Origin of the sequence: Sphingomonas flavalba, assembly GCF_047553045.1 — a bacterium.
In the GTDB taxonomy this organism is placed as follows: Bacteria; Pseudomonadota; Alphaproteobacteria; order Sphingomonadales; family Sphingomonadaceae; genus Sphingomonas_L; species Sphingomonas_L flavalba_A.
Map to the genome: position 1 here is coordinate 1512510 of NZ_CP180208.1, position 461373 is coordinate 1973882.

The 461373-nt window shown below is 67.2% G+C and carries 423 protein-coding genes, 4 tRNA genes, 5 pseudogenes and 1 riboswitch (3 of these 433 only partly in view); of the genes and pseudogenes, 193 read left to right on the forward strand and 239 right to left on the reverse strand.

Annotation, left to right across the window (positions count from 1 at the left end; genetic code table 11):
* Positions 1–1515, reverse strand: partial view of a phosphoenolpyruvate carboxykinase gene (locus ACMT1E_RS07280; protein ID WP_414903087.1) — the 5' portion only. The gene continues 84 nt to the left of window position 1, outside the view; 1515 of the gene's 1599 nt are visible here — the first part of the coding sequence; it begins with the start codon at positions 1513–1515; the stop codon falls past the left edge of the window.
* A gap of 193 nt (positions 1516–1708) precedes the next feature.
* Between ACMT1E_RS07280 and ACMT1E_RS07285 the strand changes: the two genes are divergently transcribed.
* From ACMT1E_RS07285 to ACMT1E_RS07325, 9 genes are all read left to right on the forward strand, one after another.
* A complete protein-coding gene (locus ACMT1E_RS07285; protein ID WP_414903088.1) occupies positions 1709–2422 on the forward strand; it encodes a response regulator transcription factor in 714 nt (237 codons plus the stop codon).
* On the forward strand, positions 2391–3971 hold the full coding sequence (locus ACMT1E_RS07290) for an ATP-binding protein (protein ID WP_414903090.1): 1581 nt from the start codon (positions 2391–2393) through the stop codon (positions 3969–3971). The genes ACMT1E_RS07285 and ACMT1E_RS07290 overlap by 32 nt, the downstream gene beginning before the upstream one ends.
* Positions 3968–4402 carry an HPr kinase/phosphorylase gene (locus tag ACMT1E_RS07295; RefSeq protein WP_414903092.1) on the forward strand — a complete coding sequence of 145 codons (435 nt, stop codon included), beginning with the start codon at positions 3968–3970 and terminating at the stop codon, positions 4400–4402. The genes ACMT1E_RS07290 and ACMT1E_RS07295 overlap by 4 nt, the downstream gene beginning before the upstream one ends.
* The gene (rapZ, locus tag ACMT1E_RS07300) at positions 4399–5313 is read left to right on the forward strand and encodes an RNase adapter RapZ (RefSeq protein WP_414903094.1); all 915 of its coding nucleotides are present in this window, start codon (positions 4399–4401) and stop codon (positions 5311–5313) included. The genes ACMT1E_RS07295 and rapZ overlap by 4 nt, the downstream gene beginning before the upstream one ends.
* A 31-nt stretch (positions 5314–5344) precedes the next feature.
* Entirely contained in the window at positions 5345–5749 is a 405-nt protein-coding gene (locus ACMT1E_RS07305) for a PTS sugar transporter subunit IIA (protein ID WP_414903096.1), read from the forward strand.
* Positions 5746–6018 (forward strand): HPr family phosphocarrier protein, encoded by a 273-nt coding sequence (locus ACMT1E_RS07310; RefSeq protein ID WP_414903097.1) that lies wholly within the window; start codon positions 5746–5748, stop codon positions 6016–6018. Before ACMT1E_RS07305 ends, ACMT1E_RS07310 begins: the two co-directional genes overlap by 4 nt.
* A gap of 1 nt (position 6019) precedes the next feature.
* Positions 6020–6835: a TrmH family RNA methyltransferase gene (locus ACMT1E_RS07315; RefSeq protein ID WP_414903100.1), complete on the forward strand. Its 816-nt coding sequence runs from the start codon at positions 6020–6022 to the stop codon at positions 6833–6835.
* Positions 6836–6896: 61 nt separating this feature from the next.
* Entirely contained in the window at positions 6897–7244 is a 348-nt protein-coding gene (locus tag ACMT1E_RS07320; protein ID WP_414903102.1) for a GntR family transcriptional regulator, read from the forward strand.
* 86 nt (positions 7245–7330) lie between these two features.
* Entirely contained in the window at positions 7331–8089 is a 759-nt protein-coding gene (locus tag ACMT1E_RS07325) for a metallophosphoesterase family protein (RefSeq protein ID WP_414903103.1), read from the forward strand.
* A gap of 18 nt (positions 8090–8107) precedes the next feature.
* Here ACMT1E_RS07325 and ACMT1E_RS07330 read toward each other — a convergent pair whose 3' ends face one another.
* The 6 genes from ACMT1E_RS07330 to ACMT1E_RS07355 form a co-directional block, all read right to left on the reverse strand.
* On the reverse strand, positions 8108–8884 hold the full coding sequence (locus ACMT1E_RS07330) for a copper resistance protein NlpE N-terminal domain-containing protein (RefSeq protein WP_414903104.1): 777 nt from the start codon (positions 8882–8884) through the stop codon (positions 8108–8110).
* Positions 8885–9237: 353 nt separating this feature from the next.
* Entirely contained in the window at positions 9238–10545 is a 1308-nt protein-coding gene (locus ACMT1E_RS07335) for an amidohydrolase family protein (RefSeq protein WP_414903105.1), read from the reverse strand.
* A 25-nt stretch (positions 10546–10570) separates the two neighbouring features.
* Positions 10571–12385, reverse strand: coding sequence for a DUF885 domain-containing protein (locus ACMT1E_RS07340; RefSeq protein ID WP_414903106.1), 1815 nt, complete (start codon positions 12383–12385; stop codon positions 10571–10573).
* A 63-nt stretch (positions 12386–12448) separates the two neighbouring features.
* Complete coding sequence (locus ACMT1E_RS07345) at positions 12449–14734, reverse strand: TonB-dependent receptor (protein ID WP_414903107.1); 2286 nt, start codon at positions 14732–14734, stop codon at positions 12449–12451.
* A gap of 107 nt (positions 14735–14841) precedes the next feature.
* Positions 14842–15342, reverse strand: coding sequence for a hypothetical protein (locus tag ACMT1E_RS07350; RefSeq protein ID WP_414903108.1), 501 nt, complete (start codon positions 15340–15342; stop codon positions 14842–14844).
* Positions 15343–15463: 121 nt separating this feature from the next.
* Positions 15464–16702: an amidohydrolase family protein gene (locus ACMT1E_RS07355; protein ID WP_414903109.1), complete on the reverse strand. Its 1239-nt coding sequence runs from the start codon at positions 16700–16702 to the stop codon at positions 15464–15466.
* Positions 16703–17000: 298 nt separating this feature from the next.
* On the opposite strand from ACMT1E_RS07355, the gene ACMT1E_RS07360 reads away from it, so the two are divergent.
* Entirely contained in the window at positions 17001–18824 is a 1824-nt protein-coding gene (locus ACMT1E_RS07360; RefSeq protein ID WP_414903111.1) for a DUF885 domain-containing protein, read from the forward strand.
* A 266-nt stretch (positions 18825–19090) separates the two neighbouring features.
* Positions 19091–19462 carry a PRC-barrel domain-containing protein gene (locus tag ACMT1E_RS07365; RefSeq protein ID WP_414903113.1) on the forward strand — a complete coding sequence of 124 codons (372 nt, stop codon included), beginning with the start codon at positions 19091–19093 and terminating at the stop codon, positions 19460–19462.
* 62 nt (positions 19463–19524) lie between these two features.
* Here the strand turns inward: ACMT1E_RS07365 and ACMT1E_RS07370 are convergent, their stop codons facing one another.
* The 4 genes from ACMT1E_RS07370 to cpdR all read right to left on the reverse strand — a co-directional run bounded on the left by ACMT1E_RS07370 (position 19525) and on the right by cpdR (position 20877).
* Positions 19525–19728 carry a hypothetical protein gene (locus tag ACMT1E_RS07370; protein ID WP_414903316.1) on the reverse strand — a complete coding sequence of 68 codons (204 nt, stop codon included), beginning with the start codon at positions 19726–19728 and terminating at the stop codon, positions 19525–19527.
* 87 nt (positions 19729–19815) lie between these two features.
* The gene (locus ACMT1E_RS07375) at positions 19816–19989 is read right to left on the reverse strand and encodes a hypothetical protein (RefSeq protein ID WP_414903115.1); all 174 of its coding nucleotides are present in this window, start codon (positions 19987–19989) and stop codon (positions 19816–19818) included.
* 363 nt (positions 19990–20352) lie between these two features.
* Positions 20353–20427: transfer RNA gene (locus tag ACMT1E_RS07380), tRNA-Val, on the reverse strand.
* Positions 20428–20499: 72 nt separating this feature from the next.
* On the reverse strand, positions 20500–20877 hold the full coding sequence (cpdR, locus tag ACMT1E_RS07385) for a cell cycle two-component system response regulator CpdR (RefSeq protein WP_414903116.1): 378 nt from the start codon (positions 20875–20877) through the stop codon (positions 20500–20502).
* A gap of 124 nt (positions 20878–21001) precedes the next feature.
* Here cpdR and ACMT1E_RS07390 point away from each other — a divergent pair, with 124 nt between their 5' ends.
* Positions 21002–21841 (forward strand): N-formylglutamate amidohydrolase, encoded by an 840-nt coding sequence (locus tag ACMT1E_RS07390; protein WP_414903118.1) that lies wholly within the window; start codon positions 21002–21004, stop codon positions 21839–21841.
* 220 nt (positions 21842–22061) lie between these two features.
* Here ACMT1E_RS07390 and ACMT1E_RS07395 read toward each other — a convergent pair whose 3' ends face one another.
* Together ACMT1E_RS07395 and ACMT1E_RS07400 are read right to left on the reverse strand one after the other, a co-directional pair.
* Positions 22062–22838: a SapC family protein gene (locus ACMT1E_RS07395; RefSeq protein ID WP_414903120.1), complete on the reverse strand. Its 777-nt coding sequence runs from the start codon at positions 22836–22838 to the stop codon at positions 22062–22064.
* A gap of 64 nt (positions 22839–22902) precedes the next feature.
* On the reverse strand, positions 22903–24330 hold the full coding sequence (locus ACMT1E_RS07400) for an FAD-binding oxidoreductase (protein WP_414903121.1): 1428 nt from the start codon (positions 24328–24330) through the stop codon (positions 22903–22905).
* A gap of 108 nt (positions 24331–24438) precedes the next feature.
* Here ACMT1E_RS07400 and ACMT1E_RS07405 point away from each other — a divergent pair, with 108 nt between their 5' ends.
* Complete coding sequence (locus ACMT1E_RS07405; protein ID WP_414903122.1) at positions 24439–24870, forward strand: hypothetical protein; 432 nt, start codon at positions 24439–24441, stop codon at positions 24868–24870.
* Positions 24871–24946: 76 nt separating this feature from the next.
* The gene (locus tag ACMT1E_RS07410; protein ID WP_414903123.1) at positions 24947–26317 is read left to right on the forward strand and encodes a DEAD/DEAH box helicase; all 1371 of its coding nucleotides are present in this window, start codon (positions 24947–24949) and stop codon (positions 26315–26317) included.
* 14 nt (positions 26318–26331) lie between these two features.
* On the opposite strand, the gene tgt is transcribed toward ACMT1E_RS07410, so the two are convergent.
* From tgt to ACMT1E_RS07465, 11 genes are all read right to left on the reverse strand, one after another.
* Positions 26332–27444 carry a tRNA guanosine(34) transglycosylase Tgt gene (gene tgt, locus ACMT1E_RS07415; protein WP_414903125.1) on the reverse strand — a complete coding sequence of 371 codons (1113 nt, stop codon included), beginning with the start codon at positions 27442–27444 and terminating at the stop codon, positions 26332–26334.
* Positions 27445–27448: 4 nt separating this feature from the next.
* Positions 27449–27940 carry an EF-hand domain-containing protein gene (locus tag ACMT1E_RS07420; RefSeq protein WP_414903127.1) on the reverse strand — a complete coding sequence of 164 codons (492 nt, stop codon included), beginning with the start codon at positions 27938–27940 and terminating at the stop codon, positions 27449–27451.
* Positions 27940–28980: a tRNA preQ1(34) S-adenosylmethionine ribosyltransferase-isomerase QueA gene (gene queA / locus ACMT1E_RS07425; RefSeq protein WP_414903128.1), complete on the reverse strand. Its 1041-nt coding sequence runs from the start codon at positions 28978–28980 to the stop codon at positions 27940–27942. Before queA ends, ACMT1E_RS07420 begins: the two co-directional genes overlap by 1 nt.
* 10 nt (positions 28981–28990) lie before the next feature.
* Positions 28991–29659 carry a peptidylprolyl isomerase gene (locus ACMT1E_RS07430; protein WP_414903130.1) on the reverse strand — a complete coding sequence of 223 codons (669 nt, stop codon included), beginning with the start codon at positions 29657–29659 and terminating at the stop codon, positions 28991–28993.
* A gap of 79 nt (positions 29660–29738) precedes the next feature.
* Complete coding sequence (gene coaD / locus ACMT1E_RS07435) at positions 29739–30242, reverse strand: pantetheine-phosphate adenylyltransferase (protein WP_414903131.1); 504 nt, start codon at positions 30240–30242, stop codon at positions 29739–29741.
* A gap of 16 nt (positions 30243–30258) precedes the next feature.
* Positions 30259–31158 (reverse strand): polyprenyl synthetase family protein, encoded by a 900-nt coding sequence (locus ACMT1E_RS07440; RefSeq protein WP_414903318.1) that lies wholly within the window; start codon positions 31156–31158, stop codon positions 30259–30261.
* A 5-nt stretch (positions 31159–31163) separates the two neighbouring features.
* Positions 31164–31409: an exodeoxyribonuclease VII small subunit gene (locus ACMT1E_RS07445; RefSeq protein ID WP_414903133.1), complete on the reverse strand. Its 246-nt coding sequence runs from the start codon at positions 31407–31409 to the stop codon at positions 31164–31166.
* Between the two features lie 113 nt (positions 31410–31522).
* Positions 31523–32446, reverse strand: coding sequence for a PEPxxWA-CTERM sorting domain-containing protein (locus tag ACMT1E_RS07450; RefSeq protein ID WP_414903135.1), 924 nt, complete (start codon positions 32444–32446; stop codon positions 31523–31525).
* An 82-nt stretch (positions 32447–32528) separates the two neighbouring features.
* Positions 32529–34235: a long-chain-fatty-acid--CoA ligase gene (locus ACMT1E_RS07455; protein ID WP_414903137.1), complete on the reverse strand. Its 1707-nt coding sequence runs from the start codon at positions 34233–34235 to the stop codon at positions 32529–32531.
* A gap of 59 nt (positions 34236–34294) precedes the next feature.
* Positions 34295–35350 carry an MBL fold metallo-hydrolase gene (locus ACMT1E_RS07460; protein ID WP_414903138.1) on the reverse strand — a complete coding sequence of 352 codons (1056 nt, stop codon included), beginning with the start codon at positions 35348–35350 and terminating at the stop codon, positions 34295–34297.
* Positions 35347–36033: a cell cycle transcriptional regulator TrcR gene (locus ACMT1E_RS07465; RefSeq protein WP_414903320.1), complete on the reverse strand. Its 687-nt coding sequence runs from the start codon at positions 36031–36033 to the stop codon at positions 35347–35349. The genes ACMT1E_RS07460 and ACMT1E_RS07465 overlap by 4 nt, the downstream gene beginning before the upstream one ends.
* A 188-nt stretch (positions 36034–36221) precedes the next feature.
* Here ACMT1E_RS07465 and ACMT1E_RS07470 point away from each other — a divergent pair, with 188 nt between their 5' ends.
* Positions 36222–36461, forward strand: coding sequence for a hypothetical protein (locus ACMT1E_RS07470; RefSeq protein ID WP_414903140.1), 240 nt, complete (start codon positions 36222–36224; stop codon positions 36459–36461).
* Between the two features lie 6 nt (positions 36462–36467).
* Here the strand turns inward: ACMT1E_RS07470 and ACMT1E_RS07475 are convergent, their stop codons facing one another.
* Together ACMT1E_RS07475 and ACMT1E_RS07480 are read right to left on the reverse strand one after the other, a co-directional pair.
* On the reverse strand, positions 36468–37493 hold the full coding sequence (locus tag ACMT1E_RS07475) for a glycosyltransferase family 4 protein (RefSeq protein ID WP_414903141.1): 1026 nt from the start codon (positions 37491–37493) through the stop codon (positions 36468–36470).
* A gap of 3 nt (positions 37494–37496) precedes the next feature.
* A complete protein-coding gene (locus ACMT1E_RS07480) occupies positions 37497–38303 on the reverse strand; it encodes a UDP-2,3-diacylglucosamine diphosphatase (protein WP_414903143.1) in 807 nt (268 codons plus the stop codon).
* A gap of 131 nt (positions 38304–38434) precedes the next feature.
* On the opposite strand from ACMT1E_RS07480, the gene ACMT1E_RS07485 reads away from it, so the two are divergent.
* From ACMT1E_RS07485 to ACMT1E_RS07495, 3 genes are all read left to right on the forward strand, one after another.
* On the forward strand, positions 38435–40117 hold the full coding sequence (locus ACMT1E_RS07485) for an N-acyl-D-amino-acid deacylase family protein (RefSeq protein ID WP_414903144.1): 1683 nt from the start codon (positions 38435–38437) through the stop codon (positions 40115–40117).
* A gap of 93 nt (positions 40118–40210) precedes the next feature.
* Positions 40211–42562 (forward strand): PAS domain S-box protein, encoded by a 2352-nt coding sequence (locus tag ACMT1E_RS07490; protein WP_414903146.1) that lies wholly within the window; start codon positions 40211–40213, stop codon positions 42560–42562.
* Between the two features lie 50 nt (positions 42563–42612).
* Entirely contained in the window at positions 42613–44643 is a 2031-nt protein-coding gene (locus tag ACMT1E_RS07495; protein ID WP_414903147.1) for a transglycosylase domain-containing protein, read from the forward strand.
* Positions 44644–44646: 3 nt separating this feature from the next.
* On the opposite strand, the gene ACMT1E_RS07500 is transcribed toward ACMT1E_RS07495, so the two are convergent.
* On the reverse strand, positions 44647–45300 hold the full coding sequence (locus ACMT1E_RS07500; RefSeq protein WP_414903149.1) for a helix-turn-helix transcriptional regulator: 654 nt from the start codon (positions 45298–45300) through the stop codon (positions 44647–44649).
* Positions 45301–45398: 98 nt separating this feature from the next.
* Here ACMT1E_RS07500 and ACMT1E_RS07505 point away from each other — a divergent pair, with 98 nt between their 5' ends.
* Both ACMT1E_RS07505 and ACMT1E_RS07510 read left to right on the forward strand, forming a co-directional pair.
* Positions 45399–45575 (forward strand): hypothetical protein, encoded by a 177-nt coding sequence (locus ACMT1E_RS07505; protein WP_414903150.1) that lies wholly within the window; start codon positions 45399–45401, stop codon positions 45573–45575.
* Complete coding sequence (locus ACMT1E_RS07510; protein ID WP_414903152.1) at positions 45572–45856, forward strand: hypothetical protein; 285 nt, start codon at positions 45572–45574, stop codon at positions 45854–45856. Before ACMT1E_RS07505 ends, ACMT1E_RS07510 begins: the two co-directional genes overlap by 4 nt.
* Here the strand turns inward: ACMT1E_RS07510 and ACMT1E_RS07515 are convergent.
* Positions 45853–46293 (reverse strand): hypothetical protein, encoded by a 441-nt coding sequence (locus ACMT1E_RS07515; protein ID WP_414903154.1) that lies wholly within the window; start codon positions 46291–46293, stop codon positions 45853–45855. The genes ACMT1E_RS07510 and ACMT1E_RS07515 overlap by 4 nt on opposite strands.
* Positions 46293–46514, reverse strand: a complete 222-nt coding sequence (locus tag ACMT1E_RS07520) for a glycosyltransferase (RefSeq protein ID WP_414903155.1) — start codon at positions 46512–46514, stop codon at positions 46293–46295. The genes ACMT1E_RS07515 and ACMT1E_RS07520 overlap by 1 nt, the downstream gene beginning before the upstream one ends.
* Before the next feature lie 275 nt (positions 46515–46789).
* Between ACMT1E_RS07520 and ACMT1E_RS07525 the strand changes: the two genes are divergently transcribed.
* A complete protein-coding gene (locus ACMT1E_RS07525; protein ID WP_414903156.1) occupies positions 46790–47893 on the forward strand; it encodes a mechanosensitive ion channel family protein in 1104 nt (367 codons plus the stop codon).
* Between the two features lie 4 nt (positions 47894–47897).
* On the opposite strand, the gene ACMT1E_RS07530 is transcribed toward ACMT1E_RS07525, so the two are convergent.
* The 8 genes from ACMT1E_RS07530 to ACMT1E_RS07565 all read right to left on the reverse strand — a co-directional run bounded on the left by ACMT1E_RS07530 (position 47898) and on the right by ACMT1E_RS07565 (position 53682).
* Positions 47898–48809: a GNAT family N-acetyltransferase gene (locus ACMT1E_RS07530; RefSeq protein WP_414903158.1), complete on the reverse strand. Its 912-nt coding sequence runs from the start codon at positions 48807–48809 to the stop codon at positions 47898–47900.
* Complete coding sequence (locus tag ACMT1E_RS07535) at positions 48806–49207, reverse strand: hypothetical protein (RefSeq protein ID WP_414903160.1); 402 nt, start codon at positions 49205–49207, stop codon at positions 48806–48808. Before ACMT1E_RS07535 ends, ACMT1E_RS07530 begins: the two co-directional genes overlap by 4 nt.
* 56 nt (positions 49208–49263) lie before the next feature.
* Positions 49264–51186 (reverse strand): excinuclease ABC subunit UvrC, encoded by a 1923-nt coding sequence (gene uvrC / locus ACMT1E_RS07540; protein WP_414903162.1) that lies wholly within the window; start codon positions 51184–51186, stop codon positions 49264–49266.
* A gap of 69 nt (positions 51187–51255) precedes the next feature.
* The gene (locus ACMT1E_RS07545; RefSeq protein WP_414903164.1) at positions 51256–51822 is read right to left on the reverse strand and encodes a hypothetical protein; all 567 of its coding nucleotides are present in this window, start codon (positions 51820–51822) and stop codon (positions 51256–51258) included.
* Positions 51823–51829: 7 nt separating this feature from the next.
* Complete coding sequence (locus ACMT1E_RS07550) at positions 51830–52318, reverse strand: ATPase (RefSeq protein WP_414903165.1); 489 nt, start codon at positions 52316–52318, stop codon at positions 51830–51832.
* 35 nt (positions 52319–52353) lie between these two features.
* The gene (locus ACMT1E_RS07555; protein ID WP_136161447.1) at positions 52354–52578 is read right to left on the reverse strand and encodes a F0F1 ATP synthase subunit C; all 225 of its coding nucleotides are present in this window, start codon (positions 52576–52578) and stop codon (positions 52354–52356) included.
* A gap of 29 nt (positions 52579–52607) precedes the next feature.
* On the reverse strand, positions 52608–53357 hold the full coding sequence (locus ACMT1E_RS07560; RefSeq protein ID WP_414903168.1) for a F0F1 ATP synthase subunit A: 750 nt from the start codon (positions 53355–53357) through the stop codon (positions 52608–52610).
* Between the two features lie 4 nt (positions 53358–53361).
* Entirely contained in the window at positions 53362–53682 is a 321-nt protein-coding gene (locus ACMT1E_RS07565) for an AtpZ/AtpI family protein (RefSeq protein WP_414903169.1), read from the reverse strand.
* A 164-nt stretch (positions 53683–53846) separates the two neighbouring features.
* Here ACMT1E_RS07565 and radC point away from each other — a divergent pair, with 164 nt between their 5' ends.
* A complete protein-coding gene (gene radC, locus ACMT1E_RS07570; RefSeq protein WP_414903171.1) occupies positions 53847–54524 on the forward strand; it encodes a RadC family protein in 678 nt (225 codons plus the stop codon).
* A gap of 54 nt (positions 54525–54578) precedes the next feature.
* On the opposite strand, the gene ACMT1E_RS07575 is transcribed toward radC, so the two are convergent.
* On the reverse strand, positions 54579–54896 hold the full coding sequence (locus tag ACMT1E_RS07575; RefSeq protein ID WP_414903173.1) for an EF-hand domain-containing protein: 318 nt from the start codon (positions 54894–54896) through the stop codon (positions 54579–54581).
* A 228-nt stretch (positions 54897–55124) separates the two neighbouring features.
* Between ACMT1E_RS07575 and purB the strand changes: the two genes are divergently transcribed.
* The gene (purB, locus tag ACMT1E_RS07580) at positions 55125–56423 is read left to right on the forward strand and encodes an adenylosuccinate lyase (RefSeq protein WP_414903175.1); all 1299 of its coding nucleotides are present in this window, start codon (positions 55125–55127) and stop codon (positions 56421–56423) included.
* Positions 56424–56836: 413 nt separating this feature from the next.
* Here the strand turns inward: purB and dnaJ are convergent, their stop codons facing one another.
* Together dnaJ and dnaK are read right to left on the reverse strand one after the other, a co-directional pair.
* Entirely contained in the window at positions 56837–57964 is a 1128-nt protein-coding gene (gene dnaJ / locus ACMT1E_RS07585) for a molecular chaperone DnaJ (RefSeq protein ID WP_414903176.1), read from the reverse strand.
* 496 nt (positions 57965–58460) lie between these two features.
* Entirely contained in the window at positions 58461–60371 is a 1911-nt protein-coding gene (gene dnaK, locus ACMT1E_RS07590) for a molecular chaperone DnaK (protein WP_414903178.1), read from the reverse strand.
* A gap of 155 nt (positions 60372–60526) precedes the next feature.
* Here dnaK and ACMT1E_RS07595 point away from each other — a divergent pair, with 155 nt between their 5' ends.
* Both ACMT1E_RS07595 and ACMT1E_RS07600 read left to right on the forward strand, forming a co-directional pair.
* Positions 60527–60949: a copper chaperone PCu(A)C gene (locus ACMT1E_RS07595; RefSeq protein WP_414903179.1), complete on the forward strand. Its 423-nt coding sequence runs from the start codon at positions 60527–60529 to the stop codon at positions 60947–60949.
* A 53-nt stretch (positions 60950–61002) separates the two neighbouring features.
* On the forward strand, positions 61003–61455 hold the full coding sequence (locus ACMT1E_RS07600; protein WP_414903322.1) for a vgr related protein: 453 nt from the start codon (positions 61003–61005) through the stop codon (positions 61453–61455).
* Here the strand turns inward: ACMT1E_RS07600 and grpE are convergent.
* Genes grpE through ACMT1E_RS07615 form a run of 3 tightly spaced genes read right to left on the reverse strand, consistent with a single transcriptional unit; the run spans position 61452 to position 63273 of the window.
* Entirely contained in the window at positions 61452–61994 is a 543-nt protein-coding gene (gene grpE, locus ACMT1E_RS07605; protein ID WP_414903180.1) for a nucleotide exchange factor GrpE, read from the reverse strand. The genes ACMT1E_RS07600 and grpE overlap by 4 nt on opposite strands.
* On the reverse strand, positions 61991–63031 hold the full coding sequence (hrcA, locus tag ACMT1E_RS07610; RefSeq protein ID WP_414903182.1) for a heat-inducible transcriptional repressor HrcA: 1041 nt from the start codon (positions 63029–63031) through the stop codon (positions 61991–61993). Before hrcA ends, grpE begins: the two co-directional genes overlap by 4 nt.
* A gap of 53 nt (positions 63032–63084) precedes the next feature.
* Entirely contained in the window at positions 63085–63273 is a 189-nt protein-coding gene (locus ACMT1E_RS07615) for a hypothetical protein (protein ID WP_414903183.1), read from the reverse strand.
* Between the two features lie 110 nt (positions 63274–63383).
* Between ACMT1E_RS07615 and rph the strand changes: the two genes are divergently transcribed.
* Genes rph through hemW form a run of 3 tightly spaced genes read left to right on the forward strand, consistent with a single transcriptional unit; the run spans position 63384 to position 65856 of the window.
* Positions 63384–64100, forward strand: a complete 717-nt coding sequence (gene rph, locus ACMT1E_RS07620) for a ribonuclease PH (RefSeq protein WP_414903185.1) — start codon at positions 63384–63386, stop codon at positions 64098–64100.
* On the forward strand, positions 64097–64711 hold the full coding sequence (gene rdgB, locus ACMT1E_RS07625) for an RdgB/HAM1 family non-canonical purine NTP pyrophosphatase (protein ID WP_414903187.1): 615 nt from the start codon (positions 64097–64099) through the stop codon (positions 64709–64711). The genes rph and rdgB overlap by 4 nt, the downstream gene beginning before the upstream one ends.
* Entirely contained in the window at positions 64681–65856 is a 1176-nt protein-coding gene (gene hemW / locus ACMT1E_RS07630; protein ID WP_414903324.1) for a radical SAM family heme chaperone HemW, read from the forward strand. The genes rdgB and hemW overlap by 31 nt, the downstream gene beginning before the upstream one ends.
* A gap of 79 nt (positions 65857–65935) precedes the next feature.
* On the opposite strand, the gene ACMT1E_RS07635 is transcribed toward hemW, so the two are convergent.
* The gene (locus tag ACMT1E_RS07635; RefSeq protein ID WP_414903188.1) at positions 65936–67120 is read right to left on the reverse strand and encodes a penicillin-binding protein activator; all 1185 of its coding nucleotides are present in this window, start codon (positions 67118–67120) and stop codon (positions 65936–65938) included.
* Between the two features lie 12 nt (positions 67121–67132).
* On the opposite strand from ACMT1E_RS07635, the gene rsmI reads away from it, so the two are divergent.
* From rsmI to ACMT1E_RS07655, 4 genes are read left to right on the forward strand one after another with little or no spacing between them, the layout of a single operon-like run.
* Positions 67133–67972, forward strand: a complete 840-nt coding sequence (rsmI, locus tag ACMT1E_RS07640) for a 16S rRNA (cytidine(1402)-2'-O)-methyltransferase (RefSeq protein WP_414903190.1) — start codon at positions 67133–67135, stop codon at positions 67970–67972.
* Positions 67969–68328, forward strand: a complete 360-nt coding sequence (locus ACMT1E_RS07645; RefSeq protein ID WP_414903191.1) for a YraN family protein — start codon at positions 67969–67971, stop codon at positions 68326–68328. The genes rsmI and ACMT1E_RS07645 overlap by 4 nt, the downstream gene beginning before the upstream one ends.
* Before the next feature lie 50 nt (positions 68329–68378).
* Positions 68379–69332: a glutathione synthase gene (gene gshB / locus ACMT1E_RS07650; RefSeq protein WP_414903193.1), complete on the forward strand. Its 954-nt coding sequence runs from the start codon at positions 68379–68381 to the stop codon at positions 69330–69332.
* Positions 69329–69928: a DedA family protein gene (locus ACMT1E_RS07655; RefSeq protein WP_414903195.1), complete on the forward strand. Its 600-nt coding sequence runs from the start codon at positions 69329–69331 to the stop codon at positions 69926–69928. The genes gshB and ACMT1E_RS07655 overlap by 4 nt, the downstream gene beginning before the upstream one ends.
* Before the next feature lie 45 nt (positions 69929–69973).
* Here the strand turns inward: ACMT1E_RS07655 and ACMT1E_RS07660 are convergent, their stop codons facing one another.
* From ACMT1E_RS07660 to ACMT1E_RS07670, 3 genes are read right to left on the reverse strand one after another with little or no spacing between them, the layout of a single operon-like run.
* Positions 69974–70855 (reverse strand): tyrosine recombinase XerC, encoded by an 882-nt coding sequence (locus tag ACMT1E_RS07660; RefSeq protein WP_414903326.1) that lies wholly within the window; start codon positions 70853–70855, stop codon positions 69974–69976.
* A gap of 53 nt (positions 70856–70908) precedes the next feature.
* Positions 70909–71349 (reverse strand): DNA polymerase III subunit chi, encoded by a 441-nt coding sequence (locus ACMT1E_RS07665; protein ID WP_414903197.1) that lies wholly within the window; start codon positions 71347–71349, stop codon positions 70909–70911.
* Positions 71350–71356: 7 nt separating this feature from the next.
* Entirely contained in the window at positions 71357–72823 is a 1467-nt protein-coding gene (locus ACMT1E_RS07670) for a leucyl aminopeptidase (protein WP_414903199.1), read from the reverse strand.
* 178 nt (positions 72824–73001) lie between these two features.
* On the opposite strand from ACMT1E_RS07670, the gene ACMT1E_RS07675 reads away from it, so the two are divergent.
* The 4 genes from ACMT1E_RS07675 to rsmA all read left to right on the forward strand — a co-directional run bounded on the left by ACMT1E_RS07675 (position 73002) and on the right by rsmA (position 78505).
* Positions 73002–75245, forward strand: a complete 2244-nt coding sequence (locus ACMT1E_RS07675) for an LPS-assembly protein LptD (protein WP_414903327.1) — start codon at positions 73002–73004, stop codon at positions 75243–75245.
* Between the two features lie 98 nt (positions 75246–75343).
* Positions 75344–76672 (forward strand): peptidylprolyl isomerase, encoded by a 1329-nt coding sequence (locus ACMT1E_RS07680; RefSeq protein ID WP_414903200.1) that lies wholly within the window; start codon positions 75344–75346, stop codon positions 76670–76672.
* A gap of 10 nt (positions 76673–76682) precedes the next feature.
* On the forward strand, positions 76683–77681 hold the full coding sequence (pdxA, locus tag ACMT1E_RS07685) for a 4-hydroxythreonine-4-phosphate dehydrogenase PdxA (RefSeq protein WP_414903202.1): 999 nt from the start codon (positions 76683–76685) through the stop codon (positions 77679–77681).
* The gene (gene rsmA / locus ACMT1E_RS07690) at positions 77678–78505 is read left to right on the forward strand and encodes a 16S rRNA (adenine(1518)-N(6)/adenine(1519)-N(6))-dimethyltransferase RsmA (RefSeq protein ID WP_414903204.1); all 828 of its coding nucleotides are present in this window, start codon (positions 77678–77680) and stop codon (positions 78503–78505) included. Before pdxA ends, rsmA begins: the two co-directional genes overlap by 4 nt.
* Before the next feature lie 29 nt (positions 78506–78534).
* Here the strand turns inward: rsmA and ACMT1E_RS07695 are convergent, their stop codons facing one another.
* Genes ACMT1E_RS07695 through guaB form a run of 3 tightly spaced genes read right to left on the reverse strand, consistent with a single transcriptional unit; the run spans position 78535 to position 81737 of the window.
* Positions 78535–79062, reverse strand: a complete 528-nt coding sequence (locus ACMT1E_RS07695) for a tetratricopeptide repeat protein (RefSeq protein ID WP_414903206.1) — start codon at positions 79060–79062, stop codon at positions 78535–78537.
* A 32-nt stretch (positions 79063–79094) separates the two neighbouring features.
* Positions 79095–80267, reverse strand: coding sequence for an RsmB/NOP family class I SAM-dependent RNA methyltransferase (locus tag ACMT1E_RS07700; protein ID WP_414903208.1), 1173 nt, complete (start codon positions 80265–80267; stop codon positions 79095–79097).
* Positions 80268–80279: 12 nt separating this feature from the next.
* Entirely contained in the window at positions 80280–81737 is a 1458-nt protein-coding gene (gene guaB / locus ACMT1E_RS07705) for an IMP dehydrogenase (RefSeq protein WP_414903210.1), read from the reverse strand.
* A gap of 139 nt (positions 81738–81876) precedes the next feature.
* Between guaB and ACMT1E_RS07710 the strand changes: the two genes are divergently transcribed.
* Positions 81877–82863: an SPFH domain-containing protein gene (locus tag ACMT1E_RS07710; protein WP_414903212.1), complete on the forward strand. Its 987-nt coding sequence runs from the start codon at positions 81877–81879 to the stop codon at positions 82861–82863.
* Positions 82864–82865: 2 nt separating this feature from the next.
* Positions 82866–83315 carry an NfeD family protein gene (locus ACMT1E_RS07715; protein ID WP_414903213.1) on the forward strand — a complete coding sequence of 150 codons (450 nt, stop codon included), beginning with the start codon at positions 82866–82868 and terminating at the stop codon, positions 83313–83315.
* A gap of 109 nt (positions 83316–83424) precedes the next feature.
* Here the strand turns inward: ACMT1E_RS07715 and ACMT1E_RS07720 are convergent, their stop codons facing one another.
* Together ACMT1E_RS07720 and ACMT1E_RS07725 are read right to left on the reverse strand one after the other, a co-directional pair.
* Positions 83425–83775 carry a hypothetical protein gene (locus ACMT1E_RS07720; RefSeq protein WP_414903215.1) on the reverse strand — a complete coding sequence of 117 codons (351 nt, stop codon included), beginning with the start codon at positions 83773–83775 and terminating at the stop codon, positions 83425–83427.
* A 76-nt stretch (positions 83776–83851) separates the two neighbouring features.
* Positions 83852–84559, reverse strand: a complete 708-nt coding sequence (locus ACMT1E_RS07725; protein ID WP_414903217.1) for a hypothetical protein — start codon at positions 84557–84559, stop codon at positions 83852–83854.
* Between the two features lie 208 nt (positions 84560–84767).
* Between ACMT1E_RS07725 and lipB the strand changes: the two genes are divergently transcribed.
* The 3 genes from lipB to ACMT1E_RS07740 all read left to right on the forward strand — a co-directional run bounded on the left by lipB (position 84768) and on the right by ACMT1E_RS07740 (position 86506).
* Positions 84768–85361 carry a lipoyl(octanoyl) transferase LipB gene (gene lipB / locus ACMT1E_RS07730; protein WP_414903329.1) on the forward strand — a complete coding sequence of 198 codons (594 nt, stop codon included), beginning with the start codon at positions 84768–84770 and terminating at the stop codon, positions 85359–85361.
* A gap of 87 nt (positions 85362–85448) precedes the next feature.
* Positions 85449–85709 (forward strand): hypothetical protein, encoded by a 261-nt coding sequence (locus tag ACMT1E_RS07735; RefSeq protein WP_414903219.1) that lies wholly within the window; start codon positions 85449–85451, stop codon positions 85707–85709.
* A 125-nt stretch (positions 85710–85834) separates the two neighbouring features.
* On the forward strand, positions 85835–86506 hold the full coding sequence (locus ACMT1E_RS07740) for a hypothetical protein (protein WP_414903221.1): 672 nt from the start codon (positions 85835–85837) through the stop codon (positions 86504–86506).
* Here the strand turns inward: ACMT1E_RS07740 and queE are convergent, their stop codons facing one another.
* The 7 genes from queE to ACMT1E_RS07775 form a co-directional block, all read right to left on the reverse strand.
* The gene (gene queE, locus ACMT1E_RS07745; protein WP_414903222.1) at positions 86507–87139 is read right to left on the reverse strand and encodes a 7-carboxy-7-deazaguanine synthase; all 633 of its coding nucleotides are present in this window, start codon (positions 87137–87139) and stop codon (positions 86507–86509) included.
* A complete protein-coding gene (gene queC / locus ACMT1E_RS07750; RefSeq protein WP_414903223.1) occupies positions 87136–87828 on the reverse strand; it encodes a 7-cyano-7-deazaguanine synthase QueC in 693 nt (230 codons plus the stop codon). The genes queE and queC overlap by 4 nt, the downstream gene beginning before the upstream one ends.
* Before the next feature lie 178 nt (positions 87829–88006).
* Entirely contained in the window at positions 88007–88438 is a 432-nt protein-coding gene (locus ACMT1E_RS07755; RefSeq protein WP_414903225.1) for a DUF3617 domain-containing protein, read from the reverse strand.
* A 76-nt stretch (positions 88439–88514) separates the two neighbouring features.
* The gene (locus tag ACMT1E_RS07760) at positions 88515–89453 is read right to left on the reverse strand and encodes an Hsp33 family molecular chaperone HslO (RefSeq protein ID WP_414903227.1); all 939 of its coding nucleotides are present in this window, start codon (positions 89451–89453) and stop codon (positions 88515–88517) included.
* Between the two features lie 7 nt (positions 89454–89460).
* Positions 89461–90414 (reverse strand): ornithine carbamoyltransferase, encoded by a 954-nt coding sequence (gene argF / locus ACMT1E_RS07765; protein WP_414903228.1) that lies wholly within the window; start codon positions 90412–90414, stop codon positions 89461–89463.
* Complete coding sequence (locus ACMT1E_RS07770) at positions 90411–91604, reverse strand: aspartate aminotransferase family protein (protein ID WP_414903230.1); 1194 nt, start codon at positions 91602–91604, stop codon at positions 90411–90413. The genes argF and ACMT1E_RS07770 overlap by 4 nt, the downstream gene beginning before the upstream one ends.
* Positions 91605–91726: 122 nt before the next feature.
* A complete protein-coding gene (locus ACMT1E_RS07775) occupies positions 91727–92554 on the reverse strand; it encodes an ABC transporter permease (RefSeq protein ID WP_414903232.1) in 828 nt (275 codons plus the stop codon).
* A gap of 72 nt (positions 92555–92626) precedes the next feature.
* Here ACMT1E_RS07775 and ACMT1E_RS07780 point away from each other — a divergent pair, with 72 nt between their 5' ends.
* Complete coding sequence (locus ACMT1E_RS07780; protein WP_414903234.1) at positions 92627–93304, forward strand: GcrA family cell cycle regulator; 678 nt, start codon at positions 92627–92629, stop codon at positions 93302–93304.
* Between the two features lie 6 nt (positions 93305–93310).
* Here the strand turns inward: ACMT1E_RS07780 and ACMT1E_RS07785 are convergent, their stop codons facing one another.
* The 4 genes from ACMT1E_RS07785 to carA form a co-directional block, all read right to left on the reverse strand.
* Positions 93311–93940 (reverse strand): rhomboid family intramembrane serine protease, encoded by a 630-nt coding sequence (locus tag ACMT1E_RS07785; RefSeq protein ID WP_414903331.1) that lies wholly within the window; start codon positions 93938–93940, stop codon positions 93311–93313.
* A 48-nt stretch (positions 93941–93988) separates the two neighbouring features.
* Positions 93989–94468 (reverse strand): transcription elongation factor GreA, encoded by a 480-nt coding sequence (gene greA / locus ACMT1E_RS07790; RefSeq protein ID WP_414903235.1) that lies wholly within the window; start codon positions 94466–94468, stop codon positions 93989–93991.
* Between the two features lie 78 nt (positions 94469–94546).
* Positions 94547–97882, reverse strand: coding sequence for a carbamoyl-phosphate synthase large subunit (carB, locus tag ACMT1E_RS07795; protein WP_414903237.1), 3336 nt, complete (start codon positions 97880–97882; stop codon positions 94547–94549).
* A gap of 88 nt (positions 97883–97970) precedes the next feature.
* Positions 97971–99128 carry a glutamine-hydrolyzing carbamoyl-phosphate synthase small subunit gene (gene carA / locus ACMT1E_RS07800; protein ID WP_414899476.1) on the reverse strand — a complete coding sequence of 386 codons (1158 nt, stop codon included), beginning with the start codon at positions 99126–99128 and terminating at the stop codon, positions 97971–97973.
* A 127-nt stretch (positions 99129–99255) separates the two neighbouring features.
* On the opposite strand from carA, the gene ACMT1E_RS07805 reads away from it, so the two are divergent.
* From ACMT1E_RS07805 to ACMT1E_RS07825, 5 genes are all read left to right on the forward strand, one after another.
* Positions 99256–99711, forward strand: a complete 456-nt coding sequence (locus ACMT1E_RS07805; RefSeq protein ID WP_414899477.1) for a GatB/YqeY domain-containing protein — start codon at positions 99256–99258, stop codon at positions 99709–99711.
* A gap of 13 nt (positions 99712–99724) precedes the next feature.
* Positions 99725–101599 carry a DNA primase gene (dnaG, locus tag ACMT1E_RS07810; RefSeq protein WP_414899479.1) on the forward strand — a complete coding sequence of 625 codons (1875 nt, stop codon included), beginning with the start codon at positions 99725–99727 and terminating at the stop codon, positions 101597–101599.
* Positions 101600–103630 (forward strand): RNA polymerase sigma factor RpoD, encoded by a 2031-nt coding sequence (gene rpoD / locus ACMT1E_RS07815; RefSeq protein WP_414899481.1) that lies wholly within the window; start codon positions 101600–101602, stop codon positions 103628–103630.
* A 145-nt stretch (positions 103631–103775) separates the two neighbouring features.
* A complete protein-coding gene (locus ACMT1E_RS07820; protein ID WP_414899482.1) occupies positions 103776–104444 on the forward strand; it encodes a DUF6975 family protein in 669 nt (222 codons plus the stop codon).
* 63 nt (positions 104445–104507) lie between these two features.
* Positions 104508–105356, forward strand: a complete 849-nt coding sequence (locus ACMT1E_RS07825) for an AAA family ATPase (protein ID WP_414899484.1) — start codon at positions 104508–104510, stop codon at positions 105354–105356.
* A 4-nt stretch (positions 105357–105360) separates the two neighbouring features.
* Here the strand turns inward: ACMT1E_RS07825 and ACMT1E_RS07830 are convergent, their stop codons facing one another.
* Positions 105361–106779, reverse strand: a complete 1419-nt coding sequence (locus tag ACMT1E_RS07830) for a methyl-accepting chemotaxis protein (protein WP_414899485.1) — start codon at positions 106777–106779, stop codon at positions 105361–105363.
* 91 nt (positions 106780–106870) lie between these two features.
* Here ACMT1E_RS07830 and ACMT1E_RS07835 point away from each other — a divergent pair, with 91 nt between their 5' ends.
* Entirely contained in the window at positions 106871–108049 is a 1179-nt protein-coding gene (locus ACMT1E_RS07835; protein WP_414899486.1) for a vWA domain-containing protein, read from the forward strand.
* 40 nt (positions 108050–108089) lie between these two features.
* On the opposite strand, the gene ACMT1E_RS07840 is transcribed toward ACMT1E_RS07835, so the two are convergent.
* Both ACMT1E_RS07840 and ACMT1E_RS07845 read right to left on the reverse strand, forming a co-directional pair.
* Positions 108090–109292, reverse strand: a complete 1203-nt coding sequence (locus ACMT1E_RS07840) for an exo-beta-N-acetylmuramidase NamZ domain-containing protein (RefSeq protein ID WP_414899487.1) — start codon at positions 109290–109292, stop codon at positions 108090–108092.
* Positions 109289–109837: a DOMON-like domain-containing protein gene (locus ACMT1E_RS07845; protein ID WP_414899488.1), complete on the reverse strand. Its 549-nt coding sequence runs from the start codon at positions 109835–109837 to the stop codon at positions 109289–109291. The genes ACMT1E_RS07840 and ACMT1E_RS07845 overlap by 4 nt, the downstream gene beginning before the upstream one ends.
* A 32-nt stretch (positions 109838–109869) precedes the next feature.
* Here ACMT1E_RS07845 and tyrS point away from each other — a divergent pair, with 32 nt between their 5' ends.
* A complete protein-coding gene (gene tyrS / locus ACMT1E_RS07850; RefSeq protein ID WP_414899489.1) occupies positions 109870–111096 on the forward strand; it encodes a tyrosine--tRNA ligase in 1227 nt (408 codons plus the stop codon).
* Between the two features lie 119 nt (positions 111097–111215).
* Positions 111216–111542, forward strand: a complete 327-nt coding sequence (locus ACMT1E_RS07855) for a PilZ domain-containing protein (protein ID WP_414899490.1) — start codon at positions 111216–111218, stop codon at positions 111540–111542.
* 31 nt (positions 111543–111573) lie between these two features.
* On the opposite strand, the gene ACMT1E_RS07860 is transcribed toward ACMT1E_RS07855, so the two are convergent.
* On the reverse strand, positions 111574–113400 hold the full coding sequence (locus ACMT1E_RS07860) for a M2 family metallopeptidase (protein ID WP_414899491.1): 1827 nt from the start codon (positions 113398–113400) through the stop codon (positions 111574–111576).
* 51 nt (positions 113401–113451) lie between these two features.
* Positions 113452–114207 carry an alpha/beta fold hydrolase gene (locus ACMT1E_RS07865; protein ID WP_414899492.1) on the reverse strand — a complete coding sequence of 252 codons (756 nt, stop codon included), beginning with the start codon at positions 114205–114207 and terminating at the stop codon, positions 113452–113454.
* A gap of 147 nt (positions 114208–114354) precedes the next feature.
* Between ACMT1E_RS07865 and ACMT1E_RS07870 the strand changes: the two genes are divergently transcribed.
* Genes ACMT1E_RS07870 through ACMT1E_RS07880 form a run of 3 tightly spaced genes read left to right on the forward strand, consistent with a single transcriptional unit; the run spans position 114355 to position 117404 of the window.
* On the forward strand, positions 114355–114801 hold the full coding sequence (locus tag ACMT1E_RS07870) for a MarR family winged helix-turn-helix transcriptional regulator (RefSeq protein WP_414899493.1): 447 nt from the start codon (positions 114355–114357) through the stop codon (positions 114799–114801).
* A complete protein-coding gene (locus tag ACMT1E_RS07875) occupies positions 114794–115870 on the forward strand; it encodes an HlyD family secretion protein (RefSeq protein WP_414899495.1) in 1077 nt (358 codons plus the stop codon). Before ACMT1E_RS07870 ends, ACMT1E_RS07875 begins: the two co-directional genes overlap by 8 nt.
* Positions 115871–115889: 19 nt before the next feature.
* A complete protein-coding gene (locus ACMT1E_RS07880) occupies positions 115890–117404 on the forward strand; it encodes a DHA2 family efflux MFS transporter permease subunit (protein WP_414899496.1) in 1515 nt (504 codons plus the stop codon).
* A 7-nt stretch (positions 117405–117411) separates the two neighbouring features.
* Here ACMT1E_RS07880 and ACMT1E_RS07885 read toward each other — a convergent pair whose 3' ends face one another.
* The 7 genes from ACMT1E_RS07885 to ACMT1E_RS07915 form a co-directional block, all read right to left on the reverse strand.
* Positions 117412–118440, reverse strand: a complete 1029-nt coding sequence (locus ACMT1E_RS07885; RefSeq protein ID WP_414899497.1) for an aspartate-semialdehyde dehydrogenase — start codon at positions 118438–118440, stop codon at positions 117412–117414.
* A gap of 98 nt (positions 118441–118538) precedes the next feature.
* Positions 118539–120113, reverse strand: a complete 1575-nt coding sequence (gcvPB, locus tag ACMT1E_RS07890) for an aminomethyl-transferring glycine dehydrogenase subunit GcvPB (RefSeq protein WP_414899498.1) — start codon at positions 120111–120113, stop codon at positions 118539–118541.
* Positions 120110–121468, reverse strand: coding sequence for an aminomethyl-transferring glycine dehydrogenase subunit GcvPA (gene gcvPA / locus ACMT1E_RS07895; RefSeq protein WP_414899500.1), 1359 nt, complete (start codon positions 121466–121468; stop codon positions 120110–120112). Before gcvPA ends, gcvPB begins: the two co-directional genes overlap by 4 nt.
* Before the next feature lies 1 nt (position 121469).
* Positions 121470–122237, reverse strand: a complete 768-nt coding sequence (locus tag ACMT1E_RS07900; RefSeq protein WP_414899501.1) for a class I SAM-dependent methyltransferase — start codon at positions 122235–122237, stop codon at positions 121470–121472.
* Position 122238: 1 nt separating this feature from the next.
* Positions 122239–122610 carry a glycine cleavage system protein GcvH gene (gene gcvH / locus ACMT1E_RS07905; protein ID WP_414899503.1) on the reverse strand — a complete coding sequence of 124 codons (372 nt, stop codon included), beginning with the start codon at positions 122608–122610 and terminating at the stop codon, positions 122239–122241.
* Positions 122607–123734, reverse strand: coding sequence for a glycine cleavage system aminomethyltransferase GcvT (gcvT, locus tag ACMT1E_RS07910; protein ID WP_414899504.1), 1128 nt, complete (start codon positions 123732–123734; stop codon positions 122607–122609). Before gcvT ends, gcvH begins: the two co-directional genes overlap by 4 nt.
* 152 nt (positions 123735–123886) lie before the next feature.
* Positions 123887–123985, reverse strand: a riboswitch (glycine riboswitch).
* A gap of 79 nt (positions 123986–124064) precedes the next feature.
* Positions 124065–124727 (reverse strand): hypothetical protein, encoded by a 663-nt coding sequence (locus tag ACMT1E_RS07915; protein WP_414899506.1) that lies wholly within the window; start codon positions 124725–124727, stop codon positions 124065–124067.
* A 94-nt stretch (positions 124728–124821) separates the two neighbouring features.
* Between ACMT1E_RS07915 and ispH the strand changes: the two genes are divergently transcribed.
* Genes ispH through rnhA form a run of 3 tightly spaced genes read left to right on the forward strand, consistent with a single transcriptional unit; the run spans position 124822 to position 127196 of the window.
* Positions 124822–125787: a 4-hydroxy-3-methylbut-2-enyl diphosphate reductase gene (ispH, locus tag ACMT1E_RS07920; RefSeq protein ID WP_414899507.1), complete on the forward strand. Its 966-nt coding sequence runs from the start codon at positions 124822–124824 to the stop codon at positions 125785–125787.
* Between the two features lie 3 nt (positions 125788–125790).
* Entirely contained in the window at positions 125791–126738 is a 948-nt protein-coding gene (gene thrB / locus ACMT1E_RS07925) for a homoserine kinase (RefSeq protein ID WP_414899509.1), read from the forward strand.
* Positions 126735–127196, forward strand: a complete 462-nt coding sequence (rnhA, locus tag ACMT1E_RS07930; RefSeq protein WP_414899511.1) for a ribonuclease HI — start codon at positions 126735–126737, stop codon at positions 127194–127196. Before thrB ends, rnhA begins: the two co-directional genes overlap by 4 nt.
* A gap of 38 nt (positions 127197–127234) precedes the next feature.
* On the opposite strand, the gene ACMT1E_RS07935 is transcribed toward rnhA, so the two are convergent.
* The 5 genes from ACMT1E_RS07935 to ACMT1E_RS07955 form a co-directional block, all read right to left on the reverse strand.
* Complete coding sequence (locus ACMT1E_RS07935; protein ID WP_414899512.1) at positions 127235–128914, reverse strand: putative bifunctional diguanylate cyclase/phosphodiesterase; 1680 nt, start codon at positions 128912–128914, stop codon at positions 127235–127237.
* 57 nt (positions 128915–128971) lie between these two features.
* Positions 128972–129523 carry a Smr/MutS family protein gene (locus tag ACMT1E_RS07940; RefSeq protein WP_414899514.1) on the reverse strand — a complete coding sequence of 184 codons (552 nt, stop codon included), beginning with the start codon at positions 129521–129523 and terminating at the stop codon, positions 128972–128974.
* Positions 129498–130790, reverse strand: coding sequence for an MltA domain-containing protein (locus ACMT1E_RS07945; protein ID WP_414899515.1), 1293 nt, complete (start codon positions 130788–130790; stop codon positions 129498–129500). Before ACMT1E_RS07945 ends, ACMT1E_RS07940 begins: the two co-directional genes overlap by 26 nt.
* Positions 130787–131437: a Tim44/TimA family putative adaptor protein gene (locus ACMT1E_RS07950; RefSeq protein WP_414899517.1), complete on the reverse strand. Its 651-nt coding sequence runs from the start codon at positions 131435–131437 to the stop codon at positions 130787–130789. Before ACMT1E_RS07950 ends, ACMT1E_RS07945 begins: the two co-directional genes overlap by 4 nt.
* 154 nt (positions 131438–131591) lie before the next feature.
* Positions 131592–132164, reverse strand: a complete 573-nt coding sequence (locus ACMT1E_RS07955) for a PEPxxWA-CTERM sorting domain-containing protein (protein ID WP_414899518.1) — start codon at positions 132162–132164, stop codon at positions 131592–131594.
* A 201-nt stretch (positions 132165–132365) separates the two neighbouring features.
* On the opposite strand from ACMT1E_RS07955, the gene secB reads away from it, so the two are divergent.
* The 4 genes from secB to ACMT1E_RS07975 all read left to right on the forward strand — a co-directional run bounded on the left by secB (position 132366) and on the right by ACMT1E_RS07975 (position 136326).
* Positions 132366–132875 (forward strand): protein-export chaperone SecB, encoded by a 510-nt coding sequence (gene secB, locus ACMT1E_RS07960; RefSeq protein ID WP_414899519.1) that lies wholly within the window; start codon positions 132366–132368, stop codon positions 132873–132875.
* 34 nt (positions 132876–132909) lie between these two features.
* Positions 132910–134472 (forward strand): murein biosynthesis integral membrane protein MurJ, encoded by a 1563-nt coding sequence (murJ, locus tag ACMT1E_RS07965; protein ID WP_414899520.1) that lies wholly within the window; start codon positions 132910–132912, stop codon positions 134470–134472.
* 40 nt (positions 134473–134512) lie between these two features.
* Positions 134513–135520 (forward strand): tryptophan--tRNA ligase, encoded by a 1008-nt coding sequence (gene trpS / locus ACMT1E_RS07970; RefSeq protein ID WP_414903333.1) that lies wholly within the window; start codon positions 134513–134515, stop codon positions 135518–135520.
* Positions 135521–135642: 122 nt separating this feature from the next.
* Positions 135643–136326 (forward strand): DUF4136 domain-containing protein, encoded by a 684-nt coding sequence (locus ACMT1E_RS07975; RefSeq protein WP_414899521.1) that lies wholly within the window; start codon positions 135643–135645, stop codon positions 136324–136326.
* Positions 136327–136418: 92 nt separating this feature from the next.
* Here the strand turns inward: ACMT1E_RS07975 and dnaA are convergent, their stop codons facing one another.
* The 3 genes from dnaA to mutM form a co-directional block, all read right to left on the reverse strand.
* Complete coding sequence (gene dnaA, locus ACMT1E_RS07980) at positions 136419–137780, reverse strand: chromosomal replication initiator protein DnaA (protein WP_414899522.1); 1362 nt, start codon at positions 137778–137780, stop codon at positions 136419–136421.
* A gap of 387 nt (positions 137781–138167) precedes the next feature.
* Complete coding sequence (gene rpsT, locus ACMT1E_RS07985) at positions 138168–138431, reverse strand: 30S ribosomal protein S20 (protein ID WP_414903334.1); 264 nt, start codon at positions 138429–138431, stop codon at positions 138168–138170.
* A gap of 500 nt (positions 138432–138931) precedes the next feature.
* Positions 138932–139738: a bifunctional DNA-formamidopyrimidine glycosylase/DNA-(apurinic or apyrimidinic site) lyase gene (mutM, locus tag ACMT1E_RS07990; protein WP_414899524.1), complete on the reverse strand. Its 807-nt coding sequence runs from the start codon at positions 139736–139738 to the stop codon at positions 138932–138934.
* Between the two features lie 183 nt (positions 139739–139921).
* Between mutM and ACMT1E_RS07995 the strand changes: the two genes are divergently transcribed.
* From ACMT1E_RS07995 to ACMT1E_RS08010, 4 genes are all read left to right on the forward strand, one after another.
* Positions 139922–140653: a class I SAM-dependent methyltransferase gene (locus tag ACMT1E_RS07995; RefSeq protein WP_414899525.1), complete on the forward strand. Its 732-nt coding sequence runs from the start codon at positions 139922–139924 to the stop codon at positions 140651–140653.
* Positions 140650–142182: a 2-polyprenylphenol 6-hydroxylase gene (gene ubiB / locus ACMT1E_RS08000; protein WP_414899526.1), complete on the forward strand. Its 1533-nt coding sequence runs from the start codon at positions 140650–140652 to the stop codon at positions 142180–142182. The genes ACMT1E_RS07995 and ubiB overlap by 4 nt, the downstream gene beginning before the upstream one ends.
* An 86-nt stretch (positions 142183–142268) precedes the next feature.
* The gene (locus ACMT1E_RS08005) at positions 142269–143210 is read left to right on the forward strand and encodes an aspartate carbamoyltransferase catalytic subunit (protein ID WP_414903336.1); all 942 of its coding nucleotides are present in this window, start codon (positions 142269–142271) and stop codon (positions 143208–143210) included.
* Positions 143207–144424, forward strand: a complete 1218-nt coding sequence (locus ACMT1E_RS08010) for a dihydroorotase (protein ID WP_414899527.1) — start codon at positions 143207–143209, stop codon at positions 144422–144424. The genes ACMT1E_RS08005 and ACMT1E_RS08010 overlap by 4 nt, the downstream gene beginning before the upstream one ends.
* 32 nt (positions 144425–144456) lie before the next feature.
* Here the strand turns inward: ACMT1E_RS08010 and ACMT1E_RS08015 are convergent, their stop codons facing one another.
* From ACMT1E_RS08015 to ACMT1E_RS08025, 3 genes are read right to left on the reverse strand one after another with little or no spacing between them, the layout of a single operon-like run.
* Positions 144457–145932, reverse strand: a complete 1476-nt coding sequence (locus ACMT1E_RS08015; RefSeq protein ID WP_414899529.1) for an SPOR domain-containing protein — start codon at positions 145930–145932, stop codon at positions 144457–144459.
* A gap of 13 nt (positions 145933–145945) precedes the next feature.
* Entirely contained in the window at positions 145946–146500 is a 555-nt protein-coding gene (locus tag ACMT1E_RS08020; protein WP_414899531.1) for a hypothetical protein, read from the reverse strand.
* A 14-nt stretch (positions 146501–146514) separates the two neighbouring features.
* Positions 146515–147231: a ParA family protein gene (locus ACMT1E_RS08025; RefSeq protein ID WP_136163693.1), complete on the reverse strand. Its 717-nt coding sequence runs from the start codon at positions 147229–147231 to the stop codon at positions 146515–146517.
* A 179-nt stretch (positions 147232–147410) separates the two neighbouring features.
* Here ACMT1E_RS08025 and ACMT1E_RS08030 point away from each other — a divergent pair, with 179 nt between their 5' ends.
* Positions 147411–148454: an SPOR domain-containing protein gene (locus tag ACMT1E_RS08030; protein ID WP_414899533.1), complete on the forward strand. Its 1044-nt coding sequence runs from the start codon at positions 147411–147413 to the stop codon at positions 148452–148454.
* Between the two features lie 68 nt (positions 148455–148522).
* Here the strand turns inward: ACMT1E_RS08030 and secA are convergent, their stop codons facing one another.
* A complete protein-coding gene (gene secA / locus ACMT1E_RS08035; protein WP_414899535.1) occupies positions 148523–151255 on the reverse strand; it encodes a preprotein translocase subunit SecA in 2733 nt (910 codons plus the stop codon).
* Positions 151256–151358: 103 nt separating this feature from the next.
* Positions 151359–151640 (reverse strand): hypothetical protein, encoded by a 282-nt coding sequence (locus tag ACMT1E_RS08040; RefSeq protein WP_414899537.1) that lies wholly within the window; start codon positions 151638–151640, stop codon positions 151359–151361.
* A gap of 128 nt (positions 151641–151768) precedes the next feature.
* Between ACMT1E_RS08040 and argJ the strand changes: the two genes are divergently transcribed.
* Positions 151769–153001 (forward strand): bifunctional glutamate N-acetyltransferase/amino-acid acetyltransferase ArgJ, encoded by a 1233-nt coding sequence (gene argJ / locus ACMT1E_RS08045; RefSeq protein WP_414899538.1) that lies wholly within the window; start codon positions 151769–151771, stop codon positions 152999–153001.
* A gap of 91 nt (positions 153002–153092) precedes the next feature.
* Here the strand turns inward: argJ and trxA are convergent, their stop codons facing one another.
* From trxA to ACMT1E_RS08090, 9 genes are all read right to left on the reverse strand, one after another.
* The gene (gene trxA, locus ACMT1E_RS08050; protein WP_414899540.1) at positions 153093–153416 is read right to left on the reverse strand and encodes a thioredoxin TrxA; all 324 of its coding nucleotides are present in this window, start codon (positions 153414–153416) and stop codon (positions 153093–153095) included.
* A 57-nt stretch (positions 153417–153473) separates the two neighbouring features.
* Complete coding sequence (gene addA / locus ACMT1E_RS08055) at positions 153474–156935, reverse strand: double-strand break repair helicase AddA (protein WP_414899542.1); 3462 nt, start codon at positions 156933–156935, stop codon at positions 153474–153476.
* The gene (addB, locus tag ACMT1E_RS08060; RefSeq protein WP_414899543.1) at positions 156928–159879 is read right to left on the reverse strand and encodes a double-strand break repair protein AddB; all 2952 of its coding nucleotides are present in this window, start codon (positions 159877–159879) and stop codon (positions 156928–156930) included. Before addB ends, addA begins: the two co-directional genes overlap by 8 nt.
* Positions 159880–159972: 93 nt before the next feature.
* Entirely contained in the window at positions 159973–160734 is a 762-nt protein-coding gene (locus ACMT1E_RS08065) for a nucleotidyltransferase family protein (RefSeq protein WP_414899545.1), read from the reverse strand.
* Entirely contained in the window at positions 160731–161702 is a 972-nt protein-coding gene (locus ACMT1E_RS08070; protein ID WP_414903338.1) for an aminoglycoside phosphotransferase family protein, read from the reverse strand. The genes ACMT1E_RS08065 and ACMT1E_RS08070 overlap by 4 nt, the downstream gene beginning before the upstream one ends.
* Positions 161699–162142 carry a tRNA (adenosine(37)-N6)-threonylcarbamoyltransferase complex ATPase subunit type 1 TsaE gene (gene tsaE, locus ACMT1E_RS08075; RefSeq protein ID WP_414899546.1) on the reverse strand — a complete coding sequence of 148 codons (444 nt, stop codon included), beginning with the start codon at positions 162140–162142 and terminating at the stop codon, positions 161699–161701. The genes ACMT1E_RS08070 and tsaE overlap by 4 nt, the downstream gene beginning before the upstream one ends.
* On the reverse strand, positions 162139–164487 hold the full coding sequence (locus ACMT1E_RS08080; RefSeq protein WP_414899548.1) for a PAS-domain containing protein: 2349 nt from the start codon (positions 164485–164487) through the stop codon (positions 162139–162141). The genes tsaE and ACMT1E_RS08080 overlap by 4 nt, the downstream gene beginning before the upstream one ends.
* Positions 164488–164738: 251 nt before the next feature.
* On the reverse strand, positions 164739–166148 hold the full coding sequence (ahcY, locus tag ACMT1E_RS08085) for an adenosylhomocysteinase (protein ID WP_414899549.1): 1410 nt from the start codon (positions 166146–166148) through the stop codon (positions 164739–164741).
* A 165-nt stretch (positions 166149–166313) separates the two neighbouring features.
* Positions 166314–166874, reverse strand: a complete 561-nt coding sequence (locus ACMT1E_RS08090) for a YqgE/AlgH family protein (protein ID WP_414899551.1) — start codon at positions 166872–166874, stop codon at positions 166314–166316.
* Between the two features lie 142 nt (positions 166875–167016).
* On the opposite strand from ACMT1E_RS08090, the gene ACMT1E_RS08095 reads away from it, so the two are divergent.
* Positions 167017–167499 carry a peroxiredoxin gene (locus ACMT1E_RS08095; protein WP_414899552.1) on the forward strand — a complete coding sequence of 161 codons (483 nt, stop codon included), beginning with the start codon at positions 167017–167019 and terminating at the stop codon, positions 167497–167499.
* 227 nt (positions 167500–167726) lie between these two features.
* Positions 167727–168035 carry a hypothetical protein gene (locus tag ACMT1E_RS08100; protein ID WP_414899553.1) on the forward strand — a complete coding sequence of 103 codons (309 nt, stop codon included), beginning with the start codon at positions 167727–167729 and terminating at the stop codon, positions 168033–168035.
* A 68-nt stretch (positions 168036–168103) separates the two neighbouring features.
* On the opposite strand, the gene ACMT1E_RS08105 is transcribed toward ACMT1E_RS08100, so the two are convergent.
* Positions 168104–168742 (reverse strand): hypothetical protein, encoded by a 639-nt coding sequence (locus tag ACMT1E_RS08105; protein WP_414899554.1) that lies wholly within the window; start codon positions 168740–168742, stop codon positions 168104–168106.
* Entirely contained in the window at positions 168742–170400 is a 1659-nt protein-coding gene (locus tag ACMT1E_RS08110; RefSeq protein WP_414899556.1) for a helicase HerA-like domain-containing protein, read from the reverse strand. The genes ACMT1E_RS08105 and ACMT1E_RS08110 overlap by 1 nt, the downstream gene beginning before the upstream one ends.
* A 252-nt stretch (positions 170401–170652) precedes the next feature.
* Here ACMT1E_RS08110 and cysS point away from each other — a divergent pair, with 252 nt between their 5' ends.
* The 5 genes from cysS (at position 170653) to ACMT1E_RS08135 (ending at position 175677) form a co-directional block, all read left to right on the forward strand.
* Complete coding sequence (gene cysS / locus ACMT1E_RS08115; protein ID WP_414899558.1) at positions 170653–172173, forward strand: cysteine--tRNA ligase; 1521 nt, start codon at positions 170653–170655, stop codon at positions 172171–172173.
* A gap of 28 nt (positions 172174–172201) precedes the next feature.
* Entirely contained in the window at positions 172202–173155 is a 954-nt protein-coding gene (locus tag ACMT1E_RS08120) for a D-2-hydroxyacid dehydrogenase (protein ID WP_414899559.1), read from the forward strand.
* A 4-nt stretch (positions 173156–173159) separates the two neighbouring features.
* Positions 173160–174593, forward strand: a complete 1434-nt coding sequence (locus ACMT1E_RS08125; RefSeq protein ID WP_414899560.1) for an aldehyde dehydrogenase family protein — start codon at positions 173160–173162, stop codon at positions 174591–174593.
* Between the two features lie 235 nt (positions 174594–174828).
* A complete protein-coding gene (locus ACMT1E_RS08130) occupies positions 174829–175326 on the forward strand; it encodes a PEPxxWA-CTERM sorting domain-containing protein (RefSeq protein WP_414899561.1) in 498 nt (165 codons plus the stop codon).
* A gap of 165 nt (positions 175327–175491) precedes the next feature.
* A complete protein-coding gene (locus tag ACMT1E_RS08135; RefSeq protein WP_414899563.1) occupies positions 175492–175677 on the forward strand; it encodes a hypothetical protein in 186 nt (61 codons plus the stop codon).
* Between the two features lie 39 nt (positions 175678–175716).
* Here ACMT1E_RS08135 and recG read toward each other — a convergent pair whose 3' ends face one another.
* Positions 175717–177780 carry an ATP-dependent DNA helicase RecG gene (gene recG, locus ACMT1E_RS08140; RefSeq protein ID WP_414899565.1) on the reverse strand — a complete coding sequence of 688 codons (2064 nt, stop codon included), beginning with the start codon at positions 177778–177780 and terminating at the stop codon, positions 175717–175719.
* 72 nt (positions 177781–177852) lie between these two features.
* Here recG and ACMT1E_RS08145 point away from each other — a divergent pair, with 72 nt between their 5' ends.
* From ACMT1E_RS08145 to ACMT1E_RS08155, 3 genes are all read left to right on the forward strand, one after another.
* Positions 177853–178119, forward strand: coding sequence for a succinate dehydrogenase assembly factor 2 (locus ACMT1E_RS08145; RefSeq protein ID WP_414899567.1), 267 nt, complete (start codon positions 177853–177855; stop codon positions 178117–178119).
* Positions 178116–181577, forward strand: a complete 3462-nt coding sequence (gene mfd, locus ACMT1E_RS08150; RefSeq protein ID WP_414899569.1) for a transcription-repair coupling factor — start codon at positions 178116–178118, stop codon at positions 181575–181577. The genes ACMT1E_RS08145 and mfd overlap by 4 nt, the downstream gene beginning before the upstream one ends.
* 67 nt (positions 181578–181644) lie before the next feature.
* Positions 181645–182193 (forward strand): GAF domain-containing protein, encoded by a 549-nt coding sequence (locus ACMT1E_RS08155; RefSeq protein ID WP_414899571.1) that lies wholly within the window; start codon positions 181645–181647, stop codon positions 182191–182193.
* A 2-nt stretch (positions 182194–182195) separates the two neighbouring features.
* Here the strand turns inward: ACMT1E_RS08155 and ACMT1E_RS08160 are convergent, their stop codons facing one another.
* Positions 182196–184223, reverse strand: a complete 2028-nt coding sequence (locus ACMT1E_RS08160; protein WP_414899573.1) for a putative bifunctional diguanylate cyclase/phosphodiesterase — start codon at positions 184221–184223, stop codon at positions 182196–182198.
* A gap of 149 nt (positions 184224–184372) precedes the next feature.
* Here ACMT1E_RS08160 and ACMT1E_RS08165 point away from each other — a divergent pair, with 149 nt between their 5' ends.
* The gene (locus tag ACMT1E_RS08165; RefSeq protein ID WP_414899575.1) at positions 184373–185137 is read left to right on the forward strand and encodes an NAD kinase; all 765 of its coding nucleotides are present in this window, start codon (positions 184373–184375) and stop codon (positions 185135–185137) included.
* A gap of 53 nt (positions 185138–185190) precedes the next feature.
* Positions 185191–185265 (forward strand) — tRNA-Asn (locus tag ACMT1E_RS08170).
* Here the strand turns inward: ACMT1E_RS08170 and ACMT1E_RS08175 are convergent.
* Both ACMT1E_RS08175 and ACMT1E_RS08180 read right to left on the reverse strand, forming a co-directional pair.
* Positions 185224–186660 (reverse strand): UdgX family uracil-DNA binding protein, encoded by a 1437-nt coding sequence (locus ACMT1E_RS08175; RefSeq protein WP_414903340.1) that lies wholly within the window; start codon positions 186658–186660, stop codon positions 185224–185226. The two genes, ACMT1E_RS08170 and ACMT1E_RS08175, sit on opposite strands and share 42 nt — an antisense overlap.
* Before the next feature lie 86 nt (positions 186661–186746).
* The gene (locus ACMT1E_RS08180; protein ID WP_414899576.1) at positions 186747–187985 is read right to left on the reverse strand and encodes a putative DNA modification/repair radical SAM protein; all 1239 of its coding nucleotides are present in this window, start codon (positions 187983–187985) and stop codon (positions 186747–186749) included.
* A 149-nt stretch (positions 187986–188134) separates the two neighbouring features.
* Between ACMT1E_RS08180 and ACMT1E_RS08185 the strand changes: the two genes are divergently transcribed.
* The 16 genes and pseudogenes from ACMT1E_RS08185 (at position 188135) to ACMT1E_RS08260 (ending at position 213967) form a co-directional block, all read left to right on the forward strand.
* Positions 188135–188638 (forward strand): RNA polymerase sigma factor, encoded by a 504-nt coding sequence (locus ACMT1E_RS08185; protein WP_414899578.1) that lies wholly within the window; start codon positions 188135–188137, stop codon positions 188636–188638.
* Positions 188639–188732: 94 nt separating this feature from the next.
* Positions 188733–189701, forward strand: a complete 969-nt coding sequence (locus ACMT1E_RS08190) for a FecR family protein (protein WP_414899579.1) — start codon at positions 188733–188735, stop codon at positions 189699–189701.
* 308 nt (positions 189702–190009) lie between these two features.
* Positions 190010–190573, forward strand: a pseudogene (locus ACMT1E_RS08195) (TonB-dependent receptor plug domain-containing protein); the annotation flags it as partial.
* 806 nt (positions 190574–191379) lie between these two features.
* A complete protein-coding gene (locus ACMT1E_RS08200) occupies positions 191380–192333 on the forward strand; it encodes a TonB-dependent siderophore receptor (protein WP_414903342.1) in 954 nt (317 codons plus the stop codon).
* Complete coding sequence (locus ACMT1E_RS08205) at positions 192333–192614, forward strand: hypothetical protein (protein WP_414899581.1); 282 nt, start codon at positions 192333–192335, stop codon at positions 192612–192614. The genes ACMT1E_RS08200 and ACMT1E_RS08205 overlap by 1 nt, the downstream gene beginning before the upstream one ends.
* Entirely contained in the window at positions 192611–194158 is a 1548-nt protein-coding gene (locus tag ACMT1E_RS08210) for a PepSY-associated TM helix domain-containing protein (protein ID WP_414899582.1), read from the forward strand. The genes ACMT1E_RS08205 and ACMT1E_RS08210 overlap by 4 nt, the downstream gene beginning before the upstream one ends.
* The gene (locus tag ACMT1E_RS08215; RefSeq protein ID WP_414899583.1) at positions 194155–194439 is read left to right on the forward strand and encodes a DUF3325 domain-containing protein; all 285 of its coding nucleotides are present in this window, start codon (positions 194155–194157) and stop codon (positions 194437–194439) included. The genes ACMT1E_RS08210 and ACMT1E_RS08215 overlap by 4 nt, the downstream gene beginning before the upstream one ends.
* 59 nt (positions 194440–194498) lie before the next feature.
* Positions 194499–195230 carry an energy transducer TonB gene (locus ACMT1E_RS08220; protein ID WP_414899584.1) on the forward strand — a complete coding sequence of 244 codons (732 nt, stop codon included), beginning with the start codon at positions 194499–194501 and terminating at the stop codon, positions 195228–195230.
* Positions 195231–195442: 212 nt separating this feature from the next.
* Positions 195443–197833, forward strand: coding sequence for a membrane-bound PQQ-dependent dehydrogenase, glucose/quinate/shikimate family (locus tag ACMT1E_RS08225; protein ID WP_414899585.1), 2391 nt, complete (start codon positions 195443–195445; stop codon positions 197831–197833).
* Between the two features lie 91 nt (positions 197834–197924).
* A complete protein-coding gene (locus tag ACMT1E_RS08230) occupies positions 197925–199391 on the forward strand; it encodes a phospholipase D-like domain-containing protein (protein ID WP_414899587.1) in 1467 nt (488 codons plus the stop codon).
* A 110-nt stretch (positions 199392–199501) separates the two neighbouring features.
* Complete coding sequence (locus ACMT1E_RS08235) at positions 199502–200044, forward strand: ECF-type sigma factor (RefSeq protein ID WP_414899588.1); 543 nt, start codon at positions 199502–199504, stop codon at positions 200042–200044.
* Positions 200041–202425 carry a protein kinase domain-containing protein gene (locus ACMT1E_RS08240; protein ID WP_414899590.1) on the forward strand — a complete coding sequence of 795 codons (2385 nt, stop codon included), beginning with the start codon at positions 200041–200043 and terminating at the stop codon, positions 202423–202425. The genes ACMT1E_RS08235 and ACMT1E_RS08240 overlap by 4 nt, the downstream gene beginning before the upstream one ends.
* Positions 202426–202666: 241 nt before the next feature.
* Positions 202667–209116 carry an autotransporter domain-containing protein gene (locus tag ACMT1E_RS08245; protein ID WP_414899591.1) on the forward strand — a complete coding sequence of 2150 codons (6450 nt, stop codon included), beginning with the start codon at positions 202667–202669 and terminating at the stop codon, positions 209114–209116.
* 396 nt (positions 209117–209512) lie between these two features.
* Complete coding sequence (locus tag ACMT1E_RS08250) at positions 209513–210724, forward strand: acyl-CoA dehydrogenase (RefSeq protein ID WP_414899592.1); 1212 nt, start codon at positions 209513–209515, stop codon at positions 210722–210724.
* A 10-nt stretch (positions 210725–210734) separates the two neighbouring features.
* Positions 210735–212924 (forward strand): thiamine pyrophosphate-dependent enzyme, encoded by a 2190-nt coding sequence (locus tag ACMT1E_RS08255; protein WP_414899593.1) that lies wholly within the window; start codon positions 210735–210737, stop codon positions 212922–212924.
* Entirely contained in the window at positions 212921–213967 is a 1047-nt protein-coding gene (locus ACMT1E_RS08260; protein WP_414899594.1) for an ACP S-malonyltransferase, read from the forward strand. Before ACMT1E_RS08255 ends, ACMT1E_RS08260 begins: the two co-directional genes overlap by 4 nt.
* A 34-nt stretch (positions 213968–214001) precedes the next feature.
* Here ACMT1E_RS08260 and ACMT1E_RS08265 read toward each other — a convergent pair whose 3' ends face one another.
* On the reverse strand, positions 214002–214946 hold the full coding sequence (locus tag ACMT1E_RS08265) for an aminotransferase class IV (protein ID WP_414899595.1): 945 nt from the start codon (positions 214944–214946) through the stop codon (positions 214002–214004).
* Positions 214947–215066: 120 nt separating this feature from the next.
* Between ACMT1E_RS08265 and ACMT1E_RS08270 the strand changes: the two genes are divergently transcribed.
* Positions 215067–215873 (forward strand): PhzF family phenazine biosynthesis protein, encoded by an 807-nt coding sequence (locus ACMT1E_RS08270; RefSeq protein ID WP_414899596.1) that lies wholly within the window; start codon positions 215067–215069, stop codon positions 215871–215873.
* Positions 215874–215891: 18 nt separating this feature from the next.
* Here ACMT1E_RS08270 and ACMT1E_RS08275 read toward each other — a convergent pair whose 3' ends face one another.
* Entirely contained in the window at positions 215892–216578 is a 687-nt protein-coding gene (locus tag ACMT1E_RS08275; protein ID WP_414899598.1) for a GntR family transcriptional regulator, read from the reverse strand.
* A 294-nt stretch (positions 216579–216872) separates the two neighbouring features.
* Here ACMT1E_RS08275 and ACMT1E_RS08280 point away from each other — a divergent pair, with 294 nt between their 5' ends.
* The 6 genes from ACMT1E_RS08280 (at position 216873) to ACMT1E_RS08305 (ending at position 226950) form a co-directional block, all read left to right on the forward strand.
* Positions 216873–218180, forward strand: coding sequence for a dicarboxylate/amino acid:cation symporter (locus ACMT1E_RS08280; protein WP_414899600.1), 1308 nt, complete (start codon positions 216873–216875; stop codon positions 218178–218180).
* A gap of 108 nt (positions 218181–218288) precedes the next feature.
* The gene (gene putA, locus ACMT1E_RS08285; protein ID WP_414899602.1) at positions 218289–221906 is read left to right on the forward strand and encodes a trifunctional transcriptional regulator/proline dehydrogenase/L-glutamate gamma-semialdehyde dehydrogenase; all 3618 of its coding nucleotides are present in this window, start codon (positions 218289–218291) and stop codon (positions 221904–221906) included.
* Between the two features lie 207 nt (positions 221907–222113).
* Complete coding sequence (locus tag ACMT1E_RS08290) at positions 222114–223277, forward strand: thiolase family protein (protein ID WP_414899604.1); 1164 nt, start codon at positions 222114–222116, stop codon at positions 223275–223277.
* Positions 223274–224530, forward strand: a complete 1257-nt coding sequence (locus ACMT1E_RS08295) for an SDR family NAD(P)-dependent oxidoreductase (RefSeq protein ID WP_414899606.1) — start codon at positions 223274–223276, stop codon at positions 224528–224530. Before ACMT1E_RS08290 ends, ACMT1E_RS08295 begins: the two co-directional genes overlap by 4 nt.
* 16 nt (positions 224531–224546) lie before the next feature.
* Entirely contained in the window at positions 224547–225335 is a 789-nt protein-coding gene (locus ACMT1E_RS08300; RefSeq protein WP_414899608.1) for a cyclase family protein, read from the forward strand.
* Positions 225336–225339: 4 nt separating this feature from the next.
* On the forward strand, positions 225340–226950 hold the full coding sequence (locus tag ACMT1E_RS08305; protein WP_414899609.1) for an ATP-dependent acyl-CoA ligase: 1611 nt from the start codon (positions 225340–225342) through the stop codon (positions 226948–226950).
* 69 nt (positions 226951–227019) lie between these two features.
* Here the strand turns inward: ACMT1E_RS08305 and ACMT1E_RS08310 are convergent.
* The 9 genes and pseudogenes from ACMT1E_RS08310 to ACMT1E_RS08350 all read right to left on the reverse strand — a co-directional run.
* A pseudogene (locus ACMT1E_RS08310) lies at positions 227020–227127 on the reverse strand (PEPxxWA-CTERM sorting domain-containing protein); the annotation flags it as partial.
* Between the two features lie 516 nt (positions 227128–227643).
* Entirely contained in the window at positions 227644–228606 is a 963-nt protein-coding gene (locus ACMT1E_RS08315) for a helix-turn-helix transcriptional regulator (RefSeq protein WP_414899610.1), read from the reverse strand.
* A 178-nt stretch (positions 228607–228784) separates the two neighbouring features.
* Positions 228785–230212, reverse strand: coding sequence for a gamma-glutamyltransferase family protein (locus tag ACMT1E_RS08320; RefSeq protein WP_414899611.1), 1428 nt, complete (start codon positions 230210–230212; stop codon positions 228785–228787).
* On the reverse strand, positions 230185–230601 hold the full coding sequence (locus tag ACMT1E_RS08325; RefSeq protein WP_414899612.1) for a gamma-glutamyltransferase: 417 nt from the start codon (positions 230599–230601) through the stop codon (positions 230185–230187). Before ACMT1E_RS08325 ends, ACMT1E_RS08320 begins: the two co-directional genes overlap by 28 nt.
* 79 nt (positions 230602–230680) lie before the next feature.
* Complete coding sequence (locus ACMT1E_RS08330; RefSeq protein ID WP_414899613.1) at positions 230681–231820, reverse strand: acyl-CoA dehydrogenase family protein; 1140 nt, start codon at positions 231818–231820, stop codon at positions 230681–230683.
* A gap of 33 nt (positions 231821–231853) precedes the next feature.
* Positions 231854–233047 (reverse strand): acyl-CoA dehydrogenase family protein, encoded by a 1194-nt coding sequence (locus ACMT1E_RS08335; protein ID WP_414899614.1) that lies wholly within the window; start codon positions 233045–233047, stop codon positions 231854–231856.
* Positions 233048–233085: 38 nt separating this feature from the next.
* Positions 233086–234546, reverse strand: coding sequence for a flavin-containing monooxygenase (locus tag ACMT1E_RS08340; RefSeq protein ID WP_414903344.1), 1461 nt, complete (start codon positions 234544–234546; stop codon positions 233086–233088).
* A gap of 83 nt (positions 234547–234629) precedes the next feature.
* The gene (locus ACMT1E_RS08345; protein ID WP_414899615.1) at positions 234630–236312 is read right to left on the reverse strand and encodes an MFS transporter; all 1683 of its coding nucleotides are present in this window, start codon (positions 236310–236312) and stop codon (positions 234630–234632) included.
* Between the two features lie 109 nt (positions 236313–236421).
* Positions 236422–238536, reverse strand: coding sequence for a prolyl oligopeptidase family serine peptidase (locus ACMT1E_RS08350; protein ID WP_414899616.1), 2115 nt, complete (start codon positions 238534–238536; stop codon positions 236422–236424).
* A gap of 155 nt (positions 238537–238691) precedes the next feature.
* On the opposite strand from ACMT1E_RS08350, the gene ACMT1E_RS08355 reads away from it, so the two are divergent.
* From ACMT1E_RS08355 to ACMT1E_RS08370, 4 genes are all read left to right on the forward strand, one after another.
* On the forward strand, positions 238692–239471 hold the full coding sequence (locus tag ACMT1E_RS08355; protein ID WP_414899617.1) for an aldo/keto reductase: 780 nt from the start codon (positions 238692–238694) through the stop codon (positions 239469–239471).
* On the forward strand, positions 239468–241081 hold the full coding sequence (locus ACMT1E_RS08360; protein ID WP_414899619.1) for an FAD-dependent oxidoreductase: 1614 nt from the start codon (positions 239468–239470) through the stop codon (positions 241079–241081). Before ACMT1E_RS08355 ends, ACMT1E_RS08360 begins: the two co-directional genes overlap by 4 nt.
* A 94-nt stretch (positions 241082–241175) precedes the next feature.
* Positions 241176–242636 (forward strand): ABC transporter substrate-binding protein, encoded by a 1461-nt coding sequence (locus ACMT1E_RS08365; protein ID WP_414899621.1) that lies wholly within the window; start codon positions 241176–241178, stop codon positions 242634–242636.
* Between the two features lie 137 nt (positions 242637–242773).
* Positions 242774–243154 carry a DUF4112 domain-containing protein gene (locus tag ACMT1E_RS08370; RefSeq protein ID WP_414903346.1) on the forward strand — a complete coding sequence of 127 codons (381 nt, stop codon included), beginning with the start codon at positions 242774–242776 and terminating at the stop codon, positions 243152–243154.
* A gap of 15 nt (positions 243155–243169) precedes the next feature.
* Here ACMT1E_RS08370 and ACMT1E_RS08375 read toward each other — a convergent pair whose 3' ends face one another.
* The 19 genes from ACMT1E_RS08375 to thiS all read right to left on the reverse strand — a co-directional run bounded on the left by ACMT1E_RS08375 (position 243170) and on the right by thiS (position 259191).
* Positions 243170–243871, reverse strand: coding sequence for a ribonuclease T2 family protein (locus ACMT1E_RS08375; RefSeq protein ID WP_414899623.1), 702 nt, complete (start codon positions 243869–243871; stop codon positions 243170–243172).
* A complete protein-coding gene (gene nadC / locus ACMT1E_RS08380; protein WP_414899625.1) occupies positions 243864–244706 on the reverse strand; it encodes a carboxylating nicotinate-nucleotide diphosphorylase in 843 nt (280 codons plus the stop codon). Before nadC ends, ACMT1E_RS08375 begins: the two co-directional genes overlap by 8 nt.
* 41 nt (positions 244707–244747) lie before the next feature.
* The gene (gene nadA / locus ACMT1E_RS08385) at positions 244748–245758 is read right to left on the reverse strand and encodes a quinolinate synthase NadA (RefSeq protein ID WP_414899626.1); all 1011 of its coding nucleotides are present in this window, start codon (positions 245756–245758) and stop codon (positions 244748–244750) included.
* Between the two features lie 25 nt (positions 245759–245783).
* On the reverse strand, positions 245784–246473 hold the full coding sequence (locus tag ACMT1E_RS08390) for a DUF4230 domain-containing protein (RefSeq protein WP_414899627.1): 690 nt from the start codon (positions 246471–246473) through the stop codon (positions 245784–245786).
* Entirely contained in the window at positions 246473–247330 is an 858-nt protein-coding gene (locus ACMT1E_RS08395; protein WP_414899629.1) for an MBL fold metallo-hydrolase, read from the reverse strand. The genes ACMT1E_RS08390 and ACMT1E_RS08395 overlap by 1 nt, the downstream gene beginning before the upstream one ends.
* 130 nt (positions 247331–247460) lie before the next feature.
* Entirely contained in the window at positions 247461–249008 is a 1548-nt protein-coding gene (locus ACMT1E_RS08400; RefSeq protein ID WP_414899630.1) for a M56 family metallopeptidase, read from the reverse strand.
* The gene (locus ACMT1E_RS08405) at positions 249005–249373 is read right to left on the reverse strand and encodes a BlaI/MecI/CopY family transcriptional regulator (protein ID WP_414899631.1); all 369 of its coding nucleotides are present in this window, start codon (positions 249371–249373) and stop codon (positions 249005–249007) included. The genes ACMT1E_RS08400 and ACMT1E_RS08405 overlap by 4 nt, the downstream gene beginning before the upstream one ends.
* Positions 249374–249722: 349 nt before the next feature.
* Entirely contained in the window at positions 249723–250052 is a 330-nt protein-coding gene (gene grxD / locus ACMT1E_RS08410; RefSeq protein ID WP_414899632.1) for a Grx4 family monothiol glutaredoxin, read from the reverse strand.
* Positions 250053–250126: 74 nt separating this feature from the next.
* Complete coding sequence (locus ACMT1E_RS08415; RefSeq protein ID WP_414899633.1) at positions 250127–250360, reverse strand: BolA family protein; 234 nt, start codon at positions 250358–250360, stop codon at positions 250127–250129.
* A 7-nt stretch (positions 250361–250367) separates the two neighbouring features.
* On the reverse strand, positions 250368–250694 hold the full coding sequence (locus tag ACMT1E_RS08420) for a DUF1476 domain-containing protein (RefSeq protein ID WP_414899634.1): 327 nt from the start codon (positions 250692–250694) through the stop codon (positions 250368–250370).
* 63 nt (positions 250695–250757) lie between these two features.
* A complete protein-coding gene (locus ACMT1E_RS08425) occupies positions 250758–251768 on the reverse strand; it encodes an NADPH:quinone oxidoreductase family protein (RefSeq protein WP_414899635.1) in 1011 nt (336 codons plus the stop codon).
* 86 nt (positions 251769–251854) lie between these two features.
* Entirely contained in the window at positions 251855–252433 is a 579-nt protein-coding gene (gene leuD, locus ACMT1E_RS08430; RefSeq protein ID WP_414903348.1) for a 3-isopropylmalate dehydratase small subunit, read from the reverse strand.
* A gap of 120 nt (positions 252434–252553) precedes the next feature.
* Positions 252554–253990 (reverse strand): 3-isopropylmalate dehydratase large subunit, encoded by a 1437-nt coding sequence (gene leuC / locus ACMT1E_RS08435; protein WP_414899637.1) that lies wholly within the window; start codon positions 253988–253990, stop codon positions 252554–252556.
* Positions 253991–254037: 47 nt separating this feature from the next.
* Positions 254038–255303, reverse strand: a complete 1266-nt coding sequence (locus ACMT1E_RS08440; protein ID WP_414899639.1) for a serine hydrolase — start codon at positions 255301–255303, stop codon at positions 254038–254040.
* A 150-nt stretch (positions 255304–255453) separates the two neighbouring features.
* On the reverse strand, positions 255454–256089 hold the full coding sequence (locus tag ACMT1E_RS08445; RefSeq protein ID WP_414899640.1) for a CoA transferase subunit B: 636 nt from the start codon (positions 256087–256089) through the stop codon (positions 255454–255456).
* Complete coding sequence (locus tag ACMT1E_RS08450) at positions 256089–256919, reverse strand: HAD family acid phosphatase (protein WP_414903349.1); 831 nt, start codon at positions 256917–256919, stop codon at positions 256089–256091. The genes ACMT1E_RS08445 and ACMT1E_RS08450 overlap by 1 nt, the downstream gene beginning before the upstream one ends.
* 71 nt (positions 256920–256990) lie before the next feature.
* Positions 256991–257698 (reverse strand): CoA transferase subunit A, encoded by a 708-nt coding sequence (locus tag ACMT1E_RS08455; protein WP_414899642.1) that lies wholly within the window; start codon positions 257696–257698, stop codon positions 256991–256993.
* A 242-nt stretch (positions 257699–257940) separates the two neighbouring features.
* On the reverse strand, positions 257941–258123 hold the full coding sequence (locus ACMT1E_RS08460; protein ID WP_414899643.1) for a CsbD family protein: 183 nt from the start codon (positions 258121–258123) through the stop codon (positions 257941–257943).
* Positions 258124–258186: 63 nt separating this feature from the next.
* Positions 258187–259191: a sulfur carrier protein ThiS gene (gene thiS, locus ACMT1E_RS08465; RefSeq protein WP_414899644.1), complete on the reverse strand. Its 1005-nt coding sequence runs from the start codon at positions 259189–259191 to the stop codon at positions 258187–258189.
* Between the two features lie 83 nt (positions 259192–259274).
* Between thiS and aroQ the strand changes: the two genes are divergently transcribed.
* The 5 genes from aroQ (at position 259275) to ACMT1E_RS08490 (ending at position 262535) form a co-directional block, all read left to right on the forward strand.
* Positions 259275–259709, forward strand: a complete 435-nt coding sequence (gene aroQ, locus ACMT1E_RS08470; protein ID WP_414899645.1) for a type II 3-dehydroquinate dehydratase — start codon at positions 259275–259277, stop codon at positions 259707–259709.
* 35 nt (positions 259710–259744) lie between these two features.
* On the forward strand, positions 259745–260224 hold the full coding sequence (gene accB / locus ACMT1E_RS08475) for an acetyl-CoA carboxylase biotin carboxyl carrier protein (protein WP_414899646.1): 480 nt from the start codon (positions 259745–259747) through the stop codon (positions 260222–260224).
* Between the two features lie 4 nt (positions 260225–260228).
* Positions 260229–261578: an acetyl-CoA carboxylase biotin carboxylase subunit gene (accC, locus tag ACMT1E_RS08480; protein ID WP_414899648.1), complete on the forward strand. Its 1350-nt coding sequence runs from the start codon at positions 260229–260231 to the stop codon at positions 261576–261578.
* Between the two features lie 3 nt (positions 261579–261581).
* Positions 261582–261926 (forward strand): arsenate reductase (glutaredoxin), encoded by a 345-nt coding sequence (arsC, locus tag ACMT1E_RS08485; protein ID WP_414899649.1) that lies wholly within the window; start codon positions 261582–261584, stop codon positions 261924–261926.
* Between the two features lie 147 nt (positions 261927–262073).
* A complete protein-coding gene (locus tag ACMT1E_RS08490; RefSeq protein ID WP_414899650.1) occupies positions 262074–262535 on the forward strand; it encodes a group III truncated hemoglobin in 462 nt (153 codons plus the stop codon).
* 6 nt (positions 262536–262541) lie between these two features.
* On the opposite strand, the gene ACMT1E_RS08495 is transcribed toward ACMT1E_RS08490, so the two are convergent.
* Positions 262542–264641, reverse strand: coding sequence for a ComEC/Rec2 family competence protein (locus ACMT1E_RS08495; protein WP_414899652.1), 2100 nt, complete (start codon positions 264639–264641; stop codon positions 262542–262544).
* A 46-nt stretch (positions 264642–264687) separates the two neighbouring features.
* Here ACMT1E_RS08495 and gltX point away from each other — a divergent pair, with 46 nt between their 5' ends.
* Together gltX and ACMT1E_RS08505 are read left to right on the forward strand one after the other, a co-directional pair.
* A complete protein-coding gene (gene gltX / locus ACMT1E_RS08500) occupies positions 264688–266100 on the forward strand; it encodes a glutamate--tRNA ligase (protein ID WP_414899654.1) in 1413 nt (470 codons plus the stop codon).
* Positions 266101–266113: 13 nt separating this feature from the next.
* A complete protein-coding gene (locus tag ACMT1E_RS08505) occupies positions 266114–267400 on the forward strand; it encodes a citrate synthase (RefSeq protein WP_414903350.1) in 1287 nt (428 codons plus the stop codon).
* A 42-nt stretch (positions 267401–267442) separates the two neighbouring features.
* Here ACMT1E_RS08505 and ACMT1E_RS08510 read toward each other — a convergent pair whose 3' ends face one another.
* The 4 genes from ACMT1E_RS08510 to ACMT1E_RS08525 form a co-directional block, all read right to left on the reverse strand.
* A complete protein-coding gene (locus tag ACMT1E_RS08510; RefSeq protein ID WP_414899656.1) occupies positions 267443–268789 on the reverse strand; it encodes a sensor histidine kinase in 1347 nt (448 codons plus the stop codon).
* Positions 268786–269892, reverse strand: a complete 1107-nt coding sequence (locus tag ACMT1E_RS08515; RefSeq protein WP_414899658.1) for a DUF2336 domain-containing protein — start codon at positions 269890–269892, stop codon at positions 268786–268788. The genes ACMT1E_RS08510 and ACMT1E_RS08515 overlap by 4 nt, the downstream gene beginning before the upstream one ends.
* A 36-nt stretch (positions 269893–269928) precedes the next feature.
* Positions 269929–271113: a hypothetical protein gene (locus tag ACMT1E_RS08520; RefSeq protein WP_414899660.1), complete on the reverse strand. Its 1185-nt coding sequence runs from the start codon at positions 271111–271113 to the stop codon at positions 269929–269931.
* Between the two features lie 133 nt (positions 271114–271246).
* Positions 271247–271549 (reverse strand): Hpt domain-containing protein, encoded by a 303-nt coding sequence (locus tag ACMT1E_RS08525; protein WP_414899661.1) that lies wholly within the window; start codon positions 271547–271549, stop codon positions 271247–271249.
* Positions 271550–271632: 83 nt separating this feature from the next.
* Between ACMT1E_RS08525 and ACMT1E_RS08530 the strand changes: the two genes are divergently transcribed.
* A complete protein-coding gene (locus ACMT1E_RS08530) occupies positions 271633–273897 on the forward strand; it encodes a hypothetical protein (protein WP_414899662.1) in 2265 nt (754 codons plus the stop codon).
* 6 nt (positions 273898–273903) lie between these two features.
* Here the strand turns inward: ACMT1E_RS08530 and ACMT1E_RS08535 are convergent, their stop codons facing one another.
* From ACMT1E_RS08535 to ACMT1E_RS08675, 29 genes and pseudogenes are all read right to left on the reverse strand, one after another.
* A complete protein-coding gene (locus tag ACMT1E_RS08535; protein ID WP_414899663.1) occupies positions 273904–274191 on the reverse strand; it encodes a DUF1467 family protein in 288 nt (95 codons plus the stop codon).
* A complete protein-coding gene (locus ACMT1E_RS08540) occupies positions 274188–275828 on the reverse strand; it encodes a ribonuclease J (RefSeq protein ID WP_414899664.1) in 1641 nt (546 codons plus the stop codon). Before ACMT1E_RS08540 ends, ACMT1E_RS08535 begins: the two co-directional genes overlap by 4 nt.
* 46 nt (positions 275829–275874) lie before the next feature.
* The gene (locus ACMT1E_RS08545) at positions 275875–276657 is read right to left on the reverse strand and encodes a type III pantothenate kinase (protein WP_414899665.1); all 783 of its coding nucleotides are present in this window, start codon (positions 276655–276657) and stop codon (positions 275875–275877) included.
* Between the two features lie 9 nt (positions 276658–276666).
* On the reverse strand, positions 276667–277326 hold the full coding sequence (locus tag ACMT1E_RS08550; protein WP_414899667.1) for a biotin--[acetyl-CoA-carboxylase] ligase: 660 nt from the start codon (positions 277324–277326) through the stop codon (positions 276667–276669).
* Positions 277327–277370: 44 nt separating this feature from the next.
* The gene (nuoN, locus tag ACMT1E_RS08555; protein ID WP_414899668.1) at positions 277371–278843 is read right to left on the reverse strand and encodes an NADH-quinone oxidoreductase subunit NuoN; all 1473 of its coding nucleotides are present in this window, start codon (positions 278841–278843) and stop codon (positions 277371–277373) included.
* Positions 278840–280375, reverse strand: a complete 1536-nt coding sequence (locus ACMT1E_RS08560; RefSeq protein WP_414899670.1) for an NADH-quinone oxidoreductase subunit M — start codon at positions 280373–280375, stop codon at positions 278840–278842. The genes nuoN and ACMT1E_RS08560 overlap by 4 nt, the downstream gene beginning before the upstream one ends.
* A 4-nt stretch (positions 280376–280379) precedes the next feature.
* Positions 280380–282401, reverse strand: a complete 2022-nt coding sequence (nuoL, locus tag ACMT1E_RS08565; protein ID WP_414899671.1) for an NADH-quinone oxidoreductase subunit L — start codon at positions 282399–282401, stop codon at positions 280380–280382.
* Positions 282402–282408: 7 nt separating this feature from the next.
* Positions 282409–282714 (reverse strand): NADH-quinone oxidoreductase subunit NuoK, encoded by a 306-nt coding sequence (nuoK, locus tag ACMT1E_RS08570; protein WP_414899672.1) that lies wholly within the window; start codon positions 282712–282714, stop codon positions 282409–282411.
* Positions 282711–283322 (reverse strand): NADH-quinone oxidoreductase subunit J, encoded by a 612-nt coding sequence (locus ACMT1E_RS08575; protein WP_414899673.1) that lies wholly within the window; start codon positions 283320–283322, stop codon positions 282711–282713. The genes nuoK and ACMT1E_RS08575 overlap by 4 nt, the downstream gene beginning before the upstream one ends.
* A 56-nt stretch (positions 283323–283378) precedes the next feature.
* Complete coding sequence (nuoI, locus tag ACMT1E_RS08580; protein WP_414899674.1) at positions 283379–283864, reverse strand: NADH-quinone oxidoreductase subunit NuoI; 486 nt, start codon at positions 283862–283864, stop codon at positions 283379–283381.
* Positions 283861–284907 (reverse strand): NADH-quinone oxidoreductase subunit NuoH, encoded by a 1047-nt coding sequence (gene nuoH / locus ACMT1E_RS08585; RefSeq protein WP_414899676.1) that lies wholly within the window; start codon positions 284905–284907, stop codon positions 283861–283863. The genes nuoI and nuoH overlap by 4 nt, the downstream gene beginning before the upstream one ends.
* Positions 284904–286901: an NADH-quinone oxidoreductase subunit NuoG gene (gene nuoG / locus ACMT1E_RS08590; protein WP_414899677.1), complete on the reverse strand. Its 1998-nt coding sequence runs from the start codon at positions 286899–286901 to the stop codon at positions 284904–284906. Before nuoG ends, nuoH begins: the two co-directional genes overlap by 4 nt.
* Before the next feature lie 6 nt (positions 286902–286907).
* Positions 286908–288200, reverse strand: coding sequence for an NADH-quinone oxidoreductase subunit NuoF (gene nuoF, locus ACMT1E_RS08595; RefSeq protein WP_414899678.1), 1293 nt, complete (start codon positions 288198–288200; stop codon positions 286908–286910).
* Complete coding sequence (locus ACMT1E_RS08600) at positions 288200–288349, reverse strand: hypothetical protein (RefSeq protein ID WP_414899679.1); 150 nt, start codon at positions 288347–288349, stop codon at positions 288200–288202. The genes nuoF and ACMT1E_RS08600 overlap by 1 nt, the downstream gene beginning before the upstream one ends.
* Complete coding sequence (locus tag ACMT1E_RS08605; protein WP_414899680.1) at positions 288346–289014, reverse strand: complex I 24 kDa subunit family protein; 669 nt, start codon at positions 289012–289014, stop codon at positions 288346–288348. Before ACMT1E_RS08605 ends, ACMT1E_RS08600 begins: the two co-directional genes overlap by 4 nt.
* Positions 289014–290249, reverse strand: coding sequence for an NADH-quinone oxidoreductase subunit D (locus ACMT1E_RS08610; protein WP_414899681.1), 1236 nt, complete (start codon positions 290247–290249; stop codon positions 289014–289016). Before ACMT1E_RS08610 ends, ACMT1E_RS08605 begins: the two co-directional genes overlap by 1 nt.
* Entirely contained in the window at positions 290246–291097 is an 852-nt protein-coding gene (locus tag ACMT1E_RS08615; protein WP_414899683.1) for an NADH-quinone oxidoreductase subunit C, read from the reverse strand. The genes ACMT1E_RS08610 and ACMT1E_RS08615 overlap by 4 nt, the downstream gene beginning before the upstream one ends.
* 26 nt (positions 291098–291123) lie before the next feature.
* Entirely contained in the window at positions 291124–291660 is a 537-nt protein-coding gene (locus tag ACMT1E_RS08620) for a NuoB/complex I 20 kDa subunit family protein (RefSeq protein WP_414899685.1), read from the reverse strand.
* The gene (gene ndhC / locus ACMT1E_RS08625; RefSeq protein WP_414899687.1) at positions 291651–292028 is read right to left on the reverse strand and encodes an NADH-quinone oxidoreductase subunit A; all 378 of its coding nucleotides are present in this window, start codon (positions 292026–292028) and stop codon (positions 291651–291653) included. Before ndhC ends, ACMT1E_RS08620 begins: the two co-directional genes overlap by 10 nt.
* 152 nt (positions 292029–292180) lie before the next feature.
* The gene (locus tag ACMT1E_RS08630; RefSeq protein WP_414899688.1) at positions 292181–292996 is read right to left on the reverse strand and encodes an inositol monophosphatase family protein; all 816 of its coding nucleotides are present in this window, start codon (positions 292994–292996) and stop codon (positions 292181–292183) included.
* Between the two features lie 4 nt (positions 292997–293000).
* Positions 293001–293564 carry an elongation factor P gene (efp, locus tag ACMT1E_RS08635; protein ID WP_414899689.1) on the reverse strand — a complete coding sequence of 188 codons (564 nt, stop codon included), beginning with the start codon at positions 293562–293564 and terminating at the stop codon, positions 293001–293003.
* A 35-nt stretch (positions 293565–293599) separates the two neighbouring features.
* The gene (thiE, locus tag ACMT1E_RS08640) at positions 293600–294304 is read right to left on the reverse strand and encodes a thiamine phosphate synthase (protein WP_414899690.1); all 705 of its coding nucleotides are present in this window, start codon (positions 294302–294304) and stop codon (positions 293600–293602) included.
* Positions 294305–294331: 27 nt separating this feature from the next.
* Positions 294332–294997, reverse strand: coding sequence for an O-methyltransferase (locus tag ACMT1E_RS08645; RefSeq protein WP_414899691.1), 666 nt, complete (start codon positions 294995–294997; stop codon positions 294332–294334).
* 2 nt (positions 294998–294999) lie between these two features.
* The gene (locus ACMT1E_RS08650) at positions 295000–295908 is read right to left on the reverse strand and encodes a class I fructose-bisphosphate aldolase (RefSeq protein ID WP_414899693.1); all 909 of its coding nucleotides are present in this window, start codon (positions 295906–295908) and stop codon (positions 295000–295002) included.
* Between the two features lie 104 nt (positions 295909–296012).
* Positions 296013–296773: pseudogene (locus ACMT1E_RS08655) on the reverse strand (IS5 family transposase).
* A 150-nt stretch (positions 296774–296923) separates the two neighbouring features.
* On the reverse strand, positions 296924–297385 hold the full coding sequence (locus tag ACMT1E_RS08660; RefSeq protein WP_414899694.1) for a c-type cytochrome: 462 nt from the start codon (positions 297383–297385) through the stop codon (positions 296924–296926).
* On the reverse strand, positions 297382–298653 hold the full coding sequence (locus ACMT1E_RS08665) for an alpha-hydroxy acid oxidase (RefSeq protein ID WP_414899695.1): 1272 nt from the start codon (positions 298651–298653) through the stop codon (positions 297382–297384). Before ACMT1E_RS08665 ends, ACMT1E_RS08660 begins: the two co-directional genes overlap by 4 nt.
* Positions 298654–298699: 46 nt before the next feature.
* Positions 298700–299950 carry an alpha-hydroxy acid oxidase gene (locus tag ACMT1E_RS08670; protein WP_414899696.1) on the reverse strand — a complete coding sequence of 417 codons (1251 nt, stop codon included), beginning with the start codon at positions 299948–299950 and terminating at the stop codon, positions 298700–298702.
* Positions 299951–299985: 35 nt separating this feature from the next.
* On the reverse strand, positions 299986–301401 hold the full coding sequence (locus ACMT1E_RS08675; protein ID WP_414899697.1) for an MFS transporter: 1416 nt from the start codon (positions 301399–301401) through the stop codon (positions 299986–299988).
* A gap of 320 nt (positions 301402–301721) precedes the next feature.
* Here ACMT1E_RS08675 and ACMT1E_RS08680 point away from each other — a divergent pair, with 320 nt between their 5' ends.
* From ACMT1E_RS08680 to ACMT1E_RS08710, 7 genes are all read left to right on the forward strand, one after another.
* Positions 301722–302402 carry a DUF2848 domain-containing protein gene (locus tag ACMT1E_RS08680; RefSeq protein ID WP_414899698.1) on the forward strand — a complete coding sequence of 227 codons (681 nt, stop codon included), beginning with the start codon at positions 301722–301724 and terminating at the stop codon, positions 302400–302402.
* Positions 302399–303697 carry an amidase gene (locus ACMT1E_RS08685; protein ID WP_414899699.1) on the forward strand — a complete coding sequence of 433 codons (1299 nt, stop codon included), beginning with the start codon at positions 302399–302401 and terminating at the stop codon, positions 303695–303697. Before ACMT1E_RS08680 ends, ACMT1E_RS08685 begins: the two co-directional genes overlap by 4 nt.
* Before the next feature lies 1 nt (position 303698).
* On the forward strand, positions 303699–304088 hold the full coding sequence (locus ACMT1E_RS08690) for a cupin (RefSeq protein ID WP_414899701.1): 390 nt from the start codon (positions 303699–303701) through the stop codon (positions 304086–304088).
* Positions 304089–304151: 63 nt separating this feature from the next.
* On the forward strand, positions 304152–304676 hold the full coding sequence (locus ACMT1E_RS08695) for a MarR family winged helix-turn-helix transcriptional regulator (protein WP_414899702.1): 525 nt from the start codon (positions 304152–304154) through the stop codon (positions 304674–304676).
* Between the two features lie 14 nt (positions 304677–304690).
* The gene (locus tag ACMT1E_RS08700) at positions 304691–305179 is read left to right on the forward strand and encodes a flavin reductase family protein (RefSeq protein WP_414899703.1); all 489 of its coding nucleotides are present in this window, start codon (positions 304691–304693) and stop codon (positions 305177–305179) included.
* A gap of 22 nt (positions 305180–305201) precedes the next feature.
* A complete protein-coding gene (locus tag ACMT1E_RS08705; protein ID WP_414899704.1) occupies positions 305202–306686 on the forward strand; it encodes a 4-hydroxyphenylacetate 3-hydroxylase family protein in 1485 nt (494 codons plus the stop codon).
* 283 nt (positions 306687–306969) lie between these two features.
* Positions 306970–309315: a DPP IV N-terminal domain-containing protein gene (locus ACMT1E_RS08710; RefSeq protein ID WP_414899705.1), complete on the forward strand. Its 2346-nt coding sequence runs from the start codon at positions 306970–306972 to the stop codon at positions 309313–309315.
* Between the two features lie 48 nt (positions 309316–309363).
* On the opposite strand, the gene ACMT1E_RS08715 is transcribed toward ACMT1E_RS08710, so the two are convergent.
* The 4 genes from ACMT1E_RS08715 to ftsE are packed head-to-tail and all read right to left on the reverse strand — an operon-like array spanning position 309364 to position 312180.
* Positions 309364–310062 carry a lysophospholipid acyltransferase family protein gene (locus tag ACMT1E_RS08715; RefSeq protein ID WP_414899706.1) on the reverse strand — a complete coding sequence of 233 codons (699 nt, stop codon included), beginning with the start codon at positions 310060–310062 and terminating at the stop codon, positions 309364–309366.
* Complete coding sequence (locus tag ACMT1E_RS08720) at positions 310059–310589, reverse strand: YdcF family protein (RefSeq protein WP_414899708.1); 531 nt, start codon at positions 310587–310589, stop codon at positions 310059–310061. Before ACMT1E_RS08720 ends, ACMT1E_RS08715 begins: the two co-directional genes overlap by 4 nt.
* A complete protein-coding gene (locus tag ACMT1E_RS08725; RefSeq protein WP_414899709.1) occupies positions 310586–311479 on the reverse strand; it encodes a cell division protein FtsX in 894 nt (297 codons plus the stop codon). Before ACMT1E_RS08725 ends, ACMT1E_RS08720 begins: the two co-directional genes overlap by 4 nt.
* Entirely contained in the window at positions 311476–312180 is a 705-nt protein-coding gene (ftsE, locus tag ACMT1E_RS08730; RefSeq protein ID WP_414899710.1) for a cell division ATP-binding protein FtsE, read from the reverse strand. Before ftsE ends, ACMT1E_RS08725 begins: the two co-directional genes overlap by 4 nt.
* Positions 312181–312390: 210 nt before the next feature.
* On the opposite strand from ftsE, the gene ACMT1E_RS08735 reads away from it, so the two are divergent.
* Positions 312391–313158, forward strand: coding sequence for a zinc-ribbon domain-containing protein (locus ACMT1E_RS08735; RefSeq protein ID WP_414899711.1), 768 nt, complete (start codon positions 312391–312393; stop codon positions 313156–313158).
* A 108-nt stretch (positions 313159–313266) separates the two neighbouring features.
* Positions 313267–313353 (forward strand) — tRNA-Leu (locus ACMT1E_RS08740).
* A 355-nt stretch (positions 313354–313708) separates the two neighbouring features.
* Here the strand turns inward: ACMT1E_RS08740 and ACMT1E_RS08745 are convergent.
* From ACMT1E_RS08745 to ACMT1E_RS08800, 12 genes are all read right to left on the reverse strand, one after another.
* Positions 313709–313936 carry a DUF2274 domain-containing protein gene (locus ACMT1E_RS08745; protein WP_414899712.1) on the reverse strand — a complete coding sequence of 76 codons (228 nt, stop codon included), beginning with the start codon at positions 313934–313936 and terminating at the stop codon, positions 313709–313711.
* Complete coding sequence (locus ACMT1E_RS08750; RefSeq protein ID WP_414899714.1) at positions 313929–315167, reverse strand: TrbI/VirB10 family protein; 1239 nt, start codon at positions 315165–315167, stop codon at positions 313929–313931. Before ACMT1E_RS08750 ends, ACMT1E_RS08745 begins: the two co-directional genes overlap by 8 nt.
* On the reverse strand, positions 315164–316147 hold the full coding sequence (gene trbG / locus ACMT1E_RS08755) for a P-type conjugative transfer protein TrbG (RefSeq protein ID WP_414899716.1): 984 nt from the start codon (positions 316145–316147) through the stop codon (positions 315164–315166). The genes ACMT1E_RS08750 and trbG overlap by 4 nt, the downstream gene beginning before the upstream one ends.
* A complete protein-coding gene (trbF, locus tag ACMT1E_RS08760; RefSeq protein ID WP_414899718.1) occupies positions 316144–316965 on the reverse strand; it encodes a conjugal transfer protein TrbF in 822 nt (273 codons plus the stop codon). Before trbF ends, trbG begins: the two co-directional genes overlap by 4 nt.
* Positions 316966–316970: 5 nt before the next feature.
* Positions 316971–318278 (reverse strand): P-type conjugative transfer protein TrbL, encoded by a 1308-nt coding sequence (trbL, locus tag ACMT1E_RS08765; RefSeq protein WP_414899719.1) that lies wholly within the window; start codon positions 318276–318278, stop codon positions 316971–316973.
* A 139-nt stretch (positions 318279–318417) separates the two neighbouring features.
* Complete coding sequence (gene trbJ, locus ACMT1E_RS08770) at positions 318418–319164, reverse strand: P-type conjugative transfer protein TrbJ (protein WP_414899721.1); 747 nt, start codon at positions 319162–319164, stop codon at positions 318418–318420.
* Entirely contained in the window at positions 319164–321623 is a 2460-nt protein-coding gene (trbE, locus tag ACMT1E_RS08775; protein ID WP_414903352.1) for a conjugal transfer protein TrbE, read from the reverse strand. The genes trbJ and trbE overlap by 1 nt, the downstream gene beginning before the upstream one ends.
* The gene (locus ACMT1E_RS08780; protein WP_414899722.1) at positions 321617–321889 is read right to left on the reverse strand and encodes a VirB3 family type IV secretion system protein; all 273 of its coding nucleotides are present in this window, start codon (positions 321887–321889) and stop codon (positions 321617–321619) included. Before ACMT1E_RS08780 ends, trbE begins: the two co-directional genes overlap by 7 nt.
* The gene (locus ACMT1E_RS08785; protein WP_414899723.1) at positions 321886–322221 is read right to left on the reverse strand and encodes a TrbC/VirB2 family protein; all 336 of its coding nucleotides are present in this window, start codon (positions 322219–322221) and stop codon (positions 321886–321888) included. Before ACMT1E_RS08785 ends, ACMT1E_RS08780 begins: the two co-directional genes overlap by 4 nt.
* A gap of 2 nt (positions 322222–322223) precedes the next feature.
* Positions 322224–323231 (reverse strand): P-type conjugative transfer ATPase TrbB, encoded by a 1008-nt coding sequence (trbB, locus tag ACMT1E_RS08790; RefSeq protein ID WP_414899724.1) that lies wholly within the window; start codon positions 323229–323231, stop codon positions 322224–322226.
* Positions 323228–323647 carry a CopG family transcriptional regulator gene (locus ACMT1E_RS08795; RefSeq protein ID WP_414903353.1) on the reverse strand — a complete coding sequence of 140 codons (420 nt, stop codon included), beginning with the start codon at positions 323645–323647 and terminating at the stop codon, positions 323228–323230. The genes trbB and ACMT1E_RS08795 overlap by 4 nt, the downstream gene beginning before the upstream one ends.
* Positions 323648–323652: 5 nt before the next feature.
* Positions 323653–325683 carry a conjugal transfer protein TraG gene (locus ACMT1E_RS08800; RefSeq protein WP_414903355.1) on the reverse strand — a complete coding sequence of 677 codons (2031 nt, stop codon included), beginning with the start codon at positions 325681–325683 and terminating at the stop codon, positions 323653–323655.
* 380 nt (positions 325684–326063) lie between these two features.
* Between ACMT1E_RS08800 and ACMT1E_RS08805 the strand changes: the two genes are divergently transcribed.
* From ACMT1E_RS08805 to ACMT1E_RS08830, 6 genes are read left to right on the forward strand one after another with little or no spacing between them, the layout of a single operon-like run.
* Positions 326064–327074, forward strand: coding sequence for a DNA-methyltransferase (locus ACMT1E_RS08805; RefSeq protein WP_414899725.1), 1011 nt, complete (start codon positions 326064–326066; stop codon positions 327072–327074).
* Positions 327075–327101: 27 nt separating this feature from the next.
* Positions 327102–329201 carry a DEAD/DEAH box helicase family protein gene (locus tag ACMT1E_RS08810; protein WP_414899726.1) on the forward strand — a complete coding sequence of 700 codons (2100 nt, stop codon included), beginning with the start codon at positions 327102–327104 and terminating at the stop codon, positions 329199–329201.
* A complete protein-coding gene (locus ACMT1E_RS08815; protein ID WP_414899727.1) occupies positions 329185–329400 on the forward strand; it encodes a DNA modification system-associated small protein in 216 nt (71 codons plus the stop codon). The genes ACMT1E_RS08810 and ACMT1E_RS08815 overlap by 17 nt, the downstream gene beginning before the upstream one ends.
* On the forward strand, positions 329397–331382 hold the full coding sequence (locus ACMT1E_RS08820; protein ID WP_414899728.1) for an AAA family ATPase: 1986 nt from the start codon (positions 329397–329399) through the stop codon (positions 331380–331382). Before ACMT1E_RS08815 ends, ACMT1E_RS08820 begins: the two co-directional genes overlap by 4 nt.
* Entirely contained in the window at positions 331379–331756 is a 378-nt protein-coding gene (locus ACMT1E_RS08825; protein WP_414899730.1) for a hypothetical protein, read from the forward strand. Before ACMT1E_RS08820 ends, ACMT1E_RS08825 begins: the two co-directional genes overlap by 4 nt.
* Before the next feature lie 2 nt (positions 331757–331758).
* A complete protein-coding gene (locus ACMT1E_RS08830; RefSeq protein WP_414899731.1) occupies positions 331759–333990 on the forward strand; it encodes a sigma factor-like helix-turn-helix DNA-binding protein in 2232 nt (743 codons plus the stop codon).
* A 32-nt stretch (positions 333991–334022) separates the two neighbouring features.
* Here ACMT1E_RS08830 and rlxS read toward each other — a convergent pair whose 3' ends face one another.
* Positions 334023–336005, reverse strand: a complete 1983-nt coding sequence (rlxS, locus tag ACMT1E_RS08835; protein WP_414899732.1) for a relaxase/mobilization nuclease RlxS — start codon at positions 336003–336005, stop codon at positions 334023–334025.
* A 382-nt stretch (positions 336006–336387) separates the two neighbouring features.
* Here rlxS and ACMT1E_RS08840 point away from each other — a divergent pair, with 382 nt between their 5' ends.
* From ACMT1E_RS08840 to ACMT1E_RS08865, 6 genes are all read left to right on the forward strand, one after another.
* Positions 336388–336597 carry a hypothetical protein gene (locus ACMT1E_RS08840; protein WP_414899733.1) on the forward strand — a complete coding sequence of 70 codons (210 nt, stop codon included), beginning with the start codon at positions 336388–336390 and terminating at the stop codon, positions 336595–336597.
* A 20-nt stretch (positions 336598–336617) separates the two neighbouring features.
* Positions 336618–337001, forward strand: coding sequence for a thermonuclease family protein (locus tag ACMT1E_RS08845; RefSeq protein ID WP_414899735.1), 384 nt, complete (start codon positions 336618–336620; stop codon positions 336999–337001).
* Positions 337002–337085: 84 nt separating this feature from the next.
* A protein-coding gene (locus ACMT1E_RS08850; protein ID WP_145923348.1) for an IS3-like element ISSpma1 family transposase occupies positions 337086–338263 on the forward strand; the annotation gives its coding sequence in 2 pieces (ribosomal slippage) (positions 337086–337350 and positions 337350–338263; 1179 coding nt in all).
* Positions 338264–338344: 81 nt separating this feature from the next.
* Positions 338345–339076, forward strand: coding sequence for an aldehyde dehydrogenase family protein (locus tag ACMT1E_RS08855; RefSeq protein ID WP_414903357.1), 732 nt, complete (start codon positions 338345–338347; stop codon positions 339074–339076).
* Between the two features lie 44 nt (positions 339077–339120).
* Positions 339121–340212, forward strand: a complete 1092-nt coding sequence (gene ald / locus ACMT1E_RS08860) for an alanine dehydrogenase (RefSeq protein WP_414899736.1) — start codon at positions 339121–339123, stop codon at positions 340210–340212.
* A 298-nt stretch (positions 340213–340510) separates the two neighbouring features.
* Positions 340511–341752, forward strand: coding sequence for a hypothetical protein (locus ACMT1E_RS08865; protein WP_414899737.1), 1242 nt, complete (start codon positions 340511–340513; stop codon positions 341750–341752).
* 158 nt (positions 341753–341910) lie between these two features.
* On the opposite strand, the gene ACMT1E_RS08870 is transcribed toward ACMT1E_RS08865, so the two are convergent.
* From ACMT1E_RS08870 to ACMT1E_RS08885, 4 genes are all read right to left on the reverse strand, one after another.
* Entirely contained in the window at positions 341911–342243 is a 333-nt protein-coding gene (locus ACMT1E_RS08870) for a helix-turn-helix domain-containing protein (protein ID WP_414899738.1), read from the reverse strand.
* On the reverse strand, positions 342212–342610 hold the full coding sequence (locus tag ACMT1E_RS08875) for a type II toxin-antitoxin system RelE/ParE family toxin (protein WP_414899739.1): 399 nt from the start codon (positions 342608–342610) through the stop codon (positions 342212–342214). The genes ACMT1E_RS08870 and ACMT1E_RS08875 overlap by 32 nt, the downstream gene beginning before the upstream one ends.
* A 128-nt stretch (positions 342611–342738) precedes the next feature.
* Positions 342739–343764, reverse strand: coding sequence for a tyrosine-type recombinase/integrase (locus ACMT1E_RS08880; protein ID WP_414899740.1), 1026 nt, complete (start codon positions 343762–343764; stop codon positions 342739–342741).
* A gap of 478 nt (positions 343765–344242) precedes the next feature.
* A complete protein-coding gene (locus ACMT1E_RS08885) occupies positions 344243–344977 on the reverse strand; it encodes a hypothetical protein (protein WP_414899741.1) in 735 nt (244 codons plus the stop codon).
* A 25-nt stretch (positions 344978–345002) separates the two neighbouring features.
* Here ACMT1E_RS08885 and ACMT1E_RS08890 point away from each other — a divergent pair.
* A pseudogene (locus ACMT1E_RS08890) lies at positions 345003–345119 on the forward strand (integrase catalytic subunit); the annotation flags it as partial.
* 41 nt (positions 345120–345160) lie between these two features.
* Here ACMT1E_RS08890 and ACMT1E_RS08895 read toward each other — a convergent pair.
* The 9 genes and pseudogenes from ACMT1E_RS08895 to ACMT1E_RS08935 form a co-directional block, all read right to left on the reverse strand.
* Positions 345161–345262: pseudogene (locus ACMT1E_RS08895) on the reverse strand (transposase); the annotation flags it as partial.
* A gap of 28 nt (positions 345263–345290) precedes the next feature.
* Positions 345291–346440 (reverse strand): IS3 family transposase gene (locus ACMT1E_RS08900; RefSeq protein WP_414899742.1). Its coding sequence is split into 2 segments (ribosomal slippage): positions 345291–346185 and positions 346184–346440, totalling 1152 coding nucleotides; the frame shifts between segments, so codons are not numbered across the junction.
* 364 nt (positions 346441–346804) lie between these two features.
* The gene (locus tag ACMT1E_RS08905) at positions 346805–347125 is read right to left on the reverse strand and encodes a hypothetical protein (protein ID WP_414899743.1); all 321 of its coding nucleotides are present in this window, start codon (positions 347123–347125) and stop codon (positions 346805–346807) included.
* A complete protein-coding gene (locus tag ACMT1E_RS08910; protein ID WP_414899745.1) occupies positions 347122–347514 on the reverse strand; it encodes a hypothetical protein in 393 nt (130 codons plus the stop codon). Before ACMT1E_RS08910 ends, ACMT1E_RS08905 begins: the two co-directional genes overlap by 4 nt.
* Positions 347515–347802: 288 nt before the next feature.
* Positions 347803–348654 (reverse strand): nucleotidyl transferase AbiEii/AbiGii toxin family protein, encoded by an 852-nt coding sequence (locus ACMT1E_RS08915; protein ID WP_414899746.1) that lies wholly within the window; start codon positions 348652–348654, stop codon positions 347803–347805.
* Positions 348655–348661: 7 nt separating this feature from the next.
* Positions 348662–349285 carry a type IV toxin-antitoxin system AbiEi family antitoxin domain-containing protein gene (locus ACMT1E_RS08920; RefSeq protein ID WP_284732254.1) on the reverse strand — a complete coding sequence of 208 codons (624 nt, stop codon included), beginning with the start codon at positions 349283–349285 and terminating at the stop codon, positions 348662–348664.
* A gap of 116 nt (positions 349286–349401) precedes the next feature.
* Positions 349402–350691 (reverse strand): DNA mismatch endonuclease Vsr, encoded by a 1290-nt coding sequence (gene vsr, locus ACMT1E_RS08925; protein ID WP_414899748.1) that lies wholly within the window; start codon positions 350689–350691, stop codon positions 349402–349404.
* Positions 350692–351021: 330 nt separating this feature from the next.
* On the reverse strand, positions 351022–352257 hold the full coding sequence (locus ACMT1E_RS08930; protein WP_414899750.1) for a hypothetical protein: 1236 nt from the start codon (positions 352255–352257) through the stop codon (positions 351022–351024).
* Positions 352258–352503: 246 nt separating this feature from the next.
* Entirely contained in the window at positions 352504–353187 is a 684-nt protein-coding gene (locus ACMT1E_RS08935; RefSeq protein ID WP_414899751.1) for a hypothetical protein, read from the reverse strand.
* Between the two features lie 94 nt (positions 353188–353281).
* On the opposite strand from ACMT1E_RS08935, the gene ACMT1E_RS08940 reads away from it, so the two are divergent.
* Positions 353282–354453, forward strand: a protein-coding gene (locus ACMT1E_RS08940; protein ID WP_414899752.1) for an IS3 family transposase whose coding sequence is annotated in 2 segments (ribosomal slippage) — positions 353282–353555 and positions 353555–354453 — 1173 coding nt in all. Because the reading frame shifts where the segments join, the coding sequence is not laid out codon by codon here.
* On the opposite strand, the gene ACMT1E_RS08945 is transcribed toward ACMT1E_RS08940, so the two are convergent.
* Both ACMT1E_RS08945 and ACMT1E_RS08950 read right to left on the reverse strand, forming a co-directional pair.
* The gene (locus ACMT1E_RS08945; RefSeq protein WP_414899754.1) at positions 354446–355531 is read right to left on the reverse strand and encodes a tyrosine-type recombinase/integrase; all 1086 of its coding nucleotides are present in this window, start codon (positions 355529–355531) and stop codon (positions 354446–354448) included. The genes ACMT1E_RS08940 and ACMT1E_RS08945 overlap by 8 nt on opposite strands.
* A gap of 178 nt (positions 355532–355709) precedes the next feature.
* A tRNA-Leu gene (locus ACMT1E_RS08950) sits at positions 355710–355796 on the reverse strand.
* A 102-nt stretch (positions 355797–355898) separates the two neighbouring features.
* Between ACMT1E_RS08950 and ACMT1E_RS08955 the strand changes: the two genes are divergently transcribed.
* The 5 genes from ACMT1E_RS08955 (at position 355899) to ACMT1E_RS08975 (ending at position 364582) form a co-directional block, all read left to right on the forward strand.
* The gene (locus ACMT1E_RS08955; RefSeq protein ID WP_414899755.1) at positions 355899–356837 is read left to right on the forward strand and encodes a complex I NDUFA9 subunit family protein; all 939 of its coding nucleotides are present in this window, start codon (positions 355899–355901) and stop codon (positions 356835–356837) included.
* 40 nt (positions 356838–356877) lie between these two features.
* Complete coding sequence (locus ACMT1E_RS08960; protein WP_414899756.1) at positions 356878–357684, forward strand: undecaprenyl-diphosphate phosphatase; 807 nt, start codon at positions 356878–356880, stop codon at positions 357682–357684.
* A 154-nt stretch (positions 357685–357838) separates the two neighbouring features.
* Positions 357839–359296 carry an NAD(P)-dependent oxidoreductase gene (locus ACMT1E_RS08965; protein ID WP_414899758.1) on the forward strand — a complete coding sequence of 486 codons (1458 nt, stop codon included), beginning with the start codon at positions 357839–357841 and terminating at the stop codon, positions 359294–359296.
* A 55-nt stretch (positions 359297–359351) separates the two neighbouring features.
* A complete protein-coding gene (gene gltB, locus ACMT1E_RS08970; RefSeq protein WP_414899760.1) occupies positions 359352–363869 on the forward strand; it encodes a glutamate synthase large subunit in 4518 nt (1505 codons plus the stop codon).
* Between the two features lie 41 nt (positions 363870–363910).
* Entirely contained in the window at positions 363911–364582 is a 672-nt protein-coding gene (locus ACMT1E_RS08975) for a glutathione S-transferase family protein (protein ID WP_414899762.1), read from the forward strand.
* Positions 364583–364624: 42 nt separating this feature from the next.
* Here ACMT1E_RS08975 and ubiG read toward each other — a convergent pair whose 3' ends face one another.
* Complete coding sequence (ubiG, locus tag ACMT1E_RS08980) at positions 364625–365368, reverse strand: bifunctional 2-polyprenyl-6-hydroxyphenol methylase/3-demethylubiquinol 3-O-methyltransferase UbiG (RefSeq protein ID WP_414899763.1); 744 nt, start codon at positions 365366–365368, stop codon at positions 364625–364627.
* Positions 365369–365441: 73 nt separating this feature from the next.
* Between ubiG and ACMT1E_RS08985 the strand changes: the two genes are divergently transcribed.
* From ACMT1E_RS08985 to ACMT1E_RS09075, 19 genes are all read left to right on the forward strand, one after another.
* Positions 365442–366686, forward strand: coding sequence for an aspartate kinase (locus tag ACMT1E_RS08985; RefSeq protein ID WP_414899764.1), 1245 nt, complete (start codon positions 365442–365444; stop codon positions 366684–366686).
* 29 nt (positions 366687–366715) lie between these two features.
* Positions 366716–367705: an NAD(P)H-dependent flavin oxidoreductase gene (locus tag ACMT1E_RS08990; RefSeq protein ID WP_414903358.1), complete on the forward strand. Its 990-nt coding sequence runs from the start codon at positions 366716–366718 to the stop codon at positions 367703–367705.
* Between the two features lie 169 nt (positions 367706–367874).
* Complete coding sequence (locus tag ACMT1E_RS08995) at positions 367875–368654, forward strand: PEPxxWA-CTERM sorting domain-containing protein (RefSeq protein WP_414899765.1); 780 nt, start codon at positions 367875–367877, stop codon at positions 368652–368654.
* 132 nt (positions 368655–368786) lie between these two features.
* Positions 368787–371063 (forward strand): phosphoenolpyruvate--protein phosphotransferase, encoded by a 2277-nt coding sequence (ptsP, locus tag ACMT1E_RS09000; RefSeq protein ID WP_414899766.1) that lies wholly within the window; start codon positions 368787–368789, stop codon positions 371061–371063.
* Positions 371064–371189: 126 nt separating this feature from the next.
* Entirely contained in the window at positions 371190–372026 is an 837-nt protein-coding gene (locus ACMT1E_RS09005) for a RodZ domain-containing protein (RefSeq protein WP_414899767.1), read from the forward strand.
* An 87-nt stretch (positions 372027–372113) separates the two neighbouring features.
* Positions 372114–373088, forward strand: a complete 975-nt coding sequence (locus ACMT1E_RS09010) for a YbgF trimerization domain-containing protein (RefSeq protein WP_414899769.1) — start codon at positions 372114–372116, stop codon at positions 373086–373088.
* The gene (tilS, locus tag ACMT1E_RS09015; protein WP_414899770.1) at positions 373079–374047 is read left to right on the forward strand and encodes a tRNA lysidine(34) synthetase TilS; all 969 of its coding nucleotides are present in this window, start codon (positions 373079–373081) and stop codon (positions 374045–374047) included. Before ACMT1E_RS09010 ends, tilS begins: the two co-directional genes overlap by 10 nt.
* A 99-nt stretch (positions 374048–374146) precedes the next feature.
* Positions 374147–376093 carry an ATP-dependent zinc metalloprotease FtsH gene (ftsH, locus tag ACMT1E_RS09020; RefSeq protein ID WP_414899771.1) on the forward strand — a complete coding sequence of 649 codons (1947 nt, stop codon included), beginning with the start codon at positions 374147–374149 and terminating at the stop codon, positions 376091–376093.
* Positions 376094–376125: 32 nt separating this feature from the next.
* Entirely contained in the window at positions 376126–376755 is a 630-nt protein-coding gene (locus ACMT1E_RS09025) for a DUF3800 domain-containing protein (RefSeq protein ID WP_414899772.1), read from the forward strand.
* Positions 376756–376794: 39 nt separating this feature from the next.
* A complete protein-coding gene (locus ACMT1E_RS09030) occupies positions 376795–378063 on the forward strand; it encodes a glutamate-5-semialdehyde dehydrogenase (RefSeq protein ID WP_414899773.1) in 1269 nt (422 codons plus the stop codon).
* An 86-nt stretch (positions 378064–378149) separates the two neighbouring features.
* Entirely contained in the window at positions 378150–379178 is a 1029-nt protein-coding gene (locus ACMT1E_RS09035) for an aldo/keto reductase (RefSeq protein ID WP_414899774.1), read from the forward strand.
* A gap of 43 nt (positions 379179–379221) precedes the next feature.
* The gene (locus ACMT1E_RS09040) at positions 379222–379860 is read left to right on the forward strand and encodes a nicotinate-nucleotide adenylyltransferase (RefSeq protein WP_414899775.1); all 639 of its coding nucleotides are present in this window, start codon (positions 379222–379224) and stop codon (positions 379858–379860) included.
* Positions 379861–379869: 9 nt separating this feature from the next.
* On the forward strand, positions 379870–380256 hold the full coding sequence (gene rsfS, locus ACMT1E_RS09045) for a ribosome silencing factor (protein ID WP_414899776.1): 387 nt from the start codon (positions 379870–379872) through the stop codon (positions 380254–380256).
* Between the two features lie 8 nt (positions 380257–380264).
* Positions 380265–380687, forward strand: coding sequence for a 23S rRNA (pseudouridine(1915)-N(3))-methyltransferase RlmH (locus ACMT1E_RS09050; protein WP_414899777.1), 423 nt, complete (start codon positions 380265–380267; stop codon positions 380685–380687).
* A gap of 2 nt (positions 380688–380689) precedes the next feature.
* Positions 380690–381901 (forward strand): murein hydrolase activator EnvC family protein, encoded by a 1212-nt coding sequence (locus tag ACMT1E_RS09055; protein ID WP_414899779.1) that lies wholly within the window; start codon positions 380690–380692, stop codon positions 381899–381901.
* 98 nt (positions 381902–381999) lie between these two features.
* A complete protein-coding gene (locus ACMT1E_RS09060; protein WP_414899780.1) occupies positions 382000–383349 on the forward strand; it encodes a S41 family peptidase in 1350 nt (449 codons plus the stop codon).
* A 5-nt stretch (positions 383350–383354) separates the two neighbouring features.
* Positions 383355–383840, forward strand: coding sequence for a disulfide bond formation protein B (locus ACMT1E_RS09065; RefSeq protein WP_414899781.1), 486 nt, complete (start codon positions 383355–383357; stop codon positions 383838–383840).
* Positions 383837–384367 (forward strand): demethoxyubiquinone hydroxylase family protein, encoded by a 531-nt coding sequence (locus ACMT1E_RS09070; protein ID WP_414899782.1) that lies wholly within the window; start codon positions 383837–383839, stop codon positions 384365–384367. The genes ACMT1E_RS09065 and ACMT1E_RS09070 overlap by 4 nt, the downstream gene beginning before the upstream one ends.
* A 47-nt stretch (positions 384368–384414) precedes the next feature.
* Positions 384415–384795, forward strand: coding sequence for a hypothetical protein (locus tag ACMT1E_RS09075; protein WP_414899784.1), 381 nt, complete (start codon positions 384415–384417; stop codon positions 384793–384795).
* A 21-nt stretch (positions 384796–384816) separates the two neighbouring features.
* Here the strand turns inward: ACMT1E_RS09075 and ACMT1E_RS09080 are convergent, their stop codons facing one another.
* From ACMT1E_RS09080 to ACMT1E_RS09095, 4 genes are read right to left on the reverse strand one after another with little or no spacing between them, the layout of a single operon-like run.
* Positions 384817–388254 carry a chromosome segregation SMC family protein gene (locus ACMT1E_RS09080; protein ID WP_414903359.1) on the reverse strand — a complete coding sequence of 1146 codons (3438 nt, stop codon included), beginning with the start codon at positions 388252–388254 and terminating at the stop codon, positions 384817–384819.
* Between the two features lie 41 nt (positions 388255–388295).
* Entirely contained in the window at positions 388296–389042 is a 747-nt protein-coding gene (locus ACMT1E_RS09085) for a thioredoxin domain-containing protein (RefSeq protein WP_414899785.1), read from the reverse strand.
* A 43-nt stretch (positions 389043–389085) separates the two neighbouring features.
* Positions 389086–389772 carry a DsbA family protein gene (locus ACMT1E_RS09090; RefSeq protein ID WP_414899787.1) on the reverse strand — a complete coding sequence of 229 codons (687 nt, stop codon included), beginning with the start codon at positions 389770–389772 and terminating at the stop codon, positions 389086–389088.
* The gene (locus tag ACMT1E_RS09095) at positions 389772–390317 is read right to left on the reverse strand and encodes a DUF721 domain-containing protein (RefSeq protein ID WP_414899788.1); all 546 of its coding nucleotides are present in this window, start codon (positions 390315–390317) and stop codon (positions 389772–389774) included. Before ACMT1E_RS09095 ends, ACMT1E_RS09090 begins: the two co-directional genes overlap by 1 nt.
* A 26-nt stretch (positions 390318–390343) precedes the next feature.
* Here ACMT1E_RS09095 and ACMT1E_RS09100 point away from each other — a divergent pair, with 26 nt between their 5' ends.
* Together ACMT1E_RS09100 and nudC are read left to right on the forward strand one after the other, a co-directional pair.
* Positions 390344–391390: an A/G-specific adenine glycosylase gene (locus tag ACMT1E_RS09100; protein WP_414899790.1), complete on the forward strand. Its 1047-nt coding sequence runs from the start codon at positions 390344–390346 to the stop codon at positions 391388–391390.
* A gap of 27 nt (positions 391391–391417) precedes the next feature.
* Complete coding sequence (gene nudC / locus ACMT1E_RS09105; RefSeq protein WP_414899791.1) at positions 391418–392302, forward strand: NAD(+) diphosphatase; 885 nt, start codon at positions 391418–391420, stop codon at positions 392300–392302.
* Between the two features lie 12 nt (positions 392303–392314).
* Here the strand turns inward: nudC and ACMT1E_RS09110 are convergent, their stop codons facing one another.
* A complete protein-coding gene (locus ACMT1E_RS09110) occupies positions 392315–393208 on the reverse strand; it encodes a prephenate dehydratase (RefSeq protein WP_414899792.1) in 894 nt (297 codons plus the stop codon).
* 133 nt (positions 393209–393341) lie between these two features.
* Here ACMT1E_RS09110 and ACMT1E_RS09115 point away from each other — a divergent pair, with 133 nt between their 5' ends.
* The 4 genes from ACMT1E_RS09115 to ACMT1E_RS09130 all read left to right on the forward strand — a co-directional run bounded on the left by ACMT1E_RS09115 (position 393342) and on the right by ACMT1E_RS09130 (position 395865).
* Positions 393342–393989, forward strand: coding sequence for a c-type cytochrome (locus ACMT1E_RS09115; RefSeq protein ID WP_414903361.1), 648 nt, complete (start codon positions 393342–393344; stop codon positions 393987–393989).
* Between the two features lie 42 nt (positions 393990–394031).
* Positions 394032–395099 (forward strand): chorismate synthase, encoded by a 1068-nt coding sequence (gene aroC, locus ACMT1E_RS09120; protein WP_414899793.1) that lies wholly within the window; start codon positions 394032–394034, stop codon positions 395097–395099.
* Between the two features lie 164 nt (positions 395100–395263).
* A complete protein-coding gene (locus tag ACMT1E_RS09125; protein ID WP_414899794.1) occupies positions 395264–395509 on the forward strand; it encodes a hypothetical protein in 246 nt (81 codons plus the stop codon).
* 161 nt (positions 395510–395670) lie between these two features.
* On the forward strand, positions 395671–395865 hold the full coding sequence (locus tag ACMT1E_RS09130) for a hypothetical protein (RefSeq protein ID WP_414899795.1): 195 nt from the start codon (positions 395671–395673) through the stop codon (positions 395863–395865).
* A gap of 70 nt (positions 395866–395935) precedes the next feature.
* On the opposite strand, the gene ACMT1E_RS09135 is transcribed toward ACMT1E_RS09130, so the two are convergent.
* The gene (locus tag ACMT1E_RS09135; protein WP_414899797.1) at positions 395936–397225 is read right to left on the reverse strand and encodes an adenylosuccinate synthase; all 1290 of its coding nucleotides are present in this window, start codon (positions 397223–397225) and stop codon (positions 395936–395938) included.
* Between the two features lie 128 nt (positions 397226–397353).
* Between ACMT1E_RS09135 and ACMT1E_RS09140 the strand changes: the two genes are divergently transcribed.
* On the forward strand, positions 397354–398217 hold the full coding sequence (locus tag ACMT1E_RS09140; protein WP_414899798.1) for an alpha/beta hydrolase: 864 nt from the start codon (positions 397354–397356) through the stop codon (positions 398215–398217).
* Positions 398218–398278: 61 nt separating this feature from the next.
* Complete coding sequence (locus ACMT1E_RS09145; protein WP_414903362.1) at positions 398279–398773, forward strand: DUF2721 domain-containing protein; 495 nt, start codon at positions 398279–398281, stop codon at positions 398771–398773.
* Between the two features lie 278 nt (positions 398774–399051).
* Here ACMT1E_RS09145 and ACMT1E_RS09150 read toward each other — a convergent pair whose 3' ends face one another.
* The 3 genes from ACMT1E_RS09150 to uvrB all read right to left on the reverse strand — a co-directional run bounded on the left by ACMT1E_RS09150 (position 399052) and on the right by uvrB (position 402619).
* On the reverse strand, positions 399052–399588 hold the full coding sequence (locus tag ACMT1E_RS09150; RefSeq protein ID WP_414899799.1) for a hypothetical protein: 537 nt from the start codon (positions 399586–399588) through the stop codon (positions 399052–399054).
* Positions 399585–400121 (reverse strand): hypothetical protein, encoded by a 537-nt coding sequence (locus tag ACMT1E_RS09155; protein WP_414899800.1) that lies wholly within the window; start codon positions 400119–400121, stop codon positions 399585–399587. The genes ACMT1E_RS09150 and ACMT1E_RS09155 overlap by 4 nt, the downstream gene beginning before the upstream one ends.
* 320 nt (positions 400122–400441) lie before the next feature.
* On the reverse strand, positions 400442–402619 hold the full coding sequence (uvrB, locus tag ACMT1E_RS09160; RefSeq protein WP_414899801.1) for an excinuclease ABC subunit UvrB: 2178 nt from the start codon (positions 402617–402619) through the stop codon (positions 400442–400444).
* Positions 402620–402704: 85 nt separating this feature from the next.
* Here uvrB and ACMT1E_RS09165 point away from each other — a divergent pair, with 85 nt between their 5' ends.
* The 4 genes from ACMT1E_RS09165 to ACMT1E_RS09180 all read left to right on the forward strand — a co-directional run bounded on the left by ACMT1E_RS09165 (position 402705) and on the right by ACMT1E_RS09180 (position 405959).
* On the forward strand, positions 402705–403256 hold the full coding sequence (locus ACMT1E_RS09165) for a DUF3617 domain-containing protein (protein WP_414899802.1): 552 nt from the start codon (positions 402705–402707) through the stop codon (positions 403254–403256).
* 17 nt (positions 403257–403273) lie between these two features.
* Positions 403274–403675, forward strand: coding sequence for a VOC family protein (locus tag ACMT1E_RS09170; RefSeq protein ID WP_414899803.1), 402 nt, complete (start codon positions 403274–403276; stop codon positions 403673–403675).
* 80 nt (positions 403676–403755) lie between these two features.
* Positions 403756–405087 (forward strand): amidohydrolase, encoded by a 1332-nt coding sequence (locus tag ACMT1E_RS09175; protein WP_414899804.1) that lies wholly within the window; start codon positions 403756–403758, stop codon positions 405085–405087.
* A gap of 53 nt (positions 405088–405140) precedes the next feature.
* Positions 405141–405959 carry an arylamine N-acetyltransferase family protein gene (locus ACMT1E_RS09180; RefSeq protein WP_414899805.1) on the forward strand — a complete coding sequence of 273 codons (819 nt, stop codon included), beginning with the start codon at positions 405141–405143 and terminating at the stop codon, positions 405957–405959.
* A gap of 48 nt (positions 405960–406007) precedes the next feature.
* Here the strand turns inward: ACMT1E_RS09180 and ACMT1E_RS09185 are convergent, their stop codons facing one another.
* The 4 genes from ACMT1E_RS09185 to ACMT1E_RS09200 all read right to left on the reverse strand — a co-directional run bounded on the left by ACMT1E_RS09185 (position 406008) and on the right by ACMT1E_RS09200 (position 409593).
* Positions 406008–406976, reverse strand: coding sequence for a magnesium and cobalt transport protein CorA (locus tag ACMT1E_RS09185; RefSeq protein WP_414899807.1), 969 nt, complete (start codon positions 406974–406976; stop codon positions 406008–406010).
* An 81-nt stretch (positions 406977–407057) separates the two neighbouring features.
* Positions 407058–407657, reverse strand: coding sequence for a hypothetical protein (locus ACMT1E_RS09190; protein ID WP_414899808.1), 600 nt, complete (start codon positions 407655–407657; stop codon positions 407058–407060).
* Entirely contained in the window at positions 407654–408859 is a 1206-nt protein-coding gene (locus ACMT1E_RS09195) for a M48 family metalloprotease (RefSeq protein ID WP_414899809.1), read from the reverse strand. The genes ACMT1E_RS09190 and ACMT1E_RS09195 overlap by 4 nt, the downstream gene beginning before the upstream one ends.
* 2 nt (positions 408860–408861) lie before the next feature.
* The gene (locus tag ACMT1E_RS09200) at positions 408862–409593 is read right to left on the reverse strand and encodes a hypothetical protein (RefSeq protein ID WP_414899810.1); all 732 of its coding nucleotides are present in this window, start codon (positions 409591–409593) and stop codon (positions 408862–408864) included.
* A gap of 205 nt (positions 409594–409798) precedes the next feature.
* Between ACMT1E_RS09200 and ACMT1E_RS09205 the strand changes: the two genes are divergently transcribed.
* From ACMT1E_RS09205 to ACMT1E_RS09245, 9 genes are all read left to right on the forward strand, one after another.
* Complete coding sequence (locus ACMT1E_RS09205; protein ID WP_414899811.1) at positions 409799–410593, forward strand: thymidylate synthase; 795 nt, start codon at positions 409799–409801, stop codon at positions 410591–410593.
* Entirely contained in the window at positions 410590–411051 is a 462-nt protein-coding gene (locus ACMT1E_RS09210; protein WP_414899813.1) for a dihydrofolate reductase, read from the forward strand. The genes ACMT1E_RS09205 and ACMT1E_RS09210 overlap by 4 nt, the downstream gene beginning before the upstream one ends.
* 35 nt (positions 411052–411086) lie before the next feature.
* A complete protein-coding gene (locus ACMT1E_RS09215; protein WP_414899815.1) occupies positions 411087–412262 on the forward strand; it encodes a dipeptidase in 1176 nt (391 codons plus the stop codon).
* A gap of 104 nt (positions 412263–412366) precedes the next feature.
* Complete coding sequence (locus tag ACMT1E_RS09220; RefSeq protein ID WP_414899816.1) at positions 412367–412996, forward strand: LemA family protein; 630 nt, start codon at positions 412367–412369, stop codon at positions 412994–412996.
* A 35-nt stretch (positions 412997–413031) separates the two neighbouring features.
* Positions 413032–414768, forward strand: a complete 1737-nt coding sequence (locus ACMT1E_RS09225) for a M48 family metallopeptidase (RefSeq protein WP_414899818.1) — start codon at positions 413032–413034, stop codon at positions 414766–414768.
* Between the two features lie 57 nt (positions 414769–414825).
* The gene (locus ACMT1E_RS09230; protein WP_414899819.1) at positions 414826–415758 is read left to right on the forward strand and encodes a bifunctional riboflavin kinase/FAD synthetase; all 933 of its coding nucleotides are present in this window, start codon (positions 414826–414828) and stop codon (positions 415756–415758) included.
* Between the two features lie 49 nt (positions 415759–415807).
* On the forward strand, positions 415808–418687 hold the full coding sequence (gene ileS, locus ACMT1E_RS09235) for an isoleucine--tRNA ligase (protein ID WP_414899820.1): 2880 nt from the start codon (positions 415808–415810) through the stop codon (positions 418685–418687).
* A complete protein-coding gene (gene lspA, locus ACMT1E_RS09240) occupies positions 418680–419192 on the forward strand; it encodes a signal peptidase II (RefSeq protein WP_414899821.1) in 513 nt (170 codons plus the stop codon). Before ileS ends, lspA begins: the two co-directional genes overlap by 8 nt.
* Positions 419185–419628 carry a DUF3035 domain-containing protein gene (locus ACMT1E_RS09245; RefSeq protein WP_414899823.1) on the forward strand — a complete coding sequence of 148 codons (444 nt, stop codon included), beginning with the start codon at positions 419185–419187 and terminating at the stop codon, positions 419626–419628. Before lspA ends, ACMT1E_RS09245 begins: the two co-directional genes overlap by 8 nt.
* A gap of 196 nt (positions 419629–419824) precedes the next feature.
* On the opposite strand, the gene ACMT1E_RS09250 is transcribed toward ACMT1E_RS09245, so the two are convergent.
* The 4 genes from ACMT1E_RS09250 to sseA all read right to left on the reverse strand — a co-directional run bounded on the left by ACMT1E_RS09250 (position 419825) and on the right by sseA (position 423457).
* Complete coding sequence (locus ACMT1E_RS09250) at positions 419825–420367, reverse strand: hypothetical protein (RefSeq protein ID WP_414899824.1); 543 nt, start codon at positions 420365–420367, stop codon at positions 419825–419827.
* Positions 420368–420492: 125 nt separating this feature from the next.
* Complete coding sequence (locus ACMT1E_RS09255; RefSeq protein WP_414899826.1) at positions 420493–421236, reverse strand: TorF family putative porin; 744 nt, start codon at positions 421234–421236, stop codon at positions 420493–420495.
* Positions 421237–421430: 194 nt separating this feature from the next.
* Positions 421431–422618, reverse strand: coding sequence for a cystathionine beta-lyase (metC, locus tag ACMT1E_RS09260; protein ID WP_414899827.1), 1188 nt, complete (start codon positions 422616–422618; stop codon positions 421431–421433).
* A complete protein-coding gene (gene sseA / locus ACMT1E_RS09265; protein WP_414899828.1) occupies positions 422615–423457 on the reverse strand; it encodes a 3-mercaptopyruvate sulfurtransferase in 843 nt (280 codons plus the stop codon). The genes metC and sseA overlap by 4 nt, the downstream gene beginning before the upstream one ends.
* Positions 423458–423566: 109 nt before the next feature.
* Between sseA and queF the strand changes: the two genes are divergently transcribed.
* Positions 423567–424013 carry a preQ(1) synthase gene (queF, locus tag ACMT1E_RS09270; RefSeq protein ID WP_414899829.1) on the forward strand — a complete coding sequence of 149 codons (447 nt, stop codon included), beginning with the start codon at positions 423567–423569 and terminating at the stop codon, positions 424011–424013.
* A 47-nt stretch (positions 424014–424060) separates the two neighbouring features.
* On the forward strand, positions 424061–424465 hold the full coding sequence (locus tag ACMT1E_RS09275) for an acyl-CoA thioesterase (protein WP_136162469.1): 405 nt from the start codon (positions 424061–424063) through the stop codon (positions 424463–424465).
* A gap of 42 nt (positions 424466–424507) precedes the next feature.
* Here ACMT1E_RS09275 and ACMT1E_RS09280 read toward each other — a convergent pair whose 3' ends face one another.
* Together ACMT1E_RS09280 and aspS are read right to left on the reverse strand one after the other, a co-directional pair.
* Positions 424508–425293 carry a polyphosphate kinase 2 family protein gene (locus ACMT1E_RS09280; RefSeq protein ID WP_414899832.1) on the reverse strand — a complete coding sequence of 262 codons (786 nt, stop codon included), beginning with the start codon at positions 425291–425293 and terminating at the stop codon, positions 424508–424510.
* 52 nt (positions 425294–425345) lie between these two features.
* The gene (gene aspS, locus ACMT1E_RS09285) at positions 425346–427124 is read right to left on the reverse strand and encodes an aspartate--tRNA ligase (RefSeq protein ID WP_414899834.1); all 1779 of its coding nucleotides are present in this window, start codon (positions 427122–427124) and stop codon (positions 425346–425348) included.
* 98 nt (positions 427125–427222) lie between these two features.
* On the opposite strand from aspS, the gene rnd reads away from it, so the two are divergent.
* On the forward strand, positions 427223–428407 hold the full coding sequence (rnd, locus tag ACMT1E_RS09290) for a ribonuclease D (protein WP_414899836.1): 1185 nt from the start codon (positions 427223–427225) through the stop codon (positions 428405–428407).
* A 16-nt stretch (positions 428408–428423) separates the two neighbouring features.
* Here rnd and ACMT1E_RS09295 read toward each other — a convergent pair whose 3' ends face one another.
* Genes ACMT1E_RS09295 through ACMT1E_RS09310 form a run of 4 tightly spaced genes read right to left on the reverse strand, consistent with a single transcriptional unit; the run spans position 428424 to position 433938 of the window.
* Positions 428424–429908 carry a Ppx/GppA family phosphatase gene (locus ACMT1E_RS09295; protein ID WP_414899838.1) on the reverse strand — a complete coding sequence of 495 codons (1485 nt, stop codon included), beginning with the start codon at positions 429906–429908 and terminating at the stop codon, positions 428424–428426.
* Position 429909: 1 nt separating this feature from the next.
* Complete coding sequence (locus tag ACMT1E_RS09300) at positions 429910–432057, reverse strand: RNA degradosome polyphosphate kinase (RefSeq protein ID WP_414899840.1); 2148 nt, start codon at positions 432055–432057, stop codon at positions 429910–429912.
* A gap of 1 nt (position 432058) precedes the next feature.
* Positions 432059–432673: an HdaA/DnaA family protein gene (locus ACMT1E_RS09305; protein WP_414899842.1), complete on the reverse strand. Its 615-nt coding sequence runs from the start codon at positions 432671–432673 to the stop codon at positions 432059–432061.
* Positions 432670–433938, reverse strand: a complete 1269-nt coding sequence (locus ACMT1E_RS09310; RefSeq protein ID WP_414899844.1) for a heavy-metal-associated domain-containing protein — start codon at positions 433936–433938, stop codon at positions 432670–432672. The genes ACMT1E_RS09305 and ACMT1E_RS09310 overlap by 4 nt, the downstream gene beginning before the upstream one ends.
* A gap of 59 nt (positions 433939–433997) precedes the next feature.
* On the opposite strand from ACMT1E_RS09310, the gene purM reads away from it, so the two are divergent.
* From purM to ACMT1E_RS09330, 4 genes are read left to right on the forward strand one after another with little or no spacing between them, the layout of a single operon-like run.
* Entirely contained in the window at positions 433998–435092 is a 1095-nt protein-coding gene (gene purM / locus ACMT1E_RS09315) for a phosphoribosylformylglycinamidine cyclo-ligase (RefSeq protein WP_414899846.1), read from the forward strand.
* On the forward strand, positions 435085–435684 hold the full coding sequence (gene purN / locus ACMT1E_RS09320; protein WP_414899848.1) for a phosphoribosylglycinamide formyltransferase: 600 nt from the start codon (positions 435085–435087) through the stop codon (positions 435682–435684). Before purM ends, purN begins: the two co-directional genes overlap by 8 nt.
* The gene (locus tag ACMT1E_RS09325; protein ID WP_414899850.1) at positions 435653–436027 is read left to right on the forward strand and encodes an MmcQ/YjbR family DNA-binding protein; all 375 of its coding nucleotides are present in this window, start codon (positions 435653–435655) and stop codon (positions 436025–436027) included. Before purN ends, ACMT1E_RS09325 begins: the two co-directional genes overlap by 32 nt.
* Entirely contained in the window at positions 436024–436671 is a 648-nt protein-coding gene (locus ACMT1E_RS09330; protein WP_414899851.1) for a hypothetical protein, read from the forward strand. The genes ACMT1E_RS09325 and ACMT1E_RS09330 overlap by 4 nt, the downstream gene beginning before the upstream one ends.
* Here ACMT1E_RS09330 and ACMT1E_RS09335 read toward each other — a convergent pair.
* Positions 436649–437167 carry a GNAT family N-acetyltransferase gene (locus ACMT1E_RS09335; protein ID WP_414899852.1) on the reverse strand — a complete coding sequence of 173 codons (519 nt, stop codon included), beginning with the start codon at positions 437165–437167 and terminating at the stop codon, positions 436649–436651. The genes ACMT1E_RS09330 and ACMT1E_RS09335 overlap by 23 nt on opposite strands.
* Position 437168: 1 nt before the next feature.
* On the reverse strand, positions 437169–437591 hold the full coding sequence (gene ndk, locus ACMT1E_RS09340) for a nucleoside-diphosphate kinase (protein WP_414899853.1): 423 nt from the start codon (positions 437589–437591) through the stop codon (positions 437169–437171).
* 221 nt (positions 437592–437812) lie between these two features.
* Here ndk and ACMT1E_RS09345 point away from each other — a divergent pair, with 221 nt between their 5' ends.
* On the forward strand, positions 437813–438034 hold the full coding sequence (locus ACMT1E_RS09345) for a hypothetical protein (protein WP_414899855.1): 222 nt from the start codon (positions 437813–437815) through the stop codon (positions 438032–438034).
* Here ACMT1E_RS09345 and ACMT1E_RS09350 read toward each other — a convergent pair.
* Together ACMT1E_RS09350 and ACMT1E_RS09355 are read right to left on the reverse strand one after the other, a co-directional pair.
* Positions 437988–438773, reverse strand: a complete 786-nt coding sequence (locus ACMT1E_RS09350) for a CDP-alcohol phosphatidyltransferase family protein (RefSeq protein WP_414899857.1) — start codon at positions 438771–438773, stop codon at positions 437988–437990. The two genes, ACMT1E_RS09345 and ACMT1E_RS09350, sit on opposite strands and share 47 nt — an antisense overlap.
* Positions 438770–439504: a phosphatidylserine decarboxylase gene (locus ACMT1E_RS09355; RefSeq protein ID WP_414899858.1), complete on the reverse strand. Its 735-nt coding sequence runs from the start codon at positions 439502–439504 to the stop codon at positions 438770–438772. Before ACMT1E_RS09355 ends, ACMT1E_RS09350 begins: the two co-directional genes overlap by 4 nt.
* Positions 439505–439615: 111 nt before the next feature.
* Here ACMT1E_RS09355 and ACMT1E_RS09360 point away from each other — a divergent pair, with 111 nt between their 5' ends.
* Together ACMT1E_RS09360 and ACMT1E_RS09365 are read left to right on the forward strand one after the other, a co-directional pair.
* Positions 439616–440836: an NADP-dependent isocitrate dehydrogenase gene (locus ACMT1E_RS09360; RefSeq protein ID WP_414899860.1), complete on the forward strand. Its 1221-nt coding sequence runs from the start codon at positions 439616–439618 to the stop codon at positions 440834–440836.
* 105 nt (positions 440837–440941) lie between these two features.
* Positions 440942–442714, forward strand: coding sequence for a cation:proton antiporter (locus tag ACMT1E_RS09365; protein WP_414899861.1), 1773 nt, complete (start codon positions 440942–440944; stop codon positions 442712–442714).
* 77 nt (positions 442715–442791) lie between these two features.
* On the opposite strand, the gene alaS is transcribed toward ACMT1E_RS09365, so the two are convergent.
* Both alaS and ACMT1E_RS09375 read right to left on the reverse strand, forming a co-directional pair.
* Positions 442792–445458 (reverse strand): alanine--tRNA ligase, encoded by a 2667-nt coding sequence (gene alaS, locus ACMT1E_RS09370; protein ID WP_414899863.1) that lies wholly within the window; start codon positions 445456–445458, stop codon positions 442792–442794.
* 54 nt (positions 445459–445512) lie between these two features.
* Entirely contained in the window at positions 445513–446784 is a 1272-nt protein-coding gene (locus tag ACMT1E_RS09375) for a M24 family metallopeptidase (RefSeq protein WP_414899865.1), read from the reverse strand.
* A 130-nt stretch (positions 446785–446914) separates the two neighbouring features.
* Between ACMT1E_RS09375 and ACMT1E_RS09380 the strand changes: the two genes are divergently transcribed.
* Entirely contained in the window at positions 446915–448216 is a 1302-nt protein-coding gene (locus tag ACMT1E_RS09380; protein WP_414899867.1) for a dicarboxylate/amino acid:cation symporter, read from the forward strand.
* Here ACMT1E_RS09380 and ACMT1E_RS09385 read toward each other — a convergent pair.
* From ACMT1E_RS09385 to ACMT1E_RS09415, 7 genes are all read right to left on the reverse strand, one after another.
* Positions 448207–448833 carry a glutathione S-transferase family protein gene (locus ACMT1E_RS09385; protein ID WP_414899868.1) on the reverse strand — a complete coding sequence of 209 codons (627 nt, stop codon included), beginning with the start codon at positions 448831–448833 and terminating at the stop codon, positions 448207–448209. The genes ACMT1E_RS09380 and ACMT1E_RS09385 overlap by 10 nt on opposite strands.
* Positions 448834–449089: 256 nt before the next feature.
* Positions 449090–450166: a recombinase RecA gene (gene recA / locus ACMT1E_RS09390; protein WP_414899869.1), complete on the reverse strand. Its 1077-nt coding sequence runs from the start codon at positions 450164–450166 to the stop codon at positions 449090–449092.
* Positions 450167–450409: 243 nt separating this feature from the next.
* Positions 450410–451963, reverse strand: a complete 1554-nt coding sequence (locus ACMT1E_RS09395; RefSeq protein ID WP_414899871.1) for a GMC family oxidoreductase — start codon at positions 451961–451963, stop codon at positions 450410–450412.
* Positions 451960–452469: a hypothetical protein gene (locus ACMT1E_RS09400; protein WP_414899872.1), complete on the reverse strand. Its 510-nt coding sequence runs from the start codon at positions 452467–452469 to the stop codon at positions 451960–451962. The genes ACMT1E_RS09395 and ACMT1E_RS09400 overlap by 4 nt, the downstream gene beginning before the upstream one ends.
* Before the next feature lie 20 nt (positions 452470–452489).
* Positions 452490–454781, reverse strand: a complete 2292-nt coding sequence (locus ACMT1E_RS09405; protein WP_414899873.1) for a TonB-dependent receptor — start codon at positions 454779–454781, stop codon at positions 452490–452492.
* Positions 454782–454949: 168 nt separating this feature from the next.
* Positions 454950–456251, reverse strand: coding sequence for an amidase family protein (locus ACMT1E_RS09410; RefSeq protein ID WP_414899874.1), 1302 nt, complete (start codon positions 456249–456251; stop codon positions 454950–454952).
* Positions 456251–457756, reverse strand: a complete 1506-nt coding sequence (locus ACMT1E_RS09415; protein ID WP_414899875.1) for an aldehyde dehydrogenase family protein — start codon at positions 457754–457756, stop codon at positions 456251–456253. The genes ACMT1E_RS09410 and ACMT1E_RS09415 overlap by 1 nt, the downstream gene beginning before the upstream one ends.
* 238 nt (positions 457757–457994) lie before the next feature.
* On the opposite strand from ACMT1E_RS09415, the gene ACMT1E_RS09420 reads away from it, so the two are divergent.
* Positions 457995–458987, forward strand: coding sequence for an AraC family transcriptional regulator (locus ACMT1E_RS09420; RefSeq protein ID WP_414899876.1), 993 nt, complete (start codon positions 457995–457997; stop codon positions 458985–458987).
* 19 nt (positions 458988–459006) lie between these two features.
* Here the strand turns inward: ACMT1E_RS09420 and ACMT1E_RS09425 are convergent, their stop codons facing one another.
* Positions 459007–460383, reverse strand: a complete 1377-nt coding sequence (locus ACMT1E_RS09425) for an FAD-binding oxidoreductase (protein ID WP_414899877.1) — start codon at positions 460381–460383, stop codon at positions 459007–459009.
* Positions 460383–461373: the 3' portion of a 3-hydroxybutyryl-CoA dehydrogenase gene (locus tag ACMT1E_RS09430; RefSeq protein ID WP_414899879.1), read on the reverse strand. 2 nt of this gene lie beyond the right edge of the window; only the last 991 of its 993 coding nucleotides appear in the window; the start codon is cut by the window's right edge — 1 of its three bases falls inside, at position 461373; its stop codon occupies positions 460383–460385. The genes ACMT1E_RS09425 and ACMT1E_RS09430 overlap by 1 nt, the downstream gene beginning before the upstream one ends.
* Positions 461365–461373, reverse strand: the 3' portion of a protein-coding gene (locus ACMT1E_RS09435) for an NAD/NADP octopine/nopaline dehydrogenase family protein (protein ID WP_414899881.1). It continues 1074 nt past the right edge of the window; the window shows 9 of its 1083 coding nt (coding positions 1075–1083); its start codon lies off the right edge, out of view; it ends in the stop codon at positions 461365–461367. Before ACMT1E_RS09435 ends, ACMT1E_RS09430 begins: the two co-directional genes overlap by 11 nt.

Here is a 461373-nt window from a genome sequence, read left to right on the forward strand (position 1 = left end):
CAGCTTCCGCGCGGTCGCGTCATAGGCCGCCTTGTCCGCCCAGGTTTCGCGCGGGTCGAGGATATTCGGATCGACGCCGGGTGCGCTGACCGGAACCTGAAAGCCGAAATGCGGATCGGTGCGGAACGCGACATCGTTCAGGCTGCCGTCGAGCGCGGCGTTGAGCAAGGCGCGGGTCGCCTTGATCGGCATCCGGCTGCCGGTGCCATAGCTGCCGCCGGTCCAGCCGGTGTTGACCAGCCAGCAATCGACGCCGCCCTTGGCGATCCGTTCTTTCAGCAGGTTGCCGTAGACCGAGGGGTGGCGCGGCATGAACGGGGCGCCGAAGCAGGTGGAGAAGGTCGCCGTGGGTTCGGTCACGCCGATTTCGGTACCGGCGACGCGGGCGGTGTAGCCGGACAGGAAATGATACATCGCCTGTTCGGGTGTCAGCTTGGCTATCGGGGGCAACACGCCATAGGCGTCGGCGGTGAGCATGATAACATTGCGGGGCACCGGCCCCATATTGTCAGCCGAAGCATTGGGAATGAAATCAATGGGATAGGAGCCGCGACTGTTCTCGGCGAGCGTCGCGTCGTCCAGGTCGATCTCCCGCGTCTCGCGGTCGATGACGACATTTTCGAGGATCGTACCGAACCGCTTGGTCGTCGCGTAGATCTCCGGCTCCGCATCCGCCGATAGGCGGATCATCTTGGCGTAGCAGCCGCCTTCGAAATTGAACACGGCGGTGTCCGACCAGCCATGCTCGTCATCGCCGATCAGCGTGCGGCTGGCATCGGCGGACAGCGTCGTCTTGCCGGTGCCCGACAGGCCGAAGAACACCGCGGTATCGCCGCCCGGCCCGATATTGGCCGAACAGTGCATCGGCATCACGCCCTGCACCGGCAGGCGGTAGTTGAGCAGGCCGAACACCGATTTCTTCATTTCGCCGGCATATTTGGTGCCGCCGATCAGGATAAGCTTTTCCGACAGGCTGACGCCGATGATCGTTTCGCCACGCGACCCGTGCCGGGCCGGGTCAGCGCGGAAGCTGGGCAGGTCGATGATCGTGTATTCCGGAACGAAGCCGGCCAGTTCCGCGCGATCCGGCCGGACCAGCATCGTGCGGATGAACTGGCTGTGCCAGGCAAGCTCGGTGATGACCCGCACGTTCAGCCGGTATTCCGGTTGAGACCCGCCGTAGAGGTCCTGTACGAACAGCGTTTCGCTGGCACCGAGCGCGGCAAGGAAATCGGCCTTCAGCGCGGCGAACTGGTCCGGCGTCATGCTCCTGTTGGTGTCGCCCCACCACACCGTGTCCTCCGTTTCCGCATCGCGGACGAAGAATTTGTCCCTGGCGGCCCGGCCGGTATGGGCGCCGGTTTCGACGACCAGCGGGCCGTCCTTGGCGAGGATGCCTTCGCCCCGTGCCAGCGCCAGTTCGACCAGCTGCGCGGGCAGCAGGTTCCAGTGGACGGTGGCGCCGGTGGTAATGCCCTGTTCGGCGAGGGCGAATGACGGTTTGGTGATGGACACGATCAAAACTCTCCCGGTCGACGGGCGTTTGCCCGCGCCGGGGCCCACCCGTTCAAAATTGCCATGCAGGGGGATTTCACTAGTCGAAACGCGCCAGACCGGTCAAACGACGAACGTCATTAACTTCGCGCGATTGCCGCGCGCCGCCCGTTGGTCTAGCACGCGACGGAGGCCGTTTTTCAGGAGGATCGGGATGTCGGCGGTGATCGCCCTGGTCGACGACGATCGCAACATCCTTACGTCCGTGTCGATCGCGCTGCAGGCAGAGGGCTTTGTCACCCGCCTGTATTCGGACGGGGAAGCGGCGCTGAAGTCGCTGCTCGACAACCCGCCGGACCTGGCGGTGTGCGACATCAAGATGCCGCGCATGGACGGGCTGGAGCTGCTCCGCCGGCTACGGGAGAAATCCGCGCTGCCGGTCATCTTTCTGACCTCGCGCGATGACGAGCTGGACGAGGCGCTGGGCCTGGCGATGGGGGCCGACGACTATATCGCCAAGCCGTTTTCGCAGCGGTTGCTGATCGCCCGCATCCGCGCCATCCTGCGCCGCGCCGACCTGACCCGGCTCGGTCCGGCCGGCGACACGGATGGCGAACCGGTCGCCGAACCGATCCTGCGCGGCCGGCTGGCGATGGACCCGGCCCGGCACCGGGTCACCTGGGCCGACAAGGAGGTGACGTTGACCGTCACCGAATTCCTGATCCTGGAATCGCTGGCCCAGCGCCCCGGCGTCGTCAAATCGCGCAACCAGTTGATGGACGCCGCCTATCAGGACGACGTCTATGTCGACGACCGCACGATAGACAGCCATATCAAGCGCCTGCGCCGCAAATTCCGCCAGGCCGACCCACAATTCGAGGCGATCGAGACGCTGTATGGCGCCGGATACCGATTTTCCGAAGATTGAGGATGAAACCCTCAAGCTGCGCTGGTCGGCGCGGGTCTCGCTGACTTCGCGCATTCTTGCGGTCAACATCTTCGCGCTGGCCATGCTCGCCGGCGGTTTCTTCTACCTCGACAGCTACCGGTCCCGGCTGATCGATTCCCGCCTGCACGCGGCGGTGCGCGAAGCGGGGTTTATGGCGGAGGCGCTGTCCACCGCCACCCCGGCGGCACGCCCGGCGCTGGCCCTGCGCCTTGCCGACCGCAGCGGCGCCCGGCTGCGCGTCTATGGCGCGGACGGCGCGTTGCAACTGGACAGCTGGCGGCTGGCCCCGCCCAATTACATCCTGCGCGACCCCGACGAGGAAGCGTGGCAGCGCCATGTCGCCCGTTTCATGGACCGGGCAATCGATTTCGTCGTCGGTGCCGACCAGCCGCCGCCGTTCCACGAACCGGCGCGCGATACCGCCGACGCATGGCCGCTGCTGCGCGAGGCACGGCAACAGCAGCGGATCGCCGCCGGGCTGTCGCGCGCGCCGGACAGCACGCCGATGATCACCGCCGCGTCGCCGCTTGCCGCCGGCGGCGGGCTGGTCGTCACCGCCAACGAGCGCGCGATCACCCGTACCGTCCGCGCCGAACGGTTCCGGCTGGGCGTGGTGCTGGCGCTGATCATCCTGGTATCCGTGCTGCTGTCGCTGTTCCTGGCCCGCACCATCGTCCGCCCGCTGCGCCGGCTGGCGCGTGCCGCCGTCCGCGTGCGGCTGGGCCGGGCGCGCGAGGTGGTGGTGCCGCGCCTGCCGTCGCGCCGCGACGAGATCGGCCTTCTCGCCCGCGCGGTATCCGACATGAGCCAGGCCCTGCGCCAGCGGATCGACGCGACCGAGGCGTTCGCGGCGGATGTGACCCACGAACTGAAGAACCCCCTCGCCTCGCTGCGTTCCGCCGCCGATACGCTGGCGAGCGTCCGCGACCCGGACGCGCAGACGCAACTGCTGGCGATCGTGCAGGACGACATCCGCCGGCTCGACCGGCTGATCACCGACATCGCCGAGGCGGCGCGCGCCGATGCCCAGTTGTCCCGCGCCAAATTCGAGCCGATCGACCTGGGCCAGCACCTGGAAAAACTGATCCGCAACTGGGAGGCGCGCCAGCCGGACAGCGGCGTCCGCGTTGCATTCGCCCGGCCGCGCATTGGCGTGGCGGTGGTGATGGGCGAGCCGTCCCGGCTGGTCAGGGTGTTCGAGAATCTGCTCGACAACGCCGTGTCCTTCTCTCCGCCGGGCGGCGTCGTCCGTGTCCTTGCCACCCAGGTCGACGGCGACGTCGTCGTCCGGGTCGAGGACGAGGGACCGGGGGTGCCCGCCGCCCAGCGCGACGAGATTTTCCGCCGTTTTCACAGCCTGCGCCCCGAAGGCGAGGGCTTCGGCCGCCATTCCGGCCTCGGCCTCGCCATTGCCCGGACGATCGTTGAAGCCCATGATGGCACGATTTCCGCCGAGGACCGCACCGACGGCATGGCCGGCGCCAGCTTCGTCATCCGTCTGCCGGCCGTGGGAGCGCCGCAACCATGACCACCCTGTCGACCGAGATGGTGCATGCGACCGCGGTGTCGATCCACGGCCGCGGCGTGTTGATCGAAGGGAGATCGGGCAGCGGCAAGTCCGACCTCGCGCTGCGCCTGATCGACCGGGGTGCGCTGCTGGTGTCCGACGATCAGGTGCTGCTGACCCGCGAGGGCGCCCGGCTGATCGCCACCGCGCCCGCGACCATAGCCGGCAAGATCGAGGTGCGCGGCCTTGGCATCCTCGATCACTATCACCGCGAACGGGTGGAGATTGGCCTGATCGTCCGGCTCGACGACGCGGTGGAGCGGATGCCGGATGCGCCGGAGGCGCACAGCATCGCCGGCGTCGCGGTGCCGGTGGTGACGGTGTTACCGTTCGAGGCATCCGCGCCGATCAAGGTCGAGCTGGCGCTGCGCATCCACGGCCTGCCGGCATGACGACGCGCAAACGCATCCTGCTGATCACCGGCATGTCCGGCGCCGGCAAGTCGACCGCGCTCGACACGCTGGAGGATATGGGCTGGGAGGTGGTGGACAACCTGCCACTGACCCTGCTCGACCGGCTGCTGCGCACGCCACCGGCCGGCGGGACCGACGAAGGGCGCCCGCTTGCCGTCGGCATCGACAGCCGGACGCGGGGATTTGCCGCCGACGGCATCATCCGCCGCATCCAGACGCTGCGCGATGACCCGCTTTACGAACTGACCACGCTGTTCCTCGATTGCGCCGGCGCGGAGCTGGAGCGCCGCTATTCCGAGACGCGGCGGCGCCACCCGATGGCGCTCGACCGGCCGGCGGCCGACGGCATCGCCCGCGAGCGCGAGCTGCTGGCGCCGCTGCGCCGCGATTTCGGCGTGATCCTCGACACCACCGGGTTCAGCCGCAACGACCTGCAGCATGACATCCGCGCGCGGTTTTCCGGCGAGCGCGGCGCGACAACGACACTGCTGATCCAGTCTTTCGGCTTTGCACGCGGATTGCCGCGCAATGCCGATCTGGTGTTCGACATGCGGTTTCTGCGCAATCCGCACTGGGACCGGGAATTGCGGCCGCTGACCGGCCTTGACGGCGACGTCGCCGCGTATGTGGCGGAAGACCCCGCCTATGCGCAGGCCGTCGCCCAGATCGAATCGCTGCTGTTGCTGCTGCTTCCGCGCTATGCGCTTGAAGGTAAATCCTATGTCAGCGTCGCCTTCGGCTGTACCGGGGGGAGACACCGATCCGTCCATGTCGCCGAGCGGGTTGCCGCCACCTTGCGCGCCGGCGGTTTTTCCCCCACGGTCCAGCATCGCGACCTGGCCACAACGCCGAAGGACGCGATCGAGGATCGCCGCAACGGCAGGCCATGAACGGTATGAACCGCAGTTTCCAGAGGATTAGATGATCGGTTTAGTGCTGGTTACGCACGGCAGGCTTGCCGCCGAGTTCGTGGTGGCGATGGAACATGTCGTCGGTCCGCAATCCGCGATCGAGACGATCTGCATCGGACCGGAAGACGACATGGAACTGCGCCGGGCGGAAATCGCCAAGGCGATCGAGACGGTCGATACCGGCCAGGGCGTCATCGTGCTGACCGACCTGTTCGGCGGCACCCCGTCCAACCTCGCGATTTCGCTGATGGTGCCGGGCAAGATCGAGGTGATCGCCGGCGTCAACCTGCCGATGCTGATCCGGCTGGAAGGCGCGCGCCGGACGATGGAAGTCAAGGACGCGATCGCCGCCGCGCGCGAGGCGGGGCGCAAGTATATCTCCGTCGCATCGGAAGTGCTCGGGGAGACGGCGTGAGCCGGATTGCCCGAACCGTCCGCATCGCCAACAAGCGGGGGCTGCATGCCAGGGCCAGCGCCCGTTTCGTGACGATGGCCAGCGGGCTTGAAGCGACCGTGCACGTCGAAAAGGACGGTTCCAGCGTCACCGGCACGTCGATCATGGGGTTGATGATGCTGGGCGCGGCGATGGGCGATGAGGTGACGATCAGCGCCGAGGGCGACGGCGCCGAGCTGGCGGTGGCCCAGCTGGCGCAGCTGATCGAGGATCGGTTCGGCGAGGACTGAAATGCCGCGCGAGATCACCGCCTATTCCAACCCGCTGATCAAGCGCGTCCGCAGCCTGCGCGACAAGCGGCACCGCCGGGCGGAAGGGCTGTTCCTGGCCGAAGGGCTGCGCATTCTGGCCGAGGCGGAGGAAGCGGGCACCCTGCCGCTGATGCTGTTCCACGCCCGCGACAGCGCCGACCACCCGATCGTCCGCCGCCTGTCCGCCGCGACGGAGGCAGCCGGCGGCGACGTGATCCAGACGGTGCCGGATATTCTCCACAAGCTGTCCGGCAAGGAAAACCCGCAGACGGTGATCGGGGTTTATGCGGAGCGGCTGACGCCACTGGAATCGATCGACCGGGCGACCGCGCCGATCTGGATCGTCGCGCAGAGCCTGCGCGATCCCGGCAATCTCGGCACGATCCTGCGGACCGGCGACGCGGTCGGCGCCGGCGGCCTGATCCTGCTCGACGAGAGCGCCGACCCGTTTTCGGTCGAAGCAGTGCGCGCCAGCATGGGGGCGCTGTTCACCCAGGCGATCGCCCATGCCGCATGGCCGGACTTCATCGCCTGGCTGCGCGCCGGGCCGGGGCAGCTGGTCGGCACCAGCCTGAACACCGACACCGATTATCAGGCGCCCGCCTATCGGGCGCCGGTGTTCATCCTTGTCGGCAATGAATCCCACGGCCTGCCCCCCGCTTACGAGGCGGCGTGCGACCTGCTGGTCAAGATGCCGATGCGCGGCAAGGCCGACAGCCTGAACGCGGCTGCGGCGACGGCGGTGATGGCCTATGAGGTGCTGAACCAGCAGCGGCGCGGCGCGGCAACCATCTGAAACCGCCGGGAAACCTGCATTGCGCTTGACGCGCGATGCCGTGTTAAGGCACTAAGGCAGCATGGCCGAAAACGATCGCCCCGTCTATCTGCAACTGCGCGACCGCATCGCCGATGCGATCCTCGACGGCCGGTACCGGGACGGCGACATGCTGCCGTCGGTGCGCGCCTTTGCCGCCGAACAGGGCGCCAATCCATTGACCGTCGCCAAGGCGTATCAGCTGTTTCAGGACGATGCGCTGGTCGTCGTGCGCCGCGGCGTCGGCATGTTCGTCGCCGACGGCGCCACCGCCCGGCTCCGTGCCAGCGAGCGGCAGGCGTTCCTGACCGAGGAATGGCCGCGCATCCGCCGGACCATCGACCGGCTGGGGCTAAATGCCGCCAGCCTGCTCGACCGGGCCGACGCCTGAAACAAATCACCTGAATTGCGGGTTATGCGGGTGTATTCGTAACCATCGATGCCTATAGCACCCCTCATTCATCATTCTGGACGAACATGGTGTTCAAACGCCTTTTGAAACGCATGGCCGAGCCGCAACCCGAATATGCGGTGCCGCCGGGCGAAAGGGTCTATGCGATCGGCGATATCCACGGCCGCCGCGACCTGCTCGACATTCTTCTCGACCGCATCGCCGATGACGAGCGCGCGCGCGGTCCCGCCGCGACAACACTGATCTTCCTTGGCGACCTGATCGATCGCGGACCGGATTCGGCTGGGGTCGTCGCCCGCGTCAAGCAGGTGGCCGCCGGGCCGATGCGGGTCAGGATGCTGCTCGGCAACCATGAGGAAGTGTTCCTGAAGGCGCTGGGCGGCGACCGGCAGGCGCTGCGTTTCCTTGTCCGCATCGGCGGCCGCAGCACGATCATCAGCTACGGCATCCCGCCGGCTGAATATGACGGGATGGATTTCGACACGCTTGGCACCCGCCTCGGCAAACAGGTGCCCGACGACGACATCGCGTTCCTGAAGGGGTTCGAGGACCAGATCCGCATCGGCGACTATCTGTTCGTCCACGCCGGCATCCGCCCGCGCGTCGCCCTGGACCAGCAGAGCGGCAGCGACCTGCGCTGGATCAGGGGCGATTTCCTCGACTATCGCGGCGACCATGGCTGCATGATCGTCCACGGCCACACGATCACCGATGCGGTTGACGAACAGCCGAACCGCATCGGCATCGATACCGGCGCCTTCGCCAGCGACCGGCTGACCGCGCTGGGGCTGGAAGGCCGCCAGCGCTGGTATCTGTCGACCTGACCCCCGCCGCTGCGCCAATCAGCGCAGGTAGACCGCCTCGAAACGCGCCAGCGGCGCCATCCGCGCCCGGTTGAGGGTCAGATGGTCGCCGTTCAACGAATAATTGTCGACGCTGCGCAGCACCTGGTGGAACGCGCTTTCGACATCCATGCCCTCTGTGCAGGCCATCATGGTCGACGCGACCTGACCGAAGCGGATGCGCGCCGTCGCCTCGTCCAGCTCGTAAGAACCGGAAAAGCCGTTGCAGCCGCCGAAGCCGTTCATCCGCGCGCCTTCCGCCTTCAGGATCAGATAAGGCTCGCGCTGGAGCGCCGGCACCGGCTGGCCGTTCAGTTCGACCAGCTTCCAATAGCGTTCGGTCACCCCTTCGCCGATCCTGCTCAACACGTAATTCTCCGCAAGGGCGCCGGTGATGCGTGATCCGTCCTGCGCCAGGCGGGTCAGCCGGTTCTCGCCGACGAAATAGCGTGACGGCTCCGCGCCGGCGAGCGTCACCGTGTTGCCGGCGTCGTTCCAGGTGAAGCGGCCTTCCTCGGAAAACAGTTGATCGCCCTTGCCAAGATATTTGGCCTGCGACCGGAACGTGCCGTCGGCCGACAGGATGACGACGGTTTCTATCCCCTGGCAATCGGCACAGGGCAGTACCCCCCGATAGGCCCCTGCCCAGTCGAGCGCGTTGCGGGCGCTGTGCGCCGGGTCCGGGTTGCCTGCCGTCGCGACATCCGTCGCCGGCGCGCAGCCGCCGACAGCCAGCGCCGCGACCACGGCAAGCATCAGTACTGGATTGGCCTTCATGCGTCGCTCCCTTCGCTCATGACCGGTGATTACCGGGTTCCGGCGGGTCGGCACATCCCCCATCGCCCCGGTCACACTTTCCGCCCGGTCAGCGATTGCCCGCTGCCCCGCCAAACGCGCCGATGCTCAATATGTTGCAGGAGAAGACCCACCGGCCCGCAAATGGCGAAGCGCACTCACAGACAGCATCAGCCGGTCCCAAACGCCTACCTTCCGCCACCGCACGAAAGCGATTGACGATGCGTCATGAACGCCACCGCAACCGCCGGACCGCCGCGCAGAACGGCGTCCGGCGTTAGCGGGCTGGGCCGCATCAGGCGGAACCGGCACCGGCAAGCCGCGCCGGGGCCTGCTCAGCGCGCGTCGTTGCGGACCACGGCACCGCTCTTCATCACGAAGCTGATCGTGCGCAGGGCGGAGATATCCGCCGTCGGGTCGCTGTCGACCGCGACGATGTCGGCATACTGGCCGGGCTGGATACGGCCGACTTCCTTGTCGATGCCGAGCATCCGGGCGGTCTGCGTCGTCGCCGCCTGCAATGCCTGCAGCGGCGTCATCCCGGCTTGCACATACAGTTCCGCTTCCGCCACCGTGGCGGTGGTGCCGCCATTGGGCTCGAACGGGAACTGATCGGTGCCAAGGGCAATATTGACGCCCAGTCGGATCGCCTTTTGCAGCATCGCCCAATGGTCCTTTCCGGTCGAATCGACACGGTCGAGATACCAGTCGGGAGACCCGATCTTCTTGTAGAACTCACGCGCGCCCGCCTGGCTGACGACGATGGTCGGCACCAGCCACACGCCCTTTGCCTTCATCTCCTTCAGGTTTTCGTCCGTCAGGTGATAGCCATGCTCGAAACAGTCGATACCCATGGCCAGCGACTGCTTCGCCGCAATCGGCGAGCCGTTATGGGCGCTGACCTTGATGCCGTTGCGATGCGCCACCTCGATCAGCGTCGACAGTTCCGCGTCGGTCATCGGCGCGGCGGCTATGCTGCCATGCGTATCGGCGATGCCGCCGGAAATCGCGATCTTGATCCAGTCCGCGCCCTGCTTGATCTGCGCCCGGACCGCATGCGCCAGCGCGTAGGGGCCATCGGCCTCCAGAAAGCCATGGCCGCCGGTCGGCACGATGATCTCGCCCGCCGTCTTGATGCGCGGGCCGATGATCTCGCCTTTTTCGATCGCCCGGCGCACCGCGAAATCGACACCGTGTTCTTCGCCGATAAGCCGCACGGTGGTCACGCCGGACAACAGCGACCGGCGGGCATTGGACGCCATGCGCAGCGCCATTTGCGGATCGGTTTCGTTCGCCAGCGCCGCGCCTTCCGCCCCCGGCAGTTTCAGGCCGAAGTGGACGTGCATGTTCATCAGGCCCGGAATCAACCATTTGCCGCCCATCGAAATGGTATCGGCATCGGCAGGAATGGCGGTGCTTCCCGCCGGCCCGACCGCGACGATCCGGCCACCGGTGATCACCACCACGGCGTTTCTGATCGGCGCGCCACCGTCGATCGCGACGACATTCGCGTCGGTCAGCACCACCGTCCTGTCGCTGTGCCGGGCCGCAATCGGCGCGGCGCTCGGCAGCGCGGAAGCCGCGCTCGCCACGGCCGCCATCGCCAGCCCCAGAATGAATTGCCGCCGTTGCCCCGTCATCATGTTCACAGCTCCCGCCCAGATATGGTCATGCCGCCGCCCATTGCGCGACGGCCTTTTCCAGCACGGCCATCGGCATCGGGCCGGAGGTAAGGATGAAATCATGGAACCGGCGCACGTCGAAGCGCGCCCCCATCGTCGCGCGCGCCGCTTCCCGCGCCGCCGCGATCCGCGTGGCCCCGACCTTGAAGCTGCACGCCTGCCCCGGATAGACGGCATATCGGGTCACTTCCCGGTCGGTCGCCAGCGGCTGTTCCCCGGCATTGTCGACCATCCAGGCGATCGCCTGCTCTCTGGTCCAGCGTTCGTGGTGGATACCGGTGTCGACGACGATCCGCGCGGCGCGGAACAGCTGCGACTGAAGCTCGCCGATCCGGCCGAACGCGTCGCCTTCGAACATGCCCAGTTCCGCCGCGACCTGCTCCGCGTATAGCGCATAGCCTTCGGTGTAGGCGGAGAAACGGACGACCCGCCGGAACAGCGGCAGGGCCGGCGCGCGGGCCAGAACGCTATACTGGAAATGATGACCGGGCACGGCTTCATGATGGGTCAGCGTCGCCAGCCGCCAGGTCGCATGTTCCGCTGGGTCGCGCAGGTTGAGCGAATATTGCCCCGGCTGGCCGGGCGCGCCGCCGCTGTAGAACGCGCCGGGCGCGCCCGCCTCGATCGCGGGCGCCACCCGACGAACGACGATCGGGTCCATTTCAACGATGCCGAAGGCCTGCGGCAGGCGCGCGGTGATCGCCGCGATATGCGCTTCCGCCAGCGCGAGCAGCTTCGCTCGTCCCGCGTCATCGTTGCTGACGGTGAAGCGCGGGTCCTTGTTCAGCGCGCCGATACGGGCGCCGACGCTGCCCTGCGACAGCCCCTGCCCCTTCAGCAACGTGTCGATCTGCGCAATCAGCGCCCGGCATTGTTCCAGCCCAAGCTGATGCAGGTCGCCCGGCGCGATGGCGACGGTGGTGTTCGACCGGACCGCGGCGGCATAATAGGCGTCGCCGTCCGGCAGACGCCACACCCCGGCGATATCGACGGCGCGCGGCGCCACCGCCTCAAGCGCCGCGATCTGCCGGTCAAGCGCGGGGGCAATACGACCCCGGAAAATCCGTTCGGCGCGGGCGCCATCGCCCTGCCGCCCCAGCGCCGCCATCTTTGCCAGCGCCGGAGCGATCAGCGCCGATTCCAGCGGTGGCCGGTCGCGCAGCCCGATGATCTGCGCGATGGTTTTGGCGATGACGAAATCGGGAGGAATGACGCCTAGCCCCGCGTCGTGGCGGATGCGGTCGCTTTCCTGATCGATCACCGTCGCCAGTGACGCCAGCCGCGCGAACCATGCGTCCACGTCCGCCGCGTCCGCGATCGGGTGGCGGCCGCCGATGAATTCGGGCAGCCAGTAATAGGCGCCGTTCATCTGGCTGACGACATAGGGGCTGGGCCGCAGGTTTATGTCGACATAACCATAGCGGCCAAGCAGATCGTCGAGCGTTTCGTAAACATAAAGCGCAACGTCACGGTCCAGCGCCGCGCGGCCGGACAGGTTCGCCGGCGCGATAGCGCGCAAGTCGGCCAATGCCTGGCGCACCGCCGCATGCTCTGCCGCGCGTGCATCGAGCGACCGATCATCAAGCGCCGCCCGCAGGCCGGCATGGACGCCGGTATCGAAATCGCTGCGCGTCGCCTCTTCGGGCGAACGCCGCATCAGCCCTTCGGCCAGCGCCTGAAGCAGCGCCTCCAGCGCCTGATCGCCGCTGGCCGGGGAAGACCGCCCCAGCACCGGTCCCGCCGCCGCCAACGCCACCCCCGATGCGGCGGCACCCAGCAGAAGACGGCGATCGATCAGCACGGGAAACTCCGTAGAAAACAACGCGGGCGGCGATCTTGCATTCGCCGCCCGCGCCTGAACACCCTAGAACTTGTAACCGACGGAGGCGCCGAAGGAACGATAGGACGGCTCCACCTGTACGCCGCTGTAGAACGCCTTTTCATACGCATTGGCGTAATAATGCGCGTTGAACAGGTTTTCCGCATACACCACCGCACGGAACCGGTCGTTCTCGATGCCGAAACGCAGGTTGACCGTGTGGTAGCTCGGGCTGAGGAACGGCTCTCCATCCACCGCCTTGTACAGGTAATAATACGGGTTGGAGATCATCTTCGACCGGTAATTCCACTCGGCGCGGGCGAAAGCGTCGAAATCCCCGACCGGCACGGTGTACTGCGTCTGTGCGCCGAGCGTCCATTTCGGCGCGGTCGTCAGCTTCTGGCCGCTAAGGTCGAGAACGACGCCGTCGATCAGCGCGTTCGGGTAATCCTTGTACTTCGACTTGTTGAAACCGAGTTGGCCGCCCAGCTTCCACTGGTTGGTGATCCGCGCGTCGAAGCTTGCCTCGACACCATAGCTTTCGGCGGACGCCGCGTTGGCGATGCCGCTCACCCCGCGCAACAGCCCGGTCACCGGATCGATGAACTGGAAACGGATGGTCTGCTGAACATCCTTCCAGTCCATGTAGAAGCCGGTGACGTCGACGCGGACACGCGAATTGAACAGGTCGAACTTGGTACCAAGCTCGTAGTTCCACAGCGTTTCCGGCTCGAATTCGTTACGCAGCTGCGTGGCGTTGACCGTCTGGGTTCCGCCGGATTTGAAGCCGCGGGATGCGGTGGCGAAGATCATCCAGTCGCGCTGCGGCTTGTAGGTCAGCGTGAACTTCGGCGAGATATCCTCGAACGCCGCGCTACGGTCGTTGTTTCCGGTCACCGTGCCGTTGGACCGCGTCTGCGACAGGTTGGTGACCTTTTCCCACGAATAGCGGACGCCGGCGGTGGCTGCGAATTGCTCGGAGAAGTTCAGCGTGCCCTGGGCGAACAGCGCGAAATAACGCGATGTACTGTCGCCATCGGCGCCGGTCACTTCCAGACCGGAACAGTTGCCGACCGTGCCCGCCGGGCACAGCGGGCTGTCGGCGCCGTGATAGGTCGACTGGTCGCTGACGCCGCTGTCCTTGCCCAGCGACGTGCCGATGCTCCAGTCGAGCAGGTTCGACCCGTTCGACTGCAGGCGCAGTTCGCCGCTGGTCGACTTCCGGGTCAGGCGCAGGTCCTCGTAGAAGAAATCGCGGCTGCCGCCGTCGACGTCACCATAGTTGAACACGTCGGATTTCAGGTGGCCGAACACGCCGGTCAGCGATGCCAGGCCGAAATCCCACACCGCCCGCGTGCTGATGTAGCTGAACTTGCTGCCAACGCGCTGCGGCCGGTCGAAATTCACCTTGTTGTCGTTCTCCGGGAAGAAGCCCACGCCGTCGGGATCGCCGACAAGGCCCGCCGACAGGCCGTAGTAGACCGACGCCCAGGTCCGCGTGACAAAGCCGGTCGGCACGCCGTTGCGCATGCCCAGCCGTTCGTTCGAATAGCTGTAGGCGACATCCCAGGTCAGGTTGTCGAGCGGGGTCAGCCGCGCCTGAATCCGTCCGGTGTAATACTTGCTGTTATTGCCTCCGCCGATCGGGTTGATGTTCTTGATGTAGCCGTCGGACTCTTCATACTGGCCGGACGCGCGCACCGCGAGCAGCCCGTCGACGATCGGCACGTTGATGACGCCCTGCGCCCGTTTCGTGCCGTAGCTGGCATAGCCGACTTCGGCTTCACCCTCGAAATGATTCACCGGCTTCTTGGTCACGACGTTGATCGCGCCGCCAACCGCGTTGCGGCCGAAATAGGTACCCTGCGGCCCACGAAGCACTTCGATGCGCTCAAGGTCGACGATCTGCGGGTTGCTTGTGCCGGCCGCGACGTTGAATTCGTCGATGTAGAAGGCATAGCTCGACTGGCGGACATCCGCATACGGGTTGAGCTGGTTCGAAATGCCACGGATCGCGAGATCCTTGCGGTCGCGCGAACCGTTGCTCTGGAAGCTGACGTTCGGCGTCAGCGCGAAATAGTCCTCGACGCCCTGGACGTTCTGGTCCTTCAGGGTCTGCGACGTGACGGCGGTGATCGCGATCGGCACGTTCTGAATCGATTCGGTGCGGCGCTGCGCGGTGACGACGATGTCACTGCTCATATCCTGCTCCGCGGCCCCCGCTGGCGCCTGCGCCCATGCCGGGCCGGAAATCAGCGCGGCGGCAATCGCGACCGGCGCGGCGCACGCGGACAGGGCGCGCGGGAGAATGCGAGGCAGAAAATAGCTCATTGAACGACCTACCCTTGAAAGAGCAGCGGCTTACTGACCGCCGGCTTTATTTTGGAAACAGCACCATGCGCCGCCCGGTTCGGCAGCGCTTTTCCGGCTTCAGCCGGTCAATCGACCCAGCACTGCGGATCAATCGGTCCCTTAGATGCGTCGAGCGGCGCACGAACCAGAACGATCGAGGAAATCATCCCGTCACGCAGCGTTGCGTGCCCCGCGGCGAGCGAACAGGCAGCCTTGCCGTCACGGCGCGAACGGATAACGTGATAATTGTAGATCACGCCGTCCTTCTCGAACACTTCCTTGAACGGCACGACGATCTCGACTTCACCGCCGCCGGCCTGGATCTTCTGGAAATGCGTCGCCCATTCGCCCACGCCGTTGATCACGGTGCGGCCTTCCAGGGTCAGCGTCGCGTCCGGCGTGAAGAATTTGGAGAAGTTTTCCGGCGTGTAGGCGCCGGGCGTCTTGAATGCCTGGTTCCACCAGATGAACATCTTCGACAGCATGTCGGTCGCCGGCTTTTCCGCCGCGGCGGCCGGTGCGGCAACGGTCAGCAACGTCGCAGCCAGAGATGCCGTGATACGGCCAATGAGCCTGCTCTTCGTCATTCGTTATCCCCTTGCTTATTGCCTCTTGGCGCGACCCGCCGGGCGTTGGGAAAAGGTTTCCGCCAGTCCCACTGTTATTGCAATGACACCATATCGGCAGAATCGTTGCGCTCAGCGCAAACTACTCGGCGGGCGCAACGATGACTTTGCCGCCCTTCATGACCAGGCTGATCGTGCGCAGCGCACGGATATCCGCCGTTGGATCGCCATCGACCGCAACGATGTCGGCAAGATAACCGGGGCGCAACGCACCGACCTGCTTGTCGACACCCAGCATCCGCGCCGGCTCGATCGTTGCCGCCCGCAACGCCTGAAGCGGCGTCATCCCCGCTTCGGCATAGAGTTCCGCTTCCCGGATCGTCGCGGTCGTGCCTTCGTTCGGTTCCCAAGGATACTGGTCGCTGCCCAGCGCGATCGGCGTGCCGATCCGGATCGCGTTCTGAAGCATGGCCCAATGGCCCTTTCCGACGGAATCGACGCGGTCGAGATACCAGTCGGGCGACCCGATCTTCTGGTAGAATGCGCGCGCGCCCTTCTGACTGACCACGATCGTCGGGACGAGCCAGATTCCCTTTTCCTTCATGCGGGTGAGGACCGGGGGAGTCAGGAAGTAGCCGTGCTCGAAACCGTCGATACCGGCGTCGATCGCCGTGGCTGCGGCTATCGGCGACCCGTTATGCCCCATCACCTTGACACCGTTGCGATGCGCGACCTCGATCGCCGTCTTCAACTCGTCATCGGTGAAGGGCGAACCGGCGATATCGCCGTGGGTGTCGGATATGCCGCCGGAAATGCCAAGCTTGATCCAGGTCGCCCCGCGCTTGATCTGCTCGCGAACCGCCTGAGAGAATTCGGCGGCGCCATTCACTTCGGTCGAGCCATGCCCGCCGGTCGCGACGATCGACGAACCGGCGGTGTGAATGCGCGGGCCATCGAAAACGCCGCTGTCGATCATCTTCTTGACGGTGAAATCGATCCCGTCCTGCGCGCCGGTCAGGCGGATGGTGGTCACGCCGGAGCGGAGCGACTTCTGCGCATTATCGAGCATGCGCAGCGCAATCGATTCCCGGCTCTCATTATAGACGCGCGTGGCGCCCGGCAGGTTGAGCGCCAGGTGGACGTGCATGTTCATCAGCCCCGGAATCAGCCATTTGCCGTTGAGGGGGATGACCCGCGCACCGGAAGGAACCGGCGTCGATGCCGCCGGGCCGATCGCCTTGATCGTTTCGCCGTCGATGACGACCACGGCGTCGCGCACCGGCGCCTTGCCCTCGATATCGACGACATTGGCGCCGGTCAGCGCCAGCAGTTCCGCCTGAGCCGGCGCCGTCAGCAACAGCGCCGCCGCCAGGGCCGTCATGCAAACCATCCTCATCACGCACCCCTCTCCGAACGTGGGATGGACCGGTACCGCCGGCCATCTCGCCACCAATGGCTGAAGCATGCGGGATACAGGCGTGCGTTCAATGCAGGGAAACGGCCAAATTTGTTGCGGCTAGCGCAACACCACTGCGCCCACGGTACTTTTCCCAGATATAATCTTAAAATTCAGTGCCGTAACCGCCAGAGCACCGAACACCCATAGTGCTTGCCGATGCCGCCCGGATTTGCATTCTGTCGCGGTCGGCTCGCCGGTCGATCCGCTTCGGGGAATCCACATGCACGCATCCACCCAATTCCTGCATTCGCGCCGCCATGCCCTGATGCTGCTTGGCAGCAGCGCGCTCAGCCTGGCCCTCCCCGCCCCCGCATTTGCCGCAGCGGACTCCCCGGCGGTGCGGCTGCGGGCGCTACTGGACCTGAGCGAGGCGGCCGACGCCCGGCTCGATCCGCTGTCGGCGGCCCGGCAGGCCGAAGCCGCCGCCCCCGCCTTCGTCGATCCGCTCAGCGACGGTTATGTCGCCGCCCTGAAAGCGAACAAGCAGGCGGAATGGCAGGCGCTGCAGGCGATTGATCGCTCCGCGCTGCCGCCGGTCGAACGCATCGCCTATGACGTGTTCCGCTACCAGATCCGTCAAACATTGACGCTTTTTGAAACCGGCCTTTTCGACGTTCAGCGCATGGCGCCGTTCGATCCGTCTTTCGGGTTACAGGTTGAATTCCCTGATTTCGTGTCTGGCGGGCCGGCGCCCTTCGCCACCGTCGCGGACTATGAGCGCGGCCTGGAACGCCTCGACGGCTTTGCCGGCTATCTGGAAAATGCGGTGGCGCAAGCCCGGCGCGGGCTTGCCGAGGGGTATCGCCAGCCGCGCATCGTGATCGAGAACCTGTTGCGGCAGGTCGACGCGGTCCTCGCCATCCCGGTTGAAAAAAGTGCGTTCTGGTCGGCGATTGACCGCCTTCCAGACAGTTTCGGCGCGGCGGACCGCGACCGGCTGCGCGCGGCGTATAAAGCGCGCATCACCGATCGGGTCTACCCCGGCTACCGTCTTTGGCAGCGTTTCCTGAAAGACAGTTACCTGCCCGTCGCGACGCCGGAACCGGGCCGGTGGGCAATGAAGGACGGTGAGCGGCTCTATGCGTGGGAACTTGCCCGCCACACGACGACGACCCGCGGGGCGGACGATATCCATGCGCTTGGGCTGAGCGAGGTGGCGCGCATCCGGCAGGAGATGGAGTCCGTTCGCATGAAGGTCGGCTTTTCAAGCGATCTCAAGGCTTTCTTCGAACATGTTCGCACCGATCCCAAATTCTACTGCAAGACGCCGGATGAACTGCTTGGCCGTTTCAAGGCGATCGAGGCGCGGATATGGCCGGGCATTTCCCGGCTGTTCCACGATCGACCGAAGGCGCCGTTCACGGTGCAGCCGCTGCCCGCCCTCGGCGACCAGCGCGGCACCGGTTATTACCGCCCCGGCCCGCCCGACGGAAAATCGCCCGGCATTCTGTTCTTCAACATGTCGATGCTCGACACCCGGCCGATCCCGACGCTGGAGACATTGACCCTCCACGAAGGCATTCCCGGTCACCATTTCCAGATCACCCTCGCGCGCGAGAACGCGGCGCTGCCCCCCTTGCTGCGCTTCGGTTCGGCAACGGCGTTCACCGAAGGCTGGGGCCTCTACGCCGAATCGCTTGGACCAGAACTGGGCATGTTCAGCGACCCGATGCAGCTTTTCGGCCATCTGGACATGGAAATGCTGCGCGCGGTGCGTCTGGTCGTCGACACCGGCATTCACGCCAAGCGATGGGACCGCGATCAGGCGATCGCCTTCATGCTCGACAACACCTCGATGGCCAGGCGCGACGTGGAGGTCGAGATCGATCGCTACATCGCCTATCCGGGCCAGGCGTGCGCCTACAAGATCGGCGAGCTGAAATTCCGCGAGCTTCGCGCGCGCAGCGCCAGCGCACTTGGACCACGCTTCGACCCGCGCGACTATCACGATCAGACGCTCGGCACGGGCGCCCTGCCAATGGACGTGCTCGAAGCGAAAATCGATGCATGGATAGCGGCGGGCGGCGGGCGGCAATCGACGTAACGCCCCCGCCCGCCCCTTCGCGACGCACGCGGCATGACGGCGCGGAAATACTCGTCGTTGCACGCTGGCATGATGGGCGTCCGATCCATCTCAAAGCGATGCCGGCGCCCCTGAATCCGGTCGCCCGCGCGGGTCGTCTTCTGGCGCAAAAGGGCGCGAGAAGCGACCGTTCGTGGCGCCGTGCAATTGCATTCGTCCTGCGAAACGACAGGAACAGTTCGTGCACGCGACCCGTTGGTGGTCATCCTCCACATAAGGAATCTGCCATGAACACCGCACAAAATGCCACCGAACGCGATGAAACGGGCAACCTCATCTCATCGAGCAAGGTCGAAGGGACCAAAGTCTATAACACCGCGCGTGAGCATCTCGGCTCAATCCATCATTTCATGGTCGGCAAGCGCAGCGGAAAGGTCGAATATGCCGTCATGAGTTTCGGCGGCTTTCTCGGCATGGGTGAAAGCTACCACCCACTTCCGTGGGATGTCTTGTCGTACGACACCGATCAAAACGGCTATGTCGTTGATATCGACAAGGATCGCCTGAAAGGCGCCCCGCATTATGGCGTTAACGAGGAACCCGCCTACGATCGCGCCTACGGCAGGAGCGTCTATGACTATTACGGGATCTCGTATTAAATCGAGGCCCCTGCCCGCCAGAAAAGGGTCGGCCGCAGGGCCGGCTCTTTTCGTTTCGGTATCTAGTCGTCCGCCTTCCGGCCCATCGTCCAATTGGCTTTCATCCGCACGATCGGATTCGGCGCGCACCAGATTTCGCCCGTCTCGGTAATCGCGGTCACCCAGATCAGGTCGTGCTCTTCACCATAATCGATGACGCCGAGCGCACGTCCATCGCCCTTGCCTTTGACGTGGAGCGGGATGGATGGATGGAGCTGGGTGAACATGAGCATGACCTCGCAATCGGGGCCGGAACAAACGCTGCTAATGGCCTATGGTTTCGCCGAATTGTCCGCCCGGTAACGCGGGGACGCCTACTCGCTGTCCTGCACCGGCTCAGTTGCGTGTGCGGTCTTGCCCAGCACCGCCATATAGCGGGCCGCGAAATCAAAATAGATTTTGGCGACCTCCGGCGATGAAGCGGTCCGCCCCTTCGCAATGCACTCGGCGTGACGGCGTTTGAAATATTCATAATCGGGGGCTGACATAGCGAGCCTCCTGCATAAAGCGGCGGCTCTCCGGTTACCGTCGGCCAACGCTGTGCTCATGCCAGGGGCGTCGGTTGGCCAAGGCTGCGCTTCCCGGCGGAGAGAGTCAAACCCCACCGGCATTGCGAAAATCACGCCGGGCGGGATTTATGCCACCCCGCCGCCGTCGCCCGCACCCAAACACCATGCCTGGTTCCATAACGGTTTGCCTCGCCGGGTGGCCGGGCCTTCACCGCCCGCCAGGTTCATCTGGCGCTCAAGCATCGGCGCGCAAGCGTCCAAAAGCCTTGCAAAGCGCCTGCGACACCCTTGCGGCAACCCCACAAAAAACCCCGCCATCCCATTGGGAAAGCGGGGTTTTAATGGTGGGCGTGGCAAGGATTGAACTTGCGACCCCTGCGATGTCAACACAGTGCTCTACCACTGAGCTACACGCCCGTCGGAGGCGGGCTTTAGCCGGGCGTCCCCGCCCGTGCAAGCACCGAATGCGTCGTCGGCCGACGGTGCCGCTCAACTATGGCCGGACAGACTGCCGATATCGAACATCCGGTCGATCTCGGTCACCAGATCGCGCAGGTGGAACGGCTTCGACAGCACCTTGGCCTGCGGCACCGCCTTGCCGGCGCGCAGCGTCACCGCCGCGAAACCGGTGATGAACATCACCCGCATCCCCGGTGCCTGCTGGCCGGCGCGCTGGGCCAGTTCGATTCCGTCCATTTCGGGCATGACGATGTCGGTCAGCAGCAGATCGAACGCATTGGGCGCCAGCAGTGGGAGAGCGGCGGTGCCGCGATCGACGGCGGTCACCGCATAGCCGGCCTTTTCCAGCGCCCGCGTCAGATACTGGCGCATCACGTCGTCGTCTTCGGCCAGCAGGATCCGGATCATCGAAACCCTCATCATCGTTGGCGCCGAAAGCCGGTCGCTGACGCGCTCTTATGCGCCTGCCTCTTAATAATTTCCAGCTTCGCGCGGGATTGATCGCATCGGCAGATCGCGCCAAGGTCCGCCCGTGTTCGACTTTCTCGCGCCGAGCGGGCCGGCGGTTCCGGTCATCCTGTCCGTGCCCCATGCCGGCCGCTGCTACCCGGCCGACACCGCCCGGCTGGCCCGGGTGCCCGCCGACCGGCTGATCGCGCTGGAGGACCGGCATGTCGACCTGCTCGCCGCCCACGCGCCGGCGGCCGGGGCGGCAACTCTGGTTGCGCGCACGCCGCGCGCATGGATCGACCTCAACCGCTCCGAACAGGATGTCGACCCGGCGATGATCGATCCGCCGATCGCCTTCGGCCGCGCGCCGTCAGCCAAAGTGCGCGGCGGGCTGGGGCTGGTGCCGCGCCGCCTCGCCGGCGTCGGTGACCTTTGGCGGGCGCCGCTTGCCCGCGCATCGCTCGACGCGCGCATCCAGGGCGTCCACCGCCCCTATCACGCGGCGCTCGCCACCGCGATCGCCGATGCCCATACCCGATTCGGCATCGCGGTGCTGCTCGACCTGCACTCGATGCCGCCGCTTGGCGGAGCGCAGCCGCCGACGCTGGTGCTGGGCGACCGATTCGGGTTGACCGCCGGCAGCCGTTTCACCGCCCGCCTGCGCGGAGAGGCGGAAGCGGCCGGGCTGCGGGTTGCGCTCAATGCGCCCTATCAGGGCGGGCACATCCTGGAGCGGCACGGCGCGCCCGGCCGTGGCATCCACGCGATTCAGGTCGAGGTCGACCGCGCGCTCTACCTCGGCAAAAGCCTGCGCACGCCCGATTCCGCCGGGGTGGCGCGGCTGGCACGGTTCATCGCCACCTGCGTCAGCGCGCTGGCGGAAGAGGCCCTGGGCGGGACGATGCCGATCGCCGCCGAATAGACCCCAGAAAAAAGCCACCCCATGCAATGCACGGAGTGGCCAAGGTTCAGGGAGGAAGCACATCCAAGGATGTGCCAACCCGCAGGAAGTGAAAGGGGGGAAAACACCTCCACGGGCCAACAAGATATGGAACGCGGCCGAGTGGATTTCAAGCCGCAACCAAAATTATTTGAACCGCAATGGGGCGAGCCGCGCCACGGCCCCGCCCGCGTCCCGCCGGCTACGCCGCCGACGTACCCATCATCTCCGGCAACCGGCCCATGCGGACCTGGCGGCCGAATACGTCACTGACCAGCCCAAGGGAGAACAGATGCGCGTAGAGTAGCGGCAGCATGCCGTTCTGCGACCATTTGCGCAGTTGATCGCCGCGCATGTCCTTCAGCTTATCCTGGTCGACCATGCGGAAACCACGATAGACGAACGGCTGCTCCTGCTCCGGCTGCTCGATCTTGACCTCGCCGTCCATCAACAGGCCGGATTCGTTCAGTTCGGCCATGAACGCATTGGTCTGCGCCGCCGCCTGCTCGAATCCCTCGCAGAACTGCAGGATCGACTTGGTCGCGTCGCTGGGCTGGCCGTCGACGAAAAGCGGCTCACCTTCCTCGCCCGGCCCGACGGCATTGCTGGTCGGATCGAAACACAGCGACAGTTCGTCGGTGTCAGGGCGCAGCCGCGCCAGCATGAACGGATAACGGCGGATATAGGCCGGGACATAGGCCTCTCGGCTCATCCGGCCGTCTTCGCCGATCATCGTGTTCATGCCCGCGTTCAGCGCCATCAGCGCCAGCGGCACCGAATTCTCGCCGGACGAGAAGACGATCGGGAAGGAACGCTGACACGGAATGAATTCCTCGACCGCGATCGGCACGGCATGCTCGATCGCCAGGAACGGCAGCGCGTCGGTCGGGCGGGTACGCCAGTCGGCATGGTCGTTGCTCGAAAGCGGCACCAGATCCTTGTAGAAAAGCGGCAGGTTCGCCGGCGGCTGGCTGGCCATGTTCAATTCTCTCCACGTTGATTGCGATCCGGCGGCCGCCGGAGGCTTGCAATGGCTGGCGGGTCTATGGCCTTGGCGGTTCCGACGCAAGCCGGACCAGCTTGCCGGGGTTCATGATTCCGCGCGGGTCGAGCGCCTGTTTGATCGCCCGCAGCGTCGCCAGCCGGGCCGGGTCGGCCAGCCGTTCCAGCTCGTCCAGTTTCATCTGGCCGATGCCGTGTTCGGCGGAGATCGATCCGCCGGCGGCGGTAACCAGATCGTGGACGCGGGCGCTGGCCGCCTTGCCGGCGCCGTTCGCCCAGTCAGCGGGCGCCCCCGCCGGGGCGCGGACGTGAAAATGGACGTTGCCGTCGCCCAGATGGCCGAAACCGCTGGCGTCGGTGCCGGGAAACTCCGCCTCGATCGTCGTCGCCGCCGCCAGCAGGAAATCGGGCATCGCCGCCACCGGAACGGAAATGTCGTGCTGCGCCGCCGGGCCGCTGGCGCGTTCCGCCTCCGAAATCGAATGGCGCAGGCGCCAGAACGCCTCTTCCTGCGCCTGGTTGAGCGCGACGGCGGCGTCAGCCCCCAGCCCGGCGGCCAGCGCCGCCGCCAGCGCCGCCTCCATGCGCGCGCGGGCATCGTCGCCGACCAGTTCGATCAGCGCGTGCCAGCGGTGAGCGCCGGCAAGCGGCGCACGTGTGCCGGGGATGTGGCGCAGCACCCGATCCAGCGAATCGGCGGGGATCAGCTCGAAACTCTCGATCCCGCCGGGCAACGCCGCCTCCAGCCGGCGGAGCAGCGCCAGTGCCGCGTGCGGCGTGTCCAGCCCGACCCAGGCGACGGCGCGGTCGGTCGCGGCGGGAACCAGTCGCAGCGCGGCGGCGGTGACCACGCCCAGCGTTCCTTCCGCACCGATCAGCAACTGGGTCAGGTCATAGCCGCGATTGTCCTTGCGCAGCGCCGACAGCCCGTCGAACAGCGTGCCATCGGGCAGCACCGCTTCCACGCCTGCAACCAGCGCCCGCATCGTGCCGAACCGCAGAACCTGCGTGCCGCCGGCGTTGGTCGACACCAGCCCGCCGATGGTCGCCGATCCTTTCGCGCCCAGCGACAGCGGAAAACGCCGCCCGGCCGCCGCCGCCGCATCGTGCAGGTCGGACAGGATAACCCCCGCCTCCACCACGGCCAGATTATCCTCGGCGGACAGGGAGCGGATGCGGTTCATCCGCCGCAGCGACAGGATCAGGGCACTGCCGTCCGCCGGCGGTGTCGCCCCGCCGACCATCGACGTGTTGCCGCCCTGTGGAACCAGCGGGATACGGGTGGAGGCAGCCAACGCCACCGCCGCCGCCGCTTCCGCCGCGCTGGCCGGGGCGAGCAGCGCCGGCGCCGTGCCGTGATACCGGCCGCGCCAGTCGCTCACCCACGGCGCGATCGCGTCGACATCGGTCACAAACCCCTTTGGCCCAAGCAGCGCGGCGAAGCGGTCGAGGATGGCGGAGTCAATCATCGCGCGGTCATAGCGCAACCGCGCGGATTTGCATCCTGACCGGCAATGCAATTAATCCGGGGTTCAACCGGGCTGGGCCATGCGCGTCGCCCTGATGGAATTCTGGGCTTGAGCATAGCGCTTGTCACTGTCCTGTTGCTCGGTGTCGCCGTTTCGGCGGCGGAGCGCGTGGAATATGCCCAGGTCATCATTCGGGAACGGGTGATCATCCGCGTGCCGACCGCACGCCCCCCGCGCGCGACGGAATGGCGCGAACGCCGCGGGCCGGACTGCATCGCCGCCAGTCAGCTCGCCGGGGCGGAAGTGACCGGCGAGGACAGTGTCGACCTGCGGCTGAAGGGCGGCGATCACGTCCGCGCCCGGTTGAACGGCCGTTGCACCGTGCTCGGTTATTATTCCGGTTTCTACCTGCGGCCGGGCAGCGACGGCCAAATCTGTGCAGATCGCGACGCGATCCACGCCCGTTCCGGCGGGCGCTGCGAGATAGAGGAATTCCGTTTGCTGACCCCTAAACGCGGCAGCAAACGCGCGAAACCTTGACAAATGGCGGGGCTTTGCCCAAGCGCGGGGCGCAGACGGCGACGGGCCGTCCGCGACCATTCTTTCCGGAATCTCGATGACTTTTGCCGATCTCGGCCTTTCAGATGAGTTGATGCGCGCGGTCGACGAGGTCGGCTACAGCGAACCGACCCCGATCCAGAAACAGGCGATCCCCAGCGTGCTGATGGGCCGCGACCTGATCGGCATCGCCCAGACCGGCACCGGCAAGACCGCCGCCTTCGTCCTGCCGATGATCGACATATTAGGCAGCGGTCGCAGCCGGGCGCGGATGCCGCGTTCGCTGATCCTGGAACCGACGCGCGAACTGGCCGCGCAGGTCGCCGAAAATTTCGAACAGTACGGCAAGTACCACAAGCTTTCGATGGCGCTGCTGATCGGCGGCGTGTCGATGGGCGATCAGGTGAAGGCGCTGGAAAAGGGCGTCGACGTGCTGATCGCGACACCGGGCCGGCTGATGGACCTGTTCCAGCGCGGCAACATCCTGCTGACCGGCTGCGCGCTCCTCGTCATCGACGAGGCCGACCGGATGCTCGACATGGGGTTCATCCCGGACATCGAGGACATCTGCTCGAAACTTCCCAAGAACCGGCAGACGCTACTGTTTTCCGCGACCATGCCGGCACCGATCAAAAAGCTAGCCGACAAGTTCCTGACCGACCCGAAATCGATCGAGGTCGCCCGTCCGGCATCGTCCAACCGTCTGATCGAACAGGCGCTGGTCCCGGTAACCAGCCGGACCAAGAAAGCGACGCTGATCGACATGCTCGGCGCGCCCGACGTCAAGACGGCGATCATCTTCTCCAACCGCAAGTCGACGGTGCGCGACCTGACGACCAGTCTGAAGCGCGCGCGCTTCGCCGCCGGGCAGATTCAGGGCGACATGGATCAGGCGGAACGCATTCGCGAACTGGATCGGTTCAAGTCGGGCGAGATCACCGTCCTCGTCGCCTCCGACGTCGCCGCGCGCGGCCTGGACGTCAAGGATGTCAGCCACGTCTTCAACTATGACGTGCCGTGGCACCCGGACGACTACATTCACCGCATCGGCCGCACCGGCCGCGCCGGGGCAACCGGCAAGGCGTTCACGCTCGCGACGCCGGACGACGACGAAGCGGTCGCCAATATCGAAAAACTGAGTGGCCAGAAGATTCCGCGCATCGGCAAGGCCGCGCCGGCTGCCGCCGACACGGCGGAAGACAAGCCGACGCCCGCGCCACGCGCCCGCGCCGCCAAACCTGCCCAGAACAAGTCCGCCGGGCAAAAGCCAAAGGCGGAATCGCAGCCCAGGCCGGCACCGACAACGGCAGCATCGGCGGCTCCCGCCACGCGCAAGCCGGAACCGCGCCGCGACGATCGCAACGACGGCCCCGACGATGGCTGGAACGGTCCGGTCCCGGATTTCCTCGGCGTCAGCTTCGGCAACTAAATAGCCGAAGGGCGTCAGGCGCGCCCGGCATAACGACGACGGAACTCGTCCGCGAATGCGCTCAGCCGCCCCTCGGCGATCGCGTCGCGCAGGCCCTGCATCAGCCGCTGGTAGAACCACAGGTTATGCTCGGTCATCAACATCGCGCCCAGTATCTCGCCAGACCGGACAAGGTGGTGAAGATAGGCGCGTGACCATTCGGCCGTCGGCGATTCCGGGTCGAGCGGCGCCAGATCCTCCGCGAAGCGCGCATTGCGGATGTTGATCGGCCCGTCCCAGGTGAAGGCTTGGCCGGTGCGGCCGCTGCGGGTGGGCAATACACAATCGAACATGTCGATGCCGCGCTCGACCGCGCCGACGATATCATCGGGCTTGCCAACCCCCATCAGGTAGCGCGGACGGTCGGGGGGCAGCATCGCCGGCGCATAATCGAGCACCCCGAACATCGCCTCCTGCCCTTCCCCCACCGCCAGCCCGCCGACCGCATAGCCGTCGAAACCGATATCGGTCAGCGCGTCGGCCGACGCCTGCCGCAACGCCCGGTCGAGCGCGCCCTGCTGAATGCCGAACAGCGCGCCACCGGCATTGTCGGCGTCGAAGGCGGCACGCGACCGCCGCGCCCAGCGCATCGACCGCTCCATTGCCGCCGCCTGCACCGCGCGGTCGGCGGTGGTCGGCACCAGCTCGTCGAACGCCATGACGATGTCGGAACCGAGCAGGCGCTGGATGTCCATCGACCGTTCCGGCGACAGCATGTGTCGCGATCCGTCGAGGTGGGATCGGAAGGCAACGCCCTCTTCGCTGACCTTGCTCAATTCGGACAGGCTCATCACCTGATAGCCGCCGCTGTCGGTCAGGATCGGCCGGTCCCAGCCCATGAATGCATGCAGCCCGCCCAGCCGTGCCACCCGTTCCGCGCCGGGGCGCAGCATCAGGTGGTAAGTATTGCCCAGAATGATGTCGGCGCCGGTCACGCGCACGGCCGCAGGCTTCATCGCCTTGACGGTGGCGGCGGTGCCGACCGGCATGAAGGCGGGGGTACGGATCTCTCCCCGGCGCATGCGGATGGCGCCGGTGCGGGCGGCGCCGTCGGTCGCGGCGATGGTGAAGGCAAAACGATCGGTCACGCTGCTAACGCCCCCGCTTGCCCTTGCCCGGTTGCGGCCGCTGGAAATTCAGGGTCAGCAGTTCGTCGCGGGTCAGCCGCCCATCACCATTCTTGTCGTAGGCGGCGAAGCGTCGGGCGAATTCGCCGACGAACTCAGCCTCCGAAATCCGATCGTCTTCGTTGCGGTCGAAGTCGAAACGACCGGGAAGTGCCCCGGCGCTACCCAGTTCCGCTTCCGCCCAATGCGACAGCTCGATCAGCGAAATCGCGCCGTCGCCATTGGCATCGCCCAGCGCGAACGACGCCCTGACCCCGGCATCGAACTCGGCACGGGTGACGACACGATCACGGTCTGCGTCGAAACTGGTGATCAGGATCGCGACCGGCGCCGCCATCATCGTGATGCCGCTGTCGACCGGCGGCACCGGCGGCGGCTGCACCGCCTCGGCCGGCGGCTGGCGCGCGCCGGCCAGCAGCAACAGGCAGAGCAGCGGCCCGGCAAATCCAGCGCGCATCATTCGTCTCCGTCGCCCGGCAGCAGCAGGCTCGCGTCGCCATAGGAATAGAAACGATAGCCCGTCGCGATCGCATGTGCATAGGCACCAAGCATCCGCTCGCGCCCCATCAGCGCGCTGACCAGCATGAACAGCGTCGATTTGGGCAAGTGGAAATTGGTCATCAGCCCGTCGATGGCGCGGAAACGATAGCCGGGGGTGATGAAGATGCTGGTGTCCCCGGCGAACGGCCGGATCGTACCGTCCGCATCCGCCGCGCTTTCCAGCAGCCGCAGGCTGGTCGTGCCGACCGCGATCAACCGGCCGCCGCCGGCGCGCACCGCGTTCAGCCGGTCGGCGGTGGCGGCGTCGATCCGCCCCCATTCGGTATGCATCTGGTGGTCGTCGGTATCGTCCGCCTTGACCGGCAGGAAGGTGCCCGCGCCGACATGCAGGGTCAGCGTTTCCCGGCCGACCCCGGCGGCGTCGAGCGCGGCGACCAGCGCCGGGGTGAAGTGCAGCGCCGCGGTCGGCGCCGCCACCGCCCCCGCTTCGCGCGCGAACATCGTCTGGTAATCCTCCGCATCGCGGGCGTCGGGCGCGCGCTTTCCGGCGATATACGGCGGCAGCGGCATCGTCCCCGCCCGTTCCAGCAGCAATTCCACCGGCTCGTCGCCGTCGAAGGTCAGCAACAGGCTGCCGTCCGCGCCGCGCTGATCGGCTACCGCCGAAATCCCGGCGGCAAAGCTGATCCGGTCGCCGTCGCGCACGCGCCTGGCATTGCGAACGAAGGCCCGCCAGGCACGCGGCCCTTCCCGCTTGTGCAACGTTGCACTGACTCGTGCATTGCCACGCATGCCGTCCAGCCGGGCCGGGATGACGCGGGTGTCGTTGAACACCAGGCAATCGCCGGGGCGCAGAACCGCCGGCAGCTCCGCCGCCACCCGGTCGGCCATGCCCGTGGCGTCAACCACCAGCATCCGGGCGGAATCGCGCGGGCTGGCCGGGCGTAGCGCTATCGCCTCCGGCGGCAGCGCGAAGTCGAACAGATCGACCCGCATCGCCGGCGACTCAGCGCTTTCCGGTCGGCTTCGCGATCGTCGGCGGCGCGGCCGGCACGTCGGTGTTCAGTGTCGGCGCGGCAACCGCGGGCGGCTCCCCGTCCGCCTCCACCCAGGCGCGCAGGATGCGGGTCGGGTTCATCGGCGGCTCACCCTTTTCGATCCGGTCGACCGCGTCCATGCCGCTGATCACCCGACCGAACACGGTATATTTCCCGTCAAGCTGCAGCCGCGGCATCAACACGATGTAGAACTGGCTGTTGGCCGAATCAGGGTCCTGCGCCCGCGCCGCCGACACCGCGCCGCGCACGTGCGGCATGTCGTTGAACTCGGCCTTCACGTCGGGCAGGTCGGAACCGCCGGCGCCGGTCCCTTCCGGGTCGCCGCCCTGCGCCATGAAACCGTCGATCACGCGGTGGAAGGTCAGGCCGTTATAGAAGCCGCGCCGGGTCAATACCTTGATCCGCTCGACATGGTTCGGCGCCTTGTCCGGGCGGAGCAGCATGCGGACGCGCCCGCCGTTCGACAGGTCAAGCACCCAGATATTCTGCGGGTCGACGGGCGGCGCGCTGCTTTCCGGGGCCGGCGTCGGCGATGCGGTGGGCGTTGGCGTATCGCTCTGCGCCCCGGCGGCGGTCGCCAGGCCGAGAATCGCGAGCAGGCCGATCAGGAAACGCATCGGGACGGACACTCCGCTGGATATGGGATGGTGGGCTTTGCGCGAAAATGTGGCGGCTTGGCGGCGCATCGGTCGGTTTTCAGACGCCCCGCCCCAGACCTGCGTCGGCGATGCGCGCCTGCACGTCGGCGTTGACGTCCGGGGTTACGAAGCGGTGGATGTCGCCGCCATAGACCGCGATCTCCTTGACCAGCCGGGACGCGATTGGCTGCAACGCGACATCGGCCATCAGGAACACCGTCTCTATACGGTTGTTCAGCTGCTGGTTCATGCCGGCCATCTGATACTCATATTCGAAATCGGCGACGGCGCGCAGCCCGCGGATGATGACGCTGGCGCCCTGCCGTTCGGCAAAGGTCATCAGCAGCGCGTCGAAGGCGACAACGTCGATCGTGCCGGGAATGGCGGCGACTTCGCGCCGAACCATCGCCAGCCGCTCCTCGACCGAGAACATCGGCGATTTGGACGGATTGGTGGTTACGCCGATCACCAGCCGGTCGACCAGCTTCGCACCGCGCCGGATGATGTCCATATGGCCAAGCGTGATCGGGTCGAACGTGCCCGGATAAATGCCTGTGCGCATCCCGCTGTTCCCCTTGTTAGTGGTCGCGCTCGACGGTGTAGCGCGCGATCGCGCGCAGCAGGTCCGCTTCCGGCCCGAACGGCCGCAGATGGGCGATCGCCTGTTCGACCAGCAACGCTGCCTGCGCCCGCGCCCGCTCGGCGCCGAGCAGCGACACGAACGTCGCCTTGCCGGCGGCCGCGTCCTTGCCGACCTTCTTGCCGGCGGCCGCCGCGCTTCCTTCCGCGTCGAGCAGGTCGTCGGCGATCTGGTAGGCCAGGCCGATGTCGCGGGCATAGCCACGCAACCCGGTGCGCCCATCCGGCGCGACCCGGCCCATGATCGCCCCCGCTTCCACGCAAAAGGCGATCAGCGCGCCGGTCTTCAACTGTTGCAGGCGGGTGACCCCGGCCAGGTCGAAGCTGGTCGATTCCGCCGCCAGGTCCATCATCTGCCCGCCGGCCATGCCGTCCGGGCCGCTCGCCCGGCCCAGTTCCAGGGTCAGGTCGGCGCGGACGAACGGGTCCGGATGGGTGCGCTCATCCGCCAGCACGGCGAAGGCCAGCGCATGCAGGGCATCGCCGGCCAGAATGGCGGTCGCCTCGCCGAATTGCTTGTGTACCGTCGGCTTGCCCCTGCGCATGTCGTCGTCGTCCATCGCCGGCAGATCGTCATGGATCAGCGAATAAACGTGCATGCATTCAATGGCGACGGCCACGCGCAACGCGGCGGCGCGGTCGATATTGAACAATTCGCAGGTCGCGCACACCAGCAAAGGGCGCAGCCGCTTGCCGCCGCCGATCGCGGCATGGCGCATTGCCTGAAACAGCGGCGCGCGCGGATCATCCGGCACGACCAGCAGCGCATCGAGCGCCCGGTCGATGTCAGCCGCGATCCGGTCCAGCGCGGGGGCCAGGCTGAGCGAGGCGCGCGGCATCGCGGTCAATGAGCGTCGAACGGCTTGAGGCCGGCCGGCCCGCCGTCGCCGAGCACGATCTGGTCGATGCGCGCCTGCGCCTCGGCCAGCCGTTGCTCGCAGCGGGCGCGCAGCTTGTCGCCCTCCGCATAGAGGGCGATCGAACGGTCCAGCGGCACATCGCCGCTTTCGAGTTGCGCGACGATGGTTTCGAGCCGCTTCAGCGCGTCCTCGAACGACAGGTCGGCAGTGGAGTCTGCACTATCGGGCATAGGCCCGGCTTGTGAAGCGCGCGCCGATGCGGGTCAAGCGCGGCACGGCCGCCGCCGGCAAAAGAAACGGCCCCGGCGCGACATGCGGGGGCCGTTTCCCGTTCACCCCCCGTTCAGGCCGCTGTGGCGGGCGCCATAGTCCGCCGCCGCATCGCAAAGCCGATCAGGCCGAACCCGGCGATCAGCATCGCCCAGCTCGCCGGCTCCGGCACCGCGTTCAACCCGGCAACCTCGAAATTGAACGTCGCCGACCCGGCATTGCCGAAATTATAGCTGACATTGTCGACCGCCCCCACAAAGCCGCCGTCCCAGCCGGAACCGACGCCGACGCCGATACCGATGACGGTCAGGCTGGAATTGAGGCTGATCCAGTCGCCAAGGCTGTCGAAACATGTGCCACCGGATTTGCAGGAATCGACTCCCGCCGCCCGCGTGACATTGTTGTTATTCGCCCAGAAGGTGCTGCTCAGGTCGAAGGTCGCGGTCTGCCACGCCCCCTCCGGCGCGGTGCCGACCCCGTTATAAACCGGCTCGTACACCAGGAAGGTGCCGCCGCCGAGCGCCTTGCCCGACGCGTTGCCAAGGATCAGCCGGTAAACCGGCGCCTGAGCGGCCGGGTTGTTGGACACAACGTCGCGGAACCAGTCATAGGAACCGCCGACAACGCCGGACAGCGCGACCGGAGTGGCAAACAGATATTCGAGGTCGGCCTTGCCGCTGCCGCTCGGGCTGGCGAACACCGCCGACCCGTTGCCGCTGCGCGCCTGGTAATTGGTGATGCCGACGCTGGCGCCGCCGATCACGTTGCGCTGGATCCACTGATCCTTATGGGAATCGGAAACCGATGCTGCGCCAAAACCGCCTATCGCCGACGACACTTTCCCGGCGGTACCGAGCGCGCCGGTCGGCGCGCCGTTCGTCGCGTTGCCCAAAAACGGCGACGGCAGGTCAAGCAGCCCCGTATCGTAGACGGTGGACGCAAAGGCCGGCGTCGCCACCATCGCCGCGGTGGCGAACAACATAGTTCGAATCAGCATTCCATACCCCCTGTCAAAACCCGCAAGTGACAGATTCGTTTAGCGAAACCGGCGAGGCATGGAAAGTTATGGTAAACGACGCTTAACCGGGATCGTCCTGTTTCGAAACAATTTCGCCGCCGCGCGCCCGTTCCTCGGCGACCAGTTCCTTGCGGCTGAGTTTACCAACCATCGTCTTCGGCAGCGCGCTGCGGATCTCGACGGCGACGACCCGCTCATGCTTGCCAAGCTGGGGGTTGAGCCAGGTCTTCAGTTCCTCGCCAGTGGCGGTCGCCGAATCCGTCAGGGTGACGAACGCCTTGGGCATTTCGCCGTGATAGGCATCGGCAATGCCGATCACCAATGCCTCGCGCACCGCCGGGTGGCGATACAGCACCGCCTCGATCTGGCTCGGGAACACCTTGAACCCACCAACCGCGATCATGTCCTTCAACCGGTCGACGATGCGGATATAGCCGTCGTCGTCGATCACGGCGACGTCGCCGGTCCGCAGCCAGCCGTCGACGAACACTGCGGCATCGTCATCCGGCCGGTTCCAGTAGCCCTTCATTACCTGTGGGCCACGGAACACCAGTTCGCCGGGCTGCCCGTCCGGCGCCGGCCGCGTCGGGTCGTCCTTGTCGACCAGCCGGATATGGGTGGCGGGGATCGGCTGGCCGATCGTCCCGGTCTTGTTCAGCCCCTCATAGGGGTTGGTCGAAACCACGCCGGCGCTTTCGGTCAGGCCGTAACCTTCGACCACGGTGGCGCCCGTCCGCGCCTCGAACCGCGCCTTCAGTTCGGCCGGCATCGGCGCGCCACCGGAAATGCAGGCACGCAGCGAAGAGAGGTCGGTGCCGCCGATCTTCGGGTTGTCAAGCAGCGCCTGGTACATCGTCGGCACACCGGGCAGCGCCGTCGCCTTTGTCCGCGCCACCGCCGCCAGCGTGCCGGCGGCATCGAAACGCGGCAGCATCACGATCTCGCCACCCCGCAGTACGGTGCGGTTCAGCACGCAGGTATTGGCGAAAACGTGGAAGAAGGGCAGCACCCCGACGATCCGGTCGTCCGCATCGGGGTGCGGATCGATCGCCTGCACCTGCCGCGCATTGGCGGTCAGGTTCTGGTGGGTCAGCATCGCCCCTTTCGGCCAGCCGGTGGTGCCGCCTGTATACTGGATCAGCGCGATATCGTTCTCGGCGTCGATCTCCGCCGGCGCCCCCGCCCCGTCATTCGCTATCAATTCTGAAAAGGCGATGATCCGCGGGTCATCCGGCCGCGCCGCCGTCTCGCCGGACCGGAACAGGCGGTAGAACAGCGATTTCGCCGGCGGCAGCGCCCCGGCAATCGAACCGACGACAAGCCGTTCCAGCGGGCTGGCCTCCAGCACTTTCAGCGCGGTCGGCAGCAGCGCGGTCGCCGACAGGGTGAACATTACCCGCGTGCCGGAATCCATCACCTGCCCGGCCAGTTCCTCGGCCGTATAGAGCGGCGAGAAATTGACGACGATCGCGCCGATCGACAGCGCGCCGTAATAGGCGGCAACGTAATGCGGCACGTTGGGCAGGAACAGGCCGACCCGGTCGCCCCGGCCGACGCCGATCGCGCGCAGCCCCTTCGCCACCCGGCGGGCGCCATCGGCAACCTCGTCATAGCTGTATTTGCGGCCCATGAAGTCCAGCATCGGCGCCGCGCCGCGCCGGGTGGCACTGGCCGCGAACATCGCCGGCAACGACAATGGCGGAAAACCCTGGTCCCACTGGGTCGGGTGCTGATAGGCGCTACGCCACGCATGCTCTGGGTCGGTCATGGCCCAAGCCTAGGTGTGGCGGCGGGCCGGGGCAATCCTCCACCCGGCGTCGGCGGCGTTCAGCGTGAAAACCACCAGACGCCGTCGCGCACCGCCCGGCGGGCGCGGCCCGCCCGCTCCAGATAGCGCAGATGGGCCAGCGCCTCGCCGGATGCGAGGGCAAGGACGGCGGCGTCGATCCGGCGACCGAACAGCGTGTCGAAACAGTCGACAGCGCGCAGCGGCCGCTCCGCCAGCGCGGCTTCCAGCGCGTCAAGCCGCGCCCGGTGCTCCGCCGCGATCGCGTCAAGCCGGACATGGGCGCCGGTAAACGGATCGCCATGCGCCGGGAGCACCAGCATGTCGGGCGACAGATCACGGCGGAACCGGGCCAGCGCCGCAAACCAGTCGGCGAGCGGATCGCCCTCCGGCTCGATCGTGCCGAGCGAGATATTGCTGCTGATCCGGGGCAGCAACTGGTCGCCGGAAAGCATCACGCCATTCGCCATGTCGACCAGGCTGCAATGTTCCGGGGTATGGCCGCCCCCGGTCATCACCCGCCACAACCGGTCGCCGATCGCAACCGCCTGCCCTTCGGCGATCGGGACGTGGCCGACAGGCAGCGGCCCGGCGAGCGCGGCGAAACTGCTCCAGCCGCCCGCCCGCTCCGCGGCCAGTTGCGCGTCGGACCAGCCGGCGGCGCGGTGGTCCATCCACACCGCATCCGGCGCGGAATCACGGTCGTCGGCAAGCGCCAGCCGCGCCATCAGATATTCGGTGCGGTTCATCCACAGCGGAACGTCGAACCGCGCGCACAACCAGCCGGCCAGGCCGACATGATCGGGGTGGAAATGGGTAACGATCACCCGCGTCACCCGCCGTCCGGCCAGCGGGCCAGAGAACAGCGCCTCCCACGCCGCGCGGCAGCCGTCGATCGCAAGGCCGGTATCGACGATGGCGATGCCGTCGCCGTCGTCCAGCAGCCAGATATTGATATGGCGCAGCGCCCCGGGCACCGGCAGCCGTGCCCAGCCGATCCCCGGCGCCACCGTGATCACCGCGCCCTGCCCCGGCCCGGTTCGTCCGTGGGTGTAAATCAGCCCGGCGTCCGGTTCGGGCCGGGCGGCATCGCTCAATGCTTGAACGGGTCGACGACGCCGGGCGGCAGGCGGCTCTCGCTCGGCGCGGCGGCTTCACCGGCCTCGGCGGCATGAGCGGCGGCCAGATCGCGCTCGGCGGTTTCCCGCTCGGCGCGGAGCTGTTCGATCAACGCCTCGCGGTCTCCGTCCAGCCGCTCGTCGGTCGGCGCTTCCAGCCCGGCCGCCTTCGCCGCCTTGGCAACCACCGCGTCCAGCTCGCGCTGGGTGGTCAGGCCAAGGGTCACCGGGTCCTTCGGGGTAATATTGCCGATGTTCCAGTGGGTGCGATCGCGGATCGCGCCAATCGTCGCGCGGGTGGTGCCGATCAGCTTGCCGATCTGCGCGTCCGACACTTCCGGGTGGTTGCGGATGATCCAGGCGATGCCGTCGGGCTTGTCCTGCCGCTTCGAAACCGGGGTGTAGCGCGGGCCACGGGTCCGACGCATCTGCTCCGGCCCCTTGATGATCTTCAGACGGTAATTCGGATCGGCCTGCCCCTTCTCGATCTCCTCAAGGGTCAGCTCATGGGCGCGCACCGGGTCGCGGCCGGTCAGCTTGGTCGCGGCGGTATCGTCGGCGATCGCCTGGATCTCCAGGATATGAAGGCCGCAAAAGTCGGCGATCTGCTCGAAGCTGAGCGCTGTATTGTCGACCAGCCACGAGGCGGTCGCATGGGGCATGAGCGGCTGGGCCACGGCAAATGTCTCCGGACAAAAGAAGGGCCGCCCCTTGCGGAGCGGCCGGACAGATGAACCGATCTAATGCCGAACCGGGTTCAGAGCAAGATTCAATGGCGCAAAACGCGACCGGGGAACCTTGGCAACACCGCGCGATCTAAGCCGGACAGCCGAAAGCGGGGCCAGCAAAGATGACCACCAAAGCAATCGCCTATGCCGCCATGGTACTGACCATCGTCGGCGGCATGGCTCTCACCGTTCCGGCCGGTGCCGCAAGCCTTGTCGACGCCGGCTACAACAGCCGTGACGCGACCGGCCCGCGCACTGACCGTTTCGCCAAGGCGGTCGTCGTCGACGCGGCGATGGCGGGCGGCGTCGACTACATCGCCCTGCGCGAGAATGCAGCGCATTGCAGCCCCTATTGCAGCTAGGCGCGCTCAGGCGGCGATCCGCCCCGCCCCGGGCAGCGGAACCAGTGCCTCGACAAACTGCGCCGCGCTCTCCGCCCAGCTGAAGCTCCTGCCATGCGCGGCGCAATCGGCACGGCGCAGCATCAGCGCGCGCCGGATCGCCGCCGCCAGATCGGCGTCCATCACCCCTGTCGCACCGGTCAGCACGTCCAGCGGCCCCGGCACCGGATAGGCGGCGACCGGGCTGCCGCAGGCCAGCGCCTCGATCATCACCAACCCGAACGTGTCGGTCCGGCTTGGAAACACGAACACATCCGCCCCGGCATAGGCGCCGGCCAGCGCCCGGCCGCTCAGCGCGCCGGGAAAATGCGCGTCGGGGTGGCGCGCCCGCAGCGCGGCGCGGGCCGGCCCTTCGCCAACGACAACCTTACTGCCCGGCACGGCGCTCTTCAGGAACGCCTCGACATTCTTCTCGACCGCGACCCGCCCGACATACAGCTGGATCGGGCGGGGCAGCCCGGCGAACAGTGGCGGTGGCGGCGCGTTCGGGGTGAAGCAGGTCAGGTCCACCCCCCTGCCCCAATGGCGCAGCCTGACGATGCCGTGGGCGGACAGCAACCGGCGGATCGACGGGGTGGACGCCAGCACGCCGCTCGCCGGGGCGTGGAACCAGCGGATATAGCGCCACACCCAATCCGCCGGCACGCCGGTGCGCCGCGCCACATAGTCGGGAAACTGGGTGTGGTAGGCGGTGGTGAAATCCAGCCCGTACCGCAGACACCAGCGCCGCGCCGCCAGACACAACGGCCCCTCGGTCGCCAGATGGATCGCGTCCGGCGCAAAACCGGCCAGCATCGCGCCGACGGTATCGGTGCGGGTCATCGCCAGCCGGATTTCGGGGTAGGTCGGGCATGGCAGCGACGGGAACAGGTCCGGCGAAATGATCTGCACGGCGTGGCCCGCCCGATCCAGCTCGGCGCGGACCGCCTGCAAGGTGCGGACGACGCCATTGACCTGCGGCGCCCAGGCGTCGGTGACGATCGCGATCCGCATCGATCAGGCCGCCAGCCGCACGGGACGCGCCGCCGCCCGCTCCCGCGAGGCGATCGCCTCGGCCCAGTGCAGCACCTCCATCCGCCCGTCCAAATGCTCAACCAGCGCGGTGCAGCCTTCGACCCAGTCGCCGTCGTTGTAATAGGCGATACCGCCGATCTCGCGGATTTCGGCGGTATGGATGTGGCCGCACACCACGCCGTCGACCCCGCGCTCACCGGCGGCGTGGGCGACGACCTCCTCGAACCGACTGATGAACGCGACCGCGTTCTTGACCTTGTGCTTGGCGTGTTTCGACAGCGACCAGTATGGCAGCTTGAACGCCTGGCGCACGCGGTTGACGACGATGTTCAGCCGCATCAGCGCCTCGTAGGCGGCATCGCCGACATAGGCGAGCCAGCGGTGGGTCAGCATCACCGTGTCGAACTCGTCACCGTGGAGGACCAGCAGCTTGCGCCCGTCCGCCGTCTCGTGGATCGCCCGGCGGCGAATCTCGATGCCGCCGAAGCTGAGGCCGGTGAACTGGCGGAACATCTCATCATGATTGCCGGGGATGTAGACGACGCGGGTGCCGCGCCGGACCCGCTTCATGATCCGGCGGACGACATCGTTGTGCGCCGCCGGCCAGTAGAAGCGCTTGCGCATCCGCCAGCCGTCGATGATGTCGCCGACCAGATACAGCGTGTCGCTGTCGGTATGGTCGAGGAAATCGATCAGCATCGCGGCATTGCAGCCGCGCGTGCCCAGGTGGATGTCGGAAATCCAGATGGTGCGGTAGCGCCGCCGGTTTCCGGCCGTGACAGCGTCCATGCGTCCCCCGTCGGACGTTTCGTTCGCCTGCGGCCTATCGCGCCAAACCATTACATTGATGCGCGATTCCGGTGACGGACTTGTGACAGCCCCCGCTCCGCTTATGCTGTCGGCGCGAAAGGGGAGTCGCGATGAAGGCTTTGCTGCTGCCGGTTGTGCTTGCCACCCTGCTTGGCGCCACCGCCGCGCCGCCGCCGGCCTACGACATCGCGATCCGGGGCGGTACGCTCTACGACGGCAGCGGGGCCACGGGCGTCACCGGCGACATCGCGATCAAGGGCGACCGCATCGTCGCGGTCGGCAAAGTCCCCGGCCGCGCGTCGCGGGAAATCGACGCGCGCGGGCTGGCGGTGGCGCCGGGCTTCATCAACATGCTGAGCTGGGCCAACGACTCGCTGATCGCCGACCCGCTCGGCCAGAGCGACATCCGTCAGGGCGTGACGCTGGAGGTAATGGGCGAAGGCGATTCGATGGGGCCGCTGAACGCGCGGATGAAGGCGGACGCGCAGGCACGGCAGGGCGACATCCGCTACCCCATCGGCTGGACCAGCCTCGGCGACTATTTCGCCTACATGGAAAAGCGCGGCATGGCACCGAACATCGCCAGCTTCGTCGGCGCCGCCACCGTCCGCATCCACGAACTGGGCGAGGATGATGTCGACCCGGACCCCACCCAGCTCGCCCGGATGCGCGCGCTGGTCCGCGCGGCGATGGACGATGGCGCGCTCGGCGTCGGCAGCTCGCTGATCTACGCGCCCGGCACCTACGCCGAAACCGACGAGCTGGTCGCGCTGGTCGGCGCGGCGGCGCAATGCGGCGGCATGTACATCAGCCACATGCGCTCCGAAGGCGAACGGCTGCTCGAATCGATCGACGAGCTGGTCGATATCGCCCGCCGCACCGGCGCCCCGGCGGAAATCTACCACCTGAAAATGGCCGGCCGCGACAACTGGCACAAATACGACGCCGCGATCGCGCGGATCGAGGCGGCGCGTGCCAGCGGCCTGCGCATCACCGCCGACATGTATACCTACACCGCCGGCGCCACCGGCCTCGACGCGGCGATGCCCACCTGGGTGCAGGCCGGCGGCGTCGAACAATGGGTCGCCCGGCTGAAGAACCCGGACATCCGCGCCCGCGTCGTCGCCGAGATGAAGGCGCCGGGCAACGGGTGGGAAAACCTGGCCTATGGCGCCGGCCCGTCCGGCATGCTGCTGACCGGGTTCAAAAACCCGGCGTTGAAGCCGCTGACCGGCAAGACGCTGGCGGAGGTCGCGGCGTCTCGCGGCACGACGCCGGAGGACACGATCGTCGATCTGGTGATCGCCGACGGCAGCCGCGTCGACACCATCTATTTCCTGATGGACGAGGCGAACGTCCGCAAGCTGGTTGCCCAACCGTGGATGAGCTTCGGTTCCGACGCGGAAGCGCAGGCGCCGGAGGGGGTTTTCCTGCAATCGAGCACCCACCCGCGCGCCTATGGCAATGTCGCCCGGCTGCTTGGCCATTATGTCCGCGACGAAGCCGTCGTTACCCTGCCCGATGCGATCCACCGGCTGACCGGGCAGCCCGCCGCCAATATCGGGATTACCGATCGCGGCCTGCTGAAGACCGGCTATTTCGCCGACGTCGTGCTACTCGATCCGGCGAAAATTGCCGATCGCGCCAGCTTCGCGACGCCACAGGTCTACGCCACCGGCGTCCGCGACGTGTTCGTCAACGGCGTTCAGGTGCTGAGCGGTGGCACCCCGACCGGGGCGACGCCGGGTCGCGCGGTGCGCGGCCCCGGCTGGCGGCGCTGCCCGCCGGCATGATCGGCGCCGCCCCGCCGCTTGGCGCTGGACGGCCAGCCAGGCTTGATCCAGAGTGGTGGGGCATTCCTCCGGTTCGGGCGCGTTAAGCGGCGTATGAAGACGAAGCAGCCATCACAGGCCGAACTCCGCGCGCGCATCGCCACGCTGGAAGCAAAACTGGCCGCGGCAACCACGCACCGCGCCGACGGTGAGAGCCACGACTTCCGCGACATCGCCGACGCGATGCCGGTGATGATCTCCTATCTCGACGCCGACTGCCGCTTCCGCTTCGTCAACCGCGCCTACGAACAATGGTTCGGGCGGTCAGTGGCCCAGATCGAGGGCCAGCATGTCGGCGCGATCATGGACGCGGAAACCTATGCCGCGCGCCAGCCCTTCGTCGCCCGCGCCCTTGCCGGCGAACAGGTCCGCTACGAGGTCGACTTCCCACTGGGCGGAGAATGCCGCAAGACCATCGTCGAGCATGTCCCCCATGTTCGCGACGGCAAGGTCGTCGGCTTCTACGCCTTCGTCCAGGACGTCACCGACCAGTGGCTGACGCTGGAAACGCTGCGCGAGAGCGAACAGCGCTTCCGCCGCATCGCCGACAGCATTCCCGCGCCGATCTGGGTGACCGGGCCGGACCGGCTGCGCGCCTTCGCCAACAAGGCCTATGTCGACTTCCTCGGCACCGATCCGGCCGCGGCGCTGGTCTTCGACTGGCGGCTTATCCTCCACCCGGACGACCGCGAACGGGTAACCGCCGAATCGCTGGCCGGCGAGGCGAGCGGCGAACGCTTCACCCTGGAGGGGCGCTACCGCCGCGTCGATGGAAGCTGGCGCTGGCTGCGCTCGGTATCGCAACCGCGCTTCGACGCGCGCGGCATGCCGGACGGGTTCGTCGGCGTTGCCGAAGACATCACGACCGAAAAGGAAGCGGCCGAGCTGGCGGCCAAGGCGGCAACGGTGCTGCAGGCGCGTGTTCATCAGCGGACCAGCGAACGCGACCGGCTGTGGGCACTGTCGCGCGACGGCTTCATGATCTGCGACCTGAGCGGCGTCTGGTTGAGCGCCAGCCCGGCCTGGACCGCCCTGCTCGGCTGGCCGGAGGACCAACTGCTCGGCCGCACCGCGGAATGGATGGAGCATCCTGACGACATCGCCCGCACCCGCGCCGTGCTGCGCGGGCTGCTCCACGGCACCAGTGGCGTCACCTTCACCAACCGGTTGCGCGCCGCCGATGGCGGATATCGCTGGCTGGCGTGGAACGCGGTGGTCGACGGCGACCGCGTCTACGCGATCGCCCGCGATGTGACCGACGAACGCAACCGCACCGAAACGCTCGACCGCACGCGAGAGGCGCTGCGCCAGGCGCAGAAGCTGGAGGCGCTCGGCCAGCTGACAGGCGGCGTCGCCCATGATTTCAACAATCTGCTGACACCGATCCTCGGCGGGCTGGACCTGATCGCCAGACGCGGCCTGCCCGATCCGCGCTCCGCCCGGCTGGTCGATGCCGCGCTCCAGTCGGCCGATCGCGCCAAGACGCTGGTCCAGCGGCTGCTGACCTTCGCGCGGCGCCAGCGGCTCGATCCGCGGCCGATCGCGCTCGGCACACTGCTGCGCGGCATGGAGGATCTGTTGCGCAGTACCCTCGGCCCGGCGATCACGCTCGACTTCGCGCTCGCCCCCGGCCTGCCGGTCGCCATCGCCGATCCCAATCAGCTCGAAATGGCGGTGCTCAACCTTGCGGTCAACGCGCGCGACGCGATGCCCGGCGGCGGCACGCTGACGATCAGCCTCGACCGGGAAAGCATCGCCCGCGCCGACGCGGATCTGCCGCCCGGCGCCTATCTGAAGCTGGGCGTCGCCGACACCGGTACCGGCATGGACGCGGCAACGCTGCGCCGCGCGATCGAACCATTCTTCTCGACCAAGGAACAGGGCGCCGGCACCGGGCTGGGTCTGTCGATGGCGCACGGTCTGACGGCGCAGCTCGGCGGCGCGCTCCGCATCACCAGCACGCCGGGGGCCGGCACGCGCATCGACATCATGCTGCCGATCGTCGAAGGCCGGGCGGAAGCGGTAAAGGCGCCGGCGGCGCCCCCGCGCCAGCACGCGCCGCTCCGCATCATTCTGGTCGACGACGAGCCACTGGCGCGGACCAGCACCGCCGCGATGCTGGCGGAACTCGGCCATCATGTCGTCGAATGCCCGTCGGGGGCGGAAGCGCTGGCCACACTCGGGCGCGGCATCCCCGCCGACATGATCGTCACCGACCAGCTTATGCCGCGAATGAGCGGGGCGGAACTGGTCCGCACCGCCCGCGCGGATCATCCCCGGCTGCACGCGCTGGTCATCTCCGGCTATGCCGCCGGCACCGATCCGCTCGCCGGTCTCCACTGTCTGGCGAAACCATTCACCGCCGGGGAGCTGGAGGCGGCGCTTGCCGCCGCCATCGGCGCATGACCGCTTTTAGGTTGGCCGCCCGCCCGCTGGCGTGTTAGTAGAACAGGACAGTGGAGAGCGAGGCGACAGGCGACGATCTTGACCTGCCCGGCGGCGGCCCGGCGGCCGATGATGCCGCGCTGCCGCCGCCGCGCCGCTTCTGGAAACGGCTGAAATGGGTGTCTCTGGCGCTGCTCGCCGGTTTCATGCTGCTCGTCGCCTGGTTGCTGGTCACCGCCCCGCTGTCGCAATCGCTGAAACCGATCGCACCGCCGGGCATCACCCTGCTCGATACAGACGGCAAACCGGTTGCCCGGCGCGGGGCGGTCATCGCCGCGCCGGTGAAGGTCGCCGCCCTGCCCTCCTATGTCCCTGGCGCATTCATCGCGATCGAGGACCGCCGTTTCCGCAGCCATTGGGGAGTGGACCCGATCGGCATCGCCCGCGCCACCTGGCGCAATCTGCGCGCGGGCGGGGTCCGTCAGGGCGGCAGCACCATCACCCAGCAGCTTGCCAAGCTGGCCTTCACCAACGCCGATCGCACCGCCGGGCGCAAGCTGCGCGAAGCGGTGATCGCCTTCTGGCTGGAAGCATGGCTGACCAAGGACGAAATTCTCGAACGCTATCTGTCGAGCGTCTATTTCGGCGACAATGTCTACGGCCTGCGCGCCGCCGCCCTGCACTATTTCAACCGCCCGCCGGAAAAGCTGACCGTGGCACAGGCGGCGATGCTCGCCGGACTGGTCAAGGCGCCATCCCGGCTGGCCCCGACCGGCAACCTGAAAGGTGCTCAGGCCCGTCAGGCGCTGGTCGTCGCGGCGATGGAACGATCGGCCGTCATTACCCCGGCCGAAGCCGCCGAAGCCGGGCCTGCCCGGCTCAACCCGCGCCCGGTGCAGGCTCTGCCGAGCGGCACCTACTTCGCCGACTGGGTGCTGCCCACCGCGCGCGAACGCGCCGGTGACCTGACCAGCGAACTGACCGTCAACAGCACGCTGGAACGCCGGCTGCAACGCGCGGCGGAACGGGCGGTCCGCCGGGCGCCGCTCGGCAAGGCGCAGGTGGCAATGGTCGTGATGCGACCGGACGGGCGGGTGGTGGCCATGGTCGGCGGCCGCTCCTACGCCGACAGCCCGTTCAACCGCGCCACCCAGGCCCGGCGCCAGCCGGGGTCGACGTTCAAGCTGTTCGTCTACCTCGCCGCGCTGCGCGCCGGGATGACGCCGGATTCGATCGTCGATGATTCGCCGATCACCATCGAAGGCTGGTCGCCGAAGAACAGCGACGGGCGCTATCGCGGGGCGATTACCTTGCGCGAGGCGTTCGCCCGGTCGAGCAACGTCGTCGCCGCCCGCCTGATCCAGCAGGTCGGGGTCAAGGAAGTGGTTCGCGCCGCCCGCGACCTCGGCATCGCCAGCCCGCTCGGCACCGACGCCACGCTGGCCCTCGGCACGTCCGGCGTAACGCTGACCGAATTGACCGCCGCCTTCGCCGCGATCGCCGCCGGCGCCTATCCGGTCACCGCCCATGGCCTGCCCACGCCGGAACGCAGCTGGTACGACCGGCTGTGGAACCGGCAGAGCCATTTCGACCGGCGGACGCGCGACATGCTGCTCGACCTGCTGTCCGCCTCGGTCAACAGCGGCACCAGCCACTCGGCCGGCCTCACCATCCAGGCATTCGGCAAGACCGGAACGACACAGGACAACCGCGACGCGCTGTTCATCGGCTTCGCCGGCGGGCTGATCACCGGTGTCTGGGTCGGCAACGACGACAACAGCCCGCTGCGCGGCGTCCATGGCGGCGGCGTCCCGGCGCGGATCTGGCGGGATTTCATGACCAGCGTCGTCGACGGCGCCGCCCCGCCGCCGGCGCCGGAACCGGATACAGTCGAAGCGGAGGGCGACGACGTGACACTAGACATCGGCAACGGACCTGCCCTGTCGATCGGCACCGATCTCGGCCCGGTCAGCGTCGACATCAACCTGGGGCCGCAGGGCCTGAACCTGTCGGCGCGGCCAAACGACCGCCCCACCCCGACGGCGCCGCCGTCTTCTCCGACACCGGCACCGCCGCAACCCTCACCAAGCCCGCGCCCCTAGCGGTCAGGGCATCCGCCGCCCGACCCACACGACCCGGCCGATGACGTTGATCGCCGCCGGGTCGCAATCCGGCCAGACGGGATAGGCCGGGTTGTCGCTCTTGATCGTGAACTGCCGTCCGGTCGGGTTCATCGCCACCCGCTTGACCCACAGCGTGTCCTCGACCCGCAGCACATAGATGCCGTCGCGCAGGCGGGCCGGGCCGTCGGCGCGGTCGACCAGTATCTCGTCGCCGTCGTCCAGCGTCGGCACCATCGAATCGCCGTCCACCGCAATCACCGACAGCATCGCCGGGTCGACGCCCTGCCGCCGCAGCCAGGCCGGGTCGAATCCGATCACGCCGATCCCCCGCTCCGCGCCCGGCACCGCGCCGGGGCCGGCGGAGGCGTCGACCGACAACCGCCGGACCCGCGCGATATCCCCCGTCACCGGCCGCGCCGGCCGGTCGGCGGGCGCGCCGAGCAGCGTCTCCGCCACGCGGAAATAACGGGCCAGCACCTGCCGGTCCTCCTCGGCCAGCCGGCGCGGCGTGCCACGCTTGATATATTGCTGCAGATAAGCGGGGTTGCGGCCGATCATCCGCGACAGCGAGGCATAATCCTCGCCTTTTTCCCGGATCAGGGCGTCGAGCGCGGCGCGGGGATCGGGCTGGTCCATACCCGACAATATAGCAATAGGATTTTTCCTAGACAAGTAGGAAATCCTGCCAGACATAGGATATTCCCTATTTGTTCCGAGTCTGGCGGAGAGGAAGAATGACGATATTGCGGCAAATCGAAGCGTTTCTGAAGCAGACGGGGATGCCGCCGACCCGTTTCGGCCGCAACGCCGTGCGCGATCCCCGGCTGGTCCACGACCTGCGCAACGGGCGCGAACCCGGCGCGCGGATGGTCGCCCGTATCCTCCGCTATATCGCCGGCCAGCCGCAATGAGCCGCCGCGCCGATCCGCTCGCCGCGCTCTGCCGCTGCCTTGCCCGCCGCGCACCGGGCCTGACCGTCATCGAAAGCCGGTCGCGTCCCTGGGCCAGCGTTACGTTCACCGGCGCCCGCCACCGGGTGGTGGCGATGGTCCCGGACGGCCAACGCGCGGCGCTGCTCGACGGGCTGGACTGTGACGAGCTGCCGCTGCCCGGTCATATCGTCGCTGACATCGCCGCCGCTGAAGAAGGCGACGCCATCGTCATCGAGGCTTTGACGGTGGAAGCAGACTAGCCCCGGCTAATCCGGCGGACGGCGTCGGCCAGTTCGGCGGTCACCGCCGGCGGCCGCCCGCCCAGCCGCGCCAGCCCCGCCTCCAGCCGTGCGAGCAGCGCCGCCGCGCCCGGCCCGGCTACCACCGGATCGGGCACCGGGCGGAACGTCGCAGACGCTGCCGCCACGCCCGGCCGGCGCCGGGCGCGCCGCACCCGGTTCAGCAGGTGGAGGAGCAGGACAAAACCGAAACCGACGCTCACCGCCGCCGCAGCGGCGATCAACAACCGCGCGGTCATTCCCAGCGGCGGTGCCGCCGCCGGCAGCAGCGTCGGCAACCCGCTCAACCCGACCAGCCCCGCCAGAAGCCCGCCCGGCGCAAGCAGCACCCCGGTCACGGCGATCAGCGCCAACCCCGCCGCGCAGAGCATCGTCTCGTTGTGCCGGGTCATTGCCATCACGCCCTCCCGCCCGCCGCTAGACCAAGCGGATGGCGGCCGGTCAAGCCGTGATAGACCGGCGCGTAGCGCGCAATGTTCGTCGCCCAGCCCCGCTCGCGCAGCACATAGGCCCGCGCCGCCTCCCGCCGCGCCGGCCACTGCGCGCGGTCGTCGAACAGCCCGGCCAGCGCCTCGGCGATCGCGTCCGGCGCCCCCGGCGCGAACAGCGTGCCGGTCACCCGGCCCTCGATCAGTTCGCGGTACCCGCCAACGTGGGACGCGGCGGCAACCGCCTGAAACCGCGCCGCCGCCGGACGCGGGAACCGCGCGCCCGAACCGGGTGTTTGACAGGGGGAAGCGGGTTCAGGGGAATTGCCCGCGCCCTTTGCCTCGCGCTATCTGGTTGCGGCGGACTCATGGCTCCTGGCCGGCTGTCCCGCCCCGTCCGGCCAGTCGCCCGTCTGTCTGAAAGGAAGTTGCCATTACGACGCCCGCCGGCCCGCCACCTAGCCCCGTGCCGGACCTGCCGGCTGAAATCGCCGCTTTGTGGACGGCGATGGTCGACTGGCTGCAAACCCACAGCGCGCAGATCATCCTCGGCGTCATCGCGGCGGCGGTGATCGCGCTGCTGCTCCGCTTCGTCCGCAGTCTTGGTGAAAAGCTCTGCCACAGGGTGGCGACGGAACCGGGCTGGGCGACGATCATCGGCCGAACGATCGCGCGGACCGGCAACCTGTTCATTTTCGCGCTGTCGGCGCGGCTCGTCGTCCACTTCGCGCAGGCGCCGCAGCCGGTGGCGGAGGTATTCAACTTCCTGTTCGTCGTCATCGCCGCGTTTCAGGCGGCCATGTGGGCGCGCGAACTGATCATCGGCTTCATCGAATACCGCAGCGACGCCGGGGAGCATGAGGCGCTCGGCAACGCGATCAACATCATCCGCCTGCTGGTCACGGTAGCGCTGTTTGCGATCGCGCTGATCCTCGTGCTCGACAATCTCGGCGTCAACGTCACCGGCCTCGTCGCCGGACTCGGCATCGGCGGCATCGCCATCGGCCTTGCCGCGCAAGGCATCTTCAAGGACCTGTTCGGCGCGCTGTCGATCCTGTTCGACAAACCGTTCCGGCGCGGCGACACGATCCGGTTCGACACCGACCTGACCGGTCAGGTCGAAGCGATCGGCTTGAAGACGACGCGGATTCGTTCGGTCGACGGCGACCAGCTCGTCGTTTCGAACGACAAGCTGCTCGGCGACGTCATCCGCAACCTGCGCGGGGTAACCAACCGCCGCGTCGTGCTCAGCCTGCCGCTGCTCTACACCAGCGACCCGGATCTTCTGGACAGTTTGCCGGCCGTGCTGAAGGCCATCGTCGAGGCGGAAAGCGACTGCCGCTTCGACCACGCCTGGCTGACCGCGTTCGACACCAACGCGCTGACGCTGGAACTGATGTTCCATGTCCGGGCCAGCGCCGATCGGATGATGGCGGCGCGCCACGCGATCATGGTCGCAACGATCCGGCAACTGCGCGCCATGGGCCTGCGCCTGTTCTCCCCGCCCCCGGCGCCGGACACCGAACCGGAAACAGAAGCAGAAGCAGAAGCAGAACCCGGACCGGCCTGAGCGTTCAGCGCAGCAGCGGGCGAACCAGCGGCCCGGCGCCCCAGCGCTTGGCCAGCGCCACCGCCCGGTCGAACCCGCCGATCAGGCCCAGCATCGCCAGATTGGCCGGCGACCGGCGCAGAATCAGCAGATCGACGCAGGGCACCGCCCCGGTGGCGAACTGGCGTTTGTGCTGGCCATCGCCCTCGGCAAAGTCGAACCGGGCGAAACGCCGCTCGGCGAACAGCGCCTCCAGCGCGCAATATTGCAGCACCCTTCCCGGCGACAGCGCGGCAAAGGCCGGGTCATGGCCAAGATGGGCGTAGAGCAGCGTATCCCCCGCCGCCGGACAATACAGATAGGCCGCCGGGCGCTCGCCGATGTGCAGCAGCCAGGCGCGCAGTTCCCCCGCCGCCGCCGCGCGCTGCATCCCGGCGACGAAACCGTCGTCGGTCGGCAAGCCCGCGTACAGCAACCGTTCCTGATAGGTCAGCCGCGAAATGCCCCGCGCCTTGCGGTAGAATTCGTGGATCGACGCCGGGTCGTGGTGGGCGGTGACCGCGATCATCCCGCCGCTGGCATTGCCCAGCCGTCGCGCCTTGCGCCGCAGCGACGCGCGCGTCGCTTGCGACAGCCCGGCCAGATACGCATCGAACCCGCCGTCCAGATCGACATAACGGCGGGCATAGCGCTGGCGTTCCAGCACCGCGCAGCCGCCCGGCGCCACCGTCTCCGCCTGTATGATCGGCAGCGCGGTCACCAGCCAGCCCTGCGCGTCGGCCAGCGGCGGCAGCGGCACCGGCGCGCCGGACAGGCCGCCGGCCAGCGTCACGCCGACCCGGTGCAGCCGCCGGTGCACGGTCAGCATCGTGCGCGCGCCGGCGGTCAGCCGCAGCGGTACCGGCGCCGGCGGCCGGACAAGAAGGGCAGTGCTCACAATCGTCCTTCGTAAAGCAGGTTGGCCGCCGCCTCGGCGATCAACGCCCGCTGCCGTTCCGGCGGGCAGCCGTTCAGCTTGAAACCGCCGGCGACGCGGCGATCGTCCAGTGTCGCCCCCGCCCAGTTCGGGTGCAGGTGCAACTGCACCTTCTGCCCCGCCGCCAGAATCGGCGCGACGATGGCGCGGACCGCCGCTCGCCCCAGCACCAGCGCCGGCATCGGGTCGACGAAGAAACACGCCTTCAACCCATGTCGCCCAAGCAGGTCGAGCTGGTAGCGCAGGCCGACCCCGGCCGGGTCGATCGAGCGCTGGATGACGTCGGCGATATCCAGCCCGGCGGAATAGTGGCGCCAGACCAGCTCCGTATCGATCGTCAACAATACCGGCGTCTTCATCCCGGCTGCCTACGCCGCCGGGAATAAAGACGGGTAAACCGTTCTCCCCTCCGTCCCTATCGACTGTGGAAGAAATCGTAGATGCCCTGCGCCACCCCGGTCGACACACCCGGCGCGCGACACAGATCCTCCAGGCTGGCGTCGCGCACTGCCCGCGCCGTGCCGAAATGCATCAACAGCGCCTTCTTACGTGCCGGGCCAACGCCCGGCACCTCATCCAGCGAGCTGCCACCGATCTGCTTCGCCCGCCGGGTGCGGTGCGCGCCGATCGCGAAACGGTGCGCCTCATCACGCAACCGCTGAAGGTAGAACAACACCGGCGCGTTGGGCGGCAGGCTGATTTCGCGCCCGTCGGTCAGGTGGAATACTTCGCGCCCGTCCCGCCCGTGGTGCGGCCCCTTGGCGATACCGACCAGCGGCACGTCCTCCACCCCCATTTCCTCCAGCACCTGCCGCACCGCGTTCAGCTGGCCCCGACCGCCGTCGATCAGCACCAGATCGGGCCACTCGCCGCCGTCACGGTCCGGATCTTCGCTTCGCGCTCGGGCAAAGCGCCGTTCCAGCACCTCGCGCATCATCGCGAAATCGTCGCCCGGCACGGTCTCGCCGCGTTTGATATTGAACTTGCGATAGGCGTTCTTGCGGAACCCCTCCGGGCCAGCGACGACCATCGCTCCCAGCGCGTTGGTGCCCATGATGTGGCTGTTGTCGTATATCTCGATCCGGTCGGGCGGCCCGTCCAGCTCGAACAGATCGGCGAGCTCGCGCAGCAATTTCGCCTGGGTCGTCGTCTCCGCCATCCGCCGCTCCAGCGCCTCGACGGCATTGCGTTCGGCCTGCCGGATCAGCCGCAGCCGATCACCGCGTTGCGGCCGCGACAGGGCAACGCGGAACCCGGCCTGCGCGCCCAACGCCTCCGTCAGCACCTCCGCGCCGGGCAGGTCGCGGTCGACCAGTACCATTTTCGGCGGCGGCACGCTTTCGTAGAACTGGACAAGGAAGCTGGCCATTACCTCGTCATCCGGCACGTCGGTGACATGGGAGGGGAAGAAGGCGCGATGCCCCCAGTTCTGGCCGCCACGGATGAAGAAGGCCTGGATGCACACCACGCCGGCGGTGCGGGCCAGCGCAAAGATGTCGAGGTCGCCCAGCCCCTCGGCATTGATCGCCTGGCCGCCCTGGATGAAGGTCAGCGCCTTCAGGCGGTCACGATAGATCGCCGCCAGTTCGAAATCGAGATCGGCGGAAGCGCGTTCCATCGCCGCGCCGAGTTTGCGCTGCACCTGCGTCGACTTACCGGCAAGGAACGCCTTCGCATCGTCGACCAGCTCGGCATAAGCATCCTCGGCGATACGGCCGACACACGGGGCGGAGCAGCGCTTGATCTGATAGAGCAGGCACGGCCGCGACCGGTTGGCAAAAAAACTGTCGGTGCAGGACCGCAACAGAAACAGCTTCTGCAGCGCGTTCAGTGTCCGTGTCACCGACCCTGCACTGGCGAAAGGCCCGTAATAGCTGCCCTTGGCCTTACGCGCGCCGCGGTGCTTGTGAATGCGCGGAAAGGCATGATCGGCGCGCAGAAGGATGAACGGAAAGCTCTTATCGTCGCGCAGCAGGACGTTGTATGGCGGGCGATAGCGCTTGATCAGCTGCGCTTCCAGCAGCAGCGCTTCTGCTTCATTGTTGGTCGTGACGATCGTCATCGACCGGGTCTGCGCGACCATGCGCTGCAACCGCTTCGGCAGGCGGGTGACCTGCGTATAATTGACGACGCGGTTACGCAGCGCCCGCGCCTTGCCGACGTACAGCACATCGCCACGCGCATCGAGCATACGGTAGACGCCGGGCCGCGCCGGCAGCGTTTTCAGGACGGTGCGGATCGCCTGCACGCCTTCATCGAGGTTGGGCGCATCCGCACCGCGAACGGTGAAGACGGCCTTTTCCTCGTTGAAGCGATCCGGGGCCGGCGGCTTGGGCATGGCGGGGATTTAGGCGGTCAGGCGCGCCGATGCCACCGTTCGTTCATCCCACCCGGCGGACGGGCGACGTCAGTTGACGCGGCCCAGCCCGGCAATCGTCCGGTCGATCAGCGCCTTGTCGGTCGCCGCATCATGCTTCTCGGCGATGAGCGCTGTCGCCGCGCTCATCGCAGCGCTGGCTGCGGCGGCGCGAATATCCGCTACCGCGCCACGCTCCGCGGCGGCGATCTTCTCCTCCGCCATCCGGGCGCGGCGCGCGACGAGATCATTAGCATCCTCTTCCGCGGCGGAGACGATCTGCTGCGCCTCCTCCCGCGCCCGGGCGACAATCGCGTCGGCATCGCCCGCACTCGCCGCATTGCGCTTCTGCGCCTCGGCAAGCAGGGCCTCCGCCTCCGCACGGATCGCCTTCGCTTCGTCCAGTTGCCGCCGGGTATCGGCAATGCGGGCATCAAGCCCGCCGGCGATCTGCTTGGGTACTTTCAGCACCAGCGCCAGAATGAAGAACAGCGTCAGGCTGACATAGACCCAGCCTTCCGCCCCCAGGCCGAGCAACTGCGGCTCCGCGCCATGAGTGGCGTCTTCCTGCGTGAGGGCGACGGTGTTCTGCGGAATGCCGGGTGCGTGTGCGCTCATGCCTGCCTCAATGTGCCGCGATGGCGGCCTTGGCGGCCTTGGCGGCGGCGGCCGGGGTCGGCCGCTTGCCGGTGAAACGTTCGACGATGTCGGCCGAAGCCTCCGCCGCGATCGTCTCGATGCTGGTCATCGCCTTGGCCCGCGCCTGCTCCAGCGCGGATTCCGCCGCCTTCAGCCTAGTATCGACCTCTTCGCCGGCAACCGCCAGCCGCGTTTCGATCGACCGGCCGGCCTCAGCCTTGCTGTCGGCCAGCGTCGCGCGGGCGCGCTCTCGCGCTTCCGCGATGCCCGCGTCATAGGCGGCCTGAATGCCGTCCGCCTCCGCCTTCGCGCTTTCGGCCGTGGCGATATCGCCAGTGACCTGATCCTCACGCGCCGTCATTACCCGACCGAGTTTCGGCAAGGTGAAGCGCACGATCCCGAAATACAGGATCGCGAAGAACGCCGTCAGCCAGAAGAGCTGCGGCACGAAAGAGGCGAAATCAAATTGCGGCATTGGCTTCCCGTTTCAGGCGTGCGGCGGCGTTCGACTCAGCTGAACGCCAGCGCCAGCGCGACAACCGCCGCGATCAGGCCGAGCGCTTCCGTCACGGCGAAGCCGAAGATCAGGCGACCGCCCATCTTGGCATCGGCTTCCGGATTGCGGACCGCGCCATTCAGATACTGGCCGAACACCGAGCCAACGCCGATAGCCGCGAGGCCCGCGCCAACCGCCGCGAGACCGGCACCAATCACCCGTGCTGCTTCTGCGTCCATGTCAATTACCTTTCCGTCGATTGAAATGCTTAGTGAAGATTGACCGCGTCGTTCAGATAGATCGACGTCAGCAATGCGAAAACATAGGCCTGCACCACCGCGATCAGCAGTTCCAGCGCCGTAAGCGCGACGTTGACCGCCAGAGGCAGCACGCCGAAAACATAAGGCAGCGCCTGGAACGAGCCGAGGGCGACGACGAAGGTGCCGAACACCTTCAACAGCACGTGCCCGGCGGTCATGTTGGCGAACAACCGGATCGCCAGGGTGAAGGGCCGCGACAGGAAACTGATGAACTCGATCAGGAACACGAAGGCGCCAAGCAGGATGTTGGCGTCCTTCGGCCAGAACAGGCTGAAAAAGTGCAGGCCGTGACGGACAAAGCCGACGATGCACACGACCGCGAATACAATGACCGCCAGACCAAGCGTCACCGCGACATGGCTGGTCGGGGTGAAGGCGCCGACCCAGGGCAGAAGGCCCAGCAGGTTGCAGGCCAGCACGAAGATAAAGATCGAGAAGACAAGCGGCACAAAACGCCGGCCATCGGCGCCGACATTCTCGTCGAGCATTTTCTGCACGAATTCGTACATATACTCGACCGCCGCCTGCCAACGCCCCGGCACCAGCTGCGGCCGCGCGGTGCCAATGAACAGGAAGGCGGCGATGGTGAACATCGCCACCAGCATCCACAGCGAACTGTTGGTGAACGAGATGTCATAACCCATTGCGTCCAGCGGGCGCAGGGTCTTGATCTCGAACTGCTCCATTGGATTGGCCATGCCGCTACTTCTCGTTCCGCTCGTCGTTATCGGGGCTGGCATCGAACTGTGCCGAGGTCTTCATCGCCCGGCGGGTGCCAGCGGCAAAACCCAGAACCAGCATCACCACCATTGCCCACGGCTTGGTACCCAAACCGGCATGATTGTCGATCAGCCAGCCAATGAAACCGCTGACCAGAACCGCGCCGACGAATTCGACACCAATGGCCCAGCCCCGGCTTTCGGCGCCGCCCACCGGCTGCGCACCGCCACGGGCATGCTCCGCCTTCGCATCGGCGATGCGTCGGTCGAGATCATCTTTCCCGGTCTGGCGGTCGTCAGCCAAGGCTCACCTACAGATAAGAAAACATCGCCGGACAAAGTCCAGGCGACGCACTGCCGCCGCAGGCCACCCTGCCGGCGCGCGGCTCGTTTAGGAACCGGGCGGGTCCAAGTCAACACCGTGCCGCCGCGCTTCCCGATCGCGCCGATTACCGTTACGCTCGCCGCATGGGGGATGGGATAACCGACGGCACCGGTCACCGGTCGCGCCTGCGCGAACGGTTGTTCAGCGACGGCGATTCGCTCCTCGATCACGAACTGATCGAATATCTGCTCGGCCTAACCATCCGCCGGCAGGACACCAAGCCGCTTGCCAAGCGCCTGATCCACCAGTTCGGCGGGATCGGCGGCCTGCTGTCAGCGGACGCGGCGGCACTGACCCGCGCCGGGCTGGGGGACACCAGTGTTGCGGCGCTGAAGATCGTGCAGGCCGCCGCGCTGCGCCTGATCCGTGCCGAGGTCAGCGATCGCCCGGTCATCGCCAGCTGGCAGGCGCTGCTCGACTATCTCCGCGCCGATCTTGCCCATATTCCGGTCGAGCGGGTGCGCGTGCTCTACCTCAACGCGCGCAACATGCTGATTCGCGACGAACTGACCAGCGAAGGATCGATCGATCAGGCGGCGATCCACCCGCGCGAAGTCATCCGCCGGGCGATCGACCTAGGCGCCAGCGGGGTGATTCTGGTCCACAACCACCCAAGCGGCGACCCTGCCCCCAGCCGGCAGGACATCGCCGTCACCCGCGCACTGATTGAAGCCGGTAAGCACCTGTCGATCGTCGTTCACGATCACATCATCATCGGTGCCGGCGGACACAGCAGCATGCGCGCGGCCGGGCTGATCTGAGCCACAAAAAAGCGGGCCTCCCGCAGGGGAAGCCCGCCAGTGAGGGCCGGGAGGTCAGCCCTGGAGGAAAGTGGTCAATTCGGCAGGCGACACCGCCTTGCTATTGTCGGCGTCAGCCTGGGCGAAGGCCGCGCTCGCCCATTTCTGCAGGTCGGTGGCCTTGGCCTTGTCGCCTTCGGCCTGGGTCTTGAGCGCGATCAGCCAGGTGCTGAACTCCTGCTCGTTCAGGTCACCGCTCTTGTCGGTGTCATAGGTATCGAATTCGGATTCGACGACGGCGGCGACATTCGCTTTGGCGGCCGCCGGCTGCGCTTCGGCGGCCGGCTGATCCTGAGCCAGGGCGGGGGTAGTCAGCGCGAGGGCGCCAACCATCAACAGAGTACGAAACATAGGTCATCTCCACGTGATTGGGGTTTCGGCCCGTTCGATCCGGGCGAGGTGCGGCGCGGGGGCTTGCGCTGCACTCAATCAACGCGGCGGCAAAGGCGCCGTTGCAACGGACCGGCGATTGCGGGGGCCACCCATCCCTGCTAGCGCACCGCTCGACCGGATTCCGATCGGAATCCGCGACGATTGGCGAACAACTCAGGAATTTGGGCGATGATCCCGCGCTATTCCCGCCCCGACATGGTGGCGGTCTGGACCCCCGAAACCCGCTTCCGCATCTGGTTCGAGATCGAAGCGCATGCACTCGACGCGATGGCCGAGCTTGGCATCGTGCCCAAAGAGGCAGCGAAGGCGGTGTGGGAACGCGGCGCGTTCGAGGTCGACCGGATCGACGCGATCGAGGCGGTCACCAAGCACGACGTCATCGCCTTCCTGACCAACGTCGCCGAGCATGTCGGCGACGAGGCGCGCTTCCTGCACCAGGGGATGACCAGTTCCGACGTGCTCGACACCTGCCTGGCGGTGCAACTGGTCCGGGCGGCCGATCTGCTGATCGCCGATGTCGACGCACTGCTGGCGGTGCTGAAGCGCCGGGCGATCGAGCATAAGCTGACGCCAACGATCGGCCGTAGCCACGGCATCCATGCCGAGCCGGTGACGTTCGGGCTGAAGATGGCCGAGGCCTATGCCGAGTTTGCGCGCGGGCGGGCGCGGCTGGTCGCGGCGCGGGCCGAGGTCGCGACCTGCGCGATTTCGGGCGCGGTCGGCACCTTCGCCAATGTCGACCCCCGGGTCGAGGCGCATGTCGCGACGAAGCTGGGACTGGTACCGGAACCGGTATCGACCCAGGTCATCCCGCGTGACCGACACGCGATGTTCTTCGCGACGCTGGGCGTCATCGCCTCGTCGATCGAGCGGCTGGCGGTGGAGATCCGTCACCTGCAGCGGACCGAGGTGCTGGAGGCGGAGGAATATTTCTCGCCGGGGCAGAAGGGTTCGTCGGCGATGCCGCACAAACGCAACCCGGTGCTGACAGAGAACCTGACCGGGCTGGCGCGGATGGTGCGTGGCTACGTCACTCCGGCGCTGGAGAATGTCGCGCTGTGGCATGAGCGCGATATCAGCCATTCATCAGTCGAGCGCTACATCGGCCCCGACGCGACGATCACGCTGGACTTCGCGCTCGCCCGGCTGACCGGGGTGATCGACAAACTGCTGGTCTACCCCGAACGGATGCAGAAGAATCTCGACCGGATGGGTGGGCTGGTCCATTCGCAGCGGGTGCTGCTGGCGCTGACCCAGGCCGGGGTGAGTCGCGAAGCCGCCTATGCGCTGGTCCAGCGCAACGCGATGAAGGTGTGGGAGTCCGACGGGGCGCTGTCGCTGCTCGAACTGCTGAAGGCGGACCCGGAGGTGACGCTGTCCGACGCGGAACTCGAGCGGAGCTTCGACCTAGGTTATCACCTGAAACACGTCGACACGATTTTCGAGAGGGTGTTCGGCACCGCCTGATTGCAAAAACCGCAACTGCATTGGCTTATTTTAAAATTGCGATTCCGCGTAATAATATTATCTCTACTCGCAGACATGACAAACGCTCTGCGAGGAGGCAATCATGCGCTACGTCGAAAACATGCTGAGCCTGATGGTCATTGTGGCTACCCAGGCTCTGGTCGTCGGAACGGTTGTCGCCCTCTGACGCGAAACGACCCCTCCCCGGGCAACCGGCGAGGGGTTTTTCGTGTGTGGGGTATTGAAGTAACGGGGATTGCCGCGCCGCTGCGCGGCTCGCAATGACGGCGGGCTCCCTTCCCTCCAGAGCCGGCACCGGCCCGCACCCCCACCCGGCCTCCCAACGGCAGTATCATATGGGAGGCCGGGTGGGGGTGCGGGCCGGTGCCGCTTCCGCCTAAGGCGAACAAACTCTAAAGGTCCAGCATCGCCTTCAGCTTGGTGAAGAAGCCCTGGCTGGCCGGGCATTCATCGCCGGTCTCGGTGGCGCGAAATTCTTCCAGCAATTCCTTTTGCCGGGCGCTGAGCCGGGTCGGCGTTTCGACCTCGATCTGGACGACGAGGTCGCCACGCCCCCGCCCCTGCAGCACCGGCATGCCGGCGCCCCGCTGGCGGAGTTGCTTGCCCGACTGGATTCCGGCGGGAATGCGGATTTCGTGCGGCTGCTTGTCGAGGCCGGGCACGGTGATGCACCCGCCGAGCGCGGCGGTGGTGAAGCTGATCGGCGCGCGCGCGAACAGCGTCGTCCCTTCGCGTTCGAACAGGGCATGCCGGGCGACGTGGAGGAAGATGTAGAGATCGCCGCACGGCCCGCCGCGCGCGCCGCACTCCCCCTCCCCCGACAGGCGGATGCGGGTACCGTCATCCACCCCCGGCGGAACATCGACGTCGAGGGTGCGGGTCTTGTCCCCCCGTCCTTCACCCCGGCATTGCGGGCACGGATCAGCGATGACCTGTCCGGCGCCGTCGCAGGACGGGCACGGCCGCTCGATGACGAACGGTCCCTGCTGGGCGCGGACCTTGCCGATGCCGCCGCAGGTGGTGCAGGCGCGCGCGGCGGTACCCGGCCGCGCGCCCGATCCGTCGCAACCGTCACACGGCGCCGACACGTCGATCGACACCTGCGTCTGCTTGCCGTGGAACGCTTCCTCCAGCGTAATTTCGAGGTCGTAGCGCAGGTCGGCGCCGCGCCGGGGGCCGCTTTGCTGCCGCCCGCGCCCGCCGCCCATGAATTCGCCGAAGATATTTTCGAAGATGTCCGAGAACCCCTCGAAGCCGTGCATGCCGGCCCCGCCCTGCCCGAAGCCGCCATTCTGGAACGCGGCCTTGCCGTAGCGATCATAGGCGGCGCGTTTTTCAGGGTCCTTCAGGCAGTCATAGGCTTCGTTGATCGCCTTGAACTTCGCTTCCGCATCGGCCCGGCCGCCGTTGCGATCGGGATGATACTGCATCGCCAGCTTGCGATAGGCGGATTTGATCGTGCCGCCGTCGGCGGTGCGTTCAACCTGCAGCAGTTCGTAATAATCGACGTCGGTGCTCATCATGCCCCCGTATGTGCCCGCATGGGCGCCCTGCTGCGTCCGTTGTTGGTGCGTCCCTCGACTACGCTCGGCATGGACGGGTGTGGGCTGGGATTGGATTCAGATTGGTTTGATGCTGGCCGGGCGGCGCGCTGGCCCTGGGCCGGCAGGAGGGAGGCCGCCTGCCGGGCGAACGGAGCGGTGGGCCGGACTGCGCGGGCGCGCGCCGGGTCGCCTTCGCGGGCCGGATAGATTGTGCGTCCCTCGACTGCGCTCGGGATGGACGGGTTTTTTGGGGGGGTGCCGAGGTTGGCACAGGCCCAAGCCCCGAGGCCCTCGCTCGGGATGGACGGGTTTGGGGTGGGTGTGTGGAGCGTGATGGGCTGACCGGCGCGCGCGCGCTGCCCGGCCCGCGTGACGGGCGCGCGGGCAGTTGTGCCCCGGCGGGGGGGAGCAGGCATGGGGCGCCTGCTCCCCGGTCCGTTCGGGGTGCGCGAGGTCGGGGCCCGCGTCACCGTCAGCCTTTGTTGTTGTCGTCGACTTCCGAGAATTCGGCGTCGACGACGTCGTCGTCGGCCTTGGCCGGCTCCGGCGCATCCGCGCCGGGCGAAGCCTGAGCAGCCTGTTCCTTTTCGTAGATCGCCTGGCCAAGCTTCATCGCAACCTGAGCGAGGGCCTGCGCCTTTTCGCTCATCGCCGCGCTGTCGCCGCCTTCGACCGCCGCCTTCGCTTCGGCGATCGCCGCCTCGATCTCACCCTTCAGCGCCGCGTCGACCTTGTCGCCATGTTCGGAAAGCTGGCGTTCCGTGGTGTGGATCAGGCTTTCGGCGTTGTTCTTCGCCTCTGCCGATTCGCGCCGCTTCTTGTCTTCTTCCGCGAAACGTTCGGCATCCTGAACCATCTGGTCGATGTCGGAATCGCTGAGGCCGCCCGACGCCTGGATCTTGATCTGCTGTTCCTTGCCGGTGCCCTTGTCGCGCGCCGAGACGTTGACGATGCCGTTGGCGTCGATGTCGAACGTCACCTCGATCTGCGGCACGCCGCGCGGCGCCGGCGGGATGCCGACGAGGTCGAACTGGCCGAGCAGCTTGTTGTCGGCCGCCATCTCGCGCTCACCCTGGAACACGCGGATCGTCACCGCCTGCTGATTGTCGTCGGCAGTCGAGTAGGTCTGCGCCTTCTTGGTCGGGATCGTCGTGTTGCGGTCGATCATCCGGGTGAACACGCCGCCCAGCGTTTCGATGCCCAGCGACAGCGGCGTGACGTCGAGCAGCAGCACGTCCTTGACGTCGCCCTGCAGCACGCCCGCCTGAATGGCGGCGCCCATCGCGACGACTTCATCCGGGTTGACGCCGGTATGCGGCTCCTTGCCGAAGAACTGCTTCACCACTTCACGCACGCGCGGCATGCGGGTCATGCCGCCGACGAGGACGACTTCCGCGATGTCGCTGGCCTGAAGCCCGGCGTCGGCCAGCGCCTTCTTCGACGGTTCGAGCGTGCGCTTGATCAGTTCTTCGACCAGCCGTTCCAGATCGGCGCGGGTGATCGTCTTGACCAGATGCTTCGGCCCGGTGGCGTCGGCGGTGATGAACGGCAGGTTGACCTCTGTCGTCTGCGCCGAGGACAGCTCGATCTTCGCCTTTTCGGCGGCTTCCTTCAGCCGCTGCAGCGCCAGCTTGTCCTGCGTCAGGTCGATGCCTTCCGCCTTCTTGAACTCGTCGGCGAGATACTGGACGATCCTGGTGTCGAAATCCTCGCCGCCGAGGAAGGTGTCGCCGTTGGTCGCCTTCACCTCGAACACGCCGTCGCCGATCTCGAGGATCGAGATGTCGAAGGTGCCGCCGCCGAGGTCGTAGACCGCGATGGTCTTGCCGTCCTGCTTCTCAAGCCCGTAGGCGAGCGCGGCCGCCGTCGGCTCGTTGATGATGCGCAGCACTTCCAGTCCGGCGATCTGGCCGGCGTCCTTGGTCGCCTGCCGCTGGGCATCGTTGAAATAGGCGGGAACGGTGATGACCGCCTGGGTGACGGTTTCGCCGAGGTAGGATTCGGCGGTTTCCTTCATCTTCTGGAGGATGAAGGCGCTGATCTGTGACGGCGAATAGTCGGCGCCGCCGGCCTTGACCCACGCATCGCCATTGGCGCCCTTGACGATGTTGTAGGGCACCAGTTCCGTATCGCGCTTGGTCACCGGATCGTCGAAGCGGCGGCCGATCAGCCGCTTAACCGCGAACACGGTGTTGTCCGGGTTGGTCACCGCCTGGCGCTTCGCCGGCTGGCCGATCAGCCGCTCGCCGTCCTTGGCGAAGGCGACGATCGACGGCGTGGTGCGCGCGCCTTCCGAATTTTCGATGACCTTGGGCTTGCCGCCCTCCATCACCGAAACGCAGCTGTTGGTGGTGCCAAGATCGATACCGATCACTTTTGCCATTATCGTCCTCATGCCCCTGCAAAGTACAAAACCGCCCGACCATAGGGCCGGGTTTACCGGGGCGATATAGGGGGGCTTTCGCTTGTCGCAAGTCGCCCCGACGCGTAGACTTGCGCCCTCCAGTAGCAAGCGGAGGTGTTGCGATGGCCCGAACGTTGTTCCTTCTTCCCCTGCTGGCGATCACGGCCAGTTGCCAGAAGGCCCCGGAGCTGTACGTCGACAAGGCCAGCGTCCAGCTCTCTCCGGTCGCGGGCAACCCGTCCGTCGCCTATTTCACCGTCCATGGCGGCGAGGAGGCGACCAACCTGATCCAGGTGTCCAGCCCGATGGCGATCCGCGTCGAGATGCACGAAAGCAAGATCGACAACGGCGTGGCCCGGATGAACACGGTGACCGCGGTGCCGGTGGCGGCGCGCGGCAAGGTGGAATTCGCCCCCGGCGGGCTGCACGTGATGCTGTGGAATATCAACCCGGCGATTACCCCCGGCAAGACGCTGCCGCTGGTCTTTTCCTTCGGCAACGGCACCCGCATTCAGGTCGACACACCGGTGCAGGCGATGGGCGCCGCCGCGCATTAAGCGGTGGCCGGCCTTGGGCGGAATAGGTGCCGCTTAAACAGGACAAGGCTTTCATGGACGGACGGACGCTGACCAAGGGTGAGCGGGCGCTGGCCGCGGCGATCTTCGGCGACGCGATCGCTTATGACCGGGTACGGGTGCACCGCCGCAAATGGTGGCCGTTCCAGCCACGCCGGGTGACGATGGCGCCGGACGGCCACCTGTGGTTCCACCCGGACGGCCACGCCTATTGTGCTGATTTCAGCACCGCGACCGCTGCGTTGCAGGGCCATTTCATCCACGAGATGACCCATGTCTGGCAGGCGCAGCGCGGCGGCCGCTGGTGGTTGCCGCTGATGCGCCACCCGTTCTGCCGCTATCGCTACACGCTGGCGCCGGGCAAGCCGTTCGCCCGTTACGGCATAGAGCAGCAGGCCGAGATCGTCCGCCACGCGTTTCTGGCGCGCGGCGGCGATTGCCCGGAGGCGCGGTGCCTGCCCTTTGCCGGGCTGGGCTGGCCGGATTAGCCCGCCGCCTTGGCGACGCCGACCAGCGCGGGGCGGAGCAGACGGTCCTTGATCATGTAACCGGCCTGCATTTCCTGCACGATCGTCCCCGGTTCCGCGTCCGCGCTCGGGATTTCGACCATCGCCTGATGGCGGTTGGGGTCGAGCGGCTCGCCGAGGGCGTCGACGCGGGTGATGCCGTTGCGTTCGAACACGGTCGCCAGTTCGCGCTCGGTCGCCTCGATGCCGGTGACCAGACCTTTTACCCGCTCGTCATCGTGCAATTCCGCCGGGATCGCGGCCAGCGCGCGAGCGAGGTTGTCGGCGACCGACAGGATGTCGCGCGCAAAGCCGGTCGCGGCATAGGTGCGCGCGTCAACCACTTCGCGTTCCAGCCGGCGGCGGGTGTTCTGGGTTTCCGCCTGCGCGTAGAGCGCCGCCGCCTTCGCCTCGGCCAGTTCGGCCTCGAGCGCGGCGAGACGGTCTTGCCCGGCACTGTCGGGCGCCGCGGACGCGGTGTCCTCGGCGGTGGGGGTTTCGATCTTCTCGTCTTCGTTCATGCCATCAGCCTCGACAGGGTTTGTGCGGTGAAGTCAACCATGGGAACGATGCGCGCGTAGTTCAATCGCGTCGGGCCGATCACGCCGACGACGCCGACCACCCGCCCGTCCCCGCCGCGATAGGGCGCGGCGATGACCGAGGAGCCGGACAGGGCGAACAACTTGTTCTCCGATCCGATGAAAATGCGCGCGGCGCTGGCATCCCGCGCCAGATCGAGCAGGCGGGCGATTTCCTCCTTGCCTTCCAGCTCGTCTAGCAACTGGCGGACGCGTTCGAGATGCGCGGTCGCGTCGTCGTCGAGCAGGCGCGCCTGGCCGCGGACGATGAGGACCGGGCGGGCGCCGTCGCGCGACCAGACGGCGAGGCCGCGCGCGATCAGGTCCCCGGCGGCGCGGTCGATCGCGGCACGGCCGGCGGAAACCTCCGCCGTCATCCGTTCCTGCGCCTCGCTCAGCGTCAGCCCGGCGAGGCGTTCGCTGACGTAATTGCCGATCTCGATCAACAGCGAGGGCGTGACGCCGGACGGCAGATCGACAACGCGATTCTCGACCGACCCGTCCTGTCCGACCAGCACCGCCATCGCCTGCCGCCCGGACAGCGGCACGAAGCCGAGCTGGCGCAGCACCGGCTCATGCTTCGGCACCAGCACGATGCCGGCGCAGGCCGACAGGCCGGACAGCGTGGCGGTGACCGACGAAATCGCTTCCTCGATCGGCCCGGCATTGGCGGAACGACGTTCGATCTCCGCACGCTCCTCCGCCGAGGGTTCCGCCACCTGCATCATGGCGTCGACGAACAGGCGCAGGCCGATTTCGGTCGGGATGCGCCCGGCGGAAATATGCGGGGCAGCGAGCAGCCCGGCCTCTTCCAGATCCTGCATGACGTTGCGGATCGAAGCGGAGGACAGGTTGAGCGCGGCAAGCCGCGACAGCGTCCGCGAACCGACCGGCGCGCCGTTGTCGATGTAATTCTCGACCACCAGCCGGAACACGGCGCGAGCGCGGTCCGACATCTCCAGGATGCTCTGCGAATTCATATCGTCTATCTAGGGTGTGATGCGCCGCAGGTGAAGCGCCGCCGGGGCGCGGATCAACGGATGCGGCGAGCGATCAGGATCAGCACCAGCCCGAACGCGCCCAGTGCCGAACCGGCGGTGATCCACACCGGTTCGCCGAGCATCGGCGAGGCCGGCCAGCGGATGACCGCCGTCCCCTGCCCCAGCCACCAGAAGCCGATCAGCGCGGCGACGACGCCGATAATGATGAGTGTCCTGCGCATGTCGCCGCTTTGAGCATGGCCGGCGGGACGTGGCAAGGGGGTGGCATGGCGCGGCGAGCGGAGCTACAGGCCGGACCCAACCACCCGACACCAGCAGACAAGGATATATCATGCGCCCTTCCGGCCGCGCGCCAGACCAGATGCGAGCGATCACCATCACGCCGAACTTCACCCGCCACGCCGAAGGATCGGTGTTGATCGGTTTCGGCGACACCAAGGTGCTGGTCACCGCATCCGTCGAGGAGCGGTTGCCGCCATGGCTGCGCGGCAAGGGCGAAGGCTGGGTGACGGCGGAATACGGCATGCTGCCCCGCGCCACCCACACCCGTGGCAGCCGTGAGGCGGCGAAGGGCAAGCAGTCCGGCCGGACGCAGGAAATCCAGCGGCTGATCGGCCGGTCGCTGCGCGCGGTCGTCGACCTGAAGAAGCTGGGCGAGCGCCAGATCACCGTCGACTGCGATGTCATCCAGGCCGACGGCGGCACCCGCACCGCCTCCATTTCCGGCGCGTGGGTGGCATTGCGCCTGGCGGTCAACGGCCTGATGCGGCAGGGCCTGCTGAACGAAGACCCGATTACCCAGAAGGTCGCGGCGATCAGCTGCGGCATCTATCAGGGAACCCCGGTGCTCGACCTGGATTATGTCGAGGACAGCAATGCCGGCGCCGACGCCAATTTCGTGCTGACCGGCGACGGCAACATCGCCGAGGCGCAGGCGACGGCCGAAGGCGCGCCTTATGACGAGGAGGCCCTGTTGCGCCTGTTGCGCCTTGCCCGGATCGGCTGCACCGAGATTTTCGCCGCGCAGGACAAGGCGATCGCGGGATGAACCACCAGACCAGCCGCAAGCTCGCCGCCGGGCGGCTGGTCGTCGCCAGCCACAATGCCGGCAAGGTCCGCGAGATCGCCGCGCTGCTCGGCCCGGCGGGGATCGACCCGGTATCGGCGGGAACGCTGGGCCTGCCCGAACCGGAAGAAACCGGCACCAGCTTCATCGCCAATGCCGAGTTGAAGGCGCGGCTGGCGGCCGACCTGTCCGGCCTGCCGGCACTGGCCGACGACAGCGGCCTGTGCGTCGACGCGCTGGGCGGCGACCCCGGCATTTTCTCCGCGCGGTGGGCAGGGGCGGAGAAGGATTTCGGCTATGCGATGCGGCTGGTCCACGAGCACCTCGTCGAGCTTGGTCCCGATACGCCGCGCGACGCGCATTTCGTCTGCGCCCTGTCGGTCGCCTGGCCGGACGGGCATATCGAAAGCTTCGAAGGGCGGGTCGACGGCGTTTTGGTCTGGCCGCCGCGCGGTGAGCACGGCTTTGGCTACGACCCGTTCTTCCAGCCGAACGGCCACGCCGAGACATTCGGCGAGATGGACCCGGACGCGAAGCACGCGATCAGCCACCGCGCCGACGCATTCGTCAGGCTGAAGGCGGCGTTGCTCTGACCGCCATCCCCGACCCACTGGCGCTGTACATCCACTGGCCGTTCTGCGTCTCCAAATGCCCCTATTGCGATTTCAACAGCCACGTTCGCGCGACGATCGACGAGGATGGCTGGCAGCAGGCGCTGCTCGCCGACCTGGCGCATGAGGCGGCACTGGTGCCGGGGCGCCCGCTAACCTCGATATTCTTCGGCGGCGGCACGCCATCGCTGATGCCGCCCGCGATCGTGGCGGCGCTGATCGGCGCGGCGGAGCGGCACTGGGGCTTCGCCGACGGCATCGAGATTACGCTGGAGGCCAACCCCTCCTCGGTCGAGGCGGCGCGCTTCGCCGATCTGGCGGCGGCCGGGGTCAACCGCGTGTCGCTGGGCCTGCAGGCGCTGGACGACGCGGTGCTCGCCTTCCTTGGCCGCGCCCATGGCGTCGACGAGGGGCTGCGAGCGCTGGACACCGCGCAGGAAGCATTCGGTCGGGTCAGTTTCGACCTGATCTATGCCCGACCACAACAGAGCGCGGCGGCGTGGGAAGCCGAACTGGCGCGGGCGATCGGTTTCGGCACCAGTCACCTGTCGCTCTACCAGTTGACGATCGAGCCGGGCACCCGCTTCGCGACGCTGGTCGCGAACGGCACGCTGCGCCCGGTCGACCCCGACCACGGCGCGACATTGTTCGAACTGACCCGGGCGATGACCGCCGCCGCCGGCCTTTCAGCCTATGAGGTGTCGAACCATGCGCGCCCCGGCGAAGCGAGCCGGCACAACCTGTCTTACTGGCGCTATGACGATTATCTGGGCGTCGGCCCCGGCGCGCATGGCCGCCGGCTGGCGATGGCAAGCGAGCGCCACCGCAAGCCCGAGAATTTCCTGAGCGCGGTTGCCCGCAACGGCCACGGCATCGTCCGCGAGGACGCGCTGAGCCCGGCGGCGCGGGCGAGCGAGGCGCTGTTGATGGGCCTGCGGCTGAGCGAGGGCGTCGACCTGACCCATATCGCGAAGCGGACCGGGTGCGACCGGCTGGTCGACCGGGCGGCGGTTACGCGGCTGGCCGGGCACGGGCTGATGACGCTGAACGACGAGCGGCTGACGGTCAGCGACGCCGGGATGCTGCTGCTCGATTCGATTCTGGCGGAGATCGTCGCCGCCGGGTGAGCGGACGCCGCGACCGCCCCGCATTCCCCACAAACAGGGTTCTGGCGGAGCGGTCGGTGCGGCGGCCTGGCAGAGGCGCTTACTCGCCGAAGCGGGCGGGTGCCGGGGACGCGACGGTAAAGCCGCCGGTGCCGATCTGCTTCACCTCCAGCGCGCGTTCGGCAACGCCGTCACGGCCGAAGCGGAACGCTCCGTCGATACCGGCGAAGCCACCGGTATCGGTCAGCTTCTGAACCGGGAAAGCCGTGCCGATCCGCCAGTCCTGCGCGATGCGGGTGGCGAGCAGCACCCCGTCATAGCCAAGGCTGGCGATGCGGTAGGGCGCGGCGGCGTAGCGGCTGCGGTATTTGCCGGCCAGCTGGTTGTAGAGCCCGTCCGACACGCTGGCGAACCAAGCGCCGGCCATGGCCGGACTTGTCCCCAGATTGGTTTCGGTGTTCCACAATTCGGTGCCGAGAATGCGCGCATCCGCCCCGCCTTCCTTGCGGACCAGCGGCGCCGCCTGCAGCGCGATGCGACCGCTGTCGGCGATCAGCACCGCGTCGTAGCCGTTCTTCGGCAGCTTGCCGATGGCAGTGGCCAGCGACGTCCGGCTGCGGTCGAAATTCTGCATCGCGACAACCTGCCCGCCGGCCGATTCGACCGAGCGGATCATTGCCGTCGCCGCCCGCTGGCCATAGGTGCCCGCCGGCATCAGCCCGGCGAAGCGGACAACGCCGCGCGCGCGGGCATAACGGACCACGCGGTCGATCGACTGGACCGGGTTATAACCCATGATGAAAGTGCCGCGCCCGGCGACGCTGACATCGTTGGAAAAGCTGATCAGCGGCACGCCGGCGCGCTGGGCGAGCGGGGCGACAGCGCGGACATCGTCGGCAAGCAGCGGGCCGAGGATCAGTTTGTTGCCGTCGGCCAGAGCGCGCTGCGCGGCGGCGGCGGCGCCGGGCGCGGTGTCATAGACAGTGACGCGGATACGCTGGCCGCCGGTATCGAGAACCGCAAGGTTGGCGGCATTGGCGATCGACTGACCGACCGCCGCGACCGAACCGGTCGTCGGCACCAGCACGGCGATGCGGTGGCGTTCGGTATCGGTCGGCAACTGGTTGTCGACCGGACCGGGCTGGGTGGTCGGCGGCGGGGGCGCCGGCGGCTGGCCACGCGGCACGACGGTGGAACAGCCCGCGATGAGAAGCGCCATCGCCAGGCCCGCCAGCCGCGCCAGACCCCAAGGACGCGGTTGCGGCGCCGCATATGCCTCTGCCATGACGATTCCCTTATGAACGAAACTCTGGAACCCGGCCTCTACATCGTCGCCACGCCGATCGGCAACTTGTCCGATCTGTCTCCGCGCGCCGGACAGGTGCTGGCGGCAGCCGACCTGATTGCGGTGGAGGACAGCCGGGTAACGGCCAAGCTGCTTCACCATCTGGGCGTCAAGCGGCCGATGCTGCCCTATCATGACCACAACGCCGACCGGATGCGGCCGGAACTGATCGCCCGGATGGCGACGCAGGCGGTGGCGCTGGTCTCCGACGCGGGCACGCCGCTGATTTCCGACCCCGGTTTCAAGCTGGTGCGCGACGCGCGGGCAGCGGGGGTGCCGGTGACCACCCTGCCCGGCCCGTGCGCGGCGGTGGCGGCGCTGACCCTGGCCGGGCTGCCGACCGACCGGTTCCTGTTTCTGGGCTTTCTGCCCGCCAAGGCGGCGGCGCGGGCGCAGGCGATTGCGGAGGTCGCGGCGGTCCGCGCGACGCTGGTGCTGTACGAATCGGGGCCGCGGCTGGGCGACTGCCTTGCCGCGCTGGCCGCCGGACTGGGCGAGCGCGAGGCGGCGGTGGCGCGCGAGATCAGCAAGCGGTTCGAGGAATGCGTGACCGGCACGCTGGACGAACTGGCCGCGCGCTATACCGAGGCGCCGCCGAAGGGCGAGATCGTCGTCATCGTGGCGCCGCCGGGCGACGCGCCCGCCCCCGATGCCGACGCAATCGACGCGGCCCTGGCCGAGGCGCTGACCCGCCTGCCCCCGGCCAAGGCGGCGGGCGAAGTCGCGAAGGCGACCGGTGCCGACCGCAAGGCGCTCTATGCGCGGGCGATGGCGCTGAAAGGCGGCGGATGACGGCGCAGGCACGGCGGACGGCGGAGCGCCACGGCCGGCGCGGCGAGACGGTCGCGGCATGGTGGCTGCGCCTGCACGGCTGGCGGATCATCGACCGGCGGGTACGCACGGCGGTGGGCGAGATCGACCTGATCGCGCGGCGCGGCCGCACCATCGCCTTCGTCGAGGTCAAGCACCGGACGCGCGCGGCGGCGCTCGACCATGCGATCGACCGGCAACGGCTGAAGCGGGTGGCGGCAGCGGCGACATTGCTTGCCCCCCGCTATGCCGCAGACGCCGACACGATCCGCATCGACGTGATCCTTGTCGCGCCGGGTCGGCTGCCCCGCCACATCGCCAATGCCTGGCATGGGTGACAAGGCCGCCGCCAGCCCGTAGAGCGCGGGCGACAAGGAGTGCCCCGCCAATGTCCCTTACCGTCGCGGTCCAGATGGACCCGCTGGAGACGATCAAGATCGCCGGCGATTCGAGCTTTGCCCTGATGCTGTCGGCGCAGGCGCGCGGGCACCGGCTGTTTCATTACGCGGCGGAGGACCTGAGCTACGCCGACGGACGGGTGTGGACCAAGGCGCGGCCGGTGACGGTCAAGCGGGTGGCGGGCGACCATTTCACCGCCGGCGACCCGGTGACGCTCGACCTGGGCAGCGAGGCGGACGTGGTGCTGATGCGCCAGGACCCGCCGTTCGACCTCGGCTACATCACCGCGACCCACCTGCTGGAGCGGATTTCCGACCGGACTCTGGTGGTCAACGACCCCGCCTCCGTCCGCAACGCGCCGGAGAAGATTCTGGTGCTGGACTATGCGCGGTTCATGCCGCCGACACTGATTACCCGCAGCCTGGACGAGGCGCGGCGGTTTCTTGACGAGCATGGCGAGATCGTCGTCAAGCCGCTGCACGGCAACGGCGGCAAGGCGATCTTCAAGATCGGGCGCGGCGACGCCAACCTGTCGTCGCTGATCGAGGTGTTCAACACCGCCTACCGCGAGCCGCACATGCTGCAGGCCTTCATCCCCGACGTGGTGTCGGGCGACAAGCGGATCATCCTGGTCGACGGCGTCGTCGCCGGCGGCATCAACCGTATTCCGGGCGACGGCGAAATCCGGTCGAACCTGGCGGTCGGCGGGCGCGCGGCGGCGACGACGCTGACCGAGACCGAGCTGGAAATCTGCGCCGCGCTGGGGCCGGAGCTGAAGCGGCGGGGGCTGGTGTTCGTCGGCATCGATGTGATCGGCGGCAAGTGGCTGACCGAGATCAACGTCACCTCCCCCACCGGATTCGTCGGCATGGATGCGTTCAACGGCACCGATACCGGCGCGATGATCTGGGACGCGATCGAAGCGCGGCTGGCCGCGCGATGACCGACTGGGTGATCCGCCTGATCGAGGAGGCCGGCTATCTGGGCGTCGCGCTGCTGATGTTCCTGGAGACGGTGTTCCCGCCGATCCCGTCCGAAGTCATCATGTCGGTTGCCGGCGTCGGCGCGGCGCGCGGTTATATGAGCCTGTGGGGCGTGATCGTCAGCGGCACGATCGGCGCGATGGCCGGCAACTACGTCTGGTACGTGCTGGCGCGGGCGATCGGCATTGCCCGGTTCCGCCCGCTGATCGACCGGTTCGGCCGCTGGCTGACCATCGACTGGCGCGAGATCGAGCGCGGCGAGGCGCTGTTCGAACGTTTCGGCGCGCCGCTGATCCTGTTCGGACGGATGCTGCCGACGGTGCGGTCGCTGATCTCGATCCCCGCCGGGCTGCTTGGCATGAAGACGGCCCCTTTCCTGCTGTGGTCGACGATCGGGACCGCCGGCTGGACGGCGATGCTTGCGATTGCGGGCTATGTGCTCGGCAAGCGGTTCGCCGATATCGAGGCGGTGCTCGGCCCGCTGTCGAGCGCGGTGATCGTCGCGGTGCTGGCGGTGTATGTGTGGCGGGTGCTGTTCTGGCGGCCGGAACGGTGAGTTCGCGCGGGATGGACGGTTTGGGGTCAGCGTAAGCGCCGCCCCTCAGGCGCGGGGGTGGGCGTTGCGGTAGACGTCGAGCAGATGCGCGGCATCGACGGCGGTGTAGATCTGGGTCGAGCTGAGACTGGCATGGCCAAGCAGTTCCTGCAGGGCGCGCAGATCGGCGCCGCGGCCGAGCAGGTGGGTGGCGAAGCTGTGGCGGAGCGCGTGCGGGGTGGTGCGGTCGCCGAGGCCAAGCCCGGCCCGCGCCTTGCGGACGGCGCGGCGGACCAGCGCGGCCGATAGCGGGCCGCCACGGGCGCCCAGGAACAACGGCCCGTCCCGCTCGATCGGCCAGGGACAGGCGGCGACATAGGCCTCTATCGCTTCGCGCACCTGCGGCAGGATCGGCACGATCCGCGTCTTGTCCCGCTTGCCGGTCACCGCCATCGCTTCGCCGATCGGCAGCACCGCGCCGGTCAGCGCCATCGCTTCGCCGACGCGCAGACCGGCACCGTAGAGCAGCAGCAGCACCGCCCAGTCGCGGGTGCCGATCCACGGCTGGTGCGCTTCCTCCGCCACCGTGTCGGCCAGCGCCAGCGCCTCGTCCGGCGAAATCGGGCGCGGCACGCCGCGTTTGACCCTGGGACCTTTCAGCCGTGGTGCTTCGACGCCGACAAAGGCGAGGAAACCGCGCACCGCCGACAGTTCGCGCGCCGCCGAGGCATTGCCGATATTCTCGTTGCGTCGCCGGGCGAGGAAGGCGCGCAGGTCAGCGGCGCCGATCGTCCTGAGCAGCGCGACGTCGACCGCCTGACCGTGATGATCGGCGAGGAAGGCGAGCAGCCGTTCGGCGGTGGCGACATAGGCGCGCACCGTGTGCGGCGAGCGCCGCCGGTCGCGGCGGAGATGGTCGCCCCAGCGGACGGCAAGCGGATGCGGCAGGCTCACGCCGGCAAGTGTAGCCGCCTTTGCCGGCGACGTGAATCCCGCTTGTCCTAAGCGACCTGCGTCCAGCGGCCGGCGGGGTCCTGTTTCCAGTAGCGGCGTTCGATGCCTTCGCGGTCGGCGAGCGCGCGCCAGGCGGCGCGGGCGGCCTCTATCCCGTCTTCGTCGAAGAAGTGAAAGGCGCGGTCGAAACCGGTCGCTTCGTCGCGCCACTGGCCGTCGACGAGCGCGATGTTGCGGGCGGCGTTGAGCGGCACCGGCGCGTCGGCGATCAGCACCGGCTGGTCCGGCTCGCCGCCCTCCCCCGCCTGGGCATGGGGCAGGAAAGCGTCAGCGCGGTAGGCCCAGAGATCGCGGTCGAGCGCGCCGCGCTGCACCGGGTCGGCGCTGACCACCAGCAGCCGGCCGCCGCCCTCCAGCACGCGCTCTGCGATGCGGGGGAGGACGGCGCCGACCGGGCCGGCGGTCAGATGGTAGAAGTCGACCTGCACGCCGGTGCTATTTCTCGAAATTGTCGGCGACGAAGCGGTCGAGCAGGCGGACGCCGTAGCCGGTCGCGCCCTTGTCCCACACCGCGCCGGGCTTGTCGGCCCAGACCATACCGGCGATGTCGAGATGCGCCCAGCGGACGCCGTCATTGACGAAGCGCTGGAGGAACTGGGCGGCGGTGATCGAGCCGGCGTAGCGTGGACCGACATTCTTCATGTCGGCGATCTGCGAGTCGAGCAGCTTGTTGTAGGCGTCGCCGAGCGGGAAGCGCCACAGCGGGTCGCCGGACGCCCTGCCGGCGGCGAGCAACTGATCGGCCAGCGAATCGTCGTTGGCGAACAGGCCGCCATGTTCGTGGCCGAGCGCGATGATCATCGCCCCGGTCAGCGTCGCCAGGTCGACGATGGTGCGCGGCTTGTGCACCTTCTGCACCCAGGCGAGCGCGTCTGACAGGACCAGCCGGCCTTCGGCGTCGGTATTGATCACCTCGATCGTCTGCCCGGACATTGACGTCACGACGTCACCCGGCCGCTGGGCGTTGCCGCCGGGCATGTTCTCGACCAACCCGCAGACGCCGACGACGTGCGCCTTCGCCTTGCGCAGGGCGAGCGCCCTGATCGTTCCAACGACAGCGCCGGCGCCGCCCATGTCCCATTTCATGTCTTCCATACCGGCGGCGGGCTTGATCGAAATGCCGCCGGTGTCGAAGGTTACGCCCTTGCCGACCAGCGCGAGCGGCACGTCCTGCGCGCCACCGGTGCCGTCCCAGCGCAGCGCCAAAAGGCGCGGCGGCCGCGCCGACCCCTGCGCGACACCGAGCAGCGCGCCCATGCCGAGCTTGCGCATCGCCGGTTCGTCCAGCACCGTGACCTCTACCCCCAGATCCTTCAGCGGCAGGCAGCGTTCGACGAAGCTTTCCGGGTAGATGATGTTCGCCGGTTCCGTCACCAGCTCACGGGTGAAGCCGACGCCCTGGGCGACCGCGTCCGCCCGCGCCCAGGCCGCTTCGCTGCCATCCGGCGCGCCGACCAGGACGATTTCGACCAGTGTCGCCTTGTTCTTAGCCTGCTGACGGGTGCGATGGACGTCATACTGCCAGCCGCGCAGCACCGCGCCGGCGCCGAGCGCAGCCGCCGCCTCTGCCGAAACATCGCCCCCGGTCAGATCGACGACCAGCTTTTCCGCCCCCGATTTCAGCAGGCGGGCGGTAAGCGCCGCGCCGGCCCGTTCGTGATCGACCGGCGTACCGGCACCGACACCGGCGAGCAGCACGCGGCGCGGCGTACCGTCGACGCGCGCGAAGACTTCGGCGACCGTTCCGGCGTCTCCTTCAAAACGGGCACCGGCGATTGCCGCCGCCACCAGTTCCGCATCCTCCGCCGCCAGACCGGCCACCTGCACCTTGCCCCCGCCCGGAACGAGCAGAGCGAGAGCATCGGCACCGGCGGGGCGGGTGGAGGCAAAAGAGAGGTGCATTGGAGAAGCTTCCTTCATGAAATTCGCTATAGATCGTGCGGGCCAGTTGGCCCGATAACGCCCTATCTAGGCCGGGATAGCGGGAAAATGAACCGTCTGTACCAAGAGATTGCGGCATTTCCGTTCCGGTGCGATAGGGGCGCGCCGGTAACCGCCGCCAGGGCGCGAAAGGGTGAACGTGACGCGTAAATGGTCGATTCCGGCTGCCGCCCTGCCACTGGCCATCGGCCTTGCGCCGGCGGGTGCCGTTGCCCAGACTCCGCCCGGCGTGTCACCAGAAACCCCGGCGCCGGCCCCCACCCCCACCAGCGAGGCGGACGACAAGACCGTCGCGTTCAGCGCCGGACAGATCGAATACCAGAGCGACAGCGACGTCGTCACCGCGACCGGCGACGTGCGGATGAGCCGCGAGGGCAACAGGCTGCGCGCCGACATGGTGCGCTGGGATCGCAAAACCGGCGCGGTCGTCGCCGAGGGCAATGTTGCGATCACCAGCCCGGAAGGTGACACCGCCTTTGGCGACCATGTCGACCTGACCGACACGCTGAAGGACGGGGTGGTCGAGAATCTGCTGGTCGTGCTGCAGGACGGCGGCCGGCTGGTGGCGCAGCGCGGAACGCTGGTCAACAGCGTCAAGACGCTGGAGCACGCCGCCTACACCCCCTGCGCCGTCGTCGACGACAAGGGCTGCCCGAAGAACCCGACGTGGAAGGTGACGGCGGCCCGCGTCGTTTACGACCCGAATATCGGGCGGGCGACCTTCAAGGGCGCACGGATCGAGCTGTTCGGGCTACCGCTGATCCCGCTGCCCGGCCTGTCGACGCCGACCAGCGACCGGTCCGGCAGCGGCCTGCTGGTCCCCGACCTGCGCTACAGCCGGGTCAACGGCATCGAATACGCCCAGCCCTATTATTTCGCGATCGCGCCGAACCGCGACCTGACCGTCACGCCGCACATCTATTCGTCGGTGCTGCCGCTGATCGAGGCGCAATACCGGGCGTTGACCGGCACCGGCGCCTACCAGCTGCGCGGCATCGCCACCGCCAGCCGGGCGATGTCGGCGACGTTGCAGCCCGACCCGACCGCGTCGCGCGATTTCCGCGGCTATCTGGAAGGCAGCGGCCGGTTCCAGCTTGACCCGCACTGGAGCGTCAGCGGATCGTTCCGGGTCGCGACGGACCGCACCTTCCTGCGCCGTTACGATTTTTCGCGCGACGACCGGTTGCGCTCGACCCTGCGGCTGGAGCGGCTGGACGCGGACAGTTATTTCTCGCTTGCCGGCTGGGCAACGCAGACTTTGCGCATTTCCGACCCGCAGGGCCAGCAGCCGATCGCGCTGCCCGAAATCGATTATCGTCGGCGGATCACCGACCCGCTGCTTGGCGGCAAGGTGGAGCTGCAACTGAACAGCCTGGCGATCGGCCGCACCGCCGGGCAGGACACCCAGCGCGCCTTCGCCGGCCTGCGCTGGGACCTGCGGCGCTATACACCGCTGGGCCAGGAGGTGACCTTCACCGCCTATGCGCGCGCCGACGTCTACCACACCGACGAGACGCTGCTGACCGCGACCACATCCTACCGTGGCGAGGCCGGATGGCAGTCGCGCGGGATCGCGGCGCTGGCGGTCGACATCAAATGGCCGTTCGTCGGTGAGTTCATGGGTGGCACCCAGCAGATCACCCCGCGCATCCAGATCGTCGCCAGCCCGAACATCAGCAACCTGAATATCCCGAACGAGGATGCCCGCGCTTTCGATCTGGAGGACAGCAACCTGTTCGCGCTGAACCGCTTCCCCGGCTATGACCGGTTCGAGGACGGGCAGCGCATTACCTACGGGCTGGATTATGCCCTCAGCCTGCCCGACCTGAGCATCGACGCGAATATCGGCCAAAGCTATCGCCTGAACGACCGGCCGGCACTGTTCCCCGACGGCACCGGCCTGTCGCGGCGGACGTCGGACATCGTCGGCCGGGCAACGGTGCGGTTCCGCGATTTCGTGACCCTGACCGAGCGGTTCCGGCTGGACAAGGACAGCCTGGCGGTGCGCCGCAACGAGATCGACGCGACGATCGGGTCACGCAAAACCTATGCGATGATCGGTTACCTGCGGCTCAATCGCGATATCGACGACCGGATCGAGGATCTGCGCGACCGCGAGGAGATCCGGCTGGGCGGCCGGGTACAATTTGCCAAATACTGGTCGATCTTCGGTTCCGCCGTGGTCGACCTGACCGACAAACGCGAGGACCCGCTGTCGCTGGCCGACGGTTTTTCGCCGGTCCGGCACCGGCTCGGCATCGCCTATGAGGATGACTGCGTCGAGCTTGGCGTCACCTGGCGACGCGATTATGAAGACACTGGCGACGCCCGGCGCGGCAACAGTTTCCTGTTGCGTCTGGCGTTCAAGAATTTGGGCCGCTAAGCCTGTGTTCAGCCGTGTGGGCGCAGCCTTCCACCGCCGAACGTGAACCATAGGGATTGCATCGGATTTTGACCCCGACGACCAACAGGCGCTGGAATATGCGCGCCGCCCTCGCCGCTATGCCGCTGATGATCGCCGCCACCGCCGCCCTGGCGCAGACGGTTGGCGACGACGCCGGCCTGCCCCAGACCGGCCTTAACCTGCCGACGGATGTTTCGATCTTCGAAAAGGAAGATCCGGCGATCCGCAAACCGACCGCGATCATCAACGGCGAGATCATCACCCGTACCGACATCGATCAGCGGCTGGCCGTGGTCGTTGCCGCCAATGGCGGCCGGGTGCGGCCGGATGAGGTCGACCGCCTGCGCCTGCAGGTGCTGCGCAACATGATCGACGAGACGCTGCAAATCCAGGAGGCCAGGGCCAACGACATCGAGGTGACATCCAAGGAGGTCAACGACAGCTACGCCCGCGTGTCGCAGAACTTCAAGCGCACGCCGGAGCAGATGGATGAGTATCTGCGCTCGGTCGGCTCGTCTGCGGCATCGCTGAAGCGGCAGATCACCGGCGAACTGGCCTGGCAGCGCCTGCTGCGCCGCCGGGTCGAGCCGTTCGTCAACATCGGCGACGAAGAGGTTCAGGCGATCATGGACCGGCTGGAAGCGTCCAAGGGCACGTCCGAATTCCGGGTTGGCGAAATCTACATGGCGGCGGCCCCGGAGGCGCGCCAGCAGATCTTCCAGAATCAGGAGCAGATCATCGAGCAGATCCGCCAGGGCGGGTCTTTCGCTGCCTATGCCCGGCAGTATTCGCAGGCATCGACCGCCGCCGTCGGCGGCGACCTGGGCTGGGTGCGGGCCGAGCAGTTGCCGGAACCGCTGGCGTCGACCGTCCAGCAGTTGCAGATGGGGCAGATCGCCGGGCCGATCGAGGTGCCGGGCGGCTTTTCGATCCTTTACCTGATGGACCAGCGGCAGGTGCTGACCGCCGATCCGCGCGACGCGGTCCTCAGCCTGCGCCAGCTTTCGATCACCTTCCCCGCCGGCGTCAAACAGGCCGACGCCGATGCACGGGCCGCGAAATTCATCGAAGCGACACGCGACATCAAGGGCTGCGGCGCCGCTGGCACGATCGGCCAGGAAATCGGCGCGGAGGTGGTCGACAACGATCAGGTGCGGGTTCGCGACCTGCCGCAGCCGTTGCAGGAACCGCTGCTCAGGCTGTCGATCGGCGAGGCGACCGCACCGTTCGGATCGGTCAGCGACGGCGTCCGCATTCTGGTTCTGTGCGGCCGGGACGACCCGCAGGTCGCATCCGGCCCGTCGCGCGACCAGATCATGTCCCAGCTTGAGGAAGAACGGGTCAACCGTCGCGCCCAGCGCTATCTGCGCGATCTGCGCCGCGACGCGGTGGTGGATTATCGCTGACCGCGTGGCGATGCAGTCCTCCCTCGCGGTTGCGCTAGGCGATCCGGCCGGCATCGGCCCCGAAATTGTCGCCAAGGCGTGGGATTACGGGCATGATGGCACGCTGGCGCCGTTCTTCGCCGTCGGCGACGCGCGCGCGCTGCAGGCGGTATGGTCCGGCCCGGTCCAGCGGATCGCCGACCCGCGCGAAGCGGCCCGCGTCTATCCCGAAGCCCTGCCGCTGATTTCCGTCGAGGATGCCGGTGAGATACGCCCCGGCCAGCCCGATCTGGAAGGCGCGCGCTGCTCGCTCGATTCGCTGGAACTGGCGGTCGGGCTGACCCGATCCGGCGCGGCAGCCGGGCTGGTCACCGCGCCGGTGTCCAAGGCGCAGCTCTACGCCGTCGGCTTCACCCACCCCGGCCAGACCGAATTCATCGCCGAGCGGTGCGGTATCGCCCGCGAGAATGCGGTGATGATGCTGGTCGGCCCCGGCCTGAAGGTTGTGCCGATCACCACCCATGTGCCGCTGGCGCGGGTGGCCGAGTTGCTGACCGTCGAGATGATCGTGTCCAGTGCGCTGACCACCGCGCGCGGTGTCCAGCGCAGTTTCGGTATCGAATCGCCGCGGCTGGCCTTTGCCGGTTTCAACCCCCATGCCGGCGAAAGCGGGGCGATCGGCCGCGAGGAAATCGACATCGTCGAACCGGCGCTGGCCATATTGCGCGCCGAAGGGCTGGATGTCAGCGGCCCGTTCGCCGCAGACACGCTGTTTCACCCGCGCGCCCGCGCCCTGTATGACGTGGCGATGTGCCTGTACCATGACCAGGCGCTGATCCCGTTGAAGACGCTGTATTTCGATGAAGGCGTCAACATGACGCTCGGCCTGCCGGTGGTACGGACCGCGCCGGACCACGGCACCGCCTTTGCCATTGCCGGGCAAAATCGCGCCGAGCCGGGCGCGATGATCGCGGCACTGAGACTGGCCGCCCAAGCGGCGTCGGCGCGCCACGAACGCGCCCAGGGGTGACCCTCGCCCTGCCGCCGCTGCGCGAGGTCATTGCCCGCCACGGCCTGCGCGCCAGCAAGGCGCTGGGCCAGAATTTCCTGCTCGACGGCCAGTTGCTCGACCGGATCGCGCGGGTGCCCGGCCCGCTGACCGACGAAGTGGTCTACGAAGTCGGCCCCGGCCCCGGCGGGCTGACCCGCGCGCTGATCCGCGCCGGAGCGGAGGTGACGGTGGTCGAGCGCGACCACCGCTGCCTGCCGGCACTGGCCGAGCTGGCCGACGCGGCGCCGGGGCGGCTGCATGTCCATGAGGGCGATGCGCTGGCGTTCGATGCCGCCGCCGCGATCGGCCGGGCGCCGCATATCGTTGCCAACCTGCCCTACAACGTCGGCACCGCCCTGCTCGTCGGCTGGCTGACCGGCGAGGCATGGCCGCCCTGGTGGAAAAGCCTGACCCTGATGTTCCAGAAGGAAGTGGCGGAGCGGATCGTCGCGGCGCCGGGGACCGACGCTTATGGCCGGCTGTCGGTGCTCGCCCAGTGGCGCGGACAGGCAAAGCTGGCGATGACGGTGCACCGTTCCGCCTTCACCCCGCCGCCCAAGGTGATGTCGGCGGTCGTCCATATCGTGCCGGGGGAACAGCCGGCAGGGGTACGCTGCGCGACGATCGAGGCGCTGACCGCCGCCGCTTTCGGCCAGCGGCGCAAGATGCTGCGCCAGAGCCTGCGCGGGGTGCCGGGGGCGCTGGACGCGCTGACAGCATGCGGGATCGACGAGACGCGCCGCGCCGAAACGGTGTCGGTCGACGGCTTCGTGGCATTGGCGCAGACGCTGGAGCGCGGCTGAGGCTGTCACTTGGCGCGGGCGGGACGGCCCTAGTCCGGCTTCGGCGTCGGCTTTTCATCCGCCGGAGGCACTTTGACGTTGACCTGCGCGGACTGGACGACCGGCGGCGGGCCTTTGGCGATCACCGCGGCCAGCCGCGTCGCATCGGCGCATTCGCGTGCGCAAAGCTTGCGGATGCGGGCCAGATTCTCCTTCGCCTTGGTCACGGCGCCCTTTTGAACCATCGCGTCGCCCTGCCCGGCGAGGGCGGCGAGGTCGTTCGGCTCAAGATCGAGCGCCTCGCGGTACATGCGGATCGCCTTGCCCGGCAGGCCCTGCTGCCGGGCGACGGCGCCAAGCGCGATATAGGCCGGGCGGTTGCGCGGATCGACCGCCAGCGCGCTTTCATAGAAGCCGTTCGCTTCTGACAACTGGCCGGCGCCGCGCGCGGCGTCGCCCTTCTGAACCAGCGCGACCGAACGCGGATCGAGCTGATGATCGGCACGCTGGCTCTGGCCGGCACTGGACATGGTAAGCAAGGCCAGCGAAACGGCAAGGGCGGCAGGCGTGAAACGCATAACTATCTCCACGAACTTCGATCGTTCAGTCGTCATGTAGGACATCTCAGTCGCGCGACGAAGAAGCCGTCCGTCCCGTCTCGCGCCGGGTCCAGCACGCGGCCATGGCCGCGTGCCCGGCCGGCCGGGCCGAAAGGCTCCTCGGCCCGCCAGTCTGCGCATTGGCCCGCAAAACTGTCAACCTGCGCCGCCCCTTCCGCGTCAAGCAGCGAACAGACGGCGTAGACCAGCGCGCCGCCCGGCCGGACCAGCGGTGCCGCCACCTGCAGGATCGCCGCCTGCGCCGCGACCAGCCGGGCGAGCCGGTCCGGCGTCAGCCGCCAGCGCGCCTCCGGGTTGCGGCGCCAGGTGCCGGTGCCCGAACAGGGCGCGTCGACCAGCACGACATCGGCCGTACCGGCAAGGTCGGCGAGCGCCGCCGCTTCCCGCCCCGGATCGAGCAGACGCTGCTCGATCGCGGTAGCGCCGGCCCGCGCCGCACGCGGCGCCAGCCGCGACAGCCGGTCGCGATTGGTGTCGCAGGCGACAAGACGCCCCTGCCCGGCGATCGCCGCGGCGAGTGCCAGCGTCTTGCCGCCGGCACCGGCGCACAGGTCGACCACCGTCATCCCCGGCGCGGCGGCGCAGGCCTCGGCGATCAACTGGCTGCCCTCGTCCTGCACCTCGACAATGCCGTCGCGCCAGCGCGGATCGTCCTCGACCGCGAACGGCGCGGCGAAGCGCAGGCCGTTCGCGGCGTGGGGCGTCAGCACGGCGTCCGGCCACAAGGGGGCGACGGCGTCGCGCGTCGCCTTCAGCGTGTTGACGCGAAGGTCAAGCGGAGCGCGGCCGAGCAGCGCGGCGGTATCGTAGTCGGCAAGCTGCGGCGCCAGCCAGGCGGGTACCGGCGCGGCGGGTGCCGCCCCCTCCCCCGCTTCAACCGGCGCCGGGCCGTGCGGCGAGCCGTCGAACGCAGCGGCGAGCGCCGGATCGTCGGCGACAAGGCCGAGCATCGCCGCCCGGCCCGATTGCGGCCGGTCACCGCTGCGCCGGATCGCGGCGTAGACGAGATCGCGAACGGCGCGGCGATCCTTCGACCCGGCATAGCGCCTGGTCTTGAAGTAGCGGGAAATCAGCGTGTCGGCGGCGGCACCACCGTCACGCGCCGAGGCGATGATCGTGTCGAGAAGCTCGATCCCGGCCTGAACGCGGGCGGCGGGGGTCATGGGTGCGGCCGATCAGCTTGTCGGGTAATTCGGGGCTTCGCGGGTGATCGAGACATCATGGACATGGCTTTCCCGCAAACCGGCGTTGGTGATGCGGACGAACTTCGCGCGCTGCTGAAGGTCGGCGATGGTCTTCGCGCCGGTATAGCCCATGGCCGCCTTCACGCCGCCGACCAGTTGATGGATCACGTCGCGGGTCGGCCCCTTGTAAGGCACCTGCCCCTCGATCCCTTCGGGCACCAGCTTCATCTGGTCCTTGATGTCCTGCTGGAAATAGCGGTCGGCCGAGCCGCGCGCCATCGCGCCGACCGAGCCCATGCCGCGATAGGATTTATAGGCGCGGCCCTGATAGATGAAGGTTTCGCCCGGCGCTTCCTCCGTCCCGGCCAGCATCGAGCCAAGCATCACGCTCGACGCGCCGGCGGCCAGCGCCTTGGCGATGTCGCCGGACGAGCGGATGCCGCCGTCGGCGATGACCGGCACCCCGGATTTGCGCGCTTCCGCCGCCGACTCGACCACTGCCGACAGCTGCGGTACGCCAACACCGGCGACGACGCGCGTGGTGCAGATGGAGCCGGGCCCGATGCCGACCTTGATGCCGTCCGCCCCAGCGTCGATCAGCGCGCGCGTCGCCTCCGCCGTCGCGACATTGCCGGCGACGATCTGGACGGTGTTGGACAGGCGCTTGATCCGCTCGACCGCAGCCGAGACCAGCTTGGAATGGCCATGGGCGGTATCGACGACGATCAGGTCGCAGCCGGCGTCGATCAGCGCCTCCGTCCGTTCGAAGCCGGAATCGCCGACGGTGGTCGCGGCGGCAACGCGCAGCCGGCCGGACGCATCCTTGGTCGCGCTGGGATAGGTGACCGCCTTTTCGATATCCTTGACCGTAATCAGGCCGATGCAGCGATAGGCGTCGTCGACGACCAGCAGCTTCTCGATCCGCCGCTGGTGGAGCAGGCGGCGCGCCTCGTCATGGCTGGCATGAGCGGGGACAGTGGCGAGATTGTCGCGGGTCATCAGTTCCGACACCGGCTGGCGCGGATTTTCGGCGAAGCGGACGTCGCGGTTGGTGAGGATACCGACCAGCCGGCCGTCCTTTTCCACCACCGGGATGCCGGAAATCTGGTGATCGGTCATCAGCGTGCGGGCTTCGGCCAGCGTCTGCTGCGGGGCGATGGTGATCGGGTTGACGACCATGCCCGATTCGAAACGCTTGACCTGGCGGACGGCGGCCGCCTGCTGTTCGACCGACAGGTTACGGTGGAGAACGCCAAGGCCGCCGAGCTGGGCCATGACGATCGCCATGTCCGCTTCGGTCACCGTATCCATCGCCGAGGACAGCACCGGGATGTTCAACCCGATCTCGCGCGTCACCTGGGTGCGGGTGTCCGCTTGGCTTGGCAACACTTCCGATTCACCGGGCCGGAGGAGGACGTCGTCGAACGTAAGGCCCAGTTGAATATCCATCGGAGTGCGCGCTGCCCTTTAGTTATGTGTTGAGGCGCGCCATGTAACCATTGGCGGGGGCGCGCGCCAGCCCTCGATTCCGCTTGGGCGCGGGCAAGACAGCGCCTAGGCTGCATATTGTCGAACGGAGGAGAAACCCATGGCCGCTACCGCCGCCCTGTTCATCGTCGTGCTGGTGCTGTTCTATCTGGCGAGCAGCATCAAGATCGTCCGCCAGGGATACCAGTACACGATCGAGCATTTCGGCCGCTTCACCGCGGTCGCCCGGCCGGGGTTCAACTTCTTCCCCGCGTTTTTCTACCGCGTCGGGCGGCGGGTGAACATGATGGAGCAGGTGCTCGACATTCCCGGGCAGGAGATCATCACCCGCGACAACGCGATGGTGTCGACCGACGGCGTCGTGTTCTTTCAGGTGCTCGATGCCGCCAAGGCCGCCTATGAGGTGTCCGATCTGTACAACGCGATCCTCAACCTGGTGACCACCAACCTGCGCACGGTGATGGGGTCGATGGACCTGGATGAGACGCTGTCGAAGCGCGACGAGATCAATGCCCGGCTGCTTGGCGTCGTCGACCACGCGACCGAGGCGTGGGGCGTCAAGATTACCCGCGTCGAGGTGAAGGACATTCGCCCCCCCGCCGACATCGTCAACGCGATGGCCCGGCAGATGAAGGCCGAACGCGAGAAGCGGGCGTCCATTCTGGAAGCGGAAGGCTCGCGCGCGTCCGAGATCCTGCGCGCCGAAGGGCAGAAGCAGTCGCAGATCCTGCAAGCGGAAGGGCGGCGCGAGTCGGCGTTCCGCGATGCCGAGGCGCGCGAGCGCGAGGCGGAAGCGGAAGCCAAGGCAACACAGATGGTGTCCGACGCGATCGCCGGGGGCAACGCGCAGGCGATCAATTACTTCATCGCCCAGAAATATGTCGAGGCGGTCAGCCAGTTCGCGACGTCGCCCAACGCCAAGACGATATTGTTCCCGGTCGAGGCGACCCAGTTGATCGGCACGCTTGGCGGCATCGGCGAACTGGCCAAGGACGCGATCGGCGGAGCGCAGGCGGTGGCCAAGCCGGCAGCCAAGGCGAGCGGCACCGTGGTCCGTCGCCCCGGCCCGTTCGAAACGCAGGGCTGACGATGGATATTCAGCCGGGCTGGCTTTGGATGATCCTGGCGGTGGCGCTGGCCGCCGCCGAGCTGGCGCTGCCGGGCGTCTACCTGGTCTGGTTCGCGGCGGCGGCGGCGGTCGCCGGGCTGACGACGCTGATCTTCGAACCGTCGGCGACCGCGCAGTTTCTGGTCTTTGCCGCCGGCGCCGTTGTCGCGGTGATTGCCGGGCGATCCTGGTATGTCGCCAACCCGATCGAATCGAGCGACCCGCTGCTGAACGACCGAGTCGCGCGGCTGATCGGCAGAACCGTCATCGTCGAAACGGCGATTGCCGGCGGCGAAGGGCGCGTGCAGGTCGGCGACGGCGCATGGTCGGCGCGCGGACCGGACGCCCCCGCCGGCGCGCGGATGCGCGTCGTGGGGGTCGACGATGGCGTGTTGATCGTCGAAGCGGAACCGGCGCTCCCGCCGGCGTAAACCGACCCCAGCGCGCGCCCTTCCGAGGACGCCGGGGCATCGCCGAGCATCAGGGTAGCAGGAGGATGGCGGGGGCTTCGCCGAACGCGGGCCGCCGCCCGGCTATGGCTCAGCCCTTGCCGAACAGCCCCTTGGCGAAGCCGGCGATGTCGTTCAGCGGATTGCCGTCGCCGTCGCGGTCGAGCAGTCCACCAAGCTTGCCGACAATACCGTTCACGTCCGTCTCGCCAAGCTGGCTGGCCAGCGCCGGCAGCAGCGCCTGAAGCTTCGCGATATCGATCCCGGTTTCGGCCGCGGCACCTGCGGCAGCGGCGCCGGCATCCGTCCCGCCCTGCGCCAGACGGCCAAGCATCGATTCGCCGCCAATCTTCAGATCGTCGACCGACAGGCCGACCTGCCCGGCGAGCGCCGCCAGATCGATACCGCCCGCCTTGCCCAGAAGGCCATCCAACAATCCCATATCGCTACTCCAATTTCGGCCGGCCCGAACCAAGCCGCCCCCGAACCTAACCGCTCCCGCCCGGCGGCGGTAGCCTTCAGTCGTCCAAGAGTTGCCGGAAGATCGCCGCATCGACCAGCAGCAGCACTACCGACACCGCCGCGCCGAACGATGCGTCGACCAGCGCAAGCAGGAAGGCGGCGACCGGCCCCTTGGCAAGCAGCAGCACGACCGCGCCCAACGTCCACACCGCGGCGGTAACGATCAACGTGCCGAGCACGCGGACAAGGGCAAGCAGCGCCAGTATCCGCCAGCCATTGCCGTCGCTCAGTCGCCAGGCGCGGCGCAGCGCCTCCATCGGGTCCGACAGCCGGCCCGAAACCAGCGCCGGCTGGGCAAGGGCGAGCCGGCCAACGAGATAGAGACCGGGAATGATGAACAGCAGGAAGCCGCCGAGCCAGATCATCCCGACCAGCAGATTGAGCACCACAAACCACGGCAGCCGGCGCAGCCCCTCGCGCAGCGCTTCGGCGACGGTTGGCCGGTTGGCGTCGAGCAGCAAGGCGAAAATCGTCGCCTGCCCGTAGCTGGTGACCAGCGCGGCGAGGAACAGCTTGCCACCGTGCAATTCCATATAGGCAGTCAGCCGTTCGGCCAGCGCGCCCCCGGCCGGCATCGGCGCGAACAGTTCCAGCAGCAGCGCGGGCAGCAGCAGGAACATGCCGGCGATCGCCAGCAGCAATTCGGCGTGGTTGCGCCCGAGCGCCACCGCATCGTTCCACGCCTTGCCTGTGTCGAGCCTCACGTGCCACTCTCCCGTCCAACGCCCCGCCCTGCTACACGGCGCGGGGCGGGTTCCACAACGGGCTGCACGCGGAGGGCGCCATTTCGGTGAATACGGCCAATCTGGTGAATGCGGCGATGACGATAACGGCAGGGGTTCGGAAGTGATCGACGGCATCGAATGGCAGGTCGCCGACGCGCCGGTGCCCTACCCGGACGCGGTGGCCGACATGGAAGCGCGCGCCGCCGCGATCAGCGACGGGAACGCCGCCGAGCGGATCTGGCTGCTTGAGCACCCGCCGCTTTACACCGCCGGCACCAGCGCCGAGGCGAGCGACCTGATCGACCCGCGTTTCCCGGTATTCGAAAGCGGGCGCGGCGGGCGTTACACCTATCACGGCCCCGGCCAGCGGGTCGCCTATGTTCAGCTCGACCTTGGCATGCGCGGACGCGACGTGCGCGCCTATGTCCACGCGCTGGAAGCGTGGGTGATCTCTGCCCTCGGCGCGCTCGGCGTAGCCTCCCGCCGGGTCGACGGCCGGGTCGGCATCTGGACCGACGATCATGGCGCGGAGGCCAAGATCGGCGCGATCGGTGTCCGAATCCGCCGCTGGGTCACCCTGCACGGCGTATCGATCAACGTCGCGCCCGATCTTGGGCATTTCGGCGGCATCGTGCCGTGCGGGCTGGCCGAATTTCCGGTCACCAGCCTCGCCGCTCTGGGCAACCCGGCGGGCATGGCAGCGCTCGACGCCGCGCTGGCGAACGCGCTCCCCGAATTCATCGCCGCGCTTGGCCACCGCAGAGATTCCCTTGAGAGATGACGGTTTTATGTCTAGAGTCGCGATTGATTTGGTTGTTCATAGGGCCAGTTAAGCCGGCCAAATCACTACAAAATTAGGGAGTTTTCAATGCGCGACCTTCTTTCGAAGCTGACGACGGGTGCTCTTGTCGCCGGCGCGGCCCTGCTGGTTTCGGCCTGCGGCGGCACTGAACCCGCCAGCACCGTCGACAACAGCGCGGTGACCGACCTGAACGCCGTCGAGCCGGCCGGCGAGATCACCGACAACATGACCGCTGTCGACGGCACGATCGGCAACGAAGCGGTCGCCACCGACGCGGCCGCCCCGGCAGCCAACGAGGCCGTCGCGAACGACGCGGCGGCGCAGTAATTTCGTCGCTTGCGATGAACGGGCCGTCCGGGGAACCGGGCGGCCTTTTCATATCCGCGCTATCAAGGATTGAGGCTGGCGCGAAACATCCTTAATCAGGCAGCACAGGTTTGCGGAGGAGTGGGATGGCGGTTTCGACTGGATGGCGCGCTGCCCTGGCGGCGGCAAGCGCGGGCCTGGTGGCGGTGCCGACGGCGGCGCCGGCCAATTTCTTCTGGAAATCGCCGGACCTGAGCGGTGCCCCGGTCCGCGGGGACGAACCGGAACTGCACAACCCGCTACCCGGCGCGACCCCGGCGGAGTTGCAGGCATCGCTGGTCTGGATGCTGCGCGCCGGGCTGAATGTCGGCGCGCTCCAGTGCCAGTTCGATCCGACGCTGCTCGCCAATGTCCAGTACAACCATGTGATCGATTATCACCGGGTCGAGCTGGGCAAGGCGTACCAGACGCTGGAAGGTTATTTCAAACGCACGAAGAAGCCGCTGAAGGTGGCCCAGAACGCGTTCGACCAATATGGCACACGAACCTATTCGCGCTTTTCGACGGTGTCGTCGCAATACACTTTCTGCGAAACGGTCAGCAAGATCGGGCGCACCGCGCTGTTCGTGCCAAAGGGGCAGTTCCACCTCGTCGCCGAAAAATATCTGAGCGAATTGCGCAACAGCCTGAACCGCCACGGCGAACAGCGTTTCACATACCAGATCCTGCCGATCGTTACCCCGATGCCGCCGCTGGACGACAAATGCTGGGGCAAGAAGGGCGAACTCGACACCCGCCGCTGCCCGTTCGCGTTCTGATCAGCGCAGGCCGAGCAGCTTGTGCGCCTGTACCGTCAGGCGCCAGCGCGGGCGCGCCATGACCAATGCGATGGCGGCGGCGCGGGCCGCCGCGCCATCGGCACAATCCATCGGCTGGACCAGGAAATGGTCGAAGGCCCAGCTTTCGAGCCGGGCGATGTCGGTTTCCGGCTGCGGCCAGACCAGCTTCAGCTCGTTGCCGCTGGTCTGAACGATGGCTGTCCCCGCCTTGGGGCTGACGCAGATCCAGTCGATGCCGGGCGGCGCGGCGATGGTGCCGTTGGTTTCGACCGCAATCGTGAAGCCGGCGGCGTGGAGCGCGTCAACCAGCACCGCGTCGACCTGGAGCAGCGGTTCCCCGCCGGTCAGCACGCAATAAGCCCCTGCCCTGTCGGCGCCCCACAGCCGAAGCGCCGCCGCCGCCAGTGCGCCCGCGTCGGCGAAACGCCCGCCGCCATCGCCATCGACGCCGACAAAATCCGTATCGCAGAACTGGCATTGCGCGGTGGCGCGGTCCGCCTCTCGCCCGCTCCACAGGTTGCAGCCGGCGAAGCGGACGAATACCGCGCGGCGCCCGGCCTGCACCCCCTCCCCCTGCAGGGTCAGGAACATCTCCTTGACCGCATAGCTCACGGTCGCGCGGCGTAGACGGTCGGGTCGGGCAGCCCGGCCGCATCGAACCCGGCGCTGCGCAGGCGGCAGCTATCGCACAGGCCGCAATGGCGGCCGTCGGGCGTCGGATCATAGCAGGACCAGCTCTGCCCGGCGTCGAGGCCGAGCCGGGCCGCCTCCGCCGCGATTTCCGCCTTGCTCATATGCTGTAGCGGCGCGCGGATGCGGAACGGGTCCCCCTCCACCCCGGCACGGGTTGCCAGTTCCGCCAGCCGCTCGAAGCCGGCGACAAATTCCGGCCGGCAATCGGGGTAGCCGGAATAATCGACCGCGTTGACGCCGACATACAGGTCGCGGGCGCCCGCCGCCTCCGCCCAGCCGAGCGCCAGCGACAGGAAGATCGTGTTGCGCGCCGGGACATAGGTGGCGGGGATGACCCCGTCCCGCACCCCGTCTTTCGGCACCGCGATCGCGTCGGTCAGCGCCGATCCGCCGAACGCGCGCAGGTCGATCGGCAGCACGATATGGCGTTCGACGCCGACCATCGCCGCAACACGATGAGCGGCGGCGATTTCCACAGCGTGGCGCTGATTATAGTCGATGGTCAGCGCGAGAACGGCAAAGCCTTCCTCGCGCGCGCGGCCGGCGCAGACCATCGAGTCAAGGCCGCCGGACAGCAGGACGACGGCACGCTTGGGATTTCGGATCATGACAGCGGCGGCTACCGCTCCGCCAGCGCCGGCGCAAGGGCGGGCAAAAGAAGGGCCGCCAATGAAAGCGGCCCGAGGAAGGCCGTTGCGGCCTGGTTAGGAGGAAGCTGTGCCGGCAGGCGGCACGGCACACGGTGTAGCGCTGAAATGGTCAATCAAGCGTTAACGCCATCGGCGTTCAACAGGCGCCGACCCGACGCGCCTCGTAACGCATATTGAACGGCGCGTTGGCGGAAATGCCTTGCGAACTGATGTCGAGCAGGCGGCTGGTCTCGACCTTGATCGTCGTGCGACCATGGCCGTTGCCGGGGCAGGTATAGTGAACCGTCGCGCTTGCCGGCTGATCGTCGATGACGAAACGGGTGCAATTGGAGCCGGGATGCTGAACCTGGAGCAGGCTTGCCGCCTCGGCGATGCAGATGCTGCGCGCCGGGCCGACCCCGTCATAGGGTTTCAATTGCCAGCGGCCCGGTTCGACCGAGGCGAGCGCTTTCAGCCGCGCCACCGGCTGCGGCGCCACGGCAAGCGCCGCCGCGCCGCCGGACAACGGCGACAGGATCAACAGCGCTTCAAGAACAATCGACGATGTCAGCTTCACAATCTCACCCACATGGCCCCACCCGCGCGGACGACCTGCGCATTAGACGGAACTGGTTACGATAGCGTTCCGTACAATGCCGCACTGCCTATGTGGGTTCGCCGCCGGCCGCCGCAAGGGAGGCCAGCGAAACCGGAAAGGTTCGCGCACAGAACGCGCAATCGACGCCGATGATCCCGTCCGCATCGGCCATTGCCGCGCGTTCCTCCGCAGGAAAGCGGGCGAGGACGCTGGCGATATGGACGGGGTCGCAGCGGCAGCCCTTGCCGAGCGCGGTCTCGCCGAGCAGCCGGACCTCATCCTCTTCATGGAACAGGCGCCAGACCAGCGTGTCGAGCGGCAGCGCCGGATCGGTCAGTTCGTTCGCCTTGATCGTCGCGGCGAGCGCCGAAACATGCGCCCACTGGCCATGGTCGATGCGGGCGTGAAGCCGGTCTCGCCCCGCTTCGCCGCCGGGCAAATGCTGGACCAACATGCCGCCGGCGACGCAGGGGAGCCCCGCCCCGCCGGCGATGGCGACACGGACCAGACTGGGGATCTGTTCCGACTGGGCGAAATACGCCTCGGCGGCGGCGGCCAACGACCCCCCTTCCAGCGGCACGATGCCCTGATAGCGTTCGCCGGTAACCGCCTGATCGAAGGTGATCGCCAGATAACCCTGACCGAACAGCGCGAACAGCGACGGATCGGCCGGCGCCTCGGCGAAACGATCGGCGTCGAATTGCAGATAGCCGCGCAGCGCGCCGGCGCGATAATCGCAGACCAGCAGGTCGACGACACCGCCTTCAGTCTGCGCCTGCAGCGTCATCTGCCCGTTCTCGTCCTTCAGCGTCGTGCCGAACAGCGCGGTCAGCACCAACGCCTCCGCCAGCAGCGCTTCCAGCCGCGGCGGATAGGCATGCGCGGCGAGAATCGCGTCGAGCGTCGGGCCGATCCGGGCGAAGCGACCGCGCGCGTCCTGCGCCGGAATCGCAAAGCCCAGCGCCAGGTCGATCGCGGTGGCCGCTGGGTCGGCGGGCGCCGGCATCAGACCGTCACAGCCGGCCGAGGCACCAGAGCAGCACCGATTTCTGCGCGTGCAGCCGGTTCTCCGCCTCGTCCCACACCGCCGAGCGCGGGCCGTCGATGACGTCGGACGCCACCTCCTCGTCGCGGTGGGCGGGCAGGCAGTGGAGGAAGGTAGCATTGCCCTTCGCCGCCGCCATCAACCCGGCATTGACCTGATAGGGCGCCATCGCCGCCAGCTTTTCCGCCGCATGCGCCTGCCCCATCGACACCCAGGTGTCGGTGACGACGATGTCGGCGGCGGCAGCGGCGCGCAGCGGATCACGTTCCACCACCACCGTCGCGCCGGTGCCGGCGAGACGCGCGCGCGCCGCCGCGACGAAGCGGTCGTCGGGGTCGTAGCCCTCCGGGCAGCCGATCGCGACCGAGAAGCCGAACAGGCCGGCCGCCTCGACGATCGAGTTGAGGACATTGTTGCCGTCGCCCAGCCATGCCCATTTCGAGCCGGGAAGCTGCACCCCGCGCTCGACGACGGTCAGCAGGTCGGCGACGATCTGGCACGGGTGCGACAGATCGGTCAGGCCGTTGATGACCGGCACGCCGGCGTGCGCCGCCATCTCCTCCACCTTCGCATGATCGTCGGTGCGGATCATGATCGCGTCGGCATAGCGGCCGAGCACGCGGGCGGTGTCGGCGACCGTTTCGCCCCGGCCGAGCTGCATCGACCCGGCGTCCATGACGATACTGGTGCCACCGAGCTGGCGGACCGCCATGTCGAACGACACGCGGGTGCGGGTCGAGTTCTTTTCGAAGATCATCGCCAGCACATGGCCGTCAAGCGGCCGGTCGGCGTCGGCCCGGCCCTTCGGCCAGCCGGCGCGCGCCGCCTTGCGATCGACCGCGTCGGCAAGCATCGCCGCGACCCCGTCCCCGCCGGCATCCGACAGGTTGAGGAAATGGCGGATCGTGCCGGTGCCGCTCATGCCGCGTCGTCGGACGGAGTGAAGCTCCGCGCGCCTTCCGACAGCTTGCGGGCGAATTCGGCGATATGGTCTTCCTCTATCACCAGCGGCGGCAGGATACGGACGACGTTATCGCCAGCCGCAACGGTGAGCAGGCCATGATGATCGCGCAGGTGGGCGACGAAATCACGGCTCGGCACCTTCAGCCGCAGGCCAAGCATAAGCCCGGTGCCGCGCACGCTGTCGAACAGCGTGTCGTGGTTGGGGATCATCTGCTCCAGCGTCTGGCGCAGCCGTTCGCCCATCTGCTTCACATGGTCGAGGAAGCCATCGGCGAGGATGACGTCGAACACCGCCTGCCCCGCCGCCATCGCAAGCGGATTGCCGCCATAGGTGGAGCCGTGGGTGCCGGGCACCATGCCCTTCGCCGCTTCCTCGGTCGCGAGGCAGGCGCCCATCGGAAAGCCGCCGCCGATGCCCTTGGCGCTGGCCATGATGTCCGGCACGATGCCGTATTGCTCATACGCGTATAGCGTGCCGGTGCGGGCGACGCCGCTCTGCACCTCATCCAGGATCAGCAGCAGGCCGTGCTTGTCAGCGAGCGCGCGCAGCCCTTTCAGGAATTCCGGCGTCGCCGGGCGGATGCCGCTTTCGCCCTGGATCGGTTCGACAAGGAAGCCGGCGGTGCTGGCGTCGATCAGCCTTTCAGCCGCCTCCAGATCGTTGAACGGCGCATAGGCGAAGCCCGGCAGCAGCGGCTCGAACCCCTCGCGAAGCTTTTCCTGATCCGTCGCGCTGATCGTGCCGAGGGTGCGGCCGTGGAACGCGTTGGAGAAGGTGATGATCGTGTGCCGTTCCGGATTGCCGTTGGCATAGTGGTAACGACGCGCGGTCTTGATCGCGCATTCGACCGCCTCGGCGCCGGAGTTGGTGAAGAACACCGTGTCTGCGAAGGTGTTGTCGACCAGCCGCTGGGCGAATGCCTCACCCTGCGGGCTGCCGTAGAGGTTGGAGACGTGCATCAGCGTCGCCACCTGATCCTGCACCGCCTTGGTGTAATGCGGATGACCGTGGCCGAGCAGGTTGACCGCAATGCCGCTGGCGAAATCCAGATAGCGTTCGCCGCGCTCGCCGATCAGGTAGCAGCCCTCGCCTCGCACCGGCCGCGTCCCGCACCGGGGATAGACGGGCATCAGCGCGGAAATCGTCATCGCAGGGTCCTTTCGGAGGCGGGCGGCAGCCCAATGCAAAAAGGCGGCTTTACCGGCCGCCTGAGGCCGCGCGTATAAGCCCGGCGGAGCGCAGAATCAATGCAACGCTATGCGGCGGTCCGTCAGTTCCGGATCTTCCACCCGGTGCGGAGCAGCGCATAGGCGAGGACGCCGAGTGCGATGTTGATCGCCAGCAACAGCGCGGCACCGATCATGATCGGCGAATCCGCTTCGCCGAGGAAGCCGTAGCGAAAGCCGGAAATGATGTAGAAGAACGGGTTGGCATGGCTGATCGCCCGGTAGAGCGGTGCGAGATTGTCGATTGCGTAGAAGGTACCGGAGAGCAGCGACAGCGGCGCGATGACGAAATTGGTGACCGAGGCGGCGTGATCGAACTTGTCGGCCCAGATCGAGGTCAGCACGCCAAGGAAGGACAGCATCACCGCTCCGTTCAGCCCGAACCACAGCAGAGCGGCGGGGTGGCGCGGCATTACGTGCAGCCCCGGCCACAACAGCATCGCCGCCCAGATCACCAGCCCCACCAGAATCGCGCGCGTGACCGAAGCGAGGACCAGCCCGGCCAGCAACTCCGCATGCGACAGCGGCGGCATCAGATAGTCGACAATCGTCCCCTGGATCTTGCCGACCAGCAGCGAGAAGCTGGCGTTGGCGAAGGCGTTCTGCATCATCCCCATGACGATAAGGCCGGGTGCGATGAAATCGGCGAAAGGATGGCCGAGCACGGTGCGGCTGGCGCCGCCGAGCGCGACCGTGAAAATCGTCAGGAACAGCAGGTTTGTTACCGCCGGCGCCCATATCGTTTGAAGCTGCACCTTGAAGAAGCGGCGCACCTCCTTCACATACAGCGTCCTGAGACCCGGCCAGTTGACGTTCTTGATCGTTGCCTCGCCGGGTGCGAAGCGGATTCCGGGCTGGGGCTGGTCGTTCATGGCAACAGCGCCTATCGGCACGCGGCCGGACCCGCAAGAATGCACGGCTGAATTTCGGATTGAAGGATAGACATGGCCTGGACCGACGAGCGGATCGAGCAGCTCAAGACGATGTGGGAAGGCGGGCTGACCGCCAGCCAGATCGCTGAAACCCTGGGCGGCGTCAGCCGTAACGCGGTGATCGGCAAGGCGCACCGCCTTGGCCTGCAATCGCGCCCGTCGCCGGTGAAGGAGAAGGACAAGAGCAAGGCGAAGGAGGCGGCGCCCGCCAGCCCCACGCCAGCGCCCGCGCCGCGCGAGCCCGCCGCGCGCCATGCCGAACCGACCCCGACGCCGGCTCCGCGTCCGTCCGCGCCGCGCCCGGCACCAGCCGCGGCGGCGCCCGCGGCGAGCGAACCGGCGGCGGAACCCGCCGTCCAGCTGCGTTCGATCGGCCCGGGCGGCTTCCTGCGTCAGGGGCCGGGCGACCAGCAGGCGCCGATTGCCCCCGCGCCGCCCCGCCGGCTGGTTCCAGCCAAGCCGAGCCCGGAAATGGCCGGCAAGACGACGCTGCTCGACCTGAGCGACAGGATCTGCAAATGGCCGCTTGGCCACCCCGGCGAGCCGGATTTCCATTTCTGTGGCGGGCCGGTCAATCCCGGTTTCCCCTACTGCGTCGAGCATTGCGGGCAGGCCTATCAGGCGCAGCTCCCCCGCCGCGACCGGCGCGCGCCGCCGCCGCTGCCGTTCGGTGGGCCGCGGGTACGGTAACGCTGTTCAGGCCGAGCGATAGCGCCAGAGTAGTAGCGGGCGGGCAAGGAGCAGGCCCGCTATGAAGCCGCCGATATGGGCGGCGACGGCGATGTGCATCTGCGAGCCGGCGGTCGCCAGCGCGAACAGCGCCTGGACCAATATCCACGCCGCCGCCAGCCACAGCACGCGGACGGTGGTAGAGGACAGCGGGCCGATCGCCCGGACCTGCTGGCGGCTGAACAGCAAAGCATAGGCGCCGAGCACCGCCGAGATCGCACCGCTCGCCCCGATCATCGGCTCCGGCGCGAACGGGCCGGCGAAATACTGGGCGCCCGCAGACGCGTAGGCGCCGACGACATAGAGGAAGGCGAACGGTCCGGCGCCGACCACGCTTTCAACAAAGCGCCCGCAAAAGGCGAGCATCAGCAGGTTGAAGCCGAGATGGGCGACGCCGCCATGCAGCAGCGTCGCGCTGAGCGGCGTCAGCCACGCCGGCACCGCGCCGGTCAGATTGACGAAGCCGCTGACCCGCCCGGGAATGAAGCCGCCGAGATAGGCCGCCGCGTCAGCCTTGCCCAGCGCCCATAGCGCCACATAGGCCAGCGCCGTGACCCAGAGCAGCGCCTGGGTCAGCCGGCCTTGCGGAAGCGTGATGGGCATGGGGGTGGGTCCTTCGGGTACGCGGCGGCGTGCCCGCGGTCTTTAGATGAATTCGATCTTGGACACCACGTACCAACGGTCGCCAGACGGCACCGTCACCTCGATCTCGTCATCAATACGCCGGCCGATCAAGGCCCGGCCGAGCGGCGAGTTGTACGAGATACGGCCGCGCTTGGCGTCCGCCTCCGTCTGGCCGACGATCTGATAGGTCACCGGCTTGTCATTCTCGTCGAGCAAGGTGACGGTCGCGCCGAAAACGATCTTGTCGCCCGACAGCGTCGTCGGATCGATCACCTGGGCGCGGCTCAGCCGATCCTCGATGTCGCTGATCGATGCCTCGATATGGCCCTGCCGCTCTTTCGCAGCATGATATTCCGCATTCTCGGACAGGTCGCCATGGGCGCGCGCTTCCTCGATGGCGGCGATCACGTCCGGCCGGTCGACGGTTTTCAGGCGGTGCAGCTCCTCGGAGAGGGCCTTGTGCCCTTCGGCCAGCATCGGCAGCTTTTCAACGGTTGCCATTCGTTCCACCCTTGTCAAAAGAAACTCGGCCGGCGACCCGTCATCCAGGCCGCCGTCCCGCGAAACAAAATTTCGGGATCAGGCGTGTAAACCCTCATAGTATGACTGGAGGGGGCGCACTTCAAGGGGATGGGCACGCAAAGCCTCTATCGCCTTCACCGCAGCCACGCTGGCCGCGGCGGTAGTGAAATAGGACAGCTTCCCCGAAATCGCCGATGCGCGGATCGACTGAGAATCTTTCAGCGACTGCCAGCCTTCGGTGGTGTTGAAGATCAGGTCGACGTCGCCGTCCTTGATCCGGTCGACGATGTGCGGGCGACCCTGCGCCACCTTGTTCACCGTTTCGACCGCAACGCCGTGGGCGGCAAGGTAATCGGCGGTGCCGGCCGTGGCGATGATCGTAAAACCAAGCGCCGCCAGCGCCTTGACCGCCGGCAGAATAACCGGCTTGTCGCCATCCTTGACGGAGACGAACGCCGTTCCCTTGGTCGGCAGACTGGCGCCGGCACCCATCTGCGCCTTGGCAAAGGCGGTGGCGAAATCCAGGTCAATTCCCATAACTTCGCCGGTGGACTTCATTTCCGGTGAGAGGACCGGGTCGACACCGGGGAAGCGGCCAAAGGGGAATACCGCTTCCTTGACGACGATATGGTCGATCGTCCTGTCGATACGCGGCAGGTCGGCCAGCTTCTCTCCGGCCATGACACGGGCGGCGATCTTGGCGATCGGCGTACCGATCGCCTTGGCAACGAACGGCACGGTGCGGCTGGCGCGCGGGTTGACCTCGATCAGGTAGACATCGCCGTCCTTGACCGCGAACTGGACGTTCATCAACCCCTTGACCTTCAGCGCGGTGGCGAGCGCCACGGTCTGCCGGTCGATTTCCGCGACGATCTCTTCGCTGAGACTGTAGGGCGGCAGCGAACAGGCGCTGTCGCCGGAATGGACGCCCGCCTCCTCGATATGCTGCATCACGCCGGTGACGACGACATCGGTGCCGTCGGCGATCGCATCGACGTCGACCTCGATCGCGTCGCGCAGATAGCGGTCGATCAGCACCGGGCTATCGCCCGACACGCGCACCGCCGTCTGGATATAGGAATCCAGCTGGGCCTGGCCGTCGACGACCTCCATCGCCCGGCCACCGAGCACGTAGGACGGGCGCATAAGCACCGGGTAGCCGATGCGTTCGGCGACCGCGACCGCCTCGTCCCGGCTACGGGCGATGCCGTTGTCGGGCTGGCGCAGGTTCAACTGGTTGACCAGCCGGGCGAAGCGTTCGCGGTCCTCCGCCAGGTCGATGGCGTCCGGGCTGGTGCCGAGGATCGGGATACCCGCATCCTCAAGCGCCTGCGCGAGTTTCAGGGGCGTCTGGCCGCCGAACTGGACGATCACGCCGACCAGTTCACCCTTCGACTGCTCGACATGCAGGATCTCCAGCACGTCTTCGGCGGTCAGCGGCTCAAAATACAGGCGGTCGGAGGTGTCATAGTCGGTGCTGACCGTTTCCGGATTGCAGTTGACCATGATCGTTTCGTAGCCGGCATCGGCCAGCGCGAAGCAGGCGTGGCAGCAGCAATAATCGAATTCGATGCCCTGCCCGATCCGGTTCGGGCCGCCGCCGAGGATAACGATCTTCTTGCGGTCGGACGGTTGCGCCTCGCACTCCGGCGCGTCGAACAGCGGCGCTTCGTAGGTCGAGTACATGTAGGGGGTGCGCGCGTCGAACTCGGCGGCGCAGGTATCAATGCGCTTGAACACCGGGCGAACGCCAAGACGGTGGCGCAGCGCGCGGACCTCATCCTCGGTGACGCCGCCGGTCATCGCCACCACCGCGTCACGGACCAGACCGGAACCGCGCGCAATCGCCCGATCCATGCCATGGCGCAGATTGACGGATTGCAGCGCCAGCCAGGCCAGCCGCTTGTCGGAAAAGCCAAGCGCCTTCAGCCGGCGCAGACCGTCCGCATCCTGCGGCAGGCCGCCGTCGACCACTTCACGCTCGGCAGCGACGATCTCGGCCAGCCGGTCGAGGAACCAGGGATCGAATTTCGACACCTGATGGACTTCGACGACGCTCAGCCCCTCGCGCAGCGCCTGGGCAGCAACGAGCAGCCGGTCCGGCGTCGGCCGCGACAGCGCGGCGAGAATGTCGTCCCGCGACGCGCCGACCAGCGCGTCAACGGTGTTCAGGCCGGACAGGCCGGTTTCCAGCCCGCGCAGCGCCTTTTGCAGGCTTTCATGAAAATTGCGCCCAATTGCCATCACTTCGCCAACGCTCTTCATCGACGTTGAGAGCAATGGCTCCGCGCCCTTGAACTTTTCGAACGCGAAGCGCGGGATCTTTGTGACGACATAGTCGATCGTCGGCTCGAAGCTGGCCGGCGTCGCCCCGGTGATGTCGTTCTGGATTTCGTCCAGCGAATAGCCGACCGCCAGCTTGGCGGCGACCTTGGCGATCGGGAAGCCGGTCGCCTTCGACGCCAGCGCCGACGAACGGCTGACCCGCGGGTTCATCTCGATCACCACCAGTCGCCCGTCGGCGGGATTGACCGCGAACTGGACGTTGGAGCCGCCGGTTTCCACCCCGATCTCGCGCAGCACAGCGATGCTGGCGTTGCGCATGATCTGGTATTCCTTGTCGGTCAGCGTCAGCGCCGGCGCGACGGTGATGGAATCACCGGTGTGGACGCCCATCGGATCGACATTCTCGATCGAGCAGATGATGATGCAGTTGTCGTTGCGGTCCCGCACGACCTCCATCTCATATTCTTTCCAGCCGAGCAGCGATTCCTCGATCAGCACCTCGGTGGTCGGCGAAGCGTCCAGCCCGCCGGTGACGATGCTGACGAATTCGTCACGGTTGTAGGCGACGCCGCCGCCGGTGCCGCCAAGCGTGAAGCTGGGCCGGATGATCGCCGGCAGGCCGATATGGTCGAGCGCAGCGACCGCCTCTTCCAGCGTATGGGCGATGCGCGACCGGGCGCTTTCCAGCCCGATCCGGTCCATCGCCTCGCGGAATTTCAGCCGGTCCTCCGCCTTGTCGATCGCCTCAGCGTCGGCGCCGATCATCTGGACGCCGAACTTCTCCAGCGTGCCGTCGTTATAGAGGGCAAGCGCGGTGTTGAGCGCGGTCTGCCCGCCCATCGTCGGCAGTACCGCGTCCGGGCGCTCTTTCTCGATGATCTTGGCGACGATTTCCGGCGTGATCGGCTCGACATAGGTCGCGTCGGCCAGTTCCGGATCGGTCATGATCGTTGCCGGGTTGGAATTGACCAGGATGATCCGGTAGCCCTCCTCCTTCAGCGCCTTGACCGCCTGGGTGCCGGAATAATCGAACTCGCACGCCTGGCCGATGATGATCGGCCCCGCGCCGATGACGAGGATCGAGGAAATGTCGGTTCTTTTGGGCATTAGCGGCCTTGGTGCATGCTGGAAGCCCACTCACCCTTGCGGGAGAGAGTGGCGAGGAAAGCGGAAGACGGCGGCGCCTGGACGATTGTCATGCCAGCCCCTCCACGAACCGTCGGAACAGGTAGAAACTGTCCTGCGGACCGGGCGAAGCCTCCGGGTGGTACTGCACCGCGAAGACCGGCTTGTCGGTAAAAGCGATGCCGCAGTTCGAACCGTCGAACAGGCTGACATGGGTTTCGACGACATTCGCCGGCAAGCTCTCCGTCTCGATCGTGAAACCGTGGTTCATGCTGGTGATCTCGACCACGCCGTCCTCCAGCCGCTTGACCGGGTGGTTGGCGCCGCGGTGGCCCTGACGCATCTTCTTGGTCCGCGCGCCGGCGGCGAGACCGAGCAGCTGGTGGCCGAGGCAGATGCCGAAGATCGGCATGTCGGCGTCGAGCAGCTTGCGGATCGTCGGCACCGCATAATCCGCCGTCGCCGCCGGGTCACCGGGGCCGTTGGACAGGAACACGCCGGCCGGCTTCAGCGCCACGATCTCGTCATAGCCGGCGTTGGCCGGCAGCACCGTCACCCGCGCACCGGCCGTCACCAGATTGCGGAAGATATTGTCCTTGGCGCCGTAATCGATCGCGACGACATGCGGGCGATCGCCGCCCGTCACCGTTTCGTAGCCAGCGCCCAGACGCCAGGGGCCGCCGGTCCAGTCGCGCTGGGCTCCGGTGACGTCCTTGGCAAGATCCATGCCCTCCAGCCCAGCCCAGTCGCGGGCAAGCGCCCGCAGCGCGTCGAGGTCGAAATTGCCGTCGGGGTCGTGGGCGATCACCGCGTTCGGCGCGCCAAGCGTCCGCATCCGCCGGGTCAGCGCGCGGGTGTCGACGCCGGCAAGGCCGATACGGCCGTTGGCACGCAGCCACTGGTCGAACGGCTGGACATTGCGAAAATTGCTGGGCGCGGTCACGTCCTCTCGCACCACACAGCCAAGCGCGTGGGGCGCGGATGCCTCGACGTCCTCGGCATTGGTGCCGACATTGCCGATATGGGGGAAGGTGAAGGTGATGATCTGACCGGCGAAGCTGGGATCAGTCATGATCTCCTGATAGCCGGTCATCGCGGTGTGGAAGCACAGCTCCCCGACCGCGTGGCCGGCGGCGCCGAAGCCCCTGCCCCACACCACTTCGCCAGACGCCAACACCAACGCCCCGGTGGCTTTTTGGCGCGCGCGGGGGGGGCTGGCCTCGGCCATCGTCTGGGGTGCTCCTGCTTGGGTAAACGGCGGGGTCGATAAGTGCCACGCAAAGGCGGGTCAATCTATTAAAAATCACCCGGCCGCGCTATCCAGAGCGTTTCCGGAAACGAATGGAGCGCGCGGGATGATTCGCGACGACATAAAGAGCGCGCTGATCGCCGCGATGAAGGCCGGCAACAAGGCCGCGACCGGCACGATCCGCATGGTGCAGGCCGCGATCAAGAACCGCGACATCGAACTGCGGACGAGCAGCGCGAAGCCCGATGACGACGTGCTGGTCAGCGAAGTGCTGCAGAAGATGGTCAAGCAGCGGCGCGAATCGATCCTGCTTTACGAACAGGGCGGCCGCACCGACCTCGCCGAAGCCGAAAAGGCCGAGGTGGCGGTGATCGAACGTTTCCTGCCGGCCATGCTGTCCGACGACGAAACCCGCGCCGCGATCGAAACGATCAAGGCGGAGATCGGCGCCGCCGGCATCAAGGACATGGGCAAGGTGATGGCCGAACTGAAAACCCGCCACGCCGGTACGCTGGACATGAGCAGGGCCAGCGCGCTGGTGAAGGCGGCGCTGGCCGGCTGAGGACCGCGACGCGGTGAGCCTTTCGGCCGCCTTCCTCGACGAACTGCGTGCACGCACCTTGCTGTCCGCGCTAATCGGCAGGACGGTGAAGCTGCAGCGGGCGGGGCGGGAATTCCGGGCCTGCTGCCCGTTCCACAACGAAAAGACGCCCAGCTTCTACGTCAATGACGAAAAGGGCTTCTACCACTGCTTCGGCTGTTCCGCGCATGGCGACGCGATCCGCTGGATGACCGACCAGCGCGGGCTGCCGTTCATCGACGCGGTGAAGGAACTGGCCGCCGCCGCCGGAATGGAGGTGCCGGCGCCCGACCCGCGCGCCGCCGAAAAGGCCGAGCGCGCCGACACGCTGCACGGAGTGATGACCGAAGCGCAACGCTGGTTCACCGAGCAACTGGGCGGCATCGCCGGAGCGGGCGCCCGCGCCTATCTCGACCGGCGCGGGGTGAGCGAGGCGACCTGCCGCACCTTTGGCTTGGGCTTTGCACCCGATTCGCGCGGGAAGCTGCGCGCGGCGCTGGCCACGGCGGGCGACCCGCTGCTGATCGAAGGCGGATTGCTGATCGCGGTCGAGGACAAGGAGCCATACGACCGGTTCCGCGATCGGCTGATGATCCCGATCCGCGACCAGCGCGGGCGGGTGATTGCGTTCGGCGGCCGGATCATTGGTCAGGGCGAGCCTAAATACCTGAATTCGCCGGACACGCCGCTGTTCGACAAGGGGCGCACCCTCTACAATCTCGACAAAGCCGGGGCCGCGGCGCGCAAGGCCGGTCGGATTGTGGTCGTCGAAGGGTATATGGACGTGATCGCGCTGGCGCAGGCCGGCTTCGGCGAAGCGGTCGCGCCGCTCGGCACCGCGCTGACCGAAGCCCAGCTTGAGCGGCTGTGGCGGATGAGCGAAGTGCCGATCCTGTGCTTCGACGGCGACTCGGCCGGGCAGAAGGCGGCGATCCGCGCCGCCCAGCGCGCCCTGCCCCTGCTCGCCCCCGGCCGATCGCTGGCATTCCTGACCCTGCCGGCCGGGCAGGACCCGGACGACCTGATCCGCGCCGGCGGGGCGGCGGCGTTCGAGGCGCTGCTGGCGCGGCCGGAGGCGCTGGTCGACCGACTGTGGCGCCACGCGCTGGAAGACGGCGAACTGGCGACGCCGGAACAGCGCGCCGGGCTGCGCCGGCGGCTAGCCGACATGGCCGCCGCGATCGGCGACACGGATGTGCGCCAGCAATATCAGGCCGAATTCCGGGAACGGTTCGAAGCGCGTTTCCTGACCCGCCGCCGCGACGCCGGGCCACGCGGCGCCCCCAACGGCCCCGGCAACCCGGCGCGGCCGTTCGCGCGTGGTTTCACCCGCCCGGCATCCACCGCCGCACGCGGAATTGGCGCCACCGGTATCGATCGCGTTCTGGCGAAGAGCGTCGCGGCCGGATTGCTGCGCTTTCCCACTGAAATTACTCGCCATATGGAGGCGCTGGCCGGGCTTGAGTTCCATGATCCGGCGATCGCGCGACTGATGGCGGCGCTGGTCGAAGTGGCGATCACCGATCAGACGCTTGATAATGGGCGCCTGTCGACCATATTGGCGACATCCGAGTATAATGATGTCGCACATGAGCTGCTGCGGGCTGACAGCCTGCCCTTCTCCTTCACCCGCAAGGACGCGGAGCCGGAGAAGGCGCGGGTCGATCTGGACGAGGCGATCCAGGTGATGGTGTCGCGGCCCGAAGTCGACGCGGCGCTGCATGCGGCGACCGGGCGGCTTCAGGCGCGGTTTGATGATGAGACCTTTGCCGAGCAACAGCGTTTGCTTGGGTTGAGGGGCGATGTGGAGCGGCGGCTCGCCAACCTGATGCAGGGCGGCGAGGACGGCCGGGAGTTCGAAGGCGAATAAATGGCGAAGACGAATACGGCCGAGGCCGCTGACAAGACCGAAACCGGCGACGCGCCGCTGATCGACCTGAACGAGGCGTCGATCAAGAAGCTGATCGCCCGCGGTAAGAAGCGCGGCTACCTGACCTACGACGAGCTGAACGAGGCTCTGCCGCAGGACCAGATGTCGTCCGAGCAGATCGAAGACATCATGTCGGCGCTGAACGACATGGGCGTCAACATCGTCGAGAACGAGGATGCCGGCGAGGACGCCGAGGAGCAGACGCAGCAGGACGAGGAAGAGGAGGCGATCGACACCCACGACGGCCCCGCCCCGTCCGTCAGCGAGAAGAAGACGACGACCGTCGACCGCACCGACGACCCGGTGCGCATGTATCTGCGCGAAATGGGCGCCGTCGAGCTGCTCAGCCGCGAAGGCGAAATCGCCATCGCCAAGCGGATCGAAGCCGGCCGCGACACGATGATTCTCGGGCTGTGCGAAAGCCCGATCACTTTCAACGCGATCATCGGCTGGTCGCAGGCCCTGAACGAAGGCCAGATGCAGCTGCGCGAGATCCTCGATCTCGACGCGATGCTGACCAAGGACCCGTCCCCCGACAGCCTGGAGGACGAGGACAGCGGCGACGGCGAGATTTCCGAGAAGAACGCCGGCCCGTCCTACAAGGAAGAGGACGACATCGAGGAAGTGTCGTCCGACGACGACGAGGAAGGCGCGATGACCGAGCGGCGCGCCAAGCGCCCGGTCGAGGAAGATGACGAGGACAACACCCTGTCGCTGGCGGCGATGGAGGAGTTGCTGAAACCGGCCGCGCTGGAAAAATTCGCGACGATCACCACGGTGTTCCGCAAATTTTCCAAGCTGCAGGTCTCGCGGCTGCAGGCGCTGGGGGCCGGCGAAGCCTTCCCGCCCGCCGAGGAAAAGAAATACCACAAGCTGCGCGAGGATCTGACCGCCGAGGTCGAGAGCGTGCAGTTCCACCAGACCAAGATCGAGTATCTGGTCGACCAGCTTTACGCCTATAACCGGCGGCTGACCGCGCTAGGCGGCCAGATGCTGCGGCTTGCCGAGCGCCACAAGGTGTCGCGCAAGGCGTTCCTCGACGCCTATGTCAATCACGAGCTGGACGAGACCTGGCTCGACGGCGTCAGCAAGATCGACAAGAAATGGGCAGCCTTCGCCGCCGCCGAAAGCGAGGCCGTCGACCGCATCCGCAGCGAGATCGGTGAGATCGCGCAGGCGACCGGCATGTCGCTGACCGAGTTCCGTCGCATCGTCAACATGGTGCAGAAGGGCGAGCGCGAGGCACGGATCGCCAAGAAGGAGATGGTCGAGGCGAATCTGCGCCTGGTCATTTCCATCGCCAAGAAATACACCAATCGCGGCCTGCAATTCCTTGATCTTATTCAGGAAGGTAATATCGGCCTGATGAAGGCGGTCGACAAGTTCGAGTATCGCCGCGGCTACAAGTTCAGCACCTACGCCACCTGGTGGATCAGGCAGGCGATCACCCGCTCGATCGCCGATCAGGCGCGGACGATCCGCATCCCTGTCCACATGATCGAGACGATCAACAAGCTGGTGCGCACCAGCCGCCAGTTCCTGCACGAGCAGGGCCGCGAGCCGACACCGGAAGAGATGGCCGAGCGCCTCTCCATGCCGCTGGAGAAGGTTCGCAAGGTGATGAAAATCGCCAAGGAGCCGATCTCGCTTGAAACGCCGATCGGCGACGAAGAGGATTCACACCTCGGCGATTTCATCGAGGACAAGAACGCTGTCATCCCGGTCGACGCGGCGATTCAATCCAACCTGAAGGAAACCGTCACCCGCGTGCTCGCCAGCCTGACGCCGCGCGAGGAACGCGTACTGCGCATGCGCTTCGGCATCGGCATGAACACCGACCATACGCTGGAAGAGGTCGGCCAGCAGTTCAGCGTCACCCGCGAGCGCATTCGCCAGATCGAGGCGAAGGCGCTCAGGAAGCTGAAGCACCCGAGCCGTTCGCGCAAAATGCGCAGCTTCCTCGATCAGTAAGACGAAGCGTGGCCTGCAAGCGGCGGAAAGCCATGGCTAAAATCGCATAAACCAGCTCTTTACGCGCTTCGGTTATAAGCCATGCCCGATAGTCCCGCGTCCGCCGCAAAGGCGGCGAGATAAGGGAATAAGGGTGCGCGCCGACATGACTTTACCGAGGACCGACTTTGCCGAACCGCGAAACAGCGCCGAGCTGCTGGTTTCGCTGGTCAGGAACGAGGGCAGCGCCGCACACCCGCTGCTGTTGTCGCGCATATTGCTCGACGGACCGGCGGCGGCCCGCAACTTCGCCGATGCTGTCCACTACCTGACCGAATTGCATGGCCGCCACCCCGGCGTCATCGATTACGCCGCCGAGCGCGAGCGCCATCCCGCCGCACAGGACTGGCTGCAGGCGGCCGCGATCGGCTTTACCGAGGAACGTGCCGCGCTGACCCAGCTGGTCGTCGCCGCCGGCCCGCTGCCCAGCACCCCCGGACAGGCGGAAAGCGAAGCGGCGGTGATCCAACAGGCGCACGCTCTCGACATGCTCGCCCAGTCCGACAGGCACGGCACCGCGCTTGGCGCCGCGCTGGCGCTGGTTCTCGACTGGAAGGCGGTCCGTTCCGTTCTCGACGCCGCCTCGGCGCGGCTGGGCACGCACCTGCCAGCCTGCACCCTGCCTGATGAGCAGGAAACCCGCGCGGTGATGCTGGCCGTTGCCGACACCGGCCGGATCGACCGGGCGATCGGTTTCGGCGCGCGGCAGATGCTGGCCCAGCACCGCGGGTTGTGGGACCTGCTCGACGCCCGGCGCGCTGCCCGCCGCGCCTGACCCGGTTGCACCGCCAGGCGCCCGCCCCTATCCGGTAGCCGTGTGGCTGCCGGAAGGATAACGATGCGCTTCGATGGGACCAGCAACTACGTCGCGACCGACGATCTGAAGGTTGCGGTCAACGCCGCGGTGACGCTGCGCCGGCCGCTGCTGGTCAAGGGCGAACCGGGCACCGGCAAGACAGTGCTGGCGACGGAGATCGCCAAGGCGGTCGGCGCGCCACTGATCGAATGGGCGATCAAGTCCACAACCAAGGCCCAGCAGGGGCTGTACGAATATGATGCGGTCGCTCGCCTGCGCGACGGGCAGCTTGGCGAGCAGCGCGTCCACGACATCGCCAACTATATTCGCAAGGGCAAGCTGTGGGAGGCGTTCACCGCCCCTGCCCTGCCGGTGCTGCTTATCGACGAGATCGACAAGGCCGACATCGAGTTCCCGAACGATCTTCTCCAGGAGCTCGATCGCATGGAATTCCATGTCTACGAGACCGGGGAAACCGTGAAGGCGGTCGATCGGCCGATCGTCGTCATCACATCCAACAACGAGAAGGAATTGCCGGACGCGTTCCTGCGCCGCTGCTTCTTCCACTATATCCGTTTTCCAGACCGCGAGACGATGCAGGCGATCGTCGACGTCCATTTCCCCGGCATCCAGAAAACGCTGCTCAGCCGGGCGATGGATATCTTCTACGAGATCCGCGAGGTGCCGGGCCTGAAGAAAAAGCCGTCGACATCGGAACTGCTCGACTGGCTGAAGCTGCTGCTGGCGGAAGACATGCCGTTGGAGGTGCTGCAGACGCGCGACCCGACCAAGGCGATCCCGCCGCTGCACGGCGCGCTGCTGAAGAACGAACAGGACGTGATGCTGTTCGAACGCCTGGCGTTCATGGCACGGCGGCCCGGCAACCGATAAGCGCCTATTGCCGCTCCGCTCCATCGCGCGAAACGTAGGCGATTTCGAAGTTGCCCCAACGCCGGCCGCCGAAGTGGAGCGGCACGAAGACGTTCTTGAGCAGGCTGTAATCGTCGCCCTTTTCGAAACGGTAGACCGCCATCATGAACGGTGCGTCGCTCCTGATCGCGCGGGCCGTCGCATCATCAAGCAGGATGCGGCGGTTACGGCATTTCGCCGTGTTCCATTCTATGTCGCCAGGGCGTGGCGGTTGCGAGCGGCTGCTCTGGTGGGTCGGCAGATAGCCGTTGATATCGGAACAGACCGCGCCTTCGATTTCCGCCGCCGAATCGCTCACCTCGTCGATGATCGGGCGCAGATAGCGGTCGGCGAAATCGTTGAAGCGATTGTCGAACCGCTCCGGCTCCGATCCCGGAATGATCCGGTAATCGGTATCGAACACGTCGGCCATGGCGATCTCGCCACGGGCGATCGCCCCCTCGACCAGCACGCGGATGCGCTCGGCCGCTTCGAGGGCCTTGTCTGCCAGACGGCGGTCGGCGGTGGCGAAACCGCTATGGACTAGCTGGTCGAACATCCGGTTGGACAGCAGTTCCAGCTCGACCGTCTTGTCCCGCGCCTCGATCAGCCGCCGCTCGCTCGACCGCGCTTCGCCGGCAAAGCCGGTGACCTCATCGCGCAGGCGCAGAACATTGTCGTGGATCAGACTGGTCGAGCGGGCGATACCGTCGCTTTGCTGGTCGACCAGTTCGACGATCTGGGCAACCTCCGCCACGGAATCGTTGACTGTCGCCAGGCTGGTCTGGGCAGCCCGGCTCTTGTCGACGCTGGTTCGGACCTCTGAGACAAACGCCTCGGTCTCACGGCTGACCCAGGTCATTGTCGTGTCGATTTCCTCGGTCGCGGCGCGGGTGCTCTGGGCCAGCTTCTTCACCTCGGCGGCGACGACGGCGAAAGTCCGCCCGGCATCGCCCGCCCGTTCCGCCTCTATCGCCGCGTTAAGCGCCAGCATGTTGGTCGTCCTGGCGATGGTGTCGATGCTTTGCGTCACCCGCTTGACCTGGGCGAGGGCGGCGGTGACCTCCGTCACCTGCTCGCCCAGCTTCACGACCAGATTGGTCACCGCGATGAATTCGCCGAGCGACTCGGCGATGACACGGGCACCCGCGTCGAGCTTGATCCGCGCTTTTTCGGACAGCAGCCGCGCTTCGTCGGTGGAATCGGCGACACGGCTCTGGTCCGCTTCCAGCCCGGCGATAATCTGTTCGAGGGTGGCGATCGTCGCGATCTGGCGGCTGACGCTGTCGGCGACCTCGGTGATATGGCCGGCGGTATCGGTACAGCCGACCGCCAGGTCGCCGCACAGCTTGGCCATCCCCTCGATCGCGGCCGGATCGGCTGCGACAATCTTGTCCTGTAACATGGCGTTCCCCGATTTCTGTCCGATTTAGAGGGAATTGCTTGCCCGCCGGTTAACTACTGGACGGTCCCCGGCGCTGGTTTAGAATGGCGCGATGTTCCTCGATTTTCTCGACGCGCTGCGCGCCGCCGGCATTCCCGCCTCGCTGAAAGAGCATCTGGTGCTGCTGGAGGCTCTGGACCGGGAGGTGATCGCCCGGAGGCCGGAAGATTTCTATTATCTGGCGCGCGCGACCTATGTGAAGGACGAGGGGCTGCTCGACCGGTTCGATCAGGTCTTCGCGCAGGTGTTCAAGGGCATCGAAGGCAACGGCGCCACCGCGAATGCCGCCATTCCGGAGGAATGGCTGCGCCAGATCGCCGAACTGTACCTGACCGAGGAACAGATGGCCGAGATCAGGAAGCTCGGCTCCTGGGACGAGATCATGGAGACGCTGAAGCAGCGGCTGGCGGAGCAGAAGGAACGGCACGAAGGCGGCAGCAAGTGGATCGGTACCGGCGGCACATCTCCGTTCGGCCATGGCGGCTACAATCCGGAAGGCGTGCGGATCGGCGGCGAAGGGCGGCATCGCCGGGCGATAAAGGTCTGGGAGCAGCGCGCGTTCCGTAACCTCGATTCCGACCGAGAACTGGGCACCCGCAACATCAAGGTCGCTCTGCGCCGCCTGCGCCGCTTTGCCCGCGAGGGCGCGGCGGAGGAACTGGACATCGGCGCGACGATCGACGGCACCGCGCGGCAGGGCTGGCTGGACGTCGTGATGCGGCCGGAACGGCACAATGCGGTGAAGCTGCTGCTGTTCCTTGACGTCGGCGGATCGATGGACCCGCACATCAAGCTATGCGAGGAACTGTTCTCCGCCGCGACCAGCGAGTTCAAGAATCTTGAATTCTTCTATTTCCACAACTGCCTGTACGAGGGGGTGTGGAAGGACAATCGCCGCCGTTTCACCGAACGGACGCCAACCTGGGACGTGCTCCACAAATTCGGCCATGACTACAAGCTGCTGTTCGTGGGCGACGCGGCGATGAGCCCCTATGAGATCAGTCATCCCGGCGGATCGGTCGAGCATTTCAACGAGGAAGCCGGCGCGGTGTGGATGCAGCGGATGGTCAACACCTACCCCGCCGCCGCCTGGCTGAACCCGGTGGCGGAGGCGCATTGGGGCTATTCCCCCTCGACCGGGATACTGCGCGAGCTGATGGGCGGACGGATGTATCCGCTGACCCTGTCCGGCCTCGACGAGGCAACGCGCGAGTTAAGCCGGAAGCGCTGACCGTCGGCGGCAGGGTCTGGCGGATGGCTTTGCTGCGCCCTCAATAGCGCAGGAAGGCCCGGCGTTCGTCGATCCAGCGTTGCTCGTCCGGCAACGCAAGCGCGTCGAGGTCGGTCGGCACGGCGGCCGCATCGTCGACCCATTCGCGCAGCGCCGGGCCGCCGTTGATCACGTCGATTGCCAGCCGGTCCAGCTCATACTCATAGGGAAAATCGCGCCACAGCGGATAATCCGGGTAAAGTCGGCGGATCGCCTTGAACGCCAGCGCCTGCACCCGCCATGGTCGGAAGGCGGCGTGGTCGTAGAACGGGCCGTCGACATGGATCTGGACGCCGCCGCACAGCTTGCCCGCGTGCTTGTGGAAGGTCGGTTCGAACCAGCAGTCGCGCAGGATGCAGCCGCTCAGCCAATCAGGGGCCAGCGCCCGCATCTCCGCGATCACCGCCCGCGTATCGATATCCGGCGCGCCGAACAGTTCCAGCGGGCGGGTGGTACCGCGCCCTTCGGACAGCGTCGTCCCCTCGACCATCACCGTGCCGGCATAGGCGCGCGCCATCGCCAGATTGGGCGCGTTCGGGCTGGGGTTGACCCAGCTGCGCGTGCCGAGCGGCCAGCCATAACCGGGCGCCGCCTCCGGCTGCCAGCCGTCCATCGCGATCATCCGGTAATCGACGTCCAGCTTCAGCCGGTCGACGAACCACAGGCCAAGCTCACCCAGCGTCAGGCCGTGGCGCATCGGCATCGGCCCGGCGCCGACGAAACTTTCCCAGCCGGGGCGGAGGGTTAGCCCCTCGACCGGGCGGCCGGCGGGGTTCGGGCGGTCGAGCACCCACACCGCCTTGCCGTGGCGCGCCGCCGCTTCCAGCACGTAACGCAGCGTGGTGATGAAGGTGTAGATGCGGCAGCCGAGGTCCTGCAGATCGACGAGCAGCACGTCGAAACTGTCCATCATCGTATCGGTCGGGCGGCGCACTTCGCCGTAGAGGCTGAACACCGGGATGCCGAGCGCCGGGTCGCGATAGTCGGCGCTTTCGACCATATTGTCCTGCTTGTCGCCGCGCAGGCCATGCTGCGGACCAAATGCGGCGGTCAGCCGGATGTCCGGGCAGGCCGCCAGCGCATCAAGCGCATGGGTCAGATCGGCGAGGACGGAGGCCGGGTGGGCAAGCAGTGCGACGCGCCGCCCGGCGAGCGGAGCACGCAATGCCGGGTCGGCGAGCAGGCGATCGATGCCGAAGTTCATGCCCTGTCCGCTGCCGGGAGTTCGAGCGCAAAGCAATCCCCGTGATGAAAATCGGGGGCGCCGGGCGGGTGGGCGAGCGCCCAATAGGATAGGCTGCCGCCGCGATCCGCCAGCACCGCCGACAGGCCGATCCGCCCTCCCCCGCCCTGCGACGTGGCCAGCCGGGCGGCAAGCGTCAGCCGCGCCGGGATAGCGGTGGCGACAATCGACGGCGGCGGCACATCGGCGGGGCGCATTCCGGCGCGGTAGCCGTCGAAGCGGTAGGCGGCCCACGCGCTGGACGGCGCGAGATTATATTCCAGATAACCCGGCCCGGCCGGGGCGGCGACGAACGCTTCGAAGCAGGTGGCGCGCCACAAACCGTCGGTCCGCGCGGGCGCGGCCGGCGGCGGCAGGCGAAGCGCGGCGATCTCTCCGCTCACCGCGAATTCGACCAGCAGCGCGCCGTCGGCCGCGCGCGACAGCCGCACCGTGATCGCGGCGATCGCCGGCATCGGGAAATCGGGGTGCGGAATCAGCCGGCGCTCCGCCAACACGCTACTCAACCCTTGTCCTCCGTGTTAAGCGCCGCCGCGTCATGACCGAATATACCTCCACCCTCCTACGCCTGCTCGCCGAGCGCGGCTACATCCATCAACTGACCGACGCCGAAGGGCTCGACCGGCTGGCGGCGAACCAGATCGTCCCCGGCTATATCGGCTTTGACGCGACCGCACCGTCGCTGCACGTCGGCAGCCTGGTCCAGATCATGATGCTGCGCCGGCTGCAGCAGGCCGGGCACAAGCCGATCGTGGTGATGGGCGGCGGCACATCGAAGATCGGCGACCCCAGCTTCAAGGACGAAGCGCGCAAGCTGATCGACGACGCGACGATCGCCACCAATGTCGCCGGCATCCGCAAGGTGTTCGACCGGTTCCTGACCTTCGGCGACGGGCCGACCGACGCGGTGATGATCGACAATGCCGACTGGCTCGACAAGCTGGAATACATTCCGTTCCTGCGCGAGATCGGCCAGCATTTCTCGATCAACCGGATGCTGAGCTTCGATTCCGTGAAGCTCAGGATGGATCGCGAGCAATCGCTGAGCTTCCTCGAATTCAACTACATGATCCTGCAGGCCTATGATTTTCGTGAACTGGCCCGCCGCGTCGGCTGCCGGTTGCAGATGGGTGGGTCCGACCAGTGGGGCAACATCGTCAACGGCATAGAGCTGACCCGGCGGATCGACGGGACCCAGGTGTTCGGCCTGACGACGCCGCTGATCACCACCGCCGATGGCGGCAAGATGGGCAAGACGATGTCGGGCGCGGTGTGGCTGAACGCCGAAGCGCTGTCGCCTTACGATTACTGGCAATTCTGGCGGAACACCCAGGACGGCGATGTCGGCCGGTTCCTGCGCCTGTTCACCGACCTGCCGCTCGACGAGATCGCCCGGCTGGAGGCGTTGGGCGGCGCCGAGATCAACGCCGCGAAGAAGCAGCTTGCCGATGCGGCGACCGCCCTCGCCCATGGTGAATCGGCGGCGGTGGACGCTGCGGAGACGGCGCGCCGCACCTTCGAGGAAGGCGCGGCCGGCGGCGCCCTGCCCCGGCACCATGTCGGGGCGGATACGATCGGCGTTGTCGATGCATTGATCGCCCTTGGCCTTGCCGCGTCGAAGGGCGAGGCGAGGCGGCTGATCAAGGGCGGCGGCGCCCGGATCGACGGCGAACGGGTCAGCGACGAGGCGGCGGTGGTCACGCTGGGGGATGCACCGATCCGCCTGTCCGCCGGCAAGAAGAATCACGGCCTGCTGCTACGCTGACCAGCGCCGCGGCGGCCGTGGTTAACCGGCCTTAAGACCATATCTTGCATCCCGTTTAAACTTTGCCGCCTAGGCATGGCGAGCGTGGGGGCTTGCCCCCGGTTACTGTGGATGCGCGTATGGCGGCCTACGCCCCGAATGTGATGCCTGCCGAGCAACGCGAAGCCGCGCGCGAAGACGTGTTCTACCGCACGCGCTGCACCACCGCCGGCGGCGCCGTCGAACCGGCGCAGGTCGTCAACATCTCCGCGTCCGGCTTCATGGCGCGCAGCGAGGGCGACTTCGCCGAGGGCGACCGGATCACCATCCGCCTGCCGGTCGTTGGATCGGTCGCGGCGGAGGTGCGCTGGGCGCTCGGCGGCCGCATCGGCTGCCGGTTCAACGAGATGATCGGCCTTGCCCCTTACCTCTCGCTGCTGTCCGAACTGGTCGCCCAGACACGCTGAGCGACCAGTTCGGCACCGTCGCGGCGGCGCTTTACCAGCCGCAGCGCCTGCCTTTGTTCTGCTCCTTCAGCCAGCCGGCCAGCGGCTGGAAATAGGCGAGCATTGCCTTGCCGCTCATCTCTCGGCTGCCGGTGAATGCTTCCAGCGCATCCGGCCAGGGCTTCGACATCCCCATTTCCATCATCGCGTTCAGCCGTTCCCCGACCTGCTTGTTGTTGTAAAAGGAACAGCGGTGGAGCGGCCCGGTCCAGCCCGCCTGCCGGCACGCCGCCTCATAAAACTGGAATTGCAGGATGCGGGCGAGGAAATAGCGGGCGTAAGGCGTGTTGCCAGGCACATGGTATTTGGCGCCGGGGTCGAACGCTACCGCGTCGTCGCGCGCGACCGGCGGGGTGATGCCCTGATATTGCAGGCGCAGCGCGGTCCACGCCTTGTTGTAATCGGCCGGGGCGATCGCACCGGAGAACACGCCCCAGCGCCATTTGTCGATCAGCAGGCCAAACGGCAGGAACGCTACCTTGTCCATCGCCTGTCGCAGCAACAGACCGATATCCTTGTCCGGCCCCGGCACCTGCGCCGCATTCAGCAGGCCGATCCGGACCAGATAATCCGGCGTGATCGACAGCGCGACGAAATCGCCGATTGCTTCGTGGAAGCCGTCATTGGCGCCGTTCAAATAGAGATAGGGCTGTTTATTGTAGGCACGCTGGTAATAATTATGGCCCAGCTCGTGGTGGATGGTCACGAAATCGTCGCTGGCGATTTTGATGCACATCTTGATGCGCAGATCGTCCTTGTTGTCGACATCCCACGCCGAGGCATGGCAGACGACCTCGCGATCCGCCGGCTTCAGGAACATGGAATTCGTCCAGAAGCTTTCGGGTAGCTGTGCGAAACCGAGCGAGGAGTAGAAGCCCTCGCCGGTGCGGACCATCTTCAGCGCGTCATAATCCTGCGCCTTGAGCAATGCGCCGATGTCGTAGCCGATTGCACCGGAACCCGCTGGTGCGACCACATCGTAGATGTTGCCCCATTCCTGCGCCCACATATTGCCGAGCAGGTCGGCGCGGATCGGTCCGGTCTTCGCCTGCACGGCGTCGCCATATTTCTCGTTCAGCCTGGCGCGGGTGTAGCAGTGAAGCTGGTCGTAGAGCGGTTTCACCTCGCCCCACAGCTTGTCGGCCAGCGCGGCGAAGGCGTCGGGGGCCATGTCGTATTGCGACCGCCACATCGCGCCGACATCGCCATAGCCAAGTTCGACGGCGCCCTGATTGGCGATCTCTACCATGCGCGCATAGTCCGCGCGCATCGGGCGGCCGACATTGTCGTGCCAGCTTGCCCACATTTCCTTCAGTTCACCGGGGTTGCGATTGGTGCCCATCGCCGCTTCGATATCGTTGCCGCTGATCGGCTGGCCGTTCAGCGTGCCCCGGCCCTTACCGTAGGCCGAATTGAGCCGGGTGGCGATCTCCGCCAGTTCCTTCGTCGCGCCCGCCGTCGTCGGTGCCGGCAGGACGATGCCGCCGCGCAGCAGGTCCAGCTTGCGCCTGGTATCGAACGACAGCCCCGGGACGGTCAGGAAATGCGCCGCCTGCTTGGCCAGGCGCACCTGAATATCGGTGCCGCGCTCCGCATAGACAGCGGCGATCGCATCGGTATCGTCGGTGATATACGTGTTGTTGATCCAGGCGACGCGCCCGGCGTCGAGCGAGAAATCGGCCAGTTCCTTTTCCGCCGCCACGACGAAGGCGTCTGCCTCCGCCGCCGTCGGCCGGTTGGCGGCGGGCTGGGCGCTTCCGGCCGCGCCGGACAGGGCAAGGGCGGCGGCCAGCGCCAGAGTGGAAATAACAACCTTCATGGGTAGATCCCCTTTTTCATGGGGATAGAGTGAGCGCCGGGCGGTAGCCGGTCAAGCCACGAGGAAGTCGGCGATCGCCCGTCCCAGTTCCGGTTTCGTTACCGCGCTCATATGGTTGCCGGGGATCGACTGGAATCGCGCGCCGGGGATGGCGGCGGCCAGTGCCTCGCCAGAGCCGTTATCGTCGTCTTCGCTGCCGGTGACGACCAGTACCGGACAATCGATCGCCGCCAGCGCCGCCTCCGGCGTGTCGACGAAGGTGTCGAGGATCAGCAGCAACGCCGCCGCATCGCCGCCCGTCGTCTTCAGAAACGCCTCAGTCAACCATTCGGCGCTGCCGCGCTGGAAGCTGCCGAGATGGGTGAGGACATGGCGAAAATAGCCGCCCCGCCCCCGCGTATCCAATATGCCCTGCAACCCCATGCCGCACAACACCGCCCGGTGCGGGCGGGCGCCCTGCACCAGCATCCGCACCGCCGTCCGCCCGCCCAGCGAATAGCCGGCCAGATCATATTCCCCGCCCGACAGACCAAGATGGGCAAGCAGAGCGAACCCGTCATCGGCCAGTATGTCGGACGGGTAGCGGGCCGGGTCGTGCGGCTTGTCACTGTCGCCGTGGCCGCGCAGGTCCGGCATGATGACGCGAAAGCCGCGTGCAGCGATCGCCTCGGCATGGCCGTAGCGGATCCAGTTGGTTTGCGCGTTGGAAAAATAGCCATGGATCAGCAGCAGCGGCCGCCCGGCGCCGACCTCCCGCCAGGCCAGCCGGGTGCCGTCACCGGCGATGAAATGCTGGACAGCGGTCACGCGGGCATCCCCCCGGTCATCTCGGCACTCATAGCGAATCTCCTGTTTCGGCTTGTTACCGGCTGTGGCGGCAAAGCTGAACAGGCGACGATGCTGCATCGCAACTAAGCATTGTAATAATATATGATGCTTATTATATCGCGCGCAATGAGTGACTCGACCGCATTCCTGATCGGCGACGTTTCCCGGTTGATGCGCCGGCGCTTCGATGAGCGCGCGCGCCAGATCGGTGTCACACGCTCGCAATGGCGAATGTTGTTCACCCTGTCGCGCAACGAAGGCGCCAATCAGGGGGCGCTCGCCGAACTGATCGATGTCGAACCGATCACCCTCTGCCGGATGGTCGACCGGCTACAGGACGCCGGCCTCGTGGAGCGGCGGCGCGACCCGACGGACCGCCGCGCCTGGCAGCTTTACCTGACCGAAGAGGCGCACCCAATTGTCGGTGAGCTGCACGCGCTTGCCGATGCGCTGTTCGAGGAATGCATGGACGACATCGCCGCCGCCGACCGCGAACGGCTGAATGAGACACTGACCCGGATCAGGCAGAATCTGGTCGCACCGCAAATCGAAAAGGCAATCGCCCATGGCTGACGCCGACCGCCCGATCATCGCCGCTGAAGAGGTTGAGGCCCCGGACGAGGACTCGACGCCGCGCCGGCGCCGGGCGCCGCGCCTTGCGCTGATGCTGTCCCTGCCGCTGCTGCTGCTCGCCTGCGGCGCCTATCTGTGGCTGACTTCCGGCCACTCTGTCAGCACCGACAACGCCTATGTCCAGCAGGACAAGGTATCGGTCAGCGCCGACGTCGCCGGCCGCATCGTCGGCGTCGCGGTGCGAGAGAATCAGACGGTGAAGGCGGGCGACCTGCTGTTCCGCATCGACCCGGACCCGTACCGTATCGCGCTGGAGCAGGCGAACGCCGCGCTCGCCACCGCACAGGTCGGCGTGACCAGCCTGCAATCCAGCTATCGCGCGACGCAGGGCGACATCATCGGCGCGCGCGACGCGATCAAGTTCGCGCAGGAGGATTACGACCGGCAGGCGGCGCTGATGAAACGCGGTTTCACCACTCTCGCCCGCATGCAGCAGGCGGAGCATGTGCTGCAACAGGCGAACGTCCAGCTGCGCAATGCCGTCGACAGCGCAGCCGAGGCGCAGGCCAAGCTGGCGACCGGCAGCGCGGTGCCCGGCGTCAATCCGCAGATTGCCGCGGCGATGGCGGTACGCGACAAGGCAAAGCTCGATCTGGAACGGACGGAGGTGCGGGCGCCGGTTCCCGGCCAGGTCAGCCAGTCGACCCGTCTTCAGGTCGGCCAGATGATGGTATCCGGCTTGCCGGCGGTCAGTATCGTGATCAACGGCCGGTCATGGGTCGAGGCCAACTTCAAGGAAACCGACCTTGACGACATGCGCGTCGGCCAGCCGGCCGTGGTCAGGCTCGACGCTTTTCCGGGCATCACGCTCAAAGGCCATGTCGAGAGCATCGGCGCCGGTACAGGATCGGAATTCTCGGTGCTGCCGGCGCAGAACGCCAACGGCAACTGGGTGAAGGTGACCCAGCGCATCCCGGTCCGCATCGCGATCGACGGCACACCGCCGCGCCAGCTGATCGCCGGGCAGAGCGCGCATGTGAAGGTCGACACCAAGCCCAATGGCGCCTGATCCCGCTCAGGGCGCCGCGATGCCGGTCCGGCACCGCGGCCTCCTGACCGTTGCCGTCATGATGGCAACGGTGATGCAGATCCTCGACACCACGATCGCCAACGTCGCCCTGCCCCATATGCAGGCGTCGCTGAACGCGACGGTCGACAGCGTCACCTGGGTGCTGACCAGCTATATCGTCGCCTCGGCGATCGCCATGCCGATTACCGGCTGGCTGTCCGACCGGGTCGGGTCGCGCAACCTGTTCCTTGGCGCGCTCGCCGCCTTCATCGTCGCGTCGATGCTGTGCGGCATCGCCACCAGCCTGGGCGAGATGGTGGTGTTCCGGGCGTTCCAGGGCATCGCTGCCGCTTTCATCAATCCGCTGTCACAAACCGTGATGCTCGACATCAACCCGCCGGAACGGCAGGCGAAAGCGATGGCGGTATGGGGCATGGGCATCATGGTCGGGCCGATCATGGGGCCGGTGCTCGGCGGCTGGCTGACCGATAATTTCAGTTGGCGCTGGTGCTTCTACGTCAACCTGCCGGTCGGCATCGTCACGCTCATTCTGATGGCCTGGCTGCTGCCGTCGCGGCCGCTGCTCCGACGGCGATTCGACCTGTTCGGTTTCCTGATGCTGGCGCTGGCCATTGCCGCCTTCCAGGTCATGCTTGACCGCGGCCAGCAGCAGGACTGGTTCGCCTCGCCGGAGATCATTCTCGAATGCGGGCTGGCGATCGCCGCCGCCTGGATCTTCGCCGTCCACCTCGTCACCGCGAAGCAGCCGATGTTCGAGCGCGAAATGCTGCTCAACCGCAACCTGCTGACCGCGCTGTTCTTTATGCTGGTCATCGGGCTGATGATGTTCGCAACGATGGCGTTGCTGCCACCCATGCTACAGACCCTCTGGGGCTATTCGGTGATCGACACCGGCATCCTGCTCGCCCCGCGCGGGGTGGGCGTGCTGATCAGCATGTGGATCGCCGGCCAGCTGAGCGAGAAGGTCGACGCGCGCATCCTGATCGGCAGTGGCATGACCATTGCCGCCTTCTCGCTGTGGCAGATGACGATCTGGTCGCTCGACATGGACTGGTACATGATCGTGGTCAGCGGCACCGTTCAGGGCCTCGGCATGGGGCTGGTGTTCATCCCGCTCAACATGAGCGCCTTCGCCACCCTCGCCCCACGCCACCGCACGGAAGGGGCAAGCCTGCTCAACCTGTTCCGCAGCATTGGCTCCTCCGCCGGCATTTCGCTGGTGATGATGATGCTGGTTCGCAACACGCAGACCAGCCATGCCGACCTGAGCGGGCACATCACCCCGTTCAGCCTGCCGTCGATCGACCCCGGCAACGCGCAGATGCTGGGGGATGCGGGGACAACGGCGCTGGCGATGATCGATGCCGAAATCAACCGGCAGGCGTTGATGATCGCCTATCTCGACGACTTCAAGCTGATGATGATCGTCACCCTGCTCGCGATCCCGTTGGTCTTGCTGCTGCGGCGGCCGGCGTATGAAGCCGGCGCGCCGCAGCATATCGCGATGGAATAGGCCGGGTTCAGGCCGCCTTCTTCAGGTGCCGTCGGCCAAGCAGTTCAGCGATCTGCACCGCGTTCAGCGCGGCGCCCTTGCGCAGATTGTCGGACACGCACCACAGCACCAGGCCGTTGTCGGTCGTCGGGTCCTCGCGCACGCGGCTGACATAGGTGGCGAAATCGCCGACACATTCGACCGGCGTTGTGTAACCGCCATCCTCGCGCTTATCGACCAGCATCACGCCCGGCGCCTCGCGCAGCACGGCCTGCGCCTCGCTGGCGGAGATTTCCTTTTCGAACTCGATGGTCAGCGCCTCGGAATGGCCGACGAACACCGGCACCCGCACGCAGGTGGCGACAACTTTGATGTGCGGATCGAGGATCTTCTTGGTCTCGACCACCATCTTCCACTCTTCCTTGGTGAAGCCATCATCGAGGAAGCTGTCGATATGCGGAATGACGTTGAACGCGATCTGCTTGGTGAACTTCTTCGGTTCCGCACTATCGCCGACGAAAATGTTGCGGCTCTGCTCGAACAGCTCGTCCATTCCCGCCTTGCCGGCGCCGGACACCGACTGGTAGGTCGAAACGACGACACGCGTGATCTTCGCCACATCATGCAGCGGTTTCAGCGCGACGACCATCTGCGCGGTCGAACAGTTCGGGTTGGCGATGATATTCTTCTTGGTGTAGCCATCGATCGCATCGGCATTCACTTCCGGCACGATCAGCGGCACGTCCGGGTCAGTCCGGTAAAGCGAGCTGTTGTCGATTACCGTGCAGCCGGCCTTGGCGGCGATCGGCGCGTAGATCGCCGTCGCTTCCGACCCGATGGCGAACAGCGCCATGTCCCAGCCGGCCCAGTCGAAATGCTCGATATTCTTGATCGTCAGCATCCGGCCTGTCTCGCCGAACTCCACCTGGTCGCCAGCCGAGCGCGAGGAAGCAAGCACAGCGATCTCGTCGATCGGGAATTCGCGCTCCGCGAGAATGTTCAGCATCTCGCGCCCGACATTGCCGGTGGCGCCCGCAACTACGACCCGATAACCCATCTGACTGCTCCTTTGGTGCAGCGCGTCAATACTCGCCGCTGGCCGGATGTCCAGCGCGGACAGGTTTTGCGCACTAAAGTTGCGCTGTCCGCGCCGCCCTATTCGGCGGCGACCGGCAGGTCCGGCGCCTTCCACACCAGCACCGGCTTGCGCGCGGCCAGTGTCTCGTCGAGGCGGCGGCGCGGCGCGAAATGCGGCGCCGCCTTCAACGCCGGGTCGCCCGCCCTCGCCCGTTCCACGACGGAACGCAGCGCGCCGATGAACTGGTCGATCGCCGCCTTGCTCTCGGTCTCGGTCGGTTCGATCAGCATCGCGCCGTGGACGACAAGCGGGAAATACATCGTCATCGGATGATAACCCTCGTCGATCAGCGCCTTGGCGATGTCGAGCGTGGTGAAGCCCTCCGCAAATCCGGCGTCGGAGAACAGCGCCTCGTGCATGCACGGGCCGCTGGCGCCGAACGGCGCCTCCAGCACGTCTTCCAGCTGGCGAAGCATGTAGTTGGCGTTCAACACCGCGTCGTCCGCTACCTGGCGCAGACCGTCGGCGCCGTGGCTGAGGATATAGGCGAGCGCACGGGTGAACATGCCCATCTGCCCGTTGAACGCCGTCATCCGTCCAAAGCTGTTCGGATGGTCGTCCTGCGCCGTCTCTTCCTCGATCAGGCGGATATGCCCATCAGCGTAGCGCGCGGTGAACGGCAGCGGGCCGTAAGGCGCCAGCGCCTCCGACAGCACCACCGGCCCGGCCCCCGGACCACCGCCGCCATGCGGGGTCGAGAAGGTCTTGTGCAGGTTGATGTGCATCGCGTCGATGCCGAGATCACCGGGGCGGACCCGGCCGACGATCGCGTTGAAATTGGCGCCGTCGCAATAAACATAGCCGCCGACCGCGTGGACCGCGTCCGAAATCGCCTTCATGTCGCGTTCGAACAGGCCGCAGGTATTGGGGTTGGTGATCATTACCCCGGCAACATCCGGTCCCAGCCGCGCCTTCAGTGTATCCAGATCGACCCGCCCGTCGGCATTGGCCGGGATATTCTCGATCGCGAAGCCGGCGAAGGCGGCGGTCGCCGGGTTGGTGCCATGCGCGCTTTCGGGGACGAGAATGACCTTGCGGTTCTCGCCGCGCGCTTCCAGCGCCGCCTTGATGCACAATATGCCGCACAACTCACCATGGGCGCCGGCCTTGGGCGTCATCGCGACACCGTACATCCCGGTCAGCCGGATCAGCCAGTGCGCCAGTTCGTTGATTACGCCCAGCGCGCCCTGCACCGTATCGACCGGTTGCAACGGGTGAACGTCGGCAAAGCCGGGCAGCCGCGCCAGCTTCTCGTTCAACCGCGGGTTGTGCTTCATCGTGCAGGAGCCGAGCGGGAACAGGCCGAGGTCGATTGCGTAATTCTGCCGGCTGAGCCGGGTGTAATGACGCACCGTCTCCGGCTCCGACAGGCCTGGCAGGCCGATCGCCGCCGTCCGTCCCAGGCCGGCAAGCCGGTCCACGCCAGCGGTGGGAGCGGCGTCGAAATCGACGCCGGTCGTGCTGTTGCCGCCGATCTCGAAGATCAGCGGTTCTTCCAGCATAAGCGCACGATTACCGGTAAAGGTGTCCCCGGCGTTCGCCGCGTCGGATTCGGGGCGCTCCGGGCGCCAGCCGCTCTGGTTGATCGTCATGCCAGCACCTCCTGCAAGCCCTGTGCAAGGGCCTCGACATCCTCCGCCGTCGTCGTCTCCGTCACCGCGACGACCAGACCGTTGGCAAGCGCGTCGACGCCCGGGTAGAGGCGCCCAAGCGACACCCCCGCCAGAATGCTGCGATCGGCAAGGCTGCGGACCACCGGCCGTGCCTCCTTGCTCAGCCGCAGGGTGAATTCGTTGAAGAAGCTGGTGTTGACCAACTCAACCCCCGGCCCCCGTGCCAGCCGGTCTGCGGCAGCGACCGCGGCGGCGTGGTTGGCCACGGCCAGCGCCCGCAGCCCCTTTTCGCCCAGCAGCGTCATGTGGATCGAGAAGGCAAGCGCGCACAGCCCGCTGTTGGTGCAAATGTTCGACGTCGCCTTCTCGCGCCGGATATGCTGTTCGCGGGTCGACAGGGTCAGGACGAACCCGCGCTTGCCCTCGGCATCGACGGTCTCGCCGCACAGCCGCCCCGGCATCTGGCGGACGAATTTCTCCTTGCAGGCGAACAGGCCGACATAAGGCCCGCCGAACTGCAGGCCGACGCCGATCGCCTGGCCTTCGCCGACGACGATGTCCGCCCCCATCTCGCCGGGCGAGCGGATCGCGCCCAGCGCCACCGGTTCGGTGACGACGGCGACGAGCAGCGCGCCCTTTTCATGCGCGCGCGCGGCGATTTCACTCAGATCGCCGATCCGGCCGAGGATGTCGGGATACTGGACAACGACGCAGGATGTCTGGTCGTCGATCGCGGCGAGCAGCGTCGGCAGGTCGGTTTCGGCCGACAGCGCGGGTGCCGCGCTGTGCAGATCGTCGCCGGTGAAGCGCGCCATCGTCTGCGCGACCGACACGTAATGCGGGTGCAAGCCGGCGGACAGCAGCGCCTTGTTGCGGCGGGTGACGCGCCGCGCCATCACGATCGCTTCCCAGCAGGCGGAGGAGCCGTCGTACATCGACGCATTGGCGACATCGCAGCCGAACAGCCGGGCAACCTGGCTCTGGAACTCGAACAGCATCTGCAGCGTGCCCTGCGCGATTTCCGGCTGGTAGGGCGTGTAGGCGGTCAGGAACTCGCCGCGCTGGATCAGATGATCGACGCTGGCCGGCACATGGTGGCGATAGGCGCCGCAGCCGAGGAAGAACGGCACGTCGCCGGCCACCATGTTGCGGCGCGCCAGCGCGGTCAGTTGCCGTTCCACCGACAGTTCGGAGGCGTGGGTCGGCAGGCCGGGCAACGGCCCGTCGAGCCGGACGGCCTCTGGCACGTCGGAAAACAGCGCATCGATCGAATCGACGCCGATGCTGTCGAGCATCGCGCGCCTGTCGGCGTCGGTCAGCGGCAGGTAGCGCATGTCAGAGCGGTTTCCTCATCGTGAATCTCAGGCGGATATAGTCGGCGAGCCAGCGGCCGTCGGGCTGGCGCAGCGCCGGGGCGACGCGCGCCTCGGCGGCGGCGGCGATCGCCGCCTGCTCGGCCTCCGGCACGCTGGCGCTGTCCAGAAAGCCAGCGCGAAAAGTAGTATACCAGGCGGCGGCGCCATGCGGCAGCGGCGTCGGTCGTTCGATCAGCCACGCTTCGATATCGGTGAAGCCGGCGGCGGCGTAGACTGCGGTGAACGCCTCCACCGTCGGGTACCATTGCGGGTCTTCCGCCGGGACCGGGTAGCCGCGCGCGACCAGTTCGTCGCGAATGCCCCGGCGCAGGATCGCGACGTTGCCGTCACCACCCATCTCGCCGACGAAGCGGCCGCCGGGCTTCAGGGCGCGGAACACCCCGGTGGCGACCGCGGCGGGGTCCAGCATCCAGTGCAGCGCGGCATTGCTGAACGCTGCATCGAAGGCGGCGTCGAAGGCGAGCACCTGCCCGTCGGCGACCGCGACGTCGAGGCCGCGCTGTCGGGCGGCGGCGACCATCTCCGCCGATGCGTCGACGCCGTGGACGACGGCGCCGGCGGCAGCCAGCTTTTCGGTCAGCGCGCCGTCACCGCAGCCCAGGTCGAGGATGCGTTCGCCCGGCCGGGGCGCCAGCAGAGCGACGGCCGGCGCGCCAAGCGCCGGCACGAAGCCGGCGTTGACGGCATAGTCCGCCGGGTTCCACTGGCTGGCCGGGTTGCGCGCCATGTCAGAGGGTGGCGATGAACGCCTGGTAGGCGGCCTCGTCCATCAGCCCGTCCAGCTCGGCCGGGTCGGCCAGCTTCAGCTTGAAGAACCAGCCATCGCTTTCCGGTGCGGTGTTGACCAGCGACGGGTCCGCCTCCAGCGCGGCGTTGCCTTCGACCACTTCACCGGAAACCGGCGCGTAGACGTCGGAGGCGGCCTTCACCGATTCGACGACGGCGGCTTCCTTGCCCTTGCTGAGCGCGGTGCCGGCCTGCGGCACTTCGACGAAGACGATGTCGCCAAGCTGCGCCTGGGCGTAATCGGTAATGCCGACCGTCGCGATACCGTCGGCGACGGCGATCCATTCATGGTCGTTGGAATAATGGGTCGTCATTTCGGGCTTCCCTTTCGGTGATAGCGGTGGGGAACGAACGGCATGGCGGCGACGGTGGCGCTGTGCACCTTGCCGCGCTGGGACAGGGTGACCGGCGTACCGGGCGCGGCGAGCGCGGTGGGGACATAGGCCATGGCGATCGCCCGTTCGAGCGTCGGCGAGTGGCCGCCGCTGGTGACGCGGCCGACCTCATTGCCTTCGCCGTCGAGGACCATCGCGCCTTCGCGGACCGGCTGGCGGCCGTCGACGAACAGGCCGACGCGCTTCTGGATCGCGCCCTGTTCGCGTTCGAGCAGGATGCGCTCCGCGCCGGGGAAGCTGCGTTCCTCCCGCCGGCGCTTGGCGAGGGCGAAGCCGAGGTCGGCGCTTACCGGCGTAGTTGTCGGGTCTACATCATGCCCATAGAGCGGCAACCCAGCCTCCAGCCGGAGCGAGTCGCGGGCGCCAAGTCCTACAGGCTTCACCTCCGGCTGATCGGTGAGCAGGGTGGCGACCTGTTGGACCGATTCGGCCGGAATCGACAGTTCGTAGCCGTCCTCGCCGGTATAGCCGGAACGGCTGATCCAGGCGGGAATTCCGGCAATTTCGAACGCCCCGGCTTCCATGAAGAACAGGCCGTCGGCGCCGGGCGCCAGCCGCGCCAGCACGGCCGCCGCCTTCGGCCCCTGCAGGGCGAGGAGCGCCTGATCTTCCATGTGGTTGATCGTGATTTCGTCGGGCAGGCCGTCGCGCAGCACGGCGATGTCGTCTTCCTTGGTCGCACCATTGACCACCATGTAGATGGCGTCGGCGCGGCGCGTGACCATCAGGTCGTCGAGGATGCCGCCATCGTCGGCGAGCAGCAGCGAATAGCGCATCCGCCCTTCCGCCAGCCCCTTGATGTCGCCGGGGAGCAGCCCTTCCAGCGCGGCGTCGGCGGCGTCGCCGATGAACAGCAACTGGCCCATGTGGCTGACGTCGAACAGGCCGGCGGACGTGCGCGTCCACTGGTGTTCGGCCATGATCCCTTCATACTGGATCGGCATCTGGTAGCCGGCAAACGACACCATGCGCGCGCCGTGCGCCCGGTGCCAGGCGTCCAGCGGCAGCAGGCGATCCCCGATTTCGGCTGATTCGTCGGTCATTATCGGTTCCCTGATCTGGTGACAGCGTCGCAAGAGGCCTACGCCCCCCGCTCGACTGCCCCCTCTGTCATGGAACCTGAGAGCTTTCACCGCCCGATCGGCGGCTTACCCCTTCGGTGGGACGGCTTGCGCCGTCCGCTTTTCAGAGTGTCCTGGCCGGCGCGGTCCGTTGGCCTGAGAGTTTCCGGGGCGGTTGCTCCTTCGGCGGCGGCCCCGGTGAAACCGGCACCACGCTCTCCCGCGCGGCCCCGGCGGTTACCCGCCGAAGACGCGCGCAGCCTTGGCCGGGCCAATCGCCCAAGTCAATAAGCCTTGACGATGCCCCGGCGGTCAGCGGGTGACGTTGTACTGAAACTGGTCCGGGTTGAGCTGAAAACCGATCAGCACCTCGAACGTCGCCGTCGCCACCGCCTTGCGCACTTCCGGTTCGGCCAGCGGGTCGATCGACGCGTCCTGATCGCTGGCCTTGCGCTTGCGGGTCAGCCGTTCCCGGATGTTTTCGGGCAGCGATGCCGCCGCCCGGTTGACCACCGCGCTGGCGCTGCCGCTGGCGGAGCCGCGCGCCTCACCATCGGCGAAATGGATGACCACCTGCCCCAGCCGTTTCGACACGACGGCATCGCCGCCGCGCACGACGGTCGAAAAATAGGTCAGCGGCACCGTCCGCGCCCCGCGCGTATCGGCACGCCGCGCCTGCACGTCGAAGGTGGAGGTGCTGACCAGTTCGGCCGACACCTTGTCGTCCTCGCAGGTGGTGCGGATGTTGGTGATCGTCGCGGTCACGTCGATCGCCGCCGCCGCGCGACTCGCCGGCGGATTGAACAGGGTGATGTCCCCCGTGTAATTCGGCACCCCGACCGCCGGGCATGGCGAACGGACGACGTTGACGCCCAGCCCCGCCGCGGAGGCATTGAATTCCCCCTTCTGGCTGCACGCGGCCAGCGCCAGCGGGAGAAGAGCGACGAGAGCGATCGGCTTGGAATGTAGGGGCATGAGGGTCCTTGCACGCGAACGGCCGGCTGATCGGCCCGAAAAGCATAGGAAGGCGCTTCCGCGCAAGCAAGCAATGGCGTAGGGCGTCCGCGAGATGACGGCCACGCCCCCTTCGAGACCCCACCTCAAGCTGTTGATCGCGGCGCCGCGCGGCTTCTGTGCCGGCGTCGACCGCGCGATCCGCATCGTCGAGCTGGCGATCGTCAAATATGGCGCGCCGGTCTACGTCCGCCACGAAATCGTCCACAACAAATATGTCGTCGACAGCCTGAAGGCGAAAGGCGCGGTGTTCGTCGAGGAGCTGGACGAAGTGCCGAGCGACGCGCCGGTGGTGTTTTCCGCCCACGGCGTGCCGAAGGCGGTGCCGCACAAGGCGGCGGAGCGCGGCCTGACCTATGTCGATGCGACCTGCCCGCTGGTGTCCAAGGTCCACCGCCAGGCCGAACGGCAGGTCGAGGCCGGGCGCCACATCATCTTCATCGGCCATCGCGGCCACCCGGAGGTGATCGGCACGCTGGGCCAGGTGCCGGAAGGCTGGATGACGCTGGTCGAAACCGTCGACGACGTCGCGACGCTGAACCCGCCCGACCCGGAAAAGCTGGGTTTCCTGACCCAGACGACGCTGTCGGTCGACGACACCGCCGCCGTCGTCGCCGCGCTGCGCGCCCGCTTCCCCGCCATTCAGGGGCCGCGCGGCGAGGATATCTGCTACGCGACATCGAACCGGCAGGCGGCGGTCAAGGCCATCGCCCGCGCCTGCGACGCGGTGCTGGTGATCGGCGCGCCGAACAGTTCAAATTCGGTGCGGCTGGTCGAGGTGGCGGAGCGCGAAGGCGTGCCGACCCGGTTGATCCAGCGTGCCGCCGACATCGATTTCGCCTGGCTGGACGACGTCGCGACGCTGGGGATCAGCGCCGGGGCATCGGCGCCGGAGCTGCTGGTCCGCGAAGTGGTCGACCGGCTGGCGGAGCGTTTCACCGTCAGCGAGGAGGAAGTGACGAGCATGACCGAGCGGATGGTGTTCAAGCTGCCGCACGGCCTGGACAGCGCGTCGGCCTGATCGATGGCGGTTTACACCCATGTTCCGGCCGAGGTGCTGGACGCGCTGCTGACCCGCTACGCCGTCGGCACCCTCGTTTCCGCCAAGGGCATCGCCGAAGGGGTGGAGAACAGCAATTATCTGGTGGAAACCACCAAAGGGCGGTTCATCCTCACTTTGTATGAGAAGCGCGTGGCGGCGGCGGACCTGCCGTTCTTCATGGCGCTGCTCGACCATCTGTCCGCCGCCGGCTGCCCGGTGCCGCGCGCCATCCCCGCCCGTGACGGCACCCAGATCCAGACCGTCGCCGGCCGCCCGGCATGCCTGATCGAATTCCTGTCCGGCGTTTCGCCGACGACGCCCACTGCGGCGCAGGCCGGGGCGGCGGGCGCGGCGCTGGCACGGATGCACCTGGCGCTGGCCGATTTCACCGGCGCGCGGCCGAACAGCCTGGGCATCGCCGGTTGGCACCAGTTGGCCGCCAATTGCGGCGATGCGCTCGACCGGATCGCGCCGGGGCTTGGTGGACGGGTGGCCGATGAACTGGCCTGGCTCGACGCACACTGGCCGGCGGCGCTACCGCAATCGGTGATCCACGCCGATCTGTTTCCCGACAATGTGCTGATGCTGGGCGACGCGGTGACCGGCGTCATCGACTTCTATTTCGCCTGCACCGAGGTTCGCGCCTGGGACCTGGCCGTCGCCCATGCCGCCTGGTGCTTCGACCCCGGCGGAACCCGGTTCGACCCGGCGCTGTCGGCGGCGATGATCGGCGGATACGAGGCGGCGCTGCCGCTGAGCGATGCGGAGCGCGCGGCGTTGCCGGCGCTGGCGCGCGGCGCCTGCCTGCGTTTCCTGCTGACCCGCGCCTGGGACTGGCTGAACACGCCGGCGGACGCGCTGGTGACGCGCAAGGACCCCCTCGCCTTCCTCAACCGGCTGGACGCCTATGCCGGCGGCGGGCTGCTGTGAGCGACGCGCTGCCGACAGTCGAGATTGCCACCGACGGGGCGTGCAAGGGCAACCCCGGCCCCGGCGGCTGGGGCGCCATCATCCGGTCCGGCGCGCGCGAGAAGACGCTGTCGGGCGGCGAGGCGCTGACCACCAACAATCGCATGGAGCTGACCGCCGCGATCATGGCGCTGGAGGCGCTGAAGCGGCCGTGCCGCGTGACGCTGACCACCGACAGCCGTTACGTGATGGACGGGCTGACCAAATGGATCCACGGCTGGCGGCGCAACGGCTGGAAGACCGCCGACCGCAAGCCGGTGAAAAATGCCGACCTGTGGCAGGCGCTGGTCGCCGCCGCGGCGCCGCATACGGTGGAATGGGCGTGGGTGAAGGGCCATGCCGGCCACCCCGACAACGAGCGCGCCGACACGCTGGCAAGCGATGCGGCGCTGGCCATGGCCGGGGGCGGCGCGATTTAGCCGCGGCGGCCGCAGGCGACGGTCGTGGCGGAAAGGGTTCAGGCGACGACCGGGGTGGCGGCGCGTTCGTTCAGCCAGGCGCCGAACGCCGCCTCCGCCATCGGGCGTGCAACGGCATAGCCCTGAATCATGTCGCAGCCGATCACCGCGAGCACGGCGCGCTGTTCTTCGGTTTCGACCCCTTCGGCCACCGCCAGGCAGCCGACGCCATGGATCAGCCCGATCACCGCGTGGACGACGTTGCGCGCTTCTTCCGATTCGGCGATGTCGACGATCAGGCTTCGGTCGATCTTGACCTTGTCCAGCGGCAGGGCGCGCAGGCGGGCGAGGTTGGAATAGCCGGTGCCGAAATCGTCGATTGCGATCGTCACCCCTTCGGCGCGCAGGGCGGCGAGCGCGGCGAGCACGGTTTCGCCGCATTCCATCGCCAGCGTTTCGGTGATCTCGATCTCCAGCCGGCTGGCGGGCGCGCCATGGCGGGCGAGCACCGCGCGCAGCCGGGAGAAGAATTCCGGCCGGGCGATTTCGCGCGGGCTGACGTTGATCGCCAGCCGCGCGACCCCGGCATGGTCCGCCCAGCGGGCGGCCGCCGCCGCCGCCGCGTCGATCACCCAGTCGCCGATCGGCGCGATCAGGCCGCTGTCTTCCGCCCGGCCGATGAAGCTTTGCGGCAGGCGGGTGCCAAGCAGCGGATGTTCCCAGCGCAGCAGTGCTTCCGCGCCGACCGTCCGGCCGCTCGCCAGATCGACCTGCGGCTGGAACACCAGCGCGAATTCGCCATGATCGAGGGCATGGCGCAGATCGCGTTCAATTTGCAGGTTGGTTTCCAGCCGGTCGGCGAGCGCGGCGCTGAACTGCTGCACCTGGCCGCGCCCGCTGTCCTTGGCATGGTACATCGCGGCATCGGCGGCGCGCATCAGATCGGTGAGCGCGCGGCCATGCGCCGGGCGCAGCGCGATGCCGATCGACGCGCCGATTTCCACCTGATGTCCGGCAAGGTCGAACGGCTCCGTCAACGCGTAGAGGATATCGCGGGCGAGTGTGCGCGCCGCGTCCGGTTCCGCGATTTCGGGCACGAGAATGGTGAATTCGTCGCCGGCGAGGCGGCCGATCAGCGGCGGACGGGCAAAGCGCGGCACGCCCTGCCCGTCCGGCGCGACGACGGCGCGCAGCCGGTTGGCGACCATAGCCAGCAGGTGATCGCCCTGCGCGTGGCCCATGCTGTCATTGACCGCCTTGAACTTGTCGAGATCGATGAACAGCAGCGCCGACAGCGTGTCGACCGGCAACTCACGCAGCATGGCCGCCGCTTCGCGGCGGAAGTTGGTGCGGTTGGCGAGCGCGGTGACCGGATCGTACATCGCCAGCGTGTGAACGCTTTCAAGATTGCCGCGCACCTGCGCCAGTAGCCCGTCTAGCGAGCGGGACAATTCCGGTAATGCGGTGGCGACTGGTTCCGGTGTCGGCGACAGCAGGTCGCCTTCCGCCGCGCTCGCCAGCCGCGCGATTGCGGCGTCGATCGCCTCCGCCACGCCGGCCAGCGCCCGTTCGGCCGAGGCCCAGCTCATCACCGCGCAGATGATCGCGATGACCAGCGCGACATAGAATCCGCGCCCGCCGCCATGGGCGGCACCGGCCAGCATCGCCAGGATGAACGACACGGCGCCGACACAGAAAGCAAAGGCAATCGCCCTGCTTTTCAGTGAATTGCCTTCCATGTGCCGCCGCCGTCCCCCCAACCCCGAAACGGCAATGCTACACCTTATGGGTTAAGATTATCTGCCCAGCCGGCGGCGGCGCAACACGATGTAAAGCGCGCCGGTGCCGCCATGGCGCGGATGGGCGCCGCGCACCGCCGCGATGCCGGCGGCGTGGCGGGACGCGGCCAGCCAGTCGGCGACGGCGGCGCGGATCGCGCCGCGCCGTGCACCGTCGCCGCGCGGCGGCTTGCCGGTGACAAGCAGCATCAGCCGCGCCTCCGCCGCGATCGCCCGCGCCAGTCCTTCGTCAAGCACCGCATAGGCGGAAGCAAGGCTGTGGCCGTGGAGGTCGACGGTCAGGTCGGGCGCGACCAGCCCGCGGCCGAGCCGCCGGTCCCAGCCGCCGTCAAGCGTATTGGCGGGGGGCGGGGGCGGCGTGCGCGGTGGCGGGGGTGGTGGCGACGGGGGCCGCGCGGCGGCGGGCTTCGCGTCGGACGGGCGCGGGGTTGGAGAGGCCGGGCGCGGCGGCGATGCCGGCGGCGGCGTGCGGCCGGGCAGCGGCGTTACCGTCGCGATCACCCGCGCCCAGAGCGCGCTTTCTTCAGCGCCGAGCGGCCGATCCGCCATAGCCGCCCTCCACCTGCAACCGGGCAAGCGTGCCGATGGGCAGCAGCAGGAAGGCGGTGCCGCGACCGGACATGCCGCCGGCGATCGCCCGCGCCTGATCGCCCGCGCCCCAGAAAGTGTCGAAACGGTTGGCGCCCTTGATCGCGCCGCCGGTATCCTGCGCCACCCAGATGCCGGTGCCTTCGCGCCGGTCGAGCGACAACCAGACGGGCGCGCCGAGCGGCACGAATTTCGGGTCGGCGGCGACGGTGGCATGGCCGGTGACCGGAACACCCATCGCGCCCACCGGCCCCGGCCCGGTCAGTTCGCGGAAGAACACCCAGCTCTTGTTCTCGCGCATCACCGCGCGCCCTTCGGCCGGGTTGTCCCGCAGCCACTGGACAATGCCCTGCATCGACGCCTGACCGGGACCGATCAGCCCGCGATCGCGCAGCAGCTTGCCGATGCCGGTGTAATCGCGGCCGTTCTGGCTGTCATAGCCGATCCGCATCACGCTGCCGTCGGGCAGGCGCAGCCGGCCGGAACCCTGAACCTGGAGGAAGAAGAATTCGATCGGGTCCGCCGCCCAGGCCAGTTCCAGCCCGCGCCCGGCGAGCGCGCCGTCCTCTATCTCCGCCCGGTCGAAATACGGCAGAAAGGCGGTGCCGGCGACGCGGCCGCGAATCCGCCGCCCCTTCAACTCTTCGGAAAAAGCGCCGAGATCGACGTCGATCAGGTCGCCCGGCCGGCGATAGACCGCGACCGGATAGGCGGCGGACGGGGTGCGCGACCCAGCGATTTCCGGTTCGAAATAGCCGGTGGCGAAGGCGGCGCCGCCGCCGACCTGCGCGGTTTCGAACCAGCGGGTGAAGAAGGCGACCGGATCGGCGGAGTCCGGGGCGGCGGCCGCGGCATCGCAGGCCCGGCGCCAGTCTTCCGCGCGGGTCAGACCCGACGCATCGCCGCGCCGGAGCAGCGCCGGACAACTGATTCGGAACGCCTGCAGCGCCAGACGCGCCTGTTCGCGGTCGAAAGGCAGGCTGGACACCAGCGGCCCGCCGACGACGCCGGCCTGCCGCGCGGTGCCGGAATCGACCGGGATCGGCGCCGACGGCATCGGCGGCAGCGGGGTCGCCGGGGTCGGCTGGGCCGCGCGGTCAGGCGCGGGGCGCGGGGCCGGGTACGGCTGGGGCGACGGCGCGGAAGGCACGCCGGCCGGCACCAGTCGCGGCGCGCAACCGGACAACAGAACGGCCGCGGCCAGCGCCGCGCCGAGCGCCGCCCTCACGCCGCTTCGTCGGTGTCGCTCAGAACCCAGTTCGGGTCCTTGTCGCGCACGGTGCGGCTGAAGGTCCAGACATCATGGGTGGGAACGGCATCGGTCAGCGAACCGGCAAGCACCTTGCCTTCGCTATCGCGGGTAACGGCGGCTATGTCCGCGTCGAAGCGCACGGTGATGCTGGCGACCTTGTCGCTTACCGAAGCCGCGGAAATCACGGCGCGCTCTATCGACACCAGCCGATTGTCGAGCACTTCGCCCGCCGCCGTGCGCGCGGCGATCGCGTCGCTGAACGACCGGCGCACCTCATCCGAGGTGAGCCAGCCCAATTCTTCCTCGTCGCCTTTCCAGAACGCCTCAAGCACCATGCGATAAGCGCTGCGCGCGCCGTCGAGGAAGCGGCCGGCGTCGAAGCTGGGATCGGCGGCGACGATAGCGCGCAGCCCGGCGGCGGCATCCGGTTCGATCAGGCTGTCGACCGGGGGCGGCGCGTCTGCGGCGATTTCGGGAACCGGGCGCATCGTGGGCGCCGTCACCACCCGCTCGCTGGCAGGGCGCGGGAGCGACTGTTCATGGCCGCTGCGCTTACCCAGCACCATATACAGCCGCAACGCCAGAAACGCTGCCACCATGGCAAGAAGAACGACTACGAGCACCTACCCTCCGTCTGCGTGCGGCGTGTTCGACCTACATAAGCGCGCGATGCGAAGGATTCAAATGCCCGATTGAAATATCGCCCACCCGCGAAACGGGCCGGCATGGCGGCACCGTGTCGCGGCGAACCGGCATTGTTGCCCTGCCCTGCCCGTTTCAGGCAGCTGCGGCGAGACGCATCCTACGCCCTTTTCGCAGCGCTGCGCCGGCAAAACCAAAGCCGAGAACCATCATCGCCCATGTCGCGGGTTCAGGGACCGCATTCCCTAACAAGGTGAAAACCGGCGTACCGCCGCCTTGGATGATGCTGCTCGGGCTTAGATACGCGAAATAATTGCTGGGATTGAGACCAAACACGGAGACTTGGATCGGGGTAAACCCATCGGTAAAGCCAAAGCCACGGATGCCGTCAGGTGCCTCGACCGACGATTTGAACGTCAGATGCGTCAGATTGCCACCCGCGTCGAAATGGGCCGCGTTGCTAAGGCTCGCCGCCTGAAAGCTACCATCCAATAGATTTGCAGCGAAATTGGTGACCAGCCCAGTGTCGGTGTCGGCGGAAAATGTGCCCGTGAAAACATGTCCGGTGAATGGATTACCAGACGGATTGACCGGAGAGCTGCGGGTGATCTCAACTGAGAAAGCATAATTCAAAACGGCGCCTGAAGACGGCGCCGTCTGAACGGCAAACACCGTCATCAAACCGAATGCTATAAGTGAATTTTTCATCCCCCATCCCCCCGCTCAATTTATCTGCCCTTCCGTTCTACATGGAGCAATCTCACGCTCAAGTGGGCGCGACAGGTTATCGTCCCGTTTCGGGACAAAGCCATGTCCGCCACCCGATCGACCGACCGCATTGCCCTGTCTCGTCCCTCCATGCTAGGCGCGCGGCCGATCCATTTTTCGGAACATGAAGGGTTTGTTGCAATGGCCATCGAAACGGACGCGCCGAACACGGGTGAGGCGCTTGGCAACGGCGCAGACACGCTGCCGCAGATCGGCCTGATTTCCCAATATGTTAAGGACTTGTCGTTCGAGAACCCGAACGCGCCTTCCGTCTACCAGTGGCAGAGCCAGCCGCAGATCGACATCCAGTTCAACATCGCGTCGAACAAGGTCGCCGACGACGTCTACGAAGTGACTCTGAAGGTTGAGGTCCGCGCCGAGGGCGACGGCCAGGTCGCGTTCCAGGTCGAGCTGGCCTATGCCGGGCTGTTCGGCGCCCGCAACATTCCCGAGGAGCAGCTTCAGCCGTTCCTGCTGGCGCAGGCGCCGGCGCTGATCTTCCCGTTCGCCCGGCGGATCGTGGCGGACGCGGTGCGCGACGGCGGCTTCCCGCCGCTGCTGCTCGATCCGATCGATTTCGGCGCGCTTTACATGCAACAGGCGCAGGCACAGGCGGCGCAGATCGACGCCGGGGTCGCCGGACAGGCGTGAGCCAGGGCCGCCCGGACAGGGAGGCACGCGGCCGGTGAGCCTGGTCCGCAACACGGCGACGATCGGCGGGCTGACCCTGGTCAGCCGCATCCTGGGGTTTGTGCGCGACACGCTCGCCGCGCGCTATCTGGGTGCCAGCTTTGCCAACGACGCCTTCCTGATCGCCTGGCGGCTGCCCAACCTGTTCCGCGCGCTGTTCGCCGAAGGCGCGTTTTCCGCCGCCTTCGTGCCGATGTTCAATCGCACGGTCGGCCGCGAGCGCGACGGCTTGCCCAAGGCGCTGCGCTTTGCGGAGGACGTGCTGTCCGTCCTGCTGCCGGTGCTGGTGCTGTTCACCGCGCTGATGATGCTGGCGGCCGGGCCGATCGTCTGGGCGATGACCGGCGGTTTTCCCGACGGCGGGCCAGGCAAGTTCGAATTCACCACCGAACTGACCCGGATAACCTTTCCCTATCTGCCGCTGATCAGCCTGGTCGCGCTGCTCGGCGGCATCCTCAATTCGCTCGACCGTTTCTGGGTCAACGCGGCGACGCCGGTGCTGCTCAACGTCGCGCTGATCGCCGGGCTGCTGTTCTTTCGCGGCGAGACCGAGATGGAAACCGCGCGGACCCAGGCGATCGCGGTCAGCATCGCCGGCGTCCTCCAGCTCGCCTGGATGATCCACGCGTGCCACCGCGCCGGGGTTCGCCTGCGGATCAAGCTGCCGCGGCTGACGCCGGAGGTGAAGCAGTTGCTGCGGCTGATCTGGCCGGCGGCGCTGGGGGCCGGGGCGGTGCAGTTCAACCTGCTGGTGTCGACCGCGCTGGCCGCCACCTATTTGCCGCAGGGTTCCGTATCCTACCTTTATTATGCCGACCGGCTGAACCAGTTGCCACTGGGGCTGATCGGGATCGGCGTCGGCACCGCGATGCTGCCGGCGCTGTCGCGCCAGATCGGCCGGGGCGACGAAGCCGGGGCCGGCCATGCCCAGAACCGCGCGATCGAGCTGGTGCTGCTGCTCACCCTGCCCGCCACCGCCGCGCTGATGATCGCGGCGACACCGATTTTGCGCGCCCTGCTCCAGCATGGCGCGTTCACCGCCGCCGACACGGTGGCGAGCGCGGCTGCCCTCTCCGCCTTTTCCGCCGGCCTGCCCGCCTATATCCTGATCAAGGTGCTGGTCCCCGGATTCTATGCGCGGGCCGACACCAAGACGCCGGTCAAGATCGCGCTGGTGTCGATGCTGGTCAACCTGGTCGGCAACCTGGCGCTGATGTGGCATTTCGCCCATGTCGGGCTGGCGATTTCCACCGCCGTCGCCGCCTGGGTCAATGCCGGCCTGCTCTATTTCGTGCTGCACCGGCGCGGGCAGCTGCGGATCGACCGGCAACTGGCGGTGACCACGCTGCGGCTGGGGGCGGCGACGGCAGTGATGGCGGTGCTGCTGGTCTTTGCCGCGCCGATCGTCGACGGCCATGTCGGCGGTGGGCTGATCGCCCGCGTCGTCTGGCTGGGCGGGTTCATGGCGGTGGCGGCGGTGCTGTTTTTTGCCGCGGCCTTCCTGTTCGGGGCGCTGCGCCCGGCAGAGATCCGCCGGCAGCTACGTCGCGGCGCTTGACCTTGGCGCCCGTGGCAGCGACAGCGCAGCCATTATGACCATGCGAATCGTATCCGGCATCCAGCCGACCGGCAACCTGCACCTTGGCAACTATCTGGGCGCGATCCGCAACTGGGTACGGATGCAGGACGAGAACGCGGCGGCGGGCGGCGACACGCTGTTCTTCCTCGCCGACATGCACGCGATCACCGTCTACAACGACCCGGCGACGCTTACCGCCAACACCCGCGAAATGGCCGCCGCGTTGATCGCCGCCGGCATCGACCCGGCCAAGGCGGTGCTGTTCAACCAGGCGCGCGTCCCCGCCCATGCCGAATTGTGCTGGCTGCTGAACGGCACCGCGCGGATCGGCTGGCTGAACCGGATGACCCAGTTCAAGGAAAAATCGGGCAAGAACCGCGAGAGCGCGAGCGTTGGCCTGTTCGCCTATCCGGTGCTGCAGGCGGCGGACGTGCTGCTCTACAAGGCGACGCACGTGCCGGTTGGTGAGGACCAGAAGCAACATCTGGAGCTGGCGCGCGACGTCGCCACCAAGTTCAACACCGATTACGGCGTCGAGCTGTTCACGCTGCCCGAGCCGATCATCCCGCCGGCGGCGGCGCGGATCATGAGCCTGCGCGACGGATCGGCGAAGATGTCGAAATCCGACCCGTCGGACATGGCGCGGATCAACCTGACCGACGACGCCGACCTGATCGCGCAGAAGGTCCGCAAGGCCAAGACCGACCCGGAACCGCTGCCGGAGGATATCGGCGGGCTGGATGGCCGGCCGGAGGCGCGCAACCTGATCGGCATATACGCGGCGTTGACCGATGCCACCCCGGCAGCGGTGCTGGCCGAGCATGCCGGCAAGGGCTTCGGCCAGTTCAAGGCGATCCTCGCCGAACGGTTGATCGAGACGCTGGCGCCGATCCGCGCGCGTTTCGAGACGCTGAAGCAGGACCCGGCCGAGATCGACCGGCTGCTTGCCGTCGGCGCGGCGCGCGCGGCGGAGCTGGCGGCGCCGACGCTGGCAGGCACCTACGCCGCGCTGGGGCTGTGCCGCTAAGCGTTCGGTCCAACGCCGAGGAGCCTCTTGTCGTCGCGGGCGTTCAAGCCATATTCAGTTGCGAAGGTGCACTGATCGTACACCTAGGGGAGCTGTTCCCCGCGAGTTGAAGGTTGCGAACGATGTCGATGTCCAAGACAATTCTCGCTGCGGCCGCGCTGCCCCTGCTGGCGCTGGGCGGGTGCGCCTCGTCGTTCAGCGCGAACGTTTCGCGCTTCCAGCAGCTTCCGGCGCCACAGGGCCAGACGTTCCACGTTCAGGCCGACGATCCGCGCCTGAGCGGCGGGCTGGAGTTCAGCCAGTACGCCAACCTGATCAGCGCCCAACTTACCCGCGTCGGCTATCGCCAGGCGGCGGAAGGCGAGCGCGCCGACCTGACCGTGTCGGTCGCCTACGGCGTCGACAAGGGTCGGGAGCGCATCCGTTCGACGCCGTCCACCGGCTTTGGCCGCTGGGGCGGCGGCTGGGGTTGGGGCGGCTGGGGTGGCTGGGGCGGTTATCGCCCGGTCATTACCCGCCACGGCCGCATCGCCTATGTTCCCGGTTTCTATGACCCGTTCATGTGGGGCGGCTGGGGCTGGGACAATGACGTGACCAGCTACACCGTCTACACCAGCCAGCTGAACATGAAGATCGACCGCTCCGCCGATGGCAAGCGGCTGTTCGAAGGCAAGGCGCAGGCGATCTCGCGCAACAACGACCTGCCCTATCTGGTGCCGAACCTGGTCGAGGCGATGTTCACCGGTTTCCCCGGCAATTCCGGCGAGACGGTCAAGATCACCGTGGCGCCCCCGCCCAAGGGGTAAGCGAACCTGAAACGCCACCGGGCTCCTGCGCAAGCAGAAGCCCGGGTCGGCCATTCATATCTGGTTGAACGAAACGGCTTAGCGCCCGGTCCTCAGCCGCCGAGCTGGCGGATCAGGGAGCGGAGGTCGGCGTCCATATCGGCGTCTTCGGCGCGCATCTTTTCGATCGTCTTGACCGCGTAGATCACCGTCGTGTGGTCTCGCCCGCCGAAGCGGCGGCCGATTTCAGGCAGCGAGCGCGGGGTCAGCCGCTTCGCGAGGTACATCGCGATCTGGCGCGGGCGGGCGACGGCGCGGGCGCGGCGCGCCGACAGCATTTCCGCCTGCCGCATGCCGTAATGGGCCGACACAGCCTTCTGGATGTCGTCGATCGTCACCCGGCGCGCGCTGGCGCTGAGCAGTTCGCCCAGCACTTCCTGCGCGAAAGCGAGGTCGACCGGCCGTTCGTTCAGCGTCGCATAGGCGGACAGGCGGTTGAGCGCCCCTTCCAGCTCACGCACGCTGCTCTGCACGCGGGTGGCGACCAACGCCAGCACCTCGTCCGGGATCGCCGCGCCCGGCATCGCCGCCAGCTTCGCCCGCAGGATGGCGAGGCGTAGCGGCTGACCGGCCGGCTTGATGTCGACGACAAGGCCGCTGCCCAGCCGGGACTGGATGCGCCCTTCCATGCCGTCCAGCGCCTGCGGGCTGCGATCGGCGGTGATCACCACCTGCTTGCCCGAATGCATCAGCTCGTTCAGCGTGTGGAGGAATTCCTCCTGCGTCGAACCCTTGCCGGCGATGAACTGGATATCGTCGATCATCAGCAGATCGGCCGAACGCAGCCGCTGCTTGAAACCGAGCGTGTCGCGATCCCGCATCGCCGCCACGAAATCGACCATGAATTTCTCGGCCGACATGAACAGCACCGTCGCCGACGGATGCCGCTGGCGATGGACGTGGCCGATCGCGTGCAGCAGGTGGGTCTTGCCCTGCCCGGTCGGCGAATGGATGAACAGCGGCGTCGGGGTCAGCGCGCCCTGAGCCAGTGCCAGCGCGGCGTTGCAGGCCACGCGGTTCTCGTCACCGACGACAAAGCGGTCGAAACTGAGGCGCGGATCGAAACCTGCGTCGACTGCCGCCGGCGCAGCCACCGCCACTGGCTCTTCCGCCGCGCTGTAGACACCAAGTGGCTCGTCCGCAGCGACGGTTTCGATGCGGATGTCGCGCACCGCCGGAACAGCGCTGCGCCACGCCAGCCGGATGCGGTCAGCGTAATGAGCGCCAACCCAGTCGGCCATGAACTGCGACGGCAGGCTGAGGCAGACGACGGCACCGTCGTCGCTGGCACTGACGAACGCAATCGGCTTCAGCCAGTGATTGAACAGCCGTGCGCCGCAATCGCGCCGCAGCCCTTCACGGATAGCCGCCCAAGCTGCCTGGTAGATCGCGTCCGAATCGTCACCTTCGCGCATTCCGTCCGTCTTCCCCGCACACCCCGCCTTGGCCCCGCCCGACTGCGCACATGGCACCGCGCCACCGAAAACAATCCCGGTGCGACGCCACGCATGAACTACAGTCAGAACCCGGCCGAGTTCCCAAACGCCGGTGGCCTGTTTCTACGAACGCGAGGACGAGTCGAGCAAGGCCGAGGCTGTCAAAAAAACGAAATAAACTGGTTGACTCAGGAAATCCCACTTTCACGATGATGTTTATCAAGATGTTGAAAAACAACGTATAATCATTACGCCCGTTTCACTGCACCGGCCCGAATCGTGGATAGTCCGTGGGCCACGCCGGACATGAAAAAAGCCCGCCGACAATGCCGACGGGCCTTTCCATCCGAAAGGATGATGCCGGGTTCAGCCGAGAGCGGCGACCCGCTTGCTGAGCCGCGAGAATTTCCGCGACGCGGTATTCTTGTGCAGCACGCCCTTGGCGACGCCACGGGCGAGTTCCGGCTGGACAGCGGCGATCGCAGCAGTGGCGGCGGCCTTGTCACCGGCGTCGAGGGCGCTCTCAACCTTCTTCACGAAGGTGCGAATCCGCGCGACCCGGTTGCCGTTGATGACCTCACGGCGTTCGTTCCGCCGGATACGCTTTTTTGCCTGCGGCGTGTTCGCCATGCCTTCGCAACCTCGATAAAAAATGAAAAGGGGCAGCGGAATCGCTTCCGCGCCCTGGACGGCGGCCCCTTTACCCCCGGTGCGGCCTTCGGTCAACCACGCACGGCATGATGTGGGCCGGCGGATCGGTTCCTCGTCCATCCATGGTGCAGCCCACGGTAACCGGGCGGCCAGACTCGCATAACCGCGACCCCGCCCACCTTCGAGCGCAGTTGCGGGGCCACTGCACCTGCCATCGTGCATCCCTCGACTGCGCTCGGGATGGACGGAGTTATTGTGGTTTGGAAGGAGCAACGCTGGCGGGCTGCCATCGGTATCAATGGTCGCCCCATCGCGACCGAATGTCCACCAACGTCATAGCAACCTCCACACCGTCCATCCCGAGCGTAGTCGAGGGACGCACCCTGCCATCTTGCGTCCCTCGACTACGCTCGGGATGGACGGGTTCGTGTGGGTTTCGGGGGGTGCACCGGCTGACAAGGTAGAACGGAATAAACCTCCTATCGCTGGCAGGTCCGGCACCAGAAGGTGGAGCGGCCAGAATCGACCCGGCGTTCGATCACCCCGCCGCAGCCGCATCGCTCGCCGGCCCGGCCATAGGCGCGCCATTGGCTGGCGAAATAACCAAGCTCTCCATTCGGCCGGGCATAGTCGCGCAATGTCGATCCACCGGCGGCGATCGCCGCTTCCAGCACACCGCGGATCGCCGGGACCAGCGCGGCGACCTCGCGCCGCGTCAGTGTGCCGGCGGGACGCGTGGGCGCGATATGGGCGAGGTGCAGCGCCTCGCACACATAGATATTGCCGAGGCCGGCGACGGTGCGCTGGTCGAGCAGCAGCGCCTTGACCGGGGCGCCGCGCCCGGCGAAGGCCGCCGCCAGATGATCGACGGTCAGCGCGTCGCCCAGCGGTTCCGGCCCGAGCGCGGCGAACGGGGGGTAATCCTCCCCCTCCCCAACCAGATCGACGAAACCGAAGCGGCGGGCGTCGTTCAGCACCAGCCGCCGGCCCGCCTGTGTCTCGATCACCAGATGGTCGTGGGGCAGCAGCTCGTCCGGGTCGATCCGCCAGCGGCCGGACATGCCGAGGTGGAAGACCAGCCGGTCGCCCCGGTCGGTGTCGATCAGCCCATATTTCGCCCGCCGGCCGAGCGCCGTCACCCGCGCCCCGGTCATCCGCTGGCGCAGATCCGGCGGGAACGGGTGGCGCAGACCGGCGCGGCGGGTGCTGAGCGTGGCGATCACCTGACCGTCCAGCGCCGGGCGCAGGCCGCGCACCGTGGTTTCGACTTCGGGAAGCTCCGGCATGGGGTGGATTGTCTCGTTGTGCTTCGGCGTTTGCCGAAGCGATGCCGCACTGGCCCGCTCCCCCACCCGGCCTCCCAGTATGATACTGCCGTTGGGAGGCCGGGTGGGGGAGCGGGCCGCTGCCGCGCTTATTACGCACTTCAGGCTAGAGGCAATGCGGTTTAACCGCTAGGGCTTTCGGCCATGAACGATACCGTCTCCTTCGGCTATACCGACGTCGCGCCCGCTGAGAAGACCAGGCAGGTCGGCGCGGTGTTTTCCAGCGTCGCCGCCCGCTACGACCTGATGAACGACGCGATGTCGGGCGGGCTGCACCGGCTGTGGAAGGACCGCTTCGTCCGCCGGGTGAAGCCGCGCGCCGGCGAATATATCCTCGATATGGCCGGCGGCACCGGCGACATCGCCTTCCGCCTTGCCGCGTCGGGCGCGCAGGTGACGGTGGCCGACATCAACCCGGACATGCTGGCCGTCGGCATCGATCGGGCGGCGAAGCGCGGCATTGACGGGCTGGTGTGGAGCGAGGCGAATGCCGAGGCGCTGACCTTCCCCGACGCCAGCTTCGATGCCTATACGATCGCCTTCGGCATCCGCAACGTTACCCATATCCAGCAGGCGCTGGGCGAGGCGCAACGCGTGCTGAAGCGTGGCGGGCGGTTTTTCTGCCTCGAATTCTCGACCACCCAGTGGCCGGGCTTCGCCGAGGTCTACGATGCCTATTCGCACCGGCTGGTGCCGAAGCTGGGCAAGCTCCTCGCCAATGACGAGGACAGCTATCGCTACCTGATCGAATCGATCAGGCGCTTTCCCGACATGCCGGCGTTCGAGGCGATGATCGCCAAGGCCGGGTTCGTTCGCACCCATGCCGAACCGGTGCTCGGCGGGCTGGTTGCCATTCACAGCGGCTGGAAGATTTGACCGCGCCGATCGTCCACCTCGTCCGCCTGCTGAAATGGGGCCGGACGCTGGCGCGCCACGGCGCGCTGACCGGCATCGAGCGCGACCCGATGACGCCGCCGGCGGTACGCCGCCTTGTCCGTATCGCCCGGTTCGGCGCGCGGGTGCCGGCGCAACCGGCCTATGCCGATGCGTTCCAGGCGATCGGCCCGGCGGCGATCAAGCTGGGCCAGGCGCTGGCCACCCGCCCCGATCTGGTCGGCGAAGCGGCAGCGGCAGACCTGCTGCGCCTGCAGGACGCGCTACCGCCTGTACGGTTCGCCGAGATCCGCGCCGCGATCGAGCAGGCGCTGGGCAAGCCGATCGACGCGCTGTTCCAGTCGATTGAGGAACAGCCGGTCGGCGCAGCGTCGATCGCGCAGGTCCACCGCGCCGTGACCACCGACGGGCGACAGGTGGCGATTAAGGTGCTGCGCCCCGGCGTCGAGGAAGATTTCGCCCGCGCGATCGACACGTACGAATGGGCGGCGGCGCAGGCAGAGGCGCTGGGCGGGGAACTGGCGCGGCTGCGGCCCCGGCTGGTCATCGCCACCTTCCGCCAGTGGACGGCGCGCGAGCTGGACCTGCGGCGCGAGGCGGCGTCGGCGTCGGAACTGGCCGAGGCGATGGTCGCCGAGCCGGGCTACGAGATTCCGGCGATCGACTGGCAGCGCACCGCGCGGCGGGTGATGACGCTGGAATGGATCGACGGGATCAAGCTGTCGCGGCGCGACGACCTGATCGCCGCCGGGCACGACCTGGGCGCCATTGCCGGGCGGCTGGTCCGCGCTTTCCTGCGTCAGGCGATTTCCGAGGGCTTTTTTCACGCCGACATGCATCAGGGCAACCTGCTGGTCCGCGCCGACGGCAGTATCGTCGCTATCGATTTCGGTATCATGGGGCGGATCGACCGGCGGGCGCGGATGTGGCTGGCGGAGATTCTCCACGGCCTGATCACCGGCGATTACGCGCGGGTGGCGGAGATTCATTTCGAGGCCGGCTATGTGCCGCCGCACCACAATCTCGGCGAATTCACCACCGCGCTGCGCGCCGTCGGCGAACCGATCCGCGGCCTGCCGGTCAAGGACATATCGATCGGCAACATGCTTGACGGGTTGTTCGCGATCACCCGCGATTTCGACATGCAGACCCAGCCGCACCTGCTGCTGCTGCAAAAGACGATGGTGATGGTCGAAGGGGTGGCGACCACCCTCGATCCCGATCTGAACATGTGGGAAACCGCCGGGCCGTTCGTAAAGGAATGGATGCGGACCGAACTGGGGCCGGAGGCATTCGTCGCCGACCGCATCGTCAAGGACGTCCGCACCCTCGCCCGGCTGCCCGACCTGATCCGCACCATCGAGGCGCGCTACCCGCCGCCCGGCGGCGCCCCGCCGCCGCCGCCGCTGCCCGAAGTGCAGGTGGTGCGGCTTGGCGGCGGCTGGCGCTATGCGGCGGTCGCGGTCGTCGCGGCGGCGGCCGGGGCGGTAATGATGGCGCTGATCGGCTGACCATTGCGGCACCGGGCGCCGCGCGCTAGGGACGGTTTTCGATGCCATCGACACCCCGCCCTCCCCTCGCGCTTGCCGGCGCGGAGATGTTTCCGCACAGGCACCTATTGGGGATCGGCGAGCTTCAGCCGCACGAGATCGCCTTCCTCCTCGACGAGGCGGAACAGTGGGTGGCGGTCAACCGCGCCGCGACCAAGCATGACGACCGGCTGGCCGGCCTGACCCAGATCAACGCCTTTTTCGAGAATTCGACGCGGACGCTGCTGTCGTTCGAAATCGCCGGCAAGCGGCTCGGCGCCGACACGGTCAACATGCACGTCGCCCAGTCGAGCACCAAGAAGGGCGAGACGCTGATCGACACGGCGAAGACGCTGAACGCGATGCGCGCCGACCTGATCGTCATCCGCCACCAAAGCTCCGGCGCGGTGCAGCTTATTGCCGACAAGGTCGACTGCCCGGTGCTGAACGCCGGGGACGGCCGCCACGAACACCCGACGCAGGGCCTGCTCGACGCGCTGACCATCCGCCGCCGCAAGGGGCGGATTGCCGGGCTGGTCGTCGCGATCTGCGGCGACATCCTTCACAGCCGGGTCGCGCGGTCCAATATTCTGGCGCTGACCGCGCTGGCGGCAGAGGTGCGGCTGATCGGCCCGCCGACCCTGCTGCCGACCGCGATCGAGCGGATGGGCGTCACCTGCTTCACCGATATGGACGCCGGGCTGGACGGTGCCGACGTGGTGATGATGCTGCGGTTGCAGAACGAACGGATGGACGGCGGTTTCATCCCGTCGGCGCGCGAATATCGCCATTTCTGGGGCCTGACCGAACAGCGGCTGGCGCGCGCCGCGCCCGACGTGCTGGTCATGCATCCCGGCCCGATGAACCGGGGCATCGAGATCGACAGCGCGATCGCCGACGATCCGGCGGTGTCGGCGGTGACCGAGCAGGTCGAGATGGGCGTCGCCGTTCGCATGGCTTGCCTCGACGTGCTGACCCGGCGGCGGCGCGGCGTGGAGGGCTGGGCATGATCGGCGGCACGCTGGCGATCATCGGCGGGCATCTGCCGGACGGCCGCGACGGCGGCGTGCTGGTCGAGGCCGGACGGATCACGGCGACCGGCGCCATCGCGGTGCCGGACGGGGTAAGGACGATCGACGCCGCCGGCGCGGTGATCGCCCCCGGCATCGTCGACTTGGGCGTGTTCGCGATCGACAAGACGGCGTTCGCGGCGGGCGGCATCACCCGCGCCGCGCTGATGCCCGATCAGGGGCCGCCGCTCGACGACCCGGCGCTGATCCAGCGCGCGGCGGCGGTCGGGAAGCCCGATGTGTGGATCCACCCGATCGCGGCGGCGACACGCGGGCTTGGCGGCACCGAACTGGCCGAGATCGGCCTGATGCAGGCGGCGGGCGCGGCAGCGGTGGCGACCGGACGGCACTGGATCGCCGATTCCGGCCTGATGCACCGGCTGCTCGCCTATGCGGCGGCGATGGACCTGACCGTCATCGTCCACAGCGAGGACGACCGGCTGGTCGGCCGCGCGGTGGCGACCAGTGGCGAGACGGCGACGCGGCTCGGCCTGCCGAGCGCACCGGCCGCCGCCGAGGCGATCGCCGTCGCCCGCGACCTGGCGCTGGTCGAGGAAACCGGCGCCCGCGTCCATTTCCGCCAGGTGACGACCGCGCGCGGGCTGGAGTTGATCCGCGCGGCGAAGCGCGCCGGCCTGCCGGTCACCGCCGGTATCACCCCGGCCCATCTGCTGCTGTCCGACATCGCGATTACCGGCTTTCGTACCTTCGCCCGCCTGTCGCCGCCGCTGCGCTGCGAGGAGGACCGACAGGCGGCGCTGGCGGCGGTTGCCGACGGCACGATCGACGTCATCGCCAGCGGCCATGACCCGCAGGGGCCGGAGGACAAGCGCCTGCCGTTCGCCGACGCGACGCCGGGTATGGCCGGTGCCGGCACCTTGCTGACGCTGGCGCTGACGCTGGTCCGCGACAGGCTGGTCGACATGACGCGGCTGTTCGACCTGCTCGCCGCCAACCCGGCGCGGATATTGGGGGTGGAAGGCGGCACGCTGACCCCCGGCGCGCCGGGCGACCTGATCCTGTTCGACCCGGAAACACCGTGGCGGATCGAGTCCGAAACGCTGGCCGGCGCCGCCGGCAATACCCCGTTCGACGGTTTGCCGGTGCAGGGCCGGCTGAGCGGAATCATCAAGGGCGGCCAGCCCATCGGCTGACCGCCCCTGAAAACCCCCTGTTTCAGACCAGCTCAGCGCGAAGCGAGCTGTGCCCCCGTATTGCGCCGCGCCCATTGCAACGGCGCGTCGCCAGCGGTGGTGCGGACAAAGCATTTACCCCCCGCGGCGTGCAGTTTCTCGCACAGCGCGACGGCTTCGGCACGGGTTTCAAACCCACCGACCGACAGGCGGTGATAGGTCGAGCCGCTGACGAAGGTGGTGCTGGACGGCACGTATTCGCCAAGCTGGCTGAACCGACGGACGGCGCGGTCCCAGCCCGCCTCCAGCCGCGCGGCGCTGGAAAAGGCACCAAGCTGAACGACATAGCGGCCATTGGCGGAACGCGGCGCGTAGGCGGCACGCTGCACCAGCGGGCGAGCAACCCGCGTCGCCACCTGCGCGGCGGCAATACGCTGCGGCGCATACAGCGCGGCGCGGCTCTGCGGCTGATAGGCGGCGTAGCTGGCGGGCAGCGCCTGAACCACCTCGGCGCGCGGCGCGAAGATGACACCGGCATAAGCGGCCAGCCGGGTGTCCGACACCACCGACGCGGCCGCCACGTCGGCGACGGCCGGATCGGCAGCGGAAAGCGGCGCAGGAGCAGCCACCGCCGCGACCTCTGTCGGGGCGGGCCGTTCCGGCGCGGCCGGGGCCTGCGCCACCGCCAGCGCGGTATCGGCAACGGCGGAAGCCGCCGCGGTGACCGCGACGATCATCGGTGCCGGCTGGGCCTGCGCCAGCATCACCGGCGTTTTCGCGGGCAGCGGCGCGGGGGCCAGCGCCAGCATCGTCGGCTGGCCGCCATCGACCACCGGGTTGATGCCGAGCAGGCTCGCCACCTGATCGGACGCCGCCGTCGGCCGAACGAACTGCGACCACTGGATGATCCGCGCGTCGGCATCCGCCGGCGTCAGGTCATAAGCGGCCATGACGCGCGCTTCCTTCCAGCGCCCGGCCAGCGCGTAGGACAGCGCCAGATTCTGGCGGGTCCGCGCATCGCCGGCGGCGGCGCGAACCGCCGATTCGAGCAGCGCGATCGCCCCCGGCACGTCACCGGCCAGCGCCAGCGCCAGCCCCTGATCGGACGGAGCAAGCAGCGCCGCGTGATCGGCGATCGTCCGCCGGGCAAGATCGGTCTTGCCAAGCGCGGTCTGGACGAGGGCGAGGTTGAGCGCCGCCCGGCCCTGCCCGCCATCCAGCGTCAACGCATCGGCAAAGGCGGTTTCCGCCGACAGCAACCGGCCGGCGGCAAGATAGCCCCGGCCAAGAAGGGTCCGCAGATCGGCATCCCGCGGGCTGGCGGAGACCGCCGCCTCGGCGAAGGCGATCGCCTTGTCCGCGTTCTTGGCGGCCAGTGCCTTTTCGGCGCGGGCGACGCTGCTCTTCACATCGATTCGGCTCGACGCCGTCGCGGCGGTACCGAGCTGGGCAGAGCCGGCGCCAACCGCCGCCACCCCCAGCACGAGGGAAGACAACGCAATCCGCATCGACATGCCCCTGTTGCTCATTTTCGTCGCTCCTTCAGCTGACGCGGCGGGCCGGAACGCGGCCGGCCAGTTCGTCCAGCTCGGGTATGCTGTCGAGCAGCTGGTCGACCGCGTCGGTCACCAGTTGCTGGGCCGAACGGTTATGGACCGCGCAGGCCAGGCGCAGGCGCAAGTGGCGTTCCGCATCAAGCCGCAGGGTAAACGCCGCCTTCTTATGCGGGTTAACCCCCTTGCCCTTGATGCGGACGACCGCCGGGTCGGCGCCGTGGCTGATCGCCATTTTCTTCTTCGGGCGACGCGGCATCGCCACCGGTTCCAGTGCGGCCGCCGTTTCCGGCGGTGATTCCGGCGTGCTGCGCGCGGCCAGTTCCTCGGCCAGTTCGGTGCGCTGGCGGACCACCTGCGGCACCGGCCCGGTCGCAACCGGCTCGGCCGATTCGAAGCCCATGTCGTTCCAGCCCAGATCCTCCGGGTTGCCGGTCATCGGACCGAAGCCGGCGAAGCCCTGCGGACGCATCGCCGGCCGGGCCTGCCCCTTGCGGGCCAGCAGCGAGGAGGACAGCGATGCGAAGGGTTTTGGTTCGCTCACGACCCCGCCCCCCTTCACTGCGCGACCACCCGGCGGCCGAAGCCGTTGACCGGGCGTGGCGCCATGCCGGCACTCAGCACGCCGGGCGCGCTGAACACGGTACGGCGGAAATTCTTTTCGAGCCGGTCGGACACATAGGTCCACAGATCGCGGACCTCGCCGGCAGAACGGCTTTTCGGGTCGACTTCCATCACCGTGCGCCCATCGATCATCGACGCGGCGAAATCGGTGCGGTGGTGCAGCGTCACCGGCGCGACGGTGCCGTGCTGCGACAGGGCAACGGCGGCCTCGCTGGTGATCTTCGCCTTGGGCGTCGCGCCGTTGACCACGAAGATCAGCGGCTTGCCGGCGCGGTCGCACAGGTCGACGGTGGCGCCGACGGCGCGCAGGTCGTGCGGGCTGGGCCGGGTCGGCACGACGATCAGTTCGGCGACGGCGATGACGCTCTGGATCGCCATGGTGATCGCCGGCGGCGTATCGATGACCGCCAGCTTGAACCCCTGCTGGCGCAGCATTTCAAGATCGGCGGCAAGCCGGGCAACCGTGGTCTGGGCAAAGGCGGGATATTCGGCCTCGCGCTCGTTCCACCAGTCGGCAAGCGACCCCTGCGGATCGATGTCGATCAGCACGACCGGCCCGGCCCCAGCAAGCTGGGCCTGGACGGCAAGGTGGCCGGACAAGGTGGTTTTTCCCGATCCGCCCTTCTGCGAAGCCAAGGCCAATACGCGCATCTTTCCCCCTTCGGGTGACAATCCCTCCCCATCGGAATCGCATCGGGACGCTAAAATCCGGTTAATTGCCGCCGGCGACGTCACGGCGGCGCACCCGCTTTTCCGCCAAATTAGCGGAGGCGCGGCCGGGAAAGCCGCGCTATGGTCGCGAAACACGGTTTTCTGGGGGACATGACGGGATGGGTTCCAAGCGCCAGTTGTTCGCCGCCTTGCTGTTCGGCACCGTTGCGGCGGCACCGGCCATGGCCGACGTCAAGGCGGGGGTGGATGCCTGGGAACGCGGCGATTATCCCCGCGCCGTCGCGGAATGGCGCCCGGCGGCGACGGCCGGCGACCCGGACGCGCAGTTCAACCTCGCCCAGGCGTACAAGCTGGGCCGCGGCGTCGCGATGGACCTGAACGCGGCGGAGGGCTGGTACCGCAAGGCGGCGGCACAGGGCCACGCCCAGTCCGAGGACAATCTGGGGCTGGTGCTGTTCCAGAACGGCAAGCGCGAGGAAGCGATGCCGTGGGTCCGCAAATCGGCCGAACGCGGGGAGCCGCGCGCGCAATATGTTCTCGGCACCGCGCTGTTCAACGGCGACCTTGCCGAAAAGGACTGGGTCCGCGCCTATGCGTTGATGAGTCGGTCCTCCGCGCAGGGCATCAGCCAAGCGACGACCAGCCTGGCGCAGATGGACCGGTATATTCCAGGCGACCAGCGCGAGCGCGGCACCGCCCTCGCCCGCGACCTGGAAGCGCGGCAGCACCGCCCCGCCCCACCGGCGGCGCATGCCGCCGCCGACCCGGCCGGGCGCCGCCCGATCCCGATGGCGGCGCCGATCCGCCCGGTCCAGCCGAAGGTGGCGCAAACCGATATTCCGCCGTCGCGCCCCGGCGCCGGATATCCGCCACCAGCCCCAGCTCCGACCACGCCACCGCCGCCGGTCCGCGCGCCGGCCCCAACACCGGTGCCCACGCCCCCCGCTGCCCGCCCACCGGCGCCAGCGGCTGCCGGCGGCTGGCGGGTGCAGCTCGGCGCGTTCGGCAACGCCCAGCGCGCGACCGCGCTGTGGCAACGCGTGTCACGGCTCGACGGCTTTCAGGCGTTGCAGTCGTTCATGATCCCGGCCGGGGCGGTCACCCGGTTGCAGGCCGGTCCGGTTGACGGCAAGGCGGCGGCCGATCGGCTGTGCGCCACCGCCACCGCCGCCGGCCACGCCTGCTTCCCCGTTCGGCCCTGACCGCCTGCGCACCCGCTATTTCAGGCCGCGCAGGGGGTTTTAAACTATAGGGGCACGCGCGTGCCGGCCTACAGCGCGCCGTGGCAGTGCTTGTATTTCTTGCCCGAACCGCACGGGCACGGGGCGTTGCGGCTGACCTTGCCGTCCCAGTCGGCCGGGTCGTCGCCCAGCTCTTCATCGCCGCCCATCCGCACCACCGGCAACGGTGGCAGCCGGGTGGTGACGAAGCCGGAGCCGGCGTCGATGTCGTTGGTGTCGTCCTCGCCGGTCAGCGGGTCGATATGCGACGTGATGAAGTCCGGCATCTGCGGCAGCGGCGGCGGTTCCGCCATGAACTGCGCATGGGCGAGCACGCGGGTGACGTCCTCGCGGATCGCGTCGAGCATCCGCTCGAACAGCGCAAACGCTTCCTTCTTATACTCGTTGATCGGCGTTTTCTGCGCGTAGGCGCGCAGGTGCACGACCTGACGCAGCGCGTCGAGCGTCGACAGATGGTCCTTCCAATGGTGGTCGAGCGACTGGAGCAACACGCTCTTTTCCACCTGGATCCAGCTTTCCTCGCCCAGCAGCGTCTGCTTGCCGTCAATCAGCGTATCGGCGGCGGCGCCGATATGTTCCTGCAGAATGTCGGGCGACACCTCTTCGGCCTGCACCCATTCCTCGATCGGCACGTCGACGCCGAGGACGTCGTGGACCCGCGTCTTCAGCGCGGCGATATCCCACTGTTCCGGGTAGGAATGCGGCGGGCAGGCGGCGGCGACCAGCGCGTTCACCGTCTCCGCCCGCATTTCGCCGACGATCTCGCCAAGCCCGTCCGCGTCCATGATGTCGGACCGCTGCTCGTAAATGACGCGGCGCTGGTCGTTCATCACGTCATCATATTCGACGACCTGTTTGCGAATGTCGTAGTTGCGGGTTTCGACCTTGCGCTGGGCGGTCTCGATCGCCTTGGACAGCCATTTCGAGCCGATCGCCTCGCCATCCGCCAGATTCTTGTTCATCATCCGCGCGAACAGCGTGTCGGAGCCGAACACGCGCAGCAGGTCATCCTCCAGCGACAGGTAGAAACGGCTGAGGCCGGGGTCGCCCTGCCGGCCGGAACGGCCGCGCAGCTGGTTGTCGATACGGCGGCTCTCATGCCGCTCGGTGCCGAGCACGAACAAACCGCCGACCGCCTTCACCTGTTCCTTCTCGGCCTCGATCTCCGCCTTGATCCGTTCGATCCCGGCGGTGCGTTCCGGCCCTTCCGGCATATCGGCCAGTTCCTGTTCGACGCGGAACTCGATATTGCCGCCGAGCTGGATATCGGTGCCGCGCCCGGCCATGTTGGTGGCGATGGTGACCGCGCCCAGCCGGCCGGCCTGCGCCACCAGTTGCGCCTCCATCTCGTGATGGCGGGCGTTCAGCACCTCGTGCTTGACGTTCAGCTTGTGCAGGAATTCGGACAGAAGTTCCGATTTCTCGATCGACACCGTGCCGACCAGAACCGGCTGGCCGCGCGATGAATGTTCCTGGATCGATTTGGCGATGGCGGCGAACTTGTCCTGGGTATTCTTGTAGAATTCGTCTTCCTCATCGACCCGCTGCACCGGCAGGTTGGTCGGGATGGTGACGACGTTCATCTTGTAGATGTCGAAGAATTCAGCCGCCTCGGTCGCCGCGGTGCCGGTCATGCCGGACAGTTTCGGATACATGCGGAAATAATTCTGGAAGGTGATCGAGGCGAGGGTCTGGTTCTCCGGCTCGATATTGACGCCTTCCTTGGCCTCCACCGCCTGGTGCAGGCCGTCGGACCAGCGCCGCCCGTCCATCATCCGCCCGGTGAACTCGTCGATGATGACGACCTTGCCGTCCTTGACGATATAGTCGGTGTCGCGCTTGAACATCGCGTTGGCGCGCAGCGACTGGTTCACATGGTGAACCACCTGGGTATTCTCGAAATCGTAGAGGTTGGCGCCTTCCAGCAGGCCCGCCGCCTCCAGCATCCGCTCGATCTTCTCCGTGCCATCCTCGGTCAGCACGATCGTCTTCATCTTCTCGTCGAGCTCGTAATCCTCCGGGACCACCTGCTTCACCAGCGCGTCGACCTGCATGTACAGTTCCGACTTGTCGTCGGTCGGGCCGGAAATAATCAGCGGGGTCCGCGCTTCGTCGATCAGGATCGAATCGACCTCGTCGACGATCGCGTAGGCGAACGGGCGCTGCACCATCTGCGCGCGCTCATATTTCATGTTGTCGCGCAGATAGTCGAAGCCGAATTCATTGTTGGTGCCGTAGGTGATGTCGCTGCCATAGGCATCGCGCCGCTGCTGGTCGGTCAGGTTCGGGACGATCACGCCGGTGGTCAGGCCCAGAAAGCCGTAGACCTGCGCCATCCATTCCGCGTCGCGGCGGGCGAGATAGTCGTTGACGGTGACGACGTGGACGCCGGTGCCCGGCAACGCGTTCAGATAGGTTGCCAGCGTCGCGACCAGCGTCTTGCCTTCACCGGTCCGCATCTCGGCAATCTCGCCGCGGTGGAGGACGATGCCGCCGATCATCTGCACGTCGTAGTGGCGTTGGCCAAGGATACGCCACGCCGCCTCGCGCACCGTGGCGAACGCTTCCGGCAACAGGTTGTCGAGCGGTTCGCCATTGGCCAACCGTTCGCGGAACAGCGCGGTCTGGTTGGCAAGCCCCGCGTCGTCGAGCGCCTGGATCGACGGCTCCAGCGCATTGATCCTGGTCACAATGCCGCGAAGCGATTTGACGTAACGGTCGTTGGACGACCCGAACAGAGCCTTGGCAATACCGCCGAACATGGGAATTCCTGTCTATTTGCTGGAAAGGCGCCGGCGCCGGCATGGCGCGTCGCCCGGAAATCTGCGGAAAAAAGCCGGCGCCGGGCCGGCCGGGATGCGGCGGCTAGACCTGCCGGCGCTCGCCGATCAGCCGCGAATTGCGCAGCGACGGGGTCAGGGCCGGCAACGCCGCCACCGGCGCGCGCAGCGCACCCAGCCGGAAAACCGGCGTGAACGCCACGTCGGGGCGCAAGGCGACGGCGGCAACGGCGGCGGCATCGGCCAGCGCGGCGGCCGGCGAACCCGCCGCGCTCCGTTCCACGCGCACGGTATCCGCCGGGTGCTCGCCGGAGACGACCCCGGTCAGACCCGCCAGCAGCGCGGAAATGAAAAGCAGCAGTTCCAAACGATCCATCCTGCCAATGTCGCGCGCCCGACATAGGTGCTGACGGCGCATTCGTCTAATCAAAAGGCACGCCGGCAGGCGCGCTGCCGGCATTGATCCTGCCGACAGGGCTTTTATAGCGGCCGACCATGAACGAACCGATAGTGTCGCCGCTGGCCCCCGCCGCCTTCCCCGCCCTGCCCCCCGTCGCCGGCGCGACGGCGCGCGTCGCCCGCGCCCGTTACAAGGCGTGGGACCGCTGCGATCTGACCTTCATCACCCTAGACCCCGGCACCGCCGTTGCCGGCGTGCTGACCCAAAGCCGCTGCCCGTCGCCGGAGGTGGAATGGTGCCGCGCCGCCCTGCCGCAGGGCCGTGCGCGGGCGCTGGTCGTCAACGCCGGCAATTCCAACGCCTTCACCGGCCATCGCGGTCGCGCGGCGGTGGAAGCGATCGCGGCGCGCGCCGCCGCCCATCTCGGCTGCCGGGCGGACGAGGTATTCGTCGCCTCGACCGGGGTGATCGGCGTACCGCTGCCGATCGACAAGGCGGAGGCCGGGCTGGACGCCGCCTTCGCCGCGCCGCCATGCGGCTGGGAAGACGCCGCCGCGACGATCATGACCACCGACACCTTCACCAAGGGCGCGGTGGCGACGGCGCTGGTCGGCGGGCAGACGGTGACGATCGCCGGCATAGTCAAGGGATCGGGGATGATCGCGCCGGACATGGCGACGATGCTCGGCTTCATCTTCACCGACGCGGCGGTCGCGCCCGGCTTTCTCCAGCAGATGCTGACCGACGCCAACACCCGCAGCTTTTCGTGCATCACCGTCGATGGCGACACGTCGACGTCGGACACGGTTCTTGCCTTCGCCACCGGCAAGGCGGGCAACCCGACGCTCACCGCCGCCAGCGACCCCGGCGCCGACGCATTTCAGGCGGCGCTGTCGCAGGTCTGCCTGGAGCTGGCGCAGCTTGTCGTCCGCGACGGCGAAGGCGCGTCGAAATTCATCGAGGTGGCGGTGACCGGCGCCGAAACCGACGTCAGCGCTCACCGCATCGCCCTGTCGATCGCCAATTCGCCGCTGGTCAAGACCGCGGTCGCCGGCGAGGATGCCAATTGGGGCCGGGTGGTGATGGCGGTTGGCAAGGCCGGCGAGCCGGCGGAGCGCGACCGGCTGGCGATCCGCTTCGGCGCCACGCAGGTCGCGCGCGGCGGGCTGGCGATCGAGGGTTATGACGAAGCGCCGGTCGCCGCCCATCTGAAGGGCAAGGAGATCGAGATCGGCGTCGATCTGGGGCTGGGCGAAGGTCGCGCGACCGTGTGGACCTGCGACCTGACCCACGGCTACATCGCGATCAACGCCGATTACCGGAGCTGATCGCGATTTCATAAATTACACCAACAAATGCCGGTAACGTCCTGTTTTATATAACAGCAGCGCCGACATTCGTTAGCACGCTGTCGATGAATTAAGCCAGTTCGCTTTCAAGCCAGCCCTTTAGCTGGCTCTTCGGCGCCGCGCCGACCTTGGTCGCCGCCGGGGTGCCGTTCTTGAACAGGATCATCGTCGGAATGCCGCGCACGCCGTATTTCGCCGGGGCGTCGGGATTGTCGTCGATGTTGATCTTGGCGATCGTCACCTTGCCGCCCAGTTCATCCGAAATCTCTTCGAGCGACGGGCCGATCATCCGGCACGGCGCGCACCATTCCGCCCAGAAATCGACAAGAACCGGGCCTTCCGCCGCAATCACATCATCGTGAAAGCTGCTGTCGGTGATCGCCTTGGTGGCCATATGCTCGCACTCCAATCAGGGGTTCGCCGGCAGAAATAGGGATGCACCGCCCGATGCTCAAGCGCCTTCGTCCAAGCTTTGCTGATCCGCCGCCAAGCCCGGCTTGTGGTGGGCGAGCAGCGCGGCGTCGAGCGGCAGCAATCGTGGCCCGGCGGTGTAGAGCAAAGCCGCTTCGACCGGCCGGTCGGGAAAGATGACGCGCAGCGCCGCCGCATAGCCGCCCATCTGCTTCAGGTGATAATCAGGCACTTCGTCAATGTTACGCGGCACCTGGCGGCCAGTCTTGAAATCGACAATCAGCACCCGTTCCGGCGTGACCAGCAGCCGGTCGACTGTACCGGCGACCACCTGGGTGCCGACCACGGCGGCGATCGGCGCTTCGGCCAGCGCATCCGGCCCGAAGATATCGGCGAAGCCCGGCGCCTCGATCACCGCCAGCGCCGCATCGGCAATCGCCCGCCGCTCGGCGGCCTCGGCAATGCCGCCGGTCGCGGCCAGCCAGGCATCAGCCGCCGCCCGCCGATCCGCCGCCGCCACCCCCGGCAGCCGCTCGAACAGCGCATGGAGCAACCGCCCGCGTTCGGCGGCGCGGCGCAGCGCCGGGGTCGCCGGCGGATCGGCGACCTGATCGTCGCCCAGCGCGGACGGCGCCAGCGGCCGCGACGGCCGCTCCTCCTGCGGCGCGGGCTGGTGCAGCCAGTCCGGCACCGCGACCGGCGACGCCGCCCCCGCTGCCGCCGCCCGCGCCCGCGCGACCGGGCGCGCCGGTTCCGATCCGGTGAAATGCAGAGCGCTGCCCCAGTCGGGATCGGCAACCGCCTCGACACCCAGCGCGGTCAGCGCGCGTTCCGCCGCCGCGTGCCAGCTGTCCGGCGCGGCGACGCCCCTGGCGCGCGGGCCGAGCGCCCCCCCGATCACCAGCCGCTCTTCCGCCCGCGTCATCGCGACATAGAGCAGCCGCCAATGCTCCTGCAGCTCGCGCCGCTCGGTCTCGGCGATCAATTCGGCGAGCGACCCCGCCGCTTCCGCCTTGCGCGGGCGGATGATCGGCACCGGCGCCCCGGCCGGCTCGAGCGGCCAGGCGAGCGCCCGCGCCGGGCTGTTCGCCGGATCGACCGTCGCGTCGGCGAGGATGACCAGCGGCGCCTGCAACCCCTTGGCGCCGTGCACCGTCATCACCCGGACGGCGCCGTGCGGCTTCGACGGATCGCGGACGATCTCGACATCGCCACGGTCGAACCAGTCGACGAAGCGTTGCAGCGACGGCGCCGCCTCCGCCTCGAAACGCAGCGCCGCGTTCAGCAGCTCATCGATCGGGTCGCGCGCCTCCGCGCCCAGCCGGCGCAGCAGCTTGCGCCGCCCGTCGAGCGCGCCGGACAGCAATTGTTCGAAAAACTGGTAGGGGGTGACGAGGTCGGCGGCGGCGAGGATCGCCCGCAGCGCGGCCAGCGTGTCGTCGATGCCGCCCCGCCGGCGCAGATGCGCCCACAGCCCATGCCCTTCCTCCCGATAACCGTGGGCGAACAGGTCGTCCTGAGTCCAGCCGATCAGCGGCGAAACGAGCAGCGCCGCCAGCGTCAGGTCGTCCTGCGGCTGCAACGCGAAGCGGGCGGCGGCGAGCAGATCCTGCACCGCCAGCGGCTGGCCCAGCATCAGCCGGTCGATGCCGGCAACCGGCACCCCTTCGGCATGCAGCCGCGCGACGATCAGCGACGCCAGGTCGCCGCGCCGGCGGACAAGGATCAGCACATCCTCCGCCGCCAGCGGCCGCCCCTTGCTCTCCAGCCACAGCGGCGCGTCGAGCCAGCGGCGGACCTGCGCGGCGATGCCGCCAGCCAGCCGGCGCGTCGCGGTGTTGACCCAGCCTTCCTCGCCCTCCGCTTCGCCCGCATCCTCCGCCTCGGCCGAGACCGGCGCGAGCAGCGTCACCGCCCCCGGCCCGGGAACCGCGCTCAGATGCGGTTCGGCGACCAGATCCTCACCCAGCGCATCGGCACCGACCTCGGCGATCACCGCGTCGACCGCCGCCAGCACCGGCGCGGTAGAGCGGAAGGAGCGGGTCAGCGACAGGTCGCGCAGGCCCTGCCCTATCCCTTCATCCACCTCCGCCTGCGCCAGCCGGGCGAAGCGCAGCCGGGCGGCGGCGAAGAACAACGGATCGGTGCCCTGAAAGCCGAAGATCGCCTGCTTGTAGTCGCCGACCGAGAACAGCGTCCGCAGCCGGTCGCCCCGCGCGCCTTCCCCGGCGAAGAATTCGTCGGCCAGCGCGCCGACGATCGCCCATTGGCGGGCGTTGGTGTCCTGCGCCTCGTCGATCAGGATATGGTCGGTCGCCTGATCCAGCTTGTAGCGAATCCAGTCGCCCATCCCCGGCGTGCCGAGCAGGCGGACGACGCGGCGGATCAGGTCGTCGAAGTCGACGCGGCCGCCCGCGCGCTTCGCCTCGGCATAGGCGGCGGCGAAACGGCGCCCGGCCTCCAGCCCGGCGGCGAACAGGTCGGCCAGCTCGGCGCGGGCGCGCAGTGCGAGCAACTCGCCTGCCGCCTCGCTCACCCGCATCGCCGCTTCCGCATAGCCGGGGTCGTGCTCGATCAACCGGGGAGAAATCTTGCGCGGGCTTCCGGCGGCGGTGAAGGCGATGGCGACGATGCCGTCGAGCGCCGCTGCCCGCCCCGGCGGATCGGCGGCGAGCCAGGCGGCGATGCGGTCGGCGGTGTCCAGCCCGGTCTTGCTCGCCCAGGCGGCGTTGGCCGCCGCGACGGCACGCAGCGCGCCGGTGTCGAACGCGCCGTCTGCACAGCCCTCGATGATCGCCACCTCGACATCGCCTTCCGGCACCGCGAATGCCCGGCGCAGCGCCGGGGCGAGCGCGGCGGGCAGCGCCGCCATTTCCTCCGGCGCGCGGGCGCAGCGCATCAGGTAACCCTCCGCCCCGCCCTCGCCCAGCCGGATGCTCAGCCGCTGCAACGCGCCGATCAGCACGCCGTCGCCCGCCGCCTCCGCCTGCGTCACCAGCGCGGCAAGCACGGAGCGGGCAAGCACCGCCTCCTCGCGCGCCTCCATCGGACGGAAACCGGGGATCAGCCCGGCCTCGACCGGAAAACCGGCGAGCAGCGTCTGGCAGAAGGCGTGGATGGTCTGGATGCGCAGGCCGCCGCCGGCCGCGTCCAGCACCCGCGCGAACAGGGTCCGCGCGCGTTTCAGCACCGCCGGGTCGTCATGCGGCTCGTCGAGCGCGAACAGCTCCTTTTTCAGCGCCGGTTCGTCCAGCCGGACCCAACCGGCCAGCCGCGCATGGATCCGGTCTGCCATCTCGGCCGCGCCCGCTTTAGTGAAGGTCAGGCACAGCAGGGTCGAGGGGTCGAAACCGGGGCGCAGCAGCAGGCGCAGCACCCGCGCCATCAGCACCTGCGTTTTGCCGGTCCCCGCCGACGCCGACAGCCAGACATGTGCGTCCGGCGCGGCGGCGGCGATCTGTTCCGGGTTCAACCGGTCGAGGGGCCTGAAACCGTCAGCCATCGCGCCCGTACCATTCGTCTAGCCGCATCAGCTGATCGTAATCGGTGTAGGGCGCGTGTTCCGGGCTGAGCTTAGCGACAAACGGCGCGTCCCCGGTCAGCCAGCGTTCGGCGGCGGCGGCGAAGATATCGGCGGCGTGGCGGGTGAAGTCTGCGGTGACGATCCGGTCGCGGGCGCCCGCCGGGTCGACCGGGCTGGCGACATGGCCGAAACCGCCGTCGCGCCCGCGCGCCAGCGACCAATATTCGAAACCCGCCGCCGTCCCTTCGATCTCACCGAACCCGCCGCGTTCGGCGATCAGGCCGAGCAGGCCAAGCTGCTGGGCATAGCCGGCGGCGACCTGCTTCGCGCTCGGCGGCATGCCGGTCTTGTAGTCGACGATGACCAGCCCGCCGTCGGCCAGCCGGTCGATGCGGTCGGCACGGCCACCCAGCGTCACCCCGGCGACATCCGCCTGCCCCCATTGCTCGGCGATCAGCGGGCGGCGCCCCTCCGCCAGCCCGGCGGCAAGCTGCGCCGCAATCCAGTCGATCGCCTCCAGCAGGCGCGGCGCCCACAGCGCGCGCAGCATCGGGTGGGCATCGGCCCGGCGCAGCATCGCCTCGGCGCGGGGGCGCAGCCGGGCCGGGTCCCAGCCATCCTTCTTGGCCCAGCCTTCGAGCACGGCATGGACGGCGGTGCCCCGCCAGGCGGCGGTCGGGTCGGCATCGATCGGGTCGAGCGGCGCCAGCCGCAGCACCGCGCGGGCGTAGAAGGCGAACGGATCGGCCTTCAGCCGGTCGACATCGGTGACAGCGATCTTGCGTGGCCGTGCGGCCGATGGTGGCGCCGGCGCCGGGCGCCCGGCGGGCCGATGCTCGCCGGGCTCGTCGATCGCATGGGCCAGCGCCGCCAGCGCGGTGTCGCGCGCCATGCCGCCGCTCATCGCCTCCAGCCGCAGCCACAGGCGCGACGCGACCGCCGGCGCCGACGCATCGCGCCGGGCACGGGTGATCAGCACCCGTGGCGCGCCGAGCGCGCTGGCGAAATCATGCGCGGCAAGACCGATCCGCCGTTCCAGCCCCGGCAGGTCGAGCGCGCGGCGGATGCGCGGCGCCAGCCAGGGATCGGGCGCCGCCAGCGCCGGCCATGTCCCCTCGTTCAGCCCGCCGAGGACCATCAGGTCCGCCTGCTGCAACCGCGCCTCGATCAACCCCCAGATGAAGATGCGCGGGTGCCCGCCCTGCGGCGGCCGCACCGCGACGCTGTCGGCAAGCTGGCGGATCAGCGCCGGCAACCCATCGATCCGCGCGTCGGCCGGGCCAGAGTCTGCATGGGCCTCCAGTTCCGCGACCAGTTCCGCCGCCGCACGGCCGGACGGGCGCGCCCAGGCAGCGTCCCCGGCCAGCGCCGTCGCCGCCTCGCGCAGCGCCGCGATCAGCGCGGCGAGCGTGCCGGCGCCGCGCGCCGCCGCCAGCGGTTCCAGCAGCGGGCGAATATCCCGCCACACCACCTCGGCCGGGGCGCGGTGGCGGCGCTCGCGCCGGTCGCCGGCGGCCAGGAAAGCGGTGATCCCGTCCAGCCCCGGCGGCGGGCGCGGCCCACGCAGCGCCCGGTCGATCAGCCGGATCGCGTCGAGCCAGGCCAGCCGCTCCGCCCCCTGCCGGACCAGCGGGTGCTTCAACAGGGTCAGCAGCGCGACCGGCGCGAAATCCTCCGCCGCCGCCTCGGCCAGCGCGGTCAGCAGCGTGCCGGGCGGCAGGGCGGACAGCGGCTGGCCGGCGCTGTCGTCCGCCGCGATGCCCCAGCGGCGCAGATGGGCGGAGACGCGCGTCGCCAGCGCCCGGTCCGGCGTCACCAGCGCGGCGGTCCGCCCCGGCTCCTCCACCGCGCGGCGCAGCGCGATGGCGATCGCCTGCGCCTCCTCCGCCGGCGTCGCCAGTTCCAGCGCGGTGACGCCGGCCAGACTGCGCTGGTCCGCGTCGAGCGCCGCCCAACCGGCGGTGCTGTCCGGCGGCGCCAGCGCATTGGAAATCGCCCGGCTGCGCGCCGCCGGCGCATCATGCCCGCCGCCCCAGCGCCAGCGCTCCACCTCCGCGCGGTTGATCCCCATCCGTTCGAGCAGCAGCTTCAGGTGGAATTGCGGGTGGGTCTCGATCGGCCGGGGCGACAGGCCGGTCACCGGGTCCGGTTGATGCGGGCCAATCGCCTGCCAGTCCGCCTCCGCCATCGTCTGGTCCAGCCCGGCGAACACCACCATGCCGCCCGGCATCCGGGCGACGACGCGCAGCAGCCCGGCGACGGCGGGCGCGCTCGTCGCGATCCCGGCGGCGACAACGAAACCACCGGCAACGCCCTCCGCCGCCCAGCGCGCAGCGACCCGGTCGAGCAGCCGGTTGCGCCGGTCCGCGAGGTCGATCCGCCCCGCCTCCACCAGTTCGCGCGGCCACAGGTCGAGGATCACCCGAAGCTGGTCGAGCGACAGCTGCCAGTGGGCGGAAAGTTCGGCGGCGACCGGCAGGTCGCGCAGCCGGTGCGGAGCCACCCGCTCGACATGCAACTGGTCGAGGGTGCGGCCCAGTTCGTCGGCCAGCCGCAGCGCCTCTGCCGCGTCGACCGGCTGGCCGGCCCTCCGCCGTTCCGCCTGCACCAGCCGCGCCAGCCGCATCCGCCGCGCCATCGGCGCGATCGCCGGCGGCAGCGGTTCGGCGCCGATCGGGTCGAGCGCGCTGCCCAGATGTTCATCGAGTTCCGGGTCGCCGACCGGCACCAACCGGGGCAGCAGCAGCCCGCCCCCGGCGCGGCGGACGAACGCATCGGTCACCGCCCGCACCGCGCGGTTGGTCGGCAACAGCACCACGCCGCGCGCCATCGCCAGCCGCTCCGGAAACCGCGCCAGCAGCCCGGCGGCAAGCGCATCGGCAAAGGCGCGGTGGGGCGGAATCGTAAAGACGGCGGGCGACACCGGCGGAGCCTAGACCCTGCCCGGCCCAGATTGAAGCATCATCGCGCCGCGCCACCGCCAAAGGGCGGCGCACGATGACGGCGGCAGCCAAGTCTACCGGTTGGCCAGCATCGCCTCGGTCTTGCGGATCGCCGGCGGGGTGCCGACGTCGAACCACAGACCCTGATGGACGAAGCCGAAGGCGCGGCCGTCGGCGATCGCCCGGTCCCACAGCAGGTTGGTCGAAAACGGCCCCTCCGGCGCGTCGGCGAACAGCCGGTGGGAAATCAGCTGAATGCCGGTGAACACGAACGGCGCCACCTTGCCGGGCCGCCGCCGGCTGATCCGCCCGGCCGGGTCCATATGAAAATCGCCGACACCGACGTGGCAATTGGCGCGGGCCAGCGGCACCAGCAGCAGCAGCGCGTCCATCCGCGCGTCGTCCCATTGCGCCGCCAGCATCCGCAGCGTGTCACTCGGCCCGTCGACCCACAGATTGTCGCTGTTGACCGACAGGATCGGGTCTTCCGACAGCAGCGGCAGCGCTTTCTTCAGCCCGCCGCCGGTTTCCAGCAACTGTTCGCGCTCGTCGGAAAAGACGACATCTATCCCCTTGACCCGGTTGCGGATATGCGCCTCCAGCGCATCCGCCAGATAGTGAACGTTGACCACCGCGCGCGCGACCCCGGCGGCGCGCAGCCGGTCGAGCGTGTGGTCGAGCAGCGTCTTGCCCGCCACGCTGACCAGCGGCTTCGGCCGGGTCGCGGTCAACGGCCGCATCCGCTTGCCGAGGCCGGCGGCCAGCACCATCGCGGTGCCGAGCGGCGGGCCGCCGGGGTCCGGGCGCAGGGCGAGCGGCTTGCGGGTCCGGCTCATGCCAATGCCCCCCGCTTTTCCACCGGGACATTGGCGTCGAACCACGCCTTGACCGGCGCCAGCGCCGGGTGGGCGAGGTCGCGTTCCAGATAGGCCCAGACCCGCGGCAGATAGGCCAGGTAACGGTCCTTGCCGTCGCGCTTCCACAAGCGGGTGAAGATGCCGACGATCTTGGCGTTGCGCTGGGCGCCGAGCAGCGCATAGGCCGCGTCGAAGCCGGGCGCCGGGTCGGCGGCGGCGCGGTAGCGGTCGAGCATCTCTGCCTCCAGCGCCTCCGGCACGTCGCGCCGGGCGTCCTGCAGCAGCGAGACGAGGTCGTAGGCCGGATGCCCGGCCAGCGCGTCCTGGAAGTCAAGCAGGCCGAGCGCGGCAAGCCCCTCGCGCCCTTCGATCAGCATGATATTCTCCGCATGGTAATCGCGCAGCACCGTCACCCCCTGCCCGCCCGTGCCGTAAAGCGGGGAAAGCGCCGCATCCCACGCCGCGTCGTAGCCGGCGCCGTCCACCGCCAGCCCGGCGGCCGGAGCGAACCATTCGGGCAGCAACCGCGCCTCACGCAGATATTCGGCGCGGTCGTAGGGCGGCAGATCGGCGGCGTGGTGGCGGTGGAGGGCGACGAGCAGATCGACGGCGGCTGCGTAGATCGCCTGCTCGCGCTGCGGCGCCGCATCGACCACTTCGCGCATCCGCGCATCGCCGAAATCCTCGATCAGCACCAGCCCGGCGTCAAGGTCGGCGGCCAGCGCGCGCGGCGCCGAAAAGCCGAGCGTGTCGAGATGCTTCGCAATCTTCAGGAACGGGCGCGGGTCTTCGTGCGGCGGCGGCGCATCCATCAGTACCGCCCGCCGATTGGCGTCGACGACGCGAAAATAGCGGCGGAAGCTGGCGTCTCCGGCCAACGGCAGGATGCTGGCATCGGGCCAGCCGGCGGTGGCAAGGAAGTCAGCCGCGCCGGAGGGGGGAATCATTGTGGCGGCCATCGCTCTTCCCAAGGCGCCGGGACCGTCGCTGTCAAGGACCTGTGCCCGTCGGCCTCCGGCGCGATCGCCAGCACCAGTGCCTCCGGCCACAACCGCGCGCCCATCCGTTCCGGCCATTCGACCAGCAGCACGCCGTCGATCAGCGCGTCGTCCAGCCCCAGTTCCTCGGCATCCTCCGGCCCGTCAAGCCGGTACAGGTCGACATGGCAGACCGGCAGCCGCACCGCCGGCGGATCATAAGGCTGGACGATCGCGAAGGTCGGGCTCGGCGCCTCCCCCTCCAGCCCCAGCGCGACGAGGATCGCGCGGGCCAGCGTCGTCTTGCCGGCGCCGAGCGGCCCTTGCAGCGCGATGACATCGCCCGGCCGCAGCCGCGCGGCGATCGCGGCACCCAGCCGGGCGCTGGCGGCCTCATCGGCGAGGATCATCGCGGCAGCCGCATCGAAACGGCGGTGCCCTGCCCCGGTTCGGACACCAGATCGATCGTGCCGCCATGCGCCTCGACAAACTGGCGGGCGAGCGGCAGGCCAAGGCCAAGCGACGTGCTTTCCTCGCGCGCGTCACCGGCGCGGCTGAACCGGTCGAACGCGCGCGCCTGCTGGCCCGAATCCATACCCGGCCCGTTGTCGGACACGACCAGCCGGGCCGCCGTCGCGTCGCCGTCCCCGTACAGCAGAACACGGCCCTGTTCCGGCGTATAGCGAATCGCGTTGCGCAGCAGGTTGTCCAGCGCCTGCCGCAGCCGCCGGGCGTCGCCCTGCACCCCGCCGAGCGACGGCTCCACCCGCAGTTCGAAATCGATCGCCTTCTCCGCCGCCGCCGCGCGCATGCCCTCCGCCGCGTCGGCCGCCAGCCGGGCCAGATCGACCGGGTGGCGCTCGATCGGCAGGCCGCCGGCCTCGCTGTGGGTCAGGTCGAGCACGTCGTCGATCAACGCGCCCAGCCGCCCGACCGATTCGAGGATCGCGGCGACATAGTCGCGCGCGGTCGGTTCCAGCGCCCCGGCATAGCCGCCGGCCAGCATCTCCGCGAAACCGCCGATAGAGGTCAGCGGCGTGCGCAGCTCGTAACTCATATTGGCGACGAAGGCGGTCTTGATCCGGTCCGCCGCCTCCAGCGCCTGATTGCGGTCGCGCAGCACGCTTTCGATCCGGCGGCTGTCGGTGATGTCGAGCATGGTGAACAGCGCGTTGCCGTCGGGCAGCGGCACCGTCGCGAATTCGAAATGCCGGCCGTTGTTCAGCGCGACGCGGCCGCTGCGCTGCTTGCGCTCGACCGTGGCGATGCGGACCAGTTCGCGGATCAACGCGCCCCGCGCCGGGTTGGTCAGCATCCGCCCGACCGCCTCGGCCAGCTGGTCGACGCGCGGATGCGCCGCCAGCATGTCCTCATCGAACCCCCAGATTTCGCGGAAACGGTTGTTCCAGATCTGCAAGCGGCCGTCGGCGGCGAACACCGCCACCGCCTCGAACAGATTGTCGAAGGTCGCGGTCCGCACCTGAAGCAAGGTGTCGCGAGCGCTGGACAGCGCGACCTCCTCGGTCCGGTCCTCGAAGATGATCAGCAGTCCGCCGTCGGGGAGTGGCTGGGCGACAACGCGCAGGTGGACGCCGCCGGACAGCACCCAGCTTTCCTCGTGCGCGGCGGCGTCGGTGAACCAGGCGCGGCGTTCGTCGCGCCACTGGCGGAAATCGCGGACCTCCGGCAACCGCCCGGCCTCGCGCATCCGGTCGAGCACCCGGTCGAATTCCGGGCGGTCGGCCAGCCATTCGTTGCGCATCGCGAACATGCGGCGGAACGGCTGGTTCGAAAAGCTGAGGCTGCGGTCCGGCCCGAACTGGGCGACGCCGGCCGACAGCCGGTCGAGCATGTCGCGCTGCGCGTCGACGAAGCGGCGGAACGCCATCCGCGCCTGTTCCAGCTCGTTGACATCGATCGCGAAGCCGGCGACACCGGCGTCGCCCAGCGGCACGTCGACCACCTGCAACATCCGGCGGGCGCCGCCGATCGTCGCCGGTACCATGCGGCTGATCGGTTCACCCGCGTCGCGAGCGGCGGCGGCCATCGCCAGCGGTCCGCGCCCGCCCGCCGTTTCGACCAGTTCCAGCCCGCGACGGATGGCGTCGGCGGCGGTTTCCGCCTCCACCGCCTTCACATAGGCGGTGTTGACCAGGGTCAGCCGCAAATCGGGGCCACGGTGCCACATCGGGATCGGCGCCGCCTCGATCACGCCGGACAGCGCCTCGAACGCGCGGCCCAGCCGCTTCGCTTCCTCGCCCAGCCGGCCGATCTCGGCCTGACTTTCGGTCGCGTCGAAAAACCAGACGATCACCCCGCCCGGCGTTTCCAGCCCCGGCGCGGTCGGCGCGCCGCGCAGCAGCAGCGTGCGCGACGATCCCTGCGCCCGTGCCGCGCGGGTGAACGGCTTGCCCGATTTCTGCGCGGCGGCGACATCGCGGGCCAGCCCGGCGGCATCGTCGGCGGTCAGCCCGCCGCTTTCCCCCGCCAGATCGGCGAGGTAGGCCGGCATCCGCGCCAGCCCCAGCCAGTCACCCAGTCGGGGCGGCGCCTCTATCCTGCCGTCGCCGCGCACGATCAGCGGCAGCGCCGGCGCCGAATCGAGCAGCGCGGCGAAACGCTCCGCCCGGCTTGCCGTGTCGCGCGCATCCAGCCGCATGCGCAGGCCGGTCATCACCGCCCACCCCGCAACCGCCAGCCACAAGGCAAGGACGACGCCGGCGAGCAGCGCGATCGTTGGGGAAAGGCCAGTCATGCGGCCGCCTGTCTAGTGCCCTGTCGCCCGTTCCGGCAAGCGGCTCTCCACCCGGCCCTTCGCCGGCGTGGTCCAGTCCTTCGCAATCAGGGGCACGCGCCGCTCGCCACAACGCCGCCTGCGCCCGTCGCCTGCGCGCCGCATCCGCGGTTCAGGGCATGCGGAACCGGAGAAAGCCCGGCCCTGCCCCAACGCAAACGGGCGCGCCTGCCCGGTGGCAAGCGCGCCCGCTTCGCGTGTGGTCATAGACCTCAGTAGCGGTAATGATCCGGTTTGAACGGCCCTTCGACCGGCACGCCGATATAGTCCGCCTGCTTCTTGGTCAGCGTCGACAGCTTGACGCCCAGCTTCTCCAGATGGAGCGCGGCGACCTTTTCGTCGAGGTGCTTCGGCAGGACATAGACCTCGTTCTTGTACTGGTCGCCCTTGGTCCACAGCTCGATCTGCGCCAGCACCTGATTGGTGAAGCTGGACGACATGACGAAGCTCGGATGGCCGGTGGCGCAGCCCAGGTTCACCAGCCGCCCCTTGGCGAGGATGATCAGCTTCTTGCCGTCGGGGAACTCGACCAGGTCGACCTGCGGCTTGATCTCGTCCCACTTCATGTTGGCGAGGCCGCCGATCTGGATCTCGCTGTCGAAATGGCCGATGTTGCAGACGATCGCGTGGTCCTTCATCGCCCGCATATGCTCGACGGTGATGACGTCGGCATTGCCGGTCGCGGTGCAGAAGATATCGGCGCGGGTCGCCGCTTCCTCCATCGTCACCACTTCATAACCTTCCATCGCCGCCTGCAACGCGCAGATCGGGTCGACTTCCGTCACCAACACACGGGCGCCGCCCTGGCGCAGCGACGCGGCAGACCCCTTGCCGACATCGCCGAAACCGGCGACGCAGGCGATCTTGCCGGACAGCATCACGTCGGTGGCGCGGCGGATCGCGTCGACCAGGCTCTCGCGGCAGCCGTAGAGATTATCGAACTTCGACTTGGTGACGCTGTCGTTGACGTTGATCGCCGGGAACGGCAGCAGGCCCTTCTTGGCGATCTCGTAAAGCCGGTGGACGCCGGTGGTCGTCTCTTCCGACACGCCCTTGATCGCCTTGACGGTGGCGGTCAGGTAGCCGGGCTTGCGGGCGATGAACTCGTTCAGCGCGCGCTGGAATTCGACTTCCTCGTCATTCTCCGGCGCCGGCAGGCTCTCGCCCGCCTCGATCCGTGCGCCCCACAGCGCGAACATCGTCGCGTCGCCGCCGTCGTCGAGGATCATGTTGCTGGGCGTATCGCCCCAGTCGAAGATGCGCTGCACATAGTCCCAATATTCGCCCAGCGTCTCGCCCTTGATCGCGAAGACCGGGTTGCCGCCGGCGGCGATGGCGGCGGCGGCATGGTCCTGGGTCGAAAAGATGTTGCACGATGCCCAGCGCACCTCGGCGCCAAGCGCGGTCAGCGTTTCGATCAGCACCGCCGTCTGAATGGTCATGTGCAGCGAACCGGTGATCCGCGCGCCCTTCAGCGGTTGCGCCGCGCCATATTCGGCGCGCAGCGCCATCAGGCCGGGCATCTCCGTCTCGGCGATGGCGATTTCCTTGCGGCCGAAATCGGCGAGGTTGATGTCCTTGACGACATAATCGTCGAACGATGCGGCGGGGGCGGTGGCCACTTGCGATCTCCTTGAAACAATGAACCGCAACAAAGACTGGCTTTGGGGCGGTCGTTGGCGCGCCCCTTAGCGGTGCGCGCCGTTCAAGGCAAATATAAAGATATCCTTATATGTGCTTCGGCATATCTGTCCCACGATGAACCGACGCGCGGCAAAACGTGCGGTTCAGGCGGTTCCCGCCTGCGGCGCCAACATTGCGCTGTTGATCCCGGCGGTGCGAAAGGCGGCGCGCCAGCGCGCATCGACCGGGGTGTCGAACAACAGCCGGTCGCTCGCCTCGGTGGTGAACCAGCCATGGCGGGTCAACTCCCCCTCCAACTGGCCCGGCGACCAGCCGGCATAGCCGAGTGCGACCAGCCAGCGCGCCGGCCCCTGCCCCTCCGCGATGGCGCGCAGGATGTCGATCGTGCCAGTCAGCGCCCAGCGCCCGGAAACGTCGATCGTATCGTCGCCGCTCCAGTCGGCGGAATGGAGGACAAAGCCGCGCTGCGGTTCAACCGGCCCGCCGACATGGACCGCGCAGTTCGGCGCCAGCCCGACATCGATGTCGAACCCGCCGAGCAGATCATGAAAGCCGACGCGCGGCGCCAGCCGGCCGATGCCGATGCCGAGCGCCCCGTCCTCGCCATGGGCGCACAGCGCGATCACCGCGCGTTCGAAGCGCTGGTCGCCGATGCCCGGCATGGCGAGCAGCAATTGCCCGCAAAGCGATGTCGCCTGTTCCATTCCCCTCCATAGCCGCATCGGCGCGCCGCCGTCATGCCCCGAGACGGAATTTCGCCGCGCCATCGCGCCATCCCCGCTTGACGCGGGCGCCCTGTCGCCCGACCTAGGGGGGCACGCGAAGATTCACGGCATGGAGGCAAAGATGACGATCAAGACCGGCGACCGGCTGCCCAGGACCAATTTCGTGACCCCCGGCGAATCGGGCCTCGAACAGGTCGATTCGGACGAGTTCTTCAAGGGCCGCAAGGTCGCGCTGTTCTCGGTCCCCGGCGCCTTCACCCCGACCTGCTCGGCCCGCCACCTGCCCGGCTATGTCGACAAGGCGGCGGAGTTGAAGGCGAAGGGCGTCGACGAAATCGCCTGCACCGCGGTCAACGACGCCTTCGTCCTCGGTGCGTGGAGCAAAAGCGCCGACGCCGACGGCAAGGTGACGATGCTCGCCGACGGCAACGGCGCCTTCGCCAAGGCGATCGGGCTTGAAATGGACGGTAGCAAGTTCGGCCTCGGCACCCGTGGCCAGCGTTATTCGATGATCGTCGACGACGGCGTCGTCACCAGCCTGAACGTCGAGGAAGGCGGCGACTTCAAGGTCAGCTCCGCCGAACACATGCTCGACCAGCTTTAAGGCGCACGCTCTCCCGCTTGCTCCCGGCGCCCGCCGGTGTCCTGACCCGCATGTGCGCACGCGGTGGCAGCGACGCCGGCGGGCGTCGGCACAAGTGGCGTCGGGCGTGCGGCCTGCCGCCGATTGGCAAACCGAAGACCCCCGCCGCGCCTCTTTTCGTCGCAGCGGGTGGAAAGATACGCCGCCTCGCGGGTTGATGGGGAACCAGTCAAGCGAGGAGCGTTCCGATGACCGAAGACCCGATCCTGCCCGCCGCCGCCCCGATCGATTCGACGATGCTCGACACCGCCGAAACCATCGTCGAGGATAACGTGCACGGCCTGCGCGAACGCGCCGGGGAACTGCGCGACGAACTGCGCGACAAGGCGGAAAGCCTGTGGAACAGCGGCGTCGAATTCGCCCGCGAGCGCCCTTATGCGGCGGCCGCGGTCGTCGGCGGTGTCGCCGCGACGGCTGCAGCCGCCGTCTATGGCGGCAGCAAACTCGCCGCCCGCCGGGCCGGCGATGCGCCCGACGAGACGCCGTCCGCATCCTGATTGACCCGGTCGCCGGTGCCGGTCCGAACGGATCGATGCCGGCGCCCGCCAGGTGGCGGACGGTTGAGCTATTCCACCCCGCGCCGGAAACGGATTTCCCGGTCGTGGCGGGTCAGCACCAGTTCGCCGCCCTCGACGCCCAGCCGCTCGTCGCGGAAATCGGCCTTGCCGACATCGTTGGCCTCGAAGTGGAAGACGATCCGCCGTCCGCCGGGCTTGACCGCATAAGGCACGTAAGGCGCGGCGTAGACCGGCAGGTCGGGGACGATCGCCTCGACCGTCTGGCCCGCCGGGACCGGCACCCGCCCATCCTCGTCCGCCTCGACATAATGGACCTTCGGGTCGCCCGCGTATTGCACGGCAAGCGTCAGGGTGAATTCGCCGAGCGCGTCCGGCTCGTCCAGGCTGACATAGAGCGCGCCGTCGCCGGACGCCGCGTCGCTGACCACAACGAAGCGCGGCGGCACCACCGCCGGCTCGGTGGTCAGCAGCACCACGCCGTCCTTTTCGCGCCAGCGCCCCGCCGCCTGCTCGTCTAGCGCGCCGTAGCTAAGGCCGTAACGGAATTTGCCGTCGGCGCCCAGGATCAGCCCTGCCGCCATTTCCATCGCGTTGGCGCTGTATGTACCGGCCAGCGGCGACGATGCGGCGCTGGCGGCGGCGACGGGCGCGATCAGCAGCGGCCCGAAAAGCAGCAGCGATCGCATCACCGCCCCTTGAACAGGCCGCCGAGCAGCCCGCGCACCAGCCCGCCGACAACGCTGCTGCCGGCGCCGCGCGTCGTCCCGAAAATCTGCTTCGACACCTGGTTCGCCACCTGCCGGCCGATCGCCGACGACGCCGAACGGGTGGCGGAGGTGATCGCCCGGTTGATTGGCGAATTGGCGGCGGCGCGGTCCGCTTCCCGCTGCTGGCGCACCGCCTCGCGCTCGGCGGCGACACGGGCGCGTTCGGCTTCCTTGGCGGCGCGGGCATCCTCCTTCGCCTTGGCGGCGGCGGCCTTTTCGGCCTCGCCCTGTGCCTTGGCCTCGGCAGCGGCGGCCGCCGCCTCCTGCGCCTTCGCACCCAATATCTCCTCGGCCGATTCGCGGTCGACGGCGGCATCGTAGCGGTCGCCGATCGCGTCGGTGGCGATCATCACCTTGCGCTCTTGCGTGCTGAGCGGCCCCACCCGCGAGCAGGGCGGCTTGATCAGCACGCGCTCAACCGGCGACGGCGCACCGTCCGGCAGCAGCAGCGACACCAGCGCCTCGCCGACCTTCAACTCGGTGATGACGGTGGCGACGTCGACGCCGGGGTTGGCGCGGAACGTCGTCGCCGCCGCCTTGACCGCCGCCTGGTCGCGCGGGGTGAACGCGCGCAGCGCGTGCTGGACACGGTTGCCCAGCTGCCCGGCCACCGTGTCGGGAATGTCGATCGGGTTCTGGGTGATGAAATAGATGCCGACGCCCTTGGACCGGATCAGCCGCACCACCTGCTCGATCTTCTCCAGCAGCCCCTTCGACGCATTGTCGAACAGCAGGTGCGCCTCGTCGAAGAAGAACACCAGCACCGGCTTGTCCGGGTCGCCGACTTCCGGCAGGCTCTCGAACAGTTCGGACATCAGCCACAGCAGGAAAGTCGCGTACAGTTTCGGGCTGGCCATCAGCTTGTCGGCGGCCAGAATGTTGACGACGCCGCGCCCCTTGTCGTCGCGCTGGATGAAATCGGCCATCGACAGCGCCGGCTCGCCGAAAAAATGCTCGCCGCCCTGCGAACGCAGCTGGAGCAGCGCGCGCTGGATCGTGCCGATGCTCTGCTTCGACACATTGCCGTAGGTCGCGGTCAGCTCGTCCGCCCGCTCGGCGCAATGGACCAGCATCGCCTGCAGGTCATCGAGGTTGAGGAGCAGCAGCCCTTCCTTGTCGGCGACGGTGAAGGCGATGGTCAGCACGCCTTCCTGCACCTCGTTCAGGTCCATCAGCCGGGCGAGCAGCAGCGGCCCCATTTCCGATATCGTCGTGCGAACCGGGTGCCCCTGTTCCCCGAACAGGTCCCAGAACTGCACCGGATTGTCGGCATAGGCCCAGTCGGTCAGGCCGATTTCGGCGGCACGGGCGGAAAAGGGCGCATGGGTCTTGGCCGTCGCCGACCCGGCCATCGCGATGCCGGACAGATCGCCCTTCACGTCGGCGACGAAGCTCGGCACCCCGGCGGCGGAAAAGCCCTCGATGATGCCCTGCAGCGTCACCGTCTTGCCGGTGCCGGTCGCCCCGGCGATCAGCCCGTGGCGATTGGCCCGCTTGAAGTTCAGGACCTGCGGCTTGCCGCCGCCCGACCCGATATAGACCCCGCTCTCGTCCGCCACGCCGATCCTCCGCACCACTGGGCGCCCCATTTAACCCGACAGCCCGGCCCGTCCATAGCGGAATACGGCCCGACCATACCCCAGCTCGGATCGGACCGGCCCACTCCCGCCAAAGCCCGGATCGGCACAGCCTAACCCACCCGTCCATCCCGAGCGCAGTCGAGGGGCCACCACGAGCGAAGGCGAGGGGCCTCTCCAAGCACAATCCACGGACGCCCCCACCCCCCAGACACTTGCCGCCGGCGGGCGGACGCGGCATGGCGCTTGGCCATGACGATCACGGGCGCCCCCCTCCAGCTGTTCAACAGCCTCAGCCGCGCGACGGAACCGTTCGCGCCGATCGACCCCGGCATGGTCCGCGTCTACAGCTGCGGGCCGACCGTCTATCACTACGCCCATCTCGGCAACCTGCGCGCCTATGTGTTCACCGACACGCTGCGCCGGGTGCTCAACTGGAAGGGCTGGCCGGTCAACCACGTCATCAACATCACCGACGTCGGCCATCTGACCTCCGACGCCGACGCCGGCGACGACAAGATGGAGGCAGCGGCGAAGCGCGACGGCAAGTCGATCTGGGACATCGCCGCCTTCTACACCGAAGCGTTCAAGCTGGATGTCGCCCGGCTCAACATCCGCCCGCCGACTTTGTGGTCGGTCGCCACCGATCACATCCAGGACATGATCGAGTTCGGCCGCGCCATCGCCGACAAGCATTGCTACCGGCTCGACAGCGGCCTGTATTTCGACAGCACGACGGTGCCGGACTACGGCGCCCTCGCCGGCGCCCGGCCGGACGAGACGGTCGGCCGCATCGCCGAGGTGGAGGGCAAGCGCCACGCGCCGGACTTCGCGATCTGGCGCGCCTCCGCCCCCGGTGAGACGCGGCAGATGGAGTGGCAATCGCCGTGGGGTCCCGGCGCGCCGGGCTGGCACCTCGAATGCTCGGTGATGGCCCGCAAATATCTCGGCGACCGCTTTGACATCCACACCGGCGGCATCGACCACCGCGAGATCCACCACGTCAACGAGATCGCGCAGAACCAGGCGCATAGCGGCACCGCCGACACCGGCGCCAACTGGTGGATGCACAATAATTTCCTGATCGATCGCGGCGGCAAGATGTCGAAGTCGAAGGGCGGCTTCGCGACGCTGCAGTCGCTGGTCGATCGCGGCGTCCACCCGCTCGCCTATCGCCTGCTGTGCCTGACCGCCCATTATCGCGGCGAGCTGGAATTCACCGCGGAGACGATGGCGGCGGCGCTGACCCGGCTGAAACGGCTGGTGATGGCGGTCGGCAAGCTGCGCGAGGCGGCGACCGACACCGGCTGGCTGCGCGTGCTGGACGAAGCATCCGCCGGCAAGGGCGCCTCCAGCGCCTGGCAGCGTGCGGCGATAGAGGCGCCGCTCCCCGCCCCGGCCCGCGCACTGCTCGACCGCTTCGACGCCGCCATCTCGGCCGACCTGATGACCCCGCAGGCGTTACCGCTGCTCGACGAGGCGATCGGCCTGAAGGCGCTGTCCGCCGACGACCGGTTGCGGCTGGTCGCGACGATGGATCTGGTCCTCGGCCTCGCCCTCGTCACCACCGACCGCGCCGCGCTGCGCGTCCGCCCGGCCGATGCGACGCTGGACGAAGCGGCGGTCAAGGCGCGGATCGCCGAACGCCGCGCCGCCCGCGCCGCCAAGGACTTCGCCGCATCCGACGCGCTGCGCGACGAGCTGGCGGCGGCGGGGGTGGAGATCATGGACGGCGACCCGCTCGGCTGGGACTGGGCGGTTTCGCTGGATTGATCGTCCGGCGCGGGTCTACACTCGCGCCATGTCCACGCCCATCGTCGCCGTCCTCCCCGCCCTCGCCCGCCCGCTGATCGCCGATCACCTGCCGCCGGGCATCGCCGCCAAATGGTTCATGACGGCGGAGGAAGCGATCGCGCTCGCCCCGTCGGCGGAGATCGGCTGGCTCGACATGGCGGACCGCAACGCCACCGCCGCCGCGCTGGCGGCGGGCGAACGGCTGAAATGGGTGTCGACCATCTATGCGGGGCTGGATGCGTTTCCGGTCGACCAGTTGCGCCGGCGCGGCACGCTCGTCACCAACGGCACGGGGGTCAACGCCATCGCCGTCGCCGAATATGCGGTGATGGGCATGCTGACCGCCGCCAAGCGTTTCCCCGAAGTCGTCCGCGCGCAGGACCGCGGCGAATGGCTGACCGACGCGCCCGGCAAGGTCGAGCTGTTCGGCAGCCGCGCGCTGATCCTCGGCTACGGCACGATCGGCCGCGCGATCGGCGACCGGCTGAAGGGCTTCGGCGTCGATGTCACCGGCGTCCGCCGCACGCCGGACGGAGAGGCCGGCGTCATCGGCCCAGACGCATGGCGGGAGCAGCTTGGCAGCTTCGACTGGGTGGTGCTCGCCGCCCCGGCGACGGCGGAGACCCACCTGCTGCTCAGCGCGGCGGAGATCGCGGCGATGAAGCCGGACGCCTGGCTGGTCAACATCGCGCGCGGCAGCATCGTCGATCAGGACGCGCTGATCGCCGCCCTCGCCGCCCGGCGGATCGGCGGCGCCTTCCTCGACGTGACGGAGCCGGAACCGCTGCCGGCGGACAACCCGCTGTGGCACCTGCCCAACTGCATCATGACCATGCATCTGTCCGGCCGCGCCCAAACACGCATGTTCCGGGTGGCGGCGGAACTTTTCCTCGATAATCTCGTCCGGTACCTGCGCGGAGAACCGCTGCGCAATCAGGTCGATCTGGCACGGGGATATTGACGGTATGGCCAGGCTGAAAGACGTCTACCCGCTCTATCTGGCCAACCGGCCGCAACAGCCGAACGCCGATCTGGCGGTGACCGACAAATATACCGGCGAGGTCGCCTTCCGCGTCGCCCAGGCCGATGCGGCGACGATCGACGCCGGCATCGCCGCCGCCGTCACCGCCGTGGAGCCGATGGCGCGGATGGCCAGCTACGAACGGCAGGCGGTGCTCCAGCACTGCGTCACCCGCTTTACCGAGCGCGCCGACGAACTGGCCTATGCGCTGTGCGTAGAGGCGGGCAAGCCGATCCGCGACAGCGAGGGGGAGGTCGGCCGGCTGATCGACACCTTCCGCATCGCAGCCGAGGAATCGACCCGGCTCTACGGCGAAGTCCAGCCGCTCGACATCTCGGCCCGCGCCAAGGGCTATCAGGGCATCTGGAAACGGGTGCCGATCGGCCCCTGCTCGTTCATCTCGCCGTTCAACTTCCCGCTCAACCTCGCCGCGCACAAGGTCGCGCCGGCGATCGCCGTCGGCTGCCCGTTCGTGCTGAAACCGGCGAGCCGCACCCCGCTCGGCGCCCTGATCATCGGTGAGGTGCTGGCCGAGACCGACCTGCCGGAAGGCGCCTTCTCCATCCTCCCCGCCCACCGCGAAGGCGCCGATCTGTTCACCACCGACGATCGGCTGAAGCTGCTGTCCTTCACCGGCTCCCCGGCCGTCGGCTGGGATTTGAAGGCGCGCGCCGGCAAGAAAAAGGTGGTGCTCGAACTGGGCGGCAACGCCGCCGTCATCGTCGATCGCGATGCCGACCTTGCCGATGCGGTCGACCGCACGCTGTTCGGCGCCTTCTACCAGTCCGGCCAAAGCTGCATCGGCGTCCAGCGCATCGTCGTCCATAGTGCGGTCTACGCCGATTTTCGTGACCGGCTGGTCGCCGCGACGAAAAAACTGGTCGCCGGCGACCCGAAGGACCGCGCGACCTTCGTCGGCCCGATGATTGACGAAAAGGAGGCGGCACGCGTCGCCGACTGGATCGCAGAGGCGCGTGCCGGCGGCGCTACCCTGCTGTGCGGCGGCGCGCGCAAGGGGACGTTGCTGCAGGCGACTCTGCTCGAAAACGTGCCGAAAGACTGCGCGCTTTACCGCGAGGAAGCATTCGGCCCGGTGGCATGCCTGGAACCTTTCGACAGCTGGGGTGAGGCGCTGGACATCGTCAACGCCAGTCGTTTCGGCCTGCAGGCGGGGCTGTTCACCCGCGATTTGTTCCAGGCACTCGACGCGTGGGACCAACTTGATGTCGGCGGCGTCATCGTCAACGACATCCCCAGCTACCGGGTTGATTCAATGCCTTATGGCGGGGTCAAGGATTCCGGCCTCGGCCGCGAAGGCATCCGTTTCGCGATGGAGGACATGACCGAAATTCGCAATCTGGTCATCAGGCGGCGCTGAGCGCTGAAACCGCCACAAAACAGGACAGTCCGAAGCTTTTGATTCATTGCAGAATCGTAAACTACGGATTAACCTCCGCCGATTAATTAGTCCGCGTTCATGTCAGGGGTGACACACTATGTTGCGTAAGCTTGCTCTGTCGACCGCCGCTGCAGTGACCTTCATTGGCCTCGCGTCTCCGGCTTCCGCTCTGACGCTCGGGTCCACGAATTGCGCGCTTTCGGACATTGGCTCCGTGCTCGCCGGCACTCAGGCGATCGCCTGCGGTGGCTGGTATGACAACAACAATCTGAACGGCAACAGCGAAGCGAAGCGGAAGGATTCCGCTGCCGCTCTCAACGCGCTGTTCAACACCACGACATTCAACTGGCAGACGCTGAGCTGGATCGACCAGTTCGATGTCAGCGGCAACGTTATCAATTTCGACACGCCGCTTTTCGGCCAGACCGTCCTCGCCATCCACGTCGGCGCCGCCAAGGGCCAGCCGACCGGCGTCGGTTATACGTCGACCGCCTTCTTCATCTTTGACGCGGGCAACCTGCTGGGCGGCCTGAAGTCGCTGGACTTTAACCGGGCCGGGCTGTCCAACGTCCGCGTGTATTCGACCGGCACCTTTACGCCGCCGACCAACGCCGTGCCGGAACCGGCGACCTGGGCGATGCTGATCGCGGGCTTCGGCCTTGCTGGCGTGGCAGTGCGCCGCCGTCGCCGGACCAGCGTTACCTTCGCCTGATCCGACGCAGACTCGCAAAAAAGGGGCGGCCGGCGGTCGCCCCTTTTTTTATGCCCGTTGCCCGGGCGGATGCGACGAAGCGAGCGCCTGCCCCCTGTCCGGGCTAAAGGCTACACGCTATATTGGGCCTGCGCGGGGGGTGGCTGTTCAGCTCCGGAGAGCGCAATGACCACCTCAAAATCAAATATCTGGATCAGGCGGGCGGCGGCAGAAGCGCGGGCGGCGCTCGCCGCGACGACGCCAGCCGCCGTGCGCCTGCACCGCGGCCTTGCCGCCGCCTACCACGTCCGCGCCACCTGCGGCGTGCCGATGATCGACATCGCTTTCCTGACCGACCGCCAGCCCCGCTGATCCCGTCGCTGGCTTCGCAGCAGGCCCCCTCGCCCCGCCCTAGCCGGATCGCAGCAGGTTCACCCCCGCGTCGCGCTCGAACAGGTACAGCGCCAGCCGCGCCGCCTGCCCACGCGGGCCGTCCAGCCCGCCGTCGCGGTCGACCAGCAGCCGCGCGTCGTCGCTGGCGATCGGCAGCAGTTCCTGCAATGCTGCATCATCGGCAAGGCGAAACACGTGCTCGCCCGACTGGCGGGTGCCGAGCAGTTCGCCCGCCCCGCGCAACCGCAGATCCTCCTCGGCGATGCGGAAACCGTCGTTGGTCTCGCGCATCAGCGCCAGCCGGGCGCGGCCGGTCTCGCTCAACTGCCGCCCGCGCAGCAACAGGCAGACAGACCGGCCGCTGCCGCGCCCGACCCGCCCGCGCAGCTGGTGGAGCTGGGCCAGCCCGAAACGCTCCGCCCCCTCGACGATGATCAGCGTCGCGTTCGGCACGTCGACGCCGACCTCGATCACCGTCGTCGCGACGAGCAGCGCGGTCTTGCCGGCGGCGAAGGCGGCCATCGCCGCGTCCTTGTCCGGCCCCTTCATCCGGCCGTGGACCAGCCCGACCCGGTCCTCGCCGAAGCGCAGGCGCAGCGCCGCCGCCCGCGCCTCCGCCGCCGCCTGATCGCTGGTTTCGCTTTCCTCGACCAGCGGGCACACCCAATAGGCCTGCCCGCCGCCGGACAGATGGCGGGCAAGCGCGTCGACGACCTCGTCCAGCCGCTCGTCCGACATCACCCGTGTCTCGATCGGCTGGCGTCCCGGTGGCATCTCGTCCAGCCGGCTGACATCCATCTCGCCATACTGGGTCAGGGTCAGCGTGCGCGGGATCGGCGTCGCGGTCATCACCAGCAGGTGCGGCGGCCGTTCCGCCTTCTGCGCCAGCAGTAGCCGCTGGGCGACGCCGAATCGATGCTGCTCGTCGACCACCGCCAGCCCCAGCCGTTTGTAGGCAACCGCCTGCTGGAAGATCGCGTGGGTGCCGACCAGTATGTCGATCGATCCGTCCGCCAGCCCGATCAGCGTCGATTCGCGCGCCTTGCCTTTCTCGCGCCCGGTCAGGATCGCGACATTGACCGGCATGCCGGCGAGCAGCGCGGTCAGGCTGGCGGCATGCTGGCGGGCGAGGATCTCGGTCGGGGCAAGCAGCGCGCCCTGCGCCCCGGCCTCGACCGCCGCCAGCAGCGCCATCAGCGCGACCAGCGTCTTGCCCGACCCGACATCGCCCTGCAGCAGCCGCAGCATCGGCGTCGCCTGCGCCATGTCGCCGGTGATCTCGGCGATCGCGCGGGCCTGCGCCCCGGTCGGCGCATAGGGCAGGCGCAGCCGGTCGCGCAGCCGCCCGTCCCCGGCCAGCGGCTCGCCCCGCCGCTTGCGCTCGGACGCGCGCACCAGCATCAGCGCCAGCTGGTTGGCAAAAATTTCGTCATAGGCCAGCCGCCGCCGCGCCGCCTTGTCGGCCGGGTCGGCATGGGCGGTGACCAGCGCCGCCTTCCACGCCGGCCAGTCCTGCCGGGCGAGCACGCTCGACTCGATCCATTCCGGCAGCTCCGGCGCCCGCGCCAGCGCCTGCGCCGCCAGCGCCGCCAGCCGCTTTCCGGTCAGCCCTTCGGACAGCGGATAGACCGGCTCGCGCTCCGGCAGGTCGGCGGCCTCCTCCGGCGGCAGCACATGATCCGGGTGGACGATCTGGCGTTCCTCGCCATAGCTTTCCAGCTTGCCGGACACGACGCGCGCCTCGCCCAGCGGCAGAAGCTTCTTCGCCCAGCCCGGATTCCCCCCGAAATAGACGAGACTGACAATATTTCCTTTAGAATCAGATGCATGAACCCGAAACGGCCCGCGCCCACCGCCCTGCCGGTAATCGAGCGGGGTCAATATGACCGTGATAACCTGGCCGACAACCGCCTCGTCCAGGCTGGCCACCGGCGTCCGGTCGATGAACCCGCTCGGCAGGTGAAAGGCGATGTCCACCGCCCGCGCCAGCCCCAGCCGCTCCAGCGGCCGGGCCAGTTGCGGCCCGATGCCTTTCAGTGCCGTCACTTCGGCGAACAGCGGATTGAGTATGGCGGGTCGCATGGCTATCTGACCCCCTCTAGCCCATCAGCCGGCAGGCCCGATAGCCCGCCGGCCGCTTCGCATTGGACAGTCATGGATCGCGACGCCCGCCTCAAACGCCTCCGCTTCCGCGCCTGGCACCGCGGCACCAAGGAGGCCGACCTGCTGGTCGGCGGATTCTTCGACCGCAACGCCGCCGGCTGGAGCGCGGACGAGATCGCCTGGTACGAGGCGCTGATGGACGAGCAGGATGTCGATATCCTCGGCTGGGCGATCGGCACCATCCCGGTCCCGCCCGACATCGACGGACCGATGATGCAGGCGATGCGGGTGCTGGATTATATCCCGATCGCCGAATGACTGCGCTCCAGACCATCCTGAACGCGGCCGATCCGCTTGTCCTGTCCGGCGCGCCGGCCGGCTTCCTGCCGTGGCTGTCCGCCGACATCGCCCGCGCCGCGCGCGGCCGCCGCACCCTGTTCATCGCGCCGGACGAGCAGGCGATGCGGGCGCTGGCCGATACCGCCGCCTTCTTCGCGCCGGAACTGCGCATCCTGACCTTCCCGGCGTGGGACTGCCTGCCCTACGACCGCGCCTCGCCGTCGCTGCGCGCCACCGCCGAACGGCTGGCGACGCTCCACGCGCTGCAGGCGAAACCGGCCGGGCCGGAACTGGTCGTCACCACGATCAACGCCGCCACCCAGCGCACTCTGACCCCGTTCCGCATCCGCCAGCTCGTCGCCCGCCTCGCCCCCGGCGAACGGATCGAGCGCGACCGGCTGGCGGCGCTGCTCCAGGCCAACGGCTATATCCGGGTCGAGACCGTCGCCGACCCCGGCGAATATGCGGTGCGCGGCGGGCTGGTCGATCTGTTCCCATCGGGTGAAGAACAGGCGCTGCGCCTCGATTTCTTCGGCGACGAGATCGAGTCCGTCCGCCGCTTCGACCCCGCCGACCAGCGCACCACCGGGCGGGTCGACGGCTTCACCCTGCTGCCCGCGTCGGAAGCGCTGCTCGACGAGGACGGGATCAAGCGGTTCCGCGGCCGCTACCGCGAGACGTTCGGCGCCACCGCCACCGGCGACCCGCTCTATCAGGCGATTTCGGACGGCCGGCGGCTGGCCGGCATGGAGCATTGGTTGCCGCTGATCGAGGAGCGGCTGGCAACGTTGTTCGACCATCTCGCCGACGACACCGTCATCGTCTGCGATCACGGCGCCCCGGCGGCGGCCACCGCCCGTTTCGAGGCGATCGCCGACTATCACGCCAACCGCGTCCGCGCCCAGTCATCGGACCCCGGCAGCTACCGCCCGCTCGACCCGGCGACGCTCTACCTCAGCGCCGACGACTGGGCGGCGCTGGTCGCGGCGCGGCCGATGCATCTCGTCTCGCCGTTCCGCGAACCGGAAAGCACCGGCGTCCTCGACTTCGCGGTCGACGGCCCGCGCGATTTCTCGCCGGAGCGGGCGCAGAACGCCAATGTCTACGAAGCGGTCGCCGCCCACGCCCGCACGCTGGCGCGCGGCGGCCGGAAGCTGGTCCTCGCCAGCTATTCCGCCGGCTCGCGCGAGCGGCTGTCCGCCCTGCTCGCCGACCACGGCATGACCGGCCTGACCCCGGTAGACACATGGCAGGACGCGCTGGGTGCCGCCCAGCACGGCGTCGCGCTGGTCGTCCTGCCGCTCGATCACGGCTTTGCCGCGCCCGACGTCGCCGTGCTGACCGAACAGGACATGCTCGGCGACCGGCTGGTCCGGCGGCAGAAGCGCAAGAAAAGCGCCGACGCCTTTCTGTCCGAACTGGCGACGCTGACGCCCGGCGATCTGGTCGTCCATGTCGACCACGGCATCGGCCGGTATGAGGGGCTGGCGTCGATCCCGGTCGGCACCAGCCCGCACGACTGCGTGTGGCTGACCTATGCCGGCGGCGACAAGCTCTACGTTCCGGTCGAAAATATCGACGTGCTGTCGCGCTACGGCGCGGAAGGCGACGGCATCGCGCTCGACCGGCTGGGCGGCGAAGCCTGGCAGCGGCGCAAGGCGCAGATGAAGGAGCGGATTCGCGAAATCGCGAACGAGCTCATCAAGACCGCCGCCGAACGCGCGCTGCGCCCCGCCGACGTCGCCGAGCCGGATTCGGGCGGCTACCCCGCCTTTGTCGACCGCTTCCCCTATCAGGAGACCGACGATCAGGAACGGGCGATCGGCGATGTCATCGCCGACCTCGCTGCCGGCAAGCCGATGGACCGGCTGGTGTGCGGCGACGTCGGCTTCGGCAAGACCGAAGTCGCGCTGCGCGCCGCCTTCGTCGCGGCGATGGCGGGGATGCAGGTGGCGCTGGTCTGCCCGACCACCCTGCTCGCCCGCCAGCACCACATGAACTTCGTCGAACGCTTCCAGGGCTTCCCGATCCGCGTCGGCCGCCTGTCCCGGCTGGTTCCGGCCAAGGAGGCGAAGGCGGTAAAAGAGGGGCTGGCCGACGGCACGCTCGACATCGTCATCGGCACCCACGCGGTCATCGCCAAGGGGGTCGCGTTCAAGCGGCTCGGCCTGGTCATCGTCGACGAGGAACAGCGGTTCGGCGTCGTCCACAAGGAACGGCTGAAGGCGCTGAAAACCGACGTGCATCAGTTGACCCTGACCGCAACGCCGATCCCGCGCACGTTGCAGATGGCGATGAGCGGCCTGCGCGAACTGTCAGTCATCCAGACCCCGCCGGTCGATCGGCTGGCGGTGCGGACCTATGTGATGCCGTGGGACCCGGTGGTGCTGCGCGAGGCGCTGCTGCGCGAACATTACCGCGGCGGCCAGAGCTTTTTCGTCACCCCGCGCATCGCCGACCTGCCCGACATCGAACGCTTCCTGCGCGAAGAGGTACCGGAGGTCCGCTACATCGTCGCCCACGGCCAGATGGCGCCCGGCATGGTCGAGGAGCGGATGGCCGCCTTCTACGACAAGCGCTACGACGTGCTGCTTTCCACCACCATCGTCGAAAGCGGCCTCGACATCCCCAGCGCCAACACGCTGATCGTCCACCGCGCCGACCGCTTCGGCCTTGCCCAGCTCTACCAGCTACGCGGCCGCGTCGGCCGGTCGAAGACCCGCGCCTATGCCTATCTGACCACCCACGAACGGGTGCTGACCGAAACGGCGGAAAAGCGGCTGAAGGTGCTGTCGGACCTCGACAGCCTCGGCGCCGGTTTCCAGCTTGCCAGCCACGACCTCGACATTCGCGGCGCCGGCAATCTGCTGGGCGACGAGCAGTCGGGCCATATCCGGGAAGTCGGCTTCGAACTGTACCAGTCGATGCTGGAGGAAGCGATCCTCAGCGCCAAGGCCGGCGGCATCGGCAAGGCGATGGAAAAAGATAGCTTCTCGCCCCAGATCACCGTCGACGCGCCGATCATGATCCCCGACGATTACGTGCCGGACCTCGACCTGCGCATGGGGCTCTACCGCCGCCTGAACGAAATCGAGGACAAGCAGGGCATCGAGGCGTTCGCCGCCGAGATGATCGACCGTTTCGGCAAGCTGCCGCCGGCGACCGCCAACCTGCTGACCGTCATCGAGATCAAGATGAACGCCCGGCGCGCCAATGTCGTCAAGATCGACGCCGGCCCGCGCGGCGCGCTGGTCAGCTTCCATCAGGACAGCTTCCCGGATATCCCCGGCCTGCTCGCCTATGTCGACCGGCTGAAAGGCACGGCGAAGCTCAGGCCCGACAACCGGCTGGTCATCACCCGCGCCTGGGGCGACCCGGCGGCACGGCTGAACGGCATCCTCCAGCTATCGCGCGGGCTGGCGAAGATCGTCGGGTGAAAGGCAAACGGGCCGTCGATTTGACTCGGATCGCCAGCGCAACATAATCTTCAGCATGGCAAGATAGATGAGTGCGATGTCCGAGCCGACCGTTCTGGCCCGGTGGAGCGCGACGACCGACCTGATCAGACGGCTGGCCGGCGCCTTCACCATCGATGACACCGTCGCGATCCTGCGGGATTCGGCGCGGCGTGTCGCGGCGTCGGACGGCATCACCGTCGTCCGGCGCGAAGGCGCGCATGTCCGTTACGTTGCGGAAGACGCCGTCGCCCCGCTGTGGACCGGCCAGAGCTTTCCGATCAAGGCGTGCATTTCCGGGCTGGCGATGCTGGACCGCGCACCGATCATCATTCCCGACATCAGCAAGGACCCGCGGCTGGTTTACAATTACTATCGCGACACCTTCGTGCGCAGCATGGCGATGTTCCCGGTCGGCGTCTCCACCCCCGGCTGGGCGATCGGCGCCTATTGGGCGAAAGCGCAGCCGATAGACCCTGACACGATCGACCTGCTCGCCACGCTGGCGCGCGCGGTCGGCGCGACTCTGGAAAAGATCGATACGCTGGCGGTAACCCGGCAGCATGAGGAAAGATTGCGCGCCGAAGCCGGGGGCTGATTTCAGCCCGGCCGGGTCTCGCTCCAGTCGGCGACAAGCGCCGCCAGCTCCGCCGTCGCCAGCGGCATCGCGCACAGATAGCCCTGATAATAGGTACAACCATCCTCAGCGAGCAGCGCCAATTGCTCTTCACTTTCCACCCCTTCGGCGACGACGCCCAGATCTAGCGAGCGCGCCATTTCGATCACCCCGCGCACCACCACGCGGTCGCGGCTGGACCCGGTGATGTCGTCCGACAGGCGCTTGTCGATCTTCAGATAATCAAGCGGCAACGCCTTCAGATAGGCGAGGCTGGAATAGCCGGTGCCGAAATCGTCGATCGCCACCCGGCAACCGCCCGCACGCAGCGCGGCAAGCAGGTCGGCGGCGGCGTTCAGGTCGTCGATCAGCCCGCTCTCGGTCAATTCCACGGTTACCCGTGCCCGGCTGAACCCGGCCGCGTCGACGATCGCCAGAAAATGCTCAGCGAAGCCCGGCCGGCCGATGTCGGCGGCGACGATATTGACCGACAGGCGTAGCCCGCCGAGCGCCGGCGGCCACGCCGCCGCCGCCGCGATCGCACGGCGCTGGATATGCTCGGAAAGCTGCACGATATGGTCGGATCGTTCGGCGGCGGCGAACAGCATTTCCGCGCCCAGCTCGCCGTGAACCGGGTGACGCCAGCGTGCCAGCGCCTCGACCCCGACGATCGCACCCGTCGCCACCGCCACCTGCGGTTGAAACAAGATATCGATCTCGTCCTGAACCAGCGCCGTGCGAATGTCGACGGCCAGCCGCTCCTCTCGCCCGGCGGCGAGCGCGTCGCTGCCGCTGAGCAAGCGGATCGGCGCCGAATCCTGATCGCGCGCCTCGGCCAGAGCGGCGCTGGCGCGGCGCAGCATCTCGGTCGGGTCCTCCTCCCCCTCCCCGGCGATTACCCCGCCGATCCGGCAACCGACGCTGACCGGTTCCGCGTCCGGCATGAACGGTCGCGCCATCGCGTCGACAATATGTTCGGCGAGGAGGCGCGCCCGGTCTGCCGCCAGCCCCGGCGCGACACCAACCAGAAAGGACGCGCCCGCCATCCGTGCGACCAGCGTGCGCCGGCCGCCCACCTCTTCGGCCAGCCGCTCGACCCGGCGCGCCGCCGCTTTCAACAGCGCATCGCCCGTCGCCCGGCCATAGGCGGCGTTGACCATTTCGAACCGGTTGACCGACACCAGCAACAGGCAGGTGCCGGCGCCACGCCGGACCGCCGCCGCGATCCACCGGCGGGCTTCGCCCGCATCGGCCAGGCCGGTCAGCGGATCGCGGAACCGGCGGCGGCCGGCGACGGCCGGCGCCAGCGCCTCTATCGTTCCGGCGATGCCGCCGGGCAGGCGTTGCAGATGATGCGCCACCGGCTCGCCGCTGCCCGGCAGCCGGTGCGTAAAGGCGGTGGCGTCGCTGCCGTCGCGCAGCCGCCGGAACGCCTCCCGCGCCGCGCGGCGCCCTTCGGCGTCCAGCCGGCGGTACAGCGCGCCCGCGGTCCGTGCCCCGTCCGACACCCCGGCCAGACCGCCACCGAGATGGAGCACCCCGTCGCTGAACCGCCAGGCCATGCTGGCTGCGGCGCCGCTTTCCTCGCCGCGCCAGCCGGAAGCGAGCCGGTCAGCATGACGCACCGCGAAACGCAGCGCCTGGCCGAATTCGTCGTCGCCGAACGGGCTGGCGAGGTAATGGGTCGCCCCGGCGGCATATAACTGGTCGAGTCGGGAGACATCGCGCCGCGAGAGCAGCACGAGCAAGGCAGCGGCATTGGACTGGGTCGGCTCGGCCAGCGCCTGCACTGCCGCCAGCCCCTCGTCGAACGCGCCGCGCGCATCGACCACCGCGATCGTCGCGCCGCTGGCGATGAAGCGCGCTTCCAGACCGGTCGCCCGCCGCGCCGCAATCGCCCGCCAGCCGGCACGCGACAGCACCGCCGCCAGTTCGTCCCGGTGCCGGAACGACAGCAGGAACAGCGGCTGGCTTACGGAACTCGGCAAGGACGCGGGCGACGGCTCGCTCACAGAGGACTCTCCACGCCGGCGATGCTAGCGGCGCTTTGCTCCGCCGCCAATGGCCTTGCTCCCGCCGCCGCGACCGCTTAACCCGACCGGGTGGACAGTCGCCGCCCCCGCCCCGCCCTTTTAACGGCCGGTCCGGCCGCCCGGCGGCCGTGAAGCGCGCGCTCGTCGCCTCGCCGGCCGAATCCGCGCGCATCGCCGAGGCGGAACTGCGGACACGCTATGACTGGGTCGATCCGGGCGAAGCCGAATTGATCGTCGCGCTCGGCGGCGACGGTTTCATGCTGCAAACCCTGCATGCGATGCTGGAACGCCACCGCACCGTTCCCGTATACGGCATGAACCGTGGGACCGTCGGCTTCCTGATGAACAGTTATGACCCGGCCAGTCTGGACGCACGGCTGGCACGGGCGCGGACCTTCGCCGTCACCCCGCTGCGCATGGAAGCGTCGACGATCGAGGGCGAGCATGTCTCGTTGCCGGCGATCAACGAAGTGTCGCTACTGCGCGAAACGCGCCAGACCGCCAAGCTCGAAGTCATGGTCAACGGCCGCGTCGTCATCGAGGAACTGGTCTGCGACGGCGTGCTCGTCGCGACCCCGGCCGGTTCCACCGCCTATAACCTGTCGGCCAACGGCCCGATCCTGCCGCTGGGGTCGGCCCTGCACGCGCTGACCCCGATCAGCCCGTTCCGCCCCCGGCGCTGGCGCGGCGCTGTCATCCCCGAAAGCGCCCGCATCCGCTTTCGCGTGCTCGACCCAGTCAAGCGCCCGGTCAGCGCCGTCGCCGACCAGCGCGAAGTGCGCGACGTGACCCAGGTGGAGATCGGTATCGACCATGCCGCATCGCTCAGCCTGATGTTCGATCCGGAGCACGCGCTCGACGAACGGATCGCAATGGAACAATTCATGGTTTGACCCGCTTGCCTTGCGGCGAAACCCGCTGCTATAGGCGCGCCTCGCAACCGTGTTCCCCGGTAGCTCAGCGGTAGAGCATCCGACTGTTAATCGGACGGCCGCCTGTTCGAATCAGGCCCGGGGAGCCATTTTCCACCTTGGTATGATCCGGCCCGCCCGCTTCGGCGGAATGGCGGGTGCCCACAGGCGCTGGGCGCTGACTCGTCCAGCATGTGGCGCAGGGTCACCAGTTCCTGCTGGAAACAATTCTCCTCCCGGCGGCGGCCCTCGCCATCGAGGCGCAGCAGGAAGCTGGGGACGAGCAGACTGCCGTCATCCAGGCGTCCGGCCAGGCCGCGTTCCCTGCCGATACTTGGCGTCCGGCCGAGAATCGCCCGACCGGCGCCGGCACCGAGCGCCAGCACGATATCCGGTTTTGTGATGCTTCGTTCGGCGTCGAGCCACCAGCGGCAGCGGTCGATCTCACCAGCGGTCGGGTTTTGATGGAGGCGCCGCCTGCCGCGCCGCTCGAACTTGAAATGCTTGACGGCGTTGGTGATGCGGAGCAGCGCACGGTCGATCCCGGCCCGGGCCAGATGCATATTCAGCAACTGCCCCGCCGGCCCGACGAACGGCCGCCCGGCTTGTTCTTCCTGATCGCCGGGCTGCTCGCCGACAATCAGCAGCCTTGCCCGCGCCGGCCCCTCGCCCGGCACCGCCCGGGTGCCATTGCAACCGATCGGGCAGCGTCGGCAGGCGGCAATGCCGGCGGCAATCTCGTCCAGCGTCTCCGGCGATGTTTGCGGGAAGGTATTCCCGCCCAGCGCAACCATCGCCGCCTCGCGCGCCTGGGCACCGGCGATCAGCCCTGGAATCAACCGTGCTTCCGGCAGATTTTTCCAATAGCGGCGCGGCATTTCCTTCACCATCGTCGCCACCTTCAACCGGGCAGGGTTGAAAATCGCGGCATAATAGCGCTGCCAGAGCGCTTCAGCGGCATCGTCCGGCGGTGCATCGTCCCGGTTCGCGCCCGGTGCTTCGGCAAGGGCGGCGCCGTCCCAATGCAGGCACAGATCCGGCGTCAGGATCGACCAGCGCTGACTGGCAAAGCGGTTGACGAAGAAATCCGCGTTCGCCCGCACGACATGGTGATCCGGCTCGAACCAGGCGACATAGCGCTCCGCGCCGTCATCTTCCCTGACCGCGCGAAAGCGCACGAACGCCCGCATCTTGTGGATCTCGCGGCCCACCTGCCCGGCCAGAATGGTCAGGCGATGGACATCGCTGTCCGCCGCCTGTTCCATCAACCGCGGATCGTCCTGAAGCCGCCACAACAGTCGGTAGAGCAGCGCGAAGCGCCGGTCGTCCCGATGGAGGATCACGCGCTCGGCGAGACGGAGAAAGGCACGGCTGGCGCGAACCGGCCGGTTTGCCGGGGGCATGGACACGCCCGCCACGGCGATGCCGCTGAAAAGATCGCCTTCGGCGCCGGAAGCCGGTGTCCAGACGATGTCCTCCGGCGGAACACGGGCGGCGGCCAGCATGCGCGCGTGCCGTCGCAAGTCGTGCACATCGTCCGGCCGGGCCAGGGCAACGACGTGATGCGCGGCGCGGCGGGCGACCACCGCGCTCACCCGAACAATTCCATCTGGCGCGGCGGCGCGATCCGGGCGCGCAGATCGATGCGGTCGGTTAGCGCCGTCGGCCGCCAGTCCGCGGCGATGATGAAGGGCCGCAGTCTGGCGACCGCGCGGGTCAGGCGGGCCAGGTCGTCAAGCCGCAGCCGATGATGACGTCGCGCGTGGAGGATCGCGGTGACGGCGCGGGTCCCCAGCCCCGGCACCCGGAGCAGCAACTCGCGCGGCGCACGATTGATGTCGACAGGAAAGCCATCGCGGTACTTCAGCGCCCAGGCCAGCTTGGGGTCGATGTCGAGCGGTAGCATCCCCTGTTCATCCGCCGCCTGCTGCACCTCGCCGGTGGAAAAGCCGTAGAAGCGCACCAGCCAGTCCGACTGGTAGAGCCGGTGTTCGCGCATCAGTGGCGGCCGCCGGAGCGGCAATACCGCACTGGCGTCCGGGATCGGGCTGAATGCCGAATAATAAACGCGGCGGAGCCGGAACCGGTCATACAGGGCGTTGGCCCGGCCGATGATCTCGCGGTCGTTCGCGCTGTCGGCGCCGACAATCATCTGGGTCGACTGGCCGGCCGGCGCGAAGCGCGGCGCGTGGCGAAAACGCTTGCGCGCATCCTTCGCCTCGGTGATCGCATCGCCGATATCGGCGATCGCGCCTTCGATCCGCTGGCCATTCTTGTCCGGGGCCAGCCGGGCAAGGCCCGCCGCGGTCGGCAATTCAACATTGATCGACACGCGGTCCGCCCATAGCCCGGCCTGCCTGACCAGCGCCGGGTCCGCCTCCGGGATCGTCTTCAGATGGATGTAGCCGCGAAACCCATGCGCCTCGCGCAGCGTCCGCGCGACCTCTATCAGTTGCTCCATGGTATGGCTGGACGATTTGACGATGCCGGAGGACAGGAACAGGCCCTCGATATAGTTACGGCGATAGAAACTGAGCGTCAGCGCCACCACCTCCTGCGGCGTGAACCGCGCCCGCCGCACGTTGGAACTCTTGCGGTTGACGCAATAGTGGCAATCGAAAATGCAGTGGTTGGTCAGCAGGATCTTGAGCAGCGAAATGCAGCGGCCGTCCGGCGCGTAGGCATGGCATATGCCCATGCCCTGCGTCGAACCGATGCCCTTGCCATCCCGGCTATGCCGTTTTGTCGTGCCGGACGACGCGCACGACGCATCGTATTTGGCCGCATCCGCCAGAATGGCCAACCGATCGCTGATCGTACCCTGCGTCATTTGTTCTTTATATGTTCTCAATGGCCTCCTGCCAAGCGCGACGTGACGGTCGCGGTGAGGGCCATTCCCTCTCACATCCGGCCGGCATCGCCCGCGCCAGCCGTTGCGAGTCATTTGCAACTGGGGTAATGGCGCGGCATTGACCGGCCATGCCCACCAACGCGCTCAATCTGTCGCGTCTGCTTCTGGCGGAGCGCAATTCCCTCCTGCAACGGGTGCGGCGGCTTGTCGGCCGCGACCGGGCGGAAGACGTGGTGCAGAAATTGTGGCTGAAGGTGCAGGCGGTGCGCGATCACCCGCCGATCGACAACCCGGAGGCCTATCTGCACCGGCTGGCGATCAACGCCGCCACGGACGAATTGCGCGCCGCCGCCCGGCAACGCGCGGAGACCCAGGCGGAGGTAGACCGTCTGCTGTGGGTGGAGGATGACCGCCCACGCCCCGACCGCATCGTCCTGCAGCGCGACATGCTCGACCGGATCAGGGCAGCGATCGACAGTTTGCCCGAACCAACCCGCAGCATTTTCCGCCTCAACCGTTTCGACGGCGTGACCCAGCGGGACATCGCGCGGCGCTACGCCGTGTCGACAACCATTGTCGAACGCCATATCCGCCGCGCGCTCAAGATTCTGGCGGACGTGCGGCAGGCATAGTGAAAATTTATTGTTCGCACCCTGTTAGGAACTGTGGCTGCCCGTTCGTCGAACTTCTGAGACGCGCATATGGCGCCGTTCTCGGAGGCGGATCATGACGAAGAGCATGCCGGAACGGCGCGCGACAGCGGAGGACGAAGCCCGCCGCTGGATCGCGCGAATGGCATCGGCCGAGATGACGGCCGACGAACTGGCGCTGTTCACCGCATGGCGCGCCGCCGACCCCACCCATAACCGCGCGTTCGAACAACAGCGGGCGGTGTGGCGGGCGGCCGGTCGGCGCCCGGCGGCCGGGCATGGCCCCGCGCGACGGCGGTCGCGCTGGCCGCGCTTCCCGTCGGCCCGCCGCGTATCGCGCCCCGCCGCCGCCGGCCTTGCCGCCGCGGCGATCGCCGCGCTGCTCCTCGGCCCGGACATCGCCGTCCTGGTCCGTGCCGATCACCGGGCCGGCACCGCGGTGGAAAGCGTGATGCTGCCCGACGGCAGCCGGGCGAGCCTCAACGCCGGCGCCGCCATCGTCGTCGCCTATGACGACACGGAAAGGCGGATCGAGCTGCTGCGCGGCGATGCGTGGTTCACGGTCGCGCACGGCGACAACCGGCCGTTCCGGGTCACCGCGCTCGGCGGCGTGACCGAGGATATCGGCACGGCCTTCGAAGTCCGCCGCGACGGCGCAAGCGTCGCCGTCGCGGTGACGGAAGGCGCGGTGGAGGTCCGTGCGGCGGCCACCGGCGCCCGCCTGCCCCTGCGCGCCGCACAGCGCGCACGCTACGACAAGGGCGGCGCCGTCGTCCGCCTCGGCGCCGCCGATCCGACGACCATCGCCGCCTGGCGGCAGAACGAAATCCTGCTCGACAGGGCGACCGTCGCCGAAGCGGTCGCGCAGATCGGCCGCTACCGTGCCGCGCCGGTATTCGTCGTCGGCGCCCCCGCCCCCAACCGGCGGATCAGCGGCGTGTTCAGGGCCGACCGGCCTGACGAGGCGATCGATGCGGTGGCGGGCATGGCCGACCTGGCCGTCTATCGGCTCGGCGGCATCACCATGCTTCGCCCCCGCGCCTGAAAAATTTCAGCCCGGTGTTAGGACAGGCCGCCATCCCGACGTCAAACCCATTGAAGGGCGCTATTGATGCGCATTCGCAAATGGGGGCGCGGCAATCCCGTGCCAGAGCATGGGAAGGAAATAGCATGGTCGGTTTCGTCCGCCGCCGGGACAACGCGGCGTTTCGTCTGTCCTTGGTCCTGTCGGGCGCCGCGCTGGCGCTTCCGGCGATGACGCCGGCGCAGGCGCAGACGGCAACCACGGCCCGGGACGCAACGCGCAGCTATGCCATTCCGGCTCAGCCGCTGCCCGGCGCACTGCGCCAGTACATGCAGCAGTCCGGCGTGCAGGTGGGCTATCCAAGCGAGATCGGCGACGATGTCGTCGCCGCTGCGGTGACCGGCACATACAGCCCGGCGGAGGCGCTCAGCCGCCTGCTGGCCGGAACCGGCCTTGCCTATCGCTTCACCGGCCCCGCCACGGCAACGCTCGAACGCGCGCCGCAAGCGGCGGGCGACGCCATCCGGCTCGGCCCGGTGCGGGTCGAGGGCAGCGGCGGCGGCGCGGTGTTGACCAGCGACGTTGCGGCGACGGAGGGTAGCCGGTCCTATACCACCGGCCGCGTGGCGACCGCGACCAGGCTCCCCCTGTCGATCCGCGAGACACCGCAGACGGTGACCGTGTTCACCCGCCAGCGGATGGACGATCAGGGCATCAGCGAAGCGCGCGACATCTTCATCAATACCCCCGGCATCGCGATGACCGCGACCGCCCCGTACCGCGAATCCTTTCACGCGCGCGGCTTTCTGATCGAGAACTATCTGTTCGACGGCCTGGCGATCACCACCAGTTCGTCACGGCGCGGCACTTTCCTGTCCGATCTGGCGATGTACGACAGGGTCGAGGTCGTGCGCGGCGCCGCCGGTCTGGTGCAGGGCACCGGCACCCCCTCCGCCGGCCTGAACTTCATCCGCAAGCGCCCGACCAAAGAGCTGTTCGCCGAGATTCAAGGCGAAGTCGGCCGCTGGGACAGCTATGCCGCCCAGGTCGACGTCGGTGGCGCGCTCAACCAATCAGGCTCCGTCCGCCTGCGCGGCGTCGGCCGCTATTCGGACAGCGACACCTTCCTCGACGCCGGCGGGGCGCGGCGCAAGCTGGCCTATCTGATCGGCGAAGTCGACGTGACCGATACGACGCTGCTGACGGTCAGCCTGTCCTATCAGGACAACGACAACGCCACCGGCTATGGCGGCCTGCCGACCGGAAAGTTCGGCGCCGACCTGAAGTTTCCGCGCGCGACCACCTTCTTCAGCCCGTGGAACTATTGGGACGATGCATCGACCGAACTCTATGCGAGCCTGCAACAGAAACTGGGCGGCGACTGGACGCTGGATGCCTCGATGCTCCAGATCTGGGGTAGCCAGGACCAGTTGCGTTCCGGCGTCTCCCTCAACGACAACGACGAATGGGACGTGTCCGGCGGCCGGGGCAAGTATGACAATGACCGCGCGGCCTATGACGTTCATATCGGCGGGCCGGTAACGCTGTTCAGACGCCGCCACGATCTCGTGCTGGGCGCCAGCCTGCGCGTCGCCAGGGAAAGCCAGGTGACGGCGGGCTACTGGCCGCCGCGCTACTGGGCGACCAACGTCGACATCTTCGACTGGCACAACAATGCCCCGGCGCCGAGGCGGCGCAGCTGGCGCCGGATTTCTGGGCGTCCAACAAGGAAACCCAGCACGGCCTCTACGGAACCGCCAACCTCAACCTTGCCGATCCGCTGCACGTCATCATCGGCGCGCGGATGGACTGGTATGACTTCAGGGACGACGCCCTGTGGATACCCGTCGGCACCACCGACGAGGACCGGTGGGGCAGCGCGTTCGAATATAATGCCCATCTGACGAAATATGTCGGCATCGTCTTCGACGTCGACCGGAACCACTCGCTCTACGCAAGTTACAGCGACATCTTCAAGCCACAGGACCTGAAGACGACCGCCAACAAATACATCACCCCGATCGTCGGCAAGAATTTCGAATTCGGTGTAAAGGGGGAGTATTTCGACGGCGCCCTCAACCTGAGCGCGGCGCTCTTCCGGATCAACGAGGATAATCGCGGCATCCCCGACGGGCCATGTCCGTTCAACCCGCAGATGACCTGCTATCGCCCGGCCGGGCAGGTCCGCAGCGAAGGGTTCGAACTGGAAGCGCAGGGCGCGTTGACCGAGCGCTGGCAGATCGCCGCCGGCTATACCCATGTGACGACCAAGGTCAGCAAGGACCCGGACCCGGCAACGGTCGGCCAGAAGCAGAATACCCATCTGCCGAAACAGCAGTTCAAGCTGTCGACGACCTACCGGATGCCCGGCGACGCGTGGCGGGTCGGCGCCAGCCTGCGCTGGCAGGGGCGCATCTATCACGAGGACGACTGGGCCGGCTATGTCTACCACACCGGGCAGCGGGCCTATGCCGTCGTCGACGCGCTGGTCGGCTATCAGGCGAATGCGCGGCTGAACCTGCAACTGAACGTCTACAATCTGTTCGACAAGCGCTACTTCAGCTCGATCAACGCCCAGCCGGTCGTGTGGGGCGGCAACACCGTCTACGGGACCCCGCGTGATTTCAGGCTGACGGCACGGTACCGGTTCTGATGCCGGCAAGACCGCGCCTGGACCGGACGTGGCGCGTCATCCTCGCCGTCTTCGGCGGCTACGGCTTTACCTCAGCGGTAATCGGCGGGCTGTCGCTGGCCCTTCCCGGCAGCCGGGCCGATGCAGTGATCTGGTCCAGCCTCGCCGGGTTCGTCGTCTGGACGGCGGCGGTCATCTGGGTGTTCGCGGTTCGCTCCGTCCGGACCGCGGCCATCGGCATGGTCGGCGGCGGCGCGCTGATCGCCGCGTCCATCTGGCTGGCGAAGGGGCTGGCCGCGTGACCGGCGGCCTGCGGCAGGCGATGAGGTGGCTGCACAGCTGGGCCGGACTGGTCTTCGGCTGGCTGCTGATGGTGATTTTCGTCACCGGCACGCTGACCTGCTTCGCCCGCCCGATCACCGACTGGATGCGGACGGACTGGCGCCCGGCCCCGTCGATCGCGCAGAGCGAGCGCTTCGTGGCGGCCAGCCTTGCCCATATCGCGCGCGAGGCGCCGGACGCGGAACGCTGGAACATCTATGTCCCCGACGACTGGCTGGCCTGGTGGGACAAGGACGGCACCTTCCACGAAGCCCGGCTCGACCGGATAACAGGCAAGCCGAAAAGCGCGGCGCAGGAGCGCGAAACCCACGGCGGCTATTTCTTCAACGGTGTGCATCACTCCCTCTACGCCGGCACCCCCGGCATCCTGCTGGTCGGTCTGGTCACTGTCGCGATGCTCGTCGCGCTGGTCAGCGGGATCATCATCCACAAGCGGCTGTTCAAGGACCTGTTCACCCTGCGTCTGGGCAAGGGGCAGCGAAGCTGGCTGGACGGGCATAATGTCGCATCGGTGCTGTCGCTGCCGTTCCAGCTGATGATCGCGGTCACCGGCCTGGCGATCTTCCACTACGCCTGGATGCCGGCACCGATCGCGCTCAATTACGGCATGGCGGGCGGATTGCAGGCGGAGTTCGCGCAGGAAAGCGCTTATTTCAAGGCGCGCAACGCCGATCCGCGGACCGACGCCCTGCCCGACCCGGTCGCCATCCCGCTCGCGGCGGTGCCGGTACTTACCGCCGACGCCCATGCCCGCACCGGCGTCCCGCTCGAATGGATCTACCGCGAGCGCGGCCCGGACGGCAGGCCGCGCCTGTGGATCGGCATGGACGGCACCGGGCCGCAAACCCTGCCGCAGCCGGTCGCGGTGGAATTCAAGGCGGTCGGCACGCCCGCGCGCCTGCATCAACTCCACAAGGGCGACGGCAGTGCCGCGGAGACGACGCTGGCGGTGATGGACACGCTCCACGAAGCGCGCTTCGGCGGGGCGCTGATCGACTGGTTGTGGTTCCTGCTCGGCCTGATCGGCTGCGTGATGATCGCGACCGGCCTCATCCTGTTCACCCGCAAGCGCCGCGCGAGCGGCCGGCGGGAATTCGGCAGCGCCACCGGCCATGTCTACCGGGCGATAGAGGCGATCAATGTCGCCACCGTCACCGGCGTAACCCTGGCGTCGATCGCGTTCCTGTGGGCCAGCCGCGTCATCCCCGCCGCCACGCCCGGCCGTGCCGAAATAGAGGTTCAGTCCTTCTTCCTGGTCTGGGCCATGGCGTTCGTCCACGCACTGCTGCGGCCGGGGCGCGCCGCATGGGCCGAACAATGCGCGGCCATCGCGCTGCTGTGCATCGCGCTGCCGCTGCTGAACGCGGCGACCACCGGCGCATGGTTCGGCCGCTATGCGGCGACGGGAAACTGGGCGGGTTTCGGCGTCGAAATCGTCGCCATGCTGTCCGGCGGGGCCTTCGCCCTCATCGCGTTCCGGCTGGCGCGGAAGGCACCGGCGTGACCGCGCTCATCGCCGCCCTGCTGCTGCTGTTCGCCGGCTTCCTTGCCTTCGCGCTCGCGATGCAGCGGCACCAGCGCGATCTCGCCGGCCGCCCCCTCAGCCGGCCCGTCAGCCGGCTGGCGCGGGTTGGCGGCTGGGCGTTGCTCACCCTCGCCCTCATCCCGCTGGTGGCGGGGTTCGGCGCGGCATTCGGCGCGGTGTTGTGGCTTGCCCTCGTCACGCCCGCCGCCATGCTGGTGGTGCTTTTGCTGACCTATCGGGGTATCCGGTGGCGGGGATGAACCGCCTCCGGCCACGCGACCGGTATCGCAACGCCGTGCGGCACGAGGGCGAACCGGCGATGTTCAGGTCTCACAGCCCAGCCGCTGACCGCCCGGCCGACCGGCGCGACAGCGTCTATTCCGCCGGCGGCTGGCACCACCGTCTCTCCGGCTCGCTGCTGGCTCTGCTCGCCCATCTGCTGATCATCGGCGCTTTTCTGATCCACGCCGGGGTACGCTACACAGCCGTCCAGACGCCAACGCTGACGGTGATTGACATCAACGCCCTCGCCGCCCCGCCGGAGCCGCCAAGCGAGCGGCCGCCAGGCCCGGAGCAGGTGAAAAACCGGGAGCCGCCGCCCGTCGTCAACCGGCCGGCCATCGACCCGCCGCCGATCCGGCTGCCGACGCTCAACCCGATGACGGCGCCCCCGCCTGAGCCGGCGGCCACCCCGGCGCCGCCGGAGGACAGGGCGACGGCGCCGGACGCGAAGCCGGCACCGCCGGCCACCCGCGCCAGCGATGCCAAACCGACCTGGGAGGGCGCGGTGCTGGCGGCGTTGAACAAAGCGAAGCGATACCCGCGCGAGGCCGCATTCCGCCGCCAGCAGGGCGTGCCCTATATCCGCTTCGCGATCGACCGCAGCGGCAGGGTCCTGTCGGTCGCGCTCGAAAAATCGTCCGGCGTCCGCGCGCTCGACGAAGAAGCCGTCAGGCTGCCCAGGCGCGCCGAGCCGCTGCCGAAACCGCCGCAGGACGTCACCGGCCAGGTGATCGAACTCGTCGTGCCGGTCGAATTCTTCATGCACTAACCTCACCCGCCCAACGGAACCCCGGTGCAGCCAAAGCGTTCTGGCGGCAGTGAAATCGGGGTGCGGCGACGGCGATCGGACGGCGTCGCCGCCCCGAATGCGGGGAGAGCCGCGGTGCCAAGGGTAGATGCTTCGCCTGCCGACAGCCGCCGTGCCGTTCAACCGGCCGCCAGCGCGCCGCCCTCTGCCCTTTCGAACCAGGCGAGGCGACAATGATCAAAACCATGCGGCGGGCCTTTCCCGCCCCGGCGCCGGCGCTGGTCGTCGGCCTGGTGGAATCGCTGATTGCGATCGTGCTGCTGGTCGGCGGCGGGCGGCTCGCCGCGCTCGGCGGCTCCGCCTATTATCTGCTCGCCGGCATGGCGATGCTGGTGTCGGGACTGCTGCTGATGCGCGGTCGGATGATCGGCGGCTGGCTCTATGCAGCGGTATTTCTGTTCACCGTCATATGGGCACTGTGGGAAGTCGGCGCCAACGGCTGGGCGCTCGTCCCCCGCGTGATCGCGCCGCTGGTGCTGCTGGTCGCGGTGCTGTTCGCGATGGCCAGTCTTTCCGCGCGGTCCAACCGGTGGAAACTGGCGTCGGCGGGCGGCCTGCTCATCGTCGCGCTCTTCGCGATCAGCGGCGCGACGATCGGCTGGCTCAACCGCCCGACGCCGTTCATGGCCCTGCCCGCACCCGGCATCGCCATGGCCGATCCGGCCCCGATGCAGGCCGGGGCCGACTGGCCGGCCTATGGCGGCAGCTACAGCGCCCGGCGCTATTCGCCGCTGACCCAGATCACGCCCGCCAATGTCGGCTCGCTGCGCCGCGCCTGGCTGATCCACACCGGCGACCTGCCGTCATCGGCGCGGGTGCGCGGCACCTACGGCGCGGAAAATACCCCGCTCAAGATCGGCGACAGCCTGTATGTCTGCACGCCCAAGAACATCGTCATCGCGCTCGACCCGGCAACCGGCCGGCAGCGGTGGCGCTTTGATCCGAAGGTGTCCGACGACGCCATCCCCTATACGGCGGCGTGCCGGGGCGTCAGCTATTACGCGGTGCCGGGGGCGGCGCCGGACCAGCAGTGCGCCCGGCGGATCATCTTCGGCACCCTCGACGCGCGCCTGTTCGCGCTGGACGCGGCCAGCGGCCGTCCCTGCCAGGATTTCGGCGCCAACGGCCAGGTCGATACCACGATCGGCATGGGCGACACCCCGCCCGGTTATGTCTCGATCAATTCCCCGCCGACCATCGTACGCGGCGTCGTCGTTACCGGGCATCAGGTTCTGGACGGACAGGACCGCTGGGCGCCGTCCGGGGTGATCCGGGGGTTCGACGCGGTCACCGGCAAGTTGCGCTGGGCGTGGGACATGATGAACCCGGACTGGTCCGGCTATCCGCCGCCGGGCCAGACCTGGGCGCGCGGCACGCCGAACATGTGGACCATCGCCTCCGGCGACGAAGCGCTCGGCCTCGTCTACCTGCCGATGGGCAATGCGGCGGCCGACTATTATTCGTCGCTGCGCCGCCCGCAGGAGGATGCGTTCGCCACCTCGCTGGTCGCGCTCGACGTGACCACCGGCAAACCGCGCTGGCGCTTCCAGGCGGTGCGCAAGGATGTCTGGGATTATGATTTCGGCGCCCAGGCGACGCTGATCGACTATCGCGGCATCCCGGCCCTCGTCCTTCCGTCGAAGCAGGGGGACATCTACGTCCTCGACCGCCGCACCGGACGACTGCTGACCCCGGCCGGCACGATCCGCGCGCCGCGCGGCGGCGTCGAGCCGGCCGAACGCGCCGCGACGCAGATCGTCTCGCTCTGGCAGACGCTGCGCCAGCCCGACCTGACGGAGAAGGCGATGTGGGGCATGTCGCCGATCGACCAGATGATCTGCCGCATCCAGTTCCGCCGGGCGCGCTATGACGGCTTCTACACCCCGCCGACGGCCGATCGCCGCTCGATCGAATATCCCGGCTACAACGGCGGCACCGACTGGGGCGGCATTGCCGTGGACCCGGTGCGTGGGGTCATCGTCGCCAATTACAACGACATGCCCAATTCGGTCCGTCTCGTTCCCCGGGCGGAAGCCGACCGCAAGGGCTGGACACCGCGCGACCAGGCCCGCGGCAAAATTGGCGGCGCGGAAGGCGCGGGCGACCCGCAGGCGCATACCCCTTACGCGATCGACGTGAATGCCGGCTGGCGACTGCCGTTCACCGGCATGCTGTGCAAGCAGCCCCCCTATGGCGGCATCCGCGCCATCGACATCGCTTCCGGCCGGACGATCTGGGACCGCCCGTTCGGCACCGCGCGAACCAATGGGCCGTTCGGCATTCCGTCGCTGCTGCCGGTCACAATCGGCACCCCCAACAACGGCGGCGCCGTCGTTACCGCGAGCGGGCTGATATTTATCGCCGCGGCGACCGACAACCTGATCCGCGCGATCGACCTTCGCACCGGCCGGACGGTCTGGTCGGATGTGCTGCCGGCGGGCGGACAGGCGACACCGACGGTCTACGAAGCGAACGGCAGGCAATATGTCGTCATCTACGCCGGCGGTCATCATTTCATGGAAACGCCGATCGGGGACGAGGTCGTCGCCTATGCCCTGCCCTGACACCCCCGCCGATGATATCGTGTCTGGCGCCGCTCCTCTTCCCGGCGCATGATCGCCAAGGGTCGCGGCGAAGGGCGATAAGGGGGTGCCGATGACACAGGGGGACAAAACGCCGCTGCCCGCGCCGGGCCGCAATTGCTGGCGCGTGGCGCAGGCGGACCGTTTTGCCTTCATCGTCGACGCGGCGGACTATTTCGTCGCGGCGCGCAAGGCGATGCTGACGGCGCGCAAGAGCATCTTCCTCGTCGGCTGGGATTTCGACGCCGGCATCACCCTGGACGAACAGGCGACGGAAGGGCCGGCGAAGCTGGGCGACCTGATCGTCTGGCTGGCCGATCGCTCGCCGGAACTGGAAATACGCCTGCTCCGCTGGGATACCGGCGCGTTCAAGGCGATGTTCAAGGCGCGGACACTGGCGACGATCATGCGCTGGAAAATGCACCCGCGCGTGACGCTGAAGCTGGACGGCGCCCACCCGATCGCCGGCTCCCACCACCAGAAGATCGTCGTGATCGACGACTGCATCGCCTTTTGCGGCGGCATCGACATGACGACCGGCCGCTGGGACCACCGCGCCCACAAGGATAACGACCCGCATCGCCGCAACCCGGACGGCAGCGGCTATACCCCGTGGCACGATGCGACCAGCGCCTTCGACGGCGCCGCCGCCCGCGCCGTCGGCGACCTCGCCCGCGAACGCTGGCTGGCGGCGACCGGCGAGCGGCTCCACCCCGCCGACGTGCCGCACGACTGCTGGCCGGACGGGGTGGAACCCGGCTTTCGCGATGTGACGCTCGCCATCGCCCGCACCTGCCCGGAGATGGGCGACAGCAGCGGCGTGCATGAGATCGAACAGATGTACCTCGACCTGATCGGCCGGGCGCGCCGCTATATCTATGCGGAAAGCCAGTATTTCGCATCGCGCAAGATCGCCCGCGCGATCGCCACCCGGCTGCAGGAGGAAGACGGACCGGAAATCGTCGTCATCAACCCCGAAACCGCCGAAGGCTGGCTGGAACCGATCGCTATGGACTCCGCCCGCGCCCGGCTGGTCGAGGCGTTGCGGCGCGTCGACCGTCACGGCCGTTTCCGCATCTACCACCCGGTCACCGCCGGCGGCGAACCGATCTACGTCCACGCCAAGGTGATGATTATCGACGACCGCGGCTTTCGCGTCGGTTCGTCCAACTTCAACAACCGCTCGCTGCGCCTTGACACAGAATGCGACGTGATCCTCGACCTGGCCGGGGGCGACGCCACAGCGCGCGCGACGGTGACCGCGATCCGCAACGATCTGCTGGCGGAACATCTGGGCGTTGCGCCGGACAAGGTCGACACAACCCTGGCTGAAACCGGATCGCTGATCGCAACGGTCGAGGCACTGCGCGGCGGCGGGCGCAGCCTCGTTCCCTACGTGCTGCCGGAACTGAGCAGCACCGAGGCGTGGCTTGCCGACAACGAGATTCTCGACCCCGAAGGCCCCGACGCGATGTTCGAACCGCTCAGCCGGCGCGGCCTGTTCAGGGGCTGGCATCTGCCCTGGCGGTCGCGCCGGTAACCGCCGCCGCCATCCGAAAGATGTCGAAAGTGACGCTAGGGTTTGCGCCGCATTGCCGTTAAGAGGGGCGAAAGCACGGCGGCGGAGCCGCGGGTCGATGGGGCGCAATAGTGACAGAGCTTGCTCGCTTCGCCAATCTTTGGCGCGATGGAGACAGGCTGGCTGGCGAGCGCCTCTTCCGCGAAATCGAGACGAGCCTGCACCGCATCGCCGAACAACGCCTGGCGCGCGAGGGGCATCATTCGCTCTGCGCCGGAGACCTGGTGAACGAAGCGGTCGTCCGCTTTGCCCGGCTGGAACGGGTGGAATGGGAAAGCCGCCAGCACATTCTCGCCTTCGCTTCCACGATGATGCGGCAAATCCTGCTCGACCATGCCCGCCGCAAGAACAGCGGCAAACGCCAGCACGATGCGGTCACCCTGTGCACCAACATTCCCGGCACTGAACCGGAAATCGAACTGATTGCGCTTAATCAGGCTATGCAGGACCTTGCCGCATTCGATCCGGAACGGGCGCGCATCGTGGAAATGCGATATTTCGGCGGCATGTCGCTGCCCGACATCGCGACTGTGCTCGGCCTGTCGGAGACAACGGTCAAGCGGCGCTGGGCATCGACCCGCGCCTGGCTGCTGGATCGGCTGGTCGACCCGTGACCCGGCGGCTCGCCCCGGCCGAGGAACTGGCGGCACTGGAATTGCTGGAAGACGCGCTTGACGGCCAGCCGGACGACCCGGCCGCCTATATCGCCCGCGCCGATGCGTCATCTGCCGTGCGCGACCGTGCCGGCCAGTTGCTCGCGGCGTCGCAGGGGATGACCGGGATCAGGACCGGTGCCGCCGCCCTGCCCGGCGATGTGGCGGACAACCGGCCCGCGCCGACCCGGATCGGCGATTATTGCGTCATCCGCCTGCTTGGCCGGGGCGGCATGGGCGCGGTCTATCTGGGCGAACGTGTCGATGCCGACTTCGACCATGTCGTCGCGATCAAGCTGATCAAGCCGGGCATCCTCTCGCATGACATGATTCAGCGTTTCCGCCGCGAACGACAGATCATGGCGAAACTGCGCCACCCGCATATCGCCCAGCTCTATGACGGCGGCGAGGCGGATGACGGATCGCCCTACATCGTCATGGAACATGTCGACGGCGTCTCGCTGGCACACTGGCTGGAACAGGCGCGGCCGGACCTCGACCGGCGCCTCGCGCTGATGTTGCAAATCTGCGATGCCGTCGAATTCGCCCACCAGAACCTGATCATCCACCGCGACCTGACGCCGGGCAATGTGCTGGTCAACGCCCGCGGCGACGCCAAGCTGATCGATTTCGGTATCGCCCGCCCACCGGTCGACCGCGATGCGCCACAGGCCGGCTCCGCGCTCAGCAAGCTCAGCCTGACGCCGGGCTTCGCCGCGCCGGAACGGGCCACCGAAGGGGCGGTCACCACCCTGGTCGACGTCTACGCCCTTGGCCGCATCCTGCTTCGCATGATCGACGACATCCGACAGCCGGAGCTTGAGGCGATCGCCCACAAGGCATCCGACGACGCACCGGAACGGCGCCACGCCAGCGCTGCTTTGCTCGCGGCGGACATCAGCGCCTTTCGCGCCGGCCATCCGGTCGCCGCCTATTCGGACAAGCCCGCATACCGGTTGGGCAAATATGTCCGCCGCCACCGTTTGCCCGTGGCGCTCGCCGGGCTTGCCGCCTTTCTGCTGGTCGGCGGGCTTGCCGGCATGACCCTCGCCTACCGGGACGCCGAACAGGCGCGCGCCGAGGCGGAACGGCGCTTCACCCAGGTGCGCGAACTGTCCAATTTCATGCTGTTCGACCTGTATGACGCGCTGGAACATGTCCCCGGAACGACAAAGGCGATGAACGACATCGCCGACCGGGCGCGCCACTATCTCGATGTGCTGTCGCGGACTCGCGGCGCGCCGACCGCGCTCCGGCTGGAAGCGGCGGTGGCCTACAAGCGGCTCGCCGACGTTCTCGGCACCCCGTCCGGCGCCAATCTCGGGCGGCGGGAGGAAGCGGGCGAAGCGCTTTCGATCGCGGTCGCGCAGATGCGGGCACTGCTCGCCGATCACCCCGGCGATCCGGCGATCGTCACCGGGCTGGCCGAAGCGCTCCATTCGCAGGCGCTGTTCGATTTCATCGCCGGAGACCGCAGCGCGGAAGCGCACGCCAGCGGTGAGGAAGCGGCGACCCTGTTCCAGTCGCTCGCCAGCACCGGCGACCGCGAACGTTATGCCGGCAAGGCGATCGATGCGCGCATCGACGCCGCCGCGCCGCTGAGCTGGATCGACCGGGGCGAAGAGGCGGCCGGGCGGCTGCGCCAGATCCGCAGCGATGTCGACCGGCACATCGCCACATACGGCCGGACCCCGGACAATCTGAAAAGACTTGCCCATGTGCAGGCAACGGCGGCGGAGGTGCTCGGCCGCCTCGCCGACGCCGGCAAGGGCGACTATGCCGCCGCCTTGCCCGACGCGGACGGCGCCATCCGCGCCTATGACGCTTATCTGCTGGTGGCGGACAAGAAGGACGGCGCACGCCGCAGCCTTGCCATCGCCCTGCTGAAACGCTCGCTCATCCTCTATTCGCTCGAACGCGACCGGGCGGCGCTGGCCGACCTCGACCGGGCGGAACAGATTGCGCGCGAACAGATCGGCCGCGACCCGCGCGACGACGGACTGGTGAGAATCCTGAACTCCATCCTTGAACAAAAAGCGATCACCCTCGCCTATCTGGGGCGAAAGGATCATGCCGTCCGCACCGCGCAGGAAAGCCTGGGGGCGAAGCGCCAGCGTGCGCAGGCGCTGCCGCAGGATCGCGGGGTCCAGCGCGAATATGCCGGCAACCTCCTGCTTGTCGGCCGCGTCTTCGAAATTGTCGGGGACAGGCGGGGGGCATGCCGCCTCTACCGTGAAGCGCAGGCGCTGTTCGGCACGCTCGACCGGCAGCGCCCGCTGGCCGATTACGATCGGCAGGTCGTCACCCGCGACATCGCCGCCTTCATCGCCCGCACCTGCTGATTGCGCCGCGCGCCGGCCCGCCGGAATAATTCTGCGCCGGGGTGGCCCGGTTTCGCCCGCGCCTGCGCTCAAGCCAGATAAGCGCCTGCTGCCTACGGCACAAAGCATGCGCGCCTATCAATTGGCATTCTGAGGAGCGGGCATGCAGGGACGGGGCAATCGGGCACATCGCGGAATCGAAACAAATCGAATGACTGCCTCGCGGCGATCCACAACCTTGTTGACGGCCGCATCGACCCTCATGCTCGCGACAAGCCTGCTCTCTCCTTCTGCCGCCCAGGCCGCGTGCGATCAGCCGGCGGCAAACGGCGTCACCGCGTCCTGCACCGGCACCACCCAGAATCAGAATGGCAGCAACGGTTACGGCACCGGCAGCGAGACCGGCGTCACCCTGACCGTTCAGCCCAACGCCATTGTTTCCGGCGACGTATATGGGATCAGCCTTGGCGCGAATGCGGTGGTCACCACCGGCGCGGGCAGCCGGGTGGAAGGCAGCGAGGCCGGCATCCAGACGAACGGCGCGAATGCTTCCGTTACCGTCGCCGGCAATGTCGAGTCCGACTGGTTCGGGGTCTCGGTCGACACCGGTCAGGTGACCGTCGCGAACGGCGGTTCCGTGACCGTGTCGAACGCCGGCGTCGACGATGACGAATTCGCCGCGGCGATCATGGTCGCCGACGACGGCGTGGTGACGATCGACGGCACCGTCACCAGCAGCGGCCGCCTCGTTCAGGGTGTATTCGTCGAGCGGCTGACCCCCAATTCCGGCCGCGCGAGCGACATCACCGTCGGGCAGACGGGGTCGGTGACGACCGACGGCGCCTTTGCCAGCGCCATCGGCTTTTTCGGTGGCGAGGACAGCAGTGCCAGCCACCGCGTCACCGTGCATGGCGCGATCACCACCACCGGCGACCATGCCTATGGCATCGACGCGCGCGAAGTCCTCGATGGCAGCGGCCCGATCCGCGCCGACACGACGGTCGAGATGAACGGCGTGCTGCGGACGTCGGGCAAGGCAGCGCACGGCATTTACGCCAGCGTTTCGGCGGGCAGCGTCAGCCCGATCACCATATCGAACGACCTGCGCGTCACCGGTGCAGATGCCCACGGTGTTATGCTCGGCATCTCGCGGGACGGCGCCGGCCGGATCACCGTCGCCAACGGCGGGAAAGTTATGGCGCAGGGGGCGAACGGCGTCGGCATCGCCATCGGCGCGTCGGGCGAGGTTCCCGGCCTCGGCACGGCCGAAATCATCATCGCCGAAGGGGGCAACGTCTCCGCCGGCAACGGCCCTGCGATCGCCGTAGTGGACGACCCGGAAGTGCCCGTCGACCCGGCTGTCGGGCGGATCGACACGCATCTGACCATCGCCGGCACGATAGCGCGGGCCTCGCGAAGCGACACCGCCGTTCTGCTGGGCGCCGGGGACGACCGCGTCACCCTCCTCCCGACCTATGACGTGACCGGCGTCATCAATGGCGGCGACGGCTTCGATACATTCGTGCTCGACGGCGCCGCCGGAACGACCGGCCAGATCGACCTCGTCGTCTCCGCCACCGCGCGGGTGACCGGCTTCGAAGATATCCGCAAGACCGGCCTCGGCACCTGGCGCATCAACGGCACCGTTCCGTCGTGGATGACGCTGCCCGCCGGCACGGTCGAAGCGGGCACGCTGTTTCTCGACGCGACGGCGCCCGGCCTCGACGTCACTGTCCTGCCCGGCGCGACAATGGCCGGCGCCGGAACGCTGCGCCACCTCACCATTGCCGACAACGGGGTGCTGGCGCCCGGCGACGGCATCGGCGTGATGACGATGGAATCGCTCAGCCTGAACGGCGGCTCCATTCTGGACTTCGAACTGGGAACGCCCGGCGTCGCTTCCGCCAGCGATCGCATCGACGTGACCGGCGCCCTGACGCTGGACGGCATGGTCAACGTCACCAACGCGGGCGGGTTCGGCAACGGCGTTTATACGCTGATCACTTACGGCACGCTCGCCGGCGACAATGGCCTGGCCGTCGGCGCGGCACCGGCGAACCACGCCTATACCGTCAACGCCGGAACCGGCTCCGCAAGCGCGGTGACGCTTGAGGTGACCAGCGAGGTCGCCGGGGCCAACCAGTATTGGGACGGCGCCAACAGCACGCACGGCAACACCCAATACGGCCGCGGTGGCGGCGGCATATGGAATGCCGCCGGCACCAACTGGACCAATGCGGCCGGCAACGCGAACGCGGCCTGGGGCGACCAGTTCGCCATTTTCTACAATGGCACCGGTGACGTTACGGTTGAAGGCGCACAGAGCGTTACCGGGCTGCAATTCGCGGCCGACGGCTATCGGCTGGTCGCGGGCGCCGGTGGCGCACTCAACCTGACCGGCACGCGCAGTTCCGTGCGCGTCGACGCCGGCCGCACCGCCACGCTGGCCCTGCCCGTGACGGTGGCCGGAAGCCTCACCAAAGACGGTGGCGGCACGCTGGCCCTGTCGGGCGAAGCCGATATTGCCGGCTCCCTCGACGTTTCCGCCGGCCTGCTGCGCATTGCGGGTGGCGGCACGGTGGAAGCGGAGCGCGGGGCCATCACCAACGGCGCAACCATCATCGTCGATGGCGCGGGGTCCGTGCTGACAACGCGGCCGACAGGCGCGGCGCTCACCGTCGGCGACACGGGCGACGGGACTCTGAGGGTCATCGCCGGGGGCAAGGTCGAGAATGCCCGCGCCGCCATCGGCAGGCTGGGCTACACGCAGGGCGGCGCGGCGCTGCCCTATAAGGGTGTGGTGGAGATATCCGGGCCGAACTCGGTCTGGAATGTCGCGTCGCTGTTCGTCGGGAGCGAGGGCGGTGACGGCGACCTCACCATCAGCGATGGCGGGGTGGTAAACGGGGAGACCGGTTTGATCGGCATCGGCTATCTGCCGATGCCCGCCGACTCGGGAATTCCGCATCGTGGCAGCACCGGACGGGTCACCATTCGGGGCGCTGGATCGGCCTGGCTGCTGAGCGATGAACTCCGGCTCGGCGTCAGCTCGGAAACGGTTGCCCTCACCACCATCACGGATGGCGGCGCATTGACGAGCCCATATCTTTATCTGGGGTCCGGCGCCGATTCGCAGGGAGAGTTGCACGTCTCCGGCGCGGGTTCGACAGTCACCGCCAATGCCGGTATTTTTGTCGGCTATGGCGGACGCGGCGCTCTGACCCTCGCCGACGGCGCGCAGGCGAGCAGCTACCGCGGCGAGATTGCGACAATCACGGACGGTATCGGCGACATGCTGGTGACGGGCACCGGGTCAGTGTGGACCGTGGGCGATCTGGTCGAGATCGGCATCAATGGCGGCGTGGGCAGCCTGACCATTGCCGATGGCGGACGGGTGCGGACCGGAACGGCGGTTGCCGACAATTTCGGCGGTATCAACCTTGGCGGGAACACCGCGAGCAGCGGCACGCTCACCATCGGTGCCGCGCCGGGTGAGGCGCCGGCCGCCGCCGGCGTGCTGGACGCGACCTATGTCAGCTTTGGCGGCCATAATGGCACGATCAATTTCAATCACAGCGGCGTCACCACTTTTGCGCCGGTGATCGACAGCCTGGCCGGTGCCAACCATGCGATCAACCATTATGCCGGCACCACGATCCTAACCGGCGACCCGGCGAGCAACAGCGCCTTCAAAGGCTTTGCCGGCACGACAACCGTCTATGGCGGCACGCTGCTTGTCGGCGACGCGGACGGGAAGGGCGAGCTTGGCGGGCGGGTGATCGTGAAGGCCGGCGCCACCCTCGGCGGATCCGGCTATATCGGCAAGAACGGCCCCAAGATCGACGGTACCGCCGTCCCCAACATCATCGAAGCGGGCGGCATCGTCGCCCCCGGCACCAACGGTGTCGGCGCCCTCACCTTTGCAGGCGAACTGCGCTTCGACGCCGGGTCCCAGCTGCATTTCCAGATCGGCACGCCGGGCAGCGCGGACAGTCCCGGCACCAGCGACCGCATCGTGATGAGCGATCTGAACGCGCATCTGAATGTCGGTGCAAGGCCAGAACTGCACCTTTTCGATATCGGCGGCGCGGGTATCGGCCATTACCGCATCTTCACCCTGAACCGCGGCGCGGCGACGCGGCACCCGGACGGTTACTTCACCATCATCCAGCCCGGCCCGGCTCCAGGCGCCGATTACAACGTGATCGAGGTGTGGGACGCCGGCGGGACGAACTCGCATCTCGATCTTGTCATCGGCAGTCCCGACAATCTCCAATACTGGCAGGACACATCCGCCAGCTGGACGGCGGGCGGACTTGACTGGCGCAATGCCGGCCAGCCGGTCGACGTCGCCTGGGCCGGCAACCATGGCGTGTTCGACGGCGCCGGATCGACCATTTCCGTCGATGGCACGCAGAGCTTCAAGGGCCTGCAGTTCGTCACCTCCGGCTACACGCTCGACGGCCCCGGCGCGCTCGAAACCGTGGCCGGCGCCAGCGAATTGCGCGTGCTGGGTGACGGCGCCGCGACGATCGGCGCGGCGATCACCGGCACCGGCGGCATCGTCAAGACGCAGAGCGGCACCCTGACGCTGACCGGCGTCAACAGCTACACCGGCCGGACGACCATAGATGGCGGCACGCTTGCCCTGAACGGCATCGGCTCGATCGCCGCCAGCTCCGGCGTCACGTTGAACGGCGGCCAGTTCGACATCGCCGGCGTCGCCGGCGGCCTGGCGCAGATCGGCTCGCTTTCCGGCTCCTCCAGCGGCCATATCTGGCTCGGCACCGCCGAACTCGCCGTCCATCAGGCGGAAGCCGCCACCTACGCCGGCATAGTCGGGGGCGACGGCGATTTCACCCTGACCGGCCCCGGCATGCTGACCCTGACCGGGATTTCCGACATCGGCCTGACCACGGTGACGCCCGGCGCCACGCTGCGGATCGGTGACGGCACCGGCGGCGGGCTGGTTTCCGGCGACATCCACAATGACGGCACGCTGATCATCGACCGCACCGACACATCCTTCTACGGCAGCACGCTGACCGGCAACGGCGCCCTGCTGCATCGGGGGCCGGGCACCACCCTGATCGCCGGCAACAACGACCTGTATAATGGGCTGGTCCACATCGACAACGGCACGATCCAGCTGACCGATACGGGGCAGATCAGCACGCCGATGCTGACCGTCAATACCGGCGGCGCATTGCGCGGGCTGGGGACGGTGCGGGGCGACGTTCAAGTGCTTGGTCGGTTGCTGCCGGGCCTGTTCACGCCGCCGAACGTCCCGGGCGGCGCGAATATCCTGGAACCGCTCCGCGTGATCGGCGACGTCAGCTTCGATCCCGCCGCGACCTTCGGCGTGCGCGTTGCCGCCAGCGGCAGTACCGACAGCCTGGCCGTCACCGGCGCCGCGGCGCTGGCCGGCACGGTCGAGGTCACCGCCATCGACCCGGCGCTTTCCTACCGCAACGGCCAGACCTACACGATCCTGTCCGCGTCGGACGGGATCAGCGGCAGCTTCAGCGATTCGATGATGCTGACCCATTCGGCGTTCATCACCCCGGAACTCTCCTACACCGGTACCGACGTGCTGCTGACGCTGGCGATCACCCAGGATTTCACCACCGTCGCCAACACGATCAACCAGCGCGAAGCGGCAAAGGGTCTGTTCAACCTCGACCAGACGGCCGGGTCGGACGCGCTGGCCGTGTTCAACACCGTCGCGATGCTCGACGCCGCCGAGGCGCGCGCCGCCTTCGACCTGGCTTCGGGCGAAATCCACGCCTCCGCCCAATATGCGGTGGCGGACACGACGGACCTGTTCACCCGCACCGTCCAGCGCCGCGCCGGCGCGATGCCGTCGGCACCCGGCCGGCCGACGCCCTGGCTCGCCCTGCTCGGGCAGAGCGGCAGGCATAACGCGGACGGCAACGCCGCGCGCCTGTCCAGCCATGCCTGGGGCATCGCGGGCGGTGTCGATCTGGTGAACGCCACCATCGGTGACAGCGGCTCGGCGCGGCTCGGCCTCGCCGCCGGCTATCTCGATGGCCGGGCAACCGTCGCCGCGCGCCGCTCCTCCGTCGATTACGACAGCAGCTTCATCGGCGCCTATCTCGCCCTGGCCCACGGTGGCATCCAGCTGTCGAACGCGTTCAGCATCGGCTGGCACGATCTCGACAGCCAGCGGCAAGTCTCGATCGGCGCGCTCGACCGCACGGCGCGGGCTTCGCGCGATGCGCGCTCGGTCGGCTATTCGGCGGCGCTGCGCTACGACCTGCCGGTCGGCGCGTTGCGCCTGTCGCCGCTCGCCACGCTCGACATCGCCAATATCCGCCTGAACGCGGCGCAGGAAACCGGCGCCAACGCCCTGGCGCTGAATCTCCGCAAGGAGAATTTCACGGCGGCATCGGTCGGCGCCGGCGCGGAGCTTGGCTTCGGCAGCGGCGCCAGCCCGGTCAGCGCCAGCGTCCGACTGCTCTACGACCATCGGATCGGCGACGCCCTGCCCCGGCAGCGCGCGCTGTTCACCAGCAGCTCGGCCCAGCACACCGTACTCGGCCCGCGCCTGCGGGACGGCGGCATCTCCGCCGGTGCTGCCCTGGGCATCCGCCTGTCGAGCCACGCCACGCTGACCGCCGCCTATGACGGCGTGTTCAACAGCGACCTCAACACCCACAGGGGGAATATCGCTCTCAGCATCGGCTTCTGACCCGGGCCGATCCCTCGGGCACCGAATTCCGCGCCATCACGGCGGCGTCCGGTGCCCACCCCCTTTCCGGTCAGGCGCCCGCCCCCTGCCCGCCCACCATCGACGATCTCAGGATCTGGATCACCTGCTTCATGAACCGCGATAGCGGCCGCTAACGGTGCGCGGGTTCGGCGCAACATAGCCCGCTGCGGCGGCACGGCCGGGCTATCGGGCGAAGAAGCCGCGCGAAACCGGCGATCCATTCCATTTCTGCATCAATGCATGAAGTCAAAGCATTGGAACGGCCCGGCGGAACGCCGCAGAAGCGGCGCCGGGCGGCGGATGTGTCGTGCCGTTTGGCGGGCCGAACCCCCGGCATATTCCCTGTCATCCTGAACAAGGCGATCGCGCGAGGACATGTCATTGACGCCTGAAACCCCACCGCGCCCGGCCACGGGCTTCGCCTGGGACGATCCGTTCCTGCTCGACGCGCAGTTGACCGACGAGGAACGGATGATCCGCGACGCCGCCCGCGCCTATGCGCGGGACCGGCTGCAACCCCGCGTCACCGCTGCCTTTGCCGAGGAACGGACAGACCCGGACATCTTTCGCGAGATGGGGGCGCTCGGTCTGCTCGGGGTGACGGTCGACCCGGCCTATGGCGGCGCCGGCGCCGGCTATGTCGCCTACGGGCTGATCGCGCGCGAGGTCGAGCGGGTGGATTCCGGTTATCGCTCGATGATGTCGGTGCAGTCGTCGCTGGTCATGTACCCGATCGACGCCTACGGATCGGAGGAGCAGAAGCGCAAATACCTGCCCCGGCTGGCAAGCGGGGAGTGGATCGGCTGCTTCGGCCTGACCGAACCGGATGCCGGGTCCGACCCCGGATCGATGAAGACCCGCGCGACGAAAATCGACGGCGGCTACCGGCTGAACGGCGCCAAGACGTGGATCTCCAACGCGCCGATCGCCGACCTGTTCGTCATCTGGGCGAAGTCCGACGCGCATGACGGCCAGATCCGCGGCTTCCTGCTCGAAAAGGGCATGGCGGGCCTTTCGGCACCGAAGATCGGCGGCAAGCTGTCGCTGCGCGCCTCGATCACCGGCGAAGTCGTCCTCGACAATGTCGCGGTGGGCGAGGACGCACTCTTGCCCAACGTGTCGGGGCTGAAGGGGCCGTTCGGCTGCCTCAACCGCGCCCGCTACGGCATCAGCTGGGGGGCGATGGGCGCGGCGGAGGCGTGCTGGCACGCCGCGCGCCAATATGGGCTGGACCGCAAGCAGTTCGGCCGCCCGCTCGCCCAGACCCAGTTGTTCCAGAAGAAGCTGGCCGACATGCAGACCGAAATCGCGCTCGGCCTGCAGGCCAGCCTGCGCGTCGGGCGGCTGTTCGACGAAGGCCGGATGGCGCCGGAGATGATCTCGATCGTCAAGCGCAACAATTGCGGCAAGGCGCTCGACATCGCGCGGATGGCGCGTGACATGCACGGTGGCAACGGCATATCCGAGGACTATCAGGTGATGCGGCACATGGTGAACCTGGAGACCGTCAACACCTATGAAGGCACGCACGACGTCCACGCGCTGATCCTCGGTCGCGCCCAGACCGGCCTGCAGGCCTTCTTCTGAGGAGACGGCGATGGACCGGGTACAGATCGTCCACGACAATTTCCTGCGCCGGGTTGGCGATGGCGATCTGCCTGCGGGGCGACCACCGGCCGGCCCGCTTGCCCCCGAACAGGCGGTGTCGATCTTCCGCTCCGGCTGCCTGTCGCGCGCGCTCGACCGGGTGAGCCGGACGATGCAGGCACACGGCCAGGGCTATTACACCATCGGGTCGTCGGGCCATGAGGGGATGGCGGCGGTCGCCGCAGCACTTCGCCCGACCGACATGGCGTTCCTCCACTATCGCGACGCCGCCTTCCAGATCGAACGGTCGGCGCAGGTGCCCGGTCAGTCGATCACCTGGGACATGCTGCTGTCCTTCGCGTGCAGCGCGGAAGACCCGATTTCGGGCGGGCGGCACAAGGTGCTTGGCTCAAAGGCGCTGAACATCCCGCCGCAGACCTCGACGATCGCCAGCCACCTGCCCAAGGCGGTCGGCGCCGCCTATTCGATCGGCCTCGCCCGCCGCCTGCCGCCGGAACACAAGGCGCTGGCCGACGACGCGATCGTCATCTGCTCGTTCGGCGATGCGTCGGCCAACCACTCGACCGCGCAGGGCGCGTTCAACACCGCGCAGTGGACGGCGTTCCAGTCGGTGCCGCTGCCGCTGCTTTTCGTCTGCGAGGATAACGGCATCGGCATTTCCACCCGCACGCCCCGCGGCTGGATCGGCGCTAGCTTCTCCGCCCGGCCGGGCCTGCGCTATTTCGCCTGCGACGGCCTTGATCTCTACGACACGTTCCGGGCAGCCAGCGAGGCGGCGGAATTCGTCCGTACCCGCCGCAAACCGGCCTTTCTCCACGTCCGCACCGTCCGCCTCTACGGCCACGCCGGCGCCGACATGCCGACCAGCTACATGAACCGCGAAACGCTGGAGGCGGAGGAAGCGAACGACCCGCTGCTGCATGGCGTCCGGCTGCTGTCCGAAGCCGGTGCGCTGGCGCCGGACGACGCGCTCGCCATCTACCGGGACACCGAGGCGCGCGTCGAACGCATCGCGGCGGAAGTCGTCACCCGCCCCCGGCTCAGCACGGCGGCGGAGGTGATGGCGCATCTGATCCCGCCGCCGCGCACCTGCCAACGCGGCAATGGCCCATCGCTCGACGCGCGAACCCGCGCGTTCGGCGGCGACCTGAAACCGCTCGAATCGCCGCAGATCATGTCGCGGCTGATCAACTGGACGTTGATCGACCTGATGCTCGATCACGACGAAATCGTGCTGATGGGCGAGGATGTCGGCCGCAAGGGCGGCGTCTACGGCGTGACCCAGAAGCTGGAGGCGCGCTTCGGCCGCGCCCGGGTGATCGACACGCTGCTCGACGAACAGTCGATCCTCGGGCTTGGCATCGGCATGGCGCAAAACGGCTTCCTGCCGATGCCGGAGATCCAGTTCCTCGCCTATCTCCACAATGCCGAGGACCAGTTGCGCGGCGAGGCGGCGACCCTGCCCTTCTTCTCCAGCGGCCAGTTCACCAACCCGATGGTGGTGCGGATCGCCGGCCTCGGTTACCAGAAGGGCTTCGGCGGCCATTTCCATAACGACAATTCGCTCGCCGTCCTGCGTGACATTCCCGGCCTGATCCTCGCCTGCCCGTCGAACGGCGCCGATGCGGCGATGATGCTGCGCGAATGCGTCCGGCTGGCGCGCGAGGAACAGCGCCTCGTCGTCTTCCTCGAACCGATCGCGCTCTACCCGATGCGCGACCTGCACGAAGCGGGCGACGGCGGCTGGCTGCACAGCTACCCGGCGCCGTCCGAACGCATTCCGTTCGGTGAGGTCGGCCGCCACGGCGACGGCGAGAACATCGCGCTGCTCACCTTCGGCAACGGTGCCTATCTCGCCCGTCAGGCGCAGAAGCGGCTGGCCGACGAAGGCATCGCCGCCCGCGTCATCGACATACGCTGGCTGTCGCCCTTGCCAGAGGACAATATCATCGCGGCGCTCGCCGGGTGCCGCCGCGTGCTGATCGTCGACGAAACCCGGCGCAGCGGCGGGGTGGCGGAGGCGCTGATGGCGCTCTTGACCGAACGCACGACGGTTCCGCACGCGCGGCTGACGGCGGAAGACAGCTTCATCGCCACCGGCCCGGCCTATGCCGCGACAATGCCGTCCGCCGACACGATCGTCGACGCGGCGCGCGCGCTGGTGGGAGGGGATCGGTGAACAAAGCGGTCGTCATCTGCCCGGGGCGCGGCACCTACAACAAGGCGGAGCTTGGCTATCTCGCCCGCCACTTCCCCGACCCGGCGCTGCTCGCGCGGTTCGACGCACAGCGGCAGGCGGCCGGCCAGCCGCTGCTCGCCGCGCTCGACGGCGCCGACCGCTTTTCGCTCGCCAGCCATTCGCGCGGCGACAATGCGTCCGCGCTGATCTTCGCCGCCAGCCTCGGCGATTTCATGGCGATCGACCGCAGCATGATCGACATCGTTGCGGTGACCGGCAATTCGATGGGCTGGTACACCGCGCTCGCCTGCGGCGGTGCCTTGTCCCCCGAAAACGGTTTCCGCGTTGCCAACACGATGGGCACGCTGATGCAGCAGGCGCTGATCGGCGGCCAGCTCATCCACCCGTTCGTCGGGGAAGACTGGCGCCCGGACCCGGCCCGGCACCGCGCGTTGTGCGCCATCGTCGATGACATCGCATCCCGGCCGGGGCACGCACTGTACCGCTCGATCGAGCTGGGCGGCATGCTGGTCGTCGCCGGCAACGAAGCCGGTCTCGCCGCGTTCGAGGCGGCGGTGGAGCCGACGCAGGGGCGCTTCCCGATGCGCCTCGCCAACCACGCTGCCTTCCACACCCCGCTGATGGCACCGGTAGCCGCACAGGGGCGCGAACAGCTCCCGGTCGATCTGTTCCGCGGCCCCGCCCTGCCGCTCATCGACGGGCGCGGCGCAATCTGGTGGCCGGGCGCCAGCGACCCCGCCGCTCTTCGCGCCTACACGCTCGGCACGCAGGTGGTCGAAACCTACGACTTCACCCGTGCCATCCACGTCGCCGCGCGCGAATTCGCGCCGGACCTGTTCATCGTCACCGGGCCGGGTACGACACTGGGCGGCGCGATCGCACAATCGCTGATCCTCGGCGGCTGGCGCGGCATGGCGAGCAAGGACGATTTCCGCCATCGGCAGGAACGCGAGCCGATCCTCGCGGCAATGGGCATGGCGGAACAACGCCCGCTCGCGACCGGCCCCGCCCGAAACGGGTGATTCACAACCGCCGAAGCCGCGGCGCCGTTGCGCATCAGATCGTCGTTATCCTGCTCAGATAGGATTCCCCGACCGCGCGGGTCACCGGCCCGACCGCGCCGTCGCCGATCCTGCGCCCGTCGACGGATGCCACCGGCGTAATCCCGCCCAATGTGCCGGTGACGAAGGCCTCGTCGGCCGAATAGACCTCGGCCAGCGTGAAATCCTTCTCGCGCACCACGCCGATTTCCTCGCCGTAGAGCGCCATCACCTTGCGCCGGGTGATGCCGTTGAAATTGCATGCGCCGGTCGACGTCCACAGTTCCTTGCCGCGGACGATGAAGAAATTGGTCGAATTGCAACTGGCGACGAAGCCGCGCTGGTCGAGCATCAACGCCTCGTCGCAACCGGCGTTCAGCGCCTGGATCAGCGCCTGGATCAGGTTCAGCCGGCTGTGCGAATTGAGCCGAAGGTCGAACACGTCCGGCGTACTGCACCGGAAGGTAGAGGTCAGCAGCTTCAGCCCGCTCCGCGTCGCGGTGGGGATCAGCGCCTTGTATTCCGCGACGATGACCATCGTCGGCTTGCCGACGGCGAAGCGCGGGTCCTGCGTTGGCGTCCGCTTCAGCCCGCGCGTCACCATCAGGCGAATGTGGACACCGTCGCGCATCCCATTCGCGTCGACGGTCGCGCGGATCGCCGCTTCAACCGCCCGCCGGTCCTTGCCAAGGTCAAGGTCGATCGCGCGCAATCCCTCGAACAACCGGTCGAGATGATCGTCGAGCGCCACCAGCCGCCCGTCGATCAGCCGCAGCCCTTCCCACACCCCGTCGCCCATCGCGAAACCGGAATCGAACACCGACACCATCGCCTGGGAACGGTGGAAGAACGCGCCGTTCACATACACCTGGACATCGTCGTTGCGCGGGTCGCTGGGGTAGACCTGCGCGCCGGAAAAGCCGGGCGCATCTTCACCGCTGTCGCTGGCGGAGAATGTCATCGAGCCGGCCCCTTTTTGGCTATGGTATCACCGTTCGGCTCTAAAAACCGCACGGCCGATTGTCAACAATCGACCCAAACTATATGCCACCGGTCGAAGGAAGATATCGGACCCCACCCCATGCAGTGTTTCATCGTCGCCGCGTTCAGCGATACGCCCTTTCACGGCAATCCGGCGGGCGTCTGCGTGCTCGATGCCGCCCTCCCCCCGGCGACGATGCAGGCGATCGCCGCCGAACTGCGCCAGCCGGAAACCGCCTTTGTGCTGCGGACCGGCGATGATTGGGCGATCCGCTGGTTCTCGCCCGTCGTCGAAGTCGCGTTATGCGGCCACGCGACGCTCGCCGCCGCCTGCGTGCTGTGGAACGCGCTCGGTGTCGAACAGCACGTGCTGCACTTCGCGTCGGCCAGCGGGCCGCTCGCCGCCGAACGTGACCCTGACGGAACGATCTGGCTCGATTTCCCCGCGACCGCCGGCACGCCCGGCGCCGTGCCGGCCGAACTCGCCGCCTGCATCGACATCGGCTGGGTCGCCGCCGCCCGCCACGACGACCGCTGGCTGCTCGAATGCGCCGACGCGGCGGCGGTCCGCGCTGCCCGGCCCGATTTCGCCCGGCTGGCGCGTACCGGCATCCGCTCGCTGATCCTGACCGCCCGGTCCGACCGCCCCGGCCATGACATCGTCTCGCGCAACTTCGCGCCGATCGTCGGCGTCGACGAAGATCAGGTCACCGGCGCCGCCCATGCCTGCCTCGCGCCCCACTGGCACGGCCGCCTCGGCCCCGATCTGACCTGCTGGCAGGCATCGGCGCGCGGCGGCACGGTCAGAACCCGGCTGCGCGGCGACCGGGTCGCGCTTGGCGGTCGCGCGGTGATCGAATTCGCTGGCGCCATGCCCGCAATCGCCATGCCCACCGCCCCCGCCTGATCGCGCTTCCGCTCATCCTCAGGCGTCGACCTGTTCCTTCCGCGCTTTCAGAAAACGTTCGGTTTCCTCGCTGCCCAGCCGCATATGCTGCAGGATTTCGGCCTCCATCACCGGCCAGGAATCGCCCAGCGCGGCGGCGACGAAGCTGTCATGGCCGGTGCGGCGCGGGCCGTGGCGGCCATGCGCCAGGTAGTTGGCGGCAAGGTAAAGCTGCAACCGTCCTTTCAGCCCGCCCCAGATTTCCAACAACAACTGGTGATCCGCCGCTTCATACACAAGCGAATGCAGGTGCATCTCGCGGCGGATGCACTCCAGCTCGTCAGCGCTGTCGATCGCGGCGAGCAGCGCCTGCTGACGTTGCAGCATTTCCAAGCGGAAGGCCGCGTCACGCCGGTCCCAGGCCAGCCTGAACGCGAACATCTCCAGCGTCGTGCGCAACGAATAGATTTCGCGGATCGCGGATTCCGACAATTCGGTCACGCGCGTCCCGCTGAACGGCACCTGGACCAGCAACCCTTCGTCGATCAGCTGGCGGATCGCCTCGCGCAACGGCCCCCGGCTGACCCCGAACTGCTCGGCCAGCGCGGTCTCGATCAGCGCCGATCCGGGCACCAGGTCTCCGGCGAAGATCGCCTTGCGCAGCGCGTCCGCAATACGCGCGCCAAAGGTCTGCTTTTGCAGTTTTCCGACCGCCGGAACGCTCAATCACCCTCTCCTGAATTGATTGTCGACAAATAGCCCGGCGGGCATCGCCGCACAACCGCCGCACCCATTCCCGGCCCGCGCGCCCGCCCCGCGCGAACACCGCTTGCCTGTCCCATTCAGCGGCGATAGATTGTCGACAATCAATTAAAATATCCTGATACGCCGTTTGGGCTGGCCCCGATCCCGCGCGACAGATGCGGAACGACCGCCACCGGCCCGCGATCAAGGGAGGACAGGCTTGACGACCCGCAATCGCCCCCACCGCCGCGCGCCGGCGGCGGACGCGCACCGCGCATGAGCGTCAACGCCACCCCGTCGGCGCACAGGCGAAGCTGGCTGCGCCGCTACTGGTTCGACATTCCGCTGTGGAAACGGATCATCCCCGCCTTCATCCTCGGCGTCGCCGTCGGCGTGCTGTACGGAGAGGACGCGACCCGGCTGCAATGGATGGGCGACATCTTCGTCCGGCTGGCACGGATGCTGGTCGCACCGCTGATCTTCTTCACGATCACCGCCGGGGTCATCGGCATGGGCGATCCGAAGCGGCTTGGGTCGCTCGGCATCCGCGCGCTGCTGCTGTTCGCCGGAACCGCGCTGATCGCCGCCACGGTCGGCGTCATCCTCGGCCTGCTCCTCGAACCGGGGGTCGGCGTCAGCCTGCTCGGCGTCAAACCGCAGACGATCAACGCCGGCCGCACGCTCAGCGAGCAACTGCTGGCGATCATCCCGCTCAATCCGGTCCAGGCGCTTGCCGACGGGGATATGCTGGCGATCATCTTCTTCGCGATCTTCTTCGCCATCGCGGTGTTGACGCTTGGCGCACGCGCGCAGCCGCTGAACGCCGTGATCGGCATCGCCTCGGAAGCGATGATGAAGATGATCATCTTCGTGATGGAAACCGCGCCGTTCGGCGTGTTCGGCCTGATGGCGGCGGTGGTCGGTGCCAACGGTCTCGGCGCGTTCGTCAACGTGTCGCTGCTCGCGCTCGGCACGCTTGCCGGCTGCGCGATCCAGCTGCTCGTCGTCCATACCGGAATCATCGCGCTGCTCGGCCGGCTGTCGCCGGCGCGCTACCTGCGCGGCGCGGTCGACGCGCTGGTCGTCGCCTTCTCCACCTCTTCCAGTTCCGCCAGCCTGCCGGTCGAAATGGCGATCGCCGAAAAGCGCTTCGGCCTGCACAAGACGATCCTGTCCACCGTGCTTCCGGTCGGCGTCGGCATCGCCCGCGACGGCACCGCGATGTTCGTCGCGCTGCTGTCGATGTTCGCCATACAGGCACTCGGCATCACCCCGACACTGACCGATCTGGCGCTGGTCGTCGCCGTCTCGACCCTGCTTGCGCTCGGTGCGCCACCGATTCCGTCGGCGGCGATGTTCATGATGGCGGCGGTGCTTTCCGTCGTCGGGATCAGCGACGCGCAGGCGGCGATCATCGTCGGCTTCATCCTGCCGTTCGACCGATTGCTCGACATGATGCGCACCGTGGTCAACGTGTCGACCAACATGGTCAACGCCACCGTCATGGCGCGCTGGTCGGGCGAGATGGACGTCGATATCTACACCGGGCGGCATGCCGCCGACGCCGCCGACCGCGGGAGTTGACGCCGCGCCCCGGCAAGGCGATTAGCCGTTGGCGGAACGGGCTGAATCCCGCTTCGTAACGGTCGATTCCATCTCATCCTCTAAGGCAGGGCGCCCAGGCGGACCACCATGAACGACACCCATCTCTTTGCCGCATTCGCGCCGCCGATCCGCGAACAGTCCCCCCTCCGCCGCGCGATCACCGCCGCCTATCGTCGCCCGGAACCGGATTGCGTCCGCCCGCTGCTCGATGCCGCCGCGCTGCCGCCGGAAACCCAGGCGGCGGCGCGCGATACGGCGCGCGCGCTGATTACCGCGCTGCGCGCCAATCGCAGCACCGGCGGGGTCGAGGGGCTGGTTCAGGAATTTTCGCTGTCCAGCCAGGAAGGCGTGGCGCTGATGTGCCTGGCGGAAGCCTTGCTGCGCATCCCCGACGACGCAACGCGAGACGCACTGATCCGCGACAAGATCGCGAACGGCGACTGGAAATCCCATGTCGGTGGCGAACGCTCGCTGTTCGTCAACGCGGCAAGCTGGGGGTTGGTCGTCGCCGGCACGCTGTTCGACAGCGTCGACGACAAGGGGCTGGCGGCGGCGCTGGCCCGCGTCGTCACCCGCGCTGGCGAGCCGGTGATCCGCCGCGCCGTCGCGCTGGCGATGCGGATGATGGGCGAACAGTTCGTCACCGGCGAAACGATCGCCGAGGCGCTGAAGCGCGCCCGCAAGATGGAGGCGAAGGGCTTCACCTACAGCTACGACATGCTGGGTGAAGCGGCGACCACCGCCGCCGACGCCGCCCGCTATCTGGACGACTATGAAAAGGCGATCGCGGCAATCGGCGCGGCATCCGCCGGGCGCGGCATCTACGAAGGGCCGGGCATTTCGATCAAGCTGTCCGCCCTTCACCCCCGCTATGTCCGCGCTCAGGCGGATCGGGTGATGACCGAATTGCTGCCGCGGGTGAAGGCGCTGGCCCTGCTCGCCAAATCCCACGACATCGGCCTCAACATCGACGCGGAAGAGGCGGACCGGCTGGAACTGTCGCTCGACCTGCTCGAAAGTCTGGCGCTCGATCCGGATCTCGCCGGGTGGAACGGCCTCGGCTTCGTCGTCCAGGCCTATGGCAAGCGCTGTCCGTTCGTCATCGACTGGATCATCGACCTCGCCCAGCGGGCAAACCGGCGGATCATGGTCCGGCTGGTGAAGGGCGCCTATTGGGACGCGGAAATCAAGCGCGCCCAGGTCGACGGCCTCGCCGATTTCCCCGTCTACACGCGCAAGGTCCACACCGACGTCGCCTACATCGCCTGCGCGAAGAAACTGCTCGCCAACCGACAGGTGGTCTTCCCGCAATTCGCCACCCACAACGCGCAGTCGCTGGCGACGATCTATCAGCTCGCCGGGCCGGATTTCCGCATCGGCGACTGGGAATTCCAGTGCCTGCACGGCATGGGCGAACCGCTGTACGAACAGGTCGTCGGCGCCGCCAATCTTGGCCGCCCGTGCCGCATCTATGCCCCGGTCGGCACGCACGAAACGCTGCTCGCCTATCTCGTCCGCCGCCTGCTCGAAAACGGCGCCAACTCCTCGTTCGTCAACCGGATCGGCGATCCGGCGGTATCGATCGACGAACTGATCGGCGATCCGGTCGATGCGGTCCGCGCCATGGCGGCGCCCGGCGCGCAGCACGATCTGATCGCGCTGCCGGCGGCGCTCTATCCGGATCGGGTCAATTCCGCCGGCATCGACCTCAGCGACGAAGACGCGCTGCACGCCCTCAGCCGCGCGCTCGCCGAAAGCGCGGCGACCGACTGGGCGGCCGGGCAGGACGGCACCGCGCGGCAAGTCCGCAACCCGGCGGACCATCGTGATGTGGTCGGTATCGTCCATGACATGTCGGTGCCGCAGGCGGGCGCTGCCGTGGCCCGTGCCGCGACGTCCGGCTGGCCGTCCGTACCGGTCGCCGATCGCGCCGCGATGCTGGAGCGCGCCGCCGACGCGATGCAGGCGCGGATGCCGGTGCTGCTCGGCCTGATCGCGCGCGAGGCGGGAAAATCCATTCCCAACGCGATCGCCGAAGTGCGCGAGGCAATCGATTTCCTGCGCTATTACGCGCTGCGCGCCCGCCAGACCTTCGGCGCGGAGCAGCAGCCGCTCGGGCCGGTCGTCTGCATCAGCCCGTGGAATTTCCCGCTGGCGATCTTCACCGGCCAGGTCTGCGCCGCGCTCGTCGCCGGCAACCCGGTGCTCGCCAAACCGGCGGAGGAAACTCCGCTGATCGCGGCCGAAGGTGTCCGCCTGCTGCACGAAGCCGGCGTCCCCGCCGACGCGCTGCAACTGGTCTGCGGCGCCGGGGATATCGGCGCGGCGCTGGTCGCGGCGCCGGAAACCGCGGGCGTCATGTTCACCGGCTCGACGGACGTCGCACGGCTGATCCAGAAACAGCTCGCCGAACGCCTGTCGCCTGCCGGCAAGCCGATCCCGCTGGTCGCCGAAACCGGCGGCCAGAACGCGATGATCGTCGATTCCTCCGCCCTCGCCGAACAGGTGGTGGCGGACGTCATCGCTTCCGCCTTCGACAGCGCCGGCCAGCGTTGCTCGGCGCTGCGCATCCTCTGCCTGCAGGACGACGTCGCCGATCGTACGCTGACCATGCTGAAAGGCGCGCTCAAGGAACTGCGTATCGGCCGGACGGACCGGCTGGCGGTCGATACCGGCCCGGTCATCACCGCAGAGGCCAGGGCCAACATTGAAAAGCACATCGAGGCGATGCGCGCGCGCGGCCGCAAGGTGGAGCAGCAGGACATGCCCGCCGAAACCGCGCTCGGCACCTTCGTCGCGCCGACGATCATCGAACTGGACAGCATCGCCGATCTGGAACGCGAGGTATTCGGCCCGGTCCTCCACGTCATCCGTTACCGCCGTGAGGACGTCGACGGGCTGGTCGCCGCGATCAACGCCACCGGCTACGGCCTGACCTTCGGCCTGCACAGCCGTCTCGACGAAACGATCGCCCGGATCACCGCGCAGGTGAAGGCCGGCAACCTCTACGTCAACCGCAACGTCATCGGCGCGATCGTCGGGGTCCAGCCGTTCGGCGGGCGCGGCCTGTCGGGCACCGGCCCCAAGGCGGGCGGCCCGCTCTACATCAACCGGCTGACCCGTCTCGCCCCCCCCGGTCCGGCCCCGGTGGCGGCCCCGGCCAACGCGGCGCTGGCGGATTTCGCCGGCTGGCTGGACGGGCGCGGCGAAACGGATGCCGCCGGCATCGCTCGCGCGCTCGGCAGCGCCTCCCCCGTCTGGTTCGAAACGGAACTCCCCGGCCCGGTCGGCGAACGCAACCTCTACGCCCTCCACCCGCGCGGCACGATCCTGCTTCGTCCCGCCACCCGCAGCGGGCTGTACCATCAGCTCGCCGCCGCGCTGGCGACCGGCAACACCGCCTGCGTAGAGGCTCCGCCGGAACTGACCGCATCGCTCGCCGATCTGCCGCCGTCGGTGCGCGGGCGGATCGTCCAGTCGGCCGAAATCTCCGCCGCGCTGGTCGAAGGCGAAGGCGCGGATGTCAGCGCCGTGCTTGGCGAACTCGCCGCCCGCCCCGGCGCGGTGGTTTCGGTCCACGCCGCCACCACCGCCGCCCTCGCCACCGCCGATGCCTATTGCAGCGCCTGGCTGATCGAGGAGGTGGCAACCTCGATCAACACCACGGCGGCAGGCGGAAACGCCAGCCTGATGGCTATCGGATAAGTTAAATATTCAACTTTTTGTTGCAAAGCGCGCCCGGTACGTGCACCCCTTGTGGCGTCCGCTCGACAAGCGGGCGGCGCCTCGGTATCAGCCGCGGCAATTCGACGTTATGGCAAGCCAATTGACCCTTGATCGCGCCGAATCCCGGCATGCGTATCCCGCCGCACCCCGGCGGAACGCGCCGGCCTGCACCGGAACTCCGCGCGAATGACCGCCGCCGGCTATGATGATGTCGTCGTCACCGCGCCGGTGACCGTTCCCTATCAGCGCTATTCGACCAAGGGCGCGCACTGGTTCCTCGGCCGCGCCGTCGCCGGCCTGCTCGACGCCAGCGGCCTGCCGAAAAGCGGGATCGATGGCCTGTGCGTGTCCAGCTTCTCGCTCGGCCCCGATTCCGCCGTCGGCCTGACCCAGCATCTCGACGTCTCGCTGCGCTGGCTCGATCATATCCCGATGGGCGGCGCCAGCGGCATCGTCGCTCTCCGCCGGGCGGCTCGCGCTGTCCAGGCCGGCGACGCCGGCGTCGTCGCCTGCATCGCCGGCGATGCCAACCGGGTCGATTCGTTCCGCGAAAGCACCGCGCGGTTCAGCCTGTTCTCGCAGGACGCGGTCTACCCCTATGGCGCCGGTGGCCCCAATGTCAGTTTCGCCTTCCTGACCGCCTATTACATGCGGACCTACGGCGCGACGGCGGCGGATTTCGGCAAGCTCTGCGTCGCCCAGCGCAGCAACGCCCTGCACTACCCCCACGCGCTGTTCACCACGCCGCTGACCCTCGACGCCTATCTCGCCTCGCGGATGATCGCCGACCCGATCCGCCTGTTCGACTGCGTGATGCCTTGCGCCGGGGCGGAAGGCTTTTTGGTCATGCGCCGGTCGCGGGCGGAACAGCTTGGCCTGCCTTACGCCCGCCTGCTCGGCGCGATCGAGCGGCACAATCCGTTCCCCGACGATCCGATCCAGTATCGCGGCGGCTGGGTGCTCGACCGCGACGCGCTCTACGCACAGGCCGGCGTCGGGCCGCAGGATATCGACGTTCTCCAGACCTATGACGACTATCCGGTCATCAACATGCTGCAGTTCGAGGATCTCGGTTTCTGCGGGAAAGGCGAAGCCCCCGATTTCGTCCGCCGCAACAGCTTCGAGGTCGGCGGCAGCTTCCCGTTCAACACCTGCGGCGGCCAGCTCTCGGTCGGTCAGGCCGGCGCCGCCGGCGGCTTTCTCGGTATCGTGGAGGGCTTGCGCCAGGTCACCGGCACCACGCTCGGCGCGCAGGTGGACGGCGCCCGACACGCGCTGGTCAGCGGCTTCGGCATGATCAACTACGATCGCGGGCTATGCAGCGGCGCCGCGATATTGGGGGCGGCATGACCGGCGACGTCAGGCGCAAGAACCCGATCCTGAAGACGCGCCAGCCGACGCTGCCGCCGGCGCTGCGCAGCCGCGTCGCGCTCGGCATGACCGCCGGCGCCGCCGTCGGCCGGCTCGACCTGCAACAGTGCGACCAGTGCGGCACCGTGCAGTACCCGGCGCGCGAAGTCTGCCGGAACTGCCTGTCCGGCCAGCTCGTCTGGCGGCCGCAGGACGGCCTCGGCACACTGCTCAGCGAAACGGTGTCGCGCGCGTCGATGGAACTGTATTTCCGCGAACGGCTTCCCTGGCGGATCGGTCTGGTGCAGCTTGCCGCCGGGCCGTCGGTCGTCGCCTATGTCCACGCCGCCTGCCCGGCCGCGCCGGCCGAGGTGCGGGTGGAGGTGGCGCTCGACCGCGCCGGCATGGCCGTTCTCGTCGCGATGCCGCGCGATGCGGCCGCAACTCTGGCGGAGGACCCGCACTTGCACGACATGACCTGCGACCCGACGCACCGCAAAATCCTGGTCACCGACGGCAAGTCGGACGTCGGCCAGGCGATGGTCCGCGCCCTCGCCGCCGCCGGCGCCAGCCAGCTCTGGGTCGGCCATGCCGAACCGTGGAAGCAGCCCCCCGGCTTCGCCGCCCTCGCCGATCTGCCGCAGGTGACTTTGGTGCCGCTCGACGTGACCGACGGCCAGTCGGTCACCGAACTGGCCGGGGTGATCGGCGGCAAGGTCGACATCGTCGTCAACACCGCCGACCACCACCGCACCTACGGCATCGCCGGCCGGCGCGGGGTGGAAACCGCGCAGGCGGAAATGGACGTCAACTATTTCGGCCTGCTCCGCCTTGCCCAGTCCTTCGGTCCCGCGCTGCGCGGCCGGGCGGCGGACGGGGCTGCCGGCGCCGTCGCCTGGGTCAACATCCTGTCGATCTTCGCCATCGCCAACTTCCCGCCTCACGGCACCTATTCGGCGGCGCAGGCGGCGGCGCTGTCGCTCGCCCAGTGCCTGCGCGCGGAAATGCGCCCGGCCGGCATCCGCGTCATAAACGTCTTTCCCGGCCCGGTCGACGAGGCGTGGAACCAGCTGGTCCTGCCGCCGAAGATCGCGCCAAAGGGGCTGGCCGATGCCGTCGTCAAGGCGCTGAAGGCGACGGTCGAGGATGTCTATCCCGATCCGGTGGCGCGCGACTGGCTGGAACGCTGGCGCGCCGACCCCAAGACCCTTGAACGCGAACTGATGGCGGCATCGCCGTCAAGCGCCGGCTGACAGAGCGGGGATTGCCATGACGACGGACGCATTGACCGGTTTCGCCGCCGCGCTGGCGGCAGGACAGATCCGCATCGTCGATCTGACCCAGACGCTGACGCCGGATTTCCCGCAGATCGGCCTGCCGCCGGAAATGGGCCAGAGCCGCCCGTTCCGGCTGGAGGAAGTGTCGCATTATGACGAACGCGGGCCAAGCTGGTACTGGAACAACTTCTCCTGCGGCGAACATAGCGGCACCCATTTCGACGCGCCGATCCACTGGATCACCGGCCGCAACCTGCCGAACAACGCGACGGACACGATCCCGGTCGCCGATTTCGTCGCCCCCGCCTGCGTCGTCGATTGCTCCGCCGAAAGCGCCCGCGACGCCGACTATCTGCTGACCGTCGACCGGCTGACCGCGTGGGAAGCGGAGCATGGCCGCATCCCGGCGGGCAGCTGGGTACTGATGCGGACCGACTGGTCGAAACGCACCGATCCCGCCGCCTACCAGAATTACGATGAAGTCGGCCAGCACACCCCCGGCCCCGACGTCGACGCCGTCCGCTTCCTGGTCGACGAACGCGGCGTCATCGGCTTCGGCACGGAAACGATCGGCACCGACGCCGGCCAGGCCGCCCATTTCACCCCGCCCTACCCCTGCCATACCTTCATGCACGGCGCCGGCCGCTACGGTCTGCAATGCCTCGCCAATCTCGACCAGCTCCCGCCGACCGGCGCGCTGATCGTCGCCGCGCCGCTGAAGATCCAGCGGGGCAGCGGCAGCCCATTGCGCGTCCTCGCGCTGATCGCCAACGGAGCCTGACGCCATGCCTTCATCCGCGCCCGCCCCCGCGCCGGCTTTCGCCCCCGCCGACCGTACGCTGCCGGTCATGCTGCAACGGCAGGCGGCGCGCTATGGCGACAAACGCCTGTTCGTCACCGACGAAGGCACGTGGAGCTATGCGGACGCGCTCGCCGTCGCCGCCCGCGCCGCCGCAACGCTCGCCGCCGCCGGGGTCCGGCGCGGCGACCGCGTCGCCATCCTCTGCGGCAACCGCATCGCTTTCCTCGAAATGGTCATCGGCTGCGCCTGGCTCGGCGCCGTCCATGTCCCGATCAACACCGCGTCGAAGGGGCCGCAGGTCCAGTATATCCTCGGCAATTGCGGCGCACGCCTGCTGGTGATCGAGGACGAACTGCTGTCGGCGCTCGACGTCGCCGACCTGTCCGCCCTGCCGCTGGAGGCGATCTGGGTGGTCGGCGCCGCCCCCGCCGATGAAATTCAGGGTCGCCCCTGCCGCGCCTACGCGCTCGGCACCGACGAGGTCGCCGCCGCGCCGGTCCGGCCGGGCGACACGATGGCGATCCTCTACACCTCCGGCACCACCGGCCCGTCGAAGGGGGTGTGCTGCCCGCAGGCGCAATATTTCTGGTGGGGCACGCTGTCGGCGCAAGCGCTCGGCGTCGTCGAAGACGACGTGCTGATGACGACGCTGCCGCTGTTCCACATCAACGCGCTCAACACCTTCGCCCAGGCGCTGATCGCCGGCGCGACGATGGTGCTCGAACGGCGCTTCTCGGCCTCCGGTTTCTGGCCGGCGACGGTGAAGCACGGCGCCACCGTCGCCTATCTGCTCGGCGCGATGGTGCCGATCCTGCTGTCGCGTGAGCCGAGCGCGGCGGAACGCGAACACCGGGTGCGGATCGCGCTCGGGCCCGGCGTCCCTGCCAATCTCCATGCCACCTTCATGGATCGCACCGGCGTCGCCCTGCTCGAAGCCTATGGGTCGACCGAGACCAACTTCGTCATCGGCCGCGGCATCGCCGACCAGAGGCTGGAGACGATGGGCCGGCTGCGCGACGGCTTCACCGCCCGCGTCGTCGATGCAGAGGACAACGAACTGCCGGCCGGCGAGGCGGGTGAACTGGTGCTGCGCGCCGACGAACCTTTCGCCTTCGCCACCGGCTATTTCAACATGGACGACAAGACGGTCGAGGCGTGGCGCAATCTGTGGTTCCACACCGGCGACCGGGTGGTCCGCGACGGCGACGGCTATTTCAAGTTCGTCGACCGGATCAAGGACGCCATCCGTCGCCGCGGCGAGAACATCTCGTCCTACGAGGTCGAACAGGTGCTGCTCAGCCACCCCGACGTGGCGGAAGCCGCCGTCTACCCGGTCCAGTCCGAACTGGCGGAAGATGAGGTGATGGCGGCGATCATCCGCCGTCCCGGCACCAGCTTCGACGGGGCGGAACTGCTCAAATTCTGCGAGACGCGCCTGCCCTATTTCGCGGTGCCGCGCTACCTGCTGTTCCCGGCGGACCTGCCACGCACCGAAAACGGCAAGGTCCAGAAATACAAGCTGCGCGAACAAGGCGTCACCCCGGACGCCTGGGACCGCGAAGCCCACGGCTACAAGCTCGAACGCCGCCGCTGAAACGCTCCCTGTTCCCGCGCCTCCCGCCACCGCCCCCCCCCCTACGGGGCGAGAGGCGCGGCGGCCGGCTTAGCCGTAGGTGACGACGGCGCGGCGTCGGCGCCCGCGCATCGCCGTGCCGACCAGCGCGAACCCCGCGATCAGCATGGCCCAGCCGGCCGGCTCCGGCACCGCCGCGCCCCCCGGCGGCGTTGCCGAAATCACCAGCCGGGTCTGCGTCGGCTGCGGCCTCGTGCTCGACGGCAATTTCTGCGTCGTGAAATTGAATGTGCCAAGTTTGAAGGTCGGGCTTGTCGTCGGGCCGGTGAACAGATCGATCGCCAGCAACGAAAACAGCAACGTGCCTCCCAGAGCGGCGCGCAAGCCGCCGCCTGTGCTTGCCGGATAGAAGATGACGTTGCCATTTGTCGATGTGACGCCGTTTGACGTGATCGATACGTTGAAGATACGAAAATACGGCCAGATGCTCGTGTCCGCCAGGAAATCCGATCCGTAGACCGCCGCCGACGGGTTCGCGTCCAATGCGAAACTGGCCTCGTAATCGCCTGAAACCGTGAAATAATACGTGTCGGCATGGGCCGGCACGGCAATGGCGCCGGCGGACGCGGCCAATGCAACCAGGTATGACTTCATTGCTTCCCCCACTAAGGTGAAGGGGGCGTTTATCATTCCGGCTTTGCCGCGCGTCTCACATCACTGGCCCGGCCGTCTCCGCGCGGCGGCACGCCAGGCGCGCGGCGACATGCCATAGCTGTGCCGGAATGCACGGCTGAACGCCGCCGCGCTGCGATAACCGCACATGTTGGCGGCCTGTTCGATCGCGCCGTCGCCCCGCGCCGCGATCATCGCCTTGGCTCGTTCCAGCCGGATACCGCGCACCATCTCCCCCACTCTCAGCCCCTGCCGGGCGAAAACCCGGTAGAGATGCGCGCGCGAACAGCCGATCCGGGCGGCGATCGCGGCCGCGCTCAGATCGCCGTCGGCCGCATGGCGCTCGGCGATGCCCCGCGCGGCGGCAACCAGCGCGACATCGGACAACAGTTCTTCCTCCGGTCGTTCCGCGCCAAGCTGGCGCAGGCAGCCGAGCGCCAGTTGTGTCGCGGCTGAAACGCCGGCATCCATCTCCGCGCGCGACAGCCGGTCGCCATACCGATGCATCTGTTCCAGATGGGCGTGCAGCACCGCGCCCAGCGGCACCCCGTCAAGCGCGACGACACCGCCGCGCTGCGGCAACGGGTTACCACCCACCATCCGCGCCACCATCCCGCGCGGAACGCTCAGGTAAACATGGTCATGCCGTGTCGCGCCGGTTTCGGTCACCGCCGTCTGACTGGCATCCATCACGACCAGTCCGTTCTCCCGGCCCAGCATCACCACGTTATCATGGCCCGCCCGCAACCGGACCGTGCCGTCCAGGATAATCGAAAACAGCAGCTGGTCCGCCCAGCCTCGCCCGAAACGGCAGCGCGTATTGGCGCTTTGCGAATGGCCGAGCAGCACCCCGTCGTCCATCGACCAGAACCGCAACTTGGCGGCATAGGCATCGCGCCCGGCGGGATCAATCAGCGACAGATCAAGCCCGGCATGCAGCGCGCGCCAGAAGTCGAAACGCTGCCCGGCCGCCACCTCCGCCGTATCAACGCGGGCAAAGCCCATGCATCTCCTCCTACCCCGGTTTCACGCCGCCGGCGCTCCCCGGCACAGGGTTTCTAAGCCGCTGGCCGGCCAACGTGCAACCGCTCCCCCCGCGTCGCCGCATCATTCTGGCACAGCCGGAGCGATGGAATGTTCATGCGTGCCCAATGGCTTGCGCGCCTTCGCCCCGCAACAGGCGCTAATAGGCCAGCGCGCAACCGTCGGCGCGCATCTCGCTGGCGGCGGCGTAGACGCGGCCGCCGGCCCGCTCCAGCCATTCGACGCATTCGTAGCGGCCGTAGCCACCCGGCGCCTCGGCAATCTTCCAGCCCATTGCCGCCAGCTTCGCCTGCGTTTCCGCCGGCACGCCGGTTTCCAGGTTCAGCACGCCGGTCGGCGACGCCTTCTCCTCAGCCCCGTCCTCGCCCATCACTTCGGAAGATCCGCCGTGGTGCCAGCGCGGGCTGTCGCCGGCCGCCTGCACGTCCAGGTCGTAATCGATCCGGTTGGCAAGGATCTGCACCTGCCCCTGCGGCTGCATGTCGCCGCCCATCACGCCGAACGCCAGCCAGGGCTTGCCCTGCCGCGTCGCGAAGCCGGGGATGATCGTCTGGAACGGCCGCTTGCCCGGCGCATAGACATTGGGGTGCCCGTCACGCAGCGAGAATAGCTGCCCCCGGTCCTGGAACATGAAGCCAAGCCCGTCGGCGACCAGCCCGGATCCCATGCCCCGGAAATTGGACTGGATCATCGACACCATCATGCCGTCCTTGTCGGAACAGCTGAAATAGGTGGTGTCGCCGTGGCTGGGCGCCTGCCCCGGCCGCACGTCGGTCATCAGCCGGTCGGGGCGGATCAGCTTGGCGCGCTCGGCGGCATAATCCTTCGACCCCAGCCATTCGAACGGCACCTTGGCGAATTCCGGGTCGGCGTAGTAACGGGCGCGGTCCTCATAGGCGAGGCGCTTCGCCTCCGCCTGCAGGTGGATCGACAGCGCCGACTGGAAACCGGCGCCGCGCATGTCGAAGCGTTCGAGGATGTTCAGCATCTGCAGGGTCGCCAGCCCCTGCGTGTTCTCGCCGATCGCGTGGACGGTGACGCCGCGATAGTCGGTGGTCAGCGGCTCGCTCCACGTCGCGCGCTGGGCGGCCATGTCGGCGCGGGTCATCCACCCGCCGATCCGCTTGAAATACGCCTCGATCGTGTCGGCGATCGGCCCGTCGTAAAAGGCATCGCGCCCACCCTTGGCGATCAGGCGGAACGTCCGCGCCAGGTCCGGGTTGCGGAATATGTCGCCTTCCGCCGGCGCCCTGCCACCGGGCGCATAGGTCGCCCGCATGTTGGCGACTTCCTCTATCCCCAGCCCCGGCCGCTGGAAATTGGCGACACCGCGCGCCAGGTAATAGGCGACGACCGGCGCGACCGGCACGCCTTCCTCCGCCATCGCGATCACTGGTTCAAACAGCTCGGCCCACGCCAGCTTGCCGTAACGCTGGTGCATCGCCCACCAGCCGTCGACCGCGCCGGGCACCGACACCGATACCGCGCCGTAAGGCGGAAGGACGCCGTTCTTCGCCCGCGCCCGCGCCGTCTCCAGGCTCAGCCCGCGCGGGCTGCGGCCGGACACCCGGCGATCCCCTGTACCTTGCCCGCCCTCGGGTCCCAGATCAGCGCGTAGACATCGCCGCCAATGCCGTTGGCGGTCGGCTCCAGCAAGCCGAGGCAGGCGTTCATCGCGATCGCCGCGTCGACCGCCGATCCACCTTTGCGCAATATGTCGATCGCCGCCATCGTCGCGCGCGGGTGGGCGGACCCGGCAGCGCCGTTCGCCCCGAACACCGCCGATCGGCTGGCGAAATTGGCACCGACCGGCCGGTCGCCTGCACGCACGTCCAGCCGCCGCTCATTGTCGACCGCCCCGCCCCGGCCAGCGCCCGGCGCAGCCGCCCCCCGCCCCAACACGGATGAAGCGATCGCGGCGGCGGGCACCGCGGCAAGGAAGGTACGGCGGCGCATGGCATTATCCCCCTGAAATGGCGACTCGCCTAGCGTATCACCGGCACCGGGGTGGCGGAAAGGTCACCCGCCCGGCCGCTCACGCCGCGATCGTCAGCGCCTCGAACCGGGCAAGATGATGGTCGATCGATCCGAACTGCCCCTCGATCATCGTCGCCCGCTTGAAATAATGGCCGATCGCCAGTTCGTCGGTCATGCCGATGCCGCCGTGGATCTGGATCGCGTTCTGCCCGACGAACCCGCACGCCTTGCCGACCTTGGCCTTGGCCTGGGACACGGCGGCGGCGCGTTCGGCCGCCGGCAGGTCCAGCTTCAACGTTGCCATCAGCGTCATGCTGACCGCCTGTTCGACCTCCATGAACATGTCGACCATCCGGTGCTGCAGCACCTGAAAATCGGCGATCGCGCGGCCGAACTGCGTGCGTTGCCGCGCATAGTCCAGCGTGCCGCGGTGGAGCATCCGCGTCACCCCGCACGCCTCGGCGCAGACGGCGGCGGTCGCTTCGTCGACGACCTGCTCGACGATCGGCAACGCCGCGCCCTCGCCACCGATCAGCGCCTCCGCCGGCACCGCGACATTTTCGAAATGCACTTCCGACGCGCGGAACCCGTCGACGGTCGGGTAATCGCGGCGGACGATGCCGGGCAGCCCGGCGTCGATCAGGAACAGCGAGACCCCGTCCGCCTCGCGCTGGCCGCCGCCGGTCCGCGCCGTCACCAGCAGGTGCGTCGCCCACGGCGCGGCATAGACCACCGCCTTGTGCCCGTTCAGCACCCAGCCGCCGCCGTCCCGCTTGGCGGTCGTGCGCAGGTTGGCCAGATCGTAACGCCCCTGCGGCTCGGCATAGGCGAAGGCGATGATCGCGTCGCCGGCGATGATCTCGGGGATCAGCGCATCGGCCAGCGCCCCGCCCGCCGCGTTCAGCGCGCCGCCGCCGATCACCACCGTCTGCAGGTACGGCTCGATCGCGATCGCCTCGCCCAGCTTCTCCATCACCACCAGATTGTCGACGGCATCGCCGCCCAGCCCGCCATGCGCCTCGGCGAACGGCGCGCCCAATATGCCAAGCTCCGTCGCCAGCGCCTTCCATATGCCGGGGTCGCGCCCGCTGTCGGACGCGACAACCTTGCGCCGCCGCTCGAAATCGAAATTCTCGGTCAGGAAGCGGCCAAGCGTGTCGCGCAGCATCTCCTGCGTATCGGTATAGGTGAAATCCATGTCAGGCCCTTTCGGCCGGGCGGACGCGCGGCGTCACAGGCCCAGCACCATCTTGGCGATGATATTGCGCTGAATCTCGTTCGACCCGCCATAGATGCTGGTCTTGCGCATATTGAAATAGGTCGGCGCCGCCCGCCGGGCGTAGTCCGGGCCGATCGCATGGGCATTGTCGCCCTCGCCGAACCCGCGAAAATAGGGCGCGCCGTAATGGCCGACCGCTTCCAGCGCCAGTTCGGTGATCCGCTGCTGGATCTCGGTGCCCTTGATCTTGAGCAGGCTCGATTCCGGTCCCGGCCCCTTGCCCGCCGCCTCGCCGGCCAGCGTCCGCAGTTCGGTGAACTCCAGCGCGGTCAGGTCGACCTCCAGCTCGGCCAGCTTGCGGCGGAAGAACGGGTCGGCGATCAGCGGCTGGTCGCCGTCGGTCTCGGTCCGGGCAATCGCCTTGATCCGCTCCACCCCCCGCTTCGACCGGGCGACGCCGGCAATGCCGGTGCGCTCATGCGCCAGCAGGAACTTGGCGCAGGTCCAGCCCTTATTCTCTTCATGCACGCGCTGGTCGACCGGCACGCGCACGTCCTCCAGCCACACTTCGTTGACCTCATGCTCGCCGCCCAGCGTGATGATCGGCCGCACGGTGATGCCGGGCGTCTTCATGTCGATCAGCAGGAAGCTGATCCCCTCCTGCGGCTTCACAGTCGTGTCGGTGCGGACGAGGAAGAAGCCCCAGTCGGCATGCTGGGCCAGCGTCGTCCAGGTTTTCTGCCCGTTGACGACATAATGGTCGCCGTCGCGCACCGCGCGGGTGCGCAGCGACGCCAGGTCGGACCCGGCACCGGGTTCGGAATAGCCCTGGCACCACCAGTCGTCGCCGGACAGGATGCGCGGCAGAAAGCGTTGCTTCTGCGCCGCCGTCCCGAACGTGTAGATCACCGGCGCGACCATGTTGATGCCGAACGGCAGGATCGGCACCGTGTCGGCGCGGGCCAGTTCCTCCGACCAGATATAGCGCTGCGTCGCGGTCCACCCCGGCCCGCCATACTCAACCGGCCAGCCCGGCGCGACCCAGCCCTGCTTCGCCAGCACCCGGTGCCAGCTCAAATAGTCTTCCTTGCCCAGTTCCTCGCCCCGGTCCTGCCGCGCGCGCAGCGCCGGTGGGTAATGCGCGGCGATGAAGGCGCGCGCCTCCGCCTGAAAAGCCAGGTCCTCCGCGGTGAAATTCAGGTCCATTCCGGCCGACTCCTCTCAACGTCGACGATAACGCTACTTTACGCTGACGTAAACTGCGGGTTGGAAAACACCATCGCGCCGTCGTCGATCGGCGCGTAACGGAACAGCATCAGATCGCGCAGGTAATTCTGGTGGATTCGCCACGGCTTGCGCGTCCCCTGCTTGGGAAACAGCGCCAGCGATCGCTGGACATAGCCGGATGTGAAGTCCAGCCACGGCGCCGCCTCCATCGGCTCGGCGGGCAGCGTCGGCATCGCGATGGCGTGGCCGCGCGCCTTCATGTGGTTCAGCAGGCGGCAGACATAGGCGCTGGTCAGGTCGGCCTTCAGCGTCCACGACGCGTTGGTATAGCCGAAGGCGGAGGCAAGGTTCGGTACCCCGCTGAACATCATCCCCTTGTAGCTGATCGTTTTGGCGAAATCGACGCGGGCACCGTCGACGAAGAACGCTGCCTTGCCGAGCACGGCCAGCTTCAGCCCGGTCGCGGTGACGATCACGTCGGCGGGCAGATCCGCTCCCGATTCCAGCCTGATCCCGCCCGGCGTAAACCGCGCGATCCGGTCGGTCACCACCGACACCCGCTTCGCGTTGATCGCGTCGAACAGGTCGGCGTCGGGGACCAGGCACAGGCGCTGGTCCCACGGGTTGTAATCCGGGGTGAAATGCCGCGCGACGTCGTAGTCGGGGCCAAGCTGGTCGCCTACCAGGCCGATCAGCTTGGCCTTGGTCTTCTCCGGCCGCTTGCGCGCCAGGTTGAAGAACAGCATGCCGAGCAGCACGTTCTTCCACCGCACCAGCCCATAGGCCAGCTTGGCGGGCAGCACCCGGCGCAGGCCGTTGGCGATCCGGTCCTCCGCCGGCCGCGACACGACATAGGTGGGCGATCGTTGCAGCATCGTCACATGCGCCGCCGTCCGCGCCATTTCCGGCACGATCGTCACCGCCGTCGCGCCGCTGCCGATCACCACCACCCGCTTGCCGGCATAGTCCAGGTCGTCGGGCCAGTGCTGAGGGTGAACGATCCGCCCGGCAAACTCCGCGCGCCCGGCAAAATCCGGGTCATGGCCGCCGGCATAGTCGTAATAGCCGCTGCACATCAGCAGGAACGAACAGGTGAAGGCGCCGCCCTCGCCGCCCCGCTCCGTCTCGACCGTCCAGCGCGCCTCCGCGCTCGACCAGGACGCCCGCACCACCGCCTGCCCGAAGCGGATATGGCGGTCGATGCCGTTGTCGCTGGCGGTCCGGCGGACATAGTTCAAAATCGACGGGCCGTCGGCGATCGCCTTCGCCTCCACCCACGGGCGGAACGAATAGCCCAGCGTGAACATGTCCGAATCCGACCGGATGCCGGGGTAGCGGAACAGGTCCCACGTCCCGCCGATCGCCTCGCGCGCCTCCAGGATCGCATAGTTGCGGTCCGGGCAATGCTTCTGCAGGTGATAGGCGGCACCGATGCCCGACAATCCGGCCCCGACGATGATGACGTCGAAATGCTCCATGCCGATCCGTTCCTCTCCCGGCTCGGCCGACTGTCGCGCACTCGCCGGCATTTTGCAAAAATCCGGCTGGCCGTAGCGTCCGCTCAGGTGCAGCGGGTCGGGTCGGTCATCGGATCGCTGATTTCGGGGGCGGCCTGCGCCCGGCCGGTCGGCAGCGATCCGGTCTGCCGCTCGATCATCCGGTGAACGACCGGCAGTTTCGGCCCGGCATGCAGCGCGGCCAGTTGCGCGCTGTTATCGGCATCGGCGTGGGTGCGCCGCTGGTTGTGGCGGACATAATCCAGCCAGGTCGGCACATGGTACCGCTCGATCCACAACATCGGGTCGGCCAGGTCGCGCAGCAGCGTCCAGTGGCGGGCGCCGTCGCGGCGGCGGATGCGGCGGCGCTCCGCCATCACTTTCAGGAACGCCATCACGTCGCCGGGCGCGATCCGGTATTCGATGGTGATGACCACCGGCCCGGTGCGCGGTTCGACCGGCACCGCCGTCTCCGGCTCCGTCCAGCGGCTGAGCGGGTCCAGGTTCAAATCTTCGACCTGCGGCAACGGCAGACGGAAACCGACCAGCGCGCTCCCCGCCTGGGCGATCGCCGCCGCGAACAGGGCGACGGCGACGCCTTCGCTCTCGGCGATCAGCCCGAACACCCAGCTTCCCGCCGCCATGCCGCCGAACGCCGCCATCTGGTACAGCGCCAGCCCGCGCGCGACGACCCAGCGCGGCGACGCCATCTGCACGGTGACGTTGAACGTCGACAGCGCCAGCACCCATCCGGCACCGGCCAGCATCAGCGCGACAACGGTCAGCGGCATCCAGCGGCTCGCGCCGGTCGCGAGCGCGCCGACCGCCAGCGCCAGCGACGCGATCCGCACGATCCGCTCGGTCGTCAGGTGCCGGCGCAGGCGCACGGTGGCCAGCGCGCCGCCGACCGCGCCGATGCCGAACCCGCCGAGCAACATGCCATAGACCAGCGGCCCGCCGCCCATCAGGTCGCGCGCGACCAGCGGCATCAGCGCCGGGATCGCACTCGCCGCGATGCCGAACAGCGCGGCGCGCAGCATCACTACCCTGAGGTTGGGCGACATCGCGACATAGCGCAGCCCGGCGGCGACCGCGACGCCCAGCCGCTCGCGCGGCAACAGGCGCGGCGGCAGGTTGGGCCGCCAGCGGGCCAGCACGACGATCAGCCCGGCATAGGACAGCGCGTTGGCAAAAAACGCCGCCGCCGCCCCCGCCGCCGCGACGATCAGCCCGCCCACCGCCGGGCCGACGCTGCGCGCGATGTTGAACCCCATGCTGTTGAACGCCACCGCGCCGGGCAACACCGGGCGCGGCACCATGTCGCCGACGGACGCCTGCCAGGCGGGGCCGTTGAACGCGGTGCCGCAACCGATCAGAAAGGTGAAGACCAGCAGCAACCAGGGGCTGAGCAGCCCGGCCCAGGCGCACAGTGCCAGTCCGGCCGAAACCGTCAGCATGAATGCCTGCGCCGACAGCATCACCGACCGCCGGTCGAGATTGTCGGCCACTGCCCCCGCCCATAGCGACAGCAGCATGATCGGCAGCGTCGTCGACGCCTGAACCAGCGCCACCATCTGCGGCGATCCGCTCAGCGACACCATCATCCACGACGCGCCGACCGACTGGATCAGCCCGCCGAAATTGGACACCATGCTCGCCAGCCACACCGCCCGGAACACCGGGATCGACAGCGGCGACGGCGGCGGCGGGCCGGGCGCGGTCAGGGTCTCGGGCGGGGCATCGGCCATGCCGGCCATCGTTGCGGCAACCGTCGGCGGAAGCCAACCCCCAGCGCGCGCGCCATCGTCGGACCGGTCATAGCGCCGCGACCTGCCGCCCCGCCACCGCGCCAGCCCGTCAGTCCCGCGCCGCCCCGCCCAGTTCCCTGTTCAGATAGACGGTGACCATCGCCGCGCGCCGGGCATCCTCCAGCCGGTCGGCGCCGGCCGCATGCCCACCCTCGATCGCCTCGGAATAATAGAATCCGTCGCCAAGCTGTTCCAGCTTCGCCGCGAATTTGCGGGCATGGCCGGGGTGGACGCGGTCGTCCTTGGTCGACGTGTAGATGAACGGCCGGGGATAGCGCACCCCGGCCGCCAGCTTCTGATAGGGCGAATAGCGTTCGATGAACGCCCAGTCCTCCGGCTTGTCCGGGTCGCCATATTCACCCATCCACGACGCGCCGGCCAGCAGGTGGGAATAACGCTTCATGTCGACAAGCGGCGATCCCATGATGATCGCGCCGTACAGGTCCGGCCGCTGCGTCATCAGCACGCCGACCAGCAACCCGCCGTTCGACCGCCCCGACGCCGCGATCTTCCCCTTGGCGCTGATCCCGGCGGCGATCAGGTCCTCGGCGACGGCGTGGAAATCGTCATAGGCGTTCTGCCGCTTCTCGCGCAGCGCCGCCTGGTGCCATGCCGGGCCATACTCCCCGCCGCCACGGATATTGGCCAGGACATAGGCATTGCCCTCCTCGACCCAGAACAACGCCGCCGGCCCGCTGCGATAGGGCTGCCCGGTCAGGTAGGTCGGCGTCTGCGCCAGCCGGAAACCGCCATAGGCGTGGATCAGTGCCGGCACCGGCCCCGTGCCCCCCGGCTTGCGGACCAGGAAATAGGGCACCTTCGTCCCGTCCTTCGACGTCGCGAAACGCTGCGTCACTTCCATCTTCGACGCGTCGAACCGCGCCGGCAGCGCCTGCACCGCCACCGGGGCCGCCCCCGGCCGCACCGCATAGAGCGTCGGCGGCGTCAGCATCCCCTCGACCGTCGCGAAGGCCAACTCCTCACCCCCCGCCGCCGCGTCCAGATGGACGGTCGTGTTGGCCGGCAGCGCCGCCGCCTGCTGCGCCCACGCCCCGTCCGCCCCCCGCCGCAGCGCGACCAGCCTGCCCGACACGTCGTCGAGCAGCTTGACCCACAGCACCGCCTTGCCCGCCGCGACCTGCTCGATCGCCTGGCTTGGCCCCGGCACCATCACCGCGCGCACCACCGGCGTCCGCCCGGCCAGCACGTCGGCGATCGCATATTCGACGATCGCACCCGTCGGGTGCCCCTGCCACGGGCTGGCCAGCGTCGCGAACAGGTGCCCGCCCAGCACGTCCTCGACCTCGGCGTCGACCGGCAGCGGCGATCGCACCAGCCGCCCGTCCGGCGCGACATGGCTCACCTCGCTGCGGTAGAAATCGATACCGCGCGCGATCACCGGCCAGCGCGCCTCGCCCTCGACGAACACGTGCGGGCGGATGCTGACGTCGCTCGTCTCAGCCTCCGCCACCGTCACCGCCGCCGACAGCGGCGTTCCCCGCCGCCACAGCTTGACGATCCGGCCATAGCCGGAACTGGTCAGGCTCCCCGGCCCGAAATCGGTGGTGACATACAGCGCGTCCGGCCCGGCCCAGGCGGTATCGCTCTTCGCCGCCGGCAGCACGAAGCCGTCGGCCACGAACGTCCCGCTCGCCAGGTCGAACTCCCGCCGCACCGCCGCGTCGCCACCGCCGTCGGACAGGGTGACGATGCAGCGCGCATAGTCCGGCGCCCGGCAATCCGCCCCGCCCCAGACCCAGCTCCTGCCCTCCGCCCGGCCGAGCGCGTCCAGGTCGATCAGCGTGCGCCATTCCGGCTTGCCCGCCGCGAACGAAGCGAGCGAGGCGACCCGCCACACCCCGCGCACATGCGCCTTGTCGCGCCACAGGTTCAGCACCTTGTCGCCAATCACCCGATCGGGCGTCGCGATCTGCGCGTCGTCCTGCAACAGCGCCAGCGCCCGCTCGCGATAGGCGGCAAAGCCCGGCGCCTTCTCCAGCACCGCATCGGCGGCGGCGTTCCACCTGCGCACCTTCGCCAGCGCAGCCGCACCCTCCACCGCCTCCAGATAGGCATTGGGGTCGGCGGCCAGCGGAGCGGCGCCGGCGAGCGGCGCGGCCAGCGCGCAAATCAGCGCGGACGACAGTGTCAGGCGAAGCGTCATCGGCGAATAATCCCGTGGAATGAATCCCTTGCCCGATGTGCCGCCAGTTTCACGCCCCGGTCAAGCCGCACCAGCGCGCGCATTCATTGACCATGAACCAACTTCCACTACTGTGCGCGCGACCTGTCCTCGTCCCAGTCACGGAACCCGTCCAGATGGCCTCCACGCCCCCCTTCACGCGCATCGGCATGGGCTGCGCCCGCGTGGGGTCGCTGACCAACCCGAGCAGCCCGGCGGAATCGCAGCGGCTGATCGAACTCGCCTTCGCGCTTGGCGTCCGGCTGTTCGACACCGCCAATATCTACGGCCAGGGCGACAGCGAGCGCATCCTCGGCCGGGCGCTGGCCGGCAAGCGCGACCAGGCGTTCATCGTCACCAAGATCGGCAAGCGCTTTTCGGCGAAGATGCGGCTGATCCGGCCGTTCAAGCCGCTCGTCAAGCGCCTGCGCCGCCCTTCCCCGGCCGGCGACGCCTTCGTCGCCAGTCAGCGCGCGGCCAATGTCGGCTTCGACCTCGATCACCGGACGATGGAGCGCGACGTCGCCGCCGCGCTGAAGCGGCTGCGGATCGAGCGGATCGACATGCTGCTGCTGCACAGCCCGTCGGCGGCCACCGTCGCCGATCCGGCGGTCATCGACACCCTCTCCGCCATCCGCGCCAAGGGTATGATCGCCGGCTACGGCGTGTCGGCGGATTCGGCGGATGTCGTCGCGGCGGCGCTGGCGATGCCCGGCATCGGCATGGTCCAGGCGCCCTACGTGGCCCTGCCGGCCGCCGCCCCGGTGCCGCTGGTCGCACGCGGCGTGCTGCGCCATCGCGGCACGACGCCGCCGATGGAGGCACTGGCCGCCGCCGTCGCCGATCCGCGCCTCGCCGCCGTGCTGGTCGAAACGACCTCGCCGGACCATCTGCGCGCTGCCGCCGCCCTGCTATGATCGCCGAAACCCAGCCCGCAGCGGCGGACATCCTGATCGTCGGCTCCGGCGCCGCCGGGATCGCGCTGGCGCTGGCGCTGGAAGGGTGCGGCCGCCGCGTGCTGCTGGTCGAGGCCGGCGGCACCCGCCCCTCGCCCGCCAGTCAGGCCTTCTACCGCGCCGACAGCGTATCGCCCGACACCCATATCCCGACCGAACTGTTCCGCCGCCGCGGCTATGGCGGGACGACGCCGCTGTGGGGCGGCCGCTGCATTCCGCTCGATCCGGTCGATTTCGCGGCGCGGGACTGGATTCCCCATTCCGGCTGGCCGATCGGTTATGAAGAGGTGCGCCGCTACCACGCCGCCGCGCTCGATCTCTGCCATGCCGGGCCGGAAAGCTTTGACGCCGCCACCGCCTTCGGCCCCGCGCCGTCGCCGCTGGTCGATCAGGCGCCGGGTCCGGAAATCGACATCAACCGGGTCGAACGCTTCAGCCTGCCGACCGATTTCGCCGCCAGCTACGGCGATCGCCTCCAACAGGCGCGCGACGTCACCGTGCTGCTCGATCACCCGGTGCTGCGGATCACCGCCGCCGACGGCCGGGTGACCGGCGTCGAAACCCCGGCCGGCGCCATCGCCGCGCCCTGCGTCATCATCGCCACCGGCGGCATCGAAACTCCGCGCCTGCTGCTCGCCTCCGGCCTCGGCGGCGACCTCGTCGGCCGCTATTACCAGACCCATCTGCACGTTCAGGTCGGGACGATGCGCTGCGCCCCCGGCGCCCGGCTAGACTATCAGCGCTCGCCCGAAGGGGTATGGTGCCGCCGCTACATCGCGCTGGATACCGCGACGCTGGAACGCGAACGGCTGTTCCAGATCAACATCCGGCCGACCCACCCCGACATCGCCGATCCGGCGCACCGCAACCCGATCCTGTCGGCGATGTATTTCGCCAAGGGCGGGCTGGTCGCCGAATATGCGCGGATTCTCACCGGCGCCCGCAACCTCGGCGCCGAGCGGGAACGCCGGCCGTTCGCCTTCCACCTCGCCCATCTGCGCAACATGCTGCTCGGCGGGCCGATGCTGGTCGCCTTCGTCGCCCGCTGGCTGCGGCTGCGCACCTTCGCCCGACGCAAGCTGCCCTCGGTATTCCTGCGCAACGCCACCGGTCGCTACGCGATGGACATCCATCTCGAACAGGTGCCGAACCCGGACAGCCGCATCACCCTGTCCGGCACGCGCGACGCGCTTGGCGTGCCCCGCGTCACCGTCGACTGGCAGACCACCGACGCCGACCGGGCCATGTTCCGGCGCGGCATGGCGCTGATGCGCGACGCCAGCCGGGGCAGCGGCGTGGAGCTGGAATGCGACGACGCCGCGCTCGACCACGCCGTGCTGCACCCCACCCCCGGCCACCATATCGGCACGGCACGGATGGCGCACAGCCCGGCGGACGGGGTGTGCGACGCCAATGGCCAGGTATTCGGCGTCGCCGGCCTCTACGTCTCCGGCTCGGCGCTGTTCCCGACCGGCGGCGTCGCCAACCCGACGCTCACCATCGTCGCCCTCGCCCTGCGCCTCGCCGATCATCTGCGCGCCGGGCTTGGCGCGGCGCGCCCGGCGCCGTAGAGGTCGTCCAGCCGGGCGGAGGCGGCGCCGGCCCGCGCCGCCGCCCGCTCCAGCCCGGCTGGCCCAGACTGTGCAGCCAAAGGTCCGCGTCCCGATGCCACCGTTTCGCCCGCTCATCCCGCTCTGCGCCTTCGCCGCCGCGCTTGCCGCCTGCGGAGAGAAAACGGGCACGCCGGTCGTGGTCAGCGTGATCGGCGACAAACCGGTGCTCGCCAATGCGGATCGCGGCCCCTTGCCCCCGGCTGCGGCGGTGCTCGCCGGCGCGGTCGCGGAAGGGCTGGTGGCGATGGATGCCACCGGCCAGATCGAACCGGCGCTCGCCGAACGCTGGATCGTCACCGACGACGGGCTGAGCTATATCTTCCGCCTGCGCCCCGCGACCGGCGCCAATGGCAAGCCGATCACCGCCAATGACGTCGTCCGCCGCCTGCGCGCCGCCATTGCCCGGTCCAGCCGCAACCCGCTGCGCGCCGACCTCGCGCTGATCGACAGCGTCTCGGCGACCACGCCGCAGATCATCGAAATCCGGCTGCGCGCACCGCGCCCGCCTCTGCTCAACCTGCTCGCCCAGCCCGAAATGGCGGTGACCATCGCCGGCGGCGCCGGTCCGTTGCGGCAAAAGGCCGAAGACGGCGTCATCCACCTGACCCCGTTGCCGGAAGTGGACGAAGACGGCGAACCGCTTCCGCCCGCGCCCGACCGGACGCTGCGGCTACGTGGCGAGCGCGCGGCGCTGGCCGTCACCCGCTTCGTCCGCGGCGAAGTCGATCTGGTGCTCGGCGGCGGCTATGGCGACCTGCCGATCGCGCGGCTGGGGGTGCTTCGCGGCCGTGACGTGCGGGTCGATCCGGCAGAGGGCCTGTTCGGCCTGATGATCGCCGGCGACACCCCGTTCTTTGCCGATCCCGACATCCGCCGCGCGCTGGCGATGGCGATCGACCGTCAGGCGCTGATGGTCGCGGTCGGCGGCAACGACGCCCGACCGGACGTCGCCATCCTGCCCGAACGCTATCGTTCCGCCGCCGATCCCGCCGTGCCGCGCTGGGCCGGGCTGACCCAGGCGGACCGGCAGGCCAGCGCCCATGCGATCGTCGCCGGCTGGCGCGGCCGCGAAGGCCCGCCGCCACCGATCCGCATCGCCCTGCCCGCCACGCCGGGGGCGACGCTGCTGTTCGGCCGCCTCGCCGCCGACTGGCTTGCCCTCGGCCTCACCGCCGTCCGCGTGGCGGAAGGCGACGCCGCCGACATCCGGGTCGTCGACGCGCTGGCCCCGGCGCCAAGCGCCATCTGGTATCTGCGCACCGCGCTCTGCCCCGCACCGGCGCGCTGCGACCCGGCGGCAGGCGACGCGCTGGCGCAGGCAAATATCGCCGACACCGCCGCCGCGCGCGGTCAGGCGCTGGCGGAGGCGGATCAGGCGCTGGTCACCGCCGCCCATTTCATCGTGCTCGGCCGCCCGGTCCGTTGGGCGCTCGCCACCCGCCGTCTCACCGAATTTCGCGAAAACCCCCGCGCCTGGCACCCGCTCAATCACCTGATCGCCGCCGGCCGCTAGGCTGTGCCCGCTTCGGGGGCGTGAAGCCGCAATCCGCCCCGCCATGCCCCCTCTGGACAGCGCCGCCGCCCGTCCCAATATCATCGGCAAAGGAGACGCCGTTGCCGAACAGCCGCTTCGACCGCATTGCCGATGCGATGCCCGACATCGGGCGCGATCCGGCGTCGGTCCGCCGCCGTATCGAGGCGATGGAGCATCTGCTCGAACGGCTGTTCGTCATTCCCGGCATAAACCGTCCGGTCGGGCTCGACGTGCTGCTCAACATCGTGCCGGTGGTCGGTGACGTCGTCGGCACCGCAATGGGCGCGTGGATCGTCTGGGAAGCGCGCAATCTCGGCCTGTCGAAATGGCAGATGACGCGGATGGCCGGCAATGTCGGCATCGATACGCTACTCGGCGCGGTGCCGTTCATCGGCGCGATCCCGGACTTTTTCTTCCGCTCGAACACCCGCAATCTCAAGATCATCCGCAAGCATCTCGACCGCCATCATCCGGCAACGGCGATCATCGAACGCTGATCCGAACCGGCCGCGTCAGACCGGCCTGATCCGCAGCCGCGTTGCCGGCGGCGCGCCGCGTTGATGCGCGGGGCAGCGGGTGAAACGAAACTGCCGGTCCAGGCACAGCCACACCTCTTCCAGCCAGCCGCGCCGATCGGTGGTCACCCGCAGCATCGCCGCGCCCATCCCCGGATTGGCGGCGGCGAAGGCGGCGGCGAACCGGCCGACGGTCAGCGGCCGGGCGGCCAGCGCCCGCATGTCCGGATAACGAACGCGCTGATACAGCGCGGTCGCGCGGGCGAAATAGGCGTCCGGCTCGCGCACCATGCAGGTCCCGTGCTTCGCCCATTCGTGCTGCAACAGTTGCACCGACGGCGTCGCGCACAGGTTGCGGCGGATCACCGCCGGCGGCAGCAGCGCCGCCGGTCGGCAATATTGCGGCCACTGCGCCCCGCTCCCATCCGGCCACAGCCCGTGCAGGGTGAAACCGAACCGGTTGTCGCCGCCACACTGCAAACGCCTGTCCGCACCGCGCCCATTCACCGCGCAATCCTGCGGCGCCCAACTCATCGCCAGCGTATAGCCGCCGATCGCCACCACCCGCCGCTGTTGGTTACCGGTCGGCCCATCGTGATGTGGACGTGATAACCTTGGTGGAATCTCGCAGCGCAGCGCCTGTGCCGGCAGCGCCGCCGGCATCGCCAGCACCGCCCCGGCGAGCGCCGCTCTAAGCACGGATGAAGTCGAGGCCGATGTCCGCCGCCGGCGCCGACTGGGTCAGCCGCCCGACCGAGATATAGGTGACGCCGCTCTCCGCGATTGCCCGGATCGTGTCGAGCCGCACCCCGCCGGACGCCTCGGTCGGCACCCGCCCGCCGACCAGCGTCACCGCCCCGCGCAATGTCGGCGGGTCCATGTTGTCGAGCAGCAGGTGCGTCGCCCCCGCCGCCAGCGCCGGCTCGATCTGATCGACGCGGTCGACCTCGACGATGATCCGGGCGATGCCGGCCGCCTTCGCCCGCCGTACCGCCTCGCCCACACCGCCGGCGACGGCGACATGGTTGTCCTTGATCATCGCCGCGTCCCACAACCCCATGCGGTGGTTGGTCGCCCCGCCCATCCGCGTCGCATATTTCTCCAGCCGCCGCAGGCCGGGGATCGTCTTGCGGGTATCGAGCAGGATCGCGCCGGTGCCGGCGATTGCGTCGACATACTGGCGGGTCAGCGTCGCGATGCCGGTCAGGTGCTGGACGGTGTTCAGCGCCGATCGCTCAGCGGTCAGCAGCCCGCGCGCCAGCCCGTTCAGCCGCATCACGTCGGTCCCGGCCGCAACGCTCGCCCCGTCCTCGACCAGCCGCTCGATCCCCACGTCCGGGTCGAGCGCGCGAAAGAACGCCTCGGCGATCGGCAGGCCGGCGACGGTCACCGCCTCGCGGCAATCCATCACCCCGTCGAAACGCGCGTCGGCGGGGATCACGGCGGCGGACGTGATGTCGCCCCCCTCGCCCAGATCCTCGGCCAGGGTCTGGGCGACGAAGGCGTCGAGGTCGAAGCCGGCAATATCGGTCATCGCGTTCGTCCGCTCCCCTGTTCGATTCCGCTGCGGCGGCGTCAGTCGCCGGTCACCCGCACCGGCCCCAGATCGCCCATGCCGACGGTCGCGCTTGCCATCGCCAGCATCCGGTCGAGCGACTTCTTCGCCTCAAGACGCAGCGCCTCGTCCATCTCGATACGCGGCTCCAGATCGCGCAGCGCCAGGTAGAGCTTCTCCATCGTGTTCAACGCCATATAGGGGCAGACGTTGCAATTGCAGTTGCCGTCGGCGCCGGGCGCGCCGATGAAATGCTTGTCCGGCACCGCCTTTTCCATCTGGTGGATGATGTGCGGCTCGGTCGCGACGATCAGCGTGTCGCCGGGCATCGTCTTGGCGAAGTTCAGGATGCCGCTGGTCGACCCGACATAGTCGGCATGGTCGAGGATATAGGCCGGGCATTCCGGGTGGGCGGCGACCGGCGCATCGGGGTGCTGCACCTTCAGCTTCAGCAGCTCGGTTTCCGAAAACGCCTCATGGACGATGCAGACGCCGGGCCACAGCAGCATGTTCCGCCCGGTCTTGCGGGCCAGATAGCCGCCAAGATGCTTGTCGGGGCCGAAGATGATCTTCTGCTCCGCCGGAATCTGGCTGAGGATCTTTTCCGCCGAGGATGAGGTGACGATAATGTCGCTCAGCGCCTTCACCTCGGCCGAGCAATTGATGTAGGTCAGCGCGATATGGTCCGGGTGGGCGGCGCGGAACGCGCGGAACTGGTCCGGCGGGCAGCTATCCTCCAGGCTGCACCCGGCCTCCATGTCGGGCAGCACCACGATCTTCTGCGGCGACAGGATCTTCGCGGTCTCCGCCATGAAGCGCACGCCGCAAAAGGCGATGACGTCGGCATCGGTATCCGCCGCCTTGCGCGACAGGTCGAGGCTGTCGCCGACGAAATCGGCAATATCCTGAATTTCGGGCTTCTGGTAATAATGGGCCAGGATCACCGCGTTGCGCTCGGTCCGCAGCCGCTCGATTTCGGCCTTCAGGTCCAGACCCGTCAGGCTGCCGCCCAGTCCACCACGTGCGTCCATCGATTCCTCACTCCTCCCCCGGCGTTTAGCGGGCGGTGGCCGCATCCCCAAGCACTTCCTTGACCGAACGCGAGCGATCGAGCCGGCTGGGCGCACGGTCATCATCGGCAAAGCGGGCAACCACCGTCGCATCAACCCCGGCCGCACGCAGCGGCAGCGCGAAACTGCGCTCGACCGCGCGCCGTGTCGCATCACGGGCCAGCCGCATCGGCACCGCGTCGCGCGCCTGCCGCAACAACTCCGTCTGCCCCGCCTTGCGATTGGCATCGTCCAGAATCTGCCGTGCGTCGGTCAGGCTGAGCAGCAGACCACCATTATCGTATGCCTTGACCTGATTGACATCGACCTGCGGCCCGACCAGTTCGACAGGCGGCAGGGTAATGCTCAGCGTGCGCGTAGCGGCATCCCACCTCACGTCCTGCTGGGTCAACCGCGCCAGATTCACCTCATAGCGCACCGTACCGGGCATGATCAGCGTCCGCTCGGCGCTGAGCACCCCGAAACGCTGCTGCTTCGACGTAACCACCGCGACATAGCGCGCTGCAAAGGCCGACAGCCGGTTCTGCTCGCGCAGCCCCTGGAGACTGCCGGAAACGATCGTCTCCGGCTCCGGCGCGACCCGGTGCTCGACATAGCGGACCGCAAGCAGGAACGCCCCGCCAACCAGCACCGCCAACAGCAGCACGCCGGCAACCAGCCGTCCAAGCGAGCCCATCAGGCCGCCCTCGCCCAAACTGCTCCCGCTTCGACAACCAGCCCGCGCTGACGCAGATCGACGAGATGGGCGAGAACCGAGCGGCCGGCAGCCCCGATCAGCCGAGGGTCGAGGCCGACATACATGCGCTCGACCAGCGCGGGAATGGCGCGCGGCGTCTCATCAAGCAGACGCAATATCTGGCCCTCACGCTGCTTGCGGTGACCGGCAAGGCCGCGGACCAACCGCTGCGGCCGCTCCACCGGCTCGCCATGCGCCGGATAATAGATCCTGTCGTCGCGCCGTCCGAGCCGATCGAGGCTGGCCATATACGCGGCCATGTCGCCGTCCGGCGGCGATATGACGGTGGTCGACCAGCCCATGACATGGTCGCCGGTGAACAGCGCTCCGCTTTCCCGCAGTGCGAAACACAGATGGTTGGACGTGTGGCCCGGCGTCGCTACCGCTTCCAGCGTCCAGCCGGGTCCAGCCACCGTCTCGCCGTCAGCCAGTACCCGGTCCGGCGCGTAGCTCCGGTCGAAGGCCGCATCGGCACGCGGTCCGTCATCGTCCAGGACAAGCGGCGCGCAACCGATAACCGGCGCGCCGGTCGCCGCCTTCAGCGCCGCCGCCGCCGGGCTGTGATCGCGGTGGGTGTGCGTGCAGACGATTGCCCCAACCCGCTCCCCCCTCACCGCCCGCAGCAATGCCGCAACGTGATCGGCATCGTCCGGCCCCGGATCGATCACCGCCACATCGCCGCCACCCACAATATAACTCTGGGTCCCGGTATAGGTGTAAGGCGACGGATTGGGGGCGAGCAGGCGTCGCACCAGCGGCTCAAGCCGCATCACGCGTCCGGTGGGCAGATCGTCCATACCCTCCGATGTGGCGATTTGCCGTCCGGAAGCAAGCACCTTGTCCGGTGATCGCGCGGCGCGACCGGCGGAAGCCGCCCTGTGAGGCCGCCCTGGGGACGGTGGCCGGACTTCCGCCGGGATCGGGCGATCAGCGCGCGCGCAGGTCCGCGATCTTGCGATCGATGCTGGCAAGCGCCTGGGCACGCCCGGCTTCCCCAGCCGCCGGCAAGTCCATCGCCGCGACGCTCTGCCGTGCGCCTTCCAGCGCGGAGATGACAGTCTGACGAATCTCGGCTCCGTCGACACCACCGTTCTCGCATACCGAAACGGTACGAAGCGCGCTGCCGTCGCGGTCGTAAGAAATACTGGCGGTAGGGGCGTGCCGCCGTCCGCCGCAATCGCGCATCACTACGCGTATCCGCGCATGGGCCTGCCTGGCGGCATCGGCTGCCTCGCGCCGGGCGGTCAGTGCATCCCTCCTAGCATCGGCAGCGGCGCGACGGGCATCCGCCAGCGCAACCTGCACATCGCGGTCAACGTCACGCATCGCCACGCCGACCGCGCGCTCGACACCAGCCATATCGGCAAGATCCTCACGCGGCACAGCCGGTGACTCAGGCGGCGCGGGTGGCGCCGGCACGACATAAGATACTGACGGCGCGGAAGATAAAGCGGACGGCGTCGGCACTTCGACAATGCCGTCAGACTCATCCCGCGGCATCGCGACAGGCGCCCAGTCGGCCGTCTGCGCGACTGTACGTTTCACATCCTCCCGCACCGCGCTACCGGCATCGGCGGCGATTCCGCCGGATGCGGTCAACAGCAGCCCGCCACCGGTCAACAGCAGTGCCAGCGCGGTGCCGCAGCGCACCGTCCCACGGCCAGGCTTGTCATGGCCCATCATCTTCAATCTCCTCTTGAGGTCATCCCCGGCCCCAAGTGCGCACGCTGCCACGGGCAGGCGGTCGCAAGTCGATTTCAGCAGCGCCAGGCCATAAGCGTGGCGTTCAAACGATGTAGCAGTCGCGAGCACGACGGCATCGCAGGCCAGTTCCTGGTCGACGCGAAAAGCGCGGTGCGCGCGGTGCGCGATCGGATTGAACCAGTGGACCGACAGGATGATCAGCGCCACGAGATTGGCTGACATATCGCACCGGCGATGGTGCTGCGCCTCGTGCGCCATCGCCAGCCGCAGCTCATCGGCATCGTAACGCCGGCGATAATCATGCGGCAGCACGATCGTTTTGATGAAGATGCCGGTCGCAAACGGCCCGCGAACCGCGCGGCTGGCACAGACTTCTATACCGTCCCGGTCCAGCATCGGCAGTGGTGTCGAACGGCCGATCACCCGGCGCACGAACAGGCTGTAAGCGCCGAGGTGCCAGAGGAAATGGACGACGGCACCTGCCAGCCACAGGGTCAGCAATACCGCCGCCCAGTCAAACGCCGGCGTCACAGGCGCGGCCAACGCCGCCTCCCGAACGATCTCGATGTCGAACAGCGGCGGCAACGCCGCAATCGGATGGGGAACCGCCGTCGTCGGCAAGGGCGGCAGCACCATCCTGATTGCCGGCAACAGCCACAACGCATAGGCGACGCGTGGTCCGAACCGGCGAGCCATGGGACCACGCAGCAGCAGCACGACCAGCATCAGAACGGTGGTCGCGATCAGCGTCTCGACGATCCAGCCGCTCATGGCTTCAGCTTCCGCAGCAGAGCCTCGATCTCGGCGATTTCCTCGGCCGACAGGCCGTCCCCCTCGGCGAGATGAGCGACAAGCGGCGTCACCCGCCCGCCAAACAGCCGATTGATCAGCCGCCGTGATTCGCTGGAGACATAATCGGCGCGGGCGATGACCGGCCGATAGAGATAACGACGGCCATCCTGCTCATGGGCGATCACGCCTTTACCCAACAATCGCGACAACAGCGTCTTGACCGTCGACATGTTCCAGCCCCGGGCGGCGCCGGCGCGTTCCGCGACCTCGCTCGCGGTCAAAGGGCTGCTGTCCCACAGCGCCTCCATCACCGCGTATTCGGCATCACTGATCCGTTCGGGCATCGCACGCCCCCATATCGAGATCGACCGATTACATTTGTAGTCGAATAACTGAATAGGCCGTGAACGGTCAAGCGGTCGTGGTGTCGGGCGCGCTTACAACACGCGCATCGCGGCGGCACGCATTTACCATTAAGCAGCGCTGAAAACCGCCAATCATTCCGACTGGCACAACGGCTGCATAGGATAAGGCGGTTCCAAAGCCGCGTAACTGAGCGGTGGGCCAGCTGCTAACCCGATCTCGCGCTGGCCCACCCTCACCCGTTTTCCCGACCCCGGAACTCTTCCAACAGCACCAACAAAAAGCGCGCAACGCATCGCGTCGCGCGCCCGGTAATTGTCGCCAGACGGTTCAGCCGGCGGCGACGCCCTTATCGGCCATCAACTGCGCCAGCTCGCCGCTCTCATACATTTCGAGCATGATGTCGGACCCGCCGACAAACTCACCCTTTACGTATAGCTGCGGGATCGTCGGCCAGTCGGAATAGGTCTTGATGCCCTGGCGGATGCCCTGATCTTGCAGCACATCGACGCTTTCATACACCACGCCGATCCGCTCCAGGATCGCGACGGCACGGCTGGAAAAACCGCATTGGGGAAACAGTGGCGTGCCCTTCATGAACAGCAGCACATCATTGTCGGCCAGCAGAGTGCTGATCCGTGCCATTCCATCGTCCGTCATCGCATCATCCATCGCAAAATCCCCCTATACCCCCGACACATCGCCATGTCGGTACGCGAATTCAAGGGGGCGGGTCAGTCCGGCACCACGGTGGTCAGCTGCAACGCGTGCAGCGTGTCGCCCATATGCCCGCCCAACGCGGCATAGACCGCCTGATGCTGGCGCACCCGGGATACCCCACGAAAAGTCTCGCTGACCACCCGCGCCGCGTAGTGGTTGCCATCACCGGCCAGATCGGTGATCTCGACATCCGCGCCGGGTATTCCAGCACGGATCATCGCCGCGATCTCATCCGCTTCCATCGCCATGACGCGCTCAGTTCTGCTCTTCGATGAACTGCCGCCGTGCCTCGACCGCCTTGGCCTCGATCGTCTGGCGGATCTCCGCATCGCTGATCTCGACCCCCGCCGACGTCAGGTCGCCAAGCAGCTTGCGGATCACATCCTCGTCACCCGCCTCCTCGAAATCGGCCTGAACCACTGCCTTGGCATAGGCGTCCGCCTCCTCCGGCGTCAGCTTCATCTTTTCCGCCGCCCAGTGCCCGACCAACCGGTTGCGGCGCGCCGTAATCCGGAAAGCGACATCCTCATCGCGTGCGAACTTCGCTTCGAAGGCGCGCTGGCGCTCGTCAAATCCACTCATCACCAACTCCCCGTGTCAACCGTTCGCCCCCGAAATAGGGAGCGCCGACGGCCGGCGCAACGCCTAGCCGTTCGCCGGGTCGACGACCACCACCAGCTTGCCAATCGCCCCGCGCGCGCCAAGCCGGGCAATCGCCTCGCCGGCGCGCTCCAGCGGATAGGTGGCGGTGACGCGCGGGTGAATGCGTCCTTCGTCCCACAACGCGAACAATGTCTCGACATGGGCGGCGTTGCCGTGCGGGTCGCGCGCGGCGAATGCCCCCCAGAACACGCCGCAGACATCGCAGCTTTTGAGCAAAGTCAGGTTGAGCGGCAGGCGCGGGATGCCGGCGGGGAAGCCGACGACCAGATAGCGCCCCTCCCAGCCGATCGCCCGCAATGCCGGTTCGGCATAGTCGCCACCGACCGGGTCGAGGACGACGTCGAACCCGCCGCGCCCGGCCTTGTCCTTGAACGCATCGGCCAGTGCCTTCGCCTGCGTCTTATCGAACGGCGCCCGGCCATAGATCAGCACGTCGTCCGCCCCGGCATCCCGCGCCGCCGCCGCCTTGTCGGCGTCCGACACGGCGGCAACCACCCGCGCGCCGAACGCCTTACCCAACTCCACGGTCGCCAGACCGACACCGCCCGCAGCACCCAGTACCAGCAGCGACTGCCCGGCTTTCAGCCGCCCACGGTCCAGCAACGCATGAATGGCGGTGGCATATGTCAGCAGCAACGCCGAGGCGGACACCATCGACACCTTGTCCGGCACGCGGAAACAGCGCGCCGCCGGGACCGCCACCTTTTCCGCCAGCCCGCCGGCGGAGGTCAGCGCGATTAGCCGGTCGCCGGCCCGCCAGCCACTGACGCCCTCACCCACCGCCTCGACAATGCCGGACACCTCACCACCCGGCGCAAACGGCCGCTCCGGCTTGAACTGGTACTTGTCCTCGATGATCAGCACATCAGGAAAGTTGATCGCGCAGGCGACCACCCGAACCAGCAATTCCCCGGCACCGGCAACCGGCTCCGCGACATCGCTGAGCACCAGCGTTTCCGGCCCTCCGGGGGCAAGCGACAACAGCGCCTTCATCCGTCTCTCCCGCAAATCAACGCAACCGGGGTAGCAAGCCGGGAACCCCGTTCAAAATCCGCTACGGCAGAGCCGCCACGTCGGGACTACATCCAGGAGAATGCCTCGGCCCGGCGTGCCTCATAGGCGCCGATCGCCCCGTCCATCTTCAGCGTCAGGCCGATCTCGTCCAGTCCGCCGAGCAGGCAGGCCTTGCGAAACGGGTCGATCTCGAAGGTGAAACGGTCCTGGAACGGCGTAGTCACCGTCTGATGTTCCAGGTCGATGTCGATCGGGTCGGTCTTCGCGACCTCGAGCAGCCGGTCGATCGCCTCTTGCGGCAACACCACCGCCAATATGCCGTTCTTGAACGCGTTACCCGAAAAGATATCGGAATAACTGGGAGCGATCACCGCCTGCACACCCATGTCGGCCAGTGCCCACGCCGCATGCTCGCGGCTCGATCCGCACCCGAAATTGTCACCGGCGATCAGGATCGGCGCACCCGCATATTCGGGGTCGTCGAACACATTGCCCGGCTCGGCGCGCACGGTCTCGAACGCGCCCTTGCCCATGCCGCTGCGGCTGATCGTCTTCAGCCAGTGCGCCGGAATAATGATGTCGGTGTCAACATTCTTGGCGCCGAACGGATAGGCGCGACCGGAAATACGGTGGACCGGCTTCATCGCCACGCCCCGCCGGCATAGCCGGTCACCGGCCGCTCAACCTTGGCGGAAGCGGCATAGGCGGCCAGGCCACTGAGCGCGGCCCCGGCAATCAGCAGAAAAAGCGCCCGTTTCATCGCCTTACCCCCTCATCAATTCGCGCACGTCGGTCAACCGTCCGGTCACCGCCGCCGCTGCCGCCATCGCCGGCGACAGCAGGTGGGTCCGCGCACCCGGCCCCTGCCGGCCAACGAAGTTGCGGTTGGACGTCGACGCGCAACGCTCTCCCGCCGGCACCTTGTCCGGGTTCATCGCCAGGCACATCGAGCAGCCAGCCTCGCGCCACTCGAAACCAGCCTCGGTGAAGATGCGGTCAAGTCCCTCTTCCTCCGCCTGGCGCTTGACCAGGCCGGAGCCGGGGACAACCAACGCCTGCCGCACGCCGCTGGCGACGCGGCGGCCCTTCACCACACCGGCGGCGGAGCGCAGGTCCTCGATCCGGCTGTTGGTGCAACTGCCGATGAAGATGTTTTCGATCGCCACGTCCTGCATGCGCTGACCCGGCACCAGTCCCATATAGGCCAGCGCCCGGCGCGCCGCCTCGCGCTTCGACGGGTCGGGAAAACTGTCGGGATCGGGCACGGTGCCGGCGATCGGCACCACATCCTCCGGGCTGGTGCCCCAGGTGACATTGGGCGCGATCTCGGCCGCGTCGACCAGAACGGTGCGGTCGTAAACTGCGCCGGGATCGGACGGCAACGTCCGCCACCACGCCATCGCCCTGGCCCACGCCTCACCCGCAGGCGCCATCGGGCGCCCTTCCAGATAGGCATAGGTCTTGTCGTCCGGCGCGATCAGCCCGGCGCGGGCGCCACCCTCGATCGACATGTTGGCAACGGTCAGCCGTCCTTCGATCGACATATCGCGGATCGCCGAACCGGTATATTCGATGACATAGCCGGTGCCGCCGGCGGCGCCGATCCGCCCGATCACTTCCAGGATCAGGTCTTTCGCCGTCACGCCGAAACCCAGCGTACCGTCGATCCGCACCTCCATGGTCTTCGACCGCTTCAGCAACAGCGTCTGGGTAGCAAGGACATGCTCGACCTCGCTGGTGCCAATGCCGAAGGCCAGCGCGCCCAGCGCGCCGTGCGCGGCGGTATGGCTGTCGCCGCACACCAGCGTCGTGCCCGGCAGGGTGAAGCCCTGTTCCGGCCCGACGACGTGGACAATACCCTGTTCGGGCGCGAGCGCGTCGAAATAGCGGATGCCGAATGCGCGGGTATTCTGTTCCAGCGCGGCGAGTTGATCCGCGCTTTCCCGATCGGTGATCGGCAACCGGTGGCCGACGGCGTCCACCCGGGCCGTCGTCGGCAGGTTATGATCGGGAACGGCCAGCGTCAGGTCCGGCCGGCGCACCTTGCGCCCGGCGACGCGAAGCCCCTCGAATGCCTGCGGACTGGTCACCTCGTGGACAAGGTGACGGTCGATATAGATCAGGCTGGTGCCGTCGTCGCGCGTCTCGACAACGTGTGCGTCCCAGATTTTCTCGTAAAGGGTGCGGGGCTTGCTGGTCATGACGGCGGGGCCTTAACCGGTTAACGCCGGCGAGGGAAGCCGGACGGTCACCGTGCGCTTATCGTCGCGCGGCCCCCCGTCCCGCCATCCAGGCGCAACCAGTCGCGGTCGCCCAGCCCATAGAGCATGTCGAGCACCTCCAGCTGAATACGGCCGGGCGCCCCGCTCTGCGAATTCCACAGCACCGCCACACCGGCACGGGCGCGCGGATCGAACAATATGGTCGAGCGATAACCACGCACCGCCCCCTGATGGCCAATCAGCCGGCGCCCCTCGAAATCATAGTCGCGCCAGCCGAGCGCGTAGCGCGACGCGCCCATCGCACGGGCAAAGGGCGTGCTGCGCCGTTCGGTGTCGACCCGCGCCATATGCGCCGTGTCCAGCACCGCCGGCGACACCACCCGCGGCGTCAGGCCGATCTGCGCGCGCATCCACAGCGCCAGGTCCATGATCGAACTGTTGACCCCGCCCGCGGCCGGCACCCGGTAATACGGGTCCTCGACCGAAACCGTCGTTCGCCCGACATGCGGCCGCGCCCAGCTTTTGGATGCCATCAGGCCGATGCGGGTCAGGCTGGCGTCCTGCATGCCGAGCGGGCGGAACAGTCGGTCGCGCACCTCCTCGGCATAGGGACGGCCGGTCACCGCTTCCACCACCTCGCTGGCGGAATCGAACGCGACATTCTGATAGCTGTGGCAGGTGCCCGGCTGGCACAGCGCCGACAGCCCACCAAGCGACGCCCGGATCACGCGCGGGTCCTGCCCGCCTTCCAGCCGGTCGTCGAACGCATTGTGGCTAAGCCCGACGCGGTGGGACAATATGTCGGCGACCGTCGCGATCTGTTCGCCACCGCGCGGCAGGCGCAATGTCTTGGAATAGCGCGCGATCGGGTCATCGAGAGACAGCTTGCCTTCCGCCGCCAGTTCGGCGACCAGCGTACCTGCCACCCCCTTCGACAGCGACGCCCAGCGAAAAACGGTGCGAACGCCGACCGGCTCCGCGCCCTTTGCCTCGGTCAGGCCATAGCCTTTGACAAAGCTGATCTCGCCATTCTCGATGATCGCGATCGCCATGCCGACCATATCCGGTCGCTCGACAAGCTGGCGAAGCCGCTGGTCGAGCAGCGCATAGTCGATGCGACTGGGTGCCCGCAGCAGCGCCGGATCAGCGGCGATCGCCTCCCGGGCGAAAGGCAGATGCGGCGGCTGGGCCTCAACCTGGGCGGACGCACTGGACCGCGCGCCGGTCACCACCAGCGCGGCCGCGGCGCCAATTGCCCCCGCCGCCACCAGCAGCGGACGCGCTCCGCGCATATAGTCCTTCCACATCCCCACGCTCTTCGCGACCCTGTTATAGACGTCTCGAATGCTCAGGAATCAGATAATTGCACCAATTTCAAGACAAAGTATGAAAACTTACGCCAGCCCGAGTCCGGCGCGGGACCAACGCCATGAGACCGTCGTTCAGCGCAGGTAGTGCGCCGTCGTTCGCGCCGCGACGTCGTCGGCCGTAACACCGGGGGCAATTTCGATCAGCTTGAACGGGCTGGCGTGGTCTGGACGCTGGAACACCGCGATATCCGTGACGATCATGTCAACGACATTGGCGCCGGTCAGCGGCAGGGTGCATTCGGGAATGAATTTCGGCCCGCCATTCTTGGCGTTGTGCTCCATGACGACGATGATCTTCTTGACCCCCGCCACCAGGTCCATCGCGCCGCCCATCCCCTTCACCATCTTGCCGGGGATCATCCAGTTGGCGATATCCCCCTTTTCCGACACTTCCATCGCACCGAGCACCGCCAGGTCGATATGCCCGCCGCGGATCATCGCGAAACTGTCGGCCGAATTGAAGAAGCTGGTCGAAGGCAGCTCGCTAACCGTCTGCTTGCCGGCGTTGATCAGGTCGGGATCGACCTCGTCGTCGTAGGGGAACGGGCCGATGCCCAGCATGCCGTTTTCCGACTGCAACGTCACCTCGACACCGTCGGGAACATGGTTGGCGACCAGCGTCGGAATACCGATGCCCAGATTCACGTAATAGCCGTCCTTCAGCTCGCGCGCGGCGCGGGCGGCCATTTCGTCACGGGTCCAGGCCATTATTTTGCTCCTTCGGTGGCAGCTACGGTAGCGGGGTCGGACCAGCGCCTGTCCGACGGAAAGACATCGTCAAAGCCGCCCTTCAGCGCGCTTCCGTAAACCGGGTTCGGCAGCAGGAACCAGCCGCGCCCCCACAGCGCGGCGATCGGACCGGTCGCCGCTGCCGCGCGGCGTTCGGCAACGGACGGAATCGCCGCGAACAGGTCGCTGAAATCGCCAAGCTGGTCGCCGGCCATTGCGATCACGCAGAATTTGGCGGCAATCGTCGCCCGCCGCCCATCCTTCGCCGACCCGCCCGTATCATCACCGGCCAGGAACAGCGTCTGGCCGTGGACGGCATTGCCCAGCCCGGCGGTGCGCAGCGCATAGGCGGTCCACGCGGCGTTGGCCGCCGCGCGGTTGGAATTGAACACGACGGTTACACCCGCCTTGCGCAGCGCGTTGACCGCCGCCACCGCGCCCGGCGCGGCAACGACCTTGTCGGCACCGCTTTGTTCCCAGCGCGCCCAACGATCCGGGTCAAATGGCGCGCCGCGCACAGACTCGTCATAAACATAGCCGAGGTTGAGCAACACCGTTTCGTCGATGTCGAAGACCACCGCCGGCGGCCTGTCGCCGCAGCGGACGAACCCCGGCGCAGCCAGCGTCGTACCGGGGGCCAGCACGACGCTGTCTTCCGGGTTTCCGCCTCGATTGACGACGACATGGTCGACCAGCGCCTGCCAGGCCTGAACGCCCAGCGCCGCCGCCTCGCCCGACCCGAAGAGATATTGCACCGCTGCCGGCGGTGCCGCCGGCGCCGCTGGAACCGGTTCCGGCGCACCGCCCATCCCCGTCGCGCAGGCCGACAGCAGCAGGCCGAGGCCAGCGCCTGCGAATGCCCGGCCGGGCAACGCCGGGATCACGCTGCCTCGCGCTGACGGACGGTGCGAAACTCGATCGGCTTGTCGTATGGCGCGCCCAGGATCAGGCGGTTGACGAAAATGCCGGGCAAATGGATGTGATCCGGGTCGAGCGCGCCGACCGGCACGATCTCCTCGACCTCCGCGATACAAATCTTGCCGGCGGTCGCCATCGGCTGGTTGAAATTGCGCGCGGTCTTGCGAAACACCAGATTGCCGGCCTCATCGGCCTTCCAGCCTTTGACGACCGCGAGGTCGGCGCGAATACCACGCTCCAGCACATAGGTCTCGCCGTCGAATTCCTTCAGCTCCTTGCCCTCGGCCGCCAGCGTGCCGACGCCGGTACGGGTGTAGAAACCGGGAATACCCGCGCCGCCAGCACGGCAGCGTTCGGCCAGTGTTCCCTGCGGGCAGAATTCAACCTCAAGCTCGCCTGCCAGAAACTGCCGCTCGAACTCCTTGTTCTCGCCGACGTAGGAGGCGACCATTTTGGCGATCTGACGGCTGCGCAGCAGCTTGCCCAGCCCTTGACCATCGATGCCGGCATTGTTGGACACGCAGGTCAGCCGCTTGGTACCGGCCGCCTCGATCGCGTCGATCAGCCGGACCGGCACGCCACACAAACCGAATCCGCCGGCGCAGATCGTCATCCCGTCAAACAGCACGCCGTCCAGTGCCGCCGCCGCGTCAGAATAGAGCTTCTTCACGAAAACATCCTTCGACTGCTGCTATCTGATCGGCAATTAAGCGCGCCGGTGCCACCGGTCAAATCCGGCAGCGGGCCGTGCCAACATGCGGAAAGCGCGTTGCGATTTGATGGTGCCATGGCGCCATGGCGCCCCACCCCCCACTATCTGCGCGGGGGGTTGAAACGTCGAAAATGCGCCAGAATCGAACGGGCCGCCCGGCACTGTGCCGCGCGGCCCGTCCCTAAGTCCGGCGAATGCGCTCAGATCTTGTCGCCCAGCGCACCCTTCACGGCACCAGCCGCCTTCTGCGCCTTGCCGCGTACCTGCTGACCAACGCCCTCGGCCGCCAGCTTATCGTTGTCGGTATGCTTGCCAATCGTCTGCTTGGCCTTGCCGATGGCTTCGTTGGCCGCGCCCTTGGCCTTGTCGATCATCTCGCCCATTACGCATGCTCCTCAATACGGGGTAGGCCTGCATAACGGACGGGCGACATCTCTTGTTCCACGTCAGATCAGCCCAGCAAGCGGACTGGACGGGTCGGCATAGAGTCGGCGCCCCATGCGCCCGGCGCGATAGGCGAGCCGCCCGGACTCGACCGCCGCCTTCATCGCCGCCGCCATCAGCAGCGGGTCCTTCGCCTCGGCGATCGCGGTGTTCATCAGCACGCCGTCGCAGCCCAGTTCCATCGCCGCCGCCGCGTCGGACGCGGTGCCGACCCCCGCGTCGACCAGCACCGGCACCTTCGCCCCTTCGACGATTAGCCGTATGGTGACCCGGTTCTGGATACCCAGACCGGAACCGATCGGCGCGCCCAGCGGCATGATCGCCACTGCCCCGGCATCCTCCAGCCGCCGCGCCGCTATCGGGTCGTCAGCGCAATAAACCATCGGCTTGAACCCTTCGTTCGCCAGAACTTCGGTCGCGCGCAATGTCTCCAGCATGTCGGGATAGAGCGACTTCGCTTCTCCCAGCACCTCCAGCTTGACGAGGTCCCACCCCCCCGCCTCGCGCGCAAGCCGCAAGGTGCGGATCGCTTCCTCCGCGGTAAAGCAGCCGGCGGTATTGGGCAGGTAGGTGATTACTTTCGGGTCGATGAAGTCGGTCAGCATCGGCGCATTGGGGTCGGCAATATTGACCCGCCGTACCGCGACGGTGACGATCTCCGCACCCGATGCGGCAACCGCGGCCGCATTCTGCGCGAAATCCTTGTACTTGCCGGTCCCGACAATCAGCCGGGACCGGAAGCTGTGTCCGGCAACCGTCCAGCGATCCTCATCGAGCGACCGGGCGGTGTCGCCACCGCCGACAAAATGAACGATTTCCAGCGAATCGCCGTCGGCAATCGTCACATTCGCCAGCGTCGATCGCGGCACGATCTCCAGATTGCGCTCGACCGCCACTTTCTCGGGAGCCAGACCCAGTTCGGCGGCCAGCCCGGCAATGGTCAGCCCTGCCTTGACCCGGCGGCCCTCCCCGTTGACCGTAATGCTGATCGTCCCGTCCCCGCTCATCGAATCCTGCGCCTTTGCGTGTTGGAGTGAGGGGTCATATAGGAACCGGCTTCATACCGCCGCAACCGAAAGGCGCTTCTGTCATGGCCGATACCGTGTTCGTGCTGAACGGTCCCAACCTCAACCTGCTCGGCTTGCGCGAGCCGGAGATATACGGGGCCGACACGCTCGACGACATCGCCGGAATGCTGGAGGATCGCGCCCGCGAACTGGACCTCACCGTCGACGTCCGCCAGTCCAACCACGAAGGCCATCTGGTCGACTGGCTGCACGAGGCGAATGCGGCGGGCGCCAAGGCCGTGCTGCTCAACGCCGCCGGCTACACCCATACCTCCGTCGCCCTGCACGACGCGATCAAGGCGATTGCGGTGCCGGTGATCGAGGTGCATCTGTCCAATCCGCACCGGCGGGAAAACTTCCGCCATCACAGCTATGTCGGCGGTGCAGCGCGGGGCACGATCGCCGGTTTCGGCGCCATGTCCTACCTGCTCGCGCTGGACGCGGCGGCCCGTCTCTGACAGGGAACGCCGCAACAGGGAACCAAGAGGGTCGCATGACCGAGAAGAAAGATGCCTCCGCGCCGATGCGCGTCGACACGGCGCTGGTCCGCCAGCTCGCCGAATTGCTTGATGAAAACGGACTGACCGAAATCGAGGTCGAGGACGGCGATCGCTCGATCCGCGTCGCCCGCACCGTCACCATCGCCGCGGCCCCCGCCACCGTGGCCGCGGCCCCCGTCGCGGCCCTGCCACCTGCGGCTACGGAGCCGGCACCCGCCGCCAGCGCGGCCGCGGACCACCCCGGCGCGATCCGCTCGCCGATGGTCGGCACCGTCTACCTGTCGCCGGAACCGGGCGCACGGCCGTTTGTGTCGGTCGGCGACAACGTGTCCGCCGGCCAGACGCTGCTGATCGTCGAAGCGATGAAGGTGATGAACCCGATCACCGCGCCCGCCACCGGCACGGTCAAGGCGCTGCTGGTCGAAAGCGGCCAGCCCGTCGAGTTCGACCAGCCGCTCATCGTCGTCGGCTGATCCGATGGCCATCAGCAAGATCCTGATCGCCAATCGCGGCGAGATCGCGCTGCGCATCCACCGCGCGGCTCATGAAATGGGGATCAAGACGGTCGCGGTGCACTCGACCGCCGATGCCGACGCCATGCACGTTCGGCTGGCCGACCAGGCGGTATGCATCGGCCCACCGCCTGCGATCGATTCCTACCTCAACATCCCGAACATCATTTCGGCGGCGGAAATCTCCGGTGCGGACGCGATCCACCCCGGCTACGGCTTTCTGTCGGAAAATGCCCGCTTCGCCGAAATCGTCGAGATGCATAATCTGGTGTGGATCGGCCCGAAGCCGGAACATATCCGCACGATGGGCGACAAGGTGGAGGCGAAGCACACCGCCGGCAAGCTCGGCCTGCCGCTGGTCCCCGGCTCCGATGGCGCCGTGTCGGACAGCGAGGAAGCGCACCGGATCGCGGCGGAGATCGGCTACCCGGTCATCATCAAGGCAGCCAGCGGCGGCGGCGGGCGCGGCATGAAAGTGTGCAATGGCCCGGATGAGCTCGACAGCCTGATCGCGCAGGCCGGGTCGGAGGCGAAGGCCGCGTTCGGCGACGCTACCGTCTATCTTGAGAAATATCTCGGCAATCCGCGCCATATTGAATTCCAGATATTCGGAGACGGCAACGGCAACGCCATTCATCTGGGCGAGCGCGACTGCTCTTTGCAGCGTCGCCATCAGAAGGTGCTGGAAGAAGCGCCCTCCCCGGTCATCACGCCGGAAGAACGAGCGCGGATGGGCGGCATCGTCGCCAAGGCGATGGCCGACATGGGCTATCGCGGCGCCGGCACCATCGAATTCCTGTGGGAAGCCGGCGAATTCTACTTCATCGAGATGAACACCCGGCTTCAGGTCGAGCATCCGGTGACCGAAGCGATCACCGGCCTCGATCTGGTGCGCGAGCAGATCCGCATCGCCGACGGCCACGGCCTGACCCTGCGCCAGCAGGACGTGCAGTTCCGTGGCCATGCGATCGAATGCCGGATCAACGCCGAAGATCCGCGCAGCTTCGCGCCGTCGCCGGGTCTGGTCAAAAGCTACCATACACCGGGCGGCATGCATGTCCGCGTCGATAGCGGCCTCTACGCCGGCTATCGAATCCCGCCCTATTACGACAGCATGATCGCCAAGCTGATCGTCTACGGCACCACCCGTGCCGGGGCGCTGCGCCGCCTGCGCCGCGCGCTGGAAGAATTCGCGATCGATGGCATCAAGACCACCATTCCCCTCCATCAGGCGCTGCTCGACGACCCGGAATTCCAGGCCGGCGACTATACGATCAAATGGCTGGAGGAATGGCTGGCCCGGCAGGAAAATTAGGCGATGAAGGCGACGATCTGGCACAATCCCCGGTGCAGCAATTCCCGCAAGACGCTGGAGATGCTGCGGGGCGCGCACGGCGTCTCGGTCACCGTCGTAGAATATCTCGCGTCGCCGCCGACCCGCGCGACACTGGCCGCCCTCTACGCCCGCGCCGGCATGACCCCGCGCCAAGGTTTGCGCGCCAAGGAAGCGCTTGCCACGGAACTCGGCCTGAAAAGCGCGGACGACGACACCATCCTCGACGCGATGGTCGCCAATCCGATTCTGATCGAACGGCCGCTGGTCGAAACCGACAAAGGCGTCCGCCTCTGCCGCCCGCCGGAAACCGTGCGCGAAATCCTCTAAAACCGCTCCCGACTGCATTCCGCGACAGCGGCGCCCAGCCACAAATACGGTTAGACCCCGTCGATCTCTCACGCCCGCATCAAAACATGCATTGACGGTGCATCTTTACTTGTGAGATAGCCGTTCCAGCAGCATGAGGGCGAACCGATGATCAGCGAATCCGAGGACATTCTGCAGCGCCGGGCACGCGCAATCGCGCCGGCCGTCGCCGCCGGGATAACCGAGGAGGTGATTCACGATCTGGTTCACGGCTTCTATGCCGAAGTCCGCGACGACCCGTTGATCGGCCCGATCTTCGAGGAACGGATATCGGACTGGGACAGCCACCTCGAAACGATGTGCGATTTCTGGTCCGGCGTCATGCTGATGACGGGCCGGTTCAAGGGCGCGCCGATGCCCAAGCACATGGTCCTGCCGGTCAACCGCCTGCACTTCGCACGCTGGCTGGCCTTGTTCGTCAGTACTGCCCGTCAGGTCGCAACCGCGGAAGCAGCGGAGATGTTCTCCGACCGCGCCCACCGGATCGCCGAAAGTTTTCAACTCGGTATCGCCCATTATCGGGGCGAAGCGCCGCAGCGCATCGGCCGTCCGGTGGGCGCCAACGCCTGACCCCGGCTAACGCCTTGCCCAGGGATGGGCGCCGGCCAGCGCCGCCACCGTCTCCACCCGCCCCGTCGCCAGCGTGATCGCCACCCCGCCGTTCTTCCCCAGGAACGTGCGGTCGATCTTCAGCCAGCGCGGCCGACACGCCGCCGGCAGGCGCCGCTCGCTGATGGCGATGTCGACGGTGGCGCAGGCGCGGACCAGCGGCTCGAATGGCAGGAAATAGCCGCTGCGCGTCGCCATTATCCGCCACCGTCGCCCGCCGCGCACCAGTTCAGCGATGCACGCGTCCGGCCCGCAGCGCGCGCCTTGCAGATCGTCGATCAACCCCGGCACCCCGTCCAGCCCCGCCGATTCGGCGAGCAGGTCGCGGATATAGCCGCCGGCGCGCGGTCGCAGCAGCCCTACCGTACCGCCGTCCCGCACCGCCGCGTGGCGACCGTCGCCGGTTACCAGCAGGTCGGGCACCGGCGTCGCCAGCGCAATCGCTGTACCGGCGGCAAGCGGGATCGCCCCCCACCACGCCAACCGGCTTTTCCACAGAACCATCCACAGCCCGCCACCGATCATCAGCGCAAACGTACCGCGCGCCATCGTCGGCAGCATCGCCACCGCGCCCGGCGCCACCGCGACGGTGTGGGCGATCCACAGCAGCAGCGCCAGCGCCTTGCCCGCCGCCCACCATAGCGGCGCGCCCATCCCGCCGACATCGAACAGCAGCGCCAGCGCCTCAAGCGGCATGATGACAAAGGTCGTCAGCGGGATCGCGACGATATTGGCCAGCGCGCCGTACAGCCCCGCCCGGTGAAAATGGAACAGCGCGATCGGCGCCAGCGCCAGTTCGACGACCAGTCCGGTCAGCAGTGCACCAAGCAGAATTCGGCCACACCTGGCAACGCCCCCCTCCTCCCGCCGGGCCAGAAACGCCTTGATCGCCGGGCGCTCGTGGAACGCAATCAACGCCGTCACCGCGGCGAAACTGAGTTGGAAACTCGCACCAACCAGGCTTTCCGGCCACAGCAGCAAAACGATCAGCGCGCCGGCCGCGACCAGCCGCAGGGTCAGCGCGTCGCGCCCGATCGCCAGCGCGGTCAGCACCAGCAGCGCCGCGACACAGGAACGGATGGTCGGCACCTCCGCTCCGGTCAGCAGCGTATAGCCGATGCCGGCAACCGCGCCCGCGCCGGCGGCAATCAGCAGCAGCGGCCAGCGCAGCGCAAGCCGGGGGCTGAGCGCCAGCAGCCGCAGCACCAGCACCATCGCAAAGCCGACCACCGCCGTAATGTGCAGGCCGCTGACCGATAACAGATGCGCCAGCCCCGACCGGCGCATTGCTTCGGCGTCCGGGTCCGGCATCGCGCCCTGATCGCCGGTGGCAAGCGCGGCGGCAATCGCCCCCTCTCCTCCGCTCAGTTGCGCGCGGATGTGGCCGGACAACCGCTCGCGCAGCCCCGGCCCCTCCGCCCCAAGGCCAACGCGCTCCACCGGCGCGAAGGCACGCCCCGTCGCGCCGATCCGCTGAAACCACGCGACTCTGGCGAAATCATAGGCACCGGGCACCGGCGCCGCTTGCGGCGGCACCAGCCGGGCGCGCAGGCGAAGCCGATCGCCGGCAGCCAGCCGCGCCGGCGCATCGGCCTGGGCAATGGTCAGGCGCAGGCGGAACGGCATCGCCGGGGCGCCGATCGGCGTCGCGACCACCCGAACCGCGTCACGCGCCGCCAGCGGCTGCACCTGATCGACTCGCACCAGCAGGCTGGCGACGACCGGTCGCCGGAGCACCGGCGCCGCCGCCCGCTCCGCACTCGCCCAGACCAGCGCACATCCCAGCCCAGCCGCCAGCCCGCCAGCGGTCAGCGCCAAGCCCAGCCGCGTTCCCGGCAGGCAGCGTCCGGCCATCGCGATCGCGGCCACAAGCAGCAGGAACGCCGCCCAGCCCCAGGCATCGGGCAGCACGAACCACGCGGCGATGCCGCCGCCCACCGCAACCGGCAGCCACAGCGCCAGTTGGTCGCGCTCCACCTCCAGCCGCCGCTCGACCGCCGCGATCGCCGTCCACCAGCCACGGCGAATACGTGCGAACGCAACTGTTTGATGGGTTGCTGAACCCATGCTAGGGGCGTCGCCGTCCATCCTTGAATCCTGGGAGCAAGCGCGCGTGAGCGCAAGCAGCGAAGCCGCCAAGGTCGTCACCCGTTTCGCCCCGTCGCCGACGGGGTTTCTGCACATCGGCGGCGCGCGCACCGCGCTGTTCAACTGGCTATACGCCCGCCACTTCGGCGGCACGTTCAAGCTGCGGATCGAAGATACCGACAAGGTCCGTTCGACAAAGGCGGCGATCGACGCGATTCTCGACGGCATGCGCTGGCTTGGGCTGGACTGGGACGGCGATGTCGTTTTCCAGTCGGAGCGCGCCACCCGCCATGCGGATGTTGTCGCCGCGCTGCTCGAATCGGGCAACGCCTATCGCTGTTACGCGACGGCGGAAGAACTGGCGGAAATGCGCGAAGCCCAGCGCGCCGCCAAACAGCCGATCCGCTATGACGGCCGCTGGCGAGATCGCGATCCGTCGGAAGCCCCGGCCGGCGCCCCGTTCAGCATCCGTTTGCGGGCGCAAACCGAAGGCGCAACGACGATCGACGATCGCGTGCAAGGCCCGGTCACGGTCAACAATGCCGAGCTGGACGATATGGTGCTGCTCCGTTCCGACGGCACGCCGACCTACATGCTGGCAGTGGTCGTCGACGATCACGACATGGGCGTCACCCACGTCATTCGCGGCGACGACCATCTGAACAACGCTTTCCGCCAGCTTGGCATCATCCGCGCAATGGGCTGGCCGGAACCGATCTACGCCCATGTTCCGCTGATTCACGGGGCGGACGGTGCGAAACTCTCGAAACGGCACGGCGCACTGGGCGTCGACGCCTATCGCGATGACATGGGAATGCTGCCGGAAGCCGTGTGCAACTATCTGCTTCGCCTCGGCTGGGGCCACGGCGATGATGAGGTGATCAGCCGCGAACAAGCGGTGGACTGGTTCGACATCACCGCCGTTGGCCGCTCCCCTTCCCGTTTCGACCTGAAAAAGCTGGAAAATCTGAACGGCCACTATCTGCGCGAGGCCGACGACGCCCGGTTGGCGACGCTGGTCGCCACGCGGATCCCTGGCGCAGACGTCGCCCGCCTCACCTTGGCGATGCCCTCGCTGAAGACGCGGGCGCGCACGCTCGACGAAATTGCCGACGGAGCCGGATTCCTGTTCGCAACTCGCCCGCTTGCTCTCGACGAAAAGGCATCGGCGCTGCTAGACGCTGCCGCGCGGGCGCTGCTGGTCAGCACCCGTGATGCGCTCGCCGCCGCACCAGACTGGTCGGCGGCGGTACTGGAAGATCAGGTTCGACGAGTGGCGGAGGATTCCGGCATCGGCCTGGGCAAAGTGGCGCAGCCGTTGCGCGCGGCCCTCACCGGGCGCACGACATCGCCGGGTATTTTCGACGTGCTGGTCCTCTTGGGCCGGGACGAATCCTTGGCGCGCATCGCCGATGCGATCGCCAACGAAGCAGAATGACGAGGAGAACAACATGGGCGAAACCAGCGCAAAGCTGACCTTGGGCGACCAGGACCTTAGCCTCCCGGTGCGATCGGGCAGCGTCGGGCCGGACGTCGTCGATATCCGCAAACTCTACGGCCAGCGCGGGGTTTTTACCTACGATCCGGGCTTCACCTCGACCGCAAGCTGCGAATCAAAACTGACCTATATCGACGGCGATGCCGGCGTTCTGCTCCATCGCGGCTATCCGATCGATCAGCTCGCCGAACAGTCGACCTTCATGGAGGTCGCCTATCTGCTGCTGAACGACGAACTGCCCAACGCCGAGGAACTGGACCGGTTCACCTACACGATCAGCCGCCACACGATGGTCCACGAACAGCTGGCGACCTTCTTCCGCGGTTTCCGGCGCGACGCGCACCCGATGGCGATCATGTGCGGCGTGGTCGGCGCCCTGTCGTCCTTCTACCATGATTCGACCGATATCACCGATCCGCGCCAGCGGATGATCGCCAGCCACCGGCTGATCGCCAAGATGCCGACACTGGCGGCAATGGCGTATAAATATTCGGTCGGGCAGCCGTTCCTCTACCCTGACAACACGCTCAGCTACCCCGGCAACTTCCTGCGCATGACCTTCGGCGTGCCGGCGGAAAAATATGAAGTCGATCCGCTGATCGAGCAGGCGATGGACCGGATTTTCATCCTCCACGCCGACCATGAGCAGAACGCCTCGACCTCGACCGTACGGCTCGCCGGCTCGTCGGGCGCCAACCCATTCGCCTGCATCGCTGCCGGCATCGCCTGCCTGTGGGGGCCGGCGCATGGCGGCGCCAACGAAGCGGCGCTGAATATGCTGCGCGAAATCGGCCGGCCGGAACGCATCCCGGAATATATCGCCCGCGCCAAGGACAAGGACGATCCGTTCCGGCTGATGGGCTTCGGCCACCGGGTCTACAAGAATTACGACCCGCGCGCGAAGGTGATGCAGAAGACCGCGAACGAGGTGCTCGACAAGCTGGGCGTCACCGACCCGGTGTTCGACGTCGCGCGCGAGCTGGAGCAGATTGCCCTCAAGGACGATTATTTCGTCGAGAAGAAGCTCTACCCGAATGTCGACTTCTATTCCGGCGTCATCCTGTCGGCGATCGGTTTCCCGACGTCGATGTTCACCGTGCTGTTCGCCCTCGCCCGCACCGTCGGCTGGGTCGCGCAGTGGAATGAAATGATCGCCGATCCCGATCAGAAGATCGGCCGCCCGCGCCAGCTCTATGTCGGGCCGACGCAGCGCGACTATGTGCCGCTGGACAAGCGTTAAGGCGTTTCAGGCACCCTGCCCGGTCGCGGGCGGGGTGCCGCTTTACGGTGCCATCGGCAGCGAGAACTGAAACCGGGCGCCCTGCCCCGGCGCGCTGTCGACACGGATGTCACCGCCCATCGCCCGCGCCAGCCGCCGCGCGATGTAGAGGCCAAGGCCACTGCCCGGCCCATCCTCCGGCGCGACCCGCACGAATTTTTCGAATATTTTCTCGTGGTCCGCGGGGGCGATGCCCCGGCCCTGGTCGGCGACAGTCGCCGTCGCCATCCCGTCCTGCTGTTCGCAGCGCACCCAGATCATCGCGTCTTCCGGCGAATGGCGTATCGCGTTGCCGATCAGATTCAGCATGATCTGCAACGCGCGGCGATAGTCGCCGGTCGCCGCCAGCGCCTCTTTCGGACCGGGGGCATCGATGCGGATACGCCGCGCTGCCGCCTTGATCGTCAGCAGGCCGGCAGCGTTGCGGGCGAGTTCGGCAACGTCGACAGGGTCGTGGTGCGGCTGAAAATCGGCGCGCTCGATCGCCTGCAGGTCGACCAGATCATCGACCAGCGCCAGCAGGTGGCGCCCGGCATTGGCGATGTCGGCGGCGTAATCGGCATAATCGCGGCGCAGCGGCCCGTCGGCGCGCGCGCTTAGCCCCTCGGCACTGGCGACGATCCGGCCGAGCGGCTGGCGCAACGCGGCATCAAGCCGTTCGCCGAATACATCGTTACCCGCCGGCGCTGGTTCCGGCTCGACCAGCCAGGCGTCGTCGACGATCGCCGCACCGCGATAACCCGAAAACCGCCCGGCGCCATCGACCAGCGGCACCGCCGACAACCGGACGCGGGCGCCGGTCGGCCGCATTTCCGCCGGCTGGCCGGAAAAGCGCCGATGTGCCGCCAGCGCGCCGAGTAACGGCATCGTGCCGTCGCTATCCTCGACGAAGCGGAAAAGCCCGGTCAGCGGCGCGCCGATCAGCGCCGCCGGGTCGACACCGTTACCGCCCGGCTGGACCGCGACCAGTTGCATCGCCGCGTCGGTCTCCCACAGCCAGTCTGCGCTGGCGCGCAGGAAATCATGTTCACGCTCGACCGATTCGGTCAGCGACGCGACCGGAACCGGGCGCTGGTGCCAGCCGCCGATCGCCAGCCCGATGCCGCCCCCATCCGGCCGGGCGCGCACCCACAGTTCCAGGTTCTGCCCCTCGTCAGCGACAACGATGTTGCGCGACACCGGAATATTCAACCGTCGCGCCAGTCGCGCCAGCGCGGCGATTCCAGGCACGGCCAGCCCGCGCCCGATCGCGCCGCCGCTGCGGGCGTTGAGCGCGACCAGCGGCGGATCGGCCTCGATCAGCAGTCCGTCGCCATCGACGCGGCCGTGCACGGCATCGAACCCGGTCACGGCGTCCGCTCCACCGCCAACGCCGCCACGGCCGAGCGATAGCCCGGGTCGAGCGACGGCGGCTGCAACGATGCCCGCGCTACCGCAGGATCAAGCCGGTCATACGCGTCGGAACAGGCGATCAGCCGCTGCTCCGGCAGCCCGTGGATCGCCGCCATCTCGAACAGGGCCATCACCGCCGTGTCGCGGTCGACACCGACACCGCGCAGCAGCACCGCCAGCCGGGCGATATCCCTGTCCGCCGCCATCGCCGTCGCCAGCTCAACACCGATCCCGGCGCGCACAGCCAGCATCGCGGCAAACAGCACGAAACGCCCCTGCCGCAACGCATGGTGCAACCGGGCATCGTCGTCGACGCCCAGTTCCCGCCAGCGCGCTGCCAGCCGCAGTGCCGCCGCCTCCAGCGTCGCATCGGCGTCGTGCGCCGCGAGCAGCGCCGCACCGGCGGCGGCAATATGGCGGTCGGCAACCTCCGGCGCGACATTGCGGACGCGCACCAGATAATCGCGCAGCGCCGCCGCCACCCGCCATACCACCCGCCGCAGCAGGGCGGCGGGCAAATCGGACGCCGCCATCACCGGCTCATAAGCGGCGTCGATCCGGTCATTCTCGGCCAGCCGCAGCGCATGGTCGGCAGCCGCCGCGACAACGTCGTCGGGCGGCGCCAGCGCCGGCGCGGGATCAAGGCCGGATTCGGCAATCCGCCGCAACCCCAGCACGATCCGGTGTTCCTCGGTCCGGGCAAGCAGCAACTGGACAAGTTCCGCGTCGCGCAGCAACCCGGTTTCGTGCAGGATCGGTAGCGCGATCGTCACCCGCTCGCTGGCCAGCACCACGGCGACATCGGGCGCCTCGCTTTCGAAATGCGGAGTCAGAATGGCGCGCAGATCCGCCTCGACGGCGCCGACCAACTGGTCGAACAATCGCGCCATTACCGCGCGCGTCCGGTCATTGGCACGATGGGCATCGGGCAGGAACATGTCGGTCAGCAGACCGGACAGCCGGGCATGGCTGCTTTCGGCCGCCCGTGCGGCATCGCCCAGCAGGCGCTCGCCGGCCGGCGCCGCCTGTTGCGTCCGCTCGTCGCTGATCACCACTGACATGCTTGCCGCCCTAGCGCCAATGCCGTGAAAACGACGTTAAGGGCATTCGCTTGCCTTTCGCGCGGTCAACCTCTGGCTCATCAGCAGCGTAACGAGCATATGTACGGCCATCGCCGCCAACCCGGCCACCCACGCATCGAACAGCGCGAACGGCAACAGACCCCAGATTGCGGTATCCAGATCGGCCAGCCAACCCGGCGTCGGCTGCGGCCTGCCGATGAAACGGCGATGGCCCGCCAACGCCAGCTCCAAACCTAGTATAGCCCCGGCCAGCGCGAACACGCCCCAGCCGGCATCGCCGGCATATAGCTGCCAGGTGAGCGCCAGCAGCGCCGCCGCCGCCACCCGAATTCGCCAGCGCCGCTCGTCGCCGCCGGCGCGCCAGCCAAGCGCCGCAACCCGCCGGCCAAGCGCCGCCACCGGGCCGGACAGCATCGCGATGCCAAGGCCGATCCCCGGCCGCCCGATCAGCGCCAGCCCCCCGGCCACACCGATCAGCGCCACCGCGCCCCAGGCGAACCATGCCGGCGCCACCATCCCCCGCATCGCCAGCGGCGCTGCCCAGCGCGCGGCGGGGGCGAACACAATTCGGTCGAGCAGCCCGGTCCCGGCGTCCGTGCGGCGGCGGCCCAGCGCCCGCTCGATCTCAGGCAGGACGTCGCGCGCACCCGCAATCGCCAGCACCCCGGCCGGCGCGGCGACATACAACGCCCCGGCCTGCAACACCCGCCGCAGCAGCGTCGATTGCAGGTCCCAGTCGCCAAGCATCGCTGCCGTGGTCCGTAACAACGCACCGTCGAGCAGCATCAACCCACCCCAACGCGTCTCGGCGTCGATCCGCTCCCATTCGGCATGCACCGGTGTGTCGGGCAGGGTCAGCAACGCGCCGTCCGGCTGTGCAAGCAGCCGGTCCAGCATCGCCCGGTCGGCAACAACCCCATCAGCGAGCAGGACCAATCGCTCTTCCGGGTGAACGCGGTCAGCCGCCTCGGCAACATTACGCGCGATCTCCACGCTCAGCCCGTCGCGCCGCAGGCGGTCGACGGCGGCGAGCAACGCCGGCGGCAACCGCTCGACCAGCAGCACCAGATGAGTGGCCCCGGCCGACGCAAGCAGCCGCGCCTGCTGTTCGATCAGCGTTTGCCCGGCAAGCGGCAGCTCGGCGCGCAGTACGCCCTCGCCTTCCGTCTCGGCGATCGCAACGATCAGGCCGGCCAGCAAATCGCGATACTCCCCGCTTCCATCGGGGCACAGCGTTAGGCGGTTCGATCGCCGCTTGCAAAGCGTCCGCTCAGAGTTTGATTGCGCTTATCGTGCGCGGCGCCGGGCGAACCCAATCGCGCCAGAACCGCTGCTAATTACCGAATCGCGATATCGCGCGAGTCGCGGTGCGGATCGCCTCGGCATCGCCGGCGGGCGCCGTCGCCGCCTGCTCCGCCACATCCATCAGCCGGGTCGCGCCGAAACTGGCGGCAAGGCCTTTCAGTCGATAAGCGGCGGCTTGCCAGTCTGCGGGGTTGCGGGCGTTACTCATCGCATCGATATGGGCGGCGGCGCTGTCCATGAAGGCGCTGCGCAGTTCCGCAACCAGCGTGGGATCGTCGCCGACGGCGGCCGCGAGGGCGGCGTCGAGTGCTCCGGGATCGTAAACGGCCATGACCCGTGCTGTAACGGCGGCAGGGTTAACGCGGGGTTGCCGCCGCCTGTTTCCATCGCCCCGAAAAATGTTACACCATAGGGATGGCAAGCGGATCGAAGATCGTCGGCCTGTGGGGCGACCCACCGGCCCCCGCAGCGGAAGCCCCGGCCACGGAGCCGGTCGTGGAGGATTACGCGCCGGACGAGGCGCGACCTGGGCGTGGCGACCGCGCCATTGTCCTGCTTTGCGCCGTACTGGCTCTTGCCTGGCTCGGTTTCGCGGCATGGGCCGCCGCCACGTCCGTCACGACACCGGCCGACGCGGTCGGCGCCATCGCGACGGTCAGCGCACCGCTGGCGCTGATCGGCGTGTTCTACCTGCTGCTGATGCGCAGCAGCCGGCGTGAGGCGCGCCGCTTCGGCGAAACCACCGCCGGGCTTCGGGATGAAGCGATCCGGCTGGAAACGCGTGTCGCCGCCCTCGGCGCCCGGCTGGAGGACAACCGCCGCGCCCTTGCCGCCCAGGCCGAATCGCTGACCACCCTCGGCGAGGAAGCAAGCGGGCGCCTCGGCGCGCTGTCCGCCGCAATGCGGGAAGACGCCGACGCGATCGGCACTCATGCAGGCGCGCTGGACAGCGCGGCAGAGGCGGCCCGCGCCGACATGGCGGTGCTGCTGTCCAGCCTGCCCAAGGCGCAGGTCCAGACCCGACAACTCGCCGCCGCACTGCAGGCCGCCGGCTCTGGCGCGATCGAGCAGGCACAGGCGCTTGAAACACAGATCGCCGCTCTCGCCGCCCGCGGACAGGAAGCGGACAATATTGCCGGCGGCGCAGCGGAACGACTAGCCGCTCATCTCGGCCGGATCGAATCGGCCAGCGCCGATGCCGGTGCGAAGCTGGCAGGCGCCGCCAGCGGCATGAACGAGACGGTCGACGCGGCTCTGGCCCGCGCGGCGGAAGCCGTCGATGCCGCCCGGCGTGGCATAGAGGCGCAAGGCGATACGATGTTGGCGCTCGTCGAACAATCGCGAGCGACCCTGGCGCGCACCACCGACGAAACCGCCGACTCGCTCGCCCGCCGAGTCACCGCGATCGTCGCGGAAGTCGACGCCCTCGGCGTTCGGCTGGAAGCCCATGACAAGAGCGGCCACGCTCTCATTTCGTGGCTGAGCAACGGCCTCGCCGACATAGAGGCACGGCTGACCGCGCTCGACAGCGACGGCACGGCCCGGACGGAAAGGCTGGGCACAGCGGTGGCCACCCTCTCCGGCCATGCCGGAACGCTGGCGGAGGCGCTGGCAAGCAGCGGCGACACCGCCGAAACCCTGATCGGCCGGGCGGAAACGCTGCTGACCGCATTGGATGCCAGCGCACGCGAGATTGACGAGACGTTGCCCGCCGCCCTCGCCCGCCTGCAAACGCTGACCCAGGCGAGCGGCGAGCGGATCAGCGCCCTCGCCCCCGACATCGGCGCCCTGGAGGCGATCGCCGGCACGACGATCGACCGGCTCGCGGAAACCGAAAAGCTCCTCATCCAGCAGCGCGAAGCGATCGATCTACTCGATGCGAGCGTCGCTGAACGACTGGCCGGCAGCCGCCAAAGCGCCGAACAGCTTGCCGACGCGCTTGCCGCTGCCGACGGCCAGGCGCGCAACCTCGTCGATCAGGCGTCGCCCCAGTTGATCGAGGCGATGCTGCGCGTGCGCGACACCGCCCAGCAGGCCGCCGAACGCGCCCGCGAAACGCTGGCGCGGATCATCCCGGAAGCGAGCAGTGCACTGGGCGCCGCCAGCGAACAGGCGATCGAACAGGCGATCAGCGGCCGGATCGAAACCCAGATGGCCGCCATTGCCACCGCGGCGGAACGAGCAGTCGATGCCGCCGGTCAGGCATCCCAGCGCCTTGCCGCTCAGATGGTGGCGCTCACCGATTCGACAGCGGATATCGACAGCCGCTTCGAACAGCATCGGACGCAGACGGAAGAATCCAGCCGGGAAACATTCGCCCGCCGGGTCTCGCTATTGATCGAATCGCTGAACTCGACCGCGATCGACGTCACCAAAATCCTGTCCAACGACGTCACCGACAGCGCCTGGGCCGCCTATCTGAAGGGCGACCGCGGGGTCTTCACCCGACGCGCCGTCCGCCTTCTCGACGCGGCGGAAGCACGCGAGGTACTGCGGCATTATGAGGATGACGCGGAATTCCGCGAACAGGTCAACCGTTACGTCCACGACTTCGAATCGATGCTGCGGACGGTTCTGAACAGCCGTGACGGCTCGCCGCTCGGCGTCACCATCCTGTCGTCGGACATGGGCAAACTCTACGTCGCGCTGGCTCAGGCCATCGAGCGGCTTCGCAACTGACAGGCATCAATCGCCGTGCGCGGCGGCCCTGTCGTATTTGAACAGGTTGATATCGTCGGTCACGATCCAGCCGTTGATGTAATTCAGATAAAACAGGCCGAACAGCAGCGACGACAGGATCGTCGTGCGCAGGATGATGCGGCCGGGGCGGAAAACATGCGGTGCGCTTTCCGCCTGCCCCGGCACTTTCTCGGCTCCTGCCTCCTCGCTGGTCTTCTCGCTGAACGGCATCACCAGAAAGGCGCACAGCACCCAGAACAACGACCAGATCGCAACGATCGAGTAGATAGTCATGCGGTCCTCAACATCAGAACATCGACGACCGGTTTCTTGCCTGTCCACTCGGTCGCCCGCCGGCGAACAGCCAGCCGGATCGCCTCGCGCAATCGCTCCTCGTCGCGCTCTCCGGTCGCCGCGGCCGTAGCTGCCGCATCGCGCGCATCAGCGACGAAGGCATCGCGATCCTCCTCAACCGGCACACCCTGCAACCGGACTTCCGGCGTCGCAGCCAGCCGGCCCTTACCGTCCAGCGCGACTGCGACGGAAATCTGGCCGTTCGCCGCGATCCGCCGCCGCTCGTTGATCGTCGTGCCATCGGCCGGCAGGATGACATCACCGTCCAGCACCAGCCGTCCGGTGCGCTCGCGCCCAATCTCTACGGGCTTTCCGGGCGCCAGCCGGATCATCGTGCCGTTGTCCTGCACCACCACGTTAGGCACGCCCAGCGCGCTGCCAAGGCGCGCCTGCTCCGCCATGTGGCGCATCTCGCCGTGAACCGGGACCAGAATTTCCGGCCTGATCCACTTGTACATCATCTCCAGTTCCGGGCGGCCGGGGTGGCCGGAAACATGGACATGCGCCTGCCGCTCGGTGATCATTTCGACGCCAGCGGCCGCCAGCGTGTTCTGGATACGGCCGATCGCCATTTCGTTGCCCGGTATCTGGCGGGATGAGAACACGACCAGATCGCCTTCGGACAGCTTGATCTGGTGCTGACCGAACGCAATGCGCGCCAGTGCCGCGCGCGTCTCGCCCTGTCCGCCAGTGGCAACGATCAGCACCTCGCGCGGCGGCAGCCGCATCGCCTCGTCGAAATCGACGAGCGGCGGAAAATCCTTCATATAGCCGACGCTCTGCGCGACACGCAGGATGCGGTCGAGCGACCGTCCGGCGACGCATAGCTGGCGGCCGGTGTCCCGCGCCACCTCCCCCAGTGTCTGCAGCCGCGCGGCGTTGGACGCAAAGGTGGTGACCAGCACCCGGCCCTCGGCTTCGGCGATCACCTTGGCCAACCCCTCGCGCACCCCGGCTTCGGAACCGGACGGCTCGCCATTGAACACATTGGTCGAATCGCAAACCAGCGCCAGCACGCCCGTGTCGCCGATCGCGGTCAGGTCGGCGGCGCTGGCCGGCGTGCCGAGCAGCGGATCGGCGTCGATCTTCCAGTCGCCGGTATGGAATATCCTGCCATGGGGCGTATCGATCAGCAGGGCGTTGCCCTCGGGGATCGAATGGGCAAGCGGTACATAGCGGAAACCGAACGGGCCAAGAGCGACGCGGCCACCATTTTCGACAATATGCAGCTTGACCTTGTTGCCCAGCCCTTCCTCGTCCAGCTTGCCGCGGATCAGCCCGGCGGTAAACGGTGTCGCATAGAGCGGCACGCCGAGGTCGGCGGCCAGATAGGGCAACGCGCCGATATGGTCCTCATGCCCATGGGTCAGGACGATGCCCAGAAGGTCGTCGGCCCGCTCCTCGATGAAACGCAGATCGGGCAGGATCAGGTCCACGCCGGGATAGCCGGGGTCGGCGAAGGTCAGACCGCAATCGACCATCACCCACTTGCCCTGGCAGCCATAGAGATTGACGTTCATGCCAATCTCCCCCGATCCGCCGAGGGCGAGGAAAATCAGCTCGTTTTCCGGTGTCATTCACATCTTTCTTGTTCTGGTGACGCGCGCATCACGGCGTCTTCCGTCACGCGCCTATATGGGCCTGCCGATACAGCATCGCCAGCCCCTTGATGGTCAGGTCGGGCTCGACCGCATCGAACAGCGGGATATGCTCATCGAACAGCACCGCCAGCCCGCCGGTCGCGATCACCCGTGCCGGGCGGCCGATCTCCGCCTTCAGCCGGGCGATCATCCCCTCCATCATCGCGACATAGCCCCAGTAGATGCCGACCAGCATCTGGTCCTCTGTGGTTCGCCCGATAACCGAGCTGGAATCCGGCACCGCCACCGCGATGCGCGGCAGCTTGGCAGCGGCGGCCACCAGCGCGTCGAGCGACAGGTTCAGCCCCGGCGCGATCACCCCACCCTTATACGTGCCGTTATAGTCGAGGACGTCGAAGGTCGTGGCCGTACCGAAATCGATGACGATCAGATCGCCGGCGTAGGCGGCATGGGCGGCGATTGCGTTGACCACCCGGTCGGCGCCGACCGTCTCCGGCTCGACAACGTCCAGCGTCACCGGCCAGTCAAGCGGCGGCCGCCCGGCGACCAGCGGTTCGGTCCGGAAATACTTACGGGCGAGGACCTGCAGGTTGTGCAGCGCGCGCGGCACCACCGTCGCAATCGCCACGCCGGTTATCGCGTCGCGGTCCAGCCCCTCCAGCAGCAGCAACTGGTGCAACCATACCGCATATTCGTCGGCGGTACGGCGGGCATCGGCGGCAATGCGCCAGCGCGCCCGGATATCGTCGCCGTCGAACAGTGCGAAGACGATATTGGTGTTCCCGGCATCTATGGCGAGCAGCATCGTCGATTCCTAGACCATGAATACGTCGCCGGCGTGGATGATCTCCTCCGCGCCGCCGGCAAGACGGAGCCTCAACGCGCCATCGGCGTCAAGCCCGGCGAACAGGCCTTCGCGCTGGCCGACGCCGGGCAGGTGAACGGAAAGCGCGGTACCGCGCGGGTGCGCGCGCGCCTGCCACCGGGCCAGAACGGCCGGGAGCCCCTGCCGCCATGTCGCCAGCCAACGGGCAAACGCATCGGCAAGGTCAGCCAGAAACAGCGCGGGATCGGGCGCGCCGTACCCCGCGCCGGCAAGGCTGGTCACCGGACGATCAAGGCTGCGGGGGTGGTCGGCCAGATTGACCCCCATGCCGATCACCACCGCGCCCTCCGTGCGCTCCAGCAAAATGCCCGACAGCTTGGCGCCATTGAGCAGCAGGTCGTTCGGCCATTTGAGGATCAGGACCGACGGGTCGGCATAGGCCGACACAACTTCGTCCAGCGCCACCGCCGCGACGAAGGCAAGTGTCGCCGCTGACGGATCGCCGGCACGCGGGCGAACCAGCGTGCTGGCATACAGGTTGCCGGGCGCGGACGCCCAGTCCCGCCCCAGCCGCCCGCGCCCTGCCGTCTGTTGTTCCGCGCGCAGCCACAGCCCCTCCTCGGCGCCGGCGCCGGCGAGCGCGATCATGTCGATATTGGTCGAAGCCGTGACCGCAACGGTGCGAAAACGGATCAGAACAGCGCCCGCGCGGCGTTGGCCGCCACCCCGGCCAGCGCCGGTACCGCGAAATAGCCGAGCGGCGACACCGCCGTCGCGGCCAGCGCGATCAGCCCGCCTTCCAGCACACTATTCGACGGAGCGTAAGCGGGCGCCGGATCGTCGAAATACATCGTCTTGACGATCTTCAGATAATAGAAGGCGCTGATCACCGATGCGGCGATACCGATCGCGGCGAGCGGCCAAAGCCCCGCCGCCACCGCCGCGTCGAAGACCAGGAATTTCGCCCAGAAACCGAGTAGCGGCGGAATGCCGGCCAGCGAAAACATGAAGATCGCGAAAGCCGCCGCCAGCCCGCGCCGCGATTGCGACAAGCCGGACAGGCTGGCGATCGTTTCGACCGGCCGGCCGTCCGCATCGCGCATCTGCAGAACGACGAGGAAGCTGCCGAGCGTCATCGCGATATAGATCGCCATGTAACTCATCACCGCCGCTACCCCGGCCTCCGTCCCGGCTGCCAGGCCAATCAGCGCAAAACCGATATTATTGATCGATGAATAGGCCAGCATCCGCTTGATGTTGCTCTGGCCGATCGCGCCGAACGCGCCGAGCAGAATGGAGGCAAGCGCCGCAAAGATGATGATCTGCCGCCACGCATCGGTCGCCGGGCCAAGCGCCTCGACCGTCACGCGGACGAACAGCGCCATCGCCGCAACCTTGGGCGCGGACGCGAAGAAGCCGGTGACGGGCGTCGGCGAGCCTTCGTAGATGTCCGGCGTCCACATGTGGAACGGCACCGCCGCGATCTTGAACGCGATTCCGGCAAGCAGGAACACCAGGCCAATCAACGTGCCGGCGCCCAGCCCGCCACCCTCGACCTGCGCCGCCACCGCCGTTGCAATGCCGTCGAAACTGGTGGTCGCGGTGAAGCCGTACAGCAGCGAAATGCCGTAGAGCAGGATGCCGCTGGCCAGCGCGCTGAGCACGAAATACTTCAGCCCCGCCTCTGCCGAACGCGTATTGTTCCGCATGAAACTGGCCAAAATGTAGGCGACCAGATTTTGCAACTCCAGCCCGACATAGAGGGTCAGCAGGTCAACTGCCGACACCATCATCCCCATGCCGACAGCGGAAAGCAGGATCAGCACCGGATATTCAGCGCGAAGCTGCCCCTGCGGTCCGCCCGTCGTGTCGCGCGCGAAGAAATCGGGCGCCATCGCCAGCGACACCGCCGCCGCGATGTAAATCAAAAGCTTGGCAAAGGCCGCAAACGGATCGGCGCGATACAAGCCTCCGAAGGCGTCGCCGCCGTCTCCGGCCGGGCCGAGCAGCGCCAGTCCGGCCGCAGCGATCAGCGCCACCGCCAGCCAATGGACAACGCGGGCGGAACGATCACCGGCGAACGCCGCGATCATCAACAGTACCAGCGCGCCGCCAGCAAGGATCATTTCCGGCAGAGTAAGCGCCAGCGAAGCGGCGTAGGTCATTGGTGCGCCCCTTCAGCACCGGCATCGGCCGGTTTGACGGTTGATACGGCAAGCTGCGCGTCGCCGGCCGGCTTGGCCTGCGCCACCCGGGCGACCAGCGTCGCCACATCGGCGCGCATCGGCCGCAGGAAGCTTTCCGGGTAGATGCCCATCCACAGCACCGCGAGCGCAATCGGCAGCAGGAACGCGATTTCCCGCTTCGACAGGTCGGGCATCGCCTTCACATCGGGCTTGGTCAGCGCACCGAACACGATCCGGCGATAGAGGTAAAGCATATAGGCCGCACCCAGGATGATGCCGGTGGTGCAGACGACGGTCGCGATGCTACTGACCTGATAGATGCCCATCAACGACAGCAACTCGCCCACGAAGCCGCTGGTCCCCGGCAGGCCGATCGATGCCATCGTGAACAGCATGAAGAACAGCGCGTAGCGCGGCATATTCTCCGCCAGCCCGCCGTACCGATCGATCTCTCGCGTGTGCAGCCGGTCGTAAATCACGCCGACGCAGAGGAACAACGCGCCGGACACCAGCCCGTGGCTGAGCATGACGATCATCGCCCCTTCCAGCCCCTGCTGGTTGAAGGCGAACAGGCCGATGGTCACGATCGCCATGTGCGCGACCGACGAATAGGCGATCAGCTTCTTCATGTCCGCCTGCACCAGCGCGACCAGCGAGGTATAGACGACGGCGATCATCGACAGCGACAGGATCACCCAGATCAGCGCCTCGGACGCCTGCGGGAACATCGGCACCGAAAAACGGATGAAACCGTAGCCGCCGAGCTTCAGCATCACACCGGCCAGAATCACCGATCCGGCTGTCGGCGCCTCGACGTGCGCGTCGGGCAGCCAGGTATGCACCGGCCACATCGGCACCTTGACCGCGAAGGACGCGAAGAAGGCCAGCCATAACCAATTCTGCGCACCGACCGGGAAGTCGTGGTTCAGCAGGATCGGAATCTCGGTGGTTCCCGCCTCGTGTGCCATCCACAACATCGCGATCAGCATCAGCACGGAGCCGAGCAGCGTGTAGAGAAAGAATTTATAGCTGGCGTAGATCCGCCGTGGCCCGCCCCAAATGCCGATGATCAGGTACATCGGGATCAGGCCGGCTTCGAAGAAGATGTAGAACAGGAACAGATCCTGGGCGGAGAAGGTGCCGATCATCAGCACCTCGACGACCAGGAACAACGCCATATATTCCGGCACCCGCTTCTGGATCGACTGCCACGAAGCGGCGATGCAGATCGGCATCAGGAACACGGTCAGCATGATCAGCATCAGCGAGATGCCGTCGATGCCGAGCGCCCAGGCGAAACGGCCGAAGATCGGGTAGAATTCAACGAACTGCCACTGCGGCGCCGCGCCAGAAACGTCGAACTGCGCCCACATCAGCGCGCCAAGCGCCAGGTCGAGCAACGTCGCGCCGAGCGCAATACGCCGGGCATTGTCCGCCGACGCGTAGAGACACGCGACCGCCGCCGCCATCGGCACCAGCAGCATGATCGAAAGAATGGGAAAGCCGTTCATGCCGTTAGCTCGCGATCAACCAGGCCGCCGCGCCGGCAAGGCCGAGCAACATGAGCAGCGCATAAGTGTAGATATAGCCGCTCTGCATCCGCGCGTTCAGGCGGCTGGAAAGCGCCACCACCGCCGATGCGCCGTCAGGCCCGAAACGGTCGATGGTGCCCTGGTCACCCCGCCGCCACATCAGCCGGCCGAGCGCAAAGCCTCCCTTGACGAAGACCAGGTTGTACAGTTCGTCGAAATACCACTTGTGGACCAGAAAACTGTGCAGCCCGCGAAAATGGTCGACGAACTTCGCCGGGAAATCCGGCGAGCGGATATAAGCCGCCCAGGCGACCAGCAGACCGGCCAGCATCGCTGCCGTCGCGGACAGCTTCACCCAAGTCGGCACCGCGTGCATCTCGTGCATCAGATGGGCGTCGAACGCCAGACTGCCATTCCAGAAGCCGACACCCTGTTCCGCATCCAGGAATGGCCCGACGAACACGAAGCCGGCGAACACCGCGCCAAGCGACAGCACGACCAGCGGCACCAGCATCGGGATCGGGCTTTCATGCGGTTGATAGCCGCCGGTCCCGTCTTCTGCCGCGCCATGATCGTGGTGCCCTTCTCCGCCGCCATGGTGGGCGTCGTGCAGCGCGTGCTGAATATGCTCGCTCTGCGTCCAGCGCGCCGGGCCGAAGAAGGTCATGAAGATCAGTCGCCAGGAATAGAAACTGGTCAGCAGCGCCGCGACGACACCGACGGCAAAGGCGGTACGCCCCACTTCCGTCCCGCTGGCGAAGGCGGCCTCAAGGATCGCGTCCTTCGAATAGAAGCCGGCGAAACCGAACACCCCGGCGATACCGACGCCGGTGATCGCCAGCGTGCCGGCGACCATCGCCCAGTAGGTGACCGGGATCCGTTTCCGGAGCGCACCGTAATACCGCATGTCCTGCTCGTGGTGCATCGCATGGATGACCGATCCGGCAGCGAGGAACAGCAGCGCCTTGAAGAAGGCGTGCGTGAACAGGTGGAACATCGCCGCGCCATAGGCGCCGACGCCGGCGGCGAAGAACATGTAACCAAGCTGACTGCACGTCGAATAGGCGATCACCCGCTTGATGTCGGTCTGCACCGTGGCCACCGTCGCCGCGAACAGCGCGGTCGCCGCACCGACTATCGTGACGACAGTCAACGCCGTGTCACTTGCCTCGAACATCGGTGACAGCCGGCAAACCATGAAAACGCCGGCGGTGACCATCGTCGCTGCGTGGATCAGCGCGGAAACCGGCGTCGGCCCTTCCATCGCATCCGGCAGCCAGGTGTGAAGGCCAAGTTGCGCCGACTTGCCGCACGCCCCGACGAACAGCAGCAGACAGATGACGGTCATCACCTCGAACCGCCCGCCGGCAAAGCCGATGGTGGTGCCCGCCATCGCCGGCGCGGCTTCAAGAATGGCCGGGATCGACACAGTGCCGAACACCAGGAATGTCGCGAATATGCCGATCATGAAGCCAAGATCGCCGACGCGGTTGACCACGAACGCCTTGATCGCCGCCGCGTTGGCAGACGGCTTCTGATACCAGAAGCCGATGAGCAGGTAGGACGCCAGCCCCACGCCTTCCCAGCCGAAGAACATCTGGATCAGGTTGTCGGCGGTCACCAGCATCAGCATCGCGAAGGTGAACAGCGACAGATAGGCAAAGAAGCGCGGCTGGCTGGGGTCATCGGCCATATAGCCCCAGCTGTAGATATGGACGAGCGCAGAGACGCTGGTAACAACGACCAGCATCACCGCGGTCAGCGTATCGACGCGCAGCGACCAGTCGACCATCAGGTCGCCGGAATGGATGAACTGCAGCACCGGCACCACCGTCGCGGCGCCATCCCCGGCCAGATAGCCGATAAAAACCGGCCAGCTAAGCGCGCAGGATATCAGCAGTGCGCCGGTGGTCACCGCCTTGGCGGCAGTGTTGCCTATCGCCCGGTTGCCGAGTCCGGCGATCATGGCCGCGAGCAGCGGCAGGAAAACAATGAGCTGGATCACGCCGCGTTCAACCCTTCATCCGGTTGACATCGTCAACCGCGATCGTGCCGCGTCCGCGGAAATAGAGGACGACGATGGCAAGGCCAACCGCCGCTTCGCCGGCCGCCACGGTCAGCACGAACATCGCGAACACCTGCCCCACCAGATCGCCGAGATAGGCGCTGAACGCGACCAGGTTGATGTTCACCGCCAGCAGGATCAGCTCGATCGCCATCAGCACGATGATGACGTTCTTGCGGTTGAACAGAATGCCGAACACACCGAGCACGAACAGCAGTGCCCCGACCACCAGATAATGCTGAAGCCCGATCACAGTTCGACCCCCTCGCCCACCGGCGCATCGATGTTACGGACCGCATCGCCCGGCCGGCGCGCGACCTGCTGCGCCACATTCTGCGGGCGCCCGCCACCGCGTTTACGCTGAGTCAGCACCACCGCGCCGATCAGCGCGACCAGCAGCACCAGCCCGGCGGCTTCGAACACGAACAGATAATGGGTGTAGAGCAACGCCCCGACCGCCTCGATATTGGGCTTGTCGGCCGGCGTCGGCGCGATCCGCGCACCCATGTCGATGCCGCCCGCCTGCCACGCCGCGATCGCGAAAACCATTTCCGCCGCCAGCACCAACGCGAGCAGCGCGCCCAGTGGCAGATAGCGCACAAACCCGGCGCGCAGCGCGGCGAAATCGATATCGAGCATCATCACCACGAACAGGAACAGCACCGCGATCGCGCCGACATAAACGATGACCAGCAGCATCGCGATAAACTCGGCGCCGACCAGCACCATCAGTCCGGCGGCGTTGAAGAACGCGACAATCAGCCACAGTACGCTGTGCACCGGGTTGCGGACCAAGACGGTCAGCGCACCGGCGGCAATCACCAGCGTCGCGAACATATAGAAGGCGATCGTCTCGATCATGCCGCGCCCCCCGCGCCTGCGTGGGGAAGAAGGAGGATTCCGGTCATCCGTGCCACCTACCGATAGGGTGCATCGGCGGCAAGGTTCGCGGCAATCGCGCTTTCCCACTTGTCGCCGTTGGCGAGGAGCTTCGCCTTGTCATAAATCAGCTCCTCTCGGGTTTCGGTCGCATATTCGAAGTTCGGCCCCTCGACGATCGCATCGACCGGGCAGGCTTCCTGGCAGAAGCCGCAGAAAATGCACTTGGTCATGTCGATGTCGTAGCGCGTCGTCCGGCGGCTGCCGTCCTCACGCGGCTCGGCCTCGATGGTGATCGCCTGCGCCGGGCACACCGCCTCGCACAGCTTGCACGCGATGCAGCGTTCCTCGCCGTTCGGATAGCGGCGCAGCGCATGCTCCCCACGGAAACGCGGGCTGATCGGCGATTTCTCATAGGGGTAGTTGATCGTCGCCTTCGGCTTGAAGAAATACTTCAGCGTCAACCAATGCGCACCCAGAAACTCCCAGAGCGTGAAGGCTTTGATATGCGAAGCGAGGCTCATTGCACGCCCCCGTAACGAGTAAGCATCAGAAATCCGGAGACGAGGAATACCCAGAGCAGCGAGATCGGCAGGAAAATCTTCCAGCCCAGCCGCATCAACTGGTCATAGCGATAGCGCGGCACCGTCGCCTTCACCCACGAGAAGATGAAGAAGAAGACGAAGATCTTGATGAAGAACCAGACGATCCCCGGCACCAGGTACAGCGGCGCCCAGTCAAGCGGCGGCAGCCATCCGCCCCAGAACAGAATGGCGTTCAGCCCGCACATCAGCAGCACGTTGGCGTATTCGCCAAGCCAGAACAGCGCGAAGCTCATCGACGAATATTCGGTCTGGTAACCGGCGACGAGTTCGCTCTCCGCTTCGGTCAGATCGAACGGCGTGCGCGCCGTTTCCGCCATCGAGCAGATCAGAAAGACCACCGCCATCGGGAACAACAGCGGGTTGAAGCCGAAGCCGTTCAGGAAACCGTACAGCCCCTGCTGCGCCAGCACGATGCCCGACAGGTTGAACGTCCCCGCCCACAGCACGACGGAGATCAGCACGAAGCCGATCGACACCTCGTAGGAGATCATCTGCGCCGACGCGCGCAGCGCCGAATAGAACGGGTATTTGGAGTTCGACGCCCAGCCGGAAATGATGACGCCGTAAACGCCGAGCGACGACACGGCGAGGATGTACAGCAGCCCGACGTTGATGTCGGCCAGAACCCATCCGTCGGCGAAAGGTATCACCGCCCAGGCGATCAGCGCGACGGTAAACGTAATGATCGGCGCGATCAGGAACAGGCCGCGATTGGCCGCCGACGGGATGATTGTCTCCTGCAGAAACACCTTCAGTCCGTCGGCGAAGGATTGCAGCAACCCCCACGGCCCGACGACGTTCGGCCCGCGCCGAAGCGCCATCGCCGCCCAGATCTTGCGGTCGGCGTAGATGATCATCGCCACCGCCAGCATCAGCGGCAGCGCGATCAGCAAAATCAGGATCAGCGTGGAGACGAACCAGCCCAGCCCGAAGCCGAGCAGCTCCTGGAACCACTCGGTCATTCCGCGGCCTCCGCATAGCTTTCGCCGTGGATCAATTCGGCCGAACAACGCTGCATCGTCGGCGACGCGCGGCAGATCGCGTTGGTCAGGTAGAAATCTTTGATCGGATAGGCGATCTCGCCCGCCGCCTTGGCGTCCAGCTTCGGCGGCGCCCAGGGGAAGCGAACCAGTCCTCCACGCCCCAGCTCCGGCACCTCGGCCGCCATCGCGGCGCGCAACGCGTCCAGCGTGTCGAACGGCAACGGCTTGCCGAGCACCGCCGACAGAGCGCGCAGGATCGTCCAATCCTCGCGCGCGTCGCCGGGCGCGAACACCGCGCGCTGCCCCATCTGCACCCGGCCTTCCAGATTGACCCAGGTGCCCGATTTCTCGGCATAGCTGGCACCGGGCAGGACGACATCCGCCGCCGCCGCGCCCTTGTCGCCGTGATGGCCGATGAACACCTTGAAGCTCTTGGCGAACGCCGTGAAATCCACTTCGTCCGCGCCCATGAAAAAGGCCAGCTTCGGCTTGGCGGCGACGATGTCGGCGATGCCGCCCGGCTGGGCATAACCCAGCATCAGCGACCCCATCCGTGCCGCGCTGATATGGAGGACATTGAAACCGTTCCAGTCGTCCCGCACCAGCTTCAGCGTGTCGGCCGCCTTCAGCGCGGCGCCCAGCCCCCGGATGCCACCGGCGCCGACGATCATCGCCGGACGCTCCGCCTTTGCAAACGCCTCGGTCACCGCCTTGGGCAGTTTGCCGAGCAGCGCCAGGTCATTGCCCAGCCATTCAACACGATAGGTCAGGTCAGTTTCCGGCCCGATCGCAAAGACTTTCGCGCCGTTCTTGATCGCTTTTCTGATCCGCGTATTGACCAGCGGCGCTTCCCAGCGGACATTGCTGCCGACCAGCAGGATCGCATCGGCGCGCTCGATGCCAGCGATCGTCGTGTTGAAATTGACCGCCGCCAGATTGGTGCAGTCATAATCCATGCCGGTCTGCCGCCCTTCGAGCAGCGCCGATCCCAGGCCGCCGAGCAACGCCTTGGCGGCATACATCGTCTCGCAATCGACCAGATCGCCGGCGATCGCGGCAACGCTCTTGCCCGCCTTGACCGCGGCGATCGCGGCAAACGCCTCGTCCCAGCTCGCCTCGACCAGTTTGCCATCGCGGCGGACATAGGGCCGGTCGAGCCGGCGGCGGACCAGCCCGTCGACGGCGTGGCGGGTCTTGTCGGTCGCCCACTCCTCGTTCACGTCCTCGTTGATCCGGGGCAGCGCGCGCAGCACCTGCCGCCCCCGGCTGTCGAGGCGGATGTTGGTGCCGACCGCGTCCATCACGTCGATCGTCGGCGTCTTGGTCAGCTCCCACGGCCGCGCTTCGAACGCATAGGGCTTGCTGGTCAGCGCGCCGACCGGACACAGATCGACGACATTGCCGGAAAGCTCGCTGGTCACCGCCCGCTCAAGGTAGGAAGTGATCTGCATGTCCTCGCCGCGATAGATCGCGCCGATCTCCTCGACCCCGGCGACTTCCTGCGAGAAGCGCACGCAACGCGTGCACTGGATACAGCGGGTCATCACCGTCTTGACGATCGGCCCCATGTATTTCTCGGTGACCGCGCGCTTGTTCTCCTGAAAGCGCGAATAGCCCTTGCCGTAGGCGACGGCCTGGTCCTGCAGGTCGCACTCGCCACCCTGGTCGCAGATCGGGCAATCAAGCGGGTGGTTGATGAGCAGGAACTCCATCACCCCCTCGCGCGCCTTCTTGACCATCGGCGTGTTGGTGAAAATCTCCTGATTGTCCGCCGCCGGCAGGGCACATGACGCCTGCGGCTTCGGCGGCCCCGGCTTCACCTCGACCAGACACATCCGGCAATTGCCAGCGATCGACAGCCGCTCATGATAGCAAAAGCGCGGAATCTCCTTCCCCGCCAACTCACACGCCTGCATCACGGTGGCGCCCGCGGGCACCTCGATCTCGACGCCGTCGACTTTGACCTTAGGCATGCCGCTCTACTCCGCAGCCATCGGCATTGCGCCGTCACGTTCGTTGATCCGCCGCTCCAGCTCCGGCCGGAAATGGCGGATCAGGCCCTGGATCGGCCACGCCGCCGCGTCGCCGAGCGCGCAGATGGTGTGGCCCTCGATCTGCTTGGTCACCTCATAGAGCGTGTCGATCTCGGAAATATCGGCATTGCCTTCGCGCAGCCGCTCCATCACCCGCCACATCCAGCCGGTGCCCTCGCGGCACGGGGTGCACTGGCCGCAGCTCTCGTGGCGGTAGAAATAGCTGATCCGGCTGATCGCGCGGACAATGTCGGTCGACTTGTCCATGACGATCACCGCCGCCGTGCCAAGGCCACTGCCGAGCGCCTTCAGCCCGTCGAAATCCATCGGCGCATCCATGATCTGCGCCGCCGGCACCAGCGGCACCGATGATCCACCGGGGATAACCGCCAGCAGGTTGTCCCAGCCGCCGCGCACCCCGCCCGCGTGGCGTTCGATCAGCTCGCGGAACGGGATCGACATCGCCTCTTCGACAACGCAGGGCCGGTTCACATGGCCGGAAATCTGGAACAGCTTGGTTCCGGCGTTGTTTTCGTTGCCGAACCCCTTGAACCACGCCGCCCCGCGCCGCAAAATCGTCGGGCCAACCGCGATGCTCTCGACATTGTTGACCGTCGTCGGGCAGCCGTAGAGGCCAGCGCCGGCCGGGAATGGCGGCTTGAGCCTCGGCTGCCCCTTCTTGCCCTCCAGGCTTTCGAGCAGCGCGGTTTCTTCGCCGCAGATATAGGCGCCGGCGCCCCGGTGGACGAACACGTCGAAATCATAGCCGGAACCGCTGGCGTTCTTGCCGATCAGTCCGGCGGCATAGGCTTCCGCCACCGCCGCGAACAGCACCTCGGCCTCGCGGATGAACTCGCCGCGGATGTAGATGTAGGCGGCACGCGCCCGCATCGCATAGCCGGCGATCAGCGCACCTTCGATCAGTTTGTGCGGATCGTGGCGAATGATCTCGCGGTCCTTGCACGATCCCGGCTCGGATTCATCGGCGTTGATGACCAGGAAGCTCGGCTTTCCGGCACGCGGCTCCTTGGGCATGAAGCTCCACTTCATGCCGGTCGGGAAACCGGCACCGCCGCGCCCGCGCAGGCCCGATGCCTTGATCTCTTCGATGATCGCGTCCTGGCCGCGCGCCATCAGCGCCTTGGTGTTGTCCCAGTCGCCACGCTTGCGCGCCGCGTCGAGATTCCACGGCTGGAACCCGTAGACATTGGTGAAGATGCGGTCCTTGTCGGCAAGCATCAGCGCCTACTCCCGATCAGCTTCTCGGCAAGGAAATAGGCGACAACCGCCAGTACCAGCCCGATCGCGACCGCGATCAGCCAGAACACCGCCTTCAGCAGCAATACAAAGACGATCAGCCCGACGACGATGGCAAGCAGCGCGCTCATGCCCATTCCCCGCGGTAATCGTGATTTTCCGTCGCCATCTGCGCCAACGTGGTCGGCCCGCCTTCCGGGCAACTCGTCTGGCGGCCGATCTGCGACAGCGTCTTCGGCGTCTCGCCCCGCGCCAGCGCGTCGAGCACCGCCAGCGTGCTCTCGTAGGTCAGGTCCTCGTAATTGTCGTCGTTGATCTGAACGACCGGCGCGTTGGCGCAGGCACCAATGCACTCGACCTCGTGCAGGGTGAACAGCCCGTCGGCGGAGGTGCCGCCCTTGGTCATCCCCCGGTCCCGGCACGCGCGCAGCACATCGTCGGACCCGCGCAGCATGCACGGCGTCGTGCCACAAACCTGAACGTGGAAACGGCCGACCGGCGCCAGATTGAACATCGTGTAGAAGGTGACGACCTCGTACACCCGCATATAGGCCATATCGAGCTGGGCGGCGATATACTCGATCACCGGCACCGGCAGCCAGCCCTGGGTGCTGGTCTCTGCGCCGACCTGACGCTGGGCCAGGTCGAGCAACGGCAGCACCGCCGATTGCTGGCGCCCCGGCGGATAGCGACCGATGATCTCCTTGACCTTCGCGGCATTCGCCTTGGTCCAGGCGAACGCGCCCCAGCGCGCGCGGACCTCGGCCTCGTCAGGGATGTGCGGTGCGTCGGCCATCAGCGGTCAACCTCCCCGAACACGACGTCGATCGCGGACAGGACGGCGGTGGTATCGGCGAGCATGTGGCCCTTCATCATCATGTCCATCGCCTGCAAGTGCGAGAAACCGGTGACGCGGATCTTGCAGCGATACGGCTTGTTGGTGCCGTCGGCGACCAGATAAACGCCGAACTCGCCCTTCGGGCTTTCGGTCGCGACATAGACCTCGCCCGCCGGCACGTGGAAGCCCTCGGTATACAGCTTGAAATGGTGGATCAGCGCCTCCATCGAGCGCTTCATCTCACCGCGCTTGGGCGGCACCACCTTACGGTCGAGGCTGGCGATCGGCCCGTCAGGCATTTCCGCCAGGCACTGCTTGATGATCCGCGCCGACTGGCGGACCTCTTCGCAGCGAACCATGAAACGGTCGTAGCAATCGCCGTTGGTGCCGACCGGAATGTCGAACTTCATCCGGTCATAGACGTCATAGGGCTGCGACCGGCGCAGGTCCCACGGCAGGCCGGCCGCGCGGATCATCGGGCCGGAAAAGCCCCATTTCAGCGCATCCTCACGCGAAACCACCCCGATGTCGACGTTGCGCTGCTTGAAAATACGGTTGTCGGCGACCAGCGAAACCGCATCCTCAAACAGCCCGAACAGCCGGCTGTCGATCCAGTCACCAATGTCGGCGAGCAGCTTCAGCGGCGCGTCCTGATGGACACCGCCGGGGCGGAACCATGCCGCGTGCATCCGCGCGCCCGACGCCCGCTCGAAGAACTGCATGCAGTCCTCGCGCAACTCGAAGAACCACAGGTTCGGCGTCATCGCGCCGACATCCATCACGTGCGCGCCAAGGTTCAGCGTGTGGTTGCAGATGCGGGTCAGCTCGGCGAACAGCACGCGCAGATATTGCGCGCGCAGTGGCACCTCCAGATCGAGCAGCTTCTCGATCGCCAGCACATAACTGTGTTCCATGGCGAGCGGCGAGCAATAGTCGAGCCGGTCGAAATAGGGCAGCGCCTGCAGATAGGTCTTGTACTCGATCAGCTTTTCGGTGCCGCGGTGGAGCAGGCCGACATGCGGGTCGACCCGCTCGACCGTCTCGCCGTCCAGTTCCATCACCAGGCGCAGCACGCCGTGCGCCGCCGGGTGCTGCGGCCCGAAATTGATCGTGTAGTTCTGAATCGCGAGGTCGCCGACGGTCGGCTTCTCCGCGTCGGTCACCCCTTCCAGCTCGTCGAGATACTCGGTCATGCCTCGCCCTTCGGCTTGCGGGCGCGTGGCGCCTTCGGCTTGGCCTTCGCGGCGCCATCCGCCTTCGGCTTCACCGTTAGCGCTTTCGGCTTCGGCTCGGCCGTCGGCTCGGCCTTGCCGACACCGGTCTGCGCCGGGCTCTCGGTCGTTTTCGGCGTCGCCACCGGCGTTTCGGCCGGCGCCGCGGCCACTGCCCTGGCAATAGGTGCGCGGGCAATCTCCGCCGCGGTCAGCGGAGTCGGCGCGCCCTTCGCCTCCGGCTGCGCCTTCTCGTCGCCGGGCAGCATATATTCCGCGCCTTCCCAGGGGCTGGTGAAGTCGAAACTGCGGAAATCCTGCGCCAGCTTGACCGGCTCGTAAACGACGCGCTTGCGCTCTTCCGAATAGCGCAGCTCGACATAGCCGGTCAGCGGAAAATCCTTGCGCTGCGGATGCCCACGAAAGCCATAATCGGTCAGGATGCGCCGCAGGTCGGCATTGCCGGAAAACAGCACGCCGTACATGTCGTAAACTTCACGCTCCAGCCAGCCGGCGACCGGCCACAGCGCGGTCACGCTTGGCACTGGCGCCTCGTCGTCGGTCCGCACGGTCACCCGCAGCCGGTGGTTCCGGGTGACGGACAGCAGATGATAGACGACGTCGAACCGCTCCTCCCGCTCGGGATAGTCGACCCCGGCAATCTCCATCAACTGCTGGTACTGCAGCGCCGGGTCGTCGCGCAGCGCGGTCATCACGGCGACCAGCGCCTCGCGGCGAACAAGCAGGGTCACCTCGCCCACCCGATCCCACGCGTCGATCAGCGCATCGCCGATCGCGGCGCGGGCGGCGTCGATAACGCCGTCGTTCACGGCATATTTCGGGGCTGGGCTAAGGCTCACCGTTCGACCGTCCCGATCCGGCGGATCTTCCGCTGCAACTGCATGATGCCGTACAGCAGCGCCTCGGCGGTCGGCGGGCAACCGGGCACGTAGATGTCGACCGGCACGATCCGGTCGCAACCGCGCACCACCGAATAGCTATAATGGTAATAGCCGCCACCGTTGGCGCAGCTCCCCATCGAAATCACGTATTTCGGCTCCGACATCTGGTCGTAGACGCGGCGCAGCGCCGGCGCCATCTTGTTGCATAGCGTGCCGGCGACGATCATCACGTCGCTCTGCCGCGGCGAAGCGCGCGGGGCGGCGCCGAACCGCTCCAGGTCGTAACGCGGCATGTTGACGTGGATCATCTCGACCGCGCAGCACGCCAGCCCGAACGTCATCCACCACAGCGACCCGGTCCGCGCCCACTGGAACAGGTCCTCGGTCGACGCGACCAGAAAACCCTTGTCGCTCAATTCGCCGTTCAGGTCGTTGAAAAAGGCGGGATCAGGCGCCGTACCGGGCGGCGGCGGAGAGAGTTCTACTCCCATTCCAGCGCTCCCTTTTTCCATACATAGATATAACCGATGATCAGTTCTGCGAGGAACACCATCATCGCCGCCCAGCCAACCCAGCCGATCTCGCCGAGCGATACCGCCCATGGGAACAGGAAGGCCGCCTCAAGGTCGAAGATGATGAACAGAATCGCGACCAGATAGAAGCGCACGTCGAACTGCCCGCGCGAATCCTCGAAGGCCGGAAAGCCGCATTCATACTCGCTCAGCTTGTCGGGGTGGGGCTGGTGCGCGCCGGTCATGCGGGCGACCACCATCGGCAGGAAAACGAACACTGCCGACAGGACGAGCGCGACGCCCAGAAACAGCAATATCGGCAGATAACCCGCGGCGACCGTCGCCATGCGCATGCTCCGACTACTAACCGGAAAACCCGGCCTTGGCGGCGGCTTCTAGGCCCCCCGCACCGGGGAGGCAAGGCTTGCGGGGTTGAGAATGAATCGCAAAAATAGCCAAGGTGCAGAACCGCATGGCGCGGCCCGTCCGCCCCCGCAACTCAGCCGCGCAGGGCGCCCGCGACCAGCTTGTGCAGACGCGAATGCAGCGCGTCGTTGACCGCCAGGAATTCGTTGCGTTCCAGCATCCGGTCGCCGCCGCGGAAGTCGGTGACAAAGCCACCCGCCTCGCGCACCAGCAATATGCCGGCGGCCACGTCCCAGGGCGACAGGTCGCTTTCCCAGTAGCCGTCAAATCGGCCGGCGGCGACCCAGGCCAGATCGAGCGATGCCGCCCCCATCCGGCGGATGCCCGCCACCTCCGGCGCGACCGCGCCAAAGATGCGCGACCACTGGGCAAAATCACCGTGCCCCTTGAACGGAATACCGGTGGCGATCAGCGAATCCGCCAGTTCGCGCCGGGCGGACACCCGCAACCGGGCATCCTGCAGCCAGGCGCCCCTGCCCTTTTCCGCCCAAAAGCTCTCATCGGTCAGTGGTTGGTAGACAAGCGCGTTGGTCACTTCGCCGCGCCCATTCGGACGGGGTTCCTCGACCGCGATCGAAATCGCGAAATGCGGCACGCCGTGCAGAAAATTGCTGGTGCCGTCTAACGGATCGACGATCCAGCGCGGCTTGGTCGGGTCGCCGGCGATCTCACCGCCTTCTTCCATCAGGAAGCCCCAGTCGGGCCGCGCCTTCTGCAGCTCCTCATACAACGTGCGCTCGGCCCGCCTGTCGGCCATCGACACGAAATCGGCAGGCCCCTTGCGGCTGACCTGAAGGTGCGCGACTTCGTTGAAGTCGCGGCGCAGACGCGGCGCGGCCTTGCGCGCCGCGCGCTCCATGACGGTCAGCAGGCCGGAATGCGATACCATCGGATCAGTCGGCGCGCTTGACGTAGGTCTTTTCGTACACGTCGACGACGATACGCGTGCCCGACGAGATGTGCGGCGGCACCATCACGCGAACGCCGTTGTCGAGCACCGCCGGCTTGTAGCTGGACGAGGCGGTCTGCCCCTTCACCACCGCGTCGGCCTCGACGATCGTCGCTTCGATCGTGTCGGGCAACTGCACCGAAATTGGCCGCTCCTCGTACAGTTCCAGAACGACTTCCATACCGTCCTGCAGGAAAGCGACTTCATCGCCCAGCATGTCGGCGGACAGGGTGATCTGCTCGTACGAGTCCTTGTCCATGAAGGTCAGCGCGTCGCCGTCGCGGAACAGGAACTGGAAATCCTTGGTGTCGAGCCGGACCTTCTCCAGCGTTTCCGCCGAACGGAACCTGACGTTGGTCTTGCGACCATCGATCAGGTTCTTCATCTCGACCTGCATATAGGCGCCGCCCTTGCCGGGCTGGGTGTGCTGGATCTTCACCGCCCGCCACAAGCCGTTTTCATATTCGAGGATGTTGCCGGGACGAACGTCCACGCCGCTGATCTTCATAGGTGTCTCGCTATATCGAAAGGCAGGCGCGGCCCTTAGCGCGTAGGCGGGTTTCCGGCAAGCGCGGCTCCAAAAGCCCGCACCGCCGCCGCCTCGCCTTCCGCCGCGCTCCACACCGCACCGGACACGGCGACGAAATCGGCGCCCGCCGCGGCCAGCACCCCGGCATTGGCCGGGGTAATGCCGCCGATCGCGACGCACGGCAGCTCGAACAGCGTGCTCCACCAACCGAGCAGCGCCGGCTCGGCATAGTGGCTGACCTGCTTGGTCGCCGTCGGGTAGAAACTGCCGAACGCAACATAATCCGCGCCCGCCTCCCCCGCTTCCATCGCCAGATGGCGGCTGGCGTGGCAGGTGACGCCGATCTGCACCTTCGGGCCAAGCCGGGCGCGCGCGTCACGGGCATCGCCGTCCTCCTGCCCCAGGTGGACGCCGTCCGCGCCAAGTCGCTGGGCCAGTCCGATGCTGTCGTTGATGATGAACGCAACGCCGTGGTCGGCGCAGATGCGCTGCAGCGGCTCCGCCGCGCGCGCGATTGCATGATCGTCGACACCCTTCAGCCGCAGCTGAAACGCCGCGACTGGCCCCGCGCCCAGCGCCCGCGCCAGCCGCTCCGCGAAGCTGGCGTCAACCGCCGGCGGAGAGATCAGATAAAGCTGGCACGGCGGCCGGCCGGGGTCGCGTTCGAAGCGGGCGGCGAAATCGGGGTCGAGCGGCAGGGCGTCATCGTCAATATCCATGGCCGCGCTCTAGAACATGGCGACGGCTCAGTCGACGACTGCGATCGCCAGTCCGTCCCAGCCTTTCAGTCCAACGGTTTGCAGGGCCGTTGCATCCAGCCGCGGCTCGGCGGCGATCAGGTCGAACACCGCGCGGCTGCCCAACACCATCGGATCGCTGCTGCCGAAATCTGCGACACGCCCTTTGCGGACGACATTGTCGACGACAATCACCGTTCCGGGCCGCGACAGCGCCAGCGCCTGACGGACATAGTGGGCGTTATTCTCCTTGTCGGCGTCGATGAACACCAGGTCGAACGGACCTTCGCCGGCCGCGACCATCGCCGCCAGCGTATCGCGCGCGGGAGCGACGCGGATATCGACCCGATCACCGACCCCGACGCGATCGACATTGGCGCGGGCGACGGCGGCGTGGCGCGGGTCGATTTCCAGCGACACCATCGCCCCACCCTCGGCAAGCCCGCGCGCCAGCCAGATCGTCGAATAGCCGCCCAGCGTGCCGACCTCCAGAATGCGGCGGGCGCCGACGATCCGGGCGAGAAGGTGGAGGAACTTGCCCTGTGCCGGCGACACGTCGATCGCCGGCAACCCGGCCGCCGCGTTCGCGGCCAGCGCCGCGTCAAGCGCGGGATCGGACGGCAACAGGCGGTCGGCGATATAGGCGTCGACCGCCGTCCAGGGCTCCTCCGCCAACGTCACTCCTCGTTCTTGTAGATCCGCACCAGCTTGTCGAGCATCGCCAGCGCCTCGGACCGCTCGCGCTGGAACGTATTGCGGCCGATGATCGATCCGTTGCCGCCGCCGTCGCGGATGTCGCGCGCATCCTGGTAGACCGCGTCGGCACCCTTGGCCGCGCCGCCGGAAAAGACGACGATCCGCCGCCCGTCGAAGCAGGCCTTGACGACGTGCGCGACACGCTTCGCCTGGGTCGACCAGTCGCCGCCCTCATAGGCCTTCTGCGCGTCTTTCTGCTCGATATGGTCGCTCGGCAGCTTGACCTTGATGATGTGCGCGCCAAGCAGCGCCGCCATGTGCGCGGCATAGGCACCGACGTCCAGCGCCAACTCGCCCGACTTGGGCAACGCCCCACCGCGCGGGTAGGACCAGATGACGGTGGCCAGGCCGACCGCCTTCGCCTCCGCCGACAACTCCCTGATCTCTTCCATCATGTCGAAACAGTCGTCGGAACCGGGATAGATGGTGAAGCCGATCGCCGAGCAGCCCAAGCGAAGCGCATCGTCGACGCCCGCCGTCACCGCCTGATTGGCGCCGGTCGCCCAGCTGTTGGAACTGTTGACCTTCAGGATCGTCGGAATCTGCCCGGCAAAGCTCGCCGCGCCCGCTTCCAACATGCCCAGCGGCGCCGCATAGGCGGAAAGCCCGGCATCGACAGCGATCTGATAGTGATAATGTGGGTCGTAAGCTGGCGCATTGACCGCGAAGCTCCGCGCCGGCCCGTGCTCGAACCCCTGATCGACCGGCAGGATGATCAGCTTGCCAGTCCCGCCCAACCGGCCATGCATCAGGATACGGGCCAGATTGGACTTCACACCCGGATTGTCGGACTCATAATTGGCGAGAATGGCCTTAACGGTCGGCGTCATCACGGTCCCCTTCAAAGATACCAACATGCGTGGCGACCTGTTAGCCGCGCCGCCTGAAAGCCGCAATGTCGGGAACGGCCCGGTAACTATACTAGGTTGATGACTCAATGGGGCCACTCGGAGACGACGGCGACGAGCGCGATGGCGGCGAGATAGTTTTGGGCGTGTCGGTCATATCGGGTGGCGATGCGTCGCCAGTTGTTGAGCCTGCCGAAGAGGCGCTCGATGACATTTCTTCGCCGGTATGCCCGTCGATCGAGAGGATATGGCGTCCGGCGCGCGGCGGTTGAGGGGATGACAGCCTTGACCGGCCGTTCCGCGAGCCAGTTACGCAGACTGTCGGCGTCATAGGCTTTATCGGCAAGCAGGCGCTTTGGCGGCACCACCGAGGCGAGCAGCGGGATGGCGATGCTGATGTCGGCGATATTGCCCGGTGTCAGGGTGATGGCGACCGGTCTGCCGCGATCGTCGGCCAGGCAATGGACCTTGCATGTCCTGCCGCCGCGCGAGCGCCCGATCGCTTCTTCAAACTCCCCCTTTTTAAGCCCGCCGCCGAGCGGTGTGCTTTGACGTGGCTGCTGTCGATCGACAGTTCCTTCGGCACTGGACCTGACGCGGCAATCTTCTCGAACAGCCGCTGCCAGATACGGCGCTGCGACCAGCGGTTATAGCGATTGTAGATCGTGGTGGGCGGCCCATAAGCTGCCGGAACATCGCGCCACCGGCACCCCGTCTTGAGGACATGCAATATACCGGAAATCACTGTCCGGTCATCGACACGCGGCTTGCCTGCCTTGCCGTGGGGAAGGTGCGGCTCAATCGCCGACCATGCTTCATCCGATAGCCAGAACAGATGACGTGACATACCCACTCCCGCACAAACCAAAAGAAGATGAATATTTATCACAAAATATCAAAGGTATATATAGGTTCTTAACCTGGCTACATCGCGCACCATTTCCCCACGGCCAGAACCGGTGACCAGCCCTTGCCGGCCCGGCGGGACGATGCCGGATCAGTCGAAAACGATCGAATCCAGCTCGGCCGGATCGGTCACTTCCTGCCTGCCGGCGGGAAGTTCGTTGGCCTGAAGAATAGTCGCGACCATGTCGATATTGCCCTGCGGTCCCGCCTTGCCCGGCGTGTCGGGCAGCGGCGGCATCGTCGTCACGATCCTCTCGTAAAGCTGGCCAACGGTCATGCCCTGCCAGCGACCGAGAAATTCGACCCCGACAAGCGCCGGCCCCGCCACGCCGCCATTGAACATCTCGCCATGGCAGGCGGAGCATTGGCGGATATAGAGGCTCATCCCCCGTTCCGCCTGCGCTTCACTGTAAACGCCGCCGGCGACCGAACGACGCTCAGTGGGTGCCGCCGCGTCACCACCCGCCGCAGCGACAGCCGCGACACCGGCCAGAGCACCGGCGAGCACCACCAGCAACGGGGCGCCGCCCCTGCCAGGCACAAAACGGATCACAGACGATACTCCTCCCACGGCAGGCGCACCATGCTGCGTTTGATCGCAGCCAGATTGGGCGCGCCAGCGATACCCATCGATACCGTCAATTCGGCGGCGAGCAACTCCATGACCCGCTGCACGCCGATGGCACCGAACGCGGCAACGCCCCAGGCGGGTGGGCGGCCGACCATCACCGCCTTCGCCCCCAGCGCCAACGCCTTCAGCACGTCGCTGCCGCGCCGGATGCCACCGTCCAGCATCACCGGGATGCGCCCGCGCACCGCATCGACGCATTCGGGCAGTGCGACCAGCGTCGGCACCGCCCCGTCATAAGCCCGCCCGCCATGGTTGGAGACGACAATGCCGTCCGCGCCGTATTTGACGGCGGCGGCGGCATCCTCCGCGTTCAATATGCCCTTGACCACGACCGGCAGCGGCGAGGCCGCCTTCAACCAGCTAATATATTCCCAGGTCAGGCTGGGGATGACCGGGGCGAGCACCCCGGACTGGTAGTTGTGGAACTTGTTACGGATGTTGCGGTCCCGGTTCGGGGTATAGGGATGGTCGACCGTCACCCCCAGCCAGGCGGCACCGGCGTCGGTATACTGCTTCGCCCAGGTCTGGGCGAGTTGCCTGTTGCGGTGGCCGAGCTGGCAGATCCACCAGTTCGGGCACTGGTTGGCCTGCTTCAACTCATCGACGAAGGCGAGCGCGTTGGTGACGCCGTAAAACGCGTTGGCGCCATGGGCGCCGATCGCCGCCAGCCGGTCGCCGTCCGGGACCACGGTGTTCTTCGTCGTCGGATCGAGGATGATCGGATAGGCAAGCTTCTGGCCGAGGATGTCGATCGACGTATCGATCCGGCTGACGTCGACGCCGACATGCTGGCGCAGCTTGGTCAGTTCATATGCCCTGATATTGTCGGTCAGCGTGTATTCGTCTTCCGATCCGCTGCTGACATACTCGAAATGCGCGACGTCGAGGGTCCGCGCGGACACCTGCTCGATCTCGTGAATGTTGACCGGCCCCATCACCTTCATGCCGTGCTGGGGCGGGTATTGTTTACCGTTGGTCGCATCGAGGGTGAACGGCCCCGGCCCCGGTATCGTCTGCGCCACGGCATTGACGGAATAGCCGGCGGCGAGCGCGCCGAGCGCCGCCATGAACTGGCGCCGGCCTGCGCCCGATTCCTCGAATGCGCGCAGGCTGTCGAGCGCGATGCGGCCGGGGTCCTCCTCTGCCTGGGCATAGCCCCCGGTCAGCCATTTCTGAAACTGGTTGGTCATGCGAACATCTTCCCGAATAACGACATGCGTTGAACGTGGCGGCCGGTCAGCCAGGTTTGTACGCCTTCCACGCGGGGCGGATGAAACTGCGGTCGACGCCGCGCATCGTGCCGGCGCCGGACAGGGCAAGCGCGATGCGGGTTTCGCCCTCCAGCACCTCTATCACCCGCTGCACCCCTTCCTGGCCGAAGGCGGCAAGGCCCCAGAGGTAGGGGCGACCGATCATGACCGCCCGCGCGCCGAGCGCCGCCGCCTTGACGACGTCGCCGCCGCGCCGGACACCGCCGTCGACCAGGACCGGGACCTTCGGCCCGACCGCGTCTACCACTTCCGGCAAGGCGTGGAGCGTGGCGATCGCGCCGTCGAGGGTGCGGCCGCCATGGTTAGACACCGAAATCGCGTCGGCACCGGCGGCGACCGCACGCTTTGCGTCCTCGCCGGTGGTGATGCCCTTGATCACTAGCGGCAGTTTGCTGGCGGCGCGCACCCATTTCAACCAGTCCCAGTTCATCTGGGGAAAATAAGGAAAGATCATCCCCGACTGGAACTGGACGCTGCCATTATCGTCGGTGTTGTAGCGCGGCGTGTCCGACCATTGGGTTTCCCAATGGTCGCGGCTCGGCCGGTCGCGCGCACCGGTATAGGGATAGTCGAGCGAGACGCAAAGCGCGGCCGCACCCAGATCCTCGTTGGTCTTGGCCCAGCGTTCGGCATCCTCGCGCGCGTGGTAGCCAAGCGACGACGCCCACCAGACCGGCATCGTCCCCGCCTTGGTCATATCGGCGATCAGGGTGTGGCGTGGCCCGACCAGAATGGCGCCGGACTTGTGCGCGGCGAGAATGGTCAGCCGGTCGCCATCCGGGTGCATCAGCCGGCGCAGGCCGACCGGGCCGAGCAGCACCGGGTGCGGATAGGTCTTGCCGAACAATTCGACTCCGGTGTCGACCCGCGACACATCGACCATCACCTTGCGGCGCACCCAATAGTCGGCAAAGGCGGCGCGGTTGGCCTTCAGCGTCAGTTCGTCCGCCGCGCCGGCGCGGATATAATTATAGGCCAGTTCACTGATCTTGCGGCGGCCGACATCCTCGAACTCGTGCAGGTTGACGACGTTCATGATGTCCTGGGAATAGACCGGGATCGTGACCGTCTCGAACCCTTCGCGGTGGGCGGCGCGTTGGGCGTCGGCGGTGGGCGGCGCCGCCTGCGCCATGCTTGCGGCGCCGCCGGCCAGCCCGATCAACGCGCGCCGCCGTGGCGAGAAACCCGCGTCCTTTTCCCCTGATACTGCCCGCATCGCCCGGTTCCTCTCTCTTTCTTCAATCGATTTTCTCAGGCCGCCGGCCCAGTATTGGCGCGAATGTCGACCTTGTATGTCTCGCGGATCAGCCAGGCCGACAGCGCCGAAATCAGGCACATCGCCGCGACATAGGCGGAAATCGGCGCCGAACTGCCGTAGCGGGCGAACAGCGCGGTTGCGATCAGCGGCGCCAGCGCGCCGCCGACCAGCGTGCCGAGCTGATAGGCGAGCGACATGCCGGAATAGCGCACCCTGGTCGCGAAGGTTTCGGTGTAGAGCGCGGCAAGCGGCCCGAAGATCATGCCGTTCAGGAACTGGCCGACGCACAGGCCGATCGCCGCGCTGGCCAGCGTCCCGCCGGCAATGAGTGGAAAAACGGCGAACGCCCACGCGGCGAGCAGCAGCGCGCTGACGCAGATCACCCCGCGCCGCCCGTTGCGATCAGACAGCCAGGCGCCGAAGAACACCCCCGGCACCATCGTCACCGCACCGAGCAGCACCGCCGCCAACATCGTGCTGGTCGTCATCCCCACCGTCGGTCCGGTGCCGTAGGCGAGCGAGAAGGAGACCAGCAGGTAATAGGATGTCTGCATGCCGACGAATGTGCCGGCGGCGAGCAGGATCTGGCGCGGGTACTGGCGCAATGCCTGCAGCGCCGGCGACTGGCGCCGTTCCTGCGCGAGCCGGTCGGCGGCGGTCGCGCAATCGACTCCGAGCTTTGCCGCCAATGCCGCCGCCGCGTCCGCCTGGCGTGCCTGTTCCGTTTCCTGCAATTCGCGGAAGGCGGTGGTCTCCTCGAACCGCATGTGAATGAAGATGCTAAGCATGACCAGCACGACGCTGGCGATGAACGGCACCCGCCAGCCCCACGCCATGAAATCGTCCGGCGACAGCGTCGACGACGCGATCAGGAAGGCGAGATTGGCGAGGATCGTGCCGATCGGCGCGCCCGCCTGCGCGAAGCTGCCATACCATCCGCGCTGGTCGTCCGGTGCGTTTTCGAGGATGATCAGCACCGCCCCGCCCCACTGACCGCCAAGCGCGAAGCCCTGAACGAAACGCAGGGCAACAAGCAGCAACGGCGCGAGATTACCGATCGTCTGGTAGGTGGGCAGCAGGCCGATCAGCGTCGTCGCCCCGCCCATCAGCATCAGGGCGATGACAAACATCCGCTTGCGGCCGATCCGGTCGCCATAATGCCCGAACACCGCCGCCCCGACCGGGCGGGCGAAGAAGCCGACAGCGAAGGTGCTGAACGAAGCGATCAGCGCCACAAACGGCGAAACGCCTTCCGGGAAGAACACCGTTGGAAAGACGATGGCGGCGGCCGTGGCGAAGATGAAGAAGTCGTAGAATTCGATGCTGGTGCCAACGAGCGAGGTCATCGCCGTCTTGCGAAGATTATGCGCGACCGCCGCCTGATGCGAACCGCCCGTCCCACTCTCCATCCGAATCCCCCCGCGCCGGTTTCAGCTCAGTCGATCGTCGGTCGGCCCACCATGAGCCCGGCAGACGCGCATGACACCGACGCCCGTTCCACAATGGTACGACACAGGGCCGGCGACAGGATGGAACACCCTTCCGCAACGCCGGACAAGGATAGCGAAGTCTTTGTTTTTGCACCCATCCCTGTTACGCACGGCTTGGTCACCGCGTCGATTCGATGAATAGACTATCTATTTTCATTAGCTTGTCTAGTTAAGATAAGTAGCTTGCTTGCAAATCTATTCGCCGATAGATTCACGCCTTCATCGGGAGCGGGCAGGGAATGATCGAACTCATCGTGCAGGACGCCGACGGCGAAACGGCCCTGCCCTTCGTGCCCACCCAATTGGTCATCGCCGGCTGGACCGGCCGCGACGCCGCCGCACTGGAAGCGCATATCGTCGAACTGGAAGCACTGGGTATCGCCCGCCCGAAGGCGGTGCCGATCTTCTACCGCGCCGCCGCTTCGCTGCTGACCACCGCCCCCGTCGTCCAGACCGTCGGCGAAGACGCGTCAGGCGAGGTAGAGGCGGTGCTGTGGAAGCAAGGCGGCGCGCTGTATGTCGGCGTCGGGTCCGACCATACCGACCGCAAGCTGGAGGCGAGCGGTATCACCCTGTCGAAACAGCTTTGCGCCAAACCAGTATCGGCCGGCGTCTGGCGCTGGGCGGACGTCGCCGGGCATTGGGACCAGGTCATGCTGCAATCTCGGCTGCCGGCGTCTGACGCGCTTTATCAGGAAGGCGCCGCCGCCACACTGCGCCGCCCGGACGAGCTGCTTGCCCTGTACGAAGCGCGCGCCGGGGCGCTGCCCGACGGCGGCGTCATGTTCTGCGGGACGCTGGCGGTCCAGGGCGCGATCCGGTTTTCGCCCGATATGGAACTGGCACTGATCGACCCGGTGCTCGGCCGGACGCTGCGCCACCGTTACGCCGTCGACAGCCTGCCGATCGTCGAAGCATGAGCGCCCACGCCAGCCGCGCCGCAATCGACGCCGCCCTGATACGCGCCGACTGGCCAGAGGCCGAAAGCGTGTTCACCCTCCGGCTGGACAAAGAGGCGCGCGCTTTCGCCGAAGCGGCGGACGCGCGCCGGGCGGCACGGTCGCGCGCGCCGTTTCTGGGCGTACCGATCACCGTCAAAGACAATTTCGACCTGATGGGCCATCCGACCACGGCCGGGTCGCGGCTGCTGGCCGACGCGCCGCCGGCGCGACGGGACGCGGCGGTGCTGGAACGGCTGCGCCGCGCCGGTTTCATCATCATCGGCCGGACCAACATGACCGAGTTCGCCTTTTCCGGCATCGGGCTCAACCCGCATTACGGCACCCCCGCCAACCCCGCCTTTACCGGCGAACGGCGCATCCCCGGCGGGTCGTCCTCCGGCGCGGCGGTATCGGTGGCGCTGGGCATCGTCCCGGCGGCGATCGGCACCGATACAGGCGGTTCCATCCGCATTCCGGCGGCGCTGTGCGGCCTGAGCGGTTTCAAACCGACCACCAATACGGTGACGCGGGCGGGCGTGCTGCCGCTGTCGACGACGCTCGACACTGTCGGCGTCATCGCGCAGTCGGCGGCCGACTGTGCGGCGCTGTTCGACGTAATCCGCGACCGGCCGGGGCCGCCGCGTCTCCCGGTTCCGGTGCAGCGCATCCGGCTTGGCCTGGTCTGCAACTACGTGATGGACGGGATAGAGACTGCGGTCGCCGACGCCTTCGCCGACGCGGTCGAACGGATCGAGGCGGGCGGTATCGCGGTCGAACGGATCGTCCTGCCCGAACTGGACGGCATTCCGGCGATGATGCGCGAAGCGACCTTCGCATCGGCCGAATCCGCCGCCTGGCACGCCCCCTATCTGGCCGCCGGCCGCGACGATGCTTATGACCCGCGGGTGCTGACCCGCATCCGCGCCGGGGAAACGATGACCGCGCCCGCCTATGTCGCGCTGGTCGCGGCACGGGCTGCGGCGATCGAGACAATCAGCGCACAGGTCGCCGGCCTCGACGCGCTGCTGTGGCCGACGGTGCCGTTCATCGCCCCGACGATCGCCGCGCTGGCCGACGACGCCGCCTATCATGCGGCGAACCTGCTGGCGCTGCGCAATTCGACGGTCGCCAACCTGTTCGACGGCTGCGCCATATCCATCCCCTGCCCCGGCGACGGGCCACCGGTTGGTCTGACCCTGGCTGCGCTATCCGGCCGCGACGACCAGTTGCTCGGCATTTCCATCACCGTGCAGACCGTGTTGAAAGGAGCCTGACTTGGCCATTCCCAAGGCCCATCTCGAATTCCACCCGATCGCGATGGACGATGACGGCTGGCAGTTGCCGGAAGGCTATCCGCCCGGAACCGGGGTCGACGAGAAGATCCTGTCCGGCAGGCTCGATTCTGCCGCTAAGCGGGGCAGCCGCACCCGCCTGCTGCGTTTCCGGCCCGGCGTGTTCACCACCCAGCCGTTTGTCCACGATTACTGGGAAGAGGTGTTTCTGGTCAGCGGCGACCTGACCGTCGGCAATGATGAGAATGGCGAAGGCGGCGAACGGTTCGTCGCGCCGACCTATGCCTGTCGCCCACCGGGTGTATTCCACGGGCCGTTCAAGTCCGAAGGCGGCTGCCTGCTGCTGGAAACCCATTATTACGACCCGGCCTGATCCATCGGAAAAGTTTACAAAGCTTTCTTGGAAAGCTAATTGGATCTGCGAGGAGATTATCGAATGCCCCTTACCGTCAGCCGCCCCGAACTGCTGGTCAACGGCAGTGACGAGCTGTTCCGCCAGGTCATCCACGATGCCTTGGGTTTCAGCGCCCGGCTTCAGGAGATTCGCGGTAAGCTGGGTGAGGTCATCGGCCTGTCCGGGCCGGCCTATTCGATCCTGATCGCCATCGAATATCTCGGCAAGCGCGAGGAGATCGGCGTCAGCCGGGTCAGCGAGCATCTGCATCTGTCCGGCGCGTTCGTGACCATCGAGGTCGGCAAGCTGGCCAAGGCCGGGCTGGTCGACAAGCGCGGCCACCCGGAGGATGGGCGCCGGGTGATCCTGACCGTCACCGCCAAGGGCCATGCGCTGCTCGACACGCTGGCCGAGACCCAGCGGCCGGTCAACGACACGATCTTCGCGATGCTCGACGACAAGCAGTTCGCCGCCTTCGCCGAGATCATATCGCTGCTGGTCAACGGAACCGAGGACGCGCTGGCCCTGCTGCACCTGCTGTCCGAACAACGCCGCCGCCGGGCCTGAGCGGGAGCGGCGGGGTGACCTTCGACCAGCGGGCCTTTCGTGACGCGCTTGGCCGCTTTCCCACCGGGGTCGTCGTTGTCACCGCCCATGTCGAGGGCGGCGATCCGATCGCGCTCACCGTCAGCTCGTTCAACGCCGTTTCGCTTGAACCGCCGCTGGTGCTGTTCAGCATCAGCAAGGCGGCCGCCAGCCTGCCCGTGCTGCTCGCCGCCCCGCATTTCGGCGTCAGCGTGCTGCGTCACGACCAGAGCGAGCTTTCCAGCCGCTTCGCCGGGCGGCGCGACACAAAATGGGTCGGGCTGGAACCGACACGCGGCGTCACCGGCTGCCCATTGATCGACCCGTGCCTGGCCGCGTTCGAATGCGCGCCGCACGCGGTGCACGAGGGCGGCGACCATCTGATCATCGTCGGCCGGGTCCTGGAATTCGAAACACGGCAGGACGGCGCGCCGCTGGTCTTCTTCCGCGGCGGTTACCACGCGATCGCCGAACATGCCGCCTGACCGCCGAGGAGAGAGACAGACGATGAAAACCGGCTCCGACCATCTCGCCGCGCTCCGCGATGGCCGCACCGTCTATTTCCAGGGGAAGGAAGCCGGCGACGTCACCACCCACCCGGCCTTCCGCAACGCGGTGGCGTCGGCGGCGGCGCTCTACGATTTTCAGGCGGCCAACCCGGAATTGATGACCGTCACCAGTCCGACCAGCGGCAAACGGGTCAACCGCGCATGGGCCTTGCCGGACAGCTACGACGCGCTGGTCGCCCGCCGACAGGCGATGGAGGCGTGGGCCGGCACGCATTACGGCTTCATGGGTCGTTCCCCCGACCATGTCGCATCATGCTTCGCCGGCATGGCGATGGCGCCGGAGGTGTTCGACGCCTATGATCCGACACGCGCCGGGGCGCTGCGCGACTATTTCAGCTATGCGCGCGACAACGACCTGTTCCTGACCTACGTGATCATCAACCCGCAGGCGGACCGGTCGAAGGCGACCCACGCGCAGGCGGACGAATATCTGACCGCCGGCATCGTCGATGAGGATTCCACCGGCCTCACCCTGCGCGGTGCAAAGATGCTGGCGACCAGCAGTATCATGGCGAACGAGGTATTCGTCAGCTGCATCCAGCCGCTCGGCCCCGGCGACGAGAAATACGCCGTCTCCCTCGCCCTGCCGATGAACGCGCCGGGGCTGAAGCTGCTGTCGCGCAAATCCTACGAACTGGCGGCACCCAGCGTTTACGACAACCCGCTAGCCAGCCGCTTTGACGAGAATGACGCCGTCATCTTTTTCGACGATGTGAAGGTGCCGTGGGACCGGGTTTTCATCGCCGGCGACACCGCGATGATGATGAAGCAGTTTCACGCCACCCCGGCGCATGTGCTGCAGAATTACCAGTGCCAGGTGCGTCTTGCGGTCAAGCTGCGCTTCCTGATGGGCGTCGCCCGGCGCATCGCCGAGATTAACGGCACCATCGCCCTGCCGCCGGTCCGTGAAACGCTGGGCCAGCTTGCTGCCGAAGCGGCCATGGTCGACGGGCTGGTCCACGGCATGGAGGCGAAGGGCACGTTCCGCAACGGCTATTACATCCCCGACGCCCACCTGCTTTATTCGGCGCAGGTGCTGACCCAACAGCTTTACACGCGGATCATCGCGTCGCTGCGCAATCTGGCGGGCGGCGGACTGATCATGCTGCCGTCCGGGGTGGAGGATTTCGCCAATCCGGAGATCGCCCGGCTGATCGGCAAGACGCAGCAGTCGCCGACCGCCTCTTCCGAGGAAAGAGTGCGCTTCTTCAAACTGGCCTGGGACGCGATCGGCTCCGAATTCGCCAGCCGCCACACCCAGTATGAAATGTTCTATGCCGGTGCGGGCTTCGTGACCAAGGGCCATAGTTTCCGCACCTACGACTGGGCCGGTGCCGGCGCGATGGTCGACCGCATGCTGTCGAGCTACCCGGCCGTGGCACTCGCCGGCGCCTCTGACGATGCGGCGCCTGTGCCCGCCTGACGGCTCGCCGGCACTCACGAGGGTCGGCGGTTTCATGCCAGCCACCGCACCAGCGGTTGCGACACCGGGCGCAGCGCGGCGTATGATCGCCGTGGCGAACCGCGCCCGGATAAGGCGCCGGGCGAGCGCGCCGCAGACCCGCCCCCGCGCATACAGGCGCAATTCTAGGCACCTCGCGCCCTTATAAGATATACGATCACCCTGGCCGCGTAGCGTGTACCCTGCCGGTGGTGTTTCAGGGGTGCCGGAATGGGACTTCAGGCGAACGAAAGGGGAGACGATCATGAAACGACGTGCCACCGGGCTGGCGGTTGCGATATCCTTGCTCGCATTGGCGGCAGCGGCCCCGGCGCCTGCACAGGTGGCGGCGGCCGACATCCAACGATCGGTCCACCTGCAGGATTCCTGGCTGTACCTGACCCGGGACGTCGCCGACCCCGCGCAGTGGCTGCCCGGCGGCAACAGCTTCACCTATCGCAAGACGGTGGAAGGCGGCTTCAGCTTCATCACCTACGACGTCGCGACCGGCGCCCGTGCCCCCGCGTTCGACCATGCGGCGATCGCCGCCGCGCTCGGCAAGGCCAGCGGCGAAAAGATTGAGGCACTGCGCCTGCCGATCACAACGTTCAGCTACGAAAACGAAGGCAGGGCGATCGAATTCGGCTTTAACGACGAACGCTGGCGCTGCACGCTGGCGGAGGCCAGTTGCGCGCCCGCGCCGATCACCCGCCAGCCGCGCGGTTTCGGTGTCGTCCGCGACCTGAAAGTGCCGGCGGAGAACCGTCCCCGCCTTTCACCGGACGGGAAGTGGGAAGCCTATGTCGAAAACTACAACATCGCGATCCGCCCGGCCGGCGGCGACGGCTGGACGCGGATCAGTTTCGACGGGTCGGAAACCAATTTCTACGATCCGGAATCGATCGTCTGGGCGCCGGATTCGACCAAGCTCGCCGCCTATCGCGTGATCCCCGGCTACCGGCGCGAGGTCACCCGCGTCATCACCTCACCGTCCGATCAGGTGCAGCCGAAGACGATTTACCAGCTATACCCGAAGCCGGGCGATCCGGTGGACATCGACCGCCCGGCGCTTTTTCACATCGCCGGGGGCAAGGGGCGTCAGATACCGATCGCCGAGACGCTGTTTTCCAACCCATATCGCATGTCGGCGATCAGTTGGCGCAGGGACAGCCGGACAATCAGTTTTCGCTACGACCAGCGCGGCCACCAGTTGAACCGGCTGATTGAGGTCGATGCCGGAACCGGCGCGGCACGCACCGCCGTCGAGGAACGGGCAACCACCTTCATCAACAGCAGTTCGCCCAACCGCCAGTTCCGCCACGAGGTCGGCGGCATGGGCAACGAGGTCATCTGGATGTCCGAACGCGACGGCTGGAACCACCTCTATCTGTTCGACGGCCGCACCGGCAAGGTGAAGAACCAGATCACCAAAGGCGACTGGGTGGTGCGCGAAGTCATCAAGGTCGACGACGCCAAACGCCAGATCTGGTTCGCGGCCGGTGGCATGCGCCCCGGCGAGGACCCGTATCTGCAGCATTATTACCGGATCGACTTCGACGGACGGAACCTGACGCCGATCACCACGGTCGACGCCTATCACGACGTCGCCTTCTCTCCCGACATGGCGTATTTCGTCGACACGTATTCGAGGATCGACCTGCCGACGGTATCCGAACTGCGCCGGTCCAGCGACGGCGCGCTGGTAGCGACGGTCGAGACGGCGGATGTCAGCCGGCTTATCGCCGCCGGTTTCCGCCCGCCCGAACCGTTTGTCGCCAAGGGGCGCGACGGCAAAACCGACATCTACGGCGTAATCGTGCGGCCACGCGATTTCGATCCGAACAAGACATATCCGGTCATCGAGAACATCTACGCCGGGCCGCATTCCAGCTTCGTGCCGAAGAAATGGTGGCCGTTCGGCTACCAGTCGAGCGGGGACAAGACGATCGGCATGCAGTCGCTTGCCGACCTCGGCTTCATCGTCGTCCAGATCGACGGCATGGGCACGCTCAACCGGTCCAAGGCGTTCCACGACGTCGCGTGGAAGAATATCGCCGACACCGGCTTCGCCGACCGCATCCTGTGGCACAAGGCCGCCGCCGCGAAATACGCCTGGTACGACACCAGCCGCGTCGGCATCTACGGCGGCTCGGCCGGCGGGCAGAACACGCTGCTCGCGCTGCTGTTTCACCCGGAATTTTACAAGGTCGGCATCGCCTATAACGGCTGCCACGATAACCGGATGGACAAGATAAGCTGGAACGAAGCGTGGATGGGCTGGCCGGTCGACGAAAGCTATGCCGCGTCGTCCGGCGTCGACAATGCCTGGCGGTTGCAGGGCAAACTGATGCTGATCGTCGGCGAACTCGACATGAACGTCGATCCGGCGTCGACCTATCAGGTCGCCGACGCGCTGATCAGGGCGGGGAAGGATTTCGACATGCTGACCGTGCCCGGCGGCGGCCACGGGGTTCTCCGTTCCGTCGGCCCGGTCGATTACGGCCTGCGCCGCCATTACGATTATTTCCTGAAACACCTTGCCGGCGTCGACACGCCGAACTGGAACACGATGCCGCAATCCGTGCCCGGCGGCACTGTTCCCGTCCGATAGCGCCGCCGCACATCGTGGCCTTTTGCATGTAGGCCGGGGTGCGGCGGCTCAGGCTGCGGGCGGGTTCAGGGCGTTGATTGCTTCGTGGACCATGGCTTCCGCCTGCTTGCGTTCCAGCCCCGGCGGGATCGTTTCGCCGACGCGAAAGGTGATGATGCCCGGCCGTTTCAGGAAGCGGCGGCGCGGGCACAGCAGGCCGCTGTCACAGGCGACGGGCACAACCGGCAGCCCCAGCGTCTTGTACAGTCCGGCAAAACCGGCGCGCAGCGGCGGCCGGTCGCCGTGGGGGACCCGCGTCCCTTCCGGAAAGATCAGGATCGGGCGGCCGCGCGCCACTGCCGCTTTCGCGGCCTTCAGCATCTGGCGCATCGCCGTGGCCCCGGCGGCCCGGTCGACGACGATGACGCCGTGCATCCGGGCAACACGCCCCCAGAACGGAATATCCGCCAGTTCGCGTTTCAGCACCACTGCCGGTTGGTTGAGCAGCAGCAGCATCTCCAGCGTTTCGAACATCGATTCATGTTTGACCGCAACCAGCGCGGGGCCGGTCGGCAACGTCCCTTCGACGCGGGTGGTAATGCCGAGCAGCGCCCGCGCACACCAGCGGTGGAACAACGCCCAACGGCGCGCATGGGCAATCAGCACCGGCTGCCCGGCCAGCGCCATCGGCAGCGCCAGCAGCACCGCGACCGCCGATCCGGCATAGAACACCAGCGTGAATACCAGGCTGCGCAGCACCACCATCACAGGCCGACCAGCACCGCGCCACGCCGCAGGATATACTTGTTGTATTCGGTCAGCAGCATCGTGAACCCCGGCTCGCTCGGCACCGCGTCGCGCAGCACGACGACATTGCCCGGCAGGGCGCGCTCTATCTCGAAACTGGCGCGCCGCATATGCCAGTCGGTGGTGACCAGCCGCAGGCTGCGATAACCGCGCGCCTTCAGCCAGTCGGCCACCTCCTCACCGTTGGAACGGGTGTCGACCGCCTCGCGGCCGAGGTCGATGCAGCAATCGAACAGGCGCATCGACGCCCGATATTGCAGCGCCAGTTCATGCGGGCGGACGCTGCGCGCGACGCCGGAAATCAGCATCCGCCGCGCCCGTTCAGCCGCGATCAGCGTCAATCCACGCTCGATCCGCGCCGCACCGCCGGTCAGCACGACGATGGCGTCGGTCTTCCGGTCATCGGCAGGGCGCGGCAGCATGACGGCGAACAGCGCGAAGCCGAGCAGATAGGCGAGCAGCGCCGCGGCGAGCAGGCGACGGATCACAGGATGCGCCTCAACGCGCGTACCACCGTCAGCCGCGCGGCCAGCGTGGCAAGCAATGTCGCCGCCGCCGGCACCGCCAGCAACATCAGCCAGCCGGCGGCCGACAGGCTGACCGCGCCAACAAGTTCAGAACCGACCGCCTGAATGCGCCCGCCCACCAGCAGGATCACCGTCGCGCCGACACCCAGGCCGATCGCTCCGCCGAACAGCGCGTCGAGCGCGATCCGGCGCTGGAACAGCCGGGCGATCTGGATGTCGGTCGCACCAAGCAGGTGCAGTACGTCGATCGTCGCGCGGTGGGTGTTGAGCGCGGCACGGGCGGCTAGTACCACCGCCGCCGCCGTCGCTACCCCCATCAGCACGACCACAGCCGCCGCCAGCCATTGCAGCGAGCCGACCAGCCGGGCGAGCGGCGCCAGCCAGCGGGCATGGGCGTCGACCCGAACGTCAGCACCGCCGGCGCCTACCGCCTTTGTCAGTTCCGCCAGGCTGCGGTCGTCGGTCCGCGCAACGTCGACATCGATCAGCGCGGGTACAGGCAAGTTGGCCGCCAGGTCGCCGACGCCAAGCCAGGGACTCAGCAATGCCGCGATTTCCGCATCGTCGACGCGGTGGACGGCACGGACGTTGGACAGCCCGCCCAGCACCGCCACGACGCGGTCGGCGCTGGCGGCCCGCGCCACCGGGTCCGCCGCGATGACCTGCACCGTCACCCGCCCGGCCAGATCGGCGCGCAGCGCCCCGGCCGCGTTGGCCATGCCCAGCCCGCCGGCGACCGCCAGCACGGTCAGGAACACCATGATCGCGATCACCCACGGCATCGGCCCGGCGAGCCAGCCTTCGGGCAGCAACCGCCGGTCCGCCCCGGCGCCCATCCAGCCAAGGCTCATGCCAGGTCCTCCGGCGGATTGCGCAGCGCGCCCGTCGGGTCGGCAATCCGCCCGCGATCAAGGCGCATGATCCGCGCCCGCGTTACCCGGCCGAGCAGGTGCATGTCGTGGGTGGCAACGACAATCGTCGTGCCCAGCTTGTTCAGCGCATCGAACAGGTGGAGCAGCCGGTTCGCCATTTCCGGGTCGACGTTGCCGGTCGGTTCGTCGGCCACCAGCATTTCCGGTCGACCGATGACGGCGCGGGCAATCGCGACGCGCTGCTGTTCCCCACCCGACAACGTAGCCGGACGCGCGCTCGCCCGCTCGCCCAGGCCGACCCAGGCCAGCATCTCGCGCACCGGCGTGTCGAGGTCGCGCTCCTCGACCCCGGCGACGCGCAGCGGCAGCGCGACATTGTCGTAGGCGGACAGGTGGGGAACCAGCCGGAAATCCTGAAACACCACGCCGATCCGGCGGCGCAAGCCGGGCAGTCGCTCGCGCGGCATGGTCACCGCGTCCTCTCCGAACAGCCGGATCAGCCCGCGGCTTGGCCGCTGGGCCAGATAGAGCAGGCGCAACAGCGATGTCTTGCCCGCGCCGGACGGGCCGGTGAGGAAATAAAACGCGCCGGGGGCGAGCGTGAAGCTGATGTCAGACAGGGTTTCCGCGCCCGTACCGTAGCGCAGACCGACATTTTCGAATTGCACGATGTTGGCCATCGCGCCCTCAGTCCCGCTCTTGCAAGGTTTGACCCCGGCCCATGCGAGGGCAGCCATGCCATGACCGGCGCACCCAGGTAAAGCGCCGCCGTGCGGCATCCACCGATCGAAGCATTGCCGTCGGATGCCGACGGTGCTTGCAAGCTGTACCGCTTCGATGCTTAGAACCTCATAACGCCACCGCCATGACAAGAGAGCCGATCTGCCGCCATGATCCTGCAATGCCCGGAATGCAGCACGCGATACCTGGTTCCCGACAGCGCGATCGGACCGGCCGGGCGCGCGGTGCGCTGCGCGTCATGCCGGCATAGCTGGTTTCAGGACGGACCGGAGCTTCCCGAAACCCCACCAAAGCCTGCGCCCGCACCTGCGGCGCCCCCGCCCCCCGCCGCGCCGCCGCCGTCGGAAACCGCCCCGGCTGCCCCGACGACGGCTGCAGAGGCACCGCCTCCCGTCCCCGCCCCGCCGCCGATCGAACGCGCGGCGGAAGAGCCGCAGTCAGCACCGCCGGCCCCGGCTTATGACAACTTCGCCCATGAACCGCTGTTCAAGCCCCGCCGCAACCCGGCCCGGCGCTGGACGATCGCCGCCGCCGTCGCGGGGTTGTTGATGCTCGGTGCAATTGCCGCACTCAGCTATTTCGGCAATTCCGGCACCGCCGGGCTGACCGGCACGCGTAGCAGCGCGGTGCTGCTGCTCGAAGTGCCGAGCAAGCCGGAACGGCGCACCCTCGCCAGTGGCAATGAGCTGTTCGCCGTCACGGGCCGCGTCATCAACCCGACCGAGACCGCCCAGCGCGTGCCAGACATTCGCGCCGAACTGCGCGACGCGCAGGGCCGAGTCGTTTATAACTGGACGATCGCGCCGCCGGTCCGCACCCTCGCCCCAAAGGCGAGCGCGGAATTCAACTCGGCTGAGGTGAACGTGCCCAAAGGATCGCGCGAACTGAACCTGCGCTTCGCCGGCGAACCGGGCTGAGCGTTCGACACGCCCGGCACCATTTCAGCGGTTGCGGGGCCAAGACGGCTTTGCTAGAGGCTCGCCCCTACCGGACGCCGGGCACCGACCGGCGGTTGTTACAAGTGTGCGGTCGTGGCGGAACTGGTAGACGCGCAACGTTGAGGTCGTTGTGGCCGAAAGGCCGTGGAAGTTCGAGTCTTCTCGACCGCACCAATATCCTTTGAAAACAAAGGATTTTTTCGGGGGTTTGGCACAGTTTGGCACACTGCCAACTCCCGAATATGCTGTGAAGCGTTCAAAAATCGAGACAGTTGGTGCCAGATTTGGCTGGCTTTCTACCTGATATTGCGAGGACGGCCGCCTCGCCCGATCGGCCCGTCGCTATTAACTCTTGCCCACTCCCGAGCAACTTCCGGAAGCCATCGCGGGCGGCCCAGTGCAGCAACGCGTGGCGGCAGCTTTTCTGGATATTGGGACACCATCCGGCAGACCGTGCTTTCGGTGTAGCCAAGAAACTTTGCTAGCTCCCTCGGCGTCCAGAGAACCTCCTCATCCATGCCATTTGCCCTTACGGTGCGTCCGCCCTCTTCTGAGCCTTGGCAAACGCCCGGTCAGCGGCGAGAAAGTGCTCCAGCATGGCAGGGATGATGTCCCCCAGCCCGGCATCGCGATCCTCGTGGACGGTCTGATAAAGCGTCAGATACGCGTCGAGCGACTTTTTGAGGTCCGGCATAACGGTGATCGTCAGCTTGACCGGCGTCCGATCCGGCAGCCTGGAGAGTTTCAGGTCAGCCATTGGCACCTCCGGGACCGGTCCAGCCGCGAAGCACAATGTCCTTATGGACGACGATCCTGAGCGGCCAGCCCGGTCGCACTCGGATCGTGGGCTGGATGTTGAGATTGCGGGTGACCAGCTGATCGCCGGCCCGTGAGCCACTTTGCTGGGCGGATTCGCGGATCGCACGGACAAGATCGCTTTCGCTGCTGCCGAAGCTCAGCTCGGTCCCCACCCCAAGCAGTGTCGATAGCGCGACGCCCTTGAGCAGCTGCCAAGTGTGGACGTCCACCTTGTCGGCCAATCCAGCATAGCCCGCCGTGTCGGTTGCCGGCACATTGTCGATGCGGATCGAGGAGCCGTCGAGCAGGATGATCCGCTGCCACACCACGAGCGCGCGTTTCTGACCGAATGCCACGACGCTGTCATAGCTGCCGATCAGGCGCGCGCCTTGGGGAATAAGAAGAGTCCGCCCGGTCACGCTGTCAAAGACATTCTCGGTCACCTGCGCGGTGACCAGCCCGGGCAGGTCGGAATTGAGCCCGGTGATGAGGCTGGCGCTGATGACGCTGCCCGCCATTACGGTGTATGGCGAGACGGCCGGCACCAGCCCATGGGGATTGATGTCCCCGGCTTCCTCGTTGTTGCCGAGGAAATCGGCCTTGCGCTGCTGACCGTTCGGATCTCGCTCGGGATCAAGTGCCAGGCGTGGCTTCGCGTCTCCTGCGGATGGCGGCGGCGATGCCGGTGCCGCCGCTTCGGTCGTCGCGGCGGTAGACCGGTTGCCCGATATCTGCATCATCACGCCGGATTCGCGCGCGGCCTTGCGCTCGGCGGCTAGCGCCAAGCGCTCGGCTTCCGCAGCCTGCGCGGCCTGATCCGGGGCGGCCGGCGGCAGCGGAGTGCCAAGCGAACGCTGATGATCGAGGATCGGCTTTCCGAGATCGCCTGGCAGGGGCGGTCCGAGCTGGGGCACGTCGCCATAGGTCTTGGGGGCATTGGCGAGCGCGTCGGCCGGGGTCTTGGCACCGGCATCGCTGCGGTCATCGGCGCCTGCCACCACGCGGAAGGTCGCGGGCTTGAGTGCGACCCAGGCGGCGCCGACGATCGCGGTCGAGCCGAGCGCGGCGAGCGCGATGACGGCGCCGCGCCGAAATCGTACCACACGTCCAGGCGTGCCGCGCAGCACGAGCGTCTCCGGATCGGCCTTGGGCGGGATAGCGGCGCTCGAGGCGTTTGGCGTGTCGCTCACGATACCCTCCCGCCCCGGCGCCGCTTCCGCTCGGAATCGGTGCGCGTGATCCGCACGACGCTCTGCTTCTTCTCGCCAAGCCGCAGTTCGGCCGCGCCGAACAGGCGATCGACGACATAGAAGCGCCCCGACACCCGGTAATTGACAAGCTGGGCATCGCCAGTCGGCCCCAGCACGAACAGGGGCGGTGCTTCGCCCACCGCGATGCTCGCCGGGAATTCGATATAGGTCTGCCTGCCATCGTCGAAGGCACGCAGCGGTCGCCACGGCGGGTTGTCGCCCGTGATCGCGTAACCAAACTGGAGCTGCTCGATCGCCAGACCGGTTGCGATGGGGGCGGCGGCCCTTTCCTGCTCGGCGGCGCGCCGGATCGCGATCAGCTCGTCTTGCGGATAGGACCAGGAGAGCGCGGCCATGGATGTTGCCGCGGTGCTTTCGAGCTGGAGATGATAGGCGCGGCGGTCGGTGGTGATGACGAGGTTGGTGGCGAGGCCAGCCGCGAACGGCTTGACGAGGATATGCACGCGCTTGCTCTCGCCCGCGCCGCTGGTCGTGTCACCCACCGTCCAGCGCACGGTATCGCCGGCCGCGACCGAGATCACCGCCTCACCCGGCTGCAGGGCGATGTCAGTCACGCGTTCCGGCGCGGCAAACAGCCGGTAGAGCACGCCATCGCTGAATGGATAAACCTGAACCGCGTTGACGAACGCTTGGCGCTCGGGCTCGCGCGTGGCGCTGCGATTGGCGGCGCGGACGCGGAGCTCCGCCGGGGATGGCAGCACGTTGCGATGTCGGACGGGCGCGATGGCGACTGGCACGGCGGCAGTCGGCAACGGGGGCGATGACCCCACAGAAGGCATCGACGGTATCGGGGTTGAGGTTGACGGCACCGCGTTAGTCGACGGGACAGGTGGCAACGATTGGGCGGAAGCCGAGGCGATGCCGGCGAGCGCGGTCGCCAGGCCAAGCAGATATTTCATGGGCGGGTCTCCGGTTGAGGTTGCGCGGCCGCGGGCGCAGCGAGATTGGAGTCGAGCGGCGAGCCGAGCGGGAGGTTCGACGGCAGCGGTGCTGGAACGGGCGTCCGTGGGGACGGTGTCGGCGCTGTCGCCGGGGTATCCAGCTCGCGGCTCCAGTCGATCGCGTCGACATAGAGGCCGAGCGGGTTCTTCCGCAGCGTGTCCGCGTTCTTCGGCGGCTTGACCTGCACCGTCAGGATCGCGGTCCAGCGCGACGTCCCGGCAAGGCTGCCACGCTCGAAAGCGCTCTCGATCCACTTCACCTGAAAGCTGGTGTCCGAGGCCCGCACGACGCTGGTGACCTGCACCGAGACGGTCTTGTCGCCGACATCCGCGAACGGATTGGCGGCGCGGGCATATTCGCCAAGGAAGATCGCGCCTCGAGGGGACGCGAAATCATAGGCCGAAAGCCAGTTCTCGCGCATCAGGACTGGATCGAGCGACTTGCCGCGGATGTTGGCAATAAACCGGCCGAGGTGCCAGGCGATCTGTGGATCGGTCGGCCGGTAATCGGTGGCGACGGGCACAACCGCGCGCGCCTCGCCGAGATTGTCGACCTCGACCACATAGGGCACGACACGGCTCTGCATCGACTGCCAGACGAGCCCCGCCGACAGGCCCGTGGTCAGGAACAGCCCGCCGAACGCCATCAGCCGCCAGTTCTTCGCCTGCGCCCGGGCCGACCCGATCCGCTCGTCCCACAATTGTCCGGCGCGTTGGTAGGGCGTCTCGGGTTCGGGCGTCCGCCCGTAGCGCTGCACGGCGCGCTTGAATCGCATGGGGATCACTCCTTTTCCTTGATGTCGGGGGTCGCGGAGGCGCCGCCGCGGTCGCCGTCCTTGAGCGTGTGGTAGGCAAGCTGGCGGCGGTGGCGGGCGTTCTGCTCGGCGCGCAGATTGCGCGCCCAGGCCGGCGCACCGGCTGCACCCTCGCCGCCCGCTGCCGAGGCGGTGGCTGACGATGATGCCGACGATCCCGATGATCCATTGAGCGCGGACCATGCAGCCTGGCGGCCGCGCTCGGCTGCGGCACCCAGCCCAAGCGTGCTGCCGATCTTCTGGGCGGCAGCGCCTTTGGCGGCAGCGGCCATGCCGCCGATGCTGGAACCGCCGGTTTCACGGCCGAGCTGCGCGGCGGTGGACGCCGCCGTGCCCATCGACGTGCCGGCGCGGATCGCGCTGAGCGCGCCGCCGGCCACACCACGCGCGGCGGCGACCGCGGCTCCGCCGCCCATCGCGATGGCCGCACCCGCGCCGAGCGCGGTGCCGACAGCGGCGCCCGCACCGAGCTGCGGCGCGCCGGCGACCAGACCAGAGGCGATGCCGGGGCCGAAGATGCCGAGCCCGAACAGCGCGAGGCTGGCGAGCACGAGGCTCATCGCCTGGCCGATGTCGGGTTCCTGACCCTGCAGGGCGGAGACGAATTCCGAGAAGAAGCCCGAGCCGATGCCGACGATCACCGCCAGCACCATGACTTTGATGCCGGATGAGATGACGTTGCCGAGCACGCGTTCGGCGAGGAAGCTGGTCCGGTTCCACAGCGAGAACGGCACCAGCACGAACCCGGCGAGCGTGGTGAGCTTGAACTCGATGATCGTGATGAAGAGCTGCACCGCGAGGATGAAGAAGGCGACGATGACGATCACCCAGGCGATCAGCAGCACCATGATGGTGATGAAATTGTCGAAGAAGGTCGTGAAGCCGAGCATCTGCGACGCCTGGTCGAGCAGCGGCCAAGCCGCGGTGAACCCGGTTCCTGCAAGCTTGCCGGGCTTCAGGAGATCGTCGGCGGTCATCCCGCCGCCGCCGGCGGTAAGGCCAAGCCCGGCAAAGGATTTGAAGATGATGTCGGCGAGCGTCGAGAAACTGTTGAGGATCAGCGCGAACGCGCCGACGTAGAGGATTTTCTTGAGGAAGCGGCCGAGTATGTCGTCCTCACCGCCCATCGCCCAAAACAGGCCGGCGAGCGTGATATCGATGCCGATCAGCACCGTGGTCAGGAAATGGACGTCGCCACCGAGCAGCCCGAATCCACTGTCGATGTAGCGGATGAAGGCCTGCATGAAGCGGTCGATGATGTTGAGGTCGCCCAAGGTCGGCAGCTTTCATCTGTAAGTTTCAAGGGTGCCGCGGGGTCCGGCGGCCATGAGGGGGAAAGGCCCTTCGGACCCCGCGGCGAGACGGCGTGTTCGGGGGAGCTGGAAGCACGCCGCCTCAGCTCGCACTGCCCGCCTATTGGGGCGTATAGGCCTGGCCGGTGCCGAGGAATTTCTTCGTCGCGGTCCGCGCTTCCTGTTCGGCCTGGACGCGGCGGGCAGCCTCGGTGGCATCGGCGCGATATTGCGCCGCCATCAGGGTCTGGATTTGGAACTGCTGCTTGGCGGTGAGCGCGAGCAGCTGATTGGTCGCCTGCTGTGCCTGCAACGAGCCTTCTGCTCCCTGGCTGCGCGAAACGATTTCGGCGAGCGTCTGCGCGTCGGTGGAGACATTCTCAACGACCTGGGACTGAACCGTCATCGTATGGCGGAACGCATCCATGCTGGCGTCGAGCCGCGACCGAGCGCCGATGACCTGCTGGTTGGTGCGGAGCGCCTGCCCGAAGTCGCTCGGGAAGAGCCGGCTGAATTTCTGATCCAGTCCCGAGACCTCGAACTTGATCGCCTGCGCCTGGCCCATCAGCCGGTCGATCTGCTGGAGGTTCTGGGTGATCGCCTGGAGCTGCGGGAAGTCGATCCGCGTAAGATTCTTCGCCTGGTTGATCAGCATCGTCGCTTCGTTCTGCAGCGAATGGATCTGGTTGTTGATCTGAGTGAGCGTGCGCGCGGCGGTCAGTATGTTCTGGCTGTAATTGCCAGGATCGAACACCGTGATCTGGGCATGAGCCGGCGTGCTCGGAACACTGAGGCCCATGATGAGCGAACCGACGGCGCTCAAACCGAGCGCCGACGCGATCAGATATTTGCGGGAACGGGAATGCATTACATTTCTCCTTCTTGGGGGCCTTGGGAGTTGGGAAAATCGGCGAGCAGCGCGGCGGCCCAATCGAGTCCGGCATCGGTCAGGAAGCGGGCAGCGAAATCGCGTGCCCCATGCTCGGCCAGGATCGCGTCGATACGGGCCTGCGTGGCGGGATCGGAGGCGCCGCACAGCGCGAGCGCGATTGGCCCCAACCCCAGCTCGAACAGGCGATTGCCGCGCGCGGATTGCAGATAATATTGCCGCTTGGGCGTCGCCCGGCTGACCAGCTCGATCTGGCGATCGTTGAGCCCGAACCGCTCATAGGTGGCGCGGCTTTGCGGCTCGATCGCGCGGTCGTTCGGCAGCAATATGCGCTGCGGACAGCTCTCGATGATGGCGGGTGCGATCGAGCTGTCTGCGATGTCGGCGAGCGACTGGGTCGCGAATACCACCGCGACATTCTTCTTGCGCAGCGTCTTGAGCCATTCGCGGATGCGCGCGGCGAACAGCGGATGGTCGAGGAATATCCAGGCCTCGTCGAGCACCAGCAGGGTCGGCCGACCGTCGAACCGCTCCTCGAGCCGGTGGAACAGATAGGTGAGCACGGGCGCGACGACGCCCGCCTGGCCCATCAGCGCCTCGGTCTCGAAACATTGGACATCGGCGATGGCAAGATCGTCCTCGGCGGCGTCGAGCAGCCGTCCGAACGGTCCTTCCAGCGTGTAGGGCGCGAGCGCCGAGCGCAGCGCGGTCGATTGCAGCAGCAGCGCCAGACCGGTCAGCGTCCGCTCCTCGATCGGTGCCGTCGCCAAGCTGTTCAGCGCCGACCACAGCGCTTCCTTGATCTCGGGCGTGACCGCGACGTGCTCGTGGGCCAGCAGCGCCGCGATCCATTCGGCTGCCCAGGCGCGCTCATCGCCGCGGTCGATATGGCGGAGAGGTTGGAAGGCGATCGCCCGCGCCCCGCCGACATGGTCGCCGCCGAGCCCGAGCGCATGATGCGCGCCGCCCACCGCCAGCACCGCGGCGCGGGCCGAAAAGCCCTTGTCGAAAACGTAGATCTGCGAATCCGGATAGCGGCGGAACTGGAGCGCGAGCAGCGCAATTAGCACGGACTTGCCGGCTCCCGTCGGGCCGACGATCAGCATATGGCCGACATCGCCGACATGGGTTGCCAGCCGGAACGGGGTCGAACCGCTGGTCTCGGCGTAGAGCAGCGGCGGCCCGCCGAGATGGGCGTTGCGCGCTGGTCCCGCCCACACGCTCGACAGCGGCATGAGATGCGCGAGATTGAGCGTGTGGACGAGCGGCTGCCGGACGTTCGCGTAAGTGTGCCCGGGCAGCGAGCCAAGCCATGCCTCCACAGCGTTGATGCTTTCGCGGATGCAGGTGAAGCCGAGCCCGTTGACGATCCGCTCGACCTGGCGAACCTTGTCCTCGACATGGGCGCGGTCGGTGGCGGACACGGTGATCGTCGTCGTCAGATAGCCGAAGGCGACGTGATCGCCGCCGAGCGCCTGCAGCGCGAGATCAGCATCGACCATCTTATTGTCGGCATCGCTGTCGAGCAGCTGGACAGGCTGGTTGTAGATGACTTCGCGCAGTAGCGCGGTGACCGACTTGCGCTTGTTGAACCACTGCCGGCGCAGCCGGGTCAGCGCCTTGGTGGCGTCGGTCTTGTCGAGCGCGATAAAGCGCGTGACCCAGCGATAGCCGAAATGCTGGTGGTTGAGTGCGTCGAGGATGCCGGGCCGGCTAAGATTGGGGAAGCCGAGGATGGTGAGCGTGCGCAGATGCACGTCGCCCAGCTGCGGTTCGAGACCGCCGGTGAGCGAAGTGTCGGCCAGCAGGCCGTCGAGATAGATCGGCGTCTCCGGCACGGCCACATCGTGCGGACGCGTCGAGATCGTGCCGTGCAGATAGGTCAGCGTCTCGGCATCGCCGAGCGCGCGGATTTCCGGCATGAAGCTCGAGAAGAGATCCAGTGCGCGATCGGTCTCCGCGACGAACGCGGCCAGCGCCTGCCGCCAATCCCGGCCCTGCTTGTCGTCGCCGCGCTCGATCAATGCGCGCCCGGCGGTGTCCGCCTGGTCGGGCGGCGGCAGGAAGGTGAGCGTCAGATAATAACGACTCTCGAAATGTGCGCCCGCGCCCTTGAACCCGGCACGGCGCTCTTCGTCGACCAGCCGTGACGCGGGATCGGGAAAATCGCTCGCCGGATAGCCGAGCGCCTCGCGCCGTTCAGCTTCGATATGAAGCGCCCAGCCGGAACCGAATCGCTTCAGCACGTTGTTGGCGCGTGCGCAGGCCGAGACCAGCTCGGCCTCGGTCGCGGATTCGAGATCAGGCCCTCGGAACCGCGCGGTGCGCTGGACGCTGCCATCCTTGTTAAGGACCACGCCTGGCGCGATCAGCGCCGCCCATGGCAGATGATCCGCTAGGCGGTCAGCGCGATTGCGGTACTCGCGAAGCATCAGCATGCGAGACGTCCTTTCTGACGGAGATGCCGGGCAAGGACGGGCGCGAAATCGGGGTCGCGCTTGGCGGCGAACACCGCGAGCGTGTGCCCGAACGCCCAGACCACCAGCCCGGCGATCCATTGCTGGAGGCCGAGCCCCAGTGCGGCGGCGAGCGTCCCGTTGACGATCGCGATCGCGCGCGGGGCGCCGCCGAGCAGGATCGGCTCGGCGAGCGACCGGTGCAGCGGGGCCTCGAAGCCCTCGATATGTGCTCCGGTGCCGATCACGCGATCAGCGCCCCGCCACCAAAGCTGAAGAAGCTCAGGAAGAAGCTCGATGCAGCGAAGGCGATTGACAGGCCGAAGATGATCTGAATCAGGCGACGGAAACCGCCGGCGGTCTCGCCGAACGCCAGCGTCAATCCGGTGACGATGATGATGATCACCGCGACGATCTTGGCGACCGGACCCTGGACCGATTCCAGCACCTGCTGAAGCGGCTGCTCCCACGGCATGCCGGAGCCGGCGGCCTGGGCATGCGTGGCGAGCGTCAGGGCAAAGCCGATGGCAGCGCCGACGAGGAAGGTGTTCTTCCGATCGGGAAGGCGAAGTGCGGGCATGCTCAGTCTCCTTGAGGATGGGATGTTGGATCGGGGGTGAGGTCGAGGACGGTGTAACCGCCGTCCGGATCGAGGCCGTCGACGCGGGCGATCGTCTCGACGCGGCGGGCAAGCCCGCGGCCCGAGATGAACACGATCATGTCGATCGCCTCGGCGATCAGCCGGCGCGGCACGGTAACGACGGTTTCCTGGACGAGCTGCTCGAGCCGGTAGAGCGCGGACACGGCGCTGTTGGCGTGGACGGTCGCGATCCCGCCGGGATGACCGGTGTTCCAGGCCTTGAGCATGTCGAGCGCCTCGGCGCCGCGCACCTCGCCGACGATGATGCGGTCGGGACGCAGCCGCAGCGTCGAACGGACAAGGTCGGCCATGCCGACGATGCCGGCCCCGCTCGCATTACCCGACCGCGTGCGCAGCGCCACGACATCGAGCGCGGCGCATTGCAGCTCGCGCGTGTCCTCAATCAGGATAACCCGCTCATCGAGATGCGCCATCTCCGCGAGCAGCGCGTTGGCGAGCGTGGTCTTGCCCGAACTGGTGCCGCCCGCGACGAGAATGTTCCGGCGCTCGACGACGGCGAGGCTCAGCAGCCGCGCGGTGTCGGCCGGCATGATGCCGTCCTTCACATAGTCGAGCAGAGTGTAGATCTTCGCGGCGGGCTTCCGGATCGAGAAACATGGTGCCAGGCTGACCGGCGGCAGAACCCCTTCGAACCGCTCGCCGGCGCCTTCGCCGTGCGGCGGCAGCTCGGCCGAGACGATCGGCGAGGCCGCATGGACTTCGGTCCGGGCGTGGCTCGCCACCAGCCGGACGATGCGCTCGACCTGGGCCGGCTCGTAGCGCGTACCGGTATCGATCCGGCCCTCGCCCAGTCGGTCGAGCCTTAGCGCGCCATCGGGATTGACCATGATTTCGATGACGGCGGGATCGGCGAGCGCGGCGGCGATGGTCGGCCCCATCGCGGTGCGCAGCATCGCGCGGCGGCGCTCGGCGGAAAGCGTCTCGCTCATCGCGCTGCCTCCCGGTCGCCGGACTGATCGCGCTCTGCCGCGCCGATGCTGCGCTTCCCCGAACCGATCTGGCGTCCAACCTGCGTGACGAACGCCTCGAACCGTTCGCGGCCGACGGCGCGCGCTGCGCTGTCCGCCTCGGGCAACGGCGCAGTGACCATCAGCTGGTAGCGGACGAACAGCGACAGGCTTTCGAGCAGTACCTCGATGTCGCGGCGGGCATGGCCGATCTCGCGCGAGATACGATCGAGCCGGCCTTTCAGAAGATCGTCGATTTCCTTGGTGCCGCGCCGCGCGAGATAGGCGGCGAGCGCATCGCTGACGATCTGCGACTTGTTCGTGCCCGGCTTCCGGGCAAGGTCGTCGAGCGCGTCGCTGAGCGCTTGATCGATATAGAGGTTCTGCCGGAACTTCATGGTCGTCACAGTCCCGGCAGCAGGTCGCGCCCGCTGCCCTCGTTGATGCCGTAGCCGCGGGCGACCGCGCTCAGCCCGCGGGCGCGGTCCATCGCCTTCTGGTCGGCGGCGGGGTCGCCTTCGTCCTGGTCGGCCGGAATGAGGTCGAGCTGCTTGGGCTCCTCGCGCTTCGGCGGAAATTCCTCGCCCAACCCCGGATGGCGCTGCTGCTGGAGGCCGCCATCCTCGGACTCGCCTTCGGCCGCGTCCTCGGCCCGCGCCAGGCGGGCATCAGGCTTGCGGGCGAAGCTGCCCCAATCGTTCGACCGTGCCTGCGGGCGATCGGGATAGATGCCGTCGGTCAGCGCCGGGGGCGGCGCGAGCCGCGCGGTGAAATTGCGATCCTCATAGTAGCGCAGCTTCTTCGCGCGGATCGGCGCGAGGCCGGACACCAGCACCAGCTCATCGGCGGGCGGGAGTTGCATGATCTCGCCCGGCGTCAGCAGCGGCCGCGCGGTCTCCTGCCGGCTGACCATGACGTGCGCGAGCCAGGGCGCGAGCCGGTGCCCGGCATAGTTGCGCATCGCGCGCTGCTCGGTCGCGGTGCCGAGCGCGTCCGAGATGCGGCGCGCAGTGCGCTCATCGTTTGTGGCGAAGGCGACCCGGACATGGCAGTTGTCGAGGATCGAATTATGCTCGCCATAGGCCTTCTCGATCTGGTTCAGGCTCTGGGCGATGAGGAAGGCACGCACGCCGTAGCCGGCCATGAAAGCGAGGCTGGTCTCGAAGAAATCGAGCCGTCCCAGTGCCGGAAACTCATCGAGCATCATCAGCAGCTTGTGCTTGCGGTTCGCCGTCCCGGCGCCGTCGAGCCGTTCGGTCAGCCGGCGGCCGATCTGGTTGAGGATCAGGCGCACGAGCGGCTTGGTGCGGCTGATGTCCGAGGGCGGAATGACGAGATAGAGCGAGACCGGCTGCGCCGCCTCGACGAGATCGGCGATGCGCCAGTCGCAGCGCGAGGTAACTTCGGCGACGGTCGGATCGCGATAGAGGCCCAGGAACGACATCGCCGTAGAGAGGACGCCGGAGCGCTCGTTGTCTGACTTGTTGAGCACCTCGCGAGCGGCGGATGCGACGACCGGATGGACCTGCGGCGCATCCTGCGTGCCGAGGTGATTGGTGGTCATCATCCGGCGGAGCGTCGCCGTGAACGGCCGCTGCGGATCGGAGAGGAAGGTGGCGACCCGCGCCAGCGTCTTCTCCTCCTCGGCATAGAGGATGTGGAGGATCGCGCCGACTAGCAGGGAGTGGCTGGTCTTTTCCCAATGGTTGCGCCGCTCGAGCGCCCCTTCTGGATCGACCAGGATGTCGGCGATATTCTGAACGTCGCGGACTTCGTTCTCGCCGCGCCGGACCTCGAGCAGCGGATTGTAGTGTGCCGAGCGCGCGTCGGTCGGATTGAACAGCAGCGCATGGCTGAAGCGTGCGCGCCAGCCTGCGGTCAGCTGCCAATTTTCCCCTTTGATGTCGTGGATGACCGCCGAGCCGGTCCAGCTCAGCAGGGTCGGTACGACCAAGCCGACGCCCTTGCCGCTGCGGGTCGGCGCAAACGCCATGACATGCTCGGGACCGTCATGGCGGAGATAACGACCGTGATGACGGCCAAGGAATGCGCCTGAATCGCCAAGTAGCTCGGTGCGTTCCATCTCACGGGCCTCGGCCCAGCGCGCCGAACCATAGGTCGTAACATGCCGCTGCTGTCGCGCGCGCCACAGCGAGCCGAAGATCGCGGCGGCGCAGCCGATGAACCCGCTTGCGCCGGCCAGCGCCCCCGCCTTGTCGAAGACATGGGGCGCATAGGCATCGTAATAGTACCACCACTCGAAGATGGCCCAGGGGCGATACACCGGCTTGCCGAGCATTACGAACCAGTTCGGGCCAAGCTGCGCCTGATAGCCGAGCATCGCCGCCGCCCATTGCGTCGCAGCCCAGACACCGGCGATCACGATCGCGAACACGACTGCAATCTGGCCGATAAGCAATTTGGTCGGGGTCATTGGTTGCTCCGCCCCGAAGGGCAAAGCCGCCGCTCCGGTTCATGGCGAAAGCATCGGCTGCATCAGATCGTGGTGGAATTACGGTCTTAGCGCGCCAGAGCGCACCTCGACGCATTCGCGGTCGGGCTGATATGCTCTTTCTGATTACAGGGCGGGCTAGAGGCCCTCTAGAAGATGTTCAGATTGGATGGTTTTGATCGCTCCGCGGTTGCGATTGGAGGCCGCCGCTTTATGGTAGGGGTGCATTCATGCGCGCGCTCAGGGGGGGACATGGCAATCACAAACGGCATCGCAGATGCTCAGCTTGCGGAAAATGGCGGTGCAGATGCCGGATGCCGTCGCTGGTGCGAACATCTAGTCGCCGTACAGATCGGCTGAGTATGGCGTCCAAATCGGGCAACTTGCCGGACGCTGAGCCGGAGGAACAACCGCGGGTCGCTTACCAGACCAATCGCGGAACGATGCTGCATGGAAGAATCGAAACGGCCCTGACGTCGCCGCTGCTTCAGCAGCACAGGGGCAAAGTAAACCTCATCGTCACCTCACCGCCGTTCCCGCTGGTCCGCAAGAAACGCTACGGAAACGAAACCGGCGAGGCGTATCTGCAATGGCTGGAATCTCTCGCGCAGCCCCTGACCGACCTGCTCACTGAGGATGGCTCCATCGTCATCGAGATCGGCAACGCGTGGGAGGAAGGCTCCCCCATCATGTCGACCCTGCCGCTCGAAGCGCTTCTAGCGTTCAAACGGTCTGCGAAACTGAACCTTTGCCAGCACGTGATCTGCCACAACCCGGCGCGCCTTCCGAGTCCGGCCGCCTGGGTCAATTTGAAGCGTGCGCGATTGAAGGATTCTTTCACCCACGTGTGGTGGATGTCCAAGGCAGAGTTCCCCAAGGCCGATAATCGCCGGGTACTCAATCCCTACAGCAAGGACATGAAGAAGCTCCTTGAGCGCCAATCCTATAATGCAGGCACTCGACCTTCGGGGCATGTGATCTCCGAGAAAGGGTTCCTGACCGATCATGGCGGGTCAATCGGTCCTAACGTTCTCGATCTTACCGGCGAACATTATCCGGATGCGTTGCTGAAATATACCGGGACGGGGTGGGACAAGGGCTACCGTAGCTATTGCAAGGACAACGGCCTTGTCGCCCACCCGGCACGTATGCAGTCGTCGCTTTCGGCTTTCTTCATTCAGTTTCTAACCGATGAAGACGATCTCGTTCTCGACCCCTTTGGCGGGTCCAACACGACGGGGAGCGTTGCCGAGAATCTGAATCGGCGCTGGGTCTCCGTTGAGGCTGATCGAGGATATGTGGACGGATCGTTGGGTCGGTTTCCTGGCGTCGTCGCGGAGGCCCAGACTGCGACCGAGGATTCGAATGGCTAACCCTCCAGCCGGCCGGCTACCGCGAAAGTGAGCGGGCTCGCTTCTGTCGAAACGTCGCCGTTCAGTGGCAATTTGGCCGCGCTCGATCTCGCGACCGAATATCGTTCGCTGAAAGACGATCCGGTCGAAAAATTCTACGTCCGTTGCTTGCGAGAGGCATCCACATATCATCGGGCAGTCGGATATTTCCGATCGACCGTGTTCCTAGTTGTTGGCCCCGCGGTCGTCGAATTCGCACGGCGCGGCGGGAAAATTCTGATGATCTGCTCGCCGGACCTGGATCATGACGACGTCGAATATATCGCGTCCGGCTACGCCCAGCGACTAGCGAGCATTGAAGATACCCTCATCGCACAATTCGACGCCCTGCTGGCGGATCGCCGGACTGCGTTCGCGGCGCGGACGCTGGCGACGCTGATCGCAACGGGCGCCCTGGAAATCAAGATCGCGGAGCGGCGTGACCGAAGAGGCATCTACCACGAAAAGATTGGGATCTTCTCTGATACCTTAGGCAACATTGTCAGCTTCAAAGGCTCGACAAACGAGACTTGGAGCGGCTGGCATGAGAAAGGGAATTTTGAGTCGATCGAAGTCTTCTGCAGTTGGCGCGGAGGATTAGAGGCAGAGCGCGTGGAAAAGCATGCGCAGCATTTTGACACGCTTTGGCACGAACGCGACCCGGATATTGAAGTCTCACCGGTGCCGGCGACGGTGAAGGAGTACATCAAGAGATATGCGGCGGCGAAATTGGACGAGCTAGCGGACGAGCCGAAACAGCGAGAAGCGATGCGCCGCTCTCCGCTCGCCCATCAATCCGCGGCGATCGAGGCGTGGAAGGCTCAAGGTCGGCGCGGAGTGTTCGAACACGCCACGGGAAGCGGGAAGACCTTCACCGCGATCATCGCGCTGCGAGAGCATCTTTCGCGCGGCGATCCGGCCATCGTGCTGGTCCCAAGTCGTCTTTTACTCGAACAATGGGCGAGAGAGCTGGCGGACGAGATTCCCGACGCGATCATGTTGCTCGCCGGGGCTGGTCATGACCGATGGAAGGGATCCAGCCGTCTGCGCAGCATGACGGCCGATGATCGTTCGCTTGGGCCGCGGCTTGTCGTCGCCATGATGCCAACTGCTTCGACCGATGAGTTTCGCCTCGGCGTCTCACAGGGCGATCATTTGTTGGTCGTCGCCGACGAAGTCCATCAGATCGGCAGCAATCAAAACTCGAAATTCCTGAACGTCCAAGCGGGCGCACGCCTTGGCCTCTCGGCAACGCCGCAACGCTACGGCGACCCGGACGGGACCGCGAAGATTTTCGCCTATTTCGGTGCCGTCGTCCCGCCCCCGATCACGCTCGCCGACGCAGTGGCTGCGGGCCGACTTGTTCCGTACGAATATCATCCTCATCCAATCCACCTCAGCGCAACCGAAGCGGAGGATTGGCTTAAGGAAACCAAGGCGATCCAGCTCGAGATCGCCCGGTCCAAGACCGACGATGGCGGCCGGAAAGTCCTTAGCGAGCGAGCCCGCATGCTTCTCATCAAGCGGGCGCGCATCGCCAAGAAGGCCAGCGCCAAGGTTCGCCTGGCAGCGGATGTGCTAAGGACGGAGTTCGAGGCGGGACAGAGTTGGCTGATCTATTGCGAAGATGGCGGACAACTGACCGACGTCCTGATTGCCTTGCGCGAGCAGGGAATGAATCCGATCGAATATCATTCCAATATGTTCGGCGATCGCGATGCGACGATGGACTGGTTCAGGTCGTTCGGTGGAATATTGGTTTCGATCCGGTGCCTGGACGAGGGTGTTGATATTCCGGCGGTCTCACACGCGCTCATTCTCGCATCGTCCCAAAATCCCAGACAATTCATCCAACGCCGCGGGCGCGTACTACGGCAAGCGCCGGGCAAGGCGCTGGCCGTCATCCACGATGCCATCGTCACGCCGGTCAACGCCGAGGACGAAAAGGATCAACTCGGCTTGCTCCGTGCGGAGCTCGTTCGCTCAATCGAGTTCGCCAATCACGCGCTCAATCGCATGGCGGGCGCGGAACTACGCGATATCGCCATCAATATGGGCATCGATCCTGATGAGTTCGATGCCCAACAGGGGGATGAAGAAGATGAATGAAGAGGACCTTGCTCTTCAGACGTTGCTCGCGGCCCGCGCCGAAGTAGCGCCGGATGTCGACGAAAGCCTGCTGCGAGCATGCTATGCGATCCAGCGCCGGCATCAGTTCAACAACGATCGAACGCAATCGTCCGTGGCGATGGAGCGCCTGATCGATGAACTTGTCGACGCGACTGTTCAGGGGGCGTCTGAACAATGAAGCTCCACCAGCTCGTTGCCACCAACTTCATGCCGTACCGCGAGACCATCACGGTGGACTTTCCGACGGAAGATCATCGCAACGTGATGATCGTGCTCGGCGACAACATGCGCGGGAAGACCTCGCTCATGAACGCACTTCGCTGGGGATTTTACGGGCGTGCCGTGGGCCGTCACTCCCGGCCGATCGCCCTGCACGACATCGTCAATAAGGATGGCGCGCGCGTCGACGACTGGCGCGTCGAGGTGTTTCTGAAATTCGAGGCGAACGGGCATGATTATGAGCTTCGCCGTACGGCCGACCGCCGCGCCCATGTTGCGACGCCATCACGCACCGAAGATTTCATCGTTGCGCCCCACCTTTCGAAGGACGGAATCGTGATCGCCGGCGACCAGGTCGAGGCGGAGATCAATCTGGTGGCACCCGAGCAAGTCTCGCGCTTCTTCCTGTTCGATGGCGAGCTTCTCGGGGAATATGAGGAGCTGCTGATCGAAGGGAGCGAGCAGGGCCGTCAGATCAAGGAAGCGATCGAACAGGTCCTGGGTGTGCCTGCGCTGACGAACGGGCGCGCGGAGCTTGGCGCGATGCTGAAAGCGGCGACGAAGAAGCAAAGCCAGGAAATGGCCCACATTGCTGGATTGGAGCGCTCGGCCGAAAACATGGCGAAGCTGACGGCGCGGCTCGACAGCCAGGATGCCGATCTGATGAAGCTTCAGGAAAAGCTGGCACAGACGCGATCCGAACGTTCGGTCCTGGAAGACGAGCTTGAGCAGGCGGCTACGATCTTGGCTTTGAAGGCGACTTTGGATGCCGCCAAGGAGGCGGCCACCGGTGCGGACACGACGCTGAAGCGGAAAAGGGGTGAGCGGCACTCGCTGCTCGGTCTTGCATGGAAGGATCTGTTGGACGCGAAGCTGGAGGTCAAACGGACGATCCTGCGACAGCGGCAAGCCAAATCGACGGAGACGCTACGCGCGCGTCTCAAGCTGGAGGAAGCGATCAAAAGCGTCCAGAAGGCCTTAGACACGCGCGCCTGCCCGACCTGCAAGCAGCCATTTCCTGAACAAGAACGCGCCGCGCTCGGTGCCCAGCTCGGCCAGTTCGAAGTCGATCTCGCAAACCTCGACGACGCCGCGAGCGGGATTGACAGTGTCGCCTCGGAGCTCGCAATCCTCGATGATATCAAAGGCGTTCGGGCGCGCGAGCGGCTGGTCGAGATCGATAAGGATATCCGGGCGGCCGAAGTTGCCTTGCAGAAAGCCGAAAACGATATCGAGCGGACCGAGGAGAAGATTGCCGGTCATGATACGGCCGAACTCTCCAGAAAGCGTGTGCTCCATCAGGAAAAGCTGAAGGAGGAAGGGCGGCTCACTGAGTCCATCAAGACCGTGGAACGCGATATCGCCAAGACCAACGAGGAACTCGCGGTTGCCCGGAAATCGATCGAAGGTCTCGCCGGCGCGCGATCGAAGCGGAGCACGGTGAAGGTCGGCATCATTGGCGAAATCGAAGCGTGCTTTGCTGCCAGCGTCGAGCGGTTGCGCGACAAGCTGCGTGAGCAGGTCCAGACCTTGGCAAGCCAGTCCTTCAAGGAAATGACAACCCAAAAGTCGTACCGTGGTCTTGAGATCAACGATAACTACGGACTGAGCATCATCGACAGCACGGGTCGCCCGGTATCAATCCGTAGCGCCGGAGCGGAGCAAGTCGTAGCGCTGTCGTTGATCGACGGCCTCAACAGGACCGGTCGGGCGATCGGCCCGGTGGTCATGGACACGCCGTTCGGGCGTCTCGATCCCAAACACCGCGACAATATTCTGAAATATCTGCCGACCGTCACGAGCCAGTTCGTGCTGCTGGTTCATGGCGGTGAGATCCGGCCTGACACCGACCTCGCCTCGATCAAGTCGAGGATTGGTGCCGCCTACACCATCACCGAAGTTTCGGAGACTCAGTCAAAAATCGAGAGGACCGCGCTGTGAGCACGAGCGATCTGATCAACGTCGGCCTCTCAGAAGCCGTCGACGACAAGCTTGCCGAACTAAAGGAGATGGGAGTCTTTGCCGACAAGATCGACGGTTATCGGTTCGGCGCCAGTCTCGCGATCGCGCAGGGGGTCGTCCCCGGCGACCTCGTCAAGCGCGTCAATCTCTACAACGTCGGTTCGCTCGACCCTGACCAAGCGCTGCGTCGCGCGGTGGAAGCGCTCATGCCGAGCGCGTTGGAGGACACAACCGTGTATCGCCTCATTGAGCGGCTCGCCGACTGGGGAGTGAATGAACTCTACTCCCAAGCAAAAGCTGGGGAGATAGATTTCGCCGCTTTGCTCGATCAGGCAGATGAGAAGCATGGCTGATCATGATTACGTCGCTCCGGGCATTTCTGCTGACACGCACCGCTGACGGCGAATGGCACAACGAGGTCTTTCACGCCCTCGAACCGGTGTTGAGAGCTTGGGAGGCATCAAGCGGCGCGGAAAAATGCGCGGTCTTGCATGTAGGGTTTGAGCGCCGCACGGCGCGAACCTTCGAAGCGCTTGCGACGCAATTTCCGGGCAAGGTGTTGCTGACGCCAGGAGCCCGTGGCGCGCTGCCTTTGACATTTTCGAGTTCGAGGGAGCCGATTGGTATTGTCGGCTCGGAGCCGATCTATCTTGCGCTCGAGGGATGGGGCTACTCGGCACTCGAACCGGAGACGACCCAACCGGCAAGAGCCGGGTTCGGACTTCAGGGATGGGTCAACGATTTTGCATTCGCCCATCCGGAATTGCGCGATCGGCTGATCGACGCAGGAATCCTCTGCGATGAGACTTACGTTCGACACGAAGAGGTGTTGGACGCTGATCTCAGAATACGGCTCGGCAAATTCCGTTCCGCCGCGTTGGTGGGCACGGCCAGCGACGACCCAACCGCGCTCGCCCGCGCGGCGCCGCCTTGGCTGGCATCGCGCCCCATTGCGGATCTCGACCTGACCGTGCGGATCGGCAACGTGTTCAGAAATCTCGACGCGACAAGCGTTGCGGACATCGGCAAAATGTCCATTCCGGAACTGCTTACGCTTCAGAATTTCGGTAGGACGTCGATCCGCCATCTTGTTAGCATTCTGGAGCGCGAACTGGCGGCGGGGCCACGCTCTCTCGACGTCTTGGCCTCCCAGAAGGTCGACGATACACTCATCGAAGCCGTGCAGCGCTCGCTCTGCACCCTCGCCGATCGCGAACGGGATATTCTCAACCGACGCATGGGTTTCAATTGCGAGCCAGAGACCCTTGCCGAGATCGGCGACAGCTACGGGATTACGCGCGAGCGCATCCGCCAGATCGAAGCAAAGGTCGTCGACCGCTTGATCCGGATGGAAATCTGGGACGACATATTGGCGGCAAAGCTCAGCGCGATGCTGGCCGAGCGCGAATTCCCATTGCCTCTGATTGGCGCCGAAGCTCTAGACCCCTGGTTTCAGGGCGTTGCCAAACATCGCCGGGCGGTCCGATATCTCATCGACAACATGTGCGACGCTAAGGTCTCGCTCGTCGACATCGACGGCATCGAATATCTTGGTTTCCTCAGTCAGGACCAGTGGAACGAGATCGTCGGAACGGCGCGCCGGCTCTTGGCGAGCGGCGTCGATCGAAACTGGACGGAAGACGACTGCCGCAATCACGTCCTCCTGCTGGTTCCCACTGAGGCGCGTGAGTTTGGCGCCCTACTCTGGGATATTGCCTCGAAATGGTGCCATTTCGCTGATGACGGCGGCGCCCGAATCCTCATCTCCTACGGTCGAGGTGTCGACCAGATCGTTGAGGCTGTTCTCCTAGAGAGCGACATGCCTCTTCATTACTCGGAGATCGCCAGTCAGGCGTCTGTTCGCGCGGGCCGCGATCTGGACGAGCGCCGTGTCCATAACGCGGCGGCGGAAGTCGGATATCTGTTTGGTCCAGGCACCTATGGTGTGGTCAAGCATCTGAGCGTGCCGCGCAGCGAGTGGGAGGCGTTCGCCGAGGAGGCGGCGGAGATCGTCGCCGAGGCCGGGCAAGACCGTCAATGGCACGCGTCTGAGGTGGTCGACCTACTTCGTCAGCGCGACGTCCGTATCCCCGAGAGCTTCGACAAATACCAGATGGATATCGCGCTAAAGGAAGCGGCGACGCTCCAGACCTTGGGTCGAATGGTCTGGGTCCGGGACGACTGCACGAACGACAACGCGCGTGTCGACATACGCCAGGCGGTGATTGCGATCCTCCAGAGCGCTGGCGGTCCGTTGACATCTGCCGATCTCCGGCAGCGAGTGGTTGCGGTTCGCGGAATCAATCTGGGCATGCAGTTCCAAGTCAGTGATCCGCTGATCAAACTCGACTCTCAAGTCTGGGCACTCAATGATCGCGACATCGGTTTGAAGCGGCCTGATCAGCAGCAGTTTCTCGACGAAGTGGTCGCGTCCTTACGAACGCGCGCGAAACCGATCCACATTTCAGAATGCCCTGCGGTCATCGGCGATCAACTCCCGGCGCGAGCGATATTCTGTTTGGCATCCTTGGATCCTCGGCTTCGCACTACGACTGACAGATGCCTGTCGCTGTCTGAGTGGGCTTAGCCACGTTCGTCGTTCAATCGCATGATCGCTCCTTATGAAATGATCGGTCCGCTTCGGCTACGGCCGAAGCTCCAGCTGATCCCATCGCCGCGCGTAAGACCGGACACGCTCTTGCCAATATGGCGGTCCAGCACCGGCCGCCACGGCACCAGCGTGAATTCTCGCGACTTCTCGACCAGCGCGAACCGCCCGCTCATCGTGTCGACCGGCCTGCGATAGATGCCGCTCACGCGCGCGCCGGGCTCGCTTTCGACGAACGGCATGCCCAGCTCGCGCGAGAGCTGCGCGCCGATACGGAGCAGATCGCGGCGCTGGAGGTCCGCGATCATGCCCGGCCCGTAGGCCGTGCCGCCGGCTGCTTCCTCGGCAAATCCCTGTGCGATCAGCCATTGCCGCCGGCGCGCCTGGGCGTCGCGCGCATCATGGCCGAACCCGGCATCGCGAAGCGGCGCCGGATGGGCGGCGACCAGCTCGCGGTCAAGCCAGGTCGCGGCCTCCGCGCCGATCAGCTTTTCCAGCGGCTGCGAAGAAAGCGTCTCGACCGCCACCGGCCGGTCCTTCGCCCGTGCCGCTTCATAGGCGGCCGCACGGTCGAGATGATCGGTTGCTATGATCCATGTGCCGTCGGCCTCGCGCGTGACGCCGCCGGTCAGCCGCCGCATCGCCTCCAGCCGGCGCACATGGGTTTCGGCGAACGCCTCGGTTGCCGACTGGTCATGGCGAAGATGCGCGTCGACATCGTAGCGCCCGCCATTGGCGGCAGCGACCGCGGCGACCGTGCGGTCGGCCTCTCGGATATCGACCGACACGGGCGTGATCCGCACGATCGCGCCGTTCGCATGCGGCTCGACATTCTCGCCCCTGCCGATCTCGGCATAATGGGTGCGGCCATCGGTCGCTTCGACCAACAGATAATGACGGTCGTTGAGCTCGTCTGACAGGCCGCGTTCGATCACACGGCCGACCAGCGGCCGGGCATCCGCCGCGGTGGGATCGTAGATAGCCTGATCGGCAAGCGCCGGCGCAGACCCTCGCGCGGTGAAGGCACGCTGCATGGTGCGGATGATGTCGCCGCGCTCGCCCATCCGCTTCAGCGTGTCGGTAAGATCGGGAGCGAGACGCCAGGTCGAGGCGCCCATCTGCGTGGCGAGGCCGAGCCGCGCGAGCTTCTTGAGCCGGCCCATGCGCACGGTCTGGTCGAATGTATCGCTTGCGCCCGAGCTGACGAGCCGGGCGGCATCGGCATCGCGCAGCAGGGTGCGGTCGATGCTGGTCAGGCGCTCCTGATCGACCTCGCCGCGCAGCTTGTCCTGGATCGCGTCGGTCGTGCGCGGGCCGAGATCGAGATCGATCAGTTCCGCCGCGCGCTCGCGCATGCCCTGGGTGATATATTCGCGGGCGATGATCAGGTCCTTGCCCCGGTCATCCTTGCCGCGCAGGATGATGTGGGTGTGCGGGTGGCCGGTGTTGAAATGATCGACCGCCACCCAACCGAGCTTCGTGCCGAGATCCTCTTCCATGCGCGCCATCAGCCGCCGGGTCAGCTCTTTCAGATCGTCATACCCCGCGCCGTCCTCGGGCGAGACGATGAACCGGAACTGATGGCGGTCGCCCTGCGCCTGATCGAGCCAAGCCTTGCCGTCGATCTTGTCGGCGTCGGCGCCGTAGAGCTGACCGCGCCCGCCGTCGCGGGTCGTGCCGTCGCGCTCGATATAGCGCATATGCGCTCGCGCCGCGGCGAACCCCTTGCCGGCGAGCTTGACGATCCGCGATTTTATGATGACCCGGCGCGTGCGGAACGCCGCATAGCGATCGCGGCTGCCGAGGACGCGGCCGACGCCCGAGCCGCGTCCGATCCGGCTACCATCGAAGCGGCTGCGCCGGCCGGACGCCGCGGTGCCGCCGCGGGCCAGATTGGCCGCGGCGAGCACCTTGGACAGAAACTTGCGCCCCTGCTTGTTGCCCTTGGCGCGCATGCGCCCCAGGCGGGGTTCGAAATCGTCGTCGCTGAACATTGCCGGACCCTGAAGATTGCGGGCTTATCCGGCAGCATGACCCGGCCCGGAGCGGCTGAAAACCGGTGCTAAATTTTCCAAGGGATTCCGCGGCGCGGCGCAGACTTGGCACCACGATCCGCCGGCTGGTGCCAGCGCCCCGCGGAAAAACGATGTGCAGACAAACACTTATGGTGTCCAGCCAAAGGCTGGCACCATTGCTTCATCTTGCCTTACGCGAAATCTCCCTGAAAACAGTCGAATCCTCTCCGTCTCACCCCTAAGCCAAGCGAGCCGGAGCGACCGAAGGACGCGATCGGCGAGCGCGGCAACTGCCAACGACAAGCGATCTATCCCGCGCCGCAGATGGCGCCAGGACCGATGGAAGGGAGACGAATTTCAGGTGGCCGACAAGGTGAAGGGGCTGATCGCCGTGCTCGCGCCGGCACCGATTTGCGACGAATGCATCGTCGAAAAGCTCAGTCTGACAGCGGTTCACCAGGCCAGCCATAGGGCGCGCGAGCTTGCAGGGAGCGATGGTTTCGAGCGCGCGAAGGACCATTGCGCCTTTTGCGGCGAGGCCAGAATGGTCACCCGCCGCGTGGTCCGGTGAGGTCGATCGCCATGCGGAAAATGCTCGCGATCGGTGCCGCCGCGATGGTCGTCGCGGCCGCCCCGCCATCACGAACTACGGGCCGGATCGCCAATGTCACCGACGGCGACACCTTCCGGTTGACGAGCGGAGAGCGTATCCACATCGCCGGAATCGACGCTGCCGAGACGCAGCCGGGCAACGCAAATTTCGCTCGCGAGCTGGCGATCGGCGCGGCCGCGAAGCGCCGCGCGATCGCGCTGCTCGATGGCCGCACCGTCGCATTCGAACGGGTCGGGTGCAGCTACAACCGCACCGTGGCGCGGGTCTGGATCGGGCATCGCGATCTCGCCGTGACGCTCGTTGATGCTGGGATTGCGCGCTGGTGGTCGCGCGGTGAACCCAAGCCCGACTGGTGCGGATAGGGTTGATCGGGCATCGTCAAGTGATCTGCCCCCCGCTGAGTGGCCCAGAGACTATGATAGTCTGGACCATGAAAGGGACATTGAATGCCGAGCAAGAAGCACAAGCCGGAAGAGATCATCGGCAAGCTGCGTGAAGTTGAGATTGTGCTGGCGCAGGGAGCGAGCACGGCTGAAGCCTGCCGCCGGATCGCGGTCAGCGAGCAGACCTATTATCGGTGGCGCAAGGAGTATGGCGGCCTGAAGACCGACCAGGCGCGGCGGATGAAGGATCTGGAGAAGGAGAACCAGCGGCTGCGCCGGGCGATCTCGGACCTGACCCTGGACAAGCTGATCTTGCAGGAGGCTGCACGGGGAAACTTCTGAGCCCCGCGCGGCGGCGGCGCTGCATCGATCAGGTACGACGGGATCTGCCAGTGCGGGTATCCGAGCGACGGATATGCCGGGTGCTGGGTCAGCATCGATCGACGCAGCGCAAGATGCCGCGCGGGGCGGATGACGAACAGGCACTGACCGAGGACATCATTGCATTGGCGAAGCAATATGGTCGTTACGGCTACCGCCGGGTCACGGCGTTGCTGTGCCATGCGGGATGGACGGTGAACCATAAACGTGTCGAGCGGATATGGCGGCGTGAAGGACTGAAAGTCCCGCAGCGCCAGCCAAAGCGCGGGCGTCTATGGCTCAATGACGGATCGTGCATCCGGCTACGCCCCGAATATCCGGGGCATGTCTGGGCCTACGATTTCGTCGAGGGGCGGACGCATGACGGTCGCAAGTTCCGCATCCTCACGATCATCGACGAGGCCAGCAGGGAATGCCTGGCGCTCATCGTTGCACGGCAGCTCAAGCATGAGGATGTTCTGGCGGCCCTGGCCGACCTGTTCATCTCGCGTGGGCCGCCAGCGCATATACGATCCGATAATGGTAGCGAGTTTATCGCGACCGCCGTCCAGAAATGGCTGGGGCAGATCGGCGTAAAGACCCTCTACATCGCGCCGGGATCACCATGGGAAAATGGCTATAACGAAAGCTTCAACGGGTCGCTTCGCGACGAACTGCTCAATGGCGAGATCTTCTACAGCCTCGCCGAGGCCAGGGTGCTGATCGAGGCATGGCGGCGGCATTACAACACCGTCCGCCCGCATAGCAGCCTGGGCTACCGGCCACCGGCACCGGAAACGGCGACACCGCCATATCCGGCCTCCGGTTCCGCTTCGCTCCACCTCCGTCCGGATATGGCGGCGATGAGCTTAATGCACTAACAAACCAATCGGTCCACTCGGTGGGGGCAGACCATCCGCAAGCTCAGCTTCACCGGTTCCACAAGGGTGGGCCGCATCTTAATGCGGCTGTGCGCCAATACGGTAAAGCGCCTTAGCCTCGAACTGGGCGGGAATTCTCCCTTCATCATATTCAACGACGCCGACGTGGACCTTGCAGTTGCTGGTATTATGTCGAGTAAGTTCCGCAACGCAGGGCAAACCTGCATCTCCGCCAATCGCATCCTCATTCAATCCGAGATCCATGATTGCGTCGTCGATCGACTCGGTGGCGCTATCCGCGGTCTCAAAGTCGGAAACGGCGCCGATCCGGATACAGACATTGGCCCGCTAATATCGGCCCCTGCGGCAGAGAACGTTCGGCAGCAGATTGCCGATGCGCTTGCGAATGGTGGCCACATTGCTGCGCAGGCATCACTGCCCGGAGATAGAACCGCGTTCGTGGCACCGACGCTCATCACGAACGCAGCGATATCAATGCGGCTCGCACAAGAGGAGATTTTTGGACCGGTGGCCGCAATATTGAAGTTCGACGATGAAGCAGAAGCTGTCGGCCTGGCGAATGACACGCCAGCGGGTCTTGCGGCCTATTTCTACACGTCAAACGCCAATCGCAGTTGGAGGGTCGCCGAGGCGCTCGAATATGGAATGATCGGCCTCAATACGGGGGCCATTTCGACCGAGTTGGCGCCCTTCGGCGGTGTAAAGCAGTCGGGCTTCGGACGGGAGGGCGGCCGCGAAGGCATCGATGAATTCCTTCAAAGCAAGTCGCTACACTGGTCAGGAATTTCCTGAAACTACCGCTATTCGGTCAACGCATCAAATCGAAAGGAGGACGCATGCGCATTGGCGTTCCCAAAGAAGTCAAGAATCACGAATATCGTGTGGGGCTTACGCCATCTTCTGTCGCAGAACTTGTGGCTGCAGGCCATACTGTCTTCGTACAGGCTAACGCAGGAGCGGGTATAGACTTCAATGATGACGCCTACATCGCGGTAGGGGCAAAAATCGTCAGCTCCTCGGTCGAAGTGTTCAGTGAAGCGGATCTGATTGTTAAAGTAAAGGAGCCTCAAGTCGAAGAAATTACACTTCTTGCGCCTCGACACGTGCTCTTCACCTATCTTCATTTAGCAGCCGATGCGCCCCAAGCTGAGGGACTAATGGCATCGGGTGCAACCTGCATTGCCTACGAGACCGTAACAGCCAGCGACGGCTCGCTTCCTTTGCTTCGACCAATGTCAGAGGTAGCTGGCCGTATGTCTGTGCAGATTGGTGCGCATTATCTCGAAAAGGAGCGAGGCGGCCGCGGGGTTTTGCTCGGCGGCGTGCCTGGGGTTCTGCCAGCTCGCGTCGCGATCCTCGGCGGTGGTGTAGCAGGTGAAAACGCAGCGCAGATCGCAATGGGCATGGGTGCCAGTGTTATCGTCTACGACATCAATGGGGCACGTTTAGCCGACCTTGATAGAACATTTGGCGGTCGCGTTCGTACAGCTTACGCAGTGAAGTCGGTGCTCGCGGAGGCGATCCGTGAGGCCGATTTGGTGATTGGCGCAGTTTTGATTCCTGGCGCCGCCGCTCCAAAGCTCGTTTCGCGCGACATGCTGAAAACCATGAAACGTGGTTCCGTTATGGTCGATGTCGCAATCGACCAAGGCGGATGCTTTGAAACCAGCCGGGCAACGACCCATACAGACCCGATCTATGAGATCGATGGCATCATCCACTACTGCGTCGCCAACATGCCCAGCGCGGTGGCTCGAACATCGGCTATCGCGCTTAATAATGCCACACTGCCTTTTGTACTCAAATTGGCAAATGCCGGCGCGGAAGCGGCAATGGCATCTGATCAACATTTGGCGGCGGGACTTAACGTAACGGGCGGCACAATTGTCCACGCGGCAGTGGCCTCAGCTTTGGTGGATTTCAATTAACTGAAACATCGAGAGTGGGCTCGGTCAGACTTTCTAGATCGCGACGCATTCAGGACTTTCTCGTCCTGGCCGTTCGGCTCAAACGTGGCCTGTTCCACTAGGGAGCCGAGATACGGCATGCGTAAATCAAACATGAACCCTCGGACGTGTCGCCCGCTTCATGTAACCTTCTTGATTTCCGAGCTGCGTAATCTCGCTCCGCAGTATTACCATCCTCGATGGATCGCCGTGTCTGAATAGACACCGAAGGTGATGTGATCGTCGGAAATCGTCGACTCTGGTCAGGGTATGCTTGCGAATGTCGAGAGTGTTCACGCGCCAGGAATTCTACGATCTGGTGTGGTCAAAACCGATGACCCACCTTGCGAAGGAGTTCGCGCTCTCGGATGTGGCCCTCCACAAGATCTGCAAGAAGCACGATATCCCGAACCCACCGCTGGGATGGTGGGCGAAAATGGCTGCCGGCAAGGCGGTCAAGCAAACCCCATTGCCGAAAGCCAAGGCTGGCATGTCCGACAGGATCACGATCGCGGCTGGCCAACTAGGACCGGAACCCGCGGTTATCGCGACTGCACGCGAGAATGCCCGCCTGCTCGCGTCATCGATCGACACCGACGCCGCCTTGTCGTCGAACCCGGTCGTCGATCGGACTATCGCCCAGCTCCGCAAGGCAACGCCTTCCTCGATCAACGGCCTTGTCACAGTCGAGGGCTTGAACGTGATCAAGGTCAGCGTCGCGCCGGCCTCGATCGACCGCCTGGAACTCGCGCTCGGCCGTATCGTGGCAGCGGCGGAAGCGCTGGGAATAAAGCTGGTGCGGGGCGAGAAGTCCGCGAGCTTCCAGTGCGAGGGCGAGACGATCGGCTTTTCGATCAGCGAGGGTGTCCGACGCGAAAAGCAGGTGCCGACCGAGAAGGAACTCGCCGAACAGGAGGCGGCCCGAAAACGTCGTGCGCGCCGCTGGAACAACCCCGGCAGCTGGGACGACATGGATTTCAGCCCGTCGTTCCTGCGCCGGCCGGAATGGGATTATCATCCGACCGGCCAGCTCGCGTTCGAGCTGGAGCAGTCATATCTCTTGGGCGGCAGCCCGCGGCGCTCATTCAAGGATGCGAAGGTCCAGCGGATCGAGAACATGGCCAGCGACATCGCGGTTGGCATCGCAGTGCTGGCGGCAGCGAAGAAGGACGATCAGGTCAAGCGTGAGGAACAGGCACGGCAACGCGAGGAAGAGCGGCGGTTGCGCGAGCTCGCCCTTCGCAGGGATCATATCGCCGAACGTCGCGGCAAGGCGCTGGATGAAGTTCTCGAGGAGATGGCCTCGCTTGATCGGCTGAGGAGGCTGGTAGCGAATTTGCGCGCTGAGAAAATGTCAGAGAGCACCGGCCGCATCGGGGAATTCCTGGGGTTGGCCGAACGCCGGCTGGTATCACGCGAAGCGGCGCTTTCGGCTGACGGTCTCGAGCAGCGTTTTGAGAAAAACAAGCTGTTCGGCGACGATGATGATCACGCCTTTCGCCCGCCCTATGGCTATTACTAAGCGGCTGTCGAACAGCGCAATTTTTGCCCCTGTCCGGAGACATCCAGCATTTTCCAGACGATGTGTTGGTGCTATTGATGGTGCCGGTGATTTTCCGCTGCTGATTTGCGCGGATAATCAGCTGCTTGGGTGCCCGATCACAGTCCTCTTCTGCGCGGTTAGGCGATTGCCTGCAACCCCTTCGCCTTGACGAGATTCAGCAGTTTGAGCGACGGTCCATCCGGACGCTTCTCGCCACGCTCCCACTTGCTGATCGCGTCTTTACGAACGTTGAGATAGTGGGCGAACACCGGCTGCGAGACCTTCTCGCGCTCCCGCAAGGCACGAATTTCTTCGGGGGCCATCGGCTCGACCGCGGTGAGGCATAGCGCATCGAACTCGCGCATCGTCGACTTGTCGACGAGCCCGATCCGATGGAGTCCGGTTGCGGCCTCATGCACCGAGGCCAAAATCGGGCTTTCAGCCCGCTTGCTCTTCGCCTTCGTCATCATCGTCCGAAACCTCGATCAATTCACCCGCCGCGACAGCGGTTCCTACCTCGTCCTCGGAAAGACCCAGGTACACCGCCGCCAATTGCTTCAGTGCCTTGAGCTCTTTCACGCTCACATTGGCCTTCTCATTCTTGGCAAAGCCGTGGGCGAAGAAGCTGTGCCCGCCAACCCTGAACAAGATGATCGTCCGGAACCCTCCTGACTTACCGCCACCGCGTCTGGCCACGCGCTGCTTGAACACGCCGCCGCCCAGGTCCGCGTCGTGCTCCCCGGCCGCGACTTCAACTGCTGCGGCACGAAGAGCTTCCGACGCGAGCCCCGCCTTGCGCGCGAAACGGGCGAAGCCCTTCGTCATGAACACGGTCACGATCGTGCTCGCTCGACGGAACGAGTCATAGTATAGTCCTGAGAGCTACAATTCAAGAACCGGCACGTCGGCTGCCCTTTGCGTGCCGGGCCAAGCTCGACATCGGACCTTAGCGATGCGTCGCACGCTTATGCATCCAGCCGCGCCGCGAGGTCGGCAGGCTTGGGCTTGTAGTAGACCTGCAGCATCGAAAGCGACTTGTGTCCGGTGATCGCTGCCAGCTCCAGAACGTTGGACAGTTTCGGGGCCATCGTGGTGGCCGCCTCTCGCCGGCTGTCGTGAAAGTGGATGTGGGGCAAGCCAGCCTCGCGCTTTGCATCGCGGAACAGCTTGTCGAAGTGTCCCGTCTGTACAGGGACGACCGGCGCGCTCGGCTCCCGCTTCTTCACGATCCGCAGCAGCGTCATCGCGGCCTTGGACAACGGCACGTCGCGCTCGTCACCGTTCTTCGTCATGTCGAGATGAGCATGGCGGGCGTCGAAGTCGATGTCCGACCACCGCAGCGATAGGATTTCGCCCTTCCGCATGGCGGTCTCGAGCGCGAGGTAAAAGGCGAACGCGACCCATTGCCCCGACGTCGTCGGCTCCGACGTTCCATCCCAACCGAGCTTTGCGATGATGGCCTTGCGGTCCTCGGCCGTGACGCGCTGGGTGCGCGGCCGTGGCTTGCGCGGTTTGGTGATCAGCGCGCAGGGATTGAAGTTCAGGCCCACGCGCCACTCCTTCATTGCGTGGGTGAACATGCTCGAGATCAGGCACAGTTCGCGGTTCACCGTCGAGGCCGACACCTTGCACAACCGCTTGTCGCGCCACTCCGCCATATCGGGCCCAGTGATCGCCGTTATCGGCCGGTCGAACAGACGGCTCCGGCGGATGAGCATCTTGATGCGAATCTCTTCCCACCGCCCGCCTCTTTTTCCGGGCGACACTTCCTTCGCGTAGCGTGTGAACACCTCCTTGGCCGCTTTCCCGGCGACGGGTGCGATCCGTTCCTGAACGATGTTCTCAACGCCATTGCCCGCGAGGATCTTTGCTTCGGTCGCGATTGCCCAGGCTTCGGCGTCGGCCTTTGTGTCGAAGGTCGCGGACACCGTCCCGCCCTTGCGACGAACCTGGACGCGCCACGACTTCTTTCGTTTCTGAAGGGTCGCCATTGTGCCAAATCCTGTTATTTTTTGCCACACCGCCCGATGGGTGCGGTTCGCCTGACTCGGCATAGGCAGCATGGCACAAATGGCACAAGAGGCGGTCAGAACAGGTCATTCTGAGTAAGAATTTATCGGAACAAATATATTGAAAACAATGTATTAGGCAGAGATGCTAGGCTCGGAAAGGCATCTCGACCGCACCAGACACTATAAGCGCTTGATAAACAGTGCCATTCTGTGAGGGCCAGGTAAATTTCGCCCGAGTTCCCGGGACTTTGCCGAGAGGACTGGAACGGCGTGGTGGTCGCCTTGGTCTCCGACCGCCGATGGACCCGCACAAATACCCCTGAGTCTCCATGCCGTGCAAAAGTGACCACAGTTGCGTTGCAGATGGTGATGCAATGGGATGCCGCATCGGCTGTTGATCCTGGGACCAGAAAGGGGCTCCGAAGAGCCCCCACTACGATCAGGTTGAGGGGTCGGGCTACGAGAACCCGAGTTGGTTGCGCTGCTCCGACCAGTCGAGCGAGAGCGACGTTGCCATCAGCGTCTTGCGCTTGAGCGATGCCGGTTGTCGTCCCTCGAGGATGGTTGTGACGATGTCAGGCGCCAGATAGCTGATGCGTATCATGTCGGCGAGATGACCACGGTCGCGACCGAGCCGTCCGGCGATCTGTGCCAGCGATCCGCTTTGGTCCAGCACGGCCTTTCGAACGGCATGCGCTTCTGCGATCAGTTCGACAAGACGCGTGTCGCGACCGGTTGGGGCCGGTTCCTCTGTTCCCGGAATAATGAGCTTTACGACCTGACCACGCCGAAGGCGCTTTGCCGGAAAGCTGAGAAGATGGAGATCAGGCGAACCGGCAGTCAATGGCGACAGCCGAACCATGATGTCGATATGATCGTCATGCAGGTCGATGCGCTTGACCATGTCCTGCAGGACGGCACGCTGGCTCGCACCACTCCCTTCGTTCAGCATCATGGCGGCTGCATGGGCATGCCGGAAGCAAGCCTCGATCGCGCCGCCGTCTTCAAGGCGGACCGCCTCATGGACGGCATGCTCGTCGCGCAGGAAACTGGACAGCTTGTCCCTCACCATCCGTTCGAGTTCATGTGCCGGGACGCGCCAGATCCGATCATTGCGGTCGGTACGATGCCGCTCATGGGTGATGTAATAGCGATAGCGCTTGCCCTGTTTGCTGGCATGAGATGGCGACATCGGCCGACCAAGCCCGTCATGGATGAGCCCGGTGAGCAGGCGGCCACCCGTGCCCGAGGCCGGTCCATCGCCAGTGTCGCTCTCTGGTTCCGCTTCGCTCCACCTACGGCCAACACTGACCATGGAGGCGTCAATGCACTAACAATCCACCCGGACCACTCGGTGGGAGCCGATCACGATGCAGAGCGTCTTGTGCGGGCCATAGTCTTTCGGCGCACCCCGCCATCGCAACCCGTTGCGATTGACGAAAACGATGCCGCTCAGCACCCGCCGATCGTCAACTCGCGTGACGTGCTCCCCTGATTGTTACCAGTCAGAGGTAGAGTCCGGCTTCTTCATGATGGTTGATTGATGGGATGGCAATGGTCCTGGGGGCATGCCCCCAGGACCATTGACCGGCGATCTCGGCGGGTGTTTGCCCGCCCAGTTTCGAGTGCGGCCTGACGTGATTATAATCGTATCGCCAAGCCATGAGCACGAAGCGGGCATGCGCCAGCGACGTGAACAGGGTCTCGTTGAGGCATGCGTCACGCAGGCGTCCGTTGAAGCTTTCAACGAAGCCGTTCTGCATCGGCTTCCCCGGCGCGATATAATGCCATTCGACCTGACGCTCCTGCGACCAGCGCAGGATCGCCGACGAGGTCAGTTCGGTGCCGTTGTCGCTGACGATCATGTGAGGCTTCCCCCGCAGGCCGATCAGCGTCGTCAGTTCCCGGGCAACGCGGATGCCCGACAGCGACGTATCGGCCACCAGTGCCAGACACTCCCGCGTAAAGTCATCGACGATGCACAGGATGCGGAACCGCCGACCGCACACCAGGCTGTCCGATACGAAGTCGAGCGACCAGCGCTGGTTCGGACCCTGCGGCAGTGCCATCGGCACCCGCGTGCCCAAGGCCCGCTTGCGGCCACCACGGCGGCGGACCCGCAGTCCCTCTTCGCGATAGATACGCAGCAGCTTCTTGTGGTTCGGGCGCATGCCCTCCCGCACCAGAAGATACCCCAGACGACGATAGCCGAACCGGCGGCGCTCGGCCGCCAGCTCGCGCAGGCGTTGCCGCAGAGCACCGGCATCCGGCCTCGTTGGCTCATATCTGATCACCCGGCGGCTCACGCCGACCAGGCTGCACGCCCGACGCTCGCTCAGCCCGTGATGGTCACGAGCATATGCGACGGCTTCCCGCTTGGCGCCGGGCGTCACCATTTTTTGATGTCAGATCCTTCAGCACCGCATTGTCGAGAATCGCCTCGGCCAGAAGCTTCTTCAGCTTCGCATTCTCGTCCTCAAGCGCCCGAAGCCGCCGCGCCTCCGACACGTCCAGACCCCCGAACTTGGCCTTATACTTGTAGAAGGTCGCCGAGCTGATCCCGTGCCAGCGGCATACATCCGCCGTCGGCATCCCCGCCTCATGTTCCTTCAATATCGCGATGATCTGCTCTTCACTGAACCTGCTTCGCTTCATTCCGTCCGACTCCTTCGCGTCGGACTCTACTCAAAATCGGTCACATTTCAGGGGAGCACGTCAATGCCTTGCGCGCCGCGCGATGAAAACCGGTGTCGCCGGAACGGGCGGATTTCTGCCATTTCAGGAGACCGGTGACACCGTCCGTCATGCGGCAGTGCCGTTCATTCCCCCGAAAAACGATGTGCAGGCAAGCGCTTACGGCAACAGGAGTGCCAGTGCTTTATCTTGCCTTACGCGCCTTCCCGATTTTCTGGCGTTCTTGCCCACCGACCTCTGCTCACGTGCCTGGCAGCCGAGGCAAATAGAAAGCGGGAGCGACGCCGGTCCGACGCCGCTCCCCACCCGCGAATATGCCCGCACTTCACTCGGATCGTGGCATCGTGATCGCAGGAAACGGAAAGTCCGAGTGCAGGCTGAGCATGAGGATAGCCAGCCGCCTGAGACCCATCGACAGAAAATAATATGAATACGACAACTCCTCTTCGAGACCGTTCTCCGCAATGAACGTTTCGTGAAGATCGAGCTCTTTCAGCGCACCAGCAAGAAGGCCCCCCCGATGGTCACGCGCGAGCTGCTGTGAGATTCTGTTCTCCTCTTCGGAGAGGCTCTGCAAGAACTCAACGATCCAAGCCTTCTCTTCAGCAGAAAGCGCTACGGGTTCTCTAGGTTGAGCCATGTTCACAGCACCATCGAGGTTGTGGAGGAGCCTTGCTGAAACGCAGGTGATTTGGGATCGCTATCGTGATGGAGAATCTGCGCGAATTCTATGATCACCTCAACGAGGCGGAGCGGCAACTTTCTGCGGAGGTTGCGGCGGACCGGGTGGGTCTCCTCATGCGAATCGCCGTGAATGAGCTCGATCTCGATTTCGAAGGCTTCCATCGAGGGGCAGCGTCCGATGAAGTGGATCAGGAACGATCGTATATCATCCGCATTGGCGTTGTTCGGATACTCAAGCTGGCAATGGAGGCGCATCGCGAATTTGAAGCGCCCGCCATAACAATTCAGCGCGATCTCAGATATTCGGGCCCTGTCCTCCAGCTGATCGCCATAGCCGGGACGATCGAACATGGTCGTCGCGTGGCGCAGAGCCTCTCTGCCGTCGGCGGGCGCATCGAAAAACTGGAAGACAGCTTTCGGATAACTCTCCCTTCGAAGCTCCCTGATCTCGAACTACACGAGCGAGAGCTGGAGCGGCTTCATGTCGGAAATCATCGCTCGTTTCTCTCCGAGGGCTACGAGGCAATCGTCGGCGAGAAGATCGGTGACGAGGTCAGGACGCTGCTGACCGATCTGGTCTACCCGTTCCGAACACACTTCAGCCACGGCGCTGGGGCAGCGGGCGGGCGCGGCGACGCGCTACGGCGTGGTCGACAGCCTCTGACAGGAAGGGCCGACAAGCGCCCAAGCAGCTTCGACGACTTCTTCGAAGGCCAGTTCCTTAAGATCGAGCGATGCGGCGTAGGCGTGCCATTGAGTTCGTTTGGCATCGTCACCGATCATGGCATCGGACAGCCCGGGCGGTCGGTCCGCCGGGATGGAGGTTCCACGTCGCTCGAAGGTGGCTCGGATAGCTGCATCCAGATCGTCAGGAGCTATCTCCAGCGCCCGGGGGATCGCCCAGAGGTCGAAATAGTCCTTCATCCGACCGTTGGCGATGCCGAGTGCCACCATCGCCTGAAACTTCTCGGCGATGACCGATGCAGGCGGATAGATCCGGATCTCCGGCTCATCCATGCCCAGCATCGAGGGATAGGCCATGGTCCGGGCAGCGTCGGCGAGCGCGTCACCGAAGCCGATGTCGATCGTGACGGGTATCCGGGTCCTTTCAAGATAGGCATCGGCACGCAGCCGCACGCCACCATATTCCATCTCTTCCCGGATGACGGCGGTCCTCAGGCTTGCCGTGTCGAAGGCAAGTCCGTCGTCAGCATCGATCGACAGGACCCCGGCAAATACCTCGCGCAGGTAGTCAGGGTCGGAGTCCCCGTGACCCAGAAAGTCCGCATCTCTCGTCTCGCGCGAGCTGCTTTCGATCCAGAGGGTGACGAGCATGCCTCCTTTCAGAATGAAGGTGCCACGATGTTCGGAGATCGAAAGGCGATAGAGCAGCCGCTCGAGGGCATAGCGGACGAGCACCACATCATAGGCTCGCCCTTCGGCGCGAGCGAGGTTCAGCAGCCGCTGCTTGACGGAGGCCGCAATGTTCACTGGCGCCTTAGCCATTGGAAGTGAGTGCCTCGAGATAGGGACGCATGATGTTCCATGCGTCGCCAGCCATTGCCGCTTCTGCGATCGATGCCGGCGTCGCCCTGCGCTGATCCAGCGTGGCGCGGAGTGCTTCCACTGCGACGGATCGATCGACCAGCTTTCGATTTCGGAAGACGTCTGCGAGGGTCTTGGGGATCGAATAGATCGGGACGCGGGTCCCCGAGATCGTGTGGTGCTCGATTCCCTGCTGCATGTATCTGTCCCGGAACTCGACGATGCGGACCGGTGGATAGGACGAAGCGGACGGGCTCCAGTCCTTCACGCTGACCGCCATCCAGACCTTGCGTGGCATCTGGTCGGTCAGCTCATGGTATGCCAGCGCAGAGACCATCGCCACGACGCCACGAGGGACCTTCTTCGCTGCCTCTGCCAGTGCCTGATGGGTGTCGATATCGCTGTCAGGTCGCTGATAGAGGCCGCGCGAGATGCGGATCAGTTCACCGGCCGCAACGGCGCGGGAAATGGTCTTGGGATCGATACCCTCGCTGCGAAGCTCGTATGCCCGCACGATCGGCTTCTGCATTAGCAGCTGGGCAAGGAGGGTTCGCTGGGGTTGCTGCGTTTCGCTCATTGGTCACATAACCTGGGTCTGGCTGGCTTGAGACCCAGGTTATGTGACGCGGCCGCTGTCACATAACCTGGGTTTGTGCGGGATGAGACCCAGGTTATGTGACAGGTGTGAATGTTTCAATCGCTCTTCGCTTTTGGTCGGACCAGCGCGCTCTCGTGGGCGAGATCATCGGACCGAAGCCATGCCACGACGTCCTCCAGTGTCGACGCCGCATAACGCTTGCGAAGCCCGCATTCCCAGATGATGGCCGTCCGCCATTCCATCGACTGCAAGGTCTCGACGACGGTCCGGTCCCGTTCGACATTGCGCTCGAACTTGCCGCGCCAGAATTCGACGTTGCTCGCCGGTGTCGTGCACCAGTGACACCCCTCATGGCGATGCCAGAAGCATCCGTGCACGAAGATCGCAGCGCGCCGGGAGGCAAGCACGATATCGGGCCGCCCGGGAAGCTTCGCCGCGTGCAGCCTGTATCTGAAACCGGCACGATGGAGCGCCTTGCCGAGGCACGGGAACAGGTATTTCCACCAGTGCGTGTGCTCGTGAAGCTCCTTGAGCATCGCGATCACCTGCCGTGACAGCGGCACCCGGTGCGGCCGTCGCATCTTCATGCGCTCCGCTGGGATGAACCAGATCGCCTCGTCGAAATCGATGTCGGTCCATTCCGCCTGCCTCAGCTCGCCGGGCCGAAGCAGCACATGTGGGGAGAGCCGCATTGCCATGATGGTGACCTTGTGGCCGCTGTAGCCGTCAATGGCCCGGAGCAAAGCGCCGACCTCGGAAGGCCGCGTGATGGCCGCGAAATGCTTGACCTTGGGCACGGCGATCGCGCCGCGAAGGTCGGCGGCAACATCCTTGTCGCACCGGACGGTCGCCACACCATAGCGGAACACGCGGCTCAGGACGCTGCGCATGCGCCGCGCACTCTCGTAGGCTCCGGTCGCCTCGACCTTGCGAAGCACGGCGAGTGCCTCGTGCGGCGTGATCTGCGCGATTGGGATAGTGCCGATCAATGGATAGGCCTTGGCGAGAAGCCAGCGGATCTTGTCGACCGTCACCGGCGCGAGACCATCCCGCTCGCATTTGACAAGCCATTCCTCGGCGACCGCCTGGAAGGTGTTGGCAGCGGCGTACTTGGCCGCGATCCGCGCGCGCTTCTTCTCAAGCGCCGGATCGATCCCCGCAGCAATCTTTTTCTTGGCTTCGTCGCGCCGGACACGTGCTTCCGCGAGGCTTATGGTTGGCCATCCGCCGAGATGAAGCTTCTTCTGCTTGTCGAGGAAGCGGTAGTTGAAGCGCCACAGCTTCGAACCATTGGGCTGGATGACGAGATAGAGGCTTTGAGAATCACTCAGGGTCCAAGCCTTTTCCCTCGGCTTGGCGGCATTGATCTGGATGTAGGTCAGCATGGTCGTTTCCCAGCAAGGCCGGGTCGATCCGAGGGCAACAATAAGGGCAACTTTTGTTGCCGCTGCTGTTGCCCTTAGCCGGATTTCGCCGGACGGTGTCTGGCGATTCTCGGTCTAAAAATGCTGTGAAACCAGCCGCTTACTGGACGCTGCTGGACGCATCCAGAGCCAGTATTGGTGCCAGAAGAGGTAAGGCAATGGACACCCAAGCAGCTGATCTGGGGACGAAAAATTCAATCGAAGACCGCTAACAGTCACCATATCAGACACAGGCGTTTCGGGGAAGCCAATATCACCTGAAATCGACCGCGCTGCCGCGTGCAATGGCCACTAGTAACGCGGCGGTCGGAAGCCGTGATCGTCATCGCCGCCGAACAGCCTGCTCTCCTCGAGGCGACGCTCGAGACCATAGGACGACAAGGCCGCCTCGCGCTTGGCGAGCCTGTCGTCGGCAAATGCCAGAAGGCGCGCGACACGTCCGGTTGCCTCGGTTCCTCGCTCGGCGCGTAGGGCCGCTATCAGTCTGCGAAGCCGATCGAGCCTGCCGACTTCGTCAAGGAGCTCGTCAAGCGCCGCGATACGGCGTTCCTCGACATGCTGCTCCCGAAGCGCCTGTTCACGACGCAGGCGCTCTTCTTCGCGCTGCCTCGCATCCTCCTCGCGGCGCTGGCGGTCCTCCTTCCGTGCAGCGGCGAGCACGGCGATACCGACCACGATGTCTACCGGCATGTTCTCCAGCCGCTGGACCTTGGCATCGCGAAACGACCGCCGGGGGCTGCTTTGCAGCAGATAGAAGTGCTCCAGCTCAAACGACAGCTTGCCGGTTGGGTGGTAGGCCCATTCGGGAAAGCGCGGCGGGAAGACGCTGAAGTCTTCATCATCCCACGAAGCAGGCCTGCTCCAGTATTTTTCTCGCTTCTTTTGCCAGGCGGCTTGTTCGGCCTGCTCCTTTTCCGTCAGCACATGCTTTTCGCGCCGGGTCATCTCGGTGACCGAGAAGCCGATCATTTCTCCGTCGCACTCGAAGGCTGCCGCTTTTTCGGTCCGGACGATCTTCACGCCCATGGAGGCGCCGGTAGCGGCAATCCTGTTCAACACCGTTTCCAGGCGATCGGTCGACTCCGGCGCTACCGTGACCTTGATCAGACCTGCCTGCTCGACGGCGGCCAAGCCTGTGATCGCGGTGGCCTTGGTCTTGCGAAGCTTGGCAAGGGTTCGCTCCACAATCGGATCGGGCTTGAGCTCACCACCTGCCTCGATGGCAGACGCCATCACGCGCGCGTTCTCGCGGGCGGTCGCGATCAGTTCCGGTTCGGGTCGCAGCTCTCCGCTGGCGATGGTGATCCGGTCAGCGTCGCCGGACTTCACCTTCGGAAGCGGCGTCTGCTTCACCGGCTTGCCCGCGGCCTTCTTCGCCCACCAGCCCAGCGGCGGATTTGGAATGCCGTGCTTCCTGCAGATCTTGTGGAGCGCGACATCGGAAAGCGCGAATTCCTTGGCCAGGTACGTCATCGGCTTCGACCAGACGAGGTCGTAGAATTCCTGTCGGGAGAAGGTGCGGGACATCCAGCACTCCAAGTTTTGTCCTAATTCACATTCACGATGAAGATGGCGCAGCTGCAACTCTGATCAGATCCGGCCCTTTCAAGATCACTCAATTTCATCTTTGGAATTTGTGGCAGAACTACATTCCAGATATACTACTGCCATACATTTCAATGCCCTGCTTTGACGGGGCGCTTGTGCCTTTCGTAACAGCGTGCACATCCAGAGGCGCAGTGTCGGATGGGTAAACTGCTCGGGAACGACCACTCACCCGCCTACGACCCTGCTGACAGCATCCACTGCGTTGATGATCGTCGGGAGAAGACCGGTGACCTTCGCAACAGCGATGGGCGCTCCCGCTACAAGGGCGGCATCCACGAACTTGGTCGCGCGCTCACCAACCCACTTCGCCAGCTTCAAGGCGAGACCAAGGATGCGCGACGTGCCGGCCTCGACCGCAGCCTTGTCGGGCTGCGGTTTTTCGAGCTCCGCTTCGACTACCGCAATGTCATCGAGCGCTGCGGCAAGATCCGTCCGTTGGATTCCCAGGTCTTCCTGTTCGGGAGGCCCGTTGTGGCCACGCCATGCGAGCTCGACTTCAAGGTCCTCGATCTGTTGACGAAGAATGGCCAAGGCCTTCTTTGCATCGCCGAGATCGTCATCGCCAGGCCCGGGAGTCGGCCCGAGCAGATGCGAAAAGCCGGGATCGTCGAGCAGCATGGCGCGAATGCGAGGACGGACAAGTTTGCCGACACTTTCTGCGGGCGAGAAATCCTTCAGGATGGGACCACCCAGTTCCTGAACGACCGCCGAGATGTTGCGCATGCGATAGCGGATTGCAGCGTCATTGCGCAGCGCGAGAGGGCCACTGAGAAGCGCCTGTGCAACAGGCTCGGACCGCCCCTCGCTCCCACGTAGCTGCAGCCGAAGGAGCAGCACGTAGACGTCCACCGACTGCCGAAGTTCATCGTCGGTCTGGTGTGCCTTGAGAAAGTTGGTCCAATTCTGAAGAGAGCCCGATTGGGCGAAAGGATTGGAGAAATATATGGGACGTCAGCGATTTACGCCGGAGCAGATCATCGCGAAGCTGCGTGAGGTGGATGTGATTGTTGGGCGGGGCGGGACCGCGGTCGAGGCTTGTCGGCAGATCGGGATTGCCGAACAGACGCTCTATAGGTGGCGCAAGGAATATGGTGGCCTGAAGGTCGACCAGGTGCGTCGGATGAAGGATCTGGAGCGGGAGAATGCGCAGTTGAAGAAGCTGGTTGCCGATCTCGCCCTCGACAAGGCGATCCTGCAAGAGGCGTCAAAGCTGACTTTTTGAGCCCCTCCCGTCGCCGCGAGGCGATCGAGCAGGTCCGACGCATTCTTCCAGTATCGGAGCGTCGGACCTGCCGTGTTCTGGTTCAGCATCGCTCGACGCAGCGACATCGTCCAAAGGATGACAGCGACGAGCAGCGTCTGACAGCTGATATTGCCGCACTGGCCAAGGATTATGGCCGGTACGGCTATCGCCGCATCCATGCTCTGCTCGGCCATGCCGGCTGGCAGGTCAGCCTATCGGTTGTCGAGCGCATCTGGCGGCGGGAGGGTCTTAAAGTGCCGAAGCGGCAACCGAAGCGACGTCGGCTCTGGCTGGGCGACGGATCGTGCATCCGATTGCGCCCGCAGCATCGCGGACATGTCTGGTCATACGACTTCGTCGAGGATCAGACGCGCAATGGGCGCAAGTTCCGGATGCTCAACATCATCGATGAGTATAGCAGGGAATGCCTGGCGATGGTGCCGCTGCGGCGGTTCCGGTCCAATGACGTCATCGACGTGCTGGCCGATCTGTTCATCGAACACGGGCCGCCCAAGCATATCAGGTCCGATAACGGCCCTGAGTTCGTCGCGCATGCGGTGCGTGAATGGTTGGGCCGGCTCGGGGTCACCACGCTCTACATCGAGCCGGGCAGCCCGTGGGAAAACGGCTACATCGAGAGCTTCAATGCACGCCTGCGCGATGAGCTGCTCAACGGCGAGATCTTCTACAGCCTTGAGGAGGTCCGCTGCGTCACCGGCTGGTGGCGCGATCATTACAACCGACTGCGTCCGCACAGCAGCCTCGGCTATCGCCCGCCAGCGCCGGAAACCATCAAGATGCCAGCCTGGCCGCTCGGCTCCGCTGCGCTCCACCTCCCGCCCAGGCTGGCATCAGAAATGCGGATCAGCTAATCATGAAACCGGACCAGTCATCGCGGGCAGTCCAATGCCATCGGCCCATTTCGTTAAGCAATGAAGCCGCCAACGCCCGGAAACCATGCGCGGTCATTTCTCCCGTCTTATATCCCATACGCCGGAGAGCCTGATTGACCCCGTTTTCGGACATCGGTCGCCTCGGACTTCCCATGCAGGGAAACAGATGCTGGCGATGCCCGCTGATTTCGCGCAATTCCTCGATCAGTGCCCGCGACTGGCGCGAGAGTGGCACCTTATGCGGTCTTCTCATTTTCATCCGTTCGGCCGGAATCGACCAGACAGCTTTTTCGAGATCCAGTTCACTCCATTCCGCTTGACGCAGCTCTCCGGGACGGACGAACAAGTGTGGTGACAGAAGCAAAGCCATGCGCGTTACTGCCTGACCGTTGTAGGCGTCGATTGTCCTAAGCAGGATTCCCACTTCGTCGGGCTCGGTGATCGCGGCATGGTGCTTCGTCTTTGGCGTGGTGAGCGCTCCACGCAAATCGGCGGCGACGTCGCGGTCACAGCGCGCTGTCGCGATGCCATAGCGAAACACCCGGCTGAGGACACTGCGTATCCGCCTTGCGCTTTCGTAGCGGCCGCGTTCCTCGACCTTTCGCAGGACTGACAGGGCCTCGATCGGCGTGATCGCATCGATCGGATGAGAGCCGATCAGCGGATAGGCCATGCCCAGCAGCCAGCGGATCTTGTCGAGCGTGACCTCGGCGCGTCCTTCGCGTTCGCACTTGGCGATCCACTCGAGCGCGACGGCCCTGAAGGTTGTGGCCGTGGCGAACTTTTTGGCGATCTTGGCGCGTTTCTTCTCGACCACAGGATCGAGTCCGTCCGCAATTGCCTTTCGCGCTTCGCGGCATTTCTCTCGTGCCTCGGCGAGCGAAGTGGTCGGCCAAGGCCCCATGTGCAGCGTTTTTGCAACCCCGCCATATCGATAGCGGAAGCGCCAAAGTTTCGCGCCTGTTGGTTGGATGGTGAGGGAGAGGCCCTCTCCGTCTGAGAGGCTGTAGGGTTTAGTGTTCGGTTTGGCGGCAGCAATCTGGAGTTGAGTCAGCATGATCGGGTTCCCGGTCTTTCCGGGCCCACTCAGCAGACACATCAGCATACACAATTTGTGTATCTTTTGCTGGAATCCGCTGGATCATCCCGGACGTTTATCCGGCGATCTTCGGTCTATTTTCGCTTTGAAACCAGCTGCTTGCTGGACGTCTCTGGACGCTTCCAGAGAGAACAAATGGTGCCCAGAAGAGGACTCGAACCTCCACGGGGTAACCCCCGCCAGCACCTGAAGCTGGTGCGTCTACCAATTCCGCCATCTGGGCACGGGGTAGGCTGGCGCGCTTAGCGGGGGCGGTCGGCGCTTGTCAACCGACGTAAGCATGGGGCAAGGGGCATAAAGTGCATTTCAGGGAGTTTCCGACAGGATGAAGGACAAGCTGGTCACGCTTTTCGGCGGTGGCGGATTCATCGGTCGCTACACGGCGCAAGCGCTGCTGCGGGCCGGCGCACGGGTACGCATTGCCCAGCGCGACCCGCGCGCGGCCTGGTATCTGAAGCCACTCGGCGGATTGGGCCAGACCCAGTTCGTCGCGTCCGATCTGCGCCACGCGGACAGCGTTGCGCGCGCCGTGGCCGGCGCCGATGCAGTGGTCAATCTCGTCGGCATCCTGAAAGGGGATTTCAACGGCGTCCATGCCGAGGGTGCAGCGCATGTGGCGAAGGCAGCGCGGGCGGCAGGCGCCGATGCGCTGGTCCATGTTTCGGCACTCGGCGCCAACGCAACGACCGCATCGCGCTATGGCCGCAGCAAGGCCGAGGGCGAAACGCGAGTACGGGCCGCTTTCCCCGAAGCAACAATCCTGCGGCCATCAACCGTGTTCGGCCGAGAGGATGGACTGACCAACCGTATCGCCGGATTGATTCGCATGCTGCCGGTAGTGCCGGTCATCGCGGGTTCAACGCGCCTGCAACCTGTCTTCGCGGTCGACGTCGCTGACGCGATCGTTGCGTCACTCAGCACCGGTAGCACTGCGGGGCAAACGCTGGCGCTTGGAGGGCCGGAAGTGGTGGACATGCAGGCGCTCTACACTCACATCGCCAGCTGGATCGACCGTGGCCCGGCGCTGATCACCGTTCCCGACGGGCTGGCCAGCCTGGCAACGCGCCTTGGTGGCTGGGTGCCCGGCGCGCCGATGACCCACGATCAGTGGCTGATGCTGCAACAGAACTATGTCGTCGGCGCGGAAGCGGACGGTCTTTCGCTGCTCGGCATCACGCCGACGCCGATGGCGGCGGTTGCGCCGGACTGGCTGGTCCAATATCGCCGCCGTGGCCGGTTCGCACTGACCAAGACGCCGGCCTGAACGCCTCCGCCGGGGGCGACCAGATGAAGGACGTTTCCCGATGGGCCTGTTGCTGACCGCCATCCTGCTCGGCATTGTCGAGGGGGTCACGGAATTCCTGCCGGTGTCGTCGACCGGCCACCTGATCCTCGCCAGCGAACTATTCGGCTACAGCGCGGATCAGTGGGCGACGTTCAACATCGTCATCCAGCTCGGCGCGATCCTGGCCGTAGTCGTGCTATACTGGCGCACCTTCTGGACGGTGCTGGTCGGACTTGGCGCGCGCGACCCGGGGTCGTGGCGCTTTGCCCGCAACATCGTCGTCGCCTTTATCCCGGCGGCGGTGCTCGGCCTGCTGCTCCACCGCTACATCGAAATACTGCTCGGCGCGCCGGAAGTGGTGGCGGTGGCGCTGATCGTCGGCGGCATCGCGATCCTGCTGATCGAACGGCTGGTCAGCCCCGCGCGGATCACCGGCGTCGCCGACATCCCGCTCAACCGGACGGTCGCGATCGGCTTCATTCAGTGCCTGGCGATGATTCCGGGCGTCAGCCGGTCCGGCGCGTCGATCCTCGGCGCGCTGGCGCTGGGTGTGGAACGCAAGACAGCGGCGGAATTCAGCTTTTTCCTCGCCATCCCGACAATGGTCGGCGCGACGACGCTGGAATTGTGGAAGAATCACGATCAGCTGGCGACCAGCGCGGTCGGCTGGGACATCATCGGCGTCGGCTTCGCCATCTCGTTCATCGTCGCGCTGGTGGTGATCCGCTGGTTCGTCGGCATCGTCTCGCGCCATGGCTTCGCACCCTTCGCCTGGTATCGAATCGTCGCCGGCGCCCTCGCCCTCGTCTGGCTGCTGGCACGATAGGACCGGATCGGGCTTATGCAGAGACGGAATGTTGCGCACCGCGCGCACAGGATTTCAACATAGTAGTATATAAGTCAGTATAACTGACCCATATTGCCGAATCCGCGTGACGTGGCGGATTTCATGGTTATGCCCGCCTGCGAAAGGACCGGGCATGGCCAATTCTCCGATGCAGAAATTCGTCGGCACCGCGCAGGACTATCCCCCCAAGCGCAGCGCCAGCGAGCGCACCGCCGACTTCCGCGAGATCGCCGATCGCTATGCGGGATTGGAGGCGCGCAAACAGTCGTCGCGCTGCGCCCAGTGCGGCGTGCCTTACTGCTCGGTCCACTGCCCGTTGCAGAACCACATCCCGGAATGGCTGCGCCTGACTGCGGAAGGGCGGCTGCGCGAGGCGTTCGAACTGTCCAACGCCACTTCGCCCATGCCGGAGATTTGCGGCCGCATCTGCCCGCAGGACCGGCTGTGCGAAGGCAATTGCGTGATCGAGAATGCCGGCCACGGCGCCGTCACCATCGGCGCGGTCGAAAAATTCATCACCGACACCGCGTGGGAGGAAGGCTGGGTAGAGCCGTTGCACGCCCAGCCCGATCGCGGCCAGTCGGTCGGCATCATCGGCGCCGGCCCGGCCGGGCTCGCGGCGGCGGAATATCTGCGCACTAACGGCTATGCCGTCACCGTCTACGACCGGCACGACCGCGCCGGCGGGCTGATGACCTACGGCATCCCCGGCTTCAAGCTGGAGAAGGAGGTGGTGACCCGCCGCCTCAACCGGCTGGCCGACGGCGGCATTACCTTCGCGCTCAATTTCGAGGTCGGCCGCGACGCCAGCCTGGCGGAGCTTCGCGCCCGCCACGATGCGCTGCTGATCGCCACCGGTGTCTACAAGCCGCGCGCGATCCGGGTGCCGGGCGTCGGCAGCGCCGGCGTCGTCGCCGCACTCGACTATCTGATCGCATCGAATCGCAAGGGTTTCGGCGACAGCGTCGCTGCGTTCGAAGACGGTACGCTCGACGCGCGCGGCAAGCGCGTCGTCGTCATCGGCGGCGGCGACACGGCGATGGACTGCGTCCGCACCGCCATCCGCCAGGGCGCCACCTCCGTCCGCTGCCTGTATCGGCGGGACCGCGCCAACATGCCCGGCTCGCAGCGCGAAGTCGGCAATGCAGAGGACGAGGGCGCCGACTTCGTCTGGCTGTCGACGCCGGAGGCGTTCGAGGCGGCGGAGACGATCCAGGCCGTCCGCGCCGCCCGCATGCGGCTCGGCACCCCAGACGCCAGCGGCCGGCGCACGCCGGAAATCGAGCCGGGGGAAGGCTTCCGGCTCGACGCCGACATGGTCATCACCGCGCTCGGCTTCGATGCGGAAGACCTGCCCACGCTGTTCGACGCACCGGACCTTGGCGTCACCCGCTGGGGCACGGTGCGGGTCGATCACCGGACGATGATGACCAGCCTCGACGGCGTGTTCGCCGGAGGCGACATCGTCCGGGGCGCCGCGCTCGTCGTCTGGGCGATCCGCGACGGCCGCGACGTATCCGCCCACATCCATGCCTGGCTGAAGCAGCAGAAGACGCGCACCGCCGCCCCGGCGCTGGAGGCGGCGGAATGAGCACGCCGCCCCTCACCGCCCACCTGCCCCCCGCGCCAACCGAAGGAGAGGCACGATGACCGACGCCGCCAAACGCGCCCGCCTCGCCGCCGAGGGCATGTACCGGCCGGACATGGAGTCCGATGCCTGCGGCGTCGGCCTGATCGCCGCGACCGACGGCAAACCCTCCCGCCGCGTCGTCGCTTCGGCAATCGATGCGCTGAAGGCGGTGTGGCACCGCGGCGCCGTCGATGCGGACGGGATGACCGGCGACGGCGCCGGCATCCATGTCGACCTGCCCGCCCGCTTCTTCGACGACGCGATCGCCGCGTCGGGCCACACCCCCCTGCCCAACCGGCTGGCGGTCGGCATGATCTTCCTGCCGCGCACCGACCTTGGCGCACAGGAAACCTGCCGCACCCTGATAGAATCCGAGATCATCGACGCCGGTTACACCATCTACGGCTGGCGGCAGGTGCCGGTCGACGTGTCGGTCATCGGCCCCAAGGCACAGTCGACCCGCCCGAACATCGAGCAGATCATGATCGCCGGCCCGCTACCGGGCGAGCAGGACGAGGCCGAGTTCGAGAAGACCCTCTATCTCGTCCGCCGGCGGATAGAAAAGCGGGCGATCGCCGCGCAGATCAGCGGCCTCTACCTGTGCTCGCTGTCCTGCCGGTCGATCGTCTACAAGGGCCTGTTCCTCGCCCAGTCGCTGTCCGATTTTTATCCAGACCTGGTCGACGAACGGTTCGAGAGCCGGGTCGCCATCTTCCACCAGCGCTATTCAACGAACACTTTCCCGCAATGGTGGCTGGCGCAGCCGTTCCGCACCCTTGCCCACAACGGCGAAATCAACACCATCCGCGGCAACCGCAACTGGATGCGCAGCCACGAAATCAAGATGGCGTCGATCGCGTTCGGCGAGCATAGCGAAGACATCAAGCCGCTGATCCCGGCTGGCGCGTCGGACACGGCGGCGCTCGATGCTGTATTCGAGGCTATCTGCCGTTCGGGCCGCGACGCGCCGACCGCCAAACTGATGCTGGTACCGGAAAGCTGGCAAGACGCCAGCGGCACCCCGCCCAGCCACATGGCGATGTACACCTATCTCGCTTCGGTGATGGAACCGTGGGACGGACCGGCGGCACTGGCGATGACCGATGGCCGCTGGGCGGTCGCAGGCATGGATCGTAACGCGCTGCGCCCGCTACGCTATACGTTGACCGGTGACGGGCTACTGATCGTCGGCTCGGAAACGGGCATGGCCGTCGTTCCGGAAGCGACAGTAGTGGCGAAGGGCCGGCTTGGCCCCGGTGAGATGATCGCGGTCGATCTCGAAGAAGGGCGCCTCTACCGCGACCGCGAGGTCAAGGACCGGATCGCCGCCGAACACCCTTATGCCGAGATGAGCGGCGGCTTCATGACGCTTGCCGACTTGCCGGCTTATGACGGCCCGCTCAGCGGCCGATACGACCGCGCCGAACTCAGCCGCCGCCAGGTCGCCGCAGGCCAGACGCTGGAAGACATGGAGATGATTCTGTCGCCGATGGCCGAAGACGGCAAGGAAGCGATCGGCTCGATGGGCGATGACACGCCGCTGGCGGTGATTTCGGAAAAGCCCCGGCTGATCAGCCAGTTCTTCCGCCAGAATTTCAGTCAGGTGACCAACCCGCCGATCGATTCCTTACGGGAATCCAACGTGATGAGCCTGAAGACCCGGTTCGGCAACCTGGCCAACATTCTCGACACCGGCGGCCAGCGGGCGGATGTGCTCGTGCTCGATTCCCCGGTTCTCGACAGTCGCGACTGGGCTCGGCTTCAGGCCTATTTCGCCGAACAGTCGGCGACGATCGATTGCACCTTCCCGCGCGACGGCGGCCAGGACGCGCTACGCACCGCCATCGCCCAGGTCCGCGCCGAAGCGGAAAAGGCGGTACGAGAAGGCCGCACCGAACTGTTCCTGACCGACGAACATGTCGGGCCGAACCGGGTGGCGATGCAGATGGTGCTTGCGGCCGCCGCCGTGCACACTCACCTCGTCCGCAAGGGCCTGCGCAGCTACGCGTCGGTCAACGTCCGTTCGGCCGAATGTCTTGACACCCATTATTTCGCGGTGCTGATCGGGGTCGGGGCGACCACGGTCAACGCCTATCTGGCGGAAGCGGCGATCGTCGACCGCCACGGGCGCGGCCTGTTCGGCGACCTGGCGCTCGACACCTGCATCGCTCGCTACCGCGCCGCGATCGACGGCGGGCTGCTGAAGATCATGGCGAAAATGGGCATCGCCGTCATATCCAGCTATCGCGGCGGCTATAATTTCGAGGCGGTCGGCCTGTCGCGCGCGCTGGTCAACGATCTGTTTCCGGGAATGCCGGCGAAGATCTCGGGCGAAGGCTATGTGTCGCTCACGGTCAACGCGCTCGACCGGCATGAGGCGGCGTTCGATGACGCGGTCGTCACCCTGCCGGTCGGCGGCTTCTACCGCCAACGCTATATGGGGGAAACGCACGCCTATACCGCGCCGCTGATGCACCTGCTGCAAACCGCGGTCGCCAGCGACAGCTACTCCACCTACCTGCAATTCTCGCGCGGGGTGCGCGACCTGCCGCCGATTTACCTGCGCGACCTGTTCGAATTCAACTATGCCGACCAGCCGGTACCGCTCGATCAGGTCGAGGCGATCACCGAGATTCGCAAGCGTTTCGTCACCCCCGGCATGTCCCTGGGCGCGCTCAGCCCGGAAGCGCATGAAACGCTGGCGATCGCGATGAACCGGATCGGCGCCAAAGCCGTCTCGGGCGAAGGCGGCGAGGACCGCGTCCGCTACAAACCCTATCCCAACGGCGACAACGCCAATTCGGTGATCAAGCAAGTGGCGAGCGGCCGCTTTGGCGTGACCGCCGAATATCTCGGCGCGGCCGAAGAGCTTGAAATCAAGGTCGCGCAGGGCGCCAAGCCCGGCGAAGGCGGCCAGCTGCCCGGCTTCAAGGTCACCGAATTCATCGCCCGGCTGCGCCATTCGACGCCCGGCGTGACCCTGATCTCGCCACCGCCGCACCACGACATCTATTCGATCGAGGATCTGGCGCAGCTGATCTACGACCTGAAGCAAATCAACCCGCGCGCCCGCGTCTGCGTCAAGCTGGTGTCGTCGGCCGGCATCGGCACCGTCGCCGCCGGCGTCGCCAAGGCGCATGCCGACGTGATCCTCGTCGCCGGCCATGTCGGCGGCACCGGCGCCAGCCCGCAGACCAGCATCAAATATGCCGGGACGCCGTGGGAAATGGGGCTGAGCGAGGCCAATCAGGTGCTGACCCTGAACGGCCTGCGCCACCGGGTGAAGCTGCGCACCGACGGCGGGCTGAAAACCGGCCGCGACATCGTCATCGCCGCGATTCTGGGGGCTGAGGAATTTGGCATCGGCACGCTCAGCCTGGTCGCGATGGGCTGCATCATGGTCCGCCAGTGCCATTCCAACACCTGCCCGGTCGGCGTCTGCACGCAGGATGAGACGTTGCGCGCCAAATTCACCGGCACGCCGGAAAAGGTCATCAACCTGATGTCGTTCATCGCCGAAGAAGTGCGCGAAATCCTCGCCCGCCTCGGCGCCCGCTCGCTGGCGGAAATCGTCGGCCGCACCGAATTGCTGCGGCAGGTCAGCCGCGGTGCCGAACATCTCGACGACCTCGATCTCAACCCGCTGCTCGCCAAGGTCGACGCCCCGGCGGAAATGCGGCGCTTCAACATCCCGACCTTCCGCAACGAAGTGCCCGACAGCCTCGACGCGCAGATGCTCGCCGATGCGAAGGCGGTGTTCGAGCGCGGCGAAAAGATGCAGCTGACCTACAATGTCCGCAATGTCCACCGCGCCGTCGGCACCCGCTTCTCGGCGGAGGTGACGGCGCGCTTCGGCATGGCGGCGCTGGCCGACAACCACGTCCAGGTCCGGCTGCGCGGGTCGGCCGGCCAGTCGCTCGGCGCCTTCCTCGCCAAGGGCATCACGCTGCAAGTGTTCGGCGACGCCAACGACTATGTCGGCAAGGGCCTGTCCGGCGGCACGATCGTCGTCCGCCCGACGGTCAGCTCACCACTGGAAAGCCAGCACAACACGATCATCGGCAACACCGTCCTTTACGGCGCAACGGCCGGCAAGCTGTTCGCCGCCGGGCAGGCCGGGGAACGCTTCGCCGTCCGCAATTCCGGCGCCGATGTCGTCGTCGAGGGCTGCGGCGCCAACGGCTGCGAATACATGACCGGCGGCACCGCCGTCATCCTCGGCGCGGTCGGCCGCAATTTCGGCGCCGGCATGACCGGCGGCATGGCCTTCGTGCTCGACGAGGACGGCACCTTCGCGCGTAGCGCCAACCCCGAAAGCATCGTCTGGCAACGCTTCGGCGCGCTGTGGTGGGAAGAACGCGCCCGCGCGCTGATCGCCGAACACGCCGTCGCGACCGAAAGTAGCTGGGCGCACGCGATCCTCGACGATTGGCAGCACTGGCGCGACCGTTTCTGGCAGGTCTGCCCAAAGGAAATGCTCAACCGTCTGGATCAGCCGTTGAACGACACCGCCGACGCGGTCGCGGCCGAATAGTCCCCCTTCCGTTCCGCGCCCTATCCGCCTAATCCCGACGCATGTGGCAGCTTTATCAGTTCCCCCTGTGTCCGTTCTCCCGCAAGGTCCGGCTTCTCCTTGGTGAAAAGGGTGTCGGCTACGAACTGGTGCGCGAATCGCCGTGGGAACGGCGCGACGAATTCCTCGATCTGAACCCGACCGGGCGCACCCCGGTGATGGTAGAGGCAGACAAGGCGATCGTTCTGATCGACAGCAATGCGATCTGCGAATATTTCGAGGAAACGGTAAACAAGGCGCCGATGATCAGCGGCACCGCCGTCAACCGCGCCGAAATCCGCCGGCTGGTCGCCTGGTTCGACGAACAGTTCCATGCCGATGTCGTCGGCCCGCTGATGCACGAGCGGATGCGCAAGCGGCTGATCGATCGGGCCAGCCCTGACGCCGGCGCGCTGCGTCAGGCGATGAAGCTGGCACTGAACCACCTGGACTATACCGATTACCTGCTCGATCACCGCAACTGGCTCGGCGGCGCTACGATCAGCCTGGTCGACCTGACCGCCGCGGCCCATATCTCCGTCGCCGACTATCTCGGCGGCATCGACTGGCGCGGCCATGACCAGACCAAGCGCTGGTACATGGGCCTGAAATCCCGGCCCAGCTTCCGCCCGCTGCTGTCGGAACGGATGGAGGTCATCAGCCCCCCCGACCATTACGACGCGGTGGACTTCTAGGGTTCACCGCTCGCGGAGGCGGCCCTTCGTTCGCCGCCACCCCTACGCCGACCCGGCGTGCGTGGCGGTCAGCAGGTAATTCAGCGAACGGTCGTCCCCCAGCGTAAACCCCCGCGCCGGCGAGAAGCCAAGCCCGGTCACGTCGACCACCCTCAGGCCGGCCGTCGTCAGCAGTGCGGTCAGTTCCTCCGGGGTCAGGAAGCGGTCCCAGTCATGCGTGCCGGGCGGAATGCCGCCGACGGTCTCGCCGATGCCGATCAGCGCCAGCCGCGACAGCGCGGTGCGGTTGGGCGTCGACAGGATCAACAGCCCGTCCTTGGCCAGCGCCCCGGCCAGCGCCGCGACATAGGCCGCCGGATCGGCGACGTGCTCGACGACTTCCAGCGACACGACGAGGTCATACGGCTCATCGCCCAGTTGGTCGACGCTCCCTTCGCGATAGGTGATCGCCAGCCCCTGCCCCGCCGCATGGGCGCGTGCGGCGGCCACGCTTTCCGGCGCCGGCTCGATCCCGGTCACCACCGCGCCCAGCCGGGCGAGCGGCTCGCACAGCAGCCCGGCGCCGCAGCCGACGTCGACAGCACGGCGGCCGGTCAGCGGGCGCCGCTCGGCCGGGTCCAGCCCCCAATGCCGGTCGATCGCGGCGCGCAGGTAGCGCAGGCGGACCGGGTTCAGCCGGTGCAGCATGGCAGAGCTGCCGGCCGGGTTCCACCAGTCCGCCGCCATCGCGCCGAAATGCGCGGCTTCGCGCGGGTCGACGGTGGTTGCGGGGGTGCTTGCGTTCATGATTCCCGATCCCTATCAGGGCCGCGCCCGATTGGCACGGGCTTCCGGGGAAAAAGGGACAACGGACACCACGATGGCGCGGATCGTAATGAAGTTCGGCGGCACGTCCATGGCCGGCATCGAACGGATCAGGAGCGTCGCGGAACGGGTGAAACGCGAAGTCGACGCCGGCAACCAGGTGATGGTCGTCGTCTCGGCCATGGCGGGGGAAACCGACCGGCTGGTCGGCTTCTGCCGTGAAGCGTCGACGCTGTACGATCCGCGCGAATATGACGTCGTCGTATCCGCCGGCGAACAGATCACCAGCGGCCTGCTCGCGATTGCCCTGCAAGCCATCGGCGTGCCGGCGCGCAGCTGGCTCGGCTGGCAGTTGCCGATCCAGACCTCCGGCACCCACAGCAAGGCGCAGATCGACACAATCGATACCGAGGCGCTGGCCGCCTCCCTCGACGGCGGCAGCGTTGCTGTCATCCCAGGCTTCCAAGGGGTCGCCAGCGGCGCGCGGGTTTCCACCCTCGGCCGTGGCGGGTCGGACACGTCGGCGGTCGCGGTCGCTGCGGCGATCAAGGCGGAACGCTGCGACATCTACACCGACGTCGACGGCGTCTACACCACCGATCCGCGCATCGTTCCCCGCGCGCGAAAGCTGGAAAAGGTGACCTACGAGGAGATGTTGGAGCTGGCGAGCGTTGGCGCCAAAGTGCTCCAGACGCGTTCGGTCAGCCTGGCGATGAAAGAAAAGGTGCGCGTTCAGGTACTTTCTTCTTTCGACGACAAGCCCGGAACATTGATCGTCGGCGACGACGAGATCGAGGATACGACAATGGAAAGCCATCTGATCACCGGCATCGCCTATGCGAAGAACGAGGCGAAGATCACCCTGACCCAGGTGCCGGACCGGCCGGGCGCGGTCGCGTCGATCTTTGCACCGCTGGCCGACGCGGCGATCAACGTCGACATGATCATTCAGAACATCGCCCATTCAACCGGCTCGACCGACGTCACCTTTACCGTGCCAAGCGCCGATCTCGCCCGCTCGCTTGACGTGCTGGAAAAGGGGCAGGAAGCGATCGGCTACAAGGATCTGGTCCACGACACCAAGGTCGCGAAGATTTCGATCGTCGGTGTTGGCATGCGGACCAACGCCGGCGTCGCGTCGACGATGTTCAAGGTGCTCGGCGAACGCGGCATCAACATCCAGGCCATCGCCACGTCGGAGATAAAGGTGTCGGTACTGATCGAGGAAGATTACACCGAACTGGCGGTGCGCGTGCTGCACACCGCCTACGGCCTCGATGCCGAGGAGGAAACCGTTTGAGCGCGCCGCATCCGGCGCTGTCCAGCCTGATGGCGCGGGGCACCGCCTTCCTGGGGTGCGAGGTTGCCATCCTCGGTGGCGCGATGTCGTGGGTGTCGGAACGTAATCTGGTCGCCGCCATTTCTAACGCCGGCGGCTTCGGGCTGATCGCCTGCGGCGCGATGACCGCCGACCTGCTCGACGCGGAAATCGCCGGAACGAAGGCGCTGACCGACCGCCCGTTCGGCGTTAATCTGATCACCATGCACCCCGATCTGTTCGACCTGATCGCGGTGTGCGCGAAGCACAAAGTCGGCCATGTCGTCCTTGCCGGCGGACTGCCGCCGCGCGGCAGCCTGGAAGCAATCCGCGAATCGGGGGCGAAGGTCGTCTGCTTCGCCCCGGCGCTGGCGATGGCGAAGAAGCTGATCCGCTCCGGCGTCGACGCGCTGGTGATCGAGGGGATGGAGGCTGGCGGCCATATCGGCCCGGTCGCGACCAGCGTGCTGGCGCAGGAAATCCTGCCGGAAGTGGCGAATGAAGTCCCGGTGTTCGTCGCCGGCGGCATCGGCCGGGGCGAGGCGATCGCCGCTTATCTCGAAATGGGCGCCGCCGGCGTTCAGCTCGGTAGCCGCTTCGTCTGCGCGACCGAAAGCATCGCCCACCCCAATTTCAAACGCGCCTTCATCCGCGCCTCCGCGCGCGATGCCATCACCAGTGTCCAGATCGACCCGCGCCTGCCGGTCATCCCGGTCCGTGCGCTGAAGAACGCTTCGACCGAGCTGTTCACCGCCAAGCAGCGCGAAGTCGCCCAACAGCTCGACGAAGGGCGGATCGAAATGGCCGAAGCGCAGCTCCAGATCGAACGCTACTGGGCGGGTGCCCTGCGCCGTGCGGTGATCGACGGCGATGTCGAGCACGGCTCGGTCATGGCCGGCCAGTCGGTCGGCATGGTCAAGGCGGAGGAACCAGTCGCGGCGATCATCGCCGCGCTGACGGCGGAGGCCGAAGCCGCCCTGGCCGCGCGCCATCCGCGCTGAACCACGCAGATCCCGCTACACGTCGGAAAATTTTACGTTAACCCTGTCCCGTTAACGGACAGCGCGATGCTAAATGCGGAATTTACGGCGTTAGCGCAATCTGGCAAGAAGCTTGCGTTGCAACCGGAAGTGATGTCGCCCCGTCGGGCGATCTGGGGAGTAGAGGGTTATGGTGCGTGTTCGGACGATCGGTGCGTTGACCGCGGCGGCTGCGATGATGGCCGCGACGCCGGCAATGGCCGAGACGGTGGTTTTCAACTTTCTGTCCGCCGGTCAGGGCGGGGGCAAGTATAGCGCATCGGCGGGGGACACGACGGTCAACGTCCGGGTCAGCGCCTGGACCGCTTCGCTCACCGGCAATCACAAGATTTCGTCGGCCTCGCTGCAGAAATACGCTCAGGGCTTCGGCGTGATCACCAACACCGACAATGGCGGCCGCGACAACCTCCACACGATCGACAACAACAAGAGCGCGGATTTCATCCTGCTCCAGTTCGATCAGGCGGTCCGGCTCGACACCGGCGTGCTGAACGCTTTCTCGGTCCTCGGCGGCCCGGCGGACAATGACGCCTATGTCGGCTACGCCACCACCGACAAGGCGTGGAACCAGAATTACAACCTGAGCGGCCTCAGCTACGATGCCGTTTTCGGCGGCTACAGCATCAAGGGTACTGGTTCCAGCGCGCCGATGGCGCTGAACCCGACCGGCGAATTCGCCAATCTGTGGGTCGTCGGCGCCGATTTCTTCGGCATCGACTCGTTCAGCTACAAGGATGGCCGCAAGACCAAGACCAAGGACGTCTATGACGGCTTCAAGCTCAGCTCGCTGATCGTGACCACGCAGACTGCAGTGCCGGAACCGGCGACCTGGGCGATGATGATCGCGGGCTTCGGCCTGGTGGGCGCAGGTCTGCGCCGGCGTTCGCGCAGCCGGGTCGCGGTGGCCTGATCCCACAACCGCATCCGGCTGTGCGAAACGGCCCGTCGGGGATCGCCCCGGCGGGCCGTTTCGTGTCTGCGCCCCGCCGCGGCCGGACAAAGGAGCAAGACGCCGGGCCTTCGGTCTGGTAGCAGCAACGCCATGCCTGTCAGTGCCGCCGCCGCCGCCCGTGAGATTCTCACCCGCCTTCACGACGTGATGGCCGCACGCAGCAATCCGCAGGCTAAGCTGGCGCAGGTCGTCAACATGATCGGCGAGGCGCTGGATAGCGAAGTCTGCTCGATCTACCTGCTGCGCGACGGGGTTCTGGAACTCTACGCCACCCGCGGCCTGAAGCAGGAAGCGGTCCATGTCACCAAACTGGCGTTCGGCGAAGGGCTGGTCGGTTCGATCGCCGACAATGTCGAAACGCTCAACCTGGCGGAAGCCGCCGCCCACCCCGATTTCGCCTACCGCCCGGAAACCGGGGAGGATCTCTACCACAGCTTCGCCGGCGTTCCGATCGTCCGCCATCAGGAAGCGGTCGGCGTGCTCTGCGTCCAGCACAGCGACCCGCGCCGCTATGACGAGGTGGAGATAGAGGCGCTGCAAACGGTGGCGATGGTGCTGTCGGAAATGATCGCCAATGCCGGGCTGATCGATGATCACGGCACGGTCAGCGGCCGGGTCAACAGCACCCAGGCGATGCAGATCGCCGGCCAACGCCTGGTCGACGGCATGGCGCGCGGCCACGCCGTCTATCACCAGCCGCGCATCCGCATCGAACACACCGTGGCGGAAGACATCGAGGCTGAACGCCACCGCGTCTATTCGGCGTTCGACCGGATGCGCGAGCAGATCGAGCGCATGGCGAGCCAGGCCGAATTCGGCGTCGGCGGCGAGCATGAGGAGGTACTCGCCACTTACAAGATGTTCGCCTACGACGAAGGCTGGAGCCGGCGGATCAACGAGGCGATCGACAGCGGCCTGACCGCCGAGGCGGCGATCGAGCGCGTCCAGCAGCGCACCCGCATGCGAATGCGGGAAATCGACGACCCGCTGCTCGCCGATCGGATGCATGACCTGGAGGACCTGTCGAACCGGCTGCTCCGCATCGTCTCCGGCCAGCTCGGCACGGCCGCACAGCTCGGCCTGCGGCAGGACACGATCCTGATCGCGCGCAATCTCGGCCCGGCGGAACTGCTCGAATACGACCGCCGCCGGCTGAAGGGGGTTATCCTCGAGGAAGGCTCTTTGACCGCGCACGTCACCATCGTCGCGCGGGCGATGGGCGTGCCGGTGCTCGGCCGCGTCCGCAACGTTCGCCGGGTCATCGGCGAAGGCGATCTGCTGCTGCTCGATGCCAGCAAGAGCATGCTCTACGTCCGCCCGACGCCGACGATGGAGGAGAGCTTCGACAGCAAGCTGGTTCTCGGCCAGAAACGCCGCGCCGCCTTCGCCGCGATGAAGGGTGAGCCGCCTGTGACGCGCGACGGCACTTATGTCGCGCTGATGGTCAATGCCGGCCTGCGCGACGATGTCGCGGCGCTCGACCTGACCGGGGCGGAAGGCATTGGCCTGTTCCGCACCGAGTTCCAGTTTCTCGTCTCGGCGACGATGCCACAGCGCGAACGCCAGCAACGGCTGTACCGCGACGTGCTCGACGCCGCCGGCGACCGGCCGGTCACCTTCCGCACCGTCGACATCGGCGGGGACAAGGCGCTCCCCTACATGCGCGTCGATTCGGAAGGGCAGGAAGAAAACCCGGCCATGGGCTGGCGGGCGCTCCGCGTCGCGCTGGAACGCGAAGGGCTGATGAAGGCGCAGGCGCGCGCGCTGATCGAGGCCGCCGCCGGGCGCACGTTGAACGTGATGTTCCCGCTGGTCTCCGAACCCTGGGAATTCGACGAGGCGCGCGCACTGTTCGAAGCGCAGCGCCGCTGGCTGTCCGCGCGCAATCGCAAACTGCCGGCGGCGATCCGCTACGGCGCGATGCTCGAAGTGCCGGCGCTGGCCGAAACGCTCGACCTGCTGCTGCCCCGCCTCGATTTTCTGTCGGTCGGCACCAACGACCTGACCCAGTTCCTGTTCGCGGCGGATCGCGCCCACCCGAAACTGGCCGAACGCTACGACTGGCTTAGCCCGGCGATCCTGCGCTTTCTGAAACGCGTGGTCGATCAGGCCCGCGATGCCGGGGTGCCGACCACGGTCTGCGGCGAAATGGGCGGCCGAACACTGGAAGCGATGACGCTGATCGGTCTGGGGGTGGAACGTTTGTCGGTCACCCCGGTCGCGGTCGGCCCGGTCAAGGCGATGATCCGCTCGCTTGAACTCGCACCACTGCGCAAACTGGTCGGAGAATTGCTGGTCAGCCCGCCGCGCGACCTGCGCGGGCGCTTGACTGATTGGGCGGTCGATCAGGGCGTCGAACTGTCCTGACCGGGCGGTGGCCTTCGGCTTTCACGCGAATCCCGCAGGATTCCGGCCCGTTTCCCGGTTGACATTGCCCGCCGGGTCGCGTGTCATGCATGCAACAGGGCGCAGCGTGCTTCCCCGGAAAGAAACATGGTGGAAAATCCGGCAAACGAAGAAAGCCCGCGCGCGGGCACCGTGGGGGCGCGGCTCCGTGCCGGTCGCGAAGCGGCCGGCCTGGACCTCGCCGACATCGCCGCGCGTACCCGCATCCCCCAGCGCCATCTGGAGGCGCTGGAAGAAGACCGGCTGGATGCACTGCCGTCGCCTACGTACAGCATCGGCTTCGCCCGCGCCCATGCCCGCGCCGTCGGGCTGGACGAGGTGGCGATCGCCGCCGATGTCCGCCGCCAGTTGAACGAGGATAATTACGAACGCTCGCAATATGTGGCGTTCGAACCGGCAGATCCGGCGCGGGTACCACCCCGCCTTCTCGCCTGGACGGCGGCGGTCATCGCACTGGCACTGGTCATCGGCTATGTGATCTGGCGCACCGAATGGCTGAGCAGCCCGGCGCCAACCGTCACCACCGCGGTTGCCGATCCGGCGACCAATGCCGCTGCTGCGCCGCCCGTCGACACACCCGCCGCCGCACCCACTCCTTCCACCGGCCCGGTGGTACTGACCGCCACCGACACCGTCTGGCTGCGTGTCACCGACGCCACCGGCAAGCGGCTGTTCGAAAAGGAAATGCAGGCCGGGGAGCGGTATGACGTGCCGACCGATGCCAACACGCCGGTTATCCGCACCGGGCGGCCGCAGGCGCTGGCCGTCACCGTCGGCGGCGTCGCGGTGCCGCCGCTCGGCGATGCCGAACAGACGATCGACAATGTCGGGATCAGCGCCGCCGCGCTCGCCGCACGCCCGGCGCCCGGCGCCACCATACCGGCGACGGCTCCGGCCCCGTCCGTCACCACCCGCCTGCCCTGATCGGCCGGCACGGCACCGGGCGCCCGTCCGAACCATTTCGCCGCCGGTGCGGCCATCGCCCTTCGACAAGCACCGGGTGAATTGGCTATGGCGACATATCTGCTGGTCAATCGCGGAGCCGTTTTGATGCGCCCTAGGCTGCCTTTCCCTGCCTTCCTCCTTGTCCTGCCGCTCGCGGCGACGCTTGCCCTCCCCGCCCCGCTGGCGGCACAGGCAGACACGCTGAGCCCACGTATCAACAAGCTGGAAAAGGAGATGCGCGCCGTTCAGCGCAAGGTCTTCCCCAATGGCGGCACGATTCTGGAACCGGAAATCGCCGCGCCGTCCAGCCCCGCCGATGCGCCCGGCTTGCCGGCGACATCGCCGCTCGCCGACCTGACGGCGCGGGTCAGCGCACTGGAATCGCAACTGGCGACGATCACCGGCCAGAATGAGGAGAATGGCTACAAGATCCGCCAGCTCCAGGATCAACTGGCAAAGCTGACCGCCAATGCGGACGCGCGGCTGAAGGCACTGGAAGGCCCGGTCGATCCGGCCCCGGTCACCGCGCCGGCCGGAGAACCGGTCACCCCGCCCCCCGCCCGCCCGACCACCCGGCCGAGCCCGGCGCCCGCCGCCGCGCCCGCCAGCGACAAGGCCGCCGTCGCCGCCGTCGAGCGCCCGTCCACCGGCAACGAGGCGGAGGATCGCTACATCTATGGCTTCCGGCTGTGGCAGGCGAAGCTCTATCCGGAAGCGGAAGCGGAATTGCAGGCCGTCGCCACCAAATTCCCGCAGCACCGCCGCGCCAGCTACGCGCAGAATCTGCTTGGCCGCGCCTATGCGGATCAGGGCAAGCAGGCGCTCGCCTCGGTCGCCTTCTACGACAATTACCAGAAAATGCCGCGCGGCGAGCGGGCGGCGGAAAGTCTCTACCGCCTCGGCCTGTCGCTGACCGCGCTAAAAAAGCCAGCCGACGCCTGCAAGGCGTTCGACGAATTCAACGACGTCTACGCCGCTACCGCCGATGCCGGGTTGAAGGCCGATGTCGCGGCCGGGCGCAAGGCGGCGCGGTGCCGCTGATCCCGTCGGCGCCCGATCCGGCTCAGGTCGGGCGCTTTCGGGACGTTCTCACCGCCCTCGCCATTCCCGCCGATGCCCCGCTCGGCATCGCGGTGTCGGGCGGGCCGGACAGCCTGGCGCTGCTGCTGCTCGCTCACGCCGCGCATGACGGGCCGGTCGCTGCCGCGACCGTCGATCACGGCCTGCGCCCGGCGGCAGCGGAAGAGGCGGCGACCGTCGCCACCCTCTGCCGGACGCTCGCTGTCGACCACGCCATTCTGCGCGTCACCGTCCACCCGGCCGGCACTGGTATACAGGCGGCGGCGCGCACCGCCCGCTATCGCGCGCTGGCCGACTGGTGCGCTGGCGGCGACATCGCCACCCTCGCCACCGCCCATCATGCGGACGATCAGGCCGAAACGCTGCTGATGCGGCTGAACCGGGGCGCGGGGCTGGCCGGGCTGGCCGGCGTCCGCGCGGATCGGCCGCTGGGGCCGGGCCTGCGCCTCGTTCGCCCGTTGCTCGGCTGGCGCAAGGCGGAACTGGCGGCGTTGGTCGCGGCGCAAGGCATCGCCGCCGCCGATGACCCGTCGAACCATGACGGCCGCCACGACCGCACCGCCATGCGCGCGCTGCTCGCCGCCAACCCGCTGCTCGATCCGCTGCGGATCGCCGCGTCGGCGCACCACCTTGCCGAATCGGAAAACGCGCTCGCATGGGCGGCGGCCGAGATTCTTTCCGGCCGGATCACCCGTGCGCCGGGCGCGATCACCCTCGATCACGCCGGTTTGCCAAGTGAGATGCTGCGCCGGGCGGTCGGTGGAATCCTGTCTGAATTCAACCAACTGCCGGACGGCCCCGCCATAACTGCGTTGATCCAGCGGCTTCATCGCGGCCAGCCGGCGACGCTCGCCGGTATCAAGGCGACGCCCGGCCCGCGCTGGCATTTCGCTCCGGCACCGCCCCGGCGTGGTGGCTGAGCCACAATGAAACGGCGGAACTGAGCGGAACGCGGCCGTCGGCCATTGTCCATTAACGGCTCCATGCCTACATTCGGCAGGAAACAGCGAGAGCGCGGAATGAACGAGAATAAGGAACCCGACGGCAACCCGTGGATGAAGAGCCTGCTGATCTGGCTCGGCGTCGTCGTGGCGCTCATCCTGTTCGTGTCGATGTTCGACAGCCGCGCGCGGACCACCGCGGCCGACGGCATCGCCTATTCGGAATTTCTCCAGCGGGTCGACGAAGGCTCGGTGAAGGAAGTGGCGATCGCGCCGGACATGGTCAGCGGCAAGTTCACCAACGACACGAGCTTCCGTGCAATGGCCCCGGCCGACCCGACGCTGGTCAGCCGCCTGTCGGCCAAGGGCGTTAAATTCTCCGCCCAGCCGAAGGATGAGCCGAGCTTCTGGATGATCCTGCTCTACCAGTCGCTGCCGTTCCTGCTGATCCTCGGCATCGCCTTCTTCGTGCTGCGCCAGATGCAGAAGGGCTCCGGCTCCGGCGCGATGGGCTTCGGCAAGTCGAAGGCCAAGATGCTGACCGAAAAGCACGGCAAGGTGACGTTCGACGACGTCGCCGGCATCGATGAAGCGCGCGAGGAGCTGCAGGAGATCGTCGACTTCCTGAAGGACCCGACCAAGTTCGCCCGCCTCGGCGGCAAGATCCCGAAGGGCGCGCTGCTCGTCGGCTCGCCCGGCACCGGAAAGACCCTGCTCGCCCGCGCGATCGCCGGCGAGGCGAACGTGCCGTTCTTCACCATCTCCGGCTCCGACTTCGTCGAAATGTTCGTCGGCGTCGGCGCCAGCCGTGTGCGCGACATGTTCGAGCAGGCGAAGAAGAACGCGCCGTGCATCGTGTTCATCGACGAGATCGACGCGGTCGGCCGCCATCGCGGCGCCGGCCTCGGCAACGGCAATGACGAACGCGAGCAGACGCTGAACCAGCTTCTCGTCGAAATGGACGGTTTCGAAGCGAACGAAGGCATCATCATCATCGCCGCGACCAACCGGCCGGACGTGCTCGACCCGGCACTGCTGCGCCCCGGCCGCTTTGACCGCCAGGTCGTCGTGCCGCGCCCGGACATCGAGGGCCGCGAGAAGATCCTCGCCGTCCACATGAAGAAGCTGCCGCTCGCGCCCGATGTCGACAGCCGCACCATCGCCCGTGGCACCCCCGGTTTCTCCGGCGCCGACCTCGCCAACCTCGCCAACGAGGCGGCGTTGCTCGCCGCGCGCAAGGGCAAGCGCCTAGTCGCGATGCAGGAGTTCGAGGAGGCCAAGGACAAGGTCATGATGGGCGCCGAGCGCAAGTCCATGGTCATGACCGAGGATGAGAAGAAGGCGACCGCCTATCACGAGGCCGGCCACGCTCTCGTCTCGCTCCACGTCGACGGCTGCGATCCGCTGCACAAGGTGACGATCATCCCACGTGGCCGTGCGCTCGGCGTCACATGGAACCTGCCGGAACGCGACCGTTTCTCGATGTCGATGAAGCAGATGAAGGCGCGGCTCGCGCTCTGCTTCGGCGGCCGCATCGCCGAACAGCTGATCTACGGCAAGGACGCGCTGAACACCGGCGCCTCCAACGACATCCAGCAGGCGACCGACATGGCCCGTTCCATGGTGATGGAATACGGGATGAGCGAGAAGCTCGGCTGGCTGCGCTACCGCGACAATCAGGACGAGGTGTTCCTCGGCCACTCGGTCGCCCGCTCGCAGACCGTGTCGGAAGAAACCGCCCGGCTGATCGACAGCGAAGTCCGCCGCCTGATCGAGGAAGCGGAAGGCGCTGCGCGCAAGGTGCTGACCGACAATCTGCACGAACTGCACCGGCTGGCGGAAGCGCTGCTCGAATATGAGACGCTGAACGGCGAAGAAGCGAAGCGCGCGATCGCGGGTGAGGATCTCGGCCGCGACGAAGGCGACAAAAGCCGGCCGGCCCCGCTGGTCAGCGGCGGCAGCTCGATCCCCAAGACCCGGCGGCCGAAGGGCGGTTTCGGCGATCCAAGCCCGCAAGGCGCTTGACCGGCGACGCATTGCGCTGACATTCCGGCGCCATGCACATCTATTGCGATGAAAGCGGCGGCCTGTCCGCCGGGGCAATGACCTTCGCGGCGGTGGCGATCGATCCCGACGCCGCCGACGCGCTGGTCCGCCGGTTCAAGGCCGTCGCCGGGCTGGGCGGGGAACTGAAGGGCAGCCGCATCTCGCTGGTCGAACGCGCGCTGGTGCTGGAACTGCTGGAACGGTTCGGCGGCCGCGCCGTGGTCACCGACATCCGCCGCCCGGCGATGCCCGACGGCATTCTCGACGTTCAGATCTACAGCGCGTTGCTCGAATCCTCGGTCGCCCGGCTTCTCCCCGAAAGCGGCGGCTGCGCTCAGGTTATCATCGACGACGGCCGCTATGATCCGGCAACGCTGTCGCTGGTCCGCGACGACATCGCCGCGCTGATCGGCCCGTGCGGCCGCGCTCGCCTCGCCGACAGCAAACGCTCCTCCGGCGTCCAGATCGCCGACGTCATATCCAACTGCGCGTTCAATCTGGCGATCGATTCGGTCCGCGCCCGTCGGATCAATACGATCCTGACGCCTTTCCTCGCGGAAGGCCGCATCCGTATCGCCCCCCTGCCCGCAAACGCGCTGGCCGGCCCGATGGCGGCGACACGGGATCGGGTAGCCGGCTAACCGGTTTCAAATCGCCGCCGGCATGATATGGCCCGCACGATGAGCAGCACCGCCGCCACCGTCGCCGGAACCATCGCCGCCATGGGCCGGCGCGCCCGCGCCGCCGCCGTCGTGCTGGCGCGGACCGATCCGGCGCAAACCGCAGCCGCTCTGACAGCGGCGGCCGCCGCGATCCGCGCCGATACAGACGCAATTCTCGTCGCGAACGCGGAAGATATGGCGCGCGCCACCGCCGCCGGCCTGTCCGCCGCGCTGCTCGACCGGCTGCGCCTCGACCGCGACCGCATCGAAGGCATAGCGCGCGGGGTGGAGGCGGTCGCCGCCCTGCCCTCGCCGCTCGGCGCGCTGATCGACGAAAGCACCCGCCCCAACGGCCTGGTCCTGCAACGTGTGCGCGTGCCGATCGGCGTCATCGGCATCATCTACGAAAGCCGGCCCAACGTCACCGCCGACGCCGGCGCGCTGTGCCTGCGCTCTGGCAACGCCGTCATCCTGCGCGGCGGCTCCGATTCGACGGCAAGCAGCGCCGCCATCCACCGCGCGATGGTATCCGGTCTCGCGGCGACCGGCCTGCCCTCCGATGCAATCCAGATCGTCCCGACGCCGGATCGCGCCGCCGTCGGCGCCATGCTTGCCGGCGCCGACGGCACGATCGCGCTAATCGTTCCTCGCGGCGGCAAAGGGCTGGTTGCCCGCGTCCAGACGGAGGCGCGGGTGCCGGTCCTCGCCCATCTCGACGGCATCAACCATGTCTATGTCGACACTGCCGCCGACCCGGACCGGGCACAGGCGATCGTCGTCAACGCCAAGCTGCGCCGTACCGGCATTTGCGGGGCGATGGAAACGCTGCTGATCGATCGCGCCTATTCCGATCCCGCGCCATTGCTCGCCGCGCTGATCGACGGCGGCTGCGCGCTGCGCGGCGACGCGGCGGCGCGGGCGATCGACCCGCGCATCGCCCCGGCCGAAGCGGCGGACTGGGACACTGAATATCTCGACGCGCTATGCACCGTCGGCATCGTCGACGGGATCGACGGCGCCCTCGCCCACATCGCCGCCCACGGCTCCGGCCATACCGAGGCGATCGTCACGGAGGACGCCGCCACCGCCGAACGCTTCCTGGCGGAAGTCGACAGTGCGATTGTCATGGTCAACGCCTCGACCCAGTTCGCCGACGGCGGCGAATTCGGGCTTGGCGCGGAAATCGGCATCGCCACCGGCCGCCTCCATGCGCGCGGCCCTGTCGCACTGGAAGGTTTGACCACCTATAAATGGCTGGTCCGCGGCACCGGACAGACCCGGCCGTAACGGCGAAATCTTCGCCCGGCGCGGTTGCGGCCGCGCCCGTCCCGCGCCATCTTCACGCCCCCCTCTTCCGGATCAGGATCTTCCCCATGCGCTATAACCGCCTCGGCTCCACCGGCCTGTTTGTCTCCGAACTGTGCCTCGGCACCATGACCTTCGGAAACACCGGCATGTTCGCGGCGATCGGCGGGCTTGAACAGGCGGATGCCGACGCCCTGCTGCACACCGCCGTCGACGCCGGGGTCAATTTCGTCGACACCGCCAACATGTATTCGCTCGGCCTGTCGGAACAGATCACCGGCCAGGCGATCCGCAATCTCGGCCTCCGGCGCGAAGATGTCGTTCTCGCCACCAAGGTGATGGGCGCGATGGGAGACGGCCCGAACGATCGCGGCCTGTCGCGCGGCCATATCCTCGATCAGGCGAAAGCCAGCCTGAAACGCCTCGGCACCGACCATATCGACCTGTACCAGATCCACGGCTGGGACCCGGCGACGCCGATAGAGGAAGCATTGCGCGCACTCGATGACCTCGTTCGTCAGGGCCATGTCCGCTATATCGGCGTGTCGAACTGGGCGGCCTGGCAAATAGCCAAAGCACTCGGCATCTCGGAACGCCTCGGCCTCGACCGGTTCCAGTCGACCCAATCCTATTACACGCTGGTCGGCCGCGAACTGGAACGGGAAATCGTGCCGATGCTGCAATCGGAAGGCCTGGGCCTGATGGTGTGGAGTCCGCTGGCCAGCGGCTACCTCTCCGGCAAATACCGCGAAAGCGCCACCGATGGCCGCCGTCAGACCTTTGCTTTCCCACCCGTCGACACCAGCCGCGGTGAAGTGGTGCTCGACGCGATGGCGCCGATCGCCAACGCCCACGGCGTGTCGATGGCACAGGTCGCGCTCGCCTGGCTTCTGCATCAACCGGCGGTGACCAGCGTCATCGTCGGCGCCCGGCGGATCGATCAGCTTGCCGACAATCTTGCTGCCGCGTCCGTCTCGCTGAGCGCCGATCAGCTTGCCGCGCTCGACGCAGCGAGCACGCTGCCCCCCGAATATCCCCAATGGATGATCGACCGGCAGGGGGTCGACCGCCGCCGGATGCTCGAACGCGGCGTCTGATCCCCCTTTGCCGGGCGCGCGGTTGCTGGCATGGCGTCAGGCGATGACAATCACCGGCCTGCTTGGCGGCTCCTTCAACCCGGCGCATCGCGGTCACCGCGCGATCAGCCTGCACGCGATCGCGGCGTTGGGGCTGGACGATCTGTGGTGGCTGGTGTCGCCAGGCAACCCGTTGAAAGACGGTGCCGGCGACATGGCGCCGCTCGCCGCCCGTCTTGCTTCCGCCCGGGCCATGGCGCGCCGCACCCCGATCCGCGCGACCGCGATCGAGGCGGAACTGGGCACCCGCTACACCGTCGACACGCTCGCGGCGCTGGTCCGCCGCTATCCCAAACGCCGGTTCATCTGGTTGATGGGGGCGGATAATCTCGCGCAGTTCCACCGCTGGTGCCACTGGCGGAAACTGGCGCGCATCGTCCCGATTGCCGTCATCGCCCGTCCGGGCTATGATGCGGCGGTCCACGCGGCTCCCGCGATGGGCTGGCTGCGGCGCTACGTCCGGCCCGCCAGCCAGGTTGCTCATTGGACGGACTGGAGACCGCCGGCCCTCGTGCTGCTGCGCTTTCGCCCCGATCCCACCTCCGCCACCCTGTTGCGGCGGATCAATCCCGATTGGCACCGCCGGTACGGCCGCGATCAACGGCCGCCCGTGCATTCGCCTGCCCACCCCCCGTCTGTTTGAGGAACCCCCTTGGTCGCTCCATCTCCGTCGCCGCACACGCCTGAACCTGACACGGTAGAGGCGCTGCATCGCCTTGTGCTGACCTCACTCGACGACGATCAGGCACTGGATACGATCTCGATCCCGCTGGAGGGGAAGAGCAGTATCGCAGACCATATGGTCATCGCCAGCGGCCGCTCGACCCGACAGGTCGCGTCGATGGCACAGAAACTGAGCGAACGGATCAAGGCCGAATTCGGCCGCACCGCGCGGGTGGAGGGGCTACCCGCCGCCGACTGGGTCCTGATCGATGCCGGCGACGTGATCGTCCATCTGTTCCGGCCGGAAGTCCGCAGCTTCTACAATCTGGAACGGATGTGGGCTTTCGGTGATGCGCCTCCGGTCGCCAACGCCTGACAGGTCCGTTGTTGCTCCACATCCTCGCGCGCGGGCGGATCGGACGCGGGCCGGAGGCCGATCTGGTCGACCGCTACATGAAACGCATCGCCTGGCCCTGGCGGGTGACCGAATTGCCAGATCGTGGCGGTCGCGTGCCGGCGCAAGAGCCCGGAACAGTGCTGATCGTGCTCGATGAAAAGGGCCGCGACCTGCCATCGACCGACCTCGCCCACCGCCTCGGCCGCTGGCGCGACGATGGCCGGCGCGAGGCGCGCTTCGTGATCGGCGCCGCGGACGGGCATGCCCCGGCGCTGCGTGACGAAGCGGACCTGCTGCTCGCCTTCGGCCAGGCAACCTGGCCGCACCTGCTCGCCCGCGCGATGCTCGCCGAGCAGTTGTGGCGGGCGACCAGCATTCTCGCCGGCCATCCCTATCACCGCGACGGGTGACGGTGGCGCGCGGCCTCGCCCTGCCCGCTTTCGCAGCCGGTGTCGCCGCATTGGCGCTCGCCGTCCCCGGCTTCATGCCGCCCGCCGCCGCCCAGACGATCGCCGAGGAACGGCGCGATCTCGCTCGCGCGCTCGACGATGCGCGCCGTGCGACCGCGCGGTCACAGGCGCTCGAACAACAGGCGAAGGCCGCGCTAGACGATGCCGCCGCCGCCCGCTCGCGCGAAGCGGCGGTCGCCGCCCGTATTCAGGCGGCGGAGGCCGACATCCACGCCGCCGAGGCGCGGGTTGCCATCGTCGAACGTATGCGCCGCGCTCAGCGCGCCCGGCTCGCCGCGCGGCAGCAGCCGATCGCCCAGCTCACCGCCGCGTTGCAGGCGATGGCGCGGCGTCCCACGGCCATGGCGGTGGTTCAGCCCGGTTCGGTCGCGGACATGGTCCATGTCCGGGCGATGCTGGCGACACTGATGCCGGTCATCCACGAACGCACCGCCGCGCTCCGCGCAGAAGTTGCGGAGGGGGAGCGCCTGCGCCGCCTGGCCGGCCAGGCGCTGGCCGGGGTGCGCGCCGGCCAGCAACGGCTGGTCGACGAACGCGCTGAACTCGCCCGGCTCGCCGTCGCTCATCGCCGCCGTTCGCAGACGCTGCGCAACGAAGCCACGCTGGAAGCCGATCGGGCGATCGCCCTTGGAGAGCAGGCACACGACATCACCGATCTGATGGCGGATCTGAACCGTCAGGCCCGGACCCGCGACACGCTGGCCGCACTGCCCGGACCACTGCCGCGACCGGCCCAGCCCGGCGCCGCCACCGCCCTGCCCATTCCGGCCGAATCGCCCCTGCCCGCCGGGCGGCCGCGCTACCGGCTGCCGGTCAACGGCACAGTCGTCGCCGGGCTGGGGGAAATTTCGCGCGCCGGCGTCCGCTCGCGCGGGCTGACCATCGCCGCGCGCGCCGGCGCGCAGGTCGTCGCCCCTGCCGCCGGGCGCATCGTCTTTGCCGGCGCCTATCGCGGCTATGACCGGATCGTCATCGTCGATCATGGCGGCGGCTGGACCTCGCTGCTGACCGGCCTGGACGGTATCGCGGTGGCAATCGGCGATACGGTGGTACAGGGCAGCCCGCTTGGCCGCACCGGCCCGCGCCACCCACAGGTCACCGTAGAACTGCGCCATGACGCAACGCCGATCGATATCACCCGGCTGGTCGGATAGGGTGCGTGGCGCTCCCCGCACACCGCGACAACAGCGGTTGGGATTCGCCGCGAATGCCTGTAGAGTCGTCGCCCCTGCGTGTTAGGACCCGTTGTCTGATGCCGAAATCCCTGTTCAGCGCCCCCGTTCTGCGCGCTGCCGCGCTGGTTTCGGCGCTGGCTCTCGTCCCCGTCACCAATGCCGGTCTGGCCGCGGTCGACAGCGCGACCTTCCGCGAACTCGATACGTTCATGGACGTGTTCCAGCGGGTCCGCGCCGACTATGTCGACAAGGTTGATGACAAGACACTGCTCAAGGGCGCCATCGACGGCATGCTCGCCAGCCTCGATCCGCACAGTTCCTATCTGGACGAGGCGGATTTCGACAATCTGCGTACCCAGACCGATGGTAATTACGGCGGCATCGGCCTGACCGTCACGATGGAGGACGGCGCGGTCAAAGTCGTCACCCCGACGGAGGATACCCCCGCTTTCCGCGCCGGCATCAAGGCCGGCGACTACATCACCCACCTCGACGGCGTTTTGCTCTATGGCGGCACGCTGAACGAAGCGGTCAGCCAGATGCGCGGCAAGCCGGGCACCGACATCAAGATCACCATCGTCCGCCCCGGCCGCGACAAGCCGTTCGACCTGACGATAACCCGCGAAATCATCGAGCTGAAGCCGGTGAAATGGGAAGTGAAGGGCGACATCGGCTACATCAACATCAACAGCTTCTCGAAGAATACCGGGCAGGACGTCCGCGCCGCGCTGCTCGGCATCGACAAGGCGCTCGGCCGCCGGCCGACCGGCTATGTCGTCGATCTGCGCTCCAACCCCGGCGGTCTGCTCGATCAGGCGATCGAGGTGTCGGACGCCTTCCTGGAACGCGGCGAGATCGTGTCTCAGCGCGGGCGGGAAAAAGCGGACATCGAACGCTATTACGCCAAGCCGGGTGACGACGCCCACGGCCTGCCGGTGGTCGTACTGGTCGACTCCGGCTCGGCAAGCGCGGCGGAGATTGTCGCTGGTGCGCTGCAGGATCAGCACCGCGCGCTGGTTATCGGTGATCGCACCTTCGGCAAGGGTTCGGTGCAGACACTATTGCCGTTAAGCGAGAAAACCGCGCTACGGCTGACCACCGCGCGCTATTTCACCCCGTCCGGCCGCTCGGTGCAGGAAGGCGGAATCGAACCCGACCTGATCGTGCCGCAGTTGTCCGATCCTGACTACAAGGCGCGCCCGCGCTTCCGCGAAGCCGACCTGCGGCGCCACCTGATCAACGAAGCGAAGGTCGACAACAGCCTGCTGGAAGACGACACCAAGGACGATCCGCGCTTCACGCAGACCGCCGAAGAGCTGAAGAAGCAGAATATCGAGGATTTCCAGCTCGATTACGCGCTGAAAATCCTGCGGCGGATCAACGGCACCGCCACGCCGGCACGGGTAGCACAGGCCGGCAAGCGTTGAACGGCATGGCCCGCGATCCCTTCGCCACCGCCCGGCTGATCGCGCTCGCCGCCCCGGCGCTGCTCCTCGGCGGCGCGCTGCTGTCGCAATATGTCGGCGGCCTCTACCCGTGCGAAATGTGCTACTGGCAACGCTGGCCGCACGCCGCCGCCATCGTCCTCGCCATCTTCGCGATCCTGCTGCGCCGCACCAGCTTCGGCCGGCTGCTGACCGCCCTCGCCGCCGCCGCCATTCTGGTCAGCGGCGCGATCGGCGTGTTCCACGCCGGCGTCGAATATCACTGGTGGGAAGGGCTGACCCGATGCGCGACCAGCGCCGGCGCCAGCGGCGGCGATGTTCTCGCCACTATCTGGGCGACGCCACTGATCCGCTGTGATCAGGCCCAGTGGACGCTCGGCGGCATTTCGCTCGCCGGCTACAACGCCCTCTTTTCGATCGGCGCCGCCATCGCCATCTTCATCCTGCTTGGACGCAAGGGAGCACCGCGATGAATCCGCCCGGCGCGGCGACACCCGATACCGCTGCGATGCTGCGCGTCGATCAGGCCGGCGAATTCGGCGCCACCCGCATTTACGCCGGGCAACTGGCGGTGCTGGGCGATCGGCATCCAATGGCGCGGACCGTCGCCGGCATGGCCCGGCAGGAGGAACGCCACCGCCGCCATTTCGACGCAATGCTTGCCGAACGCGGCGTCCGCCCCACCCTGCTCCAGCCTTTCTGGCACGTTGCCGGCTTTGCGCTCGGCGCGGCAACGGCGGCCATCGGGCCGAAGGCGGCCATGGCCTGCACCGCGGCGATCGAGACGGAGATTGACCGTCATTACGGCCAGCAGCTCGACGAACTGGGAGACAGGGACCCGCCGCTCGCCGCCGCCATCGCCGAATTTCAGGCGGAGGAGGTGGAGCATCGTGACGCCGCCATCGCCGCCGGGGCGGAACAGGCCCCCGCCTATCCGCTGTTGAGCGCCGCGATCCGCCTCGGCTGCCGCGCCGCCATCGCGATGTCGAAACGGATATGATCGATTCCCCCGCGCGTTCGCGGGGCAGACTGGAGAGTATTGGAACGATGAGACTGCCCCTCGCCGCCGCGTCGCTCGCCCTTGCCGCCGCCCTCGCCCCGGCCTCGGTCGCCGCTCAGGCGTCCGAACGGGTGCTGACCATTTTCGGCAACGACAAATGTCCGGCCGACACTATCTGCGTCCGCGCGCCCGAAAACGATCGCTACCGGATTCCAAAGGAACTGCGCCGTAGCGTGCCGACGCCGGAAGACCGTAGCTGGGCGACGCGGGTCGGCACGATGGAATATACCGGGCGCACCGGCACCGGCAGCTGCTCGCCGGTCGGCGCCGGCGGCTGGACCGGCTGCTATCAGAAGATGCTGCGCGAAGCCCGCGATGAACGCCGCGCCGCCGCCGAGGAACGCGAACAGAACCAGCCGCAGCGTTGATGCAGTAGCGTCGCTCCGTTCCTACTCTGCCGCCAGCAGCCGCTCCGCCCCGCCCAGATCGACGGAAACGAGCCGGGACACGCCCTGCTCGACCATCGTCACGCCGAACAGCCTGTGCATCCGGCTCATCGTCACGACATTGTGAGTGACGATCAGGTAACGCGTATCCGCCTCTCCGACCATCGCGTCGAGCAGGTCGCAGAACCGCTCGATATTGGCGTCGTCGAGCGGCGCATCGACCTCGTCCAGCACGCAGATCGGCGCCGGATTGGTCAGAAACAGGCCAAAGATCAGCGCCACCGCGGTCAGCGCCTGCTCCCCGCCCGACAGCAAAGTCAGCGCCGCCAGCTTCTTGCCCGGCGGCTGCGCCATAATCTCCAGTCCCGCCTCCAGCGGATCGTCGGAATCGACCAGCTGCAAATAGGCTTCGCCGCCGTTGAACAGGGTGGTGAACAGCCGGCGGAAATGCCCGTCCACCGCCTCGAACGCGGCGAGCAGCCGGGTCCGCCCCTCGCGGTTCAGGCTGCCGATCGATCCGCGCAGCCGGTTGACCGCCTGGGTCAGCTCGTCGCGCTCGGCGACATTGGCGGCATGGTTTTCTTCCAGCTCGCGCAATTCCTGTTCGGCGACCAGATTGACCGGGCCGATCCGCTCGCGGTCGAGCACCAGCCGGTCGTGCCGCCCGGCCTCGGCGGCAACATCGCCAACCTCGTCACTGGCAAAACCCACGCGCTCGGCCAGCAGCACCGGCGGACATTCGAACCGCTCGCCGGACAGGCGGCCCATCTCCAGCCGCCGTTGCTCCTGATTCTCGGCCCGTGCCGCCGTGCCGGCGCGCGCCTCGCGGGCCTGTGCCAGCACCTCCCCCGCCGCCGCCAGCGCCGCTTCCGCCGCGCGCAGCTTCGCCTCCGCCTCGCGCTCCGCTGCCGCCAGCGACTCGGCGTCGGCGGCGCTTTGCGCCCGTTCGGCGGACAGCGTGGCAATCCGCGCGTCCAGCGCCGCCGGCGCCTCGGTCAGGGTCAACGCCTCCGCCTCGGCCGCGCGGGCGCGCTTGGTCATGTCCTCGATTCGCCGGGCCGCATCGCCGGCGCGGCTGCGCCAGCTTTTCACCTCGGCCTGCGCGGCGATACGGCGACCCCGGTCGGCGTCGACCGCCCGGTTGGCGGCCGCCGCCTCGGCCTTCAACTGCACGACATGCTGCTGCGCCCGCTCGCTGGCCCCGCGTAGCGCGTCGACCGCGCTCGCCGTCGCCGCACCATCGGGCAGGGCCGCCAGCATCGCCTCCGCCTCTCCCAGCGCCGTCGTCGCCTCGCCGCGTTCCGCCTCGGACCGGGCGGCGCGCTCGTCCAGTTCGGCGCGGCGTCCCGCCAGCCGCTCGATCGCGACAACCGCCTGATCCTCTTCGCGCCTCGCGGTGCGAGCGCGATTTTCCGCCGCACTACGTTCTTCCCGCGCCGCAGCGATCGCCGCCGCCACCTCGGCCAGTGCCGCCAGCGCCGCCGCCAGCGCCGCTTCCTCGCGCTTCACCACCGCCTGCGCCGGCGGCAATGCCGCCTCGATCTCCGCCAGCCGGTTGACGCGGATCAGCCGCTCTGCCGCCGCCGCGCCATCGCCGCTGGCGACAAACCCGTCCCAGCGGCGCAGCGTTCCGGCGCGGGTGACAATCCGCTGCCCCACCGCCAGCGGCGCGCCATCGTCGCTGTCGACGACGCCGATCTGCGCCAGCCGCCGGCTCAGCGCCCCCGGCGCGCTGACATGGTCGGCCAGCGGCTCGGTGCCCGGCGGCAATGCCGGGTCGCCCGCCTGCGCCTCCGCCCCGGCCCAGCGCCGCGCGCCTTCCAGCCCGGCTTCCAGGTCGTCGCCCAGCGCCGCCGCCAGCGCATGTTCATAGCCCGGCGCCGCCCGCATCCGCGCCAGCACCGGTCCGGCGGAGCCGTCGTCGCGAACCAGCGCCTTTTCCAACGCCCGCGCCTCGCCCTCCAGTGCCGCCAGCGCCGATCGCGCCGCCGCTCCGGCCGCTTCCGCCTGCGTCCGCGCCTCGGCGGCGGCGGCACGCGCCGTCTCGCCCTGCTCGATCCGCCCGGCCGCCGCCGTCGCCTCGGCCTCCGCCGCTGCACGCGTCGCCATTGCCGCATCGCGCACGGCGATCAGCGGCGCTTCCTCGCCCAGCCCGGCCAGTTCCTGCGCCAGCCGTTCGCAATCCTGCGCCGCGCGCTCGGCCCGTCCGCGCGCCGCCGCCGCCGCCGCCTGCGCCACCCGCGCATCGGCCTGCTCCGCCGCCTGCGCACCCAGCGCGCGGGCCAGCGCCACTTCCGCGTCGCGCGCCGCCAGCTCGGCCGCCGCCGTTTGCTCGGCCAGCGCCGGCCGGGCGCCCTCGGCGGCGGCGATGCGCGCGTCCAGCGCCGCCACTTCCTCGCCCAGCCGGGCGATCGCCTCGGCCGCGTCATTGGCCAGCGCGCCTTCACGGGCACGGTCGGCGGCCAGCCGCTCGGTCTGCTGGGCCAGTTCGGCGATGCGGCGGTCCAGCGCGGCACGCTCGGCCTGCAACGTCGCCAGATTGTGCGCCGCCTCGCTCGCCCGTTCGCGCGCTGCCTGCGCCGCGCCGCGCGCATCGCCAACGGTGTTCACCGCTTCCGCGCTCCACACCGCCGCCGCGCGCTGGGCCTCGGCCGCCTTGGCAACCGTCTCCTCGGCCGCCGCCGCTTCCGCCTTGGCCGCATCCGCCGCGGCCGCCGCGTCGCGCCAGCGCGCGAAAATCAGCCGCGCCTCCGCCACCCGGATTTCGGTTGAAAGCTGGCGATAACGTTCGGCCTGCCGCGCCTGCCGCTTCAACTGGCTCGCGCGCGTCTCCATGTCGGCGATCAGCTCGCCGAGCCGGGTCAGGTTGGCTTCGGTCGCGCGCAGCTTCTGCTCGGCGTCGCGGCGGCGGACGTGCAGCCCGGCGATCCCGGCCGCTTCCTCCAGCATCGCGCGCCGCTCCGCCGGCTTTGCCGCGATCACCGCGCCGATCCGCCCCTGGCTGACCAGCGCCGGCGAATGGGCACCGGTCGCCGCATCGGCAAAGATCAGCGCGACATCCTTCGCCCGCACGTCGCGGCCGTTGACCCGGTAAGCGGAACCGGCGCCGCGTTCGATCCGGCGGACGACCTCCAGCTCGCCGTCTTCGCTGACGCCGATCGGCCCGGCCACCGCGTCGCCGTCCAGCTCCGCTGCCAACTGCACTTCGGCAAAGCCGCGCGCCGGGCGGGTGGCGGTGCCGGCGAAGATCACGTCTTCCATCCCCCCGCCGCGCATCGACTTGGCGGAGGATTCGCCCATCACCCAGCGCAGCGCCTCCAGCAGGTTGGATTTGCCGCAGCCGTTGGGGCCGACAATGCCTGTCAGCCCCGGCTCGATCCGCAACTCGGTCGGGTCGACGAAGCTCTTGAACCCCGCCAGCTTGAGCCGCCGGAATCGCATCACGCCGTCATCCGCGCGTCGGGGCGCCGGGGCTGGGCCAATCAGGCCCCGGCGGCAATCAACTGCGGCTCCAGCGATTCCCAGGTGCCGGTCGCCTCAAGCATCTTGTCATTGATGAAGAACGTCGGCGTACCAAGGATCTTCAGCTCCTCATTCGCCTTCTTCTGGATGGCGACCAGCTCGTCGAGCGCCCCCTTGTCGCTCAGGCAGGTTTTCAGTTTGGCGTCGCTGATCCCGTGCTGGCGGGCGAATTCATCAAGCCCGATCAGCGGCGCCAACGCACCGAACTGCTGGTCCTGCGGCAGCGCGCCGATCCGCTGCTGGTCGGCCTGGGTCAGCTTCTGTGCCCGGTCGAACATCGCGTTCTGGTAACCGAACAATTGCTCGGTCAGCGGCAGGAACGGCTCCGCGCCGTTGCACCGTGCGATCAGCGACGCGGTCACGTCGATCGGGTCGCGCACGTAATTGCGCACCTCAAGGCTTACGGTACCCTTCTGGATATACTTGTCGCGCAGCGGCGGGAACGCGGTCTGGCCGAATTCGGCGCAGTGCGGGCAGGTCATCGACAGATATTCGACCAGCTTCACCTTGGCATTGGGGTTACCGATCAGAAATCCGCCATCGGCAGTCTTGGTGACGGTGCTGACCCATTCGGTGCCGGCCGGGGGCGGAACCGCGGGCGCGCTTGCCACCGCATTGCCTTCGGCGGCGTTTTCCGTCGCCTTGTCCTGACACCCGGCAAGGGTGAGGACGGCGGCCGCGGCGGCGATGGCAAAGGTCGATTTCATGACAGGACTGGCTCCTTGCGGTTCGATGGCAAACAAATTGACGCTATTTCGTCGCCGCGCGCAACGCCGGCTCCAACGTCGCCCAACTCGCGGCATTCGGCACCTGCGCGCCGTTTATCGTGAAAGACGGTGTACCGGGGATATGCTCTTCGTTCCATGCCCGGTCGGCCATCGCGCCGATCAGCTTTTGCTGCGCGGTATCGGCCAGGCAGATGTCCAGCTTCTTCGCCGGCACACCCTGCGCCTCGGCGATCGCGAACAGGCCGGTCGCCCGCGCTTCCTCGCGCACCGCGTCGTCACGCGGCATTTTCGACAGCCGCTCGGCATTGGCCCGCTCGAACCCGATCGCCTTGTCCATCCAGTCCTGTTGCGCGGCGAAGATCGCGTCGGACGTCGCGAAGAACCGCGCCGGCCCGCCGCAACGGGCAAGCAGCGTGGCGATGAAATCCAGCCGGTCGCGGATCGCGTGGCGCAGCTCGACGCTGGTGCTGCCGTCGGCGATGAAATCGCGGCGGATCGGCACCTTGGAATCATTGGCGTAATGCGCGCAGTGCGGGCAGGTGTAGCTGGCATATTCGACCAGCTTGACCTTGGCATTCGGGTTGCCGACGACATAGGCGCCGGTCGCGCTCACCGTCACATGTCTGGTCCAGTCGGTCTTCGGCGCCGCGCCGGGCAGCAGCGCCAGGCCAAGCGCCAGCACCATCCATCGCGCCCACTGACCCGCCATCATCCCCGCCCCTTTCCGATCGCCGGCGCGCCGCTGGTCTGCGCCACGCCCTGCGCCAGCGCTTCCAGCACCGCCCGCAATTCCGGGTCGGCGATCGCGCGCAGGCTTTCGCCCAGTTCGGCGGTCACCGGCTTCAGCGACGGCGGCGGCTGACGCGGCGCAGCGGCCGCCGCCGGCACAATCGTGCCCTGCCGCATCACCACCCGCGCCACCGCCGGATAGCCGAAGAAGCGATTGACCCGCTCGACGATGTCGGGCGCGACATGCTGCATCATCGGCGCGTGGGCGGATGCCACCGCCAGCGTCAGCACCCCGTCGGCGCGCTTGCCCTGCGGAAAGCGGATCGATTCGGGCGCCGACACCCGTGCATAGCGGTGGCCGACAATTTCGGCCCAGCGGCTGACCACCGCTGACTGGACGAAGCCGAAGCGGCGGAACGCGGCGCGGCCGACATCGGGCAGCATTTCCGCCACCGCGCGGGCACGCCCGCCGCGCGGCCGTTCGTCGCTTCCGTTCCGCGATTTGTGGGGGCGCCGTTCCGTCATCGCCGATCTCATGCCATAGCCGCCGGGTGCGCGTCGATACGGAACCCGCGCGGCGGCTGCTTGCCTGGTACGACCGGCACGCGCGCGCCCTGCCCTGGCGCAGCCCGCCCGGCGCGCCGCCGCCCGATCCCTACCGCGTCTGGCTGTCGGAAATCATGCTGCAACAGACGACGGTGGCGGCGGTGAAGCCCTATTTCCGCCACTTCATGGCGCGCTGGCCAACGGTAGAGGCGCTCGCCGCCGCCGACGATGCGGAACTGATGAGCGCCTGGGCCGGCCTTGGCTACTATGCCCGCGCGCGCAATCTGCTCGCCTGCGCGCGCGCGGTGGCGGCACAAGGTGGATTCCCCGACAGCGAATCGGCGTTGCTGAAGCTGCCCGGCATCGGCGCCTATACGGCAGCAGCGGTAGCGGCGATCGCCTTTGGCCGACGCGCGGTCGTCATCGACGCCAATGTCGAGCGTGTCGTCGCCCGCCTGTTCGCGCTGGCAGATCCGCTGCCCGCCGCCCGCCCGGCGCTCCGCGCCCTTGTCGACCGGGTCACACCCGCCAGCCGCGCCGGCGATTTCGCCCAGGCGATGATGGACCTCGGCGCAACCATCTGCACCCCGCGCAGCCCCGCCTGCATCCTCTGCCCGCTCGAAAGCCTGTGCGCCGGCAAGGCGGCCCCCGCCGCCTACCCGGTCAAGGCGGCAAAGCGTCCCCGCCCGCACCGGCGCGGCACCGCCTGGTGGATAGAGCGCGACGGCCATGTCCTGCTCGTCCGCCGCCCCGGTCGCGGCCTGCTGGGCGGCATGCGGGCGCTGCCGTCGTCCGAATGGAGCGATTCGCCAGACGAAACGCCGCCCTGTCCAGCTGCATGGGCGGCGGCGGGCACGGTCAGCCATATTTTTACCCATTTCGCGCTGACCCTCACCGTCCGCGCCGCCACCGTATCCGCCGATTGCGAACCGCCGCTGGAAGGGGAATGGTGGCCGGTTGATACGATCACCGAAGCCGGCCTGCCGACCCTGTTCGCCAAGGCCGCCGCCACCGCGCTGCAAAAGGAATGGCATGACCGGACCACACTCTGACGCCCATCGCCGCCCGGCGGCGCACCGATGACCGTCCGCCCCGGCTTCACCGGCTCCCCGCTCGACCGCGCCGACCGGCTCCGCGACGACCCCGCCGCCTTCGACACCGCTCTGGCCGATCCGCGTGCCCGGCTGCTGCGGCTCGACGGTATCGATCCGGTGCTCGACGACGCCGGCCGCCTGTGCTGGACAACGCTGGCCGACAGACAGGCGGGCGGGGCGCTGCTGCTCCTTGGCCTGCACGATGGCGCGCCCCGCTTTGCCGAACTGCGCTACGACATGCCGGAAGCGCCAACCCGCTCGCACAGCATCTTCCCCCTGCTCGACCGGATGCCGGCCAGCGAAGCAGCCAGCTATGCCGGCGCACGCAGCCTGATCGACTGGCATCTGCGCCACCGCTTCTGCGCGCGCTGCGGCTCAGCCGATACGCCCATCTTCCGCGCCGGCTGGGGCCGTCGCTGCGCCGATTGCGGCGCAGAACATTATCCGCGCGTCGACCCGGTGGTGATCATGCTGGCGGTGCACGGCGACTCGGTGCTGGTCGCGCGCCAGCCGCGCTTCCCCGCCGGTCGCTACTCCGCGCTCGCCGGCTTCGTCGAACCCGGCGAGTCGGTCGAGGAAGCGGTGATCCGCGAAATCGGGGAGGAAACCGGCGTCGCTGTCCGCGACGTCCGTTATGTCGCCAGCCAGCCTTGGCCGTTCCCGTCGACCCTGATGATCGCCTGCGTCGCCACCGCGGACGCGACCGCCATCACCCTCGACACCACGGAACTGGAAGACGCGCTATGGGTCGACCGGGCCGGCGTCGCGGCGGCGATGGCGCATGCCGACGGCGCGCCTTTCCTGCCGCCGCCGCCTTTCGCCATCGCGCACAGCCTGTTCCGCTGGTGGCTGGACGAAACCGCCTTCTGAGCAAAGCCGCCCTTACACCACCGTCCGTGGCCGCTCCTGCGCGTATACGCCCAGCACCCGCACCCATTTCGTGTGGAACCGCAGTTCCTCCAGCGCGCGGTCGACCGCCGGGTCGCCGGGCGCGCCTTCGATGTCGGCGTAAAATTCGGTCGCGGCAAAGCTGCCGCCGCGCTGGTAGCTTTCCAGCTTGGTCATGTTGACGCCGTTGGTCGCGAACCCGCCCATCGCCTTGTACAGCGCGGCGGGAATGTTCTTCACCTCGAACAGGAACGTGGTCATCAGCGGCTGGCCGCGCGCCGGCTCCACCGCTTCGCGGGCCAGTACGGTGAAACGGGTGGTGTTGTGCTCCGCGTCCTCGATCCCCTCGGCCAGCACATCCAGCCCGTAAAGCTCGGCGGCGAGCGACGGGGCGATCGCCGCGACGCCCGGCTCGGCCCGCTCGGCGACGGTCGCCGCCGCCGCCGCGGTGTCGGCGTGGGCGACCGGGGTTATGCCGCGCGCGCGCAGCCAGTTGCGGCACTGGCCGAGCGCCTGCGGGTGGCTGATCGCCTGGACAATCGCCTCGTCCGCCCGGCCGATCAGGCTGTGGCGAACGCGAAGAAACCGTTCGGCGACGATCGACAGGCCCGACTCCGGCAGCAGGAAATGCATGTCGGCGACGCGCCCATGCAGCGAATTTTCGATCGGGATGATCGCGTGGCCGGCAGCGCCGCGCTGCACCGCCTCCAGCGCGTCCTCGAACGAAAAGCAGGGCAGCGGCAGGCCATCGGGAAAATGGGCGCGCGCGGCCAGGTGCGAATTCGCGCCCGGCGCGCCCTGAAAGGCGACGGCGCGGGCGGGATCGGCGGCGGCGGCGGTGGCCATCTCCTCGGCGAGGCGGCGGGCGGGCTCTGCATAGCTATCCATGACGCCCGCGCGATTAGGCTGACGAAGGTCCGACGGCAAGCGCGGCTTGCGAAGCCGCCCCGGCAATCCTATGGGATGCGCAACTTTGGCTGATGCGGGCGACACTGCCCGCGAATGGAGCTTCGAGGGGCGCATGGACAATCGGACCAACACGATCGCTGGCTGGGTGCTGGGCGCGGCAATCGTCGCCCTCGGGGCCGGGATCGTCAGTAGCGAATTCTTCCGGGCCGAACGGCCGGAGAAGATGGGCTACCCGATCGAGGGCGTGGTTGAGGATGGCGACGGTGGCGGCGCGGCGGCGGTGCCGATCGAAGCCCTGCTCGCCAGCGCCGACCTGGCCGCCGGTGAAAAGGCGTTCGCCAAGTGCGCCGCCTGCCATACCGTGAAGAAGGGCGGAACCAACGGTATCGGCCCGGATCTGTGGGGGGTCGTCGGCGACCACGTCGCTCAGGGCCGCGACGGCTTCGCCTTCTCCTCGGCGCTGAAGGCCAAGGGCGGCAACTGGACGTTCGAGGCGCTCGATCAGTGGTTGACCTCACCGCGCAAGTTCGCGGAAGGCACCAAGATGACCTTCGCCGGCATCGGCAAGGCGGAAGAACGCGCCAACCTGATCGCCTGGCTGAACCAGCAGAGCGACAGCCCGCAGCCGCTGCCGGCCGTTCCCGCCGCCCCGGCGGAAGAAGCGCCCGCGGCTGACAGCGCCGACGCGCCGGCCGATAACGCGGCTGCCCCGGCGGACGCCGCGCCGGCTGCCGAAACCCCGGCCGCCGCGGCGCAGTGAGGGCGGCGCCGCCGCCCTGCCGCCGCGCACGGTAGCGCCGCCATGTCGTTCAACAGCTTCGGCCGCGTTTTCCGCTTCACGACCTGGGGTGAAAGCCACGGTCCGGCGCTCGGCGCCGTCGTCGACGGCTGCCCACCCGGGCTCGCGCTGTCGGCGGCGGACATCCAGCCCTGGCTCGACCGCCGCCGCCCCGGCACCTCGCGCTATACCACTCAGCGTCAGGAGCCGGACGCCGTCCGCATCCTTTCCGGCGTGTTCGAAGGGCGAACCACCGGCACGCCGATCAGTCTGCTGATCGACAATGTCGACCAGCGCTCGAAGGACTATTCAGAGGTCGCCCTCGCCTATCGCCCCGGCCATGCCGATTATGCCTACGACGCCAAATACGGCTTTCGCGACTATCGCGGCGGCGGCCGTTCCTCGGCACGCGAAACGGCGGCGCGGGTCGCGGCCGGCGCCGTCGCCCGGCTGGTCATCCCGGAAGTGACGATAACCGCCTGGGTGGCGGAAGTCGGCGGCGACCCGATCGATCCCGCCGCCTTCGACGAGTCACAGATCGACGCCAACCCCTTCTTCTGCCCCGATGCAGCCGCCGCCGAACGCTGGGCCGGGGCGATCGACCGGGCGCGCAAGGCCGGCTCGTCGCTCGGCGCGATCGTCGAATGCCGGGCAACCGGCGTTCCCGCCGGCTGGGGCGCGCCGCTCTATGCCAAGCTCGACAGCGAACTCGCCGCCGCCGCCATGTCGATCAACGCGGTCAAGGGCGTCGAGATCGGCGACGGTTTCGCTGCCGCCCGGCTGACCGGCGAACAGAATGCCGATCCGATGCGGCCCGGCGCCGATGGCCCGGCCTTCACCGCCAACCATGCCGGCGGCATCGCCGGCGGCATCGCCACCGGCCAGCCGGTTCGCCTGCGCGTCGCGTTCAAACCGACCAGTTCGATCCTGACCCCGGTCGAAACCGTCACCCGCGACGGCGCCGCGACGGAAATCAGCACCAAGGGCCGCCACGACCCGTGCGTCGGCATTCGCGGCGTGCCGGTGGTCGCGGCGATGATGGCGCTGGTCCTCGCCGACCAGAAACTGCTCCACCGCGCCCAGTGCGGCTGAACGGGGGTCTTTGCCCCTCCCCGCTGTCTGTTGCCCCGGCGAAGGCCGGAATCCCGCAGTTTCGTTCCCGCCGCCCTCGATAAACGACGACCCGAACCGTTTCCCCGGTCGATTGAGGAAGCGTCGGCAAGCCCGCGCGTTGACCGCCTCGAAGGAGACGGAAGATGCACAAGTTCAATCTTGCCCTGATACTCGCCGGCGCGATGGCGTTGCCCGCCGTGGCGCAGACGATGGAACCGACGCCCCCGGCCGACGCGCCGCAGGCGACGCCAACCCCGGCCGAACCTGATGCGATGCCGATGCCGGCGCAGACCCCGGCGCCCGACATCAACAATAACGGCATTCCCGACGATCAGGAAACGCCGGCGCCGACTCCGGAGCCAACCCCGACGCCAACACCGCGCGGCTGATCTGGCAGGCCGCTTCTGGCCGATTCCGCGCCTGGCGGGATCGGCCAGCAAAGCGGCGAAAACCTACAAATGTAAGTCATGATTTCATCGAATCGGTTGTCAGTACGACAATCTAAATCCGTTGCGGGTCGCAACATAACGCAGAATGAAGAGGTACTTTTATGCGTAATTCCATCGCCGTTTTCGCTCTGATCGCCGGCCTTTCGGTTCCGGCCTTCGCTCAGGAAACGCCGCCCGCGCCGGAACCGACGCCGGTGACCACCGAAACCCCGGCGCCGACCACCGGCGACTCGACCGTGACATCAACCGACGCCACCACGCCGGAAGCGACGCCGACGCCCGATCCGCGCGGTTGATCGCCAGCGGATAAGCTGACGGATAATCTCCGGGCGCGGTGGCCTGCCACCGCGCCCAACCCGTCGCCGCTCAGGCGGCGAACGGATCGCGGACCAGAATCGTGTCCTCGCGCTCCGGCGATGTCGACACCAGCGCGACCGGGCAGCGGATCAGCTCCTCGACCCGCTTGATATACTTGACCGCCGACGCCGGCAGTTGCGCCCAGCTGCGCGCGCCCGCCGTCGACCCGGCCCAGCCTTCGATCTCTTCGTAGATCGGCTCCGCCGCCGCCTGATCGGCGGCATGGGCGGGCAGATAATCCAGCGTCTTGTGGCCCACCTTGTAGCCGACGCAAATCTTCAGCGTGTCGAATCCATCGAGCACGTCCAGCTTGGTCAGCGCGATGCCGGTAATCCCGCCGACCGCCACCGCCTGGCGAACCAGCACCGCGTCGAACCAGCCGCAGCGCCGCTTGCGCCCGGTCACGGTGCCGAATTCATGCCCGCGGGTGCCCAGCCGCTCGCCGGTCTCGTCGGTCAGCTCGGTCGGGAACGGGCCGGAACCGACCCGTGTCGTATAGGCTTTGACGATGCCGAGCACGAAGCCCGCCGCCGACGGGCCCAGGCCGGAACCGCCCGCCGCCGTCCCGGCGATGGTGTTCGACGATGTGACGAACGGATAGGTGCCGTGGTCAACGTCGAGCAGCACGCCCTGCGCGCCCTCGAACAGAATCTTGTCGCCGCGCGCCCGCGCCGCGTTCAGCGTCAGCCATACCGGCCGGGCAAAACGCAGCACGAAATCGGCGATGCCGCGCAGTTCGTCGAGCAACCGTGCCCGGTCGATCGGCGGCTCGCCAAACCCGGCGCGCAGCGCGTCGTGATGGGCGGTCAGCCGGTCCAACTGCGGCCCAAGGTCGTCCAGATGCGCCAGGTCGCAGACCCGGATCGCCCGCCGCCCCACCTTATCCTCATACGCAGGACCGATCCCGCGCCGGGTGGTGCCGATCTTGCCGGCGCCGCTCGCATCCTCGCGCAACGCGTCAAGATCGCGGTGGAACGGCAGGATCAGCACGCAGTTATCGGCGATCTGCAAATTGTCCGGGGTAATCGCGACGCCCTGCCCGGCCAGCTTCTCGACCTCGGCCTTCAGCGCCCACGGGTCGAGAACGACACCGTTGCCGATCGCCGACAACGTGCCGCGTACAATGCCGGACGGCAGCAGCGACAGCTTGTAGACCTCATTGCCGACGACCAGCGTATGCCCGGCATTATGCCCGCCCTGGAAACGCACGACGACATCCGCGCGCGATGCCAGCCAGTCGACGATCTTGCCCTTGCCCTCGTCGCCCCACTGGGCGCCGATCACCGTTACATTCGCCACGTATTCCGTCCCGCTGTTGCGGAGCAGCGCCTATCGGACGGGGGCGCGAACGTCCAGCCCCACCGGCCTCCGCGCCGCCGCCACCGCCCCCCTTTCCGCCGGACGCGCAGACCGGCTAAGCCTGCGTCATGGGCAAGCTCCTCTCGGTCGCGGCGGTCGCCGCGCTGTTCGCCTTGGCGACGCCGGCCATCCTCGCGCCGCGCACCGCCAGCGGCATGACCATCCAGCGGTCGGATGTGCAGTACGATCGCGCGCCACGCCAGCGGCTGATCCTGTGGACGGCCCGGCACAAGGGCCGTTGGCCACTCGCCATCTACATCCACGGCGGCGGGTGGAGCGCGGGCGACCCCGGCGCCGGCGGCGGGGAAAAACCGCGCCACTTCCTCGACCGGGGTTATATCTACGCCTCGGTCACCTACCGCTTCGTGCCAGAGGTGACGGTGGAGGAACAGCTGCGCGACGTCGCCCGGTCGATCGCCTGGCTGCGCGCCAATGCCGGCCATATCGGCGCCGACCCGGACCGGATCGTGCTGGTCGGCCACAGTTCGGGCGCCCATCTCGCCGCGCTGCTCGCCAGCGACCCGCAATGGCTGGCGACGGCGAAGGTGCCGTTCGCCGTGATCCGTGCGGTCGCACTGCTCGACGGTGCCGGATTCGACGTGCCGTCGCTCATGGCACCCTTTCCGGGCGAGACCATGCCCTATTACGGCAAGGCGTTCGGCACGGATGAGGCCCGCCGACTCCGCCTGTCGCCAATCGCCCATCTGGCCGCGCCCAACGCCCCGGCCTGGCTGTTTCTGCAGGATGCGGCCCGCTTCACCGGCTATATGGAGGCGGAGGCGCTGGCCCGGCCGCTGCGCGCTGCCGGCGCCACCACCCTGATCGTGCCGGTGCCAGACAGTTCCCATATGCGCCTGAACGAGGATCTCGGCCGCCCCGGCGATTTCGCTACCGCCCGGCTCGACGCCTTTCTCGATCAGATCATGCGCTGACCGGGCCTTACCAGCCCGCATCCCTCTTGCCCCCTGGGCGCGACCGGGCCATCCCTTGGCGATGTACTCGCTGCCGGCCATCTCGAACATCGCCCAGACGATCCAGCTCGCGATCGCGCCGGTCTTTCTGCTCGCCGGCGTCGGCGCCTTCCTGAACGTGCTGACCGGGCGACTGAGCCGCGTCGTCGACCGCGCCCGCTGGCTGGAGGAACGCCACGCCGTCGCGGAAGGAGAGGAACGCCGCCGGCTGGTCACCGAACTGCGCCGGCTCGACCGGCGGATGACCTTGTCGAGCATCTCGATCTGGCTGTGCGTCGCCTGCGCGATCGCGGTGTGCGTCCTCGTCGCGCTGCTGTTCATCACCCAGCTGGTCAACCTGCCCTACCGGGTGGCGGTCGCCGCGTCCTTCGTCATCGCGATGGCACTGCTGATCGCCGGGCTGATCGCCTTCCTGCTGGAAATCCGCATCGCCCGCAAAAGCTTCCGCATCCGGGAAGAACTGCTGATTCAGGATTATGAAGAGGCCGCGCGGCCGAACGGCGCGCCGCATATATGAAAAGGGTTGCCAGGCCCGCAGGCCCGGCAACCCCCAACATGGTCAGCGGCCGGAAGTGCCGCCTCCGGAAGACATCTGGCGCGGCCGTGTCAGGCGCGCGTCTCCCGAACGGACTTGATCGACCCCTCTGCTGAACCATGAGACATCGGATCACCTCCTTTCGCTGGTTGAAGCCATTGTGCCTGCAAGGCACGGACCGGAAGGTGAATCATCCGGACTCGCCGATCAAGTCTTGAAAAGATTTTTGTTTCGGACGACCCTCAATGGTCGCTCGCGGATTACCGGCAACCGGCGACCACCTCGCCGATCAGCGGATCGGCCGGCAACACCAACGGTATCCCGTCCTCAACCCGCACGCCAATCGCTCCACCCGCCTTGGCCAGCACGTCCTTGAACCACGGATAGCCGGCGGCAAAGCGCGCCACCGTGTCGTCTCCGGCGGTCTGCGCATCAAACCGGGTGGCGCCGCGCTCGGTCAGCAGTTGCAGGGCGGTGCCGTTCACCCCGGCGCGGGTCATCACAATCATCCGCATCGCCTTGTCGCAGGCAATGCTGAACACCGGCTCGCCACCCAGTCCGAACCGGGCGGCCGGCCCGTCGGTCAGCGTCCAGCGTCCGTCGGCAACCGCCAGACCGGCAATTTCGGGAATATTGCCACGCTCGGTGGCGATGCCGTCGCGCCCCGGCTCCTCCTGCATCGCATCGGGCAGCGGCGTCGCTTCCTCCAGCGGCACCGCCTGATTGGCCGGCTCCGGCTGCTTCTGGCAGGCGGCGGCGGCAAGCAACAGCAGCAGGAACGGGGCATGGCGCATCATCGGCAATCCTCGATCACGCGGGAAACCTCCGGCCATGCGGGCACGACCAGCCGCGCTGTCCCGGCGAGGCTGACGACGAAGCGGCCGCGGCTGAACGCCATCTGGTCGAGCAACGGGCTGGTCGCCGGCAACCGCGCTTCCGCCGGGGCGCCCGCCGCCGCCTGGGTTACGGCGACGGCGTTGGCGCCGCTGCTCGTCTGGATCGTCATCGCGCCGGAAACCGGTCCTGCGGCGGCGCGGGAAAGCACAATCGCGCGCGCCTGCCGGTCACAGCGCAGGATCAGTTCGGTCGCCCGCCCGGCAACGCCGTAACGCGATACACCACCGCCCTCCGCCGCATAACGCCAGTCGCCGGGCGTCACCGGCCAGTCGCGCCAGTCGCTGCTCGCATTCGCCGGAACCGGGGTGGGCGGCGGCGCCGGGGACACAGGCGCGGACGGCGCCGGGCGCGGCTGGTGCACGGCATGGGTCTGGGGCGGCGCGACGCAGGAAGCCAATAAAAGCATTATCAGCACCGCGCCTTGCTTCTTCACGCCACACTCCCGCCTGTCGCCACGCAACAACCCGAAGGCAATGCCGCTCATGCGCCCGATTTGCAACCGCCCGCCAACCAGGCGCCACACCCCGGACCGTCCATCGCGAGCGCAGTCGAGGGGACGCACCCGCCGCCCGCGCCGTTCCACATAGCCCAAAAAAAGTAAGCCCCGTCGCTTTCGCGGCGGGGCTCCCTTGTGGTCCGATCCGAAGATCTGGACCAGCAGTGCTCTTTCTTTCGATCAAGCATGACACCAACGGCCAACCTCGCCGGTGGTTCCATGCCCTCGCAAAGATTCTACTCCGCGCAAACGCCGCCCTACCGCGACCATTTCCGCTGGGTCTTACCGTAGCGCAGCTTGCGGGTGCCGGGCTTGCCTTCCGTGCTCTGCCCGTTCGGCGCCGCGACGCGCGCCTCGGCGGGCAGGCCAAGCTCTTCCGCTTCCAGCGCGCGGATCTCGTCGCGCAGCCGCCCCGCCTCCTCGAACTCCAGGTCGGCGGCGGCGGCGCGCATCTTCTTTTCCAGCTCCTCGATATACGCGCGCAGATTGTGCCCAACCATGTGCGGCCGGTCGTCGTCGATCTCGACGGTCACCTGGTCCTTCGACGCGACATGGGCGATGATATCGCCGATATTCTTGCGGACCGACGCCGGGGTGATGCCGTGCTCGTCGTTATAGGCGACCTGCTTCTGGCGGCGGCGATCGGTCTCGCGCATCGCGCGTTCCATGCTGCCGGTAACCGTGTCGGCGTACAGGATCACCCGCCCCTCGGCGTTGCGCGCGGCGCGGCCGATCGTCTGGATCAGCGATGTCTCGGACCGCAGGAAGCCCTCCTTGTCGGCGTCGAGGATCGCGACCAGCCCGCATTCGGGGATATCCAGCCCCTCGCGCAGCAGGTTGATGCCGACCAGCACGTCGTACACGCCCAGCCGCAGGTCGCGGATCAGCTCGATCCGCTCCAGCGTCTCGGTATCCGAATGCATGTAGCGGACCTTCAGCCCCGCCTCATGCATATATTCGGTCAGGTCCTCGGCCATCCGCTTGGTCAGCGTCGTCACCAGCGTGCGGTAACCGCGCGCCGCCTCCGCCCGGCATTCGTTGACCAGATCGTCGACCTGGTCCTCCACCGGCCGCACCGCGACCGGCGGGTCGATCAAGCCGGTCGGGCGGATCACCTGCTCGGCGAACACGCCGCCGGTCTGCTCCATCTCCCACGTTCCCGGCGTCGCGGAAACATAGGTGGTCTGCGGCCGCATTGCGTCCCATTCGTTGAAGCGCAGCGGCCGGTTGTCGATCGCCGACGGCAGGCGAAACCCGTATTCGGCCAGCGTCAGCTTGCGCCGGTGGTCGCCGCGCGACATGCCGTTGACCTGGCCGATCGTCACATGGCTCTCGTCGACAAACAGCAACGCGTTTTCCGGCAGATATTCGAACAGGGTCGGCGGCGGCTCGCCGGGCAGGCGCCCGGTCAGGAAACGGGAATAATTCTCGATACCCGCGCAGGACCCGGTCGCCGCGATCATCTCCAGGTCGAAATTGGTCCGCTGCTCCAGCCGCTGCGCCTCCAGCAGCTTGCCCTCCCGCTGCAACTCCTTCAGCCGCTCGGCCAGCTCCAGCCGGATCGCCTCCATCGCCTGCTTCAACGTCGGACCGGGCGTCACATAGTGGGAATTGGCGTAGACGCGGACATAGTCGAGCGATGCGACCTTCTTGCCGGTCAGCGGGTCGAACTCGACGATCTCCTCGATATCGTCGCCAAAGAACGACACTCGCCAGGCGGTGTCCTCATAGTGCGACGGGAAAATCTCCAGATTGTCGCCACGCACCCGGAAATTGCCGCGCGCGAACGCCGCGTCGTTGCGCTTGTACTGCAACGCGACCAGCTTGCGGATGATCTCGCGCTGGTCGACGTTCTGGCCGCGCTTCAGGTCGAATACCATCGCCGAATAGGTTTCGACCGAACCGATACCGTACAGGCACGATACCGACGCGACGATGATAACATCGTCCCGCTCCAGCAGCGCGCGCGTCGCCGAATGCCGCATCCGGTCGATCGCCTCGTTTACCGAGCTTTCCTTCTCGATATAGGTGTCGGACCGCGGCACATAGGCCTCCGGCTGGTAATAATCGTAATAACTTACGAAATATTCGACCGCGTTTTCCGGAAAAAAGCTTTTGAACTCACCGTAAAGCTGGGCGGCCAGGATCTTGTTCGGCGCCAGCACCAGCGCCGGACGCTGCAACGTCTCGATCACCTTCGCCACGGTGAAGGTCTTGCCGGAACCGGTAACGCCCAGCAGCACCTGGTCGCGCTCGTCCGCCTGAACCCCGGCAACGATCTCGGCGATCGCGCCCGGCTGGTCGCCGGACGGCAGGTAATCGGACACCAGTTTGAACGGCTTGCCGCCCTCGGTTTTTTCCGGGCGCACCGGCTTGTGCGGCACAAACGGCCCGGCCTCCGGCTCGTCGAGCGTGGTTCTGATTTGAATTGCCATGGACCAGGGATATGGTGCCTGATCAACACGGTCGCAACGCTCTCTTGCCCGGAAAGGTGTCCTTCTTGCCCGGAAAGGTGTCCTTATGTTCCGTTTCAGTCCGGCGGCGTCTCTGCCGTTCGCGCCCCTGCTTCTGCTCGCCGCGTGCAATTCCGGCCCGACCGTCTCGGCGGAAAACGCCTCAGCTTCGGAAGTCGCTCAGAAAATCGCGGAATCGCGTGTGTCGGAAGGCAGCTTCATCTCGCCGGGGCAATGGCGGACGACGTTCAACATCAGTGAAATGAACATGCCCGGCCTGCCGCCGCAGGCGTTGGAGGCGATGCGCGCTCACGCCGCCAAGGCGAGCAGCCACGAAAGCTGCGTGACCGAGGAACAGGCGAAGAAGCCGGACCCCGACATGTTCGCTGGCAAGGGCAACGAGAATTGCCGCTACGACAATTTCTCGATGGGCAACGGCAAGATCGCCGGCGTGCTGCGCTGCCAGGGATCACCGGGTGAAATGAAGATGACGATGAACGGCACCTACGGCCCCAACGCCTATCAGATGAGCGCGACCGTCGAACAGACCGGGCCGCAGGGCAAGATGACGATGAAGATGGACAGCAAGGCCGAACGCATCGGCCCGTGCAAGGCCTGACGGAAGGAACCGCTCTCATGATCAGCTACGTCACGCTCGGCACCAACGACATCGTCAAGGCCCGCGCCTATTACGATGCGTTGCTCGGCAGCATCGGTGCAAAGCCGGTGATGACCCTCGACCACGGCTTCACCTATTATGCGATCGCGCCCGACCAGCCGGGCTTCGCGATCACCCCGCCCTATAACGGCGCGCCGGCGACGGCGGGCAACGGCAACATGACCGCGATCGCGGTCGCCAGCCGCGCGGCGGTCGACGCATTCCACGCCCTCGCGCTCGAACTCGGCGGCAGCGACGAAGGCGCGCCGGGCCTGCGCGTCCCGGAAGGGCCGGACGCCTTCTACATCGGCTATTTCCGCGATCCGGAAGGCAACAAACTGTGCGCCGTCCATATCGGCGGCGCCGACGCCGCCGCCTAAGACCCTGAAATACGGCGGCACACTCTTGCCTCGCCGCGCCGCCGGTGCTTGGATGGCGGCAATCGGAATGGGGGACTTCCATGCATTTCACGCGCTTTCTGCTCGCCGCCGCGCTGGCCACGACGCCGGCCCTCGCCGCCCCGGATTATCAGGCGGCGATCAAGGCCGATTACGACAAGGATCTCGGCCAGTTGTTCGTCTGGTTTCACCAGAACCCCGAATTGTCGTTCAGGGAAGTGAACACTGCGGCGCGCATGGCGAAGGAACTGCGCGCCATTCCCGGCATCACCGTCACCGAAAAGGTCGGCGGCACCGGCGTCGTCGGCGTGCTGAAGAACGGCGCCGGGCCGACGGTCATGGTCCGCGCCGACATGGACGGTCTGCCGATCCTGGAGGATTCCGGCGTCGCCTATCCGTCGAAGGCGCGGCAGGTCGGCATCGACGGAGTCGAAGCGCCGGTGATGCACGCCTGCGGGCATGACACCCATTTGACCGCGCTGCTGGCGACCGCCCGCCGCCTCGCCGCGCTGAAGGATCGCTGGCACGGCACGATCGTCTTCGTCGTCCAGCCGGCGGAAGAACGGATCGGTGGCGCGGCGGCAATGGTCAGGGACGGCCTCTACACCCGCTTCCCGAAACCGGACTACGCGCTGGCGCTGCACGTGGCTTCCGGCCTCGCCTCCGGCAAGGTCAGCGCGTCGGAAGGCATCCAGTATTCGTCGTCGGACAGCGTCGACATCGTCATCCCCGGCATCGGCGCGCACGGCGCCACCCCCAACCAGGGCAAGGACCCGGTCTACATGGCGTCGCAGATCGTCATCGCGCTGCAGGGCTTGATCAGCCGCGAACGCGCGCCGCTCGTGCCCGGCGTCATCACCGTCGGCTCGTTCCATGCCGGCAACAAACACAACATCATCTCCGAAGAAGCGAAGCTGCAGGTAACGGTGCGCGCCAATGACGAGGCGACACGCGCCGCGCTGGTCGCCGGTATTCGCCGGATTTCCGAGGGCGTCGGCCGGCTGAACGGCATGCCGGAGGACAAATTGCCGGTGGTCACGGTGATCGAGGGGACGCCGACGACCATCAACGACACGCCGCTGGCCAGGCGGCTGAACGCCACCCTCACCCGCACGCTCGGCGCCGATGCCTTCGAACCGTTCGAGCAGATGGGCATGGGGGCGGAAGATTTCGCCTATTTCGTTCAGCCCGATACCGGGGTGAAGGGTTATTATTTCGCCGTCGGCGGCACGCCGCAGGCGGTGATCGACGCCGCCGCCAAGGGTGGCCCGCCGATCCCGCCGCACCATTCCCCGGTGTTCCGCGTCGATCCCGAACCGGCAATCGTCACCGGCGCCACCGCGATGACGGCGGCGGTGCTCGACCTGCTCGGCCCGGCGCCGGCGGCCGACTGACCGGCTGCGGCACCGCGCTTCCACCCGGACGGTTCAAGCACTAGGTACGGCGCATGTTCGATATCGCAGCCTATCTCGACCGCATCGGCCTGGCCGAGGCGCCGGCACCCAGCGTCGAGGGGCTTGGCCGGCTGCAACGCGCTCACCGCCGCGCCATCCCGTTCGAGAATCTCGATATCCCGCTTGGCTACGGAATCAGCCTCGAACCGGACGCGATCTTCGACAAGCTGGTGACCCGCCGCCGCGGCGGCTATTGCTTCGAACAGAACAGCCTGTACGGCGCCGCGCTGACCGCGCTTGGCTTCCCCAACCGGCCGCTGATCTCGCGGGTCTGGCTGGGCGCCCAAGGGGTGCCGGCGCGCGCCCATACGCTCAATCTGGTGACGATTGACGGTGAGGCGTGGGTCGCCGACGCCGGTTTCGGGGGCAGCTACGTGCCGCCGATGCGGCTGGTCGGCGGCGCCGAAACCGAAACCGACGACGGTGCCCGCCACCGCCTGCATTTCGACCCCGATCACGGCTGGACGCTGGAACGCCGCGGCCGCTACGACCTGACCGACGGGCGCGGGCCGGACAGCGCGGAATGGTACACCCAGTGCAGCTTCTCGACAGAGGAAGTGGCGCCGATCGATCTGGAAGTCAGCAACCACTGGACTGCGACGCGGCCGAACACCCGCTTCACCACCCACTGCATCGTCAGCCTGGCGCCGCCGGGCGGTTTCCTGGCGCTGACCGACCGGACGCTGACCATTTCAGGAAACGGCACCGAACGGATCGAAATCGACAGCCCCGCCCAGTGGCGCACCCTGCTCGAAAACGCCTTCGGCATCACCCTCACCGCCGAGGAAGTCGACCGCCTGCCACTGTTCTGATGCCCATCCGTCCTTCCGCGTCATTGCGGGGACGCCGCAAAACCACCGCTACAACCACTTCACCCGCTTGAACTGCACGTACAGCAGCGCGCAGATCAGCGCGATCGCGCCAAGCACGACAAAATAACCGTAATGCGTCGATAGCTCCGGCATGTACTTGAAATTCATGCCGTAAATCCCGGCAATCGCCGTCGGCACCGCCAGTATCGCCGCCCAGGCGGCAAGCTGGCGGGTGATCGTACCGGTACGCTGCTGCTCCAGCAGGTTGCTGAATTCGAATACCGACGTCAGCACTTCGCGCAGCCCGTCGACCATCACCTGCACCCGGTGAACATGGTCAAGCACGTCGTTGAAATATGGGCGGGTCTCCGGGTCGACGCACGGCAGGTCGAGCCGCACCAGCCGCCCCGCCACCTCGCCCATCGGCCCAAGCGAACGCTGAAACCGGATCAGCTCGCGCCGCAGGGTGAATATCCGCGTGACCTCCTCGCGGCTGAGGAAATTGTCGAGGGTGCGTTGCTCCATGTCCAGCACCTCCTCCTCGATCGTCTCGACGATCGGCAGATATCCGTCGACGATGAAATCAAGGATCGCGTGCAGCACATAGTCGACGCCGTGGACGAGCAAAGTCGGCGCCGCCTCCAGCTGGTCGCGCAACTGCTTGTGGGTGCGGGCCGATCCGTGGCGGACGGTGATGATGTGGCTGTGACCGACGAATATCGACGTTTCGCCGTAAGCGATGCGGTCGCCCTCCAGATGCGCGGTGCGGGCGACGACGAACAGCTGGTCGCCGTAAATGTCGATTTTCGGCAGCTGGTCCGCCTTCAGCGCGTCCTCCACCGCCAGCGGGTGCAGCCCGTAATTGCGCTGCAACGTCTCCATCTCGGCCGCGCTCGGGTCGGCGATGCCGATCCAGACGAACTCGGACTTGTCGGCCGGGCAGTCGATCCGCTCGTCGATCGACACCGCGCGCACCCGCTGGCCGTGCCGGTAGAGATAGGCGGCGATGACAGTCATGAAACACCCCGGCAAGGTTCGGAATGCCCAGCCTAGAGTCGGACAGGCGTCAGGGAAAGCACTGCCGAAACCGCCGGTGTTTCAGAATCCGGCGCTGTCCATCACCGCATCCGCCGCGCCGGCATCCCGGTCGAAATAATGCAGGCGCGGCGCGTCGAACGTCACCATGTACAGCCGCCCGTCGACAATCGCGGCCTGCGCGTCGCCCCGGCGGACGATCTGGTCGTCGTCGGTATACTGATAGGTGAAATGCACGCCGTCGTGCCCAAGGAAACGCACCGGGTCGACGGATTGCACCGCGAACGTCCCGATCTGCTTGTAGGTGCGGTATGTCCCCTCCAGCAGGCCAGGAATCTCGACCAGCAGCGTCTCCGCCGCGAACCGGGGCAGCGGATCATGCTTCCGGCTGCGTTCCCTGACCAGCGGTTCGCCGGGCGCAATCCCGCCGTAGAAGGTCAGATCGTTCAACTGCGTGCCGTCCAGAGTCCAGGTCTCGGCGTGCCTGCCAGCCTTGATCCCCAGCCGGTTCCAGTCGCGCGACGGGGTGACCGCCATCTTCGAATCCGCCACCGTCACCCGTTCCCCGGCAGTGCGCAGCTTGTGCGCGTCCGCCGCCCCGACCAGCAGCAGCGCCGGGGACAAGACAAGGGCCAGGCCCCGCACCATGCGATAAAGGCTCATTGCCCGGTCTCCTTCGGAATCATCAGCCGGATCATCTTCGCGTCCGGTGCGTCGGGGCTGAGGGTCAGGTAACGGCGCAGCGCGGCCTGCCCTTCGGCGGGCTGGCCGGTCTTGATCAGGGTCAGGCCAAGGCCGCGATGCGCCGGGGCCAAAGCCGGGTCGATGGCAATCGCATTGGCGTAGAATTGCGCGGCATTGGCGAAATCCCGCTGGGCGCCGCGCGTCCGGTACAATTCACCGCGCGCCAGCCACAGCCCGGCCGTCCAGCCGCTCTCCGCCAGTCTCGCGATCACGTAATCGCTGCCGCCGAAATCGTTCAGCCCGATCTGGTCGGCCAGCAGCATGTCCATCCACGGCGCCAGCGCGGCACGGTATCGCGCCGCGCCGTCCTCGCGGTCCGCCCCTTCGGGCACCGCCAGTTCGGCCAGATAGCCGGCGCGCTCGGCATTCGGCGGGTGGGACGCGGTAAAGGCGATATGCTGGAAATCGGGCTTCTTCAGTCCCCTGATCCGGGCGGATGCCTCCGCCTCGCCCATTACCGATTGCCACACCGACGCGGCGGCCTGCGGGCGCAACCGGCTGCGGTTCAGATAGGCGATGCCCAGCCGGTCGGCCTCCCGCTCCTGATCGCGACCGTAGCGGAACAAGGTGCCATAAACGGAAAGCTCCAGATTCTGGTAATTCCGCATGCTCTGGTAACTGGGCGCCATCGCCGCCAGCAACGCCCCCCATACCAGAACGTCGCTCGCGCTCCGCCGCTTGCGGAACCCGTTCACCCCGTGCCGGCTCTCGAAATGGCCGAATTCGTGCCCCAGCACCGCGCCCAGTTCGGCCTCGTCGTGGACGCGCAGCAGCAGCCCGCTATTCACCCGCATCGTGCCGTTGGGCGACATGCTGGCGTTGAAGAACGGAACGCGGACAATATAGACGCGAACCGCCGCGCATCGCTCCGCCCCGACCGTCGCGCAGAGCACACCCTTCACATAACCGGTCAACGCCTCGTCGCGGATCAGCAACTGTGACGCGGCAAGCGCCCGCTCCAGCTCGTCATCCTCGCGCCACTGGCCAACCTCGTCGACGCCCTGCGGCTGATAGGCGCCGGTATAGGGCGGCGGCAGCACCGCCTCGTCGGCGGCGGGCGCCGGCGCCGCAACGCTCGCCGCCAGCAGCGCCAGCACGCTCCGGGCGCCGATCGCCGCCATCGCTATTCCCCGATCTCGCTACCGGGAAAATCCTCCAGCAGCTGGCGAACCCGCTTTTCGGAACCCTCCACCTCCCGCACGTCGCCGCCCATCGCGCCGTCGGCATTCAGCCACAGCAGCGCGCCGGTGCGCAGGTCGACCAGTCCGGCATAGCCCTGGTGCTCGCCCGATTTGACCGAAATGCCGGGGCCAAGCAGCGCCAGCACCTGCAACACCTTGCGCCCGGTCGATCCGTAGGCATCGCGATTGTAGATAAACAGGCCGTAATCGGCGTCGGCGGCGCCCGGCAGGCGCCCCACCCCCTCGCCCAGCGACCAGTCGAACACCGCGTTCTTGTTGTCGCGCTTCTTGGTCGGCAGACGGTTGCCGACGAAGAACTGATATTCGATCACCGCCTGCGATACGGCGGCGAACAGCGCCATATGCTCCTGCACCGCCGGCGCGTCTTCGTCATAGGCTTCCGGCGCGACGACAATGGTGTTGCCCAGCCGCGTCTGCAGGCGTTCAAGCGCGCCGTCGATGTTGCGCCGCGCCTGTTCGGTCCACGCCGCGTTCGGCTCGAACATGCCGCCGGTGGATTGCGCGCCGACCGACACCGCCGGGCGGAACACCAAAATCCGCTTGCCGCTGTGCGGCGCCAGCGAAAACCCCTGCCTGACCGCCGAACGCTCCTGCGCATCGGCAGGCGCCCCCAGCAGCACGCCGATGCAGATCGCCAGCGCGACCGCACGCATTATTCGCATTGCCCCAAGTCCCCCGGCGCCGCACCCCCCGTGCGAGTCGCCGGCCCTAGTCTACGAAGCATCCGCCAGCCGCCGCAAGGCCATTTCCATTTTTTGCAAATGCTTACAACGCCCTTGCGCGTCGCCGTGGCGCTGAAACCCCCGCCCCCCGGCCAAGTGGGGCGACAGCGCCGGCTTTCGCTCCTATCGTCATTCCATGCGTCCCTATCTCGACCTGATTCAGCGTATCCTGGACGAAGGCACCCGCCAGGCCGACCGCACCGGCGTCGGCACCCGCGCGGTGTTCGGCCATCAGATGCGCTTCGACCTGGCCGACGGCTTTCCGCTCGTCACCACCAAGAAACTGCACCTGCGCTCGATCATCTACGAATTGCTGTGGTTCCTGCGCGGCGACACCAATGTGCGCTGGCTGAACGACAATCGCGTGACGATCTGGGACGAATGGGCCGATGCGGAAGGCTCTCTCGGCCCGGTCTACGGCAAGCAGTGGCGCGACTGGGAAACGGCGGACGGCCGCCACCTCGACCAGATCGCCGCGCTGATCGCCCAGATCAACGCCAATCCCGCCTCCCGCCGCCAGATCGTCACCGCGTGGAACCCCGGCGAGATCGACCGGATGGCGCTCGCCCCCTGCCATTGCCTGTTCCAGACGCAGGTCGCCGACGGCCGCCTGTCGCTCCAGCTTTACCAGCGCAGCGCCGACGTATTCCTCGGCGTGCCGTTCAACATCGCCAGCTACGCGCTGCTCACCCATATGCTGGCCGATCAGTGCGGGCTGAAACCGGGCGCATTCATCTGGACCGGCGGCGACTGCCATCTCTACGAAAACCACCTCGATCAGGCCCGTCTCCAGCTCAGCCGTGCTCCGCGCCCGCTGCCGACGCTGGCGATCACCCGGCGCGCGCCGACGATCGACGGCTACGCCTACGAGGATTTCGCGATCACCGGCTACGATCCGCACCCCCACATCGCCGCGCCGGTGGCGGTGTGAGCCGGCCGCACATCACCCTCGTCGTCGCCCGCGCCACCAACGGCGTCATCGGCCGCGACGGGCGGATGCCCTGGCACATCCCCGCCGACCTGAAACGGTTCAAGGCGCTGACCACCGGCGCGCCGATGATCATGGGCCGCAAGACGTTTGAAAGCCTGCCCGGCCTGCTGCCCAGCCGCCGCCACATCGTGCTGACCCGCGACGCCGGCTGGTCCGCCCCCGGCGCGGAGCCGGTCGCCAGTGTCGACGCCGCCCTCGCCCTTGCCGGCGCCCCGCGCGTCTCGGTGGTCGGCGGGGCGGAAATCTACCGCCTGTTCCTGCCTCTCGCCGACCGCATCGAGCTGACCGAGGTGCATCTGGCACCGGACGGCGACACCGTCCTCCCCGCCTTCGCCGGCTGGCGGGAGGTCGGGCGGGAAGATTACGACACCCACAGCTTCGTGACGCTGGAACGCTGATTTTTTCGGCGGGACGGCAGAAAGGATCGATCGCCATGACCGCCCGCCGCAAGATCCTCCTCTCCCTCGTCCTGCTCCTGCTGCTTGCCGCCGCGCTGTTCTTCGCGCTCGCCCCCGGCATCGCCGAACGGTCGATGAACAAGGTCGAGCCGAACCGCCTGCTGGCGATCAGCCCGCGCGCCGCCGCCTTGCACAAGACGCTGGCGATCGCCGACAGCCACGCCGACACGCTGCTCTGGCGCCGCAGCCTGCTCGATCATGCCGATCGCGGTCAGGTCGATCTGCCGCGGATGATGGCGGGCAATGTCGCGCTGCAGGTGTTCTCGTCGGTCACCAAGACGCCGAAGAACCAGAATTACGACGCCAACGGCGCCGACAGCGACAACATCACCCTGCTCGCCTTCGCCCAGCTCCAGCCGCCCCGCACCTGGGCCTCGCTGCTCCAGCGTTCGCTCTGGCACGCCGAAAAGCTGCACCGGGCAGAGGCGGCGTCCGCCGGCCATCTGCGCATCGTCGCCAGCGCCGCCGACCTGCGCCGCCTGCTTGCCGACCGCGCCGCCGGCAAGCAGGTCGCCGGCGCGCTGCTGTCGATCGAGGGGCTTCAGGATCTGGAGGGTAAAGCCGCCAATCTCGACACGCTCTACGCCGCCGGCTTCCGCATGGCCGGGCTGACCCACTTCTTCGACAACGAACTCGGCGGGTCGATGCACGGGCTGAACAAGGGCGGGCTGACCCCGTTCGGCCGCCAGATCGTCCGCGCGATGGAGCAGAAGGGGATGATCGTCGACATCGCCCACGCCAGCCACGCCGCCGTCGCCGAAGTGCTGGCGATGGCGACGCGCCCGGTCGTCTCCAGCCACGGCGGCGTTCAGGGGACCTGCAAGGTCAACCGCAACCTGACCGACGCGGAAATTGTCGGCGTCGCCCGCACCGGCGGCGTTGTCGGCATCGGCTATTGGGACGCGGCGGCGTGCGGCACCGCCCCGACCGACATCGCCAAAGCCATTGCCCATGTCCGCGACCTTGTCGGCATCGCCCATGTCGGGCTGGGCAGCGACTATGACGGTGCCGTCACCACCGCCTTCGACACCAGCCAGCTCGTCCAGATCACTCAGGCGCTGATCGATCGCGGCTTCAGCGATGACGAGATTCGCGCGGTGATGGGCGGCAACCTGCTCCGCCTGCTCGCCCACGGCCTGCCGGAAAGCTGATCGCGCCGGCGAGGAATAACGCCGTTATCGTCGTTGGTTACGTAAAATTCATGTCTCCGGCTTAGCGCTGGTTCGGCCATCGCGATCAGGGGAGCGATCGAACCATGCCAGCACAAAGCTTCGGGGAAGCGACCGACCTGCCCGGCCGCCTGATCCGCGCGACCAATTTCGCGCTCGACCATTGGTGGCTGTGGCTGCTCGCCGGGCTGCTGCTGTGGCTGGCCCTGCGCCTGCGCGGCCAGCACGCGCTGATCGCCCGGCTCGACGAGCGGGCAGACGCCGCGTTCGCCGATGTCGACGCGCTGCTGGTCGAACGCCACGGCCTGATCGGCAATCTCGTCGCTGTCGTTCGCGCCTTTGCCGAACGCGAGCATGCCGTGATCCGCGACGTGCTCGACGCCCGCATTGACGCGGTCGAGGCGATGAGCGACGCCGCGATCCACACCGACACCCAGATCGCCAACGTCCTGCAGAACCTGTTCTCGGTCAGCGAGAATTACCCGTCCCTCGCCGCCGCCGGCCATTATGCGCGGCTGCGCGACGACCTGATCCGGGTCGAGGACCGGATCACCGCCGCGCGCAAATTCTACAATCTCGCGGTCGAGGAACTGAACGCCGTCCGCCGCGCCTTCCCCGGCAACCTGCTGGCACGGCGCGACGCCCCGGTGCGCGAGAAATTCTCGCTCGGCGATCGCCGGGCAAAAATGGCGGAATCGCGGCAAATCAGCTTCTGATTTCCGGCGGGGCGGCGAAAAGGGGCGCGGGCGCGATGGCGGCACGGCGGGCGATCGACGGGGCGGTCCACGGCTATGTCACCCACGCCCGGCGCAACCGCCGCTACACGCTGTGGCTGGTCGCCGCCTACATCCTGGCGTTCGAACTGACCGGCGCCTTCGCGCTGACCATGGTCCTGCTGCTCGTCGACCCGGATCATACCATCCTCACCAACCCGGCCGGCTATGCGCTCCGCTACGCGCTGCCGCTGGCGCTGCTCAGCAACTGGCTGTTCTGGCGGCTCTATCGCGGCCACGCCGCCTCGGTCACCCGCCGTCTCGGCATCCGCATCGTCGAACGGGCGGAGGAGCCGCGCTTCGTCGCGCTGGCGGAGGAACAATGCACCGCCCTCGGCGTCCGCCTGCCGCGCTTCGGGGTGATCGAGGCGGACGCGCCCAATGCGGTGACGGTCGGCGACGGCCCTTATCGCGGGCTGATCGCGGTGACGCGCGGCCTGCTCGACCGGCTCGACGACGACGAACTCGCCGCCGTCCTCGCGCATGAGGCATCGCATATCCGCCAGGGCGATACCCGCCTGCTCGCCGCCAACCACGCGCTGATGCGCACCGCCGTGCTCTACCAGACTCACAACCCGCTGCGGTTCGAGGATTGGCGTCAGGTCGTCATCCCGCTGCTGATACCGCCGATGCTGCTGATCATGCTGGCCGGCGGCGCCGTCACTATGGCGTCGATGCAGCTTGCCCGCTTCGCCCGCCGCGCTCTCCGCCTCGGCCGCGATCATGGTGCGGACGGCGAGGCGATCCGCGTCACCCATTTCCCGGAAGCGTTGATCAGCGCGCTGGAAAAGGTCGGCGGCCACGGCGCCTTCCCCGGCAGCTACGCCGTGGAAGGGCTGCTGTTCGACGGCCCGTCGGATCATGACGGCGGCTCCCACCCGCCCGTCGCCGCCCGCATCGCCGCGATCGCCACGCTGGGGCGAGAGATGATGAACCCGCAGCGCCGCCGCCGCGACACCCGCGCGCCGCGCGCCGCCGCCCTGCCCGGCTTCGGCCGCCGGGGTCAGGCCGCCGCGCGCCCGGCGCTGTTCCCGTGCGACGCAACCGGCCGGCCGCTCGAACAGCCACCGACGCCGACGCTGGCCATCGCCGGCCTGTGGTTCACCAACCGCGCCGCCTACCGCGAATGGCAGGCCGCCTGCATCGCCTGGTACGAATGGCGCGCGGGGGACCGGCGCAACGCCGCCGGGCTGACGCCGAAACTGGTCATCCCGCTCGCCGCCGTCTCTGCCTTCCTGATCGTCTTTCACTGGCCGGCGGACGGCGATTTCGGCAAGCTCCACCGCATTTTCGGCCCGACCATGCTGGTCGACCTCGCCCGCGACACGCACAACGGTCCGTTCTGCTCCGGCCCCTCCTACCCGGACGGCACCTGCACGCCCGGCCAGATCAGCTCCACGGACGGCGCCGCCCGCCGACAGGCGCCGCCTCCGCCGCCCCGCGCCGCTACCGCCGGGCACCCCCCGCTGCTGCCGCCCGCCGTCATTCCGATGGCGTTGTTCCTGCTGATCCTCGTCGCGGCGTTCCGGCCACAGTGGGTGCGCCGGCTGTTCGGGGTGGTCGATGACAAGGGGCTGGCGGACCGCCTGCGCCACCGTGCGCCGCCGCCCGCCGTGCCGCCGCCCGCCACCGGCCACCAGGCCTCGTCGCCCTCGCCGCAGCGATCACCGCCGCCGTCCCGGCCCGGCACCGGTTTTGGCCGCAAACCAATCTGATCGGCCATCGTCCGACAAATATTGCTCGATTTTCGCCATCCCCCTATAGGCCGCGACATGGAGCGCCTTGACGGGAGCGCGACCGCCCCCTCGCATCTGCGCGGCGGCGTCGTCGCGCTAGGCAATTTCGATGGATTTCACCTCGGCCATCAGGCGGTGGTCGGCCGCGCCGTCGCGCGCGCCCACGCGCAGGGCCGCCCGGCGCTGGTCGCCACCTTCGATCCCCATCCCGTCCGCTTCTTCAAACCGGACGCCCCGCCGTTCCGCCTGACCACCCTCGCCCAGCGCGAACGGCTGTTCGCCGCCGCCGGGGCGGATGCGATGATCGTCTTTCATTTCGACGCGGCGCTGGCGTCGGTCGGCGCGCGCGATTTCGTGCTCGACTGGCTGATCCGGCGAATCGGCGCGGCGGCGGTGGTGACGGGGGAAGATTTCACCTTCGGCAAGGGGCGCAGTGGCAACCGTGCCGTCCTCTCCGCGCTGGGCGAGGAATATCAGCTTGGCGTCGAATCGGTGGCTCCGGTTGCGCTCGACGGCGAAATCATCTCGTCCAGCCGCATCCGCGACGCGCTTCAGGCTGGCGATTGCGCCACCGCCAACCGTCTGCTCACCCGGCCGTTCGCGGTGGAAGGCGTTGTCCAGCACGGCGACAAGCGCGGCCGCCTCCTCGGATTTCCGACCGCCAATCTGGCGCTCGGCAAGTATCTCCGCCCGCGCTACGGGGTCTATGCCGTGCGCGGGCGCCTGCCCGACGGCCAGTGGCTCGACGGCGCCGCCAGCGTCGGCATCCGCCCGACCTTCGACCCGCCGAAGGAACTGCTCGAACCGCATTTCTTCGCCTTCGACCGCGACATCTATGGCCAGATGATCGAAGTGACTTTCCACCACTTCCTGCGGCCGGAAGCGAAATTCGACAGCATCGACGCGCTGAAGGCGCAGATCGAAAGCGACTGCGCCGACGCCCGGCGCGCGCTGGCGGCGGGTGATTGACGGGAAACACTAGTGTCTCCGGCAATCCTCGGCTAATCCCCGCCCACCGATGAGCGACCAACCAGACAGCCCGCGCGACTGGCGCGACACCGTCTTCCTGCCGAAGACCGATTTCCCGATGAAGGCCGGCCTTGCCGCCAAGGAACCGGCGACCCTCGACCGCTGGGCGCGGATCGGCCTCTACGACCGCCTGCGCGAACGGCGGCAGGGCCAGGAACGCTTCATCCTCCACGACGGCCCGCCCTACGCCAACGGCGACATCCACATGGGCCACGCGATGAACAAGGTGCTGAAGGACATCATCGTCCGCAGCCAGTCGCTGCTCGGCAAGGATGCGCCCTACGTCCCCGGCTGGGACTGCCACGGCCTGCCGATCGAATGGAAGATCGAGGAAGAATACCGCAAGAAGAAACAGAACAAGGATGAGGTGCCGCCGCGCGAATTCCGCGCCCAGTGCCGCGCCTATGCCGACAAGTGGGTCGGCATCCAGCGCGCGCAGTTCGAACGGCTCGGCGTCATGGGCGACTGGGAAGACCCCTATCTGACCATGAAGTTCGAAGCGGAGGCGGCGATCGTCGCCGAACTGCTGAAATTCGCCGAATCCGGCCAGCTCTACCGCGGCGCCAAGCCAGTGATGTGGTCGCCGGTCGAAAAAACCGCCCTCGCCGAAGCCGAGGTCGAATATGAAGACGTCACCTCGACCCAGATCGACGTCGCGTTCAAAATCACCGAAGCCCCGAACGCCCCCGAACTGGTCGGCGCCTATGCCGTCATCTGGACGACGACCCCGTGGACGATTCCGGTCAACCAGGCGATCGCCTATGGGGAAGAGATAGAGTACGTCGTCGTGGAATCGACTAGGAGTTTCGCCCAAATTGTCCGACCCGGACAGCCCACTCCGAATATGGAATCTTACCGCTATCTGGTAGCGGCACCTCTATTGGAAGCTTTCAGACAGCGGTACGGCGTCACCATGGCTCCCGGTACTGTAGTTCAAACCATTCCGGGCTCGCAGCTCGCCGGCACAATCGCCCGCCACCCGATGCACGATCTCGGCGGCTTCTTCGCTAGGCCCCGTCCGTTCCTCGCCGCCGATCACGTCACCACTGACGCCGGCACCGGCCTCGTCCACATGGCGCCGGACCATGGCGAAGAAGACTTCCTCGCCTGCAAGGCGCAGACGCCACCGATCGACCCGGTGTTCGCGGTCACCGACGACGGCAAATACCGTGACGACTGGCTCTGGCTCGGCGGCCAGGGCAGCGTCATCAACACCAAATTCAACGGCCCCGACGGACCGATCCTCAGCGACCTGCGCGCCGCCGGCGCCCTGCTTTCGGCCGGCGATTTCCAGCACAGCTACCCGCATAGCTGGCGGTCGAAGGCGCGGATCATCTACCGCTGCACCCCGCAATGGTTCATCCCGATGGACCGGCCGGTGCCCGATCCCGCCGCCCGCCGCTGCGCCGAGGAAGAGTATATCCTCAGCCATCAATCCAATGCCGCCACCCTGCGCGCAACCGCGCTCGACGCGATCGAGCGGACGCGCTGGGTGCCGGAAAAGGCGCGCAACCGCATCCACGCGATGGTCGACGGCCGGCCCGACTGGGTGATCAGCCGCCAGCGCGCCTGGGGCGTGCCGATCGCCCTCTATGTCCACCGCGCGACCGGCGACTATCTGCGCGATCCGGCGGTCAACGCCCGCATCGTCGCCGCCTTCGCCGCCGGCGGCGCCGACGCGTGGTTCGATGCCGATCATCAGGCCATTCTCGGCCCCGACCGCGCGCTTGCCGATTACGAAGTCATCACCGACATCCTCGACGTGTGGTTCGACAGCGGCTCGACCCACGCCTTCGTCGTCGAGGCGCGCTACGGCGCCGGCGCCCGCGCCGACCTGTATCTGGAGGGGTCTGACCAGCATCGCGGCTGGTTCCAGTCGTCGCTGCTCGAAAGCTGCGGCACCCGCGGCCGCGCGCCCTACCGCGCCGTCCTCACCCACGGCTTCGCCCTCGACGGGCAGGGCCGCAAGATGTCGAAATCGCTCGGCAACGTCGTCGATCCGCTGAAGATCATCGACGAAAGCGGCGCCGACATCCTGCGCATGTGGGTCGCCTCGACCGATTATTTCGAGGACGTCCGCATCGGCAAGGAAATCCTCGCCGGCACTTCCGACGCCTATCGCAAGCTGCGCAACACCTTCCGCTACCTGCTCGGCGCGCTCGACGGCTTCACCGATGCGGAGCGCGTGCCGGTGGCGGACATGCCGGAACTGGAACGCTACGTCCTCCACCTGCTCGCCGGGCTGGATACGGAGCTGCGCGCCGCCACCGATGCGTTCGAATTCAACCGCTACATCCGCGCGCTGACCGATTTCGCCAATAACGACCTCAGCGCCTTCTTCTTCGACATCCGCAAGGACAGCCTTTATTGCGACGCCGCCGCCGATCCCCGGCGCCGCGCCTACCGCACCGTGCTCGACACGCTGTTCCACGCCCTCGTCCGCTACGCCGCGCCGATCCTGTGCTTCACCGCCGAGGAAGTGTGGCAGGCCCGCTATCCGGCGGAGGACAGCTCGATCCATTTCGAAACCTGGCCGGACATCGCTGCCGCCTGGCACGATCCGGCGCTCGGCGAGCGCTGGCAGGGCCTGCGCGCCCTGCGCTCGCAGGTGACGGAAGCGATCGAGCCGCAGCGCCGCGAAAAGGTCATCCGGTCCAGCCTGGAAGCGGCGGTGGCGCTGCCCGGCGCGCTGCCCGGCGGCGTCGATCTGGAAGAACTGTTCATCGTCGCCTCGGTCTCCGGCGGCGCGACGGCGGTCACCGTCAGCCACACCGATCGCCACAAATGCGGCCGCTGCTGGCGCCACATGCCGGAAGTGACCGAGGATAACGGCCTGTGCGGTCGCTGCGACACGGTGGTCCATGGTTGAAACCGCGCCCCCCCGCCGCCTCGGCCTGATCCTCGCCGCCGTCATCTATATCGTCGATCAGGCGGTCAAATATGTGGTCGTCGGCCCGCTCGCCCTGCCCCATGTCCGCAACATCGAAATCCTGCCGTTCTTCGATCTGACCTGGGTGGAAAATTACGGCGTGTCGATGGGCTTCCTGACCGCATCGAGCAACGGCATGCGCTGGGCGCTGGTCGGGCTGACCGTGGCGATCAGCCTCGCCGTCCTCGCCTGGATGTGGCGGGAACGCAGCCGGGCGGACGTGCTGGCGCTTGGCATCGTGCTCGGCGGCGCGCTCGGCAACATCACCGACCGGGTCCGCTTCGGCTATGTCGTCGACTATGCCGATCTGCATTTCGGCGAATGGCGGCCGTTTTTGGTATTCAATGTCAGCGACGCCGCTATTACCATCGGCGTCGTGATCCTGCTCGCCCGGGCGCTGCTCGTGCGGGACGGCAAGAAATCCGCGGAGGATGATAATGCGTAAGGCAGTGTTGGCCGGCCTGGTTCTGACCACCGTTCTATCCGGCTGCGCCAGCGGCAGCGGCCTGTTCGGGCGCGAACGGCCGGACGAATTCGCCGTTGCCCGGCGCGCGCCGCTGGTCGTGCCGCCCGATTTCGCCCTCGCCCCGCCCGCCCCCGGCGCCCCGCGCCCGCAGGAAGCGGATTCGAGCACCCAGGCGCTCGAAGCGATGTTTGGCGGCCCGGCCCAGCGCAGCGCGACCGAAACGACGGCGCTCAACCACGCCGGCGACGACAGCGCCGATCCCGGCATCCGCTCCGCCGTCGCCGATCCGCAGACCAACGTCGTCGACAAGGGGCAGGTGACCCGCGACATCATCGCCGCGCCGGAAGGCGACGGCCGCGACGCCCGCGCCGCGACCGGCACCACCCCGGCGCCCGCCCCCACCCCGCAGGACTGATTACCGGCCCGGCAGCGAAAGCGGGGGGCGTGGCGCGCTCCACCGGTCGATCACAGGCTGCTGGTGTTCCGGCGAAAGCAGGGGCCCAACTTCGCGCTTCGTCCCGTTGGCCCCTGTTTGCATCAGACGCTCGGCGGACTTCGGTTGACCGCCGCGTACAACGTCCACGCCTCCCCCGCCGGCACGCCCGTCCGCGTCAGTGCGCCGGCATGGCGGTGAACAGGAAATCGCCGGTGGAACAGGCGAGCATCACCTTGCGCTGATCTCCCAGCGCCAACGGCACCACCTGCTCGCTCTCGCCAACCCGCACCCGCACCTGTTCGCCTGCGACGGTCAGCGCATAGGGTAGCCCCTGCCCCAGCGGGATCATTCCAACCTCGTCCGCGACAACCGCCTTCTTGCCCGTTCGATAGGCAATCTCGACGCGCACGACCGCGCCCTTCTGGACGACGGCCTTGGTCTGTGCCTTCGCCGTCAGGCGGACACCGACCCAGCTGTCGCCGTCTGCCGAGACAAGGCGCACATGCGCTGTCGGTTGCCACTGTCCGCCCCGGTACAGCGCCTGCGCCGTAATCACGCCGCTCAGGCTTTGGCGACCCGGTGCCTGCGGCATGGCGAATTGCGAGAAATGACCGGGCGTCGTGTCGCAGTCGTACCGCATCTCTTCCGGCTCTGCCGCGATACTCGCCGACGCCAATCCTGTCAGGATCGCCACGACGCCCCAACGCCCGATCGTCATGCCCGCCTCCCCCGCAGATGGCGGGGAAGGTGGACCGCAATGCGCCAGCGCGCAAGCCTAAGTGAATAAATTCAAACGGAAATCCGACATTCCGGGCCGTTCGCCGCGGCCGGCATTCGCCGCCCCTAGAACGACACCCCGACCGATCCGACCACCCCGGCCCGGGCAACATTGCGGCCGCCGGGGGCATAGGCCGCCTTGCTCGCATCGACATAGCTGACGCCGAAGGTCAGCGCCTGCCAGCTATAGGCCACCCCGACATTCCAGTCGCTATAGCCCTTGCCGATCGTCAGGTAGCTCGGCCCGAAACTGCGGCCGAAATGGGCGGACAGGCTAAGCGGCGTCGTCGGAATGCCGACCGACAGGTCGCCGGCGACATACAGATTGTCCTGCTTGCCGCCGCCAATCGACAGCGCCGCCGCCTTCGGGGCATAGTTGACGGTCAGCTTGGCCGTCGCCGGGCCGATCATATGGGCGACAGAGGCATAGGGTTCAACGAAATCGGTCTTCGCGCCGCCGCTGCCGGGGTAATAGTAATACAGCACCCCGACGTCGAAGGTGGTGCCGCCGCGCGTCGTCCGGTAACCGGCGATCAGGTCGATCTCCTGGTCGCTGCCGGCGGCGACATAATCGTCGATCGACGATCCCCAGACCGACGCATACAGGCCGCTGTCATGCGCGACGGTCAGGCCGCCCTGAACGGCGAAACGCTTGTTGGTCTGCGACACGCCGCGAAAGCGATAATCGCTGACCAGCGTCGCGCTGCCGCTGATGGTCAGCGGTGGCGGCGGCGCGGTGTCCTGCGCGGCAACCGGCGTGGCGGCAAGGGCAAGGAACGGCCCGGTCAGGGCCAAGATGGACGTGCGCATTGGCTTCCCTTTCTGGAAAAGTGCGTTCGTCCCGCCTGCATCGCGCGGCTGGCCCTCGTCGCGGGGCCGATCGGTGCGATTTCCGAAATCTGGCAAAATTCGCTGCACCGCACAACAGACAAAATACCGCATCCAACGATTCCCGGCGCCGGGCGTTGCGGTGCCGCAACAGCGGTGGCGCGATACCGCCCGGTTCAGCGCAGCGCCGCGAACCGCGCCAACCCCGCTTCCAGGTCGGCGATCAGGTCGTCCGGGTCCTCCAGGCCGATATGCAGGCGGATCGCCGGGCCTTCCGCCTGCCAGCGCGTCGCGCTGCGGATGCGCTGCGGGTCGACGGGAATGGCAAGGCTTTCGAAACCGCCCCATGAAAAACCCATGCCGAACAGCCGCAGCCCGTCGAGCATGGCAACGCGCCCGGCGTCGTTGCCGCCGTCCAGCACGATCGAGAACAGGCCCGAAGCGCCGGAAAAATCCCGCCGCCACAGCGCATGGCCGGGGTCGCCGGGCAACGCCGGATACAGCACCCGCGCCACCTCCGGCCGGTCGGCCAGCCAGCCGGCCACCTTCAGCGCGTTCGCCTGATGCTGGGCTAGCCTGACCCCCATCGTCCGCAGGCCGCGCAGGCCCAGCCAGGCGTCGTCCGGCCCGGCGCACTGGCCGAGCAGGTGGGTCATCGTCCGCAACTTTTCCCACACTCCCGGCGCCGCCGTCACCGCGCCCAGCATCGCGTCGGAATGGCCGACGACATATTTGGTGCAGGCCAGAATCGACAGGTCGACGCCATGCGCGATCGCCGGGAAAAAGAGCGGCGTCGCCCAGGTGTTGTCGATCATGGTCACCACCCCGCGCGCCTTCGCGGCGGCGACGATCGCGGGCACGTCCTGCACCTCGAAGGTTAGGCTGCCGGGGCTTTCCAGGAAGATCGCGGCGGTGGTATCGCCGATCAGCCCGGCAATGTCGCCGCCGATCAGCGGGTCGTAATAGCGGGTCTCTATTCCGTGTTTTTTCAGTATCTTATCGCAAAACGCCCGCGTAGGTTCGTAGGCGCTGTCGACCATCAGCACCTGATCTCCGGGTGATAACATAGCGAGCAACGCCGTCGTCACCGCCGCCAGCCCGGACGGATAAAGCAGCGTCCCCGCCGCCCCCGGCTCCAGCTCGGTCAGCGCCGACGCCAGCGCCCACTGCGTCGGCGTGCCCCGCCGCCCGTAATACAGTTTCTCATGCGTATCCTGCGGCCGGCTCCGCAATTCCGCGACGCTGTCGTAGAGGATCGTCGACGCCCGCCACACCGGCGGGTTGACGACGCCCTGCGTCCATTCCTTGCGCCGCCCCGCCGCCGCCAGCCGCGTCGCCTTGCCGTCGGCGTCGTTGCCGCTCATTGCGCCGCGCCGCGCTCCTTCGGCGTCGACGGGTCGCCGCCCCATTCGGCCCACGACCCGTCATACAGCGCGACGTCCCGCTTGCCGAGCGTTGCCAGGCCGAAAGCCAGCACCGCCGCGGTGATCCCCGACCCGCAGCTCGTCACCACCCCGCGCTCCAGGTCGACGCCGGCGGCCTCGAACGCCGCCTTCAGCGCGTCGCCCTGCTTCCAGGTGCCGTCGGCGTTGAACAGCTGGTCGTGCGGCAGGTTGCGGGCGCCGGGGATGTGGCCCGGCTCCACGCCCTTGCGCGGTTCGGGCAGGCTGCCGGCGAAACGCTCGGCGGACCGCGCGTCGACCACCTGCTCGCTGCGGCTGCCGATGTTCGCCTTCATCTGCGCCAGCGTCCGCACGCCCTTGTCGTCGAACCAGACGGTATAGTGGCGGTGCCGGTTGATCGCCTTGCCGGTTTCCAGCGCGCGCCCTTCCGCCTTCCACTTGGCAAAGCCGCCGTCGAGGACGGCGACGTCGTGCGCGCCGAACGTCTTCAGCATCCACCAGCCGCGCGCGGCGGTGTGGACCGGCGAGTTGTCGTAGACGACGATCCGGCTGCCGTCGCCCAGCCCGAGCGACTGCATGCGGCTGGCGAACTTCTCAGCGGACGGCAGCATGTTCGGCAGGTCCGTCGTGCTGTCGGCCAGGTCGGCCAGGTCCATGAACACCGCGCCGGGAATGTGGCCGGCCTCGAACTCGGCGGCGGGGTCGCGGTCGGGCTCCAGGAACCAGCTAGCGTCCACCACCCGCAGGTCCGACGCGCCAAGCTCCTTCTCCAGCCATTCGGTGGTCACCAGCAGGTCCATGCGAGTCTCCTTTGATCCACCCCATTCCTAGTCACGCCCGCCGCCGCCGTCGAGACGGCGATCGGTCGCCCGCTTTGTCGCCGCGTATTTTGGCTGTAAGGGACGCGCCATGACGATCACCCATCTCGGCCGCCAGAGCAGCCTGCCGGACTCGCCGGACGCCGCCGTCCTCGACTACGTGCCCAACCCCCGGCCCGGCCGCCCCTATCTCGTCCGCTTCACCGTGCCGGAATTCACCTCGCTCTGCCCGATCACCGGCCAGCCGGATTTCGCGCATCTGGTCATCGACTATGCGCCGGCGGAAACGATCGTCGAATCGAAGGCGCTGAAGCTGTTCCTCGGCAGCTTCCGCAATCACGCCGCCTTCCACGAGGACTGCACCGTCGGCATCGCCGAACGGCTGGTCCGGGAAATGGCGCCGCTGTGGCTGCGCATCGGCGGCTACTGGTACCCGCGCGGCGGCATTCCGATCGACGTGTTCTGGCAATCGGGCGATCCGCCCGCCGGCCTGTGGCTGCCGCCGCAGGACGTGCCCGGCTATCGCGGCCGCGGCTGACTTCCCCCTGTTATTCCGGCGCTAATGACACTATTGTCAGTTTTATCATGACCAGCGCCATCGCCCACGACTATCCGATCGCCATCAGCCCGGCGGACATCGACTTCATGGGGCATGTCAACAACGCCCGCTATCTCGCCTGGGTACAGGATGCGGTCGTCGCCCATTGGCGCAAGCTTGCCCCGCCGCAGGCGGTAGCCCGGCACCTGTGGGTCGCGTTGCGCCACGAGATCACTTACCGCAAGCCGGCCTTCATAGACGATCAGGTGATCGCGACTGTGGTGCTGGAAAAGGTCCATGGCGCTCGCGCCTTCTATGCGACGCTGATCAAGCGGGGCGAGGATGTGCTGGCAGAGGTGAAGTCCAGTTGGTGCTGCCTTGATGCGACCACCCGCCGCCCGGCGCGCATCGCGCAGGACGTCATCGCCCGCTTCCTGCCGAAAGACGCCTGACACTCCGCTCCCGCAAAAACGGGATTCTGAACTCGGCGAATTCTAGCGCTCGCCGGGCAGCCCCAGATTGTCTTTGGCAAGCCGGATCAGTTCCGGGTCCGCCTCCGGCGGCGCCATCGGCACATGCTTTTCCAGATGGTCGGCAATCGCGGTCAGCGCGGCGATCCGCGCCGCCTTCTTGTTGTTGCCGTCGATCACCCGCCACGGCGCCCAGCGCGTATCGGTCTCGGCGAACATGTCTGCCATCGCCGCCAGATAGTCGGCGCGGCGGGCGCGGTTGCGATAATCTTCCGCGCCGGTTTTCCAGCGCTTCCACGGATCCTCGAAACGGTGGAGGAAGCGGCGATCCTGCTCATCCTGGGTAATGTGGACGAACAGCTTGACCAGCGTCGTGCCGCTATCGATCTGCCGCGCCTCGAACTCGTTGATCTCGTCATAGCCGCGCTTCCACTCGGCCTCGGTCGCGTAGCCCTCGACCCGCTCGACCAGAACGCGCCCGTACCAGCTGCGGTCGAACACCGCGATGTCGCCGTTCGCCGGCAGACGCTGCCAGAACCGCCAGAGGAAATGCCGTTCCTTCTCGTCGGTCGTCGGCGCGCCGATCGGCCAGACCTCGAAATAACGCGGGTCCCATTCGGCGGTCAGCCGCTGGATGATCCCGCCCTTGCCGGCGGCGTCCCACCCTTCCAGCATCACCACGGCGCGGCGCTTGTGGACGATATGCGCGACCTGGATGCGGGCCAGCCGCTTCTGCACGGCGGCCAGCGCGTCGGCATAGTCGCCCTGGAACTTGTCGCCCGCTTCGTAGGCATTGAGGTCGATGGTCATGCGGTCACCCTACGTCCCTGACCATCGCCGTCTAGCGGGGATGAGGTTAACGTCAGCCTTTCGGCTGCTCCACCACCCGGATGCCCAGTTCGCGCAACTGCTTAGGCGTCGCCGGCGCCGGCGCCTGCATCATCAGGTCCTCCGCCTTCTGGTTCATCGGGAAGACGATGACTTCGCGGATGTTCGGCTCGTCGGCGAGCAGCATGACGATGCGGTCGATGCCAGGCGCCGATCCGCCGTGCGGCGGCGCGCCGAACTTGAAGGCGTTGATCATGCCGGCGAAATTGGTGTCGACCTGCTCGCGCGTGTAGCCGGCGATTTCGAACGCCTTGTACATGATGTCGGGGCGGTGGTTGCGGATCGCCCCGGACGACAGCTCGACCCCGTTGCAGACGATGTCATACTGGTAGGCGAGGATATCGAGCGGGTCCTTCGTCTCCAGCGCCTCCAGCTCGCCCTGCGGCATCGAGAACGGATTGTGCGAGAAATCGATCTTCTTCGCTTCCTCGTCATATTCGTACATCGGGAAATCGACGATCCAGCAGAATTCGAAGCGTTTGGCGTCGATCAGGCCCAGCTGCTCGCCGACGCGGGTGCGCGCCGCGCCGGCCAGCTTCGCCGCCTGCGCTTCCTTGCCGGCGGCGAAGAAAATGCCGTCGTCGGGGCCAAGGCCAAGTTCCGCGATCAGCTTGCGGGTTGCTTCCTCGCCGTGGTTCTTGGCGATCGGGCCGCCCAGCTCGCCATTCTTCTGGGTGATGTAGCCAAGCCCGGCATGCCCCTCGGCACGCGCCCATTCATTCATGTCGTCGAAGAATTTGCGGCTCTTGTCGGCGGTGCTCGGCGCCGGGATGGCGCGGACGACATCGCCGCCGCCGACGATCCGGGCGAACAGGCCGAAGCCCGACCCCTCGAAATGCCGCGACACGTCGGTGATGACGATCGGATTGCGCAAATCCGGCTTGTCCGACCCGTATTTCAGCATCGCTTCGCGGTAGGGAATGCGCGGGAACGGCGCGGCGCTGACCGACCGATCGCCGGCAAATTCCTCGAACACGCCGTGAAGAACCGGCTCTATCGCGTTGAAGACATCGTCCTGCGTGACGAAGCTCATCTCGAAGTCGAGCTGATAGAACTCGCCGGGCGAGCGGTCGGCGCGCGCGTCTTCGTCGCGGAAGCACGGCGCAATCTGGAAATAGCGATCGAAACCGGCAACCATCAGCAGTTGCTTGAACATCTGCGGCGCCTGCGGCAGCGCATAGAATTTACCGGGGTGGACCCGGCTGGGCACCAGATAGTCGCGCGCGCCCTCCGGCGACGACGCGGTCAGGATCGGCGTCTGGAATTCGGTGAACCCCTGGTCGATCATCCGCCGGCGGATCGACGCGATGACGTTGGAGCGCAGCACGATATTCGCATGCAGCCGCTCCCGCCGCAAATCGAGGTAGCGATAGCGCAGGCGGATATCCTCAGGATAATCGGCCTCGCCCGCCACCGGCATCGGCAATTCCTGCGCGGTGGAGCACACCGCCACATCATCCGCCCGGACCTCGATCGCCCCGGTCGGCAGATTGGGGTTCACCGCTTCGGGCGCGCGCGCCACCACCCGGCCGGTCACCGTCACCACCGACTCGGCGCGCAGCCGCTCCAGCAGCTTGAACGCCTCCGAATCGACATCGGTGACGATCTGGGTCAGCCCGTAATGATCGCGCAGGTCGACGAACAGCAAACCGCCATGATCGCGCTTGCGGTGGACCCAGCCGGACAGGCGAACGGTCTCGCCAACGTGGGTTTGGCGCAGTTCCGCGCAGGTGTGGGTGCGATAGGCGTGCATCGGCATAACTCGGAAAGAGGCATGAAATATGTGTGACCCGCGCGCTTCCCCGCACGACACGTCTTTGTCAAGGCGCGGCTGGGCGCTATGGGCCTGACATGAAGATTCATCCGCTGATCACCGACAGTACCGTCCTTGCCGATCTTTGCGCCCGTTTCGCCCGATCGCCGTTCGTCGCTGTCGACACCGAATTCATGCGGGAAAACACCTACTGGCCGGACCTGTGCCTGATCCAGATCGCCGACGGCAACGAAGCCGCCGCGATTGATCCGAAGGCCCCGGGCATCGACCTGGCGCCGCTGCTCGCGCTGATGGTCGACAATAACGAGGTGTTGAAAGTGTTCCATGCCGGCGGGCAGGACGTGGAAATCGTGTTCAATCTGACCGGCAAGACGCCCAACCCTATCTTCGACACCCAGATCGCGGCAATGGCGATCGGCCAGGGCGAACAGATCGGTTATTCCAGCCTGATCGACAGTTGGCTGGGCATTCAGCTCGACAAGGGCGCGCGCTTCACCGACTGGGGCCGCCGCCCGCTCGACAAGCGGCAGATCGATTATGCGATCGGCGATGTCACCCACCTCTCGCGCGTGTTTCCGATGATCCTGGAACGGCTGAAGAAGCTTGGTCGCGGCAGCTGGCTGGACGATGAGATGGAGCGACTCGCCGATCCGTCGCATTACATCAACGAACCCGATCAGGCTTGGCAGCGGATCAAGGCGAACAGCCGCAAACCGGACATGATGGGGCGGCTGAAAGCGCTGGCCGCCTGGCGCGAGCGTGAGGCGCAGAACAAGGACCTGCCGCGCGGCCGGATCATGAAGGACGAAACCCTCGCCGACATCGCCGGCCAGCCGCCGCGCGCACAGGCGGAGCTTGCCAAGGTCCGCGGCCTGTCGACCAGTTGGGCCAATAACGGCATCGGCGCACGGATGATGGCGGCGCTGGCCGAAGCCAGGCCGATGCCGGCGGAAGAAATTCCCGGCCGCGAAGATCGCCGCCCCGGCCCCGGCAAGGACGGCGCACTGGTCGCCGACCTGCTGAAGCTGTTGCTGAAGATTCGCGCGAAGGAAATCAGCGTCGCGCCCCGCCTGCTGGCGCGCAGCGACGACCTCCAGCATCTCGCCGCCGGCCACCGCGATGGTCTGTCGATCCTCGAAGGCTGGCGGTTCGAACAGTTCGGGCGCGATGCGCTGGCGCTGGTCGAAGGCCAGCTCGCTTTCGCGGTCAAGGGCGGCAAGCTGCGCATGACCCGTACCGCCGAGCGTTCGGAAGCGGCCTGACCCGCCAGGGCGGCAGTCAGGGCAGCCGCGCGTTCACCCCCAGCGCGGACGCCAGTTGGCGATGACGGCGCGCGACCGCCTCGCCGTAGAAAATGCGGGTATCGTCCTCCATCTCCAGCACCAGCACGCCGTCGACGACCGCGACCCGGCTCGACCGCAGCGGGCCGGCAGCCGCGCCGGAAAAACGCTGCCCCAGCCGGATCGCCAACCCCCAGCGCATCGCGCGGCGCAGATCTTCAGCATCACACAGCCGCTCGAATCCCGACAATATGCCGCTGCCGCCAGAACTACTGTACAGCGCCTGCCCCAACATGACCCGCTCATGCGGCTCTATCGCCACCCAGTTGCCGTGCAGGCCGATCTCGAGCGCGCGTTCCGCCTTGAATTCCGGGTTGGCGCGCCAACCGACATCGGCCAGCAGGCACGCGGCGTGGCGGATGCGCGCATTGGTAGGAGTCTCGTCGCCGAACAACGGCGCGATCCACTGGTCGAGCAAATCACCATGCTCGGCGAAACGCCCGCCGCGTTCACCTTCGTCACGGCAGGCGACAATCAGCGGATCCTGCGCCCGTTCCTCCGCAGACATGCGCTGGTAGAGCAACCCCTCGCGCAGGCCAAAGGCGGATACGACAAGATCGCTGGGTGACAGATGGCGAACCAGCGCAGCCAGCATCGCCGCCGCTGTTTCCAGCGTCGCCACCCGCCCGGCCGGCAATGCCGGCACTGACTTCAGCGTCGACCGGCCAATATGGGCGAGGACACGCACCATCCGCGCCGCCGTTTCTGGCTGCATCCGATATTGCTGAAGGATGCGAAGCGGATGGCCACTCAGATGCATATCGAACCGGGCCAGCGCCCGCCACGACCCGCCGACCAGGTAAAATGGCAATCCACGCGCTTCTTCGAGCCAGTCGGCGGTCGCCAGTTGCCGCGACACGGCGCGGGCAAATGCGCGCTGCCCCGTCTCGCGCATGGGGCCAACGCGGAGCACACCCAGCGGAAAGGAGGCGCGCGCATCGATAACCCCGCGCTTCAAGCGCACCAGTTCCAGGCTGCCGCCGCCAAGATCTCCGACAATGCCGTCAGCATCGGGAATACCCGAAGCAACGCCCAACGCCGCTGCCGTCGCCTCCTGCTCGCCGGGGAGCAACTCCACGGCGAAACCAAGCTGCTCTATCCGGTCGATCAGCACGGGGCCGTTGCTCGCGTCGCGTACCGCAGCGGTCGCCACGGCGCGCGGGCTGGCGATGCCCATGGCGTCGCACAACCCGCGAAACCTGGTCAGCGCCACCATCGCCATGTCCATCGCCGCCGGCTCTATCGCGCCGGTTTCGGCCAGCGATCGGCCCAGCCCGGCCAGCACCTTCTCGTTGAACAGCACCGCCGGAATACGGGCATGCCCGTCGAACACGACGAGGCGGACCGAATTGGAACCGATGTCGATGATCGCCGATCGTCGCCGGGCCGCCGGGCCGCCGGGCTCTACGCCTGCGTCGCCCACCCTAGCCTCGCCGCCGGCGCAGATGCAGCTTCGGCACCGCATCGCTATGCGCCAGCGCCTGCCCGCGCCCGGAAAGCGACGGGTTCGTCATGAAATACCGGTGCAGGTTAAACGGCCGCTCGCCCGGCGTATCTCGGATATAGTCGCCATCGGGCTGAAGTTCCCAACTCTGCTCGTTGTCGATCAGGTTGGCGACCATCACCTGATCGAGCACCTGATCGTGCACGGTCGGGTTGAGGATCGGCATCATATACTCCACCCGCCGATCGAAATTGCGCGGCATCCAGTCAGCCGACGAGATGAACAGCTTGGCGCCGTCATTGGGCAGGCCCCGTCCATTACCGAATGCCCAGATGCGGCTATGCTCCAGAAAGCGGCCGATCACGGACTTGACCCGAATATGTTCCGACAGGCCCGGCACGCCGGGGCGGAGGCAGCATATGCCGCGGACCACCAGGTCTATTTCCACGCCCGCGCCGCTCGCCGCGTACAGCTTCTCGATGATCGCCGGGTCGACCAGCGAATTCATCTTCGCCCAGATCATTCCCTGTCGGCCGGCGCGGACATGCTCGATCTCCGCGTCGATCAGGGCCGACAGCCGGTCGCGCAGGCCGTGCGGCGATATGGTGATCAGCTCCAGTTCTTTCGGCTCAACGTAGCCGGTGATGTAATTGAACAACTGGGCCGCATCCCGACCGATCCGCGGATCGGCGGTAAAGAAGCTGAGGTCAGTGTAAATCCGCGCTGTCACCGGGTGATAGTTTCCGGTGCCGAAATGGCAGTAGGTGCGGTACCCGCCCGCTTCCCGCCGCACCACCATCGACACCTTGGCGTGGGTTTTCCAGTCGATGAAACCATAGACGACCTGCGCGCCGGCCCGTTCCAGCGCGGACGCCCAGAGCAGGTTCTGCTCTTCGTCGAACCGCGCCTTCAACTCGACGACAGCGGTCACCGACTTGCCCGCTTCCGCAGCCGCGATCAGCGCATTAACCACCGCCGACTGCTTACCGGCGCGGTACAGCGTCTGCTTGATCGCCACGACATCGGGGTCGGCCGCCGCCTGCTTCAAAAAGGCGAGGACGACATCGAATGTCTCATAGGGGTGATGGACGATGATGTCCTTGCTGCGGATCGCGGCGAAGCAATCGCCGCCATGCTCGCGAATGCGCTCGGGGAAGCGCGGCGAAAAGGGTGGAAATTTCAGGTCGGGCCGGTCCTCCTCGACCAGCTGCTCAAGGTCGCCAATGCCCAGAAAGCCGCCGGTTTCGGTAACGATCGCGTCCTGCCCGCCCAGTTCGTTGTTGACCAGCGTTTCCAGGTGGTCGGGCATCCCCTGTTCCAGGTCGAGCCGGATCACACGCCCCCGCCGCCGGCGCTTGATCGCGGAGCGGAAGTAGCGGACGAGATCCTCCGCCTCTTCCTCCAGTTCGATATCGCTGTCGCGGATGATCCGGAAACAGCCGGAACCGGCCACCTCATAGCCCGGAAACAGCAGATGCTGGAAACAGCGGATCAGCGTTTCCATCGCGACATAACGGGCGGCGCGGCCGGGCAACCGGACGAATCGCTGCAACGTCGCCGGCAACATCACCAGTTCGCGGATCGGCGCACGATCCGACAGGCGAATCAGGTCGACGACGATCGACAGCCCTTTGTTGGGGATGAACGGAAACGGGTGCGCCGGGTCCAGGGCCTGCGGGGTCAGGATCGGGAAAATCTGTTCGCGAAAATGCGTTTCAAGCCAGGCCCGCTCATTGTCGCCAAGTTCGCTGTCGCGCAGCACCAGCAACCGGGTTTCGCGTAGCTGTTCGCGCAGCCCCCGCCATACCGCCCTCTGCTGTGACAGCAACCCCTCCGCATTTTCGGCGATCGCCGTCAATTGCTGGCTGACGGTCATGCCGTCGGGCGACCGCTCCTCGACCTGCTGAAGCTGCTGGCCTTTCAGCCCCGCGACCCGGACCATGAAGAACTCGTCGAGGTTGTTGCCCGAAATCGACAGAAAGCGCAGCCGCTCAAGCAACGGATGCGACGGGTTGGACGCCTCATCAAGCACCCGGCGGTTGAACGCCAGCCAGCTCAATTCACGGTTGAAATAGCGTTGCTCGACATCCGGGGCGACGGCGCGCGGAGGGGGGGCTAAGGTCGGCATGTCAGGCCCGGTTCTCGTCCGCTGATCGCATCGCGCCCAATGTGGCCCGCGCCAGCTTGAGCGACAAGCGCGAATGCTGTGACAGGGACGCTTCGTCCAGCGCGTCGACCACGCGGATCAACGCGACATGGCTGCGCTCGATGCGCGGCATCAGCCAGGCGACCAGGTCCGGCGGCGCGATCAGGTTGCGCTGGGCAAGCAGTTTTTCCACCAGCGCGCGGGCAAGCGGCTCGTCCGGGTCGCCAAGCGCCGCCACCGGGGTGGCGGCAAGCCGCGAGCGGAGGTCCGGCAACCTGACCCGCCAGACGGGCGGCGGCAGATCGGCAACCAGCAGCAACGGCCGCCGCGTCTCGTGCGCGGCGTTCCACGCGTGGAACAGTTCTTCTTCCGGGCGACGGTCGGCATCGTCGATCAACTGCCCCCCGGTCCTGCCGGCGAACAGGCGGCCGAGCAGGCTGCGCCCCGATTTGCGCGGGCCGGTCAGGATCGTCGCCATCACCGGCCACGTCCCCCAGCGGTCGAGATGGCGTACCGCATCGGCGTTGCTGTCGCCGACAATGAAGTCCCGTTCTGTCTCTCCGGCCGGCCAGTCGAACGGCAGGGCGATCTGGCTCATGGTCGGGGGCTGTTGCTCGGGCCGGGCGCCGGAGCGCCCGCCGCGCGGCGCACGATCCGCAGTGTGTCGCCGCCTCCCTGCACCTGCCAGCCACGGGCAGCGAAAGCGGCGCGCAAGGCGGCCGAATCACCCTGGAAAACCACCCGCATCACCGAAATCCCGCCGATCGCAAGGCTCGACGTCGCCGCCGATCGCACGCCCGGGATGCCCCGGATCGCGGCCTCCGTGGCGTTGACCGCGCCGACATCGGGCGTGTCGAACTGAACGGTGACCGCACTTGTCCCGGATGGCGTGTTGCCGGCAACCACGACGCCGCCGTCATCGGGCGCCAGTTCCAGGCTGTCACCCAGCGCATCGGCATCGACCGGCTCTTCGACAACCAGCGACGGGTCGGGCGCCAGCGCCCCCATTGCCAATGCCTCGCTGTACAGCGCATCGATCCGCCGCACCCCGGCATCCAGCAACTTCGGGATCGCGTCGCTATTCTCGACGCGCAGCGCGAATCGGCCGATCAGCCGCCTGTCCGGCCCATGGAACGCGCTGAACCAGCCGACTACCGGCCCGCCGGGCCACAGCCGCTGTAGCCGGACCTGGGGGATCAGCACGTCGGCGGCGCCGTAACCGTCAAGCAAAAACCGCCACCAGGTCCGCCCCGGCCGCCAGGTCTGGGCATTGTTGAGCAGCAGCGGATCGACCCCGGTGCCGGTCACGCGGATATAATCGATACTGCTGTTGCCGGTGCGAAACCGCGCCCACGCCTCTTGCCAGGGGTTGCGCAACTCAAGGCTCTGCGCGGTGCCGCCGCTCCATTGTACCGGCAAGACCAGCATCGGCGCCGAACGCGCCGCCTGGCCCGCGACGCCCAGTATCTGCCCCGCGCGCGCGCGATCGAACAGCACGCCCAGCCGCGCGATATAGCGGCGGGGGCCGATCTGCTCCTCCTCGACGACGATCCCGGCGACAACCCCGTCCAGCGCCGAATCGGACAGCACGGGCACGCCGGTGCCGGGGTGAGTGCGCTGCCACAGCGCGCGCCAACCCTTGCGCTGCGCTTCGCGCCAGCCACCATAGCGCGCGGCATCGGCATTTGCGGCGTAGACGTCGACGGCAATGCCGCTGACTTCAAGGCTGGACGAACTGTCGATCGGCGGCACACCGCGGTCCGTTCCCTCCAGCTGGGCATGCAATACCGCGCCGGCGCCGACGGCAAGCGCCAGGGCAAGCAGCGGCCGCACGAGGCTGAGCGGACGGGAAAGCGCGATCACGCCGCCCTTCTGGCGTGTTGGCGGTGGAAATCCAAGCGCGTTGTGGCTAGGCGACGGTCATGAACGACAACACGTCCTACACCTACGCCGGTGCCGGCGTTTCGATCGCCGCAGGGAATGCGCTGGTCCGCGCGATCGCCCCACTCGCCAAGGCAACCCGCCGCCCCGGCGCCAATGCCGAGCTTGGCGGTTTCGGCGGCTTCTTCGACTTGAAGGCGGCGGGCTATACCGATCCGCTGCTGGTCGCCGCCAATGACGGCGTCGGCACCAAGCTGAAGCTGGCGATCGAACATGATCGGCACGACGGCGTCGGCATCGATCTGGTCGCGATGTGCGTCAACGATCTGATCGTCCAGGGCGCGGAACCGCTGTTCTTCCTCGACTATTACGCCAGCGGCAAACTTGACGCGGCTGTCGCCGAACGTGTCATCGCCGGTATCGCCGAAGGATGCCGGATCGCCGGCTGCGCGCTGATTGGTGGCGAAACGGCGGAAATGCCGGGCATGTATGCCGACGGCGACTATGATCTCGCCGGCTTTTGTGTCGGCGCGGTGGAACGGACGCAGGCGCTGACCGGCAACCGGGTGGCGGCCGGCGACGTCATCCTCGGCCTTGCCTCTTCCGGTGTCCATTCCAACGGGTTCTCGCTAGTCCGCCGCCTTGCCGCCGACAAGGGCTGGAAGCTCAACCGTCCGTCACAGTTCGACATGGAGCAATTGCTGATCGACGCGCTGATGGCGCCGACCCGCATCTATGTGCAGGCGCTGCTGCCGCTGGTCCGCGCCGGCCGGGTTTCCGCCCTCGCGCACATCACCGGTGGCGGGTTGCTGGAAAATATTCCGCGCGCCCTGCCCGCCGGCCTCCACGCCCATGTCAACGCGGACGGATGGCCGCTGCCCCGGCTGATGGCATTCCTGCAGGCGCAGGGCGCGATCGAACCGGAGGAAATGGCCCGCACCTTCAACTGCGGGATCGGCATGGCGGTAATCGTCCCGGAAGCAGAGGCGCTGTCGGTCGCGGCAGCGCTGGAAAGCGCCGGCGAAACCGTCCTGCGGATCGGGCGCATCGAGGCCGGCGAACGAGGCTGCACCGTCGCCGGATCGACCGAGACGTGGAGCGCCCGCGCCAACTGGTCCGCCACCCATAATGACTGAGCGCGCGCGCCTCGGCGTACTGATCTCCGGGCGCGGATCGAACATGCTGGCGCTGGCGGAGGCGGCTCAGGCGCCGGACTGCCCCTATGCGATCGCGCTCGTCGCGTCGAACGATCCGGATGCGGCCGGGCTCGCAACCGCGCGGGCAATGGGCATCCCAACATGGGCGCATAGCCACAAAGGGCTGAAACGCGCTGAATTCGACGCGCTTGTCGATACCGCGCTGCGCGACGCCGGCGTCGAATATGTCGCGCTCGCCGGCTATATGCGGCTGCTGTCGGGCGAATTCGTCGGTGGATGGGCCGGGCGGATGGTAAACATCCATCCATCACTGCTCCCCAAATACAAGGGGCTGGACACCCACGCCCGCGCGATCGCCGCCGGTGACCCTGTCCATGGCGTCAGCGTCCATATCGTCACTGCCGAGCTGGACGACGGCCCCGTACTGGCACAGGCGGAGGTGCCGATTCTGCCCGGCGACACCCCGGAAACTCTTGCGACGCGGCTGCTGATCGAGGAACATCGACTGTATCCGGCGACGCTTGCGGAGTTCGTGCGCAATGCCCAGTTCCGATCCCGGCCCGGCGCTTGATCGGGTCCGCGCGATCTGCCTAGCTCTGCCCGGCAGCATCGAAAAACTGTCTCATGGCATCCCCGCCTTCGCGGCGGCGGGCCGGATGTTCGCCTATTTCCGGCATAACCACCACGGCGCACAACATACCGACGTCTGCGTGCGTACCGGCAGCCGTGACGAACAGGCCATGCTGATCGAACAGGCCCCCGCCCTCTACAGCTGGCCTGCCTATATCGGCCCGGCGGGCTGGGTCGCGATCGATGTCACCCCGTCCACCACCGACTGGGATCATGTAGCGGACCGCATCGCCGAAAGCTGGCGCCTCGCCACCAGCCGAACCAGCCGGAGGACACGCGCATGAGCGGCGAAGGCAGCGAGGAACGGGCACAGGAAGCGGCGGCGATCCGCCGTCGCTGGATCACGCTGGGCGAAGGCCTGGCGGTGGTGGCCGTCATCATCTCCGCCCTGACGCTGTGGAACAACTATTCCGAGCGCACATCCGACAAGGCCGAACGCGCCGCCGCCGAGCAGGCGGCCGGTGCCCGCGCGGCGACACTGACCCTGAAAGGCACGGCGCTACGGGACGGCAAACAGCTCGATCTGGCGCCGATCCGCGCAGAACAGACAATCCAAAGCCAGAGCATCGCTTTCCCCACCGCGCTCGGCATCGCACCGATCGGCACCGCCGGAGAGGCACGGATCGAGGCGCGCTGGTTCGGCGAAGCGTTGAAGAAAGCACGCCGCGACGCCGGCCTGCCCAACCGGCCGAAGGGGGATGCCCGCCTGCCGGTCGCCATCACCACCCGCTATCTGGTCGACGGCGACAGCCATAGCGAAGTGGCGCTCTACGACATCGGCTACGCGCTCGACGGCCAGATGTTCGGCGGCGCCGCCGTCCGCCTGCGTGGCCTGTCGCTGATCGAACATAGCAATGAGACACGCGCATCCGCGCGGCTCGATAAGCTGTGGAAAGCGCGAGCGGCTACAGCGCCCGCGCGAAAATAGCGTCCTCGAAATCCTCGTCGCCGACGCGAAAGATCCGCTCGCCAATCGCCGCGCAACCATGGCGCCGGTAAAAGCCGATCGCCGAGGTATTGGTCTTGGCGACGCCAATCAGCAGCCGGGTCATGCCGCGTACCCGCGCTTCGGCCACTGCGGCGGCGAACAACGCATTGCCCATGCCGCCACCCTGGTAGCGGGTCAGCATGTAAATGCGCCGCAGTTCGATGTCGGTTGCGCCGGTCTCGATCGGCAGGTCCGGCGGGGTCAGCAGCGCATAGCCGACCGGCGCGCCCCGCTCCCCTTCGGCCAGCCACAGCGCGCAGGCGGGGTCGGCGAGATGCGCCTCGTAGGCCGCCTCGCCGAACTTCTCGCCGACATGCGCGAGCAGATCCTTGCCGGCTATCATCCAGGCGTAGGTTTCCAGGAATGTAGCCGCGCTAACCAGCGCCAGCGCCGCCGCGTCCCCGGTACGGCAGCGACGAATGCCGCTGGCCGCCATGTCAGCCGACGATCTCGTCCGGCTTGAAGAAATAGGCGATTTCGATCGCCGCATTCTCTTCGCTGTCCGAACCGTGGACCGAATTCGCTTCGATCGATTCGGCCAGTTCCTTGCGGATCGTGCCCGGCTCGGCATTCTCAGGGTTGGTCGCGCCCATTATGTCGCGGTTGCGCTGCACGGCGTTCTCGCCCTCAAGCACTTGCACGACCACCGGGCCGGAGATCATGAAGGTCACCAGGTCGTTGAAGAACGGCCGCTCGCGATGAACGGCGTAGAAGCCCTCCGCCTGCTCCTGGCTCATCCGGATGCGCTTCGACGCGACGACGCGCAGGCCGGCTTCTTCCAGCATGCGCGTAACGGCGCCGGTCAGGTTGCGGCGGGTGGCATCGGGCTTGATGATCGAAAAAGTGCGGGTCGCGGCCATGGCCGTTCGGGCTCCGTAAAATTGCGTTGCTGGAAAGTGGCGCTCCCCTAGTCGCCTCGTACGAAATGCGCAAGCCGGCGGGCGCGGCCCAACGGCGGACAGCCGGCCGAAGCGAGGCCCCGACCTCCCCCGTCTTTCGCCATCTCCCGCTTTCAGTGCGCTATTGACATTGGAACAAAACAAGAACATTTAGCGACGAACGCCTGTTTAGGGAGGATTCGATGCTCGCCTTTCTGTCCCCGATCGTGTTTGTCGCCGCTCTGTTGCTTGCGGTCGCGGTGCTCGGTCAGACTGCGTTGCGCGACGCCGCTCGCATCGCCGCCATCCTGCGCGGTCGCGGTGCTGTGGAGCCAGCCCTGACGGCGCCCCGGGCGCGAGCCGGGCGCCCCGCCCGCATCATTCGTCGGCCGGCACGCCCGGCGCTGCTGCGCGATGCCGCCTGACCCGGGCATAGCTGCGGATGCTGAACGGCATGGCAATCAGGTAAAGCGCGCAGATTCCGCTCAGCGTCGCCCAAGGTGCGCTCAGCACCGCAGCGCCGACGATCGCGACCGCCGCCAGCGCCTCGAAACGGACGCTTCGCCGCAACCTCAGCGAAGACCAGCTGAACGTCGCGATGTTGGAGATCATCAGGAAAGCGACAACCGCCGTCCACGGGGCGGTCACCCCTGGCGAGCGCAGCGAATCGGCCCCCGTAGCCAACCACAGGAAGATCGGCAGCAGCGCCAGCCCGGCGCCGGCGGGCGCGGGAATACCGGTCAGGAAGCCGGCGGACTTGTGCGGCTGTTCGACGGCGTCGATCTGGGCATTGAAACGGGCAAGGCGCAGCGCGCAACATACCGCCAGGCTAAGCGCGAACACCCAACCGAACTGCGGCAGGTGCTGCAACGACCACAGATAGAGAATGATCGACGGCGCGACGCCGAACGCGATCACGTCCGACAGCGAATCCAGTTCCGCGCCGAACCGGCTTTCGCCCTTCATCATCCGGGCGATCCGGCCGTCCATGCCGTCGAGGATGCCGGCGAGCACGACCGCCGCCACCGCCTTTTCCCATTCGTCGCCGATCGCGAAGCGCACGCCGCTCAGGCCGGTGCACAACGCCAGCGCGGTCACCGCGTTGGGCGGCAGCGCCCGCAGCGGAATACCCCGGCGGGGCCGCTCGATAGGCGGCGGCGTCATTGCGACAGACCCGCCGCCCCGTCGTTGCGCCCGATTACGGCAAGCACCGTCTCCCCGGCCACGGTCCGCTGGCCAAGCGCGACGCGCGGCGCCGTGCCCGCGGGCAGGTAGACGTCTACTCGGCTGCCGAAACGGATCAGGCCGATCCGCTCGCCCGCCGTCACCCGATCCTCCGGCTTGACGAAGGTAACGATCCGCCGCGCGACCAACCCGGCAATCTGGGTGAAGCCGACGCGCAACCCGTCGTCACGCTCAACCAGGAAATGCTGGCGCTCGTTATCCTCGCTGGCCTTGTCGAGGTCCGCGTTCAGGAATTTTCCGGCGATATAGGCAACCGTCCGCACCGTTCCGGCGATCGGCGACCGATTCACGTGCACGTCGAATACGCTCATGAAGATCGACACGCGGACCAGCGGCGAATCACCCAGGCCCGCTTCTCCGGCCATCTCTCGCGGCGGCGTCACCGGCTGGATCAGCGTGATCAGTCCGTCCGCCGGCGCGACGATCAGGTCTTCGCCCTGCGGCACCGTGCGGACCGGATCGCGAAAGAAAGCGGCCACCCACAAGGTGATGCCCGCCATCGGCCAGGCCAGCGTTTCCCACGCGTTCCAGGCCAGGAACAGGGTTATCGCGGCGGCGATAAGGATGAACTTGCGCCCCTCCGGGTGAACCGGTGGTAGGCGCCATTTGACGGTCGGCGTGGTGTCCGACGGCTTGTCCGGCAATGACATTGGCCCTTCTTAGGGCCGGATGCAGCCATAGACAACGTGCCGCAGTTGATCGCGGCCGCCTCCTTGCCTAGGAGCATCGCCGACGTTCCCCTCAACGAAGGCCCCTCACTCATGGCAAAGATCAAGGTGAAAAACCCGGTCGTCGAGCTCGACGGCGACGAAATGACGCGGATTATCTGGCAGTGGATTCGCGAACGCCTGATCCTGCCCTATCTCGACATCGACCTGCATTATTACGACCTCGGCATCGAGGAACGCGACCGCACCGATGACAAGGTCACCGTCGATTCGGCCCGCGCGATCCGCGAACACGGCGTCGGCGTGAAATGCGCGACGATTACGCCGGACGAGGCGCGGGTCGAGGAATTCGGCCTCAAGAAGATGTGGAAGTCGCCGAACGGCACGATCCGCAACATCCTTGGCGGCGTCGTCTTCCGCGAACCGATTGTCATCGACAACGTCCCTCGGCTGGTGCCCGGCTGGACCGACCCGATCGTCGTCGGCCGTCACGCTTTCGGCGACCAGTATCGCGCCACTGACTACCGCGTCCCCGGCGCGGGCAAACTGCGCCTGGTGTTCGAAGGTGACGACGGCACCGTCATCGACGAGGAAGTGTTCCGCTTCCCGTCGTCGGGCGTCGCGCTGGCGATGTACAATCTCGACGATTCGATCCGCGACTTCGCCCGCGCCTCGCTCAACTACGGGCTGATGCGCAACTGGCCGGTCTACCTGTCGACCAAGAACACCATCCTCAAGGCCTATGACGGCCGCTTCAAGGACCTGTTCGCCGAAATTTATGAAAATGAATTCAAGGCACAGTTCGAAAGTGCTGGCATCGTCTATGAGCATCGCCTGATCGACGACATGGTCGCTTCCGCACTGAAGTGGAGCGGCAAGTTCGTCTGGGCCTGCAAGAATTACGACGGCGATGTCCAGTCGGATCAGGTCGCACAAGGCTTCGGCTCGCTCGGCCTGATGACCTCGGTACTGCTGTCGCCGGATGGCAAGACCGTGGAAGCGGAAGCGGCGCACGGCACCGTCACCCGCCATTACCGTATGCATCAGCAGGGCAAGGCGACGTCGACCAACCCTATCGCGTCGATCTTCGCGTGGACCGGCGGCCTCAAATATCGCGGACGCTTCGACGATACGCCGGACGTCATCCGCTTCGCCGAAACGCTGGAACGCGTCTGTGTCGAAACCGTCGAACAGGGTCAGATGACCAAGGACCTCGCGATCCTGATCGGCCCGGACCAGCCGTGGATGACAACGGAGCAGTTCTTCGAAGCGATCCGCGCCAACCTCGAAAAGGCGATGGAAGACTGGAAGTAAGCCATGACGCGGCGTGTGGCATCATTGCCGCCGCCGCGTATTTTCCGTTCTCTTCGCGCATTTATGGGGTAGCCACGGCTACCCCCTTCGCGTCATTATTGCTGTGTGGCGCTCCCGATCCATTCACCGGCATTCAGTGATGCATTGGTTATTCTCGGCGCAGCCGGTCTTGTCATCCCCACTTTCGCCCGGTTTCGCGTAAACCCGGTCATCGGCTTCATTCTCGTCGGCATTCTTGTTGGGCCGGCCGGCCTCGGTTCGCTGACCTCACATGCGCCGTGGCTCTATTACCTGACGATCACCAACCCGCATTCGATCGACGCATTCGCGGAACTTGGCATCATCCTGTTGCTGTTCTCGATCGGACTGGAACTGTCGTTCAAGCGGCTCTGGGCAATGCGGACACAGGTATTCGGCATCGGCGCGGCGGAACTGCTCGGCTCCGGCATCATCATTGCGCTCGCACTGATCGCGCTTGGCCAGTACTGGACCGGCGCGATCGGCCTCGGCCTCGCCCTGTCGCTGTCGTCGACCGCGCTGGTCCTGCCAATCGTCGGCACATCCGGCCCGGTCGGCCGCCTCGCCTTCGCCATGCTTCTGTTCGAGGATCTGGCGCTGGTACCGATTATCTTCGGTCTCGGCGCAATTGCCCCGTTCGGCGGCGGCGGGGTCGAAAACGCGCTGCACAGCGTTCTCTACGGCGGCGGCGCGGTCATCGCGATGGTCATCCTCGGCCGCTTCCTGCTGCCGATCCTGTTCGCCCAGGCGGCGCGGACCAAAAGCCCGGAAGTGTTCCTCGCCGCCAGCCTGCTGATCGTCATCGTCGCCAGCACCGCGACGACGGTCACCGGCCTGTCGCCGATTGTCGGCGCGCTGCTCGCCGGCATCCTGATCGCTGAAACCGAATATCATGGAGAGGTCGAAGGCACGACCGCGCCGTTCAAGGGCCTGGCCCTCGGCGTATTCCTGATCACCATCGGCATGAGCATCAATCTGCGTTCGGTCGCCGAATACTGGATGCAGCTCGCAACGGCGGTGGTCGGCGTCGTCGCGGCGAAATCGCTGGTCACCGCCGCGCTGCTGCGGTTGAGCGGCGTCCGCCGCGGCATCGCGATCGAAACGTCCGCGCTGATGGCGTCGCCGTCCGAAACCACGCTGATCGTGCTCGGCGTCGCCACCCAGGGCGGATTGATCGCCGCGCGCACCGCCGCCTTCTGGCAGACGGTCACGGCAATCGGCCTGACGATCACGCCACTGCTCGCACGGATCGGCAGCGACATCGCCCGAAGGATCGAGGTGGCGAGCCGCGAGGACGATCCGCTGAAGGATACCGGCGCCATCCCCGGCACGGTTGTCGTCGGCTTCGGCCGTGTCGGCCGACTCGTCGCCGACATGCTTCGCACCCACGACAAAAGTTTCGTCGCGGTCGAAACCGACATAGACGCCGTCGCTGAGGCGCGGCGCGAAGGCTATCCGGTGATCTTCGGCGACATCGCCCGGCCGCAACTGTTCGAACGGCTGAACCTCGGCAACCGCGAAGCGCTGGTACTGACCATGGACCAGCCCGCGCTTTCCGTCCGCATCGTCCGCCGGGTGCGCCGGCTCTATCCTGATCTGCCCATCGTCGCCCGTGCACGCGACACCACCCATGCCGCCGAACTCTACCGCGCCGGCGTGACCAGCGCCGCGCCGGAAGCATTGGAGGCATCGCTGCAACTGTCCGAGGCGGTGCTGGTCGAACTCGGCGTGCCGATGGGGCCGGTCATCGCCTCGATCCACGACAAGCGTGAAAAGCTGCACCATCAGGTCCGCGACGCCGCCAATCTCGACTTCCAACCGCGCATCACCGGCACCCGCCTGCGCGACCTGGAATCTTAGCAGCCCGGTTCAGGCGCCTGCGAAAGCGAAAGCCCGTGCACCGGCACCCGACCAATCGGGCGCCTGATTTCCGCGGATCAGGCCGCCGCCGCGACCCCGGTCAGCGCATCGCGCACGGCAGCGACAGCATCGGCGGCGCGGGCACCGTCCGGGCCACCACCCTGCGCCATGTCCGGGCGGCCGCCGCCGCCCTGCCCGCCCAGCACCGCCACCGCGGCGCGGACCAGCGCCACCGCGTCGCGCGATCCGACGAGATCGTCGGTGACCCCGACCGCCACCGACGCCCGGCCGTCGTTGACCGCGACCAGCGTGACCACGCCGGACCCGACTCGCTTCTTCAAAGTATCGAGCGCGCCGCGCAGCCCCTTGGGGTCAAGCCCGTCGACAACCTGGCCGATGAAGCCGACACCGCCGACCTGCTCCGCCGCCGCTTCACCCGTGCCGCCACTGGCCGGGCCACCCAGCGCCAACGCTTTGCGCGCCTCCGCCAGTTCCCGCTCCAGCCGCCGCCGTTCCTCGACCAGCGCGGCCACCCGCACCGGCACATCCTCCGGCGCCGTCTTCAGCGCCGCCGCCGCTTCGCGCAGGCGCTCGTCGCGGTGCACAAGCCACAACCGCGCCGCCTCGCCGGTCAGCGCCTCGATCCGACGGACGCCACTCGAAACCGCGCTCTCGGCGATGATCTTGAACAGCGCGATATCGCCCAGCGCGGCAACATGGGTGCCGCCGCACAGCTCGACGGAATAGGCGCGCTCGGCGCCGCTCCCCATCGACAGCACCCGCACCTCGTCGCCATATTTTTCGCCGAACAGCGCCAGCGCGCCGGCGGCAACCGCATCGTCCGGGGTCATCAGCCTGGTCGACACCGCGTCATTGCCGCGGATCTGTGCATTCACGTCCGCCTCAACCTCGGCAATCTGCTCCGCGGTCAGTGGCGAAGGGTGCGAGAAATCGAAACGCAACCGGTCGGGCGCAACCAGACTGCCCTTCTGCGTCACATGCTGGCCCAGCCGGTTCCGCAAGGCCGCATGCAGCAGATGGGTGGCACTGTGGTTGGCGCGCAACTGCGCCCGGCGGTCACCGTCGATCGCCAGCCGAACGGTGTCGCCGACCTTGATCGTGCCCGTTTCCACCCGGCCATGATGAGCGTGGAGCCGGCCGATCTCCTTGGTCGTGTCATCGACGACGATGCGCAGCCCCTTGTCGCCGGTGATCGCGCCGGCATCGCCCATCTGCCCGCCGGACTCGCCATAAAACGGCGTCTGGTTGGTCAGCACGGTGACGGTTTCGCCCTCGCTCGCCGCATCGACGCGGGCGCCATCGCGGACCAGCGCGACAACCTCGCCCTCGCCCTCGTTCGACACATAGCCGGTGAACTCGGTGCCGCCATGCGCCTCGGCGACGTCGAACCAGACATCGCTCGACGCCTTCGCGCCGGAGCCTTTCCACGCGGCGCGCGCCGCCGCCTTCTGCTCGGCCATCGCCGCATCGAAACCATCGCGGTCGATGCCCAACCCATGGGCGCGCAGCGCATCCTCGGTCAGGTCGTAAGGAAAGCCGTAGGTGTCGTAGAGCTTGAACGCGGTCTTGCCGGGCAGGGTATCGCCCGCCTGCATCCCGTTCGTCGCTTCCTCCAACAACCTCAGGCCATTGGACAACGTCTGGCGGAATCGCGTCTCTTCCTGCAGCAACGTCGCCTCGATCAGCGGCTGGGCGCGCAACAATTCGGGGAAGGCACCACCCATCTCGGCCACCAGCGCCGGCACCAGCCGGTGCATCAGCGGCTCCTTCGCGCCGAGCAGGTGAGCATGGCGCATCGCCCGCCGCATGATCCGGCGCAGCACATAACCCCGGCCCTCGTTCGCCGGCAGCACGCCGTCGGCAACCAGGAAGCCCGATGCGCGCAGGTGGTCGGCGATCACCCGGTGGCTCGCCTGGTTGGCGCCGGTGGTGGCGGTGCCGGTGCGCGCGCCGCTTTCGGCGATCAGCGCCTTGAACGTGTCGGTGTCGTAATTGTCGTGGACGCCCTGCAGCACGGCCGCAATCCGTTCCAGCCCCATGCCGGTGTCGATCGACGGGTGCGGCAGGTCGCGGACGATCTCGTTCGCCTCCTGCTCATACTGCATGAACACCAGGTTCCAGATCTCGGTGAAGCGGTCACCGTCCTCGTCCGGGCTTCCGGGCGGGCCGCCGGGAATATGGTCGCCATGGTCGTAGAAAATCTCGGAACACGGCCCGCATGGCCCGTTCTCGCCCATCGCCCAGAAATTGTCCTTGGTCGGGATGCGGATGATCCGGCTTTCCGGCAGACCGCTGATCTTGCGCCACAGGTCATAGGCTTCGTCGTCGGTATGGTAGACGGTGGCGGTCAACCGGTCCTTGGCGATACCCCATTCACGGGTGATCAGGTTCCACGCCAGCAGGATCGCGCGTTCCTTGAAATAATCGCCGAACGAGAAATTGCCGAGCATCTCGAAGAAAGTATGGTGGCGCGCGGTATAGCCGACATTGTCGAGGTCGTTGTGCTTGCCGCCGGCGCGCACGCATTTCTGCGAAGACGTCGCGGTGACATACGGCCGCGTCTCCAGCCCGGTGAACACGTTCTTGAACGGCACCATGCCGGCGTTGACGAACATCAGCGTCGGGTCGTTGTGCGGCACCAGCGGCGCGGAATGCACGGGCGTGTGCCCCTCACCCTCGAAATAATCGAGGAAGGAGCGGCGGATGTCGTTCGTCGATGTCATGCCCGCGATCTAGGCGACCAACCGCCCATGCTCAAGCATTCCCGCACGTCGGGGTCAGCCGAACGGCCGGTCGATCGACGGCGGCGGCTCTGAAAACCAGCGCGCCCCGCTCTCGGTGATGTGCAGGCAATCCTCCAGCCGCACGCCGAACCGGCCGGGAAAGTACAGGCCCGGCTCATTGGAAAAGCACATGCCGGGGGCGAGCGCCGTCTTTTCGCCGTGAACGAAATTGACCGGTTCATGCCCGTCCAGACCGATACCATGGCCGGTCCGGTGTGACAGGCCCGGCAACCGGTAACGCGGCCCGTAACCCAGCGTTTCGTAATGAGCGCGGACCGCATCGTCGACCGCTCCCGCCGTCACACCCACCTTCGCCGCATCGAACGCGATCTGCTGCCCCATGCGGACATGGTCCCACACGCGACGGACATCGTCCGGCGCGCGACCGGGAACAAAGGTGCGCGAAATATCCGATTGATAACCGTGGACGGTGCAGCCGCAATCCATCAGTACCACCTCACCCTCGCGCACCCGCTGGGGCTTGCCGCTGCCGTGCGGCAGCGCCGCCGCCTCACCAAGCAGGGCCATCGAGAATCCGGGCCTGCCGCCCAGCTTGGCCGTCGCCGCGTTCATCAGCGCGCCGATCTCGCCCGGCGTCATCCCTTCGCGCACCCTGGCCCATGTCCAGCGGTATGCAGCGACGGTGATATCCGCCGCCTTCTGCATCAGCGCCAGCTCGGCCGGAGTCTTGATCATTCGGCATCCGCGCACGACCGGGTCGGCGGAAACGAGGCGTGCGGCAGGCAGCGCCTGCGCAACACCATCCGAGGCGAAGAAGCGAACGGTCGACTCGACGCCAATCGCGCCATCGGCCGCGTTGCGGTCCCGCAACGCGCCCGCGACCACCGCGATCGGGTCCTCATCCTCCTGCCAGACGCGGACCTCCGCCGGGATACCCAGCGTCTCGCGGACCGACGGCTCCTCGAAGAATGGCGTGACCACCACCGCCTCGCCATCGGCTGGAATGACCAGCGCGGTCAGTCGCTCGCTACGATACCATTCGACACCGGAGAAATAGACCATCGTCGAACCCGGTTCGACGATGATCGCCGACAGGCCGTTCGCCGCCATCAACGCCCGCCCCCGGTCCAGCCGCCGGCCGCGCTCGGCCGCGTCGATCGGCACGACGTCTCCAGTCATACTCGCCAGGTCGCCGGTGTCTATCTCCGCGGCGAAGGCAACGCGTGGCAGCAGCGTCGCCGCACCCAGCAGGGCCGCACCACTCAACATCCTCCGACGACGGATGGAAAAAGCGGCGTCGATCATGGCAATTCCCCCTCGGCTCAGCGCCGTTGGTCCCGCCACATAATGCACCTGTCAAGGCCAACGCGTGCTTGACCGCGGGAATGCGATACCCCCAAAGGAACGGGAAAATCGCATCGGGGGAGACCGTCGCGTGGCGAAACGCCTGACCTATTACATCCTGCTCGGCTTGGTTCTGGGCATTATCGTCGGCTGGACGCTAAACGTCTCGATCGGTGACGATACGCCGGAAGGCAAGGCGACCCTGGTCCAGATCGCCGGCTATTTCAGCATCGGCACAGACATATTCCTGCGCCTTATCAAGATGATCATCGCGCCGCTGGTCTTCTCCACGCTGGTCGCCGGCATCTACCATATGGGAGACACCGCCGCGCTTGGCCGGGTCGGCATGCGCTCGCTCGGCTGGTTCATCGGCGCCAGCCTGATTTCGCTGACCGTCGGCCTGCTGCTGGTCAACGCGCTTCAGCCGGGGGTGGGACTCGACCTGCCGCTCCCCGCGGCCACCGCCTCCAGCGGCGTCGACCGGGCGGCGTTCGAGCTGAAAACCTTCATCACCCACATCTTCCCCGCCTCGATGATCGAGGCGATGGCGGATAACGAGATTCTGCAGATCGTCATCTTCTCGCTGTTCGTCGGCGTGGCGATGACCGCGGTCGGCGAAAAGGCGGCACCGCTCGCCAAGGCGATCGAGGCGCTGGTCGCGGTCATGCTGCAGATCACCGACTACGTCATGCGCCTTGCCCCGATCGCCGTGTTCGCCGCGGTGACCAGCACGCTGGCCGAACAGGGCCCTGCGATCATCGGCGACCTCGCCTATTTCATGGGCACTTTCTACATCGGCATCGTCGTGCTGTGGATCGTACTGATCGGCGTCTGCTTCCTGATCGTCGGCAGCCGTACCCGGCTGCTCGTCCGCTACATCCGCGAACCGCTGCTGCTCGCCTTCTCGACCGCATCGTCCGAGGCCGCCTACCCCCGCACGCTGGAAGCGCTCGACCGCTTCGGCGTACCGCCGAAAATCGCCAGTTTCGTCCTGCCGCTCGGCTATTCGTTCAACCTCGACGGGTCGATGATGTACATGACCTTCGCGACGATCTTCATCGCGCAGGCCTATGGCATAGACCTTAGCCTGGGGCAGGAAATCACCCTGCTGCTCGTGCTGATGATCACGTCGAAGGGCATCGCCGGCGTGCCGCGCGCCAGCCTGGTGGTCATTGCCGCGACACTCGCCCTGTTCGACATCCCGGAAGCGGGGTTGCTGCTGATCCTCGCCGTCGACCATTTCCTCGACATGGCCCGCTCGGCGACCAACGTCGTCGGCAACGCGGTGGCGAGCGTGGTCATCGCCCGCTGGGAAGGGGAACTCGATCCGGTCGAACCCGCGGAAATCGAACCGCCGAAGGCCCCGTCAAGCCGCCACGACAATCAGGCGTAGGCGTAAGGCCCGCCGGCCGCCAGCGCGCGCTGGTAGGCCGGCCGCGCGTGGATGCGCTCCAGCCAGCCAATCAGGCGCGGCCGCGTCTCGTCGAGGCCGGCGCGCTGCCGCGCCGCCTCCAGCGGAAAGCTCAACATGATGTCGGCGGCGGTGATCCCGTCGCCGACGAACCATTCGCTGCCTGCCAGTTCGCCTTCCAGATAATCCAGATGGCGGTCGATCATGCGCTGGATCGTCGCCCGCGCCGGGCGGCCGAGCAGGCCAAGCCGTCGCACCACCAGCATCACCAGCAGCGGCGGCATCAGCGACCCTTCGGCGTAGTGGAGCAGGTGGCGATAGCGCAGCACCAGCTGGCGATGGGCCGGCGGCCCCAACCGGCCGTTCGCCTTCTCGACAAGGTATTCGACAATCGCGCCGGTCTCCGCGACGACACAGTCGCCATCCTCGATGACCGGCGATTTGCCGAGCGGGTGGACCTTCGCCAGTTCCGGCGGCGCCAGCATCGTCTTCGGATCGCGAGCATAGCGCCGCACCTCGTAGGGCAACTCCAGTTCCTCCAGCATCCACAGGATGCGCTGCGACCGGCTGTTCTCAAGATGATGGACGATGATGGTCATGCGGCCACTCTCTCGCTCCCTCGCGCCGTGCATGAGCGCCTCGCGCCGGCAGATCAGGCCATGCCGCGCCCGCCGATGTCAATCGTTCCATGGCGGCGCACCTGCCGACGCGAAAAACGACGGCTGCGCGGCAGGCATATGCCCCAACAACACAAAAGGCCCGCCGGGGCGTCCGGCGGGCCTTGGGTGCTTGGCACGAACAGCGCCGCAACATATCCGGCCGGCTGGGGCGCGGCCGTCACCGCGCCCGGCCGGGTCACAGATCGTCGGCGTCGTCCGCACCGGGTCCGGTCATCATTTCCTCTGCCACCCGGTCGGTGTGACTGCGGATCGCCTTTTCCAGCTTCGTCGCGAGTTCCGGGTTTTCCTTGAGGTAGGTCTTGGCGTTCTCCCGCCCCTGGCCGATGCGGATTGAGTCGTAGGAGAACCAGGCGCCGGATTTCTCGACCAGCCCGGCCTTGACACCAAGGTCGAGGATCTCACCGATCTTCGAAATACCCTCGCCGTACATGATGTCGAATTCGACCTGCTTGAACGGCGGCGCGACCTTGTTCTTGACCACCTTCACCCGCGTGCTGTTGCCGACGATATCGTCGCGGTCCTTGATCTGCCCGGTACGACGGATGTCGAGGCGGACGGACGCATAGAATTTCAGCGCATTGCCGCCCGTCGTCGTCTCAGGGTTGCCGTACATCACGCCGATCTTCATGCGGATCTGGTTGATGAAGATGACCATGCAGCGCGAACGGCTGATCGATCCGGTAATCTTGCGCAGCGCCTGGCTCATCAGCCGGGCCTGCAGGCCGACATGGCTGTCACCCATCTCACCCTCGATCTCGGCGCGCGGAACAAGAGCGGCAACCGAGTCGATGACCAGCACGTCGATCGCGTTGGAACGGACCAGCGTATCGGCAATCTCCAGCGCCTGCTCGCCGGTGTCGGGCTGCGACACGATCAGTTCGTCGATGTCGACGCCAAGCTTCTTCGCGTAAACCGGGTCCAGCGCATGTTCGGCGTCGATGAAGGCGGCGGTGCCGCCACCCCGCTGCGCCTCGGCAATCGCGTGCAGCGCCAGCGTGGTCTTGCCGGAGCTTTCCGGCCCGTAAATCTCGACAACGCGGCCACGCGGCAAGCCGCCGATACCCAGCGCGATGTCCAGACCGAGCGACCCGGTGGAAATAGCCTCCACCTGCATCGCTTCCTTGCTGCCCAGCTTCATCGCCGAGCCTTTGCCGAACGCGCGGTCGATCTGCGCGAGCGCCGCTTCCAATGCCTTTTGCCTGTCCATATTCCCCGCAGTTCCGCTGTCGATGACTTTAAGCTGTGCCGACATGGCAGGCTCCCTCGTAGATCGGGCGTGCGCCGGGTTCAACGCACTCCAATCCATGTACATCGTTTGTTCCCATGGAACAAGAGCGGAACATTATTTTATCCGGGACGCGGAATTCAGCGCCCGAACCGGCGGAACGCACGCATTTTGGGGTTGGTGGGGAACAACCGGCATTGCTCCCCGAATTTTTCATATCAACGAATCGGGTATCGCGTCCGCCGCAATGCGCCGGGCGCGAATCCGATGCTACAGCCGCCCCGCCCTCAACGACTGGTCGATATGCTCTGCCTGGCGCAGCACCAGCGCAACGATGGTCAGCGTCGGGTTGCACCCGCCAGAGGTGGGGAACAGGCTGCCGTCGGAGACAAACAGGTTCGGCACGTCATGCGTCTGGCCATAGGGGTTGCAAACGCTCGCCTTCGGGTCCGTGCCCATCCGCGCAGTCCCCATATTGTGGGTGGCGGGGATGTAATCGCCCATTTCGACAATCTGTTCGGCGCCCAGCGCCTCGTAAATCCGCCGCCCCGCCTTCCACGCGTAATTCTTCATCGCGATCGTGTTGGGGTGGTCCTCGTAATGCACCACCGGCACCGGCAGCCCGTAGCCGTCGCGCTCGGTCGGGTGGAGAGTGATGGCGTTGGACAGCTGCGGCGGGTCTTCCCCGGTCAGCAGCATCCCGGCGAGTTGGTCATATTTGGCCAGCACATCGGTCAGTTCGTGGCCCCAGCCGCCGATCAGCATGTTCTTCGCCAGAATTTCCGGCGTGAACGGCACGGTGCTGATCAGGAAACCGCCGGCAAAGCCGCGCTCCGGCTTGTGCCCGCGCTCGTCGCGGACCGCACCGGCCAGGTGGGTCTGGCGGTGGAAATGCACCTTGCCCGGCATCACCCCCATCACCTGGATGGTGAAATGGCGCATATAGTTGCGCCCGATCAGTCCGCTGCTGTTGGCCAGCCCGTTGGGGAAACGCGCGCTTTTCGTGTTGAGCAGCAGCCGCGTCGTCTCAACGACATTGCCGGCCACCGCCACCGCCCGCGCCTTCTGGGTCACGCTCTTGCCGTTGTGGAGATAGGTGACGCTCTCAACCCGCCCGGCGTCGTTCAGCGCAATCCCGGTCACCATGCATTCCGGTCGCAGATCGAACCGGCCGGTCTCCTCCGCCTTCGGAATCTCGGTATAAAGCGTCGACCATTTCGCGCCGATCGCACAACCGGATGTGCAGAACCCCAGCTGGTGGCACGCGGGCCGATCGTCGCGGTCGACCGAGTTGATCGCCATGTTGTGGGTATCAATATCGGTATAGCCGCACTTGCGCGCGCCGGCTTCCAGCACCTTGAAATTGTTGCCCGGCGGCAGGAACGGTATGCCGTTTGTGCCGGTCACGCCCAGCCGCAACTCAGCCTTCTGGTACCACGGGTCCAGCTCCTCCGGCGTCACCGGCCAGTCGACCAGCGTCGTGTCCGCCATCGCGCCATATGTGGTCAGCGCGCGCATCTCGTGCGGCTCCAGTCGCGGGCAGGCGGCGGTCCAGTGCATCGTCGTGCCGCCGACGGTCTTGCAATTCCACACCGGAAAATTCGGGTCGGGCTTGCCGGTTGCCATCCGCCGGTCGAGCCAGGTCAGCTTGCCGAACATCTCCGCTTCGTCGTTGACGATATCGGACATCTGCAACCGGGGGCCGGCTTCCAGGCAGACGACCTTGTGGCCGCGCTGCGCCAGTTCGTTGCCCAGCGTGCCGCCGGCAGCACCGGACCCAATGACGACGAAGACGGAACTGTCGTCCAGTGCGAAACGGGTCATCCCTGCCCTCCCGCCGCCGTTTTCGGCAACCAGTCGATGTCGTCGAACCCGCGCTCCAGATAACCGCCATATTCGATGGAAGAGCCTTCGTAACCGACAAGCTTCCACACCGCCGGGTCGCGGTAGATCATTTCGGCCCCGCGCCACTGCAACGCCTTGAAAAACGGCAACTGGTCGACCTTCTCGACAAGGCTGCGCTGGATGACGGCGGGCAACTCGGCGAACGGCGCGATATACGATCCGTCCAGCGCCGCCAGGCCCAGGTCATGCGCCTTCACCGCTTCCGCATTGGCCGCGATCTCCTGCAGATAGCGGTCGGCAACGCCCCGATAGAACGCATCGGTCAACGCGCGGTGCGGATAGGTCGTCCGCAGCAGCGCGGCGGTGGTCGCGGCCCGCCGGTCGGCTACCGCCACGGCGGCCCGCGCCCCCGGCGCCAGCACCAGCGCGCCACTCAGGGCAAGGCACCGCATCGTCGCCCGCCGGGTCAGTCCAACTTCGATCATCGTCTGGCCCTCCCCATTGCTCAGAAGGAAACGCCGGCCCGGGCGTAATACTGCCGGCCGCGATCGAAGGCCTGCATGTAGAAACCGAAACTCGGCTGATAGTCGCCGAACACCCGGAATTTCTTGTCGGCGATATTGTCGACGCCGAAGGTCAGCGAATAGACCCGGCTCGGGTCCTGCCAGCGGATGCTGGCATTCACCACGCTGTAGCCCGGCTGGTAGAGATGCGGATCGTTGATACCGTTGGCGTTGGTGAAAAAACCGGACCGGTACGACCAGTCGACATGCGGCGTCAGCGCGCCCGCGCCGCCCAGTTCAATCTCCTTTTCCACCGATGCGCTCAGCGTCCATTTCGAAACGAGAACGAACTTCGAATCCAGCGCCAGTCCCTGCACGCCGGCATCCAGCCGCTTGAACTTGGCATCCGTCATGCCGGCCGCGGCATTCAGCCGCCATCCGTCGCCGGGAACAAAATTGCCTTCTATTTCCAGCCCCTGGATGCGGGCCTTGCCAGCGTTGGTGATGAACGGGCCGACCCGGCTCGCGTCGGCGACCAGCAACTGCATGTCCTGATAGTTGGTATAGAAGGCGGCGGCGTTCAGCCGCAGCCGGTTGTCGAGCGCCATCAGCTTGAAACCGGCCTCGTAGGAATCGACCGTTTCGGGTCGAAAGCTCGGCAGGCTGGGCTCCGGCGGGAAGATGCGCTGGGTGTAGCCACCACCCTTGAAGCCCTGCGAATAGGTCGCATACAGCATCAGGTCCGGCTGCACCTGATAGGACAGGCTGACCATCGGGGTCCATTTGTTCACATTCGCCTCGACCGTCTGATAGGGGACGGTCCGCGTGCCGGTCGGAATGTCGAGGAACGGCAGCAGCGTCGAGACGACATACTGGTCCGGCAGGTAATCCTTGCGATCCTCGGTGTAGCGGAGGCCGCCGGTCAGCGTCAGCGCCTCGGTGACCTTGAAACCGAGCTGGGCAAACGCCGCCCAGTTCTTGTAATCATAATAACCGCCGGACTGAGCCGACACGACGAGGAAGTCGATCGGGTTGATGTCCTGTCCCTTCTCCTTGAAGAAATAGAGCCCGGTCACCCAGTTCAACCGCCCGTCCATCGCCTTGCCGACAAACTGGAATTCCTGGCTGAACTGCTTCTGGGTAAACACGTCGTAGACATGGTTTATTCCCAGATTCGACCCGTCCCGGTCCTGCGCGAAACTGCCGTTTATCCGGCGGATCGCGGTAATCGACTTCAACTGCATGTCGTCGGCGATTTCGTAGGATGCGGTCAGCGACGCGGACCACAGCTTCAAGTCCGAAAAGGTCGGCCCGGTCGAATAGTTGGTATCGTTGCTGTAAAGGCGCTGGTTATAGCAGTTGGTGTTGGTCACCGCTGCAGTGGTCAGGCAGTCCGCCGGATTGCCGAACCCGGTCGCGATGAAGTTCTGCAGGGTTACGAAACTGCCCGCTGCGGCGGGATCGATGCCGGTGACCACCACCGGCGCGCCATGGCTCTTGTCGCGGGTATAGTCGGCGGACAGGGTAACCTCCAGCCCGCTGTCCTGCGGGGCAAGGCGCAACGTGCCACGAATGGTGCTGCTGTCCTTATTGCCCAGTTTCTTGCCCAGCGCCGGCGCGTTCACATAACCGTCCTGACGGAATATGCCGCCGGCCACCTTGGCATACAGCCCGTCGGCCAATGGCCCACTGACCATCGCGCGCAGATTGACCAGGTTGTCGGTGCCGTATTTGAAATCGCCCTTCACCCGCACCGAATCGTCGGGCTGGATCGTCGTGACGTTGATTGCACCGCCAATGGTGTTGCGGCCGAACAGCGTGCCCTGCGGCCCGCGCAGAACCTCTACTGAATTGACGTCGATCAGGTCGAACACGCCACCGACGGTGCGGCCCAGATAGACCCCGTCGACATAGATGCCGACGCCCGGCTCCACCGTCGGCGCGAAATCACTCTGGCCGATACCGCGGATATAGACCGCCGCGTTCGACGCGACGCCGCTGTTCGACGGGATGTTGGCGAAGGTCAGGTTGGGGGTGAAATCCTGAATGCGGTTGACCTGCGCAATGCCTTGCGCCTCCAGCCGCTGGGCGCTGAACGCGGTGATCGAAATCGGCGTGTCCTGCAGATTCTCGGCCTGTTTGCGCGCGGTGACGGTAATCGTCTCCAGCGCGTCGCCGCCGCCGGGCGCGCCACCCTGTTCCTGCGCCAGCGCGGCTCCGCTCGTCGTGGCGAGCAAACCCGCCAGCAGCAGTGACGACAGCGCGTGATTCCCGTTCGAAATGGCCTTGGCCATACTCCATCCCCCCTCATGCCTCATCGCCTGTCAGCCGGCGAAAACCGCCGGCTCCGGCCAGGTTAGTGGGGGCAATCTCTCAATTCGCGAATGGCGCTGCTATCCGCATTGTGAAGGCATTGTGCGTTTTTGGGCGTCAAAAAGACGCCCAATGGCGGACAACACCGCTCAGCCGGCGGGCGGAAAGCCGTCCAGCGCCATGATGTCGCCGGCCAGCGCGAGCAACGCGGCATCGGCGTATCGCGCGCCGCTCAGCATCATGCCGATCGGCAGCCCCATACGATCGCGACCGAACGGCACGCTGATCGCCGGCAGGCCGGCCATGCTGTCGGCGCGGGTGAACCGGGTCAGCGTTGGAAAGGTCGGCACCTGCGCCCCACCCAGCGCGATCGTGTCGCCGCAGGGGATCGGCGGCGCGGTAACCGGCGTCGTCGGCAACAGCAGCGCGGCGATGCCGTCGGTGAACAGCGCGGCGTAGGCGTCGCGCAGCGCCGGCCATTCATGGCCGATCGCCTCGGCATAACGCTCGGCGGACACCGCCTCGCCGCCCGCGGCCAGCGCCAGAAGATGGGCGACGTCCGGCGTGGCAACGCTGGCTAGCAGTGCCTCGAACGGCTGTCCGCTCAACGCCGGTGTGGAGGCGCGCAGCGACGCCTGCGTCTCGTGCAGCGCGATCGCGAAGCCGCAGGCTTCGTCAATCGCCAGAATCGGCGCCAGATCGACGGTAACAACCTCGTGCCCCGCCGCCGCGATCAGCGCGATGCACCGCCGATAGGCATCGGCGACATCCGCCGCCATCACCCCCAGCACGGCTTCGGTAGCGATGCCGATCCGCACCGGCCCGCCGCGCGCCTCCGGCGCCGCGGCCTCGCCCGACAGCATCGCATCGGCCCAGACGATCCGGCGCAGGTCGCGTGCCATCAGGCCAATCGTGTCGCGGCTTGGGGTCAGCGCGATCATCCCGTCCGCCGGGTATCTCCCGGTCGACGGACGAAACCCGATCACGCCGCAGAATGCCGCCGGAATCCGCGCCGACCCGCCGGTATCGGTCACCAGCGCCAGATCGCCGAGGCCAACCGCCAGCGCCGCCGCGCCGCCGCCGCTCGACCCGCCGGCTACCCGGCCGGGATCATGCGGGTTGGCGATCGCGCCGGTCCAGCCATTGGCGCCGGTCACGCCGAACGCCAGTTCGTGCAATGTCGTCTTCAGCGGAAAGCGGGCGCCCGCCTCGCGCAGCAGCCGCACCGCCGCCGCGTCACGCCGCGCCCGCACCCCCGCGAACAGCGGTGTCCCCGCCGTCCATTGCAGGCCGCGCACCGCGATATTGTCCTTTACATGGACAAAGGGCGCGCCATCGGTCGACGGCGCGCCCTCCTGTACCAGCGCGGCGGTGTCGACCTCCGCGATCGCGTTCAGCCCGGCGGCGCGCTCAACCAGAGCGCCCAGCGCCGCCGCTGCGGCGTCCGCCATCATCCGAGCGCCATGGTGACGGATTTCGCCTCGGTGTAGAGGTCGCGCGCGGCATGGCCCAGTTCGCGGCCGTAACCGGACATCTTTACCCCGCCGAACGGCACCGCCGGGTCGAGCAGATTGTGGCAATTGACCCAGACCGATCCGGCCTTCAGCTTGCGCACGACGCGGTTCGCCAGGGTCAGGTTGTTGGTCCACACGCTGGCACCCAGCCCGTAAATGCTGTCATTGGCCAGCCGCACCGCCGCGTCGACATCGTCGAACGGCGTCGCCGCGAGCACCGGGCCGAAAATCTCCTCGCGGTAGATCGTCATGTCCGGCCGCACGTCGGCGAACACCGCCGGCTTGAAGAAGAAACCCGGCCCGTCGACCGCGTCGCCGCCGGCGACCAGCCGCCCGCCCTGCTTCCGGCCGGACTCGAGATAGGCCTGCACCCGTTCGCGCTGCTTGGCGGAAACGAGCGGCCCCATCTGCGCATTCTGGTCGAAGCCGGAACCGAGGACGAAGCTCTGCGCGACATTCGCCAGCCCTTCCATCACCGCGTCGTAGATCGGCCGCTCGACGAACAGCCGCGATCCGGCGGTGCACACCTGGCCGTGGTTGAAGAACACCGCCTGCGCCGCGCCCTGCACCGCCATGCCGATATCGGCGTCCTTCAGGATGACCACCGGCGACTTGCCGCCCAGCTCCAGCGACACGCGCTTCATCGTGTCGGCGGTCCGCCGCTGGATGATCTGGCCGACCTCGGTCGATCCGGTAAAAGCGATCTTGTCGACATCCGGGTGATCGACCAGCGCGGCGCCCGGTGCCGCGTCGCCGGTGACGATGTTGACGACGCCGTCGGGCATGCCCGCCTCGCAGATCAGCTGGCCCAGCCGCAGCGCGGTCAGCGGCGTGTCCTCCGCCGGCTTCAGCACCACGGTGCAGCCGGCAGCCAGCGCCGGCGCGATCTTCCACACCGCCATGACCAGCGGGAAATTCCACGGAATGATCTGGCCGATGACGCCGACCGGCTCGCGCAGCGTCTGCGAGGTGAAACTGACATCGGGCACATAGGCGAAGGACGGCGAAATCGTCGTGCCCTCGATCTTGGTCGCCCAGCCGGCCATGTAGCGCAGTGAATCGATCGCGATGTTCAGGTCGCCGTAGCGGGCCATCGGCAGCAACTTGCCGTTGTCCAGGGTTTCCAGCTCGGCCAGTTCGTCGGCATGGGCCTCGACCAGGTCGGCCAGCTTCAGCAGCAGCCGCTCGCGATGGACCGGGCGCAGCGCCGACCATGCTCCCTCGAACGCCCGCCGCGCCGCCTTGACCGCGCGGTCGACATCACCGGCGGTGCCGGCCGGAACGGTGGTGATCGCCAGTCCGGTCGCCGGGTCGGTCACGCTCAGCGTCCGGCCCGATTCGGAATCGACCCACTGGCCGTCGATCAGCATCTTGCCGGGGCCGGAAACGAATGCGCGCGCCGCATCCCCCAGCCGGCTTTTCTGGTCCACGACGTCCGCCATAACCGCTCCCTGCAACGATGAATGAATAGGATGTGCTAAGCGGAGCATGAAATCCACTGCTATCCGAAACACGCATGGGCAAGCCGCAAGCCGCACGATAAGCCCGGCGGGCCAAACCCGTTTTTGCTTGACATTTCGACTAATTTACCCGCCCTTTGCACACAGCAGAGAACTGCGACGCCGGCGCCGACCGCATAGAGGCCACCGCCCGTGATCGGTCAGTCGGCAAGGAGGGGTTATGCTTTCCTGTGCTCATGGGAATGCCAGGGTTCAGACGCCCGTTTTCCAGTCCCGCGATCCGAACGAGGTCGTCGACTATGTCGCCCGCGCGCTGGCGCCGCACCGCATGGACGCGCACAACCCGTCACAGATGGCGGCAAAGCTCAGTTGCTTCGAAATCGCATCGGCGCGGATCGTCGACATCCGCTACGGCACCGACGTGTGGATCGACCCCGGCGAGCTGGAATCGCACTTTCTCGTCCACGCCTCGATGCAGGGCACGACCTCGATCTGGTCGGGCGGCGTGCGCGGCGAAATGCGGCCGGACAACCTGTACGTCAGCTCGCCCGGCATGCCGATCAAGATCCACATGACCCCGGAATGCAGCCACCTGACCGTGCGGATCGCCTGGTCGGCGATCGAGGACTATCTCGCCAGGGTCATGCATATCGCGACCTCGCGCCCGCTGGTCTTCTATCCGGCGCGCGAACGCGGGCAGGATCTGCCGATCGCCTGGCGCAATACGCTCGGCTACATCATCGACCAGACCCGCGCGGCCCCGGCGCTGATGGCGAATGACCGTACCCAGAAACAATGCCTGACGCTGCTGATCGAAATGCTGCTCAGCCACTATGCCAACAGCTATTCCGACCGGATCGCGCTCAGCGGCAACGACGTCGCGCCCTGGCATGTCCGGCGCGGTCGCGACATCATCCATGAATCGCTCGATCGGGCGATCTCGGTCAGCGAACTGGCCGAACAGGTCGGCGTCAGCGTGCGCAGCCTCGAAAACGGCTTCCGTCAGTTCGTCGGCATGACGCCCACCGAATATATCCGCCGTCACCGGCTGGAAAAGCTGCATCAGGCGCTGATCGACGAGGATGAAGAACGCAGCGTTACCGAACTGATGCTCGAATGCGGCATCGTCAATTTCGGGCGCTACGCCCAATATTATCGCCGCCAGTACGGCTGCCGTCCGTCCGAAACGCTGCGCAACCGCCGCCTCGTCTGACCATCGCCGCGGGCCGCGATCACGCCGCGCCGGGCTGGCCCGTGAAAATCCGCCCTGGGTTCAATATTCCCTTCGGGTCCAGCGCGCCGCGCAACTGCCGCATCAGCGCGATCTCCGTCGCCGAACGGCTAAGCCCCAGCCAGGCGCGCTTCAGCATGCCGATGCCATGCTCTGCGGAAATCGATCCGTCCATCGCACCGACCGCTTCGTAGACAATCCGTTCCGCCGCTGCACGCTGGGCCTCGTCGGCCAACGCCAGCGCAAGGTGCAGGTTGCCGTCGGCGATATGCCCGAAGAACAGCGGCCGGCTGCCCGGCAGTTCCGCGCTTAACGCCCGTCGCAACTGGTCGACCAGCGGCCCGATCGCCTGCAATGCGACGCTGACGTCGAACGGCTCGACCAGCGGCATCGCTTCGACCAACGGCCCGATCGCATCGCGCACCGTCCACAGTCGCTGGTGATCGCGTTCGGACTGGGCAATGACCGCATCGGCGATAACCCCGTCGGCCAGACAGGCCTCCAGTGCCGCCGCCAGCGCACCGTCCGCCTGCCCCTCGATCTCGACCAGCGCGGCCAGCGGCGGCTGCACCGCAAATGGGCGGCTCCCCCCCGGCAACGCCGACGCCGCGCTCAGGAACTCGTCCCACATCAGTTCGAACGCGCCCAACTGCCCCGGCAGCGCCCGATCCAGTCGGCCGAGCAAGGCCACCGCCCCGGCGTAATCGTCGAGCGCGCACAGTGCTGTCTCGCGGCGGATCGCCGGCGGCCGCAGGCGCAGCACTGCGCGCGTGACCACACCCAGCGTCCCCTCCGCCCCGACAAACAATTGCTTCAGGTCGTAGCCGCTGTTGTTCTTCAGCAACCGGTTCATCGCCGAAACCACCGTCCCGTCGGCCAGCACCGCCTCCAGCCCCAACAGCTGGTCGCGCATCATGCCATGGCGCAACACCTGATGGCCGCCGGCGTTGGTCGCGATCATCCCACCGATCGTGCAACTGCCGCGCGCGCCGATATCGACCGCCAGCCACCAGCCCGCCTCGGCCGCCGCCGCCTGCGCCGTCGCCAAAACGCAGCCGGCGCCGACCGTCATCACCCCGGCAACCGCATCGACCGCCTCGACCGTCGCGATCCGCTCCAGCGACAGGATCAGTTCGCCGTCGCGGGGCAGCGCCGCGCGGGTCATACCGGTCCGGCCGCCCTGCACCACCACCGGCTGCCCGGCGGCATGGCAGGTCGCCAGAACGAAGGCGACCTCGGCCGTATCGCCCGGCCGCACCACCCCCGCCGGCCGCCCGGCCGCGCCGCCGCTCTCGTCGTCCAGATAGCGCGGCTCAACCGCATCCGGCCCGTGAACATGGCGGGCACCGATCCGCGCCGCGATGGCGGCAAGGACCATCAATCGCCACCCGACCGGAAATTGGGCATCAGTTCGCGCTGGCGCAGCATCGCGACAAAGTCGTTCAGCCGCCCGTCGCGATAAGCGCCGACGTCGACACCGGCATAGTCATAGAACCCCGCGCCGTCGCGCAGCCCGCGCCGCTCTTCCGCCATGTTGCGGCCAATGACCGGCGGCGCGGCGAAACGATGCGCGTCGACATGCTCGGACAGAAAGGCGCTGGCGTGGTGCAGAATGTCGCCGCCGCCCCAGTCGATGAATTCGAGCAGGCCGAGCACGGCGAAGCGCAGGCCGAAGCCGACGCGGATCGCCGTGTCGATATCCTCGGCGGATGCAACGCCCTCCTCCCACATCCGCGCCGCCTCGTTCATCGCCAGCGCCTGAATGCGCGGCACGATGTAGCCGGCGCCCTTGCACACCACGGGGATCTTGCCGATCGCGGTCAGCACCGCGCGCAACCGCGCCACCGTCTCGTCCGTCGTCGCGGCGGCGGGCGAAAGCTCGACCAGCGGCATCAGATAGGCCGGGTTCAGCCAGTGGGCATTGAGGAAACGTTCGGGCCGCGCCACCATTGGTGCCAGCAGGTCCGGCGCGATCGTCGACGTGGTCGAAGCGATGATCGCATCGTCGGCGACATGTTCGGACAATAGGGCATAGCAGTCGCGCTTGGCGTCCAGCGTCTCCGGCACCCCTTCGAACAGGATGGCGGCACCGGGCAGCGCCGCCGGCGCCGCATCGCACCCAAAAAAGCCGATCCGCGCCATTGCCGCATCGGCGCCGGCCCGGTCGATCGCACCGACACTGGCAAGGAAGCCCAGGTCCCGGCCAATCTCGCCGCGCGCATCCGCTTCCAGCGCCGCCAGCGCACCCGCCGCTCTTGGCTTCAGGTCGAACAGCATGACCGGATGCCCGGCGGCGGCGAAGGCGATTGCGATGCCCCGCCCCATCCGCCCGGCCCCGATCGCGCCAATCGGGTCCCGTTCAATAGCC

Bases quoted from the DNA above. Each gene is read 5' to 3' on its own strand.
- ACMT1E_RS08105 (WP_414899554.1), bottom strand. From the start codon at position 168,742: ATGCGATCGCTGCTGCTTTTCGGGCCGCTGCTGATCGCGCCCGTCGCC.
- ACMT1E_RS07475 (WP_414903141.1), bottom strand. From the start codon at position 37,493: ATGCGGATCGCGATCGTCACCGACGCCTGGGCGCCGCAGGTCAATGGC.
- ACMT1E_RS07700 (WP_414903208.1), bottom strand. From the start codon at position 80,267: ATGACCCCCGCCGCCCGCGTTCAGGCCGGGATCGAGCTTCTCGACACG.
- ACMT1E_RS07975 (WP_414899521.1), top strand. From the start codon at position 135,643: ATGTCGATGTCCAAGACAATTCTCGCTGCGGCCGCGCTGCCCCTGCTG.
- nuoG (WP_414899677.1), bottom strand. From the start codon at position 286,901: ATGCCTAAGGTCAAAGTCGACGGCGTCGAGATCGAGGTGCCCGCGGGC.
- ACMT1E_RS08350 (WP_414899616.1), bottom strand. From the start codon at position 238,536: ATGACGCTTCGCCTGACACTGTCGTCCGCGCTGATTTGCGCGCTGGCC.
- nuoN (WP_414899668.1), bottom strand. From the start codon at position 278,843: ATGACCTACGCCGCTTCGCTGGCGCTTACTCTGCCGGAAATGATCCTT.
- ACMT1E_RS08995 (WP_414899765.1), top strand. From the start codon at position 367,875: ATGGTGCGTGTTCGGACGATCGGTGCGTTGACCGCGGCGGCTGCGATG.
- ACMT1E_RS08365 (WP_414899621.1), top strand. From the start codon at position 241,176: ATGCCACCGTTTCGCCCGCTCATCCCGCTCTGCGCCTTCGCCGCCGCG.
- vsr (WP_414899748.1), bottom strand. From the start codon at position 350,691: ATGCTGACCTACATCCAGATCAATGCCGCCAAGCCGAGGGAAAAGGCT.
- ACMT1E_RS07455 (WP_414903137.1), bottom strand. From the start codon at position 34,235: ATGACCGACCCAGAGCATGCGTGGCGTAGCGCCTATCAGCACCCGACC.
- ACMT1E_RS07295 (WP_414903092.1), top strand. From the start codon at position 3,968: ATGACCACCCTGTCGACCGAGATGGTGCATGCGACCGCGGTGTCGATC.
- arsC (WP_414899649.1), top strand. From the start codon at position 261,582: ATGAAGGCGACGATCTGGCACAATCCCCGGTGCAGCAATTCCCGCAAG.
- ACMT1E_RS07820 (WP_414899482.1), top strand. From the start codon at position 103,776: ATGACTTTACCGAGGACCGACTTTGCCGAACCGCGAAACAGCGCCGAG.
- ACMT1E_RS07400 (WP_414903121.1), bottom strand. From the start codon at position 24,330: ATGATTGACTCCGCCATCCTCGACCGCTTCGCCGCGCTGCTTGGGCCA.
- ACMT1E_RS09150 (WP_414899799.1), bottom strand. From the start codon at position 399,588: ATGATGCGCCATGCCCCGTTCCTGCTGCTGTTGCTTGCCGCCGCCGCC.
- gcvT (WP_414899504.1), bottom strand. From the start codon at position 123,734: ATGACCGACGAATCAGCCGAAATCGGGGATCGCCTGCTGCCGCTGGAC.
- ACMT1E_RS08100 (WP_414899553.1), top strand. From the start codon at position 167,727: ATGACCGAAGACCCGATCCTGCCCGCCGCCGCCCCGATCGATTCGACG.
- ACMT1E_RS08205 (WP_414899581.1), top strand. From the start codon at position 192,333: ATGCCGGCAAGACCGCGCCTGGACCGGACGTGGCGCGTCATCCTCGCC.
- ACMT1E_RS09175 (WP_414899804.1), top strand. From the start codon at position 403,756: ATGCATTTCACGCGCTTTCTGCTCGCCGCCGCGCTGGCCACGACGCCG.
- trbF (WP_414899718.1), bottom strand. From the start codon at position 316,965: ATGCGATTCAAGCGCGCCGTGCAGCGCTACGGGCGGACGCCCGAACCC.
- lspA (WP_414899821.1), top strand. From the start codon at position 418,680: ATGGTTGAAACCGCGCCCCCCCGCCGCCTCGGCCTGATCCTCGCCGCC.
- ACMT1E_RS08180 (WP_414899576.1), bottom strand. From the start codon at position 187,985: ATGACGCAGGGTACGATCAGCGATCGGTTGGCCATTCTGGCGGATGCG.
- aroC (WP_414899793.1), top strand. From the start codon at position 394,032: ATGTCGTTCAACAGCTTCGGCCGCGTTTTCCGCTTCACGACCTGGGGT.
- ACMT1E_RS07635 (WP_414903188.1), bottom strand. From the start codon at position 67,120: ATGGCAGAGGCATATGCGGCGCCGCAACCGCGTCCTTGGGGTCTGGCG.
- dnaA (WP_414899522.1), bottom strand. From the start codon at position 137,780: ATGCGCGAAGGTGACGATTCGGACGCGATCTACCAGGCAGCTTGGGCG.
- ACMT1E_RS08025 (WP_136163693.1), bottom strand. From the start codon at position 147,231: ATGCGCGTATTGGCCTTGGCTTCGCAGAAGGGCGGATCGGGAAAAACC.
- gcvPB (WP_414899498.1), bottom strand. From the start codon at position 120,113: ATGACGATCAACCAGAGCGGCTGGCGCCCGGAGCGCCCCGAATCCGAC.
- ACMT1E_RS09075 (WP_414899784.1), top strand. From the start codon at position 384,415: ATGAGACTGCCCCTCGCCGCCGCGTCGCTCGCCCTTGCCGCCGCCCTC.
- ACMT1E_RS08265 (WP_414899595.1), bottom strand. From the start codon at position 214,946: ATGACATTCTCCGCCAGCGACAGCGGTGAAGATGCGCCCGGCTTTTCC.
- queA (WP_414903128.1), bottom strand. From the start codon at position 28,980: ATGCGGGTCGATCTGTTCGACTTCGCGCTGCCGCCGGAGGCGATAGCG.
- leuC (WP_414899637.1), bottom strand. From the start codon at position 253,990: ATGACCAGCAAGCCCCGCACCCTTTACGAGAAAATCTGGGACGCACAC.
- ACMT1E_RS07545 (WP_414903164.1), bottom strand. From the start codon at position 51,822: ATGAGCGCACACGCACCCGGCATTCCGCAGAACACCGTCGCCCTCACG.
- secB (WP_414899519.1), top strand. From the start codon at position 132,366: ATGGCCATCGAAACGGACGCGCCGAACACGGGTGAGGCGCTTGGCAAC.
- ACMT1E_RS08400 (WP_414899630.1), bottom strand. From the start codon at position 249,008: ATGAGCGGCTGGATCGTCGAGACGCTGATCGCGACCACCGTTCTGATG.
- ACMT1E_RS08955 (WP_414899755.1), top strand. From the start codon at position 355,899: ATGAAGGACAAGCTGGTCACGCTTTTCGGCGGTGGCGGATTCATCGGT.
- trbG (WP_414899716.1), bottom strand. From the start codon at position 316,147: ATGAAATATCTGCTTGGCCTGGCGACCGCGCTCGCCGGCATCGCCTCG.
- ACMT1E_RS07655 (WP_414903195.1), top strand. From the start codon at position 69,329: ATGACCGACTGGGTGATCCGCCTGATCGAGGAGGCCGGCTATCTGGGC.
- accC (WP_414899648.1), top strand. From the start codon at position 260,229: ATGGCCATCAGCAAGATCCTGATCGCCAATCGCGGCGAGATCGCGCTG.
- ACMT1E_RS08525 (WP_414899661.1), bottom strand. From the start codon at position 271,549: ATGGCCGTTTACGATCCCGGAGCACTCGACGCCGCCCTCGCGGCCGCC.
- ACMT1E_RS07900 (WP_414899501.1), bottom strand. From the start codon at position 122,237: ATGGCGCGCAACCCGGCCAGCCAGTGGAACCCGGCGGACTATGCCGTC.
- ACMT1E_RS08290 (WP_414899604.1), top strand. From the start codon at position 222,114: ATGACCGCCGCCGGCTATGATGATGTCGTCGTCACCGCGCCGGTGACC.
- ACMT1E_RS09170 (WP_414899803.1), top strand. From the start codon at position 403,274: ATGATCAGCTACGTCACGCTCGGCACCAACGACATCGTCAAGGCCCGC.
- grxD (WP_414899632.1), bottom strand. From the start codon at position 250,052: ATGACGGACGATGGAATGGCACGGATCAGCACTCTGCTGGCCGACAAT.
- ACMT1E_RS08420 (WP_414899634.1), bottom strand. From the start codon at position 250,694: ATGAGTGGATTTGACGAGCGCCAGCGCGCCTTCGAAGCGAAGTTCGCA.
- sseA (WP_414899828.1), bottom strand. From the start codon at position 423,457: ATGGACCTGCTGGTGACCACCGAATGGCTGGAGAAGGAGCTTGGCGCG.
- ACMT1E_RS07645 (WP_414903191.1), top strand. From the start codon at position 67,969: ATGACGGCGCAGGCACGGCGGACGGCGGAGCGCCACGGCCGGCGCGGC.
- ACMT1E_RS08295 (WP_414899606.1), top strand. From the start codon at position 223,274: ATGACCGGCGACGTCAGGCGCAAGAACCCGATCCTGAAGACGCGCCAG.
- ACMT1E_RS07410 (WP_414903123.1), top strand. From the start codon at position 24,947: ATGACTTTTGCCGATCTCGGCCTTTCAGATGAGTTGATGCGCGCGGTC.
- trxA (WP_414899540.1), bottom strand. From the start codon at position 153,416: ATGGCCACCAAGGCGATCACCGACAGCAGCTTTCACGATGATGTGATT.
- ACMT1E_RS08175 (WP_414903340.1), bottom strand. From the start codon at position 186,660: ATGCTGGCCGCCGCCCGTGTTCCGCCGGAGGACATCGTCTGGACACCG.
- lipB (WP_414903329.1), top strand. From the start codon at position 84,768: ATGGAAGCGCGCGCCGCCGCGATCAGCGACGGGAACGCCGCCGAGCGG.
- ACMT1E_RS09065 (WP_414899781.1), top strand. From the start codon at position 383,355: ATGGCCCGCGATCCCTTCGCCACCGCCCGGCTGATCGCGCTCGCCGCC.
- ACMT1E_RS09200 (WP_414899810.1), bottom strand. From the start codon at position 409,593: ATGCGTGCGGTCGCGCTGGCGATCTGCATCGGCGTGCTGCTGGGGGCG.
- grpE (WP_414903180.1), bottom strand. From the start codon at position 61,994: ATGAACGAAGACGAGAAGATCGAAACCCCCACCGCCGAGGACACCGCG.
- ACMT1E_RS08515 (WP_414899658.1), bottom strand. From the start codon at position 269,892: ATGTCAGTGGTGATCAGCGACGAGCGGACGCAACAGGCGGCGCCGGCC.
- uvrC (WP_414903162.1), bottom strand. From the start codon at position 51,186: ATGCCCAAGCCGCCGGCCCCGGATCGCTTCAACGAGGAAAAGGCCGTC.
- ACMT1E_RS07860 (WP_414899491.1), bottom strand. From the start codon at position 113,400: ATGAAGGTTGTTATTTCCACTCTGGCGCTGGCCGCCGCCCTTGCCCTG.
- ACMT1E_RS07320 (WP_414903102.1), top strand. From the start codon at position 6,897: ATGGCCGAAAACGATCGCCCCGTCTATCTGCAACTGCGCGACCGCATC.
- ACMT1E_RS07805 (WP_414899477.1), top strand. From the start codon at position 99,256: ATGATTCGCGACGACATAAAGAGCGCGCTGATCGCCGCGATGAAGGCC.
- ACMT1E_RS08870 (WP_414899738.1), bottom strand. From the start codon at position 342,243: ATGATGACGAAGGCGAAGAGCAAGCGGGCTGAAAGCCCGATTTTGGCC.
- ACMT1E_RS09035 (WP_414899774.1), top strand. From the start codon at position 378,150: ATGCGCTATAACCGCCTCGGCTCCACCGGCCTGTTTGTCTCCGAACTG.
- nuoI (WP_414899674.1), bottom strand. From the start codon at position 283,864: ATGAGCCTCGCTTCGCATATCAAAGCCTTCACGCTCTGGGAGTTTCTG.
- rsmI (WP_414903190.1), top strand. From the start codon at position 67,133: ATGAACGAAACTCTGGAACCCGGCCTCTACATCGTCGCCACGCCGATC.
- carA (WP_414899476.1), bottom strand. From the start codon at position 99,128: ATGGCCGAGGCCAGCCCCCCCCGCGCGCGCCAAAAAGCCACCGGGGCG.
- ACMT1E_RS09180 (WP_414899805.1), top strand. From the start codon at position 405,141: ATGTTCGATATCGCAGCCTATCTCGACCGCATCGGCCTGGCCGAGGCG.
- ACMT1E_RS07775 (WP_414903232.1), bottom strand. From the start codon at position 92,554: ATGAACGACCAGCCCCAGCCCGGAATCCGCTTCGCACCCGGCGAGGCA.
- ACMT1E_RS09185 (WP_414899807.1), bottom strand. From the start codon at position 406,976: ATGACTGTCATCGCCGCCTATCTCTACCGGCACGGCCAGCGGGTGCGC.
- ACMT1E_RS07825 (WP_414899484.1), top strand. From the start codon at position 104,508: ATGCGCTTCGATGGGACCAGCAACTACGTCGCGACCGACGATCTGAAG.
- ACMT1E_RS09115 (WP_414903361.1), top strand. From the start codon at position 393,342: ATGGACAATCGGACCAACACGATCGCTGGCTGGGTGCTGGGCGCGGCA.
- ACMT1E_RS07430 (WP_414903130.1), bottom strand. From the start codon at position 29,659: ATGCGTTTCCTGATCGGCCTGCTCGCGATTCTCGGCCTGGCGACCGCC.
- ACMT1E_RS09400 (WP_414899872.1), bottom strand. From the start codon at position 452,469: ATGATCGAAGTTGGACTGACCCGGCGGGCGACGATGCGGTGCCTTGCC.
- ACMT1E_RS08540 (WP_414899664.1), bottom strand. From the start codon at position 275,828: ATGACACCGGAAAACGAGCTGATTTTCCTCGCCCTCGGCGGATCGGGG.
- nuoF (WP_414899678.1), bottom strand. From the start codon at position 288,200: ATGCTTGCCGACAAGGACCGCATCTTCACCAATGTCTACGGGTTCCAG.
- ACMT1E_RS08795 (WP_414903353.1), bottom strand. From the start codon at position 323,647: ATGAAGTTCCGGCAGAACCTCTATATCGATCAAGCGCTCAGCGACGCG.
- ACMT1E_RS09245 (WP_414899823.1), top strand. From the start codon at position 419,185: ATGCGTAAGGCAGTGTTGGCCGGCCTGGTTCTGACCACCGTTCTATCC.
- ACMT1E_RS08985 (WP_414899764.1), top strand. From the start codon at position 365,442: ATGGCGCGGATCGTAATGAAGTTCGGCGGCACGTCCATGGCCGGCATC.
- ACMT1E_RS07770 (WP_414903230.1), bottom strand. From the start codon at position 91,604: ATGACGATTTCCGCGCTGATGCCCGTCTATCCCCGGTGCGGGACGCGG.
- ACMT1E_RS09420 (WP_414899876.1), top strand. From the start codon at position 457,995: ATGCTTTCCTGTGCTCATGGGAATGCCAGGGTTCAGACGCCCGTTTTC.
- ACMT1E_RS08885 (WP_414899741.1), bottom strand. From the start codon at position 344,977: ATGTCGCCATCTCATGCCAGCAAACAGGGCAAGCGCTATCGCTATTAC.
- ACMT1E_RS07345 (WP_414903107.1), bottom strand. From the start codon at position 14,734: ATGAGCTATTTTCTGCCTCGCATTCTCCCGCGCGCCCTGTCCGCGTGC.
- nadA (WP_414899626.1), bottom strand. From the start codon at position 245,758: ATGGACGCACGTGGTGGACTGGGCGGCAGCCTGACGGGTCTGGACCTG.
- ACMT1E_RS08845 (WP_414899735.1), top strand. From the start codon at position 336,618: ATGCTCGCGATCGGTGCCGCCGCGATGGTCGTCGCGGCCGCCCCGCCA.
- carB (WP_414903237.1), bottom strand. From the start codon at position 97,882: ATGCCCAAAAGAACCGACATTTCCTCGATCCTCGTCATCGGCGCGGGG.
- ACMT1E_RS08325 (WP_414899612.1), bottom strand. From the start codon at position 230,601: ATGCGCCGCCGTACCTTCCTTGCCGCGGTGCCCGCCGCCGCGATCGCT.
- ACMT1E_RS08355 (WP_414899617.1), top strand. From the start codon at position 238,692: ATGGCCTCCACGCCCCCCTTCACGCGCATCGGCATGGGCTGCGCCCGC.
- gcvPA (WP_414899500.1), bottom strand. From the start codon at position 121,468: ATGCGCTACCTGCCGCTGACCGACGCCGACAGGCGCGCGATGCTCGAC.
- metC (WP_414899827.1), bottom strand. From the start codon at position 422,618: ATGAGCGGCAACGACGCCGACGGCAAGGCGACGCGGCTGGCGGCGGCG.
- ACMT1E_RS08405 (WP_414899631.1), bottom strand. From the start codon at position 249,373: ATGCCCGAACGGATCAGTGATGCCGAATACGCGGTGATGGAGGCGCTG.
- ACMT1E_RS09095 (WP_414899788.1), bottom strand. From the start codon at position 390,317: ATGACGGAACGGCGCCCCCACAAATCGCGGAACGGAAGCGACGAACGG.
- ACMT1E_RS08445 (WP_414899640.1), bottom strand. From the start codon at position 256,089: ATGGCCTGGACCCGTGACGAAATGGCCGCCCGCGCCGCGCGCGAGCTG.
- ACMT1E_RS08965 (WP_414899758.1), top strand. From the start codon at position 357,839: ATGGCCAATTCTCCGATGCAGAAATTCGTCGGCACCGCGCAGGACTAT.
- ACMT1E_RS07560 (WP_414903168.1), bottom strand. From the start codon at position 53,357: ATGGCCAATCCAATGGAGCAGTTCGAGATCAAGACCCTGCGCCCGCTG.
- ACMT1E_RS07375 (WP_414903115.1), bottom strand. From the start codon at position 19,989: ATGTCAGCCCCCGATTATGAATATTTCAAACGCCGTCACGCCGAGTGC.
- ACMT1E_RS07885 (WP_414899497.1), bottom strand. From the start codon at position 118,440: ATGGGTTATCGGGTCGTAGTTGCGGGCGCCACCGGCAATGTCGGGCGC.
- ACMT1E_RS09080 (WP_414903359.1), bottom strand. From the start codon at position 388,254: ATGCGATTCCGGCGGCTCAAGCTGGCGGGGTTCAAGAGCTTCGTCGAC.
- ACMT1E_RS07465 (WP_414903320.1), bottom strand. From the start codon at position 36,033: ATGCCCCATGCGACCGCCTCGTGGCTGGTCGACAATACAGCGCTCAGC.
- ACMT1E_RS07835 (WP_414899486.1), top strand. From the start codon at position 106,871: ATGTTCCTCGATTTTCTCGACGCGCTGCGCGCCGCCGGCATTCCCGCC.
- ACMT1E_RS07315 (WP_414903100.1), top strand. From the start codon at position 6,020: ATGCCGCGCGAGATCACCGCCTATTCCAACCCGCTGATCAAGCGCGTC.
- ACMT1E_RS08495 (WP_414899652.1), bottom strand. From the start codon at position 264,641: ATGGGTTCAGCAACCCATCAAACAGTTGCGTTCGCACGTATTCGCCGT.
- ACMT1E_RS07940 (WP_414899514.1), bottom strand. From the start codon at position 129,523: ATGGCGGATCGGCCGCTCGGCGCTGAAGAAAGCGCGCTCTGGGCGCGG.
- pdxA (WP_414903202.1), top strand. From the start codon at position 76,683: ATGCAGTCCTCCCTCGCGGTTGCGCTAGGCGATCCGGCCGGCATCGGC.
- ACMT1E_RS08315 (WP_414899610.1), bottom strand. From the start codon at position 228,606: ATGGGCTTTGCCCGCGTTGATACGGCGGAGGTGGCGGCCGGGCAGCGT.
- ndk (WP_414899853.1), bottom strand. From the start codon at position 437,591: ATGGCCGCGACCCGCACTTTTTCGATCATCAAGCCCGATGCCACCCGC.
- ACMT1E_RS07335 (WP_414903105.1), bottom strand. From the start codon at position 10,545: ATGATGACGGGGCAACGGCGGCAATTCATTCTGGGGCTGGCGATGGCG.
- ACMT1E_RS08145 (WP_414899567.1), top strand. From the start codon at position 177,853: ATGGATCGCGACGCCCGCCTCAAACGCCTCCGCTTCCGCGCCTGGCAC.
- ACMT1E_RS07360 (WP_414903111.1), top strand. From the start codon at position 17,001: ATGCACGCATCCACCCAATTCCTGCATTCGCGCCGCCATGCCCTGATG.
- ACMT1E_RS08360 (WP_414899619.1), top strand. From the start codon at position 239,468: ATGATCGCCGAAACCCAGCCCGCAGCGGCGGACATCCTGATCGTCGGC.
- cpdR (WP_414903116.1), bottom strand. From the start codon at position 20,877: ATGATCCGGATCCTGCTGGCCGAAGACGACGACGTGATGCGCCAGTAT.
- ACMT1E_RS08680 (WP_414899698.1), top strand. From the start codon at position 301,722: ATGATCGAACTCATCGTGCAGGACGCCGACGGCGAAACGGCCCTGCCC.
- ACMT1E_RS09405 (WP_414899873.1), bottom strand. From the start codon at position 454,781: ATGGCCAAGGCCATTTCGAACGGGAATCACGCGCTGTCGTCACTGCTG.
- ACMT1E_RS09060 (WP_414899780.1), top strand. From the start codon at position 382,000: ATGCCGAAATCCCTGTTCAGCGCCCCCGTTCTGCGCGCTGCCGCGCTG.
- rpoD (WP_414899481.1), top strand. From the start codon at position 101,600: ATGGCGAAGACGAATACGGCCGAGGCCGCTGACAAGACCGAAACCGGC.
- ACMT1E_RS09385 (WP_414899868.1), bottom strand. From the start codon at position 448,833: ATGACCATCATCGTCCATCATCTTGAGAACAGCCGGTCGCAGCGCATC.
- gshB (WP_414903193.1), top strand. From the start codon at position 68,379: ATGTCCCTTACCGTCGCGGTCCAGATGGACCCGCTGGAGACGATCAAG.
- ACMT1E_RS08545 (WP_414899665.1), bottom strand. From the start codon at position 276,657: ATGCTGCTCGCCATAGATGCCGGGAACACCAATATCGTCTTCGCACTG.
- ACMT1E_RS07450 (WP_414903135.1), bottom strand. From the start codon at position 32,446: ATGCTGATTCGAACTATGTTGTTCGCCACCGCGGCGATGGTGGCGACG.
- ACMT1E_RS09230 (WP_414899819.1), top strand. From the start codon at position 414,826: ATGGAGCGCCTTGACGGGAGCGCGACCGCCCCCTCGCATCTGCGCGGC.
- putA (WP_414899602.1), top strand. From the start codon at position 218,289: ATGAACGACACCCATCTCTTTGCCGCATTCGCGCCGCCGATCCGCGAA.
- ACMT1E_RS07535 (WP_414903160.1), bottom strand. From the start codon at position 49,207: ATGAAGACGCCGGTATTGTTGACGATCGATACGGAGCTGGTCTGGCGC.
- ACMT1E_RS07740 (WP_414903221.1), top strand. From the start codon at position 85,835: ATGGCGGTTTCGACTGGATGGCGCGCTGCCCTGGCGGCGGCAAGCGCG.
- ubiG (WP_414899763.1), bottom strand. From the start codon at position 365,368: ATGAACGCAAGCACCCCCGCAACCACCGTCGACCCGCGCGAAGCCGCG.
- ptsP (WP_414899766.1), top strand. From the start codon at position 368,787: ATGCCTGTCAGTGCCGCCGCCGCCGCCCGTGAGATTCTCACCCGCCTT.
- ACMT1E_RS08440 (WP_414899639.1), bottom strand. From the start codon at position 255,303: ATGCGCGGAGCGCGTCCGCTGCTGGTGGCGGCGGGGGCAATTGGCGCC.
- ACMT1E_RS07500 (WP_414903149.1), bottom strand. From the start codon at position 45,300: ATGGACCAGCCCGATCCCCGCGCCGCGCTCGACGCCCTGATCCGGGAA.
- ACMT1E_RS08255 (WP_414899593.1), top strand. From the start codon at position 210,735: ATGGACCGGGTACAGATCGTCCACGACAATTTCCTGCGCCGGGTTGGC.
- mfd (WP_414899569.1), top strand. From the start codon at position 178,116: ATGACTGCGCTCCAGACCATCCTGAACGCGGCCGATCCGCTTGTCCTG.
- ACMT1E_RS07420 (WP_414903127.1), bottom strand. From the start codon at position 27,940: ATGCGCGCTGGATTTGCCGGGCCGCTGCTCTGCCTGTTGCTGCTGGCC.
- ACMT1E_RS09395 (WP_414899871.1), bottom strand. From the start codon at position 451,963: ATGACCCGTTTCGCACTGGACGACAGTTCCGTCTTCGTCGTCATTGGG.
- ACMT1E_RS08665 (WP_414899695.1), bottom strand. From the start codon at position 298,653: ATGACCAACCAGTTTCAGAAATGGCTGACCGGGGGCTATGCCCAGGCA.
- ACMT1E_RS09305 (WP_414899842.1), bottom strand. From the start codon at position 432,673: ATGAGCCAGATCGCCCTGCCGTTCGACTGGCCGGCCGGAGAGACAGAA.
- ACMT1E_RS07870 (WP_414899493.1), top strand. From the start codon at position 114,355: ATGAGTGACTCGACCGCATTCCTGATCGGCGACGTTTCCCGGTTGATG.
- ACMT1E_RS08415 (WP_414899633.1), bottom strand. From the start codon at position 250,360: ATGGCGATGGAAGCGGATGAGATCGCGGCGATGATCCGTGCTGGAATA.
- ACMT1E_RS08830 (WP_414899731.1), top strand. From the start codon at position 331,759: ATGATTACGTCGCTCCGGGCATTTCTGCTGACACGCACCGCTGACGGC.
- ACMT1E_RS08250 (WP_414899592.1), top strand. From the start codon at position 209,513: ATGTCATTGACGCCTGAAACCCCACCGCGCCCGGCCACGGGCTTCGCC.
- ACMT1E_RS09010 (WP_414899769.1), top strand. From the start codon at position 372,114: ATGGCGACATATCTGCTGGTCAATCGCGGAGCCGTTTTGATGCGCCCT.
- trpS (WP_414903333.1), top strand. From the start codon at position 134,513: ATGCGAATCGTATCCGGCATCCAGCCGACCGGCAACCTGCACCTTGGC.
- mutM (WP_414899524.1), bottom strand. From the start codon at position 139,738: ATGCCGGAGCTTCCCGAAGTCGAAACCACGGTGCGCGGCCTGCGCCCG.
- coaD (WP_414903131.1), bottom strand. From the start codon at position 30,242: ATGCGCACAGGCATTTATCCGGGCACGTTCGACCCGATCACGCTTGGC.
- ACMT1E_RS07575 (WP_414903173.1), bottom strand. From the start codon at position 54,896: ATGGTTGGCGCCCTCGCGCTGACTACCCCCGCCCTGGCTCAGGATCAG.
- ACMT1E_RS07880 (WP_414899496.1), top strand. From the start codon at position 115,890: ATGCCGGTCCGGCACCGCGGCCTCCTGACCGTTGCCGTCATGATGGCA.
- ACMT1E_RS09190 (WP_414899808.1), bottom strand. From the start codon at position 407,657: ATGAGCCTTTATCGCATGGTGCGGGGCCTGGCCCTTGTCTTGTCCCCG.
- ACMT1E_RS09425 (WP_414899877.1), bottom strand. From the start codon at position 460,383: ATGGTCCTTGCCGCCATCGCGGCGCGGATCGGTGCCCGCCATGTTCAC.
- ACMT1E_RS07670 (WP_414903199.1), bottom strand. From the start codon at position 72,823: ATGCACCTCTCTTTTGCCTCCACCCGCCCCGCCGGTGCCGATGCTCTC.
- rpsT (WP_414903334.1), bottom strand. From the start codon at position 138,431: ATGGCGAACACGCCGCAGGCAAAAAAGCGTATCCGGCGGAACGAACGC.
- ACMT1E_RS08395 (WP_414899629.1), bottom strand. From the start codon at position 247,330: ATGGACGATCTGCCCACCGGACGCGTGATGCGGCTTGAGCCGCTGGTG.
- argF (WP_414903228.1), bottom strand. From the start codon at position 90,414: ATGAGCGGCACCGGCACGATCCGCCATTTCCTCAACCTGTCGGATGCC.
- ACMT1E_RS08650 (WP_414899693.1), bottom strand. From the start codon at position 295,908: ATGACGCCGACCGTTAAGGCCATTCTCGCCAATTATGAGTCCGACAAT.
- ACMT1E_RS09165 (WP_414899802.1), top strand. From the start codon at position 402,705: ATGTTCCGTTTCAGTCCGGCGGCGTCTCTGCCGTTCGCGCCCCTGCTT.
- ACMT1E_RS08880 (WP_414899740.1), bottom strand. From the start codon at position 343,764: ATGGCGACCCTTCAGAAACGAAAGAAGTCGTGGCGCGTCCAGGTTCGT.
- ACMT1E_RS08335 (WP_414899614.1), bottom strand. From the start codon at position 233,047: ATGGACCTGAATTTCACCGCGGAGGACCTGGCTTTTCAGGCGGAGGCG.
- ACMT1E_RS07695 (WP_414903206.1), bottom strand. From the start codon at position 79,062: ATGCGTTTCACGCCTGCCGCCCTTGCCGTTTCGCTGGCCTTGCTTACC.
- ACMT1E_RS09335 (WP_414899852.1), bottom strand. From the start codon at position 437,167: ATGGCGGCCAGCGGCATTCGTCGCTGCCGTACCGGGGACGCGGCGGCG.
- ACMT1E_RS08270 (WP_414899596.1), top strand. From the start codon at position 215,067: ATGCAGTGTTTCATCGTCGCCGCGTTCAGCGATACGCCCTTTCACGGC.
- dnaJ (WP_414903176.1), bottom strand. From the start codon at position 57,964: ATGAGCACCGACGTCGATTATTACGAACTGCTGCAGGTTGAACGCACC.
- aroQ (WP_414899645.1), top strand. From the start codon at position 259,275: ATGGCCGATACCGTGTTCGTGCTGAACGGTCCCAACCTCAACCTGCTC.
- ACMT1E_RS08670 (WP_414899696.1), bottom strand. From the start codon at position 299,950: ATGCGGGCAGTATCAGGGGAAAAGGACGCGGGTTTCTCGCCACGGCGG.
- ACMT1E_RS08390 (WP_414899627.1), bottom strand. From the start codon at position 246,473: ATGGGCTCGCTTGGACGGCTGGTTGCCGGCGTGCTGCTGTTGGCGGTG.
- ACMT1E_RS08185 (WP_414899578.1), top strand. From the start codon at position 188,135: ATGCCCACCAACGCGCTCAATCTGTCGCGTCTGCTTCTGGCGGAGCGC.
- ACMT1E_RS07490 (WP_414903146.1), top strand. From the start codon at position 40,211: ATGAAGACGAAGCAGCCATCACAGGCCGAACTCCGCGCGCGCATCGCC.
- ACMT1E_RS07710 (WP_414903212.1), top strand. From the start codon at position 81,877: ATGGCCGCTACCGCCGCCCTGTTCATCGTCGTGCTGGTGCTGTTCTAT.
- ACMT1E_RS09360 (WP_414899860.1), top strand. From the start codon at position 439,616: ATGGCAAAGATCAAGGTGAAAAACCCGGTCGTCGAGCTCGACGGCGAC.
- ACMT1E_RS09280 (WP_414899832.1), bottom strand. From the start codon at position 425,293: ATGACCATCGACCTCAATGCCTACGAAGCGGGCGACAAGTTCCAGGGC.
- ACMT1E_RS07875 (WP_414899495.1), top strand. From the start codon at position 114,794: ATGGCTGACGCCGACCGCCCGATCATCGCCGCTGAAGAGGTTGAGGCC.
- ACMT1E_RS08070 (WP_414903338.1), bottom strand. From the start codon at position 161,702: ATGATTCCCCCCTCCGGCGCGGCTGACTTCCTTGCCACCGCCGGCTGG.
- ndhC (WP_414899687.1), bottom strand. From the start codon at position 292,028: ATGGCGACGGTCGCCGCGGGTTATCTGCCGATATTGCTGTTTCTGGGC.
- argJ (WP_414899538.1), top strand. From the start codon at position 151,769: ATGAACGAACCGATAGTGTCGCCGCTGGCCCCCGCCGCCTTCCCCGCC.
- ACMT1E_RS07915 (WP_414899506.1), bottom strand. From the start codon at position 124,727: ATGCCCCTACATTCCAAGCCGATCGCTCTCGTCGCTCTTCTCCCGCTG.
- ACMT1E_RS09205 (WP_414899811.1), top strand. From the start codon at position 409,799: ATGCGTCCCTATCTCGACCTGATTCAGCGTATCCTGGACGAAGGCACC.
- secA (WP_414899535.1), bottom strand. From the start codon at position 151,255: ATGTTCGGCGGTATTGCCAAGGCTCTGTTCGGGTCGTCCAACGACCGT.
- ACMT1E_RS09250 (WP_414899824.1), bottom strand. From the start codon at position 420,367: ATGACGATCGGGCGTTGGGGCGTCGTGGCGATCCTGACAGGATTGGCG.
- ACMT1E_RS08910 (WP_414899745.1), bottom strand. From the start codon at position 347,514: ATGTTCGATCGTCCCGGCTATGGCGATCAGCTGGAGGACAGGGCCCGA.
- ileS (WP_414899820.1), top strand. From the start codon at position 415,808: ATGAGCGACCAACCAGACAGCCCGCGCGACTGGCGCGACACCGTCTTC.
- rnd (WP_414899836.1), top strand. From the start codon at position 427,223: ATGAAGATTCATCCGCTGATCACCGACAGTACCGTCCTTGCCGATCTT.
- ACMT1E_RS08990 (WP_414903358.1), top strand. From the start codon at position 366,716: ATGGCGCGGGGCACCGCCTTCCTGGGGTGCGAGGTTGCCATCCTCGGT.
- ACMT1E_RS07505 (WP_414903150.1), top strand. From the start codon at position 45,399: ATGACGATATTGCGGCAAATCGAAGCGTTTCTGAAGCAGACGGGGATG.
- ACMT1E_RS08930 (WP_414899750.1), bottom strand. From the start codon at position 352,257: ATGTCCCGCACCTTCTCCCGACAGGAATTCTACGACCTCGTCTGGTCG.
- ACMT1E_RS09275 (WP_136162469.1), top strand. From the start codon at position 424,061: ATGACCAGCGCCATCGCCCACGACTATCCGATCGCCATCAGCCCGGCG.
- ACMT1E_RS08125 (WP_414899560.1), top strand. From the start codon at position 173,160: ATGGCCAGGCTGAAAGACGTCTACCCGCTCTATCTGGCCAACCGGCCG.
- ACMT1E_RS07440 (WP_414903318.1), bottom strand. From the start codon at position 31,158: ATGCCGCGCGCCTCGCTCAGCCTGGCCCCCGCGCTGGACCGGATCGCG.
- ACMT1E_RS08725 (WP_414899709.1), bottom strand. From the start codon at position 311,479: ATGAGCCTTGGCTGGATGGGCGCCGGGGCGGACCGGCGGTTGCTGCCC.
- ACMT1E_RS09110 (WP_414899792.1), bottom strand. From the start codon at position 393,208: ATGGATAGCTATGCAGAGCCCGCCCGCCGCCTCGCCGAGGAGATGGCC.
- rdgB (WP_414903187.1), top strand. From the start codon at position 64,097: ATGAACCACCAGACCAGCCGCAAGCTCGCCGCCGGGCGGCTGGTCGTC.
- ACMT1E_RS08460 (WP_414899643.1), bottom strand. From the start codon at position 258,123: ATGGGCGAGATGATCGACAAGGCCAAGGGCGCGGCCAACGAAGCCATC.
- ACMT1E_RS08785 (WP_414899723.1), bottom strand. From the start codon at position 322,221: ATGCCCGCACTTCGCCTTCCCGATCGGAAGAACACCTTCCTCGTCGGC.
- ACMT1E_RS09410 (WP_414899874.1), bottom strand. From the start codon at position 456,251: ATGGCGGACGCCGCAGCGGCGGCGCTGGGCGCTCTGGTTGAGCGCGCC.
- ACMT1E_RS07760 (WP_414903227.1), bottom strand. From the start codon at position 89,453: ATGCCGGCGCCCGCCGACCCAGCGGCCACCGCGATCGACCTGGCGCTG.
- ACMT1E_RS08675 (WP_414899697.1), bottom strand. From the start codon at position 301,401: ATGGAGAGTGGGACGGGCGGTTCGCATCAGGCGGCGGTCGCGCATAAT.
- ACMT1E_RS07715 (WP_414903213.1), top strand. From the start codon at position 82,866: ATGGATATTCAGCCGGGCTGGCTTTGGATGATCCTGGCGGTGGCGCTG.
- ACMT1E_RS08605 (WP_414899680.1), bottom strand. From the start codon at position 289,014: ATGGCCGACGCACCGCACATCCCTGACGAGGCCGAGGTCCGCGCGCGC.
- ACMT1E_RS08330 (WP_414899613.1), bottom strand. From the start codon at position 231,820: ATGGATTTCACCTATACCGATACGCAGGAGATGCTGCGCGACACGCTT.
- ACMT1E_RS08095 (WP_414899552.1), top strand. From the start codon at position 167,017: ATGACGATCAAGACCGGCGACCGGCTGCCCAGGACCAATTTCGTGACC.
- ACMT1E_RS08975 (WP_414899762.1), top strand. From the start codon at position 363,911: ATGTGGCAGCTTTATCAGTTCCCCCTGTGTCCGTTCTCCCGCAAGGTC.
- ACMT1E_RS08710 (WP_414899705.1), top strand. From the start codon at position 306,970: ATGAAACGACGTGCCACCGGGCTGGCGGTTGCGATATCCTTGCTCGCA.
- recG (WP_414899565.1), bottom strand. From the start codon at position 177,780: ATGCGACCCGCCATACTCAATCCGCTGTTCGCCGAAGTGACGGCACTG.
- ACMT1E_RS07615 (WP_414903183.1), bottom strand. From the start codon at position 63,273: ATGCGCAGGACACTCATCATTATCGGCGTCGTCGCCGCGCTGATCGGC.
- ACMT1E_RS09030 (WP_414899773.1), top strand. From the start codon at position 376,795: ATGAGCAGCACCGCCGCCACCGTCGCCGGAACCATCGCCGCCATGGGC.
- ACMT1E_RS09345 (WP_414899855.1), top strand. From the start codon at position 437,813: ATGCTCGCCTTTCTGTCCCCGATCGTGTTTGTCGCCGCTCTGTTGCTT.
- trbE (WP_414903352.1), bottom strand. From the start codon at position 321,623: ATGCTGATGCTTCGCGAGTACCGCAATCGCGCTGACCGCCTAGCGGAT.
- queC (WP_414903223.1), bottom strand. From the start codon at position 87,828: ATGATCCGAAATCCCAAGCGTGCCGTCGTCCTGCTGTCCGGCGGCCTT.
- ACMT1E_RS08575 (WP_414899673.1), bottom strand. From the start codon at position 283,322: ATGATCGAGACGATCGCCTTCTATATGTTCGCGACGCTGGTGATTGCC.
- ACMT1E_RS08745 (WP_414899712.1), bottom strand. From the start codon at position 313,936: ATGGCTGACCTGAAACTCTCCAGGCTGCCGGATCGGACGCCGGTCAAG.
- ACMT1E_RS07955 (WP_414899518.1), bottom strand. From the start codon at position 132,164: ATGAAAAATTCACTTATAGCATTCGGTTTGATGACGGTGTTTGCCGTT.
- ACMT1E_RS07470 (WP_414903140.1), top strand. From the start codon at position 36,222: ATGACCACCAAAGCAATCGCCTATGCCGCCATGGTACTGACCATCGTC.
- gltB (WP_414899760.1), top strand. From the start codon at position 359,352: ATGACCGACGCCGCCAAACGCGCCCGCCTCGCCGCCGAGGGCATGTAC.
- ACMT1E_RS08820 (WP_414899728.1), top strand. From the start codon at position 329,397: ATGAAGCTCCACCAGCTCGTTGCCACCAACTTCATGCCGTACCGCGAG.
- ACMT1E_RS07995 (WP_414899525.1), top strand. From the start codon at position 139,922: ATGAACGATACCGTCTCCTTCGGCTATACCGACGTCGCGCCCGCTGAG.
- ACMT1E_RS07555 (WP_136161447.1), bottom strand. From the start codon at position 52,578: ATGGACGCAGAAGCAGCACGGGTGATTGGTGCCGGTCTCGCGGCGGTT.
- ACMT1E_RS08005 (WP_414903336.1), top strand. From the start codon at position 142,269: ATGTTTCCGCACAGGCACCTATTGGGGATCGGCGAGCTTCAGCCGCAC.
- ACMT1E_RS07840 (WP_414899487.1), bottom strand. From the start codon at position 109,292: ATGAACTTCGGCATCGATCGCCTGCTCGCCGACCCGGCATTGCGTGCT.
- ACMT1E_RS08705 (WP_414899704.1), top strand. From the start codon at position 305,202: ATGAAAACCGGCTCCGACCATCTCGCCGCGCTCCGCGATGGCCGCACC.
- ACMT1E_RS07515 (WP_414903154.1), bottom strand. From the start codon at position 46,293: ATGGCAATGACCCGGCACAACGAGACGATGCTCTGCGCGGCGGGGTTG.
- ACMT1E_RS08010 (WP_414899527.1), top strand. From the start codon at position 143,207: ATGATCGGCGGCACGCTGGCGATCATCGGCGGGCATCTGCCGGACGGC.
- ACMT1E_RS07290 (WP_414903090.1), top strand. From the start codon at position 2,391: ATGGCGCCGGATACCGATTTTCCGAAGATTGAGGATGAAACCCTCAAG.
- ACMT1E_RS08370 (WP_414903346.1), top strand. From the start codon at position 242,774: ATGCCCGACATCGGGCGCGATCCGGCGTCGGTCCGCCGCCGTATCGAG.
- ACMT1E_RS08695 (WP_414899702.1), top strand. From the start codon at position 304,152: ATGCCCCTTACCGTCAGCCGCCCCGAACTGCTGGTCAACGGCAGTGAC.
- ACMT1E_RS09070 (WP_414899782.1), top strand. From the start codon at position 383,837: ATGAATCCGCCCGGCGCGGCGACACCCGATACCGCTGCGATGCTGCGC.
- ACMT1E_RS08450 (WP_414903349.1), bottom strand. From the start codon at position 256,919: ATGGGCGGTGCGCCGGAACCGGTTCCAGCGGCGCCGGCGGCACCGCCG.
- ACMT1E_RS09025 (WP_414899772.1), top strand. From the start codon at position 376,126: ATGCACATCTATTGCGATGAAAGCGGCGGCCTGTCCGCCGGGGCAATG.
- ACMT1E_RS07830 (WP_414899485.1), bottom strand. From the start codon at position 106,779: ATGTTACAGGACAAGATTGTCGCAGCCGATCCGGCCGCGATCGAGGGG.
- ACMT1E_RS08550 (WP_414899667.1), bottom strand. From the start codon at position 277,326: ATGATCGCGCTCGCCGGCGCCGGCGCCGAGGAGGGGCTGTGGCTGCGC.
- ACMT1E_RS08945 (WP_414899754.1), bottom strand. From the start codon at position 355,531: ATGCTGACTCAACTCCAGATTGCTGCCGCCAAACCGAACACTAAACCC.
- trbJ (WP_414899721.1), bottom strand. From the start codon at position 319,164: ATGCATTCCCGTTCCCGCAAATATCTGATCGCGTCGGCGCTCGGTTTG.
- guaB (WP_414903210.1), bottom strand. From the start codon at position 81,737: ATGGATATTCAACTGGGCCTTACGTTCGACGACGTCCTCCTCCGGCCC.
- ACMT1E_RS07735 (WP_414903219.1), top strand. From the start codon at position 85,449: ATGCGCGACCTTCTTTCGAAGCTGACGACGGGTGCTCTTGTCGCCGGC.
- ACMT1E_RS09300 (WP_414899840.1), bottom strand. From the start codon at position 432,057: ATGCCGACCTTAGCCCCCCCTCCGCGCGCCGTCGCCCCGGATGTCGAG.
- uvrB (WP_414899801.1), bottom strand. From the start codon at position 402,619: ATGGCAATTCAAATCAGAACCACGCTCGACGAGCCGGAGGCCGGGCCG.
- ACMT1E_RS09145 (WP_414903362.1), top strand. From the start codon at position 398,279: ATGTACTCGCTGCCGGCCATCTCGAACATCGCCCAGACGATCCAGCTC.
- ACMT1E_RS08340 (WP_414903344.1), bottom strand. From the start codon at position 234,546: ATGGAGCATTTCGACGTCATCATCGTCGGGGCCGGATTGTCGGGCATC.
- ACMT1E_RS07480 (WP_414903143.1), bottom strand. From the start codon at position 38,303: ATGGACGCTGTCACGGCCGGAAACCGGCGGCGCTACCGCACCATCTGG.
- ACMT1E_RS09225 (WP_414899818.1), top strand. From the start codon at position 413,032: ATGGCGGCACGGCGGGCGATCGACGGGGCGGTCCACGGCTATGTCACC.
- thiE (WP_414899690.1), bottom strand. From the start codon at position 294,304: ATGGATATTGACGATGACGCCCTGCCGCTCGACCCCGATTTCGCCGCC.
- trbB (WP_414899724.1), bottom strand. From the start codon at position 323,231: ATGAGCGAGACGCTTTCCGCCGAGCGCCGCCGCGCGATGCTGCGCACC.
- ACMT1E_RS09220 (WP_414899816.1), top strand. From the start codon at position 412,367: ATGCCAGCACAAAGCTTCGGGGAAGCGACCGACCTGCCCGGCCGCCTG.
- ACMT1E_RS09355 (WP_414899858.1), bottom strand. From the start codon at position 439,504: ATGTCATTGCCGGACAAGCCGTCGGACACCACGCCGACCGTCAAATGG.
- cysS (WP_414899558.1), top strand. From the start codon at position 170,653: ATGACGATCACGGGCGCCCCCCTCCAGCTGTTCAACAGCCTCAGCCGC.
- ftsH (WP_414899771.1), top strand. From the start codon at position 374,147: ATGAACGAGAATAAGGAACCCGACGGCAACCCGTGGATGAAGAGCCTG.
- alaS (WP_414899863.1), bottom strand. From the start codon at position 445,458: ATGACATCGACGAACGACATCCGCCGCTCCTTCCTCGATTATTTCGAG.
- ACMT1E_RS09375 (WP_414899865.1), bottom strand. From the start codon at position 446,784: ATGATCGACGCCGCTTTTTCCATCCGTCGTCGGAGGATGTTGAGTGGT.
- ACMT1E_RS08600 (WP_414899679.1), bottom strand. From the start codon at position 288,349: ATGAGCGCGCTGCTTGCCATCGTCGTCGGGCTGATCGTCTTTGTATTG.
- purM (WP_414899846.1), top strand. From the start codon at position 433,998: ATGAACGACAACACGTCCTACACCTACGCCGGTGCCGGCGTTTCGATC.
- ACMT1E_RS09005 (WP_414899767.1), top strand. From the start codon at position 371,190: ATGGTGGAAAATCCGGCAAACGAAGAAAGCCCGCGCGCGGGCACCGTG.
- ACMT1E_RS08220 (WP_414899584.1), top strand. From the start codon at position 194,499: ATGTTCAGGTCTCACAGCCCAGCCGCTGACCGCCCGGCCGACCGGCGC.
- gcvH (WP_414899503.1), bottom strand. From the start codon at position 122,610: ATGACGACCCATTATTCCAACGACCATGAATGGATCGCCGTCGCCGAC.
- ACMT1E_RS08345 (WP_414899615.1), bottom strand. From the start codon at position 236,312: ATGGCCGATGCCCCGCCCGAGACCCTGACCGCGCCCGGCCCGCCGCCG.
- ACMT1E_RS08805 (WP_414899725.1), top strand. From the start codon at position 326,064: ATGGCGTCCAAATCGGGCAACTTGCCGGACGCTGAGCCGGAGGAACAA.
- ACMT1E_RS09350 (WP_414899857.1), bottom strand. From the start codon at position 438,773: ATGACGCCGCCGCCTATCGAGCGGCCCCGCCGGGGTATTCCGCTGCGG.
- ACMT1E_RS08560 (WP_414899670.1), bottom strand. From the start codon at position 280,375: ATGAACGGCTTTCCCATTCTTTCGATCATGCTGCTGGTGCCGATGGCG.
- ACMT1E_RS09130 (WP_414899795.1), top strand. From the start codon at position 395,671: ATGCGTAATTCCATCGCCGTTTTCGCTCTGATCGCCGGCCTTTCGGTT.
- ACMT1E_RS08735 (WP_414899711.1), top strand. From the start codon at position 312,391: ATGATCCTGCAATGCCCGGAATGCAGCACGCGATACCTGGTTCCCGAC.
- ACMT1E_RS07600 (WP_414903322.1), top strand. From the start codon at position 61,003: ATGGACGGACGGACGCTGACCAAGGGTGAGCGGGCGCTGGCCGCGGCG.
- rapZ (WP_414903094.1), top strand. From the start codon at position 4,399: ATGACGACGCGCAAACGCATCCTGCTGATCACCGGCATGTCCGGCGCC.
- ACMT1E_RS09125 (WP_414899794.1), top strand. From the start codon at position 395,264: ATGCACAAGTTCAATCTTGCCCTGATACTCGCCGGCGCGATGGCGTTG.
- ACMT1E_RS08155 (WP_414899571.1), top strand. From the start codon at position 181,645: ATGAGTGCGATGTCCGAGCCGACCGTTCTGGCCCGGTGGAGCGCGACG.
- greA (WP_414903235.1), bottom strand. From the start codon at position 94,468: ATGGCAACCGTTGAAAAGCTGCCGATGCTGGCCGAAGGGCACAAGGCC.
- tsaE (WP_414899546.1), bottom strand. From the start codon at position 162,142: ATGATCCTCGCCGATGAGGCCGCCAGCGCCCGGCTGGGTGCCGCGATC.
- ACMT1E_RS08800 (WP_414903355.1), bottom strand. From the start codon at position 325,683: ATGACCCCGACCAAATTGCTTATCGGCCAGATTGCAGTCGTGTTCGCG.
- ACMT1E_RS08630 (WP_414899688.1), bottom strand. From the start codon at position 292,996: ATGGTATCGCATTCCGGCCTGCTGACCGTCATGGAGCGCGCGGCGCGC.
- ACMT1E_RS08230 (WP_414899587.1), top strand. From the start codon at position 197,925: ATGACACAGGGGGACAAAACGCCGCTGCCCGCGCCGGGCCGCAATTGC.
- ACMT1E_RS07395 (WP_414903120.1), bottom strand. From the start codon at position 22,838: ATGGCCAGCCAGCCGCCGGCGAACCTGCCGCTTTTCTACAAGGATCTG.
- tyrS (WP_414899489.1), top strand. From the start codon at position 109,870: ATGACCGAATATACCTCCACCCTCCTACGCCTGCTCGCCGAGCGCGGC.
- accB (WP_414899646.1), top strand. From the start codon at position 259,745: ATGACCGAGAAGAAAGATGCCTCCGCGCCGATGCGCGTCGACACGGCG.
- hrcA (WP_414903182.1), bottom strand. From the start codon at position 63,031: ATGAATTCGCAGAGCATCCTGGAGATGTCGGACCGCGCTCGCGCCGTG.
- ACMT1E_RS08620 (WP_414899685.1), bottom strand. From the start codon at position 291,660: ATGGGAGTAGAACTCTCTCCGCCGCCGCCCGGTACGGCGCCTGATCCC.
- ACMT1E_RS08080 (WP_414899548.1), bottom strand. From the start codon at position 164,487: ATGACTGGCCTTTCCCCAACGATCGCGCTGCTCGCCGGCGTCGTCCTT.
- ACMT1E_RS08305 (WP_414899609.1), top strand. From the start codon at position 225,340: ATGCCTTCATCCGCGCCCGCCCCCGCGCCGGCTTTCGCCCCCGCCGAC.
- ACMT1E_RS07325 (WP_414903103.1), top strand. From the start codon at position 7,331: ATGGTGTTCAAACGCCTTTTGAAACGCATGGCCGAGCCGCAACCCGAA.
- ACMT1E_RS07680 (WP_414903200.1), top strand. From the start codon at position 75,344: ATGCGCGCCGCCCTCGCCGCTATGCCGCTGATGATCGCCGCCACCGCC.
- ACMT1E_RS08490 (WP_414899650.1), top strand. From the start codon at position 262,074: ATGATCAGCGAATCCGAGGACATTCTGCAGCGCCGGGCACGCGCAATC.
- ACMT1E_RS07285 (WP_414903088.1), top strand. From the start codon at position 1,709: ATGTCGGCGGTGATCGCCCTGGTCGACGACGATCGCAACATCCTTACG.
- ACMT1E_RS07720 (WP_414903215.1), bottom strand. From the start codon at position 83,775: ATGGGATTGTTGGATGGCCTTCTGGGCAAGGCGGGCGGTATCGATCTG.
- ACMT1E_RS08225 (WP_414899585.1), top strand. From the start codon at position 195,443: ATGATCAAAACCATGCGGCGGGCCTTTCCCGCCCCGGCGCCGGCGCTG.
- ACMT1E_RS08300 (WP_414899608.1), top strand. From the start codon at position 224,547: ATGACGACGGACGCATTGACCGGTTTCGCCGCCGCGCTGGCGGCAGGA.
- ACMT1E_RS08685 (WP_414899699.1), top strand. From the start codon at position 302,399: ATGAGCGCCCACGCCAGCCGCGCCGCAATCGACGCCGCCCTGATACGC.
- ACMT1E_RS08865 (WP_414899737.1), top strand. From the start codon at position 340,511: ATGTCGAGAGTGTTCACGCGCCAGGAATTCTACGATCTGGTGTGGTCA.
- ACMT1E_RS09255 (WP_414899826.1), bottom strand. From the start codon at position 421,236: ATGCGCACGTCCATCTTGGCCCTGACCGGGCCGTTCCTTGCCCTTGCC.
- ACMT1E_RS09330 (WP_414899851.1), top strand. From the start codon at position 436,024: ATGAGCGGCGAAGGCAGCGAGGAACGGGCACAGGAAGCGGCGGCGATC.
- ispH (WP_414899507.1), top strand. From the start codon at position 124,822: ATGACGGCCACGCCCCCTTCGAGACCCCACCTCAAGCTGTTGATCGCG.
- ald (WP_414899736.1), top strand. From the start codon at position 339,121: ATGCGCATTGGCGTTCCCAAAGAAGTCAAGAATCACGAATATCGTGTG.
- ACMT1E_RS08505 (WP_414903350.1), top strand. From the start codon at position 266,114: ATGGGCGAAACCAGCGCAAAGCTGACCTTGGGCGACCAGGACCTTAGC.
- ACMT1E_RS09140 (WP_414899798.1), top strand. From the start codon at position 397,354: ATGGGCAAGCTCCTCTCGGTCGCGGCGGTCGCCGCGCTGTTCGCCTTG.
- ACMT1E_RS09090 (WP_414899787.1), bottom strand. From the start codon at position 389,772: ATGGCGGGTCAGTGGGCGCGATGGATGGTGCTGGCGCTTGGCCTGGCG.
- ACMT1E_RS07445 (WP_414903133.1), bottom strand. From the start codon at position 31,409: ATGCCCGATAGTGCAGACTCCACTGCCGACCTGTCGTTCGAGGACGCG.
- ACMT1E_RS09215 (WP_414899815.1), top strand. From the start codon at position 411,087: ATGACCGCCCGCCGCAAGATCCTCCTCTCCCTCGTCCTGCTCCTGCTG.
- ftsE (WP_414899710.1), bottom strand. From the start codon at position 312,180: ATGGCCAACATCGTGCAATTCGAAAATGTCGGTCTGCGCTACGGTACG.
- ACMT1E_RS07510 (WP_414903152.1), top strand. From the start codon at position 45,572: ATGAGCCGCCGCGCCGATCCGCTCGCCGCGCTCTGCCGCTGCCTTGCC.
- ACMT1E_RS09325 (WP_414899850.1), top strand. From the start codon at position 435,653: ATGCCCAGTTCCGATCCCGGCCCGGCGCTTGATCGGGTCCGCGCGATC.
- ACMT1E_RS08030 (WP_414899533.1), top strand. From the start codon at position 147,411: ATGGGTTCCAAGCGCCAGTTGTTCGCCGCCTTGCTGTTCGGCACCGTT.
- ACMT1E_RS08065 (WP_414899545.1), bottom strand. From the start codon at position 160,734: ATGAGCCGGACCCGCAAGCCGCTCGCCCTGCGCCCGGACCCCGGCGGC.
- leuD (WP_414903348.1), bottom strand. From the start codon at position 252,433: ATGAAGCCGGTCCACCGTATTTCCGGTCGCGCCTATCCGTTCGGCGCC.
- ACMT1E_RS08245 (WP_414899591.1), top strand. From the start codon at position 202,667: ATGCTCGCGACAAGCCTGCTCTCTCCTTCTGCCGCCCAGGCCGCGTGC.
- ACMT1E_RS08535 (WP_414899663.1), bottom strand. From the start codon at position 274,191: ATGACTATCTACTCGATCGTTGCGATCTGGTCGTTGTTCTGGGTGCTG.
- rph (WP_414903185.1), top strand. From the start codon at position 63,384: ATGCGCCCTTCCGGCCGCGCGCCAGACCAGATGCGAGCGATCACCATC.
- ACMT1E_RS07780 (WP_414903234.1), top strand. From the start codon at position 92,627: ATGGCCTGGACCGACGAGCGGATCGAGCAGCTCAAGACGATGTGGGAA.
- efp (WP_414899689.1), bottom strand. From the start codon at position 293,564: ATGAAGATCAGCGGCGTGGACGTTCGTCCCGGCAACATCCTCGAATAT.
- ACMT1E_RS08960 (WP_414899756.1), top strand. From the start codon at position 356,878: ATGGGCCTGTTGCTGACCGCCATCCTGCTCGGCATTGTCGAGGGGGTC.
- ACMT1E_RS07935 (WP_414899512.1), bottom strand. From the start codon at position 128,914: ATGGAAGGCAATTCACTGAAAAGCAGGGCGATTGCCTTTGCTTTCTGT.
- ACMT1E_RS07330 (WP_414903104.1), bottom strand. From the start codon at position 8,884: ATGAAGGCCAATCCAGTACTGATGCTTGCCGTGGTCGCGGCGCTGGCT.
- rlxS (WP_414899732.1), bottom strand. From the start codon at position 336,005: ATGTTCAGCGACGACGATTTCGAACCCCGCCTGGGGCGCATGCGCGCC.
- ACMT1E_RS07855 (WP_414899490.1), top strand. From the start codon at position 111,216: ATGGCGGCCTACGCCCCGAATGTGATGCCTGCCGAGCAACGCGAAGCC.
- ACMT1E_RS07305 (WP_414903096.1), top strand. From the start codon at position 5,345: ATGATCGGTTTAGTGCTGGTTACGCACGGCAGGCTTGCCGCCGAGTTC.
- ACMT1E_RS09415 (WP_414899875.1), bottom strand. From the start codon at position 457,756: ATGGCGGACGTCGTGGACCAGAAAAGCCGGCTGGGGGATGCGGCGCGC.
- ACMT1E_RS08425 (WP_414899635.1), bottom strand. From the start codon at position 251,768: ATGAAGGCGCTGTTGTCGCTTGCCCCCGGAGGGCCGGAAACGCTGGTG.
- ACMT1E_RS08610 (WP_414899681.1), bottom strand. From the start codon at position 290,249: ATGACCGAGTATCTCGACGAGCTGGAAGGGGTGACCGACGCGGAGAAG.
- purN (WP_414899848.1), top strand. From the start codon at position 435,085: ATGACTGAGCGCGCGCGCCTCGGCGTACTGATCTCCGGGCGCGGATCG.
- ACMT1E_RS09195 (WP_414899809.1), bottom strand. From the start codon at position 408,859: ATGGCGGCGATCGGCGCCCGGAGCGTGCTGGCGCTGCTGGCGGCGAGC.
- ACMT1E_RS08855 (WP_414903357.1), top strand. From the start codon at position 338,345: ATGCGGCTGTGCGCCAATACGGTAAAGCGCCTTAGCCTCGAACTGGGC.
- ACMT1E_RS07485 (WP_414903144.1), top strand. From the start codon at position 38,435: ATGAAGGCTTTGCTGCTGCCGGTTGTGCTTGCCACCCTGCTTGGCGCC.
- ACMT1E_RS08920 (WP_284732254.1), bottom strand. From the start codon at position 349,285: ATGAGCGAAACGCAGCAACCCCAGCGAACCCTCCTTGCCCAGCTGCTA.
- recA (WP_414899869.1), bottom strand. From the start codon at position 450,166: ATGTCGGCACAGCTTAAAGTCATCGACAGCGGAACTGCGGGGAATATG.
- aspS (WP_414899834.1), bottom strand. From the start codon at position 427,124: ATGCACGCCTATCGCACCCACACCTGCGCGGAACTGCGCCAAACCCAC.
- queF (WP_414899829.1), top strand. From the start codon at position 423,567: ATGACGATCACCCATCTCGGCCGCCAGAGCAGCCTGCCGGACTCGCCG.
- ACMT1E_RS07550 (WP_414903165.1), bottom strand. From the start codon at position 52,318: ATGCCGCAATTTGATTTCGCCTCTTTCGTGCCGCAGCTCTTCTGGCTG.
- radC (WP_414903171.1), top strand. From the start codon at position 53,847: ATGGGGGATGGGATAACCGACGGCACCGGTCACCGGTCGCGCCTGCGC.
- ACMT1E_RS09085 (WP_414899785.1), bottom strand. From the start codon at position 389,042: ATGAAATCGACCTTTGCCATCGCCGCCGCGGCCGCCGTCCTCACCCTT.
- ACMT1E_RS09040 (WP_414899775.1), top strand. From the start codon at position 379,222: ATGACAATCACCGGCCTGCTTGGCGGCTCCTTCAACCCGGCGCATCGC.
- thiS (WP_414899644.1), bottom strand. From the start codon at position 259,191: ATGAGCGGGGACGGGACGATCAGCATTACGGTCAACGGGGAGGGCCGC.
- nadC (WP_414899625.1), bottom strand. From the start codon at position 244,706: ATGACCGATATTGCCGGCTTCGACCTCGACGCCTTCGTCGCCCAGACC.
- ACMT1E_RS08090 (WP_414899551.1), bottom strand. From the start codon at position 166,874: ATGGAACAGGCGACATCGCTTTGCGGGCAATTGCTGCTCGCCATGCCG.
- ACMT1E_RS07370 (WP_414903316.1), bottom strand. From the start codon at position 19,728: ATGTTCACCCAGCTCCATCCATCCATCCCGCTCCACGTCAAAGGCAAG.
- ACMT1E_RS08280 (WP_414899600.1), top strand. From the start codon at position 216,873: ATGAGCGTCAACGCCACCCCGTCGGCGCACAGGCGAAGCTGGCTGCGC.
- addA (WP_414899542.1), bottom strand. From the start codon at position 156,935: ATGGCTGACGGTTTCAGGCCCCTCGACCGGTTGAACCCGGAACAGATC.
- ACMT1E_RS08135 (WP_414899563.1), top strand. From the start codon at position 175,492: ATGACCACCTCAAAATCAAATATCTGGATCAGGCGGGCGGCGGCAGAA.
- ACMT1E_RS07355 (WP_414903109.1), bottom strand. From the start codon at position 16,702: ATGACGGCCCTGGCGGCGGCGCTGTTGCTGACGGCGCCGGCTCAGGCG.
- nuoH (WP_414899676.1), bottom strand. From the start codon at position 284,907: ATGACCGAGTGGTTCCAGGAGCTGCTCGGCTTCGGGCTGGGCTGGTTC.
- ACMT1E_RS08530 (WP_414899662.1), top strand. From the start codon at position 271,633: ATGGCAAGCGGATCGAAGATCGTCGGCCTGTGGGGCGACCCACCGGCC.
- ACMT1E_RS07365 (WP_414903113.1), top strand. From the start codon at position 19,091: ATGAACACCGCACAAAATGCCACCGAACGCGATGAAACGGGCAACCTC.
- thrB (WP_414899509.1), top strand. From the start codon at position 125,791: ATGGCGGTTTACACCCATGTTCCGGCCGAGGTGCTGGACGCGCTGCTG.
- ACMT1E_RS08190 (WP_414899579.1), top strand. From the start codon at position 188,733: ATGACGAAGAGCATGCCGGAACGGCGCGCGACAGCGGAGGACGAAGCC.
- ACMT1E_RS07350 (WP_414903108.1), bottom strand. From the start codon at position 15,342: ATGACGAAGAGCAGGCTCATTGGCCGTATCACGGCATCTCTGGCTGCG.
- ACMT1E_RS08120 (WP_414899559.1), top strand. From the start codon at position 172,202: ATGTCCACGCCCATCGTCGCCGTCCTCCCCGCCCTCGCCCGCCCGCTG.
- nudC (WP_414899791.1), top strand. From the start codon at position 391,418: ATGACCGTCCGCCCCGGCTTCACCGGCTCCCCGCTCGACCGCGCCGAC.
- purB (WP_414903175.1), top strand. From the start codon at position 55,125: ATGATCCCGCGCTATTCCCGCCCCGACATGGTGGCGGTCTGGACCCCC.
- ACMT1E_RS08815 (WP_414899727.1), top strand. From the start codon at position 329,185: ATGAAGAAGATGAATGAAGAGGACCTTGCTCTTCAGACGTTGCTCGCG.
- ACMT1E_RS08015 (WP_414899529.1), bottom strand. From the start codon at position 145,932: ATGAGCAACAGGGGCATGTCGATGCGGATTGCGTTGTCTTCCCTCGTG.
- dnaK (WP_414903178.1), bottom strand. From the start codon at position 60,371: ATGGCAAAAGTGATCGGTATCGATCTTGGCACCACCAACAGCTGCGTT.